Consider the following 461,373-nt stretch of genomic DNA (forward strand, 5'->3'; position numbering starts at 1 on the left):
CGCAAACTACAGTTGGAGCTTTTCCGCCGCGTCCCAAAAGAACTTCATAGAAAGCAAGAACATAACGAAATAGACAATGATCCCTAAACCTAGACCGCCGGCGGCGCCGAGTTTTGCCCAAACAGGCATTCCTCGCTTTTCAGGCGGCTTCGGCTGATCATTTGCAAGCCAATGCGGTGAAAGCTCGACCGACTGTATCTTTCCGACCTTTACCAGTGCATTAGCGGTACGCTGCATTGTTGCCAGAAGCTTATCCTGTTCATAGATAGCGTATCGCCCTTTGAACCCAAGCAGCATACAGAAATAATAGACCTCGACCGCATCCTGCGTCGTCTCGATCTGCTTTAGCATCGCGTCCAGTTTGTCGAAAAACTTATTGCCCGCCAATTGTTCGCCAAAATATTCGAGCTGAAGCGGATACTTTTCCCATTCGTTCTTTAACGGGAAGTTGTTTGTGAGGACGACCTCGTCGACAAATGAAGCAAGAGCGAATTTCGAAACCTGCACGATCTTGTGATTGAACCGATATCGTTCAGCACGCTTCTCAAAATCCTGCAGCATTCCCGCGATCTGCGGGCGAAGTTCATTCGAGGGAACTACGATTCCGGCCTTTAACCTCAAGATCAGGTCAAATACCGGCCCGGCAAAGGTTATCAGATCATTTTTGTTAGCGGGATCAGCCATATTTCTTATGGTTTGACAGCGTATAGCTCAAGTTTTTCGTCCGGGATCTCGTTCGGCACGTAAACCGCGATTACCTTTGAGCCGGTAATTCCGTTCCAGTAAGGCCCAATCGAATCGAGTTGGAAGTATTTGAAACCGACACGCGATGGGATCGGAGCCGGCGGAGGATTAGTGTAGGTCAGCACGACCCCGGGCAGCGCAGATCCGATGACCGAATCGATCACATCACGTGAAGCGATCTTTACGACCCGCGGTACTCCCTCGATCATCTTTGACTCGGGCATCTGTGCTCGAACCGCAAGGTAGAACCCGGCTTCCTTGAGCAGCCTTTCATCTTCAATTCGGCCGACATATAGTGTATCGCGGGTCTTTTCGAGCGGAATCGCGACACATCGGCTCGGGATCACGGTCTCGAGCAGGTCCTTTAATTGAGTCGATAGGTTGTAAAACGTGAAATAAAGATCGTCGTGATCATATTTCACAATGTCTTTCGGGTGCGACTCGAGAGCGAATGTCATCAGTTTGCCGACGAGTTCTCCCATTTCAAGATAAAGTCGCTCGGGGTGAAGAACGGGCGACCGAAAGAAATGAGACATCGTCGGTATCGACGAGTTGATAGTATGCAGCAGCCAGAAGACGGCAACTTCCGATGTTGTGAAATCGGCGAGGGAGGCATTGCTCTGCCGTCGTTGTTCACCAAGGCTGCCGCTTTTGGTGATCAATATCTCGACCATCTGCCGGAGCATATTGACGAGCCAGCCAGATGCCGACGACTTCAAAATCGGCGGGATGTACTCATCCGATATCTTTAGCTGGCCCGTCGGGGTTCGCTGAAGCTCGGCGATCTTCATTGATGTGAATCCGTCGCGCAGTTCGTCGTCAAAGATTATCCTAAGGTTGCTTTTTGCATAAGCGATCGGCTGCTCGTTCGACCCTGTCGTTTCGTCCTTGACCATCGAGCCTTCCTGGTGAAAGCGAAGATTTGACCCAGCAGACGCACCACTTGCCTGAAAATTGGCTTCACCGGCTTTCTTGGCCGGTATAGCCAGATGAACGCCAAGCCGTTCCTGTTCGACCTTGAAGTGATCGCCCACGGGTCGCAGGTCAGGGACTGCCTCAGCGTCAGGCACATTGATCATCAAGCCGTCCTGCATAACGGCACGGCAATTCGTTATTTGAAAGTTGCCGTTGGCTATAGCTTCATTGTTTACCTGAAGGTCCAATACGCCATAGTTAAACTGCATCATCGACTGGGCACGCGAATGCAGCAGCTCTTCATGATAATTGTCCCACTGCTGAAAATGGTGCGGAGTCAGGAGCATCCCCTCGTTCCAGACGATTTTGCGGTATTTGCTCATAACAAGATTTAGACGTAAATAGTAAAACGAGTTAGCGAATTAGTAAACAGTCGGGCGCAGGTTTCTTTTGCAGCTCGAATACCGCCGTTCTGTTAGTAACATTACAGTTATGACGACAAAGAGAAATGCACCGATAAATCAACTTTCCGGTATCGGTGAGCCGGTCAGGACCGTAAAAAACTCGGCCAGCCAGCGCTCACCGGACTTTTCAGGAAGGACTTCCGACCCGGCTTCTGCGACCGCAAGCGACTCGATCAATGGAATAAATCTGACCGCGGCCGGATCAACGCCGAGGAACCGGATCGGTTTCGACGGCTTAAGAAAGACATTCACCATGTCGATACTCGCATTGGTCGGATCAGCACAATTTTCGGCCGGCGAGGTCACGAGATACTCTCGACATGCCAAAGGTCGATCTTCATGGATCGTACAAGACTCGTTTTCGAGAAACGGACATTCGATCGACTGACCGAAATATTCCATGACCGCTTCATTGATCTTCTTTTCAAGTTCGTGTTGCGGATCCTGACGACGGTTTTCCGAGAGATCGCGGATTCGGTCGAACCAGCCGATCGCTTCGAAATGGGCCAAACTGTCGGCAAACCGCTTCTTGACCAATGTCTGCCTTTCGATAGGCATGGCTTCGACTACTTCAGCCAATCTGATGGCCTCGATCACCGAAACCGGTACGGCCTGTCGGCAGCAGGCACCGCAACCCTTTGCACACGAGACCTTTTCGCCGTTAGCGGCTGCCGCGGCAACGCTCATTTCCACAAAGCTATCGGTCATTTTTTGAAATACGGGCAGCATCCGATCGGGCCTCACGGGACCTGAGGGCACCGTTAATTCTAGATCGAGGGGTTGTCCGGCAACTTTCAATGTTATGTTACCGGTGATCCACTGTTCATTTTCCATATTGTTTCTCTTCCGGCGAAAACGTCGATGGTGCCGAGATGTAGATGAAAGGTGAACTCATAGAACCAGAGTCTCGGCTGTGACGCCAAAGTCCTTTGGATTTTGCGCTATTATTCCCACCGCGAGAAATGTAAGAGCGTTTTCGAACTCGGCATTCGTGAGTTTGCCGTTTTTCTGCAGAAACCAAATCGTTCGAATCGAACGCGAGCTTTCAGGGAACTTATTAGAGAGGTCCTGAAGCATGTTTCGCATTTTCATTAATTCGCCCGCCTTTCCCTGATCATAAGCAGCTATCATCAGCAATGCGTCATCAGCGAGTTCGTTGCCGATCTGCGTTCCGAGCTTGTCGAGAACGTCGACCAGGGATTGCGCGGTTTGAACTACGTCGCCCTTATTGCTGCCGAGCCTGGCAATAGCAGCGACAGCCAAGAACTGCGGCTTGAGGTTTTTGGATTGAGCGAGTGCCGCGAGTTGGGACGAACTCCTTTTCGCCGAGTTGATATTTGCCGCAAGCGCAGACGATGAGCTGATCTGCTTAATCTTACTGTTGACTCTCGCAGCCTGTTCGCCGGTAAGAAACGCTTTCGGGTCATTGATCGCGATCCGACGCAGAAAGGCTGCACCGTGTTCCTCCACCTTTGACGTCTCGCTTGTGCCTCGCGGCATCACCGATTCGCTATTCCCCGAACTCAAATTCGACGGGGCCTCGGTCGGACTCGATTCAGGCTTGGAGGTTGATGTGACATCGTTCGACCGAATTCGGCGATCTCGGGTTACCGGTTCGTCGTCGATCTCGATCGGATCATCACCATCGTCGGTAGTTACCTGATTGTTCGACGAACTTCCGCCGTTCAATACGAAAAACAGCCCGCCTGCAAAAACCAGAACGATCACGGCGACAAGCGGCCCGATCAGCAACAGGGAAGTCGGAAATCCGCCTGATGCTGACTTCGCGTGTGGATGCGGCGAAGTCGCGCCACTTTCAGAAACGATCCCCGATCGTTCGGCAGCGACCGGCTTCGCAAAAGAACCGGTCGTAACACGCTCTCGATCGGCGAATAATTCGGTGCGAATGATGACACCGCCCCCGAGGTCCAAGACGTCGCCGCTCCGGATCTCGACCGGCTCGAAGATCTCCGTTCCGTTCAATCGTGAACCATTACTGGAACCCTTATCTTCGACAAAATACGACCCGGAAAGACGTTCGATATAAAGATGTTCGCGGGAGAGACGGGGATCGGCGATACTAAGATCAGTTGCAGAATGGCGTCCGATCACGAATCGATCCTGATCCACGACGACCTCGCGTTCATTACCGAATTCGTCACTGAATATGAGACGCAACAACTGCATATACGGTGTTTGGGTTTGTCAAAAGGTCAACCGGCAGATCGCGGGCTAACCACCTTCGTGACCCGGCCGATCATCGAGTATACGTTGAGATCGGTTGAAGCTTCATCCCAAAATCCTGCGGATTCTCGCCGACGATCGCGGCCGCAAAAAACTTAGGGACATATTTGAAATTCTCTGATTGAAACTGCTTTGACAAAATATCGCCCTTTGAGATCAGGGACCAGAAGTCGCGCGGCAACCCTGAGTTCGATTCAAGGGCTTTGGTAAGATTCGAACTCAATCCACCCTCGCCGCTGTTGTAACTGCCGATCGCAAGCGGCACACTTGCCGGGCCCGTGCCATAACGTCCCGTGAGAGCCTTCATGTATGAGGCAGCCGCTTTCGCTGAGGGCTCCGGTTCGCAGCGCTCATCGGGATTTGTGGGAGAGGCACCTTTTACGGTCTTTAGACCATGGATCTCGCCCGTTGCCTTTGTGAACTGGAACATCCCAAGCGGACCCGTCGGGCTTTGAAGGCAAACACAATGCTCGGATTCGATCATAGCCAAATACAAACCTATCCGCGGGTCGATCCCTTTCTCGTTGAATGCCTTGACGATAAACGGAGCGTTTTTTGATGCACGGGCGTAAGTAACCTCGAGATTATCGCCAAATTTGCATCCCCCTAAGGGCTTTACATTTATACGTTTCGCATACGCGTCAGTAAACGACTTGATCTTATCAAGTGCGGCCGATGGAATCTCTTCGCTTCCGCGATTGCCTATAACCTGAGCTATCCGCATCGCTCTATCGCTGAGATACTGGCGTTTCTCAGTCTCCGACATAGCGAGATAGTTCTTTCCGCTTGGCTGAGTCGAAATTGCCGTTGTCTGACTGGCCTCAGGTGACGGGCCGGGTGTCGGAGACGTCAATTCGGCCGAGTTTCTCGCTGGCTTGTCTTCTTTCGAGTTTGTTTTCATCGATGGTTTCGGCGTCGGTCGTTCATCGACATCGTCAAGGTCAGTATCGTCGCGAACCACTTCCGGCTTACCGATCCCAAGAGCTTTGTAAACGATGAAGAAACCCGAAACGCTGAATATGAGAAACGCGAATGCTATGAGCGCGACCGGCAAAATACTGGCAGGCGACGCCGAAGCAACGGTTACTTTGGAACGTTCAGCCGGCGGCGTGACGGCGGCCGCCGGGGCGGCCCTTTCTTCGGCATGCACGCGTAAGATCGTTTCGTTTCCAAGACGAATGGAATCACCATTCTTAAGCGGCGTACCCGACGGATTTACGGCCTCGCCGTTAACGAACGTTCCGTTTGACGAATGTTCATCAACGATCCATACGCGGTCGCCCTCGCGGTAGATCGATGCGTGCACCCGCGAAAGACTATTATCTGCAAATCGCTGATCGACGTCCGTCCCGCGTCCAAGCGTGATCCTGTCGCGGTCGATCACTATCTCTTGCGAACCATCCGGCGTCGGGAATGTTAACGATATATCCAACACTTCCTATTATATTACAATGCCAGCCTGAACAACTCGGATAGTTGCCGCTCGCTTTTCAACCCGAATTTCTGCGGGTTCTCAGCGACGATTCCGGCAGCAAAAAAGCGAACGATCTGTTCCCGTTCCGGGGCTGTCTTTATCGAGTTCCAGATATCGGTTCGATTTGCCGGCAATGTTGATTTCCAAACACTGGCGTCTTGTGGTGATTTCCCAAATGCCCCAACGCTGTAAATAACATCTCCATCAAATACGCCGAAGACGAGAGCCTTCATATATAGTGACGCTGCCTTTGCTGCACAATTTTGCGAAGCCTCGGCAAGCGTTTCAGTTCCGCAAAGCCCTGTATAGCCATTTGAACTTGCAAATTCGCTGGTCATTCGCCAAAGGCCTTCGTCATTTCCCTGTTTATCAGGGACAAATCGGCTACGGCTCATCGCCAAAACAAAACCGAGCGGAGCGTCAAGATTTTGCTCACGAACGAACGCGACGTTGATCGCATCGCGATATCTGGCGGCGCGATCGTAATAACCCGGTTGGGCATATTCGGCGGTCTTTTTCTGGATTTCCAGCAAGAACTGTTTATTCGACACACTATACGAGGAGCTCGCCGGAAATTGCTTCAAGAATCGCTTTGACATCTCGTTGATCTCGATCAAAGTAACGCTTTCCGCCTTCGGCTCTGACGGGGTTTGGCGGGGATCGGCAATATTGGCCGGGACGGCATCCCTGGGTTTCGTTATCGACTTGGTCTCGAATGCTAGCATTACAGGTTCGTTCTGCTCGATTCGGTTTCCCTCTTCGTCCTCAAGGACGATCGCGAGCCCATGGTCGTAACCATCTGCGAACTCCGGAAAATCATTAGGGTCGATCGTTGCGGTGAATGGTATTTCATCCGTGCTGGCAAACTCGATACCGTCGATCGTAAATGCAGCCCGTGCGACACAGCCGCCATTCGAAACGTCGACCTCGATCTCGGTCGGGGTTGAAAGTGTGTCGCCCGGCTCCGGCGAGACGATCACCGCTTTTGCGTTACATGCAGACGAACTACTGTAATAAAGGATGCCGGCCCCACCGGCAAAGACAACTGCCAGGCCGAATACGCCGCCTGCAGCAAGCAACATCTTCTTTGACCCCACAGGCTGCTCCGCAGCAATGGCGCTGGCGGACTGAGCAGTTGCCATATCAGAGCTGGAGGCCGCATCAGAAAGACCCGGTGCTGAGCCGTCAGCGGGGAGTTCCGCGAAATCGCCACTCTCATCAGCGAACTGAACAATGACCTCGGCTGATCCACCTAAAAGTATCTTTGCACCGTCCCAAAGGTAGATCTCGCCCTCGACCCGCTGTCCATTTACGGTTGTTCCGTTACTGCTTCCGAGGTCAACAAGGCAGTAATAATCGCCGCGTTGCTCGATCTCGACGTGATTTCGCGAGACGTTCGAGTCATCCGGAAATGAGACGGAATTGTCGGGGGCTCGCCCGATCGTCGCGACTCCCGAGCCCAGATAGAACTCACGGCCATCAAAAATTAGTCTTGCCTTTGGCATCTGTCAAAATACTGAACGGCGAACACTCGAAATAAACCGCCAGAACACGACGGTTCCAAGACACGTCGGCCTGAATCTGGTCCGATGGTTGACGAGGAACTGCAGAGCGTTTTGCCTTCAAAATGCCGAGTCAACAACAGGAGCTTTGAGAAAGAGAAAATAAACGACCGCCAAAAATAACGCGATGAATGCAACGATCACGACCACGCCGAACACTAACATCACCGAGCGCATCGCACCGCGTTTTGGCTCGACCTGAGGGACGGCCGTCTCAATTGTGGGTTCGGGATCGAGAAGCTCCGAAAGCTCGGGCTGAGGCTCGACCTGCCCGCCTGCAGCGGCGTTCATCGACGAATCACCCGCCGGCTCTTCGTAAAATTGGTTGACGCCGTTCGATTCATTAACGGGATCGAATTCCGGTGCGTTCGGTATGGCCGTCACATCTTCAGAGCCCTCGATCGCGCGATCTTCACGATTCGCCGGCTGGCCGCTGCTCTGCCTGAATACAGGCTTTGGCATCGTCCAACCATCTTTGTTTTGAGACGGCGGCGACGGAATCGCAGACGATGCCGGGTTCGGCGGAGTAGTATTCAGTTCGTCTTCGACGTCGGGTTGTACCGTGCTATTTTCCAGATCGTTCATAGCTAGTTCCCTCCATTCAATAAATGGTCGTTAACGTTGCATGTCAAGAACATCGGAACGTGTGATTATTCCTGTGATACGTTTGAAATCTTCGATCAAAACGGCCGGCGACTTCTGAAGCTTTGCCTTGACGTCTTTCAGCGTGGTATCTACATCAAGGACGGGAAAACTAGCTTCCATCACATCACCGACCTTCGAATCGAGAAGATCTCGGTCAATCAAAAGCTTCGCCAGCAAGCGGCTTTCGCGAATGCTCCCAACAGACCGATTATCGTCCAAAACAGGAATTTGAGTAACGCCGGCCTCATTCATCTTTGCCAAAGCTATGCTCACGATCTCGTTCGGCGTTACAAAGATCAATTCCGCCGGAGCGCCGGAATTCTTTGTTTCGGCGATCAAGCCGGCGGTCATCCGCTGCGGTTCCAATAGTAGTTTTTCCTTCATCCATTCGTCTGAATGGAACTTTGTCAGATAATGCTCTCCGGTATCGCAAACGATGAAAACGATAAGTCCGGTTTCATCGAGGTCCGCGGCGACCTTCAAAGCGGCGGCAAAGTTCGTTCCCGTGGAGCCGCCGCAAAAGATCCCTTCGCGCCGAGATAACTGTCTTGCCAGGTCGAACGACTCTCGATCGGTAACGTTGATGATCTGATCGACGATCTTCATGTCGGCATTTCCGACCGGAAGGCTTTGCCCTATACCCTCGACCAAATATGGTGTTGCCTCGGGTACATGTCCCGAATCCTTGAACGTTTTGAAGATAGAGCCATACGGGTCAGCCCCGACGATCTGGATCTTAGGGTTCATCTCTTTGAGAAATCTCCCCGTTCCGCTGATAGTGCCGCCCGTTCCGATACCCGAAACAAAATGTGTGATCTTGCCGTCAGTGTCTTCCCAGATCTCGGGTCCGGTGGTCCGATAGTGGGCTGAGGGATTAGCTGGATGATTATACTGATCGGGGTAGAACGAATTTGGTGTCTCGCCTGCAATACGTCGAGCCGTTTCGACGTAATGATCGGGTGTTCCGTGTTTTGCCGCCGAGGGACAAACGACGATATCAGCACCTAACGCTTTCAGATATCGCATCTTTTCGACAGATACTTTGTCGGTAAGAACAAAAATACACTTGTAGCCACGAACCGCGGCCACAAGAGCGAGGCCAATGCCGGTGTTGCCGGAGGTTGCTTCGATGACAGTGCCGCCCTTCTTTAATACTCCTTCCTTTTCGGCCCAGTCGATCATCGAAACGCCGATGCGATCCTTTACAGAATAACCCGGGTTGAGGCTTTCCATTTTGGCAAATATCTGTGCCTTTATTTTATGCTGCCGGGTCAAATGGTTGATCTTGACCAATGGTGTATTTCCGATCAGATCTAATACGGTGTTGTAATATTTCATTCGTTATAGCCGTCAGGCATTTTTGTTGTTTATGATTCGTCAATATTAAACCCAGATTAAATCTCAGCAAAATTGAAACGGATGAAATCGAGATGACGTATAAAAGATCAGTCTAAGTCGAATACTCATGAAACGAATTATCTTTATTCTCGCATTCGTATTTGTATGCTATCTAATTCCGGGTGTAAGTGCTCAAACCACGGCGGTAACGTCGAACCGAGCCGAAATGTCACCTGCGGAAAAACGGCGTGCGGCGTTCGAAATGGTTTGGAATACGGTCAATGATAATCATTACGATCCGACTTTCGGCGGTATCGATTGGAAAAGTGTACGCACAAAATATGAACCGCAGGCTTACGCAGCAAGAACCGATGACGAATTGTATCGGATACTGAGACAGATGCTCGGTGAACTAAAGCTATCTCATTTTGGCATTTTTGCAGAGGATCCGAACTTCTCCTCGGCTGCTCGCGGTTCGGGCACGGTCGGGGTGGAGATCAAAATGATAGGCGGCGAACCGGTCGTGTTTCGCGTTTCGGATGGTTCGTCTGCAAGCGCATCGAAGGTCCGGCCGGGAATGAAAGTAAGAGCGGTCGACGGCAAGTCGGTCGCATCGATACTAAAACCTCTCGAGGATGCAATGAAAGGACGCCAATTGACCGAAGCAAGCAAGAATGTCTATCGTGAGCGTACGATCGAAGCGGCGATCGAAGGCGAACCGGACAGCACCGTCAGGCTCGAATTGGCGGTAAGATCTGCCTCCTCTGTACACGACTTAAGGCGGGTCAAGTTTTCCGGAGAAATGTCTCAGCCGATGGGTAATTTTCCGGCGCAGGAGGTCGTCTTCGAGTCAAAACGGCTCGACGGCAATATCGGCTACATTCGATTCAGCATGTGGGTTATCCCGCAAATGACGAAGATCCGAGCCGCGATGCGAGAATTCAGCGATGCTGCTGGTATCGTAGTAGATCTGCGGGGCAACCCGGGCGGCGTCGGCGGTATGGCAGCCGGATTTGCAGGACTGCTCGTAAAGGATCGCGTTTCCCTGGGATCGATGAGATCGCGGGCCACTTCGCTCGAGTTTATCGTTTATCCCCAAACCGAACCATACCTCGGGCCGGTCGTCGTTTTGGTTGACCACGGTTCAGGATCAACAAGCGAGATATTTGCTGCCGGCCTCCAGGAAATAGGTCGAGCGAAGATGATCGGCTCGAAAACCGCAGGCGCTGTCCTTCCATCGGTTTTCGCAAAACTGCCGACCGGTGCGACCTTTCAGTATGCGATCTCAGACTACAAGTCGCCTAAATCGGTCCTGATCGAGGGCCGTGGAGTCTTTCCGGATGAAACCGTGGAACTCGACCCCAACCTCTTGCTCGACGGAGTGGACACACAGCTCCGGCGTGCAATGGACATAATCAATAACCAGAAGGGAGATCAATAAATGGGAAAATACATTTCAGCATCATTTTTCATTATCTTTTCGTTCGTATCAGCTTTGTTCGGTCAACAAGCCGCAGTTCCTGAGACTAAGCCTGCTGAAAAACCGGCGTTGCCGAGCGTACGGAATGTGATCGATAAGTATGTTGCGGCCATCGGTGGCAAGGAAGCCCATCTGAAGTTACGATCACGACTTACCAAAGGTAATGTGGAGCTCTCACCGATGGGGTTAAAAGGGACCTTCGAATTGCTTCAGGCGCCCGAAGCTAGATCGGCGTCGCGGATGACGATTGCGGGTGTTGGAGAGTTTGCTGATGGTGCCGACGGCAAGACCTCGTGGACTGTCAATCCTATACAGGGTGGAAGGGAACGGACGGGTCTCGAACTTCAGCAGAATCTATTGACAAGCAATTTTTACAGGGAAGTGAATCTTGAAAAGCTGTACACAAAACTCGAGGTCACAGGAAAAGAGACCGTCGCCGGTCGTCCGGCATTAATTCTCGCGGCGACATCCGAAGGACTGCCGGCAGACATAATGTACTTTGATGCAGAGACCGGGCAGTTACTTCGAACCGACTCAACCCTGGTCTCGCCCGAAGGGAATCAGCCGGCGAAGATATTTTATGAGGACTATCGTGAGATCGACGGAATCAAGATGCCATTCAAGGTACGTACGGTGCTTCCGCAATTCGAGATCGTAATGACAACAAGCGAGGTCAAGCACGGGGTTGAGGTCGATGAGGCTCGCTTTTCGCGTCCTAAGTAAGCGGCGGATCACCGACATAACAATTCGTCTCGCTTCTTCAAAAGGCGAGCCGGATCGTTTGTAATAATGGCCGTCACCCCAAGTTTCAATGCGCGCTTTACCCATCGCGGATTGTCAGCGGTCCAGATCGCTACAGGCAGTCCGCGATGTTGAGCTTTGTCCATCAGTTTTCGCGTTGCAAGAGAGTAATGCACTGAGAGTTCGTCAGCGCCAAAATCGACGGCGATCTTGACCATGTGTTTTTCCTTTCGCAGCACTGTCATGATCTTCGGGGCAAATAACGCCGCAGTTGTTACTTTTGGGCACGATCGCTTGATGTGCGGTATCACCGATAGTTTGAAGCTCTTGACGATTATTTGTTCTTCTTTGCCATACAACCTTAGGGACCGAGCGACCGCCTCTGTAAGACTCTCGACCTCGGAGTCTTTACACTTTAGTTCGATATATATCCGGCCGGAGTATTCTCCTAAAAATGACAGAGTTTCATCGAGAGTCGGTATATGTTGACCGCGAAACTCGGATGTTGAACCGTTGCTACTGTCGAGATCGAACCACGTCCCGACGTCAACAAGCGACAATTGGCCAGATGTCATTTTGCCGACTTTGCCCGAGATACGAGCCGTGCGTATCAGATCGGCGTCATGAACGACAACGGCTACATTGTCATTCGCAAGCCGGACATCCATTTCGATGCCGTCGGCCCCGTCATCGATCGCACGACGAAATGCTGCAAGTGTATTCTCGGGTGCTAGAGCGCTCGCACCTCGGTGCCCTATGATCAATGGCGTTGGTCGATCGTTTGGTATGTTTGCACCCACAGGAAAAGGACAAATAACGGCCGGTTCATTTTTTCTCGAGCAGGAAGATCGTCTTTGACCAGGCGATCGGTTCTTTTAACGGAAATTCATGATTGCTGACTATATTAAAGTAACGCTCTGAAGTCGATCGTACATTTTCGATCGGATGTATCTTGAATTTATACAGATACTCCAGGACCGAGCCGACGATCGAAGGTTTGACCGGGATCAAGACCAATTTTTGGCCAGGTCTTAATACCCGGGCCATCTCTGCCAAACCTGCGTCAAGCGACACATATTCAAGCACACCGCAGGTCAGGATAAGATCGAAACTCTCGTCCGGAAACGGCAATTCGAGAATGTTTCCCTGCACAACTTCGACGTAACTGGCGCCGCGTTTCGCAAATTGTTCCGATGCCAGTTTGAGAGACTTGTGCGAGAGATCAAAAGCGATGATGTTTTTGGACAGCAAACCGGAATCAAGATAACCAAGTGTCACGATACCGGTCCCGCTTCCGGCGTCCAAGATCATCGAGTCAGTGCTCACATCAAGGTCTAACGAACGCAAATATTTCGCGACCGAAGCGCGATAGCCATTGAGCTTGAGAGCGATATTATGAAAATCCGCAATACGGTCGTAAAACCCCTGAGTCTTGCTCTTGCTGGCCTTTGCATTGTCCTTTGCCATCTGATTATCGTTCGGCTAGTAGTTTCACGACCATTTGGCGCATCTCGTCGAGACGGCTTGAACTGGAACCAGTTTCGATATAACGGATGATACCTTTGCGATCGATCAGTACCGCGGTAGGCAATGCCGTGGCCGCATACTGTAATTGAGCCTGTTGGTCCTTAGCGACAACGAGATCGTACGGCAGGCCGTGCTTAACTCGAAATCGCTTTAGAAACTCGATCTCGGTCTGATTGTCGACAGAGGGTCCATCTGCCCTGCCGTAATAGCGTGTGACACCGAGAACGACGAATCCCTGGTCGGCAAAATCACGATGCCACTCGGAAAGATGAGGAAATGCGTCGTAGCACGGGGCACACCAGGTAGCCCAGAAATCCAGCAAGACCACCTTTCCACGCATTGATGCCAGGGTTCTCGCTTCCCCGGGAAACCACTTATCAATGTTGAGCAATTCGAATGCGGGATCACCCAGCATCTTATAGTGTTTCTCGCGTTTTTTCAGACGCTGCAATACATCATTCTGCTGCCCCTTTATCTGGAAAGACCTTCCGGCGTCGATAAGCGTTGAAAGGTAAGTTTCAAGCGCGACTGGTTTGCGGCCACTCTCGATCTGATAGGTGATCAGCTTGTCGGCTGCATAAAAATAGAATGTCGGTGATCCAATGGTTGCCGCGATCATACGCATATCTAACAGAACTGCATCGGCCTGTTTTATGTTCGATTGTTCCCGATAAGCCTCAAAAACCAGCATGCCGGCATCGAGCAATTCATCGAGCCCGCGAGATCGAGCTGCCGGTTCGGTGATCAGTGCCTTTGCCGCGCGATACGCTTGTTCAGCGTAAGGGCCGGCGTCCTCATATTTTCGCTCAGCCAGATACGACTTCGCGATCTCGCTATGCATTCTCGCGACTTCCGTGAGCTTTATAGGTGTCGACCGTTGGTAGTCATTCAATACACTGACCGCACGATCGAGCCGTTTTGATTTGGCATTCGCTACGACGATCAATGAGCGGCCGCGCTGTGATTTTTCCGGCTCACGGCCCCCCGATCGCAGATATCGCTCGAATGTCTCAGCCGTAAACTCAAGATTTTCGGCGATCCAATGCAGTAAACCGAGATAATACAGATCCTCGGCGGTAACCTCGCTGCGTGCGTTAAGCATGGCTGCGTACTTTGCAGCCAACTGTTTCTTTTCGCGTTCCGTCTGCAACCGCAGAGACTCGCTTACAGGGATCTTTTTCTGTTCAAATTCCGCAAACTTAATCCGCGAATACGCATTTGCCTCATCAAACATGTCCTTAGCGGATAGATCTGATCGAATGTTGCTACCGTCACTTAAGGGCGGAACGGTCGCCGGAGCAACACGCCGAGACTGCGGGCTTGCGGACAACACAGCCAGTAGCAGAAAAGCGATCGGGGCACAACGAAACATATTTCAATTTACTAGTTTATAGTGACGTTCTGCTTTGACCAGAATCGCGAAGGGCTAAATGCTCCGTTGAAGACCTGATTCGAGCCATCTAGAATTATTTCGACCATTAGCTTTGCTGTTATCGGCGCGAGCAAGATGCCGTTGCGATAATGTCCAGAAGCAACAAACAGGCCATCCAGACCTTCGATTTTACCAATAACAGGGAGTCCGTCAGGAGCAAACGGCCTAAGGCCCGCCCATTCTCCCGACGGTGTGAGAGGCGAAAGGGCCGGAATGATCTCTGTTGCGGCCCGTTTCAGCATGACAGATTCCAATGGATCGACCAGCTTGTTGAACCCAACATCGCCGATCGTTGCCCCTGTAAGAATACGCCCGTCTCTTCGAGGCACTACGTAACCACGAGGACTGTAAACCACGTGATGGACATTGATCTCGCCGGACGGATAACACTGCATTTGTCCACGGATCGGTTTCAACGGAAGCCGGCAAAGATCTGGACCAAGTTTGATGAACGAGGTCCACGCGCCCGTTGCCAACACGACCACATCGGCTGCAAAAGGTTCCTCTGACGAACTTACGGCCACCACCCGCCCTTTTTCAATTTTTATCGAATCGACCGAAATATTCTCGACGATATCGATCCCGTTCGACTTGGCAAAGACGCAAAGAGCAGCAAGAAGCTTACGATTCTCGACATGTCCATCCGATGGATAGAAAATTCCACCTCTCACATTTGGTGATAGAAATGGCTCAAATTCGAAAACTTCCTGCCGCTCCAGCTCAATGGCGTCGATCCCAGCCTTTCTCTGATCTTGAATGCGAGCGGCGAGTTTGATCTCGTCCTCTTCAGTGAAGCCAAGAAAAAGTGTTCCGTTCTGATCGAGCTCGATATCGATGCCGGTCTCGCCCATCAAGCAATTGGCAAAACCTGGGTACATGCTATTCGATTCATTGCATAGGCGGTAAAAGTCGTCAACGACTTCTGTTTCAGAGTTCGGTGCCAGCATTCCCGCAGCGGCCCATGACGCCTCTAAGCCGCATCTGCCTTTTTCAACTATAGTGATTTTCCGAATCCCGCGACGGTGCAGTTCTCGGGCTATACTGAGTCCGATCACGCCTCCGCCAACGATCAAAACGTCGGTGATCATCGTCAATGCAATTTGCCCTTTTTGGAAAATCGTTTGCAGACCATAAAATGATTGTAAAGGAAACATACGATCTTCTGAATTTATGAAACACACAATCACACTTATTCCGGGAGATGGCATTGGCCCAGAGATCATTGCAGCAACGGTTCGCGTAATCGAATCAACAGGGATCGACGTCGAATGGGAGACCCATATTCTCGGGGCACAAGCCCTCGAGAAATACGGGACGACGTTGCCCGACTCCGCGATCGATTCGATAAAGAAGAATCGTGTCGCACTGAAAGGCCCGGTCATGACACCTGTCGGCAAAGGATTCACATCGGTCAATGTTGGCTTGCGAAAGGCTCTGGATCTATATGCAAACGTCCGGCCCGTTAAGGCTCTACCAAATGTCGAATGCCGTTATCCCGAATTGGATCTGGTGATAGTCCGTGAAAACACCGAAGGACTTTACTCTGGGATCGAGCATGTCGTCATTCCAGGTGTGGTCGAGAGCCTGAAGGTCATCACGGAAAAGGCATCAACCCGTATCGCACGTTATGCATTTGAATATGCGCGCGATAACGGACGAAAGAAGGTCACAGCCGTTCATAAAGCAAATATCATGAAGCTTTCTGACGGGCTTTTTCTCGAGTGTTTCCACAATGTTGCCAAGGATTTTCCCGAGATCGAAGCCGACGATAAGATCATTGACAATTGCTGTATGCAGCTTGTAATGCGTCCAGAACAGTTCGATGTATTGGTAATGGAGAATCTCTACGGCGACATATTGTCAGATCTTTGTGCGGGCCTCATCGGGGGACTCGGGCTTGCACCGGGTGCAAATATCGGCGAACAAGGAGCGGTTTTCGAGGCGGTCCATGGCTCAGCTCCGGACATCGCCGGCCAAGGGATCGCAAATCCAACGGCGATAATGCTTTCGGCGATCCAGATGCTCCTGCACATCGGAGAGCGAGAGGCAGCACGGGCCTTCGAATCAGCGTTGCTTGAGGTATTTGCTGAAGGAGCTACGATAACTAAAGATCTGGGGGGAACGGCAAAGACAGCTGAGTTTGCGAACGCAATTATCGCGAAACTCCGATCTGGCGGAGCCGCAGCAACGCAATAATGGTATGTTAGACGGTCGATGCAAAGTCGGCGTACGGGTTAAAGATTAACCTGCAAACCTCGAAATAGTCTGCAACCGTGAAGCGATCTTCGCCGTCTGACCTTTTGGAGCGATCCGCCCAAAGGCGTCCCAACACTATGAAGCTACTTGCACTCACGATCGTTGTGGTTCTTTCCCTCGCATCAATGTCTACGCTTGCTCAAGACGCGAATGAACTGAAGGTCACCTTTGGCAAGACCAAACGATTCGATGGTGGTAAATTGAAGATAAAATTTCTTGACGTGATCGAGGATTCTCGATGCCCGGAAGGAGTGAATTGTATTTGGGCCGGTACTGCCAGGATAAAGATCGCGATAATTGAAAATGACAACAGCTGCGAATATGAGATCGAAACCAATGGATCGCATCAGTCGATCGAATACGATGGCTTCGTGGTCGAACTAAGGTCGTTGGAACCGAATAGAAAGGAAAATGATGCGACCGTGAAAGAGCAGTATATCGCCACGATCTCGATCAAGCCGAGATCAAAAGGTTGATCAAGCGGGTGGAGGGTGGAAAACGGGCGACTTATTAAGGGCTTTCCTCTTTAATTCGGCTTGAACGGGTTAGACAGATACATCATCGTAAGCATCAACAAGAAATAAGGCACAAGAACCGCAGCACCGGGATAGTCTCTCGCTACACGTTGTCCGAAGAACAGTGCGGTCAACGTGGTCGCTCCAACGATCGACGCGACGAAAACCAGATAGGCAGATCCGGTCGCGATCTGATAGATCAGGCCTGCGGCGGCGAGGAAGCCTGTGGCGATCTCTAACAGTGTGAGCGTTGCCAACATCATCGAAACCGATCCAGCGAAAATTGACTTCGCGAAGTGTTCTGTCAGCCAATCGAGATTGCTCTTCCAATCAAACAGCTTGTCGAATCCGGACTGCAAAAAGAGGATCGCAACAAACAGCGAACAAAATAACATCGGCAAGTTTGAAGCGATAAGGCTAAGGTTCATTACGGATTGCGGCTGCCGAGCAAATAAGAAAACAAAACTCAAGACTCCGATCTAATTATTACCACGGATCACTGACAAAATCGATGTTCGATAGATTCTCGTTCGCAGTTACAAATCGCGTTGGCTCTTGAAAGGAATGACGTTTCGATTCAACAGAAACGATGTATGCACCGCCCGATTCTAAATCCCGGAACGCATAATATCCGAACGAGTTCGTGATCGCGTTTCGCTGGTATTCGCCGTCTTGACCTTGGAGTCGTACACGAGCATTCGGGATCCCCACACCGTTGGGTCCTAACACTCTACCAGAAAGCTCGACCGCAGCCGACGTCGGCCCGACATTCGAAACAACGACCTCGTTCGAATTGCCGCCAACAACAGAGTTGCCGGAAGCACTGACGACGAAATAATATTGCGAAACCGGGAGGTTCATTATTGTGGCAGTCGTCACACTTCCAACCTGAACGGTATCAGTATAGTTTCCAGAAGACGTCCCGTATTTGATCGTATAGCCGGTCGCACCAAGGACTGGGATCCACGAAAGCGTCACTTGGCTTTGTCCACCGTATGATTCGACGATCAAAGGGGCACCAAGATCAGATCCGTATTCCACTCTCACCATCTCGGCTACCGACGGTACACCACTCGAATCGATCAAAAAGAGCATGTAATAGCCTGGCGGCGCGATATTGGAATTTGGCGGAGCCTTTACTGTCAAACCTGTTCCGATAGCGCTTTCTCCAGCAAGGTTGAAGAAAAGCGGGACTCGGCGTTGTTCAAAGTCGATCGAGTGAGTTACGGACGATACACGCATCATGACTACCTGAGAAATCGTCTCCGCGTCGGGCGTCGCGATGCTAAAAGACTGATCGTAAGTAACGGTTGTTGGTGCAGCAGCGATCGATGGGCGAGCCGCGAGATTACCTGAACCGTCCTGGTCGAAAAGATACGGCGGTGTATAGATCTCCAAATTCTTCTCAAGATAATTGTTATCAAAGCAGTCGCCGCATATTCCTCCTCCGCCTGTAAAAACACGGGCATCGGGCAACAAGATCGCGGTTGAATGATATTGTCGGATCTTATCGGCACTCGAAAGTGCCCGCCAAGTCTGCGTCACTGGATTCCACAATTCCGCCTCGTAAACGTTGTTATTGATATCCAGGAGATCCGCACCCGAGGAATTTCCTCCTGTAGCGAGCACGGATCCGTCAGGCAAAATCGTCAGATTATGCTGGCGTCTCCGGTGAATCATATTCGAAGGATTTGTTACGACTGGTGGAATGTTCGGATTCCGGATGTCAATATGCACGGTCGTCCGACTTGAACTATCGCCGCCGCTTGCTACGATCTTGCCGATGTCATACATCGCATACGAACCATATTCACGCCATATTCCGTCCCGTGACCAATTCGATGACCATGCACCGGTTCCGTTTGGATCCAGATAGCGCATCACATCGTTCGGCCCGAAATAAAATGCCTTCCCATTCGGAGCCGCCTGAAGCCAGGGATAAAGCGGCATCCACCATGTTGCAGTACTCAAAGTTCGCAATGTTCCGCTCGTCGAATAAACCTCGTGCGTATCAGGGTAACCAGACGTGATCAACATTTCGCCATTAGCTAAGGGGGTTACTGTTGGATACCATCGGTAGTTGCTCATAAACGGACCCAATGACCATGAATTGGTCGACTGATCAAAAAAGTGTGTTGTGTTAGTTCCATCTAGAAAACGGCTGCGATTTCCGCCTGCTAGGAATGGCGTTCCGTCTGGTAAATGAGCAAATCCTGCGCAAAAAATATTATATCCAGATGTGTTGTTGACTGTCGTAACAAAGTTAGTATTCGGATCCCATATTGCGGCGCGCGTCTGGTTGTGTTCCGGATAATCTTCGGCCGGGAGGTCGCCAACGGAATCCCACATAAGAAGCTTGCCGTTGGTGAGAAGCATCACATGTATCGGAACAAGCGGAAGTGAAAACGTCGGCGACCAGGCACCGGTCAAATGGCCGTTAAGACTAAACGGTGACTGATGTGTGTTAGCCGCGATCGCGAGATTTTCACGGTTATCGAATGAAAGAAAATCTTCGTGCAGCTGCTTGTTAAGTTCGCGAAAGCCCTTGAATCCGAAATCGGTCTTTAGATGCTCCTCTACCTTTGATCCACGGCCGTTTCGGTCACGGTGACCCTCATGTGCTCCAACGGATATCGAGAAACCGAGAAGGAAAAAGCAAGCAAAACAGACACGCCTAAGGCGGGAACGTCGTGTGGGCATAACAGCAATCCTTAATAAACTCAATAACTAAAAAACAGTGACTCGCGATAAACAGGGGAAAGCCGCTTTCCGTCGAAATCACAAGAAGTTGCAGAGCATTTGGAAATGATACAAATAAAACCAACAATGTTCCAAAAAAATCGACCCCGATCACTGCAGGGTCGATGAAATGAATAATTGGGCTAAAACTATCTCCGCTTCGAGTTCATAAGTGCTTCGATCTCGTCAGGATCTTTTGTGACCTTTGAAGTTAGATTTCGGTTGCCGTCTTCCGTCACGAGTACGTCATCTTCAATCCGGATCCCGATCCCGCGATACTTCGCCGGAGCAGACTTATCATCCGGTGGTACGTAAATTCCGGGCTCCACGGTCAGAACCATCCCTGGTGCGAACGGCCGTGAGTGCTTTGCTTCCTGATCGGAAAAGTAGCGGCCCGCATCGTGGACATCGAGGCCGAGATAGTGGCCAACTCCATGCATGTAGTATTTCAAGTAGGCCTTTTTCTTGATAAGGTCTGCCGTTTTGCCCTTTAGCAATCCGAGCTTTACCATTCCTTCGGTCAAGAGCTCGATCGAAAATTCCTGTCGCTTTTTGACCGTGTTGCCGGTCTTGGTCGCTTCGATGCACTTCAGCTGAACATCCAACACAACGTCGTAAACCTCGCGTTGGGCCGGCGTGTACTTACCATTTACAGGGAAAGTCCGCGTGATGTCGGACGCGTATCCTTTATACTGCGCTCCAGCGTCGATAAGGATAAGATCGCCGTCTTTCAGCGGCATGTTGTTCTCGATGTAGTGCAGGATGGTCGCATTAGCTCCGCCGCCGACGATCGAGTTGTAAGCGACGCCCGACGCACCTTTGTCTTTCATAAACGCTTCCATCATGGCTTCGACCTGACCCTCGTTCATTCCAGGTTTGACCTTTTTCATCGCCAAAATATGTGCGTCGGCGGCGATGTTGGCCGAGACCTGCATCAGTTCTACCTCTTCGGGCGATTTATGGAGACGCATCTCTCCGGTAATGATCGTCGGGTCGATAATCGTATGCGGCGGATAAGCGGTCTTGAGCCGGCGCACACGCTGGCCCGAAAGGTGCTGCAAGATCTGCTGGTCAAGTGCTTTATCGACCGCAAAGCGGTAATAGAGTTTTTCGCGACCATCAAGGATCTTAGGCAGATCGGCGGCAAACCTATCTATCGAAATTGCTCGGCTGGCGCCATAATTCTTTACTGCTCCTTCGACTCCCTCGCGGCGGCCGTACCATGTCTCCATCAACGGATCGCGCGGACGGACGTAGAGCGTGTATGGCGACTTTGAATTCTGGGGGTCGACAACCGCGATCGCATCAGGCTCGGGGAAGCCAGTCAGATAATAGAAATCCGGATCTTGATGAAACTTGAACTCCGTATCATAACTCCGCGTTACCTCGTGTGCGGCTGGGAAAATGGCGATGGAGTTCTTCTCCATTTGCTCGATGAATCGTTTTAGCTGCTGTCGCATATAACGGAAGTGTATCTGAAACTGAGAAAGCGGCAAAGAGCGGCGACTACAATGAAGTGAATCGGTCGATAAAAGTATGGACGGCCCGCTGTTGATCTATTACCAACGATAGCAGCGTCGGTGTTTTGCTTGTTTCGTTTCACCGCGGAGTACGTGTGTTTCCATGAAACATACTTTGCGACTGAAACACGTGAAATCGAGGCGTATTTCATCCGCCAAATTTTCCGTTCAACTCTCACACCTCGATCTTGGACCATGTCGCAGCCAGATCAATTGCCGATCTGCGCGATCTGCAGCGATTTTCATGATCTGCAATGGGCCCATGTAATGTTAAATCGGCGGGCGTAGATAGGCCGCGAGCGGTGCTGCGGTGGCCAGGCCGTCTCATCGGCGACGTGGTTCACGCTCGGCTCGGCCTCGAGGACACAGATCATCCCGTTCGGCGCCGCCACCGGCCGCCCGATCCCGAATACGTTCGTGAGGTAAAGTTCGGTGTTGCAGACATAAGGAGCTATTGAAAGCAATTCTGCTTAGGCTCTTCTAATTTTGAAACCTCCATTTGTGCTAAGCTAGTCAGCAATTTTGACCGAGCTTCGAATAACCGAAATATTCCTTTCGATTCAGGGCGAGTCGTCGCATGCCGGCCGTCCGTGTTCATTCGTCCGGCTGACGGGCTGCCCGATGCGGTGTGTCTGGTGCGACAGCGAATATACTTTCACAGGCGGCGAAAGGATGTCGTTCGAGGCGATACTGACACGGCTCGACGAATTCGGATGCAACCTTGTAGAGATCACCGGCGGTGAGCCGCTAGCTCAAAACAATGTATTTTCGTTCATCACTTCGCTTTGCAATCGGAATTATGAGGTTCTGATCGAGACCGGCGGTTTCGTGTCAACGGAAATGGTCGATTCGCGTGCAAGTATCATTCTCGACGTAAAATGCCCCGCTTCGGGCGAGTCCGACAGAAACCACTGGCCGAACCTGGAATGGCTTCGGCAGGACAAGGATGAGGTGAAGTTTGTCGTCGCAGATCTTGCGGATTGGGAGTATGCGAAGGACATTATAGCTAAATACGCACTTGAGACCCGGGCAAAAAACGTTTTGATATCGCCGGTTTACGGCATTGAGAATCTTGCCGAGATCGCCGAGGCCGTTTCTCGCAGCCAGTTAAGGGTACGCCTGAATCTTCAATTGCATAAATACATCTGGGGAGCGGACGCGAGAGGCGTTTGAATTTCACGTCCCAACGTACGATCTATATGAATATGAATGTCTGGAGATCAACTTGCTTAGTCGCTATCTTAGGGATCCTGAGTTCGATCGGTTCTGCTCAGTCGAGGCCTGGATCTGCCGCACCGCAGTCGATCGACGCAAGAGTCCAAGCCGCGATCGGTGATTTCAAGGGCAAGGTTTGGATCTATGCGAAGAACCTCGACACGGGAAAGGATTACGGCCTGCGGTCGGATGAACAGGTCCGTACGGCAAGCACTATAAAGCTGCCGATAATGACCGAGGTATTTCGGCAGGTTGCCGAGGGCAAGATCGCCTGGACCGATGAGATCGTAATCAGCAAACAAAATAAGGTCGGCGGTTCAGGCATCCTGGGTGAATTCACTGATGGTTCGAAGATCGATCTGAGAACGGCGACCAACCTCATGATCGTCTTGTCGGACAATACGGCGACGAACATAGTGCTGGACAAAGTTACAAGCAACGCGGTGAACGACCATATGGCAAAACTCGGCCTGAAGGACACATTGTCCCTGCGCAAGGTCGGCGGCGGAGGCGATGCGAAGGCGTATGACGAACCCTTGAACAAGCTTTTTGGTATCGGCCGATCGTCCCCAAAAGATATGGTGAGGTTGTTGGAAATGCTCGAGCGCGGCGAGGTCGTTTCGAAAGAGGCTTCTGCAGAGATGATCGCCATCCTCAGACGACAGCAATACAAAGACGGCATCGGCCGGAATGCGCTTGATACCGTGCCGGTCGCATCAAAATCAGGTTCGCTTGACCGCCTGCGATCTGACGTTGGCATTGTCTATACCCGCCGGGGGCGGATTGCAATGGCGATCACCGTCGATGATATGCCGGTCGTACAATACATAATGGACGACATGGGCAACGAACTGATCTGGCGGTTGTCGCAGATATTACAGGAAGGGCTTGCCAGGTGACAGCGATCGTTCTTGTGTCAGGAGGGATGGATTCGTGCGTTACGGCGGCAATGGCTGCGGCCGAGAATGACGTGTTGGCGATGCTACACCTATCTTATGGCCAGAGGACGGAGGAACGCGAACGCCGGGCGTTCAATGAGATAGCGGACCACTACGACGTCGCGATCCGTCTGGACGTTTCGATCGAGTATCTGGCTGAGATCGGCGGCTCGTCGTTAACGGATCCCAGTATCGATGTTTCTGAGGCCGATCTTGATTCGACGAAGATCCCAACGAGCTATGTGCCGTTTCGCAACGCGAACATGCTTGCAATAGCGACGAGTTGGGCCGAGGCGATCGGCGCGACGAGTATCTACATCGGCGCGGTCGCGGAAGATTCGAGCGGTTATCCGGATTGCCGGCCGGAGTTTTACCAGGCGTTCCAAAAGGTGATCGACACCGGAACAAGGCCCGAATCCTGCATCGAGATACGGACGCCGATCATCCATTTCTCCAAGGCTGAGATCGTAAGAAAGGCGGTCAGCCTGAATGCCCCGCTGCATCTTACATGGTCGTGCTACCGAAGCTCGGAGCAAGCCTGCGGAACATGCGATTCGTGCGCACTTAGACTCCGCGGGTTCGAACAAGCGGGCATAGCCGACCCGATCGACTACGCTAACTGACCTCTGATCTTGAATCGTCCTCTGGCCGTTCGCGAACGAGTGAAGCATTTCGCTTTTCCTCGAGTTCGACGATCTTGACTTTCAATCTCTCGATCTCAGCGTCGATCTTCGCGAGATCATCGTCACCCGCACTAAGACGGTGAAAGACCGGCGTGACAACCGTGAGTGCGGCAACCACGATCGAAAGCACTCCCATGATGCGGGCAAGCATCGTCTCCGATGGGTCAATGTGAGCCCAGATGACCCACAACGTCAGGCCCGTGAGTGACCAGACAAATACGTGGACGGCGATAAGCGACCAGGCGAACCGGCGGTCGAGCGTTGCGAGCGATAGAAGCGAGACGTGCGAGCAGGCAAATGCCAGCAGCGTCGCGGACATCACGAAATGCGGAAAATAGTGGGCTTTGGTGTCGAAAGCGCTCCACAGCATGATCAACCAGAGAGCACCCGATATCACCGCGAAAACGATACCCGCGATCGGTATAATGCGGCCCTTTCCTGCTTCTATGCATGCGCCGCATGCGAGGCCGAGAACACTTGTCACCGTGACCGTCAGCGTTGTCATCATGATCTTGGTCTCAAACTCGCCAAAATCGCCGAACAGCATTACACCGATGCCGATGATCGCGCTAAGCAAAACTGAAGCAATGAACAAGTAGAGGAATAACCGCTTTGTGGTCATACGAACGCCTCCAGCGGAAACATACTACTTTTCTACTTAAATGCAAGGCCTGAAATGTCGGGGATTGAATCGCTATATCGTGAGTCGGTCACGGTCGATCTTAAAGTCACTAAAGTCGCCGATGGCAGCGAATGCAACGGCCTCGGTCTGAAAAGAATCGCGTGCGATCGCGACAATGTCGTCCATCGTGATCGCGGCAAGTTTCGCGAGCGATTCTTCAAGCGGTATCTGGCGGCCGTGCGTCATCTCCATATGAGCGAGCGTCGCTGCACGCGTGGCAGAATCCTCAAGGCCGAGGAGGACCGAGGCCCGAGCCTGATCTTTCATCAGCTGAAGTTCTTCGGCGCGGATGCCGTTCCTGACGATCGAGCGCATCTCATCGATGACAATATCCACTACCTCGCCGACCTGTTCGGGCGACGTTCCGGCCGAAACCGAAAACATTCCGCAGTCGCTGAAAAGCACTGCAGATGAGCCGACGCTGTAGGCGAGGCCGCGTTCCTCACGAACCTTTTGCCATAAACGGCTTGAGGTGCCGCCGCCGATGATATTTGTCAGCAGATCGGCAGCGTAACGGCGATCGTCCCGGGCGTTAACAAAAGGCGACGCGATTATAAGATGCGCCTGTTCGAGTTCCGATCTGTGCTCGACGATGATCGGGGCGGCAGCTGAGGGCAATGCGATGTCGAAAGGGTTCGGCGTTTCGTTCGCGGCAAACCTTTGAAGATCCATCGCAGAAGCGCGTTCGACCAATCGGTCATGCGAGATATTGCCCGCGGCCGTAATGACCAAATTCGACGGGCAAAAGGAGCGCCGGTGATATTCAGACGTCATTGCGCTGCCAAACTGTTTTACGGTTTCGGGCGTTCCGGCGATAGAAAGCCCGAGCGGATGGTCGGGAAAGAATGCGCAATGAAAAATATCACCGAGATATTCTTCGGGCGAGTCGTCGATCATCTTCATCTCTTCGATGATCACGCGCTGCTCGCTTTCGAGATCGATCTCGTCGAATCGCGGAGAGGTCAGCATATCGGCGATGAGGTCGAACGCCTGATCAAAGCGGTCATCTATGATCTTCATCGCAAAAGCCGTATCTTCGTGTGTGGTGAAGGCATCAAGATTGCCCCCGAGCCGATCGGTCTCAACGGCGATCTCTAGGGCTGAACGGCGTTCTGTGCCCTTGAAGACCGTGTGTTCGATGAAATGTGATATCCCGTTCAGTTCGAGCGGTTCGTGACGCGACCCGACCCTGTAAAAGAACCCGAGTGTCACCGATCGGACACCGGCCATCTTATCGGTCAGGATCGTCAGGCCATTTTCCAGACGTGTTTCTCTTATCTCTTCCCTCATTGTACGAAAGGATAGAGACTAGCACGGCGAAACGAGATAATCGACCCGAAACGCGCGACTGATGGTCGATGGGCTGGCAAAAACGAAGCGGAAGCTGAGCTTCCGCTTTCTTGACTTGGCTAATCGGCGACCGGTTTCGGCGGCGGAGGCGGTGCCGTCTTTGGCGATTCTTTTGTCGGGGAAACGCTTTTCTCACCGGTTTGCTCGATTCCAAGCTGCGCAAGAACATCGGGCCAATTAAGTCCGAGCGCCTGAAGCTGCTGAAGCAGCGAGAAGATCACGGTCGGGCCGGTCTGAGCAAAACGATTAATGCCGCTCTGGTGACCGTCGCCGTTGCCGCCCTGATCGATCATCACGACCTTGTCGATATTGCCAAGCGGCTGCGCGACGGCCTGAAATACCGGTGCCGACGATTCGATTATCGAGGGCAGCTTTTCGAGGATCGTCTGAAGGCGGGCAGCATCGTTGAACTCGCGCCACGCGGCAGCCTTCTCCTTGATCGCGGCGGCTTCGGCAAGGCCTTGTGCCTCGATCGCTTTTGCTTCGGCCAAGCCTTTTGCCTGGAGACGCTCGGCTTCGGCGAGGCCGACGGCGCGTATCTTTTCTGCTTCTGCCTTGCCCTCGGCGGCGACCGCGGCTGCTCGGCCCTGTCCCTCTCGTTCGAGTGTCTGAGCCTCGGCTTCGGCGGTGGCGATCTGCGCCTGTTTGCGGCCTTCGGCTTCGAGGATCGCTGCTTCCTGCAGGCCTTGGGCACGAAGAACCGCGGCTTTACGGTCGGCTTCGGCCTGCTTGACGACGGTCGCCTCGAGTTCTTTCTCTTTGCGCATGACCTCCTGTTCCTGAACAGAGATCATTTCCTGCGTCCGGACCTTTTCGACGCGAACTTCTTCGGCGGTCACCTGCTGCTGTGCCTTGGCGTCGGCGAGCGGACCGGCCTGGCTCGCTTTTGCACGTTCGGCCTCGATCTCGGCCTGCACTTGCGCCTTTTGTATTTCGGTCTCGCGTTGCGATTGGGCGATCTGGGCTTCGGTCTCAAGCCGGACCTTTTCGCCCTCTTGCAGTGCAAGCGAGGCCTTTATCTTCGAATCGCGATTCGCCTCGGCCTGGCCGATCTCAGCATCGCGTTTTACTTCGGCAGTTCGGCGTTTGCCGAGCGCGTCGAGGTAGCCTTCTTCATCGGATATTTCCTGGATCGTCAGAGCATCGAGCCCGATGCCCATTTTCTCGAGGTCTCCGGCGGCCTCGGTGGTGAGCTTCTGCGCGAAAGACTGGCGGTCGTTGTTGATCTCTTCGACGGTGAGCGTGCCGAGGATCGCACGAAGGTGGCCCTCAAGCGTCTGGAAAACGAGCCGATGAAACTGCTCTTGCGGCATGCCCAGAAAGCGTTCCGCCGCCGATCTCAGAGACGTGTCGTCGCCCTTTATCTTTACGTTTGCGACTGCTTTTACGCTGACCGGTACGCCCTGCACCGTGTAAGCACGCGAGGTTGCGAGCGGGACGGTGATTACGTTGAGATCCAGATACTCGACCTTTTCAAGAAAGGGAAAGACGAGCGTCGCACCGCCGCGAACCAGGCGATAACCGGCGATCGAGCCATCGGCAAGTTTTCGTTTGCGGCCCGAAATTACGGCCGCTTGATTTGGCGACACCTTGATATAATTGCGGCTGATCAGCATCAGCGCGATCAGGGCCGCAACGACGATCACAAGGATCACGATCGGTATCAGCAGCGTCGAGTAGTCAAACAAAAGGTCCATAGCAATATTCCTCAGGTAAAGGGCTTAAGATCGTAAATGTCGCGGCTGGCCCTATTCAGAAGATTCCTCAGTGACGATCACCGAGTCGCCGGCCACGGCCGTAATTTTAACGACGGATCCGGGCCGGATCTCTCCGCCGCTAGACGTCCGGGCAAGCTTTTCGACGCGTTCGTCGCCGACGCGGGTCGTAATTTGGCCGAGCTCGCCGGGTTTGATCGTGACCGTGACCTGTGCCGTTCGCCCGACCAGATCTGAGTCGGTAACGGTTGTCGAGGCCTGCTGGCCGACCAGGAAGCGGCCGAATGCCGACACGACACCACCGAACACGACACCGCCGAGCAGACCGGCGATCGAACTTGCGACCGCACCAAATCCGGACCAAACGGCGATCGATCCGAATCCGCCAAATGCCGTGATAAAGACGGCGATCACGCGGCTATCGAGAAACCCAAAATCAACACCGCTGTCGCCTCCGAGATCCGCTTCGCCGCCGAACATCTCGAAAATGTCGCCGAGGACGAGCGATGCGAGCAAAAACACAAATCCGACGCCGCCAATTATCGCAAAAAGCAACAATAGATTCGTGCTCGAAATAAAGTCCATTCAGGGCTTCTCCTCAATTCGGTTGGTGAACGATCGCAGACATAATACACCGAAAACTCTGCTATTGCGATATCGCGTTGAACAGCAGCGGGAAGGTCGCCAGGCTCTGCCCACGGTATTGCGGGCGGAATCCGAAGAGGACGATCTTGCCTTTTCCGACCTTGATCTCGACCAGAGCGGCTTTCCCCGCTATCTTTTCGGCTCCAAGCGCCCAGCCGGAAAGGAGGATCTGCTTCGGGTCCGAAGGGTATCGGGCGATGACCTTGAAGTTCTCTCGCGGGAACACGTCCCACGCGGTTGGCGGACGGGTGCTCGTGAATGAGTGCGGAACGAACTCAAACGCGGGCGAGTCCTCGAACCAGGCGATCGACTGCTGGGGCATACCTTTGGCGATCGGGTGCGAGAGGTCGAGTTCGGTACGGAGGATCGAGCCGGGTATGTAGAATTCCTTTCGGCTGAGGCCGCGTGTTACGTCTTTGACCGGCAGGTTGAACTGTTCGATCGCGAACTGCGACGAGCGGTTCAGGAAAACAAGCGTCCCGCCCGCTTCGACAAATTTCTTCAGATTCTCAACGCCTTCTTTCCCGACCCCGCCCGTATACTCATCCGGCATCGTGCCTTTCGCATAGCCGTTGAGGATCTGGTTGGGCGATTGGTCGGGGAAGATGATCGTATTCACTCCAGTATTAGCGAGACCGAAAACAATCTCACGGTTCCGAATAGGACCTTGCGACACTCTGCATCGGTCGCGTAGGTTCATTCGAATAACATGTTCATTCTCTTTGATGACCCAACGTGTCCAACCTTCGTCCATCGAAGAAACCTCTGATCGATAAATGCGATAGTCGAAATCTCCTGCACAAATGGCCGACCCAGCGCCTGTCCCAGATCCGAATCCAGGTTCCGTAACAACTTCAGGGAATTTGAAGGGTGCTTGAACAGGCCAGAGATTTGTTCCAAACAGTAGGGGCAAGCTATGAGCTGTTACGTCATAGGGAGCGATTGGCTGTCCTTTTGAATCGAGAAGGTCTGGATACTTTTGCCGTTCGAGCAGTGCTTTTGCAAACATTCCGTACGGTTGGTCTAGGCGAATTACTTTTGTTCTGTTTGGGAACTCGCGACCAGAAGCCTCGAACTTGCCAACTTGGCTAATTTCCACACCGCCCCTTTTGAGGATGCGTTCAAGATGCCATTGATTCATGCTAAAAAGCGGGTCTAAAACAAACGCCTCGAGTTCACCTTCTTTCCTCGGTCTCACCGCTTCTTTCCCGATCTCATAAAACCTCGAGAGCCAGCGTTCGCGGTTGTCGCTAGCGTGGGTGAGCAGCGAGAACGCGGCGGAGGTCATGTAATCGGTGATGTTGCGGAGTTTCCATTCGCCCCCTTTCCAGAGCGGGCCGAACTTGTCCGATTCCTTCTTTGCGTCGAGCCCGCCGGAGGCACCGCGGAGGTCTTCGAACTTGACGGTGATCGGCGTGGCGAGCCGTGCGGATGCGGTTTCTGAAAGAATCCTCACGCCGCCGTGATAGTGCGAATAGGCGCGTGCGGGTGTCCAGGCGTCGTAGGTCGTTCCGGTCGTTATCCCCTGCAGGCCTTTCTTGCGGAGGTCGTTGGCCATCCAAAGCCCAAGTTCCGTGTAGCCTTCGACGATCTGTTTTGGCACGTTCGGTTCGACCGGATCCATATATGGCGGCAGAAAGAGCCGGGCTCCGTTCGCTCCCTGCTGGTGGACGTCGTGGACGATCTGCGGGTGCCAGACGTTGTGGATCTTGTCGACGGTGAGCTGCGTCTCGACCTGCGTGAAGGCGTACCAGTCGCGATTGTTATCGTGGCCGACGTATTTGTGATAAAGCTCGGGCGGATTGGTGCCTTCGTACGGCGTGCCGAGCGTTTTGTCGTACCAGTTTTTGACGATGTCCACGCCGTCGGGGTTGAGAGAGGGCACGAGCAGTATGATCGTGTTGTCGAGGATCTTTTTTATCTCGGGCTCGTCGGAACTCAGCAGTCGGTGGGCGATGAGCATCGACGATAGGGTCGAGCCGACCTCGGTCGAGTGGATCCCGAACGTGATCAGGACGATGGTCTTGCCATCGGCGATATATCGCCGAACGCGATCTCGTGGTATCGAGCTTGATGTCAATTCCCAACGCGGGTCGGCAAGTTTGTCGTTGATGCCTTTGTATTTCTCGAGGTTTTTAATATTCTCGGGCGAGCTGACGGTCGCATAGACGAACGGTGCACCCATCGTGGTCTTGCCGATCTCTTCGAAGATCATCCGATCGGAGGCGGCGTCGAGCTTTTTGAAATAGTCGACAACCTGGGCCCAACTGGCGAGCTTTCGGTCATCACCAGGCGTGAAGCCGAGTACGTCCTTCGGCGTCGGTACCTGTGAGACGGCGGCGATCGTTACTGCTAGAAATATCCCGCAGAGCCGCAAAGCCGCGATCGTCAGGACCGCACTTCGCGAAGAACGGGTTTTAAGTCGATCGCCGGCTGACCTGCAGCCAAAGAGCAATCGCAGGGTGAAGTAAGATCGGTTCATGCAGAAAAGCGCAGATTGGTGTTTCATCTATTGGTAACTCCGCTGAAAGGTTTCTGTGAGTTTAGCCGATTTGCAGATAATTGAGAATGGGGCGTATAGTTGCGGGGAAAAAGTTCAAAACCGTGAACCCTTATGAAGAACCCATTTCTCGAGAATTTTAAGCCATATATTCCCGATTCGGTTACGAACCTCCGCGAGTTCTCGCCCGGGCCGCTGATCGTCGGCGTACTGCTTGGGATCGTCTTCGGCGCCTCCTCGTTGTATCTGGTGCTCAAGGTCGGGCTTACGGTCTCGGCTTCGATACCGGTCGCGGTGATCTCGATCACGCTTTTCCGGATACTATCGAAACTCGGTGCTCGTGATGCAACCATCCTTGAGCACAACATTGTTCAGACGACGGGATCTGCAGGCGAATCGATCGCTTTCGGTCTCGGCGTGACAATGCCGGCGATATTGATACTCGGGTTTGACCTCGAAGTATGGCGGGTGACGATGGTCGCAGTTCTCGGCGGGCTGCTCGGCATTTTGATGATGATACCTCTGCGGCGTGCGCTTATCCGCGACCAGCATGGCCTGCTGAAATACCCGGAAGGCACGGCTTGTGCGCAGGTGCTGATAGCAAGCGCTTCAGATGAATCGAAAGCGCATTCCGAGATCGCAAAAAAGGGCGAGGCGGCAGACACGAATGGTGGTCTGATAATTGCCGCCGGCTTCGGTATCGGCTTTCTCTACAACATCGTGATGAAGGTCTTTAGCGGCTGGCGCGAATACCCGACCAAGGAGTTCAACGAACCGTTCAAGGGCGGCAGCGTTTCGCTCGAGAACAATCCGGCCTTGCTCGGTGTCGGGTACATTATTGGCCCGCGGATCGCCGGCATCATGTTTGCCGGGGGTGCCCTTGCCTATCTTGTTCTGATCCCGATGATCAGATTCTTCGGCGATGCCCTCGCTGCTCCGCTCGCACCGGCACGAACGCTGATCAAGGACATGCCGATCGAAGGCGCCGGAAGCATACAGAGCGAGTACATTCTTTACATCGGTGCGGGAGCCGTGACAGCAGGCGGCATCATCAGCCTGGTGCGGTCGCTGCCTACGATCTGGCACGGCATTCGCGGCGGCATTGCCGATATGCAGGCGAAGCGGGAAAACGGCAAGAACGGAGAGAAGAATACCACTGCGATCCCGCGAACCGAGCAGGATATCTCATTGAAATGGGTGATCGGCGGCATTCTGGCCCTTATCGTGGTGATAACATTCCTGCCCGCTCTCAAGATGAACATTCTTGGGGCAATATTGATCATAATTCTCGGTTTCCTGTTCGTGACGGTATCGTCAAGGCTGACGGGTGAGATCGGCTCTTCGTCGAACCCGATATCGGGGATGACGGTCGCAACGCTTCTCTTTACTTCGCTGGCATTTTTGCTGCTCGGCTGGACGGCGGCCGACCCCTATTTCGTTACAGCGCTCAGCGTTGGCGGCATCGTTTGCATCGCCGCTTCGAATGGCGGCACGACCTCTCAGGACCTGAAAACGGGTTTTTGGGTCGGCGGAACTCCGTGGAAACAACAGTCGGCTATACTTATCGGCGCTCTCGCTTCGGCCCTCCTGCTTGGGCCGATCCTTATCCAGCTCAACGACTCGTCTTCGGTCTACCAGACTGTCGAACCAACAGCATTCGCGGCGGATTTTCGGGTATCGGAACAAGACCTTGTCCGTGAAGGCAGCAATTTCAGGTCAGAGACCGTCGGCGGGTATTTTGGCGAAAAGGACAAAGCAAATTACCGCGTTTGGCATAACACCGACGCGAACCTCGGGCCGGCCGGAAAGTATCTGATAAACATGCAGGGCAAACCCGCATACCTCGTAGATCCGGGCATAAACGGTGTTATCAAAGAAGCACAAACCGGCATTGATGCGGACGGAAATCCCGTCTATCAGCAGGTCGAAAAATACCGGGCGCCGAAGGCGACACTGATGAGCTATATCATCAAGGGTATATTGAGCCAACAGCTGCCGTGGGCGCTCGTCCTGCTCGGCGTAATGATCTCAGTCACTCTTGAACTCTGCGGCGTGTCGTCGCTGGCGTTCGCTGTCGGGCTTTATCTGCCGATCTCCGCATCGTCGCCGATCTTCTTCGGCGGGCTGGTCCGATGGGGCGTGGATAAATATCTCAAGCGAAAATTCCGCGATAAAGATCTGACGGAAGAGGAGTTTATCGCTGAAACCGACAAGAGCTCAGGCGTTTTGCTTGCGTCGGGCTATATTGCGGGCGGTGCATTGGCAGGCATTCTTATTGCTCTCTCTGCGGTATATTTTGGCGGATTCGTCGAAACGTTGAGCGAATGGGCCAAGGCAAACAATCCATTCTATGACGGCCCATGGGCCGACCTTCTCGGGCTGTTGCCATTTGCAGTGCTTGCCGGCTTCTTGTATCTTGCTGGTCGCGACCTGATCTTCGGCAAAAAAGACGAGGAAACGGCGTTACCGTCGGATTAAACAAAATTTACACCTTTTGAAATTTTGTTTTACCTTTTTATAAAAGACACGCTATAATCCCAACGGCGTGTCTTTTTCCCTTTTTTGCTTCCAGCACGCCGTTTCCGGAGGCAAACTTTGCCCTTGGCACCTAAAGGGCATTCTGCCAAATATCGTTCGGCGAATTGATCATTACCCTCGGAGTCAATACTTGATGTATCCAAAGTTGATGAAGCCCTTTTTCCTTGTTGTGTCGATCGGTGTCTCGAGCCTAATGGCTCTGAGCTGTTCGGTCGCGGCGTCAGAAGCTGAGATCGAAAAAGCCGCGCTCGCTGAAGCGCAGAAGAAGGTTGCAAGCCAGCCGGTAGCGATGTCGCCAAGAGGTGCGACGATCGAGATCCTCCCGAATTCTCCGGCCGATACGGTTCGGGTATTTTACGCCAAGCTTCGCGAGAAGCGGATCAGGGAAGCGATCCATCTGACCAATTTGAAACCTGCTATCGAAGGCCTCACGGACGAAGAGCTGAAAGAATTTGCCGTTGATTTCGAAGCGATCGCAAAGCTGATTCCGGCCGAGATCGAAATAAACGGTGAAATAGTCTCGGGCGACAACGCAACAGTAACAGCAAAGTTGCCGAGTGCGGACGACGAAAAGCTGGAACTTCAACAACTCGAGCTAAAGCGTTCGGGCGATCACTGGATAATCCTCAGCGTCGACGCGGAAACCGAGAAAAAGATAAAGCGGGAAGGGAAGAACTACTTCTATGCGCTCAAGATCGATACGCATCAGGAAGAAGCCCGAAAAATGCTCGAGCGTATCGCGAAGGCCCAGATGGCACATTCGCTGCAAAATCACGGCCGCTACGGCGATATCAAAACGCTCATAGGCGTCGGGTTCCTGCCTGCCGACATCGAGACGAGCGAGTCGACGGGCTATGTCTATGCCGTCGAACTTGGGAACGAAGGCCGGACCTATCAGGCGACAGCGACACCCGCGGTTTACGGCAAGACCGGCCGGATTTCGTATCTACTTAAACTCTCGGACGGAACACCGCGTGTCACGTCCGCGGACAAAAAAGGGCAGCCACTGAAGTGACCTGCATTACGGCGTTAATCATCATGTAACCGAGCAAGAAACGATGATCAGAGAGCTAATCGGAAAAATCACCGGGATTTTCGCAGAAAGGTCGCATTCCGCCCGAAGAAAGCACAATGCTCCGATCAAAATCGTCTTTGCACCGACACTCACAACCGGTAAGCTTCGTTCCTCGAGCGACTCGATCTACATAACTGGAGAGACGTTTGACCTTAGCCGATCAGGGATCGGCTTCGTTGTCTCGTCGATCCGCGTTCGCGAAAATTATCTTGTTGGCCAGGATCGCAGGCTCAACGCCGAGATCGATCTGCCGGGCGGAAAGGTCAAAATGACGATCATCGGGCGGCGTTATGAGCGTGTCGGGCTGCATCTTTCGAGCGAAAGATTTTTGATCGGTGCCGAAATCGTCGATATCAGCAATGCAGATCGCGAGGCTTACGACCATTTTCTACGCTACGGCAGTAAACGAAAGAAGGCTGCGGAACCCAGCCTCGAGCTTGGCGGTAATTGACCCATGCTCCACAATTCGAAACCCGGATCGTCGGCTTAAAACCGGCGATTTTTGTTTTTGACCAACGGATATGTCTTAATTCTCATAATGAAAGAGAAAGTAGGTATTGGGATTATCGGTGCCGGGTTTGCGAGGAGAGTACAGATCCCGGCGTTTCTGGCGTGCGAGAATGCCGATATCGTATCGGTCTCAAGCCGCACGATCGCAAATGCCCGCGCGACGGCCGCAGAGTTTGGCATCGCGCATTACACCGACGACTGGCGCGAAACGGTCGAACACGATGCGGTGGATCTGGTTTGCATCACCACTCCGCCGAACCTGCATAAGGAAATGGCCTTGTTTGCTCTCGGGTGTGACAAGCACATTCTCGCCGAAAAGCCGATGGCGATGAACCTCGCGGAGGCAGAGGAGATGGCAGCCGCTGCAACCAAAGCAGGTGTGCTGGCGCTGATCGACCACGAACTGCGATTCCTGCCTGGGAGGCTGAAGGCGAAGGGAATGCTTAAGAAAGGGGCGATCGGTAAGGTCAAGCATGCGAAATATCTGTTTCAGGCACCGCACCGCGGCGACCCGACGCAGCCGTGGGATTGGTGGTCAGACATTACCTTCGGCGGAGGAGCCTTGGGTGCGATCAATTCTCACGTGATCGATTCACTCATATGGTTTCTCGGCACAGAAATTTCCAGTGTGATCTGCCAGTTGCATACGCACGTCAAACAAAGGCCGTTCGGTGAGGGCTTCAAAGACGTCACCACCGATGACGAAGCGAATATGCTGCTGCGGTTCGCTGATGGCGATCTGACGGAAGATGCGACCGGGCTTGTCTCAGTTTCGATGATCGAAGGGCCGACATATCTGAATCAGATCGAGTTTGTCGGTAGCGACGGCTGGATGCGGGTCGGGCATCGTGGAGATATTTTTGTTGCGAAACGCGGAGAAAGCGAATGGTCCGCAGTCGAGGTCGAGTATCCGCCAAGCATTGACGGGATATTTGAATCCGGATTCCCGAGCGGGTTCATGGCGTTCGCACCGAAGATCGTCGAAGCGATCATGACCGGAAATCACAGTATCGAACACGCCGCGACATTTGCTGACGGCGTAACGATCCAAAAAGTTCTTGACGGCGCACGCGAATCCAACGCAACCCACAAGGAAATATCAATATCGCAGGTGAACGACTGAAAACGGTCGTTGAACTGCCTTTACTCGTTATATCGAGGCCATACAGCCTGATCATTTCATGTATTTGTCGAGAAAATCGGCAACGAGCGGATAAAGATCGAGCCGGTTTTTCAGTTTTGATATGCCGTGGCCTTCGTCGTCGTATAGCTTGTATTCGACGATCGCGTTGCGTTTCTTGAGAGCATCAACGACCTGCTCGGCCTCGGTGTAGGGAACTCGCGGATCGTTCTTACCGTGGATGACGAAAAGCGGTGCCTTGATCTTGTCGATCTTGCGGATAGGTGAAACGCGGCGTAAGAACTCGATATCGCGATCAAGCCTGCCGTATTCGACCTCGCGTTGGCGGCGGCGATAGCCGGAAGTGTTCTGCAAGAACGTTTCCCAATTTACAATGCCCACCGTATTCACGGCCGCAGCCCAAAGGTCTGGATATAGAGTGATCGCGGCCATCGTCATATAGCCACCGTAGCTTCCGCCCATAACGGCGATGCGTTTCGGATCAGCTCCACCCTTAGTGACCAGCCATTCATGTGCGGCGGCAAGATCTTTCACCGAATCTTCGCGCTTCTCGACGTCGTCGAGGTGTGTGTAGGTCTTACCGTAACCGGTCGAGCCGCGGACATTCGGGTCTAGTACGGCGTAACCGCGAGAAAGGTAATATTGGAACAACGGATTGAATCCCGGACGCGATTGACCTTCTGGCCCGCCGTGGACGGAGACTATGACGGGGACCTTTACCGCCTGCAGCCGTGTTCCAAGATTTTTGGAGAAAGCGAACGTGCGCTTCGGCTGGTTTCGCATCTTGAGATACTCCACGCCCTGCGGCGGGTAATACCATGCCGGGATCTCCTTCCCGTCAAACGTGGTGAATTTAACAAGCTCCGGCGTTACGAATGTTCTCGGATCGATCCCGGCACGGTCGCTTTGGGTTATCTGCGCGAGTTTCTTTGTGCCGATGTCATAAAGCCATATATCACCGTTGTTCTTCGACGAACTGAATGAAAATGCGAGTTTGGTCTGGTCTTTCGAGAATGTGACCCCGCCGACAAGACCCTGCGCCGGGAGAGCGACCTTTGTCGGCTTTTTCGGGAATGTCGTGATCAGCGGCTTTCCGCCCGTTTCGATGTCTTGAATAAAGACTTCAGAAAAACCTTCGCGGTTGATCACATATGCAAACCGAGCTGCCGCATCCGGCAATGCTACGTCGCTGACATCCCACTGTGTGTCGTCGAGAATTCTGACCTCGCGATTGTCCGGTCTCCAATCGTTAGCATTCGCCGCGTTCCTAAGCCGCAAATTCGCCAGGCTATAGAATTCGCGATTATCGTTATGCGCGAACAGAAGCGATTTGCCGTCGGGAAGGAAACCGGCATCGCCGAATTGGGCCGAATTTTCGTGCGGCGTCAGCAAGATCTCGATCTTCGACCGAACGTCGACCAAATAAAGATTGTTGTCGAGACTGAGCTCGCCGCCCGACCTCGAAATGATCAGTTTTGTGCCGTCAGCATTTGCCGCAACGGCACTATTATTGCCGTCCTGCTGGTACTGAAGTTCTTCTTTCGCGGTCGCGATCTCCATTGCATAGATATCGAAATAGCTGCGGTTGCGTTTGTTTGAGGCATAAACGATCCATTTTCCGTCTCTGGAAACAAAGCCGAAGTTGTGTCGTACCTTTGGGTCGTTCGTCAATGCGCGGACACCACTGCCGTCCGGCTTCATCCAGAAGAATTGTGTATTCTCGTCACCGCCGCGGGCCTTGCCGAAAATGAGCCCGGTCCCGTCCTCGAGCCAGCGGACAAAACTGATGTTGTCGTCGTAATTCGTAAGCTGCTTTGTCTCGCCATTCGGCAGTTTCTTGACCCAGACCTGCGACGTGCCGGTCACGTTGGTCAAATAGGCCATCGCCTTCCCGTCAGGCGCAAAGGCCGGTGAACCGGCAGATTTGACGCTCAAATATTGTTGGATCGAGTAAGGCTGAGAATAGCCGGCAACTGCAAATAGAGCGATCGAAAGTAAAACGGCGAGTTTTTTCATTTAAGACCTCGGAAATTGATGTGAGATCCTTGGAATATAGACCAATCCGAGGCTTCCTTCAAATCGTGCTCGACATCATTGCATCGCTGAATCGAGAAACGCCGCAACATCGCCGATGATAGCGGGTGTCATTGTGTGGCCAATATTGGCATATAGCCTGAATTCAGCCGAAAGCTCTGCGTCGGCATAAGACCTTTTTGCTGTTGCCCAACGCTCGAGCGGCGTCTTGCCGAAAAGCTCAAAGATCAGATCTGTGTCCTCGGGCTCATATCCATCTTTGAAAACCACTGAATCATTTTCGTCTTTGTCACCCATGAATATCAAGAACCGCACCTTTCTTAACTGATCGATGTTAAGCTTTCTGCCGGCCACCGTTTCGAGATCGGCAGTTCCGATCGGAAATCGCAGCATCCGGCTCTTATGTTCGCCTTTCGGAATGATCGGCCAGCCGCCCGGTGAACCGATCGCAGCTGCCTTTACACGTTCTGGATGAAGGAATGCGAATCGATTTGCGAACATACCCGCGGCAGAAAAACCATAGATCAGTACGCGCCGGTCGGTCGGCATCTTTTCTTCGGCAAGGCGTTTTCGAGCGTCGTCGATCATCGCGGCCAACTGCAGATCGAGCCGTTTTAGTTCTTTTTTGTCGGTGATCAGGGTATCGCGGTCGAGCGCATGTGTGTAGATCGTCCATTCGGAGCTCGAACGCGGAAACACGGGCATGAGTATCGGCACGCCAAGCTTGCCGAAAGCCAGCGCCATTTGTGCGATCCTTCGTTTTACATTTGCTTCATGAACCGAAAGATCGTCGTTCGTTGTTCCGGTATTATTGGTCGAGACCAGGATCGGCTTTTCAACTTTCTGCGATCCCGCAGGTGCCGCCGTTTTTGGCACGAAAAGATAGTACGGGTAGAAAAATCCGGCTGACGGGTCGGCAGATATGACCCTCGTTGACGAAGGCTCAATCTGGCCAAACGTCGGAACTGAAATGACAAGGAAGAAAGACGCAGCAAGAAATACTCTTTTCATCTCAAGGACGAAAACGATGGCAGAAATGAAAAGTTCCAAACAACCGTCGCGGCAATGAAAAATTCAGGATCACAACATGGGCCATTTGCGAAGCGGCGGCTCCGCGGGCGATTCATTCGGCTCAAATTCCAATCTCAGCTTGTGTGATCGTGGATGATCCGCCATCCCTCTTTCAGCCGGCGAAAGATCAGCGTAAACTTACCCTTTGGATTATCGGCGTCACGCGTGAGTGCCCAACTGCCGAGAACGACCGCAGAATCCTTTGATAGGGGCGCCACCTCGATATCAGTGAACGCCAGTTTGCCCATTTTCGCGGCGGTGTTGTAACTGCTCTTGTAATTGCTCAGCGTGGCCTGCCATCCGCGTGTGACCTTGTCCCCTGAGACGAACACCAGGGCATCGGATCGCCAGTAACCGGCCATGAAGCCCTCGATGTCGCCTCGGTTCCATGCCGCGGCCTGGTTCATCATTACCGCCAAAACCGAGACCTCGATCTGTTCAGCCTCTTTCTGCGACTGAGCGAGTGCGACCGATGCCATAGCAAGAATAACAGCCAACACCAATGTAATTGCTTTCATATTGAATTGCACCGATCGAAATCCTAAATCAAACATGAAGCGGCAGACGGGAACAACAGTCTGCCGCACCTGGATAAAAGAGCGATTTTTCAACGTTCAGTTCTGCGACGTTGCGTTCTCTTTCTGTTTTTCTGTCAGTTCGATCCCCATTTTTTCCAGGGTTGCCTGATTTAGCGTACCGGTCACCTTTAGCGAATTCATTTCTTGATATTTCTTCAAACCGGCACGAGTTGCCGGGTCGAGTTTTCCGGTCGCTTCGCCGCTAAGCATTCCACCCGAAATCAACTTCTCCTGTGCTTCGGTGATCTGGCCCTTTGTGGCACTGAAGATGACTTTCTTCGGCTTGCTGGTTGTTGCCGCGGTTTTCACGGTCTTTGCTTCAGAGGTCTCGTTTGACGCATATGAATTCGGCGAGATCGGTATCTGCTTTTGCGAGTCGGTCAGTTCGACGCCCATTTTCTCAAGCGTCGCCCGATTCAACGTACCGGTCGACTTGAGACCATTGTCTTTCTGATAGATGCGAATGGCGGCTCGTGTGGCGGTATCATATTTGCCGGTCGCCGAGCCGTTGTAAACACCTTTTGACTTAAGCATTTCCTGCACCTGGGTGATCTGTGCTTTTGTCGGACGAAAGACTGGTGTTTTTGGTTTGGCATCGTCGGCCGATGTGGCTCCGTTTGCAGCAGTCGATTGCGCGGCGGCTGAGATACAGAAGATCAGGGACAGCAATACGAAACAAGAAACCTTTCTCATTGATATTTCTCCAGGATCATTATTGAAGCTGACCGATAATGAACGCGTTCCGTTACAACGAAATACGGACGAAAGATCTGATCAGCCTTTATTTGTTGGTGACGCGACGATTATGAATGCGGACGTTTGAAATTGTCAACTTTTTTCGTATCGGGAATACGAAATCAGCTTGCTGAATGAATGTTCATTCAGTTATACTAACTGGACTTTCAACACAACAGATCGATCCGGAGAAGATATGAATATCGGAAAAGCCGCAGTCTTAGGAGCCGGCACCATGGGCGCAGGCATTGCAGCGCATTTGGCGAATGCCGGCATACAGACCTTGTTATTGGACATCGCACCGCGCGAACTGACTGCCGATGAAGAGAAAAAGGGTTTGACCCTCGAATCGCCAGTGGTGCGTAACCGTATCGTGAACTCGCTATTTGAGGCTTCAAAGAAACTCAAACCGGCGCCGTTCATGCTCGGCGACAACGCAAAGCTGATCAAAACAGGGAATTTTGCCGATGACATGGCGAAACTGAAAGATTGTGATCTTGTGATCGAGGCAGTCGTCGAAAACCTCGAAATAAAGCACAAGCTTTTTGCCGAGGTCGATAAATTCAGAAAGCCCGGTGCCGTGATCGCCTCGAATACGAGCGGTATTCCGATCGATTCGATCGCCGAACCATTTTCAGACGATTTCAAACAGCATTTTGTAGGCGTACATTTTTTCAACCCGCCCCGTTACATGAAACTGGTCGAGGTGATCCCGGGCACAAAGACGAGCGGCGAGATCGCCTGTGCGGTTTCAGGTTTTCTCGACCAGCGATTGGGCAAAGGTGTCGTGCCGGCAAAGGACAGGCCAAACTTTATCGCTAACCGGATCGGTGTTTTCGGGATGATGGCGACGATTCACGAGATGATCGCAATGGGTTTTACGCCGACCGAGGTCGACCAGATGACCGGCAAAGCGATCGGGCATGCATCATCGGCGACCTTCAGGACGTCAGACCTCGTTGGCCTCGATGTGACTGCCCACGTCACCAATAATCTGTATCCTGCAGTTCCGGATGATGAAGACCGTGACGTCTTTAGGCTGCCTGAGTTGATCCAGACGCTGCTCGACAAAAACCTGCTAGGCGACAAGACCAAGGGCGGATTTTTCAAGAAATCGACCGACGCCGAAGGAAAACGCCAGATACTTGAGCTCGATCTGACGACCTTTGAATACAAGCCTCAGGTCAAGACGAAATTTCCTTCGCTCGATGCGGCGAAGGCGATCGACGACAGGGCTCAGCGAGTGAAGAAGCTCGTTTGGGGAGAAGACCGTGTCGGAGAATTCCTTTGGAAAACGACTTCACGAATATCACGCTATGCGGCAAACCGAATTCCAGAGATCGCAGACACGATCGTCGAGATCGACAACGCGATAAAATGGGGATTTGGATGGGAGATCGGGGTCTTTGAGGCCTGGGACGCGATCGGCCTGAGGAAATCGGTCGAGCGGATGAGGGCCGAAGGCCAGGCTGTGCCCGCGAACGTCGAAAGAATGCTCGATACGGGAGCCGAGACGTTCTATAAGAATGAGAACGGGGTCGCGTGGTATTTCGATCTCGTTGCTGGTGGGTACAAAGAGATACCGGCTCGACCTGGGGTCATTGTTCTAAGGTCGGTGAAGGAGCGGACGGGCGTTATCAAATCGAACCCGGGTGCGTCGCTCGTAGATCTCGGCGACGGCGTCGCATGTCTTGAGTTTCATTCTAAGATGAATTCGATCGGCGGCGACACGGTCTCGATGCTCAACTTTGCCATCGATGAGGTCGAAAAGAATTTCAAAGGCCTTGTCGTCGGTAATCAAGGCGGTAATTTCTCGGCCGGTGCGAACATCATGATGCTCCTGCTAGCCGCTCAGGAAGAAGAGTGGGACGACATCAACATGATGGTCCATGCGCTTCAGCAGGCGATAATGCGGCTGCGATATTCGTCGAAACCGGTCGTGACCGCGCCGTACGGCCTCACATTGGGCGGCGGATGCGAGATAGCTATCCACGGAAACCGTGTGCGGGCGGCGGCAGAAACATATATCGGCCTTGTCGAGGTCGGTGTCGGGGTAATCCCGGCCGGCGGCGGCACCAAGGAAATGACGATGCGTTCGATGGACGCTGCGGCGAGAACACCCGACGCCGATCCGCTGACGTTTTTGAAGAAAACATTCGAAATGATCGGCATGGGCAAGGTCGCAACGTCGGCCCAGGAGGGCAAGGCCTGGGGATTTTTCAGGGATATCGATTCGATATCGATGAACGGCGACCGCTTGATCGCAGATGCCAAACAGGAAGTGCTTTGTCTCGATTCTGCCGGCTTCGTTGCTCCGATTCCGCGTACCGACATTATGGTGATGGGCGAATCGGCCGAGGCCGCGATGAAGCTTGCACTGCATATGATGAAGCGAGGCGGATTTATCTCGGAGCATGACGAATTGATCGGCAAAAGGCTTGCACACATCATGAGCGGCGGTAATATCAATCACACTGCCTTCGTAAGCGAACAATATCTGCTTGATCTTGAACGCGAAGCATTTGTGTCACTTTGCGGTGAACGAAAGACACAGGAACGAATTGCTGCGATGTTGAAGACAGGAAAGCCGTTAAGAAATTAAGCGTACAAGCAGGGTGAGTTTTTCGCGTTTGAATAGCAGGAGGCGAAAAATGGACGATCGAATAAACTTCATCACAAAGGAAATGCGGCGCGTCGCCGAAGACGCTAGAGAGTCGTTCGGTTCGCTTTCGGGCGAGCAACTTAACTGGAAACCAGCTGAAAACAGCTGGAGCGTCGCCCAATGCCTAGACCACATAATCAAGACCAACTTATCGTTTTACCCCGAGTTTGACCGTCTCGCTTCCGGAAACAGAAAAAACTCGTTTTGGGAAAATTGGTCACCGTTCACAGGATGGGGCGGTCGGTTTCTGGTGAATGCCGTCTTGGTCGATTCGAAAAAAGCAAAGGCCCCGTCTAAATCGATAGTTCCGCCAAGCGAAATAGAAGGCGACATCGTGAATCGCTTCATCGACCATATTGCCGAGGTAAACGGCAAGGTTGAGGCTTGTGCAGAGGCGGATCGGCAAAAGACAGTCGTCACGTCACCCTTCCTCGCGGTTTTCACATACAAACTCGACGATGCGTTCACTGTGTTGATCGAACATTCAAAGCGGCACATCCGTCAGGCAAAACGTGTGATGGAGGCTGACGGTTTTCCGAAGTAGCCGTTTCAGAAGATGCCGGAGAGTTTCGAAAGCAAACGGTTCAGGTGGGGATTCAACCTTTTCCCTGCATATCGCGGCACCGGTGGGCGGGTAACATACATTGCTGACGATTGGAAAGAGGTCCGGGTAAAATTGCCGCTGAACTGGCGAACTCGAAACTACGTCGGCACCATCTTTGGCGGAAGTATCTACGGAGCGGTCGATCCGATCTACATGCTGATGCTGATAAAGATCCTCGGCCGAGGTTACACTGTTTGGGATAAGGCCGCGACCATCAGATTTCGAAAGCCCGGAAAGGAAACGCTGTATGTCGATCTTACATTGAGCGAAGACGAAGTGGACGAGATCAAACGCCTCGCTGAGGACGCAAGATCGATCGACCGGATCTACGAGCTTGAATTGAAGGATAGGTCAGGCGATGTCTGTGCCCGGATCGAAAAGACGATCTACATCGCAAAAAAACGCGAGGGCAATCTATGAAAACGATTTCGTTTCTTATAGTGCGACACTGACGCTCGTTGCGTCGTCGTGCGACACAGTCGGCGAGCCGGTGGAATTTTCAAAGGCTTGCTGTCCGCAATATGAGAAGGAGACGGTCGAGATGAGCGGTTTCCAAAGCGACAAGTGCCGCGTCTTTTACTTGAATAACGGTTGTGGGCCGGTAAAATGCGGGCTCAAACTGACCGGAACCCCAGGTGGCGAAAAGAACATTTCGGCGGATAATGTTCAGGGAACGTCCGTGCACAACTTCGAGAAAATTGAACCCGGTTTCAAGAAAAAAAGACATAAGGGTTCGCGATAACGGCCGCAATTTCGTCAATCTGGCTGATAGGTAAAGATCACAGGCGAACCCAAGACGACCGACGATCCGAATAGGTGCTTTGTTAAAATGGCAAGGATAACCAAATGAAGCGGTGCGATTGGGCAAAGAACGAGCTTGCTATCCATTATCACGACACCGAATGGGGCGTGCCGGTGCACGATGATCGTTTGCTCTTTGAATTTCTGATCCTTGAGGGTGCACAGGCCGGATTAAGCTGGGATACGATACTTGCCAAGCGTGAGAACTATCGGAAAGCGTTCGATAACTTCGACCCGGCGAAGGTCGCAAGGTATTCCGAGGCAAAGCAGGCGAAGCTGCTCGAGAATCCGGGCATCATCCGCAACCGACTGAAGATCGCATCAGCAATTTCAAACGCGAAGGCCTTTCTTAAAGTGCAGAAGGAGTTCGGCTCGTTCGACGTCCACATCTGGTCGTTCGTTGGCGGAAAGCCCATCGACGGTAAGCGGAAGGTGCTGGGTGACATCCCCGCAAAAACCGAGATCTCAGACGCCCTCGCAAAGGACTTAAAGAAACGCGGATTCAATTTCGTCGGCTCGACGATAATGTACGCGTTCATGCAGGCGACTGGGATGGCGAACGATCACGTTGCGTCGTGTTTTCGCTATAGGCAATGTCGAACGATCACCCGATAACACCAGCGATTCGGTTTCTTCGCGAGAAGAAGGTCGAGTTTGTTCCCCACCTATACGATTACGTAGAGAAAGGCGGGGCGAGGGAATCGGCGAGGCAGCTGGGTGTGGATGTCCACGCGGTGGTGAAGACGCTGGTATTTGAAACGAACGAGAGGAAACCGCTGATCGTGCTGATGCACGGCGATCGCGAGGTCTCGACAAAGAATCTTGCACGGTTTCTCGGGGTCAAATCCGTCGAGTCCGTAACGCCGAAAAAGGCAACGAAATTGACCGGTTATCTGGTCGGCGGAACATCACCATTCGGGACGAAAACGAAGATGCCGGTTTACGCCGAGCGAACCATATTCGATATTAAGCGAATCTATATCAACGGCGGCAAACGTGGGTTTTTGGTTGAGATCGATCCAGTCGTTTTGCGTTCCGTGGAGGTCGTCGAAGTTGAGGTCGCGATATGACGGACTGGCGTTTACTGGTGGACGAAGGGCGATTTGAAGAGGCGGAACCGGTAATGCTTGAAGCGACGAGCAAGCCGGATCCATACGGCGATCTTCTGATCCAGAAAGCCGCATTCTACGAATCGTGGGGCGATGCTCTGGGGCATACTGAAGAAGCCGTTCGGAAATATTGGCTCTCACATGCCGAGTGGGCTTGGTTCGCCTCTGGGGCCACAAGCGGCGGCGAGGGAACGGCGAGGATGTTGGACGTGAACCGCGTGTTGAAAAAGATCGAGAATGTATCAAGTAGATAGAAAAGATAAAGTACTCAATCTCGAAAACGTACCGCAATCTTCGGTCGGTGCCCCTATGCCCGTTGTCTTGAGCGACGAAGGAAAAGTTGTTTTGGCCTACTACATTCAGGACACCCCTGAAGGCTGGGATGGAAGTTCCGTGCGGATAGTAGACGAGGCGTCGGACGAACCCGTGGCGATTCTTGAAATCGAAATTTGCTATCACTACATGTTTGGTTGGCCAAATGACGAAGCCTTTAGTGGACATCCTTTGGCAAAACGAGGTCTGACGCCTTACGGCGCGTTCGAGGTACTTGATTCTTCCTGGATACGACAGCTTGAAAGATTGAATTCTGCTCACCCGTATCATAAACCGGAAACGTATTGGCGTCGCCATCACTACGTTTTCTCCTTCCACGATTCAACATTTGAGTGTGTGGCGGACGGTTTTAACGTTACGGAGTCACGCGGATCACTGACCTCGATATTGCCGTTGATGGCGGAAAAGCTTTGGACTAGATAAGGAAAAATTATGAAAGAAGCAGTTATCGTATCGGCCGTGCGGACGGCTGTGGGAAAGGCGCCGAAGGGCACGTTGAAGAACACGCGTTCGGATGAAATGGGCGCGGCCGCTATCAAAGATGCGGTGGCTCGGGCAGGCGTGGATGCATCGCTGATCGAGGACGTGATAATGGGCTGCGCATTTCCGGAGGCTTCGCAGGGAATGAACGTCGCACGGACCTCGGCAATATTGGCCGGGCTTCCGGTCGAAACGTCTGCGATGACGGTCAACCGTTATTGCTCGTCGGGCTTGCAGACTATCGCGCTTGCGGCTGACCGCATCGCGACGGGCGGCGCCGATGTGATCGTTGCCGGCGGGCTCGAATCGATGACGGCGATCCCGATGGGCGGGAACACGTTTCGCCCGAACCCGCATCTCGCCGACAGCTATCCCGACTATTACCTGAATATGGGACTGACCGCCGAGAACCTCGCCAAGAAATACGAGATAACCCGCGAGCAGGCGGACGAATTCTCTTACAATTCGCACCAGAAAGCTCTTGCCGCGATCAAGGAAGGCAAGTTCCGCGACGAGATCGTGCCGATGACGATCAGCGTCGATGAATTCGACGAAAAAGGCCGCGTGCGCCGAAAGGAAGTCGTGTTTGAAACGGACGAAGGCCCGCGTGCCGATACATCGCTCGAAGGCCTTGCGAAGTTACGAGCCGTCTTTCATGCGAAAGGAACAGTCACCGCCGGCAACTCGTCGCAGATGTCAGACGGCGCGGCCGCGGCTGTCGTGATGTCCGCTGACAAAACAAAGGAACTCGGCCTGACTCCGATGGCTCGCTTCGTTTCATTCGCCACCGCCGGATGCCTGCCCGAAGAGATGGGGATCGGCCCGGTCTATGCGATTCCGAAAGCGCTGAAACTCGCGGGACTTACCCTCGATCAGATCGACGTTATCGAACTAAACGAAGCATTTGCCGCACAAGGATTGTCGGTAATGAAGGTGCTGGAAATGGATCCGTCAAAGGTCAACGTCAACGGCGGTGCCGTCGCTCTCGGCCACCCGCTCGGCTGTACAGGTGCGAAACTGACTGCGACGATCCTGCAGGAAATGAAACGCCGCAATGCCCGCTACGGCATGGTCACAATGTGCGTCGGCGGCGGCATGGGAGCGGCCGGGATCTTCGAGCGGATCGATTAGAGTCACTCATCGACAGACCAAGCACGTCGTCAATGGAGTTAATCAGGTTACGGTGAGCGTTGAAATCGACGAAAGGACGGCCCAGTTGCTGGCAGAAAGGCATTTCGCCAATGAGCCTGCTTACGATTGGGCCGTCAAGTGTCTCGAGGCTGGCTTTGATAGTTCGAGTCTTCGAATGCTTGCTTCAATGACGGCAGCCGATTCGCCATCGGAAATCGACAACATGGTCGGGCGGGTGTTTCGGGAGAATGGCTGGAATGAGATCGACCCCTATCTCTACCTTATGCGATATGCCAGGACTGTCGCAGAGGGTATTTTGAGTTCGAAAACAGATCCGATCCAAGGTTCGCACGAAATTTACCGGATCCTACGGGCCACCGACGGGCACAGTGAACTTTCGGCATGGTGGGACATCGATGAGATGATCTCTGCCCGGGATCATTTTGCTAAGACGGGTACAACAGACTACTACTACCGCGGGGATGCCCAGCTTTTCGCTGAGATCAAGAATGCGTGTGCAGACTTTCTTGTGCGTTCTAGATCAAGCGTTGGAGTCCTGCCCGAAACATCGTTTGACGAGGCGGAGGCACTGTTCAGAAGATTTCTGAGCGAGAACGGGCATCCGCCAAAATTGAAATGGGTATTTGCCGAAGATGTCTTGCTTGATGGTCGAAGCGTTATTATTCGCGTCCCATTGCCCGACGAAAATCACGCGAGGGCGAGGGAGTGCTACGAGTTGGGAATTGCGCGCAATCTAGGAATCAATATCCACGGTCTTTGCCTATCGGACGGAGAAATTTGCTGCTATGTCCAACTGCCCGAAGATGACGTCGACGCTCAGTACAAGCTACTTGATCCGAAGTTCGTAAGGTTTTCCGTCGTTATCGATCCCAACGAGGCTATTCCGTGCCGGAGCGGCATTATCTGGAAGTTTTGGAAGATTAAGTTTTCCAACAAGGACACAGGCTACGAAGGTCTGATTCCGTCACGGAAAACTCTCTTGCCCTTGACATATAAGACTCAAGTCTAGTGGACCAATATGAAAGATGGAAAGATGTTGTGGAAATTTAGGTTGACTGAATGAACGTTCATTCAGTATTATAAGGAGACCAAATCCACCTAGGAGCCTAAGTTAAAATGGACGCGAAAATGGAAAAAGAATATATGAAAGGCGGCGAGTTTTTGATCGCTGAACAGACCACTGCCGAGGTGTTTACGCCGGAAGATTTTACCGACGAACATCGAATGATCGGCGAAACCTGCCGCGAATATATCGATAATGAAGTGGTTCCGAATCTCCCGGAACTTGAAAAGCACAATTGGGAGATCGCTCGAGGACTTTTGAAAAAAGCGGGCGAACTTGGTCTTCTTGGTGCGAACATTCCCGAAGAACTTGGCGGAATGGAGCTCGATCAAACGACCGGTGCGATCATTGCCGAAATGGTCGGCCGCGGCAGCGGTTTTGGTTCGACCTACGGTGCTCAGACCTCGATCGGACTGTTGCCGATCCTCTATTGGGGCAGCGAAGAACTAAAGAAGGAATGGATTCCGGGTATTATTTCCGGCGAGATCGTTTCGGCGTATTGCCTGACGGAATCGAGTTCGGGCTCGGACGCTCTCGGTGCAAAATGCGTCGCAAAGCTTACGGAAGACGGCCAGCATTACATCCTGAACGGCGAGAAGATGTGGATCACGAACGGCGGATTCGCCGACGTGTATCTCGTCTTCGCAAAGGTCGACGGAGAGAAAGATAAGTTCTCGTGCTTCCTTGTTCCGCGTTCGGAAAATTGTCGTCCGGGAGCAGAAGAGCACAAGCTCGGGATCAAATCCTCATCGACCACGGCGGTTATCTTGTCGGATGCGAAGATCCCTGTTGGCAACCTCATTGGAAATGTCGGCGACGGTGCGAAGATCGCATTTAATGTTTTGAATGTTGGCCGGTTCAAGCTCGGTGCATCGGTCACCGGCGGAGCAAAACTCGCCATTCATGAGGCCGTCCGATACGCCAACGAGCGTCACCAGTTCAACAAGCCGATCTCGTCGTTCGGCGCGATCAAACACAAACTTGCCGAGATGGCGATCCGAACCTGGGTTGCCGAATCGATCACATACCGAACGGTCGGGATGATCGATGCCTTGATCGGCGATGGTGCCGATGGCGCAAAAAAACTTCAGTCGATAGAAGAATATGCGGTCGAATCTTCAATAAACAAAGTCGCCTGCTCTGAAGCCCTCGATTACGTGGTCGACGAAATGGTCCAGATCTACGGCGGATATGGATATTCGGCCGATTATCCGGCGGAGAAGGCATATCGCGATTCGCGCATTAACCGTATCTTCGAAGGGACGAATGAGATCAATCGAATGTTGATTCCGGGGCAGCTCATGAAGCGAGCGATGAAAGGAAAGCTCGGCTTGCTGCAGGCCGCAAAGGCACTACAGGATGAGATACTTAATCCGCAGATGTCATTCGATGAGGACACAGGGTTGCTGGCCGCCGAAAAGAAGCTTGCCCAGAATGCGAAGAAGATCGCACTGATGACGCTCGGTACCGCCGCGCAAAAGTACATGATGGCTCTAAGCGACGAGCAGGAAGTATTGATCAACTGTGCGGACATCATTATGGATGCGTATCAGATGGAAACGGCGATTCTAAGGGCCCAGAAGTATGCCGAGAAGAACGGTGAAGTTGCTGCCGGGCGACACGTCGATATGGCTGCCGTGTTCTGCAATGATGCCATTCAGCGAATCGAAGCCAAGGCGAAGAATACCATCGCCGCCATCGCTGAAGGGGACGAGGGCCGCACGCTGTTGGTCGCCTTGAAAAGGTTTACCAAGAACAATTCGCCGGTCAACACCATTTCCGCAAGGCAGCGGATCGCCGACGCGATGATCGATGCCAACACATACGTATATTGAATGCGGTGAAGCTTGGTAAGTTCTGCAACCGGCAAGCTCGGGCCCATGCGATCATGCGGCCCGGGCTTTCTTTTGTTTCGGTGTACTTTCGCGAGCAGAAATTCTCAGTTGCTCAGCCTGCCAGAGTTCGAATTTCTTTCGCGCGACCACTTGCTAAGGTAGAATCGTTGCTATGAATAAGTCGTATCGAGTCGATCGCTGGCTGCAACCTTACGCGCCGAATCGTGCGATGCTGCGGTTCGAAATGACGTCAGAGGGATATACGGTCTTTCAATGGTCAGATCGACCCGAAACGGTTTATGGCCCCCATTCCCATCCGGAAGATCAATCGCATTGGGTGATATCAGGTTCGCTCGAATTGACTATCGAACGGGTCGGGACATTTGTGCTCTCAGCCGGAGACCGCGATTTCATGCCGGCCAACACGATGCATTCCGCACGTGTTGTCGGGGACGAACTGGTACTCTATCTTATTGGCGCATTGAAGTAGAAGCCGCTTGGCAACAAACGATCGACAGGCTGCCGTAATATGAACAAATCACGAACATTGGGCGAACTACGAACAAGCGGATACGCGGCACGTTCCGTGAAGGACGAGATGCGGGCGAATCTGATCGCGAAACTGCAGAACGGTGAAAGGTTGTTTCCGGGAATTCTGGGATACGACGAGTCGGTCGTTCCGCAGATCGTGAATGCGGTTCTTGCCAAACATAATTTCATTTTGCTTGGCCTTCGCGGCCAGGCTAAATCGAGAATAATTCGTCAACTGACCGACCTACTCGACCCGGAGATCCCGATCATCGCCGGATCGGAGATCAATGACGACCCGTTTGAGCCGCTGAGCGCTTACGGCCGGCGGCAGATCGAACTGCATGGCGACGAGACCAAGATCGATTGGATTCACCGGGACAACCGATTTGTAGAAAAACTCGCGACACCCGACGTTACGATCGCCGACATCATCGGCGACGTCGATCCGATCAAAGCCGCGAAGGGGGGCCATTTACTGTCGGACGAACTGACCATTCATTTTGGCCTTTTGCCGAGAGCGAATCGAGGCATTTTTGCGATCAATGAACTGCCCGACCTTGCAGGAAAAATACAGGTCGGCCTTTTCAACGTGATGCAGGAAGGCGACGTACAGATAAAAGGGTATCCGATACGCTTACCGCTCGACGTGATGCTTGTTTTCTCGGCCAACCCGGAGGACTATACCGCCCGTGGCAAGATAATCACACCGCTTAAGGACCGCATCGGTGCCGAGATAATGACTCATTATCCCGAAAGCGTCCTTCTCAGCTCCGAGATCACAAAGCAAGAGGCCTGGATCCAGAGGGAAGGTACAAAGGTCGCGGTTCCGGATTTTATCGCCGAGATCATCGAGCAGATCGCATTCGATGCTCGCGACGATCAGCGGATCGATAAGCGCAGCGGCGTTTCACAGCGTTTTTCGATCACCGCTCTCGAACTTGCGATCTCGAACGCCGAGCGGCGAGCCCTGATCACCGGTGAGCCTGAAGCTGTGCCACGAATATCTGATATTTACGCAGCGATCCCGGCAATGACCGGAAAAATGGAGCTCGAATATGAAGGCGAGCAGATGGGCGCGGCCAAAGTGACCCGTGATCTGATCAAGCGCGCGACTGGCGTGGTCTTCGACGGCTATTTTCTAGGGATCGACTTTGGACCGGCGGTCAAGTGGTTCGATCAAGGGAACAAACTACTGTTGTCCGATACAGCGTCGGCATCGGAATGCGCGATCCTCCTCGACGCAGTCCCCGAATTGATCGAGACCACTCTCGTCCCTTTGGAATTCGATCGTAGCGAAACGGCAGTGCTCATTGCTGCCTGTGAGTTCGTTCTCGAAGGACTGTACGCTCAGAACAAGATCTCGCGAAATGAGGACGGCGGATTTGAGGCAGTCACGAAAGCAAAGCAGGACAGGCGCGGAATGATCTACGAAGACCTGACGGATCTTGAAGGACTGAACTAAAAAAGAAACCGTGACGGGCCTTTCGACCCCTCACGGCGTTCTCCTCCCCGGCTCGACTCGTTTTTAACGGTAGTACACTCGCTCGTAGCGTTTCGTTTTCGGATTCAGCTTGTAGGTGTAGAGTGCCGAACCACCGGCACCGACGGCCGCTCCGATAAGTGCACCTTTCTTTCCGCCCAAGAGGCCACCGATCAGTGCTCCGGCACCTGTTCCGATCCCGATATTTATCAAATTGCGGTGTCTCTGATAAACGTTGCGGTCGTCATAGCGTTCCGAGTACTGATCACGTGTACGATAACGTCGCGTTTGGGCATCTGCCGATCCGGCGAAGATCGGAATCATTACCGCCATCATTGCCATCATCAAAAATGCTGTTAGATATCTTTTCATTGTTCCTTTTCCCCCAATTACTTGTTCTTTGCCTTTTGGGCCTTCCAATCGGCTGCATTGAACATGGCAATGAGCGTGCCACAAACAGTAAATATCAGTAAACAGGAACTTTAGTGCTATGTTGTTGTGAAATGCCGAAACCATGGTTTCACGATTTCGGCGCCAACCAAACGCTTTGGTGTGTTTGAAGGCAATGCAATTCTTTGGGGGGCGGTTTCTCGTGTGTTAGATTGAGTTGAACGAATGAAATTCATCCGCTATTCCAGGTTCCGGGGTTTCGACGTCTTCTGCGTCGATCTCGGCGAACTTATGGAATCTTTATCTGATCGGATGCTCGATTCCGGGTTTCATGACGATTATTGGTGGACCCGGCGACGGTCCGAAACGGACGACTCGCTCGACGCATTGCGTAAAGCGATATTGCAGGCATTGCTCGACAAAGAGATTATTACCGAGCACGATGTTGAGAAAATGCTCGCCGAAAACGACGGAAAGTTTCGCGGGTCGCTGCTCGAAGAACTTCTCAATCAGCTTATCGAACGTCTTGTTGAACATGGCTATCTGACGCTTAAAGATGAACCTGAAGAACGACGCCCCGAACTTCGGCACGGCGGCCGAGGCGATGTGGGAGATGCGGAGCCCCGGAGTATCCGGTTCGAGGTAACGGAAAAGGGGCTCGATTTCCTTGGTTACAAGACACTCCAAAAACTGTTGGGCTCGGTCGGAAGATCGTCGATCGGGCGTCATGAGACACCGCATCTCGATACAGGTGTCGAAGCAGCATTGGGCTCCAAGCCTTACGAATTCGGCGACACGATCAACCTCGACGTCAATGCAACGCTGCTTTCGGCGATCACCCGCGAAGGTCTTTCGGTCCCGCTAAATCTCGAATATCGTGACCTGCATGTGCATCAGCAGGATTACCGGTCATCTTGTGCAACGGTCGTCATGCTCGACTGTTCGCATTCGATGATACTTTATGGTGAGGATCGCTTCACACCGGCAAAAAAGGTCACGCTGGCGCTTGCTCATTTGATACGCACACAGTACCCCGGCGATTCGCTAAAGATCGTTTTGTTTCATGACGGCGCGGAAGAGTTGCCGATCGCTCGACTAGCGACCACCCAGGTCGGCCCATATCACACCAACACAGCTGAGGGGCTCAAGCTTGCACGCCGCATCCTCAATGCCCAGCGAAAAGACATGAAGCAGATCGTCATGGTGACCGACGGGAAACCGACCGCCGCCTTTATCGAGCCTTCAAATAGTGCGTATTTTGAGTATCGGCGGTATTCGGATGCGGTCCCGGGCGATCAGCGGCTGCTCTACAAGAATTCGATGGGCAACGATCCATTCGTCCTGGCCCAGACGTACAAGGAAGTACAGGCCTGCCGCAAGTCCGGGATAATGATCAATACATTCATGCTGGCTAGCGACCACTACCTGGTCGATTTCGTCAAACAAATGACGTCAATGACCCGCGGCAAGGCATACTTTGCAAATCCGAATAACCTCACACAGTTCGTATTAATGGATTTTCTGAAGCGGCGAACCAGCCGCGTGAAGTAAGCTGATGAGTTCTGTATAATCGCGGTCAGATGCTAAAACAAGAGATACATGAACGCACATGGTTTTTTGATCTGGAATGGGTGCCGGACGCTGCCGGAAGTATAAAGCTCTACGGACTGCCCGAAGGGACGACCGAAAAAGAAGCGATCGAAAAGCTATGGAGTGAAACCAAGGATTTTGATCCGGCAAGTAATCCAAGGCCGTTTGTAAAGTATCTTTTCTCGCGAGTCGTCTCGATCGCATTTCTGTCTCGTAATTCGGTGTATCGAGATGGTGAACGCGCGATCGACTTCGCGATCCATTCTCTCCCAAGAATTCCGATTGACCCGTCAGAGGCTGACGAAGCCTACATTATAGATCGATTTCTTCATTGGGTGGGCGAACGCGAACCACAGCTTGTCGGTTTCAATTCGCTTGAATCCGATCTTCAAGTACTGGTGCAGCGTGGGATCGTTAACGAGATCACAGCCCCGGCGTTTTGCCGCAGGCCAGCCAAGCCGTGGGAAGGCCGTGATTATTTCGACTCGAAAAACAGTGAGTGGCACTTAGACCTCTTGCAGCGTTTTTCAAGGTTTGCAATGACGCCCAAACTCAACGAACTTGCGATCTTATGCGGGTTTCCGGGAAAGATCGACGTTGCTGGCGATCAGGTGGTCGATCTATGGCTGGCTGGCGATCTAAAACGGATCGTAGAATACAATCAAACCGACACATTGAACACATATTTGATCTGGCTGCGAACCGCATATTTCGCGGGAAAGTTGGCCGAGGACGAATATGTTGACGAGATCGAGCAATTTCGATCGTTTCTCGAGACCGAGTCGGAAAAAGCCGACCGCGAACACATCGCGAAGTTCCTTGAAATGTGGGCAATCTAGACTCCTCCGACAATGTTGTTTCGAACCCAATTGCAGATCGAGCTTAATTGCAAAGCTCACGATTTCAGGATCGTTGCTGAAGATCAGCGAGCCGAGATCGCACACTATCTGACTGCCCTGGATAAGCTCTGTCGGACGGATGGCGAAACTCTCGATCGAATGTTCACTTTGCATGAGAATCCGGGAGCGGTTCCTTCGGCAGAAATCACACGTGAAAGCGGCTTTGCAGTCGATTTTGACCGTTCGTGGACAAACCACGAGCAATCACGAGAATGGGCCAAGACGGTTCTCGAAGGAAGAACGACCTTTGCGGCTGATGGCAGCCAGATCTACGCGGGCAAAGAGACGTTCGCTCCGGTGGCGGCAGTTCAGATCGGCTGGTTCGAGAATCCGCACAATTCTAAAGTTCCGTATGAAAAGAACGCATCATTCGAGGTTCTGACCCCAACGGACCTCTTTTGCGAGAATGACGAGCCGATGAACCCCGACGTTCGCGTGGAGGAAAGACGCTTTCTTGGCGAGGTCGAAAAGATCGAGGAGTTCCTTAGGGCAAAAAAGGGATGGCTCGAACGCGGCGAGCGAATGCCGGCCGCTTTTTTTGACAATCCGTTGCTTGTGCCGTTTTCCCAGAAAGGACTGCAAAATAGTTTTGTTGAAGCAACCGTCAGACTCGTCGAGCTCTCGGCCGAGACGATGGTTCCCGTCATCGGGTACGTCGATCGGAGTTTTGCGCGTGACGTTCTCACAATGCTCGATGATTTTGCCGACAAGAGCCTTCATACTAGGTCAACGATCTGCGATGCCTCACTGGTAGCCAGCCTGATCGAAAAATGGGGTTCGCGTACATGCTTCTGTTTTTCAAAACGCCGCGGACTCTCACGATTCCTTGATCGCTCAACTGGGCAATCGAAGGTCGGATTTGTTTATCTACGGATGGCTTCAACAGGTACGCCGGTCAGACTTGATATCCCAGCGTGGGTTTACGAAAGCGGCCACATCGAGGAAGTTGTCGATGTGGTCAGGGCAGAGTGTGTAATAGGTGTGGGTTACCCGTACGCGCTCGAAACTGCCGATCAGACGGCCGTTATCTCGACCCGCGACCGCGAGATCTTTTTTGCTGCTTTACAGGATTTCGCGAACCGTGAAAAACTAGGTTTCGAGGTATCGCGGAAAGACGGTAGCAAGAGCCGACGACGATGAACTCAACGGCCGTAAGCCAAAACAGGCCTTGACGACCCGGTGATCGCCCGCACATGAAAGGGTTAAATCCGTTCTGATTGACGTACATTTTATGATCATCGCAAAAATAGCAGGATCTAATTCGCATATCGACTATTTCGCGCGTGTGATCGACAGTTTGGACGTTGAAATACCGCCTGATCCCGGAGACCACGGATTTGGGCAGTTTGTCTCGATGGAACTCGAAGGCGAGAGAGCCGTCGGGGTAATTTACAACTCGAGGCTTATCAATCCGGAATATTCAAACTTCGGGCCGCGATTGAACCCAAAGCCAGCTGCCGAAATATTCTCACCGGACTACCTAAACGAACAGGGCGTTCTGATCGGGATCGCGATGTTGGGCACTTTTTCTGCGGTTGGCGATCCTATTCATGGTATTCCGCGGTATTCGATCCCGGCAGGTCATGATGTACATCTGCTGGACAGCGATGCGGTTAATTCGTTTCACACTGACCAGAATGGCGGTGTACAGATACGATATTTTTCTCAGGTGCTTGCGCATTCTGGCAGTCTCGGTGTGCCGTTGCTCGAAACGATCATTGATCGGCTAAGATCAAGCTTTTCTGCATCAGAGCAGGCGAAGCTCGAAGTACTGCGCGATTCGCTGAAATGGCCTAGCACCTTCGCCAGCGTAAAGCTATGAAATGAAATGATCGAAACACGAAAGATCTATCAGGAAAACTGTATCGATACGCTTCGCCGGATGCCCGACGACGTAATAGATATGACGATCACGAGTCCGCCGTACGATGACCTACGCGATTACAACGGTTATCATTTTCCGGTCGACGAGATCGCGGGAAGGCTATTCGCGAAAACGAAGCCCGGAGGCGTGGTGGTTTGGGTGGTCGGTGACCGTACATTGAACGGCGACGAGACACTCTCGAGCTTCCGACATGCATTTGCATTCAAGGAAGCAGGGTTCCGTGTACACGATACGATGATCTACGCTAAGAACAATCCGATCCCAAGCGATTGCGGCAAAAGATATCGCCAGTGTTTCGAATATATGTTCTGTTTTTCAAAGGGTCAGCCTCAAACCTTCAATCCGATCATGCAGCCGATCAAACAAGAAAAAGCATTCAAGTCGTTCCGGATCACCAAGGTCGGACGCAACGACCTTGCTCACGATCACATCGCCCCAAAAGAACGAAAGGTCAACAACATATTTTTTTATAACGTAGGCACATCGAGCTCGAAAGACAAGATCGCATTCGAGCATCCGGCCATATTTCCGGAACAGTTGGCGGAGGATCAGATAAGCACCTGGACGAACAAAGGCGACCTGGTTTACGACTGTTTCATGGGAAGCGGTACGACCGCGAAGGCAGCGGTCATGCTCGATCGCGACTGGGTCGGATCTGAGATTTCGGAAGAATATGTGCGGATCGCGATGGAACGTTTGCGATCATATACAGGCAAACTGGAACAAACCGTCCCCGGATGACAACCAAATGCTGCGGAAGAGCGTCTATATCACCGAAAGCAATCAAGAAGCTGATGTTGGGGATGAAAAAAAAAGGAATGTATAAAGCACTGATGGTCATGGTGGCAGGCGTCGTTGTGGCAATTAATGGCTACTCGCAGGTTCGTCCGATCGAGAGCGACGCGGCATCGTCAAGAAAGCCGGCCGCACCGTCCTCATTCGCGGCAAAGTACGAGGGCGGCATGTTTGGGTTCAATGAGCGCGAGGTCGGGACACTGAAATTTGACGAAGAGAACAAGCGGCTCGTGTTTTTCGGCAAGGATCAAAAAGAAAAGTTCTCATTTGCATACGATGCGATGCAGGTGATCTATCCCCAATCGAAATCCGTGACATCAACGACAGGGAACGTTGTTCGCAATATTCCATTGCCAGGAGCGATACTTGGCGGGTTCATCAAAGAGAAACGTCAGTATTTGGTACTGCATTTCGACGATCCGGATTTTGAGATCAAAGGCGTCGTCAATTTCAAGCTCGATAACCGCGAACTCCTCGATTCGGTCATCCAAACACTTGGCGAAAAAGCAAAACTCAAGCAACGCGGCGATGCATATTACCGACCGCGTTCCTCACGGACCGAGATCTAAGATTCTGTTCTCAAAAGCGATCCGCTCGAGTTGAATTGCCCCGATGTATCATCGGAGGTCGCCAAAACGGTGCTGAAGTATCGCAGTGATCGCGATGGCCGCAGTTTCTGCCCGCAAGATCCGTCCGCCCAGCGTGATCGTTGTCGCTCCGGCCTCGCGTGCATACGAGAGCTCTGCGTCGTCCCATCCCCCCTTTGGACCGTAAATAGCTGTGATAGCTCTTAGGTTTTGATCGGCCTTCAGTTCCTGGCCGTCCCGCTCGCTAAAGAGGAAAAGGCTTGCGCTCGGGTCATCCCCGTCACCAGTTTCGAAGACCTCTTTGAACTCCCCAATATTCCCGACTTCCATCAGAAATGCGCGACCGCACTGTTTTGAGGCCTCGAACGCGATCTTTCGCCAGCGTTCGACGCGTCGCAAAGCATCCTTTGCTCGAACCTCGCATCTCACCGTCGTGATCGGGGTGAGACGGCGGACGCCCAATTCGACGGCTTTCTGAACGACCAGATCAAATTTCTCACCCGGCGTTATTGCTGCGGCGATACAAAGCTCAAGGGTAGATTCCGGTGCCGTCGGCGGAACCTCGGATTCAACGTGCAATTCGGCAAATCGTTTAGCGATCCTTTCAACGCGGCATGCGTATTCAACGCCGAGTCCATCGAAAGCATGAACTCGATCACCGGCGGACAGCCTCAATACGTCGCGGAGGTGTCGCGTCTCGCTTTCGTCCAGGAGGATAACTAATTGGCCGATATTCTCGGGCCTAGCGTAAAACCGTCGAATGGTCATTTAATTTGAGACGCCTGGGCCAAATCGTCGAAGATAGTCATCCGATCTCTGCCTTAGGCTTATCCAATGTTCAAAGACCTCCGGAGACTGAAGCCAGATCGTCAACCATTCGGCGATCTCCGCAGCCAAGGCCGGATCGATCTTGGTACTTTGCTGACTGAGACGTTTCTTGGCGGCGATGGCTTTCTCTCGAAGCAACCTAAGTCCTTCTTTGTCCCCGTCTTCGGTAAAGCGATGCCGAAGATTTTCCATTCTGCGAATCGAGCTTCGAGCAGACGCAAGGTCTTTGAGGTCAAGGATATTACGAAGCGGTGCCTCGTACGGAAGGAAGGCATTCCGTTCGATGAACATCTGCATTATCTCGGAATGTCTGAGTTCCGCGCCCTCATCGGCGAGCAAACGAGCGATCTTCATTGGCGAATCAACAGCAGCCGAGCCAAATCTCTCGGTCAATGCTGTTTCGATCGCCATCAGTTCGGCAGCTCCAACGCTCTCACAATCCAGCTTTTCCCAAACCTCGATGATCAGATCGGTCTTGGTAGTTGCATCGAACATACGACGAGTGACAGACCAATTCATCCGGTGACGATCTGTCGCAATATTTCCGACGACGAATGATCCTTTGGATCGCCGACGATCGCGACCTTCCCGCCAACGCTTGCGATCGTATGTCGCTCGGGAACTGAGTCCTCGGTGTAGTCGGTTCCTTTTGCGTGGAAATCAGGGCGGATGTCGAGTATCAATTGCTCGACGGTCGGCTCATTAAAGATCGTTACCGCGTCGGGATATCGAAACGCCGCAACGATCTCGGCTCGTTCGTTCTCAGGCATGAACGGACGGCCCTCACCCTTGAGTTGTCTCACATGATGATCGGAATTAATACCGACGACGAGAAATCCGCCAAGGGCCTTTGCCCCTTCGAGATAACGAACATGTCCGACATGTATAAGGTCAAAACAACCGTTCGCGAGTGTGATCTTGGAACCGGAGGACCGAGCCGCGGCGACCGCCGAGATCAAATGTTGCCGATCATAGATCGGTGCCGATGTCGAAGTTTCGTTCATGCTGTGGATTCTACTGGCCGGCCAAGTGCAAATTCATTCAGGGAAGCGACAACTTCTGATGAGGATGCCGTCGCAGTACCTTTTTTCATAACCACGATCGCACCGGCGTGATTGGCGATGCGGGCGGCATCGAGATGGTTCAGGTTCGAAGCAAGCCCAAGAGAATATGCAGCGATCACGGTGTCACCGGCACCGGTCACGTCAACGGGTTCACTCGATCCGACAGCATCGATCCGCACCACCGGTTTGTTCCGCTCGAAAAGCTGCATACCTCGATTTCCGCAAGTTACAAGCAGCGCTTCGTAGCCGATCTCTTCGCGAAGTCGGTCGCAATCTGCTTCCGAAAAATCACTGCCGAGGATCTGTTCGACCTCGTCTTGATTTGGGGTTGCTGTCGTCGCTCCTGGAAAACTCCGCAGCGAGAATCGAGAATCGACAACAAGCGGTATACGCCGGCGTAAAGCGATCTCGAGGGCCGTGTTGAATATCGGACCTGACGCAACTCCATAGCCGTAATCTGACAAAATAATAGCGTCGGCGGTTTCGCCGGCGACAAGCAGCGACCCATTCAGGCTGTCTTTGATCGACTGGTCAGCCGAAATCTGGTCCTCATAATCGATTCGGATAACCTGCTGACGGGCGGCATAATGCTGTCCCGCCAAAACACGGACCTTAGTCGTGGTCGTATGTCTATTTCCCACTACGATCTTGTCGCATCTTACTCCGCCGGTCTCAAGACTGTCGACCAAGAGTCGGCCCGCAGCATCATCGCCTATAAGGCCGATCAGGATCGGAGTGCCGCCCAGCGAGGCGACGTTTGCAGCGGTATTCGCTGCACCGCCGGGGCGTGTCTCGGTGGCGTCATGTCGGAGAATGAAAACCGGGGCCTCCCGAGAAACACGGCTTATCGTGCCGTTAAGGAACTGGTCGGCGACCATATCGCCAATAATGACAACATTTCGACCGGGAAAATGACTCTTGACCTTGTCAGCAAGCAAACTCATGTCGTTAATGAGAAATTACAATAGTTCTTCGCAATAAACAAAAAGGTTGGGAGCCTTGGCCCCCAACCTTCGATGCAAAGATGGATCTAAGCCCTAGTGAGAATCGTACGCTGCGACCGGGAAGTCGTTCGGCAATCCCCATTGAACGACTGCGAGCACGCCGTCGAGGCTGCGGAGAACGTAGAACTGGCCGTCGGTATTGCGCCAAATCGCAACGTCGGTCTTACCGTCACCGTCGTAATCGTTCTGGACATTCAAGTCCGAGCTCGTGATGCCGAAGGTCAAAGCAATAAGGCCGCCATCAGTGCTCCGGCGTATGAACCACGCGAGGTTGGACGAAGGTGTCGAACCCTCACGTACAACCGCGATGTCAGTCTTGCCGTCGCCGTCGTAATCGCCCGGGACCACAAGATCATTGCCCCAGCCCCACGGAATGATGTCGAAACCGCCTGTGCTGCGTTGAACGTAGAAAGTCGCCTGCGACGTCGAGGTCGCACCCGGACGCTGGATCGCAAAATCGAACTTATTGTCGCCGTCGTAATCGCCCGGTGCCGTAAAGTCGGTCGAAAGCCCAAACTGTTGGGCCACGAATCCACCGTCAGAGCTTCGGAGAACATACCAGATCATTGCTCCATTGGAACGACGAGCGACTGCAGGGTCGGTTTTGCCGTCACCATCGTAATCTCGAGCGACCGGTTCGTCCCCGGTAAGACCGAATAAAATGCCGTTGAAGGTGCTGTCAGAACTATTTAGCCAATACCAAGCTCCGGTCGTGTCACGCCAAACAGCGACATCGCCCTTGCCGTCACCGTCAAAATCGCCTGGCGTCATAAAGTCCTCATTCGCCAAACCAAAGGTCTGGATAGAGACACCGCCTGCTGACTTGAACGTGTACCAAGTGTTGTTTGTCGGCCGGAACACCGAAAAATCAGCCTTTCCGTCATTGTCGGTGTCGATCGCCTTACGCAATGACAGTTGTGCGAACGAGGGAATGCTGAGTAGAAGGGCTATTGCGGCGGCGACGCCAAACTTGCCGACGGTTACAAATTTTCTCATCTTGTGTTTCCTATTAAATATCTCGATTTTGATCCGCTGAAGCTTCAACGGAGGGCGGAACCTTAAATATACTACTTTCGCATTTAACAGTGCAAGAAATTACTGCAAAAAGCTACCTGGCGGCGAGAAATTGCCAAAAAGCTCGGTTTGCAAACAGTATGCGTTGTTAGACGCACCTATTAAAGGAATAGTTGGAAATCACCGAAAATTTCAAAAAATTCCGGTTCTGGACTGAGTAACCGTGATCGGCGACCCATTGACCCTGACCGTCCCTGATCGCGTTATACCAGGATTAACCGTCACCCAGAGGCTGATCACCGCGTTGCCGCTCATTACCGCCGGCGTTAACACGCTTATCCACTTCGAATCGCTTTTGACCGAGAAATCGCAATTCTGCGGTGCAGAGACGGTGATATGTACGGCGCCGCCTTTTGTCGGAAGCGTTACCGAACTTGATGAAAGCTGATAGCTGCAAACCGTTGGGTTCTGCAAAGCGTTTGCTATATTCAAACGTCCGCCGGACTTCACCATCGATTGCCACGCGGGCAGCTGATCGACCGTATTCATGAGCGTCGCTTTTATCGAAGCGCTTGAAAGCGACGGATTGTGCGCCGCCAGTAATGCGGCCGCTCCCGAAACATGAGGTGCCGCCATCGATGTTCCACTCATGTTGCCGTAGCCGGAGTTTGACCCGAATGTCGTACTGTAAACACCGGAACCGGGGGCGGCAAGATCGACACTCACCGTCCCGTAATTCGAGAAACCCGAACGAGTGTCGTCGGAAGTCGACGAGGCGACATTCAAGATACTGGGCGAATTGTAGCTGCCGGGAAAGAAAGGCGTCGTTTCGGTGTTCTGGCCGGAATTTCCTGCGGCAAAGACATTAAGCACGCCGGCGTCGCCTAAGGCATCAATGGCGTCTTTGGTCGCCTGGTCGTACCCGCAGGCCTCTTGGCATCCGCCGTAAGAATTGTTCGAGACACGGATATTGACACCGCGAAGCTTCATCATTCGCACGTAATTGTAAGCGTTGATCAGCATAGCGGACGTCGTATCATTTCCGGCTGCATTGTATATCTTGATGACCATCAAACGGACGTTCCAATTCACGCCGACGATACCGACGCCATTGTTGCCCGCCGCTCCGATCGTCCCACCGGTATGCGTTCCATGTCCGTGCTGATCGGACGGATCGTTGTCGTTAAACCGAAAGTCCCAACCGTTCATATCGTCAACAAATCCGTTGTTATCGTCGTCGACACCATTACCGGCGACCTCGTCGGGATTCGTCCATAAGTTCGAAACGAGGTCCTCGTGCGTCAGCCGCATTCCTGTATCGATGTTGGCAACGACCACAGATGAACTGCCTGTTGCAATATCCCATGCAGACGGCGCAGATATCCGCGAGAGCCCGTAAAGTCCCGGATTTGAATACTGTGGGTCGTTCGGTGTAGCAAGAAGCCGATAATAAAAGTTTGGTTGAGCCTGGACAGACGGGTCTGAACGCTGATATCGGGCGATCGCTTCCATCAGATCGAGACCGTCGCGAATTGTTACACGCTGCCAACCGCTTTCGCCGAGCTGTTCGACCACACGCGACCCGAGACGGGCATGCAACGCCTCGGCCGCAGCAAGCGAGCTTCCAGACTCAAATTTGACCAAGAGCTCGTTCTTAACGAACCGTTCCTGATCCTTTTGCCCAAACGCGTTCGGCAACAAAGTCAAAAATACGCCGATAAGAAAAAGGCCGGTTGGGATTTTCATAAACGTTTGCAACGTAAGAGCGCCCAAGGTATAAGAAACGAACAAGGGCCTCCCTTAGATTATAGGGAAGCCCTTTGACGTAAGCCAAGACCTTTTTGTGATCTGCCGGCAAGAAAATGAAATGGGGCGGCTAGTGGGAATCGAACCCACGACATCCAGAACCACAATCTGGCGTTCTAACCCCTGAACTATAGCCGCCATAACCGACGTGAAAGATGACACGAGAGGCTGCAAATGACGTCGGGACCCACACAATTTGAATGGCGATCGATCTTGCCCCCGGCACGACTCGAACGTGCGACCCACAGCTTAGAAGGCTGTTGCTCTATCCGACTGAGCTACGGGAGCATAACAAACAGCAAAACGAAATGTTACCGATTGACGAAAGCTTAGTCAAACAATTCGAGAACGGTATAGGTTATCGCAAATAGAATACCAACAGCGATCATCCCGAAATGAATCGCCGCCAAGAGGTTGGCCTCGCGTCTGAAAGTGTACCTAAGCCTTCGCACTCATGGTTTCACGGATCTTGCCCATCATTTGTTCAAAAACTTCGGTCAGATCCAATTCGCTTGTGTCGATCACAATGGCATCAGCAGCGATGGTCAGCGGCGAATCGTCGCGAGAAACGTCACGTTCGTCGCGTTGGTTGATCTCGTTAAGGGTTTGGTCGAATGTTGAAGATCCGCCTTTTGCCCGATCCTCTTCGAATCGCCGCATTGCGCGGGCGTCGGGCTTTGCGGTAAGAAAGAACTTAAGGTCGGCGTTAGGAAACACGACACTGCCAATATCGCGGCCCTCAAGCACACAGCCGTTTTGAGCAGACCGCCCGATCTCGCGCTGATGTTCGACCATTACCCGTCGCACTTCGGATACCGTCGAAACGACCGAGGCGGCTTGAGCGGCTTGAAGGGTTCGGATCTCGGATGTCACGTCTTGTCCGTCAAGGAAAACGCGCATTGCGTCGGGACTGCCGACAAGTTCGATCTTCGACGCTTCAGCGATATCCGCTAATCGAGCAACGTCGTTAAGATCGACATTCTGCCGGGTCGCGGCGAATGCAACAGCCCGATACATTGCACCGGTGTCGAGGTAAAGCAGGCCAAGTTCATTTGCGAGCATTTTACCCAACGTTGATTTTCCGGCGCCCGACGGCCCATCGATAGCAATTATCATCGAGATAATTCTACCGAAAAAAAGCCGAATGTCATTGTATGTGAGCTATTTCCGAAATACCTTGACGGCTCGGTCAGGGTAATCCGTAATGATGCCGTCCAGATCAAACGTCCTCATTCTTTCGAGATCCGCCACGTCATTTACCGTCCAGGGCACGATCTTCATTCCATTCTCTCGGCAATACTTTACGAGAGCCGCGTCCACGAGCGAGAAGTGTGGACTGTATGTGTCTGGAATAAATCCGAGCTTCGCAAGATTTGCGCCGACACCTTCAGGGTTGTTGACCAGCAGAGCGAGCGGAATATTGCCGTTCGTGCGTTTTATTTCCTGGAGCGGCCGAACGTCAAACGACTGGATAATGACCCGGTCTTGCAGTTTGAATTTTGAAACATCTTCTAGCAATAGTTTTGCAAATACCGATGGCACCGGATGGAACGAATCGTCGCCTTGGGAGTGAGACTTTATTTCAATGTTGTACCTCACCACCGGAAGCTTCTTTGAACTCGTGTATTTCTCGACAGACTTAAAAACATCCGTTAGAAGCGGCTTTGCGATCTTCACTGGTCTCTGCTCAGGAAAACCGGCATTGCCAATTCGGCCCACATCATATCTCGTTGTTTCGGAATAGGTCATCTTGAAGATGTTATGCTCTCGCTCTTTTTCCTTAGGGATCCTCTGGCCATTCGGGTCAAGCGAGATCACAGATGAGAACCAAGGCTCGTGTGAGACCAACAGCTTATTGTCTCTGGTAACGACGACATCCAACTCAAGCGTGTCCGCTCCTTGATCGATGGCCAGAATAAAGGACGGGATCGTATTTTCCGGCGAATAACCGCGTGCACCGCGATGGCCCTCAATGGTAAACGATGAGCGGTTCTGCGGGAAAGTCCATGCGGCAAAAATGGAAAGGCAGACCATCAGACAGATGAATCGCATATCGATAGTTCTTTTCAATTCTTGAAGTGAAGAACCTTTTATGATCGGCCCATTTGAATTTGATGTTAAGTCGCCGGACAAAAGGCCCGGTCATTTCCCAAGTGAGTTTCGGGTTTCCTGAGGAAGATTTTCCAGGACCAGCATGTATGATTTTGTGATCAAGTCCTCAATATCGTCGCTGTCGAGGACGTTGGGGTCCTGAACCGCGACCCAGTGATATCGGGCAACATAAGGAGCCGGAATGATCCCCTCGATCTCGACAAGTTCGGCAAATTTCTCAGGCGTGCACTTGAATGAAAACTGCCATCCATCGCCGGCGTCCAACCCGCAGACACAAAAGAGCTTCTGACCAATACAGAAACAAAGGTCCTTGCCCCACTTTACGTCCTCGGTGGCATGAGGAAAGGAGAGACAGATTTCGCGGAGTGTCTCGATATCCATAGTTGGTCAATCAAAAAAACTAACAGAACCGATTTTACCCGAAAATGGCGGAAAGCGCTCGAATAGTTTTTTCTATGTCCGAAGCGGAAATGTCCACATGAGTGACCATTCGGATATCAGACCCGAATCCGATGGCCAAAACTCCGTGCGATCTCAATTCCGAGCACACTTCGGCCGATGTCATTCCAGATTCTCTGATGCTGAAGATGACGATATTTGTGACAACTCGCCCCTCGTCGATCTCGACTCCGGGAAATCCGTCTAATGCTGAGGCAAGGCGCTTCGCGTTCGCGTGATCCTCATAAAGCCGCTCGGGAGATTCCTCGAGAGCTATCAACCCAGCCGCAGCCAGAATTCCAGCTTGGCGCATCCCACCACCGAATCTTTTGCGCCAAACACGAGCTTCGGTAATAAACTCCTTCGAACCGACGAGGATCGACCCAACTGGGGCCCCAAGGCCCTTGGACAAACAAAACTGAACCGAATCACAATGCCGTGTCAAATCTGCGACGCGAGTCTCGGCGGCTACAGCCGCATTGAAAATACGCGCGCCATCCATATGAACCGGCAGCCCGACCTCATGGGCACGTTCGCAGATATCGGCGCAATGCTCACCCGTCATCACACTTCCACCGGCGAAATTGTGGGTGTTTTCGAGACAGATAAGCCCGGTTGGGCAGGCATAATACGGCTGATCGATGTGCAGGACGGCGGCTATTTCGTCCCATGTGAGATGCCCTGTACCGTCAGAGCTTTTTACCGGGCGGATCGTCACACCGGATGCGAGCGCGGGAGTGCCCATCTCATAATTGAAGATGTGGCCGCGTTCCTCGATTATGACCTCCTGCCCTGGCTGCGTGTGAAGTTTTACGGCGATCTGGTTACCCATCGAACCTGTTGGCACGAACAGGGCGGATTCCTTCTCGAACATCTCGGCCGCGCGGTCCTGCAGTCTGTTAACCGTCGGATCCTCACCATAAACGTCGTCACCGACCTCGGCAGATGCCATTGCTGCACGCATCGCCGCTGTTGGCCGAGTGACCGTATCGCTTCGCAGGTCTATCATGTTTAGAGTGGAGCGAGCATGAAGTGTTCAGTGTCCCATCCGGCGCGTTTAGCACCGGCTTGATACGCAGACTCGAGGAACCCGAGAATGGCCGTGTTCGGATCAGCGACCGACCGAACGTCTTCGTACATCAACAACGCAAGATGGGCGCCGTTCGATTCATTCCATCGGGCCTCGGACGGGGACAACGGTTCATCGGCCAAACCCTCCGGCTCGGGCGCGGTGTACGAATAAAACGCAGGTGCCGGAACTTTATCATCGCCAAACCAGAAGCCGAAGCTAATGACCTCATGCGAATAAGCTTCGCGTTCGACCCGATTCGCACCCTGGCGCACCGCAACTCGTTTGCCGGAAAATCGCGTTAGAGCCAGGTCGAAGCTATGCCAAAACATGTGTACCGGAGTTGACTTACCGAGAAACCTTCCTCGGAACTCATTTAGGACCTGGTCGACCGCGACCATTGTTTTGTGAAACCGCCCAACATACTCCTTGTCATAGGATCTATTTTCAGTATCGTCCGGAAACGGGGTCGTCGACGGCGCTTCATATGGTAAGGGCTTTATCGACACGTCGATGCCGAGCTTCTTCAGATTCGCGAAAATACTGCTGTAGAAATCAGCGACCGTAAGCCCATCGAAAAGTGAAAAGTCCTCACGACCGCCGCCTGATGTACTTATCAAAATTCTGTGATCAATAAGATCGAACTCGATCTCAAAATTACCATCATTGTATGGAATCGTTCTTGTCGAGATCCCTCGGGGTGTGACATACAACGGAACGTGCCACCAATGATTCATTCTGGGATGCATTGCAAGCCGTATCTTGCCGACTATCTGAAAATACAAATGGATCGTGTTTTTGGTCGGACGCCATGCTTCAAGAGGTATTTCCGGGAAAGAACTCATATTATTAAATAGCAGCGTTCAAAATGCCGATGCCGCAATAATTACTCGATCCTTGAATACTACGCTTCCGACAGGGCCATTTCAAACTGCCTCGAAACCGATTGACAATCGAATTGATGGGGAATAGATTTGTGCAATTCCGATCTTGAGGAGGGAAAAACATGACAAGCACCATTAGTCCGATCCCACAGGGTTATGAAGGCGTCACTCCATATCTAATTTGCAGGAACGCCGAGGCAGCGATCGAATTCTACAAACGGGCGTTCGGAGCGGTTGAATTGTTTCGTATCGGTCAACCAGGAATGGTCGGCCACGCGGAGTTGAAGATCGGTAATGCGGTCGTCATGATGGCGGATGAGTTTCCTGACATGAATGCACTAAGTCCGCAAACAATCGGGGGGACGCCGGTACAACTTATGATCTACCTAGAGGACGTCGACAGATTTGCGGAAAGGGCTGTTGCTGAGGGGTTGGAGGTGCTTCGTCCGATCGAGAACCAGTTCTACGGCGATCGGTCGGGACAATTTCGCGACCCGTTCGGACACATATGGGCTTTCGCGACACGTGTCGAAGACGTATCGCCGGAGGAAATGAACGCCAGGGCGGCTGCAATCTACGGCTAATGCGAGCGTTATTTTTGTCCATCCCGTGATCCGAATACGCGAACGTCGTTCCCGATCGGCAGGACGAATATACGCTTCCCGTCCGGGCTAAAGTGAACGCCGTAGATCGATTCGTCAAACGGCATCGTCAGAACGGCTTCTCCGGTTACTGTATCCCATAATTTCACGGTCTGATCGGATGAAGCTGATGCGAGCCGGCGGCCATCCGGGCTGAATGAGACACCGTACACACCTTCATCATGGCCTACCTTAAAGATCGCCTTCTGTGTATTTACGTCATATAGTCCGACAGTTCGACCGCTGGCTGCGGCTAATAGCTTACCATCCAAGCTGAAAGCGATAGAAAGGACGCGGCTTGTGCCGGAATGGATCGTTCCAACATTTCTACCCGAATTCATTTCCCAAAGCTCTATCTTGCCATCGGTGCCTCCGGTTGCGATCGTTCTTCCGTCGGCTGACAGAGCAATGAAGGTCACTCCATTCTTGTGGTCAATGTTGCGAACAAGTTTACCGGTATCAGTATCCCAGATCTTTGCACTCTCCATCGATGACGTCGCGAGGACATTTTTGCCATCGCGGCTAAAGCCGACCGAGATCAACTGATTGCCTTTTGCTTCTTCAAATGTGCGTAATTCCTTTCTGGAAGCGATATCCCAAAGTTTGATCCTGTTGTCATTTCCAACGCTAGCAAGTCTTTTTCCGTCAGGACTGAACGCCACGGCATTTGCTGATTGGCCGTGAGCTTGCCAGACGGCGATCTCGTTACCGGATGCGATATCCCAAAGCCTAAGTTTTCCTTGCCATGCGGCCGTAGCAGCTGTTTTTCCGTCCGGACTGACCGCAAAGCCGTATACCGAACCGTCGTGCTTCCACAGCCGAGCGTTTACATCGGTTGGAGAGAACGTCCAAGCCTTTATCGTCGTGTCACCGGATGCGCTAAACAGGTTTCGTCCATCAGGGCTTACAGCGACTGCGTTGATACCCTTTATGTGGCCGCGAAATGACATAAGCTCTGTGCCGGAAGCGACGTCCCAAACCTTCAAAGTCTGATCTGTTGAGGCTGAAACAAGATCGCGTCCGTCGGGCGTGAATGCCACACCGTTGACCCACTTAGCGTGACCGCGTCCAGGCCCGCCAAGCTTTTTGATCATTTTGCCGTTTGCTGAGTCCCAGATGCGGATTGCATTGTCCTTTCCCCCAACGGCGAGCGTCCTGCTATCGGGGCTGAAAGCTATACTTTGTCCGGCCTTGTAAACTTCGTCTCCCTCTGTCTCCATTACGCGTGGGCCCGACCAGTTCGATGTATCCCAAACGGCCGCGATCTTATCTACTTCCCATGAAGCGACCGCTAACTGCTTACCATCCGGACTAAAGGCAATACCAACAAGCGGCTTGATGCCGTATTCGAGTTGCTTGGTCGGTTCGCCTGTCGCGGCGTTCCAGATCTCAACGATGCCCCAGACACCGCGTTGCTGCGACACATTCCATGAACACGAAGCGATCAGCTCGTCATTCGGACTGAACACAGCGGCCGTGATCCCTTTGCCCTGGCCCTGGAGTCGGCTCACTTCGCTCTTTTTTGCAAGGTCCCAGACAATGACCGTATGACGCGAAAATGCTGCGAGAAACCTTCGACCGTCAGAGCTAAAGGAGACCGACTGGGGAATCAGTTTAGGGTCGCTGAACTTGAATATCTCGTCACCGCTTTCTACGTTCGTTACTTTCACCGTTCGATCTGCGGATGCGGAAGCCAGGAACTTTCCGTCTTGACTGACCGCTATAGCAGTTACCGGCGCATCGTGAATGGTCCTCGACATTGTGTGCTGATTTGCCAGCGAACTTAAATACGACCATTCCCAACCGCGATATCTGACTGGTGCGCCATCGATCCAGCGTTTGGCCTCCCCAGTTTCGTTGACGCGAAGCGCGTTCGATGCTGCCGCGATATGCGCCAGATAAGACCGATATTCGATCTCCGAACCCGGCTGTGCCTGCGCATCGATGGTGTTCGCTGCCAGAGCAACGACCAGTACGAAAAAAACTGCGAAAAAGTCTCTAGAAATTGTCAAATTTGTCATGATCGCCTTAAATCCTGCTGTGCTAATATACGCAGATTATGTTGTCGAAAGAAACGATCAAATTTCTCAAAATGCTCGAGAAGAATAACGAGCGCCAATGGTTCAATGAACACAAAGATATGTTTGTCCGGGCAAACGACAACATTATCGCTATTACCGGCGATCTGATCGACCGGATATCGAAGTTCGACTCAAGTGTTGCCGGTATCGATCCGAAATCTTGCGTTTTTCGGATCTATCGTGATGTCAGGTTCTCAACCGACAAGAGCCCATATAAAACTAACCTCGGAGCATTCATCACACCCGGCGGCAAAAAGAACATGCTGCCCGGATATTACTTCCATATTCAGCCCGGGATGTTCTTTGCTGCAGCCGGCAAACACATGCCAGACGGAGCTGAACTGCAAAGGATCCGCTCTTACATTGCGGCGAATGGTGACGAGTTTAACCGGATCGTCAGCGGTAAGGCGTTTAGCAAACGTTTCGGTGAACTCGACGGGGAACGACTCTCGCGGCCACCTAAGGGCTTTGACGCAAATCACCCCGCGATCGAATTTCTCAAACTAAAGTCCTTCACAGTAAGTGAGAATTTTACTGAGAAAGATGCCGTCGCTCCCGATTATCCTAAAAAGCTCGCTTCAAGCTTCGAAACAGCGGCTCCATTGGTTGAATTTCTTCGCAAGGCCGTCGCTTAGTGGCATCTATCGTGCGATGTTTTCAACAATTCAACGATTTCCGAATCCAGCTGTTTTGCATCGGTTAGCACGAACATGTGCGAAATCCGTGGCATCGGCCCCGAGAGCTTTGCTTTCTCGATCTTTTGATCGAACGGGCGGTCACCAAGATCCAGCCCGACCCTGAGTTCTTTTGGCTTTATGTTTACCGCTGCGAACTCTCGATTTACCAGGATCGAAACGTATGTTTTTTTCGGCAGGATACTCGCGTCAGGAAAATTCCGCTTGATAAACACAACAAAGTCATCGTACAACTCCCGCATATCCGCCGCTTTCACAAACTGATTCTCGAGAAGGTCGTCGGTGCTGGCATACACGGGCTTTCCGCCGTTTGCGTGAACCCCGGCGAGAAGCGAGGCGTTCATATGGCCAAAGCCATGCTCTGTCTTTAGCCACGCGATGACCTCGTTTCGCTTTTTGCTGGCGAATGAATCTAACGTCTTTAACCAGGAATCAAGATCCCGCCCGGTCGTTTTGGCCAGGCCGTCGATGAATTCTTTCTCAAATTCGCCCGAAGTTTTTTGAGCCATATTTTATCTCCAAATACCTAAAATAAGACCGATGAACGCAAAGTAGACGATGATATAACCGACGTTTATCGCGATGTACTTGACCGAACGCATTTCAAACAACGCGATCACGATAAACATCGCCGCCACCCACCCGACTCCTGTAAGCAGGCCTGCGGCCAAACCCCACTGCCAGGTCGTATCAGGCGTACCCAGAAAAAACGCAAGGTTGTACGACATTATCCAGGCGAGCACGAACGAGAGGCCGAAGTTCTTGACCGGATTTGCCTTAGCAAGCTGTTCGTCAGAAAGTCCGTTCTCCTGTTGCCACGATTTTGCAAATAGAAGCGGCGACCACCAAACGGCGCCGATGATGAGGCTCATCACTGCACAAACGAATACGGCGATGTGATTGATCTGAATATTCTCCATAGGAAAATGAGAATAATGCCATACCCAAAGATCGTATTGGAAAAAATTTACCTAACCGACGGGAATGTAATTCTGGTAGTTTGAATGGATCGCAGAATACTGTTCTGGCGTAAAGCCCGAAAAATGTTTGAAGTCGTTTATGAAATGCGCCTGGTCATAAAACCCGCATTCCTGGGCGATCTGGCTCCAGTCCATCGAAACGGCCGCGTCGATCGTCCGGATCGCTTTTTGAAAGCGCATGATCTTGAGATATGCCTTTGGGGTTACTCCGATCGATCGGCGAAAAAGCTCGATAAAGTGTTTGTGTGAATAACCGATCTGATCGTTCATCTTCCGAATGTTTGTCGCATCCGGGCGGTTGACGATCTCGCGTACGGCGAATGCGACGCACGGATCTATCTCCAACCGCGAGCCATAGCTCAGAAGCAGGAATTCTTCGACCATTCGAAATCTCCGATCGATGTCGTCCGTTTCAAGCAAGCCCTCGCGAAGATGGACAAAATCGTTCCCCCAGACAAGATCGGCGTCAACGACGCTATCGGTGATCTCCTGCATTGGGAATGGAAAAAATGGAGCAGCCATACCTTTTTTGAACGCGATGACCATCATGGCGGCACCATTGCCCGACGGTATGGTTATTGGTTCGGTACGCAACCCTGAAGTCCAAACATGATTGCAGGCCTGTATCTCTTTCAACGTATCGTTGTCGTATATGAACTGCGGCGTGTCGTGAAAATCGATCAGGATCTCGGTATCACCGTTCGGAAGAAATCGGTCGACGGCATGTTCATGTTCCACGCGCTCGAAATAGACGAATGCGTCGACGAACTGATTTAACGGAAAGGCCGGAATGTAAATCCTATAGATCATGCTTTGGCATTTTGACCCGAAGAATGCTCGATATCCTTGATCTTCTCGACACGTCGTTTGTGACGGCCGCCCTCAAATTCGGCCTCGAACCATGCTGTTACGATCTCGGCCGCTTCTTCTTCCGTAGTGAATCTTGCAGGCAGGGCAAGCACGTTTGCGTTGTTGTGTTCGCGAGCAAGTCGTGCGATCTCCGGATTCCACGCGACAGCGGCTCGAACACCTTTGACCTTATTTGCAGAAATCGCCATTCCTGTGCCCGATCCGCAAAACAACAGCCCCTGTTCATATCTGCCGTCACCAACGGCCTCAGCGACGCGGCGCGCGTAATCGGGATAATCGACAGATTCAGGTGAATCAGTACCCATGTCGTCGAAAGCGATACCGAGCTTGTCGAGCGTGTGTTTGATTCGTTCCTTCTCTTCGAATCCGGCATGGTCTGCGGCGAGCGCGATCTTTCTTGTCATGATGAAATCGTTATAGCACTAACTAACGCCCGCTCGCAAAGCAACCATTCACCTCTGCGAGTTGTCAAACGAATAACGTTTTGAGATCGCAGATGCTGGAGTAAGCTTATGTTATTAAAACGATTTATCGGAGCCGCGGTCATGCTTGCTATTTATGCGGCTCACACGATGGCCAACGGAGTCACTAAAGAGGAACTGGCGCGGGCAGCCGTCTCTGACGATGCTGAAGCCTCGCGGACTGCGATCGCCGAACTGCGAGGGATGGGTCAGAAGGGCCTGGACGCGATTATTGCAGTGCATTCATTGGACATTGAGCGTTTTTCGGCGACTGGAGATAAGAGCGGCAACTGGCAGCGTTTAGCCTCGGCGATCGACAGCGTAGCAATGCAAAAGGACGCCTATGCATCAGGACTTTATTGGTACACAGACCTAGAAGAGGCGAAGAATGTCGCTGACGATCGAAACCGTCCGATCCTCTCGCTGCGGCTGCTTGGCAACCTCAACGAAGAGTATTCTTGCGCGAACAGCCGTCTTTTTCGCTCGATCCTTTATGCAAACAAGGAACTGGCAGCGTACCTTCGCGAAAACTACGTTCTCCATTGGCGGTCGGTCCGGCCCGCACCGCGGATCACGATCGATTTTGGTGATGGACGCAAGATCGAACGAACGATCACCGGTAATTCGATCCATTACGTTCTCGATGAACACGGAATGATCATCGATGCACTGCCAGGACTTTATGGTCCGAACGCGTTCCTGATCTACTTGAAACAGGCCGCTGCCGTAAACCGATCTATCGACGGACACCCAGCGGCTGACCGGCATCGGGCATTATTGCGATATCGAAAACTGAGCTTTGACAAGATAAAGGAGCGGCGCAACAACGCGTTGAAGCTCGCCGAGATCTCATTGAAGGAAACAGGCGGCGGAACCGATGCGTTAAGCGCTGCACCGATAGCAGCGACCAAAATGGCGGTCGTCGACGAGATCTCGCTGCTCCGTGTTTACGATAATTTTGCCCGCTTCGAGCCGCAGATAGATCTCTCGGATTGGCAAAAGGTATCGGCGATCTACATCAAAGAGAACGGGCTAGATGCAGCAAGCAAGGCATTCATACGTCGACAGAACCGAAACTCAGGCAGGACCGAAGGCGAGCTTGCGGGTTTATTTGAGAAGCTGGGCCGATTTATCTCGCTCGATACCACGCGGAATGATTTTCTGTATCGGACACAGATCTACTCATTGCTGAACAGAAGCGAGGTTCGCGACCTTGAGCAATTCAATGACAGGGTCTATGGCGAGATCTTCATGACGCCTAGCTCCGATAGATGGCTGGGCCTTTATTCGACCGATGTGTACACGGCCCTTGACGGCAACGGTGTTGTTCAATAGTCCGCGTGAGGACTAGGCCGCACGAATTAGTTTGTTACGGCACATTAAAGAGCATATAATTCGGTTGTTCAACGCGATCGACCGTATGCGCTTTTCTAAGCCAAGAGCACTGCTTTTCCTTTTCGCCATTTTCTCAACGGCGTCCGCGGCTTTAGCGCAAGACACCTTGCCTGACCTGGTTCGCCGGATCAAACCTTCATCGGTCGCGATCGAGAGTTTTGACGCTCGCGGCAATCTGATATCACGCGGGAGCGGCTTTTTCATTGGGTCGGAACGCATCGTAACAAATCGCCATGTCATCGAGAGATCGGCGCGTGTCGAGGTGCATCTGCAGGACGGAAAGAGGTTTGTGGTTCGCGGTGTGCTTGCGATCGACGGCGAAGGCGATCTCGCGCTCCTGCAAGTCGAAGTGCCGCGGGGAGTTGCGGTCCCGCTGCCGATCGAGCGGACGGTTCCGCGCGAAGGCGAATCGATCGTCGTCGTCGGCAACCCCTTCGGTCTCGAGGCATCGATCTCGAACGGCATCGTCTCTGCCGTTCGCGAGATCCCCGGTTATGGCAAGGTCATTCAGATAACCGCGCCGATATCGCCAGGGTCAAGCGGTTCGCCGGTGGTTAACATGTACGGCCAAGTCATTGGCGTTGCTACACTTCAGGCCGCCGAGGGCCAGAGCCTAAATTTCGCGGTTCCGGCGGAACGGATCATGCAGATGCGCATCGGTGCATTGCAGACGGTATCGAACCTATCGGCCGAATCGCTGAAGAACAAGCGTGCGGCGGCCGAACGTGCGTATTCACAAGGAGTTGCACAACTTTCGCGTGACGATTTCGAAAGGGCTTTACCCTATTTTGAGCGTGCCGCCGAACTCGATCCGAACTACACCGAAGCGTGGTATCAGGCAGGATTTTGCTACGGTGTGCTCGGCCGTCACGCCGAAGCGTTGAAAGCGTCGAAGCAGGCGGCGAAACTGCGGCCCGATTGGTCGGCGACGCATGTGAACATCGGCGCGTCGAGCTATGCCCTCGGGCAGTATAAGGAATCGGTCGATGCATATCGGCAGGCTATAAGGCTCGACGATGATAGTGCCGAGACCCAATATGCCCTCGGGCTTGGTCTGAACAAGCTAAACCGCACCGAAGAAGAGGCACTTGCATATCGGCGGGCGATCGCCTTGAAGCCCGATCACGCCAATGCGATGGAAAAGCTCGGTGAGGCTTATTTGAAGCTGAAGAAATGGGCCGATGCCGTCGCCGCATTCGAGCAGCTAAAGACCTATAAACCGGACGCCAAAACGTACAATGCGCTAGGCGAGGCTTACCTTGAGCTCGGCAAGCCCGACGAAGGTCTCGCTGCGTTTACGACCGCCGTGGGGTACGATCCCGACCATGACGGAGCGCGGTTCAATCTCGGACGAGCATACATCAAACAAGGCAACAAAGACCTCGCACTAGTTCAGTACGAGATACTCAAGAATGCACGTTCAGAATGGGCCGACAGGTTATACGTACTGATCCATCCATAGGCCGTTGACGGCCTGCATCGCGCACAAAATAAGGGAATTTTACGGTTTGTCTCCGATGGTCGGCACGTCGTCGGGCGTGGTCGGTGTGCCGCAGCCGATGGTCGGGCGTATTCGGGCCGTCGCAGCGGGCAGTCGCCGACGGCGGATGATAGCGCGGCGGATGGCAGCATCGCCCGACGCCGATGTTGCGGCCAAACCACCGAGATGGCGATCGACCGGGCCAGAACAGCGACCATGCAAATAAACGAGCCAATAAAACGAACATTTTACCTTGCACGGCGACGAGCCGAACGACGAACAGCATACAAACAGCCAGTAACCGGCCACCAGCGGAAATCTCAGGCTAGACAAAATTTCGCTCTTGACACATCATCCGTTTCATATGATACTACGAACGTATGATGACGACAACAAAAAAGCACATCCGTCGAAAATGGGAGATCTTTCCGAATGACGACCGGCTCGGCCGCTGGTGCAAGCTTTACGCGACGCTCAACCGCGACGGCGACATAATGCTCAGCCGGTTCACACACGAAGCGTTGGGCGCGCCCGAAAGCGTCCTCGTGATGTACGACAGCGAAACGCACGTCATCGGGCTCATGCCCGCACGCGTCACCCAAACCGACGGGTTTCCCGCACGCATCCGCGGCAGCTACGGCGGCCGACGCATCCGCGCCTACCGGTTCTGCCGCCGGCACGGGATCAAGATCGAAGGCACCGTCCGCTTTCCCCGCGTCGAGATCGATGCCGAAGGCGTCCTTATCCTCGACCTCAAAGACATCGAGTATTTCAAGATCCGCCGCCGTCCCCGCGCCCTGACGACCGCTTCCCAAAACCTCGACCGATAACGACCGGAGCAACTACGTCAGCAAGAAGATTGCCATCTCGGTCCACGGCCGTCGCATGTCAGTAGCCCGCACGTAAGTAAGGGCTTATCTCGCCAATATTCGATTTTGGACTATTCGAAATCGGACTATACCTTGCCTTTAGAACACAATCACCGATGGAAAAATCAATTTACTCCAAGGAGTACTCCCTGTTCCTCGAACAGCTCCGAAATGCCCGTGAGGAAAAGGGTTTAACGCAGACCGAGGTCGCCGAACGCCTCGGCCAATCACAGAGTTTCGTCAGCAAGGTCGAACGCGGCGAACGTCGCATTGACATCGTTGAGCTTCGAGCGTTTTGCCAAGCGATGGGAGTTGATTTTCTCAGTTTCATCTCAGCTTTTACTGATCAATAAGGGGCCACACCGGCGACTCTCGGTCTTCTTTGGGAAACGCGCCGTCTATAGGGGGTCCGGTTAAGCATTAGGCGGTATCCAACTTTCGTTCGCAGCATGATGTCCATTCCAAACGACGAGATCGGAATTGACGAAGTTCGAAGAATCTTTGAACTCGATGTAAACGAGTACTCACGTGCAATCGAAGAGCGGACTTCAAAAACAAAAAATAAAAGGTCAAAGGCAAAAAATTGTCGCTTGAAGTCCGGTCAGACCCAACGAAAAGAATCTAAAGAATCAGGGATTTTAGAAAGTACGGTTGACGCTTTCACCTTTGTCGATTTGTTTGCCGGAATCGGGGGGTTCCATATCGGTTTGCAGGAAGCGGGTGGGCGATGCATTTTTGCGTCGGAGATTAATTCACACGCCCAGGAAGCGTACAAACTAAACTTCGGAATTACTCCTCACGGTGACATTACGAAAGAAGAAGTTAGAATGTCGGTTCCATCGGGTATTGGGGTTCTTTCTGCTGGTTTCCCGTGTCAGCCATTTAGTATTTCTGGCAAGCGAAAGGGGTTCGAAGATACTCGGGGCACCCTCATATACCATGTCTTCAAAATAATCGAGGAGCGAAATCCGGAAGTCGTTTTTTTGGAGAATGTGAAGCATTTAGTGCATCACGATCGCGGAAGGACACTGAAAACCATACTCCACCACTTGGAGGCCCTCGGGTTCAAAACCGAATTCAAAGTCTTGAACGCGGCGGATTTTGGCGTTCCGCAAAACCGAGAACGAATAATCATTATCGGCAATCGCGATAAGCGCTTTGATTTTTCAAAGCTCGAGCGGAAGCCTTCCAAGGTTTTAAGGGATATTCTTGAGGAAAACGTTCACTATGAATACTTGGATGAAGAATATACCCTCCTTTCCGATCCCAAAGTGCAGCCGTCAGGCCTAATTTTTGCTGGTTACAGGAATAAGCGAATTAGGAAAGCGGGTGTGCGCCCGGGAACCGAACATTTGTCGCGAGTCCACAAGCAACCAAATCGAATTTATTCTGCCGACGGCGTTCATCCCGCGCTCTCATCCCAGGAGCCGACAGGTAGATATTGGATCCTGCACGAAGGGGAAGTCAGGAAATTAACTCTGCGCGAATGCTATCGACTGATGGGGTTCCCAAACTCGTTTAAGTTTATCGACAAAAAAACTGAATTGTACAAGCAGATTGGGAATTCGGTCGCTGTCCCAATGGTCGCGGCGATCGCAAAAGAAATTCGGAAGCAATTTTTTTAAAGGCTTTTTAATGAATCCGAGAGTATTCCTAGAGCGTCAATACACGCAAGCTGTGGGCAGAGTCGTCGGGGAGAAGCTCACGGATGAAGGTCAGCTTCGACGACAAGATCTCGACGATCTTGATACCGTGATACGCCGCGCGGAAAGCGCAAAGGGTGTTTTCACGGTTTTGGTTACGAGTGTGGTATACAAGGCTTTGTGGCCTTCGCAAGATATTCGACTTCATCAGGCGAACATGACAAATGGCTATTCTGGTCGGGGATTTGATTCTACATACATAACCCCGTTCCTAAAGGACCAACGCTTTCCTGCGATGGCCGAAAGCGGCTGGTTAACAAGATCGCTTGAGCAAAATAGCCCTTATGATCTGAATTATGGTGGTCAAATAAGGCCGCAATCGCTAAAGGACGCTTTTTTACGTCTACTAGATAGTCTGGAGAAAGGGACCGGCGATCCTGAGACTTTTCTCGGATACATTTTGGAACAATCGATCGTGGTTCGCGACAAGCAAAAATTAGATCTTGCAAAGCCGACCGCTCTTCCAATTGCAAAAATATTAAAACTTATCGAGCAGCACTTTGACGCGGCTTACGACTCGGAAGGAGCATCTCGATTGCCTGTACTTGCAGTTTACGCAACGTATGAGTGCATTATGGGGCAAATGGAAAGGTACCGTGACAAGCAACTTCTTCCTTTAGAGAGCCATACTTCCGCTGACAGGCGTAGTGGACGAATTGGCGATGTTCAAGTTGATGGTCGGGACGCTCCCTTCGAAGCTCTGGAAATAAAGTTTCGGATACCAATCGGTGTGAGAATGGTCAAGGATGCCTTTGCAAAATTCAGTACGACGCAAGTAAATCGGTACTATATCCTGTCGACGGCACCACCATCGAAAGACGAAATTGTTCTAATGGATGCAGAAATTGAGAACATCAAAAACGTCCACGGATGTCATGTCATAATTAATGGCGTCACGGAGACAGTCAAATACTATTTAAGACTACTAGACGATCCTGCAAAATTTATCGCAAAGTATGTTGATCTCATCGAATCTGATGGGGCCTTAAAGTATGAACACCGCGAGCGCTGGAACACTATCGTTGCTTCCAATTAGTCACCGCGATCCTACGCTTCGGACCATTCTCTCTACGACGTCGCCGCATTCTTCGAGACGACCTGCTATCTCGTGTTCCCAAAATCTAACTACACGGAAGCCCATTTCCTCAAGCTGTTTTGTGGTTTTTAGATCCCGACGAATGTTTGCTTCGATCTTTTCGATCCAATACGCGCGATTAGATTTGATTCGATTTTTCCGTGACTCCCACTCGTATCCGTGCCAAAAATCTCCATCACAGAATACAACTAACATTGCGGAGCGGAAGACGATATCCGGTTTTCCGGGAAGTGATGATACGTTTTTACGATAACGAAGACCGCGACGCCAAAGTTCGGACCTGAGTACCCGTTCTGGATTAGTATCATTGGATTTAATGCTTGATGCGACGAGGCTCGCCCTCTTTGATGAAGATCTGAATGAATCGAATCGCACAGTCTAAATTCCCTCAAGGTCAGCTACCTACGAAATAAGCAGTGTGACTCCCTACGCCCTTTATGCAACCTCAAGTCTAGCACGTCTAGCACGACGAGAAATTCGACTCGACACTTAAGTTTAGAAGTTCGATCATGCCGATGTAGGTGCGGTGAAAGCCGGTTAGTTCGGCGAGTTTTTCCTGGGTTAGGCCGCGGGCGGTGCGGAGAGAGCGGATGCGGTCGCCGAACTGTTTGAGCAGCTTTTTGTTGACGGGATGCGGCATTATCGGGAGTGCGGACCTGGGTGTCGGCTTTCCGTCAAAGGCTATACGCATTGTATGCAGCGATCAACAGACAATGAGTAGCAAATGGGAATGATGAATGATGAATGATGAATGGGGAATGATGAATGATGAATGATGAATTCGAGATTCCGGAATCATCATGCATCATTCATCCTTTAAGAGACACCCTCCCTACCGGTCGGGTTTCCGCCTGTGCGTCCGCTAGGCGGGCCTCTGCATTTGCACTACTGACTTCTGGTTTCTGAATTCTGACTTCTGTTGATCAGGCTGGCGGAGAAGGCGGCGCCAAAGCCGTTGTCGATGTTGACGACGGTGACGTTTGACGCGCAGGAATTTAGCATGCCGAGCAAGGCGGCGAGGCCGCCGAACGAAGCTCCGTAGCCGACCGAGGTCGGGACGGCGATGACCGGAACGCTGACGAGGCCGCCGACGACCGAGGGCAGTGCGCCTTCCATTCCGGCGCAGACGATGACGACGCGCGACGCCTGGAGCCGCTCGCGTTCGGCAAGTATGCGGTGAACTCCGGCGACGCCGGCATCCCAGATGCGCTGGACGCGGTTGCCCATCGTCTCGGCGGTCAGGGCGGCCTCTTCGGCAACCGGGATGTCGCTCGTGCCGGCGGTGCAGATGGTGATCTCGCCGGTGCCGAGCTCGGTGCGGTCGCGAAAGACGCGTATGACGCGCGCCTCTTCGTGCCATTCGGCGTCGGTGTGGATGTTGCGGATCAGCCCGTAGACCTCGGCGGTCGTCCGCGTGATCAGGACGTTCGGCGAACGCTCGACGATCCGCTCAAAGATGCCTGCTACCTGCTCGGGCCGTTTGCCGAGGCCGAAAATGACCTCGGGAAAACCCTGCCGCGAAGCCCGTCCATGATCGACGCGGGCATAGCCGATATCTTCGAATGAAAGATGCTTGATGCGTTCGGCGGCGTCCGTCTCGTTCAACTCGCCCGCTTTGAACGCGGCGAGGATGTTTTCCAGGTCTCGGATGTTCATCGAACCGATAGATTAACAGGTTTGAGCGGCGAGTGACGAGCGAAGCCGGAAGTGCCTCTTTGGCGAAAGGAAAAAAGGCGGGAAACCGTTCCCGCCGAGAAGAGGACTTAGGAGGAAAATGAAAGATCGTTAAACGAGCATGCCGGCGTATTTGTATACGGACGTCAGCCTTATGATGACCGCCGCGACCACGTCATTACTGACAAGATCGAGCAGGAATATACACGTTCTGCATGACAACTCGTTCATTTCTCACCTTCACACTGCTTTGATCGCGTGATCGGGGGCGTTTATTCCCGCCGGTGTTATCACGCTCCGACCATTAACGCGAAGCCGCCGCCCGATTCGTATCACAAAAGGCAGGCGGGCCTCGGCGCTGCGGTCTTTGCGTTCGGCGGCCCAGGGGCTAATATCTTGATATCGATATGGAGATCACAGTTGGCATCACCGGTGCATCCGGCACCATCTACGCTTACCGGACGCTGCAGCTGCTGGCGGCGAGCGGCGCGGTCGAGACAATAAACCTGATAATGTCGGGCACGGCCGCCACCGTCGCACAGGTAGAGATGGGCGTAAACCTCAAAGACCCGACGCCCGCCCGCATCAACGAATGGCTCGGGCTCGACGCGGCGTCGAAGCTGATAAGGTATTGGCGGCTGGACAACCTGGCGGCGAAGCCTTCGTCGGGTTCGAACAAGCAGGAAGGAATGATCATCGTACCGTGTTCGATGGGAACGCTGGGTGCGATCGCATCGGGTGCCGGGACGAACCTGATCCATCGTGCGGCCGACGTATGCCTGAAAGAAGGCCGCAAGCTCGTCATCGTCCCGCGTGAGACGCCGTATAACGCCATTCATCTTGAGAACATGCTCAGGCTCTCGCGTGCGGGTGCTAGGATATTGCCGGCCAGTCCGGGTTTTTATCACCGGCCGAAGTCGATCGAGGACCTCGTCGAGCATCTGTGTTTCAGGATATTGGACCAGTTCGACATCCCGCATTCGAAGCGTTCGGCGTGGACCGGCGAAGAGGTGAGTGATGAATAAGAAGATAAGCCTGATCGCGACGGTCGTTTTGATCGCCGCGTCATTTTTGACGGCGGCCGGACAGGAGCGGTTCGTGCGGCCGGTGGATGAAGCGGCGAAAGACAAATCGTTTCTGGCGTTTCGCATCAAGCTGATCGCCGCTGCCGAGCGGAAAGACCTTGACTACGTCGTCAGCATAATGGACAAGGACATCAAGTTCAGCTTTGGCGACACCGAGGGCGTCGAGGATTTTCGCGAATTTTGGAAGGACGCCGACGCTTTCTGGGCCGAGTTCATCCCGGTGATAAAGAACGGCGGTTCGTTCTCGCCGCCGGCGGGTGTGACCGGACGTATGTTCATGGCGCCGTATACGTTCAGCAAGTGGCCCGATCAGATCGACGCATTTGAACACGCGGCGATAATCGGCAGCAACGTCAACCTTCGCGACAAGGCCTCGACCGACGGCAAGGTGCTCGGGCGCCTTTCGTACAACGTGGTAAAGGTGACCGAATCCGTGTTAAAGGGCGAGAAGGCCGAATGGCACAAGGTCAGGACGCTCGGCGGAAAGACGGGCTGGGTAAAGGCGGAATACGTCCGCAGTTCGATCGATTACCGCGCCGGGTTTGAGAAAAAAGGCGGCGTCTGGAAGATGGTCTTTTTCGTTGCGGGCGATTGACGGATGAATACGGTCGAGCGGTTTTCGAACCGCGTTGCGAACTATGTAAAATATCGCCCCGGCTATCCGGCCGAGATGATGGCGTATTTTCGCGACCGGCTCGGGTTGACCGCGGCTTCGGTCGTGGCGGACATCGGCTCGGGGACCGGGCTTTCGGCACGGCCTTTCCTCGAGGCCGGATGCACGGTCTATGGCGTCGAGCCGAACGCGGCGATGCGGGCTGCGGCGGAAGAATTTCTGGCCGGGTTTACCAATTTCAAAAACATCGACGGCACGTCGGCCGCAACCACGCTGCCCGATGCTTCGTGTGATCTTGTCGTTGCCGCGCAGGCGTTCCATTGGTTCGAACCGGAATCGACACGCCGCGAATTCAAGCGGATCTTAAAGCCCGGCGGCCGGGTCGCCCTGATATGGAACGAACGGCAGACAACGACGACCGCCTTTCTCCGCGAATACGAACAGCTGCTTCTCAAATACGGCCGCGATTACGCCGAGGTGAGGCACGAACAGGTGAACGAAGAAGTGCTTGCGGCGTTTTTCCTTACCGATTTTCAGCGTCAGACGTTTGCAAACGAGCAGGTGTTCGACTTTGACGGCCTAAAGGGTCGGCTGCTCTCTTCATCGTACATGCCGGACGAGAATGACCCGGTTTTCGGGCCGATGATCGAAGAGCTCGAAGCCCTGTTTGCCAAACACGCCGAAAGCGGTAGAATAAAAGTTTTCTACGACACCAATGTCTTTGTCTGTCAGTTGTAATATATGACGTCGAAACCCGAAACATCCCCTGAAGTAAGAACCATCACCGTCGCACATTCGCCTGATTCTGACGACGCATTCATGTTTTACGGCCTCGCGACCAACAAGCTCGAGACCGAGGGCCTCAAGTTCGAACACACGCTGAAGGACATCCAGACGCTGAACGAAGATGCGATGAACGGCGTTTTTGACGTAACGGCGATCTCGTTCCACGCTTACGCCTATATTTCGGATAAATACGCTTTGCTGCCTCACGGTGCGAGCATCGGCGACAAATATGGCCCGATCGTCGTTTCAAAAGAACCGCGCGACGCAAGCGAGATCGGGCGAATGAAGATCGCCGTTCCGGGCGAACTGACGAGCGCTTATCTCGCACTGCGGCTGTACGACCGCGATTTCGAACATGTCGTCGTTCCTTTTGACGAGATAATCGACGCTGTGCAGAAAGGCGACGTTGATGCCGGGTTGCTGATCCACGAAGGCCAGCTTTTTTACAAGCAGATGGGACTCGACAAGGTGCTCGACCTCGGCGAATGGTGGTTCGAAAAAACGGGTCTGCCGCTGCCGATGGGCGGCAATGCGATCCGCCGCGACCTCGGCCCCGACCTGATGAAACAGGTCTCGAAACACCTCCACCGCAGCATCATGTACTCGATGGAAAACCGCGAGGACGCGCTCGCCTACGCGATGCAGTTCGCACGCGATATGTCGCCCGAGCTCGCCGACCGTTTCGTCGCGATGTGGGTCAATGACCTCACGCTCGATTACGGGACCCGCGGCAAGGAAGGCGTCCGCCGCCTGTTGCAGGAAGGCGTCGCCGCCGGCATCATCCCGCATGAAGTTGATATCGAGTTCGTCGACTAGTTAAGGCAACTCACATTTTATAGCAACGGCTCGGAACCAAACCGGGCCGTTTTTTTATCACCACGCACGCGGGGGGACATAGACGAGAACGCCGTTTGATTCATCTGTTCACTTACGTTACCGTTATGGCTAGTCCACTGAAATACAAATTTGGAGTTTAATGCAGAATGTTGGTCTCCCTCCGATTCACACTTTTCATTTCCCTAGCGACGATCTTCTCCCTAGCGACGGTCTTCCGCACTGTCTACTCTTTCGCGGCGACCGCGATCGACATTTTACCGCCCGCCGGCAGCGGGTCGTTCGGCAGCCATATCAGGACATTGCCGAACGGCAATTTCGTAGTTACTGATCCGACATTCGACATCCAGACCCCAAATTTTGTGGCGGATGCGGGCGCGGTTTACGTTTTTACGCGAAATGGCGAGCTGATAAGCAGAATCACCGGCAAGTGTCAAAATGACAATCTTGGGTCGAATGGCATTACGGTGCTTCATTCCGGGAATTTTACGATCAACAGTCCGAATGTGGATCTTCCGGTCCCGGAAAGTCAGAACCAAAACATATGTATCGGTGGCCTGACTTATGTGGTTCCGAATGTCGGCACTGTCACATTAGGGCTCGGTGCGACCGGAATTGAAGGCGTCGCATCTGTTTCGAACAGCTTCATCGGAGATCACGTAAATGACCGGGTCGGCGATTCGGTTGCGCTGCCCAACGGTGATTACGCTGCGGTCGCCATATTTTGGAACGGCGGTCGCGGGGCGGTCAGCAAACGCAGCGGAACAGTCGTCGGCGGGGAATTTGTGACCGATTCGAACAGCGTTGTTGGAGTTTCAACGGTCGACTTCGTCGGTAAGGTCACGGTCCTTCCAAATGGAAACTATGTTGTTTCCACAAATCGGCTCGCCAATGGCCAACCGGCCTCGAGATTATGCATCCTTTCAGAACCTTGTGTCGGTCCCATGTCCGATGTCAACAGCCTGATCGGATCGCCGGGTGTTGGTGTCGATTTCGACGGTATTTATCCTCTTGCCGATGGGAATTACGTTCTCGTAAACCGCGGTTGGAATGGTGAACGGGGAGCAGTTACCTGGGTAAATGGTACAACCGGCCTGACCGGGCAAGTCTCATCCGACAACAGTCTTGTCGGCGGAACGGTACGAGACTTTGTTGGAAGCCGCGGCGTAAAAGCCCTGACGAACGGCGGATATGTTGTTCTAAGCGAGATCTGGCAAGACGCTACAGCAACTCGGCGTGGGGCGGCGACATTTGGTCCGCCCGGCGGCATTTCCGGTGTGGTCTCATCTGTCAACAGCCTTATCGGGGCCGGTACCGGCAGTTTCTCGCAATCCACGATCGTCCCATTAACGAATGGAAACTACGTTGTGAGCCTGCCGAACGCGATCCTTCCCGGCACAGGGTTTCTCGGGGCGGCTATTTGGGGCAGCGGTGTCACCGGTATCTCGGGGCCGATCTCGATATCGAACAGCTTGTACCGCGGTGCCAATATTGTGGTGCCGCTTTCAAACGGAAACTACGTAGTCGCCTCGACATCGGGATTTGGCGCGATAACTTGGGGCAACGGGCAAACAGGGATCACGGGCGAGATCTCCTCGGCAAACAGCATGGTGGGAACGGACATTGATGACCGCCTCGGCTTTGGCGGCGTAACGCCGTTGGCGAACGGGAACTACGTGGTCAGCAGTCCTTACTGGGACAATAACGGAATTCAGAATGCTGGAGCCGTGACGTTGTGTAACGGCAGCGCTCCCGTGCTTGGCACGGTGACGACTTCCAACAGTATCGTAGGAACAAAAGCGATGGACCAGGTCGGCTGGGGCGGCGCCGTTGCTCTTCCGAACGGCAATTACGTCGTCCGAAGTGACCTTTGGGATAACGGAACAACTGCAAATGCCGGGGCGGTTACATTCGGGAACGGAGCAACCGGAGTTACGGGAGCCGTCTCGGAGCTTAACAGTCTGGTTGGCAGCAACATCGAGGACCGAATCGGCAATTCCGGCATAAAAGTCCTGCTGAACGGAAACTATGTTGTTACTTCCATTTCGTGGCAGAACAAAGGCGCAGTAACATTCGGAAACGGCATCACGGGAACGTCCGGAGCAGTTTCCGCCGCCAATAGCATTGTTGGCAGCACGAACGACGATAGGGTAGGCACGTATGGCAACAATAATTCCACACGCGTTTTCGCTGATAATACGTATGCGTTTCATAGTGCCAACTGGGATAACGGCGGAATTGTCGATGCGGGTGCGGTTACATTAGGCAAGGGCAATCGTCAGGTTAATGGAACGATCTCGAGCGAAAATAGCGTTCGAGGTACTTTTACAGGTCAGGGCACGAGTCTGGTTTTCGACTACAGCACTACAGCAAAGTATATGGTGGTGGGTCGTGGAGCAGCGGTTTCGATCTTCAAGTACGAACAAACTGCCGCGCCATTCGACTTTGACGGGGACGGGAAGACGGATGTTGGTATCTTTCGTCCGGGGCCGGCAGAGTGGTGGTATCGGAGAAGCTCTGACGGACAGGTTCCGGCACTGCAGTTCGGCACGTCCACCGACGCGATCGCACCGGTGGATTACACGGGCGACGGAAAGTCGGATGTGGCGTTCTTCCGTCCGACGACGGGCGAGTGGTTCATTTTAAGATCGGAGGACGGATCGTTCTATTCGTTCCCGTTCGGCGGAGCGGGCGACACACCCGTCCCGGCGGACTACGACGGTGACGGCAAGGGCGATGTGGCGGTCTTCCGTTCGACCAACAACACATGGTACATCCAGCGTTCGTCCGACCTCGGGGTCTCGATCATCACCTTTGGAGCCTCGGGCGACCTTCCGGTGACGGCCGACTACGACGGCGACGGCAAGTCGGACATCGGCATCTTTCGTCCGGGCCCGGGCGAATGGTGGTATCTGCGGTCGTCTGACGGCGGCAACCGTGCTTTCCAGTTCGGGACATCGACCGACAGGACGGTGGTTGGCGACTACACGGGCGACGGCAAGGCAGACGCGGCGTTCTTCAGGCCGACCACGGGTGAATGGTTCATCCTGAGATCGGAGGACGGCTCGTTCTACTCGTTCCCGTTCGGCGGAGCAGGCGACACGCCGGTTCCCGGCGACTACGACGGCGACGGGAAGACGGACGCCGCGGTCTTCCGTCCGTCATCGGCGACGTGGTTCATGCTCGGCTCGACCTCGGGCACGCAGATCATCCCGTTCGGTGCCGCCACCGACCGCCCGATCCCGAATGCGTTCGTCAGATAATGCTTGAAATGTGTCAACCGAAACCGCGGTTTGTGCATCTATCTTCCAGGACTTAGAATCGGGAGTTGGATGATGAAGAAACATATCGGGTTTTTGGGTGCGTTGGCTTTTGTCGTTTTGACGGCTGTTTCGGCGGCGTTCGGCCAGCAGACAGGTTTGGTAAAGACCGACCCGAGCCGGTTAACATTGTCGTAACCGAGCACCTTCGTGCCCGTTAGTTTCGCGATCATCGGGGTTGATTCTTTATGAGGACCGCGTTTCGAATGGGATAGCCTCGGGCGACAACGATATTGCGACCGTCAGCCGTGAACGCAAAATTGTGAATTTCGCCGCTGGTAAAGTCGGTCAAACGGGTCGGTTTCGATCCGTCGATCGGTTGGACGAAGATATTCCCCGCTGACTTCTGATGCGAAATATAGGCGATGGCTTTCCCATCGGGCATCCATCGTGCACCCACATTCAATGATGCATTCGGAACGGTGCGGAACCGTCCGATCACCTCCCCACTTTTGAGCGCCATTACTGCGATGGTATTGTCGCTCGCCGCATAGGAGATGAATTTCCCGTCCGGAGAAAAATGCGGCGACTGCGCATACGATTCCGAGATCTGCATTACTTTACTGCCATCCGTCGCCGCTATTCGTATCGAATTCTTCACGCCCGATCCACCGCCGACTGTCGAATTGTAAGCTATCAGCGTGCCGTCAGGAGAGTAGGAGGAATCCACATCGAAGGTCGGATCGTCAAGTATCTTACCCAGCTCGGTGCCATCGACACGGCAGCTAAAGAGGCTCGGCGTCCCGTCGACCTGCGTCGAAAAATAGAAGCGAGATCCATCGGCAGATGCACGAAGTTCTTCGATCTGATCCGGCTCACTCGTTACCTGTCTTGCATCCGAACCATCCGGGTTCACGGCCCAAACATGCGAAAAATCGCCGGTTCGTGCGATATAAGCGATGCGGCCGTCGGGCAGCGGGGCGATCCCTGCCCGGCCATCGGCAAGCCCTCGGGTGATCTGAACAGCAGTATCGGACGAACCGTTCGCATCCATTATCCAAAGCTGCGACGAGCGATTGAAGGGCACGATCAGAACCGAATCATCACTCGTCAAACCAAGACTCGAAACCTGGAGACGATTCCCGTCCGTCGTTATCCTGCGAGCCTCACCGGATTCCAGTGAGAGGTAATACAACTGGTCGCGGCGAGTCGAAAGAGCTTCACCACCCTTGGTACCAATAAAAAACAACCCGTCGCCGTGTGCGGTCCATGCCATACGTCCACACGTATCCCACTTTTCCGGCGATAGTTGGCGTATCGATCCGTCAAAGACGTTCAAGGCCTGGATCGAACAGATACGCGCCGAGGTCGGGGCCGCGATCTCGACGGATCCCATCGCTATCGAGCCGCCGTCGGGCGACCATGAAAGGCCGCCCCAGATCACACTACCCTCAGCACCAGTAAAGACGGTACGCGCGTTCTCGCCATTCGAATCAACGATGATCACGCTCGATGCTGCCGCCGATTTCTCATCACGGATAAAAGCGATCTGAGCGCCATCTTGCGAGATCGCCACAGTGGAACCGACATTTTCGATGAGCTTTGTTTCAATGCCGCCAAGTGTCGGTACGCGAAAAAGCGACGCTGTGCCGGTCGTTGGGTCTCCAGCAATGTAATAGATCGACTGCCCGTCGGGTGCGAAGGTCTTCGACGCTATCGTACGCGTGGTCGGCGGCACGACCACGATCCGGTTCGATTCGCCTACCTGCTGGACGAACATTGTAAAAATGCCAGAGTCGATCTCGTGGTAGGTCAAATATCTCCCGTCCGGGGACACCGTGGCGTCATTGACATCTCGCCCGTCTGTTAGTTGGACGAACGTGAGTTCGTTCGCGGCGTTCTGCGACGTTCCGCCACCGGGGATCTTGAATAAAGAAAAGGCGACGATCACTATCAGCGAAACACCAAGAACGATAGCTGCCGAGTAGAGAAGGTTTCGCCGAACGGGGAAGTTTATCGGTCCTGGTAAGTCGGCAACGGGCTGTATACGGGTTGTTTCCGCAGCGTTGTCGTTCCGATGGTTCTGCCAGTCCAACACCGAATAGATATTTTCTTTTCTTTCGACGATACGGACGGGCGAGACATTCATCGAACCTGCGGCCTGTTCCGCCACATACGAAACCTCTGCCGTAAAGCGATATCCCCGTCTTCTCAGCGTTTCAATAAATGGCGGCCCGTCGGACGATGCTCCCAGAGTTTTCCTGAGCAAGTAAAGGTTTTGGGTCAGGTTGCCTTCTTCGACCTGCGTATCCGGCCAGACGATCTTCATCAGATCGTCCTTGCTTACTATTTCGCCGCTTCGTTCAACAAGCGCGAGCAGGGTTGCGACGACCTTTGGAGTTAGCGGCAACGGCTCGCCGGAGCGAAATAAAAGCAGACTATCAGCGTCGAGGCGAAAATTCTCGAACTCATAAACCCTACGCTCGCTGAATTCCCGCATATTGAGACTAAATTGATGAAACTTTGAAGATAAATCCGAAGACATCATAGCCGCCCCCGCAATAATTTCGATGTGCGGGGACGATCGTTTTAACCAGAGCGGCTACGGTTTCGGTGCGACGAACCAGATTGTAGCGCGATTTCCCAGAACGGGAAATAGAGTTTTGGTGCGAAAGCGTTTCGTCCCTTCATAGGCAACTTATGAAAGTCAAAAGAATTACCGGAGTTCCCGTCTTGTTGCTTTTGGTGTGCGCACTCTCAATAGGGCAGACAACCGCATTCAACTTCCAGGGCCGGTTGAATGACGGCTCGAGCCCGGCGAACGGCAGGTACGATCTGCAGTTCAAGCTATTCGATTCGATCACCGGAGGAAGCCAGGTCGGTACGACCGTCGATCGGCCGAATCTTCTGCTCATCAACGGTGTGTTTTCGACAACTCTTGATTTCGGCTCATCTGCCTTTACGGCCGGCGACCGCTTCGTCGAGATCTCGGTCCGTCCAAATGGCAGCCCGAACGCCCATGTAGTTCTCGGCGCGCGTCAGCAGATACTGTCCGTACCGTTTGCCGTTCGCTCAGCGAACGCGACTAGTGCCGACACTGCGTCAAACGCTGCTAATGCGCAGAACGCTCAATTTTCAGAGGAAGCGACGAACGCAAATCGTCTTGGAGGAGAGCTTGCGGGTGAGTTTGTTCGTCGAAACGTACCCGTTCTCGGAACCGTTACGGCCACCATTCTTGCGGCGAACCAGGGCCTCTCGGTTCAGGGGAGTGCGTCGTTGCAGGGAAACGTCTCGGTCGGTGGACGGATCACGCAGCCTCTTATCTCCTCGTATGGTGTTCCGAAGGCCATGCTGGAAGTTAACGAAGATGCAGGTATCAATCGCTGCTACAACGGAGTGACGGGCGATTCTACCCCGCCATGCGGCTTCACCGTTACGCAGCCCGGCGGGCCGGTCGGCGTTTATCGAATTAGCTTTGGGTTCAGCGTAGCCGATCGGTTTGCTCAAATTACTCCCGGGAACCTTCAGTCACCATATCGGAACTGGGGAGCAAACTATCGGTTCATCGCACCTGACTTTCTCGAGGTCTTCTGTTTTCGCGTGGAGAGTCCTAACGACACTTTTACAAATCGGTTCATCGTCATCTTGTATTAGGTAACGGCTCTGAAAATATGAAAAGACACACACTCGCAATTTTTGTCGGCATGGTTTTGTTATTGTCGCTTCAGTCCGCGGCCCAAACGACGGCGTTCAACTTTCAAGGCCGTTTGAACGACGGTTCGAGCCCTGCGAACGGCAGGTACGATCTGCAGTTCAAGCTATTCGATTCGATCACCGGAGGAAGCCAGGTCGGTGCGAGCGTCGATCGGCCGAATCTTCTGCTCATCAACGGTGTGTTTTCGACAACTCTTGATTTCGGCTCATCTGCCTTTACGGCCGGCGACCGCTTCGTCGAGATCTCGGTCCGTCCAAATGGCAGGCCGAACGCCCATGTAGTTCTCGGCGCGCGTCAGCAGATCATGTCTGTGCCGTTTGCCGTTCGCTCAGCGAATGCGACTCAAGCCGATAACGCGACCAATGCACAGAATGCTCAGCTTGCATCCGATGCTTCTTCGCTCGGCGGTGTTTCGGCCTCGAACTATGCCCGACTGAATTTCCCAAACACCGGAAATCTACAAACCTCAGGCAACGCAGGATTCGGCAGCGTTGCGCCGAATACACGCCTGACGCTCAGCGGCGGGCCACTATGGACCTCGAGTCAATGGACAGCGTCGCTGAACATGCAAAACGCTTCCGCGCTCGGTTGGGAAGCGAACAGTTCGGGCCAACGATTCGGCATTGGGCAAGCCACCGGCGGTCTGCATTTCTTCAGGACGATCAGTGGGTTCGGTTCGACGCTGACGCCACCAAACGTGGATTTGCGGATCACCGATAATGGCGACATCGCACAGCCATTGGAAAGAAATGGGGCCGTCAAGGCAATGGTCGCCATTACTGCCGGAGGAGTGGTCGCCCGCTGCTATAACGGTGTATCCGGCAGCTCAAGCGGAAACTGCGACATCTCCGTCACTCAAAACTCGGCAGGCGTAGTTTATGTAAATTTTCCCTTTCAGATCACTAATCGATTCTGGCTGGTTACGACGGACGCATCGGGGCAGCAGGCGGGTGTTTTGACTGCATCGGTGGTACCACATGCGGCGGTTAACTCCAGGCTGATCGTGATTACCAAGCACGATGGAAGCCTTGAGTATCTACCGTTCCATTTGTTTGTATTTTGATTCCGCCTCTGAGGAGCCTTACCCATGGAACGCACGCGATCGATCGGAAGTATATCTATTGCCGTATTCGTCATTGCAATGGCAACTGCTGTCGCTTCTGCTCAACAGCTAAAACCGACGGAGATCGTCTACAGCCGGATGCCGACGAATATTTTTACATCGCCGACGGGCGCCAACTCTCCCACTATCTGGGTTGTCGGTCAAGACGGCTCGAACGACCGTTTTATCACCAGCGGGACGATGCCGCGAATCTCGGACGATGGCCGCTTCCTCTTGTTCAAACGCTTCTCGCTAACTTCCCACTTCGATCCCTTTTGGATCTATCCGGAGTTCTTTGTTCGAGACCTTTCGACCGGGCAAGAAACTTTGATCATCCCAGCTAGTTTCGATGACGTCTCGGGCGGTCACTTTTTTTCGCCGGCAAGCAATCAGGGCAATCACGAAATTGTGTACAACGCTATTACTTGCTTGAGCAGGATCAACCGCGACGGTACGAATCGCCTGCGGTTTCCATGCGCGGACGCGAACCATAATGATAAGTTTCCCGCCATCCGGCGCGGTGGCGACCAGCTCATCGCATTCAGCAACAACCTCATCACGCCGGGAGTGGGCGGGCTCTACACTGTCGAGATATCCAGTTCCAATCGTCAGAAGATTTCGAACACCACATGTCGCGACTTTCATCCGGCGTGGTCGAATGACAATGAGTTCATTGCGTTCGGCACGATCTCCGTGAACTGCGACAACAACTTTCCGGCCATCTCCACGTATCCTTACTGGGTCTCGAACCTCGTAAAGATCAAACCCGACGGCTCGGGCCGCCAGACGCTGACAAACTATCCGTTGAATCAGGATTGCACGCAGACGGCCGCGAATTGCTTCACGCTCGGCTACGTGTGGACCGAGAACAATTCGAAGGTCATCGCCGCCGGGCGTATCAACGGGGTGAAAGGCATCTTCGCCGTTAACGCTGACGGCAGCGGCGCGTTCTCGCAAATTCCCATCTCGCCAGGAAACGCACCTGATTTTGTCGGCGGCATCGTGCAGCCGCGTGTCGAGCAGCACGTGGTTTCGATCGCTGGCGGAGTAGCGGCAAGTGGAAACTATACGCTTGTTTCGACTATTGGGGAGCCGATCGCGGGAATCACTTCGACGGGCGGTCCGTTTAGCTTCGAAAGCGGTTTTTGGGCAGCACCGTTCGCGTCACGTCGATCGCCGTTCGACTTTGACGGAGACGGGAAGACGGATGTAGGGATCTTTCGTCCGGGGGCGGCTGAGTGGTGGTATCGGAGAAGCTCTGACGGACAGGTTCCGGCACTTCAGTTCGGCACGTCGACGGATGCGATCGCACCGGTCGATTACACCGGCGACGGAAAGTCGGATGTGGCGTTCTTCCGTCCGACCACGGGTGAGTGGTTCATCCTGAGATCTGAGGACGGCTCGTTCTATTCTTTCCCGTTCGGCGGAGCGGGCGACACACCCGTCCCGGCCGACTACGACGGCGACGGCAAGGGCGATGTCGCGGTCTTCCGTTCGACCAACAACACATGGTACATCCAGCGTTCGTCCGACCTCGGGGTCTCGATCATCACCTTTGGAGCCTCGGGCGACCTGCCGGTGACGGCCGACTATGACGGCGACGGCAAATCGGACATCGGCATCTTTCGTCCGGCCGGGCGAATGGTGGTATCTGCGGTCGTCTGACGGCGGCAACCGTGCTTTCCAGTTCGGGACATCGACCGACAAGACGGTGGTCGGCGACTACACCGGAGACGGCAAGGCAGACGCTGCGTTCTTCAGGCCGACCACGGGTGAATGGTTCATCCTGAGATCGGAGGACGGCTCGTTCTACTCGTTCCCGTTCGGCGGAGCAGGCGACACGCCGGTTCCCGGCGACTACGACGGCGACGGCAAGACGGACGCCGCGGTCTTCAGGCCGTCATCGGCGACGTGGTTCATGCTCGGCTCGACCTCGGGCACGCAGATCATCCCGTTCGGTGCCGCCACCGACCGCCCCATCCCGAATGCGTTCGTCAGATAATGCTTGAAATGTGTCAACCGAAACCGCGGTTTGTGCATCTATCTTCCAGGACTTAGAATCGGGAGCTGGATGATGAAGAAACATATCGGGTTTTTGGGTGCATTGGCTTTTGTCGTTTTGACGGCTGCTTCGGCGGCGTTCGGCCAGCAGACAGGTTTGGTAAAGACCGACCTGAGCCAGGCCGAGGTCGACCGGATCGTTAAGGCGTTCACGGCGAACGAGGGCGAGTTTCGCGAGGCATTGAAGATCTACGCCTTTGACCGAAGCGCGACCGTACACACGATAGGAATGGGCGGACAGGTGACCGGCGTATATCGCCGCGATTCGTTCATGACGTTCAACAGCGAGGGCGCGCGGTTCGAGCGGATCACCTATTTTCCCGTCCCGACGATCAGAGAACTGACCATCACGCCGGCCGATATCGAAGACCTTGGCGGCGTCAACCCGTTCGCTCTCGAACCGCAGTTCATCTCGCTCTACAACTTTACATATGTCGGGAAAGAGAAGATCGATGACCTCGATCTTTACGTTTTCGACGTTTCGCCAAAGGTGATGCCGGATGCGAAAAAGACCAAGCAGCGCTTCTTTACCGGACGCGTCTGGGTCGATGACCGCGATTTGATGATCGTCAAATCAAAGGGCAAGGGCTTGCCTGAGGATAAGAACAATAAATATCCGGTGGTCGAGACGTGGCGCGAGAACGTTGACGGAAAATATTGGTTCCCGTCGATCTCGCTCGCCGATGACGAGCTTGTTTTCGACAAGGGCTACTCGGTGAAGATGAGAATGAAGGTCAAGTACGAAAACTATCGTATCGGCCGCAGCGACGTGAGGATAGTCGAGGATGAGGACGTTCCGGCCGAGCCGACGCCTTCGCCGACGCCAAAGAAACCGTGATAAGTTGCAGCAAGTGACAGGTCAAGAGTCGGGCTTCGGCCCGGCTTTTTATTTTGCCTGACCGGCCATTTCGCGTGCGATCGCGGCCCGCGTTTCGTTGAGGATATCCATCAGCTCGCGGCCCTTTGTTTCGACCGGCGGGAGCAGCGACATCTCGATCGTGCCGGCATAAGCGACGCCGGTGCGCTTGCCCATCATCCAATCGGTCTGCGTGATCGCGACCGGGATGATGCGGGCCTCGGTCTGAAGCGCGAGATGGAACGCACCTTTTTTGAACGGCAGAAGCTCGCCGGGCATTGCCCGCGTGCCCTCGGCAAACACGCCAAAGGAAAAGCCCTCTTCCATCACCTTGCGTGCCTTTTCCATCGATCGCCTCGCGCTCTCGGGGTTTGAGCGGTCAATGGCAAATATCTTGACGTAATGCATCCCCTGGCCGAGCACCGGCGCCTTTAGCAGCTCCTTTTTTGCGACGAGGCCCATCTTGTGGCCGGTGAAAAAAAAGAGCGTTGCCGTATCGAGATAAGACCGATGATTGGAGACAAAGACGTACGATTCGTCGTCCGCGACGTTTTCGCTGCCCTTCACGGCGACCTTCGCGCCGCAAGCTTTCAGCCACATCCCGGCTCCCCAGCGGGCGATCGGGTAAAGCCACATCTTTTTGTTGATGATTCCGAGAACGATCAGCGACGGGACGCCAAGGATAAGAAGCAAAAAGCCGGCGACGAACCAGCTCCACCAATATCGCAGTTTGCCCGACAAACGGGATTTGTTAGACTCGTGAACAGGAAAAACAAGCTTTTGATTCTCTCGGATCGCCAAGGCGATATCTTGCTGCTCATGATCAGACATAAATATTTCGGTCGCCTGCGGGGCGGCGCGCGTTTCGGTTCGTTACTGCGTCTCAGCGGTCTAATTCTACTTCTTTCTCTCGCGATTGTCGCACAGTTGCCGACGCCGAAGTCGGTTCTCGGGTTTCACCCGACCGATGAGCGGACGATCGCCGATTGGGGGCAGATCCGGGGTTATTTTACGAAACTCGATGCGGCAAGCCCGAAAGTAAAGGTCGAAGAGTTTGGCAGAACGACCCTCGGCAAGCCGATGATCGTCGCATATATCTCGTCAGAGGCGAACATCCGCGACCTCGAACGCTACAAGTTGATAAGCCAGAAACTTGCCGATCCGCGAACGATCGCAAAGGACGGCATCATCGACGAAGAATCGCTCTATCTGACGACGGGCAAGACGATCGTTTCTATATCGTGTTCGATCCATTCGAACGAGATCGTCGCGTCACAGATGTCGATGAACCTGGCGTACGAGCTTGCCACGGGAACCGACGAAGGCACGGCCGAGATCCTCAACAACACCATCCTGCTGCTGATACCTTCGTCGAATCCGGACGGCATCGACATGGTCGCGGAATGGTACCGCAAAACGCTCGGGACAAAGAGCGAGGGAACATCGCCGCCGCAGCTTTATCATCACTACGCAGGCCACGACAACAACCGCGATTGGTTCATGCTCAATCTCGCCGAAACGCGTGCGATAACCCGGCTGTATTGGCAGGAGTGGTTTCCGCAGTTCGTTTATGACGTTCACCAGATGGGCCAGAACGGCCCGCGTTTTGTGATCCCGCCATTTCACGATCCGCCAAATCCGCGAATTCCGCCCTCGATCGTGCGTGAGGTCGGGCTGATCGGGTACAAGATGTCGGCCGACCTGCAAGCCGCCGGCGTCAAGGGCGTTGCCACCAATACGACGTTCGATATGTGGTGGCACGGCGGCTTCAGAACGGCTCCGTATTTTCGAAATTCGATCGGCATACTTTCTGAGGCGGCGAGCGCCGACCTGATGACGCCTGTCACGATCACCCGCGAGAAACTGAAAGAGACGCGCCCGGTTCGCGGGCTCAACTCGCCGCTCGAACCGGCGATAAACAACCCCGAGCCATGGCAGGGCGGCAAATGGGGCCCGGGCGATATCGCGAGGGTCGAGATGATCGCAAGCCGGTCGCTGCTGCAGATGGCGGCGAAATACCGCGAGCGATACCTGCGCAATTTTCTAGCGTTGAACCGGGCGACGCTCGTCCGCGACACGACCGAGCCGCAGGCTTTCGTGATGACGGCCGGACAGCCGAACTCGGAAGCGATCGCACGATTCATCGAGATCCTTTTGTGGCAGGGCATCGAGGTCCACGAGTTGACGCACGAGCTATGGCTGAATCATTTCTCAGACAAGGTGGAATACCACGAGATGCCGTTGGGCAGCTTTCTGATATTTGTGAATCAGCCGGCGAAGGCCAACGTGCTCAGCCTTTTTGAACGGCAGGTCTATCCGAACCGCATCGGAGCCGACGGCACGCCTGACCCGCCGTATGACGTTGCCGGTTGGACACTTCCGCTGCAGATGGGCATCCAATCGGATACGATCTGGGACATCCGTGATCTCGACCGATTTCGAGATACGCTCAAGCCCGTCAGGAACGTCGATCAGGCTCGTGCGGTAATGAACCTTCGGCCCGCGGCCGAGGCGTTTGCGAAATTCCCGAACCCGCTGCGTAAACCGGCCCGGATCGGGCTTTACCAGGGCTCGATGGGCTCGATGGACGAGGGCTGGACGCGGCTCGTTCTCGACAACCATCAGATCAAATATTCATCGGTCAGCGACAAGGAGATGCGAAGCGGCGGCCTCGGCCGATATGATGTGATCGTCTTGCCTTCGATCAATGAGAACGGCCTGCTTCGCGGGCTCTCGGCAGACAGATATCCGCAGGAACTGACCGGCGGCATCGGGACCGAAGGCATTGCTAACCTGAAAAAGTTCGTCGATGACGGCGGGCGGCTGGTGTGTTTCGATGCCTCGTGCGGAACGGTGATAAAGGAATTCGGGCTGCCGATCAAGAATGTGCTCGCAGGCGCCGGCCGAAAGGAATTTTACAATCCGGGCTCGATCGTAAAGCTCGCGGTCGATACGCGTCACAGGCTCGCGCGAAACACGCTCGACGAGATGCCGGCATATTTCACCAACAGCTCTGCATTCGAGGTCGTGGATGCTTCGAAGGTCGGGACCATCGCCCGATATGCCGAGAGTGACGCCTTGATGTCGGGCTGGATGTTGGGTGAAAAGCTGATCAACGGCAAGGCCGCCATCGCCGAGGCGGCGTACGGCGACGGGACGATCATACTCTTCGCCTTTCGGCCGCAGCATCGCGGACAGACGTGGGCGACGTTCCCGTTCATCTTCAATGCGCTTGAGAAATGATCACTTGAAGTCCGGAATTTCGTCCGGCCGTGCATAGGGGAACTGCGCAAATTTGGTTACGCGATAGTAACTGTTCAGGCCCGATATGCCGACTGCCTCGGTCGTTTCGAGATCAAGATGGCCATCGCCGGAATCGGCCTCGTCGGGTATGATCGCAAGCCGCACCGAACCGATGATCAGCGTCGTGCCGTTGCGCGCGATCGGGATCTCTTCCTCAAATCTCATTCCGAGTTTTACGGTGCTCTCCTGCACGAAAGGAGCGTCAAAATCGCTGACGTATTCCTCGGTCAGGCCGCACATCGAGAATTCGCTCGTTTCCCTTGGGAACTTTGCCGACGAGTAATGTGCGCGTTCGGCCATTTCGGGGTGAACATGGTTGATGGTATATTCGCCGGTCTCGAGGATGTTCTCATATGTGTTTCGGGGTAATTTGCCCGCCGGACGGACGATGAAGCCGAGTAACGCCGGGTCGCTTCCGAGATGAACGACCGAGCTGAAGATCGCGACGTTCGAAATGCCGTCCGTCGAGCGGGTGGCGATCAGGTTAGCAGGCTTTATACCTGATACCGAGTTGATGATGTTGAGCCGGTAGATCCGATCGAGCTGCCGAAGTTCGTTTTGGTCGATTCGCATATGATCTAAAGATCGAGGCTGAGCTGTGAGCCTTTCAGCTCGATCTCACATTTTTTCCAAAAGCCAAAGAAAGATGGGTAATAACCCGTCGCCGAGAACATCCAATCGCGGCTTTCCTCGGTGCCGGTATAGTGTCGGTTCAACGGATGCTCTTTGTAATAGATCTCCCCGCCTCCGAGAATTTCCTTCAGCTCGGAAAATTCGCCGACAAATATTTGCAGACCCGAAATGTACCTCCCGAGAGCGAGAATGAACTCGAGCACGTTGGCGGCGATCGGATACGCGGCAAAGTGCGAGGGTTCGAGCAGCAGGACCCGATTGTATCCGGTCTCGATCTTCCACGTCGGGTCAAGATTGTACGAATTGTAGATCAGGGTCGGCAGTAATGGGTCGAGCGTAACATCGACGCGTTCGGGTAGGACGGTCGTCAGCGTGGGGGTGATCGTCTGCTGGAGGACTGCCGGAACGGGCAACGATCCAAACTCGTCATAGGCAACATCGAGAAAGGTTTCGGACTGCGATGTATAACAGTGGCGATCGACGTTTGCCTGATCGGCGAAATACTTTTTGGTGCTGGCCGCCCCGGCGACCCATTGCCAGCTGATAGCGTTGCTGGCCCAATCGCCATCGAGCAGGTGGTAATACATCCAGCGGGCGGGCGTCAGCCAATGGCTGCGGCCGATATTGCATGTGATAGATGCCGTATACATTCGAATGTGATTGTGCATATAGCCGGTCGAGTACAGCGAGCGGATCGCCGCGTCAACGGCATCTATACCCGTCTCGGCGGAGATCACCGACCCGGGCATTCGGTGATTCGCGACATTCGCCTGTGGATGGCGGAGATCGGAGTTGATGGCATCACCCTTAGCTTGCCAGACCCTCTGATAATAATCGCGCCAGGCGAGTTCCTTAATGAACTTCTCGATCTGATATGGTTCGAAACCGCGTGCGAGGGTCCGGTCAAGGACGAATCTTGTCGAAATGACACCCCGGGAAATGTAAGGCGAGAGCCGCGTGACGGCTCCGTCGGTGAAATTGCGAGTGCGTCCATAGCCGATCGGATCGATCTCATCGACACGCTGAATTATCGACGCAAGATCGGTCGGGAATAATGACTCGCGCTGAAATGCCCGGTGATGTGACGAGTAAGATGTGTTCATAGCAGCAGAACCGTGTAAACTCGTGTTCGACGCTTATGCTTGTGTGGTTTCGCCAGGCGACATAAGTCACCGACCGACTTTCGCGAAGCCATCGCTCCAAAATCTGTTATTATCATCTTTGTGCGAGTTCGACCATTTTTCACCGCCTTTCTTTTTGCTCTCATTATTTCGCTCCCGACGGACGCCGGTTTACCTCTGATTCCGCTGCTCCCGGCCGAACCGGTAATACGTATCGGCTTGCTGACGAACACATCGTCCGTAACCATCACCACGCCCGATTCTCAGCTTGTCGCGCGATCACCCGAAGAACCCGATCGGCTTTTGGCAACAAACCGTGTGACGGTTTCGGCCCGTGCTTACAGGCCTGACGTCGTGGATCAGTACATTTTCGAGATCAAGGACATAGCTACGTCCGCCGAAGCGAATGAGATCGCCGCCGAGGTTCGCGAGGCAACCGGCCAAAGCGCGCTTGCAAGCATCGACGCAAAGACGAACACCTGGAAGGTCTGGATCGGCGAGCCGAAGGAATCGAAGGAAGAAGCAGATGCATTCAAAGCCGCACTTGCCGAACGTGGTTTTGAGGACGTTGTTGTAACGATAGAAAAGAAGACGGTACATTCGCCCGACGCGGTCGCACTTTCTCAGCAGGTCAGGACGGCGGGCCGATCGCAGGTCCGAAGCCTTATCCGCTCGACGGGTTCGGCGCAGCCGGCGGCCGGCACCGACATCGTCGTTCCCGGACTTCGCGAAGTGATAGTCAACGGCCCGAGCGAAGCCGCAAAATATACTTCGTTGAAATCGGTCTCTTTCGGGTCGTTCGACGAGCGGGCAAATCCGGTCAGGCTGAACGGCAAAGCGTATCGCGGGAAGATCGAGGTCTTCGTCAATGCAAAAGGAGCACTGACGGTGGTAAATGCGGTTCCGCTCGAAGATTATCTGTTGGGCGTGGTGCCGGCCGAACTCTCGCTGCCGAGCCTCGAGGCGCAAAAGGCGCAGGCCGTCGCCGCCCGGACGTATGCGGTAGCGAACATCAACGGGTTTGCGACCCAGGGATTTGATATGCGGCCCGACGTCTGGTCGCAGGTCTACAAAGGTGTCGCGATCGAGACGCAGATGGGGACACGGGCCGTTCGCGAGACCGCCGGAATGATCGCGACCCACAACGGCAAGCCGATAATGGCCTACTTTACTTCGACGTGCGGCGGTCGGACCGAAAACTCTGAGAATATCTTCGATCACGCCGAGCCGTATCTCCGCGGTGTCGAATGCTCGCTCGAAGGCCGCAGGCATTTCGATCCGTTCATCGTGAAGACGGTTCGGACGCCGGCAAAGCTTCGTGACGAAGCAAATCTCGAACTCGTGAGACTGGTCTCGATGCTTTCGGTGAATGGGTTTGCCCTGGCCACCGACCAGATCAGCGACGAGTGGCTCGAGGACGCTCCGACGGCTCCGGAGCTTTCGAATTGGTTGAACAATCTTGCCGGCAAATTCGGAAAAACGTTTCCGAATGTCACGCGCGAAACGGCAAAGCCGATCGAGCTGGCAGCCCTGCTGGCAAGTTTTATCTATGTGCCGGGTGCGCCCGACACGCTGCTGAGCGATTCTGACATAAATTACCATCTTGCTTTTGACGATGCATCGCAGATACCGATGAACCGGCGTGCCGAATTGGCAATGCTGCTCCGCGACGGTTACTTTACCCTCCGGCCTGATCTCACACTTCAGCCGAACCGTCCGTTCTCGCGCGCAGCCATGTTGCGATTGATAAGGCAGATCTACGAAAAGAAAAAATGGATGCCGCAGCTCCAGATCGCGGCTGCGAGGCCGTCGGTCGACGGCAAGCTGGTGGTTCGCGCAGGCAAGACCGATCGTCCGTTAACGGTCCGGCCCGATGTGTTCCTTTTCAGGCAATTCGGCGGCGGGATGTATCAGGTAAAAGAAGCAGCCCTTGTCGGCGGCGAAGAAGTGCGTTACCAAACGGACGCGACCGGCTCGGTCTCGTTCCTCGAGATAGTCCCGACAGCGATGCCGACAGTTGCCGAAAATATGTCGCCCTTCACCAACTGGTCGCAATCGCTCTCGGCCGGAGCTGTCCAGCAGCGTCTGTCGCGTTACGTTCGGGGTATCGGCACGCTTTACGACGTGAACATAAAGTCGAAGGGTTATTCGCGTCGGGCGACCGAAATAGAGATCGTCGGGTCGAACGGCGTAAAGACCCTGAAAGGAGGCAAGATCCGCTCGGCATTGCGGCTTCGCGAACAATTGTTCGTGATCAACAAGCGTTATTCGGGCGATCAGGTGACGAGCTACACCTTTACCGGGCGCGGTTGGGGCCACGGCGTCGGGATGTGTCAATACGGAGCATTCGGCTTGGCAAAAATGGGCGTTAAATTCGACGACATCATTCGCCACTATTACACCGGTGTCGAGGTGACGAAGGCATATTGATTCACGGCGGACCCAACAATTTGCTATTGACGCCAGCACCACAAACATTGTTTAATTGATTAGACCCGTTGGGGTTACCTACCTTCCCGAATCCTCACTGATGAATTTCCCCAAGCTCATCTTGATCAGTGTTTGTCTGCTTTTCGTTTTGGCAGATTCAGCCAGGGCGCGCGAACACTACCGGTTTGACACATGGTCGACCGATAACGGCCTGCCGCAGAATGGCGTACGTCGGATCACACAGACTCCGGACGGCTACCTCTGGTTTACGACCTTTGACGGGCTGGTACGATTTGACGGAGTGCAGTTCACCACGTTCAACAAAAGCAATACCAAAGGGATAATCAACAATCGATTTACCCACGTCTTCAGCGACACGGACGGAACGCTTTATGCGACGACGATGGAAGATGGGATATTGACCATCGTCCGAGAAGGCGTTTTCTCGTCCTACACGTCCGATCAGATCCCCGGTCATTACATTGACCGGATCGAAAAGGACGCCGACGGAAAGCTTCGGTTCCTCGTAGAGGACGACGACCGCACTTCAAAAAGCTGGTACGAGTTGGCTGAAGGCCAGTTTCGTTATATCGAAAAGCAGGTAAAGGCTGAGCCGACGCGAACGGCCACGGGGCCCGACGGAACGGTCTGGAAATTGAACGCCGAAGGCATTACGCGGACCAGCGACGGATCCGAATCGTCGATCGCGATGGATCTTGCTGACAAAATGGGCAGCGTCAGTACGTTCGTCGATTCGACAGGCGCATTGTGGGTCGGCGAGAACCGAATACACCGGATAACCAGAGAAGGCATCCGAACCTTTGGCGAGGCTGACGGCCTGCCGGCGAACGTCGTCTATCACAAATTTTGGGAAGAGGCCGACGGCAGCATCTGGGCGATGAGCGGCGGTTCATCTAATCCGGGCGTTGGCCTCGTCCAGATACGCGACGAAAGGACATATGTCTGGGGAACCGAACACGGGCTCGCGAGCACATCGGTTCACAGCATCTTTCGTGACCGCGAGGGCAACGTCTGGCTTGCGACCGACAAGGGCCTGAGCCGGCGGCGAAAGCAGATCATTCAAGGCTTCTCGACAAAAGATGGCATCGATCATTCAGAGATATATCCGATGATGCGCGATCGCGACGGAAATATCTGGATCGGATCGACCAAGGGTCTGAGCATCTGGCGAAACGGCAAATTCGAGCCTGTCGAGATGCAGCCGCCTGAACCCGGAACGCCGGTGAATCGGACGTGGCGCGCAGGCAAAATGTCGGTCCAATCACTTTGGCAGGATCCGAAGGGAAAGATCTGGGCCGGCCTCAACGGCGGAATATTCACCATCGAAAACGGGAAGGCAGAAATACTCCTTGACGGATCGCACGTGTTCGCGATAAGGGGCGACCGTTCAGGCAACGTTTGGGCGGCGACGAACAAAGGGCTGCTGCGATTTAACAACTATCAAATAACTGCTCGCTATGCGACCGGCGAAGGGTTGCCGAACGAATTCATGACGTTCATTTTCGAGGATTCGAAAGGAGGACTTTGGTTCGGCGGCTACGGAGGGCTGAGCAAGTTCGAGAACGGGACATTCGTCAATTACACGACCCGCAACGGACTGACCGGAAACTACGTCAGGACCATTTACGAGGATTCCGACGGTACGCTCTGGATCGGAACTTACGACGAGGGAATGAGCCGTTTCAAAGACGGACGGTTCGTGAACTTTCGCGAGGAGAACGGCCTGTTCAACAGCGGTGTCTTTGCGATCGAAGAGGACGATGCGGGTTATTTTTGGATAAGTTCGAATCGCGGGATCTACCGCGTGAACAAGGATGAGCTCAATGCATTCGCCGAAGGCCGGGCGGCCAAGATCAACAGCGTCGGCTACGGGAAAGAGGACGGAATGCTATCGACCGAATGCAACGGCGGACGCCAGCCCGCAAGCCTTCGTGATCACGAGGGCCGATTCTGGTTCCCGACGCAGGACGGCGTGGCGATCGTCGATCCGCGGGTCGAGCGGCCAAATCCGCTCCCGCCTTCGGTCGTTATCGAAGATCTTCTGATCGAACGCGAAAGTCGGCCGTTCCGTGCAGGTGCGACCGTCGAACCCGGCAGCAAGGACATCGAGATACGCTTTACGGGCATCAGCCTGATCAAGTCCGACCAGATCAAGTTCAAATACAAGCTCGAGGGCCACGATGCAGACTGGAAGGATGCGGGGACACGGCGAACCGCACATTACTCGTACCTTCCGCCGGGCACCTACAATTTTCGCGTCATGGCGGCGAACAGCGACGGCGTATGGAGCGAACAGGGAGCCGGAATGGCGATCGAGCTTCAGCCGCACTTCTATCAGACCCGGCTGTTCGTTTTCTCGTGCATTTTTGCCGCGGCGATCATTTTGCTGATCGTATGGAAGACAAGCGTGCATCAGCTTGAGGCACGAGAGCGCAAACTCGAGCGGCTCGTAGCCGAGCGGACCTCGGAACTCGCCGAAGCCAATGAGGCCTTAAAGACACTTGCGAATTCGGACGGGCTGACAAAGATCGGGAACCGCCGCCGTTTTGAGAGCTTCCTTTCCGACGAATGGCATCGCGCCGTGCGCTTCAGGACAGAGATCTCACTGGTCCTTATCGACATCGATCATTTCAAACAGTACAACGACACGTATGGCCATCAGGCAGGCGACGAATGTCTGCAAAAGGTCGCCGAAAGCCTTGCCGAGACGATCAAACGCCCGACCGACCTTGTGGCTCGATTTGGCGGCGAAGAGTTTGCGATCATTCTCGGCGGAACTGATGCGGCAGGAGCGTTAACGATAACCGAGCAGGGAATCGACAACATAAAGCAGCTGAATATCCCGCACGACGGTTCAGAGACCGGGTCGACGCTGACGGTGAGCGCCGGTATCGCGACGATGATGCCGAAACTCGATTCGTCAGAGACCGACCTGATCAAGGCGGCCGACCGGGCATTGTATTGCGCGAAAAAGAATGGCCGAAACCGGATCTATGTTAACGACCATTTCTCCGGCACCCCGATAAATGCCGTCGTTCTTGATCAAGAGATCTTTGAGACGTGAAATGCCGCCGGCATCGCTGAGCCGTCAGCGACGAGAGGGTCGTGATGGTCGCCGGATCAAAATTCGGCTACAATCGTCGGCATGACGACGCTCTCAGCCGCACTGCTTTTGTTTTTGGTGATGGATCCGCTCGGAAATATCCCGCTGTTCATGACCACGCTGAAAAAGGTCGAGGCCGGACGGCAGCGGTTCGTGGTCGTCCGCGAATTGATGATCGCGTTCGGCGTGCTCGTTGCGTTTCTGTTCCTGGGTCAATATCTCCTTCAACTGCTGCACCTTTCAGAGACGGCTTTGACGACTGCGGGCGGCATCATTCTAATGATCATCGCGCTAAAGATGATCTTTCCGAGACGCGACGCTTCGCTCCAGGAAGATGTCGAGGGCGAACCTTTCATCGTACCGCTCGCGATCCCGTATGTTGCAGGGCCGTCGGCGATGGCGACCGCCCTTTTGCTCATGAGCCGCGAGCCGGGCCGATGGCCTGAGTGGCTATTGGCGGTTTTCATTGCCTGGCTCGCTTCGGCGGTGATCATCTATTTTTCGAGTTATTTTGCAAGATTTCTCGGTGAGAAAGGTCTGGTTGCGATCGAGCGACTGATGGGTATGCTTTTGATAACGGTCGCAGTACAGATGCTCCTCAACGGCATCGGTGAATTTGTGGCGAAGACCAATGGTTAGCTTGCCAAGTTCGCTTGGGTCGATCTCAAAAATGCGCAAAGTCGTCCTCTTTTTTCTCCTTTTCGCCCATCTCTTTCCCGGCGATGCCGCGGCTCAGACGGGGGCAGCAGCCGAGGTTCGCGGATCGATGACGGCCAAGGGCGGATTCAGGAATGAGGACGAGATCCGCGACAAATTCAATAATTGGCGTACGGACGCCGACGCGCGAGCCTGGCTCGAGACAATGGGGTTCGCCGCCGGTTCGATCTTGGGCGTGTCTGCCGAGAAACCGCACGGCGACAAGGCCGATGTGATCGTCAACGTCCGGACGAACAAAGGCGAATCGAAGCAAGGCATCTCCATAAAGCTCGTGAGCAGCCCGACCGGATTTAACCAGGTAGATAAGCGATGGCTCAGGCAGTATGCGGCAATGTGGGGAATGCCCGCGATTGTCGTCAAAGCGCTACGGTTATTTTCTGGCGAGGAGAGGCCGGTCGGGAGGTCGCGCCGCCCGGACCGAATGTTCCTAAACGAATTCGACAAGGATACGCAGGCACAGGTGGTCGGGTTCTTTGAGGCCAACAGGTCGGCGATCATTGCGGACCTGATCGAGGGCGACGGTGAGAACAAAGCCGAGTGGTTCATGGTCGCGATGAAGTGGCAGAATAAGACGCAGTGGATCCTGCGACCGGTCAGCGAAGCGATCGGGTTCTTTGGTGGCGGGAATGTCGAGATAACCCGCAGCGGCAATCTGAGAATAGGCCGCATAACAATGCAGCGAAAAGGCGGCGATGGAGGTCGCGAAACTGCGAAGATGCTGCAATTCAAGCTGAACCCGGCACTTCTTTTCGAAGCCAAATGAGGTTTTCGAGGCAGCAATTGATCGGAGCGATCATTTTTTTGTGTTTGATCGCGGTTGCGGCATTGGTCAGGTTTCTGTACTGACCGGCGGGGAACGAAGTCTATTTCATCGCAAGACCATTGCCCGCAACCGTCTCGCGTCTAATGGTGGTCTGGTCAGATCGTGGAATCTCTACCTGATAAAAAGCCGATCTATGCTATTTCGGGCCCGACGGCATCGGGCAAGACCGCTCTTGGTGTCCGGCTGGCGAGGGCGGTCGGCGGCGAGGTAATAAACTTCGATTCGGTCCAGATATATAAAGGCATCGAGATCGCTACGGCAAAGCCCTCAGAAGAAGAAATGCAGGGCATTCCGCACCATTTGATCGGTTACGTCGATCCGAACATCAACTACACCGCGGCCGATTGGGCGCGAGACGCGGCGGCCGTGATCGGGGATATCGAAACGCGGAAGCGAATTCCGATCCTTGTAGGCGGCACGGGCTTTTATCTCCGGACGCTCCGCCAGCCGCTTTTCGAGAGCCCGCCAACCGACATCAAGATCCGAGAACGACTGAGATCGGCAAGAGAACGCCGAGGGGCCGAGTATTTGCACCGGATGCTCGCCCGCGTCGATCCGAAGGCTGCGGCCTCGCTTTTTCCGCGCGATTATGTACGCGTGATGCGCGCTCTCGAGGTCTATTTTCAGACCGGCCAGCGAATATCGGAAAAACAGCCGGAACGCGCCGAACCGCCCGAATTTGCTTCGCGGATACGGCTATTTGTACTCGATCCGCCGCGTGAACAACTTTACGGAAAGATCGATCGGAGGACCGAGGGGCACTATCAAGCCGGCCTCATCACCGAAGTGAAACAAATCAGAACGGCGGGCGTAAAAGATGATAGTAATGCACTTGGCTCGCACAGCTACCGGAGGGTTTGCGAGTATCTGCGTGGCGAACGGACACTCGAATCGGCGATCGAAAGATCGAAACAGGACGTTCGAAATTATGCAAAGAGGCAATTGACGTGGTTTCGACGCGAAACGGACGTCGTGTGGCTCAAGGGGTTTGGTGACGATCCGGAGGTCGCCGCGTCGCTTTTTGCGGCGATAAATGCACGAAATTGAATAAGTTACGGTTTTTTTTGAGTGAGACGTATCATTTCAGTCCACATCTGTTATAATCATCGCCGTTAGCCCTGATACCAAGAGGATCAAGAACAGGTTTTATGGATAAACCAGCTGCCCAGAATATACAGGATGCGTTTCTCAATTCGGCCAGGCGAGAGCGTTCCACGGTTGTCATAAATCTGCTTCACGGAGCGGCTCTCGCGGGCAGGATAAAGAGTTTCGACAAGTTTTCAGTGCTGATGGATGTCGGCGGACAGGATTATCTGGTCTTCAAGCACGGCATATCTTCGATCGCACAGGAGCGAAAGGCAGAAGCAGCACAGTAAGGTATTGCAAGGTAAATTCATCACTTTCGAGGGAATTGACGGAAGCGGCAAGTCCACTCAGCTTCGTATGCTCACGGGTGACCTGCGCGCCCGAGGACTCGACGTGATCACCACGATGGAACCGGGCGGGACCCCGCTTGGGCGACGTCTGCGCGAAGCGTTTCTTGAGACCGAAGAAAATGTCGCTCCGATCGCCGAGTTGCTGCTTTTTGCGGCTGACCGCGCCCAGCACGTCGAATTATTGGTAAAGCCGGCATTGGAACAGGGCCGGATAGTTATATCCGATCGATACGCTGATGCTACGTTCGCATATCAGGGAGCGGGCCGCGGCTTTGATGAGAAAACGGTCAGCAGCGTGATAAAGCTTGCGACGGGCGGATTAAAACCTGACCTTACTCTTTTCTTTGATATAGCGGTCGAAAGGGCGATCCAGCGGACAAATTCGCGGGACGGCAACGGCGGTCCACGCAATCGCATGGATCTCGAAACGGCCGAATTCTATACTGAGGTCCGCAAAGCTTACCTGCGGATCGCCGAGAAGGAACCAAAACGCTTTAAGGTGATCGATGCCAACGGCTCGCTTGAAGAGACGCATCGGAAAGTGAACGAGATCATCGGGACATTTCTGGACGCGAAGAACTGATATTCCCGACAGCCGCTGTCAGTACTTCCTGACAAGGATCACACCTGCCGTGATCAACAAAATTCCCCCAAATCGAGCAAAGGTCACCTCGCGGACCGGCACGCCCAACAGCCCAAAGTGATCCATTACAACGCTCATCAGCATCTGGCCCGCGATGATAAGGCTGACGGTCATTGCGACGCCGAGCTTTGGTAAGAGGATTATCGAAACGGCCACAAAGAACGCTCCGAGCAAACCGCCGACCCAGGCGACCGGCGGTGCGTTTCGCGCCTCCGCCGCGTTCGCCAGCGGGACACCAGCGATGATGATATAGGTGAGCAGAGCAAGCGTCCCGACGCAAAAAGACAAAAGCGCCGAAAGGAGCGGACTGCCGACCGAATCAGCCAGCTTTGAATTCACACCTACCTGAAGCGGCAAAACTGCACCGACAAGCAAGGCGATCGCGATAAGAATATATTGATTCGACAATTTTGATCAGTACTCCACTTTGTCGGGTTTAGCGATCCATTCGTCAAATACCGCAACGCCCGCTTCGCGAAGCCTTTGCTCTATCGGTACCCGGCGGACATCGGGGTTCGCGGCAAGTTCGTCATAGATATAAGCATCGTCAAAACCGGCACGGGCGGCATCGTGACGGTCGCATGCGATATAGATCCGGTCGGCACGCGACCAGTAGATCGCGGCAAGGCACATCGGGCAGGGCTCGCACGAGGCATAGACGATACAGCCTTCGAGCTGAAAGTCGTTCAGCGACCTGCAGGCCTCGCGGATAGCTACGATCTCGGCGTGGGCCGTCGGGTCGTTTGATGACGTGACGCGGTTGTTTCCTTCGCCGATTATCTCGCCGTTCCTGACGATCACCGAGCCGAACGGGCCGCCCTGATCGGCCTCCATTCCGCGGCGGGCAAGCTCGATCGCCCGCTTCATGAACCTCTCTTCGAACGCTGTCATTTATTGTTTCGGCTTGATCTTGATCTCGAAGAGCCTTCGCCACATCTTCCCGGTCACGAACAGGCGATCTCCGGCCTCGTCATAGGCGATCCCGTTAAGGACGTCGGCACGCCTATTCTCTTTGGTCTCGCTCTCGACGATGTCTCGGAGGTCAATCCTGCCAAGCAACTTACCGTTCGCCGGATCGATACGCATTATCTCGTCGCTCTGCCAGACGTTGGCCCATATCTCGCCTTTCACCCATTCGAGTTCGTTCAACTGCATCAGCGGCCGTCCGCGTTCGTCGTTGACGACGATCGTGCGTTTGGTCTTGAACGTCTCAGGGTCGATGACGCGGATCACATGGGTTCCGTCGGACATATAAAGGTCGGTGCCGTCTTCGGTCAGCCCCCAGCCTTCACCAGAATATCGAAATTCCTGAATGGGTTTGAAGCCTTTGATGTCGTAAACGAATGCCGTTCCTTCGCGCCAGGTCAGCTGATAGATCTTTCCGTTGAGCAATGCGATGCCCTCACCGAAATACTGCGGTGCGAGACTATGGCGTTCGAGGACCTTGCCGGTGGTGATCTCGACCTTGCGAAGCGAAGAAAAGAAATCGTCCTTTTTACTCTCGGTCTGTTGTCCGCCGGTGCCTTCATAAAGGAACCCCTCATGAAAGATCAGGCCTTGCGTGAATGCCGCTGGGTCATGCGGGTATGTGTTCACAATATCGTATGTAAAAGCCGGAACGACGGCGGCGGTCTTTACGGCGGCGTTGCTGACATTGCGGTTCGGTTCCGGCGTATTGCTTGTTGTACCGCAGCCGAATGCAAGCAATGCAGTGATCATAAGCATAAATGATCGCATAATTCTATTTCCCAAGGGCACGCTCGATGGCGCGGCGAAAACTCGGAGCGGATAGGCGGTGGACCTTCACTCCGTTCATAAAAATGGTCGGCGTACCGGCGACGCCGTACGAATCGCCGTCGGACCTGTCCTTGCGGATCTCGGCGGAAGCGGCCGGATCGGCGATATGCGCGTCAAACTTCTTGAGATCAAGCCCCGTTCGTTCGGCAAAGCCGCGAAGCGACCGAGCATCGAGCGAATCCTGATCGCGATACAACAATTCGATATAATCCCAGAATTTTCCCTGCGCGTTCGCGGCATTTGCTGCCAGCGCCGCACCGAATGCATTTTCATGGATAGATTCGAGCGGATAATCGCGGACGACGAGCCGTATTTTTCCGGGGTATTCGCCGATCACACGCTTGAGGGCCGGGTGCGCAGCGGCGCAAGCCGGACACTGAAAATCGCTGAACATCACTATCGTCACCGGTGCATCGGCCGGGCCAAACGACGGATCGTCATCGGCCGAGACGTTCACGACCAACGGAGGAGGCTCGGCAAGCAGGACCTTTGCGTTGTACTTTGCAAAGAGCTTTTTCTCGAGCCCATATTCGAGATCGATCCGTTCTTCGTCCGAAAATTCGCGCATCCGATCCGTCACCTCGGCGGCGATCACGCCGCTCGCATCGGTCTTCCGCTCCTTTGCCTCGATCTCAAGCAATGCCGAAAGCAGAGCGAGCTCGATCTCAGTTCGGGCATCTTCGTAAATATGCGCCTTTGCATCACTCAGTTCAAATCGCTTTTCCTTTTCGAACTCGCCCGCCGTGATCGCCCTGGCGCCAATTTTAGCGACAATGTCAGCCGGTTTGAGATCGGGCGAGTTTACGTCCTTGCCCATCGAAAGCAAATACTTTTGCTGAAGCGACCCGACCTTATCCTGCAAGGCCTTTTGCTCAGGTTCATTTCGAAGGAACGCGACGATCCGACCGCGTACCTCGGCGAGCGGACGGTCACCTAAAGCCGACCGATTAGCATCATAAACAGACCGAATGGCCTCGGCCGAAGGCTCGGGCACGGAAGCCTTGACCTCGGATTCGAGCGCTTCGACCGTCAGCTTGCGTGAGGCCGCCTCTGTTTCGAAAAGCAGATCGGCGAGATATGACGACAATGCCCGCGAACGCGAGGCTGCGATCGCCGACGCGATACCATCGTATGAGCGCTTCGCTTCGGCCGAAAGGCTTGCGGGCGTGATAGTAACGCCGGTGGCCGTTGCCAGGACGTCGTTGGTCTTTTGGGCGGCCGTCTGCGAAACGCAGAAAATTGCGGACGCCAGGGCTATAAGAATAAAACTTCGCTGCATCGATATTGGCAGATAGATATTAGCAAATTTCAAAGTAAGGTGTAGATCGTCAATGGCTTTGATGTTCGCCGGTCTGCTAAAATTGCCTGTCGAGGTGAATATAAATGGAAGACCTACGGTTTACCGGCAGCGTCGATCACATCGCCGTCAAATGCGACGATCTGGAACATGACGTCGAGGAGTATAAACGGCTCGGCTTCACGGTCGAAACTATCTATGAAGACTGGGCGATGGTACGCGACGCGCGTGGATTCGGCGTGGCTCTGCTGCCGCCGGGTTCCAAACACCCGCCGCACATCGGGATGCGCGTCGACACGATGGCCGAACTCGAAGCGGCTGCTGCGAAAGAAGGCAGGCCGATAAAGCTACATCGCGACGGCACTTCGTCGTTCTACACGAAAGGCGTCGGCGGCCAGATCGTCGAATTGATATATTATCCCGAAGATATTGGTGCGTCGGCCTGATCGCGCCGCTCGATCGTCATTCTCATGCCGTATCGCGGCCGCAGCGTGATCATCGGCCTGACGTCGATCTGTTGGTTCGGATCGAGAATGAATCTCCAATTGCGGGCGATCGAGGCAATAAGCAAAATACCTTCGGCCCATGCGAAACCCTCACCGATGCATCGTCGCGAACCGCCGCCGAACGGGAAGTAGATATTTCGCTGTCCGGCCTCTTTGACGCTCTGCGATTCCCATCGTTCGGGCTTGAACCGGTCAGCCTCTTCCCAAAACCTCTTGTCCCGGTGCATCACCCATTGGCTCGCCATGACCATCGAACCTACCGGGACCTTGTAACCGCCGATCTCATGTTCGGCGATCGCGAGCCTGCCTAAGGTCCACGCCGGCGGATAGAGCCGCATCGATTCTGCCAACACCGCCTCGGTGACTTTCAGATCCGGAAGGTCGCCGATCGAAGGCGGGCGGCCATCCAGCACCGAGTCCAATTCGGCGTGTAACCGAGATGCGGCATCCGGATGCTGCGACAAAAGATACCAGGTCCAGGTCAACGCATTCGCCGTCGTCTCGTGTCCGGCGAGGAATAGCGTCAGCACCTCGTCGCGAACCTGTTTGTCGGTCATCGCCGTCCCGTCGGCTTCGTCCTGCGCGGAAAGGAGCATCGAGAGCAGATCGCCTTTGTCGATGCCTGAACGGCGACGTTCGTCGATGATCGAGTACATTATCCGGTCAAGCGCATCGCGGGCGTTCCTAAAGCGCCGCGAGTGAGGCAGCGGGAGCCTCTCGAGCCACTCTGAGAAAGGCAGCATCAAAAAATTGAACAATTCGACCAGAGCGGTAAGCGCTTCGCCGATCTCGTCCGCGTCGTCATCCACGTTCGAGCTGAACAGCGTCCGGGCGACGATCTGAAGCGTCAGGTGCATCATCTCGCGATCGATGTCGCGAACCTCGCCGCTCGTCCAGCCGGCGGTCATCCGCTCGGCATATTCGACCATCGAACGCGAATAATCGGCGATGCGTGCGCGGTGAAATGCGGGCTGTATCATTCGCCGCTGGCGCAGGTGAAACTCGCTCTCGCTCGTCAGCAATCCGTCGCCGAGCAGCACCTTTGCCCTTTGAAGCGCACGCCCCTTTATGAATTTGTCGGCGTTGACCACGAGCAGGTCGCGGATCAACTCGGGATGGTTCACAAGATAGACCGGCTGACCGCCCATTCTGAAAAACGAGACATCGCCGAGCGCTGCCTGCCGGGTCAGGAAACCCGTACGGTCGCGCCAAAATTGCCGGATATGACCGCCGATCAGGCCCGAAGGCAGCGAAGGCGGATGCGAGGCGTCGGCGAACATGTTTTTCTTGACCTGCATTTAGAATTCTTACCGAAAAGCTGTTATTTTTAAGCTTATGTCAGAACCCGGAGTAAAAAAAGTCAAGCCGGATATCCGCGCGATAACCCGACTCGTTCCGCCAAGCGGCAATTTGGTGCAAGGCCAATCGGAATTACCCATCCATCCGCAATTAGCGGCCGAAGCGGCGGCGGTGATCGCAGCCAGCCAGAATCATTATGGCGGCAGCGAAGGCGACGCCAACCTGCGAAAAGCGGTCGCAGAAAAGATCGCACGTTATAACGCGATCGACGTCGATGCGGACGCGAGGCCTTTCGAATTGATGATAACGAACGGCGGGACCGGAGCGCTGATCGGGATCGCTCAGGCCTATCTTCGCGGAAGGTCGGCGCTGGTCTTCGAGCCATACTACCCCTATCACCGACGGATCCTGGAAGAATTCGGCGCGAAGAACGAGACCTTCGAACTTGATGCGAACCTCGGTTTTGAACGCGACGCCCTGCTTGCCCGCTGTAAGGAACTGGTTGGGCGGAACGAGTTTCCCCTCAAGGCGATAATAGTGTGTTCGCCTGCGAACCCGAGCGGCAAAGTAATGTCGCAAGCGGAGCTTGAGGCGATCGCCGATGTAGCAAAGGAGCTTGACCTTCTCGTCATCTCGGACGAGGTTTATGAGCATTATGTGGTGGGCGAGAATCCGCACACTCCGATCGCATCGCTGCCGGACATGCGCGAACGCACCATCACCGTAAACTCGTTTTCAAAGTCGTGGAACATCTCGGGCTGGCGTCTTGGTTACGCATTCGGGAAGGGCGAATTGATCGCACCGATCAATAACGCCGCGAACGTCATTTATGTCTGTCCGGCCACACCGCTTCAGGCGGCCCTCAGCAAAGTGCTCATGGCGGACGGCGAGTATTACACCGGTCTTCGTGACAAATTCGACGCGAAACGCCGTGCGTTCTCAGAGGGTTTGACCGAGCTTGGTTTCGATATCTACAACTCAGGCTCGGCATTCTATATTTGGGCGCGGATCCCGCAGCAATACAACGACGCTATCGCCTTTAACGAAATGCTCATGCGTGACGCGGGCGTCGGGATGACGCCGGGTTCGGCCTTTGCCGACACGGATACGTGGGACGCTCATGTGCGGATCTGCATCGCACGCGAAGATACGATACTCGAGGGAGCGATGGAGAAATTGAGAATCGCGCTCAAATAAGAAGGTGATAATTATGAAACGAATTCTCGGCCTATTCCTGATTTTGGGTCTGTTGATCAGTGTCCCGTTAAACCGCGCTGATGACGGGATGTGGACGTTCGACAATCCGCCGCTCAAACAATGGAAAGAGAAGTACGGTTTCGAACCCTCAAAAGACTGGCTCGACAAGGTGCGGCTCGCGTCGCCGAAATTCCCGGGTGCGTCAGGTGCTTTTGTCTCTCCGAACGGTTTGATCGCTACTAACCATCACGTCGCGTCATCGATCATCGCAAAGCTCTCGACCAAAGAGCGCGACCTGATGAAGACTGGTTTCTATGCCCGGACGCAGGCTGAGGAATTGAAGGCGCAGGACACCGAGATCGTTGTGCTGATGTCGTATGAGAACGTAACCGACCGCGTTCATGGCGCAGCAAAGTCGGCGGCCACCGATGCCGAAGCAGGAACGAAACGCTCGGCAGAGATAGCCAACATCGAAAAGGAATGCGGCACGTCGACCGGGCTCAACTGCATAGTCATCTCGCTTTACAGCGGCGGTGAATACTGGCTCTACCGCAACAAGCGATATACGGACATCCGGCTCGTGATGGCTCCCGAGGAGCAGGCGGCATACTTCGGCGGCGATTACGACAATTTCACCTATCCGCGCCACGACCTCGATTTCACGTTCCTGCGTGCTTACGAGAACGGACAGCCCGCAAAGACGCCGAATTTCCTGAAATGGTCGCCGACCGGCCCGAAGGACGGCGAGTTCATCGTCGTTTCCGGATATCCGGGATCGACCGCTCGCTTGCTGACCGTCGCGCAGCTCGCTTATCAGCGCGATGTGGGCAATCCGCTTCAAAAGAAGGTCTGGGAACTTCGCAGAAATGCATTGGTAAAATACTCAAAGCTCGGCGCCGAACAGATGCGTCAGGCATCGCCCGGAATGCGTTCGTTCGCGAATTCGCTAAAGCGTCTGGACGGCCAGCAGGAAGGCCTGCTGAATCCCCGCAATTTTGCCCGCAAAGAGGCGGAAGAAAAGGAACTTCGCGACAAGCTTGCAGAAAACCCCGAGCTCAACAAGCTTTATGCACCTGCCTGGGAGAATATCGCCAATGCCTATAAGGAGCTTCCGGCAATGGCAAACCGGCTGGCATTCTCGAATCTCGCGGCTTCGCGGCTGGCGACCATCGCTTCGCAGCTTGTCACCTATCACGCCGAGATCGTAAAGCCGAACGCTCAGCGTTACGCAGAATATCGCGATTCGCGTCTCGATGCGTTTCGTACCGGATTGCTTTCGCCGGCTCCGGTTTATGTCGAAATGGAAGAAGCGGCCCTTACGGCCTGGCTCGAGGACGCACTAAAGGTTTTGGGGCCGGACGATCCGTTCATCCGGGCAGCCATTGGCGACGCCGAACCGAGCGAGGTCGTCCGGCGGGCGGTCCGTGAGACCAAACTGACCGATCCGGCATCGCGAAAGGCACTGCTTGAAGGCCCGGCATCTGCGATCGAAGCATCGACCGATCCGATGGTGATGCTTGCCCGGAGAGTAGATCCGGTCGTCAGGGAATTACGGTCATGGAATGAAAAGAACATTAGCAGCGTCGAGACGGCGAACGGAACCAAGATCGCCCAAGCCCGGTTTGCGGCCTATGGCAAGACAAAACCGCCCGACGCCAATGGTCAGCTTCGTCTGCAGTTCGGCGTTGTAAAAGGATACGACGAAGATACGACGCTCGTGCCTTACAAGACCACATATTTCGGCCTTTACGACCGGGCATTGAGCTTCAACGAGATGCCACCCTACGATCTTCCGGCAAGTATCAGGAACGCACGTTCGAAAATAGACCTGGCTACGCCGCTGAATTTTGTCTACACAGCGGATACGATCGGCGGCAGTTCGGGATCACCGGTCATCAATCGCAACGGCGAACTCGTCGGGCTGAATTTCGACAGCAACCTGCAGAAGCTTTCGAACCGGTATTGGTATATCGATGAGGCTGAAGGTTCGCGTGCGGTCGGCGTGCATTCGGCGGGCATCATTGAAGCATTGCGAAAGATCTATTCGGCAGAGCCGCTCGTCGCCGAACTGCTGGCAAAATAGAACGGATCTGATACCGCGGCGGCGCGAAGGAACGAGATCATTTACAGACGCTCAAAATTCCTCGAAGTACTGCTTGCCATCCGTCAGGATATGGCACGCGAAGCCGATTACGACGTAGACCTTTACTCCGAAATGGTTCGGACAGGGCGAAAGCCTGCGTCAAAGAAAAGCTATGCCCTGATAGAAGCGCCCGAGAACGGAAAAGGAAAGGGACGAGAGCGTCGGCGAACCCAAGACTAGTGATGCCGATACCGTTTCACGGTCGCGCCGGTTGCGGGCAGTTGATGGAATTGTTCTAATATCGCCATCGGAATCGAAATCGACGATCTCGTCCGATCGCAGTCTCACCCTTTAGCAAAATGTTTCGATATCTCATTTCGTGCCTGATAGTAACGGCCGTGATCGCGGCATCGGGCGCGTTTTTTTTTCGGGATTATTGGGAACACCGTTTTGACGATCTGATCGCTCAGGAAGCAAGGATCTACCGCATCGACGAAAAGCTCGTTTGGAGCCTGATCTACGAAGAGACCTATTTCCGCTCAGCGGCCCGCGGCGATGCCGGCGAGATCGGCCTGATGCAGGTAACGCCGCTGGTAGCCCGCGAATGGGCGAAAGAGACCGGGTTGAGCGAATTCGAGCGGCAATCGAATGAGAATGTCGGCGAACTTCTGGGCGATGCCCGCCGCAACATACAGATCGGCTGCTGGTATTACGAAAGGCTCCGCGAAAAATATCGCGGACGACTGTCTGAGACCGCGATGACGCTCGCCGCATACAACGCCGGTCCGAGCCGCGTCGAGGAATGGACGCGTGACACCGACGCGGCCAACCTCGCCGAAGCTGATTTTATCGAACGGATCGGGATAGCCACGACCAGATCATACGTAAGTTCGATCCTCGTCAGGTACCGCGCCAATTCGACCAGCAAACCCAAATGAAGATCCTCACAGCCGACTACGTTTTGCCGATCGCATCGGAACCGATCCGCGACGGTGCGGTCGTCATCGAAGGCTCGACCATCATTGATGTCGGGCCAGGCGTCGCGATGCTCGAACGGTTTCCGGAGGCTGAAGTAAATGCGTTTGGCGAGGCTGCGATCTTGCCGGGCTTTGTGAACTGCCACTCGCATCTCGAGGTGACCGCATTGCGTGGGGCTTTGGACGGCGTCGAGCACGACTTTCGGTCATGGCTTTTGAAACTTAACGATCTGCGTGCGGCCATGTCTGACGATGCGATCGAGGAAGCGGCATTTCGCGGCGCGAGAGAAGGAGCACGAGCCGGCGTCACCTGCTTCGGCGACATCGGGCGAAACGGCCGGGCTGGCCTCAACGGACTGAAACGGGCCGGTCTCCGGGGGATCGTCTTTCAAGAGACCGAGTTCTCGCCGGATAACCGGACCGCTGAGCGCGATCTTTCTTATCTGGTGAAAAAGTTCGAACTGCTTCGGGCGGACGAGACCGAACTTGTACGGGTCGGGCTGTCGCCGCACTCACCATATACGGTAGGGTCGAGGCTATTCGAGATGATCGCTCAGATGTCGATCATCGACCGCATTCCGATAACCATCCACGCGGCCGAATCTGCGAACGAAACGGAACTGATGATGCACGGCACGGGCTTTTTCACAGAGGTCTACGAGAAATTTGACGTCGAGTGGCAAAGCCCTCACTGCACGACGATCGAATATCTCGAACGGTTGGGCGTACTCTCGGCTCGGCCGTTGCTGGCACATTGCGTCGAGGTTTCGGATCGCGACATAAGCCGCATCGCCGCCAACGGAGCAAAGATAGCGCATTGCCCGAAATCGAACGCAAAATTCGGCCACGGCTACGCACCGTTCGAGAAATTTGCGGATGCCGGCATCGCGGTCGGGCTCGGCAGCGATTCGGTGGCGAGCAACAACGTGTGCGACATGCTCGAAGAAGCCCGCTTTGCGGCCCTGTCAGCCCGCAATCGTCCCGACAGCAAACGGTTCGTAGGTGCGAGGGAAGTGTTGCGGGCTTCGACTCTTGGTGGTGCTCAGGCTCTGGGCATGGAAGACATTGTCGGCACTCTCCGATCCGGAAAGCAGGCTGACATTGCCGTTGTATCGCTCGAAAACATCGCCCAGCAACCTGTCAGCGACATCGAGGCCGCGTTGGTCTTTTCGTCGAACGCCCGCGACGTCATGATGACATTTGTCGCAGGTGAGGCGGTCTATCCTTTCAACAGTTGACCCGCGATCTACTTTGCCAGATCCGACACGTTCTTCAATTCCCGCAAAAGGTCATCTGTCGTCCAACGGTTTCCAGGCAGCATCTTTGCCACCTTGCCGTCCGGCGCGATCACGGCAGTAACGAGATTGTGGTTGATCTCGGCCTTGTTCTCAGCGTTGACCTCGTACTTCAGCCCAAAGAAATCGGCCAAAGTCCTAACATTTTTGTCGTCGCCGACGGCGAGCTGCCAAACGGTAAAGTCAGGTTTCGCGGGGTTGCCCAGATAGCCGATGCCGTACTCCTTCAATTTCGCCGGCGTATCGCGGGCTGGGTCGAACGAGATCGTCAGCAGCCGCATCTTGTCCTTGAACTCGGCATTGTCGTTGAGTTGGACCGCGGCATTGCTGAAATTCTGAGACATCCTGATGCAGTAATCCGGCAGCGGACACTCGCGATAGATGAATGTGACCGCGAGAGCCTTGCCGCGGTAGCCGGCCAATGTAAACTTGCGGCCGTCCTGATCTGTGAGCGATACATTCGGTACGTCTTTGCCAACCTGGTCAGCCTCTTTGGTTGGCGGCGGAGGTGCGTCGGGGTTCGGTGCGGCGACTATTCCGATCTTTTCAAGCCAATACGGATCTTTTGCGGAACTGTCGACCACCAGCTCGGCACGGATCTCGGCTCCCGGAGCAAGCTCTTCCCAAACCCAATCTTCTTTGATCGGGAAATCCATGGTCATTTTTTCCATGAAGCCGGGGATCTCTTCGTGCTCGATCTTGGCTCGTTTTCCGGCCTTATCGACCGAGATCACCTTGCCTTTGAGGTCATATCGTTTTGCGTTAGCCGTCGGTTCGTCGGCCGGTGCCGTCGAGCACGCCGCAATGGCCAAGGCCATCATCACAAGTATTGAAATATTTCGCATAAAGGATCGATCTGAGTTCAAAAAATCCGTGTTCACTCGATCGTTAAAGGAACCACGATACCTCTTATTTTGGCCTAGCTGATACAGACACGCAATCGACGGAAGTTAGTTTGCCAAGTGATGAAGCGGGTCATCTGAGCTTGAGCTTATCGTCATACAGAGTACGGTAAACCCGGTAATTTGCCATCACCTTATAGACGTAGTCCTTCGTCTGCGAATAGGCGATCTCCGGAACGTAGCGGTCGGGCAGGTCCGAGCTTGCCCGGCCTATCCATCGTTTCATATTCTCTTCGCCGCCGTTATAACTTGCGGCCGCCGCCTGATACTGGTTCGGAAATAATCGGAGAAGGCCGCCCGCATATTGCGAGCCAAAGAGGATCGCTGTGGCCGGATCGTAAAGGTCGTCCTGATCGAAATTCTTTCGGCCGAGCTCACCGGCGATCCTTTCGGCCGTGCTCGAAATGAACTGCATCAGACCGCGGGCGGCAGCGTTGGATCTTGCGTCGGGCCGGAAGCCCGATTCCTGACGCATGATAGCGGTGATAAAACGCGGATCGAGGCTCTGCGGCAGCGCGCTCGCAAGAATATGATCGGCGTACGGTACGGGAAACAATAATTCGGCGGCATCGGCAGGAATGAGTTCGATCTGAAAATCGGCCGGCACATTTCGCCATAGCGGTTCGATCAGATCGAACCCGCGATATGCCTTTCCGCCACGAGTGTAAACTACTGCCAGCGTGTACCGATCGTCGGGCGAGGCCGGCAGCCTGCCTGCTTCGAGTTCGGGTGCGGCCTCATCGTATAACCCAAGAAAAAGCAGCTCTTCGGCAATGCGTCTATGTCGTGCGGCGCCCGTCTGCCGTTTGGGCTTTTCGGCCGGCTCCTTGCGCGACCTATCCACAAAAGTGAATCGCGGGAGTTTTGAGTATGCGGGCAGTTCTGCATACACCTCTCGAAGTGAATTCAGCAGCCGCTCGCGGGCACCCTCATCGATCGTCATTCGGATAGCTGATTGGATCGCTTTGCGGCGAGTATCAGCATCCTTCGAGTTGAGGTCCGCCGAAAGAGCTGCCAATGCGGCGGTGACCGCCGGACGCGTCGATTCGTTCACCGCAAGTTCGCGAAGGCGTTCGGTCGCCCGCCAACCGTAATACTCCCTACGGCCATCGGCTATCGCAAGGTATTGCGATATGGCCTCTGAGACACGTCCGACCCTTTCGAGCGAAAAGGCGATCAGAAAGCGCACTTCGGCACGGTTCGTTCCTCCCGGGACACGCGCTTCGCCAAGATCGGCAAGCGGCATCGATCGCTGAAGCGTGTCGATGGCCTTTTCCCAGTCTTCGCGAGCGAGATAGATCCGAGCTTCGGCAAACAGAGCCTGAGCCTCGCCGACCTTTCCGCGAAACCTCGCCTGCGTCTCTGCTGCTCGGCGCAAAGCTTCGGTATCCTGACGCTGATCGCGCAAGATATCGACCGGGTTGAGATATGCCCGATCAACGCTCGCATCATCGGGGTATCTTTCGATATACCGCTGATAGCGTGCGATCGATTCACGATATTTTCCATTTCGGGCATACGCTGAAGCGGCGTGCAGCAGGGCATCTTTTGCCGACGGGTGATCGGGAAAACGTTCGAGCAGCCGCTCGAACCACACGATCGCATCGGCAAATTCGGACCGTTGAGCGTGGCCGCGGCCGATCATATACATCGCGTCGGGAATGCTCTGATCGCTTGAATGATCATTGACGACGGCGAGGTAATGGCCCCGGGCTTCGACGAATTGGCGGTTGAACTGATAAACCGCCGCTCGGCGCAAATGCTCTGACGCGGCAAGCCTCGGCGTCTTCAGACCTTCGCCGCCGACCGTACGATCGATGACGTCGAGTCCGCGAACGCCTTCGAGCGCCAGATCGTCCGGCTGGCTGGGGTCGTCCGTGCCTTCTGTCAGTTCCGCGAACGCCGACCGCGCACGCTCAGTGTCGCCAAGCTGAAGATGAGCCTTAGCCCTGATCGCAAGCTCTTTGCGAATAAGCGAATTCGCCGTTACGGACGGAAAGAAGTTTCCCGGATCGGCTGATATTGCCGGTAATCTGCCGCCATCAACGACGAACCGGTAGTTACCGCTCTCGGTATAGCTGCGGGCGAACCTCGCATCAGCGGCACGAGCGAGAAGGCTCTCGGGAAAGATGGCGACCAACTGCATCAGAAACAGTCGTTCAAGCATGTGGTTGCCCGAGGCGCCGGCGATCATCGCCATCCGATACAAAGCGTATTCCTTAAGTATCGAACCGCGGTCAGCGACCGATTGATAGCTCGCCATCGCCGCCGCAAAGTCGCCCGTTCGTTCGGCCGTTCGTGCCAAAAGATAGTCGTAATTATTTGCGACGAACGATCGAGGGTCCGCATCCCGAAGTTGGGTGAGTTGAAGCGTGACCGCGGCAAGATCATTGCTTGCATATGCTTCGCGGATAGATCGATGGGTATCTTCGGCGGGTGAGGCTGATATCTGGAGGTTAAAGGTGAGGATGGCCGCGATGCAAAGAAGCCGCATGCTCTGATTCTAACCAATTATCGGTCAATCGAAAAAAAGGGAGCAACCCCGAAGGGCCACTCCCAGGCGGAAACCGCGAGTTGGGGGATCATTAGGGCACTCCTACAATGCTCGGCTTCGTTTTTAGCGAAGCGAGCGGAATATCGGTCGCGAGTCCGAAGGTGTGACTCACGATGCTCGCCGTCGAGCTTTGAAATACATACCACGTTCCCTGGCGAAAAACTGCGTGATCGGCCGTACCGTCGGCATCATAATCGTCGGGTATCGCGATGCTGTCCGGAAAGCCGAAATGAAATGAATCGATCTCGCCGGTCGTACGGTCGAGCGTGTACCAGATGCCATTTCGAAAAACGGCCGGATCGGTTCGCCCGTCGCCGGTGTAATCCGCGGGCACCAGGCGGTCATAACCGGCAATGCCGAAGTTTCGGATGTCAACCTTTTGCGTCAGGCTTTCGAGGATGTACCAGTTGCTTTCCCATGAGCGGAACACAGCAACATCGGTCCGTCCGTCGCCGTCGTAATCGGCCGGGACGGGAATATCACCGAGCGTGCCCCAATAGTAGTATCGAGCTTTAGCAACATTATGATCTTCGGTCGAGAATAATACGTACCAAATGCCTGTGTCCGGACGCCATACGGCTATGTCAGCAAGTCCGTCGCCATCGAAATCCGCCGGCACAGGCACGTCCGGCAATGCACCGGTGGGGTAATAGGTCGTTTTACCCCAATAGTGGTAAATCGACGCCCCGGTGCTGCTCAGCTGTATATGCCACACCCCCGTTTCGGGCCGCCAGACCGCAACATCGGTGTCTCCGTCACCATCGTAATCGGCCGGAACCAGAACGTCTGACTCAAGGCCCCAATTTACGGCCGAGAACGAGCCGGTCTCATCCTGCGAACGCGAATACCAAACACCTGTCGACGGCCGGAACACTTCCAGATCGATCGGTTCGGTCGGCTCGCCCTCGATGCCGGCGGCCGAAACAGCCGCAGCGGCGATGCAGATCAAAAGGGCAGTTGCCGTAGATTTAATGATAAGTGACATTTACAAGTCTCTCGTAAATCGGCTCGGTTCGTAAGTTCTTCGTCTATCACGAGACGATGTACGTCCGGCTCTTTTGCGGTTCATCCAACGGTTCTGCCATACGAAACACGGAATCGGCAGATATTCCCGAAAAAAGCCCGACGATCGAACGGCATACGAATTCGACGAATGCATCGCGGCCGTCCGCCTGACTGACAAGTCGAGCAGTATCCTGTAAAATCAACGATATGGCAGCGCGAGCATTGAGCGGGAAACCGATAGCCGACGCTATCAAGGACGAAGTCTCGGCCGAGGTCAAGAAACTCGGTTTTAGGCCGGGACTTGCCGTTGTTCGCGTCGGAGAAGATCCGGCCTCAGCGGTCTATGTCGCGAGCAAGGTAAAGACGACAGAGGACCTCGGGATGCATTCGGAGCATATTCACCTCTCGGCTGAGACCTCGCACGACGAACTTCTCGCGATCATCAAAGGCCTGAACTGCCGCGACGAAATCGACGGCATTCTCGTACAGCTTCCGCTGCCGGGACATATCGATGACCGCGAGATACTCGAAGCGATCGATCCGGCAAAGGATGTCGACGGATTTCATCCGATGAACGTCGGACGTCTGTCGCAGGGACGCGAGGCTCTGGTTCCGTGCACGCCCGCGGGCGTGATCGAGATCCTGAAACGCTCAGATATACCGATCGCAGGTCAGCATGCCGTTATCGTCGGGCGAAGCAACATCGTCGGAAAGCCGATGGCGATGCTGCTTTTGCAGGAGAATGCGACGGTCACGATCTGTCATTCGCGAACGCGCGATCTTGCATCAATAACACGTCAGGCGGACATCATCGTTGCGGCGATCGGGCGTCCCGGATTCATTCGCAGCGAGCATATCGGCGAGGGTGCGACCGTCGTCGATGTTGGTATCAACAGCGTCAGCGACCCGGCAGCGGCCGCTGAGCTTTTCTCGGAGACCGACCTGCCGAAGCGTCTTGCCGCGATCGAGAACCGCGGAGCCACGCTGGTCGGCGACGTCAACCCGAAAGAGGCAAATGAAAGAGCGGGAGCGTTCACACCAGTTCCGGGCGGCGTCGGGCTGCTCACCGTGGCGATGCTGATGAAAAATACCGTCGACGCTGCCAAAATGCGAAGACGTTCTTGACCAATTCTCGAAAAGACGTGGATCGGACCGCTGATCCGCCTCAGAACCCCGTGTTTTTATTTGTAAACTTTGTGCGAATCAATATTTATGAACTTTGACGAATATCAGTCGGCGGCGAGCAATACCGCCTTGTATCCAAGGCGGCTCGAAAATCTGGAATATCCGACGCTCGGGCTTGCCGGCGAAGCGGGCGAGGTGGCAAACATCGTCAAGAAGATACAGCGTGACCATGGCGGGGTCGTCAATGACGACATTCGCTTAAAGCTCAAAGACGAGCTCGGCGATGTGCTTTGGTATATATCAGCCTGTGCGGACGAGCTTGGCCTGACGCTTGCGGAGATCGCAGCGTTCAACGTCAACAAACTGGCAAAGCGTCATGGCCGCTGACCGTTAATGCTAAAAGTAGGACTGACAGGTTCGATCGCGGTCGGCAAGACCTTTGTCTGCGGCATCTTTCGCGAGCTCGGCTGCCATATTCTCGATGCTGATCAGGTGGCTCGTGATGTCGTACGACCGGGAACCGCCGGCCTTCGGGCGATCGCCGAAGAATTCGGTCCTGACGTACTTAGTTCGAGCGGCGAGCTCGACAGAAAAAGGCTTGGGGCGATAGTTTTCGATAATGGCGAGTTGCGTCAAAGGCTCAATGCGATCGTTCATCCGTTAGTGAGGTCAGAGCAGGATAGATGGCTGGCCGAACTCGAATCGAGCGTGCCAAACGCGATAGCGATAGTTGACGCTGCTCTGATGATCGAATCAGGCGGCTACCGAAGGTTTGATAAGCTGATCGTAGTTTGGTGCCGGCCAGAGATTCAGCTCGGCCGATTGATGAAGCGGGACGGCTTGACCGAGGCCGAAGCCTTGAACCGGATAGAAGCCCAAATGCCGCAGAACGAAAAGAAAAGCTATGCCGACATTCTGATCGATACTTCGGGCACCGCAGACGAGACAAGAAAACAGGTAGAGTCGGCCCATGAACTTCTGCTGCGGCTGAGATGAAGAACCGGTGACGCGTTTTACGAACAATCATTCGTTTGCGATCCGACTAACGCGTCGGGCGATCGTATATTGTCTGGCTGGCGTTTCGGTGGTCTCCGTTGGGTGCAACGAGATCAAACAGGCGACACCCGAGCCCTATTTCGCAAGTACTGCTCGTCCGCTCAAGCAGGAGTTTCGATGGAGCAACGGCAAACTCCCCAGCACATCCGATCCTGCGTTTGCCGCGGCATCGCCCGAGACCGATCTTGTCCGCGCAGTATACGAGGGTCTGGTCGAACTCGACGGTAGAACACTTCGCGAAACACCGGCCGCCGCCGAATCGTGGACCGCCGCCGACGATCTGCTGACATGGACATTCATTATCCGGGAAAACGCACGATGGTCTGATGGTTCGCCGCTGACGGCCGAGGACTTTCGCCGGTCGTGGATACGTGCGGCAAAGCTTGGCAGCTCGGCTCCGCATTCTACGCTTTTCCGCAACATCGCCGGCCTCTCTGCCCCTGAAAAGGTCGAGGCGTTACCGATCGACGCCCGAACTTCGAGGATGCTCAATAGCGTCCGGTTTGGCCCGACTGGTGCGGCGACGCCGCAAACCGATCCGGCCGATCCGCCCCGAAATGACCCTGATGCACAAACGGAAACTAACACGGTCGGGACGCCTGAGCCGTCCGGCATAGCGCCGGCAAACGACATTGAGGGCAAGGTCGGAATCACGGCTACCGATGAACGGACGCTTGTCGTTAAACTCATCTCACCTGACCCCGATTTTCCGAAGCTTACCGCACATCCGATCTTTCGTCCCGTTCATCAGGACGACCTGGCACGGTCAACGAAGGGATTGTCGACAGTGACGAACGGGCCGTTTCGTATCGTCAGTTTCAATTCGGACGGCATCGGGATCGAAAGATCGGATACGTATTGGAACAGAAACGCGGTCAAGCTCGAACGCGTCAAATTCATTCCCGCCGAATCTGCCGAAAAGGCGCTGGAAGCATATCGGACGGGTGCGATCGATGCGGTGACGAATGCCGATTTCTCGCCGCTCGTGCTAAAGCTGCTGACGCCGTATGACGATTTTCGAAAGACGACCTTTGCAGCCATCAACTTTTATGAAGTGAATGTCGACCGGCCGCATTTGAATGACCGGCGTGTGCGCGAGGCCTTGGCTATCGCGATCGAGCGCGAACGTCTGACGGATGGCGAACTCGAGGGGACGACGCAGCCTGCTCTCACTTTCACACCATTCGGGTCGGCAACCAGCCGGAGGCTTGTGCAGGACAAAGAACGGGCTCGTGACCTGTTGGAAGATGCAGGCTTTCCGAACGGAAGGGACTTTCCCACGTTGAAACTGGTCGTTAACCGAAACGATACTCAGCAGCGGATCGCGCGTTCGGTGGCGACGATGTGGAAGCAGGTGCTCAATATCGATTCTGAGATCGTGATAAAGGAAGCGTCCGAAATGGACAAGATAAGAAACGACCGCGATTTCGATCTGCTGCGCCGCGGAGTTGTGCTTCCGACGATCGATGAAAAAGAAAGTCTGTCTGCGATATTCGGAGCCAGCCTGACTGCCTATCCCGCTAACCAGGCGACAGCCAGGGGCGACGAGAACACCACCGAGAACGGCGAAGCTGCGAATCGCAGCACACAGCGCAATTCGAACTCTAATACAGGTGCGATATTTCCCGACGGCGTCAATAACGGTCCTTTCCCGATCGATTCTCACGACACAGCTTTGTACGAACTTCGGGCGATACCGCTCTACTTCCCGATGTCCTACTCGCTCGTCAGGCCTTACGTCCTCGGTTTTGAAACCAACAGCCTCGATGCCCCGTATTTACTCAATGTTTCGATCGACGAAACGTGGAAGCCGTAAGTCAGCGGCAGACCGTCCGATGAGCGGCAATACCGCGCGAGATCATCAAAGCATTGCCCGTAACTGTTAACTCATGTTAACTTAAGGGCATTCGATCTTGATGGTCGACTCTCATAAGGCTCCGGATCAACCGTTTTACAATCTACGCTGGAGGATCGATGTTCCCAAAGACCGGCCCTGGCCGAATGATCGCAGGCATTTTGACGGCCGTATTGGTGTGCAATCTGACCGGATGTGTGACGCAGTCGTCAAACAGGTATTTTGGCAGGACCGAAGTTCCTTCCGACAACGTCTTTCGCTATATTTCGGGTTCTGAACCTGAATCGCTCGATCCGCACATCTCATCGGGACAACCCGAGGCACGAATATACTCCGCCCTGTATGAAGGGCTCGTCGATTACCACCCAAAGACGATGCTCCCGATCCCGTCGATCGCAAAGAATTGGCGGATAAGCCCGAACGTCGACGAATTTCTTTTCGAACTTCGCGACAATGCTAAGTGGAGCGACGGTACTCCGATAACGGCCCGCGATTTTGTATATAGCTTTCGCCGCGGCTTCGCCCCCGAAACGCTTTCGAGGACGTCGAGTCTCGGGTACGTAATAAAATATGCCGAGGCTTACAATTCGCACCAGGTTTTTGTTAAAAAGAACGGCGAGTTCGTATTGAAGCGAGACGTGGTGGAGATGAAGACCGTGAATTCGCCCGAGGGCTCGGTGATCGGGCCTAAGACCGCGTTTCACGAATTCATCTCGTCGCCCGAACGGCTGACCGTCGATGAAGATGAAAAGGCCAGGACCAAGGCCGCCGAAGCAAACCCGAAACTAAAGTCGGCTCTCGACGGTGCGGAGCTTGTGCCGGTCACGGCAAATGATATCGGCGTCGAGGCGGTCGATGACTACACATTTCGCATTACGCTCAAGCAATCTGCTCCATATTTTCTCGGTCTCCTCGCACACCAGTTCTTTCGTCTCGTTCCTCAACATACGATCGAAAAACATGGAGCCAATTGGACGCGTCCCGAGAATATCGTCACCTGCGGCCCGTTCAAGATCAAGACCTATCGGCCATATGACATCCTTATCGTTGAAAGGGACAAGAACAATTGGGACGCCGCAAACGTCCATCTCGACGCGATCGAGTTCTTGCCGATCGAAGAGAAATCGACGCAGATGAATCTTTACAAGGCCGGTGCGATCGACGCGTTTCTCAATCACACCGTTCCTTCGCCTTGGATCGACGAGATAAAACAGTATAAAGACGAATGGATGAACCTGCCCGAAAATGCGACGGCGTACTACAGCATGAACCTGCAAAAGCCGCCGTTTAACGATCCGAGGGTGAGGCAGGCTTTCAACAACGCAGTCGACCGCGTCGCGCTCAGCGAACTTCGAAAGGTAACAAAGCCGCTGTATGACCTGACGCCGTCGGGCATATTTCCGGACTACGATAAGGCGAGGGCAAAGGTCAGCGAGGAGATGCGGACCGCAAAGGGCGTGTCGCAGGAAGAATGGGCGACCCGAAACAAGCTCAACCCGGAGCGTGCCCGCAAGCTGTTGACCGAGGCCGGATTCCCGGTCGTCCGGATCGGCGACGACTACGCTTGCCCGACGTTCCCTACCGACAAGGTATCGCTGCTGTTCAACACCAACGAATCGAACCGGCAGATCGCCGAATTCGTCCAGGCGCAATGGAAGAAGCACCTCGGCATCACGATCCCGTTGAAGAACATGGAATTCAAGACATTTCTTCCGCTGCGAAACTCGCTCGAATACGATGGGTTTGCCCAGAGCCTGTGGTCGGGCGACTACATGGATCCGTACACCTTCCTGAGCCTTCACTACGGAAAACAGAACGACGGCGGAGCCGGATTTGCGGATCCTAAATATGACCAGATGCTGGACGATGCAAACAGCGAACTGGATGAACAAAAGCGATACGAGCTGCTTGCCCGCGCCGAGTTTTATGTTATGGAACAACTTCCGGTGATCCCGCTGACGATAAACGCGACCAACTGGATGAAAAAACCCTATATCAAAGGCCTTTATCCGAATCCGGGCACGCTGCATCCGTGGAAGTTCGTTTATATCGAGCGCGACCGGACGAAATGGGACACCGACGTCGAGAACATAATGGAAGTCGCCGACCCGCAGGTCGAGGCTGAGTTGAAAGCCCTTTCAAGCACGCTCGAAAAACCGGCCGCCGCGGCAAAGTGACCGATCATATGCTTAGCTTCATCCTGCGCAGATTGATAATCATCATCCCGATGGCTTTGCTCGTCGTGACGCTGACGTGGGCGCTCGTCCGTGTCGCGCCCGGAAATTTTTACGATAACGAAAGGAACATTCCGGCGGCTGTCCGCGAGAACATCAAGAAAAAGTACGGACTCGACCAGCCGTGGTACAAGCAGTACTGGACGATGATCTCGAACGTCGCTACCGGCGATTTTGGCGAATCAGTAAAGTATCAGGGCCAATCGGTGAACGAGATAATCGCACGCCATTTGCCATATTCGGCGATCATCGGCGTTTTTGCTTATTTTCTCGCGCTTTCGGTCGGTCTGGTCGCGGGCACGACTGCCGCATTGCGCCAGAATTCGTCGTTCGATTACATCTCGATGTCATTTGCGATGCTCGGGCTTTCGGTGCCTAACTTCGTTCTTGCACCGATCCTCGTCCTGGTCTTCTCGTTTTGGCTTTACTGGTTTCCGCCTGCGCGTTTAGGCAGCTATTGGGCTCTCGTTTTGCCGGTCATCACGCTTGCCGCAATTTATACCGCCTACATCGCCCGGCTGACGCGGGCCGGAATGCTCGAGGTTATGCGGTCCGATTATATCCGCACCGCTCGTGCTAAAGGCCTCGACGAACGGACGATACTTTTCAGGCACGCGATTCGCGGCGGGATCATTCCGGTGGTCTCGTTCACCGGGCCCGCATTGGCGGCCTTGCTCGCGGGAACGGTCGTCGTCGAAAAGGTATTTGCGATACCCGGGCTCGGGAACATCTTTATTCAATCGGTCTTTAACCGCGATGAACCCTTGACGCTCGGTATAGTTGCTTTTATCTCGATCCTGATCATGCTCTTTAATCTGATCGTCGACATCTCGTATGGGTTTCTCGATCCGCGTATTCGTTACGAATGATCTGATATGACGGAAAACGTTGAGCTAGCAGCCGGCACTTCGCTCTGGAAAGACGCGTGGAAAAGGCTGGTCAAAAACAAACTTGCCGTGGTAGGGATGGCGGTGCTGGGCTTAATGGTCGTTGCCGTCGTGATCGGCCCGGCGATCATCAAGGCCCTGACCGGTCTCGAATACGACACGATGCCTGCCGAGGGCGAACTGCTTCGGTCGTTTCCGCCATCGCTCCGGCATCCGATGGGAACCGACGATTCGGGCCGCGACCTCTTCGCGCGAGTGCTGCAGGGCGGACGCATCTCGCTGATGGTCGGCATCATCTCGACGATCGTCTCGCTCGTTGTCGGCGTGTCGTACGGTGCGATCGCGGGTTACCTCGGCGGCCGGATCGACAATGTGATGATGCGGATCGTCGATATCATCTATGCGATCCCTTACATCCTGATCGTCATCGTGCTCCTTTCGGTTTTCGGCGGGCCGAACACGCCGGGCTGGATACAAAAGATCTCGACCGTATTCGGCGGTGCCGGAAATCAGGGCCTGAATCAGATATTTCTACTCTTTTTCGCTCTCGGGCTTGTCTCCTGGCTGACGATGGCGCGCGTCGTCCGCGGACAAATATTAAGTCTCAAGAACGAGGAATTCGTTCTTGCGGCAAAGGCCTCGGGCGTCTCGACTTTTGGGATCATCTTCCGACATCTTGTTCCGAACGCCCTCGGCCCCGTCATCGTTTATGCGACGCTGACCGTTCCGAGTGTCATGTTGAGCGAAGCCTTTCTATCTTTTCTGGGTATCGGCGTTCAGCCGCCTTATGCTTCATGGGGCAGCCTTGCAGCTGAGGGGATCAAGAATCTCGCGATATTTCCGTGGCAACTGATATTTCCCGGCGTGACGATGGCGTTGACCCTATTCTCGCTCAATTTTGTGGGCGACGGGCTGCGCGATGCGCTCGACCCGCAGACGAGGAAGTTCTAATGAGCAATATGACGCGAACCGGCGCTATCCGAATGTGGTTAACGGTCATCCTGACTGCGATGCTGATGGGCGGCATTGCCGTGACGGCCGCGGATGATGTGATCATCGAGGGCGACGGCATTGCCGGAATTTCGGTCGGCATATCGACTGAAGAAGACGTCATAACTCGGTTCGGCAAACCGCCAAAGACCGAATCGCACAAAACGTATTCGACCGAGTTGATCTACCCAAAGCTCGGTATGAGTTTTTACTATTGCCAAGCCGACCCGCGAAAAGAGATCTTCGTGATCGAGCTGAAAAAGCCGTTCAACGGGGCGACGACAAAGGGTATTCGGATCGGTGAAAGTACGTGGTCCGATGTGCTGCGGGAATACCGAAACGTGGAGAACGACGATCCGAAAGCAGACGACATCGATAACGAGCCGACCAACGATCCCGAAGATGGTAATGACATCGAACTTGAAGGGATAGGATTCAGGTTCAAGAACACCGTTCGAAACATGCCGGATGGCTCTCGATCGGCGGCATACGTTGTCAGCGAGATCGACATTATCGAGCGAGACGGCCTGCGGCAATGCGATTCTAAGTTCGGCACGAGAACAAATGACCAATAACGGCGCAATTCTCTCCGTCAATGATCTGAAGACCTATTTCCACACCGACGACGGCGTGGTCAAAGCGGTTGACGGTATTTCTTTCGAGCTGAGCAAGGGCGAAACGCTCGGCATTGTCGGTGAATCGGGCTCCGGGAAATCGGTGACGAATCTATCGGTGATGCGGCTCATTCCCGAACCCCCGGGCGAGATCGCGGGCGGCAGCGTCATTTTCGACGGCATCGACGTGCTCGGGCAGCCGATAGACGAGGTACGAAAGATCAGAGGGCGGCGGATCGCTATGATCTTTCAGGATCCGATGACGTCGCTTAACCCGTTCCTCAAGATCTCCACGCAATTGATGGAGGTGACGCAGCTTCACCTTGGCCATTCAAAACAGCAGGCCAGGGAGCATGCCGTCAAAATGCTGAAGACCGTCGGGCTATCGGATGCCGAGGAACGGATGGAGAGCTATCCTCACGAATTTTCGGGCGGCATGCGCCAGCGTGTGATGATAGCGATGGCATTGAGCTGCGATCCGGAATTGCTGATCGCCGACGAGCCGACGACCGCTCTCGATGTAACGATCCAGGCCCAGATACTCGAGCTTATCAAGGACCTCAAGGCCCGAATGGGCACGAGCGTCATCCTCATCTCGCACGACCTCGGTGTCGTCGCGGGAATGACGGACAAGATAATCGTCATGTACGCAGGAAAGGTCTTTGAGCAGGCTCCGACCCGCGAGCTTCTTGCCGCTCCGGCCAATCCGTATACGAAGGGCTTGCTACGGAGCGTGCCCGACCCGGCACACGAGCAGGGCAAGGAACTCTACCAGATCCCCGGCCTGCCGCCGGACGTCGCGCATCTGCCGCCGGGCTGCCCGTTCGCCGAACGCTGCGATCGGGCCGAGGACATTTGCCGCAATGAGTTTCCGCCCTTCGTTGAGTTGAATGCGGGTCACCATTCATTATGCCATTTCGCGCAGGACGTTTACCGCGAGTCGCTTGGTGAAAAAGAAGCATCGCGAAATGGCCGGGAGCAAAAGGTATGAAGAACAGGGAACAGTTTATCATCGCGGCATTGATCCTGGGCGTCATGGTCATGGGATGCTCGATGCTCAAGCAGGACGGGCCTGCGGCCCCGAACTCAAACACCGCTTCGGCAAACACAACGACGGCCAACACCGCCGTGACCGATGGACCAACGTCACTATTCACGCCCGGTTCGAACGCAAAAGACGATCTCGAAAAGATCGCCGACCGTTTTATGGCATTGAGTTCGTTCCGTTCGACGATGAAAGGGACTGGCAAGAACCCATTCAATTCGGTCGTCGATTTCATCGCGCCGGACAAGTTTCAGATCCGGTCCGATCTGCCTAACGGCAAATCGATGGAGATGCGGATCATCGGGAAAGACACCTATATGAATGCGAACGGGAACTGGCAAAAGGTCCCGATCGATGTCGGGTCGCAGATACCGAACTTCCGCGAAACGTTCACTCGCGACGAGATCAATCGATTCAAGGAGATCGAATATGCGGGTGAGGATCAGGTTGACGGGACACCGGCCTATCTTTACAAATACAGCGGAGCGGCAATGAAGGGCGGCTCAGCATATACATCGAAAACCTGGGTCTCGAAGACCAGCGGACTTCCGCTGAAGATCATCGCGAACTACGAGACCGGCGATCTCAAGACGATGGAGATCGCTTACGACTACACGACGAAGATAACGATCGAAGCTCCGAAGTAAGGCTTTGTCAGACACCCTATGCTGATCGCACTAAACTGCCCAAAATGCAACGCAACGCTCGACATTGACGAGACGGCAAAGATCGTCGAATGCGGGCATTGCGGTGCCGTGTCGATGCTGACGGCCTCTGACGATACGCCCAGGCTTGAGATGCAAGCGACTCGGGAAGGGGCTAAACAGGAAGCGGGATTGATCGATCTGGTAGACCTGAAGGTCCATTACAAGATCGGAGGCGGGCTTTTTGGTACGCAAAAGATCGTAAAAGCCGTTGACGGTGTATCGTTCGGGATAAGAAAGGGCGAGACGCTTGGCCTCGTAGGGGAATCCGGCTGCGGCAAATCGACCTTGGGGAAGGCGATCCTGCGGTTGACCGAGCCGACCGGCGGCAAGGTCTTTTACAATGGAAAGGATCTGGCACATCTGCCGCATTCGGCGATGCGCGAACAGCGCAAGCATCTGCAGATGATCTTTCAGGACCCGTATGCCTCGCTTAACCCGCGGATGACCGTAGGTCAGATCATCGGCGAACCGCTGCGTACATTCGGCCTTTTTTCCGGATCCTCAGCCGATCTACGCGTTCAGGAACTTATGGAAACGGTCGGTCTCAGTCGCCGTTTCATCAAGCGGTACCCGCACGAGTTCTCGGGCGGCCAGCGCCAGCGTATCGGCATCGCCAGGGCGCTTGCGGTCGATCCGGAATTCATCGTCGCCGACGAGCCGATATCGGCTCTCGATGTCTCGATCCAGGCTCAGATAATGAACCTGATGGAGAAGCTGCAAGCCGAGAAAAACCTCACATATCTGTTCATCTCGCACGACCTGCGTGCCGTCCGTCATCTCTCTGATCGTGTAGCCGTGATGTACCTCGGCAAGATCGTTGAGCTCGCATCAGGCAAGGATATATACGCTGATCCGCTGATGCCATACACAAAGGCATTGATCTCTGCGGTTCCGCTGCCCGACCCTGAGATCGAGGCGACCCGCGAACGGATCATCCTTAAGGGCGACGTGCCGTCGCCGATCAATCCGCCGAACGGATGTCATTTTCACACACGCTGTTCTTATGCGATCGATGCCTGCCGGCAGCAAGTGCCGAAGCTGGTAGATATCAAGCCAGGTCATCAGGCAGCGTGCATCCGGATCAGCCCGGAAGCTCCGGATATCGATGCGAATGCAGATGCAGGCCTAGGGGCGATCGGCGCGTGACATTCTCGTTCGACGCCACAGATCGAAAGTCATAAGCAAAATGAAGGCCCGCTAAGTGCGGGCCTTTGTAAAGGACGAGCGTTCGTATGAATATAAAATTAGAAGCCCGTCCGAGCTGTTGAAGCATTCTTGCCGGGTGCATTGTCGCGTAGTGCTTTCACCCGGTCATGAGCGTCTTTGACCGATGTATATTGCGATTGAACGGTTTGCAGAATGTAAGCCGGGAGCGCCGTTTCGAGAGCCGTTTCGTATTGCTTCTTTGCCGAATCTTCCCCACGCTCGCATTCATTCAGGATAGCCGTTTCGTCGCGGCCGGTTACCACAGATTTGATGTCGATCCAACCTCGGTGGATCGAGCCGGCAAGGCTGCCCGTGTTCTCAGGATCGCCGCCAAGAGTGCGGACGATATCCTGCAGTTCGCCGACGAAGGTCGCCCGCTGCTGCGAGAATTCATAAAATAGCGATTTGAGATCTGAACGATCGACGCCGTCGGCCGCTTGTGCGAAGCCCTGCTGTCCATCGCGACACGTTTCGATCAGCCCATTGATGGTCGCGATCACTTCGTCGTTCGTCGGCTGTGCCGCCGGCTGTTCGCCCACCGGCATCTTTCCCTCGGACATGTTCAGTTTTTCATTGTTCATAATAATTACCTCTTCACGGCCCCGATATCGTCTGATCTGGTTGTGAGGCCGTAATTTCAACAATTCAACTTGCGTGCCACTCGAGAAACCCGCAAAAAAGCAGGTTCGAAGCTTTCGATCGACCGAAGATGATGCATTCCGGGCGAGCAATGCGCATCGATGCCCTACGGTTCAGATCGCCAAGCCACGCTGACCGAGCCTGCATGTCTGCGTGTCGAGGTGCGAACGTTATGCGATAATAAGAAAAACCTTTGACGCTGCCGGTATATTTTGCTGAAAACGCCAGTCCATTGGCTGTATTTAGCAAGCATGTAAAACGTCTCGCGTGCTCGCAGACCGGTCATAGCGGACTGCTGCGGACAGGTTTGTTTCGAACCAGATGGCCGAGAACCCTGAAAAAAAGGCTAAATTTCTTGACCGCATCGCAAACGAAAGCGGCGTAGCGATAGTTGTGCTCGATGAACGGTCGGCGATCGTTTCAGAATCGAATAACAACTCGATCTGCGTTTCGTTAAATGCCTCGCCAGAATTTTCGCCGGCATGTGCCGCGGAATGCGGTCGGGCCTTTGAAAATGCGTTCAAAGAAAGAAAGGCATTCGATTACGAATGTCATGCCGGGCTTCAATGCAGGGCACTTCCGGTGCAGGACGCCGGCAAACCATTTGTTGCGATCATTGGGCGGACCTTCGTCAAGGCCGCAAATTACCGAAAGACAACTGAAAAGGCGATCTCCGGCGAATGGAACTCTTTGCCGCCGAGCGCGTTCTTTGACAATGTCCTGATATCGGGTTCGACCTCAAACATCGAAAGTGTCAGTGAAAAGCTGGCAAAGTTCGCGGCTGCCGAACCCGAGAATGTGCTTGAGTTAGAGGCTCCGGTCAAAGGTCCGGCCGAAAAACCGGTTTATACGACAGAAGCAAGGGCGTTGCCGAAACGGGCCGAAAGCGAATCAATAAGCCGGCTGATCGAGAAGTTTAACCAGGAGCGCAACCGTGTTCCCGGACCGGCGGAGCCGAGTCGAGAGCATGACGATGAGCCGCGACCTGACAAGTTCGAACGAGCAGGCGGATCGATCGCCGGACGCTCGGCACGGCCGACCGCTGAGGTGCCGCCGGTGCAGGATGCGATCGCTGCGTGGCGGTCGCACATGGGTTCACTTATGACGCTGCCCTACCCGAGAGCGTGCGATGCGGTGCTCGCATTCCTCGCGGTCCGGTATAAGGTCGATTCTTTGATCTGGCTCGAACAGAGAAACGGATCGTTCGCATCGGTCGCTTCGCTCGGGGCGCTCAAAGGCAAATCGGTACATATCAACCTGCGGGCCGATAACCAACGCCTGCTCGATGCGGTCGCCGATCAATTTCCGTTGGAGCTTCGCGAGCGTTCCTCGGCAAAGCCCGCGGCGGATTGCCGAAAGCTGCTGATCTTTCCGGTGCGTGTCGGCCCTGACATCCGTGCTGCGATCGGGATCGAAGTGCCTGCGGACAGTGCTATTGAATTGAAAGATATTTCGCGGTTCGCGGGAACGATAGGACCGCAGATCGAGATCCTCAGGCTCAGACATGAAGCGACATCGCGAGACTGGCTGGCACGCGGTGTCCGCCGGTTCAGCGAGAGTTTGAGCCAGATAGACAACGACGATTTTTGGACACAAATGACGCGGGCGACGGCGGAATTGCTACGGGCCGAGCGCGTTTCTCTCCTGCTTCGTGACGAAGGGTCGGGCCAGTTGCTTCCGAAGGCATCGATCGGTTCGGCGGTAGACCTTGCGACGACCCCAGAGATCGGCGACAGAGTTGCGGCAAGAACGCTCGAGAGCGGATCGACGCTGCTGGTCACCGACCTGGACGCGGCAAAATTGACACCGGCACCGGCCGACTGGCGATATCGAACGTCGTCGTTCATCAGTTTTCCGATCATGATCGGTGACCGTAGGCTTGCGATCATGAATTTTACGGACCGCGCCGAAGGCGGCGTGTTCGGCGAGAGCGACGTTGAGCTGCTCGAGACCATTGCGCCGCAGATCGCGGTGGCGATCGACCGGGGAAAGCTGAAGCTCAGGGCGGGCGAACTCGAGAAGCGTTCGATTACCGATTCGTTGACCGGCTTGATGAATCGCGGTTACATCGAGGAACGCTTGATCGAAGAAATGAATCGGGCAAGCCGCCATCGTTTTCCGATGAGCTTGCTGATGATCGACGTAGATCATTTCAAAACGTATAACGACAGCTTCGGACATCCGGCGGGCGACATCGCACTGCGTCGCGTTGCCAACGCGCTGAAAGAAACCCTTCGTGCAGCTGACGTTGCCGCCCGATATGGCGGCGAAGAATTTGCGGTGCTTTTGCCGCAGACGCCGATCGAAGAAGCCTCGGCAATTGCCGAAAGGCTTCGCCAGCGTGTCGAACGGACCGAGTTTCCCAAACGCCAGGTGACGATCAGCATCGGCGTTGCCAGCTATTCGAGCGAATTCACCGAGCCAAAAGACTGGATCACGGCCGCCGACATGGCACTATATGAAGCAAAAGAACTCGGCCGCAATAACGTCCAGCTATATGAGAATCTTGGCCGTTCGTTCAGAGAGAAGATCCATTAGATGACAGCCTTGCAAGACAACAGAATATTAGGGCGTCGCGACCCGGCGGTCTTTATCGGTCGCTCCGGAACGATCGAAAGCCTTATCGCTCATGCGAACGGGACGGGGTCGTCAGGGGGTCGGCTGCTTCTTCATGCGCCGCGGACCGGAGCTACCGAACTGTTGCTTCAAACCTATGACCGCATTTTCAGCGGACAGACCGATGTCTTTCCGGTCTACTTTTGCTTTGATGGCCGCGATACCGGGATCGAAGCGGCCGGCAAACGGTTTCTCCGCGAGTTTTTGACCCAGTTCGCTGCGTTTCGCCGGCGCGATCCTCGGATCATCTTTATGTCGCCGTCGATCGCTGAACTCGCCAAGCTGGTTCCGCCGGCCGATTCGCAGGCCTTCGACGAGATCGTGTCGGACCTGTTGGGCGGCACAAGCGAATTCGACGCATCGGAATTGCGGAGCCGCCTTTTCAGCGCACCGGTCCGCGCGGCATTTCGCGGGCTGCGGCCGTTCGTGATCTTTGATTCTGTCGACGCGACGGCGTTTATGGAAGGCGGAACGACGTTTGTCGCCGACCTGGTCTCGAGTTATTCGCGCGCCGGTTTTCCGTATCTTCTTGCGGCTCGCCGGCGTTTCGGTTCGGGCACCGACGGCCTGGGCCGTATCGTTCTCGAAACACTTCAGGGTTCGGACCTCGAAAAGATGATCGAAGCGACTGCCAAAAGCATACCAGTCGATATTTCGGACGCGACGCGCGACCTGATGGCCCTGCATTGCGGCGGTGATCTGGCGGCGGTTCATTCGCTGCTTTCGCACGCGGCCGAAAGCGGCCGATCTCTTGACGACTACCGTGGTTTTGCCAGGATCTACACAGATGTATATTTTGGCGGAGCGATCGCCGAGGTCTTTGACCGCGAGCTTGAAGCCGCTGCAGGTTCGGCCGATGTTGAAAGACAACTGGTGAGCCTTCTAAATGATCTTGCAAACGATGTCGCTCGGCAGGTTTCGATCGAGACCTGGGAAAAACGGCTAGGCGTCAGCGGATCCGAACTTCTGCGCCTCATCGAGCATCTGGACATTGCCGAATTTGTCCGCACGACGTCGAACCGGATCGAATCGATGTCCGGAAATCGATTGCTCACCGATTACATTCACGCCAGGTTCCGCCTTGAGGTAAAGGCCGAAAATCGAACTTCGGTCTACGCCGACGCGTTGACCGAACTCCTCGATCGTGCCCCGCATGCAATGGCTGAAAGCTATCGTAGGCATTCGGCTGTCGGGCTGCGCGAGATGATGGAACATTTTGACGGCAAAACGGTCCCGATCACGCTGCTCGACTACGGGCGATTCAAATACGAGTACAAGGGCGTTTCGGAGGACGAAGTGATCGAACAGGTGAGATCCGCCAAGGAAACCTATGTATTGCCGCAGATAGTCTTCTCGGCGCCGACCGAAGCGTTCTACAAAGCGATCGGCCTTTTGACCGAAGCTGAGCGTTCGGCAGTGGCGATCGGGTTTGAGGATCAGGAGCCCGGCAGCGAACGGCGGATCGCCTGGATCGCCGCCGAGGTCGATTCGAAACTCGAGGCCGCTCGAGACACTGCCGAATTCTGGTGCGACCGACTCGAGATGGCGGCCATCATGTGCGGCTTCAATCGCTACCGCATATGGCTGGTCTCGCCTGAGGGATTTACGGACGAGGCACTCGAGGTGATCGCCGACCGCGGCGGGTTTGGATCGAGCCGCCATCAAGCCCGGTTGTTGTCGCGATACCTCACCTCCGAAAGACCGAAAGAAGATCTCACCGGATCTGAGACTTACGAGATCGTGATCCCGATGACCGACGAGGCCGAAATGGTCTCGGCCCGAACGCTCGAAGAGATCGCCCGCCGTCATAACATCGGCTCACGCGATATCAATCAGATCAAGACGGCGTTGGTCGAAGCGTGCATCAACGCCGCCGAACACAGCCTTAGCCCCGATCAGCGGATACATCAGAAATTTGCGGTTTCGCCCGAGCGTATAAGAATAACCGTCATAAACCGCGGCGTTCGCCTCGTTGACCGGCCGGCCGACGGTTCGCCTGCCGGCGAGGGCCGACGCGGTTGGGGACTCGATCTGATGCGTAAACTAATGGACGAAGTGACCATCGATCAGGTAGACGATGGAACCAGCATTACAATGACCAAATATTTGCAGCCCGCCGTCTCTTGAACCGAACGAATATTTCTGTTGTCTTATCTTTACGGTTGTGTTAAACATTTAAGTAATTGCTCTGCGCACGTACTTTAAGTAAAACAAGGACAACAAGTTAAACGATGACCGAATCGCAAATTGCGGGATCAGTCCGGGCTGACGGCGGAACAGCTACGGTTTTTGCGGGCGATTACCTTAATAAGCTCACCGGCGAGACGATCGAACGCGAATGCCGCAAACGGCTCGACGAGGGATGCCGCGAGATAATCGTCAATTTTTCGCAGACCGAGATCGTGAACTCGATCGGCGTTTCGATCCTACTCGGCGTGATCGATGCGGCCGCCAACAGCGGTGCGAGAGTCGTTTTCTCTGACGTAAAGCCGGATACTGCAGAACTTTTCGATCTTTTAGGCGTGACGCGTCATGTTGACATTCGCGAATCGTGATCTCTAAATAGTGAAGATACAGGACTTTAAGACATCAAACTTCAACCGGCTCGCCGAAGAGCGAACGAAACTTGTTCACACCTTCGGTGCGCTCGCCGAGCTTGGCCAGGAAGTCTCGAATAAGCAGAATTTCCACGAAACGGTTCGGACGTCCCTCCACCTGCTGCTCGGTTCGCTCGCGATAATGCGCGGCGGCGTGGCTCGATATTCAAGATTCGGACATGAATTCAACATGGTCGCTGCACGCGGGCTCGGGGACGAATTTCCGCTCGCCCTTTCGCTTTGTCATGAAGACGAGCGGCAATTTCTGGCAAGCGGCCTCTACCCGATCGAAAATGCTCAGGCGAAGGTTCTCCCGTTCTTTCAGATCTACGACCAGAGCTTTGAACGCGGGCGAATCGAGCTTGTGCTGCCGCTGGTCGTCCGTGACGAGTTGCTGGGTGCGGTCTTTCTCGGCGAAAAAGCAAGCGGACAGCGCTATTCCAGCTACGACAAAGACGTCATTTGTGCGATGGCCCGTCACATAGCCGTGGCCATTTCGCAGCGTAACATGCTTGCCGAACTCGAGCGTCGCGCGGAAGAGAACAGAAAGCTTTACGACGGGTTGCGGATGACCTACAAAGACACTGTGAAGGCATTTGCAGCGGCAATAGACCGAAAAGATAAATATACAGAGGGGCATTCAGTTCGGGTCGGCAAGTATTCCGAGATAATCAGCGCCGAGCTTGGCTGGTCAGACGAAGAGGTCGAAGGTGCGGCCGTTGCAGGATATCTTCACGACGTCGGCAAAATTACGGTCGAACGCAAGATCATAAATGCTCCGTACCGCATCAACGCCAAGGAGTCTTCCGAGCTTAACAAACATCCGGGCGTCGGGTTTGAGATCTTGCAGCCGATACATCATCCATACGCAGATGTTCCTTTGGCGGCGAAATATCATCACGAACGGTTGGACGGACGCGGCTATCCGGACGGTCTTTACGATCGCGAGATCCCTTATATAGCCAAGATCGTCAATCTTGCAGATGCCTTTGACGCGATGACGACCGATCGTCCATACAAAAGGCGAAGGCCGGTCAACGAAGTTTTCGAAGATCTTCAAAGGAATGCCGGGAAGCAGTTTGCGCCTGAGATCGTCACTGCGCTCTTTCGCGGGTTACTCAAAGAACTTGCCGGCGAATCGAAAGAAAAGAGCTTCAGAAAGCTTCTTGGCCGTGAATACATGGAGGCCGAAGGCCTATCCACGATGCTACGCACGGCACTTAGCGGAATGACTCCCAGTTCGCCGATCGTGCTAATGAGCCAGAATTGACCTTTTACCGAGGCAGGTAATAGTTCGGGACGGCAAGATCGCTTGCGAGGCCGAATTGCTGTATCGATATGCCGGCAGTCGACCTGTTGATGTACCAGATACCTTCTCTGTAAACAGCAGTATCAACCCTTCCATCGCCATCGAAATCACCGGGGACGGGCACATCGCCGGCGGCGCCGAACCTAATATATCCATTACCGCCGGAACTTTGACGGACATACCAGGTTCCGTCTGATGGCCGAAAGACGGCGAGATCGAGCCGACCATCCCCGTCATAATCCGCCGGAACCGGCAGATCTGCATTTATTCCCCAATTCTCGATCAAGCCGGACGAATGAGCGGAAGACGATAGAGAGAGGAACCATTGCCCGTTCGAAAAAACGCCGAATTCTGACCGGCCGTCGCCGTCAAAGTCACCGGTCACCGGAATTGTTCCCGGAAACGGCCGCGATGTGAACGGAGCCCCATCGATGCTCCGCAGGACCCAAAAAACGCCTGTCGAGGGGCGGAAAATAGCGGCATCGGAACGCCCGTCACCGTCATGATCGGCGACGACCGGAATGTCGCCTGTCGAACCCCACGGAATAAATCCGAAGGTCGAGTCTGAGCTCCTGAGGATATATAGATCGGGCGATCCGCCATCATCATTTGGCCTGAATATCGCAACATCGGTCTTATCGTCACCGTCAAAATCGCCGGGAACGGGTACGTCGCCGGCAAGCCCCCATCGGACCGCCCCGAAACCGGCGGTTGAACGGTCGAAATACCAGATGCCTTCCGAAGGCCGGTACACCGAAACGTCTGATCGGCCATCACCATCGAAATCTGCCCGGGCCGATGCCCTGCAAGCGACAGGCACATCAAACGCTTCGGTCACGACAGTATTGTTCGAACCCGAACCCGCATTTTGGATCGACGCCGAGACGCCAAATCCGCGGATCGCGAATCCGCGCCAGATCGGGCAAACGTCCTCCGGTGCGGCCGCTTGTGCAGCGACGATCATCGCGTCCCGGCCCTGCAGCATCGTCGGGTTAAGCGGCGACAACTTCATTCCATCGGTAACGTATTGCAGTGAGCGGCGATTTCCGTCCTCGTCACCACGTGTATCGATCAGCTGTCCGCGTACCTCCCACAAAGCACTTGCCCAGATCTCGCCCGCATTCAATACCTGATCGCAGTTGCCCGTACCCAACGGGCCGCGAGGGTATGCGCTGTTCGGGTTAGTTGTCTGTGTACCGATCAGCAAGCCGCATCCGGAATTTATGTATCGAAAGGTCAGCGGGTTGTGCGGCCGACCATTTGGACCCGTACACGCGCGGCGGGCGTATGGAAAACGCCGCAGTCCGTAATATTGGAGGACCTCGGATCCGGCGATGACATTCTGTATCGAATAGGTTCCGATCGGATAGTTGCCGCATTTATCGTCGGCGGGCTCGGCAAGCATTGCAAGAGCGAAAAAGTCGGACCATCCCTCGCCCAGACTTCGCGACATGTTTGATGAAAGTCCGGCCGCGTTTCCGATCAGGCGATTCGATAGACCGTGGGTCAATTCGTGTATGACGATCTGACTATCGAGTGCTCCATCGCGCGCCGGGTTGGTTCCCGTCCAGACGAACAATTGCAAACGCGGCCGCGAGCCATCGGCCGGGGTCGAAAAATTTGCACCGTTCGTTCCCGATCCGTCCTGAACCTCGACAGATATCGAATCGTTACCTGCTCCGCCGCGGCCAAAATTGTCAACCTGGAAGTTTCGCGATGCTTCGGTAAATCCAAGCCGGTATGTCTCGTCATGCCAGCGATTTACGGCGTAGAATGCATGCGTGACCGAACCTTGCTGAAACTGCGACGGCGGATAGGTCTGCGTGGTCGGCACCGGTGCTTCGCCGGGCGGCGGTAAACCCGGCGAGGGATTATAAGCGTAAACAAAACTGCGGTCGGGGCTGCCGTAAGCCCAGCCATTGGGATCGATGCCCTGTGTCCCGTCGCGGTCGATACCAGCCTCAGCATTATTCCCGATCGTCCGATTTTCGCCATCCGGGATCCAGCCGAGGTTATTGAATGTATAAGGCGGTTCGTTTCCGATAAGCGTGAAAGTCTGGCGTTCGATCATCGCGGGTTGTGGGCAACCTGGTGCCGAACATCCGGGCGTGCCCGGGGTTGGGCTGTCGGCCGTCCTGGTGAATCCCGAACTGTTGCCATAGACATTTAATGAGGCCGGCTGCGACTGATACTCGGTCAAACGCTTTCGCCACATTAGGTCGCCGGAGACGGCGTCGACCACTACGTAATATGCGACGCCCTTCGTCGAGATCAGAAATCGCCACGTCGGGCGGAGGGTCGAACCGGGAAGAGGAAAGTAGAACCTTTCCGCAATAGGATCGGCATCGAACCCGTTGTTTTCTGTTCTGAGGCGGATACTGCCCGATTCGTCAGAATCGGAACCGATCGAGGCATTACCGATCGAGATGCCGACGTGTAACGCGGCGTTTCGCAGGGCGGTCGAGGCGTCGCCAAAATCCTTAGAGAACACGGAGGCCGATCGCAGAGGTGCAAGATCGTTGATCACGCGAAAGATCTGGTTCTGCCTGTTCAATCCGGCCGTAAGTTCGCCCTGAAAGACCGCAATGCCGTCGATCTTTTGACCAAGCCGTACAAACGTAAGCCCACGGTCGTCGTCCACCTGTTCTGACAGCAAATCGAGGTTAGCGGCGTCGGCAGCGTCGATCCCGAACAACTCGTTTCGGGTTCTGATGAATGACCGAAGAGCTTCGGTCGGACTTCCACCTCGCGGCGATGTCAAAAGCGCACTTTCTTTGCCCGCAATCCCGATCGAAATGATCTCCGGAAAGCCTGATCGCGAACTCCATTCGATCGCCGAACCCGGAACTTCTTGCTTCATCCGCTCAGCCTCGGCGGCAGCGTCGGCCAGATCCGAGTGTGCCGATCCATCATCGGGAGCGCTGAGCTCATCAAGCAGGCCGCGGGCCTGCACGCTCGTGTCCAAACGGATGTCATAGTTTTCGAACGAAGATCCGCCGCCGTCCGACTTTGCAGATATCGCCGATCGCGACGGCGTTAACAGCGAAATTGACAAGCCGACCGCAAATATCGTTATCAATAAAAAGATCGTTCGTTTCATAACTTTGAAGGAAGCCGAAGTATCAAACAGCCGCGTGACGAACCGAAATAGAGTGTTGGGACACTATAACCAAAAATGGCAAAGTTGGGAACATAAAAAGACGCCGGAACAAATATCGTTTACTTGTTTCCGGCATCGTTGATCGACGCGACCGCTTTTGATCCCGAAGAGCTTTCTAATCGCTCTTCAGAAGTTGAATGAATTTTTTGGCGGCAAGCGAAAGGTCGCGGTCGCTCCGATAAATTACCCCGACCGGACGGCTCCATTCCTTTTCGGCGAGTTCGACAACGGCCAAACGTCCGGTCCGCTGTTCGTCGGCAACAGCCGGAAGCGGCACTATCGCAAGTCCAAAGCCGACCTCCACCGCGCGTTTGATGGTCTCTATGTTGTCGAATTCCGCGATCTTTTTGACCTCGACACCCTTTGTTTTCAGGATCTTGTCGGTTGCCTTTCGCGTCGGCGTATCGCGTTCGAACAGAACGAAATCCTGTCCGTTCAGATCACTTGTCCGGAGCTTCGATCGCGCGGCGAACTTGTGATCGGGCGGGCAAACAAGAACAAGTTTGTTCGGCGGCATTTGAACGATGCTGAGGCCGCGCCGCGGTTCCGGAAATGCTATGACGCCCAATTCGACCGAACCGTTCAGAACGTCACGGACGACCTTTGTTGTTCTGGAATATTCGAGATCGATCCTTGCGGCCGGAAATTTCGACATAAAGTCGCCTACGATCATCGGCAATTCGTGAAGGCCGACGCTGTAAACCGTAGCGACCTTTACGGTTCCGCCGATCTTCCCGACGACACCGCGAAGATTCTCCTGCAGCTGATCGTATGCGGCAAGCACATTTTTTGACTCGCGATAAAAGACCTCACCAGTAGCGGTAAGTTTGACCTCGCGTCGGCCGCGGACGCGTTCAAGCATCCGGCGCTTGAATTTATCTTCAAGGGTCTTGATCTGCTGGCTGACGGCCGATTGGGTTATGAAGTTCCGCTCGGCGGCGAGCGAAAAGCTTTGAAGTTCGACCAGATCACAAAAGACTTTCAGCGTTTCGATGTGCATATCTACAATATTAGCGGTGCTGAATAATCGACGCAACCGAATTCATTTTATCTTATAAGAAAATGTTTCTAATATTAAATCCACGCGATCGCGATTGCCGAAAACCACAATAGGAATTAGAATTTGTTGGTCAAACCCAATCTGTTGCGAACGATCGGATCAAACGAATGGCTATCAAATATAGCAGCACTTTCTTGTTGAGAAAGCTCCATCAACTGACGGGCATCGTTCCGTTAGGCCTTTTCTTTTTCGCTCATATGTTCACGAACTCAAAGGCCGTGAATGGTGAAGCTCAGTTCGAAAAGGCGGTACAGGACCTGCATGACATTCCGTACCTTCTCTTCGTCGAAATATTCGGAATATTTCTGCCGCTTTTGTTCCATTCGATCTACGGTGTGATCATTTCGGCAGAAGCCCGGCCAAATGTGCTCGGGTACAATTACGGCAGGAACTGGTTCTATTTTCTGCAGCGGGCGACCGGCATGTTCCTTTTCGTTTTCATACTTTTTCACGTTTTGAATCTGAGGTTCGGCCTCGTTCCGGGACTTAATCTGACGCCCGTCGCGGGTAATGCCGATCTTGCCTTTGACATCGTTGCCCGCGAGTTCTCGATCCCGTGGGTGCTCGTGGTCTACATACTTGGGATCGCCGCTACGGCATGGCATCTTGCATACGGTTTCTGGTTATTTGCGGTCGATTGGGGGATCGTCATCGGCGAAAAGGCGCAAAAATATGCACTTTACGGCTGTGCAGCTCTCGCGTTCGGACTGTTCGGCGTCGGGGTCAATGCTGCATTCGCGTTCGTTCGGCCGTGCGGCCTGCTGCCTTCGGCACTTTGCGAACAACCGGCGAGATCTGTGTTGCCGACACCCAAAAAGGTTTGAAACTGGGCAGCATCATGCACTAGGCCGACACGCGGAAATTCGTCAGCGGGACGTTTTTGAAAATTATCAATATGGCTTCAAGTGGGATAAAAATTGCGATCGTCGGCGGCGGCCTCGCGGGGCTTGCGGCAGCGATGAAGATCGCTGAGGCGGGCCACGATGTCGACCTCATCTCGGTCGTTCCGGTAAAGCGTTCACACTCGGTCTGTGCGCAAGGCGGTATCAATGGTGCGGTGAACACCAAAGGTGAGGGCGATTCGCCGGCAAAGCATTTGGACGATACGGTTTACGGCGGCGATTTCCTTGCCAACCAACCGCCGGTCAAAAGGATGACGGACATGGCACCCGAGATCATCTACTTATTTGATCGGATGGGTGTGCCATTCTCAAGAACCAAGGAAGGCTTGCTTGATTTTCGCCGATTCGGCGGCACGCTGCACCACAGGACGGCATTCGCGGGAGCATCGACCGGCCAGCAGCTCTTGTATGCTCTCGATGAGCAGGTCCGCAAGTTCGAGGTTGGCGGCTCGGTCAAAAAGTACGAAGGCTGGGAAATGCTCTCGCTGGTTCTGGACGACCATCAGGTTTGCCGCGGACTCATCGCAATGAACCTGCAGACGCTCGAACTAAAAGCATTTAAGGCCGACGCCGTTATTATGGCGACCGGCGGACCGGGCCTGATCTTTGGAAAATCGACAAATTCAATGACCTGCACAGGGTCGGCGGTTTCGGCGTGCTACCAGCAGGGTGCCCGGTACGCCAATGGCGAGTTCATTCAGGTCCACCCGACATCGATCCCGGGCGAGGACAAGCTTCGGCTGATGTCCGAATCCGCTCGCGGTGAGGGCGGCCGCGTTTGGGTGCCGAGAAATGACGGCGACGAGCGAAATCCGAAGGACATTCCCGATGCAGAACGCTGGTATTTCCTCGAAGAGAAATATCCGGCTTATGGAAATCTTGTTCCGCGCGATATCGCGACCCGCGAGATCTTTCAGGTCTGCATCGACGGTCACGGGGTGGGCGGTGAGAATCAGGTTTACCTCGACCTGACCCACATTCCGGCAGAGACGCTGACGCGAAAGCTCGGCGCGATCCTCGAGATCTATGAGATGTTCGTAGGCGACGATCCGCGTCACGTCCCGATGCGCATTTTCCCGGGCGTCCACTATTCGATGGGAGGCCTTTGGGTCGACTTCGACCAGAGGACCAACATTCCCGGCCTTCTCGCGGCAGGTGAATGCGATTATTCGATCCACGGTGCGAACAGGCTTGGTGCAAATTCGCTTGTTTCCTGCGTTTACGGCGGATTCGTCGCTGCCCCGGCGGCGATCGAATTTGCCAAGAATGTCGAAAGGGGCGAGACCGAGACCAACGGTTTGTATGACGCCGAATTGAAAAAACAACAAGAGATAAACGATTCGATAATCAAGAGCGAGGGCGGCGAGAACCAATACAAACTCCACGAAGAAATGGGCAAGTGGATGACCGACAACGTGTCGGTCGTCCGCTATAACGACAAGCTCAAAGCAACGGATGAGAAGCTGCTTGAACTTCAGGACCGTTTGAAGCGGATATCGATCAACGATTCGAACCTTTGGGCGACGCAGGCGATCCCGCACGCACGCCAGCTCGGGAATATGCTTGAACTCGCCCGTGTCATCACACTCGGTGCATTGAACCGCAACGAATCCCGCGGAGCACATTACAAGCCGGAATTCCCCGAACGCGACGACGAGAATTTCATGAAAACAACGATCGCTGAATATTCGGCCGAGGCCCCGGTACTGAGCTACGAGGCTATCGACGTCTCGTTAGTCGAACCGAGGAAGCGTGATTATTCGACAAAGAAGGCGAAAGGAAATTAGTTTGAAGTCCACGCTTTGGCGTGCGTTTAAGAGAAAAACCGCAGTTTTTGCTCTGACCATTTATGACACAGAACGGACACATCGAGAAAAAACGGCTTGATAATCCGCCGCCGAAATTCAAGCTGAAGATCCAGAGGCGTGAAAAAGAGGGTGCGCCGGCAACATGGGAAACATTCGAACTGCCTTACCGCCGCAACCTCAATGTCATCTCGGCGTTGATGGAAATTCGTAAGAATCCGGTCACAGCAGAAGGCAGGACAACAACACCGCCTGTTTGGGATATGTCGTGTCTCGAGCAGGTCTGCGGCATTTGCACGATGGTGATCGATGGCCGTGTGCGGCAATCTTGCTCAGCGCTGATCGACGATCTGATGCTCGCATCGGGTTCGGACACGGTGACGCTCGAGCCTATGTCGAAATTTCCGAATGTCCGCGATCTGAAAGTTGACCGATCGAAAATGTTCGAACATCTCAAGCAGGTGCATGCATGGGTCGAACTTGACGGCAGCCACAACCTCGGGCCGGGACCGCATGTGCCGAACGACGTGGCGCAAGAACGTTACGCGCTTTCGCGGTGCATGACCTGCGGCTGCTGCCTGGAAGCGTGCCCGCAGTACGGGGATGACAAATATATCGGTCCGCAGGCTATCGCTCAGGCTCGGCTATTCAACATGCATCCGATCGGGAAAATGGATATCGACGAACGGCTCAACGGACTAATGGGTGACGACGGCATTACGAATTGCGGAAACGCCCAGAACTGCGTTCAGGTTTGCCCGATGTCGCTGCCGCTGACCAAGGCCATCTACGAAACGAATCGTGACATTACGGTGAACGCTCTTTTCGGTTGGCTGAAGAAATAGAACGCCGCGACGCGTTTTGCGTAAAGCAGTTGTCTTACAAAGTGATGCCCGTCATACCGCATGGTTCGACGGGCATCTCGTTTCAGGGTCTTTGATATCGAAAACAGTATTTCGAAGCGGTGTTTCGCGGGCTATTGTATGGCTGAGATCTGGGGAATAGAATCGGGATGCGAGGAAGGTATGATCGGCCGCTCGGCACCAATCAAATACTTGTACAGCTCGTTCTGGTTCATTGGCTTTGCCAGCAAATAGCCTTGGCCGCCTTCGCAGCCGAGGCTTTTCAGTGCCTGAAGCTGTGCGTTGGTCTCGATACCCTCGGCGACGACAGCAAGGCCAAGATTCTTTGACAGAGCGATGATCGTTCGGACAATTTCGGTGTTTGCGCCATCGTCGTTTATCGGACTGACAAATGACCTGTCGATCTTGAGCGTCGAGATCGGTAGTCGGACCAGATAGCTCAGATTCGAATACCCGGTGCCGAAATCGTCGATGTCGATGTCAATGCCAAGTTCGCGTAGCTGGCCAAGCATCGCGACGGCACGCTCCTGATATTCGAAGAAGATCGACTCGGTGATCTCGAGCTTTAACCGCATTGCCGGGAACCCGGTTTCGGTCAGTATGTTCTTCAGATTTGAAACTATCTCGGCGGCGCCAAACTGACGGCACGACAAATTGACACTGAGCTTTATCGGAGTTGTGGCCGGAAGCTCATCGTGGATCTCGGCGATATCAGTGCATGCTGTACGGAATATTTGTTCGCCAAGCGTATCGATCCAGCCGATCTCCTCGGCGAGCGGGATGAATTTGGACGGCGGGATGTGGCCATACACCGGATGATCCCATCGCGCCAACGCCTCGACGCCCATGATCTCGTTCGAACCGAGCGCGAAGATCGGCTGATAGACGACCGAAAACTCTTTGTTGGCCACCGCGTGTCGCAGGTCGGTCTCGAGCTGCAGCGTCTCTTTTGCCGCCGCATGCATGTCGTCATTAAAGACCTCATGTCGGGCCTTGCCTGCCCGTTTCGCCTGATACATTGCCGTATCGGCATCTCGCATCATCTCTTCTGAGGTCGAATGGCGTTCCGAGGCGTGCAATATTCCGATACTCGCCGAGCTGTAGATAACATGGCCGCGAATATTGAAAGGAATGCTGAATTTCTGCTGTATCCGCTCGGCAATTCGCGTAACTTCGACATGATCGTAATCGCCTTCGACGAGGATGGTGAATTCATCACCGCCGAGCCTGGCGACGATATCGCTTGGCCGCATACATTCGCGAAGACGCTTCGAGATAGATTCGAGCAGTTCATCGCCGATAACGTGGCCGAGGCTGTCGTTGACATACTTGAAACGGTCGAGGTCGATAAAAAGTACGCTCACTTGATGGCCGCTGTTCGATCTTGTGTTCTGCAACGCCTCGGTCAGACGCGTCATGAACATCGCCCGGTTGGGAAGGCCGGTAAGTGAATCGTGGCTGGCCTCGTAAAGCAACTTCTCCTCGGCGATCTTACGATCAGTGATGTCCTGGATCTGAAAGATCATATCGGAGTTCTCTGACGAAGCCTCGCTTGCCGCCGAAACGCTCCAATAGGTCCAGACCGTCCGGCCTGATTTGTGAATGAATCGCTGCTCGTTCTGGTAGCTCTGTATCTGGCCTGAAAGGAGCTCACCGATCTTCAACAGGGTCTGTCCAAGATCCTCGGCAAAGATCACCGATTCGAATTTGAGTTCTTTGAACTCGGCGGCCGTGTATCCCAGAATGCCGCAAAGCGCACGATTCACTTTGAGCCATTTACCTGAAGGTGACACAAGCGCGATCCCGATAGGTGCGTAATTGAACGCACTTCTGAACCTTTCCTCCGACTCACGCAATGCCAGGGTTCGCTGCTCTAAGACGCTGGCATACTGCTCGGCCTGCTCGGCCTGCTTGATCGACATCTCGACGTTTTGCAGATACATCCGGTACGTGAGGAAAACGAACAGCATTACAGGAAACGCGGCAAAGACGACGCCGAAACCGGTATAATCGACAAGCTGGATCAGAAGGCCCGCCGCCGCCGCACCGACAAAATATGAAAAAAATGTCCAGATGTACTTTTCCTTCCACGTCGTCCAGAGCGGAATGCCCTGCTTGAGGGAATCGAAAATCGCGGCGATCGACGTGTTCATCAAAAACTGCGTCAAAGCGATCAGCGAAAGAGCGATCACGAAATCGCGCATCTGTTCGGCATGGCCGTGAAGTTGACCTTCGGAAGTGATGCCGATTATGCGAAGTACGAGGACCACCGTTGCGGTCGAGATCGCCAGCGTGGCGGAATTAAAGAAAATGGTCGAGTACTTTGTGCAGAATCGCTTTGACGAAACGAACGCTTCGATCGCCGCGAGAATGATCGCGGCCTCGCCGCCGTAGAGGAGCAAGGTCAAAAATATGAAAGTGTCGGAAACGGAAATGTGCGACTTGAAACGCGGGATCGGCAGCGTGATCCGCGAACCCAATCCGACGGTACATGCCGCGAGGATCAGGAAACTGACATCGAGGTTCCTGAAAGGCAGCTGAAAGAGAGCCGCGCCGAAGACCACGGCTCCCGCCGTGATGACCGCTATCACATATGTATGCATAGCTTTAGCGGAATCGATCTTGCCTTTCAGAAGCGACTGCATTGTAGGGTGTTTGTGAGTTGAGATCGCGAAGTTCGCAAAGGCGATCGAAGACGCGGGATGAAGGAAAACAAAAAGGGTTCAGCTCGCGGGAGTCGAGACCAAACCCTATTATCCAACCTATTGCGTTGCAAGTAAAGAACTTTTTCAAAGGAAGATGGTCGTACAGGAACCTGCATTTTCCATTCCGGCCTTCTGAAAAGTCCGATGAGCGTGGGTAAAATCGACATTGCTGAGCAGGCAGACATTCGACGCCCGACCGAGCAGATCAAGACAGAGCTTGGCGAGGCAGCTTGAACCTACACCCATGCCCCGGAACTCGCGGCCGACGTATACACCTTCCAGATAGATCACATCTGCAGCTTCAGCAATGATATCCGCCTTGAAAACCAGCTTGCCATCCTCAAATACGACGAACGTCCTGCCCTGTTCGATCCTTCGGAGGACGCGTTGGATAAAGCCCTCGCGGTCGCGAGCCATCGGGTCGATGCCGGATTCGAGGAAAGCGACCTCGGCATGCGCCCGAGCGATCTGTTCTACTTCTTCTGGCCGGGCGTTTCTGACGTCCCATTCGCAGTCCTGGACCGGAAAGGGAAATCCGATCTGGAACAGAAGTTCGGTGCAAGACAACCGGGGCAGCAGTGTTCCTTTGCCATAGTGGTGGAAGAATGCCGCCGCGTCGTCGTCGGCCGACATTATCAAGTGGATCGGCGTTGAAGACCTGCGTGCTTGATGTGCCAATGCCCGTAATGCTGCGTCGGAGCGTGCTTCGACAAGAGTTGAATGTCCGATCAAGGCAATGCCTTCGATCTCGCCGTTGACGCCGCAATAGCCGTAAAACTCGCCGCGATTGAGCCGGCTTTCGATGCCGTTGTCGATGATCATGCTCGTCATCACGACCGTATGCACCGGACGACGATTGAGAAATGCAAGAACATCGTCGGTATCGCTGTCCGTCAGCCTGACCAGCCGCGACATGTCGGTATGGTGCGGCATCGGCACGTATTGGGCGTAGCTCGAGCCTGGTACTGTTCGTGGATCAAGTGTAAGCATTTGTTCTCTCCTTCCTTTTGGATCGAGAAGTAAGACTGTGACTACTCCATTCCCGGAGTGTCGTCGCCCAATAAGATGCTGTCACCTATCAACACACCATCACCGATAAGCACGCCGTCGCCGATGAGCACGCCGTCGCCGATAAGCACACCGTCGCCGACAAGCACACCGTCGCCGACGAGAACGCCGTCGCCGACCAGCACGCCGTCACCAACGAGGACGCCGTCGCCGACAAGAACGCCGTATGAAAGAACCGGGGTACCCGAACCGACCGCACCGCCGTTGCTCAGCATGACGGTCTGGCTAAGCGAAAGACCCGACGTGTAGTACGTATTCGTATTAAAGACCAAAGAGGAACCGCTGACCGTCAGGCCAAGGCTCGCTATATTCTCACGTTTGTAAACCGTCTGGAACTGTGAGATCAGATTTTGTCCCGAGATGAATGCATGATTCGCAAACATTATCTGCGACCAACTGAACGTATTTCCCGCGATCGTGGTCGTCGGGGTCGGAGCGGTCCAACCGGACGGGACCATCGATGAGCCTTTCGCTAATGTCTGAAAATCGACATCAGCCCGGAGCGAACGTGCGAGCCTGACCGCTCCCTCGATATTGAGCTGGCCTGCACCCTGCTGATACATATCGGCACCGGCGAGCGGCCTGGCCGTGTACTGAAGGATCATCTTGACCATACCGGGCGTCAGTTTTGGATTCACATGCATCAAGAGTGCTGATGCACCGGATACGACCGGAGCAGACATCGAAGTGCCGCTCATGTACATCATTCTCTCTGACGAGGGCGTCAGAAGATCGTTTGCGAGATTCAGGGTCGGATTTAGGACCGACATCAGATTCCCGTTGGATTTGTGCGAAACGATCTTGTTGCCCGGAGCCACGAGATCGGGCTTAAGCAGGTTGTCAAAAACACGCGTTCCGTTCGAGTTGATATACGAACTGCGGGTCGGGCCGCGCGAACTGAACGAAGCGATCGAATCATCAGCAGGCGATGCCGTGCCGTAGCTGTTGCTCGCGCCGACAGTTATCACATACGGACTGTTGCCGGGCGACTTTATGCGGCCGTAAGCTTGTTGACCCGTGCTGGTCTTCCCGAGGTTGCCGGCTGCCGCAATCACAACGATCCCGGCGTTCACGAGTTCCTTGACCTTGACGCAAACCGGATCGTTCGTGTAGGTATCGAGAGCCTCGGTCCCAAGGCTAAGGTTGACCACCTTGATGTTATGGGCGGCACGATTCTGGAGAACCCAATTGAGTCCGTTCAACAGCCAGGAGGTCTGGCCTTCGCCGCTGTCGTTCAGGACCTTTACGCTGATGATCTTGGCTGAGGGAGCGATCCCGCGATATGCACCGCTGTTGTCCGACGAGCTGCCGGCTGCGATACCGGCGACGTGCGTTCCATGTCCGTAGTTGTCCGACGTTGCCGAAATGTTCGACGACGTGAAATTGACATTCGCCGCGATCCGCGACGTTGAGCCGTTCTTGAATCCTTTGTGATCGGTGTAGATACCCGAATCGAGTACCGCGATACCGATCCCATTGCCATCGAGCGTGTAGGCCGAACGCGAACCGTTTGCCGGCTGTGACCGTACCAGGGTCGCGCCGATCGTATCTTCGATATGGCCAGTGGTCTGCGTTTTGCGGTCGGGCGAGAGGTAATTGATCATCCCGCTCTGCGAAAGCGAAGCAACGGAGCGCAGCGGCAATTCAATAACGAGCGTATTGCTCGTCCCGATGCGATCGGTGATGCGGACATCGCTCGCCGCGAGCATTGCGCGGAACGCCGGGTTATCAGCATTCTTAGCTTGCAGGACTGCACCGATCCGCTGGTTCCCATCTGAACCGGCATCGATCATGGCGCGGATGTCGCTCGAGATGTTATCGCCGCGGTAGCTTTCTGCAGCATTGCCACCCGTCGGCTCGGCATCGTTTGCCGCCGACTGCCCGCCGAGGATCTCGATGGCTTCGAAGATGCTATTCAGCTCTTTGTCAGCTTCGATCTTCTGTGTATAGTCTGATCTCGAGCTGCCGCCGATAATGCGGATATCCTGTTTTGCGATGGATCCGATGAGCGCTGCGGATGCCTTTTCAAGTGAAAGTACATAAGGAAGCTCGTCAACAAAGAGGATCGAACGCTCGCTGCTCGCGGCAGCTGCCTCAAGAGCTTCTGCTATCCGATCTGCGATCTCGGACTGGCTTTTGGCTGTCGCATAGATCGTATCTATCTCGAGCTTCTTGATCGAAAAACCGGCAAGCTCGCTGCTCGAAACGCCTTTGGCGATGCGAAGCGCAAGCTGCTCGACGATCCGTTCCTGATACTCGCCTTTTTCGTCAACGATCACGGGTTGACGCGAACCATTACCGGCTAAAGCCTTCATAAGGCGATTGGTATCGCCCTCGAAGCTTAGGTCTTCCCGCAGTCTTCCTTCACGGCCAAGCTGGGTAAGATCGATGGTGTGGTTAACGTCGGCCGCGGTGGGGGCGGCTACGGGGTCGTTATGACGGACGATCGCATTAGCGAAGATCACGTTCGACATAAAGAACGCGACGATCAAGGTGAGGGAAATCGTCTCTCTGATCTTGGAAAGATGATTTGCTGACAATCTCATGGTTAAGCTCCTGTTTCGAATCACCAACGTGGCGACATACGCCATCGCGTTTTCTATATCAAGGAGCGTGCCATCATCGTAAATGCGACAAACACTAGGGTTAGCATTTTGCGGACGGTCAGGGGCAAGGCCGGGTTGATGCAGGTTGAACGGAAGTTCCGGTCAAATTGACCGAATGGAAATGAAAAAGGAAAGCTGACGGCAGCTTTCCTTTTTCGATAATGAGATCGGGGCGTTGATCAGATCTCGAGGATGTCGACCAACTCCTGAACCGCAGCCGCGCTCTTGTGCAGAGCGGCTCGTTCTTCATTCGTCAGGCTGATCTCGATGATCTGCTCGACACCGTTCTTGCCGAGCTTGACCGGTACGCCGACGAAGAGATTGCTGACGCCGTATTCGCCCTCGAGGAAGACCGCACATGGAAGGATCTTTTTCTTATCTTTAAGGATCGCTTCGCACATTTCGACAGCACCGAGCGACGGTGCGTAGTAGGCCGAACCGGTCTTGAGCAAACCGACGATCTCAGCGCCGCCATTCGCGGTACGCGTAACGATCGCGTCGATCGTTTCTTTCGGAAGCAATTCGGTTATCGGGATGCCCGCACAGGTCGAATAGCGCGGCAGCGGTACCATTGTGTCGCCATGGCCGCCGAGTACGAAGGCCGTTACATTCTCGACGGAAACGTTCAAGGCTTCGGCGAGGAAACACCGCATTCGTGCGGCATCCAGGACGCCCGCCATTCCCATAACGCGATTCTTCGGGAAGCCCGAGCGGCGGAATGCCACCTGGGTCATCGCGTCGAGGGGGTTTGAAACGACGATGATAAATGCGTTTGGCGAATACTTTGCGACCTGATCGGTTACCTGCCCGACGATATCCGAGTTCGTCTTCAACAGGTCGTCGCGGCTCATTCCCGGTTTACGGGGAAGTCCGGCCGTGATGATGACGACATCAGAATCGGCAGTCGCCTCATACGTGTTCGACCCAACGAGCTTGACGTCAAAACCGTCGATCGGTGCGGCCTGAGCCAGGTCAAGCGACTTGCCCTGAGGCGTTCCTTCGACGATGTCGACCAATACGACATCCGCGAGTTCCTTACTTGCGATCCAATGTGCGGCGGTCGCACCGACGTTTCCGGCGCCGACGACCGTAACTTTATGTCTTCCAGCCATTTTTAAACCTTCCTGTTAAGTAATATTCGGTTGTGATAAAGACCTAATTTTGGCATAGTTAGGGCGAAACATCAAAAACGTTGACGATCGGCGGTCAGCGACCCGGGTTTTTGGCGGGATGCCGCATGATCTAAGCAAAACAACCGGAAAAATATGAGACGAACGTTCATGCAATGGGCCGGAGCAATTGCCCTTGCCTCACTCCTGACCTGCAATTCGGCATTCGGACAATCAGGACCTTTGTCGCAAAGCGGCAAACGGCTCAAGCGGATCGTTGTTCGCAATGCAATGGTCGTCGACGGAAGCGGAAAGCCCGCGGCTGGCCCATTTGACATCGTCGTTGAGAACGATCTGATCACGCAGATCGTCGGCCTTGATCCGGTCGCGGTCAAAGACGGCACCGCACGGCGCCCGGCTGCGGGCGAACTAGATATTGATGCAACCGGAAAATATGTCTTGCCGGGACTGATCAACCTTCACGGCCACACCCATGATGAGCGGGGCGGCAAGCCAATGCCGGTCGAATATGTAACGAAACTCTGGCTCGCCTGCGGCATCACGACGGTCCGCGATGCCTGGGCAACGCAGAAGATACTTGGTTATCGTGATCGGATCGCTGCCGGAACACTGGTCGGGCCGCGGATATATGCATACGGCGGCTTTCCGGCGCCCAACCTTCATACTGCTGAACAAGTACGACAGCGCGTTCGCGACCTCAAAGCCGCGGGATATGACGGCATAAAGCTCTACACCATCGACCGCGATCTGATGACGGCAATGATGGACGAGGCAAAAAAGCAGGGCATGCGTGTGATGCATCACGTCGGGGTCGAGGAGACGAACGCGTGGGACGACATCAAATTGGGCACGGCCAGCATCGAGCATTGGTACGGCGTACCGGATGCTGCGATCGAAAGCGGCCGACAGAATTTTCCGTCGAGCTACAACTACAACAACGAAGTTGACCGGTTTCGGTATGCTGGCCGGCTCTGGCGCGAGGCAAACTGGGATAAATTAATGCAAGTGTTGGATGGCATGGCAGAGGCCGGTGTCGCCTGGAACCCGACACTTGTGATCTACGAGGCATCGCGAGACCTGCAGAGGGCTCAAACGAATCCGGCCTTTAAGGACTACCTTCACCCTGTCCTTGAAGAATATTTCCGGCCAAATCCTGCAAATCACGGCTCTTACTTTATCGGCTGGAGTTCGACCGACGAGGCGTTTTGGAAGGAGAATTACCGGATCTGGATGAAGGCACTTTACGAATTTGAGCGGCGAGGCGGCGTCATCGGAGCCGGTGAAGACGCCGGGTTCATTTACCAGCTGTACGGCTTTGGTTTGATCCGCGAACTTGAACTCCATCAGGAAGCCGGTTTTCATCCTCTCAAGGTGATACAGCATGCAACGAGCAACAACGCAAAGATATTGGGTCGGGAGGCGACGATCGGGCGAATCCGCGTCGGTTTCAAGGCTGACCTCATTGTGGTGAACGGAAATCCGCTCGAGAATTTCAAGGTATTGTATCCGACAGGGATCGAGGAAATTCGGGACGGGAAGATCTTCAAGACGGGCGGCATCGAATGGACATTAAAGGACGGCATTCCGTATCACGCTCCGACTCTCGCCGCCGAGGTGCGCGATATCGTTGCAACTGCGAAAAGCGAAACAAAATGATCGCCTGGCAAGAATAAAAACACGTGTACGTTCGATCGAACAGAAAAAGTCCGGTGTGCTCTCCCCTTCACACCGGACTTTCTCGATCTGGCCGTAAGTTTCCTGGCGGCCAAGTCTTTTGTCAATATCTAATAAAGCAACGTGTGTGCCAAAGCCTTTGCGGGTCGGGGCGATCCAAGATTGCCGATAATTACGCTATCTCACCACTCCAGCGATCAGTTGGTCCTGCACAAGCTAAACAATATCGTCTGCCGACTGCACCATTTCGGGCGATGCGGACCGCGGGACTATTGCAGGATCGGATGCCCTCCGCCCTGACTGTGGTCGGCGGTCTGAGCGTATCGCCGGCGATCGTTGTGATAGAGCACCAGATGTTCGCCTTCGAACCGAACAAGGTCCGAGACGCGGCCAAATTCCTTTGTATGCTCTGCGATCACAAATGCCATCGGGTTGTTGGCGATGACCATCCCCGACGCGTATATATATCCGCCTTTGTCATACTCGGTTCCTGCATACTGTGCCGCACCTACCGCGATGTCCGGTGAATAGTTTCCCGCACTATCTTTTATCCGGTCGGCCTTGCCTATGAAGATCGAATAGTCAGAGTAGTTCAATCGCCTGTTATAACGGTTCTTTCGTGAAACCGCGAATAGATCGGTCAGGCCCCTGTCGATCGCCGCCAACATCGCCGCGCTCGGCCTCGAGGTCGAATAAACGTATGCGCCACGCGGAGTCCGGACAGCGACCCTGAATTGGTCACCTGTCACCCGTTCGGCCTCGGCGAGCACCGCCCGATTCTGTCCGGTTGCCCCGTCCGCAAAAGCGCCAACGGAAAAGAACACTAAGCTAAATGAGAGTAAGTTTCTAATCTTCATATCTGCGCTCCTCGTTGATGTATACGATAATAGCAATCTGCGAGCCAGAAAAAGAAAGTGCTGATACGGGAGCAGCACTTTCCAATTGAAAACGATCTCCGAAGCAAACACTGTGTCATTTGACCGTGTAACCCTTCGGGTGCAATAGGTTTACGTCGAAATCTGTCGTGACCTCGATATTTCTAAACCCTTTCCCGCTCGATGAGCTGCGATATGTGATCAGCCACTGATGGCGAAGCAGATCGTTAAGCTCGCGGAAATAAGGCGAAAAGGTGACAAAGTCCATCCCTGAAAAGAATGCGGCCCCGCCCGTCTCATCTGCAAGCCTTAGAAGAGATCCCTGGCCGTAATTCACGGCCAGCCGGCTAAAACTTGTGTATGCGACGGATGGAGCGTAGAACGTAAAGACGGCAACCTTTTCTCGCTGAGCAGTAGCGATCGCCCGATCAAGGCTCAGCGACGAATACGGCGATCCGAATCTTATTCCGCCCGAAGCATCGAGACCATCAGAGATAAAGAGAACCACGTTCGGGCCTTCCTTTAGCGATCCGAATTGCTTGAGTACCTCGTTCAGACCATAGTATGGAGTTGAACCTGCAACCGAAATGCTGCTAGCCAGTATCCTGAACGATGCGGCAGCCATTTCCATATCCGTCGTAAATTGTTGACGAACCTGCATATTACCGCCGGAGATATGCGCGGTCATTATTTTTGACCCGGCCGGCAGCGACTTGATGAATTCGCGAATCTCCGGAATTTCGTTGTTAACATGCATGACCAAATCATCTTGAATGACAACTGCAATATTGATTGGGGTAGCGGACACCTTCCGGACGTCAACGATCGTCTGGTCTTTCTTATTCTCAAGGACCGCAAAATCCGTTGGTTGGAGATTGTCGATGATCGCCCTTGAACGGTCGCTTGTCGGAGCCGCCGTCACAAGAATCGATACGTTGTTGGGGTCTTTTCTGCCCTTTTCCTGAGTAAATGCGGGAACGACCAGAATCAACAACAACAACGCGAGAACCGGCAGAAACCCCTTTGAGGGCGCTGAGATCATCTTGTTTTTCATTTCACACCTCCTAACTTAGAAGGGCCGCCAATGCAACCCTTCTCCTTTTGCTTACTCAATGCCGTAACTACTACCTATCTCGGCTGACATTTGTCGGCACATGAGCCGAATCACGACGGGTTGCCGTCGTTTTCCGACCCGCGCATGACTAATTTCCTGCCCCTTCATGTTCCATTTTGTGATACTGTTCCCGCCATTCCTTGATCGCCTTTTCGATCTCGTGAGCCCAGGTTCGCTGGCGGATTCGGTCGAACTGGCCCTTGTTCATTTCTTCCTCCATGAGCTGCAATCTGTTTTCGATTCGCTCCCGCCTCTGTTCCATGTTCATTATCCGCTTTTCCCAACGCTGCTTCTGCTTAGGGTCAAGGCTATTCATGAAACGCTGGTGCTCTTGTTCCATGTTCCGCACTTGCTCACGGATCCTCATATGATTCTCCTTTCCTTGTGCGGCCGTGAATGCGGCACCGTCATAGTCCCGAACCATTAACTTCACGCGGTCACGGCTTTGATCGGTAAGTTTTATCCGATCGCGAAGCTGATCCAACTGTTTGTCGTCAAGACGTATACGATCACGGTCCTGATCGCGATCCATATCCCGATCAGGATCTTGTGTTCGATCTCGGTCCTGCGCCTTGTCGCGATCCTGCTGTTGAGTCACCTTGCCCTTGTCGGGCGTTGATTTACCTTTTCCTTGTGAGTAGGCTGTCCCGAACACACCGAACGAGAGTATTGCGACGACCATTAGTATTTGCGTAATTCTATCTTTCATTTTTGACACCTCCTTGATGCCTCGCATTCAGTTCAGAGCCCGCCTCGTTCAGATTCCCTATGACGCTGATAATGGCGGAGCCTGATACTGAATATCGGAGCAAATGTCGTACCGAACACATGCGTTCGAACAAGTGCTTTCGACATGGTGTTTAGCACCACAGGAGTTCAAATTTAGGCAGCGTCGGTCACCTGACTGTGAAAAACTTCACAAGTGGGGCGCGTGAATTTGCGGTTGGTCGCGTTCTTATTATTCGAAATCGAAACAGCCCAAGGCTCTGGGGCAAATGTGACCAAATGGTTTCGGAAACTGATTGACAGTTGGGAATCAACTCGATCGGAACATGAAGAATGGTGCTGAGGGCGGGAATCGAACCCGCACGCCCCTAAGGACACAGGATTTTAAGTCCTGGGCGTCTACCAATTCCGCCACCCCAGCGCGCCTTCGAGATTAGCACAATGCAAAACTTCTTCAAAGACGCTCGCTCTTGGTGCGAGAGCTGACGATCTCGGCTAATGCCCGTACGAATACCTATGGTAAGATTGGCTCACCTGACAGGTGGTATATACGAATGGAACAGCTTTCCTGGATCTTTTGGTTATTGCTAGGTGTCGGCCTGATAGTTGCTGAGATCTTCACACTTGGATTTGTGTTGTTTTGGTTCGGCATCGGTGCGATCGCCGCCGCGCTCGTCGGCCTGATGGGTTTTGGGTTTGTGTGGCAATTTGCTGCGTTCGCGATAGTTTCAACGATCCTGACAGTGCTTTCCCGATCGATCTTTTCGTCTCACCTTTGGGGCAAAGGCGGCGACGAGGTAAAGATGGGAATTGATTCGCTGCCCGGACAGGTCGGAACGGTAACGATCGGCAGCAATGGTGCATTGAACGAGGGCGCGGTGCGTGTATACGGTTCAGTTTGGACGGCGTTTCCGATCGACGGAGAAACTTCGCTGGCAGAGGGCGAAAAGGTCGAGGTAGTGAGTGTGAAAGGTTCGTCGATCTACGTTCGCAAGGTTCGCAGCGAACTTCCCGGATGGAAACAGGAATAGAAGCCGTTCGCCGAGCTAATCGATTATCTCGGCCGTATCCTGGTCAGCCGTGTCGTGTATGTTACCAAGATCGACGAGCTCGAGCTGGACGTCCTCGCCGGTCGGTTCTTCGAGCCCGTCGCCGGTCAGCTTCGCGATCACCACGGTGATATTGTCCTCTCCACCATTCGCGTTTGCCTCAGTGACGAGTTCAGCACACGCAAGCTCGAGCGAATCATAATTATCGACAATTATTCGCTGTATGCTTGCCGGGCTGACCTTATTCGAAAGCCCGTCGCTGCAGAGCATGACGACATCGCCCTGTCGGGGAGCCAGCCTTGCTGAAACAGGATAGATCTCGTTCTGAGCTCCGAGTGCCTGCAATATCACATTCTTAAGCGTATGTGTTTCGGCTTCTTCGGGCGAGATCTGCTGAGCATCGATCAGTTGCTGAACGAGCGATTGATCCTTGGTCACCTGATAGATCTTGCCGTTTCTTACAAGATACGCACGGCTGTCGCCGACCTGGATCAGATCAACTCCGCGAGGGGTCACGCCCACGCCCGTAAATGTGGCACCCATTCCCTGAAACTGCGGGTCCGAGCGGCCCTGCTGATGTACAAGGTGATTTGCGTAGAGCGTCGCGTTGTAGAGCTTTGCGATGAGATGATAATCGTACGCCTCAGGGGTCAAGGTGGCTTCCAGGTCTTCTTCGAGCAGTTTTTTGCAGACGCACTCGACGGCCATTTTGCTGGCTACTTCGCCGGCCATTGCGCCGCCCATGCCGTCCGAAACGGCAACCACCACGCCGTTGTCGTCAATATCGAACTTCTGGCTTTCGATGATGAACTCGCCATCATTCTGATCGCTCGTCCAAGAGCGCGAATTTGTGATGTGCAACAAAAGGTAATTGTCCTCGTTCCCTTTACGAACGCGGCCAACGTGAGAAGTTGCATGAATCTCGACAGTTAACATAAGTAATCTCGGTCCCCAACGCAACGCTGCGACAAAAGGCGGCTCTTCGAAGCGATGAGACCGAACAACGCCGGCTCAGATCTATCCTAAGGCTTGATCCAGATCCTCCAAAATGTCTTCTACATCCTCGATTCCCACGGATATTCTAACCAATCCGTCAGTTATGCCAAGACGTTCGCGGGTCTCGGCCGGCACCGATGCGTGGGTCATGGTCGCTGGATGAGAGATCAGCGTTTCGACCCCGCCGAGACTCTCGCCGAGAGTACAAAGCTTGACGCTTTCCAATACCTTTTTTGCATTTTCGAGCGATCCCGTTTCAAATGCTACCATACCGCCAAATCCGGTCTGCTGCCTTTTTGCAAGCTCATGCTGCGGATGCGAAACAAGGCCCGGATAATAGACCGTCGTCACCTTGGGATGCTCTGCCAGAAAGTTCGCAACGACGCGGCCGTTCTTATCGTGTGCTTCCATTCGCACGGCAAGTGTCTTGGTTCCTCGCAGAACGAGGAACGAATCAAAAGGCGAGAGGATCGCTCCGATACCATTCTGAACGAACTTTATCCACTCGGCATCCGCCTCGTCATTAAGAGCAACGAAGCCGCCGACGCTGTCAGAGTGGCCGTTGAGATATTTGGTCGTGGAATGAACAACGATATCGACACCAAGCTTGATCGGCTGCTGAAAATATGGCGACATGAACGTGTTGTCACAGACCACCTTTGCACCGTTCGCGTGTGCAAGGTCGGCAACGGCCGCAAGGTCCGTAACCGTCATTACCGGATTCGTCGGGGTCTCGACAAACACCATTTTGGTGTTCGGCTTGAACGCTGTCTCAAGTTCGGCGACATTTGACGTATCGGCAAGATCGAACTCGATCCCGTAATCGACAAGTATTCGGCTAAAGAGCCGATAGGTGCCGCCGTAGGTATTGTCTCCGAGAATCACGTGATCGCCGCCTTTGACGAGCTTCAAAACGGCATCGATCGCAGACATTCCGGAAGCAAAAGCATAACCGTATTTCGCATCTTCGAGCGCGGCGATATTTTTCTCTAGAGCGAGGCGTGTCGGATTTTGCGTACGTGCATACTCAAAGCCTTTATGCTTGCCCAATCCTTCCTGGGCGTAGGTCGACGTCTGATATATCGGTACGCTGACCGCGCCGGTTGCGATATCGGGCTCGTTGCCAGCGTGGATTGCGATTGTCGAAAAGCCCATAGAAACGAAGCGATGTGGTGAAAATGTTTGAATGCAACGATCGCCGGTACCGCGAGGATTTTGTAACCAAAACCACAGATTTAGCGACCTTTAATGGTAACTTGAGGAATTGAAAAATGCAAACAGTAGGGAATTGAGGATTTAGCGTGCAGAGTTGTGCATCGAGCGAGTCAAAAAACCGCGTTCCCGCCGCTCTCGAAGTTCATATTCCGCGATGCTTTTTTCGTGCTGCAGCGTGAGCCCGATATCGTCCAGCCCATTGATCAGACAATGGCGGCGAAACTGGTCGACGTCAAATCCGGCGGCAATTCCAGTGTCGTCCGTAACGGTCATATCGATAAGGTTCACTGTGACCTCGTAAGCTGCTGAAGCGATCGAGCGGCCGATCATTATCCGAACGATATCGGGCGGCAGGGCTACCGGTAGAATGCCATTCTTCAGGCTATTATTATAAAAAATATCGGCAAAACCCGGAGCTATCACAACCCGGAAGCCGTGATCAAGCAAGCTCCAAGGGGCGTGTTCGCGAGACGATCCGCAGCCAAAATTGTCGCCGGTGATCAAGATGGTTGCACCGCTTCGCTCCGGGTCATTCAGGATGAAGGTCTCGATCTTTGAGCCGTCGGGGCGATAGCGCCAATCGTGGAAGAGGAATTCGCCATAGCCCGTTCGCTCAATGCGAGTAAGGAATTGCTTGGGAATTATCTGGTCTGTGTCGATATTCGCCATATCGATCGCTGCGGTCGTCCCGGAATGTACGGTGAAAGCTCTCATAGACTGATCAATTTCGCACTTCCCAGTTGCGGACATCGACAAAATGGCCGGCGATCGCCGCCGCCGCCGCCATTGGCGGACTTACCAGGTGTGTCCGGCCGCCGCGTCCCTGCCTGCCTTCAAAGTTCCGATTGCTCGTCGAAGCACATCGCTCGCCGCTGCTTAGGACGTCCTCGTTCATCGCAAGGCACATCGAGCATCCCGCGTCGCGCCACTCGAAACCGGATTCGATGAAGATAGATGCGAGCCCCTCGTCTTCAGCCTGTTTCTGCACCTGCATCGATCCGGGAACGACCATCGCATTAACACCGTTTGCGACCTTGTAACCTTTCGCGATGATTGCAGCTTGTCGCAGATCTTCGATCCGCGAGTTCGTACACGACCCGATAAATGCACGGTCGATCGATATCTCTTCGATCGGCTGCGACGGCTCGAGACCCATATATTCCAAGGCACGCGTTTGCGAGCGTCGCCTTTCAACGTCTGTCGATGCTGCCGGATCGGGAACCGAATCGGTGATCATCGCAGACATTTCCGGCGACGTTCCCCAAGTAACGAATGGAGCGATCTCTTCGGCGTCGATCGAGACCGCTCGGTCGAAGGCAGAACCCGCATCGGTCGGGAGTGAACGCCAATGATCGACGGCGCGATCCCAATCTTCACCCTTGGGTGCGAACGGTCGGCCTTCAAGATAATCGAATGTCTTTTCGTCCGGGGCTATCAGGCCGGCCTTTGCTCCAGCTTCGATCGACATATTACAGACGGTCATTCGACCCTCGATAGAAAGCTCGCGAATCGTTGTACCGGCATACTCGATGACATGGCCCGTCGCACCGCCGGTACCGATACGGTTGATCACGGCAAGAATAACGTCCTTTGCGGTCACCCAGGGCATCAGATCGCCGTTGATCTCGATCAGAAAATTCGATGCCTTGGTCTGCTGAAGGGTCTGGGTTGCGAGTACGTGTTCTACTTCGCTCGTTCCGATGCCGAAAGCAAGGGCACCGAAGGCGCCGTGCGTTGATGTATGCGAGTCACCGCAGACTATGGTCATACCGGGCATCGTCAATCCTCGTTCCGGCCCGAATACGTGAACAATGCCTTGTTCCGGACGGTCGAGGTCGAAAAGAGCGATCTGGTTGTCACGACAATTTGCTCGAAGCGTTTCGACCTGCTTCCATGCAATGCGATCTTTGAACGGCAAATTCCGGTTCCTTGTCGGGATCGCGTGATCAACGGTCGCGAACGTGAGGTCGGGCCTGCGCACGCGTCGGCCCGCCAGGCGGAGCCCTTCAAATGCCTGCGGTGACGTGACCTCGTGGATGAGATGCAGGTCGACATAAAGGACCGCGGGCTGGCCTCGCCCCTGGCAGACAACGTGATGATCCCAGATCTTGTCGTAAAGCGTTCTCATTTGACGTTAGACCGCGTGATAAGCGTGTGCGATCTCAACGCTTTCGATCGCAAAATGCAAAACTGCGTCGCCCATTTCGGATGTCGAAATGACCCGCGACCCACCGGCTCCGGCAATATCGGCGGTTCGATAGCCGGCATCGAGCGCAGCTCGGATCGCATTTTCGATCGCCCTTGCCGCCGTTTCGTTATTGCCCGAATATCGCAGCATCATCGCTGCCGAGGCGATCGCACCGAGCGGATTTGCAATGCCGCGCCCTGCAATATCCGGGGCCGAACCGTGCACCGGTTCGTAAAGGCCGACTTCGCCGCCGATCGTCGCCGACGCCAGCATGCCGAGCGAACCTGTGAGTACGGCGGCTTCGTCCGAGAGAATGTCGCCGAAGAGGTTTTCTGTCAAGATCACATCGAAACGCGTCGGTTCGGTAACGAGGTGCATTGCGCAGGCGTCGACAAAAAGATGTTCCAACTCGATGTCAGGATATGACGCGCCCACACGATCGACGGTCTCGCGCCAGAGACGCGATGTTTCGAGGACGTTCGCCTTGTCAACGGATGTGACCTTTGTTTTGCGTTGACGTGCGGCCTCGAAAGCAACACGAGCGACCCGTTCGACCTCCGACATATCGTAACGCATCGTATTGAAGGCCTCACTTCGATCGTCGTTAAATCCGCGGGGTTCGCCAAAGTAGAGTCCTCCTAAAAGCTCGCGAACGATCAAAAGGTCGGTCCCGGCAAAGATCTCCGGCCGCAGCGGCGAGGCAGAAACCAGTGCCGGAATCGCCGCCGCAGGCCGCAGGTTCGCAAATCCGCCAAGGAGTCGCCTTAGTCGCAGCAGCCCGATCTCGGGCCGAGCCTCGGGCAGCAAATGATCAAACTCGGGCGAACCGACTGCACCAAGCAATACGGCATCTGAACGCAGACAAGCCTCGGCAGTCTCGTCGGGAAGCGGCGAACCGGCGGCTTTGATCGCAGCAGCGCCGATAAGGGCATATACAAATTCCGTCGAGGTCCCGAAGACCGGCCCAACCTGCTCGATTACCTTCACGGCCTCGGCAGTAACCTCGTTCCCAACGCCGTCTCCGGGCAATATTGTGATCTTCATAACGATGTGTTGTGCTATGCGGCGATCGCCGTCGGCATACGGTCAGGAACGATCGAGAGCAGATCCTGATCGTAGATATTCTTCTTGCGGTCGGCGAGAGAAACAAATCGCGAATAGATCTCATTTATCTCATCGGCATCGAATGCAAATCCGAGTTCGCCATAGCGAGCGATCAATGCATGGCGGCCGGAGTGTTTACCCAAAACTATACTGTTCTTGGGTACGCCGACGGATTCGGGGGTCATTATCTCGTAACAAAGAGGATTGCTGAGCACGCCGTGCTGGTGTATACCGGCTTCGTGTGCAAATGCATTGCGCCCGACGATCGCTTTATTTGGCTGGACGCCAAAGCTGATTATCGATGAGAGCAGCTGGCTCGTCGGATAAAGCTGGGTCGTGTCAATACCGGTCGTGACCGGAAGTTTGTCCGACCGGACGGCACATGCCATGATCACTTCTTCGAGCGAGGCATTGCCGGCACGTTCGCCGATCCCGTTGATCGTGCATTCGATCTGCGACGCGCCCGCCCCGATCGCGGCAATGCTGTTTGCGACCGCGAGGCCAAGATCGTTATGGCAATGAACGCTGATCGTTATACTGCGATCGCCAACGACGCTTTCGCGCACCGTTTTGACAAGCTCCCCAAATTCGGTCGGAAGCGTGTAGCCGACCGTGTCGGGGACGTTAAGGATCGTCGCGCCTTCATCGACAGCCGCACTAAAAACCTCGCAGAGAAATCCGACATCGCTTCGCGTTGCGTCCTCGGCCGAAAATTCGACCTCTGCCGCGAGTCCGCGGGCGAGCTTCACGGCGTTGCGCGTCATAGCGATCACCTCTGAACGGGTCTTCTTCAACTTGAATTCCAAATGAATATCCGATGTAGCGACAAAGGTGTGTATCCGTGGATGCCGTGCGGAACGCAGCGCTTCGGCGGCGCGGAGGACATCGTCCTCAACCGTCCGGCAGAGTGCCGCGACCGTCGCCCGGCCGCATTCGTCGGAAACAGCCTTGACGGAGCGAAAATCGCCATACGACGCGATCGGGAAACCTGCTTCTATGACATCAACTCCGAGGTTCTCGAGCTGTAATGCGAGATCGATCTTCTCGTTCAGGTACATCGAACAACCGGGCGATTGCTCGCCGTCGCGAAGCGTCGTATCGAAAATAGAAATTCTCTTTGTTTGCATCAATACTCCTTTGTGAATAAACGAGCCGTTCGAAAAGGGCACAAAGACCGAATGCCGAGATTTTATCGTGACGAAAAGAACAAAGTCAAGCTTATGTATTTGCAAAATACATAAGAAAGAATGATGACGCGATAAGTACGATCTGAACGTTTCAGCGGCTTTTCTGGAGCGCCGGCCTTGTCAGCAATTCGCTCTTGCTGAAAGATTTAGTAGAATGATGACCACACGGATCTTAATTCCAGACCGGAATATGGATATCAATCAGCTCGAGGTTCTAGTTGTAGTTGCGCGGGAGCGGAGTTTTTCGCGTGCTGCTGAGGTATTGGATCGCACTCAGCCGGCAGTCAGCCAGGCTATCAGCCGTCTCGAAGCAGATGTCGGCGAAAAGTTGTTTGACCGATCATCGAAAGACGGTACCTTGACGTTCGCGGGCGAGATACTGGTCGATTACGCCAAGCAGATGTTGAACCTTCGGCGAAGCGCTCAGACAGCGGTAAAGGAACTCGTAGACCTGCAGCGGGGAAAGGTCACAATAAGCGCCAACGAACATACTGTATTTTACCTGTTGCCGGTCATTCGCGAATTTCACGCTCGATTTCCGTCAATAAAGGTCGAGGTAAAACGCGGCGTGGCGAGCCGCATTCCGAAGGAGATCACTTCCAGAGAAGTAGAATTGGGCGTCCTTTCATTCAAACCACCAGACAATGCACTGCGTTCCGTCTCGGTAATGACCGACGAACTCGTTTTGATCGTCGCTCCGGGGCATCGACTTGCAAAACGCAAGACCGTCTCGGTCAAGGACCTTGGCGACGAATCGTTCATCGCTCACAATGCGAAATCGCCGTACCGTGAGAAGGTGATCGAGACTTTCGAGTCGAACGGCACGCCGCTAAGGATATCGGTCGAACTGCCGTCGCTCGAGGCGATCAAGAAACTTGTTGAGAGCGGCATCGGCATCGCACTGGTGCCAAGGCTGACAGCTCAGGCCGAGATCGCCGACGGACGACTGGCCGGACTCTCGGTAACCGAAATGAAGCTCGAGCGAAAGCTGAATATCGTATATCGAAAGAACTCGGTGCTTTCGCACGCGGCCGCAGCTTTTCTAGAGGTTGCCCGAGAAATGGCCGGAGGAACTATCACGCGTCGAGCAAAGACCTAGATCGTTTATTTCTAGCTGTTTTTTATCGCGATGTGGTTAGGTTAGAATAGCGGGGTCAAACCCGAACCCGAACAATAAACTTTCTACGCGGCATGGATCCGCAACCTGCAAGGAGCCATATGTTCAAACAATTCACGCTCGGTATTGAGGAAGAATTTCAGATCGTCGATCCGACAACGCGCGAGCTAAAATCTCATGTTTCCGAAATACTCGAGGAAGGTAAGCTGCTGCTCGGCGAGAAGATCAAACCCGAAATGATCCAATCGATGATCGAGGTCGGCACCGGGGTTTGCGCGAACATTCAGGAAGCCCGCGAAGATATCACCAAACTGCGTTGCATCATTTCGGGCCTCGCACGAAAGAAAGGTATGGTCATCGCGGCCGCTTCGACCCATCCGTTCTCAAAATGGTCGGAACAGACCATTTACGAGCACGACCGGTACAAGCTTCTTGTCGATGAACTTCAGATGGTCGCTCGATCGCTGCTGATTTTCGGCGTTCATGTTCATGTTGGGATCGAGGATCTCGACCGCCGCATACATATAATGAATGCCGCCCGGTACTTTTTGCCCCACGTACTGGCAATGACGACCTCTTCGCCTTTCTGGCTCGGATTCAATACCGGCCTGAAATCTTACCGGTCGGAGGTTTTCAAGAAGTTTCCGCGTACGGACATTCCGGATCATTTTGAATCGTTTCAGCAATACCAAAGCTATCTTGATCTGTTGGTAAAGATGAACTGCATCCAGGACGGTACGAAGATCTGGTGGGACGTAAGGCCGCACTGCAAGTTTCCGACGCTCGAATTCCGGATTTGCGACATCCCGACGAGGGTCGACGATACTATCGCGGTTGCCGCTCTATTCCAGGCGATCGTTGCTAAATTGAACGTATTGATTGACAAGAACCTGGGCTTCCGTCTGTATCATCGACGGTTGATACAAGAGAATAAGTGGCGGGCCGTAAGGTACGGGCTTGATGGGATGCTGCTCGACCTTGGCAAGCAGAAAGAAGTTCCGGTAAAGGATCTCATTCGCGAACTTCTTGAATTTGTCGACGACGTTGTTGACGAACTCGATTCAAGAAAGGAGATCGAACATATTCATACGATCCTCGACCGCGGGACGTCAGCCGATGAACAATTGCGAGTCTACGAAGAATCCGGCAACGACTTCAACGCCGTTGTGGACATGTTGGTTGCCAACACCATGGAAAATGTGCCCGAAAACTGTTTTGACTGATCTGACCTAATTCCGAGACCCATAACCCGCCTTGATCAAATACTGGAATCGTTCCGGCAATGTAAGTTTATACCCAATGTGTTTAACGTTGTTCGACAGTGTCGTATTTTGACTTGCGAGGCAAAACAAACATTGACGCCTTTGTGCACGATATGTTACAACTGGAACGGGTCGAAAGGCACCGCGGGGCCGTTTTCTACGAATCGATCCATCCCTACTGATCATGAGCCTTGCGGCTCACACCCTCTGCAATAAGACCACAATGCGGGACAAATCTCTATGATAGTTTCGGCTCGAAATCAAAAAACAGGCTGCTTGCGACCCGGTAAACTCAGCGACTCGCGCGGATTCTCACTTGTTGAGCTTCTGACGGTCGTGGTCGTGCTTTTGGTGCTTAGCGCCATCTCGCTTCCTTATATCTACAACTACCAAAAGCTCTACAAATCAGAAGACCAGGCTTTAAGGGTGATGGATCTAATGCGTGAAGCAGGGCAACTGGCACTGACAAAGCGGCGCACCGTCAGGCTCGAACTCGATCTGACCGAAAATGCCGTTCTTTTGATCGACGAAAACGGGGCCGGCCCTGACACACGCATCAAGACCGTTCCGCTCGAATCAACGGGTGACGTTCGACTCGATATCGCTCCGAGCGGCGTCACGCGGCCGACACCGCCCAATTACAACGACGTCGCTTACGCGAGCGACAATATCGGACACGACAACGGCGGCACCTCGGTCACCGGTCACAATGTGTGGCAGGCTCGGTTTCGAAGCGACGGTTCGGTCGTTAATGCCGCGAATACGCCGATAAGCGTAACCATCTACTCATGGCCGCCCGCGGCATACGGAGCAACGACCGCCAGAAACAATAAAGAGATCAGGGCAATAACGATGTTTGGCGGCAGCGGAGCCGTTCGGTATTGGAAATATGACGGCACGACCTTTAAGCCGTATCAATAGAACATTAGAAGGAAAGGCGTTATGAACCACAGATCAGATGCAGGCTTTTCGTACGTCGAAGTCTTGATAGCTGTTGTCATTCTGCTCGTCGGCATCCTTGCGATGCTGTCGGGTATTTCGGGCGCGGTGCTTCAGTCGCGCGGACAGGAGCAACAGCTGACAGCCCGTCACATCGCCGCTTCCGCGATGGAATCTATCATGTCGGTCAAGGAGACCGATCCGAACCGGCTGGGCTGGTACGCTGTCGGGAATGTCGGAAGCAATCCGGACGTCAACGGGAACCCGCTGGGGATATTTGTTGTTGGCCGTCAGCCGGTTCTCAGCAACTCAGGGCCTGACGAGGTCGTCGGGACCGCTGACGATACCGGGCCGGCAATAGATGGATTTGAACGCGAGATCATTATTACCGATCAGTGCGATCCGGAACGGCCGTCACCGAACTGCGCTCCCCCAGGCACTGCGCCGGTGAGAGTAAGGGTCGTCGAAGTGCGGGTATTTTTCCAGGTGGGGCTGACCGAGCGAAGCGAGGTTCTAACAACCGTGTTGACCGACTATTCGGTAACCGAGTAGAGGACGATCTATGACAGACATGACGTTACACACAGCAGTTGAGAATGCCGGATCGAAAAAGAACGAGCATGGATTTTCGATCATCGAACTCATCGTCTCGATGGTGATATTCATGATCGTCACCGGATCGATCTGGGGCGTTTTGCAGATCGCTCAACGGAGCCGAAATGCGGTCAGTGAGAATGTGCAGCTGACCAAGAGCGTTCGGTTCGGACTAAATCTGCTTGGGCGCGACACCTACAACGCGGGATACGGATATCCGCTGCGGACAACGGTGGTCTTGCCTGACAACCGGATATCGGGACTGTTGGGCATTCCGAACGATTTTGACACAACTCGCGATACGATCCCGCCGATCATTGTCGGCAACAATGTGACCGTAAACACGTTCAATACCACGGCAGGCGTACGAACTGACCAGGTTACGTTTCTTTTCAAGGATACGACATTCAATCTCGTCGGAGCTCCGGGGAGCGAAGTATCTCAGTCTCTCAATATAAACGCGGCCACCACGACGAGCGGCATCGACGAGATCGTTCCGATCTCGGGGAGCAACTCAGCTTGCCGCATCAACGACATTTATTTGGTCTCGGGCAATACGGGTTCGACGTTGGGACTCGCGACCGGTCTTAGTGGAACTGACAAAGTGCAGTTCGCAAACGGTGACGTACTGGGCTTCAATCAAACCGGAGCGTCGGGCCCGCTTCGGGGTATAACAACCCCGGCAAGCATGATGCGCGTGCTAATGGTCACGTATCACGTAACGGCGGACGGAACCCTGATGCGGCGCGAATATGCGAACGTCCCGCCGGCGGCACCGGCAACGCCATGGGTTGACGAACCTCTTGTTTACGGAGTCGAGGATTTTCAGATCCAATATCTGATGGACGATGGGACAGTTTCTGATAACCCGAGCGCAGGGCCGGATGGAATTCCGGGAACACCCGACGACGTTCAGGCGAACCTGGCCGCGATCCGTCAGGTGCGGTTTACGATCAGCGTTCGCAGCAACGAGCTAAATGCTGCCGGTCAACCGTATCGTGCATCGATGACGTCGACCTTCAGCACCAGGAATTTAGGATACGAGGCAAACTGAAGTATTGGTGAGGCAGACAGTTATGAAAAAGACAGTTTTCAGACCGGACAATTCGAATACGGAAATGATCGAGAACGGACAGAAAGGCTCGGCTCTCGTCATAGCGCTTTTCGTATTGGCATTAATAGGAGTTTTTGTAGCTCTTGCTCTGTCACGGACCGCCACTGAAGCTGCGGCCGTCGGTAACGAAGCTGCTGAAGGCCGAACTTTTTATGCAGCGCAGGGAAGCCTGGAAACGATGACCAGAAACTTTAACAAGGTCTTTGATATAAAGCTTAACCCCTCGAACGCCGATATCGATGCCGTGAGAAACGGGACGGTTCCCGGACTCACCGGAACGTACACTTTCGGTCAGGAGGTCGATCAGATCTCGAACAGTACGACCAAGGTTCTGAACGGCGGGCCATTCTCTGGGTTATATGCGATCCAGGACAATTGGCGGCTGCGAACCACTGCGACCGACGATACGGGAACTCAGATCCGGCTGACGCGCAACATACTCAACAATCGTATACCGATCTTTCAGTTTGGCATTTTCTATGACGACGACCTGGAACTGTATCGTCCACCGCGTTTTAGCTTTGGCGGCCGGGTTCATTCTAATCGTCACTTTTTTGTGTCGCCGGGAGCCGAAGGTGTCTATTTCGACTCGCGTGTAACTGCCGCCGGCCACGTCGTCACGCAGTCGTGGCGAAACTGGTACACCGGTGACAGCGCCAATAATCAGACCTGGATCAAGAATGCGTCAGGGGTTTTCAGGCAATTGCTTCCCGGCGAAGGCAGTGTATTGAACGGAACACCGAATATCTTTACCGACCCCGACCTGCCGCAGAGCCGACGCAATCCGAACTGGACGACACAGAGCGCAAAGTTTGACGGCAATCTGCAGAGCGAGGTGAGGCCATTGCGGCTTCCGCTCAACGTTGGATCGAAGGCCGATCTGGTAGAGATGGTCAAACGCGGCAAACAGGTCGGCGATATGCTTGACAGCACGACGCCGGTCGACGCGACTACGGCAGACTCGATGATCGTTACAGCCGAGCGGTTTGCAAACAAGACCGGTATCCGTGTTTCGATCGCAGACAGCAAGGCGAAATTGCCCGGGTGTGCATCGGGAACCGGAAACGTCCCGGTGGCAGGAAGATGCGGCGTCAGGCTAGATGGCCGCAGGGACGGACTCGGCCTCGATCGAGATACGGCAGCTGCCGTACTTGCGGACCGGTCACGCGGCTATCAGCCGAAAGCGATGAAGCTGACATCAGCTGGATCGTTCACCTACGTTCCTACACGTTTGAACGGCGAACGCTTTCACACGCCTGGACGCGAGATATGGATCAAGGTCGAGACAGTCGCGACCAACTCAGCAACCAATGCCATCGAAACGATGGACATCACAGAAGAATTCCTCAGCCTCGGCGTGACCGAACAGCCGCCCACCGGAGCCAGCGGTATCGATATCGTGAGCTACGATGAGACGCCGGCAGACAACCGAACCGACACGGCCGGACGTAACCTTTTGCAGACATCGCCACAAACGCCATCGGCCGGAACGGACAGCCGTTCGATAATCAAACTACAGCGGTTTGCGATACCGGGCCCGGCACCGCTTTCGAGCGGCGGCAACTATCTGAGCACGTTCTCGAATTACTCGACCGTCATTCGCTATAACAGCGTCGACGACCTTGAGATCGCCGGAGCCTGTTTGTTCGGCTGCACCGCACAAAATAACGATCCGAATTCCAGTATGGAGAATTACGGTCACCTCAAGCGGGCATTCGTCGGCACGGGCGGCACAGACAAGGCGATCGTCCCGTTCCCGATCAAGATGTTCGACACCCGGGAAGGGCTCTATTACGACGAGCGAAACACGACCTATTATCCCGCGGCCAACTATGGTGCGTTAACCGGCACCAACTTTGCGCGGATCTCGCGCAACGGCATCATGAGCATGGTGGACATCGATATCGCCAATCTCAGAAGGCTCCTCCGCGGCGATTTCAACGGGTGCTTCCCGACCGATACACCGTTTGCACTCGCGAATGGCGGATCGAGTTTGACCAACGCCGACATTCCGAACCGAGGCGGATGGGTCCTTTACGTTTCCGACCGCCGCGGCGACGAGGATTTCGACGGCGAATTTGACATGGAGGATATCTACGGCAGTTCGGCAACGGGCGGCAATGACGGCATCCTGCAGAAGGGTGAAGACCTGCAGCAGGTCGGTGCTCCCGGCAATGGCGTACTGAATACGCTGTTCGGAACCGAGGCCGAACGTTATCGCGACAACACGGTTCCGCCCGATCTGGCTGCTGTGACCGACCACAAATACTTCCGACGCGGCGTAAGGCTGATCAACGGCGTCGTAGTTCCGGGTATATATGACTCGGTGGTTGCGGCAAATACAATGGGCTTTACGGTGGCCACAGAAAACGGCGTCTACGTCAAAGGAAACTACAACGCGACGCATGTTGTTAACATCCCGACGACCGGCAATACGACGTTCGACAATTACCGGCCGTTCAACACTCCGACGCATATACCCGCTTCGATCGTTGCCGATGCGGTCACGATACTTTCGAATGCGTGGGTAGACGGCCGGAGCTTCAGTTCGCCGTATGACGAGGGCAATCGGCTCGCGTCAGATACGCAGATGCGTTTTGCGATGATCGCCGGCGACACGATCGCGACTCGCGAGGTCACACCAAATCAGGGTGGTATCGGCCCGCGTATGAACGGTGGTGTTCACAACTTCAAACGGTTCCTGGAGCGATGGACGGGTAATCGTCTGAACTATTCTGGTTCACTCATCAACCTGTTCTACTCGCGAAACAACAACGGTTCGTTCAAATGCTGCAACACGGTTTACGATCCGCCGATCCGTGACTGGGTGTTCGACAGCACGTTCCTCGATCCCGCACGCCTTCCGCCCGGAACGCCGTACTTCCAGTACGTGCAAACGACCGGATTCCAGCGTTCGACCGATTAGCGAACTGCGAAAGAAAGCGGCCGCTCTGACCGCATCGTATAGGCAAGAATTTGCCCGCACCTGCAAGCTATGCAGAGGCGGGCAAATCTTTTGCCTATCATCGAACGCAAGAAAACTAACTATGGGCCAGCGACAGCTTTAGAAAATTCTCAAAAAGTATCCGGCCGTCGCGCGATTCATTCGGATGCTCCCACCGCGTCGGGTTCTTTGACCAGTCTTCGAATGATTTTTCGAGGTGGAACTGAACGCAGTAGATCATTTGCCCGTCAGACCGTTTGACCATCATCTGATTGCGACATAGATACGACGTCGCGAGCAGTCGGAACCCTTCAGGTACACCATCTACCTGCACGCCATGATTCTGCCAGACCCTGAGGATGTCATCCTCTTTGGTGTAATCCTGCCAAATTCCCGAAGTTTGGTCGTCGACGCCGTCGAAGATCGGGTCCGAAGTGTCGACGATCTTTACGAACCGATACTGATATTCGACGATCCGATCCGATCGCTTTTCACTCAACTCACGCCCGTCCAGCGTTTTTAACCCCGCCCCAAAAGAAACGCCGACCAACTGATGCGATCCGCAGATCGCGAGCACGGGTATCTTGGTCGCGCGGATGAACTCGGCGAACGATGCAAGTTGATCGGAATTGTAGTAGTCGAAGTCGCTATATGTCCCGCTGATCACAATAGCATCGGGTGCGAAATCAGCGGCGGCGGCGGCGATCTCGGAGAGATGCACGGTAAGTGTCTTAGGATTTTTGACCAGACGAATGACGTTCTGAGCGATGTTATTGCAGGCCAGCGACGATACCTTGCGTTCGAACTTCAGCTTCGATTCGAGTGTTTCACCCCATTCAGCCAACGCGAGCGGCGACACGTCCGATCCGTAACGCAGAAGACTGTTAACGATCAGGACCCGAGCGTGCGACACGGTCTTTTCGATAGGCTCGTAAAGGCAATAGGCCCGCTTATTGTACGGAAACGGCAATTCCTCGAAAATTGGATTTTTGACGGCCGCGTCGAACATAAAACTAAATAATATGCGAAAAGTTTCGGAAATCGAAACATCGATTTCCACTTACTTTGATGATTATATCAGTTTTGCCTTTGTCTGGTCGATCTGTTGAATAATGGCATCATCTCGCCCGCACCGATCCGGGCGATCTCGATCCGGATGGTTCGAAGGATCGCAGCTCGTCTTTTGCCGATGGTCTGGGGCGAAGCATCGCGATCGGACTCAGCAAATTTCCGGTCCATTTCACGCCATGCGTCCTCGAGTACGGCAGCAAGCGGCCCGATCTGTGTAATGTCATACGGAACCGCAACCTTTGCGCACCCGAGGATCGCAAAGATCGCGAGATAACGTGCGGTTTCGATATCGGGGCATGCAATGCGTTTTCGTCCGACGCGAAGCTCGACCCCCAGCAAGGTCATCTCGATGGTCGGGTCGTTCTCGCGTTCCGGAATGTCGAGCTCGAACGAACGGGTACGCAGTTTGCGTATCCGGTCTTCGTAGATCGTCGGGATCCAACTATCACCCAGCGAGTTTCTAAATTCCGCGGCGGAAGTCATAAGCCTAATGAAGTTCCTGCAGTTGAATGGTCACTTGCCGAGGTTCGACATTTCGTGCTGAAGAGCCTGGAAATATCGCCCGACGTGAATACCATCCATCACCGCATGATGCCCTTCGACCGAAACCGGCATCTTTACCATATTGCCATCAGTGAACGTCTTGCCAAACACGATCCGCGGTACCGTCTGACGATTGTCCATTCTGGATGCATGTTTGAACGCGGTGAACGAGACCCAGGGAATAACAGAATAGTAAATAAGGTCGATCCGGTCCGATTCGACATCGAATGTCCGCAGTTGTTTATACCGTTCGCGCGACGCGCTTCCGGCTTTGTCATATTCAAAGACATCCGCCGCATTCTCAAAATAGCAGAATGAAAATGTCTGATCGTCGTTGAGGATCGTTTGGGTGGCGTGTATCTCGTCAAATTCGACGACGTCGCCGCCGAGCATTCTATGCCTGAACTCGGCAACCGAGTTTGCCGCACGTTGAGAACAAAACAAACATGCCAATGAAAATGAGAGTTTGTTTTGACGACAGAGACTGCGAACACGGGTCACATCGACATTGGCGCAGATATTGAAGAAAGGGTCAGCGAAGTCTTTGAAAAAAAAATAAGTATCTCTTCGCGGCCAGGTTTCGAGGTCAATACGGCTAAACATCGCGGCTAACGGATATTCACTACTGCCGGCCCGATCTTTTCCGAGAATTTCTCGATCACCCTGTCGCCGAAGATGCCGAAATAAAAGACGCCCAGGACAGTGATCAGGATGACCGCGGCGAGCGCTGTAGGGATCTGAGGGGCGAGCCAATCGGTCGTACGCTCTTTGAAGAACATCACGACAATTAACCGAAGGTAATAGTATGCCGAAATGGCAGTGTTTATGACGGCTACGACGACCAACACGGTCAGCAGAGCACTTCCAGCTTCCAATGCGGGCCGGAACACAAGCACTTTGCCGACAAAACCTGCCGTGAGCGGCAAGCCGAAAAGGCTGAGCATGAAAAGCGAAAGGGTGAATGAGAGTACCGGAGCTTTGAAACCGATGCCGTTATAGTCTTCGAATTCGGTCCGTCGATCGTTCTTTTGGCCGATCAGTGTGATCACGGCAAACGCACCGAGATTGGCGACCGCATACGTCAGCATGTAGAAGGCCACCGCCGCAATGGCCGAATCGCGGCCGGTGATCGTGGTCGCCATTCCGGCTCCGACGAATCCGACCAAGGCATAGCCTGCATGCGATATCGACGAGTAAGCGAGCATCCGCTTAATGTTGTTCTGCATTATCGCCGCAACGTTGCCGACCGTCATTGTGATCATCGCCATGATCGCAAGCGCCGATATCCACGAATCATGCAAATATCCTGCTGCTTGCGCACCGGCAACGAGAGGCAATCCGATAACAAAAACGCGAAGGAATGACGCAAAGGCGGCCGCCTTTGGCCCGGCGGCCATAAAGCCCGTTATCGGCGAAGGGGCACCCTCGTAGACGTCCGGGGTCCAAACATGGAACGGAGCAGCGGCGATCTTAAAGCCGAAGCCGACCAACATCATTGCCCCGCCGACGAGCAAGAGGGCGGGGAAATTCGCGTCAGCGAGATTGGCCGCGATGACGCTGATATTTGTCGAACCGACCGCGCCATAGATGAGAGCCATGCCGTAAAGCAAGAACGCGGAGGCAAGCGAACCCAGAATGAAGTATTTCATTGCAGATTCGTTGGATTTGAGGTCGCCCTTTCGCAATCCCGCCATCACATAGGTAGCGATCGAAAGCGTTTCGAGACCAAGGAAAATGACCACGAAGTCATTACCCGAGGCCATCAGCATCATCCCAAACGTCGCAAACATCAACAACGCATGATATTCGCCTGCTGCAATGTCTTCGCGATCGACCCAAACGGTCGAGATAAGTATCGTAAGGGCCGAGACGAGAAGGAAGACGAATGAAAAGCTAAGACGAAGATTATCGTGAATGATCATCCCGCTCCACGCCATCGCGGGAACGCCGCTGTCCGCGGACCAGATCATCGAGAGAAAGACCGCCGATGCAGCGAGACCGAGAAGCGAGATCGTGCCGGTCACCCCGCGATGCCGGGGAAAAAAACTGTCGTAGAGCATCACGATGATGCCCGTAACGGCGACGATCATCTCGGGAAGGATGATTGAGATATTTACGTTAGGGTCGACCAATTGCATAGCAAAACCAACGAACAGCCGAACGTTGCCGCTGTCAGATCAAGATTTCGGTCAAGACAAACCTGCGGCGGATCATAAACCGTCTTTACTTGCCTTTTCGACCGAGCCGCCGGCTTGATTCATCACGCGCTCCTGGATCGCGACCACAGCTTCGCGCGACCGGTCGAGGAACGGTTTGGGATATACACCCATGAAAACCATCAAAAACAGAAGCGGGGCGATGAGCCCGATCTCGCGCCAATCGAGATCTTTCAGACCTCGATTCTTATCGTTCGTGACCTTTCCGAAAAAGACGCGTTGGATCATCCAGAGCAGATATACTGCGGCGAAGATGACCCCGGTTCCGGCCAGCATCGTTGCAACATAATTCCAGTTCACCGTGGCGGTAACGCCAAGGATCGACGATTTCCACATGCCGACCATTATCAGAAACTCGCCGACGAACCCGTTTAGAAACGGAAGTCCGACAGAGGACATCGAAGTGATGACGAAAATCGTCGAGTAGACCGGCATCACATTGGCGAGCCCGCCAAATTCGCTGATCGCCCGTGTATGTCTGCGTTCGTAAATGAACCCGACCAGAAGGAACAGTGCACCGGTCGAAACGCCGTGGTTGAGCATTTGATAAAGCGCTCCCTGCATTCCCCATTCGGTGAACGAGAACATCCCGAGAATGACGAAGCCCATGTGAGCGACCGAAGAATAGGCGACGAGGCGTTTTACGTCGGGTTGGACCATTGCGACAAGCGCACCGTAGATTATCCCGATGATCGCCAGGACGATAAAGACCCATGCGAGTTCGCGGCTGGCCTCGGGGAACAACGGAAAGTTGAAACGCATCAATCCGTAAGTTCCCATTTTGAGAAGCACCGCCGCGAGGATCACCGAACCGGCCGTAGGTGCTTCGGTATGAGCATCCGGAAGCCATGTATGGAACGGGAATAACGGTACCTTGATAGCGAACGCTAGTGCGAACGCGAGGAACAGGAGCATTCCGACCTGCGGCGTGAAGACCAGCTCACCGGACCGGAGTGACTCGAGAAGCGTTACGAAGTCGAACGTCCCGCTTCCTGTCGCGGTCAAATGCAGATAATAGAGACTGATGATCGCCACCAGCATCAACAGACTGCCAAAGGCGGTGAAGATGAAAAATTTGATCGCCGCATATATGCGGTTGTCGCCGCCCCATATACCGATAAGGAAGAACATCGGAACAAGCGAGGCCTCGAAAAACAAATAAAACACAAGCAGATCGAGCGATACAAAAACGCCGATCATCGCACTTTCGAGAAGAAGGAGGAATATGTAAAAGGCCGTCGGGCGCTTTTCGACCGCGTTCCAGGTGGAAAGCACAGCGATCGGCATGATAAAGGTCGTCAGAATGACAAGCCAGAGGCTCAGTCCGTCGACCCCGACATGATAGTTGGTGTTGATCGCCTTGATCCAAGGTACGTTCCTTTCAAAATAAAAACCGCTTGCCGACGCTGCGCCCTGATCGGCTAGCAACATCAGAGAGATCAGGAATACGACAAGAGTTATCGCAAAGGTCACCCATTTCAGATGCGATTCCTGTTTCCAGAACATCTGATGCCCGAGCAGCCCGACCGCACCCAACACTGGCAGCAGTATCAGGATGGTCAGTATATTCTTGATAATAAAATCCATGTCTATTCTTAAAGACCGCTTCTGGTCATTTGGGTTCGGCAGCATACAGCGATGCGGCCAGGATCCAACCGGACGTCGAGCGGCCGGTTTTCGATGTATAGGCCACTTCTGCCCAGTCGCCCTTAACGTTCAATAACTTGACAACATCGTTCTTGACGACGAACGCCTTTTGCTTCGTCTTTGCGTCCGCCGAAGTATGAAAGAACGCTTTGGCCGACGCGATCATTCTGACGCTTTCCCATTCACCGGGTTCAGTGAGTTCAAGGTCGAGCCCTTCCTCGTCCTTCAGAACAGGAGCGACATTCCAACAGCCGCCGTGCTCGCCAAAGAGCCTGATGTTGATGCCACGCTTTCCCGAGATCTCGGTGGCTGTCAACTCACCGTCGATAAGGTCGTCTGCGAACGCCGGATGCCACGTTCTTATCTCGTATCGGCCTTCGCCCGAGGGCGTGCCGAAAATGACGAACCTGCACGTAAAGCGGGGATTTCCTTTACCATCATCCCCGGTTCCCTGGTCGAAATAACCGGTCAGCCGGCCTTTTGAGTCGACCCCGATCATGAGTCCGTCGTAATCGCCGGAGACGACCGCAGACTGAGCCTCAACCGAGCAAACCGCGCCGCCAAGCCAAAAAACTATCAAACAGAAAAAAGATAATGCCGAGTGCATTCGATCAACTGACCAGCCTGATCCCGTAGTAAATGAAATAACCCAAAACCACGAGAGCTCCAAAAATGATCATCGCCGCATACGACCGGATGAATCCCACCTGTATCTGTCGGATCGCCGAGCCGACTTCTGCAACAAAGCTGCCGATTCCGTTAACGATACCGTCAATAAATCCGAGATCGAATCCTTTCCAAAGAACATTCCGAGAAAGATCGGTTAGCGGATCAACGATATAGCCGTTGTAAAATTCGTCGAGCCGCCACTTCTGTTCAAGGATCTTGGGCATTTGCCGGAGCGGATTGTTGCGAAACAGGGCAAATCCGATGCCGATGCCGACGATCGCGAGGACGGTCGAGAGCAAGGCGAGCCAGCGTTCGGTGCTTACGGCCTCGGGCGAATGTGCTTTTGCGTTTTCGCGTGCCTTTTCCGCAGCCGGCGTCGCAACATCAGCAACGACCGGTTCGAGAACGTGCTCAAATGCATTTGCGTCCTTGATGCCGACCAAAGAACTCATTGCATAAGGGATGCCGACCAGGCCGCCAAAGGTCGAAAGTACTGCCAGTACGATCAGCGGAACGGTCATCGACCACGGCGATTCATGCGGTTTGAAATCATGCGGTAGTGCGTGATGATGTTCGTCGTCATCGTCAGCATGAGCTGCGTGTGAACCGGCGTCGTGATCCGGCAGATCGTGATGTTCTTCGCCGGGGAGAGCATCATGAAACCGCTCTTCGCCCCAGAATGTCATTATCATCATCCGCGTCATATAGACGGCGGTAAGTATCGCAGTGATCACAGCGACGACCCAAAGATATTCGTTGCCCGGAAAATAGCCGTTCTGAAAATATTTGTCCGCTGCAAAGGTCTTGTAAAGGATCTCGTCCTTTGAGAAAAAGCCCGAAAAGATGGGTATGCCGGCGATCGCAAGCCAACCGGTCGCCATCGTTATGAAGGTGATCGGCATGTATTTCCGAAGATTTCCCATCTTCCGCATGTCCTGCTCGTGATGCATTCCATGAATTACCGAGCCCGAACCAAGGAAGAGCAATGCTTTGAAGAAAGCGTGGGTCATCACATGGAATATCGCGACGACGAAAGCACCGACACCCGCGGCAAGGAACATAAAGCCGAGCTGCGAGACGGTGGAATATGCAAGCACCTTTTTAATATCGTTCTGGGCGATCGCGATCGTCGCAGCAAAGATCGCCGTTGCGGCGCCGATCACAGCGATGATCCACATCGCCGTCGGGGCAAATTGATAGATCGCGTTTGAGCGGACAACGAGGTAAACGCCCGCGGTGACCATAGTTGCGGCATGGATCAGGGCAGACACCGGGGTCGGGCCGGCCATCGCGTCGGGCAGCCACGTCAATAGCGGGATCTGCGCGGATTTACCAGTAGCACCGATGAACAACAAAACCCCAACCGAGGTCAGGCCGCCGGCTATGACCGCTCCCCACGTGAACGGATCGGCTGACATGAAGGCAAGCACATAACTGAAAACGCTCTGAACCTCGACGCCCTCGACGTTCTTGTCAAAAAATGAGATCGATCCGGTCAGCGTGAAGATGAGGAAAATTCCCATCAGTACGCCCCAGTCGCCGATCCGGTTCATAACGAACGCTTTCTTCGCGGCTTCGCGTGCTTCGTCTTTCTTGATGTAGTAACCGATCAGAAGATATGAACAAAGCCCTACGCCTTCCCAGCCTACGAACATCAGAAGGTAGTTGTCCGCGAGCACCAGCGTAAGCATCGCGAACATGAACAGGTTCAGATACGCGAAAAAGCGGTAGAAGCCCTTATCGCCATGCATATAGCCGGTGGCGAAAATGTGGATCAGAAGGCCAACGAACGTAACAAAACAAGCATAGACCGCAGAGAGCCGGTCCATCCCAAGAGCAAAGTCGCCTCGAAAGCCGCCAACATTTATCCATGTCCAGATATGGTCGAGGATCGGCTTGTCGATGAACATCGCGCCGCCGTTGGCAACAAATGCCATGTAGAATGCGACAACGCACGAAACCGCGATCGCCCCGCATGCGACGACGCCACTGAACATCTCGTTCTTGAGACGTCCGCCGACGAGCCAGTTGATGACGGCTCCGACTAGCGGAGCGAAGATGATTATGCTTAGAAGGTTATTCTCAACCATTGCGCTCTAGTACCCGATGAACTTACCTTTGCGGTAAACATGAATACCACCAACATCTGACTCGCACCTAAAATCTGCAGGTGCATCGGTCTTCAACTTCCAGGGGTAGCTAGCGTCGTATTTTTCACCTTTCTCGAAAAGCAGAAGGTCGGAAAACTTCGCATCCTCAACATCGTATATGTGCAGAAAGAATGGTTTCCAACCGACTCCTTCTGACAAAAACGCCATCATGAACCCCTTCGAACCGCGAACAAATTTAACCGCGTAGTCCCGTTTCCCATTGCCGTCGAAGTCACCGACAAGGATTCTCTTGTTCTCGTCTGGCTTCTCATAACATTCGCCGGCCAACTCCCAGCCTCGATAGTTTCGGTCAAGATATGCCTTCAACGATCGAGGCAATGTCTGTGTCAGACACACTTGCGACATTAAACCCAAGAGAAAAAACAACAAAAGCCAATATTTGCCCATGGGGACAACTCAATTCTTCAAAATACTCGCATCGTCCACATCGATCGATATCCGATTGCGGAAGAAGGCGATCATAATGCCCAGACCGACCGCTGCCTCGCATGCGGCGACCGCCATCACCATAAAAACAAAAAGCTGAGCGGTCGTATCCGCGTAATAACGCGAGAACGCAACAAACGTAAGGTTGACGGCATTGAGCATCAACTCGATGCACATGAACATGCCGATCGCGTTGCGTTTATAAACGACACCCACGGCACCGATCGCAAACAGGATCCCGGAAAGTGCGAGATAATTTTCTAAACTTGGTTCCATTTGAAAAAGGCCTTCGGCGATCGTCCAGGCTCCTATACCGGTTTCTTATCGTCGTTATCCGCCACAAGTTCGAGCCGCGGCTGATTTGCTTTGCGTACCAAATTTACAGCTCCGACCACCGCCATCAATAACATCACGCCCACGATCTCGACCGGCAAAAGATATTCGGTGTACATCGCCGTACCGATATTCATCGTATTGCCGACCGTTGTATTTGCATCGATCTCGACTTTCGGAGCTCTCAATACGGCATAGAAAATAAAGAAAGTCTGGGCGAGCAGCGCGACACCAAGGCCGCCGCCGATGACGTAAAGATACCTGAGCCGGTCGAGCGGTTTCTCTTCGTCCAAATTGAGGAGCATTATCACGAAAACGACAAGGACCATGATCGCCCCGGCATAAACGAGGATCTGCGTTATCGCAATGAACGGTGCCGCCAGGGTCAGATACAGACACGACAATGCAATGAACACGCCGATCAGCGAAATCGCACTGTAAAGCGGATTGCGGTGGTAAACCATCGAGATCGCACACGCGATCGCGAATCCCGCAAACAGAAAAAACAAAACGCTCCCTACCATAAAGATCTTCCGCTAAAATCCGGAAACCCCAAGATACTGAACTCGATCAAGAACGGACAACGTCACATGTGACATCAACCTCGCCAATGATCACCGATTGAGAAAATAAACAACAATGATCGTGCCTATGACATTCGCGATCGCTACGGGCAGCAAAAACTTCCACCCGAAATTCATGAGTTGGTCAAAACGGAATCGCGGTAATGTTCCGCGAATCCAGATATACAAGAACAAAAAGAAAAATATCTTTAGCAAAAACCCGACGTGGCTGACGATCGCATATGGTATCGAGCCATAATCGAAAACGTGCGTCAAACCAGGGATATACCATCCGCCAAGGAAAAGCACGACGATCATCACCGAAACCGTGAACATGTTCACGTATTCAGCCATAAAGAACAGGGCGAATTTCAGAGCGCTGTATTCGGTATGAAACCCTGCAACTAGCTCGGTCTCGGCTTCCGGCAGGTCAAAGGGAACCCTGTTCGTCTCGGCGAAAGCCGCGATCAGAAATACTACAAACCCGATGAACTGCGGAATGATGAACCACTTGAATGTCGATTGTCCCTGTGCCCAAATGATCTCATGTAGGTCTAGCGACCCCGCGAGAATCACAACGCCGATGATCGAGGCTCCCATCGCAAGTTCATACGAGATCATCTGAGCCGATGAACGCAAACCACCCATGAGCGAATACTTGCTGTTGGACGACCAACCGGCAAGCGCGATACCATAGACGCCGACCGATGTGATCGCCAGTACGTAGAGTACGCCGACGTCGAGCCGGGCAATCGTCAGCGGCACCTGCTTTATCGTGTCGCCGAGGCCGTAAGGCAAAAAGCTGAGGTCGACATTTATTGGCGGCCCGAACGGATAAACGATCATCGGCAGAAGAGCACACGTGATCGCGACAAGCGGCGCAAGGAAATAGACGAACTTCGTCGACTTATCCGGGACGAGGTCTTCTTTGAGAATGAACTTCAACAGATCTGCGAACGGCTGAAGTACACCCCAGGGCCCGACACGATTCGGCCCAACGCGTCCCTGCATCCACCCTAAAACTTTGCGTTCAGCAAGGACGGTATAAGCGACGATCATCAGCACGCCCTGGAATGCGAGCAAAATAGCTACGCTGTAAACAATGAACGGAAAAGCTGTTTTGATGGCCTGTTCCATAAAAACTAGTTCTTCGAGCTGACGTTTGAACGATCGCCAACCCCGACAGCCGCAGCATCACTAAGCCCAGCCTCTTTTTTCGTACCGTCAAGCTCAAATTGGACGAGCGGCGAAACGAGCAGGTTCTCCGGCTTCGGATTGCCGTGGGCCAGAAGATGAAACTGCGGCGTCTTGCCGGTCAAGGTGGTTATCCGGTGAAGCTTGTGTCCGACGGCGGGGGTCTCCATGATCTTCTCAACTGTCGGGGCCATCGACCCTACCATTTCCCGCAAGGCAGCGATATTAGCGCTGACGTCACGGTCGTTGGACACCGGATGGCTTACCTGAACCGGAGCCGATTCGTCCTTCAAGGCTGGATACCTCAGGCCCTGATAATGCGATATATCGTCAGCCAGGGCTTTGAAGACCGCTGTTGCCGATGTGCCGAAACCGAAATCGATCCCCATCTCGGCCGCGATCAGGCTTGTGATCATCCAATCAGGCTTTGACTGGTGCACCGGATCGATCGCCTTTCTTACACGCTGGACGTTACCGGCATTGTTCGTGAATGTTCCGTCGACCTCGGCGAATGACCCGGCCGGCAGAACTACGTCGGCGTAGGCCGTTGTTTCTGTTTCGAACAATTCCTGGACGACGACAAATTCTTTGTTTTGAAGCAGGTCGGGCTGCTGCAGGCTTCCGGCGATCAGCAAGTAGCCGCAGTCAAGGGCAACTTCTTTGGTCGAACTGGCGGCGGGCAGCATGTCTATCGCGCCGACCGAATTGTTATAAAGCGGCAGCGGATGAAGCAGGACCCGGCGTCCTTCGCCCGCAAGACTGCCGGCCGTACCGGCAATGACCGCTTGGGCATAAGGCGAAAGATCGGAGCCACACATGATAACGATATCACCCTGGGTATCGTTGAGGGTTTTGCGCAGCGCTTCGAGTTCGCCCGCGTCAATTCCCATTTTGTCTGCGGCCAGTGAGTCATTCGAGGCGCCGGTCGCAGCCAGTGCGAAGGCGTCGATGGTACCAGTGTTGACATGCACGAACTGTGATGCCGTGCGAACGAGATTGATCGGCCGCTCGTTCACGATCAGCAGCTTAGCACCGCCGTTCTTTACTGCCTGACGCGCCTGTTTTGCCGTAAATGTTTGTTCTTCTTCGGGTTCGCCACCGACGATCACGATCGTCTTGGCATATCGAATATCACGATGAGTGGCAAGCGGAGCACTCAAATTCGCAAAAAATGCCGACATATCGGCGCGGTCGTCGATTGCGATCGGCCCCTTTACGGCATCGTTCGCAAAGCGTCCGAGGGTGTAGATCGACTCGTTGGTCAGCCGCGGACTTGCGATCACACCGACCTTTGCTCCTTTTGCAGCGAATTTCTCGGCGATCAACTTTATTGCGGCATCCCACGTCGCCGGTATAAGTTTGCCGCCCTTTGTATACCGTATCAAGGGTGTTTTGATACGATCGGGATGATTGATGAACTCGTGTGCGAACCGGGCCTTTACGTCCAAAAACTCACCATTGAGGCCGTTCACATACCGGTCGCGGGCGACGATCCGGTGCACCTCGCCTCCGCGCGAACCGATCGAAAACTGCATTCCGTCTGAACCGTACACGTCGGTCGTTATCGTCTGATCCAGCTCCCAGGGACGCGTCGCATGGCGGTAAACGCCGTCAAGGAGCGTTCCCGTCGGACAAACCTCGATACAATTGCCACATTGCGAGCAATTGAGCCAGCCGCCATAGGTGCCGATCACGGTATTCACGCCGCGATTGCCCGCCTCGATGGCATCTTCGCCCATCCATTCGTCGCAGACACGGGTGCAGCGTTTGCAAAGAATGCACCTCTGCGGGTCATTGGCCACGATCGGCGAAAGATACTTTTCGGGTTGGACGTTCTTTCTTTCGGTAAATCGTTCTTCGACATCGCCCCAATCGAAGATCACTTCCTGCAGTTCGCATTCGCCGCCGCGGTCGCATACCGGGCAATCGAGCGGATGGTTGGCAAGAAGAAATTCGCCCATTGCACGCTGGGCCTTTTCGATCTCGGGGCTTGCGGTCGTTACGACCATGCCGTCGGTGCATTTGATCGTGCATGAGGTCTGGAGCTTCGGCATCTTGTCGATGCGAACCAGACACATCCGGCAAGACGCCTGCGGCTCAAGATCTTTGTAATAGCAGAACGACGGAATGTTATTCTCGTTCTCGCGGCATACATCGATGAGCACAGAGCCCTTTTCGACTTCGAGCTCTTTGCCGTTGATCGTGACTTTTATCAGTTCTGTCGACATCTAATATCTCGGGCCGCAAAGGCCGCTGGTGAGCCTATTTACCCTTTTTCTTGGCCGGTTTCGACTCGACAGCCGGTTTGACCGCGACTGACTTTTTCTTGCTCTTCGGCCGTGTCTTGCCAAAACTTCCGGCAAATATCTTGCCTCTTCTGCTTCGTTTATCGCCTTTTCCCATAATTACTCGTTACCTCAAAAACCTAGTGTCCGGCCTGATCGCCGCTGCCATTGGTCTTGTTCAAGAGCCATTTTTTGAAATCGTCCGGAAATTGCTTTACGGCACTCTGGATCGGCCACGCGGCCGCGTCGCCGAGCGGGCAAAAGCTTTTGCCCTCGATATTGTCGCAAATATCAAGCAGCAGTTGCGCATCCGAAGGCTTGCCGCCGCCAGCCGCGATACGATCGAATATCTTGACAAGCCAGTCAGTCCCCTCGCGGCAAGGCGTGCACCAACCGCAGGATTCGTGCTTATAGAACTCGGTTAAGTTCTTCGTCGATTCCATTATGTCGACGGTCTCGTCCATCACCATCATCCCGCCGGTCCCGAGCATCGAACCGGCTGCGACCAAACCTTCGTAATCGAGCGTGACATTCTTGCCGAGGATCTGGCCGGCGTTCATTATGTAAACGCTGGAGCCGCCTGGGATGACCGCTTTAAGCTTTTTATCGCTCCGGAGCATTCCGCCGCAATCTTCCATAATGAACTTTTCCATATCAGCGTAGCCCATCGGAAGTTCATATACGCCAGGCTTCTTTACGTGGCCGCTGACGGACCAGAGCTTGGTGCCGCCGCTTTTTTCGGTACCGAGGTCCCGCCAGGTTATGCCGCCCATTTCGATGATCTGCGGAACGGAGGTGAACGTCTCGACGTTGTTAACGACGGTCGGACACGCATATAGGCCTTCGACCGCGGGAAATGGCGGCTTCATCCGCGGATGGCCGCGATAGCCTTCAAGCGAACTGAGCAGTGCCGTCTCTTCGCCGCAAATGTAAGCTCCCGCACCGGTGTGCGTGTGAATGTTCATAGCGAAACCAGAGCCGAGAATGTTCTCTCCGAGCAGGCCGGCTTCGCGGGCCTCTTTCAGGGCCTCGTCCATTACACGGATAAGGTAATTGTATTCGCCGCGGTAATAGATATACCCCGTTGAGGCACCGAGGGTGTAACCCGCGATGATCATGCCTTCGATCAGGGCGTGCGGGTCGCGCTCGAGCAGATAGCGATCCTTGAACGAGCCCGGCTCGGATTCGTCGGCATTGCAAACCACATATTTCGGCTTTGGCGAATCGCGCGGAACGAACGACCACTTCATCCCGGTCGGGAAGCCGGCTCCGCCGCGGCCTCGCAGCGACGAGTCTTTAACCTCCTGAATGATCGCGTCCTGCGTCATCCCGAACGCCTTTTCGAGCGACTTATACCCGCCGGTTTCGCGATAGACCTTGAGCGTGTGGCCATTTTCAGTATGGACACGTTTTAGCTGTAAAGGTTCGCAGCCGATTGCTTTGATCTCCATGCGGCTATTTATTTATCCTTTTATCTACTTTTCTCACCAGCCAGAGGAACAATGCGATTCCTCCGATCACGGCCATGCCTATCAGAACCTTGACCACCAACTGCAAGATACCGTCGCCGATGGCTTTTCCGACAATTTCTGCCTGGATGAGAGACAGCATCTTGTACGACGTTATCACGACAAGTTAGAGACCGAGATCCCTTTCGATAACGGCGGTGTCGGTATGTTGGCGAAATTTTACTACCTTTCCGTCACCCAGTTCCCATTCATGTGCGAACGGAACGCTTATGCTCTTGCCCGTAGCCAGGTATTTGCCCGAATAGGTGCCGAACGCGGCGACATTGCCATCGCCGCCGTCAACGATCTTGCTTGGAACGGCAGAAAATCCTTCCCATTCGGTGCCGAGCTTCATAAAGACGTTCTCGAGAACGGCATTCGGGCCGTTGTATGTTCCGCCATACATAAAGCCTTCGGCCTCGGTCCACGAAATGTTCTCGTCGAACGCTCCCAAAACTGCAGGGACGTCGCCTTTGGCGAATGCGACGTAAAGCCCACGAATGATGTCGGCGTTGGTCATAGCTATACGTTGAGCCCTTACTTACGTGCGGGCTACTGACACTCCTCCAAAATCTTGTCCACCTTATCGATTGTGAGATCCTCGTGATAATCGAAGCCGATCTGCATCATCGGAGCCGTGCCGCAGCTGCCGAGGCATTCGACGAGCGAGACGGTGAACTTGCCGTCCTCGGTCGTTTCGCCGGGGTGAATCCCGAGCTTCGAGCAGATATGGCCGGTGATGTCGGGCTCGCCCATTATCTTGCACGAAAGCGTCTTGCAGATCTGTATGTGGTTGCGGCCGACCTTCCGAAGGTTGAACATCGAATAAAAGGTCGCCGTTTCCCAAACGTCGGTCACCTCGAGGTTCAGGAACTTAGCAAGAAAATTCACACCTGCGTTATCTACATAGCCGCGCTCTCGCTGAATGACGAAGAGCAGCGGAATAAGTGCCGAGCGGCTGCGGTCCGCCGGGTATTTCTCGAGGTGTGAACGCATTTCTTCGACGACCTCGGGCGAAAACTCGGCCACCTCGCTCGAAACAGTGATCTTATCGGTGTAACTTGTCGGTGTTGCTGCTGCCATAGCCTTCAATGAGCATCTTGCTCTAAAATATCGACCCGATTTTCAAGTAACGTTAATCGTTGAGTATCCTTGATCACTACACCCGCTACGTCTTGAAACTGTCCGCTGACCACCCTAACTTCACCAGATATTTTTCGAATCTCCGCAGAATTTTCATCTACCTTTGCTTCAAGTCCATCGAACCTTGACTCAAGTCCATCGACTTTCGATTCAAGGCCGTCAACCTTCTGGATAACGGTTGAAAGTAACCGCATCACCTCAGACTTGAATCGATTGTCCGAAATCTCTTCCGCCATTTTTCCCGTTTAACGGTCGATCTCCCCCAACACAATATCCAAACTCCCAATGATCGCCACAACGTCCGCGACCATTTCGCCTTCGCTCATAACGGGAAGAGCCGACAGGTTCACGAAGCTCGGCCCGCGAAAGTGGACGCGATCGGGCTTTGGCCCGCCATTCGATTTCATATAAACACCAAGTTCTCCTTTTGAGGCCTCAATTGCGTGGTAAACCTCGCCGGGCGGAACGTTGAATCCTTCGGCAACGATCAGGAAATGGTGAATTAGCGAGTCCATATGCTTACGCATATCGTCCCGATCGGGCAGAACCACTTTTGGGGCATCGGCCTTGATCGGCCCGGGTTTTAGCCTTTCAAGCGCCTGCCGGACGATCTTATAAGATTCGACCAATTCACGCATCCTGACCTTAAATCGCGACCAGACATCACCGTCGGGCTCGGTCGGGATCTCGAAATCGTACGTTTCGTAGCCCGTGTACGGATTGTGCCGCCGAAGGTCAAGTTCGACGCCCGAACCGCGAAGGCACGGCCCGGTGAGTCCCCAATCGATGGCATCCTCTTTTGAGATGATGCCGATACCTTTTGTCCGATTCTGCCAGATGGTGTTTCCGGTTATGAGCGTATCGAACGTGTTCAGGGCATCAGGGAAATTCTCGAGGAACTGCGTTACACGATTCTCAAAACCGGCGGGCAGATCCATCATCAAACCGCCTATGCGGAAATAGCTCGGCGTCATGCGTCCACCCGAAGCCGATTCGATGATATTAAGGATCTTCTCGCGTTCCTTGAACGTGAACCAGAACGGCGTCATCGCTCCCATGTCGAGACACGACGTCCCGAACCAAACCATGTGCGACGCGATCCTCTGAAGCTCGCACATCAGGACGCGAATGACCTGAGCCCGCTCAGGTATCTCAAGCCCGAGAAGCTTTTCGGCCGCCATCACATATGCAAGGTTGTTGCCGAGCGGATTGAGGTAATCCATCCGGTCGGTGATGACAATGCCTTGCTGATATTTCTTATATTCGAAGAGCTTCTCCATTCCGGTATGGAGATAACCAATATCAGGGATGGACTTTATGACAAGTTCGCCATCGAGTCTGAGATCAAGCCGAAGCACACCATGGGTCGAAGGGTGCTGCGGGCCCATCGACAGAGTCATCTGCGACTCAAGCGCAGTATCCATCACATCGACGTCGGATTGAAGATTTTCAACTGCAGTTGCCATTGATCGTTATGTATCCATCGTCACGACGATCTCAAAGAAGCACGGCCCTTTCTCAGGATCGAGTTTTTCATTCGTAAAGGCTGCAATAATGTCGAGAGAATCGAAGCAGCCGCCGTTATTAGTGAATTGTCCGTTATCGAACGCTCCTCTCAAGTCGTCATGCCATTCGGAACCGTCGACGATAGTACCTGTTAGCAGCCTCTTACCGTTGAAGTCGATGTGCCGGTATTCAAAGGTTAACAGAACCTTTCCCGCGGTATCGATTCCTAGCTGACGCTTGGATTCAAGTTCAAACTTGCTGCTTCTTCGTGGATCGGCATCTACACTCTTCCATTCGATTTCCTGTGATCCTTTCGGAGCAAACAGTTTGATTATCGATTTAAGCGAGTCGCGAACGCTGCTGACGCCCGGTTCGGAAACCACAAAGACTCCAAATCCAAACTCGGAGTTCTTCGCGAAAAAGAGCCGATCTTCAGTTTTGCCGGCAGCCAGAACTTTATATCCTTCTGGACACTTGAACGTAAATGTTCCGCTGGCACAACCAGAATTCCTAGTCGACGTTTTTGCCTGCGCGAACGCGCCTGAAGCAACCGCGAACACGAGTATAATCAAGAGTCCTGTGTTTCTGATCCTCATTTAGTTCATGCTGTACGGCTCGTAGCCGCGGAGCGGATAATCTTTCCTCAATGCGTGTCCGTCAAAATCCGACGGAAGCAGGATCCGACGCAGATCGGGATGTCCCTCAAACTTTATACCGACGAGGTCGAACGTCTCACGCTCGTGCCAATCTGCAGTCCGCCAGACACCGGTCACACTCGCGACCGTTGGGTCGTCCTCGGAAAGCAATACCTTTAGCCGCAGGCGGCCATAATGCCTTGTTGAGAACAAATGATAGTTCACCTCGAACCGCGGATCTTCCTCGGGTCCTCGATCACAGCCGCAAAGGTCGGCGAGCATATCGAAATCGTGTTCGTCACGAAGGAAATAACACGCCTCTCTAACGCTCTCGCGCGGAACGAAAACTGTGACCTCGCCAAATGCTTCGACAACGCTTTCGACGTACGATGGGTCCCTTTCCTTGAGCTTTTCTACGATTGCGATGAGCTTTTCAGTCATAACACAAAAACCTGTATCCGCACACGAAAATGTCCTTTCCTAACAGCTCAAACGCTTGCTATATGTAGCGTGAGCCTGCAAGAGAATCTAGGACGACCGCCGACGTTCATGACGCGACGGGATCGAATACGGCCGAGAAACCTGATTTTGGGCGACTTCGATCTCCATTTCACGTTCGAGAGCCGTTCCCTCTGTGACGGGAAGTGTTCCCGGAACGATCGATTCACGGGATTCGGCCTCATAGGTGTCAGGGCGATCCAGCACCGACTCCTTCATTATTTTTTCCTGGAGCATCGTGATCGCATGGACAAGCATTTCAGGTCGGGGCGGACACCCCGGAACATAAATATCTACCGGAACGATCTTGTCGACACCTTGTACGATCGCGTAATTATCAAAGACACCGCCCGAGGTGGCACACGCTCCCATCGAAATAACCCATTTAGGCTCAGGCATTTGATCGTAGATACGACGCAGGACGGGAGCCATCTTTCGCGACACTCGGCCCGATACGATCATCACGTCGGCCTGCCGCGGCGAAGCCCTAAAGGTCTCAGCCCCAAACCGCGAGAGGTCATTGCGAGCCGAAACCGTATTCATCATCTCGATCGCACAGCATGCAAGGCCAAATGTCGCCGGCCAAAGGCTGCTCTTTCGTGCCCAGTTGACGACGGCATCGAGCTTGACGGTCACAACGTCAGGCAATGATTCGAAGATCTTGTTTTCTAAACCCATGGCATTCTAGGCGGCCCTTTTCTCTGTTTCTACTGACGAACGTCTTTGCCGCGACATCTCTTTAGCCTCAGCACGAGCTTCGGCTCGCGCCTGTTCGCCCCAATCGAAAACGCCCTTTTTCCAGACAAAAATGTATGCAACTACGAGCGTCCCGAGGAAGAACATGATCTCGAGGAAGGCGATCGTGCCAAATGCGATACCAGAGATCTGCTCCTGGCCGAGCAGGTATTTGAACGCTACCGCAAATGGAATGATGAAAAGGACTTCGATATCGAACAAAAGAAAGATAACGGCAACGCTGTAAAACTTTATAGAGAACCTGCTTCGTGCGCCGCCGACCGGATCCTTGCCGCATTCATAGGGCATCAGCTTGGTGGCAGTTCGCTTCCGCGGCCCGATCAACTGAGTGACGATCAATTGGCTGGCGGCGAAGCCGATCGCAACAACGAACATTAGCCCTATTGGGGCATAATCCATCAGGCTGAAGCTAGACATTGATCTCCTCTGAAAGGTGCTCGAGCGAACGCTGCACGAATGAAGATGTGCAGCGGTTTTCCTCTAAAAGCTTGAGAATTTCGGCGCAAATTCAATCCTAAGTTAAGCAGCCATTAGTGTCAAGGCAGTCGGCAACCGTTCAAAACCCGACCTATTACCCGGCCTTATGTACGGAGTATTGGCGGCTAATGATAAAGCCCGCGGTCATAATTTCATTGACCGTCGATGAAGCACTGTGTTAACTTTAATGGTGGCAAAACCGCCGCAGTCTCACCTCGCAAACTCGCACCAATACTCGCTCACAGCACGTGATCACAGGCTTCAATACAGACATCGAATTCGGCGGCGTGACCTATCACGTGCAGACCGAAGACAAAGGACTCGCAAAGCCGATAATATTATCGCTGGTCTATGACCGCGGGACGATATTGGCCAGTAAACGGCTGCCCTACGACGACCTTTTGAAGGGTGACTTTGATGAGCGCAAATTAGAGGAAAGGCTCCATCGGCAGCACAAGCTCATATGTGCCGCTATCCGAGCAGGCCGGATCGATGAACTAAAGAAGCTAAACAAACGCGCACCAGTATCAGCCGTCGCTCTGGCCTCCGATGTCGGAGAGGCCGAACAGTTGGCCGGTCTGATCGAGGTCGAATCGTCGATATACGAGACGGCTCCGATACGGATGCCGGATACTGACGATCAGGCGATGCCCATCCCAAGGCCGGACATCGACGGCGAGATCGACCTTGATGATGCGATGGCAATCCCGATTCCCGTCGTCGAGGCCGTTAGCATAATCGAAGAGGTCGTTGTGGTCCCCGACAACGCCGTAGAGATCGTTAGTGACATGGCGGGCCGTGACCGTCCGAAAAATGATAAGTTGAGCATCGAGCTGCTTGGCGAGGTGAGTTTCAAAGGCGGCGACAGAAAGACCGTGGGCGTAATGGTATGCCGCGGAAGCGAACGCAAGGTGATCGAGAACGCTCAGATAATGATCAAGATCATTGGTTCGAGTTTCAGGCCGCTCATCTTTCACGCCTCTACCGATGCGAATGGCATTGCCCGTGTAAACCTGCAATTACCGAAGTTCAAATCAGGGCGAGCCGCGTTTCTTGTAAGGGCAATGAGCAGCGGCGAAGAGATCGAGCTCCGTCGGCCGATCGCTCATGGGTGACGGCAGTTTGAATTACGGCAGGAATAAGCGAAAATTATCGTAGCGATGGTTACGATAGTTTTGAACGGCGAGCAAAAGAAGATCGAGGCCGAGGTCACGCTTGACCGGCTGCTCGATCTTTTTTCATTGCCGCGACAGCGCGTGGCGATAGAATTGAACAAACAGGTCGTTCGCAGGGAGCAGTGGGAAACAACGAAGCTGAAGGACTCGGACCTGATAGAGGTCATCCACTTCGTCGGCGGCGGCTAAGATTTTCGCCACAGAGCGCAGAGAGATAACGGAGAATTTTGCGAATGCATTTCATAACTCTGTGTTCTCTGTGCCCACTGTGGTAATTTCCTTATTAATGTCAGACAAATTTGTTTTATCAGGTAAAGAATTCACCTCGCGACTGATCATCGGAACGGGGAAGTATCGGTCGTTTGACGAGATGAAGGCGGCGCATCGGGCTTCCGGGGCGGAGATGGTGACGGTCGCGGTCAACCGCGTCCCGCTTGACCGAAAAACGGAGTCGTTTCTCGACCACCTTGACCCCACGATGCAGATCTTGCCGAACACTGCCGGATGCTACGACGCCGATCACGCGATCCGCACAGCACGGCTCGCACGCGAGGCGCTCGATACCGAATGGATCAAGCTCGAAGTCATTGGCGATCCAGTAACGCTTTTGCCGGACAACGAGCAGACGCTCGAGGCCGCACGCGTTTTGGTAAAGGAAGGCTTCATCGTGCTGCCGTATTTCTCGGACGACCTGATAATGGCGAAGAAATTGCTCGATGCGGGCTGCCCGGCGGTGATGCCGTTGGCGGCGCCGATCGGTTCCGGGATGGGCGTGCAGAACCCATCGAACCTTCGCATAATGCGTGAGCAGCTGCCGGACGCGACGATCATCGTCGATGCCGGGGTCGGCGTGCCCTCGGACGCGGCGATCGCGATGGAACTCGGTGCCGACGCTATCCTGATGAACACCGCCATCGCCGAAGCCGGCGACGCGGCCCAAATGGCGACCGCAATGAAGCTCGCCGTCGAGGCCGGCCGCTTGGGCTACCTCGCCGGCCGAATGCCAAAACGCCTCTACGCCTCAGCCTCAAGCCCGATAGCAGGAGCGATCAAGTAGTTGCCTTATGTTAAGATTCAGCCCAACGTTAGTAATCCTACTGTTGTGCTGTGTCATTATTGCGTGCTCAAAGAACTCGACCGAAGTTCAGGAGCCTCCAGTTACTATTGCAGATGTCGCACCGTCCCCCGAAAGCCCTACTCGAGTGTTTTCTGAAGATGAAATCGCCCGCCGCAAGGATGTTGAGACAAAGATGCTTCGTGGTGAGTATCTGCATGATGGTGCAATTGCTTTGGGTCACGTCGGTGACGTTAACTCCGTTCCTGCGTTGCTTGTGGTTCTTGAGAAACATCCCCCATTCAACAACGGAGCAATGGTTTGTACGACTGCTCACGCGTTGGCCGCATTAAAGAAAATCACTGGAGCGGACGTTGGTAATACGCACGAGGCTTGGAGTTCGTGGTGGGAAGAATACAAATTGGATAACTCGCTTCCAGAAAGATAGCCGATCACGTGTTGTTTGGTTCAAATCAGCCATATGACAGTAAGAGTCCTATTCTTCGGAGCCGCTGCCGATTCTGCCGGCATCCGTGAAGCTGAGGTCGAGGTCGCGAAGGGCTTGACCGCGGGTGAATTGGTCGAAAGCCTCAAAGCTAAACACCCCGGACTCGCCGGGCAGAAACTCTTAATTGCCGTAGATCAAGAATACGTTGCCGCCTCAACGCCCCTCGAACCCGGCTCTGAAGTAGCAATCTTCACACCTGTCTCAGGCGGATAGTTTCAAATTTTCCGTGCCGCACTGCGGTCGGGCTATTGCCAGACCGTCACGCTTCAAGAAGTAAGTATCGGCAAAATATAAGTGCAGTCGTCAGACTGTTTTGAGGTAAGATATCGGCAGTAGATATGACCGAGAAGCAGTTCTATCAATGGCAGACTGAAGGCGGGACGGACGATGTAATGAGGTTCGTTAACGCTCTCGAGGCGGCCGATATTTTGTGGTGTACCATCGGCGGAATCGCGGTAAACCACTGGGCGTCCGAACAGATGGTGACTTTGGATGTTGATTTTGTCGTCGCGGCCGAATCGATCGAGAGGGCAGAAGCGGTACTCATCGAAGCGGGCTTTACATCGGAGCATCATGAGTGGTCGATAAACTTCAAGGGCCGCTCGAAGGTGAGTATTCAATTGACGACCGAAGAAGGTTATCGTGACTTTGCGGAGCGAGGTGTTGCTGCCGATGTACACGGTATCTTGATGCGGGTAGCTTCACTCGAAGACACTCTCACCGGGAAGATCCGTGCTTGGAGCGATCCGAAACGAAGACAGAGTAAACGGCTGAAAGACCTTGCGGACATCGCCCGGCTCGTCGAGGCTCATCCAAGTATTTGGGAGCTCTTGACGGCGGAACTCAAGACCGAGATAGAAAGGCCCGGGCTGTAGAAATTAACGCAAACAGGATTTACCAGACGGACTAGATAGATCGAATCGTTTGATATCTTGTACATTCTGTAAATCCGATTTGGAAAAATGTCGGACAGATACTTTTACGAACTCACAACCGACCCGATCGACATTGCTTCCGTGGCTCGGCGGGTGGTGCCGCTGGAGTGCGGAGCTACGGTCACGCTTGATGGGTACGCGCGGAGGTTTACGAAAGACAAGGCGACCGGCGATACGCGGGAGACGGAGTATCTGGTTTACGAAGCCTACGAACCGATGGCTTTGAAAGAAATGGCGAAACTCGCAAGCCAAGCGAAGTCGGAATTTGAGGTTTCGGCCATCGGCATTGTGCACCGGCTCGGTCGGCTTGAGATCGGCGAGACGAGCGTTGTCATTTCGGTCGCCGCACCGCACAGAAAGGCTGCATTCGCCGCCTGCGAATGGCTGATCAAGGAACTCAAGCGCACCGTTCCGATCTTCAAGAAAGAGGTGTACGCCGACGGCGAAGCCTGGGCCGAAGGCGATTCGGAAGCTTTCGCTTGATACTTTGCATCCGCCTTTTTCGCGTTATGACCAACGGAGGGCCTTCGATGCGATCTATTATTCTCGTTGCATTACTTTCGTTTGCAGTATCCGCGGTTGCCCAGTCGCCGGAGCCGGTCTCGCCGCCGCCTGCCAAGTTGGACGCGACCGGCTTCGCTCTCGTGCACCCGCTCTTCGATGCTGACTATATGTGCAGCGAGCATTTCGAGGGGCAACTGAAGTATCCCGGCGACGATTTCGGCGCAGATTGCATCGTCACCGGCGGCCTTTCGGGAGACGAGAGTTCCGGGTTTTCAAAGTTCTATAGAACCGATGGAAAGACGAACGAAGATTGGTACGGATGGAACGTGCCGGTGCTCGCCCCGATCACGGGAACCGTAGCCCGCATCCACATCAACCCTTCTATCAATAAGCCGGGCGAGATGGGCAAGCCGCCCGCGAGTTTCGTCGTCTTCAAGCATGACGACGGCCTAATGGTATTGGTCGCCCACGTTGCTGAGGTCGCGGTCAAGGAAGGGGACAAGGTCACTGCCGGACAGCCCTTCGCCAAGGTCGGCAACAACGGCTTTAGCCGCTCGCCGCACATTCACATCGGTGCATGGCGCGACAAAACTCCACTTCAAATACGCTTTGATCTTCGGGCCAAAGGGCTGCTCAGGAAAAAGGACTAGGCGAACTTCGCACGAGCCCGTGCGGCCGCTTCATCGAAGTACTTTTCGAGTTCGGGGTTCACGCCGCGGAGTCCCGCAACGACCCGCTCGGCCCTATCGATGTATTCCAACCGCTGCTCCTGCGGCCAATCGGACGGCGGGTGATCGGTCACATCCTTCACGTTGCTGATCTTGTCGGCGAGTTTGATCAGCTTTGCGTTAAATGAAAGCTGCGGAGAATGCTCGATCTGCCGTTGTCTACGGACGTTTTCCGGTAGACCATCATCATCGGTCACCTCCAACACCAGCGAAGCGATCCGTTCACCGAATAGTTCGCGCAGTTCGGCCGCCGTGGTCTCGGTATCTTCAAGTGTGTCGTGGAGGACGGCCGCGGCTAGGATCTCCGGGTCGCCGATGCCGCCAGGATCCGCAAGAAGGGATGCTACTTCAAGCAGGTGCTCGATATATGGGTGCGAAAGATCACCCTTTCGGTGCTGACCATGGTGGCGGTTCGCAGCGAATCTTGCGGCAAGAAGCAATGTCGCGGCGTTTGTCACGAAAATTCCCTTGAAACGTTGAAAAAGTAACGGCCAAAAGCTTTGTGCTTTCAGCCGGATCTTGAGTCCCAAAAAAGATCAGCGAACGACAATTATGTTCAGGGTCTGCTCTCCCGTTACAACAAAATCTGCAGGCGGAATGGCTATCTCATTCAAAACAGATTGAACTGCTGGTTTTACGCCTCCGGACATTCTGTCGTTGTTTATCGTTGCAAGCATCGATGGCGGGAGGTTAGGCATTTCGTTCGAACCGATGATGACGCCGGCCGATCTGCTGAAAATTCGGGCGTAGAGCCGATCGGGCATTTTTAGGCGATTCATTGTTCCGACAAGATCCGTCAGATCACTCGGGACGAATTGCTGGATCGCGTCATTTTTCTGAATCGATGTGCCGTCGCCGATGATCACCGTGATAGGGCCGCTCGGTGTGTCTACAGGGATCGTTAGCCTGACCTTCTGAACAAAGATCCGGCCGGCACTCGTCCTGGCGAAAAGTTGAAGATCTAGCGAGTCGCCAGCCCGCACTTCAGTACGGTCGACCGAGATACGTTCCAGCGTAGCCGAGTTACTGCCGTCAACTGTCCGCAGATCAAGTTCAATACCGCTGATATCAAGATCTGCAAATCTGCTCTTAAGCAACGTGTTTACGGGAAGTGCGACCGAACCAGCTGCCATCATTGTTGCTTGTCCGCCGGTGAAGCGCCTTTGAAGCTTGACGGCCCTGTTACCCCCGATCGAGATCTCGCCGTCGATCAAAACCGTTGTGTCGCCGATCGTCCGCTCCTGCGCGATCAAAGTGTTGTAGATCGCGATATTGAGCAGCAAAGGTGTCAGGAAGTCGTCCTTCGCGACTTCGAAATTCAGAGTTTCGGTTTGTCCGCGGCTCGAGACCGACCTGATCTTCACGGGGATCATTTTCGGGGCAACCCCAAGTTTGCCAAAGACGCCAGTCGCACGATCTTGAGTCATTGCCCCGACCATTGCATGCGGAACGGCTAGCTTGAACGAATTATTTATGTTCGGGATCACGGTAACGACGCTCGATTCGGCCATCGGGAGGTCCGACGTTCCGAGACTCAGGAACGGATGTCCGAAAGCATAGATCTTGTCGCCATCGCGCAAAGTTACGGTTCCGGCAGCCGCCAGGCTGTAGTCGCCTCGAGTGAGCTGCATCGAAACCGATGCGCCGCCCTGAAGCGTGTTTTCGTCGGCGGGCTTTAGCGGCCCGATGGAAGCGGCACCGCCGACTGCCGAAACCGGGATCATCCCGACTTTCAACAGTTCCGGAGCAAACAGATCAAGAGCCTCCTGGCGGATCCCTGTGAACGTCAACGGCGTACCTATTGGCCGGAATGTCTGACCTGCGACCGCCATAAGCAGCGAATTGGGTGAAACGCCTGATACAAGCGAGCCTCCCGAGAAAGCCGCACGCGGCAATTCCGGCTGCCATTGGGTTGACGCCAGTTCGGTGAATGAAATTGGACGCGGCTCCCGCGCCGTACTATTCGTATCCGCGCGTTGTTCAAAGATCGATATCATTTGCTCGATCGGGGTGATGCCGCATATCGGTTCTTTTGAGAACGGGAAGCTGTACGAGATCGCCCCGACGAGGCGACCATCGATGTAAACCGGCGATCCTGACATTCCCGCAAACACGGAAGTCCGGTCAGCCGACCCGCCGCTGATGCGCCCAACGATCAGATCTTGTTTTGGGCCGATCCCGCCGGGAAGAACGCCGAGGATCTCGACACTGAAGTCTTCCGGAGTGCTCCCCTTGAACACTGTCCTCGCAGTGCCCTTCATACCTTCGCGAACCTCGGAAAGCGGCAAAAACCTTTGCTTGCCTACTTTAACGGTTGACGATGCAGCCGTCGTTGAGGCCGTGCTTTGGGCGCTGGTTGGCAAAATGTTTAAAACAACTGTTGAAAGTAGAAAAGCGAGGCGAATGTTGATCATTGTTAAAAAATACTTCCTTTCGATGCCACAGCTATGGTAGCATTAAAAGTGGCATATCTGCAGCCTTTTTCCGGGCTCTTCGTAGGACTCCTTCCAGCTCTTCCGCGTTGCATCAATGTTCTCAATCCCAACCTGAATTATGGCAGGAACAAAGCGTTTAATTAAGAGTTTTTATCGGTTACTGTCTCCGCCGGTGATCCTTTCGTTCATCTCCATCGCGGTCGCTTCCGTTTGGCTCGTTTATGAGGCGTCAAGGCCAATGACGACCGTCTATCTGGTCACGCCCGAGAAATATGGCCAGTTGAGCTCACGCGGCGCACAGGTGACGAATGAAACCTGGGCCAATCGCGATGGTACACCCGCGAGGGGATGGCTGCTGCGCGGCATCCCGAATGCGCCTGCCGTCGTGCTTCTTCACCGCTACGGAGCTGACCGGTCACACCTTTTGAACCTCGGCGTAAAGCTCAACGAGGCGACGAACTTCACCATTTTGATGCCCGATCAGCGCGGCCACGGCGAGAATCCGCCGGTCGAGCATTCGTCATTCGGCGGATGTGAAAGTGACGACGTTCTGGCCTCGATCGATTATCTCCGTGGTCTGAAATCGCCTGAGCAGGTTCCGCTTGTTGGCAAAGATATCGGCGTATACGGGATCGAAATGGGTGCGCTGGCCGCTTTGAATGCAGCCTCCGCCGACAAGTCGATCAAAGCACTTGTACTCGACTCGGTACCGACGGACGCGGACGGACTGATGTCGTCAGTGATCGGGAAGCGTTACCCGTTCGCAAGCTTCGTGACGGCGAGATTTGCATCCTTAGGAACATATCCGTTCTATTATCAGGGCTGCTATAAACGCCAGTCGTCATGCGAGATCGCCAGATCGCTTTCTGACCGAAGATTCTTGCTGCTCGGCGGCATCGACGCTCCGGAATTCCAGGATTCGACCTCAAAGCTTTCAAAGTGTTTTCCGGTCAATACGGCCGTCGATACTAAAACGGATCTAAGCCCTTCCGGAATGGGAATGATCAGCGCTTCGATAACGCAATCCGAGGCTTATGACCAACGAGTTATCGATTATATGAAGCAGGCGTTGACGATGCCTTGAAGAGAGTACTGAGGCTCTTTGAATCAAATGTCCAGTTTCTTTTTGCTGTGACCGTTGGTTTGCGAGATCTTTTGAATTTCGGCGCTCGATTCCATTTGACCTACGGCCTGGTTCAAAAATCCGCGTAGTTTCTTCAGCCTTTCAGAGGTCGAGGTCATTTTAAGCAATCCGTATTTCGCCTCATTGTCCAGATTAAAGGCCGCTGTCACCAAAAATGAGAGCGGTTCGGGTTCGGCTCGCTGGATCTCGGGAAAGCGGCCCCGGTTACCGCTTAGCTTGAAGGCGGCCTGAGCGATCCGCTCAAATAGCGAAAACACCTCGTCCGCAACTTCAGTCAATCCCTTTTCACTTTCGATCTCGTCCTCAAAAAACTCGACCTCAGCGGTCAAATAAGGTGTTCCCAGATCGATATAATCCACCAGCCGATAGCGGATCAGCCCGACCGTAAGGATGTTCGACCGTTGATCAGGCATTGTCTGAACCTCGCGGACCTCAGCGACGCAGCCGATCGAGCCGATCTCGGGCCTGGTTTCGAAACCCTCTTCAGCATCAAAGAACGAGATGCCGAAAAAGCTCTTTTTCTCCTGGACGTCGTCGAGCATCTGGCGGTATCGCGGTTCAAAGATGTGCAAGGGCAATAATTCATTTGGTAAAAGGACAAGCGGGAGCGGGAAGATCGGAAGATATTCGATACCGCTTACCTTTTCTGACGCTTCAGTCATAATTTCCAGAATTTGATCGGCCTTTGTTAAAGAGCAGTTGACCTGTTTTTTTTCTGATCACTTGCCGGAACCGGCCATTTCGGCAGCCTTGAACGAAATGAACTCGGCGATCTTCTCCGGTTCTTCATCGCTCAAAGCCAGCCTTTTGGCACCTATCACCGCTTCTGAGATCGAACCACGTTTTGTGGAAAATCTCTTATCGCGCGCGATCAGGTCTTCGACGACCCTTCGTTCGAGCACCTCGCGGCCAACATCTTCGGCCGTATCCACGGCGGCCGCATACTCGATCGGCACAGAATGATTCCTGACACGCACGTGCATGGCATTCGTTTCGGTTTTTGCCGAATCGCGGATCTTCTGCATCTCCAGTAGCGAATTTGGAAACCCAAGTTGACCGCGAAGCGTGATCTCGAGTATCGGTGCCCGACCTCCGGCGTCAACGGTTTTGAAATCGTTTCGCACCTTGTCGATGACTGCCGGCGTCACATCTTTCGGTTCGGCAATGCCCGTAACTTCGAACGTTATGCGTTGAAACGGACGGTGCACGTAATCTGTGACGTGTTTCGCGTCAACGTTGTTCTCGTTGTCGACCTCGACAAGAAACGCTCCTCGCGTTTCGCGGTACTCAGCGATATTAGTGACCTCGATCGAGCCGGGATTGAATGCCCAGTTGTCGATCTCATAGTGCATGTGCGTATGCCCGAGCCCGACATAATCGGTAACCGATCTGAGCTCTTTCAGGGCCGACAGTGACAGGGCAGGTATCGGATGCGTCTGATGTCCCTCGACGTCGGTGTGAAGCATCAGGATATGAAACGCGTCCTCGCGGTGATTGTCCCTGATAGCTTCGGTCAGCATCGGGATCGCCCAATTCGCTGAAGCTCCGTACCAGTGCGAACCAAAGATGCGGGCACGTCCGATGTCAATGAATCCGCCCTTGCCATCGTCCTCGTTCCACGGTTGGTAGATGATCCGCCCGTCGCTATTCGAGGGTTCAAGCAGATGGACAAGATTCCAATTGGCGAGCGAACGAAGCCAGCTGTAATCACTGTCCGTATGTTTTTGATCGTGATTTCCCTCGATCGTTATTACCGGTATATTGCTGTCCTTCATCAATTGAAGCCCGGCAACGGCATAATTCATGGTCTCCGGCGGAACGCTCCGTTTATGGAAAAAATCGCCGCACATCAAGACAAAATCGACATTCTCACCGATCGCATATCGCTGCAGGACGTCGATCCACGCGTCGAAAAAATCGCGCGGGCTCTCCGGCAACTGGTACCGGGTACATCCAAGATGCACGTCCGCGATATGCAAGAACCTCATACTTCGATTATAGGCGATTACCAGAGAACTTGCTTATCCGAGCCGGTTATTTTCTTTTGTTCCATCCTGATTTTTGGTTAAATTAGACCCAATGGAAAAAGTAATTCTGATCACTGGGGCGTCAAGCGGGATAGGTGAGGAAACAGCAAAATTGTTTCAGGCAAAGAATTGGAAGGTCGCGGCGACAATGCGGTCGCCCGACAATGCTCTCGATCTGAAGAAGATCGTCGATATAGAATGTTTCAAACTCGATGTGACCGATCCGGATTCGATCCGCTCCGCGATCGCAGCAACGCTTGAGAAATTTGGCCGGATCGATGTGGTTGTGAACAACGCCGGCTATGGCTTGCTTGGTGCTTTCGAAACCGCATCTGACGAACAGATCAGGCGGCAGTACGAGACAAATGTATTCGGCGTAATGAATGTCTGCCGCGAGATACTGCCGTACTTTCGCGAACAGAAGCGGGGTATGATAGTCAACATCTCGTCTGTCGGAGGACGGATGACCTTTCCGGTGTCAAGCCTTTACAACTCGACGAAATGGGCGGTCGAGGGATTCTCGGAGTCGCTTCATTACGAACTCGAGCAATTTAACATTCGCGTCAAGATCATTGAGCCGGGGCCGATCAAAACCGATTTCTACGGCCGATCTATGGATGTTTCCAGAAGGGAAGGCCTCTCCGATTACGATCAATTTGTTGATCGGGTTCTGAAAAACATGGGCGAGGCGGGCCAAACGGCACCAGACGGAAGAGTAGTAGCCGAAACCATTTATGATGCGGTCACCGACGGTACAAAGCGGCTGCGGTATGGTGTAAATACGAAAGGCATTCTACCTATGCGCAGACTACTCCCGGATCCGCTTTTCTTTGCACTGATCAGAAAAGTGATCGTGAAGTAGCAAATTTCCGGCGATGGTGCGATAATCACTGTTAATTGACCGAGTTCGTTCTCTCCGCACAAGCCTGCGTCGTTTCGGAACATTGTCCACGTCTCCGTTGACGCCTGAAGTACCGAATGAAAATTTTACTTTACAACCCTGATAACGGGATCACGCGGAACTTCATGCCGCACCTTTGGATGTTCCTTCTTCAGTCGCTAACGCCCGATGAGCACGAAGTGATCCTGATCGATGGTAACGCCAAAGCGATGACCCGACCCGAGCTCGTCCAATTCTGCAAGGACGAGAACATCGGGCTCGTCGGGATCGGCGCGATGACGCGAATGGTGGCTCGTGCTTATTTGGTCGCCGACGCGTTACGCGAGGCCGGGTTCAAAGTAGTAATGGGCGGGCCGCACGTTACAGAATGTCCGGACGAAGCGCTTGGCCGTGACGGCGGGCCGCGGCACGCCGATGCGGTCGCTTTGGGCGAGGCTGACGAGACCTGGCCCTTGATCGTGGCCGATGCCGCACGCGGTGAATTGAAAGAGGTCTATACACCTCAGCTGGACGCCAAAGGGAACGACATCAAACCGAGCCTTCAGCCATACCCGCATATTCCGTGGGAAACATTGGACCTTGAACAGTTTTCGCTCGTACCGAAATTTCTCCGTCCGATCATGTCGAAAATGGGCGCCGGTTGGGGTAAGTTCTTCGTTGTTCCCATCGAGACCGGACGCGGATGTCCCTACGGTTGTGAATTCTGCACTGTCACTGGATTTTTTGGCGATTCGATAAGGTTTCGCAGCAATGAAAGTGTTATCGAAGAACTTCTTCGGCTCAAGGCCAGGGCGAAAAGAGAAAAGGGCCAGATCGCCGTTTTCTTTATCGATGACAATCTTGCAATAAATAAGAAAAGACTCAAGGGACTTTTGCGCGACATGATCGCCGCCGGGGCTACTTTGCCTTGGGTCGCTCAGATAAGTGCGAATCTGCTGGGTGACGAAGAACTTGTCGATCTGATCGCTGATGCTGGCGGGAAATGGATATTCATCGGGATGGAGTCGATCGACCCGGCGAACATGGCGGATGTCAATAAACAATTTTCGAAGCCTTCAGACTACAAGGCGGTGCTCGACGGCCTCGCACGCCGAAATATCTTCGCGATCACTTCGTTCATTTTCGGGATGGATAACGATACTCCGGGAGTCGCGAACCGAACCGTGGACCAGATCGAAAGCTGGGCGCCCGGTCTGCCGGTATTCGGTCAACTGACCCCATTCCCGGCGACACCGCTCTACGAGCGTCTCGAAAAAGCTGGCCGTTTGAGAAGAAAGAAACACTGGCTCGACTTCGCACCGTTCGTAATGGCTCACGATCCATTAAAGATGACGATCGAGGAAGCAAAACAAGAGACCTTTGATGCCTGGTCGAGGTCTTATAGTCCGGAGCGAAATTGGGAAGCGATCGAATCGATCCGTCATTCGCCGATCGACGTCAGGATCGGACACATCGTTGCCCGACTATTTTTCCGGGGGATCTATTTTCCTCAGATGAGCAAACGAGCATGGATCAAACTGCTTTTCGATAATCGTAAGTCGATATTGAGCCTTACGCGGGAAGGATTTTCGACTTACAGGGCATTCAAGAAGCGGAAACGCCTCGAATCAAGTAATGTTCCTGTAGTTCAATAACGAAATAAAAGTACTAAGAGATCTTCGGCCGGCCATTCAACGTTTTGAGCCGGCCGAAGTCGTTCAATAGCGGAGCCAGCCTTTCGATCGTTTCGCGATGGAACAGCCCGTTCGTTGCGACGATGCCGCCCCAGTTCTGAACATCCGCAACATCATAGCGGTAGCTTCGTCCCCAAAGATCCGTTAACCTTCCGCCGGCTTCCTCCAGTATTATCTGCGGTGCGCAAGTATCCCAGAGCTTGGTTCGCGGACTCAGATGAATATAAATGTCACATATTCTATCGGCGATCAGGCCGATCTTTAACCCGACGGAACCGCGTTGAACCTCTCGGCGAAATCCGAACTCATCGACGATCTTTGATATCTTCGGGCTGCGATGATTTCTTGAGACAGCGAGGTCCATTTCAGACGCATCGGACTTGATCGAGACCGCGATACGTTCCCGCACGGCCGACCCGCGTTCTGCAAATGCACCTCCGCCCTTCACGGCGAGATAAAGTACATCGTGGAAAGGCAAAAATACAACGCCAAGCACCGGCGTTCCGCTTTCGGCAAGACCGATCTGGACAGCGAAGTCGCCGTCTTGCTTGATAAATCCCGAGGTCCCGTCGATGGGATCGATAATCCAGACCCTTTCGGCGGCAAGCCTCCGGTCAACGTCATCAGTCTCTTCTTCGGACAAAATTCCATCGTTCGGAAAATCGGCAGTCAGCGTGTCGATCACGATCGCGCTTGCTTCACGATCGGCAACTGTCACCGGCTCGGCGAAGCTGTCAGGTCCGATCTTGCTTTCAACGATCACGTCGCCTTCGTAGTGCTCGAGGATCGCATCGCCGGCAATCCGGGCCGCCCTGATCGCTGAATCAAGTTCTTTTTCGTACATCAATTCGAATTTATCACATCAGGCAGGAGTTCAGGCCACATCGACCGGCTCGGTGATGCCGCACCTCGGACAAACAAGCGTGCGTCGGGCAGGATCGGCCCAACGGGCCAAAGCCTGATTGGCCAATTGGGGGATCTTTGATTCCGCTTCGCCTTCACGAAATACACGCGACGAACCGTGTTCGGCAGCACCAACTTTGGCGAGCTCGATGTCGCAATGACGGCAGTACCAACCAAAACCATCGTTACGAAAGTCGTTCAACTGAGGCATATCGTTTTGGCAGCCAAGCAACAAAGCCGGCTGCCAAACAAGGTCACTACTGCAGCCGTCTTGTAGTTCGCGATTGAGACGGCGGAGCGGTCAAACGGACGGGCACCGTCGTGGTCGAACCAGCACGGTAGATCTCGACCTGGATCGTTTGCCCAAACTGCTTTTTGTCGAGGAGTCGGTAAAGATCATCGGTCGAGTTCATCTTTTCACCGTCGACCGATACGATAATATCGCCGAGCAGCATCGAGCCGTCAGAATCACGAGAAAGGCCGCGAATATTGGCATTTGCGGCCGCCCCGCCGGGCATGACAGCGGCAACCAGCAGTCCTTCGCGCACCGGAAGCCGGTAACCCTGAGCCGCAATGTCCTCGACCGGCCTTAGGTCGGCACCGAGCTTCGGACGGCGAACCTCGCCGAACTGCAGCAGCTGCGGGATGACGCGCTTCGCGGTATTAACGGGAACGGCGAAACCGACGCCGACCGAACCGCCCGCCGGTGAAAGAATCTGCGAATTGATACCGATCATCCGGCCATATTTGTCGAGGAGCGGTCCGCCGGAATTTCCCGGGTTGATCGAGGCATCGGTCTGGATGGCGGCATCGATCGGCCGGTTGTTTCGCGCCCTTATCGGTCGCTGCAAGCCTGAGATCACGCCGGTCGTAAGCGTCCGATCAAGGCCGAACGGGTTTCCGATAGCGAGCACCTTTTGACCCACGGTGAGTTTGTCAGAATCGCCAAAGGGCACAACGGTCAGCGCACCCGCCGGGGCATCGACCTTGATCACCGCGAGGTCGGTGTCGGGATCGCCGCCAACGACCTTAGCCGGATAAACGCGTTCGCCCCCGAAATTCACGGTAACCTGTTGAGCGCCTTCGATAACGTGATAGTTAGTGAGAATATGGCCCTCATTATCGATCACCGAACCGCTTCCGTTGCCGCGGCCCTCCTGAACGTCACCCCACCAATTTTGCGAATAGGACGTCGTGTTGATAAATGCGACGCCGGGCGATATCGATCGGTAAACCTCGATATTGTTCTGTTCATCAGAGACCTGCGACGGATCGGTAATTGCGGCCGGAGCCGTTTCGGCAAGTGTCCGGCCGGGACCTTCGCTGCTCATCCAGAGATCGTTGAGTTTGTATAAAAGTGCGGTCACTCCGACTGCGATGAGAGCTGTGGCAAATGCAAGCAGTAATATCTGGCGTGCTGATAACTGATACACGGGTTTACTGTTCATGATTTTTCTTTCCTTCGATATTCGATCTTGCACTTTTGATGCAAAACAACGGCAAAATGTTGTGCTGTTCATTACGTGGCCATGCGTCCGAAAGTTCTTACAGACAAGGGTCTATAACAATAGCTTACCGCATTCGGTCCGCTTGATCATTTGTGTATTCGCGTCAGGCGAGGATAGAACGGGCGTGAACTGCGATCGATTCGAGACCAAAAGCCATTGATTCGAAATAGAATCCAGCGGCATATACCCCAGTGAAGAGGTGGATGATCATCACTCCGGTATAAACGAGTATTGCCAGCGTGATACCGTATCGGGCGATCTGGCGATCACCCCACATAAGAAAAACGACGGCGGCGATGATCCCAACGCCGATCTTTGCTCCGATGAACGCGTGGTCGCCAACCTCGAGCAATTTCGCCATCAATAAATTCGCTTCACCGGCAACGCCGCTTCGGACCCAAACCAGAGTCAACAATGCGTCAAGCAAATTAAGGGCGAATAGAAGTAGGGTTTCGCGAAAGAGATGCATAGTCCCAAGACCGGCGGTGAGCCGTGTTCAACGGGCCCGACGAAAAACATTACCCCCGAGATCTAACCCCGGGGGCGGAGCCAACTGGTCGTGAATCGAAATGTGATTGTCTGGTGAATTATATTTCCAATAGCAGAAAATTTCAAAAGTATTTTCCGCAGATCAAGAAAAGCTCAGTCGGTTTCGGAAATGTTATAATTAGGGTTCTGAAGCATTGATTTGAATTATCCGGACACCCAATGGGAGCGAACCGCCATCGAAGGCACGGACCGAAACGGCCGGTTTGATAGCGCCTATGGGTCGGATCAGGTTAGGAGGAACGTTATGAAGGCTTATTTTAGAGCGACTTTTGTTACGGCGATCGCAGCGGTTTTATTGACAGGTATCTCGATGGAAGTTGTCGGGCAAACAAAACGGCCCGCACTTCGAACTGCGACAAAGCGTCCGGCGACTCAGTCGCTTTTCACGGTGCCGAGCGGTACCCGGATGCGCGTTCGCATGAACGAAACACTTAGTTCGAAAACGGCGAAGGCAGGCGACAGATTCACGGTGACGGTGCGGGAACCGGTTTACGCCTCGAATGGTGCGATCGTAGTTCCGATAGGGAGCGAGGTGATCGGCAGGGTCGATTCGGTCAAACCCGCCGTCAAGGGCGGAAAGGTCGGAGAGATCGACGTAAGTTTTATCCAACTCGTCCTGCCGAATGGCACAAAGCGGACGATCAACGGTTCGTTGACCGAGCTGGTGAGCGACGATGCGAAAAGCGATGCCGAAGGTACAGCCAAGGGCGACAAGACCAAATACCGTAAGGTCATCTTCATCGGTGGCGGCGGAGCAGGCGGTGCGATCTTAGGGGGCGCCATCGGCGGTGGAAAGGGCGCCTTGATCGGAGGCATCATCGGTGCCGGTGCAGGATTGCTCGGCGAAAGGCTTACAAAAGGCGAAGAGGCCGAAGTGAGGTCGGGAACTGAATTCGGCGTCTATTTGAATCAGGGGATCTCACTGCCTAGGTTTGCAGAAGCAGAATCGCCGGCCGAGGTTCCCACCGGTGAGGGGCGGACGTACGTCGTACAGCCCGGAGACACTCTCGGCAGCATCAGTCGGAAGTTCTACGGGACGTCGGCGCGTTACATGGATATTTACAACGCTAATCGGGACTCCCTCGCAAGCCCTAACGCCGTAACGGTTGGCCAAACACTGATCATTCCGTGATCGATGATCGCGGCAAATCGACGAAGGCCGGGACTGAATGCCCGGCCTTTCTATTTCTGAATGCTTAGTTTCTACGCGAGGGCCATGTCTTTGGTCCCGTTAGGATTGATAGATTCGAGGTGCTTGACGACCTTTTTGATCAGCCATTCCGGAGTTGACGCACCAGCCGTGACGCCGACGGTCTGTGCTCCGAACAGATCCGCAGGATCAATGTCGTCTTCGGTCTCTATCAAGAAACTCTTTTGACACTGCTCTTTGCATACCGCGTGAAGTTTGACGCTGTTGGAAGAATGGGTCGCCCCGATTATATAAAACGCATCAACCATGCCGGCAAGCGCTCTTGCAGCCTCCTGCCGATCCCGGGTTGCCGAGCAGATCGTGTTCACTATCTCGACCTCATCGTCCGTTTTTGTCTTGATAGCCTCCGCAGTGTCGAAGAATGTCTTTGCCTTGATGGTCGTTTGCGATACGACCAGCGGATTTTTCAATCGCGGAAGCGCGGCAACTTCGGTCTCGTCCTTGATTATGAACGAATGATCGGGAGCATAACCCCTAACGCCTATCATTTCCGGGTGATCAGCACTGCCGACGATGATGACGTGACGATCCTGAGCGGCGGCACGCGACGCGAGACGCTGCACACGAGTGACAAAAGGGCATGTCGCATCAACCACCTTTCCGGCTTTTTCTTTTAATTCCTGTTCGACCTGCGGAGTTACGCCATGGGCACGTATCACCGCGGTTTCAGAACGGCCGATCTGGACTGGTTCGCTGACAGTAACGACACCGTGGGAACCTAGCCGTTTCATTTCCTGCTCGTTGTGGATCAAAGGCCCGAGTGTGCGAACGGTCTCACCGGCACTGACCGATTCTTCGACCATCTCGACCGCCCGCTCGACTCCGAAGCAAAATCCGTATTCATCTGCTAGTAAGACCTTCATACTTATTTGTTCGTTACAAGGCACGAATTGGTTTTAGTTTAGCAAATGAAGGCGGCCTTGTGAATGGCATCTTGCCCAACGCAAGAACGAATGCCGTCGGGCCCGCCCGGATAGACAACAACGGTTCCCGAGTTTTACCTTTGTTCGTTGACCGTCTTGCCGAAACGGACGGTCTCGTACCCCCGGCGTTTCGCAACAATTCGATAATCGAAACTGATGTTCGAACGCCCGCCCGAACTTTCGCGGACCTCAAATGAGGTCTTGGTCTTTTTCGAAACGTACAATCCACGTGTATTTCCGTTCGCCGTTAAGAACACCTTGTAGGGGACATCCGTATTGGTGGCCTCGGCAAACGTCGGATCGATATTAATGACCGCCCTGCCATTCTTGAGCGAAACGGTACCGAAATCTTCGAACCAATAATCAGGTGACTCGTTCGCATAGAGCAGAGCCTTCGTTCCGTCTGCGAGTGAAATAACGTTGTTCTTCGAACCTGTGACATTCAGATTACCGTTCACGGAGATCGACTGGGTTGTCGTCTGGCCGGTAACCGCGAGACCGCCCAACTGAATAAGCAGTCCATTAGTAGTAACGGTCAAGCCGTTCACGATCGCGCCATTCTGAACCGTCAACCCATCGCGAGCAGTGATCCGGTCGAAAGCATCGATCTTACCTTGTGTCTCGACGTCGCCGTTGCTCTTTACAACGAAAGGCGCTGAACTGCCATTGCTTCCATGAAAAAGATATCCATTGCCGCCGGCTGTGACCTGTGCATCGACCGCAATACCATCCGGACTAACGGCCTGCCCAGAAATGCCAAGGGTCCGTCCCGTCGGGCTTGTTGCGATACCGATGACGCCGATCGCTTCGGCCTCTTTCGCTAACCCGGTACCACTCGCAATTCCGACCACACCAACGCCGTTCTGAGAACTGGATATTCCCAAAAGTCCAGCGGTCGTGCCGGTGGGCGAGGTCGAGCTTCCCTTTACGGCCGCGGGTGGAAGATTTGCCGGACTTGGGTTTGAAATTCCGGCCTGTGTATTGGTGACGATCAGCCTCGCCGCCGGGTCGGCTCCGGTCAATGGGCCCGTTACTGACACTGCCGTTCCCGCTGAATCGGCGGTTCCGGCAGACGAAGACCGGATCGCATAAGCTGCGGCCGCGATCAGCGTTCGCGGTGACAACGAAATGCCCCCGACGGATACCTGCAGATATCGATTCGGACCCGAAAATACGCCACCTCCGAAATCAAGCTGTACGGTAAAGACCCCGTTTGTCACCTGCACCGCGTTGATCGTTATCGTGGAACCGACCTGTCCGCCGCCCGACTGTGCGTCGAATACGGCAAATTCCATCGCGAAACTGCCGGTTGCGGGTTGTCCGGCCTGGGTGAGATAGCCTTGATAGGTGAAGATCGTCGGTTGTGCCAACGCCAATGCGGGCAACACGGCGATTACGGTAATTGCAGCGAAAACGGCATTTCGGATCAGTCTTGACATGCGCAGTTCCTCCTTTTGCGCGCGCAGTTATAGCACAACTGGAATGAATGTCAACGGTTCCGTTCACCAGCTCTGATCGATCAATGGCAACTAACGAATAGGTTCGCGTAGGATCGTCTCGGCGGTAAGTCTGGCGGCTGCGGCCACACGAGGGTTCGAATCCTTTAAATTTGCGATCTGCATCAACGCTTCGCCGGTCCGCGAAAGCAGCCGAACGAGGTCGCCTTCTTCGGCTTTGGTTCGCTGCACGAGTACGTCCCATTCCATTCCGCCGGCCCATCGCTCGGCCGCAGCGGCGGCTGAGAGGTTGATCTCTTCGACGGGTTCCGTGCCGAAACGCCATTCTACGCGTGAGACCTCGTAAATGATGTCCTCAAATCCGGCAATAATATCAAGAAGTTCATTCGACAGATAAAGGTCGCCGTAGTTGCGGTCAGGATCGGCGGCCAGCGAAGCCATCAAACCGGCAACGGCCTTTGGTTGGATATCGTCAAAGATACCGTTCTTTATCGCCTCACCGACAAGCAGCGGCCTGTCGACACGAACATCGGCCAGCCATTCGCCGCTTGGCTCTACGGTCTCAGAGGCGAAATCGATATAGCCGAAATGGTCGAGCACCCTTGCGCGGTTCTCGAACGGTTTCCAAATGTTATCGCGAAGGTGCTGAATATCTCGGTCGATCTTTTCGAGCGTCGACGCGTCACGAGCACTTTCCCACAAAAATTCCGAGGCCGGCCCGAAATCCGCGATCAAACCGTCGAGTAGCACGGTCGCTGCATCCGAAGCCCTCTCGGACGAGAGTTTTGGTTCCATTATCGGCGGATTTTTCTCTTCGAGTGTTTCCATGAACGCATTCTCGATGGCCGCCTCGTTCAATGTGTATGTCCGTTCAAATACACGATTTACGCGGTCGAGCGGAAACGTTCGTCCAGCGCCGTCGTCACGCATTGCGCTGACCGCATCAGAGCGAACACTGACGACCATGAAGAAACGCTTGGAACTGCGGCCCTGTGTCACGATCCGGCCAGGGATCACATTCTCGGTCAGCCAACGCCTTCGAAGGTCGGCTCGCGTTGACGGCGATCGCTCGTCCAACCGCCGCCGGGCACTCGTAAGCCTCTCAAAACCGCGAATTTGTTCGAGATCCATATCCGCCGATCTTGCTGAAGCCGCGTCTATCAGTTTGTTCTCAAGTTCGGCTCGCTGACGACGAAGACCGTCGATCCTGTTTGCGGTGTCTTGAAACGCAAAGCTCTTTTCGGCTATTTCGCGAAGCTGCTCAAAGTTGCCGAACGCATCCAAAAGGTTCAAGAGCGACGTATACGTTGCACGGAATTTCGATTCAAGCGGATCCGGCTTGGCTTTCAGCAGTTCAGCTATCTTTTTCGGATCCTGGAACTGTCCGGGTGCAAGTATCGCAAAGCCGACATTGTCTTTACCGCGCCGGCCGGCACGTCCGGTCATCTGCTGAAGCTCGCTTGCCGATAATGGACGCCATCCGTCGTTGCCGCGCGTGTCGGCATTACTGATAACGACGGTTCTAGCCGGGAAATCGACACCTGCAGCAACGGTCGAGGTAGCAAATATCGCATTTAACAGCCCTGCTGACATCATCTTCTCGATCACAAGCTTCCATGAAGGGATGTGGCCGGCATGATGTGAAGCGACGCCCGAGTTGACGAGTATTTTTGAATGCTTGTGCGAAATTATCTCGGGGGTCTCGGATGCCAGTTTTTCGAATAATTCTTTGCGCAGTCGAAATTTCTCGGGGTCACCGGTCTGGCGCTTGTCTGCGGCGACCTCCGCGGTAGCTTCGTCGCATTTGCGCCGCGTCGGAAGAAAGACGATCGCTGGCAAGAGATCGTATCCGCGGAGAGCGGAAATGAGCTTGTGCGGCGGGATCTCGGGCGGGCGTCCGTTCATTCGCACATTATCGCACAATTACTGGAATGCCCGGCCGCTGCGTAGCGGTTGTCTGATAGGTTCAGTATTCTTATAGTTGGAAAGATGTTGAAAGTGTTGTTGAAGATAGGCGGTGTACTCTTGATACTGTTCGTTGTTCTGATCGGCGCGGCATTCTGGAGCGATTCCGATGAGGCCATTTTGACGACCTATGTACGCAATGAACAAAAGCCCACGCTAAAGCCCGGATGGAAAGGAAACCCGGTCGATCAACGCGGACGATTCATGAATGATGAATTTCCGTATTTGCCGAGAACGGCTTCGCTGCTGAAATGGCAGACGAGCACAAATCGATTCAAGGCTGAAAAGGAGGCCGACACGTATCGGCCCGACGTTCTTGATCCTTCGGCTTTCCTTGCGGGCGATCAGGACGGAATACTCTGGCTCGGTCACGCATCTTTCTTCGTTCGGCTGGCGGGTAAAGGCATATTGATCGACCCTATCTTTGGGACGCCGCCTTTCGTTACAAGATATACCGAGGTGCCGTCGCCGCTCGATAAAATACAACGAGTCGATTATGTCCTCAATACTCACGATCATCGAGATCACACGGATGAAACGACGCTCAGGCAGATCGCGGCCAAGTTCCCAAATGCCAAGTTCATCGCCGGTCTGAACTCGGAAGATATTTTGCGGGAATGGTCGAAAGCGTCGAACACGATCGCGACGACCGGATGGTTTCAGGAGTTCGAATTGAACGACCCTGACATAAGAGTTTATTTCGTGCCGGTCCGCCATTGGTCGCGCCGGGGCCTATTCGACACGAATCAAAGATTATGGGGCGGGTTCGTAATTGAAAGTGGAACGACCAAGATCTATCACGGCGGTGACAGCGGGTATGGCCGTCATTATCGCGAAACCGGCGAGGTATTTCCGAACATCGATTATTTTCTTGTTGCAGTCGGCGCCTATGAACCCCGCTGGTTCATGGAACCGGTGCACACCGATCCGAGCGATGCGTTGCAAGCGTTCCGCGATATCGGAGCGAAGATGCTCGTGCCGATGCATTATGGAACGTTCGATCTCTCAGATGAACCTCCGGGAGCACCGCTTCGTGAACTTTTGCAGCAGGCCGAAAGAGACTTGCTGCGTGATAAGATACGCGTGCTCAAGATCTTCGAACCGATCGAGATCGACCGCTCAGCCGTGAAATGAACCAATGCAAGGGTGATTCGGAGACCGTGATACCGGTAATTTGAGGAGAACAAATATGGTAGATCGTCGTGAGTTTATCGGAGCTGTTTCGGCGGCCGGCATCGGACTCGTTTCTACGAGCAAGGGTAACTCGGCGTGCATGATGGAAGTTCCCGTCACCAGCTTTGAGGAAGCAACGATCGCCGATCTAAAACGAATGATGGAAACCGGCGAGGTGACCTCGGTCGATATAGTTCAAGGATATTTGCGCAACATCGAGACGTTGGATAAAACGATCAACGCCATCATCGAGGTGAATCCAGAGGCCGAAGAGATCGCTGACGCCCTCGACCGAGAGCGGAAAGCGGGCAAGATCCGCGGCCCGCTGCATGGGATACCGATCGTTCTCAAGGACAATATCGACACGGCGGACAAGATGAAAACTACTGCCGGAAGCCTCGCATTGTTGAATTCTCCTGCACCTGAGCGAGACGCCTCGATCGTAGAACAGTTGAGAAATGCAGGTGCCGTAATCCTCGCAAAAACGAATCTGAGTGAATGGGCGAATTTTCGATCGACGAGTTCGATCAGCGGCTGGTCCGGCCGCGGCGGGCAGACAAGGAACCCCTATATCCTTGATAGAAATCCGTGTGGTTCGTCATCGGGGACCGGGGCGGCGATCGCATCGAACCTGGCCGCGGCAGGCATCGGAACCGAGACCGACGGCTCGATAGTTTGCCCCGCATCGATATGCGGGATCGTTGGTATTAAACCGACTGTCGGATTGTTGTCGCGGAGCGGCATCATACCGATCGCACATTCGCAAGATACAGCAGGACCGATGACGCGCACGGTTGCCGACGCCGCAATGCTGCTATCAGCGATGACCGGTGTCGATACGCGTGATTCAGCAACTGCGCAGAATGTGCGAAACGCAAGACGTGACTACGAGAGCTTTCTGACCGCCGATGGTCTGAAAGGAAAACGCATCGGCGTCGCAAGGGACTTCTGGGGCAAAAGGCCCGAGGTCGACGCAGTGACAAATACAGCTCTTGAAACGATCAAAGCCGGCGGTGCCGCATTGTTCGACGTAAAGTTTCCGACGCTCAGCGAATTTGGCGAAGCCGAATTTGAGGTGCTGCTTTTCGAATTTAAGACCGACCTCGAAAAATACCTGAACGAACGCAAAGCAGAATACCGAACATTTGCCGAACTCATTCAATTCAATATAGACAATGCCGCCCGCGAGATGCCGTTTTTCAAACAGGAAATATTCGAAATGTCGGCCAAGAAGGGGCCGCTTACGGACCGCGCATACCTTCAAGCATTGAAGAAATGCCAGCTGCTGTCCCGCAAAAAGGGAATCGATGCTGTGATGGATAAATTCAAGCTCGATGCGATCGTTGCACCTTCAAATGCGCCGACCTGGATGATCGATACTGTTAACGGCGATTGCGGCAGCAACTATGTCTCTAGCTCCTCACTCGCAGCGGTCTCAGGGTACCCGAGCATAACGGTCCCGGCCGGATTTGTGCGCGAGCTGCCGATCGGCATATCGTTTTTCGGACGAGCGTGGAGCGAGGCGTTGCTTATTTCCATCGCTTACTCGTTCGAGCGATCGGCGAAGGCGAGAAGGAAACCGCGATTCATCGAGACAGCAAAATAACTGGGCACGATTTACACGATCCGTTCGTGGATCATGCGAAGGCCGTTCAACAAAAGATTTTCATCGACAATTTCGATCACAGCCAATTCCGAAGCCATCATTTTTGCATAACCGCCGGTTGCGACGATCTTCGGCTCATCTTTCATCTCGGCCGCAATCGACTTGATCAGGTATTTCGCTGCTCCGATGTGACCGTGGAAGATGCCCGACCGGATCGAAGATTCGGTCGAGGTCCCGACAACACGATCGGGTTTCGAGATCTGCACGAGCGGGAGTTTCGAGGTCTTCAACTGCAGTGAATGTGACATCGTCCCGACACCGGGAAAGATCACACCACCAAGAAATTCTCCATTTGAGCTGATCGCGTCGATGGTCGTCGCTGTCCCAAAACTGCAGACGACGACCGGTTTGCCGTGAGTTTCAGCTGCTGAGAATCCGCTTACCAATCGGTCGGTACCGAGCGATTCAGGCGGATCATATTTGATCGTAAGACCAAGGTCGACGACATTGGTAACAAAGACCGGAGTAACATTTAGGAATTCCTTGCAAGCCCCGGTCAGGACCGGTTCGATCGAGGGAACAACAGATGAAGCGACTACGGTATCGATCCTAATGAACCGCTCTTTGACGTAGCGAAACCGTTCGAACATAAGTTCGTCCGGATCATAGTCAAGCACCGTCGGAATCGAAAATTTGTGGATTAGTTCGGAACCACTGAAAATTCCAAACTTGATCGTTGAATTGCCTATGTCGATGGCCAGAAGCATCGTTGATCGGATCGCCGTGCCGAATGACAGTGAGCCACGAATTGTGCGCTTGATTATGACGGATCCGGCTAGCCCTGCAGCGGCAGACCATCGTAGACGATGTTCCAACCGTTAGCTTTGCTGGTGCGAAGGCTCCGTGAAAACCAATGCAGGGCTGCGGTCGGATCATCATATAGCTGGACTGCAGGCAGATTCTCACGCGGGTCGACGCGGCAGATCGCCGCCCCAACAGGAGCGCTTTTGATACAGAGCAGCGCAACCATGTTTTCCTTTTGCAGAACCGCAGTTCGCAAAACTACATCGTCGTTCTCGATATCGAAATCCTCGAAATCCGCAAGCTCGTCATAGAACTCACGTTCGAGGTCAAAATCCGGATTAGGATCAAACTCACTGCTCATAAGACTGATTGATAATACATCCTTGAAGTTACACCGATACGGATCAAAATTCAATCTTATGCGGCGGGAACGTTAGGCGGATCGTAAAGCACTTCGGAAAAATTCGCGACAATGAGTTCCTCGCGCTCGGTTTCGCCGGAACGGCGGTCGACCACATTCCGCCAGATCTCGTTTTCGCGGAAGTTCTTTCCGTTCTTGACGAGAAAACGATGGCCTTTCTCGAATATATGATAGCTATATATGGGTTCGATGTCTGAGAGGATCGATCCTTTCAGGTGATCGTCGGTTATCCAGAGCTTGATCTGAAAGGTCGATCGCGTCGGATTGAAAAATCTGAGGTCAATGTAATTGTAAAAGACCCCGGCTCCGCTCCCGAACGGAAGCACGCGATTGTCGTCCGGAAAAGGATCGAAACTGTGATGGTGCCGTTCGATCACCGCGAGTGATGTGTGTAGCGCCATCCAATAAAGCAGATTTGCAAGCTGACATAGCCCGCCGCCTACGCCGCGGACGACCCTGCCTTGAGAGAGCTGCATTCCCTCTAGATAACCTTTATCGGCCGTCGTTTGTCCGACCTGCCTCCAGAACGAAAACGTTTCGCCAGGCCGGATCATCAGGCCATCGATGGTCGGGCACGCGATGCTTAGATTAACCACCTTGTTTTCCTGCAGTTGCGGATCACTGTCGCCTAATTTTCGACGCAGCAGCGACTGGTGCCGGTGGCACGCAAACGGCAGCTCGGCCGCGCTCTTCTCCGCGGCGAAGGTGGTTCGCCTGGTGATGTCGTCCAGCCGCCGGAAAAGGCGTTTCTGCCGGATCCGGGTTTTGTAAACGATCGGGTGAATTTCAGAAAGTCGTCTTCTCATTTCATTGAACGCGGATACGTTCGACGTCGCCGGACTGGATCAGCTCGACTTCACCGTCCGAAAGCCTGAGCCGAAGAGCTCCGTTTTCCTCCAGGCCCTCGGTCATGCCCTCAAGCATACCATTCTCGAGGGAGACGCGTACCTTCTTGCCTGAGAAATAGGTTGACCGCTTTCGCCACTCATCGACGATCTTATGCGTGCCATCGGGGCCGGCGAGCGACTCGTAAAAATGCACAAGGAAATTTGTCAGTACATGTGCAAGCTGCTCAGGGGACGGAACCGTCCGTGATCCGTTACTGATATGGATCGATGCATCTTCGATCGATGTCGCAGTATCGGCGATCTCCGGGGGAAAATTTGATGAGCGGATATTGATCCCGATGCCCAGAACGACTGCTAAGCCCTTCTCCGTTTCGGTCGTTTCGGCGAGAATGCCGCTGATCTTCTTCTCGTTCACGAGAACGTCGTTCACCCATTTTATGTCGGGCAGCAGGCCAAATTCCCTGAGAGTGTCATGAACTGCGACCCCGGCCATCAAAGTGATCAGCGATAGAAACTGAGGCTCGATGTTCGGACGAAGGAGCATGCTGAAATATAAGCCTGCGTCGTTCTCCGAGAACCAAACCCGTCCCTGCCGCCCGCGACCGGCGGTCTGCTGCCGGGCGACGACGCACAGGCCTTCCTCCGCACCAAGCCGGGCCTGTTTCAGGGCCTCGGTGTTGGTCGAGTCGATCGTGTCGAAGCTGAGGGTCGTTATCTTCATTGGTGCATGGACAGCCGAACTACATCGGCCTCCATAGGGAATCGATGTAGAAGTCGTCGGGGTTGTGAAACTCCTGTTCGATCTCAAACCCACTATCTGAAGAAAGTTCTTCGATCATTGCGCGCGTGTATTTCTGCGAGATCTCCATAAAGATCGGTTCCCATTGATCGAAGTCGAACGAGCGGTTTAGAGCCTTGATCGTCACTGTCTGCCTTTCGCGGCTGATGAGGAACGAGCGCGCGGCACATTCGACCGGCCGGTACTGAGCATAATGTGAGAACTTTGAGAGGTCGAAATCAGCCCCGAGTTCGCGATTTATCCGCGAAAGTAGATTGAGATTGAAAGCCGCCGTGACGCCTTCAGGATCGTCGTATGCCGCGACAATGACGCGCGGGTCTTTCTGCATGTCGAAACCGATGAATAGTCGGTCGTTCGCGTTCATCACGGCGCGGAGTTCGCGAAAGAAACCGAGTGCTTTGTCCTGTTGAAAATTGCCGATATTCGAACCCAGGAAGAGAAGAACCTTGCGTCGACCGCTGCCGTTCTTTAGCGATCCGAGAACCTTGAAATAATCACCGGTAAGAGGGCTGATCTTGAGGTCTGGGAACATCGTTTTGAAACGTGTCGAAAGCGCGTCGTTCGCTTCTTGTGAGATATCGATCGGGGAATAGGTAAAATCGATGCCCTCTTTCAGGAAATGATGGATCAGCACCGCGGTTTTGGCACCGTCACCGGCGCCTAGCTCGATAAGGTCGATCCCGATCGCACCGTCCGTGAATGCCCGGCAGATCTCATCAGTTTGCTCTTCGAAGATCTTGAATTCAGCACGAGTCGGATAATATTCGGGCAATTTCATGATCTCCATGAACAGGCGCGAACCTTCGTCGTCGTAAAAGTAACGCGATGAAAGCTGTTTTGGTGTAGATGTCAGCCCCGCAAGTACGTCTTCAGCAAATTTCGTTAGTTCCGGAGAAGTGCAGGATTCCATATGATCTTCTAACGAGCCAACCTGATACCCGTGAACTGCCAACGCAGGTGAGGGTGGAAAAAGTTGCGGTACGTGGGGCGGCTGTGGCCTTCCGGTGTTGCTACCGAAGCTCCGCGAAGCACCATTTGGTTCATCATGAACTTGCCGTTGTATTCGCCTACGGCCCCATCCGGTTTCGAGAAGCCCGGATACGGCAAGTATGCGGAGTTGGTCCATTCCCAACGCAATCCCCAAACGAATTTCTCATTCGCGGCTTCCCATTCGAACTCGGTCGGCAGCCGCATCCCTTTCCATTCTGCGAAGGCCGCGGCTTCGTAAAGCGAGACGTGGCAGACAGGCGCGTCTATCCGAATAGGTCGAAGCCCGCCGAGCGTAAAGTGCTGCCATTCGCCGTCTCGGTCGTGCCAGTAAAGCGGCGAGGCGACAGATTCGCGATTTACCCAATCCCACCCTTCGGAATGCCACAGCCGATGATCCGTGTATCCGCCGTCGTTGATGAATTCGAGAAACTCGCCATTCGTGACGAGGCGGTTCGAGATCGAGAAATCGTCGATCCAGACCTTGTGGCGGGAGCGTTCGTTGTCGAAGCAGAATTCGACACCGTTGTAACCGATCTCGCAGATGCCGCCGGAAATGTCGGTGTAGCCTTCGGAGCCTGAATCTCGGGTCTCTTCGGGAAAGTGGTTTTCGCGGTAAACCGGAAAAAGAGGGTTTACGCTGAACGTGTATTTAAGATCTGAAATTAAGAGTTCCTGATGCTGCTGCTCGTGGTTAAGACCCAAGTCCACGAGCTCGGCCAAGTCACCAGGCACCTCCGGCCCGTCAGGCACCGACGATAAGCCCTCAGCAACTACCGAGCGACCCAGGCTTCCAAGCAATCCGGTCATCGCTTCGTCGACGTAAGCTCGATATGAAAATATCTGATTCACCGTCGGTCTTGAGAGATCGCCGCGGTGGTCGCGCGCTGTACGGTTGCCGAGGGTGTTGTAGTAGCTGTTGAAAAGAAAGCCGAAGCTCGGGTCGAAGACGCGGTAATTCGAAGCGAATTTCTTGAGGATCATTTCTTCAAAGAACCAGGTCGTGTGCGCAATATTCCATTTAGGCGGCGAAACGTCGACGATCGGTTGGGGAATATAATCCTCGATCTCCAGCGGTTCACACAGATTCTCGGTATATTTGCGAATACGCAGGTAGCGGTCGATAAGCGACTCAGTGTGCGAACCAAAAGAATGAACTGCCTGCATTCGACTATTAGAACAAAAAAGGGCGGGGAATCAAAGAAATTCCATAAGGATGAGGTCTGAGGTCGGCATAGTCACTCCGGAATGTTCATTCGGATCAGTGCTTCGCGGCAGATCTCGGCAAGATACGGATCTGGGCCGCCTTTCTGCGCTCGGAGGACGGCCACTGATGATGGGTTCCCGATCGCACCAAGGGCAAAAGCCGCCTCTCGTCTCGTGTCGTCCGTTTCTGACCGATCAAGAAGGACCCTCTTAAGAACTTCTTCGGATGACCGGAAGACCGGGAAACTCTCGGCAACATCCGTTATATCCAGCATCGCCGCGGTTTTATAACGCTCGGGAAGAAAGCTCTCGGGCGTCTGGCTGCTTTCGTTAAGGCCACGGACGTTTTCGGCAAGCTGCCCGATCGACCTCGCAGCAGATCGGCGGATGAATTCGTCGTTTTCTGTTGGTTTTTTCTCAAGCGCCGCTGTTAATGGCCCGACAGCGTCAATGCTTCCCGTCGTGCCGAGGGCAAATGCCGCCGCTGCCCGAACTTCTCGATCTTTGTCGCGCTGCATTGATCGGATCAATTCGACCGCCGCAAGTGGGTCGCCGACCTTCCCGAGGGCGTAGGCCGCTTCCTTTCGAACGAATGGCATTTTGTCCGACAAAAGAGGCCGCAGCGCGGTCACGGCTTCTCGCGGACGCATAAACACAACCGATGACGCAGCAGTTGCACGGACAGTTTCGTCGCGGTCTCGTAAAGCTGGAATGGCGATCGCGGATGTCCGCTCTGAACGGAAATTACGTATCTCGAACAGAGCATTTCGCTTTTGTTCGGTGGTCCCGCTCGCGATCTCGCGTCTGAGACGATCTTCAATGAAAAGCCTCTCGGGATTTACTTGGTCAGGTATGACCTGTCCGTTTATCGCGATCAGAAGCGATAGATGAATAAGGGCTCCAAGGAACGGTATTCGTCGGAACATGAGGAATCAGTACTCTCCTGAGACCAAAAGGGGCCGAATGGCAGACGTCTTTACGATGCACGTCGAACGCTTTGGTTGCGAACCCATTCGACGACCTGCCGCGCACGTTGATTCTCATACGAATCTGAGAGCGAGACGATGACGTCATCCACTGAATTCTTTGTCAACTTGGAAGTGCGGTTCGAGGGCGCGAATTCGGAAGCACGAGGGCGTGGGTTCTGCAATTTGCCAACAGGATTGTTTACGGATTGTTTGACCATCTTCTTGCCTCCAATTCGGGGCAGACGGTCATACCGCAACTTTCGAGGTCAAGCCGGAGCCGTCTGCGCTGGTATATTGTTAATCATCAATACGATCGTTTGAAACTACACCTACCTTTTAAGGTTCAAAAATGATATCACAAAAGGCCAATTCCGGACAAGAAAAATGGACATCTACGGACCGATGGTCTAGAATCCCCCTTATGGACCCGTGCCGAAAAATGCTCGCCCTTACCTAGCCACTCGCGACATACCTCGCGACGTGGCGTCACCTCAAACGCAATAATTTCAACAAGATAATTACGTGGTGCATTGGATAGCCGGGTGGTTATCCGATAAAATTCCGTTTTCTGAGGCGTTTTTATGGACGAAAAATATTTTGCAAAGAAGATCGAGGCCAAATGGCAAGCAAAATGGGCCGAAAACCGAACCTTCGAGACCCAGATCCGCAATGACAAGCCGAAATTCTACCAGTTGGAAATGCTCCCCTACCCATCGGGCAATCTCCACATGGGCCACGTCCGGAATTACTCGGTCGGCGATGCGGTCGCCTGGTACAAACGTCTTAAGGGATTCAACGTTTTGCACCCGATCGGCTGGGATTCCTTCGGGCAGCCAGCAGAAGATGCTGCGGTAAAGCGCGGTGTCAACCCGCGTAACTGGACCGAGGAGAACATAACCGTCATGCAGGGCCAGCTGCAGCGTCTCGGGTTAAGTTACGATTGGTCGCGCCAGATGTTTGCCCATCGGCCGGATTACTACAAGTTTGACCAGTGGTTCTTCCTAAAAATGTATGAGATGGGCCTTGCGTATAAACGAATGACGCAGGTCAATTGGTGCGAGACCGATAAAGCCACGCTCTCGAACGAACAGGCCAGCGGCGGGCTTTGCTGGCGGTGCGGGAATCCGGTCACGAAAAAAGACCTTGAACAGTGGTTTCTGAAAACTACAGCGTACGCTGACGAACTGTTGGACGGCCTTGATCAGATAGAGGCTGGTTGGCCTCAAAACGTTCTGAAGCGTCAGCGTGACTGGATCGGCCGATCGGAAGGCGCATATGTCGATTTCAAGATACGGATCGCTACCGGAGCACTACATCGTTCGACGATCGACGCACCAGTTTCGATCCGCGTTTTCACGACCAGGATCGACACGATCTACGGGGCGAACGCCGTTGTGGTTGCCGCGGGCCATCCGGTCATTTCTGCTTATAGGGAATCGTTTGCGCCGGATGTTCGAGCCAAGATCGACGAGATCGTCCTTGACTCGGCCAAACCGAAAGATCGCGAAGGAGAGGGCGAGAAAGACGGCATCGATACCGGCCTCAAAGTGATCAACCCATTCAGTAGCGAACCGCTGCCCGTCTGGGTCGGCAATTACGTGATGATGGAGTACGGGACCGGCGCGGTGATGAGCGTTCCGGCTCACGACGAGCGCGATTTCGAGTTCGCCCGGAAGTTCGGCCTCCCGATCCGTCAGGTGATCTCGGAACCGCACCTGGTTCATGAACATCACACGATGCAGGCATTGGCGTTGGAGGTGCCGTTCACTGAGAGCGGCGTTCTTGTTCATTCCGACTATTGGAACAACAAAACCAGTGATGAGGCGATAAAAGAGATGACCGCATACGCCCATGTCCACGGTTTTGGCGAGGCAGCAACGACGTTTCGTCTGCGCGATTGGGGCATTTCACGACAGCGATTTTGGGGAGCGCCGATACCGATCGTTTACTGCGGGAAGTGTGGGGTCGTGCCCGAGAGATTCGAGAATCTACCGGTCGAATTACCTGAAAATGCACCGATCACCGGAATCGGCGAATCGCCTTTAGCAAAGGCTCCCGAGTTCTACGAAACAACTTGTCCGCAGTGCGGCTCCGCCGCAAAGCGCGAGACGGATACGATGGATACTTTCATCGACTCATCGTGGTATTTCTTTCGATACACCGACCCGACCAATGAAGTGATGCCATTTTCACCCGACGTTGCAGAGTATTGGACCCCGGTCGACCAGTATATCGGCGGCGACGATCACGCTGTGATGCATCTGATATACACGCGTTTTTGGACCAAAGTGATGCGCGATATCGGCTTGGTCAAATTCGACGAGCCGGTGACCCGTCTACTGACCCAGGGAATGGTCGTGGGTGAGACATTCTTCGATGATTCGACAGGCAAACGGATATACGAAGTCCCAGCGAACGTCAGTATCGATCGCGACGAAAAGGGCCGAATCACCGAGGCCCGTGATGCTGCGGGTAAAAAGCTGAAGTTTGCCATCGAACGGATGTCGAAATCGAAAGGCAACGGAGTCGATCCTGACGAAATGGTCGACATATATGGAGCTGATGCCTCGAGACTATTTGTGCTTTTCGCTGCGCCGGTCGAGAACGAGCTTGTCTGGAACGAAGCCGGCATCGAGGGCGCTCTGCGATTTCTGCAGCGGGTTTGGCGGTTCGTATATAAATGGCATTCGGCCTTAGCGGACGAAACCGGCGAAGAGCGTCAATCCGACGATTCTGCAGAGGCCCGCAAGCTCCGCCAAAAGACCCATCAAACGATCAAGCGCATCGATCAGAGCCTCGATACTTTGCAGTTCAACACGCCGGTCGCAGCTTTGATGGAGCTTTCGAACGCACTTTACGAGTTCAAAGGAGAACCGGAAACGGCCGCCAGTCAGGATGTCGAGGCCGTAAGGGAAGCAGTTACGAGTCTTGTCCTGATGATGGTTCCGTTTGCACCACACACGGCTGAGGAACTTTATTCGATCATTATCGGCAACGAGAACGGGATCATCGGCAACGAAGCAAGGTTCCCCGCGTATGACGAAGAAATCGCGCGGGCGGATGAGATCGAGATAGCTGTTCAGGTGAACGGCAAATTGCGGGCGAGGATATTTGCCCCGCCGGATGCCGAGGATGAAGTGCTGAGATCGATGGCCATGGAAGACGAAAAGGTCCGCGAATATACCGGAGGGAAGCAGATGTTGAAGGTCATCGTGGTTCCTAATCGACTGGTAAATATCGTCGTTCGATAATCGATCACAAAACTGCTCGATCTTTGCAAATTACTGCAATCTAAGGACCATTGTGTTTATACCTTGCTTGAAGTCTGTAAAAAAACTAGAATCAAGAGGCGCGAACGGAGCAAAAGCTTACACCAGATGAAGTCATTGTAGTATTCGGAACCTCACCCGAAGCAAGTTCTTGTGAGCGTGTCAGCGTGAAATGAAAGAATGCCAGCTTTGTAAAAACTGCTATTCCGACGATGTCGGAACTTGCCCCAAAGACGGAATGCCGACGATGCACACGATCGCCGGTGAACCGATCTTAGAGGGCAAGTACCATATCGAATGCCGACTCGGGCAAGGCGGAATGGGGGTCGTTTACAAAGCACGGCACGCTTACCTCAAGACACAGCTTGCGATTAAGATAATTCTCCCGGATCTGGTCGGTAACGACCCTCAGTTGGTAACGCGATTCAGGCAAGAAGCCCTGGCGGCAGCGGCGATCCGCCATCAGAATGTTGTTGCCGTTACCGATTACGGCGTGATCGGCGGTTCTATCCCTTTCCTGGTGATGGAGTACGTCGAAGGCGAATCGCTTCACGACCTATTGACCCGAGAAAAACGATTGTCGCCTGAAAGGGCGTTGGAATTGATGTCGGCGATCTGCTCAGGCGTCGGTGCCGCCCATCATCAAGGTATCGTTCACCGCGACCTCAAGCCGTTGAATATCATGATATGCAGCGATAAGCCGCATATCTCACAGGCAGTAAAGATCCTCGATTTCGGCTTGGCGAAGATAAAGTCCGGTGAATTGCTCGGATCGTTCATACAGGCGCAAACGACCGGATTAATGGGCTCGCCATATTACATGGCCCCGGAGCAATGGGCTGATGACGAGCCCGATTCGCGGTCGGATATTTACAGTCTTGGCGTGATGCTTTATCAAATGCTCGCGGGTGATGTGCCTTTCAAGGGTTCGTCCATTCCGGCGATCATGAAGAAGCACATCAGCGATCCGGCTCCGCGGTTCGCCGAAATGGGCGTAAGTGTTTCGCCAGAGGTCGAGGCCGCGGTACTGCATACTCTTCAAAAAGACAAAGAGAAGCGGACCCCGTCGGTCGAGGTGCTGATCAGCGAATTGAAGGAAGCTATCTTCCCGGCATCGATCGGTATTCACACGACCTCAGGCGGCATTCCAAAAGTGCCGGCCGTCAATATCAAGACCGATCCGCCGCACTCGATGGTCTTTGTGGATAACGTCCCGGTCGGGCAAAGCCGCGATGATGGCTGGATAACCCTGAATGGCCTGCAGACCGGCAGCCACAATTTGCGAATAAGCAAAGAGGGGTATGAGGACTGGATCGGCGACGTGAACTGTGACGGCAACCCCAAACAGGTCGTTGCTGAGTTGAGATCGGCGGCCGATGCGATACCAAGGCCGCCTGCAGCGACGATCGCATACAGCGGAGCGATATCGCCGAATACGCCTCAGAATTTTTCGACAACGCAGGACAACTCGCCGGACATGCTCAAGACCTCGGTTCAGGCGTGGGATACTGGCCGGCATACCGTCGATGTCGGATCGCGGCCGCAAAAGAGATCGCTGCTTTCGCCGCTGGTACTGACTGCTGCTGGTGCCCTGGCGTTTCTTGTAATTGCCGTTGGCGGAATTGGCGGAGCGTATATGCTCGGATTCTTTGAATCAAAGCCCAAACCGCCTGCGAATGTCGCCAACAGTACGACACCAACGCCAACGGAAACACCTGTTCTCGTCAAGAAGGCCGAATTAGTGCAGATCCCGGCAGGCTCATTCATGATGGGGCGCAATGACGGGCGCGAGAACGAAAAACCAGCTCATAAACGCGACGTGCAGGCGTTTTTGATGGATAAGACAGAGGTAACCAACTCGGAGTATCTGGCTTTTGTGCAGGAAACAGGTTATCGACCGGTTCCTGGGCATTGGGTGAACGATAAACCTTTGCCCGAGCACTATGAGATGCCCGTCCGCCTGGTCAGTCTCGACGATGCAAAGGCCTTCGCCGCGTGGCGCTCGAAACGTGACAACGCCACGTACAGGCTTCCGACCGAGATCGAATGGGAATACGCCGCCCGCAATGGTTCAAAGAACAATCTGTATCCTTGGGGTGATACTTACGACCCGAAGTGCGCGGTCCTGGATCAGCCAAATAACGAACCAAAGGCGGTCGGTAATGCCGGCTGTCCGAACGACTGGGGCGTCCGAGATCTGATCGGGAACGTCTTTGAATGGACCAGTACGGAAATTTCGTTATATCCGGGAAGCTCCGGAGAGATCGCGAAACTCGCTGAACCGCATTTCATGGTCCGTGGCGGCGGTGCGATATACAAGTCGTCCGGGCCCGACGGGATAACCGCGACATTCCGCCAGGAGGTCCCCGCTTCGACCAAGAGTCCCGGCCTTGGTTTCCGGCTTGTCCGATCTCAATGATCAGATCGGATCGGGTCTTGTTCGTAAGCGTAGAGAGGCATCTCATACGCTTTTTGTTTTTTCATACTACGTAAATTGCCGTCTTTTCGGCATCGGATAAAAAGAGCACGCAATGAACATCATCCTTGCCGAAGAGAGCGCCGGACAACAAAACGCCGAACGGTCTTTTGGTCAGGACGTCATACTCGTCGGGCGAGACGCCTTTGAGTGCGATATTGCCTTCGACAACGCGCAATATCCGATGGTCTCGCGAAAACACGCCGAACTTCGATGGGCCGGCGGTCAATGGGCGATCATCGATCTTAACTCGAGTTACGGGACATTTGTGAATGGCGTTCGGATCTCGGGTAGCGCAATTCTTGAGGTCGGCTCGTCGATTCAGTTTGGCCAGGACGGCCCGATCCTGCGTGTCGTTTGGTTCGAACTTTCTCAAAGCAATGCCGATGTGGAGATCGCGGCGGCTTCACCCAAAGTGATACACGATCCGTCTCCGCCTGCGGAAGCCCGTCCTGCTGTTTATAGACTGGAATTTGTCGACGAGTCACAACGGCCGCCGCTATCGGTATCGGACGGAAGCCTGTGGCTCGGCCGCGATCCGTCGTGCAATGTTGTATTTGATGCTTCTTCGGCAACGGTCTCGCGGAAGCATGCAGAAATAATCGCAGGTCATGATCAGCTTTCGGTCGTCGATAATAACAGCTTTAACGGGACTCTAGTAAATGGACATCGGATATCGGCTCGGACGACGCTTTCCGATGGAGACACGATCCAGCTCGGGATGGGCGGCCCGCGACTCTGCGTGGTTTCAGCGGCACGGCCAACGCCTGAGGTCGCGGCACGCGTTCAGCATGCCATCGCCCCGCCGACACAGCTGAATGCCCCGACCGATCCGATCTCGTCGAAAACCATGGTCGTCAGCCTGCAGAGTGTCGCTGGCAGTGCAAGAGGGAAGGAGTTCAATGAACCGCAATTGTTGATGACGGCCTCATTTCCGCAAACTGGAACGCTCATCATTGGACGCGACGAATCGAACGATATCAGGCTCGACGGCCTCCAGATCTCAAAAAGACACGCGAAACTGATTCGGACATCGGCGGGCATTGGGGTTGAGGACCTCGGTTCCACAAACGGCGTATTCATCAACGGGTCGCGGGTAACCCGAGGCGAGGTTTCATTCAGCGATTCGATCCAGATCGGATCGTTCGTGATCCGGGTCGATCAGGGTCATCAGGTATTGGTCTACGACACCCGCTCAAAGACCCGTATCGACGTTATCGGCGTCATGACCGAAGTGAAAGACAGATCGCGCGGCGGAAAAGTGAGGTTGCTCGACGAGGTGTCGCTATCGATCAAGCCGAATGAATTCATAGGCCTTATCGGGCCTTCGGGAGCCGGTAAATCGACCTTGATCGAAGCTCTGAACGGTGTCAGACCGGCGACATCCGGTTCGGTGCTGATAAACAAATTGGACCTGTATCGGCACTTCGATTCGCTTAAGCAGGCGATCGGATACGTGCCGCAAGACGACATCATCCACCGTGAGCTGACCGTATACCGAACGCTTTATTACGTAGCAAAGCTTCGGCTTTCGCGCGATGTGACCTCGAATGAGATCGCAAAGATGATCGATGAGGTCCTCGACGTGACAGGCCTTGCCGAACGGCGCGATACGCCGGTACGACAGCTTTCCGGCGGGCAGCGTAAACGCGTTTCGATCGCCGTTGAACTCGTGACGAAACCATCGGTCATATTCCTCGATGAGCCGACGTCCGGCCTTGACCCGGCGACCGAGGGAAAGATAATGCGGCTTTTCAAACAGATCGCCGACTCGGGCCGAACAGTGGTGATGACCACCCATGCGATGGGCAACGTGAAGCTCTTCGACAAGATCGTCGTACTGGTTCGCGGCCGGCTGGTCTTTTACGGAGAGCCCGACGATGCGTTGAAGCATCTCGGCGTAAAGAACTTTGACGAATTGTATCGCAGATTGGATGACCCGAGCGAGACCGGCGCCGATTCGCGTGATTCGATAGATCGGGTCAGTGCGATCGAACGAACGGCCGATGAGTTGAAAAGAAAGTATCAGGCCACCCCGCAGTTCAAAGAGTTGATCGAGGAACCGCTGAAAGAGCTGTCTGCCGGGCATGCCTCGGGCACCGCAAAACGTCGTCGGCTCGGCGTCTTTGGCTCTATCAGGCAATGGCTCACGTTATCGCGGCGGTATATCGAGGTTCTATTGAAGGATCGATCGAATCTCTTTATTCTGCTGGCGCAGGCCCCGATAATTGCTGCAATGACCTATTTGATAATGGGGGCCGAGCAGCCGCGTGATTTCGTTTATTTTGTTGTTTCCTTGGTCGCGCTATGGTTTGGCACGTCGGTCGCGGCACGAGAGATCATTAGGGAACGCCCGATCTATAAACGTGAGCGGATGTTCAACCTCGGCATCCTGCCGTATCTGGGATCAAAGATCTTCGTGCTCGGTTTGATCGTCTCGGTTCAGTGTTTTCTTCTGTTCGTGCCGCTGAAGTTACTTGATCTTTCCGGTCTGATGCCAATGCCCGGCGAATTCGGGGGCATTCCACAATTCTGGGCGATGCTCCTGACCTCGAGCGTCGGCGTCGCGCTCGGGTTGCTAGTTTCGGCGTTCGTAAAAACGTCTGAGATGGCCACGAGCCTCGTCCCGCTTTTACTGATACCGCAGATCTTGTTCTCAGGATTGGTCGGGGTCCCGACCGGATTGAACAAGGTCGTCGGACTGACAATGCCGTCAGCCTGGTCGTTCGACACCATGAAACGATTTTCGACGCTCGATACACTTGAACCGGAAGGTGCGAATCCCAGGGGAAAGACCAAGGGCATGGGACTGTACAAGTTCGTCGAGACCGAGAACGAAAAGATAATTTCGAACGCAAAGCGGGACCTGGAGGATTTCAAGCGCATCGCCGGGCCAAACTATCAGGCTGACACCTCTCAGGAACCGAATCCGTTGTCCGACCGCCTTGAAGTGCCCGAAATGAAAAAGGTCCCCGACGACCTCAGTTCTTACATCTCTTATCTGCATCCGTGGATGAATGAAGTTTTGAATCAGGTTGTCTTAATGCTAATGTTTGGAATAATGACGATCCTTTCGGTGATCGTATTCAGGTTAAAGGATCGGTCTTCTTACTAGATGTTCAAGAAAGTAGTTCTTCAAGTCTCATTATTTGCCGTCCTGTCGGTTGTCTTATCAAGTTTTTCGGGTTGTGCCTCGCTGCCGTCTTCCGACACCACGAGATCCGACTCTAACGGAACTGACAAAACACCGACGGGATCAGCACCCGGCTCATCCGGTTTTCCGCCGCTTGCCGAAAAAGCCGCCCAGGCCGAGATGAGACATCTTGATGGTTCGACGTCACGCGTCGCAGACCGCAAGGGACGCGTCGTGCTACTGAATTTATGGGCTACCTGGTGTAAACCATGTTTGGCCGAAGTGCCGGCGTTGGTGAAGCTGCAGGAAAAATATCGCGATCGGGGTTTCGAGATAATCGGCCTTAACACCGATGATGGTGACACGAAGGAAATGATCGACGATTTTGCAGCGAGGTTGAACGTCAATTATCCATTGGTTTGGGCAAGCACGGAGATGCAGTCGACGCTGATCCGTGTTAGCAAATTTGAAGGGATCCCGCAGAGCTTTCTTGTCGATCGCGACGGCAGGCTTCGCGGCGTTTTTCGCGGAGCAAATCCGGCTGAGATAAAGAAGATGGAAAATACCGTTGCAAGGATCGTCAGCGAGTAGGTACTTCCAACTTAAGCGAGATCTTCGGCTCGACCAAGATGGTCTTGAAACTCGCCAAGCTGACAAGCCCGGGCGCTGCTCCTTTCGGTTTATTTACAAATTTCTTTTGTGTGTAATGAACAGCCGCCTTTGGTTGTTTATTTCCCTGACTGTAAAAGGCTGCGATCTGAGCGGCCTCGAGAAGCGTCTTTGGTGGGATAATGCTGCGTCCTGGGTTGCGGATCACGACGTGCGAACCTGGATAATCAGCAGCGTGCATCCAGGTGTCGAGCGACTTGGCGATCCGAAACGTTAGCTGATCGTTATCCTTGGCCTTTTTGCCGACCAGTATCTCAAACCCATCCGACGAAATGAATTTGCGTACCCCGCTGTTCGTTCCGGCCGCCTTGCCTTTGCTCGCTATTGCCGGCTCCCGTTGTGCCGGATTCACATATCTCTCAAGCGTTTCTTCGTCCGATTCCTCGATCGCCTTTCCGATAGTCGCTTTGGTCGATTCGAGCCGTGCAACGTCCGACAAAACGGCCGCGCGTCTTTTCGAGATCTCTATCGCTGCGTTTCGCGACTTCGCGTATTTGCGAAAGTATTTTTCGGCCGTTTCGGTTATCGAGTCGTCATTGACTGCTTCTATTCGGATCAACGGTTGACCCGGATCAAACAGATCGGTGACGACAAATGCATTCGATTCGCGAACAGCGTTTCTGACGTTGGCCAGGAGCAGGTCACCGAAGCGTTTCCAGGTCTCAGCATCGCCGTGGTCACGCAGATCCTGATCGAGGTTTTCTAAGAGCTTACGCTTCTTTTTGATCTCCTTTTCGATCTTGCTCGAGGCGAGAGCACCCAGTTTGTTAAACTTGGCGACCGCGGCTCTTTTCTGATAGTAACCATCGAGCCTCTCTGATAGCGATGCGGCTGTGTCGCCTGTAAGAAGATCGCCGGTGTCACTAGGCGGTGAAGACGGTTCGTCAGGCTCTTTTCGCTTTGGCGGTGCGAATCTATCCCCAACGCATTGGCCTTCATTACCCGACTCGCGGGCGACCATCACAACGTTCGATTCGTTGTCGAGCAGCAGGATATTGGCCGAACGGCCTGTCATCGTCACCGCCAATGAATTGCCGCCGATAGTGTCTGCTGTATCAGCCGGCTCGAAATCGATCAGGATAACATCGCTGTCTGCGAGAATCGTGACCGTGAGTACTGCGGTATCGAACAACCGTGCGTTGATATTCTGGACGAAAGGGCTGGGTTTCAGACTCGCTTTCTCGATCTCGCGAAGCTTTCTGCGGGCGAGATAGGTGCGAGGTTCGGCGGGGTCGATGTTTATCAACAAATATCTTGAACCGGATAGTCGGAGATCGAAAATAAATTCAAAACGTGAGAGTTGAAACGCACGACCGTAACGCCGTCCGGCCAATGCCGGAGCGATCTCTCGTCCGATCTCATCAAATGCCAATCGGTCCATCATTGAGAGTCTAGTCGGTCAAATGAAAACGTCCAAAGTTGTTCGTTGACAACTTTGGACGCTGAGCAAACCGACGATACGGATCAAACTTCGCGAATGAGGAGTGTTCCCGATACGATATCGTGAATTGCGCGTCGCTCCTCATTAAACAGAACGGTAAGAAACCCTAAACCGCCGAACGCGATAGAAAGCAGAAAAACTGCCGAGCTGACTGCCGCCTGATGGACAGACGGATAAGCGTTCTGTTCGGCGTCTATCAGTTCGAGCGAGAATAGCCGCATTCCAAATGTCCTGCCCCAAAAACTGATCGAGGCCGTCAGATAAAAGAACAGGAATATCGACAAAGTCGCAACGAACGTTAGAACTCCCGAAAACGAGAACCACGTTCCGCCGCTTACCATAAAGGGCGACAGAATCACCATTGTCGCGATCCCGGAAAGAATGAAATCGAATACCCCTGAACCAAAACGCATCGAGAAGGGAGCCAGATCGTCGATCTCGTCAGTCTCAAGCGGGCCGTTAGCGACAGCAAGCCGTTCGTCAGCGATGCCGGCTGAATTTTCGACCGGTCCCGACCTCGGAATTGCAAATTCCTCGATCGGAAGCGGTTCGTCCTGTGAATCAAAACTCGACGATAGCGATGCAGGCTTCGGAAGCGGCGGCAACTTGTTTGTGTCAAACCCTTTCTTTTCGATCCGCAGCGACGAAACGAGCTTTGGCTTGCGAGGAACTTCGACGGCCGGCCGCGCTGCGGCTGGAGCTGCGATCGACGGCTGTGTCCGCGAAACGATATTGAACGGGTGATTTCGATTTGCGGCAGGCCTTTTGTCGACCGGAGCCGATGGTGCTTCGGGCAAAAACGTCCGTCGCGAGGCCTCGATACGCTTCAATGCATTGGCGACGCGAGCATTCGAATGCGCCGTGGACTCAGGTGAAGGTGAGGTTTCGGTCTTTAGTGCTGTCGCGCCATGCGTAGCAAACTGCGGTTTCTGAACAGGTGCGACTTCGGCCGTCTGAGCTTCTTGTCTGGCTCCTCCGGTACGTTGACGAACCGTGTTTTGCAGCTGAAGGCGCCAGTCGGGAAGCGTTGCATTGCGAGACTGAAATTCGACCAGTGTCGGGCTGGTTTTCTTTGACGGAAACTCACCGGTAAACGCTCTTACCGGAGGTGGCGGGGCGATCGGTCGCGGTTCGGATTTCGTAACAGCTTCACGCGGCAATTGCGGCTTTGGCTCAGCCGCACCTGCCAATGGTCCCGAGATCCTGCCGATCTTCGACTCCAGCTCTTCGCGAACGGTATCGTTCATCATCGCGCCGCACGTCAGACAAATGGATAGAGTTGGTGCAAGGTCGCGTTTACAAACGGGGCACATCATAGGCGTGGCAAACTACAATTTTTCGTGATTTCGAGCGCGAACGGGGCAAAACACGGAAATAGTATCAGAAGTTACTTTAACTCGTCAACAGTAAAGCGCACAAATAGATACACTTTCGGCTTTCCTGCCAGCGAAGCGCGCTAACTCGTTTAAACAATGGATTTACAAATATGTTACAAAACCGTTCACAATGGCTGACGGCCCGCAAAACCCGCATCGATCTCGTGCCACCAACCGATCTCATCGGGTTCGCCTAGTTGCCAGCAAAGGAGGACGACTCGATCGTCCCTCATCGATGGAAAATCGATCAGTCCGCGCGTGTAGTCCTTGATCTGGACGCCTGTCTCGCCGATCTCCGTGGTCAGTTTTCCGATGTCGTAAAGCGATCGGACGTACTTCGAACCGCCGATCATTCCGCCGCCAAATTCTGACGCACCGGCCGCCGCTCGCGCCGGCTCACGATACCGTGACACGTTTTCATAAAGCCGCTTGATCATTTCGAGCTTTAATCTGACACGCGGTATCAACAGATTTGCTTCTTGGACCGTAAAGAGCTTCATCGATCACCATTCGGATGGCGAAAGCCCGTGATATCGTCACGGTCGTCGTCTGAGAATACTGAATCGATCGGCGGAGTTCTCACACCGCGAACCAACGGCTCTCGCGATTGTCCGCGAATGATGTCGGGAACCGGCATATCCTGGCTGGAGATGAACGAACCTACTTCGTAATCTTCCTGCAGACTGCCGTCCTTTCGGATCAGCTCCGCGATCTCGCCTAGATCGATAAAAAAGTCGGCAACGTCGATCAATCGAGGAGCAGTGTTCGACCGGAACCCGGCAACTTCGACACGGCAGCCTTTATACGCGACCGCATTTACGGCGTAAACGAAGTCCTCATCGCCCGAGACAAGTACGGCCGTATCGTAGCGGCCCGCCAGGCTGAGCATATCGACGGCGATCTCGACATCGAGGTTTGCCTTTCGCGTTCCATCGTAGAACGTCTTTAATTCCTTCTGTACGACCCGAAATCCATTCCGCCGCATCCACAGCAGGAAACCCTGCTGGCGTTCGGCGCCGGCGTCTACGCCGGTGTAGAAGAAGGCACGCAGAAGCCTGCCATCGCCCAAAAGTATTCGAAGAAGCTTGTTGTAATCGATGTCGATCGTGTGAAAACGAGCAGCGTGAAAAAGGTTGTTGCCGTCGATGAAAACGGCTACACGTCCGCGGTGACCGAATTTCCACGAAGATCCCGTAGAGGTATCGAACTGCATGATCTTGACCTCAAATATTCAATTTACTTGACTATTTTGAGCGGACAAGCGGCAGGAAAGGCTGGGGCTAAACAAAATAACGAACTGCAAAAGTATCGACTTCGTCAAAAAGCGTATCGAAAATTATTTTCAAACTATCAGCTTACCTTAACAAACATCTGACCATCCCAACGAGCTGCAAATGCACCCTCAAAATAGACTGTCTCTTAGTTTGCATCGACAATCTCCATCGGTCAAGCATTTCTCGTGACTTGATGATAAAATCGCCCCAGCGAAGATGAGCGATGACATAGTTGAAAACGAGAATAGGCCTGTTTCGCCGAACGACGATGTGCTTCCGCGGGCGATAGGCTTTACGGCCGACGAAATGGCGTCGTGCGGCCGCTGCGGCAAAGCGAACCCGCCGAACAGGCTGAAGTGCTTTTATTGTGCATCTGAACTGGAGTTGCCCGTCGGTTCGACGGTCGCAGTCAGGTTGAATCTCCGCACGCTCGAGAAATGGGAACGAGGCCTCAACGTCATCATAAACCGAAATGATCGGAGGACGATCGAACCGGCTACCGAGAGATTATGCAATTCGGTCGGTCTTGATGCCGCATTACTGTCCCGGATACTCGCGTCAGGTTCGGCCTTGCCGTTCGTGCGTGTAGAATCAGTTCGAGAATCCGATATCGTCGTCGGCATTCTTGCCGAGGCCGGGATCGATGCGATCGTGGTCGGCGACAGTGAACTTTCATCTGATATTTTGCCAGTTCGACTTCGATCGATAAGATTTCTCGACGGTCAGATCGAATTTACGGCCTTTAATGGCGACAATACATTTGTCCACGATACCGGTGAGATCGAGTATGCGGTTCTGGGGATGATCGTAGAATCCCAAATCGAGGCTACGACAAGAAAGAAGAAAGGCGAGGTAAAGACGCTCGAAGAATCGGCAACGTCGTCTGACCAATTGGTGGTCGACATCTACTCATCCGGCCATGATCCCGGCTTTCGTATTCCGACAACCGGTTTTGATTTTTCCTGTCTTGGAAATGAGAAAGGGCTGCTTGCCGCAGACAATCTCGAAAAGCTCTTGCGTTTGATCGAGGTGAGATGTCCCGATGCTTCGATCGATCGATCGTATCGGGAAAACCGATCGCTGCTCGACCTTGTTTGGGAACCCGAGCGAACACGTCACTCTGCAGGATTCCAGCGTTCGGGGTTCGGCCGAAAGGACCTTGCTCACGTCGATACGACGAATAATTTGGAGCAATTCACAAGATATTCGCGGATGCTCCGACATTTAAAATGAAAAGATCAGGGCCACGTCAAAATGAAAAGCTGCGGGATGATACTGGTCGGGCCAAGCGAGATCTGCCTCGGCCGAAGTTCGAGCGGGCGGCCGCATCCGCTCATTTGATCTACGGAGTTTTACCGGTTCTGGAAGCGCTGCGGGGAAACGCTCGCCGGATCGACAAGGTCTATATCACCGACGGGGCAAGGGAGCACCGTCTTCGCGAAATAAGCGAACTTGCAAGAAAGAACGGCATCGCGGTGAACCTGATCTCGCGCGATAACATGTCGTCAATGGTTCCGGCTGAAGCGAACCATCAGGGTGTCGTCGCCGCCGCTTCGGCGGCCGAATATACGTCGGAGACCGAACTGTTGGAAAGCGCCGGCGACGGAGCATTGTTTGTGATTCTGGACGGGATCGAAGACCCGAGGAACTTTGGAGCGATACTTCGTACGGTCGAGTGCGCCGGAGCTGACGGCATTTTCATCCCGGAACGGCGAGCGGTCGGTTTGACCGAAACGGCGGCAAAATCGTCTGCGGGCGCGACTGAATACGTTAAGGTTGCGAAGGTCCCAAATGTGAACCGACTGATCGAAGAACTGAAAACCCGAAACGTATGGGTCGTCGGGACCAGCGGCGATGCTTCGCTCGATTACACAGATTGGGACTGGAGCCAGAATTCTGCACTCGTTCTCGGGAATGAGGGAAGCGGGCTCCATCGCCTGGTTGCCGAAAACTGCGACGTCTTGGTCAGGATCCCGATGTATGGAAGAATAGATTCCTTGAACGTATCTGTGGCAGCCGGCGTAATATTGTTCGAGGCACGACGACAGAGAGCCGCGAAGGCCGAGCACGCGCTCGAGTGAATTCGTATACGATCTCGTTCATGAGTAGTTCGATGGTATTCTTCAATTGAATTCGAGACAATTATGTTTTGTCCAAAATGTGGAACTAAGAACCCTGACGACGGCAAGTATTGCCGAAGCTGCGGAGTCGATCTAGGGAATGTTTCGGCGGCATTGGCGGGCAAAAAGCCATCGATGCTTGGCGACCTCGATCAAGATCTTGGATTAGGTTTGGCAAGCGACGATTTTGCCGAAAAGCGGCGTCGAAACGATCCGGATGAGGTCTATGGAGATGGTGTAAAGGCTATAATCAGCGGCGTCGGCTTTCTGATCGTATCGATCGCGTTGTTTACAACGGGCGTTGCGGGTGGTCATGCATGGTGGTGGGCAATGCTGTTTCCGGCTTTCTCGTTTCTGGCGAAGGGAATCTCGGATCTCGTAAAGGCGAAACGAATGGCATCGTCGAGGGCGCTTTCATCAACAGTTCATCAAAACACCATCGGAGGCCCACAGGCATCGGAATCGCTGCCGCCGGCGATGACCAACTTTGTCGCGCCGGAATCCCGATATAAGACGGGCGACCTGGTGCCGCCAAGCGTCACAGACAGTACGACAAAACTTCTCGAACTCGACACTGAGGGCCAAACGATGACATTGCCCAAAAAATAGGCCTTCACTTTTTCCGAAGGCTCATCTTGTGGCCGTTGAGTCTCTCAATTATCCGTAGATACCGTTTCGGGAACATCCTGGAAATATGGCTTATTGATCGAGCGTCTTTCCCTATCAATATTCTCGTATCGCGTTTCGCTATTCCTTCGAAAATTACATTCGCCGCTTCTTCACTACTCGTCTTCGCGACCTTTTCGAATAGTTTCGTGCCCTGCTGCTTCCATTCATCGGGAGCGTCTTTGCCGACCCGCGAGTTTCTGACGATGTTGGTCCTTATGCCGCCGGGATGGACGCATGTGACGAAGACACTTGTGCCCTCTAGCTCGTGCCTGAGGCTCTCAGTGAAACCGCGAACGGCAAATTTTGACGCTGAATAAGCGCTCTGCTCCTCGGGGGCGATCAGGCCGAAAACGCTTGAGATGTTCACGATCGCAGATTCAGGCTGATCCAACAGCGTTGGCAAAAAGGCCTTGCAGCCATTCACGACACCCCAAAAATTAATGCCCATCAACCATTCAAAATCGTCGATCGAGAGCTGATCGAATCGGCCGATCAATCCGACACCGGCATTATTCACCAAATGCGAGACACGGCCGAATCGTTCGAGAGTGCGATCACGAAGCGCGTCAACCTGAACTCGATCGCTGACGTCGGCTTTCTGCGCAAGGACGGCAACCCCAAGCCTCTCGATCTCATCGGCCGTTTCACTTAGTCCGAATTCGTTTACGTCGGTGATCGCAACGCCACCGTAACCGGCGCGTCCAAATCTGATCGCGAGCGCCCGACCGATACCCGACGCCGCACCCGTTACGACTGCTATCTTCCGCTCATTCGTCGTCATCGTGAAACGGGCCGTTGCAGTCATCGCAATGCGGCACGACCTCCTGGACGACCTCACTCGCGTCGCGAACCAATCTTCCGCACGACGGGCACTCGGCGTTCCGATGCCAGCACTTCAGGTCAAATGCCTGAATGCCGTTTCTTTCGGTGACGATAGTGACGGTCGTCTCTTTGCCGCATATGCCGCAGGTTGCCGAGTCGCCTTCTTTCAATGTGAGCATATTTTTTTCTCCAAGAATCACGGCTTTCTAACCGTCGCCCGAGCACTGCCGGCGTTTCCGTTCGAGTCATAGACGCGCAGCGTGACGGAACTCTCATTGCCGGGCCGAATTGGGACTTCCACCGTGAAGCGTTCGTCGGGACCGTCAGCGATCCCGTCATCCGGGAAAACGGTCAACCACGTGCCGCCGTCGATGCTGTACTCGGCGCGTGAAACGTAACTGGCCCGATCAGAAGCAAGAAATACGATCCGCGCAAGATCACCGGCGACCTGCGGTTGTCCGGAAACCAAAACACTCGGCTGCGTGTTATCGATAGTAAATGCATCGCTTACCCGTTCACCGGATAGAGCCAAACTCGCCGGATTTGTTACCGAATCTCGAGCAACGATCTTGATGGTGTATCGTCCGTCCGCAAGGCTCTGGCCATCGAGCGAATAAAAATTATCGGCGATATTCGCTTTTAGCAGTTTGTAATCGCGGTCAGCGGCCTCTTTGAAATATATATCGTAAACGAGTTTATCGCCGTTCCGATCTTCAGCAAGCCATTGAAAGGCGGCTGCACCGCGTTGATAGGCGCGACGTGGCGGCACCTGTTGTACAGGGATCCCGAACACGGCAGGATCGATACCCGACAGTTCGATATTCGGGTCGATCTGCATCGGCGGATTGGCTATCAAGCCGACATTTGGCGGAAGCATCGTTATCGAGAGGACCTCGGGGGCGATATTGCGGCCAAGAAACGCTACGTTGACTTCGTTCAGCGTTGGACGCGGCGTGGCTCCTTTGAGTGTTGCCCGCCACTGAAGGAAACGGGATATGGGGCTTGGTACGCGGCTGCTCGAGCCTTCGGTTCGTACGGTTTCCCAGCTGCTCCACGTCTCATTCGGAAGTTCGGTGTTGCCGCTACGGGTTTCGAGCACAACACTGCCTGCCGATCGCCACCAAATGCGGCCCCAGGAAGCGCTGGATCTTGCGTCCAGAATCGGCGACTCGTAGCGGCCCTCGGCAACTGGTTCAGGTCCAATTTTGAATAGAATGCCTTGATTGCTCGAGGCTGCGTAAAGGTTGCTTCCTGTACTGAATATCGTTGAAACCTGACCCGCATCTGACTGCGAGACCAAAGTCTCACTGCCGTCATTTCTAACACTGTATATCCGACCCTTTTCGGATGTACCGATAAGCACACCATTTCCGGTCTGGTGCGCGTATATCGAAAAGCCGGTGACCGTTGGTGACGACCAGATGACGTCGTTCGCGCCGTCGGCGTAGATCCGATAAACAGCGGATTTGGCAGCCGAAAGGTCATAACGGCTTTTCGGAGGTGCTTCGGCCTGAGCAGGATTTGGTTTGTCGACAGAAACCGAGTTTCCGGCAGGTGTTGCTGATGGCGTCGGTGCATTGGCGACCGATTCGGCAATGGCGAGTGCATAAATCGAGCCGTCCGGACCGACCGAGACCTCGTGTATCTCCCGCAGCGGGGAGTCGATAAGGGCGAATGGCCTTCCATCCGGGCCGAATCGTATCACCAGGCCATTCGGATCGGTCCCTGCGAAAAGATTCCCCTTCTGATCGGCTGCCAGCGAGATAATGTGTGTCTCACTCGTGTCGAACATCAATGCTGCTGCCGGCAGAGCACCGGCGGCCCGCACCCGATATATCTTTCCGCTCTCACCAGTTCCTACTGCAAGGCTTCCATCGGCCATGACCGCGAGCGACCAGATGTATTTTTCTTTCGGCTCGAAATAGACGTCGGCCTTCCCTCCGGCATCGATCCGGTAAACCTTGCCATCGGGCGAGGTCGCGGCGTAAAGTTCGCCATTTCGCCCAATTGCCAGGGCCGAGACGTTCAATTCCGCCAGATCGGTGAAAAGCGAGCCGGTGCCTGCCGGAGTTATCTTAAAGACCCTGCCGTCTCCACCCGTTCCGAGGTACACATTTCCGCCGGCGTCGATAACGCCTGACCATACGAAAGGCTGTCCGGTCTCGAACATCCTTGAGAGTCTGGGCGCTATCGAGATCGTCCCGTTCGATTCGATCGAGACGCCCTGCGAATCGCCTTTCAAAACCTCGGCCCGCGAATCTATCGACCAGATCGACGTTTGGCCTTGGACTGTCGATATTGTTGTAAGGACAAGAACTGCAAAGAGGGTAAAAAGATTTTTCATGAGCAATTTAGGGAAACTTAATTGCTCTAGATATTAGAATATTATCTTGTAAAAAGACACAGCAGAGGATGTTTGATACGGTTCGGCGACGATGCGACGTCCTCGTCGCTAGAAGTCTGGCTTAATGCCTAACACCTGTCAAGCTTTCGAAGGAACCGGTCGACAACGTGCAAGTCCGAGGCTGTCTGAAAAAGTTGAAACACTTTTCCAGCCAGCCTCTTTCTCGCGACCGTTTACGGAATATAAGCACTCGGAACAGGCTTATCGCCGGCCGTACCGAAATTCAATATCGCTACTCCATCGGTTGATCGATTGATGAACCATGTCGCTGTCGAGGGCCGAAATACGGCAGGATCCACAACTGCGTCGCCATCGTAATCGGAAGGAGCTGGAATGTCGCCATTCGATCCCCAGGGGAACGCGAAAAACGAGCCGTCCTCGGAGCGAAGCACAAACCAAAAACCGGTGGAAGGACGCCAGAAAGCAATGTCGGCTTTACCATCGCCTGTATAATCGCCCTGCACCGGAGAATCGGTCGATGATCCGAATTGCGCCGCCAGAACTTGACCGTCAGAACTTCGGCGATGCCACCATTCAGCGACGTTCGGGCGGAAAATCGCGACGTCATCGAGTCCGTCGCCGTCATAATCGGCGACCACGGGCTTGTCCTGGGTTATTCCGAATGGAACTATCGCCGTTTGCAGGTCGCCCGAACGAAGAATGAACCATGTCCCGATCGAAGGACGAAATACCGCCGAATCGAACTTGCCGTCGCCGTCAAAATCACCGGGTGCAGGAATGTCGCCGTTCGCTCCGAAGGGGAATGAATAGAATGTTGAGTCTTCTGAGCGAAGTATGAACCATATCCCATTCCCGGGTCGCCAGAATGCAAGGTCGCTCACACCGTCGCCGGTGTAGTCGCCCGGTGTGATCCGGTCGGTGGACGTGCCAAAACTTGCGGCATTGACAACTCCGTCGACACTCCGCATGAACCACCATTCTCCGCTCGACGGGCGAAAGATCGAAACGTCAGCCTGGCCGTCGTTGTCGAAACTGTTGGCCACGCTTCTGATACGGACGCATCTTGAGAACTCCGAAGTGTTGCCGTCCGTATCCGTCGCGGTTGCCGAAACGCACCGCGCCGATGAAGGAATGATAGGCACGGTTGCGGTGAAGTTCATCTGACAGCCGACGGGAACGGCTACATTGATCTCTCCGAGGCTTCTTTCGCCTTCGCCGAAACCGGAAGGGTCAGCCGTTTCGTTTCCGTAGAATCGTAAACGATAATCCGGACCGACCGCGCTGTTGAACGTGCCTGTAACTCGAATGTTATTTCCCCGCCTGATGGCAGAGGCTATGACCGGGTAGTTCTGCAGGTGATTCGTGCCGTTTTCCGGATCGCAGGCGTCATTCGGCGTCACGCCGTCATCGCCCAGATCGATCCCTAAACCGTTATTGTCCCAGATCCGATTGTGGGCGACGAAGTTCTCCACCGAGAAGATATCGCTGGTCGCCAGATTCACCCCGTTTCCAGCGTTGCGCGTAATTCGATTGAAGGTAACATCGTTCTGACTAAAGGCAGTGACAAAACGAATTCCGTCGCCGCCGTTTCCTAAGTTCAGGCTTCCATTGACGTTGGTACCAATGAAATTGTCCTGAAGATCCAAATTATACCCGCCGTCGATCAATATGCCGTGACTGCCATTGGCGGCGATGGTGTTGCCAATGATTCTGCCGTTTCCCACCGCTCCGCCGCAGCTGGTCGACAGACCAACGCCGCCGTTCCCGAGCGGGTTGTTGCCGCCAGCGTCCGTTCCGATAAGGTTCTGTGCTATGGTATCGCTGCTACCAACAGTGTTACTGCAATACAGAATGCCGCCGCCCGTGTTGCCGGAAACTACGTTTGAAGTAAGCAATGCAGCGATCGAACCGCCAAAAAAGATTCCGAAGCCCCCGTTTGGAATTGCCCCGCTTCCCGCCGCGTTCGTGCCGACGAAGTTCCCGGCAATTAACGGAGTTAATGAGCTAGCCCCCGTCGTGCCGGTTTCGATACCGTGAATGCCGTTGCCGGAAATGATGTTTCGCGCCGCCGGATTTACGCCGCCGATGGTGTCAAAAGGCACTCCGGTGCTTCCGTCGATGCCGAAACGTGCATTTGGAAGAGCGGCTGTTCCGGCCGCATTCGTCCCGATCCGGTTGCCCTGGATCAGTTTTGCCAAGACGCCGCCGTCGCCGCCAGTTCCTCGAATTCCACTTGCGCCGAAAATTGCGTCGCCAGTGGTCCCGGAAATAACATTGCCCGCTCCCGCCGTCGTTCCGCCGATCGTCAGATTCTCGCCTTGAATACTGACTCCGCTGCCGAAATTTCCCAAGGCAACCGTACCGGTAATGTCCGTGCCGATAAAATTTCCCTGCACGAGGAGGGGGTTTCCGTTAAACGGCCCATAGGCCGCCACGCCTAATCCGGTGCCGGTCGAAATTATGTTGCGGGCTGCGGGCGCCGTGCCGCCAACCAAATTTGCGCCCTGGGCGGCGATGCCGCCTGTGTTGTTGACCGGACTTCCCGCAGCGGCGGTTCCATCGGCATTCGTGCCGACGCGATTGCCTTCAAAGATGTTGTTTCTCCCTTGCGGATTCATGTAATAATTTCCGCCGACGCCATTGATCACCAATCCGCGAAAAACACAATTGTCGGTCTGCGAGCCGGTAAAAATGTTAGCAGGCTGATCATTCGTACCGGTGATCTGGACCAAACCTCCGGGCTGCGATGCTGCGTTAATTACGGTCGGAGGAGATAAGCTGTATGTGCCGCCCGGTATCGTCGGTACGCCGGCGATCTGAATATTGAAATTGATCTGCTGCGCGCCCCCCGAAAAATTAGCTTGTTCGACTGCCGCCCGCAGACTGCAGGCTCCAACCGGACAGGCTCCCATGTTCAGCGGAACCGTGCAGCAGACATTGTTTGAAAGATCTTCGTCGGGGGCAAGGGAAGTACTATCCACTATGAGACTCGCCATCGGCGCGGTCTGCACGACAGTCGGTGCAACCGAGTTATCCTTCATCACGACCAGATCGCTGAGGGCGTCGATGTTGAGACGCATCGGCAGGATCGCCGTGATCTTTCCCGTCGAATCGAGCGAGGTTTGCAGATCGAAGTCTTGCCCGGCATAATTTACGGCCTCCGTTTCACTTTTCGGCGGCGTAATGTCGCTCGTCAGAAGATGGATCGATTTTTCTACACCAATCACCAGGGTGTCGACCGAGCGGGCCGAAACGCGTGCAGACAGTAACCTTGGCGTTTCTGTGCCCGAAAAGTACTCTGGCAGGGAAACCGACGATTGTACGTCCCATTCGGACAACGCTGTCCCGCGCTTCTCTAAGAGATGAACTTTTCCGTCGTTCGAAAGAAGAGCGATCTCGTGTCGAAATGATTCGCTCTTGATGAATTCGCCGACTGCGACTGCTTCGATCCGAAAATCGAAGGTCCGGCGGGACAGAGTTACGGCCTCTGCCGAATTTCCGGTGCCGTCGAACAACAATTTTCTGTCGCGTCCTTGCAGAACGGCGAGTTCGCTGCCCGCCGCCACGACCAGATCATAATGCGCATCACCTTCGATCGAACCGATCGTCAGCGAAGTTATCGGCGCGTCGAATTCGTAAACCTCCGGCTTAGCCTTCATCACCCCGTAGGGATCTTCAAAGATCAACAACTGCGATCCTTGCCCGGTTCGAATGCCGACGATCAGATCGTTCGTTCCGTCGCGACGATTAAGGTCGTCCGCCAGGAACGCCGTCACATTTCCATTCAGCTCAAGAGTTTTGACGAGGACAAGATCGCCTTTGCCATTGCCTCTAAGAAAACGAACGGAACTACTGTCCCGTGCGGCAACCGCAATGTCGAAATGACCGTCAGCGTCAAAGTCGCCCGCAGCGATAAAGTCCGGCACGAGGCTATTCGTCGAAAAGACCCGTGCCGGTCCGAGGAAGGACGCACTGGTGAATACGCCCTTCGCAAGACGATCTTGTGCTTCGGCGGTGTTCGGAAAGACCGAATCGACATTTCCCCGAAGTAGCGAAATGGCACCGGTCGAGCCGATCTTGCTGCCCGTCACCAGGTCCGGCATTCCATCTTCATCAAAATCAGCGGTGGCTGCCGACAGCGACCGAGCATTGCCGCTATCGATCCCTGCGATCAGTTCCCGCGGTCCGTCAATGGCGACCTTGATCTCTTTGCCATCGCCAAGGTTTATCCATGGGTTTCCGCGTTGCGATGCGAAAATGTGAATATTGTCGCTCCAACTAGCAGTCGGAACAGAACGGACTTCAGTAGCGTGCGACGTGGTACCCCGAAAGAAATAGGACCCGCTCAGCGCAATCACCAGAAGTAAGGGAAGCGTCAAAAACCTGCTGTTTTTCTCCATTACCTTGCACCTCAAATTTTAGGATTCAAGCCGATCAACTTGTTGGTCGAGATTAGGCTTAACACATCTCAAAAATCCTCAAAATTCATATCAAAAATTATCAAAATTGATGTAACATCAACGGATGCCTGCAAATAGCGCTACCGGGATCTACGAGTTTGAGGAGTTTAGGCTCGACACGGTCAACCACCGGCTTTACAGCCGCGCCGACGGCGGCCCCGTCGAACTTTATCCGAAGGCCATCGAATTGCTCGTCTATTTGGTGCGCAATAATTCTCGCGTGATCTCAAAGGAGGAACTGCTCGAATCGCTTTGGCGCGGAGCAGCCGTCGAGGATGCAAATTTGCCGCAGACCGTGTTTGTGCTGAGAAAAGCTCTTGGCGAGAGCCGATCAGATCCGCGATTTGTACTTACCTATCCGAAGCGGGGTTATCGGTTCATTGCTCCGGTGCGGGAACTTGACCGATCGGAGATCGTCGACGTCCAGCATCGCCACCGTGTCGAACGACGCGGGACCATAAACGATGAGGCTTACAGGGCATACGTCCAAGGACGCTTTTTCTGGAACAAGCGCACAAGCGTTGGGTTGAAGAAAGCGGTCGAGCATTTTGAACAGGCGATCGAGAATGATCCGGGATTTGCAGATGCGTACGAGGGCCTGGCCGAATCTTACCAACTGTTATCCGAATATTATTCGTCGATCGTGCCAAAAAAAGTCCGAGGCCGAGACCGACGCAGCGAGATAGATTCCCAACTCGCCGATGCCCATGCATCGCTCGGATATGCACAGGCGTTTTACGACTGGGACTGGGGAGCAGCTGACGTGTCTTTCAAAAAAGCCCTCGAGGTTGACCCGAATAACATTTCGGCCCTCCAATGGTACGGCGAGTATCTATGCGTGATGGGCCGGTTCGAGGAGGCTCTGGCGGTGCTCGACCGTGCGGCCGAGATCAGGCCAGACTCACCGGAGCTAATGACCATCAAAGCGGTCTTGTTTTACCTCCGCGGTGACGCGGACATGCTCGTAAAACAGGCGCGTTCGATAGTCGCAGCAGACCCGGATCACGCTTACGGTTATTTCTACTTGGGTTTTGGCTACGAGTTAAAAGGTCAATACAAAAAAGCGGTCGATAATTTCGTTAAAGCTGCTGTAAAGTTCGGCGAACCCCAGGAATGCGCTGACGAACTGCTTGATGCGTTCACGCGAAACGGCATGGACGGCTTGTGGGCCATGAGGCTCGAGCAATATGAGACCAGGCCACATTTGAGGGACTATCCTGCCTACCTAAAATCACTTGTGCCGGCGCGACTCGGCGACGCCGACTCATCATTCGCCCATCTTGAACGAGCTTACCAACAACGCGACCGGGGCATCATTTACGCGCGTTTTGAGCCTTTTCTGGAGCCGATCCGCCATGATCCGAGGTTTGGCGATCTGATCCGCCGGATCGGGTTCGATGGCTGAAACGATCGATCACCTTGACAGCTTCGGGGCCCTCCAGAAAGAGAAGTGCGTCTCGGAGTTCGTGAGCGTCACCGGTTATCAGCCGGGCGCTTCGTTCACGTGTGAGATACGCCCAGAACCACGATGCCAGTACCACCAACCGATTACGAAAACCGATCAAAAAGAAGACGTGAAGGAAAAGCCAGAAGAGCCACGCGACAAGGCCGGTCGTTTTGATGCCCGCAACATCGGCGATCGCTTTGCTGCGGCCGATCGTCGCCATTGTTCCTTTATCGACGTATTCGAAATCGGTACGGGGCCTTTCATCGATATCAGCAAGGATGTTCTTAGCGGCGTGCGTCCCCATCTGCATCGCCGCCGGGCTGACCCCGGGAACGGGCTCTCCGCTCCGCTGCATAAGCGAAGCCATGTCGCCGATCACGAAGATGTACTTTGCGGATCCGAGGCTAAGGTCATTTTCGATCTTCACCCGACCTGCCTTGTCTGTTTCGACGCCGAGCTGTTTGCCGAGCGGCGAAGCGGCAACACCGGTCGCCCACAGAACTACCTCGCAGTCGATGCATTTCTCGCCGACCTTAACGCGACCAGGCTCGATATGGGTGACAAAACTGTTCAAGTTTACCTCGACGCCAAGGTCCTCAAGCTGAGTCTTGGCGCTTTCGGAAAGTTCGCTCGCAAAGCTGCCGAGCACGCGGTCGGACCCTTCGAAAAGCATCACTCGCGCTTTCGTCGTATCAATTGCTTTAAAGTCATTCTTAAGAGCCTGGCGGGCGATATCCGCAATCGCACCGGCGAGTTCTACGCCCGTTGGGCCGCCGCCTACGACGACGAAATTGAGCGGGTCGTGTTCGCCGGTTAGCGCGGCCTTTCGCTCGGCGAGTTCGAAGGCAAGGAAGATCCGCCGCCTTATCTCGACAGCATCTTCGATCGTCTTCAATCCCGGTGCAAGTGTTTCCCAATCGTCGTGCCCGAAATAAGCGTGCCGGGCTCCGGCAGCGACAATGAGGTAATCGAAGCCGACCGTCGTGCCGTCATCGAGAGTCACTGATCTTTCAGCAATACTGAATCCCGTGACCTCACCAAGAATGACCTCGATATTGTCGGCTTTGTTTAAGATCCGTCGGATAGGATATGCGATCTCGCCAGGCGACAGAACTGCGGTTGCTACCTGATATAGAAGCGGCTGAAATACGTGATGGTTCTTTCGGTCGATCAAAATTACGTCGACGGGCCGATTCGCCAGAGCCTTGGCTGCCCAAAGGCCCCCAAATCCACCGCCGATGATGATCACTTTTGGCTTTGTCCCCATATTATCCAACGCGAAAACCGACAAGAGTTTAGGTCAAATCCACCGGCATCAGGTTCCGATAAATCGTGAATAAAGCGACCTTGCCTCTGACACATCATCAGTGCCCTTGATGATCGCACGTCCATCGCCAAAGATCGTGATCTCCGTTCCGCCCGTGGTGAATCGGACCAAATATTCGTTCTGTTTTACTTCGCCCAGAGGGCCGAGACGCGAAGCTAACCCATCAAGGTCGAATTTTGTCGGCTGCGGCGGTGCGATCTGGACTGCGTTGCGGCCGCACAGAACGGCAGAAAACTCATGCGATTCGGCGTCGAGAAATTCAAACCGTCTCTGCCGGCAGCTGGGGCAATCGGGCGTCGGGCCCGCAAGTCTTATCTTGCGCCAGTCGTTCGCCCAAACGTCGATCTGCAAAAGCGATCGATGGAGCGAAGCGTTGTCGCCGACGAGCAGCTTGATCGCCTCAGCTACCTGAACGGCTGAGATGCTTGCAATGATCGGCATTATCACGCCGGCCGTGTCGCATGTTGGTGAACTTCCGGCGTCGGGCATTTCCTCAAATATGCATCGCAGGCATGGCGTTATGCCCGGAATGATGGTCATCGTCGTACCGTAACTAGATACGGCGGCGCCGTAGATCCATGTCGTCCCGTGCTTTACGCATGCGTCGTTGAGCAAATATCGGACCTGGAAATTGTCGGTGCCGTCCAAAACCAGATCGCAGTCACCGATCAACGATTCGATGTTCGAATTATTTACGTCGGCTACGACCGCCTCGATCTCGATCTCCGAATTTATCTCAGCGATGCGATGCTTGGCGGCGACCGCTTTGGGAAGCCGCTCGAACGCGTCAGCTTCTTTGAAAAGTGTCTGCCGCTGCAGATTGGTAAACTCGACAAAATCCCGATCGACCAACCGGATATTCCCGACGCCCGCGCGCGAGAGCATTTCAGCATGCGAGGCTCCGAGCGCCCCACAGCCGACGATCAAAACGCGGGCGTTGAGCAGCCTTGCCTGCCCATCACGGCCGATCGGGGGAAACAATGTCTGGCGGCTGTATCGCTCGTTCATTTATTAATCGAAAAGCAGTTCAATAAACTTGCCAAGCCTCGAACTTTCGGCAACATCGTCATATTTGGCTATACCGGCGCGCCGCTCGATCAAATCGAGGCGTCTTTTATCATCTTTTAGTTTCATTCGTTCATCCTCGATCGCGATCTTTTCTTTCTCGCGGGCACGTGCCATTCCGCCTTGGCGGATGAACGCAATAATTTTCGGCAATTCGTCGGCGTCGAACCAAACGCCGTGCTGCTTGCAGATGTCGATGATCACACCTGAGGATCGAGCGAAATTGCTTCGGTTCATCAGTTGATCACAATCCGGGCAGGGCACATAGCTAATCGTTGCCGGATGCGAATCAGGGTGAGCATCACTTTTAACGAACCCGAGAACGGACGCCTGACTCTCGCGGTCCGCACAAATACTTTCAAATGTATCGATGCCGGACCAAAATCCGCCGCACTTCCCGCAATCACGGATATAGACATTGTCGATCTTCAGTGATTGCAACCCTATCCTGCATCTTGGACATACTCCTGTTTCCTTATCATCGACAACCGTCACCTCGCTCGCCTTGGTGCCGCAGTGTGTACAGTACTTGCTCCCAAGAAACATCGATCCTAGACAGGATGGACATCCGACCGTTTTCAATCGCGAACGGCAAAATTCACACTGTGTGCGGTCACTCATAACGGCACCGCCGCAATTTGGGCAATTAAGTGCCTCGGGCTTTTGTGGTTCGTTCATTTGGATAAGCGCTTTCGGGCCGCAGAAAGCATCACATCAAGCGACGGTGTGTGGCCGGTCCACATCTCGAACTGGTGCACCGCCTGACCGATCAGCATATCAAGGCCGCCGAGCGTTTCGCATCCCGACGCTCGAGCTTCTCTAATGAGCAGCGTCTCTTCAGGATTATAGATCAGGTCGTAAACGAGTTTGACACCCTTCATTTGATCACCTTTTACGATCGCCTCGCTTTCGAAGCGGCCTTTTGTCCCGACGGGCGTCGCGTTGACCAGGATGTCGGCCTGCAAACTCTGCCGCGTTGCCGGAAGACTGCTTGATCTGCAGCCGAATGCTTCAGCGAGCTTTTTAGCCTTTGTTTCATCTCGTGCAAAAACCGTAACCTCCGCACCGGCTTCTTTCATGGCGTAAATGCAGGCGCGTGCAGCTCCGCCCGCACCAAATAGTGCGACCCGTGCGCCTTTGATATCTCCGAACTTCTGAGTCAGAGGCAGAATGAACCCGGGCGCGTCGGTGTTGAATCCGACCAGTTTTTGGCCATCTATCCTAACGGTATTGACCGCGCCGATCGCGGTTGCCATGTCGTCGATCTCATCGAGATACGCGATGATCGCCTGCTTGTGGGGATTCGTGACTGAAAACCCACGAAAATTCAGATCAAACTCGCGTGTTTCAAGCCGCACCATCCGACGTATGAACTCGGCGACATCTTTGACCTGAAGAGGGACGAAAACACGGTTCATTCCTGCCGCTCTGAATGCCGGATTGTGAATAAACGGCGACATCGAATAACTCGTATCACCGGCAATAATGCCGTACACCTCAGTATTGCGGTTTAGGTCCTTGACGCCGAAAACCTCGATCATGTCCTTGGCAGTTATCTGGCCAGGAGCCGTCTCGGAGCCTTCATCGAGAGCCGCATAGGTCATATATGCTCCGTGAGCAAGCCCGAGTATCCGTGTCCATTTGCCGGCTTCACCCATCGCGATCGGGATGAGGTTCCGGCTCTCGGCTACGGCACGTTCCAGCAGCTTCCACAACGGGATCGCGTCGATCGCATCGTCTGCCGTTTGCGCAAGTTTCAACGCGAGGCAATCTATCTTTGACAGCTCGGCATAAAATATTTCGAGATCGGAGCGAGGCGTGCCGAAATCATGAAGTGAAACGACCGTCACTTTATCAGGACGGTTCTCAGGCCACCGCCAGCTGAATTCCTGATCGAAGATGATGTTCTGTTCCTTGAACCGTTCGACCGCTGTTTTCCAGAATGCGGTTCGCTCGACCGGATCGATCTCTCGCCGACCTCCCTGGTTCGCCGGACGAAATGTCAAGAGGAATTGCTTTGCGGTCTGGGGCAACCCGTCGAGGACAATTCCGATCTGTATCGGTTCGAGACAATCAAAGCGTATTTCAATCACATCTGCCAGTTGTTCGGCGGGTCTGATCTTCTCGAAAAGCTCGGTCGCGGTCTCAGCGCAGATTGAAATGCAGATCTTGCCTTGGTTCACGGTGATGTGCGGCCGATCAGACGGCTATTCGGCGTTTCGCGGCCGGTCGGACGACGGAAGGTTGACGACGAAGCTGAGCGTTGCAATAAGACAAGCTATGACGGCGATCGCAGCTGCAACGACTATCGCCGTCTTTCCGCTTTGCTTCACGGCGATCGCAGTCAAAGCCCACGCAATAGCTAATGGATAGATGTAGTTCGCCATTCGGAATCTAACGATAATGCCAAGCGCCCCGGCGATCATGATCAGAACGACAGCTATGACGGTATTTGCCGTCGCCGACAATTCGACCTTCAGGTAGGCCAACATTATCGAAAAATTCACAAGCGTTGCCGCGGTGACCCACCCGAAGTATATTCCAAAAGGCGCCTTTGCCAGCCAATACTCCCCGACAGCTGCTTCGGTGCTGCGAAGCTGCCAGTTGATCAGGAAAAGTGAAGCAAGCAGCGCTGCGATAAGGCCGAAACAAACAACGATCTGGTCGGAATGCCACATATAGATCCATGAGCAGTTGAGAACGCACGAAATGATATAGAGTGAGCGTATACTGCGAAATCGGACCAGATTAGCCGGCAGCAGTTGGTAAATGCTGAAAACGATTATTCCAAGGTAGATCAGGCTCCAGATGGCAAAGGCGTAGCCGGCCGGTGTGACAAGGGTTTGGTACTTTTCGGATATTTCAGCAGGTGTTACACCGCCGATATAGCCCATGGCGGCGAGCCAGTTAAAGATTATCGTGCCGATCGTCGCCACCAGCACGAGGATCGCACGAAGGCGTTCGGTACCTGTCGCAGTTTCGGTCATAATGATGAAATTGTAACAATAAAGCAGCTCGGATCACTTGAAATATTCACGTTTTCGTATGAGAATCGCCGAAAACGTAAAGTTTTGTAAATGCCCGGTCAGTGGCTAAATGAACGTTTCCAACTAAAATGGTGCGGTTTGCGTCATACGATGGTCAATGGCACTGCGATTGCCTTAGAGACAAGCGGGACGCACTTTCCCTCTTCCCCTGTTGCGTTAGTAAATGGAAGAGAGAGTTGTAGAGCGATGAATACACTAAAAAAGACAATCTTCACACTAGTTGCGGTGGTCGGGCTTTCGCTCGCCGTTTCCGCACAGAGGGACGATCAAAAAAAACCGCCGCCAAAGGATCCGGATCGCCCGGTCGTGACCCCGAAGGATAAACCTCCGAAGGATCAGCCAAAAGGCGGCGACAAGCCGAAGAAGCCGAGCTTTGCCCTTTATTTGGCGGCGAAAAGAATCGAAACTGAAATCGCATAAGCGAAAATCAAAAATGAAATGGTCAGCCCTTAAAAAAGGGCTGACCATTTTTTTCGGTTGCGGTCTCGTCGAGCGGCCGGCAAGGTCATGGCGATCTCAGTTTGTCCTGTGAAGCGATCAGGTCAAATCCTGTAACATTGTCGTTCGGAACGATGAACTGATCGGTAAACTGATAGCCTTTTTGGGCTGCCGAAACTGTATATGCGCGGCTCGCCTCGAGGCCGTTGACCATGTAGTAGCCGAATGAATTCGAGCGGGCAGTTAACATGTTTCCGAATGCATCGGTGACCACGACCCGGGCGTTATTGATACCCCTTCCATCAACTGTCAAGACGCGCCCGCTTAGCGAAACCGCGGCCGCCGTCGGGCCAAACTGCGTGAAGTCCAGCCCGCTCATATTGCCTGTCAGAGCATCTATCGACTGGCTGGGCGGGAGAAAAACATATCCCGGCTGGAACGGCGAAACCGAATATGATCCGTCAGCAGGGAGGCTTGTAAAGACAAAAAGACCACTTACATCGGTAACCGTCGTGGATGGCACCGAGCCTTCAAGGCCAACCTCAACTCCAGCGATCCCGTTGCCATTGTTATCGGTGACTCGACCCGAAATATCGAAATTCGATTGGGTTCCGGTGAAGACCACAGAGTTCTCGGCGGTGACCGCAATAAAGTCGGAACTGTATTCATTAAATAGATAGCCGAGCGATTTTGGCTGAACCGTGTAGCTTTCGCCCTCGATAAGGTTGACGAAGGTGAAGAAGCCGTTGATATCAGTTTGCGTCGAACGGTTCTCGGCACCGGTCAACTGGATCGAAACTTCAGCCATTGGTTCGCCATTCGAGTCCTCAACGTATCCCGTGATCGATGGCAGCACCGGATCGATCTGTTCGGCGATCACGAATGGCGAAAGCGTCGTTACGCTGCCGCAGATCGTCCGCGTCGGAAAGTCGCGGCTGGTGGTACGATTGATCAGCAATCCACCTTCATTATGCATCAGGTTTAGTGCATTGAAGGCTGTTTGCGTGGACGCGATCGACATCGGTACGTTAAAACAGATGGTCACCGGCGCTGTGTATGCGGCGGTTGTCGTTATCTCATACGCCAGACCGCCAAGAACAAAGCCGTTCGGGGCGGTGCCGGCGGAAGAAGGCGGGATCTGTGTCACCGTTGTAGTGCCCGCAGTCGACACGCCTGAAAATGTGATATCAACTCCGCCGGCCTCGACCGGAACGTTTGCTCCGGTTTGGGTCGCGATGTCGAGATCTGGGGCCCAGTCAGGAGTGCTAAGAAATTCATTATGAATTACGGCCACCTGGCTGCCGGTTGCGGCGTCTATCGCAACTCCGCGGTAGCCCGTGCCGGCTATGAACCTCGTAGCTGCAAGCATCGTCCCGTCCGGAGACCAGGCTGCATTCTGGTACGCAACATCGTTGCGCAATACGATCTTGTTAGAACCGTCGGCATTCATTGTTGAGAGCTGATATTGGCCGCCACTTACCTGCGACGATATATAGGCGATTCGCGATCCATCATAGGATGCGGTCGGATAACGATCATCGGTGGTGTTGTCGGTGAGATTCAACAGACCTGATCCGTCAGTATTCACGGCGTAGATCTCGCTATCGCTTTCGTCGTTCGCCGAGAAGACGATCCGCTCGGAACTGAGCCAGCCAACGGAGCTTGTTTGGCTGAGACCTGTTGAAATGTCGACGATGGCTCCGTTCACTATGCTTCGCACACGGATCTTACGGGGCTCACCGCTGGCGGGGAAATACAAATAGGCGATCCGGGTTCCATCAGGCGACCATTTGGGATAGAGAATATAATTCCCGCTATCGACCAGTGTCTCACCGGTTCCGTCTGAATTAGCATAAAAGAGTTGTCTTGGATCCTGCGGGCCTATCGTATAGGCTATTTTACTGCCGTCAGGCGAGGCATCGGCCGGATTATAGGTGAACCACCTGGTGAGTTGCGGAATGAACGCCGTTCCATTTGCGTTCATCACCCCTAGATTTCCGCCACTCGCGCCGGTCGGATTCGCGGTCGCATTCGAATGGAGGATTCGACCCTCTAAAGCTGAGGTCTGCGCAGCGACATGGGTAAGCGAAGCGTCGGCTAGCGTCAAGTTCACATCGATCGATAGTGGGCTGAATGTCCAGCCATCCTTGATCGCGGTCACGGTGTATGGGCCTGGCGGCAGATCGTGGAACGCATATGAGCCATTGGCGGTTGTCGAGCGGCTTGCAGTACCGCTTAATGTCACGGTAACACCGTTTAGCGAAAGCGGTATTAGTCCCGCTAATCCGATCAAGTTTCCTGTGATCGAGGAACGTGTCTTTGTTCCAACAAAATTCTGATCTGTCTGGTTCGAGGGGATGTTCGAATAACTTCGAGAGGGTGGTGAAAAGTCATAGTTGGTCAGCGAGGGCCTCACCGTGTAGTTGCCCGTGCTCGCGATCCTGTCTAGAACATAACTTCCATTTTTCCTCGTTAAGGTTTCGGTCTTTGCTCCACCAGAAAGTTTAATCGTCACTTTTTCGAGCGCAGTGCCAACACCATTTGTCGCCGTACCGGATATCGAGACCTTTGATGGTGTTACGACGCGGCACTGCGAGAATTCCGATGTATTTCCCTGAGAGTCGGTTGATGTTGCCGTTACGAAGTGGCCGATCGGTGTATTCGTCGGGAACGAAACATCGAATGCCGCCAAATTGCTTGCATTAGTTGTGACATTTGTCGAGCCAATGTACGTTCGACCCTCGCCAAATCCCGACGGGTCACACTCCGGACTACTGTAAAAATCGATCGTGTGTACAAAAGCAGGCGAATTGTTCAGCGTTCCTTCGATCGATGTGCCGCCGCCGCCCGTCACGAAATCAAGCACCGGATAATTCTTCAAGAAATTCGGTCCGGAATCTGGATCTCCGGGATCATTGAGTGTCGGTCCGATGGGAAAAAGATCGATTCCAAGCCCACCGTTCGAATGAACGACATTTCCACGTATTCGATTGCTTGATCCGTCACTGACTCTCACACCTTGTTGCGAATTAAACGCGATCAGATTTGCCTGACCCGCCGATAGCCCTCCGATTGTCGTTTGGCTGGAGACGATGATGATTCCCGAATTATTCGGAAGCGGTGCAGTGCCTGCTGCATCGGTGCCGATCAGATTGCCAACAACCACGTTTCCGGTGGCTGCCCCTGCATTTGGCACCAAGCCGATCTGTATTCCGCTGCCCTGATTCCCTGAAATGAGGTTTCGTTCAGAGGCGGTTGACCCGCCGATCAAGTTGTTCGGGGTTCCGATCACGATTCCGATTCCATTCGGCAGAGCCGTGTCGCCGGCGGTATTTGTACCGATATAGTTTGCCTGAATCGTGTTTCCGCCCGTCATCGCCGACGATATTACGATGGCTGCACCGTAGAATCGATTGATCGAAAGGCCTTTGATCGTGTTGTTTCCTGAACGTAAATCAAGTCCGACGGGAACTCCCACCCGATTGTTCCCAGTTAGCTCGATTATCGGCGTTCCGGAAAAGCCAGGCTGGGTCGTGGCATCAATGGTCAGCGGATCGGAAACGGCCGGAAACGCGGTTATGGGCTCAATTCTATGTGGTCCTGCGCCCGGGAGGTTAAAACTGATCGTCTGCGCGCCAGTCGTTTGGTTCGACTTTGTTATCGCATTTCTGAAAGAGCCTGGACCGGCGTCGTTAGTATTTCGAACAACGAAAGGCGAAAGTAGATTGAACGACGCGCTTGTCGCTCCAGTGAACCCTGCCGCGGAGGCTTGCAGAGTATATCCATCTCCAGCGTTGTTGATCTGCAGATTGTTAAAGGTTGCAACGCCGCCGACGGCGTTTCTTACTGTTGTACCGATGAGTAGGCCGCCCGATGGATTATTGCCGATCGTTATTGTGACCTGATTCGTCGCGCTCGTCACTGTATTGCCCGCCGCGTCCATGATCACCACACTGATCGGTGGAGCGATCACTGTTAGCGCTTCGGTATCACTCGGTTGGACCAAGAACCCAAGTGCCGTTGGCGGGCCTGGGACGACGTTGAAGTCCGCACTGTTCGTACCGACAAGGCTGCCAGACGAGAATGCAAACGAATAACCGACGCCCGGCCGGTTGAGACTGATGTCATTAAAAGTCGCGATGCCGTTTTCAGCATTTCGAGTCAGCGTACCTGAGAGTGTTGAGTTGCCGGGATTGCTTGCAAGCGCGATAGTCACGGCGTTTGTCGCGTTAGGGATCGTGTTACCGTCGTTATCCTGAAGCGCAACCCGGATCTGCGACATTTGAATGCCGGCTTGTACAACCGACGGCGGCTGAACGGACATGGCCAGTTTCGTCGGCGGGCCTGGAATCACAGAGACCTGAGCATCAGCAAACTGGCCGAATGCGTCGGTCACGCGAACTGTGTCGGCCACGTTGATCGTGTTTCCCGGTGTGTAAAGGCCCGTGGTGGGGTTTATGGTCCCGCCCGAATTGTTAACCGGAATGCTGAACGTCTTGTTTCCGAAGCCTCCACCCGTCGTAAACGTCTGGTTTTGATTTCGATAAATGCTTAAAACCTGTGGGCTGATAAAAACGGCCGGCGGGCATCCGGAGTCGAACGTCCAGTTCGTACCATTGTTTCCACTGTCTGTGCTGCTGTAGGCGATGATGGGTGCGGTGCCGGCCATGTCGCGTATGTCGGCATCGGCGATGGCAAAGTTGCCTACGCCGCTCCAGTTTCGCTGAGTCCCTGCAACGCTTGAACGGATCAAAACCGCATCGGCCTGAGGACACGCGGCACCGGGGCCAAGCAGAAAGATATTTCCCGCGTTTGCGACATTGCCGCCCAGAGTAATGGTCGTCGATGAATCATTTATGAGGCGGCCCGCCGGTCCTACCGTGATCGGGCCAACCGTCAGGTCGCTGCTGTCCGTTAGATAAAGTGTACCGGACGTTATGTTTAGAGCCTGCGTCGTCTCGAGGAGTAAATCTGAAGCTGCAGTGAGCGTTCCGGATGGCTTGTTCACAGTCCAAATGCCACGCGGATTTACGCCGCCGGCATTTGTATACGTCTGGTTGGCGGAACCCGAGAATGTCAGTCCCGCAATTCCCCCGTCAAATGTCGAAGCTATCGAAACCGGTCCCTGGGCATTGAAAGTTGAGAGGCTAGTGTTGTCCTGAAGCCCTCCGTCCGTCAGCGTCAGCGTTCCCGCGATGATCAGGTTCGTCGCACCGCCGGCAAAAAAGAGCACCGTTCCGGTCGGTTTGTTCACAGTCAGATTGTTGAATGTGAGAGTGCCTGAAGTGACCAATCCCTGGTTGCCGGTGCCGTTGAAGAGCAGCGTGCCGGTACCGGCGTTGAATGTCGCAGATGCTCCGACCGTCAGGTTCCCGACTAGGCTCATCGCTCCGCTTGGTGTATTGAACGTGCCACCGTTGACCGTAACATTGTCGCTGAAACTAAGGGCTCCCGTGCCGGGACTGAAAGTACCGCCCGTTTGAGTGTAGGTCGAGCCGAAGCTCACATCGCCGCTGCCCAACGTAAAGTTAGTGCCGGCGGTATAGGTGAATGCCTGCGTAAAGACGAAGTTCACCGGACCATTGGTAAAACTAGCGCAGTTAGTCACGGCGAACGCCTGAGCAAAAGTGATGGTACCGGCACCGCTCGTGTCCAGAGTGACGTTGGCCGCATCGACGGTCATTCGCGGGATACCTGCTCCTACAGGAAGCGTGACAGTTCGTATTGAGTCTCCGGAAATGAGCAACGGACCGTTACCCCCATCAAACGTCGGGGCGAACAAGACCGGCCCCTGAGCGTTGAACGTAGAGACGCCGGTATTATCCTGAAGCCCCCCGTCCGTAAGAGTCAGCGTTCCCGCGATGATCAGATTAGTCGCTTGGCTGGCGAAGAAGAAGCACCGTCCCGGTCGGTTTGTTCACAGTCAGGTTGTTGAATGTAAGGGTTCCTGAAGTTACCAGTCCCTGGTTGCCGGGGCCGTCAAAGACAAGCGTGCCGCTGCCCGCATTGAACGTCGCAGATGCCCCGACCGTAAGATTACCCCGCAATTGCAGCATGCCGTTCGGTGCATTGAACGTGCCGGCGCTGATCGCCACATGGGTGTTGAAAGCAAGTGAGCCTGTTCCGGGACTGAATGTGCCTCCGGTCTGAGTGTAAGTGTTGCCGAAGGTCACGTCACCGCTGCCCAACGTAAAGTTAGTGCCGGCGGTATAGGTGAATGCCTGCGTAAAGACGAAGTTCACCGGACCATTGGTAAAACTAGCGCAGTTAGTCACGGCGAACGCCTGAGCAAAAGTGATGGTACCGGCACCGCTCGTGTCCAGAGTGACGTTGGCCGCATCGACGGTCATTCGCGGGATACCTGCTCCTACAGGAAGCGTGACAGTTCGTATTGAGTCTCCGGAAATGAGCAACGGACCGTTACCCCCATCAAACGTCGGGGCGAACAAGACCGGCCCCTGAGCGTTGAACGTAGAGACGCCGGTATTATCCTGAAGCCCCCCGTCCGTAAGAGTCAGCGTTCCCGCGATGATCAGATTAGTCGCTTGGCTGGCGAAGAAGAGCACCGTCCCGGTCGGTTTGTTCACAGTCAGGTTGTTGAATGTAAGGGTTCCTGAAGTTACCAGTCCCTGGTTGCCGGGGCCGTCAAAGACAAGCGTGCCGCTGCCCGCATTGAACGTCGCAGATGCCCCGACCGTAAGATTGCCCCGCAACTGCAGCATGCCGCCACCAATGAAAGCACCTGAATTGTGTGTAAATCCTGATGTGCCCACCGTTAGGCCTCCGCTTTGCGTGATCGTTCCGGAGTAACCGGCATTTGTGGTCAGTGAAGCGATGGCTGTCAACGAGTCGATGGTGGCGTCTTTGGTGCTTGTGCCATTAAAGATCACAGCATCATCAGATATCGGTATGGTGTCGTTGCACCAATTTGCGGCTTCCGACCAATTGTTCGTCGTTCCGCCGCCATCCCATACTTTCTGGCTACCGGGGCACGAGATGTTGTTGGTCACATTCACGACAGCGTCTGCCGAATTCATAAATCCGTCAGTTACACGGACGGTGTCGGTCCCGCCGGCTGTTCCGGCTGTGTAAAGCCCTGTAATGCTGTCGATGGCTCCGCCACTGTTGTTCTGAATGATGCTGAATGTCTTTGATCCGATACCGCCGCTCGTTAAGAACTGCTGCGTTTGGGTGACCGCAACTGTCAAGTTTTGCGGTGTGATCGTCAAGGGTTCGCTTCCTCCGCATTTTCCGACGCTTCCAGCATTAAAAATGGCTTGTATCTCTGAGGCCGATAACGCGCGAGTGTAAACCGTCGTCTCGTCGATATCTCCGTTGAACGCATTTACGAGAATTGAAGGAAGTCCCCCGACACCGATAGACATAAACGTGCTGTCGGAATTGGTAAATGTTCCAACGGGTCCGGCAAGCGACCCTGTCTGGCTGCCGTTTATGTAAAGGCGTAAGCCGTCAACGGCGTCCCATGTAGCCGCGACGTGCGACCATGTATCCAACGGGATCGTCTGCGTCGAGAAGAGTTCCGTAGGATCGCCTGCTTCGCTCGCCCTTCCTCGCGCAAGTACGGTTCCATCGTTGAGAACATTTAAACCGAATCGTGTGAAGCTGAGAGTCGATGTGTTCTCCAAAAACACCTGTCCGCCGTAGCCATTTTCATTCGAGTGCGGTCCGACCGTGCGGACCCATGCTTCGATGGTCCCGCCGGACTGTCCTTTGAAAATGCCTGGGGATGGTAACTGTACACCATCGGTGCCATTCGACGGATCGAATCTGACGGCCTGGCCGACTTGCCCTTTAATAAACAAAGGTGAACCGATCGGAGTTCCATTGTTTATTCCCAATATGTCGTTTGCATTACCGTCACTCTTCCACCAGCCGTCGATATCTGGGGGAAGTGATGCACATGTCTGCCCCAGATCGGTCAACGTATATTGGCCGGTCATGAACTGAGCGTCCATGTTCGCGTTGCTCGCTGCCCGAATGCGAATGTCTTTCGGGCCGCTTGGAACCAAAAAATTCACGCTTGGGCTGAGGGGATCGTTGAATGTAGCGATCGGTGTCCCATCAGTTTCAAAGACCGACGCTTCGATGTCGATGTTTCCACTCGTAGCGGCCAGCGTAGTTCCAGTGGTCAGATCGACGCGTATGAAATCCACGTCACCGGATTCGCCGAGAACTCCGGTCACGGGTAATGTCGTGGTTCCTTCTGGCGATGCAAGGCTGGCTGAATTCGGAAAATCGTCGGGCAGTAGCACGACCTGATTACTTAACAGCTCGAAATCATGGAGCGGCCCACCGTATTGTGGATGCGGGCATTCTTGCGACCACCAATTTGATATGCCTTGATACAGATTATCCTGAAGGCCGAATCCCATGATCTGTCCGAAACCCAAGGGGCCGGTACCGATTGTGGGGTGATACTCAAAAATAAACCCGCAATTCGCCGTGAAATGCACCTGATGGGCAAGACCTAACGTGTGCCCAACCTCATGCGAGATCGTATCGGCGACCGCTATTGGGTTGTTGCCCCAACCCTGTGCAAATGTAAAAGAAGGGTTCGAAAACAGCCGTGTTCCAATGCCGGCCCACGGAGCAACGCCACCGGTATCCGACGACATGCCAAGAACGCTCGGCAGCGTCGTTATAATATTTAGATGCTTATTCGCAATGGGATAGCTTAGGAACTCGTTATAATTGGTTGTTATTCGAATATTGAAGGGTGCAAAGTCATCTTTTACGAGGTCGATGGCTTGCGAGATCTGCTGCGCGGTCATGGTTGGGGCTGGGACATTTCGATTAGCGTTTACCAATGGCGATCTGAATCCAGTGGAATCTGCGTTTCCAGGCCTTATCGTGGCCGGGCCAAAATGAAGGTAAAGCAGTAGTTCGTTCGCCGGAACAAGCGATGTTACGGAGTTTCTTAGTATCTCCTCACGTTGTTCGGGCGAAAGATTTGCCATTGCTGCCGTGGTGCCGCAAAAATCCTGTGCGTTTGCCGGCAAAAAAGACCCGACCGCGATTACCAGACCAATAAAAAACGCCCTTGTGTGCATACTTACATTTCTCCTGCCTAATCCTCACCCTGAAACAACAATAGAGATCACCTATCGAAGGTTTGTATGAAACTACGCGAATATAAATTCAAACTCAGCCAGAATTAGTTTCGGCGTTCATCATTGACTACCTGAAGAGGCTTCTGACTCGCTACATCGGATCGGACAGCATGGCGATCTCGTAATATCCCACCAACCGCTTGTTACCCTATTTTTCTTTTCGTTGAACCAGCGAGTCGATCTCAGGTATATGTGGTTCCGACCTAAGTTCTTCCTCAGATACCATTCGAAGCCTTGCCAGACAGACCGGGCAGATCTTTTCGAGATCATGGTCGTCTCCGGCAATGATCCTTATCGTTTCGCAGGTCTCAGTGGTGATCAAAAACTTCTTTGTTTTTATCGGCATATGCACTAAAATCGGCTCACAGACGGAAAACATCAACCTAAGAGATCGCTTCCGCCCGTGTTGCCGGTCAACGTTCTGGTGTTGATCTGGAGAGTTTAGATTCGGGCCGCATGAAAGGTCTTAAATCTTTTGTCAATTTTTTCTGGATTATTTCTTGAGGCAGGTATGGCAGCAGAATTCGGCAACCTGAGGACTTTCGGCCAGTTTCGACTGGATCCCGAAAGGAAGGTTCTGTGGGCTAACGATCAGCCGGTCGAGATTCCCTTGAAAGAGATCGAGATCTTGTGCGTCTTGATCGAAAGCGTAGGAAACGTCGTCACAAAGGGTGAACTTCTTGATCGTGTCTGGGCCGATTCGTTTGTTGAGGAAGGCAATCTTGCGCAACATATTTACCGGCTTCGACGGACATTTCAAAAGTACGGCGAGAAGGATGCTGTGATCCAGACGATTCCGCGGCGCGGATACCGTTTTGTGCGCGACGTTATTACACAACCGCCTCCCGAGTTGATAATTGAACGCCGCGTGTTGACTCAGACACTTGTCGAAGAGATCCACTCAAGTGATCCCCAGACCGAGCCAATCGTCGATGCGAAAACGCTGAGCAGCAAGACTTCGTTGTACAAACGCGTTCAGACCCCAGCGTTCGCCGCGCTTTTGGCAGTTGCCATCACTGTATTGGCCGGATTTGCTGCTTATCGCTATGGTGCATTTGGTGCAGGTTCGGGATCTGAGATACGATCTGTCGCCGTGATCCCGTTCCGGGTCGTTGAACCGAATGATCAGAATCGGCATTTGGGCGTTGCCTTCGCCGATACGATCATTTCGAGTCTGAGCAGCACCGCGGGTCTCCACGTACGGCCGACAAGTTCTGTATTACAGTTTGAAAACTCGTCCGTGGAACTTTCTGAAATAAGGGAAAAACTATCGGTCGACAGTGTGATCGAAGGTACGATCATTGAATCGCCAGAAGGAATGCAGGTCGCCGCAAGGCTTGTACGGCTTTACGATAATGCGACGATCTGGTCGCGGCAGTTCAGCGGATCGCTGAACGAGCGATCGCGTTTACAGTCGGAGCTAGCGCAGGCGATTGCCAGCGCGCTCGGTCGCGGGCTCGAAAGCGTTGACCGTGGATCGGTTTCTCGGCGGATGTCCCCAAACGCAGATGCCGTAAGGCTTTATCAGGAAGGACGTTATCATTGGAACAAGCGGAACAACGAGGGGCTGACCGACGGCCTTCGGTTGTTCCGAAACGCCGTCAAAGCCGACCCTGACTTCGCACTCGCTTATGTTGGAATAGCAGATTCTTCGATATTCGCACCACAGGCAGGCGAGGCGTTAACGGCCGTGAATCGGGCGATCGAACTTGATCCAGATCTGGGCGAAGCGTACGCGACCCGTGGATTTATCGAGATGTTCCATAACTGGGATTGGGAAGCGGCGGAAGCAGATCTTCTCAGGTCGATCGAACTCAATCCAGGGTATCCGACGGCGCATCAGTGGTACGCAACGCTGCTGATGATCCGCGGCCGCCCGCTTGAGGCTGAGGCAAGACTCAAGGAAGCTCTGCTGATCGATCCGGGATCTTATAACTTGTACGGTGATCTAGCACAAGCTCAATTTTTTGCCCGGAAATATGACGAGGCAGAACGATCGGCCCGTAAGGCCCTTGAGATCTATCCGAATTTCATTTATGCACACGCGCACCTGGCTTCGATATATCTACAGACAGAGAGAATCCAAGAGGCGATATCTCAACAAATGCTTGTCGGGAATGAACTCAACCGTTATTCCCCAACAAACGGTGCGGTTTCAGTCTCGGCCAACGACGAACCAAAGAAATCGCCCGATGCAAGCCTTGATCCTGAAGTAGTTGGGTATTGGCGCTGGTTGGCAAAGAACGCTTCGCAAAATGTACGGAGAGATCCCAACGGACATATTTCGATCGCGACGGCAGCGATCAAACTCGGCGATAAAAGAGCTGTATATCACAACTTGGGCATTGCGATCGACCAACATGCTTTTATGGCCCCTTTTGTGAATGTCGATCCAATGTGGGATCCGGTCAGGAACGAGCCCGAATTTCGCGCGCTGATGAGAAAAATGGGATTGTGACCGAGACGATGGATGTCGAAGGCGATGTCCTGCCGAGAACAAAAGGGCCGCGAGGTTATCGCAGGCCCTTGATCTGAATTTGAGATGATGTTGGTGCCGACTAGAAGATTTGAACTTCTGACCTATCGCGTGTGAAACGGCCGGAACGTGATGAAAGGCGATGGGAGGATTTGTTGCAATCTCGCATATTCTACCGCCACATACGGTACCGGCGACCGCGGCCGATTGCACGTTGATGTATGATGTTGCGAACCAAAACGGACGCGATTAGGCTATCTATGAGGCTACGCTTTCACGAGCTTCGGCAAGTCGGTCGCTAAATCTCGTTAGCACATATTCGCTCCAATCATCCACCAAAAAGGTCGTATTATGCGGGATAGTAACCGTCAAAGGATTGAAGTCCGGCCGTACCGTCGCTGTAATGCGAAGAACGCCGAACTCGTTTCCATTCCTCAGTGCATCGACAGCAGAACTCAAATCCGGCAGCGGGACACGAACGTCTCCAAAGTTGATATTAGCAATCCAGACAAAGTCTGCGTTCTCAAGAATCTCTAAATCGGTCACTTCCATGATTTCAATATACTACGCAGAACGGGAAACAACTAGAGCGAATTCGGCGGTTTCGCAAATGGCCCTTCGCTTCTGTTCGGATTTACTACCATCGCCAAGATCGCCTGCTGCATCGCCGCCACCCCGTCCGAACGACATTGAACCATGGCGGCCCGACAATGAGGCCAAACAAGAGGCCACAGCGAAAATGCTGCGGCCTGTTATTTTGCGTTTCGCCCTTTATTAATGGTATGCCGACTAGAAGATTCGAACTTCTGACCTATCGCGTGTGAAGCGAGTGCTCTACCACTGAGCTAAGTCGGCTTTTTGAGATGTTAGATCGACGGGTCATCGGCTTTTGCCGGCCGGTTCTCGTCAGTCCCTTTTATCGTCCCGATCGACGAATCGGTATAAAAATGCCTTGTACCGGTTGCCGTCACGCCCTCGCCGACCTGCGGGTCAGCGGTGATCGAATAGAATCCCGGTCGAGCGTCCGACGGCTCTTCAAGCGTTAGTGTAAAGATATATCCATTCACCACAGGACGTTCACCTGCGAATTTCTCATCCAGGCCCGAAACGCGGATAAGATCATCGAATGTTCCGAATTTGCCCCGGTTTCGAGCAGCGTATTGTGCTTGATAGGTCCTGATACGGTCGATCATTTGAGCTGCCGCGGTTTCATTCCCGGACCGGATCATCGCACCCCACGCGACGGCCCCGACGCCAATGAGCAGTCCGATGATCGCAATAACGATCATTAACTCGATAAGGTTAAAACCACGTTGATCCCTGATTCTGTTTCTCATATACGTTCGATTTCCCGCGTAAAACTCTCCGCTTCGTTCCACGAAATCGATAGCAAATTGTTTCAAAAGTTTAGAACGACGGGTTGCCATTATGCAAACAGTCGGCCACCGGTCGTTAGCCCCGCTTTCCAATAGCCTCTTTAGATTCGGCCGATCTGCGAGGATATTGCACGCAAACTTTAGGCTACTGCAGTCATCGATAATCTAGTAGAATAAGAGTTGTAAGCCCGCTGCCCTCGGGTTCGGGCGATGTGTACCATCGAAATGAAGTCTGAAACAAGGATGAGAGACTGGATCGCCGACAATACCGCTACCTCCGCCGAGGCCATTGTTACAAAGTTCGACGCGGGCGCGAAGATCGCTGAATTGCAGGCGGCGATAGAGAGCGTGATACGCGGAAAGTCGGAAACGGTCAAGTTTGCCCTTGTCACACTGCTTGCGAAAGGCCATCTTTTGATCGAGGATGTGCCGGGAATTGGAAAAACAACACTTTCAAACGCCCTCGCCAGGGCGCTCGACCTTTCGATCCAGCGTATTCAGTTCACTTCTGACCTGCTTCCGTCTGACGTTATCGGACTTTCGATCTTTGATCAGAAGAGCGGCGAATTCGAGTGGAAGCCCGGCCCGATCTTTTCGAATGTCGTGGTTGCGGACGAGATCAATCGAGCTACGCCGAAAACGCAGTCAGCGCTCCTTGAGGCAATGGCCGAAGAACAGGTTACCGTCGAAGGGATATCGCGGCGGCTTCCGCTGCCTTTCATGGTCATTGCAACACAGAATCCGTCGGAGCATCATGGGACCTATCCATTGCCGGAATCGCAGCTCGACCGTTTCATGCTGCGACTGCACATGGGTTATCCAAGCCTTGAGGATGAAAGATCGATCCTCCATGACCGGGAGCGTATCAACCCCTTGGACCTTATACGTCCGGTGCTCGACCAGGGCGAGATCATTGAACTTCAGGACATGGTGACGTCCGTTCGGTTTGACGAGGCACTTGTCGACTATCTCTTGCAGATCGTTGATGAAACACGGCATTCGGAGGTACTCGAACTCGGGATCAGCCCGCGTGGCAGCCTTGCACTTTTCCGATCCGCGCAAGCCATGGCGCTTATCGAGGGGCGCAATTACTGTATTGCAGACGATATCAAACGGCTCGTTCTTCCTTGTTTCGCCCATCGGGTGATCGTAAACTCGAGATCTTCGGGACTCAAGAATCGAACGCGCGAAGCCGAGGCGGCGCTTCAAGACATCCTTCAAAAAGTTGCAGTTCCGGTGTAAAAGATCGATCTCGGCATCGGCGACATTTTCGTGAAATTCAGCAAACTCCGGCAATTATTCAGCCTTCGCGACCTGCGAAACGGCTTACTGGCGTTCCTCGTCATTGTCGGCGGTGTCGGGCTCGCCTTATTGACACTTTACGCCCATCGTACGGAGCAGCCGAAACTCGCCGGCATCGCCGCTGCGGTGTCGCTCGTTTTCGTTATCCTGATACTGATATTCGTAGTTCCTCCGCTTGCCCGCAATGCCAGCAAAGAAGCCAATCAGCTGAACCTGCCCTTCGAGATCACCATCGGCGGGGCGATCATGATCGCTCTTATCGTCATAGTCGCATTTTCTGCGTGGAACACCGGAAACAATCTCTTGTTTTTGGTTTTGTCGTTCTTGACGGGTGCGATGATGGTCGGGTTTATGGCGGGGGCGATAATGCTGAAAAAACTCGACGTAAAAATGCGTTTCCCCGAGACCATTTTTGCAGGCGAAGAAACGCCGATCCTGGTCACGCTTAACAACAGAAAAAAGGTGCTTCCAAGCATTTCGGTCGTTGCCGAAGTACGAGGCAATGAACGCGAACGGTCGATCGCAGCGGAAGATCTGCATGATATTTTGCCCAAACGCATCGCTGAGCGGCTCTCCCGTGCCCCGATCGTTCGTCGAACGCTCGACTACTTTGTCCACGTTCCTCGCAGCCAGATGACCGAAAGCCGCACGTTTCACGTTTTCCCGAACCGCGGAAGGTTCTTGATAAAAGACTTCGAGATCTCGACAAAGTTCCCATTCGCCTTTTTCAGACATCGTCGACGACTGCCGGCAAAAGAAACAGAACTAATAGTATTTCCGCCGATCGATACGCTTGATAACGAGATCGACAGCGTACCTCTGGATGCGGGAAAAGTGATGACGAACCTCAAGGGGTCTGGCCAGGATCTACTTGCCCTGCGCGATTATCATCCGAACGACGACCTCAGACGCGTAGATTGGAAGGCGACTGCCAGGTCAAGGCATTTGATCGTGCGTGAATTCGCCGCCGAGGATGACAAGAAGATCACCGTATTCCTTGACCGTCGGACGACCGACGATCCGCTGGCCAAGCTGACAATAAGGCAGAAGATCGACGCGGAGCAAGACGGAGCAGAACTCAAACGATCGGAGGATTTCGAACGTGCCGTCAGAAAGGCAGCCTCGCTTATCGCCCACTTCACCGAGGAACAGGCAGAGATTTGCCTGATAATTGACGATGAAGAGCGTGAGCCGGGAATCGGTACGAGACATCTCCACGACTGTCTTAAGCGGCTTGCGGTAGCCGATGCCAGGCATGTGGATCTGATCGGACCGGAAACCGCTCGATTCGAAGCTCTGGTTCGACGTGCAAGTCACGACTCCAACAGCCACATTTTTGCCGTTACGGCCGCACCGGCATCTGATTTTCCGCCGGAGATCGCAGATGCTTTGACCGTCGTCCATTTTTGAACGTAATTTATGTCACAAAAGCCACTTCTGTGGTGTATCTTTATTGAAAAAGCATTGATCAATGCTGAAAATGAGCAAAGCGACGGAAACATTTGTGGACTCGATGTCCGAACAAGCAACTGCCGCGGCGGCGAAAGAAACGATCGAATTCGAAGAGGCTTTTTCGCTTCACCATCGAACCGTATTTCGCGCCGCACGGTCGGTGGTGCGGGACGCTGCTCTGGCCGAGGATGTGACACAAGAGGTTTTCGTTAAGCTTTACAAGAATTTGAATTCGATCAATGATCCGGAGATGCTTCGGCCGTGGCTGATAAGGGTTGCATTGAACTTGGCCAAGAACACGGTTCGCGGGAATATTAGGGCGAACACAAGAGACGAGAATTACGTCAAAGAAACAGTAGAAAACAGTGTGATCTCGGTCGAATCGGAGTATGAACAAAAGAGCGAACTTAACGAAGTGAATCGCGCACTGAGCAAAGTCAAGGAACCGCTCAGAAGTTGTCTGGTTTTGAAACAGCAAGGCCTGTCCTACCGCGAGATCGCGGAAAGCCTTTCGCTCAACGAGACGAGTATCGGCACCTATGTGGCACGTGCGAGGCAAGAGTTCCTCAGATTTTACGGAAAGGTCGGGAGAGAGACGTTATGAGCAAAGAGTGTATTGACATTGGTAAGATCCAGGAATTTTTGGACGGTGAAACGCCACCTGAGGTCGCGGTGAAAATGGCAGGCCATTTTTCGGATTGCGACAGCTGCGCACTCTTGCTGTCACAGGCCGAAGACGAGAACGCCTTGGTCTTTTCGGCTCTCGAAAATGAATTGAATTCGCTGGTCCCGACCCAGCGTTTATGGAGTCGTATCAACGAATCGATCGACCATGAAAAGGAAAACGCTTCGATATGGAAGAGAGCTTACGGAGTTCTTGCCTTTTATCTCGCGAATCCGTCGCTCTCCGCGGCTGCGGGCGTTCTTGTTATTTTCGCATTGGCTGCCGGCGTCTGGACGCTCAGGCCGTTGGGCCTTGATAGCGGCTCAGAGATCGCCGCGGTTCCGATCGTGGAGAACGCAGCAGTTCCGGCTAGCTCGGACGTTGGCTCCGCAAACGGACCTGACATCTCTGTTGCGACTTTAAGCGAGCCCGATCTGGTCAGAAACGAACTTCCGCCAGTGGTCGATCGCGAGGTTCGGCGTCCAGCAGTTATCACAGCCAACTACTCGAGCGGCTCCGTACGTCAGGCACAGCCGCAGCCCGAAGCGAGGCCAATGACGCTGCAGTATATTGCCGGCGAGGAAAGCTACGTCCGGACCATTGCTCAGCTCAGCTCATCGGTAGATGGACAAAAAGATAGGGTTTTGCCGCCTGCGTCACGCGTGGCCTTTGAACGCGACCTTGCGGTCGTCGACGATTCGATCAAACGTATGAGGGAATATGTGCGCAAGAACCCGCGAAATCAGACTGCGAGGCAGGTTCTTTACGCTTCGTATCAGGACAAGATCGATCTCCTGAATTCCGTTGGTCAACGCGAGGAGTTGATGGCAAGCCTTAGATAGATCGGTTTAGGGGATCGGATGAATTCAGCAAATTGTAAAATTACGTTCGCAATAGCGGCCCTGGCAATTTTGGGGGTGACTTCGGTGCCTCGCGTTGCCGCACAGACGCCGACAGTTCCCGAACCGCCGCGAACACGAGTCGAACCGACTCGGCGCGAGCCGCCTGCAGCCCCAGTGGTCACTACCGCCGGACGCGGCGATGGTGAACTGCGAGTTGCCGCCGATCCGAACGTGAACATCAAATTCTGCGTTTCCGAAGGTAATCTAAAGATCAATGGCTGGGACAGGAGCGAGGTAAGAGTATTTGTGCGCTCCGGCCGCAAGTTTACGATCCGCGTACTGGAACGCGATTCGGTTTCAGGAAAAGCGAATTGGGTATGGATCGCACCTGCACTCGCCGATGGAGCTACTCCGGCACCGGCGGCAACGTGCCTGTCTGGGGACAGCATCGAGATCGACGTGCCGAGAGGTGCTACTGTCGATCTCGAAGGGCGTTCGACCGATGTCTCGATCGATTCTATAAAAAAAGTTCGGGCAAAAATCGTTGAGGGCAATATTTCGCTCAACAATATATCCGGCGGTATAAACGCGGTTGCGCTGCAGGGCGACCTTTTGGTCGAGAGCTCGGCCGGAGCTATTTCGCTTGAAAGCACTACGGGCAACATCGTTGCTTACGATGTCACCCCCGGTCAGATCGGCGAATTGTTCCGTGCAAAAACGAACAGCGGAGCTATCTCCATCCAGCGTGTCGAACATCGTCAGATCGAGGCGAATACGATCACCGGTTCCGTGGCATTCGACGGGAAGTTTCTCGTCGGCGGGATCTACAACTTCAAAACCTCGAACGGTTCCATTCGTCTGCAGCTTCCGGCAGAGACTTCCTGTTCGATAACCGCATCATACGGTTTTGGCAGTTTTAAGTCTGCGTTGCCTATGACGATCACATACGAAACGGTCTCGCCCGGCGGCAAGAACCTTAATGCAACGATCGGAAAAGGCGAGATGTGCAATCTGAAACTTACCACCACCAGCGGCAGCATCAATATCGCTAAACCGGCTCAATAGACCCTCGCTACGGGCCGATCAAAACTCACCTAGGCTCTTTCCTATTCGTTTCTCAAACTGTTCGGCCATCGAAGGATGGCCTTGCGATGACGCGTCGAGCGTAATGCGTTCAATACGCCACATCGGAAGAAAGGTCGCATCCATCGGCAGATATGGTTCGCCTTCGGTGATGGATCGGCACCAGTCGTCGAAGTAACCGAGATCGATGGTTCGGGCAAACACGCCGGCCGGGCTGATCTCATCGACTATCGCGAGATATTTTTCGCGCGGTGTATGGAGCACGATTATTACACTTTCGCCCGGGCCGATCTTCATATTTTTTGACCATGATCGCTGATTGAACTGCGTGATCGATGTCAAAGCCCCAAGCTTCGATCATATTCAGCGGCCATTCTTTAGCTTTCGTCTCTATTGTCCTAAAATCTAGTGTATCCGACATAGAGTGTTTTCACGAACAGCTTCGAAAGAATGCATATAACAAAGATCGAACTTGAGAATATTAAGTCTCACGTTGATTCTAAATTCGAGTTTTCCCGCGGCTCGACCGCGATAACCGGCCCGAACGGTGCCGGAAAGACCACGCTTATCGAAGCGGTCGCGTGGACCTTGTTCGACCTGCTCGACTACAAGAAGGATGACTTTGTTCGTCGAGGAGCGAAGAAAGGCGTCGCCCGGGTTAGATTTGAAAGCGGCCTCGATGAGCGTGAGTACACGGTCTATCGCGATACGGGAACCGGATACTATGTTTACGATCCGGGATTGAAGATCCGTATCGCCGACAAGAAGGAGGAGGTGCTGCGTTTTCTCTGGAATCACCTCGGCGTCGAACCCGGAACCGATCTCCAGTCGCTATTCAAACAAGCTATTGGCGTACCGCAGGGTACGTTGACAGCGATATTTCTTGCTACTACAGCAGATCGCAAACGCACGTTTGACGCCCTTCTCAAGGTCGAGGAATACAGACGCGGAGCCGACGAACTCCTTAAGACACAGCGCGTCGTTGAAAGCCAGATCTCTCTTGTTCGGGAAAAGATCGCTCGTTCAGAGGGCGAGTTGAACCGGCTCGATGCGGTAAAGGAAGAGAGCCGGATGGCCTCTGCTGAAGCTGCAAGATTTGTCTCGGAACAGGAGGCGATAGCGGCCGCGGTTGCCGAGAAAGCGAGTTCTGTCGCTTCGATGGATGAACGTGAGGCTGCCCTCGCCGAACTTGCATCGGAACTCCAAGCCGTTTCGAATGAGAAATTACGGATCGAGGCCGCCGTCGAGCAAAAGCGATCGGAGTTTGAAGAGTCGAAACTCGCCGCGGCAAAGATCGAAATGGTCCGAGATGATGCCGGCAGGCATATCGCGGCGTTGGGCCGCTTGCAGGAGTTAGAACGCGAACGTGCTGAAAGAGACCGCCTCAAGACAGAATTGCTAAAGGTAGAGAATGCAGAAGCTGCGGTTCGGGCGGAGGAGCGCCACATTCGGCTTCAAATGGCGGCGATCGAGAATTCGCACAAAGAGATCGTTTTACTTCGGCCACTTGTCGATGAACAGACCCAGGCTGAAAAAGAGATAGCGGAGTTGCGAAGCAAGCAAGCGAATCTCCGGTTTCGGTTGGATCAGGCCGCTGAACTTGAAGAAAAGCTCAAGGCCCTTCGCTCAGCCTTTGCTCAAAACAAGGCGGCCCTGGAACAAGCAGTGGCCGCGAAGGCGACCGCCGCGATGCTTCCGGAACAGCAGAGAAGGCAGGCCCTGATCGTTACCGAACTTGCAAATCTGCGAGCCGGACTTGAACGCGATGAGCGATTCCAGAGCGAAATAAAGAACGGGTTGTGCCCGATCCTTTCGGAAAAATGTCTGAATTTGAAAGAAGGGCAGACGCTTGAAGGGTTTGTTAAGACGAAATTCGAAGATGTTCGTGAAAGGATCAAGGTGCTCGAAACCGAACATTTGCAGCTAGATCGTGAACTTACGGTTTCGCGCGATGCCGAACGCGTCGCAGTTCGGGTCTCGTCACTCGAAGAAAGAGCTGTCGAGATCGAAGCCGAGGGAAAACGCCTTAGAAGCGAGCTCGATGCGATCGCGATCGCAGGTGATGAAAACGCGGCTCTCGACGCGACGCTGCGTGATGCCGAAGAGCGGCTTCAGAGCCTCGACGATCCGCGCGGCCGGATATCGATTCTTGAGCGTGACGCTGGTAAAGAGACGGAAGTTCGCGAAACTGTGACCAAGATCGAAAGCAACATCGAACGTCTCGAAAACGATCGGCGATTATTGGTCGAGCAGCTTGACGATTTCAAAGAACTGGACAAAAACCTGGCCGGCACGATCATCACCAGAGACTCGACCTCAGAAGCGCATCGAACCTTTTTGGTTTTCGAGTCGCTGGCCAAGGACCTAGAAGCGAGAAAGGCCAACCTCGACAAAGCGAATGCTGATCACCATGCGATAATGGAAAGGATCCGAGCGATCGAAGCCGACGTAGAATCGGCGAAAGGATCATACGACAGGGAGGTCCATCGCGCCGAGAAAGAGCGGCTTGCGGCCATGCGTCTTGCACAGGCCGAGATCGGTGTGCGTCTTGAGAATGCGGTTCGACGTCAAAACGAGATCAGGGCCGAAATGGACCGGCTTGAGCAGATAAAGGTCGAACTTGGCGACGTTATGAAGGAACGCGATCGTCTTGAAGGCGTTTTGGGCCTGACCGTTTTCATCCGTGATACCTTAAAGGAAGTCGCTCCGCTGGTCGCTCGAAACTATGTATTCCACGTTTCGCATGAAGCTAACCAGTTGTTTCGCGAGATCACCGGGAGCGCTGAAAGGACGCTAAAATGGGCTGACGATTACGGTATAGTCTTGGAAGAAGGCGGCTACGAGCGGCCGTTTCAGAGTCTTTCCGGCGGCGAGCAGATGGCGGCGGCATTGTCGGTCCGGTTGGCACTGCTGAAACAGCTTTCGGACATTCGCATCGCTTTCTTCGACGAACCAACGACGAACATGGACGCCGAACGCCGCGAAAATCTGGCACAGCAGATCGGGCAGATCACATTTTTTGACCAGCTTTTTGTAATTTCGCATGACGACACATTCGAAGGGTATATGGATCACGAAATAAGGGTGGGCGAGTGAAGCAAGTCACTATTGTTTGCGACGGTTCGAGCCTCGGCAACGGAAAGGGGAATCCGCGTGCGGCGGCTGTTGCTGTACTTGGCTTCAAAGGCTATTGGAAAGCGGTCGGCGAATATCTCGGGAGTGCAACGAACCAACAGTCTGAGATCGCCGCCGCAGCGATCGGTCTTGAGAATCTGAAAGAACCTTGTAAGGTGAAATTGCTCTCAGATTCGAAATATGTAGTTGAAACAATGGGCGGAACCTGGAAGCGCAAGACCAATCACGAATGGTGGTCTCGGCTCGACAAGGCAGCCGCAAAACATACGATCGAATGGGAATGGGTCAAAGGCCATTCCGGCCATGAGATCCAGGAAGTTGCCGACACGGCGGCCAGAAAGATCGCGAAGGACGGAAAGGTCGACCGCGAACTCCTCGACGAACTCGTCCTCAGTATCGGTGTACTTGAAGTTTGACGGCGACATCTTCGCTTTGCCGCCTTCGATCAGCTGGATGAACTTTGTTCCACGTATTACAAATTTCTGCATGCGTTCATCGCTTTTGCCAATAATGTCGAGACGCCTGTACGTGATCTGTCAGGTCATTGTCTTTTTTGCATTCACATCGCCGTTCGTATTGGCACAACGCGGTGCCAACGGTTGGGTTTGGCAAAACCCCTTACCCCAGGGAAATCCATTATCTGCCATCCACTTTTCAAAAGACCGGACGTTCGGTCTGGCCGTCGGTGCCGACAATTCGATCCTAACGACAGAAAACGGCGGATTTGAATGGCGGATGAATTCGGTTTTGGGCGGAGTGAATTACAACGGCGTATTCGTACGTAATGGCAAGAACGCGATCGTCGTTGGCGTTCGCGGTGCAGTACTCATCACCGATAATTCGGGAAAGGACTGGAAACCAGTCGATTCCGGAACTCGGGATCATCTTCTCGACGTAGCCTTTGCCGGCCCAAACAACACCGTCGGGTGGGCGGTCGGCACCTATGGACGGGTCATCAAGACCACAGACGGCGGCGAGACATGGAGCTTGCAAAAAACCGGGTCTCGAAACGACCTTGCATCGGTCACAGCGTTTGATGCCGCGAACGCGGCGGCCGGAGGTTCAGCCGGGACGTTCCTTCTCACAAGCAATGGCGGGGCAACATGGAAAAGCTCGGCCCCGTGCGGGGTAGCCGCAGTGAATGCGATCCAGTTTCTTACAGCAAGTGAGATCGTAATTGCGGGCCAAGCCGGATGTGTTGCCCGCACGGTGGATGGCGGAGCGACCTGGAGCCGGATCGAGATATTCTCGCGCGGCGACCTTCTTTCGATGTGTTTTTCTGATGGGCGAAACGGGTCGATGACGGATTCGAACGGTCTTGTCTGGATAACCGGTGACGGCGGCCGCACCTGGCTTCCATTTAACGTGCGTACGAATCCTAAACTTGTTTCCGTACATTTTGCCGATCAGTTCACCGGTTGGGCGGTCGGCGAAAATGGCCTTATCGTCCGCACCGACGACGGCGGATATAGCTGGCAGCGGTTAACACAGGGCGGCCGTGAAGATGTGAACGACCTTGCGTTCTTAAACAACGAACTCGGTGTCGCCGTCGGGTCGAACGGCCGGATCTGGATCACGAACGATGCCGGCAAAATGTGGCTCCCTGTGTTTTCGAATACGGCCTCAAACCTTAACGCGGTTCACTTCTTTGACGGTCAAAGGGGTTGGATCGTTGGTGACAGAGGTGTCGTTCTGCGTACGATCAACGGTGGGGCAAGTTGGGGGCAGGGAATATCCGGAGTGACGGAAGACCTTCTCGGAGTTCACTTTGTCACCGACCGACTCGGTTTTGCTGTCGGTGCAGCCGGTTTGATCCTGAAGACGACGTCTGCGGGAGCGTACTGGGAACGTGTTGAATCGGGAACGCGATCCTGGCTCGAAGACATCGAGTTTCTTGATGATAAGCATGCTGTTGCTGTCGGCGACAAGGGGACGATAATTCGCACCCTGAACGGCGGCCAAACATGGGCAAGCGTGAGGACGAACGTCGCTGAAGATCTCTTTTCGGCCAGCTTTAACGATGATCGGATCGGATTTGCCGTCGGAGCCAACGGTATTGTCTTAAGTACCGCGGACGGCGGTGCAACGTGGACAGACAATGAAACACCGATCCGAGCAAATCTCTTTGCAGTGACCGCTTTAGGCAAGGATTCGGCGATCGCGGTCGGTGAGCAGGGAACGATCATTCTGACGGAAGATGGCGGCCGTTCATGGAAGAGCCAGCGGAATATTACCGGCAAGGTGATGCAGGCGGTCGTTTACCGCGGCGGACAGAACGTTTGGATCGCAGGCCGCGGAGGCTCGATATTAAAGCGAACCGAGCAGCTGTCTCCTGCTGACATCGCGTCACCTCGAATCCCGCCCGTGCTACGATCGCTACCGCGAAGCCGACCGACAATCCGTGAACCGATGATCACCATCACCGATGACGGCGACATTCCCGTCGCGGTTCCTCAAACGAAGAACAACTAGTTTCTGATCAGTTCAGGGTTTTTATGATGCGGCAGTTGGGCGTGCGACCCGGATCAGTACCGATATCCACTCTCCTGCTCGTCCGACCTCCGCGGCTGAAAATCCCCGCTCGGACAGAGCACCGATGATCTCGGATTCTTGAGTCACGAGTATACCGGATAATAACAACGTCTTTTTTGCTCGAGCAATAAGCAGGTCAAGCAGCGGCACGATCACGTCCAGCGTCAGATTTGCGCACACAAAGTCGGCGGGAAGGGTCGAATCTGAGATCGAGCCGACAAAGAGGTCTATATTCTCGCCGACGCCATTAAGCGCCGAATTCTCGCGGGCGATCGCGATAGAATCGACATCGGTATCGCACGCGACAATTGTTCCGATGCGACCGCCGCCATTCGAACGTCGCTGCAGCAGAGCGACTCCGATCGCAAGAATTCCGGTGCCTGTACCGACATCCAGGAATGTGTCCCGCTTATCGATATTGGCCTCGATCGCGCGCAAACAAAGCTGTGTGGTTTCGTGGGTGCCGGTTCCGAAGGCCATGTTCGGTTCGATGCGGATCAAGATCTTTGACGTGTCATCGACCGTTTCCCACGAAGGTGCGATGATAAATCCGCCGACTTTCGTCGGTCGCCAGTGCTTTTTCCATTCAAGCAGCCAATCGGTCTGTTCGACGTCGCTCTTGGCAATACCGGACACGACGTCTTCACCAAAGCCGTAGGCCTCCAGAGCAAACCTAACCTCAGCGTCGATGACGTCGCTTTCGGGCAACTCGGAAAAATAACCAGCAACAATTACCGTGTCGGCGTGCGCATTACCCAGTCGGTTGATCGCCGTACCCGAAGCGTCAAGCGAATTGAACGCAAATTCGATCGCCTCGGCCGCTTCAGCACTTACTGAAACCTCGATGGAATGCCATTTTTCAGCGCTCTTGGTCATTTAATAAATGCGAAGAAAACAGCTCCGATCAGAAATGCGTATGAGACAAAATGGTTCCATTTGAGGGTCTCGCCGAAGAGCAGGAATGCGATGATCGTAAAGACCACAAGCGTGATCGCTTCCTGCAGTATCTTTAATTGCGTAACGCTCATCACTTCAGACCCGATCCGATTCGCAGGCACCTGAAACGCGTATTCGAACAACGCGAGTCCCCAACTCAATATCACTGCCATCCATAACGGGCTTTGTTTGAATTTGAGATGGCCATACCATGCCAACGTCATGAAGACGTTCGAGATAACCAACAATAAAATGGTTGTTGCAGTCATTCCATGATCCCCATTTCGTCAAGTTCTCTTTCCTTATTTCGCCAGTCGTCGACGACCTTTACGAACAACTGCAGGTGGACGTGGCGCCCTAAGAGGGTTTCGATATCACGGCGGGCATCTATGCCGATCTGTTTCAGTTTCGAAGCTCCTTTGCCGATCACGATCGCCTTCTGTGAAACGCGTTCAACGTAGATCGCGCAAAATATCTTGAGCTGTTCCGGGTCGCTTTCGTCCCATCGTTCTGTGATGACCGCTGTAACGTAAGGCAGTTCCTCGCCCGTTGTCCTAAGTATCTTTTCGCGCACCATTTCAGCGACGATGTTTCGCAATGGCTGGTCGGTAAGCTCGTCTTCATTAAATAGAGGTTCGCCTTCCGGCAAATGCTTGATGATGTTATCAAGCAGTTCGCTGACCGCCTGGCCTTTCAACGCAGAAACCGGAATGATCTCAGCGAAATCAAATTCTAGTGAATAAAATTCTATGAGCGGAAGAAGTTTGCCTTTTTCTTTGACCTTATCGATCTTATTCAGAACGAGGACGGCGGGCTTTGCTGCGGCCTTAATGAGATCGAGGACAAACCTATCGCCGTTGCCGGTGGAGACACTTGCGTCACGCATCAAAACAACAAGATCGACAGAGAGTATAGCGTCATGAACCGCCGACATCATTCGCCTATTCAGCAAAAATCCGGGCTTGTGAACGCCGGGCGTATCTACGAAGACGATCTGCCCCTCGTCTGTCGTAACAATTCCTTTGATCTTGTGTCGGGTCGTCTGGGGCTTGTTCGAAACGGCGGCGATCTTTTCACCGACGAGGCGGTTGAGCAGTGTGGACTTGCCGGCGTTCGGGCGGCCGATAAGCGCGACGAGCCCGCTTCGAAAGTTCTTTGGAGACATCGGTTAGACGTTATCAGAACGCATCCGAAAACGTAAGAGCCTAAAGCGGTTCTTTTGTCAGGGTCACCGAGAAGCGCGGGTCATTGGTTCTTTATGAGCCGGCCTTTTGCAGCGACCGCTTCATTGAACGCTCCGCCCGGCACGTCACCGATCTTTATTGCCGCTTCGTAAATGCCAAGTGCATACGAGTTCTCGTTGTAATACTCGTAGATCTTGCCCAGGGCCACATAGGAAAGAGATACCAGGGCCGAATCGATCCGCTGTACCGTCGCGATCCTAAGTACGTTCTCATAGGCTACCTTTGCTTCAAGCAGTTTCGCCTTTTGCTTATCATCTTCGGCGATGTTTTCAGCTGAAAGGCTGGCGACACGGCCGATGTTGTAATAGATACGAGCCTCACCGGGGTTCTTCTCGAGAAGCGCTTTAAGATCCGTCTCTGCCTGTTTGTAATTCTTCGCGTTTATCGTTTCCTGTATCTCGATCAGCCGGCTTGTTATCGGGTTCTCGATCACGGCCGTCGTTCCGGTGATTTTGCGGCCTTCGCGAGCTGCAAGAGCGCGGTTTCGTGCCGCTGCATATTGTTCCAGCCGGCCGGTCTCTTTCGCCGGATCAAAGGAAAGCAGCATCTCACGCATGGACGCAGCAATATCGAAGCCCGAGTCCTCGATACCTTTCAGTTGTTCGGAAAAATAGAAAACGAGGATCGCACCCTTTTCGTAATCTTCCGACAGCCGAAGGGCAGTTTCGTCCACAAAACCACGCTTTTGTTCATCCAGTTCTCGTGAAACAGCGCGACGTTCGTCGTCTGTCTTCATCTGGGCGATCTTTTGGCGAGCCTGTGCGGTCGCGATCTCGATCCGTTCGCGTTCGAGCTGTTTCGAATCGATAGCGGCAACCAGAGACCTTGAGATCGTTAGGTATATATCGGGTGAGATCGATGGATTTGTCTTTCGCCGTTCATCAAGCAATTTTTTCACGGCTTCGCGGATCGTACCGATCTCTTTTGAGTTGCTGAGTATTATCGGATCGATGATGAACTGCAGGTAGCCGCGCCTGACCTCAGAGAATCCGATATCGGTGTCCGGCGGTAAGATGACGTAATAGTCGTCCTTGATATTTACAAAATTGACCGTAGCAGCAGGAGCAAGCATTTCCGGCACAATGAAAAACCGCCGCTCGCGCTCGCGGGTTACGATGTTCGATATGCGCCCATCTTTGCTTCCAGACTTCTGGGTCTCGGTCCTGATCTTCTCGGAAAAATATAACTGCGGCTTTGTTTGAAGATATGTGAGAAGTTCACTGACCATTTCCCGCGCCGAACTTCGAAGCCGGCCGTCTGCCACCGCGAGATAAGATCTTGCATAATCGTTAGAATTGCCCGAGAAACTTGACCGGCGATAAAAATCCCTTACAAGCGGCGCGAAATCGAGGACGTCAAGCAGCGACCCGGGAAGATCGGAGGTAACGACCGGATCGGCGAGGTCGGGGTAGGCTGACAATGTGTAAGCCATTGAGATAAAGGGTGCGACGAGTTCGGAATCGGTCGCCATTGGCCGGCTCCGCTTATAGCGAAGGACGAACGACGAAATGCGGTCTCGAAGTTCGGGGTTCAAAGCTGCAAGATCGCTTCTAAGCTGGTCCCGGAACCTGCTTCCCTCTGCCGACAAAGGCGAGTTGATGACCGGGACTGATTCGCCCGCTGCGTTTGTCGTTCTTGCTGCATCAAGTGTAGCTAAAACGATCATGACCCGTTTGTCCGGCTCTATTCGTACACCATGGTTCGTGAGATCGAAACCAGTGGGGACGTTTTGACCGACGATAATACCGGAAAACGCGAAAAGTGCCGCAATAATAACTGACTTTTTCATCTGCTTACGATACGGAACCGGCTCGGTACAAAGGAAATAAGATGATTATCGTCCAAACCGAGATGTATGCAACCCAAACAATTAAAGGATAAAGGAACGATAATGTCCCTTTATCCTTAATCGAAATACGAAAAGCCCGAGTTCCAGCTATTCAAAACTCGCCAATGCGTCGGCCTCGGCCTCATAAACATCGAATACCGTGAGGAGTTTGGTGATCGCCAGCAGATCCTGGATCTTTTGGGTCAGATTCAGCAGCTTAAGCGTCCCACCTTCCTTGTTGACAGCGGTGAAGCTCGAGACAAGTTCGCCGATACCGCTCGAATCGATGTAACCGACGGATCCGAGATTCAGAAGGATCTTGCTTTTGCCTTCTCCAAGAAGACGGCGGATCGCCGTTCGCAATGCGACACTTCCTTCACCGATCGTAACCTTACCGTCAAGATCAAGGATCGTGACGTCGCCGGCCTGGCGTTCCGAAATATTGATATCAGACATTTTTATCTCCTCAGTTTATGTGAAATTGCGTTGAAAGCAGATTTTAGACCAACACATTGGCATTTGTCCAAGAAACGATGACTTTTCAATGTTTCTTGATCATTCTTACGACCATCCCTCCACCTTCGTGGTTCGTCCATTCGACAACGTCCATGAAGGACTTCATAAAAAGTATGCCTCTGCCGTTGGCTTTTAGCAGATTTGCGGGATCAGTAGGGTCGGGTATCTCATCGATATCGAACCCGGGGCCAAAATCACGTACCGTAACCTCAAATCCGTCGTCCGTGTTTTCGAACTTGACCTCGACAGTCTTGGTCTCGTCAAATTTATTGCCGTGCTTAACGGCATTTGCGACCGATTCGCGAACTGCGAGATCGATAGCAGAGAGATATTCGTCGCCAAGGCCGATCTCGATCGCAAACGTCTCGGCCTTCAATGCGGCTTCATCGACGGACTCAATCCGGCTCGGCAATGTAAGTTCTTTGGTCTCAGTCACAATACTGTAGAAGTAAGGTATAGGTTTGTTGCGATCTATGTCAAGACAACGGTGAGTGAATAGTTCTACAATCAATGCGATGAGATTAGGTCGAGCTAAATCGATACGCGGCGAGGCGGTTCTGCCCGGTGATAAATCGATCTCGCATCGGGCAGCCATGATGGCGTCGATCGCTGAGGGAGAATCGCAGATCAAAGGTTTTGCCGAGAGTGCTGACTGTGCTTCGACGCTGAAATGCCTAATGCAGTTAGGCGTCGGTATCGAACGAGATGGAAATGACGTGAGGATCAGGGGCAAGGGCAAGGGCGGATATCTACGTTCTGAAGCATCCCTCGATTGCGGCAATAGCGGGACGACCATGCGTTTGCTCGCCGGTCTGCTGGCGGGGCACGATCTTGAGAGTGTCTTGATCGGCGACGAATCGTTGAGCCGCCGCCCGATGCGTCGGATAATCGATCCGCTCAAGCAAATGGGTGCAGCGATCGAAAGCAGCGGTGAGATGCCACCGCTCACGATCATAGGCAGGAGGGAGCTTTTGCCGATCGACTACGAAATGCCTGTAGCGTCGGCGCAATTGAAGTCATGTATTCTGTTTGCAGGCTTGTATACAAGCGGCACCACTACGGTCTTTGAACCCACGCCTACAAGAGATCACACCGAAAGGATGCTTGATTTCTTTGGAGCAAGCATTTCCAGCAGTTCGACTGACCGCGGACGGCGGATATCAATAGACGGTGCATCTCTGCTTACGTCCCGCGAGATCAACGTGCCTTCGGATATTTCATCTGCCGCGTTTTTTGTCGCGGCGGCATCTTGTCTGCCCGGTTCCGAGCTTCGCCTTTCCGGAGTCGGCCTAAACCCAACACGCACGGCGTTTGTCGACGTCCTTAGTTCAATGGGCGCCGAGATCAGGATCAGCAACCAACGAATCGCTTCCAATGAACCGATCGGTGATATTACGGTGGTTCCCTTCGATCCCAAGGAAATGCGGGAATGCATTTTGGCTGGGCCGGTCATTGGGAATCTAATTGATGAGATACCGATCCTCGCGATCGTTGGAACTCAGATCGAAGGCGGTCTCGAAGTTCGGGATGCGGCCGAACTAAGGATAAAAGAATCTGACCGGATCGCTTCTATCGTCGCGAATCTTAGGAAAATGGGGGCAAAGATCGATGAGTTCGATGATGGCTTCCGCGTTTTCCGCTCGGAGCTTAAAGGTGCAGTGGTCGATTCGTTTGGCGATCACCGAATAGCGATGGCTTTTGCCGTTGCCGCGCTTATTGCGGAAGGTGAGACGGAGATATTGAATTCTGAATGTGTCGACGTTTCATTTCCCGGATTCTTCGACACACTGCGTTCAATAACCTTAACGTAGGGATGTGAAAGCGACGGCTATGATTCGTTAGCTTCAACTTATACCAATTTGACATCGACCGGCCCGAGGGTAATAATCGCTCACTTGTTCTTTTACATTCTTAAGCGTTTCAGGTGTCGTTTTTTCACGAAACGGCAAAATAGGGAAGTCGGGTGCAAATCCCGCGCGATCGCGTCACTGTAAATCGATCATTTCGATAGAGCCAGAATACCTGCCTGCTGCGTTTTTGCCGATAGGATGTTTCGCGTCAAAACATCGGAGGCAAACACGGTATCAATGGTGCCCTGTTTTCACGTCCCGATCGTTTGGGATGATGAAAACAGGGCATTTGCTTTTTGTCCGACAAACAGATGAAACAAGATGACCGAGAGCAAAGATCACGAATAACGAAGCGGGATCATGCGAGACAACGGTTCGCTGTCACAGCATCATTTGCTGTGGTCTTAGCGGCCGTTCTGTTCGGCTGCTCGAAGACCGCCGAGGTGACGAAACACGCCGTCTTTCGGGTGGTTGAAGACGATCTTGGGCGTGCCGTAAACCTGCCGCCAGCCGTTGAACGTGCGGTCTCGCTGGCGCCCAGCATAACGGAATCGGTTTTTGCTGCCGGTGCCGGCGACAGGCTTGTCGGCGTGACGACCTACTGCAATTTCCCGGCGGAGGCGGCATCGATCCGTAGGGTCGGCGATACCCAAACGCCCAATATCGAGAATATTCTCGCTCTGAAGCCGCAAGTGGTTCTGGTTTCCACGGATTCTCAGCTTGAGGCATTTACCGCGATCTTACAGCAGCAAAACATTTCGGTCTTTGTGCTTGATGTGCGCGGTCTCGATGGGGTTCCGCGAAGCCTTCGTCAATTGGGTTCGATATTTGGCAGCGAGACCGCAGCCGACAAAGCAGCGACCGAACTTGAACGGCGAATTGAGACGGTTGCGGGTTTGCGCAAGGCCAATGTCGCGCCGCGTGTTTTTCTTCAGATCTCAAAGGAACCACTATTCACCATCGGACGCGGCTCATTTCTGACCGAGGTAATTGAACGTGCAGGCGGCGTCTCGGTCACAAAGGATGTCGAGAGTTCATATCCGAAGTTGAGTAAAGAGTCTGCGGCAGCATTGGACCCGGAAGTGATCATCCTCTCCGAAAGCGAGGATAATATGGAGCCAAATGAGGTTCTCAGAAACTCGCCGGCGTTCAAGAACGGCCGCATTTATCGGATCAACGCTGATGTTATCTCGCGCCCGGGGCCGAGACTAGTCGATGCTCTGGAAACGATCGCAGAGGCTCTGGGCCGTGAATAGACCGATCGTCAACGGAATGTCTAAAAACGTTACGGAGAGAAAAGATTGAATCGCAGGATAGGAACCTGGTTACTGCTAATTGCTTCGCTTGGGTCTGTGCTAGCGCTGGCTGTCTCCATCGGCGCCGAGCGATTCTCGGTTTTCAGTCTATCCGAAGAACACAGAGCGATACTTTTCCAGATCCGTCTACCGCGAGTTCTTCTCGGAGCGTGTGTCGGAGCGAGCCTGGCCGTGGCAGGCGCATCGCTTCAGGCTTTGCTGAGAAATCCGCTGGCCGAGCCGTACCTCCTCGGAGTCTCCAATGGGGCCGCATTAGGAACGCTCCTCGCATTCGTTTTCCTTGATGGACTCGGGTTCGCCCGGCCGCTCCTGGCTTTCGGCGGCGCGGCGGTTGCGACCATTGCGGTTTACCAAATGGCCCGAAGTCGGGCGGGAATGAACGTCGAACGCCTTGTTTTGTCGGGCGTTATTATTACCACATTCTTATCATCGATCATCGTATTGTTGACAAGTCTGCTCGATGCGGCCCGCCTTCGCGGTTATACGTTTTGGCTATTAGGCGATCTTTCACAGGCGACATTCGACGGATTTTATCTGACCCTTGTGGCATCGACGGTCGGAACGATAGTTCTCGCATCGCAAGCTCGTGCGCTCAACCTGATGATGATCGGCGAACGCGACGCATTTGACCATGGCGTCGAGGTCGGCCGCGTTCGGATCATTGTTTTCGGGGCGGCGAGTGTGCTGGTCGGCACCTCGGTCGCGGCGAGCGGTTCGGTCGGCTACGTTGGGCTTATCGTGCCGCATATCGTTCGGCTCGTTGTCGGGACCGACAACCGTCTCGTGGTGCCGATGTCCGCCTTTGCCGGTGCGATCTTCGTGGTGCTTGCCGATACGATCGCCCGGACGGCGATCGCCCCGCGGGAACTTCCGGTCGGAGCGATTACGGCATTGATCGGCGCTCCACTATTTATCTTTTTGTTGAAGCGATCGTAAGACACCTTTTTTCGTTTGATCGGTAATTAGTAATTGGACAATTACTAACGAGTTGGTTCTGAAAATGCTCGAAGCTCGCACTATCTCAGTTCGTTACGGCCCGTGCGATGTGCTTCGCGAGGTTTCGCTGAGCCTTGGCGAGGGTCGGCTGCTGGCGTTGCTCGGGCCGAATGGCGCAGGCAAGACGACTTTGCTCAAGGCACTCAATGGCACGCTGCGGGCGGACAAGGGAAGCGTCTTGCTCGATGGCCGTCCGCTCTCGGAGCTTTCGCGGCAAGAGGCGGCAAGGCGGGTCGCGGTCGTCGCGCAGGAGAACGAGACGAAGTTTCCCGTAACGGTGCTTGATTTTGTGCTTTCGGGGCGATTCGCCCACGGTGGAGCGTTTGGCTGGGAGCGCGCAGAGGACGTCGCGGTCGCCGAGCGGGCGCTTGCCGAGTGCGACCTGCAGAATTACGCCATGCGATTGATGAATCAGCTTTCGGGCGGCGAGCGGCAGCGGGTCGTGCTCGCCCGGGCGCTTGCGACCGAGGCGAAAATTCTCTTGCTCGATGAGCCGACGGCCAATCTTGACCTCGCCCATCAGGCGATGATCTTCCGGCTCGTCCGCGGGCGGTGCGACGCCGAGGGCTTTGCGGCGGTCGTGATAACCCACGACCTGAATCTCGCCGCCGAGTTTGCCGACGAGCTTGTTTTGCTGCATCGCGGCGGGCTTTTCGCGGCCGGAGCGGCGGAAGAGGTGCTCAGCGAGGCGAATATCGCCGAGGTTTTCGGCGTCAGCTCGCTCCGCGACCGAAATCCGGCAACCGGAAAGGTGCGAATTACGCCGATTTTTTGAAATACGGGCCTTGAAGACGGTTGTCTGGTGGTCTCGGACGGTTGTCTGAGGGTCGGCGGCAATTGTCTGAGGTTCGCGGACGACAGGGTTTTTATAGGCGCCGAACGGCGGTGCCTTGATTTTCGGCATCTGCTGCAATGGAAGTCCGGTGAAAATCCGGCACTGCCCACGCAACAGTGAGTCGATTTGGGATACGGGAATTCGGAGTTCGGATCTGTGCAGATGCCAGAGACCCGCCATCCGATATCACATATCCGAGATCGACGGAGTCTGGAACTTTGCCCGGATGCCTCGGCTTATGAACCATTCTGCGTGTGGGCAGAAGAGGAAAAAATGCGATTTATTTTAACGTGTTTATTAACGGGTATTGCTTCCGTGGGTGCCTACGCACAGAATACGGGAGGGATGTCTGGGGTCGTTCGTCAGGAAGGAAAGCCTGTTGTCGGTGCTGAAGTTCGTGCGACGATTCACGATCCGGCGGGCAACATTACGTATAGGGCGGTGACCGATGAGAATGGCTTTTATAAGTTTGAAACGCTTCGGGCCGGAAGCTACATGGTCACTGCCGAAGGAGAGCGGGGAAAGGGTATCGCTTATGTCCCGAGTTCCGTTGTAACCGCGGGCTCAACGACGACGCTCGATCTAACCTTGTCGATGGAAACCTATGCTGTTTTCAGTTCGCAGCTCTCAATACGCGAGTCCGTACAGATCGCAGCGGATTCACCTCAGCCGATCGATGAAGTTTCCAAGACCGTGAACGTCATCAGCGGGCAGGAGATGCGGGAGCGGGCGGATTTTTCGCTGGTCGAGTCGCTGCGTTCGATCCCCGGTTTTCGCATTCAGCAGCTCGGCGGATTTGGCCGGACGGCGAACATCAAGACACGCGGTCTCCGCAATCAGGACACGGCCGTGCTGATTGATGGCGTGCGGCTCCGCGATGCCTCGGCGATCACCGGCGACGCGACGCCTTTCTTGAGCGACCTGACGCTGACGAGCGTTTCAAGCGTCGAGGTGCTTCGCGGCTCGGGGAGCTCGCTTTACGGGACGAACGCCATCGGCGGAACGGTCAATTTCATTACGCCTAACCCGAAGGCCAGCCCGAACGGACAGCTTTCCTACGCTGCCGGAGGACTCGGGCTGCAACGCTTTCGCGGTAATTTTTCTGACGGCACGCGGGACGGCAAGTTCGGCTTCAACATCGCCCTTGCCCGTACGGCCTACACCAAAGGCATTGACGGCAACGACGACGCCTTCAACACGAATTTTCAAAGCCGGCTGCTCTTTCAGCCGACCGCAAATACGAATATCTCCGGCCGCTTTTTTGTTTCGGATGCTTACGTGCGGCTGAACTCGAACCCGGACACGTTCGGCACGCCGCCGGCCACGAACCGCGGAATCATCGACGCCGCGGCGGGCGTCAACTTGGTACCCGATGCCGACGACCCGGACGCCGTGCAGAAGTCGCAGTTCTTCCTCGGCCATGTTTCGCTGACGCAGATCCTGCGGCCGGATATGAGCTTTACGGCGAATTACTCGGGGCTTCGCACGTCGCGTAAGAACGAGAACGGCCTGCTTGGCGTCGGATTCCAATCGGCCTCGACCTCGGTTTTCGACGGCATTATCCAAACGGCGAACGCCGCGATCAATTGGACGCCGAGCAATCAAGACATCAAGTTCGGCTATGAGTTTGAGCACGAGAAGTTCGGCAACGAAGGGTTTACGCCGAGCGGCTCGGGCAACTTTGATACGCGTGTTACGCAGCAGAGCAGCACGCTCTTTGCCCGCGACCTGGTGAGTCTTTTCGACGACCGGCTTCAGATCGCAGGCGGCTTCCGGGCGCAAGTTTTCGGGCTCGGCACGCCGCGGTTCAGCCTTGCGAATGCGCCGTATTCGGGCGTTGCAGTTTCGGACATTCCGGCCGCCGTTACTTTCGACGGAGCGGCCTCGTACTTTTTCCGGTCGAGCGGGACGAAGCTCCGTGCACACGTCGGCACCGGCTATCGCGTTCCATCGCTTTACGAGCGTTTTGGGACCTTTTTTAGCTCGTTCGGCACGCCTCGATTCGTCGCTCTCGGCGATCCGGGACTCAAACCCGAGCGGTCCATCGCCTACGACGGCGGCATCGAGCAAAGCATCGCAGGCGACCGCGTTCGGCTCTCGGCGGTCTATTTTTATACCCAGCTTACCAATACGATCGGCTACGGCAACATAGTGCCCGACATCGGCACGACAACGCGGCCCTTCGGCGGCTACATCAACCAGAAAGGCGGTATTGCCCGCGGCGGCGAGTTTAGCGGCCGGTTCGCTCCGACCGCCTCGACCGAGCTTTTCGGTTCGTACACGCTGACAAAAAGTCTGCAACGCCAGCCTCAAGTGACGGGAAGCGGCGTCATTGAAACACTTGGCATTCCGGAGCATCAGTTCACGCTTGTTGCGACGCAAAGGTTCGAACGTTTCTGGGTCAATTTCGATCTGCTCGTTTCGTCGTCGTATCTCGCCCCGATATTCAGCAATTCGACGTTCTCAACATACGTTTATCGGTTTGACGGCAATCGGCGCGGCGACCTGACAGCGGGATATACGTTCAAATTGAAAAATGATAAGTTTGACCTTCGGCTTTTCGGAACTCTCGAAAACGTTTTCGACAACGGTTATTACGAAAACGGCTTTCGTACGGCCGGACGAAACGGGCGTGTCGGGCTGAGCTTTGGTTTTTAAAGTGACCATAAAGAACCGAACATATTTTTCAACGAAGATCCTGGGCATGTTTCCATTTGATTTTTCATCTGCAATGGTCGACTGCGTGATAACATCGAAGGGATAATGAGGTTTCGATACATGAAGAAAGCTGTGTTGTATGCATTCGGAGTTTTGATGCTAGCCGCGATCGGCGGTGTTGGGCAGCCAAAGACCGTTACCAATGCCGATCTTGAGAAATATCGTTCCATCAGGCTAAAGGCCGAACAGGACTATCGTGAAAACTACCAGAAACTCGGATTGCCATCGCCTGAGGAACTTGAACGTCAAAGAGATCAGGACGCTCGGGAATCACAAGAACTGTCGGCGAGGCTTAGAAATGACCGTTTGTTGCGGGAACAGGCAGAGTTTGAGAGAAAGCAGGCTGCAGGATTTTCAATAGCCAGCCAGCAGCAGTATCTGGTCGTTGATGGGAATTATGGTTCGAGGCCGATCTATGGCTATACGTATTACGGCAATCGATGGAACAACCAACGATGGCCAAATTATAGGAATCAAGTGATTTATCGGGCAACTCCGGGCGGGGTTATCTATGAACCGGGCGGCCGTTCAAGTTATGTTTGGAGCCTGAGAAACACGAGGCCGCGGCCGGCATTCAGGTTCCGAAGGTAGTGGACAACTGAAATTTTGATTTAAGCCCGGTGCGGATTATGATTGAGGTCGATCCGCACTTTTTTTGTTCGGACAGTCGAGTAAATGTCTATGAAGAACGGTTGGGAAGCAGTAATAGGAATGGAGATCCACACGCAGCTGGCAACGGAGACAAAGATCTTTTGCGGCTGCAGGGTGGAGGTCGGCGGAGAGCCCAATACGAACACGTGCCCCGTTTGCCTCGGACTGCCAGGTGCATTGCCGGTGCTGAATCGCCGTGTGATCGAACTCGGTGCCCGAGCGGCATTGGCTTTGGGCCTCGAGATCCAAGAGACCTCGATATTTGCCCGCAAGAACTACTTCTATCCGGACCTGCCCAAGGGGTACCAGATATCGCAGTACGATCGTCCGTTCTCGGCAAATGGCCAATTGAAAATTATGACCGCAGAGCGTGACGATCATGGCCATGCGAAAGACTGGAAACCGATGACGATCCACATCGAGCGGATGCACCTAGAGGAAGACGCAGGTAAGAACGTTCACGAAGGATTGCCCGATACCGACAAGTATTCTTACGTCGACCTCAATCGGGCCGGAACGCCGTTGGGCGAGATCGTTACCTCTCCCGATTTTCGAACGTCCTGGCAGGCGTACGATTATGTCAATCATGTACGCCGCGTGCTGCAATGGGTCGGTGCGAGCGACGCCGATATGGAAAAAGGCAATCTGCGGTGCGAGGCAAACGTTTCTGTTCGAAAGGTGGGTGAAACCGGTTACAACAACAAGGTCGAACTAAAGAATCTGAATTCCGTCCGCTTTATGCAGAAGGCGATCGAGTTTGAGATCGAACGGCAGATCGCGGCGCACGAATCGGGCGAGGGAGTCCGGCAGGAAACACGGCTTTGGAACGAACAGGCAAACGAGACAAGGATAATGCGGTCGAAAGAGGACGCCCACGATTACCGCTACTTTCCAGAACCCGACCTTCAGCCGTTAAAGGTCTCGCAGGAGTTTGTCGATGCCGTCCGTCGATCCATGCCGGAATTGCCTGACAATATGCGTGACCGGTTCATCGAGGTCTACGGATTGAGCTACGCTGACGCCTCGCAGTTGGTCGCCGAGCGGGAACTTGCGGAATTCTTCGAGACGACTGCTAGGCTCAGTTCAAGTCCAAAAATTGCGGCGAACTGGGTGTTGGGCGAGTTTACCCGCGAATTGAACAACTCGGGCAAAAGCGTTGCCGAATGCCTCGTTTCCGCAGAAGATCTGGCTGAGCTGATAAAAACGGTTGAAGCCGGTTCGATCAATAATAATCAGGCAAAAGAGGTATTGGTCGAGATGTTTGTGAGCGGAAAACCTCCTGTCGGCATTATTGACGAGAAGGGATTCGAGCAGGTCTCGGATGAGGGTGCGATCGCGAAGATCGTCGAAGAAGTGATCGCCGCAAATGAGGCACAGGTCGCGGCATACCGCGGAGGAAACGAAAAGCTCTTCGGGTTCTTTGTCGGCCAAGTGATGAAGGCGTCGCAGGGAAAGGCAAACCCAAAGGTCGTCAATGAGCTGCTGAAGAAGGCTCTCTGATCCGTCTTGACAACGGCAGGTATAATAGGGCAACGCCGGTAAAGCGCTATGGGAATTTCAAACGTGGAGGAGTAAATGTCGGTTTCTCTCGATAGGCTTCGCTCGGGATCCTTTCGGACCGCCTGTTTAGCAATTGGTGCAGCTTTTGGGGCGACGTTCTTTTCAGCAACGCTCGCCACTGCCCAAGGGACTCCGCAGCGCAGGCCGGGACAGGAAATTGCTGATAGGGCCGAGATCGCACGGCAGATGAGCGATTATCTGCGCCGAATCAAAGGGCCGTTTCGTACGGGGGAAGGGCTTGGTTACTCGTATAGTCGGCCACTGGTTCCGATTCCAAAGGAGTTAAAGGCGAGACTGGAAATATCTCCTGAGGTAGAGAGCGATTACGCAGCGTTCCTCAAAACCCGCAAAACCGGCGTCTTTAAACTTCTTGGCGATGGACCAGAAAAAGACCCGCTTGCCGACGAATTGGTCGTTGTAGAAGAAGAAAGGCAAGCGATATTTTGGCAAACGTCAACTTTTTCTTTCCGCGAGAAAACACTGGGAACCTGGCTTGCGGATATTTCCTACACTGAGGGGAAGATCATTGGCACTGCGGCAACCTCGCACCTGATCTTTACTCAACTCCAAACTGAAGACATTGCTTCTGTTACGGCAGAAACACCCGGAATGCCTTTCCTCGCGAGTTTCGTTCGGGCGAAATCGGCTGATGAGGTGGTCGAGATCGGCAAAAGGTTGGCCCCCGGAATCAGCGACGGCGGGTTTCGTTACACGACCTCGACGTGGCCGCGGGTCGGGAAGGTTTACGGGCTCCGTATCGTCGCTTACGGTTACCGACGCGGGATCTCAGTCACTCTCGGCGAGATGGATCTTTTGCTTACATTCAAGATCGCCGAACGCGATGAGAATGGGGATCTCACTTTTGTCTGGAAGGAACTTCATCGAAAGAGGGGCCCGGTTTTCTATCTTAAAGACAAGTAATGAAACTTGAGAACAAGGTCTGCTTAGTCACCGGCGGGACGAAAGGGATCGGTTACGCTGTTGCCGAGGGTTTGCTCGATGCCGGCGCACGCGTTTTCATCTGCGGCCGCGACAAGGGCGACCTTAAGCATGCGCTCGAACGGCTTTCGCAGAAGGGCGAAGCGGCCGGCGAGGTGTGCGACGTTCGGAGCGAGGAACAGGTAAGGATGATGCTTGCCGAGTGCGAACGCGTTTTCGGCGGGCTCGATATTCTGGTCAATAACGCCGGCATCGGCTATTTCGGGAAGACGGTCGAAGAGCTTTCGGGCGAGGAGTTTCGGCAGACCATCGAAACGAATCTTTATGGCGTGTTTTACGCCTGTCATTACGCTATACCAATGCTCAAGAGCCGCGGAGGCGGTTATATCTTCAACATCTCTTCGCTTGCCGGCCAGAACGCCCATCCGCGGATGGCGGCTTACAATGCGTCGAAATTTGGCCTCAACGGCTTCAGCGAAGCGCTGATGCAGGAGGTCCGCCAGGATAAGATCAAGGTTAGCTATATCTGCCCCGGCAGTGTCAATACAGCATTCGGCGGAGATATGCCGAGCGAGGAAAAGAGGTGGCAGCTCCAGCCGGCCGATATCGCACAGGTCGTGATGGACCTGCTTGCAATGCCCGAGCGGGCGTTGCCTAGCAAGGTCGAACTCCGTCCGAGCCGTCCGCCTGTAAAATGACCTTTGTCGAAGTCTGAAGAACTATCAGACCAGCATAGTCAACGTCTGGATCTTCTCGATCAGTTCGGCGTCGCTGTAGGGTTTTACCAGGTAGTCCGTCACACCATTCTCGAATGCCTTTTCACGATGCTTATCGCCGCCGCGTGACGTAATGACGATCACCGGGATCGGTCTCAACCGTTCGTCTTTTTTCAATTCGGCCACGAATTCATAGCCGCCCATGCGCGGCATTTCGATATCAGTAAGGATAACGTCGGGCAGCTTGGCTGAATTGTTCAGCGACTCAAGTGCGTCGATGCCGTCTTTCGCGACCATTGCATTCCATCCGGCGTTCATTATCACTTTTGACGTCAAATGACGGACGCTCGGACTATCGTCGACCGCCATGATCGTAAGTGTTTCCGATCTTGAGTCCTGCAGAGCCGTCACCGGTTTTTCGCGGCGCCCGCGAGCGAAGAAATATGGCACATCGAGAATCGGTGCCAATTCGCCGCTTCCCACAACGGCTGCGCCAAGCACGCCACGAAGTTCGGACAATGGTTTTGCGAGAGGCTTGATGACGATCTCTTCCGACTTAAGGACCTTTTGCACCGAAAGTGCCTTTATTCCGTCGGCCGTTTCGATCAGCACGACCGTGATCGGGCCTGTGCCGAGATCGGGTTCGTCGGCAAAACCGAGAAATTCATCGATGAAACGCAGTTCGTAGATCGCGTCGCCGATCGCGACCTTGTGATCTGAGCCATGTGCTTGAATGTACGTCTGGTCGACCTCGACTATCTGTTTGACCATCTTGATCGGGATCGCATATGTGTCGGTCGCCGTGCCGATCAAGAGCGCTTTTGTAAGCCCAAGCTGAAGAGGCATTCTGACGGTAAAAGTTGTGCCGCGATGAGGTGACGAATCGATGGCGATCGTCCCATTTCGCGATTCGATCGTCTTTTTGACGATGTTCATTCCCACGCCGCGTCCAGCATTAAGATTGAGGCGTTCGGCCGTGGTCAGGCCAGGTACGAAGATGAGGTCGAGGATCTCCTGTTCTGACATTCGATCGCCTTGCTCAACGGTGATCAGCCCATTTCCGATGGCTTTTTCCTTCAAGGCAGCCGTGACGATTCCGCCGCCGTCGTCCGATACCCTAAGTACGATATGGGTTTCCTCGTTATCGAGCCGTACGTCGATCCGGCCGACCTCAGGCTTTCCGATCAGTCGGCGAGTTTCGGGGTACTCGATCCCATGAACGACCGCATTCTTCAATAGGTGCATGAGCGGTTCGATAAGGAAATCAAGGATCTGAGTATCGACCTCGAGTTCACCGTTCTCAAGATAAACATCGGCCTTTTTGCTTTCGTCATCGCAAGTAACGCGGACGGCTCGTTCGAGCCGCGTTTTGAGCGTGCCAAAGGCTACCAGCCTGATACGCATGATCTTTTCCTGAATACCGTCGATAAGACGTTTTTGCTTATCGAACAACGATTGAAGGTCGTCCTTTACGGTCTCAAGCGCAGAATTGATCGCGAATGTATCGCCCGAAGCCTCTGACAATTCAAGGACAGCTTCGTGAAATTCGGTATACCGATCGAACTCAAGCGGGTCGAAATGATCTGCATCCGCGACAGACCGTCCGTCTGTTGGGTAAGCAGGGCGTCCGAAACCCTTTCCGGGTGCTCGGTCGGCCTCAAGCATAGATGCACCCAGGTCGACCTCAAAGCGACTGTTCGTCGACTGAAGGCGGCGGGCGGCATTGTGCAGTTCGTTCACCTGACGGTCAAATTCCTTGAGTCGCTGTTCGAACATCGACCTGCTGACGACGAGATCACGAATGACGCTGACCATATCGTCCAACCGATCAAGCGAAACACGAACGATCGCGCGTGAATCCGGTTTTTTCGTGATTTCAGCATCCGGCTGTGACGAGACTTCGGCTGCCGCCTCGGTGACAGGCCGTGTGAGCTGCTCGGGTTGTGCAGGGGCTTCGATGATGGTCTCAAGAAGATGATCGAAATCGGCATTCAGTTTGGAAACTGCCGCGACAACGATGCTCGAATTATCTCCGCCGATCATCATCTTGAGGCATTCGGTCGCCTCGCGAAGTACGGGGAAGATCCGATCGTTCGAAACCCGATCAGTGTCATGGATCTGGTCGAGAAGATCTTCGATCCTGTGAGCAAGCTGGCTCGGTTGTTTGAGCCCGACAATGCCGGCGGATCCTTTGAATGTGTGAGCGTTGCGGCGGATCTCCCACAAAGCATCCTTGTCACCTGGTGTCTTTGAAAGAATCTCAAGATTGGCCTCGATGTTTCCGATGAGTTCATCGGCTTCGGCTGCAAATATTTCGAGCAATTCAGCATCGATCTCAAACTCTGCTTCAGCCACCATGTCGTTTCTGCGGCTATCGGTTTCGAGAGACGCCGAACGATCAAGTTCGCCGAAAGAACGATCGACAAGCTCGTTGAGGCCTGCTGAGAACGACTCTTCACTCATGCGAATTGTCGCGATCTGCGATTCTATCGTCGAAACGCCATCCAGGAGCGAGCGGAGCCGATCCGGTGAGGCCGGCTGTTGATAACTAAGTATCGACGCGAGGTCACCTTGAAGTGCGGCCGAGGTCGATTCGATCTCGCGGAGCCCGACCTCGGCAGCGGCCAATCGGAGGGCCTTGATCCGTTGAACCGGAACGTCGAGGACCGCGATCGAGGCATCGCCCTGTGTATAGACCAGTATTCCGCGACGGATGCCGCTTATCATGATCTCTGCCTCATCAAGGAAGTTTTGCAGTTGCTCGCGTTCCATTTGTTAGAGTAGGTATTTCGGCTGTTCGGCTTCGGGCGGTTTCGGCATCGGCGTTTCAGACGGAAGTCGAAATCCGGTGAGCACATCTCTCAGCTCATTCGACTGTTGGTCAAGAGTGCGTCCCGTTTCCCCGGCTTTTCGCGCGGTTCTAAGGAGATCGTTTGCTAGCTCGCAAACACCGGACATTAAAGCTGAGAGTTCCTCGGACGACTTTGCCTGATATCGGGTCGATTCGGTAATTGACCTGAGAACAACGGCGAGTTCTGCAACGCTGCGCTCAGTCTCGGCGGCTGCGCGTCCGGTCTTGTCAGTGAGTTTCGATCCGGAGATCACCTCGCGGATAGTCTCATCCATGGTTGCTGAAAGCTCTTTTGTCTCGAGCATGATCGATTGGGTCAAACCGGACAATTGACGACTGAGCTTTGATGCTCGTTCTGCCAGCTGTTCGATCTCGCCGGAGAATGGTGAGAGACTCCCGGTTTGGCGATCGGCCGAACCTGATTGCAGAGCAGTGTTAAGTCCGAGAACACTGGTCCGATCGGAAATATCTTCGATATGGGCAACGATCTGACTGATCTCCTGCGAACGTTCTCCAAGCCGCTTTGCCCTTTTCGCCGTCTCCTGGATCTGAAGCCGTATCGAGTTAACGACGTCGAGGACTTCTTTCGAACCGCTGAAAACAGATTGCGCAGCGAGCGTGGCTTCGCCCGAAAGCCGCTCAGCCAGGAACGAGTTTTGAGCGACCTCAGAAACCTGAACAGCAAGGCTCGCGATACCCGTTGCTACACGCTCGGCGGCTGCTGCGTTCTCGATACTTCCTTTCTCAAGGTGTGTATTGGTCTCACCAACGGTTCGTGCGGCGGTCTCGATCCGCGCCGCCGATTCCTTCAGCTGCCTAAGGCGTAAGCGGAGCGCACGGCTCATCGCGTTCATCGCTTCCGCGAGTCCGCCGGTGTCATCCTGGGGCGTGTCTGATTGTGTTGTCAGGTCACCTTTTGCTATCGAGGTCACTTCTGCCGTGAGCCGTGCTATCGACCTCTGAAGCGCCGCGCGGTCTTCATTCGTTCGGGATGTCGAACGAATACTCTCGATGAGGCGTGCGACCGATCGGCCGAGCATGTCATTCTCGGAGCGCGATGCGTTGGTTATGCGAATGTCTCCGGCGGCGATGCGGTCGATCAGCTCTGCTTTATCCTTCAAGTATGCGGATGTCCGTCGCAATGATTCGACGGCTTCGCTGTCCGCCTGGCCGTCGAAGGGCTGCCCGACCGCCAATCCATGGGCTGCCTCCCGTACTTCAGCGAGCTCACGAGACGCTTTCGCCAGCGCGAGGTTCATGGTCACGATCGAGAACGATAGCAGAATCACGGCTGCTGCGATCGCCATCAATCCGCCTGACCGGTCAGACATCAATCCCAGTTCAGTACCAAACAACAAAAACGCACCAAGGATCAAGAGCAGACCGCCCGTCACCGAGCAGATCTTCAAGATCAAATTCCAAAGCGCGTTTTCCATTTTTCTTAATTAGTTTTCACCCGGCAACTCGAGCATCTCCGGATCGCCGACCGTATCGAGGCTAGGGTAGTAATCTTGTGTGTCAGAAATGTCCGTCGGGCCGAAAGGAAGGGAGGCTGCCTTTAACGAACCGAGATCATCCGCCGCGACAAGCGACGACCGAATCGAGTGTTCGAGTAAACGGATAGACTCTTCAGACTCTCGTAGAAGAACCACGCTGCTCTCCATTTCGAAATATGAATTTGTCAGAGAACGAAGCAGGTGCTCTTTGTCCTTTTCATTGTCGGCCGCTATTTGTGCCAGCCTGCCCGGCAGATCGGAAAGCTGACTGATCATTGGCTGTATCTTCGAGAGCGATTCAAGGGCGGACGATGTGTTGTCGGCGACGCCGACCGTCGATGTGACAATGTCGCGGATCGAGGCATCGGTCTCCTCGATGTCCTGATCGAGACATTTATTGACGCCGACGATCTCCTTCTGCAGCCTGAGTGAACGGTCGGATAGAGCCGAGAATTCGTCAGCTATCGTGGCCAGATCGCCGCCGGATCGCCCGTTCGCACCGATCGACGAATTCAGCGAGATCAGATTGGATCGCCGGGCGATGTCTTCGGCGAGGCGAACAACTCCGTGCAAAGCCTGAGTCGTTTCGCGAAGTTTTTTCCACTTGCGCTGGAGGTCGACGGTGTGCCGGCGAAGCAGACTGACGCTTTCCGAGACCTCGATCGTGCCGTTTCGGCCCGATCCGAAAAGGGCGTCGAACCGATCGACCGAAGAGACAAACGGAGTCAATTCGGACGCATATTGCTTTGTTCGATCCTGCGATTCCTTTACTAAACCGATCGTTTTGTTGATCGATGCGGCACTGGCGTCGGCAGCATCGCTTCCAAGACGCATTTTCTCGATCGCAGCGGGAATTGCGTGACCCGCTTCGTTAAGATCGATCCTGATCGACCGCGCTATCGCTTTACTCTGGGCGAAAAGTATATTGAAAGCCGCGGCGATCTCTTCGGTCAAAGGTGAATCGCTCTGTATCTCGAGTTCGAGACTGCCGGAACGGATCGCTTTGATATCTTCATTGATCGTTTTCAAAGATCTTGTCAGATTCTCAAGTTCTTCCTTTGAATCGATCGAGTTTGTGACCTTAAGGACGAGTTTCTGAAAAGCTGCACTAAGCCTATCTGATTCTCCAAGCGGCTCGACCGCGACATTCGTATTGCCGGCAGCAACATTCTCCATCAACGAAAGAAGGTTGTTCATCTGACGGCTGCTTCTTTGCAGGCTATCGAGTATCTCGTCAGTCTCGGTCGAACCGGTTGTGGCCGGCAGGGATGCCGAGGAACTTCGTTCAAGGCTCTTTGCCGCAAGATTGACCTTCTCTACCGGCCTGACCACTTCGTCGGCAAGCCACCGTCCGTAAGCGATGGTCACGATCATCGAGATCGCAAATCCGGCCGCGACCGGGATCATCGGGTTAGAGAAGATGTAAGTAGAGGCCAGGTAGGCGGTCAGTCCGGCGACGCAGTTGATCACGGCGAGCACGCAAACGGCAAGCCATACGCGGGAGCGCAATGAGCTCAATACAGAATCGGCGTGTCTATACTCCATTAATTGAAAATCGATCCGGTCGGATCTAATCGGAATGTTCTTGTGCAAGAACATGCCGCAGTTTATCGGGGTCGATCAGGTTAAACTCCGTATCGCCCACTGCACCTGACCCGAAAAGAAGGGTGTCGGTCGCATTGGCGGGAACGATGTTATGATCCAGGTCGATCTCGATCATCTCGAAAACCCGATCGACCGGAAATGCAACCCGCATGTCCGTACCTTCGGTTCGCGAAATGATGAATTTAGAACGGTTGGTCGTCGTGAGGTTCCGTTCATTCAGAAGGCTTCTCAGGTCGATCACGGCAACAATGTCGCCTCGAAGCGGGGCAATACCGGCAACCCCCGGCGGCGTTCCGGGAAGACGCGTCGTCGGCAGGGGATTAGACACCTCTTCGACAAGTTCCGCGGGAAGACAATACGTTTTGGATCCAAGGCCAAATGAAACGAATTTGTGAAGTGACGTTGATTCGGGAGCGGTTCCTGGGGCATCGTACGTCGCCTGCCCACGCGTTTGTCCCGGAGGAACAAGTTCTAATTCAAAATTCGAAAGTTCCATTGGGAGTGGCTCAGTGTCCGTTATTAAGGTAGCCTTCGACGACCTTCATCAGCGTTTCGGGTCCGAAGGGTTTGGTGATGTATCCTGACGTGCCGGCCATCCGTCCGCGTACTTTGTCAAAGAAACCGTCCTTGCCAGAGATCATCACGACCGGGACGTCTTTGGTCGCATCGTTTCCGCGGATCAGCTTGCAGACCTGATAGCCATCCATTCTTGGCATCGTGATGTCGAGGAGGATCAGATCGGGCTGCAGAGCCTGAAGCTGTTCCATCGCATCAACGCCGTCCGACGCGCAATAGACCTCGTGGCCGCTTTTTTCGAGTTTGCCCGTGATCAGCTTACGGATCGTCGGACTATCATCAACGACCAGTATCTTCTTTCCTTTCGCCATCCCGTCGTGCAGGGTCACTTGTTTTCGGATCTCTTCGAGACGGATGTGAAGAGCATTGACCTGACCCGCAAGGATAACGTTGTTCGGATTTGCACGGGAAGCTTCCTGAAGGTAAGAAAACCCGGTGTCGAGGTTTCGCAAATTCAAGTGTCCGATCCCAAGGGTCGTTAGCTCCTGTTCGCCGAACTCACGGGTATTTCTTTCGAATTCCATCTGCTCGACCGCATGGCGAACAAGTCCCTTGTCGGCATTCTGATTTGCGATCAGCATCTCAATGTCTGAGAGAGTCAGAACCGACATACAGCGTTGGCAAGAGATAGCATGCACGTCGTTGGTGCCATTACAGAATGGACAGTCTTTGACCTGTGGTTCGATCGGAGCCGGCGGAGCTATCGTCGTCTCAAACCCTGTGCGGGCTTCGATCACGGGCGTTGAATCAAACTCGACTGCCGGCATCGGAATACCAGGCTCAATGGCTTCAGCGTCGTCGCCATCAGCCACGGGCATTGGCATCGGGATGTTCTCGTCGGACGCCCGGGCGTCAGCTACATCAGGGATGTTGTCGAGTTCGTCAGCCTGAAGCGTGAACATCAAAGTATTGCCAAATGGCAGCGGATCGTCTTCATCCTGCACAAACGCCGAGGCCTCAGCCTGGGATTCTTCCATTACCGGTTCGAACACTATCGGCGTCGGCGAATAGAATGTCATGCTCGGGTCGAACGGAACTTCGGCCGGGAACACCGACTGCTCGTCGTCATGAGCGGCGGCTTTCGGCTCTTCGTTCGGCCTCGTTTCTTCGATCGATGCGTCGTCAAAAGCTGCGTATTCAGTTTCGGCTGAATACTCGGAAACAGGCGTGTGATCGACCGCCGGCTGATCGAATGGTGATGCACCCGACTCGTAGCTCGGCGTCTCGGGAGCGGCTTCCACGGGTTCGTGCACCTCTTCCTGAGCCTGGTCATAGGTGTACTCGGGCTCGTAGTGATGCTGACCGAGATCTTCTGCAGCCGCGACCTGCATTTCGGGTTCGCTTTGTTCGATGAAGGCCTCGGCAGCACCCTCTGGCATTTCCAGGTCCTGCGTCGGGCTTTTTTCGATCTCGATCTTGTGGCTTTCAAATCGGCTCGCTTCGGCGGACGCGAAGCTGTCATTCTCTTCGAATACTGTTGGCTCCTCGACCGATGCAGATGCTTCCGATTCGATGGACGGAGCTTCAACGGTCGGCCCAACGAGCGATCGTAGTGATTCGAGGCTCGAAGAGGCAAGAAAGTTCTGGGGATTTATCTCGAGTACGCGTTCGAACGATCGGATCTTCTCGGCAAAATTGTCTGCGAAGTGTGATCGGAGCATCCAAGCATCTTCTGAGTCAGGCATTTCTTCGAGTACGGCCTCGACCAGATTCTTTGCATCCTCAGTTCGTCCGGCGACGGCCGCGGCTTTCGCATCAGCAAGATGACGCGACGTGATCTCCCGGCGGACCGCCCTGTAAGCATTCTGTGCGGCTTCGTTCTCAGGTTCGATCGAGAGGGCTTTTTCAAGATAAAGGAGTTGCCCGTCGTGAGACTCTGAAAGCGATGCCATCCACATCCACGCCAAAGCGTTGTTCTGGTCGTATTCGAGTGCCTTCGAGAAATAGTCAGAGGCGTGTTCTTTCTGATTTTCGTCCACTGCATCGATCCCGCGTTGGACGAACGTTTTTGCCAAAAGCGAATTGGTCGCCGCCCGCCATTCCAGTGCCCGGCTATTTTCAGGATTGATGTCAAGGACATTATTCAAGAACACCAGCAATTCTTCCGGATACTCGCTGATCGACGCCAGCCAGAGCCAAGCGTTCTCATTTGAAGGATCAAGTTCCGTGCTGCGAAGGAGAGCGACTCGGGCCTGAGCGCGGTCGCCCCGCTGAGCCGCCTTGATGCCCATCGATAGATGCTCTTGGGCTTCCGAACTGTTACGATGTTGGATACTGTCGATCTCCGCAATTTCGTTGAAAGGCGGTGCGGCCGGGGTCGATTCGGTTTCTAATCTCATAAAATTTGTTGAGTTGTCGAAGTGCTTGGTTCCGAACGGAACTAGAAGGGAGCGCGGGCACAAAAGCGCAGTACCCACTTTCAAGTTGAATCCGGAAGCAAAATTGATGCCATAAGAATTTCAGTGTCCTGTTTGTTGTCGAATTACGGATTCGGCCCTAAAATACTGCCTCGATCGCGTTTTGGGCCATCTATCACAACCAGTTCAACGCGAATTCCCGACTTGGAATTGTGACAAAAATCGGCATTCGCGATTGACAAAAAGTCGCAGTATTCAGTGTCAAGACTCGATCGAATGGATCTAAAGATGATTGAAAAACCTGTCGTGATAGTTGGCGGCGGACCTGCGGGAATAGCATCGGCGATCTGGTGTTGCGACCTGGGTTTGAGGACGATCCTGCTTGATTCCGAAGACAAGTTCGGCGGCCAGCTGTTTCGGATCCACAATCGGATCGCAAACTATCCGGGAATCGATGCCGCGAATGGCGAGCAACTTCGACTAGCGATGCTCAGAACAGCTGATTCATTTCAGTTCGAGCAGCGACGTAAGACTGAAGTTCGAAAGATCGAAACGGATCCACTGAACGTGGTGCTTGCAGACGGTGAGCGGATCGAGGCAAGTGCGATCATCATTTCGACCGGAGTTAGACGACGCTCTCTTGATGCTAAAGGCGTCGAACGATTTAGGGGTAAGGGCGTCATCGAGTCAGGAGTGAAGGCAAAGGACGAAGTGCAGGGAAAAAATGTATTGATCGTTGGCGGCGGTGATGCAGCGGTCGAAAATGCACTGATCCTTCGCGAGAATGCAAAGAGCGTAACCGTGGTGCATCGGCGAAACAGCCTGAGCGCCCGCACAGAATACGCGGAGCCGGCGTTGATCGATCGGAAGATAAGATTCTTGTTCAACTCGAAAGTCGAAGAATTGATAGGTAGTGAGGATCTTGAAAAAATACTTTGTCGGGATCTGGTGACCAACGACTTTATTTCAGTCGATGCCGATGCCATCCTCATCCGGATCGGCGTCGAGCCAAACTCGGAAATCTTCGCGGGAACGATCGATCGTGATGACGGCGGTTACATCATCACCGACCGATACGGTAACACGAATGTCGAAGGGGTTTATGCTGTGGGCGACGTTGCAAATCCGGTCGCCCCGACCATCGCTACGGCCGTCGGAACGGCCGCAATGGCGGCAAAGCAGATCGTCGCAAATTCAAAGAAAAATATGGATATTTTACGAAAATTTGAATAATCGACGGTTTTCTGATTTAATCGGCACTGAAGTAGTCCGCAATTCCAAGAACAATTTGAAGACAACAGGCCGATTTTTAGGCGTTCCGACAGGGTTTTCCCCAGTTTTGCCGCTTGACGGGCAATATCGGGCATATCGTTATTTGTTGGCACAATATCTGCCTTACACATTGTCGGCATTCACTTCTTTTCGAACGACAGAGCGAAATCACCGATGCCTTTATCGGTAAATGCTAACTTCTCAATTCACTTGCTAGGAGGAATCTATGTATCACAAAGTGACTCTTCGAAACGGGATCAGCTCAGCATTGTTGAGCCTCGTTTTGGTGGCTTTGTTGGGACTGAACGTTCTTGCTCAGGCCGGTACCGCAAATATCAGCGGAACGATCTTTAACGAGCAGAACGAGGTGGTCCCCGGAGCTACGGTTACGCTGATCAGTACGAGCCAAAACACTCGTCGAACGGCCGTGACCAATTCACAGGGAAACTATTCATTCAACTTGGTGGCGCCGGGCATGTACCGGATCGAAGTTGAATCGACCGGTTTCAAAAAGGCTGCAACATCTGAGTTCCAGGCGTTGGTCGATAAGACCACCCAGTTGCCGATCACTCTCGAAGTCGGGCAGGTGTCCGAAACTGTCACGGTGACTACCGCGGGCATCGAGAACATTATCAACACTCAGGACGCAAGTCTTGGTAACAACTTTGTATCCGAACAGATCGTTCAATTGCCGCTTCAGGGCCGCAACGTCGGTAACCTTCTCAGTCTTCAGGCTGCGGTTACGCCCGACGGTTCGGTTGCAGGCGGACGCAGCGATCAGGCTAACATCACCCTCGACGGTATCGACGTGAACGAACAGCAGAATGGTACTGCTTTTACGCCGGTCATCCGTGTTACCCCCGACTCGATCGAAGAGTTTCGCGTAACCACGTCGAATCCGGATGCGAGCCGCGGCCGCTCATCGGGCGCTCAGATCGCTTTCTTGACCAAGAGCGGAACCAATGAGTTTCGCGGAAACTTGTTCGAATATCACCGCAACACGATCACCACGGCGAACAACTTTTTCAACAATGCATCTGGCATCGACAGGCCGAAACTGATCAGGAACCTCTTCGGCGGTTCGATCGGCGGCCCGATCGTGAAGGATCGCTTGTTCTTCTTCTACAACTACGAAGGCATGCGTGAAGCGAAAGAAACAACGGTCAACCGTTTGGTTCCGCTAGCCAGCATGGGCCAGGGCCAGCTCCGATACCTTAATGGTGCAGGAAGCCTGGTCACGCTTTCACTTGCCCAATTGAACGGACTTGTCGTTCCGGGCGGTTCGGCTCCGGGTCCGGTCGTTGACATGAATCCGGCCGCGATCGCGGTATTTGCCTCGGCGGCCTCCAGATACCCTTCGAACAACACGACGTTGGGAGACGGACTTAACACCGGCGGCTATCGGTTCAATGCACCGCTTCCGGTCGATCTTAACGCTCACACAGCCAATTTCACCTGGAAGATCACAAATGACGAGAAGCATACGCTTCAGGTCGCTGGAAACTATCAGCAGGATCTGATCGCTAACGCTCCTCAATTTCCTGATACGCCGAGTCCGAATACGTGGAGCCATCCGCTTCGTGTATCCGGAACTTACACATGGCTTATCAAGAGCAACCTGATCAACAGGTTCAGCTATGGTTTGACGCGTAATGCTTTCTCGAACCAGGGCGACTCGAACGAGAACCAGATCACTTTCCGTGACGCATTCTCGCCGAGCCTTTTCGCCCGAACCTTTAACCGCGTCACCCCGGTACAGAACATCACCAACGATGTGAACTGGACCAAGGGCGACCATACGTTCCAGTTTGGCGTTAATTTCCGCATAATCCGGAACGAACGCACCGATTTCGGGCTGGCATTCGATAACGGCGTTGCGAATTCCTCGTTCTATCTCGGAGCCGGAACTCAGCTTACTCAGGCAGTAAACAACCTCGGTGCGGGTTTTGACGTCGGACCTTCATTCACACTGGCTGTGCAGCGTGCCCTTGCGAACTTGATCGGGCGGCTTTCTCAGTACGGAGCTAACTTCAACTTCGGCATCGACGGTCAGCCATTGACCGGTGGTGTACCGGTAGTTCGTAAGTGGGCTGCTGAAGAATACGACTTCTATGCTCAGGATTCGTGGAAAATTAACCCGAACCTGACATTGAATCTCGGATTGCGCTACGGCCTCAGTACTCCGGTCTATGAACAGGAGGGCTTCCAGGCAAAGCCGAACATAACCCTTCAGACATACCTTGATCGTCGTGTCGCAGCGGCAGCTCAGGGTCAGAATTACACCGAACCGCTACAGATCGTCCTGGCTGGCCCGGCAAATGACCGACCGGGATTCTATTCAATGGATTGGGACAACTGGCAGCCGCGTATCTCGGCAGCATGGTCGCCTAATTTCAACGGTGGAATACTGGGCAAGATCTTTGGCAACAACAACGATTCGGTCATCCGCGGCGGCTTCGCCATCACGAACGACTATTTCGGACAGGCTTTGGCCGTCAACTTCGATGCCAACAACCGTCTCGGTTTCGCGTCGAACCAAACGATCTCAGCCAATACCTACAACATCACGACCAACCCGGCTCCGCTTTACACGGGGTCGTCGATGGCGATCCGTACGCTGCCCGGAATCACGATACCTGGGAGCATTTCTTTCCCGCTTCAGCAGCCGCTCGACGATCAGCGCAGGATCGAAGGTTCGCTTGACGACAACCTCGTCTCGCCGATCAACTATTCCTGGAACGTCAGCTTTGGACGCAAGTTCGGCTGGGGTATTTATGCAGAAGCATCGTATGTCGGCCGTATCGCCAATAACCTGTTGGCGGCACGTGACGTGATGCAGCCCAATGATATCCGTGATCCGATATCGGGTCAGACATATAACGAAGCAGCTGGTGTTTTGGAATGGCATCGCCGTAACCGAACGCCGGTCAACAATGTTCCTAACCAGCCGTTCTTTGAAAATATGTATGCCGCAGGCAGTATCGATGCTGTTCTGTTCGGTGCCGGACTCTCGAACACCCGTGCTGCGTACGGCTTTATGGCTGTTACGTCAGTAACACCTGGCTGTGCCGGGCCGCCGCTCTTCGGCTGCTACGACAGCGGCAACGACTGGACGTTTCTGCAGGATATTTTCGATCGATTCGTCGGTCCGAGACTATACTACAACCGCCAGTACGGCGCACTATCGGCTTACGGAACGATCGCGAGTTCGAACTATCACGGTGGCACCTTGTCGATCCGTCAGCGTTTCAAAGGCCTTACGTGGGACATGAACTACACGTTCTCAAGGTCAATGGACGATGTTTCGGGTCTGCAGACCAGCGGCGTTTACGGAAGTGCGTTCATCCTGAATGCTCTCAGGCCGCAAGACAACTATTCAGTGTCGGATTTCGATATTCGTCACATCGTTAACGTCAACGCGATCTGGGACATCCCGATCGGCCGTGGCCGCACGTTCTTTAGCGGAATGAACAAGGTCGCCGACGCCTTTTTGGGCGGCTGGCAGCTGAGCACCATCTACCGCTGGAACACGGGTTATCCGAACGGGTTCTTTGTCGATGTCGCCGGCTGGCCGACGAACTGGAACGTCCGCAGTGCGGTCGTTCAGCTTCGCCAACTGGTCCCGACCCCGACGAGACTCGGCGGCCCGAATAACAACAGGCCGAACGCTTTCACGGACAGGCTCGCTGTTTATCGCGGTTTCCGCAGTCCGGGACCGGGAGAATCAGGCGACCGAAACATAACTCGCTATCCGAACTATGCGGTTCTGGATGCTGGTTTGCAGAAGTCGTTTGACATGCCGTGGAACGAAAAGCATAAGATCAAGATCCGCTGGGATGTCTTTAACGTCACGAACTCGGTACAGTTTACCGGCAATGCTGACACGACATTCGGTCTCGATCCGGATCTTATCGGCTCGCCAAGCCCCTCGTTCGGTAACTATACCGCAACACAGGGATCGGCCAGGATCATGCAGTTCGCTTTCAGATACGAATTCTAATTCGCATCCGAAACATAATAAAGCGGGACGTTCATAACGAACGTCCCGCTTTTTCGTTTAGATCGAGTTGTTTTATTTCGGCGAGTTCTCTTTTATATAAGCCTCGATCTTTTTAGCTTCGGGATAGTCCTTTACCTTTCCGAGGAACGCTTTGTATTCGGCAACTGCCCGATCCTTCATTCCAGCCGCATTGTAAAGCGTTGCCAGACGGAGATGAACCTCAGCCTTTGCCACCGGTGCAAGCTCGATCGCTTTATTCAGATGACCAACGGCGAGCGATCCTTTTCTTGCCTGCAAATAAGCCTCGCCCAAATAATGATGAGCTTCGGGCGAGTTCGGCTCGGCGGCAACGGCCTTGGTGAGCGTCTCGACGGCCGGATCGATCTTTTTCTCGCTCAAATACAATTTCCCGAGGTTGACCAACGCGATCGCGAAGTCAGGTTTCAATTCCAGGGCTTTTTTATAGGCCTTTTCAGCGTCGCTTGCCTTGGATGACCCAAAATAAAGTGTTCCTAGTTCTGTCCAAGCTACAAAGTCATTCGGGTCGGCGGTAACGATCTCATTGAAGATCTTGATCGCTTCGCCGGTATTTTTGTCTTTTGCCGCAGCCGATGCTTTGTCAAACCGTTTACTATTTTCGGCGCTCCGGCCCGCGTACGCCTCCTTGACCGATACGACGCCAGGTTCGCCTTCGGCGCCGAGCCCTTCGCTCCAGTTGATGACCATGTCAAAACGGTCGCCTCGCGAAGAATAGATCGGCTGGCGGCCGACCTCGGTTCCCCCGACGGTAACTACGAGAAACGCACCGTCTCGGGCCTTCTCAAGAAAATAGTAATACCCCTGATCGTTAAGTTGCGAACGCCCGATCTCGACCCCTTCGGCCAAAAGGAGAACGGTCACTATCGGCCGTTTCTCTTTTGGCTTAAGACCTTTGATCTCGACCTGGCCCCAGATGACCGAAGCACCGACCGGGATCGGCAGCCCGATCGCCGACCTGACGTCGCCCTGCGCGGATAAGTTACCCGCGCCGATAAATATCACGATCAAGATTCCCAGTACTGCAAACATCTTATTCATAGCGATTCCTCAAAGTTTTGGATTTAACAATTGATAGACCATATACCGAGCCAAGTCAATAGCCGGTTTCGGTCTCTAGCGGGCAGCAAAACTGTCGTAGCCGGTAAGTTCGTTAAGATGACGCGTGTCGTTCAACGCGAGGACCCGGACGTTGCGTCTGCCGCGGATCTCGAACCGGTTGACGCCGCAATTTGCCGTCACGAGCCATGGCGTTTGTTTTGTATCGCGGCGGATCGCTCCCATTAAATGCAGCGTCATAAAGCAAATTGCGCCAGTATGAGAAAAAACCGCGATCCGGCCGCCTTCGTGCCGACGGAGGATGTTCCATAATTCGCCGGTCGAGCGGCTCAGCAACTGCCGATAGCTTTCGCCATCTTTGATCACATGGTGGACACTACGGTTTACGAGCGCGTAGTAATCGTCCGGGTGATGTTCCTTCGATTCGTCAAAGGTAAGTCCCTCAAGCACACCAACGTGACGTTCGCGAAAGGCAGGGGTCGCAATAATTGGCAATCCGGCGATCTCGGCAAGTTTTTCTGCGGTCTGCACAGCTCGCTGAAGGTCGCTCGAATAGATCGCCGAAACGCCCTCCTTCGCGATCGCTTTTGCTGTGTACTCTGCTTGGCGTATGCCGAGATCGGAAAGTGGTGTCGGGCCGTGTCCGCCAAACCGCCCCTCGGCGTTGCCGGCCGATTGTCCGTGTCTGATTAGATAGAGTCTGGTTACGGCCACAAACAGTTAAAGTTCTAATAGATCAGGAGCAGATATGAGCGTGCTCTCACAAGCGAATAAGATCTGTCTTGCTTTCAGCCGGATGTTCCTTCGGCCTTTAGCTTCTCAGTTTGAAAGTGCGTACGAAGAGCATCGATGAACTCATCGAGTTGGCCTTCCATTACAAGATCAAGCTGATGGACGGTCAGACCGATACGGTGATCGGTGACACGATTTTCCTTGAAGTTGTATGTTCGTATCTTTTCGGACCGGTCACCGCTGCCGACCATCGATTTTCGTTCAGCTGATTGAGCGTCGTGCTGTTTCTGTTCCTCGATCTCCTGTAAACGGGCACGCAGGACGCGCATGGCTTTTTCACGGTTCTTGATCTGCGATTTCTCGTCCTGCATCGATACGACCAAACCAGTAGGCAAATGGGTCAAGCGAACCGCCGAATATGTCGTATTCACCGATTGGCCGCCCGGGCCCGAAGAACAAAAAGTATCGACCCGAAGATCGTTTTGATTTATCTGAATATCGACCTCTTCGGCCTCGGGCAATACAGCTACAGTGATGGCGGACGTATGTATTCTGCCGCTCGTTTCGGTCTGCGGCACACGCTGGACACGATGAACTCCCGATTCGAATCGTAGTTTCGAATAGACGTTTTCGCCTTCGATCATCGCAAATGCTTCTTTAATGCCGCCAACGCCAGTGTCGGCAGCGTCCATGATCTCCATTTTCCAGCCCTGTCGTTCAGCATACCGGGCGTACATCCGGAGTATTTCAGCAGCGAACAATGTCGCTTCATCACCGCCTGTGCCGGCCCGGATCTCAAGGATGACGTTCTTTTCGTCATTCGGGTCCTTTGGAAGTAGGAGTACTTTCAAAGCCTCCTCGGCATCAGGGAGTTTCGCCTCGATCTCGGCAACCTCACCCCACGCCATTTCTTTCATCTCCTCATCTTCGGCCGATTCGGCCAGATCCCGTGCACCTTGAAGGTCTTCTCGAAGCTTCTTGACCTCACGATATTTATCGACGATCTCACCCAAACTGCGATGCTGTTTCATCAACTTCGCATAGGCTGACATATCGTTCATGAACTCCGGAGATGAGATCTGAGCGGTCAGTTCTTCGTAGTTCTTTTCGATTTGAGCAAGTTTTTCAAACATTGATAACTGTCACTTTATATAAGCGAGTCAAACGGTATGGGGCTCGAGTTTGAGCGATTCGTTCAAAGCCTCGATCGCGACTTCCAATTGTTCGCCGTCGGGTTCCTGCGTCGTGATGTTCTGGAGCCAAATGCCCGGCAGCGTCATGAACTTAAAGATCGCACCCGATTCTTTCTTGGCCGCGTATCTGATCACTTCATAGGAAAGTCCCGCAACCAGGGGCATTAACGCGATCCTGACCGCGAGATTCATCCAAAGGGCATCAAATTTGATCACCGAAAACAGGACGATCGCGACGAGCATCACGACCATAAGGAACGAAGTGCCACACCGGGGATGCTGCCGCCTCTGCGGTTTCGCGTTGGCGACGGTCAGCGCAAGGCCTTTTTCCCACGTAAACACGGTTTTGTGCTCGGCACCGTGATATTCGAAAACCCGTCGAATGTCTTTCAGGAACGACATCGAATAGATCATGATCACAAAAAAGATCATTCGAATAACGCCGTCGATGAGATTGAATGCAACCCAGGAATGCGGCTTGGTCTCCCAAATATAGGCCGCAGCATTCCGCCACCAACTTGCATCGGCCGCTAACAGCGGTGCTTCGGCCCAGCCTAGCCAGATGAACGCAATGTTGGTTAGAAGCAACGGCGCGACAACGAAGAGCAAGATATTGAACGCCAGAGCAAAAATTATCGATCCGATCGCGCTGGCCGATTGTCCGCTGGTCGCGGGTTTGGTGCCCGTCGGCATTATCACCTTTACAGGGGCTTTCGAAAAAGACTCGTCGAGCGTTCCATCGATCAGTACCGATTCAAGCTCGCCGGTGCGGTCTCTTGAGATTTCTTCCTTTGCTTTCTGATCGTCTTCATAGACCTTCGCAGAAAAGTTCAGGGCCTTTATGCCCAATGCCATTGTTTGGATCAAAGTCGCTCCGCCTCGAATGACAGGTATGTTCAGCCACTTGTACTTATCGCTCCATTTCGGCAGCTTTTCGGCCGTTGTGACGATCGAACCATCTGACTTTCGACACGCGATCGCATAAGCCGAGGGCGTCCGCATCATCACCCCTTCCATGACCGCTTGCCCGCCGACTATCAGGTCGCGCTCCATTGCAAAAACCGTGTGAAGAAATCGAAGTTTCCGAGACGATCTCATTTTGAATTACCTGCCTCTAAGAGCGCCGAAACTCGCCTTTCGGCACAAATGGAACGACCGCAAAATCAATTGACGCCGGCTTTCTCATGCCTTTCGAGAGTTGATCCGGACACAACTCCTGCGATCGGCGCTAAAAGCGACGGCGTCAGATTTTACAAGGCTAATGACGATTAAGCGACACTATTTTGTTGCTTGAGCACCCCGAGCGTATCGCTTGTTGAAACGGTCAACGCGTCCGGCCGTATCAACCAGCTTTTGTTTGCCGGTAAAGAACGGATGGCACTCCGAGCAAATTTCTATGTGCAGCTCTTCGCCCATTGTCGACCGCGTTTTGAACGAATGGCCGCATGCACATGCAACGGTGATCTCTTGATAGTTCGGATGAATTTCAGCTTTCATAACTATAACCTCGCCGATTTAAGGCAATCCCCAATTGTACGAATATATTTGGATTTGGTCAACATTGGCCACGCCACCCGGCCTGCGTGCCGCGTTCGGGCACTTCAGGATCGAGGTCGGTCCGAGGCATTCATGAGAAATTCGTGAATCCGGAACCTGCCGTCAAGCGAAAAACCATCCAGTCGAAAAAAAAACAAATTCAAGGAGACCTTCATGAGAAATCTAGTTTTGGTTCTTGCAATCCTCACACTTTCAGTGGCCTCCGTTGCTGCTCAGAAGAACAACGAGCCGATCGTAAAAGAAGCACCGACGACTGAGGTCGTTGATTCGCAGATACACTTTTTCGGCGGTGCGACCAATGTCCGCCTGAGCAATGCGTTCGTCCTTGCGGTCGGAAGCCTCAACATCAATGTCTCGCCGCTTTCGCGAATTCCGATACGTCGAGGTCGCGTAACATTTCCGATCACCTCGGGAACACTTGACGCCGCTAATCTCCGAGGTGAGATCCTTCATTCGAATGGACTCATATTTCAACGCGGATCGGCATCTGTTCGGATCGAAGGATTTGCTATCACAACACTCGGAGCTGAGCCGTCGATCAACGGCTTGGCATCCGCGAACGGCAGTGTGGTCGACCGGATCCCGCTTTTTGACCTGGACCTGAGCAATGCGGAGGTCGGACGGTTCGGGAACTTTGTGACGATAAACAATGTCGGCGTTACCCTAAGTGCGGCGGCGGCGGGAGCATTAAATGCGGTCTTTGAGACCACAGCCTTCACTGAGGGGTTCAACATCGGAAAGGCAAACGTAACTGGCTTCACTCTGAATTCCCACTAATTTCCAGACCATAACTCAGCAGATCACCGGGTTAGCTTCGACGGCTGCCCGGTTTTTTTATTGAGCTTGAGCCGAAAATCGAAGCCGGTCGAAGAGCCTCTGATGTGTGATACCGAATTCTTCTAAGATCGTCGCAACCTGGCGTTCAATGCTTTCGTAGACGTTGGTTCTCCCCGAATTAACGGCAACGAGCAGGTTATTCTTCGGCGTGTGTTCGCTTGAGACGAACTCGAACAGCTTAGTTTTGTAGCCGCGAGATTCCAAAAGCATCGAACGAACACCGTCTGTAACGGTCTCAGCGGTTCTTTCATGTAAGACGCCATGTTTAAGCATCTCGTTGAAAAGGGCCGGCGCCTTCATCTGCTGTTTTACTTCGTGGTGGCAGCACGGTGCGACAACGATGATCTCGGAGCCGATAGTTATCGCTTTGAACAAGGCATCGTCAGTAGCGGTATCGCAGGCATGCAGGGCGATAAGGATATCGGCATTGTTGACCGAAACATCGTTGATCGTTCCTTGAACAAAACTCAATCCGTCGTAGCCGCCTGCCTCTGCCACCTCATTGCAAAGGTCGGTCAGATCTTGACGCGTCTCAATACCGGTGATGGTGGGCCTTACCCCTTTCCTGTTGCGAAAATGATCATAGAGGGCAAACGTGAGATATCCCTTCCCTGAGCCCATATCGACGACCGTAAAGTCGGATCGGCCGCGCAGGCTAGAACGTTCGTACAGCCCATCGACGATCTCGACGAACTTATTTATCTGCTTCCACTTGTCTTTATTCTGCGCCCGGACCTCACCGCTGTCGGTGGTGATGCCCAAAGCCTTGAGATAGTAAGCATCGGGGTTGACGATCGTGGTCTTGGGACGGTCATGAACCAGGTAGGAAGACGGAAGCAATGTCGGCCTCCCAACCCTTGCTCGAGAATTTCGTTTCCCGATGGTCAATTGAATATCGTTCTTTGCGGTGAAAAGGTGGGCGCTCCGGCACCCGGATCGCAGGTGATCGATAAGGACAGGTACCGCTTCTGCCGTTTCAAAGTTCTTCGTGACTTCCTTATTTGTGAACTTGATCCGCACCAACACGCGCTTCCCGCGTTTCGTCTCCACCATTCGCGCGAGGATCTTTTGCAGTTGGTCACTCGTGCCCTTATAATTACTGAGTGTAAGCTTAATAAAATCGCCCGAGGCAAGGCTGCCCGTCAGTTCGTCGATGAATTTCTGAATGTCTTCGGCCACGGAGCCAAGGTTAGCATATATGGAAAGCGATCAGAATACCGTCTCGAAGCTGTATTTTCGTGAGTCGGTCGCATATTTGCTGCGCGAAACGTTCGAAGGACCGCCTGAGGGGATGCCTTCGGCATTTCTCGACCGTGGAGCAGGACTTTTCATTACGATCGACGAGCTATCGGCCGACGAGGCATCGAAGGATCGATCGGGTACGACGATCGCCGCGCAGACCGAACATACAAAGTTCTACCTCGACCGAATGTGCGAATTCATCAACGGACGAACCGAACAAGTAAACTGGGAAGATAGCTGGCTGATCGAGACTGTGAACGAAACTGAATGGGCCGCACTTCGCGACAGCACCAGGCGTTCGTATGAGAATCTGCTTCGATGCATCGCCGGCGTTGAGGAATGGACACAGGACCGGGTTGGCGAAGCGATCGCAATGATAGCCCATACCGCGTATCACCTCGGTGCGATAAGACAGCTCGTCAAGAACCGCTCATAAACACTCTGTATGAAAAATTTGTTTCACCTCGCCTTTCCGGTTCATGATCTTAATGCCGCCCGTCGGTTTTATGGAGGCATACTCGAGTGTAAAGAAGGACGAAGCTCGGATAGCTGGATCGATTTTGATCTATACGGCCATCAGATCGTGACGCATTTGGCTCCGGAATCGGTCGGGATCAGGGCCGTCAATGACGTCGATGCCGACCACGTTCCGGTGCCCCATTTTGGCATCGTCCTTCCGATGGATGATTGGAAGGCGCTATCCGAAAAGCTGCGAGCGAAGGGTGTCGAGTTCGTCATTGAGCCAAAGATCAGATTCGCAGGTGAGGTCGGTGAACAGGCAACGATGTTCTTTCTTGACCCAAGCGGAAATGCCTTGGAATTCAAGGGATTTAACGATCTTTCTACGGTTTTTGCGAAATAGCCACTGCCGTTCCAGCTCGCTGCAAGCGACCGACTTTGCTGCAAAAAAGGGCTTGGCGCTCGCACGAAAGTTCTGAATTGGTCATAGATTTATGTTCCTACAAACAAAAGCCTCTCCGGTCGGCTGGCTCGCTTTCGAGATCAATGTGCTTCGTCGTATGAAGTTCACATCGGTTGCGATGCCATTTACTCCGACGCCGCATCTTGGCTGTAGTTTGAAGCGATTTGGGATCCGGGTTCTCTCGAACGACCTCCTACAGTCTGCCTGGACACGGGCATTGGCCACCATCCAAAACAACGCCGAGCGTCTTACTGCAGATGATATCAACCTTATCCTCGATGACGCCTATGTCCCGGGACACAAGCTGCAAAATCCTTCGCTGAGAGCATATTTCGGTGAGACCGATTCGTGGTGGTTCGATAATGTTCGCCGAAATCTCGATCGTCTGCAGTCGCCTTTCGCGTTTGCGATCGCTGCGGAACTCGTGATGGCGGTGGGCGATTATGTGCTTTCTTTCAGCGAAGATACTCGCGAGTTGCGACAGCCGCTTTCCACAGTTTATCGCCGGCTATGGACGATGCTTCCGGATCCGGTCAACAACGGGCAGAACAACAATTGCCAAAACAAAGCGATCAATGAATTTCTTGCTGAAAGCCGATGTGAACTTCTGTTTCTGAGGCTTCCCGCAGCTCGTTCGGGAACTCGTTCGGGTTACTCCGAGCGGGTCGTCTGGAAAGAAGAGTGGCTTCGAGGCGGAAGTGAGTTCTGGCCCGAGCTGCAGCGGATCCGAGATGGCAAACTCGGCATGCCGGTCGAGACCAAATCGCAGTATTTGCAGTTGCTCGAAGATTCTCTCAAGACTGCGGGCCACATCCGAAAATGGGCGATCGCTCATGTCGAGAGCGGGTTCGTTTCGACCCAGGACATCTCTGACGTGATCGGCAGAAAGGTCGAGGCAATTTACACCAAGGATTTTTCAGAGCTGACCGGAACGAAGGCCGTGATAATCACCGCCTAGATCTCGACCTGTTCCCCGAGCTCGACCACGCGATCGGCTGGAATCCTGAAATACGAAGTAGCACTTCGAGCATTACGTGAAAGGAATGCGAACAGCTTCTCGCGCCATCTTGCCATTCCAGCGATCTTGCCCGAAGCTATGATCGTCTCGCGACCGAGGAAATAGGTCGTTTCCTCTGGACGAAAGACAAAACCCGGCTGATCGACAGCGGCAAGGGCGTACGGGATATCCGGTTTTTCCATATAGCCGAAGTAGATGCGGATACGACTGAAGCCATTTCCCAAAGCTTCGAAACGGGATCGTTCGGCGGCATCAACATAGGGTATCGGCCTTGTCTTCACCGTAACAAAGATAACGCGTTCGTGAAGTACCTTGTTGTGTTCGAGATTGTGCAGCAATGCCGGAGGGGTGCGGGTTGCGTTTCCGTTCATAAAGACAGCTGTACCGGAAACCCGCATAACATGTCTTCGTTCGATCTCGTTCAGAAACTCTTCAAGTTCCTGCGTCTCGGCCTGGATCCGGGCCTGCAAAAGGCTCCGGCCTTTCTTCCAGGTGAACATCACTAAGAACACTGTACCTGCGAGCAACAGCGGGAACCAACCACCGTCAAGGACCTTGATGATATTTGCACCGAAAAACGCAAGATCGATCACAAGGAACAAACTGCATAATGCCGCGGTCGGGGCAAAACCCCATTCCCAGCGTTCCCGGGCAACGAAGTAAAAGAGCACAGTCGTTATCACCATCGTAGACGTTACGGCGATGCCATATGCCGAAGCCAGCCTGCTCGATGTCTGAAAGCCTAGCACGACCGCGATGCAGCCGATCATGAGCGCCCAATTGACCGCCGGCAAATAGATCTGGCCGATCTCTTTGCTCGATGTGTGCAAGATCCGCAGGCGTGGAATCAGCCCCAATTGGATCGCCTGCATCGTGAGGGAATATGCCCCTGAGATGATCGCTTGCGACGCGATGATCGCCGCGCACGTGGCCAAGAACACCATCGGGTAGAGCGCCCATGACGGGGCGAGGAGATAGAACGGATTTTCTGCGAGTGCAGGATCTTCAAGAAGCAGAGCACCTTGTCCGAAATAGTTAAGAAGCAATCCAGGAAGTGCGACCGTGAACCACGCAAGCCGGATCGGGCGGCGTCCGAAATGGCCCATGTCCGCGTATAGTGCTTCACCGCCGGTGACGACCAGAAATACTGAACCGAGAATGACGAATCCGTGCCAGCCGTTTCGGGCAAAGAAGTCGATCGCCTCCAGCGGATTCACGGCCGTGAGTACTTTTGGGTAGGATATGACCTGAGCGCCGCCGAGTACTCCCAGCGTCAGAAACCAGACAAGAGTGGCTGGGCCAAAGATCCGCCCGATGCCGGCTGTTCCGCGGCTTTGGATCGCAAAAAGCGCGATGATAATTGCGATCGTGATCGGCACGACCAATGGTGTTAGCCTTGGGGTTGCGACGGTCAACCCTTCCATAGCGCCAAGTATTGATATGGCCGGGGTCAGGATCCCATCACCGTAAAGCAAAGCGGCTCCGAAAACGCCGAGGGCTATCAACAGCCGCTTTTCCGATTTTCGTGACGGCGTGATCGGCGTCGTGAGTGCGGCAAGAGAGAGTATTCCGCCCTCGCCTTGATTGTCGGCTTTCAGCACAAAGACCAGGTATTTGACCGAGATGACGATGATCAGCGACCAGAAGATCAAAGAAAGGACTCCCAAGACGTTTTCGCCGGTTGGTGTTATCGCATGCGGGCCGTGGAAACACTCGCGAATCGCATAAAGCGGCGAGGTTCCGATGTCGCCGTAAACAACACCGAGAGCCGCGAGCGAAAGGCCGGCCAAATAGCTGCCCTTCGGCGACTCTTTCGGTATTTGTATATCTGCGTATGTTGAATGAATGTCGGCCGATGCGGATGGGTCGTGCATATTTCCGTCCTGCTTTGCTCAAGCAAAGCAGTCAGAATTACACACAGTTCATAAAGATTTCGTAAAGATTTCCTTGCCTAATTGCCGTTATCATCCAGCGGCACTACATGAACAGCTGCGTCTCGTACCTCTTTGAGGAACCGATTTATGACCGAACCTTTCCAAATTATTTCCCACCGTGACCTGGCCGATTGCCCAAAGATCACGTGAGTCACCTCATGTTCGCGCGCAAATTGTAAAAGCTCATCTGCGACATTTGTACCTTTGAGCCGAACAACTTCGGCACCGAGCGAGCTGGCAAGCTTTATGTTCTCCTGAAGCACCGCGTAGGTCGCAGGTGCGATACGGCCGGGTTCTTCGTCCGGTGTTTCGACATAAACGGCGTACCAGTCCTTGTAGGCATGTCTTCCGACGATCCGGGCACCGGTTCTCAGAAGTTTTGCTGCGCTGCCGCGGCTTGCCATGCAGACCATTACCTTTTCGGGAACTACAAATTGCTCCAATCCCTCGCGTTCGCGGTAGGCGTGGTCCTGAACGGATTGATGCAAAGCGACCTGTCGAAGCGCAAGTTCACGGAGTGCGGCAAGGTTGCCCTTCCGGAAGAAGTTATTCAGTGCCTGTTCGATCTTTTCGATCGAATACACCTTACCCTGGCGAAGCCGAGTTCGGAGTGTGTCGATCGATACGTCGACATCGATGATCTCGTCGGCTCGTTTGAAGAACGAATCAGGGATCGTTTCGCGCACCATTACGCCGGTGGTTCGCGAAATTACATCATTTAGCGATTCGATGTGCTGAATGTTAACGGCCGTTATGACCGATATGCCGTTTTCTACTAATTCAAGCACATCCTCATAACGCTTGGCGTGCTTCGAACCCGGGATGTTCGAGTGTGCGAGTTCGTCCACGATCGCGACCGCCGGACGCCTTTCAATTACGGCCTCCAGATCCATCTCGTCGAATTTAGAGCCCTTGTATTCGACCCGCCGCAGTGGGATCTGTTCGAGGTCCTTTATCTGCTCTTCCGTCTCAAAGCGGCCGTGGGTCTCTACCACGGCGATCACAACGTCAATGCCTTGGTCGCGAAGCTGATGAGCATCCTGAAGCATGCGGTACGTCTTTCCGACACCCGCCGCCGCACCTATATATACTCGAAGTTTCGCGCGTTCGCTTTCATCGACCATTCTAAGAAGTTGATCGGGCGTCGGCCGCGAACTGTTACGGTTTGGAGAATCAGTTGTTTCGGTATCGACGAACATTTGCGATCATTGGGGTATTTTATCGAGTTCCAAGTTCAGCATTACGACGTTCACTCGCGGTTCACCGAGCAAGCCGAGTGTTCTCCGATGTGTGGATCTCTCGACCAATTTGCCTATTTCTTTCTCGCTGATATTACGGGCCTTCGCAACCCGCGCAATTTGAAATTCGGCCGCAGCAGGAGAAATATGCGGATCGAGGCCTGATGCACTTGTGGTCAGAAGGTCTGCCGGAATAAGCGACCCGGGCCCATGGACCGAGATGCCTTGAACATCCGCGGTGACGCGATCGATCAACTTCTTGCTCGTTGGGCCAAGATTCGAACCGCCAGAAGCCGCTGCGTCGTATCCACTGCCTGCAGCCGACGGCCGGGAGTGAAAGTACCGCTCGGATGAGAATCTTTGTCCGATCAGCTCCGAACCAACGACGATTCCGTCTCGTACGATCAATGAGCCATTCGCTTGCCGAGGAAATACGATCTGAGCGATACCGGTTACAGCAAGCGGATAGATAAGACCGACAGCAAACGTCAAAACGAGCATTGTCAAAATCGATGTCATTAGATCTTTCATTGAATTGTCCTTCGCCTTAAGCAAGCCCGACGGCTGTGATCAAAAGATCGATCGCTTTGATACCGAGAAATGGCGCCAGGAGTCCTCCCAATCCATAAAGAAGCAAATTTCGTCTCAAAAGGCTTGAAGCAGACATTGCCCGATACCCAACGCCCTTTAGAGCCAGCGGGATCAACGCAATTATAACGAGGGCGTTGAAGATCACCGCCGAAAGGATCGCCGACTGCGGCGTCGCGAGGTTCATTATGTTGAGGGCGTCAAGTACGGGAAACGTCGCAACGAACATCGCCGGCAAAATGGCGAAATACTTCGCGACATCGTTCGCTATCGAGAATGTCGTCAACGCTCCACGCGTCATCAGCAACTGTTTGCCGATCTCAACGATCTCGATCAGTTTGGTCGGGTCGCTATCCAGATCGACCATATTTCCTGCTTCTTTGGCAGCCTGCGTCCCCGTGTTCATCGCGACACCGACATCCGCCTGAGCAAGTGCGGGGGCATCGTTCGTGCCATCACCGGTCATGGCAACAAGCTTACCGGCAGACTGCTCTCGTTTGATAAGCGACATTTTATCTTCGGGCGTCGCTTCGGCAAGGAAGTCGTCCACGCCCGCTTCATTGGCAATTGAAGCAGCTGTTAGCGGATTATCGCCCGTGATCATCACCGTCTTGATGCCCATCTGCCGCAGCTGGTTAAATCGCTCTCGCATCCCGCCTTTCACGATGTCCTTCAAATAGATCACACCCAACGGCGACCGATCGTCAGCAACGACCAGCGGTGTTCCGCCGGCCTTCGCGACCCGCTCGACGATCTCCTGAAGCTCATCGGTAGCCCTATGTCCTTTTTCGCCGAGGTACTTAGCGACCGCATCGACGGCACCTTTTCTTATCTCACGGCCGTTTATATCGACGCCTGACATTCGGGTCTGCGCGGAAAAACCGATGAAGTTCGCGTCTGCGCCGAGTTCGGCTATCTCTCGGCCGCGAAGGCCGTATTTCTCTTTTGCGAGGATAACGATCGAGCGTCCTTCGGGAGTTTCGTCCGCAAGCGAAGAGAGTTGTGCGGCGTCAGCCAACTGTTCCGCAGAAACGCCAGCGAGGGGAATGAATTCGGCAGCATGGCGATTTCCAAGCGTGATCGTCCCGGTCTTGTCCAAAAGCAGCGTGTTCACGTCGCCGGCAGCCTCGACGGCCCTTCCCGACATAGCGAGGACATTGTGCTGGATCAGCCGGTCCATTCCAGCGATCCCGATCGCGGATAGCAGGCCGCCGATAGTCGTCGGGATCAGACAAACGAGGAGTGAGATCAGGACGAACACGGTCTGACCTGCTCCCGAGTAGATCGCGAACGGCTGAAGTGTTACGACCGCGAGCAAAAATATGATCGTTAATCCGGCAAGCAGAATATTCAACGCGATCTCGTTCGGCGTTTTCTGCCTCGCCGCTCCTTCGACCAACGCGATCATGCGATCAAGAAAGGTCTCTCCGGGATTTGATGTGATCCTCACTTTGATCCAGTCAGAAAGGACCTTGGTTCCGCCAGTAACTGCCGAACGATCTCCGCCCGATTCTCTTATCACAGGGGCCGATTCACCTGTGATCGCGGATTCATCGACGGATGCGACGCCTTCAACGACCTCACCGTCGCCTGGGATGAACGTGCCCGCCTCTACCAGGACAATATCATTCTTTCGCAGCTCAGATGCGTTAATCGACCTGGTTCCGCCGTCAGGAGTGACCAGCTTGGCAACCGTTTCGGTCTTTGATCTTCGCAGAGTATCAGCCTGGGCCTTTCCTCTCCCTTCGGCCATTGCCTCTGCAAAGTTTGCAAACAGCACCGTGAACCACAACCAAAGCGTAATCTGCAGTTCAAATCCGGCATTTTCAGTCAAACCCGCAGCCACAAGTTTGATCGTCAAAAATAGAGCGCCCAATTCAACGACGAACATCACCGGATTCCTGATCATTCGTCTTGGATCGAGCTTTTTTAGCGAATCCACGAGTGCCTGCCGCATGATAGTAACGTCCCAAATGGAAATTGCTTTTTTCATATTGTCAGAAAACCTGCCCGGCGTTCATCTGAAAATGTTCCAGAACCGGCGAGAGGCTCAAAGCAGGAAAGAACGTAAGTGCGCCGACGATCAAGATCACGCTAACCAAAAGCGCGGCGAACAATGGTGTGTTTACCGGGAATGTGCCGAGGGTTGCCGGAATCTGTTTCTTTCGCGCGAGATTACCAGCGATCGCCAGCATCGGAATTATCATCAAGAATCTCCCTAGAAGCATTGCCGAGCCGAGCGCCGAATTGTACCAGAGCGTATTGGCGTTGAGCCCGGCGAAAGCCGAGCCGTTGTTCCCGGTGGCAGATGCGAACGCATAAAGCATCTCGGTCAGGCCGTGTGCACCTTGGTTGTTCAACGAAGAAAGGCCAAGATCTTCTGACATCGCCGAAACCGCGGTCAGAAGAAGGATGACGACCGGGAAGATCAGCGTGTAAAGCATGGCCATCTGAACGTCATAGGGTTCGATCTTGTTGCCGAGGTATTCCGGCGATCGTCCGACCATCAAGCCCGCAATAAAGACGGTGAGGATCACAAAGATCAGCATTCCATACATTCCGGCACCAACGCCGCCGAAGATCACCTCACCCAGTAAAATGTTTACGAGCGGGATCATCCCGCCGATGGGTGTGAATGAGTCGTGCATGGCGATAACCGCACCGCACGACGCAGCGGTCGTTATCGTTGCAAAAAGTGATGATCCTGCTACCCCAAAACGCACTTCCTTGCCTTCCATATTTCCGCCGACGATCGCCTGATCGACCGTGGCTGGAAAAAGCGGATTTCCGGCGGCCTCTGCGATATATGTGACGAACGCACCGGCTAAAAAGAGCACGGCCATCGCACCAAAAAGCGCCCACCCATGGCCCTGTGAGCGTACCATGAGCCCTAATGTGTAAGTGAAGCCCGCGGGGATCAAAAAGATAAGCAGCATCTGGATCAGGTTCGACAGCGGCGTGGGATTCTCGAACGGATGGGCTGAATTCGCATTGAAGAAGCCGCCTCCGTTCGTTCCGAGCATCTTTATCGCCAACTGCGAGGCGACGGGACCCTGAGCTATCGATTGCGTATCCACCAACGTGGCTTCAGTCACAGCTTCACCATTCAGATCAGCGATCGTGTTTCCATCCGAGTCCTTCTTATCGATTTGAATTGTGAATGGATCTATCAGCCTCGCTGAATCATATTGATTGAAATTCTGAATAACGCCCTGTGATACGAAAAAGATGGCTGCAATGAATGACAAAGGCAGTAACACGTACAGCGTCCCTCGAACCAGGTCGACCCAGAAGTTGCCGAGATCTTCCGTCTCGAAGCGCGAGATACCCCGGATGAATGCAATCGCTAAAGCCATGCCTACTGCAGCAGAGGCAAAGTTTTGAACCGTCAGGCCTGCCATCTGTGTCAGATAAGACATCGTGGTCTCGCCGCCGTAGCCCTGCCAATTTGTATTGGTCACGAACGAAACAGCCGTGTTGAACGACGACGCCTCGGAAGGAGCAGAGAGACTCTGTGGGTTTAGCGGCAGAAAGAACTGAAGCCGTTGAATGATATACAGCGAAACCGATGAAACAAGGCTGAAGAGCAGCATTGCCACGCCGTACTGCTTCCAGTTCATGGGTGACTCCGAATCAACACGGATCGCTTTGTACACAAACCGCTCAATGGGACCAACAAAACGGTCGAGAAGGGTACGCTCACCGTTGTAAACCATCTTCAGATAGATGCCCATTGGTTTGGTGATCAAGAGGATCAGGATGAAAAATAGCAAGATCTGAAGGAGTCCGTATAGTGTCATAAAAGCACCGCCCGAAGGTCTAGAACTTTTCAGGTTTCAGCAAAGCAAAGACCAAATAGCCCAAGAGAAAAACAAAACACGTCAATGCTGCGATCGTTTCAACGGTCATTTTTCACGCTCCGCGTTGCGAAGCAACGAACAAATGCTCAAGTAGCCGAGAGCAAACATAAAGAACAAAGCAATCGCCGTTATAAAGACAAGATCGGTCATTTCATTCGCCTCACTAATTAAAGTTGTAGCCAACCTCGAACAGGAAGAAATGGTTGCCGTTCGAGGCTCCGGTATTCCCGATCGAGTAGCTCCAATACGTCGTAACCTTCGGATGTGGTTTGTATATCAAACCTGGCGTTAAATACCCACTTGAGTGTTTGCCGGTGATCCAATCTGCAGCGATCGTGACTTTATTGTCCAGCGTTTGTTCGATTCCAAACTGGGCACCGGCACGAGTTGCATTTGCTGCAAATACGTTCTTGCTGGCAACGAACCCGCCAGCTGTAAGCCGTGTTTTGTTGAGCGTTTTACTTACCGCGGCATAGCTGTATGTTCCGAAATTGTACGCCCTGTTACGGACAGGAATGTAAAAATGGGTTCCTGCAAACAACGCGAGGTCTTCCTTTTCGTTTTGATAGAACTTCCACTTGATCGTGGGAACGATCGCTGTTGAATCAGAACCGGGCTGGATGTTGCCGGTAACGTTCAAGCCGACCTCGACATTGCCGCCCGTTCCGATCACGACTCGCGGCACAAAACTCGAGAATCGTCCGAATTCCTGTGTCTTGTCGAGTTTGAACGCGGCATCAAGTTCGACATACACCTTCCCGTTTTCTAGAACGTCGGATGTCGGTACGTTGAATATTGTTTGCTGTGCACGCGTCTGAACGGCCAAGAGCACCGAAAATATGAAACTGAAAATGAAGAAGCAAATGAGAAATCTTTTCATTGTCTTGCAATAACGACCCGGGTTCGTTTTTCCCTCATGCATGCAACTCTGTCTATAAAATAAGGAACGGGCGGATACAGGGATCTCACGATCAAGACACTACTTTCGTCGCGAAAATCTGATCCTCGCAGCGGTTAGATCGACGACCGGACTGTCCCGGACGTAGAACGTCTTGCGGTCTTTCGCCCGGCGAAGCTCGTCACTTCGATCCATCGCATGAGCACCAAGAAATGCGAGCAAAAATCCCATGAGGAGAAAGGCTACATCAACGGATGCCACGGCGCGTGACGACGCGAACAAACCAACAGACGTCGCTGCCGACAATAAAATTCCAACGATGAAAAAGATCCCGCTGCCGAGGAGGCTTGCGGTAGCAGCTGTCGGCCATATCGATCTCCCGTTCGTCGGCTTTGTCGTGCCGCGAGTCAAGGTTCCAGCAAATTTTGTTTTGATCACATTTGCACTCATAAAAACTCCCGGCGGGATGGCCCGCACAATTTGAGATTACGAGTGCTCGCGTAAAAGATGGATAAAGACCGAATAAAAAGTTCGTAAAGATTAAGGAGCGGGGACACACCGATAACCTACCCAAGGCTCGGTAACGATGTAACGGGGCTTTGACGGGGCCGGTTCTATCTTTTTGCGGAGATTGCCGATGAAGACCCGAAGATATTCCGTCTGCTCGGTGTAGTCTCCACCCCAGATCTTCGTCAGCAGCTTTCTATGAGTTATTACACGGTCATGATTTTCGATGAGATAGGCCATCAATTCAAATTCCTTCGGTGTCAAATGAACATCCTTCCCCATAACGCTGACGATCCTTCGAGAATGGTCCAACTTCAGATCGCCGACCTCGACGATCGCGGTTGGTTCGCTTTCTTCAGGCACACGTCGAAGCGATGCGCGAACGCGGGCAAGCAGTTCATCCATTCCGAAAGGCTTGGTTACGTAATCGTCTGCGCCGGCGTCGAGCGCAGCGACCTTGGTCTGTTCTTCGCCCTTGACCGAAAGAACGATTATTGGCGTCCTTGAGTGTTTCCGTATCGCGCGGCAAACATCGATCCCGCTCATTTCGGGCATCGAGAGGTCGGTGATAACAAGATCAGGATCAAAATCGCGAAACAGCTCGAGGCCCGATTCGCCATCAGCTGCCGTTCGGACGTCATAACGGTGAGCACCGAGACTTCGTTTCAATACGCGTGTGATCTGATATTCATCATCGATCACTAAGATTCTTTTCGGCATGATCGTGTGTCGATATTACGTTTGTCTCAGCCCTCGTGTCTATCGCTTCTTCCAAAACGGGCAGCGTGATGACAAACTTGGTCTTAAATCCCTCATCCGCGTCCTCGACCCTAATGCTGCCGCCTTGCGATTCTAAAATGCCGCGGGCGATCGCCAGCCCGAGGCCAAGACCGCTTCCGGTCACATGCACATCCTGCGCTTCAACCCGGAAAAATTTATCGAAGACCCTCTCACGTAATTCCGGAGCGATCCCTCGACCCTGATCCTGTACGCCGATGACGACCGTACTTTCCGCGCCCGGTCGGGCGTCGAGTGCGATCCGGCTTCCGGGCGATGAATACTTTGCGGCGTTTTCCAGCAAGGTAAATACGACTTCAGAGATCGATGCTGCATCTGCGTAAATATTCGGAAGGTTCGGATCAACGTCGATCTCGAGTTTACGCCCCTTGATCCTGCGATTGGCTCGTTCAACCGCGTTTGAGACGATCTCATCGACCGATGCGGAACGTCGATCCGGTTTTGACGCTTCAGCTTCGATCTTGGCGATCGCAACCATTTCTTCAATGAAATTGTTCAGCCTGTCAGTTTCTTCTTCGATCACTTCGAGGAATTCGCTTCGTGTCTCGTCGTCGAGGAGGTCCTTTCCGCTATCCGCTCGAAGTGTCGAAACCGAGGCCTTGATCGAGGTCAGCGGGGTTCTTAGATCGTGTGTTACGGCGTCGAGCAACGATGATTTGAGTCTTTCGCTTTGCCTGAGAGCCTCGGCCTGACTCGCCTGTTCAAACGCGCTTTGAAGCTCGGTATAAAGCCGTTCTATTTCGGCCTGTCTCGCTTCCGATTCTTCGGCGCGACGCTTTGCAGATCCTGATAACTGACCCGTTATGAAAGCCGTTACAACGAAGACACCGAACGCGATCCAGTTCTCATGGCCAGATATATTGAACGTATGATATGGCGGAAGGAAGAAGAAATTAAAGCTGAGAATGCCAACGACCGAGGCAACGAGTCCCGATGTGCTCCCAAAAAGGGTCGACGAAAAAAGCACGGCAAGAAGAAGCGTTAGAGCCACCTCGGTCTGATTTACCGAATCGCGAAATGGTAAAAATACTGCAGTGACCAACAAGACCGCCGCCGCCGCAAAAACCTGACGCAGCCCGAACGCGGTCTTACCGAGATCGACAATAGCCATACGTCGAGAGTGTCCATCAAAAATGCCTGCCAATCAACTTCCGGCGTCGCTGATCTTTTCATTCGTCACCCCTTGCCGCCAAAACCATAGGATACCGGCCGCCCCTGAAAGCACTCCTGAGATCACAGTCAGGGTCATCGGTGAGATAAAGTACATCAACTCGGCTGAAAGATAACTAGACACTCCGAACACCGTAAGTTCCGCACCACGGTCGAGCGTCGAGATGCGTCCACGAATATGGTCAGGCAAGCTGCGCTGAAAAAGCGTTTCCTGAACTGCGTACTCTACACCGATCAGCGCACGTGAAATGAATGTAAAAAAGGCGAAAAGCAGGAGTGTAGGCATCAGGCCTGCAAATGCAAAGAGTATCCCGTGTACTATAAGCGACCAGCCTATGAACCAGCTATGACGCAGCCCGCGATCTAGGTAGGCAGATGTCCGGTGTGCGATGAGCATTCCGAAGGTCAGGCCCAGACCTGCTGCCCACCAGAGAATGCCGACCGCCATGTCAGGGTTCCAACCTTCGATCCCCGCAAAATACACGCCGCCGACCCGCTCGAACACCACGTTTATGGCACCACCGCCGATTGCCCACATAACGTTCATTAAGAGGATAGTTAGGGCAAAGTGGTTCACGACCGTATAATGCAGACCCTCACGTAGTTCGGTGATAAACGATGGCCGCACCGCGCGACGTTCCATGCGTTCGGCCGTCAACTCGTCGCGAGTTGCTTCTTCAGGTATCAGCCAGACCGTGTACGCCGAAGCAATGAACGACACAGCATTTATTACAAAGGCCGCTTCATAACCAAAAATGGCCGCCGCCCAACCGCCTAGTCCTGAACCAATAGCCATCAGGAGGAATCGCGTTGAAAACATCAATGCCGTTCCCGCGAGCAGACCGTCGCGTCCCGTGAGGTTCGGTGTGGTGGCGTTCTTTGCTCCATCGAAAAAGGAGCCAAATGTTGATAACAATACCGTTGCGATGTAGGCGATCCACAGATCTTCGGCGCTTGTGACAAGCAGGAATGTCAAGGCGACAAACGCACGGGCAAGATCGGTCCAGATCATAACCTGGCGTCTCGAGAATCGGTCCACGAACGTACCTGCGATCGGCGAGACAACAGCGAAAGGCAGCACCCTGCACAGAAAAAAGATCCCTGCTGCTGACGGCGAGGCGTCAGAGATCAGCCGGACGAGGCCGAGGCCCGCAATAAAATTGAACCAGTTTCCGAGCTCTGAGATGAATTGGCCGGCAAGCAGATTGCGGAAATTTCGGTTACCGCGGATCAATTGGCCATAGGTGAGCGTAGGCATTTGTGTCGGTTCACTCCTGGACGGAAGACGTTTTTACGCATCGTAACCGGACAAAGTTCACGGGCATTGTAACGACCTTAATCCTGTCGCAAGATCTTTGCCCGGAGCCATTCGCCAAAAAGATCGAGTGTCGTCACAAGTATCAGGATGAATAGCAGCACGGTCGAAAAGCGAGACCATTGGCCAAACTCCTGATACGTATGAAGCAGCAGACCGATGCCTCCGGCACCAACATATCCGATGATCGCCGCCGACCGAATATTATATTCCAACATCCATAGCACATGACTCAGGACAAGCGGCTTCAACTGCGGGAGCATTCCGTATTGAAACGCTTGGATGGGATGAGCGCCGATCTCGCGAAGTCCATCCGAGACCGACGTGTCTACAGATTCGAATGCATCGGAGAAAAACTTTCCGAGATAACCGATACTATAAAAGGTCAGTCCGATCACACCGGCGAGCGGGTTGGGGCCGACGACCGCGACTGCGACGAGAGCCCATATCAAACTGGGCAGCGTGCGAATAAAGTTCAGAACAATGCGTATCGCGAAATTGAGCCATTTCGGTGCTATCGTGTTCGAACCGGCAGCCGCGAGCGGCAACGCGAGGGAAGCGGCGACAAACGTGGCCATTACCGCGATCTGGATCGTTTCCCACAACGCCGTGAGTACCTGCGGCGCGATCGAAAGGTCGGGCGGAAAGAACTTTGCGGCGAATTGATGAAGATTCGCAAAGTAATCGAGATCGCGTCCTGATCCGGTCAAAGCCGGTAGCGAGACGACGATCGCGATCACAAAAAGTACGAGCGTCGCACGGAAGGCCGTGAATCGTTCGCGAAATGTCAGCCTTGGAATTGCGCTCATTGTCATTTCGGACGTTCCGTCTCGCGAATCTCCCATCCGATTTCGTTCTGAATACCGAGCCGGAGTTCTGCATCAGCAAACCTGTCGACGAACTCGGTATCGTGAAGCACACATATCACCGCGCTCCCGGCCGTATCGCACTCGTTACGAATCGACCTCATCACCCGCTCGGAGAGCGAAAGATCAAGGTTGGCCGTCGGTTCGTCGGCAAGGATAAGGCCGGGCTGTTGAAAAAGCACCCGGGCGATCGCGGTTCGCTGCTGCTCGCCGCCCGAGACCTTCCGGACCGGTTTGTGACACAAATGATCTATTTCGAGGTTTGAGAGTACATCGAAAGCCCGTTCACGCTCGGGCGCTGAAAAGCCTGCTAGGGTTGACCACCAATTCATCCGTCCTAGACCGCCGCAAAGTACATTTGTAAGGACCGTCAGCTCCTTCGTTAGCCTCAGATCTTGGAAGATTATCCCTGACGTCTGATCGGCCGGCCGGAATATCCTGCCCGCTGCCGCCGGCAGCCTTCCGGTGACAGCAGAAAGCAGGCTCGATTTACCGACGCCAGAAGGCCCGGTTATTGCAAGTAACTGGCCGCGATCCAACGCCCACGACATGTCGCTGAAAAGCCTTCGACCGTCGCGCTCGACGGTCAGGCCTTCGACTCGGACGGCCGGTGTTGTCGCGATCTGGCCGTTCTCAAACATTTATCTTGGAACAACGATCAGAGCTTCCCGCAAGGGCCTGAGGTGTGATTCCTGATCTGTCTCGACCAGCCTCGACGTGAACAATTTATCGCGAAGTTCGGTGTTCGGCGCGTCGTTCATCGATAGCAATGCGGTCTTAAGCCGGTCTCTATCAGCCCCGGTCAGGTTCTTTCGAACCGCGATTATGTGGGTAGGCACGTCGCCTTGTTCAGCAACCTTCTTCAATTTGCCTCGCTGCTCTTCGGTGAGGTGTTTGTTCTCATCCAGAACATAATAGCTTACCGCAGCAGCCTCGGCCTCACCCGAAAGAACACGTTCGACGGCGGAAACATATCCGGTGCCGAAGAAGACGTTTCCTTTGCCAAAGAACTCTTCCGGATCTGCTTTTTCTGAAACAAGGCCACGCTTGCGCAGATCCCACAACGGAATGATGAATCCGGATGTGCTCGTCCTGCTGGCAAACGCGATCGGCTTTCCCCTCAGATCTTCGACACTATTGTATGGTTTGTCCTTAAGCGCCAACCAGTAGCTCTTATAGGTCGTCTTTCCGTTTATCTCGCCAACAAGCAAGGCGTCGGCATCCTTTGCATTTATGAGGTCATTCGCACTGAGATAGCCGATATCGATCGTGCCGTTCGAAAAGCCCTCGTTGATCACAGCAGCCGAAAGCGGGATGATGACCTCAACCGGGCGGCCAAGCTTTTCTGTCAGGAACCGTGAGGCTGAATCACGTTCGGCAAGCATCTGATCTGGGTTCTTGTCCGGCTTTAATGCAACAACCACCTTTTGCGTGCCGGGTGACGCGGAATTTGAAGGTGTTTGCCCGCCTCCGCAGCCGATCGTGATCACGGCCACAACAACGACGAAGAGTGAAAGTGTTTTCAACATAATGATATTAAAATTAGCATTTCCGGGTTTCCGAACTCTAATCCTGTCAGTGCGCCTCGTCATAGGCAAGCCCGCCCGGAAATTTGTCCATGCCTAGCGTTTTTGACCGATCGACCTGCAGTCCGTTCGCGAGCCGATCACCACAATAGATGCTGGCCACTGCTTGGGTAATCGACTCAAATTCCGCTGTTTCAAGATCGAGCCGGACGCCGCCGGCCTTTAGGTGCACGACGCCGCATCCCAGAGAATTCCATATCTCAAACCCGGTTCGGTCCGGACGATTCGCTTTAGTCACTTTACGTTCCTCCGGGCGCCTAGAAATTCAAACTGAAGCCCGCATGGATCAATCGTGGACTCGACGGCAACAGTCCGCGGACCCGATCGACTATGAACGTCCGATCCGCGATGTTCTTGCTTGTGACAAACAAGGTGGTTCGCCAGGCTTCGATCCGGTAATTGACCGTTGCATTCCAATAGACCTGAGATCGTATCGGCCCGATCTGACCATTGGCCGTCGGGAATCCGGCATTCAGGTCATCCCCGAACTGCTTCGACGTAAATACATTCTCAACGAATGCTGAGAGTCCTTTCGCGTGAGAGTACCCGAAACTCGTAACTGCAGTTGTTTTGGGTACGTATGGAAGACGATTCCCGCTGATCGAACATTGTATCGCGGTAAGCCGCCGCTGCGCCGGGCAATAGAGATTCAACAAGGCAGACGATGTCGTTGTGCTGAGCCTCGTTCCGCGGAATTCGGCGATGGGCAAAAGCGTAATGGCGGTTCGCACAAATACATTATGGCGAGAACTAAAGTACTTGTCGGAATCGAAATGTCCGGAAAATTCGACCCCCTGGTGAAGCGTTCTGCCGCCGTTAGTAAGAACTGCCGCTGCTCCGCCCGCAATACTCGCGGGGACTATTTGATTCTGGTAATCAAGCCGGAAAAATGTTGCTTCAAATCGAAGGCCGCGAAGAGGAATACTTCGAATACCTGCTTCATAGTTCCAGCTTCTCTCCGGATCCAGTTCGACGATACCACCGTCGTTGGTGATAATGTCCTCGGCGCGTGGGGGCGAAAAGCCGCGATGTACGCCACCGAAGATCGTCGTTCGCGGCAACCCGGCCCATGCGACCCCGATTCCGGGGATCGTCTCGTAGACGATCGTCTCGCCTTCCGATATCGGCGACGTCAACAAGTTCGTTCGAGCAATTTTGATACGTTCGATACGAAGACCGGGCGTGACGGAGAATCGGCCAAAGACGAACTTGTTTTGAACGAATCCGGAGGCCGCGAAATTGCGGCGGACGTTGATCTCCGAAGCGATCCCGCTTCTGCTCGTCGGAACATCGCCGTTCTCCTGCCGACGATCCTGAAATTCCCAGTGGATGCGAAAACCGCCGCGCAATTCACCGCGTATGGATGAAGACGCGTTATAGGTATAGGTTATCTGCGGGTCGATACCGTATGTCTCGTATTTTCTTAAACGCCCCTCGTTGCCGCAGGTGGTATTCAGGTCGGCCATACTCAGACAGTCGGGGTCAACGTTCAGCCGATTTGGGCGCTGGCCCGAATTTGACGACTGCCGCCACCAATCTCTGTCGAAAAGATTCGCATAAACGTTCGTCATTATGGTGATCGACGGTGAGATCACAGCTGAATGGCCAACCGAAAAGCCAAAGCGGTCACCATAAAAATAGTCGTTTCTGAACGGATTTTGCCGCGGGTTGGCTTCGAACTCCGATTCGGTCAAACCCGAATAGGTGACATTCGAAACCTCGCCAAAATAGCTGAATTTGAGTGTGATCGCGTTTCTAGTATTCAATTGCTGAACGACCTTGGTCATTAGGTCATTCAACTTGGAATCGATGTTCACCCGTGAACCCTGCCCGAGCTTTAGATTGTAACCGGCAAAAATTCCGGTCCTGCCGATCGTCCCGCTGCCGGTAAGGGAACCGTTGAAAAAACGCCGGTTTCCGCCGGTCAGCCGGACTCCGAACGACGGTTTATCGGTCGGGTTCGGGGTGATGTAATTGATGACACCGCCGATAGTCTGCGGGCCGAATGCTATCTGGCTCGAGCCTTTTAGAACCTCAACCTCGGTGTATCGTTCGATCGGCGGATGATAATACGAGGCATTGTCGCCGTATGGAGCATACGCCAGCGGGACCCCATCCTCGAGAAGCAGCACTTTCGTCGAACGCGTCGGATTCGTTCCACGGATACCGATGTTCGGGCGCAGTCCGAATCCCTCTTCGTCTCGAATCGTCAGCCCGCTGATCTTACGAAGAGCCTCAGAAAAATTGAACACCCGCGAATTTTCAAGTGTTAAGCGATCTAGCCGATCTACCGCTCCAGGAACCTCGTCCAGGCTGCTTACCGTACCCGCAAGATAGCTCGACGCGATCATCACCTCAGCCGCTATGGGTGTCGGAGAAAGCTCGGTAGTCAATTCTAATGCTGTACCAGCGAGGTATATTTTGCGTTCAACGGGCGCGAAGCCTTCGGCACGGATCGATAGTATATAACCACCTGGCGGGGCCGAGAATTCGAACCGGCCGTCTGGGTCGCTTGCGGTTTCGAGCCGTGTTGAACGTCCGGCAGAGTAAAGTCTTACACGGGCGCCGGGGATAGATGATCCAAACGTGTCAATTACGCTGCCCTTTAGTCGGGACATCTCTTGCTGACCGAAAAGCGATCCGGCAAACGAAATGACAAGAAAGGCAATCGTCAACAGGCGAGCCAGTCTATTTCGGCGGGCCAGTCGGAAAGGTCGGTGCGGCAGGTTCATAGATTTCTTATTGAAAATGATTTTCAAATGCAATAAGAGTATCGTTACACCGATCGCGTGTCAAAGCCGGCAATAAAGATTTTCAGCGTAAACAAAAAAGGCCGCCCGCGAACGAACGGCACTGGACTCAAATTTGATCGGTCTGATGCTATTTACCCGTGAAGACCGGCGGACGCTTTTCAAAAAAAGCTGCGACACCTTCGCCAAAATCGGATGACCGTCCGGATTCCAGCTGTCGATCGGCTTCTAGATCCATTTGCTGCCGTAGATTATTTGAGAAGGTCGAGTTCATCAATTGTTTGATCCGGCCGATCGAGCCGGTCGGTCCTGATGCAAGTCTAGCGGCGAGGGCGAAGGTTTCTGATGTGAGTTCCGACGGAGCCACGACGCGGTTGATCATGCCGATGGCCGCGGCGCGTTTTGCATCGATCGACCCACCGGTCATGAAGAGTTCTGCGGCCAGCTTTTCACCGATCGCACGCGGTAGAAAAAAAGTCCCGCCACAGTCGGGGGAGAGTCCGATTCGGACAAAAGCTTCGTTGAAGGTCGCGTCTTCTGCAGCTATCACGAGGTCGCAGGCAAGGGCAAAGTTGGTGCCGGCACCTGCACAAACTCCGTTTACGGCAGCAATGAACGGAATGGGCGTTTCGCGGATCAGGGCAATGACGTCATGCAGGGCCTTAAGCGGCGTATCGAGAAATGTCTCGATCTTACCTTCTTTTTCGCCGAGGGCCTTCATTTCACGAAGGTCTCCGCCTGAACAAAATGCGCGTCCCGCTCCGGTTAGTATGATCGCACGCGAATTTTCGCGAATCGCAAGTTCGATCGCGGAGCGAAGATCCTGAGACAATTGAAGCGAAAGGGCATTCAGGGCGTCCGGGCGGTTCATTGTGATCGTCGCGACCGCGTCCGATCGTTGATAATCAACAGTTTCAAAATTCATATCAGAAAGGAATTGAGTTTCTTTTGTCACGGTTCACGCAAAGCGCGCTCGCGAACGGCTGGCTTCGTGACATTCGCGACAAAGTATTGTCCTGCCGACCTTGGGCTGAAATGGCACCTGATCGTGTTTCCCGCAATGGTCACATACGATCTCGAACTTGGCCGGAGCATCCTCGCCAACAGCGGCCTTTTTAGAACGGCATTTTCCGCATCTCTGCGGCGGCATCATATTGCGCTGATAGAATACCTCCTGCTCTTTTTCGGTAAATAAAAACGATTCTTTGCACTGAACGCAAACGGTCTCGATATCCGGCATTGCAGTATCTCCTGTTCGAAAACTATCCTTTTGACGTTTTCCGAATGTTACCACATAACGCCGGGCGGACAAGAACTAGTTTGCGGCATTCAGTTCGATCACGTGTTCGTGAACGGTTTGGCCGAGCGTCTCAAGATTGTAGCCGCCCTCGAGGCACGAGACCAATCGGCCTTGACATGCCTCGTCCGCCCAGTCCAGAACTATTCGGGTCATCGATCTGAAATCGGGATCTTCGAGCTGAAGTTGTCCGAGCGGATCTGACCGATGAGCGTCGAACCCCGCTGAAACAAAGATCATGTCTGGAGTGAATCTTGAGGATATCTCGCCGATCGCGGCCTCGAATGCGGAGAGTTGATCTTCCGGTTGAGTAAATGCTTTGACGGGCAGGTTAAGAGTCGAACCGAGGCCTCTTGCGTGTCCTGTTTCACCCCGTGACCCTGTGCCCGGATACCACGGATACTGGTGCATCGAGAAAAAGAAGACGCTTGGGTCGGTGTAAAAAATACCCTGTGTTCCGTTACCGTGATGTACATCCCAATCGATCACGGCGATACGTTCGATCTCCTTATATCTGTTCTGCGCATAACGCGCGGCGATAGCGACATTGTTGAATATACAGAAGCCCATTGAATGTTCTGCAGTTGCGTGATGTCCGGGCGGCCGAGCTGCAACAAACGCATTTGAAACAGTTCCGCTCATGACCGCATCGACCGCAGCGATCGCACCACCCGCCGCATAAAGTGCTGCATCGAACGATCTCATTGAGATCGTCGTGTCAGCATCGAGACGCTCAAGTCCGTGCTCGAACGCGCCTTCGCTACGCTTAAAATTGTCTTTGCTGTGTGCCGCTAGAACCGAGCCCTGTGATGCTCTATCGGGTATTATCTCCAGCATGTTGTTCCATAGTTCGACGTCTGCCTTCAATGATTCGATCACCGCTTTATAACGTGCTGGTGTCTCTGGATGCCCGTAGCCTGTATCGTGCTTTTCGTAAATTGGATGGTGAACAATCGCCGTAGTCATATTATGAATTTAGCACATCGATGCAGGCGGCGGCCGATATGGGATAACTGCCGCTAACGATGATCTGCGGTCGCGGATAATAACCGGATTTAACGGATCGCACCCATCATCGACAGATCAAATAAATGCAGTTTCGTGAAGCAATTCGCCTTTTTCGAACCGGTCGAGTGAAAGCATCGAGACATCGAGAAACTCGGCACGTCCGTTAAGGATGATCTCGGCAAGGGCACGGCCGGTCGCGGGCGAATGCATTACGCCATGGCCTGAAAACCCGTTGGCAAAATATAGGCCCTCGATGTCGCAGCCACCAAGTATCGCGTGGTGATCCGGCGTTGTTTCATACAGGCCGACACGGCATTTTTCCCGAATGACATTGGTTTCGTACAGCCATGGTGCTCGTTCTCTCGCCTTTTCCCTGATCGTCTCGACGAATCGGTCATCAAGATCACGATTGAAGGATGGCGGTTCATCGGGATCCGGATATGCGAACATAAGTTCATGCGTCGAATCTCTCGCCGGGCGAAAATGAAATCCGGTTCCGAGGTCGATGACCATTGGGAGTTTCTTTGCAAAAGGCCGATCCGACCTTGCCCAGACTATTTGCCGGCGCATCGGTTCGACGGGAAGATCAACGCCGGCCGTCGCAGCAAGCAGTTTTGCCCAGGCTCCGGTACAAAGGACCGCTCTTTCGCAAGTGATGCGGCCCTGGTCAGTCTCGACGCCGATGATCTTGTTGTCTTTGACAATTATCTTCGTGACCTGTGTGCCAAAGCGAATTTGAGAGCCGCTCCGCAGGGCTCCTTTGGTGAATCCCTCCATTACGGCAAGCGGATCGATGAAGCCATCGTTAGCTCCGAAGCTGCCGCCGAGAATATCGTCACAGTTCATCCCAGGTACGAGCTCGCGGATCCTTTCGCGATTGACCAGACCGATATCACGTACTCCGAGCGATCGTTGTGTTTCGACATTGCGTCGAAGGTATTCGAGCTGATCGTCAGTCGTCGCAAAAAAGAGGTATCCTCTCGGCTGATAGCCGCATTCGTGATGCCACCGGCGAAAGAAGCTGAGCGAATAGACCGACATCAGTATGTTGATCTCAGTCTCAAACTGAGCGCGCACTCCGCCGGTGGCAGCACCGGTCGATCCGAGGCCCTGTACCGTCTCGCGTTCCAGGATCAAAACGTCCGTTGCCCCGCGTTCCGTTAGATGATAGGCGACGCTCGCGCCAACAACACCAGCTCCGATGATGACGGTTCCTGCATTCACCATTTCCAAATAAAACTATATGATGCTTCGTTTCTAATCAAACGTCGTTCGAATCTCGGCGTTTTTGCAATTTCCAACGCGCTAATCGACAATAAGTTTTCTCTTCACTATGCATTATCATCTCATTGGAATTTGCGGGACGGCGATGGCTTCGCTTGCCGGGATGCTGCAGGCTAGCGGGCATCGCGTTACGGGTTCGGATCAAAACGTCTACCCGCCGATGTCTACGCAACTCGAATCGCTCGGAATTGAGATCCTAAATGGATATAGAGCCGAAAATGCGGATATCGGAGCAGATTGCGTCGTTGTCGGCAATGCGATTTCGCGAGGCAACCCCGAACTCGAAGAGGTTCTGAAGCGCAAGATCGTATACCGCTCACAGGCGGAGATCGTTAAGGAGCTATTCATTCGCGGTAAGCGTTCGCTGGTGGTTGCCGGAACTCACGGAAAAACAACGACTACGAGTATCGCTACATGGGTATGTGACGTCGGCGGCCTGGATCCCGGCTTTCTTGTCGGCGGCGTTGTTCAGAATTTCGGCGCAAGCTTTCGCGTTACAGAAAGTGAGTTCTTTGTCATTGAGGGAGACGAATATGACACTGCATACTTCGACAAAAAACCGAAGTTCATGCATTACCTCCCCGAGATCGCGATCGTCAACAACATCGAATTCGATCACGCTGATATTTATCGCGATCTTTATGAGATCAAATTCCAATTCTCGCGCTTGATGAACCTTGTACCAGGAAATGGACGCCTTATCTGCGGCGTCGATTCGCCCGTTGTGAGGGAAGTGCTCAACGAGATGCAGGGCAAACTCTTCACGCAGGTCGAGACCTTCGGCCTTTCGGATGACGCGAAGTGGCAGGCCCGATACATCGATTTCACCGGCGACTTGACGCGATTCACCGTTTTCAAAGACGCCAGCAGTTGGGGCGAATTCGAAACGCATTTGATCGGCGAGTTCAACGTCCGCAATTCTCTTGCCGTTATCATAGCGGCGGATGCTTGGGGTATCTCGAAAGAGAAGATCCAAAAGGCGTTTGACACATTCAGATCAGTAAAGCGGCGGATGGAGGTGCGCGGTACGATCGCGGGGGTAACGGTGATCGACGATTTCGCCCATCATCCAACGGCAGTCGAGGAGACGTTGAAAGCCCTTCGTATTAAGTATGACGGCCGACGGCTGATCGCGGTTTTTGAACCGCGTTCATGGTCGTCGCGGCTTGCAGTGTTTCAGGAACCGTATTCAAAAGCGTTCTCTTATGCCGATCATGTGATCATTTCTGGCGTCTATAACACTTCGAAGGCAAGCGAACTTGGCAAAGTGCTCGATGTCAGTGAACTCGTCAAGGACATCGAACTTCAGGGCAAGAGGGCGTTTTCCTATCCTGATGCCGACTCGATCGTCGAACATCTGAAACCCGAACTCCGCGAGGGTGATGTCGTGGCGATCATGTCGAACGGCGGTTTCGGCGGGATCCACGAAAAGATACTCGATGTCCTTCGCGCTTAAGGGTATGCATTCGGTCCAGGTAGGCCTATGGGCGGTTTTCACAAGATCCCGAGCGGGCTGAAGATACTGATGATCGAGATGGTAGCGGTCTTCTTTTTTCCCATAACCATTGCAGGGATAGCGAATCAGGTAAGCCATGGACTCTTTCCGGATCGGTATGAACTTCAGGGCACCGAAGACTGGATAATGGCCTTTGTCGGGCCGCTGTTCGTGACATGGGTCCTTTACGATATTTTCCGGCCGAGGGTCAAAGACCAAATCTGGGGTATATTTTTTCGGGTGAAGTTCAGATTCTGCAGTACGCATCCGTCCTACGTGTTGATCGATCTGATTACGATCATCTTTACCGTTTTATTTTTGGTCGTTGGCCGGGCAGGAGAATTTGATACAGGCGGCTGGTGGTTAATTCCGGCAACCGCGGTGTGCATTCCTGTCGTCCGCCTATTGGCTTGGTACGTTTTCGGCTTTAGGATCCAGGACACTGAAACGTACGATGCCTATCAGCCTGCTTTATGGGTGTTTTGCATTTTTGCATTAATATTTGGAGGAGGATCGGCCGTAGTCTTTTTAACTTAGACTCGGAAGCAGGAAACTGAAAAATGAGTCGGTCAAAAACCCGTATACAACGAGTTCTCTGCGGTCTGTAAAAGAAGCAACCCTGATCACATGCCTTCATGTAAAGTCGAAGAGATCATTCCGGCATCGGCACAACGCGTTTTTGATCTTGTTCACGATTATGAACGCAGATTGGAGTGGGATACGCTCCTTCGCGCAGCATACATCGAACCTCCATTCAAAGCGGCGGACAAAGATGTTGTGACGGTATGCAAGGGCCGGTGGATGGTAGGCGGCATTGCAATGCGGACGGTATACGTCAGCTTTCGCCCGGGTCGAACCGCGGCCGTCAGGCTGCTGGATCCAGTTTTATTTTTTGAGACCTTCGCCGCAAGCATCCGACATTTTGATATCGAGCACGGCGGCTCGACCGTGATCTATCATTTCAACTTCACTTCGCGACCGCAATTCCTCAGACCGGTCCTCGATCCTTTGATGATGCTCGTCCTCAGGGCTGAGACACGAAAGCGACTTCGATCGCTGCGACGATATTTCACAGCATAAGAGCCTTCGTTCGTTGCTGAGATTTTCATTGAATATTTCTCGGTGAGAATGTCTTTCGAGTTTCACCGTCCAGCAGCGAACGCGTAGAGCAGACGCGGTCGTTGGGCATCTCGAACCTCGGTGAGAAGCGGTCAAAGTGCGGGGTCGATCGTGCACTAATCCATGGGGTCGCGAATTTGATCGCGAATTTCGATGATCAAATTTTCAGATTCTCGTTAGTGCTTCCGACAATAGAATTAACACCGTTGGAACGCCAAAATGACCAAAACAAAACATCTTGCCTAATTTCGGCAAAACGTGCATACTTTTTCTTGATTTTTTGGCTCTCGACAGTATCTCGACAGATGCGCCCGTCCGGTATTTTTGAGCGACGCTTTTTCGGTTCGGTATGGAGAGTTTGGTTTTGGGACACGAAGCACTTTGATTTTTTAGAGTAGGGCGCGTCGCTGCGTTATCGGAAAGTTCGGTAGAGCGTTTTCCACTTGACCTGCCTTCTTTGCTTCTTTTGGACAAAAAGTAAATAGAGGAAAATGAGTAATAAACTATACGTCGGAAATCTGTCTTTTCGCGTGACCAGCGAGGACCTGCATGATCATTTTGCGACAGCCGGAACGGTCGAATCCGCAAATGTCGTCTTTGACCGGGAGACCGGACGCTCACGAGGATTCGGTTTCGTCGAAATGGCAAGCGAGGACGATGCGAACAGCGCGATAGCACAGTTTAACGGTACTGAATATGACGGCCGGAATATGGTTGTGAACGAAGCCCGTCCGCGTGAGGACCGCGGAAGCGGCGGTGGGGGCGGCCGCAGAGGCGGCGGCGGTGGTTACGGCGGCGGAGGCGGTTACGGCGGCGGAGGCGGAGGCCGTTGGTAATATCGTAGCGAGCCTAGCGATAGAGCAAAACGAGCGAAAGGCAGATCAGCCATCACGGCTTTTCTGCCTTTTTCGTTTCTCCGGTTTGGACGCTCAGTCGATCTTACCCGTAAAGTTCGCAAGGTCAAGAACGATCTCATCGATCAAAGCGACGCGAGTCCGAGTCTCGGCGACACCGTTTACAAGGACGGAAAATACGAGACGCTCGCCTCCGGCGGTCGTTACGTATCCAGAAAGGGCGGAGACCTGATTGATCGTGCCTGTCTTACCGCGGACATTCGACGCGCCCTTGGTTCCGATGAATCGATTCCTAAGTGTGCCGTCGACCCCACCGATCGTAAGGCTATCGTGCCAGGTTTGGGAATAACGGCTTTTCGTGGCCATGTATGTGTATAGGCGAACCACGGCGTCAGGTGTGATGAGATTGTGGCGCGATAGCCCGCTTCCGTCGTATTGAATTACCGACTCCTCACCGGCACCGACCTCAGCCATGAACCCCTTAACCGCATCGATCCCTAACTGAGAACTGTCTCGGCTCGGACCAGCTGCAGGTTCGAGCTTCCGACGGGTCTCTTCGCCCAAAGTCCAAAGCAGCGTTTCGGTATACACATTCTGGCTCGGCTTCATCGTTTTTGCAGCGATCAAGGCAAGCGGCGGCGATTCGATCTTTGCGATCTCGACGTTAGTGTCGGCCGGCAACAAGCTCTTTGAGTTCACGGCGACAGCTCGTCCGGTCACTACGACACCTTTTTCGACAAGCCTTTGCTTCAAAAGCGCAACGAACATTTCCGCGGGTCTTGTAACCGCTACGAACCCGTCAAATCCCTGGTTCCCAAGCGGCAATTCGCCGCTTATCTCAATAACGTTCTGCCCAAGCGGCTTGTGAATTCGCAGCGTGCGGCGTGTTCCTGAAGCGGTTGTCACGCAGGAGTTTACAACACGCATCAGAACAAATGCGGGTGTCAGCTTGGCACCGCAAGGGAAGCCGACCGGACCGGGCGTCACCCGAAGAGCGACGACATTATCGTTTACCGGAAGTGCTGACACCTCTGCTCCGTAATAGAACTGGAGGTCGTCCCATTCCCAACCGGATGGGAGCGGATCACCAGTGAAGTACGTCTCATCGCCAATGATGTCGCCATCGATCTTTCTTACTCCTGATGCGACCAATGCACTGGCCAGTCTGTCGATTCCTCTCAAATGATCGCCCTCGTTGAACGTATATGAGACCGAGACATCTCCGCGACCGAGGATGCGGACGGGGCCTCGAACGGTACCGTCCGCGTCAGGCATAGACGTGGCAAAAACGGAAGTGACGAACCGAAAATCCGGCGACAGCTTTTCGATCGCTGTTGCCACTGTAAAGCTCTTCATGTTCGACGCAGGCATGAAATACTTGTCGGCGTTTTCCTCGAGTATGACCTTACCCGAGGCGAGCGACACGACCTTGATCCCGATCTGGCCGCGCCTTACTTCGGGCTTCTGAATTCGCTGCCGGATCGATTCAGCCAAATCCGCTGGCGTTGCAAGAACGGGTTTCGCAGGTGACGAGCTTTCAACACGCGTCGACCCTTGGCCAGAGACGGCGAGCGTCGCGAAAAGGACCGCACACAAGATCGTCAGATGCATGGCAGCTTTATTCGAGATTGAGTCGGGTTTCATTATCAAAATCTTACTTTAATTACGCCGGCTTACAAAGCTTCGCACGGTCGAGGCGGCCTCCGATCGAGTTCCTTGAGCACCGGTCAGCACGATGATACAATCTCAGTTTGTTCACGTAGTCATTCCCTGCAAACACAATTTATCCTAATCCTTTACGGACCGAGGGGGGAGTTTATCTAAATGCGTCGTGCCAAGATCTTGATCATTTTCGTTTTTCTGGCTTCAGGAGCGGCTTTTGTCGGCCAGCGATTTATGGCAGTTGTGAGTGCCGGGCAGAGCTCATTCGGATCGATATCTGCTCCGACAGGCGTCACAGCGTCGGACGGGAATTATACGAACAAGGTAGGTATCAGATGGGAGACCGTTCGCGGGGCAACGACGTATCGCGTCTTCCGCAGCACGACGAGCGACCCCGGAATTGCGACCGATGTCGGCACAACGTCAGCGAATTATCTTTATGACCCGACCGCGACCGCACTGCAGCAATACTTCTATTGGGTGCGAGCCGAAAATGGAGCCGTGGTCAGTTCTTTTAGCACACCAGATCAGGGAATCCGGGCCGTCGGGACGCCGCCGGTCGGACCGTTCTCACCGCTTGAGCCGCCGCCGGCACCGGCCGGCAATCCAATAACTGCGGCAAAGGCGTCGCTGGGAAAAGCACTTTTCTGGGACGAACAGCTTTCGTCCACAAAGACGGTTTCCTGCGGGACGTGTCATCGCCCGGCCGAGGGCGGTTCTGATCCGCGGACGGTTATCGGCGACATCCGCTCGACCAATCCGGGGCCGAACGGTTCCACAGGCGACCTCGATGACATTTTCGGTTCACCGGGCGTTCCAAGGAACAACTTGGACGGTACCTATAACGTCGATCCGTTTTTTGGCTTCAGGCCGCAAGTGACGGGACGCAAATCTCCGTCCTACCTCAATGCGGGTTATTCTACGAGCGGCCTGTTCTGGGATGGCAGAGCGAGCGATGTTTTTCGTGATCCGATAACTAACGCGATAATTCTAGGTGAAGGCGGAGCACTCGAAAGTCAGGTCATCGGCCCGCCAGTCTCGAGCGTCGAAATGGGCCATGGCGGGCGCGATTGGACGCAGGTTGCCCAGAGAATAGCCTTATCCAAACCGCTTGCTGTTGCGACGAATATTCCACCTTCACTTCAGGATTGGATCGGCGGACGTTCGTATCCCGAACTCTTCGAGGAAGCGTTCGGAACGCCCGAGGTGACACCGGTGCGGATAGCATTGGCAATAGCAACGCACGAACGCCAATTATTCTCCGACCAAACCCCATTCGATAAATGGGCGGCAGGTATCGAACCGCTTACGCCGCAGGAAGAGGCCGGGGCCATATTGTTCGGCGGGACAACGTGCATACAGTGTCACGACGGGCCGTTATTTACGGACCATCTTTTTCATAATATCGGTGTAAGGCCGCAAAGCGATGATAGGGGCCGCGGCATTGTCACGAACGACCCGAAGAATGATGGCCAGTTCAAAACGCCAACGTTGAGAAACGTCGAACTGCACGGGCCATTTATGCACAATGGCCGTCTCTCGACCTTGGAAGAAGTGGTCGAGTTTTACAATCGCGGAGGGGATTTCAATGCACCGAATATCGACCGCGGCGTGATCCGTCCAATGGGGCTTACACCAGCTGAAAAGGCGAGCTTGGTCGCTTTTATGAAGCGGCCGTTGACCGACCCTCGCGTTCGGGATGAACTTCCTCCGTTCGACAAACCTCAGTTATTTACCGAATCGAATAGAGTTCCGCAGATCAGCGGAGTGGGCCGTTCAGGGACAGGCGGGATCGTTCCGAACGCGATCGCGATCGAACCGCCGCTTGTCGGAAATCCGAGTTTCACGGTAGCTATCTCATCGGGGAATGCAGGCGCTAATGCGGTCGTGGTCATCGATGCTGCCGATCCGGGCGTTGGCGCGACGATACCGGCAACCGGTTCCTTTGCACGTCAAACGGCCGTTTTGACGGGAGGCGGATTTGGCTCGGTCAGTCTCTCGATCCCTGACGAGGCATCGCTTGTTGGCCAGACGTTTTACGGCAGATGGTATGTGACCGACCCCGCGGCTTCGAATGGGTTTTCCGTGTCACGATTGTTCACCTTTACGGTGTTCGGCGAAGCATCAGTTCCGCAAAATGCGGCACACATGGATTTCGATGGTGACGGAAAGACCGACATCGGTATTTTCAGGCGGCCTGTTGGTCAATGGTGGTATTTGCAGAGTTCGTCGGGCGAAAACCGCGCATTCCAATTCGGCGATTCGCTCGATCGCATCGTGCCGGCCGACTATACAGGCGATGCTAAAACAGATGTTGCCATTTGGCGACCTTCGCTAGGTGAGTGGTTCATCTTGCGGAGTGAGGATTACAGTTTCTATTCTTATCCGTTCGGTAACGATGGTGATGTTCCGATCGCTGCGGATTTTGACAACGACGGGCAAGCCGACTCGGCCATTTACCGGCCAACGTCGTCAACCTGGTACATAAAGCGATCATCCGGCGGCGTCGATATCATCACCTTCGGAACCGCAGGCGACCAGCCGCAAGTCGGTGACTATGACGGTGACGGGAAGGCCGATATCGCGGTCTATCGCCCGACGGGTCCGGGAGGCGGCGAATGGTGGATCAATCGTTCGAGCGGCGGTGTCGTCGCGGCGCAGTTTGGAGTGGCGACCGATAAGCCAATCGCATCTGATTTTACCGGCGACGGTAAGACCGATATCGCGTTTTGGCGTCCGACAGACGGATATTGGTACATCTTGCGTAGTGAGGACGGCAGTTACTTTTCGCTTCCTTTCGGCGTGACGGGCGACATTCCCGCTCCGGGTGATTACGATGGCGACGGAAAGACAGATTTTGCGGTTTTCAGACCATCGAACGGAACATGGTATGCAAGCCGTTCGACACAGGGATCAATGATCGTCGCGTACGGTGTTGATGGTGATTATCCGTTGCCGGCGGCGTTCCTGCCCTAGATTCAATATCGCAAAAAAATTAAAAAGGCCGAACCTTCAAGTTCGGCCTTTTTTGATCTCAACGATTCAAAACACGCTTTGTTTGATCATTTGCACTTTGAGTAACCACAGTCGCGGCAGAAATCGCAGCCCGATGCATGCTCAAGCTGGCCTCTGCATTCCGGGCACTCACCGACAAGCAGCGACATCTCGCCGAATGATTCGATCGGTGCAGTCTGCGCAGACTTTCCGATCTGTCGATGAGATTGCGGCAGATTCTTAAGGCGGCGGTCGATAAGAAGAAGACACTCGGCGACGGCTTGTTCGGGTGACGTCAATAAACGCTCATTGAACCAGACCGCGTTTGAACCAGTGACCTTGTTGAGGCTTCGTGCGACCTCGTGAACGCCAAAACCACCTCGGAGCATCTTCGATGCAAGCAATCCGACGCCTTCGCTGATCGGGCCAGCGGCAAATACTTCTAATATACGTTGACCGTCGTGGTTGACGGTAACGTATAGGTTTTGCGTGTCGAAAGGTATGCGCCACGTCGAGCCTTGCAATTCGCGGGGCCGCTCGACACGCTGAGTCGAAGCGTTGGCGGTCTGACCGATATCGTTGAGTTCAAATGCGGCTGTAACGTCTTCCGTCCGTCCTTTTTCCTCAACCTTCATCGCGTTGAGCACTTGTCCCTCGCGGCTGCCGTCGCGGTAATAGCTGACCGCCTTGCAGCCCAGCCGACGTGCAAGATGATAGAGTTCGTCAACCGATTCGATCGTGTCGTCTTTAGCTCCATTGCATGTTTTCGAGATCGAATTGTCGACGTGCTTTTGTGCCGCGGCAAGGACCTTGACGTGCTCAAGCGACTTGATCTGCATAGCCGAAATGAAGTGCGGCGGCAGTTCGGATTCGTGCTCGACCACATATTCCGCGGCAGACTTTATCGATTCTTCGTTAGTCTGATCAACCTCGATACCAAGAGCTTCAGCGGCCAGCGACTGAACATAGGTTCTTGTTCCTAACGTATCCTGACGGACATATGCCCACGAAAAGTTAGGCTCGATACCGGAGGACGTCTCGGCGACAAGCGATATTGTCCCGGTTGGCGCGATCGTCGTTACTTCGTAATTTCGCGGCGTCAGCGGCATATCGCGTGGGAGGCCGATCTCATCGTAAATGAACGCGGCATAGGCATCGCGATTCGGTTCGAGCTCCGGGAATGTTCCCTTTTCAGCACCGAGCTTCATCGAGGCGATCCACGCTTCGCGGCGAACAAAGCCCATCACCTTTTCCATAAGGTCGAGAGACGAATCCTCGCCATAGGTGATCCCGAGCCTGAGACAAAGATCCGCGAAACCCATTATCCCCAGCCCAACCGGCCGAGTCCTCTTTACAACATCATCTATCTCGGGCAGCGGGAAATGCCCGGCATCGACCACATTGTCAAGAAAGCGCGTGCTGAGGTGGACGACCTTTGCCAGTCGATCCCATTGAATACTCGTCTCGGGGTCGGAGCCGCCGGACAGGCGATCATAGAATTTTGCAACGTCGATCGAACCCAGATTGCACGAATTGTTAAAGTGCAGCATCTGCTCTCCGCACGGATTACAAGCGAGGATCGGGCCCATCGACGCCATCATGTGATTGTGGCGGTTGACTTCGTCGATAAAGATTATTCCCGGTTCTGCATATTTATGGGCCGATGCGATGATCCGCTTCCAAATGTCCGGAGCGTAGACCATTCCCGCCATCGGCGGTTGCTCGATCGCGCAATCAGACAGATCTGCCGTTTCGAACGCAAGCCGGTCAGCAAACACCGCGGTCGATCCATCAGGACGGCGATAAACGACATAATCGGAACCCGTGGCCGGATCGAAGATCGGCTGCTGCCACGGTTCGCCATCGAATTCGGTTTGAAACCACACGCCGCTGTCGACCGCATCCATGAATAGATCGGTGACCGTGACCGAGATATTGAAATTCGTCAGACTTGTCTGATCGTTCTTGGCATGGATGAAGCGAAGAATGTCTGGATGGGAAACAGCCAGGATCCCCATATTGGCACCGCGACGGACGCCACCCTGCTTTACGACCTCGGTCGTCTGGTTGACGATGTTCATGAAACTGACCGGGCCTGATGCGACACCACGGGTTGAATTGACCATCGAACCAGCCGGGCGAAGAAACTCGTAGGTCATACCTGTCCCGCCGCCGGTCTGATGGATGATCGCGACGTTCTGTGCGTGCTCCATAATGCCCTCGATCGAATCAGGCACACCCAAAACGAAACACGCCGCGAGTTGTCCCTTCGGCTTTCCGGCATTTACCAGGCATGGCGTGTTCGGGATGAACTCGCGATTGAGCATGACGGCTGTCATTTCCGAATAGAACCATGCTCGCTTTTGTTTATCGGTCTCAGCGGTCGAAACGTGGCTGACAACGCGGCGGACAATGTCGGCCCAAGCCTCGAGAGGTTCACCATTCTCGTCTTTCAGCGAATATCGCTTGGCGACGACCTTTTGGGCATTGAGGCCAAGCGGGGCAATATCAAAGCCGACGGCTGCTGCGGTGCCGTTTCCAGTGGTTTTTGGGGCTAGTTCGCCTTGCGAGACAGGTTCAAAAACGGTGCTCATCTTCGTTCTTTTCTCCTTTTCGGTTAGAAAGACAGAGGTCTGCTGTTAGCTATATGTTAACACCCGGACAAGCGATATGAAATCTTGGATCGATCGGATTCGGTCACATCTTCGGATGGTGGAAAACGGGAAAATGATGACCTACTGGCTCCAATCGTAACCGCGAAATCTGGGTTTGTCAAGGAAATTATACGCTATATATTGTGGGTTAAGATCATTATCTGCAATATCTGCGATGTTTAGTTAAAGTAACGCATTAGCGTCGGTGATCGTGTTATCGACTGGTGCGATCAGCGTGTTCGAGACCATTTAGACCCCGACATCAATAGGCTCGGCGTCCTGCGATTTGACTTTCATAAACCGCATTTCACACACTCTGAATTATGGACAAACTTATCCATGGTACGGCCGCCGACGACACGATCCGGGTTGTCGCCGCGATCACGACAAACATCACGTCCGAGGCGGTGCGGCGTCATCAGACTTCTCCTACCGTCTCAGCTGCCCTCGGGCGGATGCTTACAGGAGCTCTCCTACTCGGATCGACCCTCAAAGACTTTGATCGGCTGACGGCAAAGATCGAAGGCAATGGGCCGGTTGGCGGAATCGTTGCCGAAGCGACAAGCGACGGCAAAGTACGAGGCTACGTAAAAAATTCGATCGCGGAACTTCCGCCGAAGCCGAACGGAAAGTTCGACGTCAGTGGGATTGTAGGCGAAGGGACGTTTTACGTTATTCGCGAATCCGGTTTCGATATTGGACTACATCGTGAACCGTACGTTGGTTCGGTGCCTATCGTTTCGGGTGAGATCGCCGAAGACTTTGCATTTTACCTGGCGAGGTCCGAGCAGATACCGTCAGCAGTTATGCTCGGCGTTCTGCTTGAGAATGTCGAGCCTTTTGTAGCAGCTTCGGGCGGCGTTCTGATCCAAATGATGCCCGGTGCAAACGAACACATAATTACTATGATCGAGGACACGATACGAAATGCTCCGCATATTACGTCGTCGATCAAAGCGGGAGCAACTCCCGCAGACCTATTGAAGATCACGCTTGGCGTCATCGACTTCGAGATACTCGATGAACGCACCGTCGAATTCGCATGCAATTGTTCGATGGAAAAGGCGATCAGTATGATCGCGGCCCTTGGAAGACGCGAAGTTGGGTCGATGCTTGCGGACGACAAAGGTGCTGTCATGACCTGCGGCTTTTGCAACGAAACTTACCGCCTTGATGAAAGCGACCTTCGGCAGATCATTGCCGCATACTAACGGTTAACAAAGATCGGCTGGGTCCAGGCGAGTTTTCCGTTTGATTCGTAAACCTTTGCCCGGACGTAAAGCTCATTTCCCTTGAATCGGTAGGTCGCCGGACTTTGTGCCGACTCTGCAAAGACGCGGCCGCCTCTTCCAATAAATTCTATTCGATACTTGCTTCCGCGTTGTTCCTTTATCTTCAATGCGATCCCAGATCCATCCGCAGAGTATTCTTCGAGCTCGACCCCCGTAGATGCATAAAAATCCCCCCGGTCAAGAGCCGAGAGTACGGCGGTAGGCGTCAGTTCCGATGCACGAACGTAAACCCATGCCTGTCCGGGAAGGGGTGCGGTCTTATCACCAGGACGCTTGAAGTAGTGTGAATCGTCGTCTGCGATACCGTACATAACACGGCCTGAGCTAAGAACGTCATCCCAAATCTGCTCTGCCGACGGCGATCCGCCGCCGCCGAGATTATTGACCAACGGGTGACCGTTAAAGATCTCGACCAGAGTGATATTCTTCAGCTGTTTTATTTCAGCAGCCGTCAATGCCCATCCGAAATTTGGATGGTTCAGTTGTGGTACGCCTCCTTTTGCTCGAACATCGTCGATGTTCTTTTGAAGCGTTGCAACCGAACCGGCGAGCGCGTTGGGCATGACGACCGAGTCGATCCCGAGGGCGTTGATGTGAAGCGGCTTACTATCGAATCTGTCGGTGACTTCCTGGCCGCTGATCACGACGAACGAACCGGCCTTGCCGAACAGCTCGTTCAAGACCCCAACGTTCGTAATGTACTCGTGATCGGTAATGAAGACGAAATTGTACCCGTGCTCGCGATACCACTTAACGACATCATAAGGCGTCGAATCGCCATCGCTATTCAGCGTATGGGTATGAGTATTTCCTTTGAACCATCTTTGCTTTTCGGGGGCCGCCGTCTGTGAAAGAGCTGCTACGCACACTACAAACGACAGGGTGATCAAGACCATAAAGCGCCGCATTGTTAAGTGGCCTCCTGTTTCGGCGATAGTTCAAAGCAGTTGAGGATCCTTGATGTATCGCGGTCAAAATTCTCTGCAGCTCGAATATTGTTGTCAAACCATTGCTGTTCGTAATACGCCGGGTCGAAGTCGAGCACATTTACAAATGCCGAGATCTTCAGCAAAACGATTGCCTTTTGCGAAAGCTCTCCACGTTCTTTGACGAAACCGCTTCTCACCTCGAGATCCGCCCTGGTGTATTTGTAGTCGAAGGAACGATCTAGTGACGCACCGATCGGCGGTTGAAAAAACAGCCAGTTCTCGATCAGATATTCGAGCCGGTCGTCCTTCAGCCTGAGATTGAAATGTGGCAGGCGCCGTCTTTCATTCGCACCGCTTTCCCTGTGGCCTTCGCAGATGCTTATCAGATCGAACGAACTCAGGTCGTTCAACCTCTCGAGCCATTCGTCCTCGAGACTGCGGTCGACGCAATAGGTCCGCCACGGGCGTTCCCACGACTTGCATTGTATGGTCGGATAAGAATTTGGCGATGCCATTCTATGTCTGTCCGATCGACGTGTAGGTTCCCCGAAAGTAAACGAGCGGCAAATCTTCCGATACGTTGCTCGATTCGATCTCACCGACAAAGATCGTATGGTCGCCGCCCTTGATCTGTTCTTTGACCCGGCAAGAAATATTCGCCAACGAATCGGTAAGTACCGGGAGACCATGTTGGTTCAGCGAAAAATCCACGCCCTCGAACTTTTCGTCAATCGGGGATGCGAATCGCTCTGAGATCTCCGACTGGTTTGCGTTCAGAACGTTCACGGCAAACAAACCGGTCTCGGCAAACGCATTATGGCTGGCTGTGTTGCGGTCGATACATATCAACACCATCGGAGGGTCCAACGAAACCGAACTGAAGGCTGATACAGTTATCCCATGAAGCCTACCGTCCGCATCTCTTGTAGTAACAACGGTTACGCCGCTTGCGAATCGTGATAGGGCGGCACGGAAATCGTCGGGGCTGATCGGCATATATGAGAGTGAATCTACAATAATCGAACGGAATACGCAATTTTTTGGGCTTTGGCCAATAGATTTGCGGTCAGGTTTGATAAAGGCGAATCGATGACCGATAATTTCACGCTGAATGACCCTTCTGGACGATTTTTTTCGTGAGGCTGCAAATGAAGTGGACCGTGTGCTGGAACGGCTCGTCCCGTCGAGCAGCGGTGCGTCGAGCAACCTGGTCGAAGCAATGCGATGGAGTCTTTTCGCCGGTGGAAAACGTCTTCGGCCGGCGCTTGTATATGCTTCGGGAAGGGCTTTCGGTGCCGATGACCGGTCTTTGGCGAAGACGGCAGCAGCGGTCGAAATGCTTCACACATATTCGCTGATCCACGATGACCTGCCTGCGATGGACGACGACGACCTTCGCCGAGGACGCGAAACCTCGCATAAGAAATTTGGCGAAGCAACAGCGATACTCGCGGGCGACGCTCTGCAGGCTCTTGCCTTTCAAACGATCGCTGAAGACGACCATTTGACGCCTGCGGTCCGGCTCGACCTTATTTCGGGCCTCGGGAAGGCGGCAGCGTGTATGGTTGCGGGCCAACATTCTGATCTCGAGGCGGAAGGCAAGGCGATCGGGCTTTCGGAGCTTGAGGTGATACATTCGAACAAAACCGGGGCGTTGATCTCATTCTCGCTTCGTGCCGGTGCGCTGATAGCACACGCCTCAGACGATGACATCCGGGCAGTGACTTACTACGGCGAAACGATCGGGCTATTGTTCCAGGTGGTGGATGATGTCCTAGACGTTACCCAGCCAACTGAGACGCTCGGAAAAACGGCAGGGAAAGATGCTGCATCGGCGAAATCAACCTATCCGTCGTTAATGGGCTTGGAAGCTTCGCGGAAGCTGGCCGCAGGATTGTGTCGTGAGGCTGTATCGCTTTTGCCAGAAAGTGTTGATAGCGGTCATGCTTTGCGTGCAATACCAGAATACCTGCTCGATCGTAGTTGCTAATGATCAAGTCAGCCGGTCGAGCGTTTGCATGCGCCTCCAGAAAATCGCATGGATCTCGGCGAAACGCGTTATTATTATTGTTTGGAGCATTAATATGAACAGACGAACGTGCAATTCTACTCGGCCTTTGAACACGATCGGAGGAGAACCGAAAATGCGCGATACCGCCTGGCGGTCCGTTTTTCTCGCGATCGTTACATGCGTGTTCATTTTTGCTGCCGGCGGCGGGAATTGCATCAAGGCCCAAGCCGCGGCGGCCGGCGGCCTCGGAAGAGCTTATGAATCAGCGGGAAAGTCGGCGGCGACGCAGAAGTTGCGAGCTGGTATGGGATCGACACTTCAGAAAGCTGTCGAACGCAGCCGATCGGCAGCGGCAGGGGCAAGATCCCGAACGGGAAGTTCCAATACCTTGAAGACCAGCCCGGCACCACGGAAGACGACGACAAGGAATGTCGACCCGGCTCCGGAAAAGGCCTATGACGATACATTTTTCAAGCCTGATGTTCGGATAAATGTCTTCAACGATCTGGCAAATTCGCTCGGTGGAAACGTGGAAGAGAAGGCCGCACTTCGGGCCTTGTTTTCTGCTACGAAAAGTGCCTTTGAAGCGGAAGTAGCAAATAAAGGCCGAACTAACAACCTGGCGGCGGCGTTCACTTTTTTTGTCGCAGCGACCACGACTGTTTACCACAACGATCCAGAACCTTCGGATGAGGCGATCGACCAGCTTTGGGACGGCCTAAATGCGGTACTCGATGAATCGGGCGAACTCGAGAATATGTCCGACGGCGAAAAACAGGAGATCTACGAGACGCTGATCGCTCTCAGCGGTCTTGTACTGGCGGGCCATATGGAAGGAAAAAACAGCGGCGATCAGCAAACGACAAACGCGTATCGTGTCATAGCCGGGGCATTGATCGAAACGGTGTTGAAAACCTCTCCGGACAAAGTAAGATTTGACCGCTCAGGCTTGGTCATCAAGCCCTGAACGAACGATAGAGAGCGATCTTATGAGGCGCCAAACTTGACAGATAGCAGCTAATTTTCGTAGGATTTCAGTTCGCTCCTGATCTCTCAGGAGCGACGCTTTTTTGAAAATCGGATAGGGCAAACGTGCCGCCAAAGTTGTTTCATCAAGGTTCTCGGGCATGTACGTCAATTGGTAGACAGCCTCTCTTACAAGGAGGAAGTTAGGGGTTCGAGTCCCTTCGTGCCCACCATTTACCTGAATTTCTTTCGAGAGATTCCAAACGCGGGGTCGTAGTTCAGTTGGTTAGAACGCCAGCCTGTCACGTTGGAGGTCGCGGGTTCGAGCCCCGTCGGCCCCGCCACTTATCGGAAAAAGCCATGACGCTTTCAAAGCGTCATGGCTTTCTTGTTTTCCCCGCATCTTCAGGGTCTAGTTTTGAGCTGGTCCGACCGTCGAAAGCATGACGGCATCGGTGATCGTTTTCATACGCACAATAGCAAAACGGCTTCCGTCGCGTGAGAATGAAAGATCCAAAACGTCGTCCGGTTCGGCAGATACAAACAACTTCGGTTCCGGGTTTTCCGGGTTCAGCAGAAAGACCTTCGCAGGTAAATTCTCACCTCGCTGCCGTTCCTGATACACGATCGAATTTCCATCCGGCGTCCACTTAAAAATACGAGATGGCCATATATCGATCAACTTGGTTCCGGCGTCAGAATTCAACGGCCTGACAGCTACCATTACACTTTCAGCGGATTCACCGCTCAATGTGTAAGCGACGTATTTACCATCCGGAGACATGGCCCAGTAATAAGCAAGGGTCTTCGGCAGATAGTCGATCCCGGCCACTGGTCCGCCGTCGATCGGGATCTGACCCATTGGGGGCGACCCCTCGTTGAACCACCGGAAGACTACTGTCTTGCCATCTGCGGCGAATCGAGGAGCCTGGGCGATGCCCTCCACATCCGCTAGAAGAACCGCACTGCTGCCGTCGATGTTCATCCGCCAAATCTGATTATATCCGGCACGGCGCGACGTGAATACGATCTGCCGCCCGTCTCCGGAAACTCGCGGTTCCGAGTTGTCCGAATCCGACGGCGTCAACTGCATTGCGTTCTTTCCATCGGAATCGGCGATCCAGATACTCCTTCGATTGTTCTCGTACACGTCAAAAACTACGCGGCCGTCAGGTGTCCAGTCCACGGCCTGGTGTGCCAGCGGTTCACGAGTGATCGGCGACATCGAGGCCGGATCGTCCACATTGCCTATCCAGACACGGCTTTCATCGGAGCGCTGGGCGGTAACAATATTGCGGCCTTCGCGATCGATACTCACACCGATATAGTTGTTCAGGTCATTCGTCAGGCGTGTGGTTTTTCCGTCCGGAACCGTTACCTGGAATAGCTGCCGACGGTTTGAACCAGGATCGATCGCCGTCATCAAGAGGCTCTTCGTCCTTCGGACCTCCGACATCTCCCAGATACGTTCCTTCTGGCGAATGATCAACGATTCCTTGCCGGTTGCTGTATCGAGCATCGAAATCGACCAAAATTCAATGCCCCCATCCAACTCTCTCTTAACAAAGAAAACGGATCTACCGTCCGAAGCGAACCTCGGCTCACGGATCACCGATTCGCCGGCGACGGCAGCGTGTTCGAGTTCGTCGCTTCCGTCAACTGAACCGGCTGACATCAACCGCGCGTCGGTCGTGTTGACAGATCTGTTCGGATCGGGACCGCCATAGCGAACAAATAACACGCGGCGGCCATCAGGCGAGAGATTGCCGAGGTGATTCACTCTTTCAACGATCTTTTTCGGCTGACCGCCTAGCGTCGGGACGCGGTACATTGTTCCATGCAAAGCTGACCGCTCTGCCGTTATGAAATATATGTGTTCCCCGTCGTTGCTGAAGATCGGGCAATCCCAATACAGCAATTGCTGCGGCGGAACGATCTGAATAGCATTCGGATCGGTAACGCGCCTGAGCCAGAGTGCACGGTCGCCGTTATCTTCGTAGGTCACATATGCGACGGATCGTCCGTCCGGCGAGATCGCAGCAAATGCAACATTGTTCGACTGTGAAAGCCGTCGAAACTTCAGATCCTCCAAGGCGATTGTCGACGATCGTTGTCCGGAAAAATTATACCAACCTGCAAACGCGACGATCGCCACAAGAACTATGGCGAACGGCATCCATCGCGCTGAAGGTGATCGGGCTTCGCGAAAAAGGCGGCGCTGTAAACTTTCGAATGAACGCCCGCTTCTTGCGAGAGACCGAAGTGCAAGGAGGGAATCGGCGACCTCTCGCATTGATTGATACCGCTCGCTCTTAGGCTTTCGGATGCAGCGTTCAACGACTCGACGAAATGGATCCGGGACATCGGGGCGGAGGCTTTCTAGCGGCGCCGGATCGGATTTCAGCAGATTGCTCACTATCTCGGCATGGCTGTCGCCCGCGAAGGGCCGACGCCCTGTGAGAGCCTCGTACATCACGACGCCAAAACTGAAAATGTCGCTTCGGTGATCGACCGCCTTCCCTTCTGCCTGTTCGGGCGACATATACGATGGCGTCCCCATCACTTGCCCTGGCGTCGTGATGTGTATATCGGCATCGCTCTGCTCGAAACGCCGCCGATCGATCTGCGCAAGCCCAAAATCAAGGATCTTCGGGATCCGACCGCTTACGATCATTATATTTCCCGGCTTTACATCACGGTGGATGACGCCCTTATGATGTGCAAATGCAAGGGCGTCGGCGAGCTGAGCGAACCAATCGGAAAACGTTTCTAGCGGAAGCCCATCGAAGGGTATAGCGCGGTCAAGCGTTTGCCCGTCGATGTACTCCATTGTGATGAACGGCTTGGAACCGGCTTCTTCGACGGAATAGATCGTGGCAACGTTGGGATGATTGATGTTCGCTGCCGCGAGGGCCTCGTTTCGGAAACGTCTTAAGAAGCTCGGATCATCCGATATCTCAGCCGGAAGTCTCTTTATCGCGACCTTTCGGCCCAACCGGGTATCGGTTGCCAGATACACTTCGCCCATTCCGCCAGACCCTATCGACCGCTCGAAACGATAATGGCCTATTAATTCACCCGGTTTCGGTTCGCTGTCCTCGGAATCTGATGTAGTTGCGCTGTTGCCAACGATCGGTTCGGCAATGAAGTTGCCGGCTTCCTCGTCGGCACGGAGAAGAGACTCGACCTCATTTCTCAGAGTTGCGTCCGAACCACAGGCCTCATCCAAAAAGGCCTCTCTCGGTTCAGCTTCAAGCTCAACGGCCTTATGATAGATTTCGCCGACCTTTTCCCATTGTTCCGGGGTCATTGCTGATCTTTTCGGTTGAGTTCGCGAAACAGCCAGGCTCTGGCCAGATTCCAGTCGCGCCTGACCGTTCTGGACGATATCTCCAATGTGTCGGCGATCTGTTCTTCGGTCAGGCCGCCGAAATAACGAAGTTCGACGATCTGGCTTTGACGCGGGTTCAGCTCTGCCAATAACGACATTGCCTCGTCGAGGGCGATTATATCGGTCTCTTTCTCGTCCGACACGTTCAACTTGTCGTCAAGCGTTACCTGAACTCGCTCACCTCCACGTTTAAGACTGTTCTTTCGTCGGGCGACATCAACCAAAACCCGCCTCATTAACTGGGCTGAAATTGCAAAAAAATGATTCCTGTCCTGCCAGTTTACTCGGTTCGAATCAACAAGCCGTATGAATGCTTCGTTCACAAGAGCCGTGGTTTGCAGCGTATGGCCCGGATTCTGCCGCCGCATGAAGTTACGTGCGATACGGCGCAGTTCATCGTGAACAAGTGGGACGAGTTCATCAAGAGCTTCTGCTTTGCCTTCGCGCCATTGAAGCAAAAGCTTTGTTATTTGCGGCGATCCTTCTTTGCTCATTTCACCCAAATCGATGATCTCAACGGTTTAGCACTTCCTTTAATGCCCGGCATTTTAGCATAGAAAACGATCCGACCTTAACTTTCCGCGGCTGCCTGTGTCCGCGTTTTTTAAAATGTTGCGTCTCTTTCATCGGGGTCGCATTGAGCCCTCGATTTAATGGTCGAATTCAGAACAGGAGCAATTATATGGCGAAACTAGAGAAGATCTCGGGCATTGTCCGGGTAAACGTGGATGGCTCGGTGGGATTGAACGGTGTTAATTCGAAAGATGACGTCGTTGCAGTACAAGCCCTTCTCAAATATGCGATGGCCGAGCGTCCGCACTGGAACAAACTAACATTTCCGGAGCCGAACGGAGTTGTTGACCGCATCACTTTGTCGTTTATTCGGAGATTTCAGAAGCACGCCCGAAGCATCGCCGGTGGAGGCGTGGCGATTGACGGAAGGATCGATCCGGCGATCGGCGAGCGAGCGTTCGGACGGCGAGGCATGTGGACGATGGTTATGCTCAATATTTATGCACTCGAGACATGGTTCTACAAGGGTTCGAAAAACTCAAACTACATCAGGGACATCAGACTTCGATTTCCGGCATTTAATGCCGCAATTGGAAGCGACGGTGTCGGTTCGTTAGATCTCGAACTGGAACCATCAGTTGCCGGTATCGGAACACTCGGCCTGTCGCTCGAGTAATCGACAGGACGATGCAGGGCAATCGATAGAAGCCAACTTGAATAACAACAGTACAGATATCAAGTGAAAAGGAGAAAAAGATGTTGAGTGAAGCAATCACGGTCGAGCAGATCGACATGAGCTATGCCGGGATCGAGACAGTTCAATCGAATTCCGGCCCACACGCAGAACTTGCGACCGCGGTAATCACGGTCGCGTTCAGCACGGACCCGATCGCCCGCTGGGTCTATCCGCAGGCCGACGATTACCTTCGGGATTTTCCAGCATTTATTCGCGTGTTTGCCGGACGCTCATTCGAGAACGGAACGGCATACCTTGCGCCAAGCGCGTCCGGGGCCGCTCTATGGCTTCCTCCGGGCGTAGGTCCCGACGACGATCGAATGATCGATCTCATTTGGTCGACCACGACCGAGGAGATCCAAAAGGATCTTTTTCCGTTCCTCGAACAAATGGGAATGTTCCATCCCGAAGAGCCACATTGGTATCTGCCGATGATCGGTGTTGAGACACATATGCAGGGACGAGGGATCGGTGCCTCATTGATGCAGCACGCGCTCGCAGTATGTGACGAAGAAGGTCTGCCAGCGTATCTCGAGTCGTCAAATCCGCGCAACGTGCCCATGTACGAGCGATTCGGATTCGAGGTCATTGGAACGATCCAAGCGGGAAGTTCGCCGCCGATGTATCCGATGTATCGAAATGCTCAGAGATGATCGGTGTCTGGTTCGAGCGAGATCAAGGCCAAGACAGGGATCGAGCGAAAAGGGTGGTCATTTTATTCGCATTCAAAAGGAGAAATATATGTTAGACGCAATAGTTTCAAATAGAAATACAGGTGTGATGTCGCGATACGATTATCGGGAAACGATAGTTGCTTCCAGGCGAGTCAATTGGGCGATCGAAGACATAATCGGCGGCGACAAGAAGCTCGACTTCAGTCGAAGATTCATGCCCGAATCGCTCGCCAGAGTCGAGGGGCTCGCGTTTCTGAACGATGATGAAAAGCGCATTCTCAATCAGATACGTGCTCACGCCTATCTATGCATATTCGGGCTCGTCGAGGAATTCATCCTCCCATTTGTGCTGGATCATGTTCGTCCTTCATTGGATCAGGACGATTATCGGGTCCGGGCCTTTCTACAGTTTGCAAGTGAAGAGGCGAAGCATATCCAGCTTTTTAAGAAGTTCAGCGAAGAATTTCAGGCGAGTTTCGGTTCGGAGTGTAAGGTTATCGGACCGCCGTCTGAGATCGCTAAAGCGGTTTTGGCCCATGAGCCGCTTTCGGTCGCACTTGCCATACTACATATAGAATGGATGACCCAGCGTCATTACATCGAGAGCATTCGCGACGACAACGACCTCGATCCGCAATTCAAGAGCCTACTCAAACACCACTGGCTTGAGGAAGCTCAGCACGCGAAACTCGACACGATGATGGTCGAATCGCTTTCGGCGGATATGGGGCCTGACAAGCTGCGGAGCGCCGTCGATGGCTATCTGGACATCGGCGGATTTCTGGACACCGGGGTGCGCAATCAAACGCTATTCGATCTCGAGGCATTCGAATCGGCAACCAAGCGCGTGCTCAATACTTCCGAACGCGAGGAATTTATCGAAAAACAGCATCAGGCCAACCGATGGACCTATTTGGGAACCGGAATGACCCATCCGAAGTTCATCGAGACGCTCGACGGTTTGGGTCGCGCGGAGCGTAAGAGAATTGAAGAGATCAGTTCGGTGTTTTGTTAACTTTCGTGCGGAGTGAAGGGCTTTCCCGGCGCTCCGCTTGTTCCCACAATTCGTGATCATAATAAGGAGAAACCAATATGCAGCAAACAGCAATTCAACAGAAGGCCTTAAATGGCGTAAACGTGACCGAGCTTTTCAACACGATCGGTGCGATTCAGGGTAACGCAGATATCGCCCGGTTCAACTTTCGGGCAACAAACAAATGGATCAACGGTGGATCGAACCAGACGACGATCGATTCTTATGACGGAGCATGTCAGACATTCAGCCGTGAAACACCGTTCGTAATTCAAAAGGACGAGCCGCCCGTCCTGCTAGGAACCGACACTGGAGCGAACCCGGTCGAATACGTACTTGCGGCTCTCGCCGGTTGTCTGACCACTAGCCTGGTTTATCATGCTGCGGCAAAAGGGATCAAGATCGACGAAGTTGAATCGACATACGAAGGCGACCTTGATCTACACGGATTTCTAGGCCTCGACGGGAATATCCGAAACGGATACAAAGATATAAGGGTATCGTTCAGGGTCAAAGGCGAAGCGTCGGACGATCAACTGCGCGAACTAGTAGAGATCGCCCAACAACGGTCGCCTGTTTTCGACATCGTAACAAATGGCGTGCCGGTGGTTGTCGGCCTTGCAGAGTAATGAACGAATCAGCAGCAACCTGCTGCTTTCCTTCGCTGAGGCCGTCAAGGCGAAATGCCTCGACGGCCTCAGCTGTCTGTATTCACTCCTGCTTTTTTCGTAAAAATCATGACTTCCGGTTCGTACACACCTCTCGATTGACAAAAAAACAGAAAAAAAATTGCAATCGCTGAATCCGATCTATCGCCAAGCACGAAAAATCAATCGTACGGTCAAAACGGCCGCGTCTGATCTGCCACGTCGGACGTCATCATTTGGCCCTTTCGACTGTTATTAACGCTCCAAGCTTACGAACAAGGGAAGGTAAAAAGCCGCTCGGATCCAAATGATCAAAGCGGCTTTTTTCTTTTCTGTGTCCGGATCAGCTCTTTCGCAGTTCGGTCAAAACCTGCTTTGCAACAGCTTTCAGCGTGTCAAAAACTCCGGTTCCGTTCATTGCGACTGCTTCGAACACCGGCTCTCCTTTCTTTCGCAATTCATACGAGAGATCCTCGGTTGGTATGACATTGGGCAAATCACGCTTGTTAAGCTGCAAAACGTATGGAAGCTGGTTTAGGTCGTATCCCTGTGTCTGCAAGTTCTCTTCAAGGTTGTACAATGATTCGATGTTCGCGTCCATACGCTCTTCCTGGCTGTCGGCGACAAAAACGACACCATCAACACCTTTGAGAATGAGCTTACGCGAAGCATCGTAGTAAACCTGTCCCGGGACGGTGTAAAGGTGAAATCGCGTCTTGAAGCCACGGACGGTACCGAGTTCCAACGGCATAAAGTCGAAGAACAGTGTCCGGTCCGTCTCGGTCGCGAGGCTTATCAGCTTACCTTTCGCCTGAGGAGCCGTCGAATCGTAGATATACTGCAGGTTCGTCGTCTTACCGCACAGTCCGGGACCGTAATAGACTATTTTGCAGTTTATCTCTCGTGATGCGTAATTGATGAAGGTCATGGCTTTACTTGGGGAATTCTATAACAATGTGTATCAGCTGAAAAGGCTATCGATGTCTTCGTCAGTGATCTCGGCAAACACGGAATTTGCACCGACATTGTATGCGGTCGACTCACGAACAGCCTCCTCCAGGATCGCTGCGACATCATGACTTGCCCGTTTTGTACGGAGCTTTACGAGGCCCAAGGTCGACCGTTCATCAAAGACGACCACAAGGAGGCTCCGGCCGATTACGCTGATAAAAATGCTCTCCTTTTCACCTTCATGAAAAACGGCAGGGAAAACGTCCTCGCCGATCAATTTTGCCATGCTGCTTGTAGCGGCGACATTGCCCGCAGCCAATGAAGAAAAGCTCGTGGTGTCCATGTCTCCGATATCGCCATGAAATGCGATCGTTTGCCCATCGCGGTCGACGAGAAAGACCACACGCCCGGCGCATTCAACGCAAAGGCGCGCAAGCACAGATTTGAGCTTTTGAAACTGTTGTTCGTGTAAGATGAAAGGCGACTGTGCCATCTGATGAACTAGTGGGGTCGAGAATTAGTCGTAAGATGAAGATGCGTCGGAATGTTGTGAATATTCGTTGGCGGGGCCCGTGGAATGAGCCGCAGATACAAAGTTAGCACATCAGGCATCGCGGTAACAAGACTTTTTTGCGGAAAATGGCGTGTTATTCGCGTTAGTCCATCGTTTCGATCAGATCACCTTGAACCGAACGGGCTAATCATTTAGATTCGGCTTAGATATGCTGACAGAGTACAGGCAGTTCGGGCCAAAGAGGGTGAATGTCGTAACGATCGGCGGCGGCACCGGTCTGAGCACTTTGCTTACCGGCCTCAAGACGTTCGTCGGGCCAGAAAGCCTCGCCGGCATTTCGATCCGCAACTTATCTGCGATCGTCGCGGTTTCTGATGACGGAGGAAGTTCCGGCCGGCTTCGTGACGAATTTCAAATGCCCCCGCCCGGCGACATCAGGAACTGCATGGTCGCACTTTCTGAAGATTCAATGCTGCTCTCGAAGCTGTTTCAGTACAGGTTCAGAGGCGAGGGTGATCTCGGAGGACACAGCTTTGGCAACTTGTTTCTGGCAGCACTTTCCGAGGTCACCGGTGATTTTGCCGAGGCGGTCCGGCTTTCATCGGAAATTCTTGCAAGTAAAGGACATATTTACCCTGCAACGGTATCAGACGTAAGGATCGCGGCTACGCTGACCGACGGGACTACCGTTCTCGGAGAAACGAACATCAGCCGTGTCGGCGGATCGATCAAACGGCTCTATCTCGACCCTGAAGAATGCATGCCAATGCCTGACGCACTTAGGGCGATCGGAGACGCGGACATCATTACCCTTGGTCCAGGTTCGCTCTATACAAGCTTACTTCCGCCGCTGCTTGTCCACGGGGTCGCTGAAGCGATAACCAGATCGCCTGCCGTAAAGGTTTTCATATGCAATCTGATGACACAGCCCGGCGAAACCGATGGGCTCTCAGCTTCGCGTCACATCGAGATAGTCAGTGAATACGTGCCGGCTCTAAAATTTGACATCGTAATAGCCAACAGGCAGCGCATTACCGAAGAGCAGGCATTCAAATATCGGCAGGACGGAGCGGAGCAGATCGGCATTGATACACACGGATTACTATCAGCGATCGGGACTGCTGAAACCCGCTACGACGATCTGCTCGACGACGGCGAGAAAGTTAGGCACAATCCCTACAAACTTGCGCGGGCGCTGCTTGAATGCCTGCACAAAAAATGAAACGAAATAGTGTCAAAACGACGGTATTCGAACTTTAACATTGTAACCAGGGAGTTGGGTTCGTGCCTCCCGCCGTTTCTGTGGCAAAATTTGGGTAATGGATGTGTCGACAGAGATCAATAAGAAACTGAACGTTCTTGTGCTTGCGGCCGGCCTAGGTACGCGCATGCGCTCGGATCGCGCTAAAGTGCTTCACGATCTCGATGGCCGGCCGCTCATAAGCCATGTCTGCCGAACCGCTGCTGCCTTGGCCCCCGACAAGATATTTGTGATCGTCGGACATCAGAGCGACGATGTCAGGGAAGCTGTCTTGAAGGAACTCGACGAAGACCAGGCGGAGTTTGTCTGGCAGCAAAAACAACTTGGCACGGGCGATGCAGTTAACGCGGCCCGAGAGTTCCTTTCTGATACAGACTCAACGCTTGTTGTTCTTTCAGGCGATGTGCCGATGATCCGGCACGAAACGCTTGCCGCCCTGATCCAACAGCATCGTGGACATCGGGGCCGCGGCGCTGCATGTACAGTGTTAACGGTCGTGCTGAAAGATCCGAGTGGTTATGGGCGTGTAATTCGCGATGCCGACGGTTTGTTCGAACGGATCGTCGAACAGAAAGACGCCACCGAACAGCAAAGAGAGATCCGCGAGATCAATGCCGGTATTTATTGCTTTGAATCGCGGAAACTCTTCGCTGCCCTTTCGCGGGTCAAGAACGACAACGCACAGGGAGAGTATTATCTGACCGACGTGCCGGCGCTTCTTCGTGAGGACAATGAGGATGTCGCCATATTTCAGCACACCGAACCGCGTGAGATCGAGGGCATCAACAATCGCGTTCAGCTTGCCGAACTTGAGAGGATCTTGAACAAACAGACGATTTCGCGATTGATGCTCGATTACGGCGTTTCGTTCATCGACCCAAGAAATACTCATGTCAGCTCTCAGGCTAGATTTGGCCGCGATACGGTCATTTATCCGAATGTAACGATCGAGGGCGAGTCCGAGATCGGCGACGGATGCGTGATCAGGCAAGGGACACGCGTCTCGAATTCTAAGATCGGTGACGGTGTTGAGATACTCGACAATTGCCTCATTACCGACTCTGAGATCGGCAATGGTTGCAAGGTCGGGCCGATGGCTCATCTTCGCGGAAAAGCCGTGATGAAGGACGGAGCAAAGGTCGGGAATTTTGTTGAGCTGAAGAAGACCGTTCTCGGACAGGGTTCGAAAGCAAATCATCTTGCGTACCTCGGCGATGCATCGATCGGCGAGAATTCGAATATCGGAGCCGGCACCATCACCTGTAATTATGACGGAAAAAAGAAGCACGAGACCCAGATCGGTGATAACGTCAAGATCGGCTCTGATACGATGCTCGTGGCACCGGTGAAAGTCGGGGACGGTGCAGTCACCGGCGCGGGGAGTGTGGTGACCAAGGATGTCGACGAAAACACTTTGGTTGTAGGTGCACCAGCCAGATCGATTCGAAAGCTTGGCTGACGCCGGACACCTACATCAACTGATCGGAATTAATCACTTATGTGCGGAATTGTTGGATATGTCGGGAATAAACAGGTCGTGCCGTTGATCATTGAGGGCCTTCGCAAGCTTGAGTATCGCGGATACGATTCGGCAGGTATTGCGGTCGTGGATGAGGATCATAATCTCTCACTTCGGCGTGCCGAGGGCAAACTCCGAAACCTTGAGGAGGCGATACGGCTAAATCCTCTTGACGGGAATTACGGCATCGGCCATACCCGTTGGGCGACGCACGGCCGCCCCACCGAAGAGAACGCACATCCCCACCGCGATCAATCGGGAAGGGTCGTTGTAGTGCATAACGGCATCATTGAAAACTACCTTTCGCTTAAGGAACGCCTTGCCGGCCTCGGAAGCGAATTTAAGACCGAGACCGACACTGAAGTAGTCGCTCATCTGATCGGTTTTTACATCAGCAACAATGGCCTATCGCTTGAAAAGGCGGTTCAAATGGCTGTCAAAGAGCTTCGGGGTATCTTCGCCTTGTCTATCATCTCGGTAGATGAACCAGACACCGTGATCGCCGTTCGCGAGGGTCCGCCAGTGGTCATCGGGCTTGGAGACGGCGAATTCTTTGTGGCGTCGGACATACCACCGATCCTTCAACATACGCGTGACGTGTTTTTCTTGGGTGATCGCGAGATCGCGGTACTGACAAAAGACTCTGTTCGGGTCACTGATTTCGACGGTAATGTTGTCGAACCGCAACTCCAACGGATAACCTGGGATCCGATAATGGCTGAAAAGGGCGGCTTCAAGCACTTTATGCTGAAGGAGATCTACGAACAGCCGCGTGCGGTTCGCGATACGGTTCAGGGCAGGGTTTCTTTGGATACCGGCAAGGTCTATCTTGACGAAATGGACATTTCGGCAGAAGAATTCAGAGCGATAACGTCGATCAAGATCGCCGCATGCGGAACTTCGTGGCATGCGGGCCTTGCCGGGAAGTACATGCTCGAAAAACTTGCTCGCGTCCCGGTCGAGGTCGATTACGCGTCCGAGTTTCGTTACCGCGACCCGGTGCTGAAAGAGACCGACCTTTTGATCGTGATCTCACAGTCGGGCGAGACCGCCGACACCATCGCCGCAATGCGCGAAGCTAGGCAGCAAGGCTGTAAGGTGCTTGCCGTCTGCAACGTCCAGGGCTCGATGATCCATCGCGAGGCTGACGGGACGATCCTGACGCACGCCGGTCCCGAGATCGGCGTTGCCTCGACGAAAGCGTTTACGGCTCAAATGATCGCGCTCTACCTGTTCGCGCTCTATCTTGGCGAACTTCGCGGTGCAGTTACTGAGAGTGAAGGAAAGGATCTTGCTCAAGATCTTGCCGAACTGCCGTTAAAGATCGAGCAGCTTCTGAACGACGCGGATTCGATCGAAGAACTTTCCAAAGAATTTTTCCGGGTTCAGGACTTCCTTTACCTCGGCCGTGGCATCAATTTTCCGGTCGCTCTTGAAGGTGCGCTCAAACTGAAGGAGATCAGCTACATTCACGCCGAGGGCTATCCGGCGGGCGAAATGAAACATGGCCCAAATGCCCTGATCGACGAGAAACTGCCGGTCGTGGTCGTGAATACGCGCGAGAGCGGCAATGCGGCAAGCGAGCTGCGCTACGAAAAGACGCATTCGAACATCGTCGAAGTGAAGGCTCGAGACGGCATCGTTATCAGCGTTCTTACTGCTGGCGACGGTATGAGTTCAAAGGTTTCCGACCACATCATCGAGGTGCCAGAGACTTCCGATCTTCTGGCTCCGGTACTTTCGGTTGTTCCGCTACAGCTGCTCTCGTATCACATTGCGGTTCGCCGCGGATGCGATGTCGATCAACCAAGAAATCTGGCGAAATCGGTCACCGTTGAATAGATCGACGGACGATGCGGCTTTTTTGAGAAGGATCCCAAAGAAATGAAGGCGATCGTTGTAAGAGAATTCGGGCCGCCCGAAGTGATGCAGATCGAGGATGTCGACTTGCCTGACCCGACTGGTACTCAGGTGTCTGTCAAGATCGCGGCGGCAGGGGTCAACCCTGTTGATACATATCTTCGTACCGGCATTCATGCACATGCGCCGAAGTTGCCGTATACACCAGGCAAAGACGGTGCCGGAACGGTCGAACGGGTCGGCGGGGCCGTTAAGAAATTCAAGCCGGGCGACCGCGTATATACCGCGGGTTCGATCTCTGGCACCTATGCCGAATACTCGCTATGCGACGAGTCGCATCTCGGCGAGCTGCCCGAAAACACCAGCTTTGAAGCCGGAGCGGGCGTCTGGACACCCTATGCGACATCGTTTCGAGCGTTGTTCCAGAAAGCTGCGGCCAAACCCGGAGAAACGGTACTTGTTCACGGGGCATCGGGCGGCGTCGGTATCGCGGCCGTTCAGTGGGCAAAAGGTGCGGGACTACGAGTAATAGGGACGGCAAGCTCTGAGGAGGGCAAAGCACTTGCGCTGGAAAACGGCGCCGAAATGGTCTTTGACCACACGGACGAAGACCATTTGTCTGAGATCCGTGAAGCGGCGAACGGCGTCGATATCATCATTGAAATGCTCGCAAACGAGAATCTTGAACGTGATTTTGAAGCTCTTGCTATGTTTGGACGGATCGTCGTGGTCGGCAACCGCGGAAGTATCCAGTTTACGCCACGCCTTGCGATGACGAAGGACGCCACAATTTTCGGGATGTCGCTTTTCAATGCCAAACGCGGTGACTTGGAGCAGGCACGTACCGCGATCTTTGACGGTTTGAAAAAGGGAACCCTTCGTCCGCCTGTTTCAAAGTCATTCTCACTATCTGAGGCTCCTCTTGCCCACCACGCGGTCATCGAACAAAAGGCCGCCGGCAAGATAATCTTGTCACTTTAAAAGGGTCCCGTCCGGATCTGGACGGTTTCTTCTAAACTCTGCCCACGAAGCCTTTCCTGTCGGTTTTGGGACCGCCAACGGAAACGTGTGATTTCCAAATGGTGAAACGAAAGAAAACGGTCCAATGGTCTTTTGATCAAACTTACAGCTTAGAGTCTTTTCCTGAGGAGCGGAACTCTTCGAGCACATCGAAAACCTGCAAAGCATATTTAACGTTGCCGAATGGCGCCGACACCTGCACACCTGCAATTATGTCCCGCACTTCAAGAAGCGATTCGCGGGCAATAGCAATGCCTTCTTCGCGCGCATCTTCCTTGCCTTTCTCGGATGCCGCCCGCATACGTTCCAGGATCTCGGGCGTGACATTTACGCCGGGGACCTCATTATGAAGGAACTCGGCATTTCTGTAGCTGACCAATGGCCATATCCCGGCAATTATCGGTACCCTAAGATGGTTGATCTTTTCGATGAAAGAACGAAGCTGGGCGGTATCGAAAACCGGTTGAGTGATCGCATACTCGGCCCCTGCTTCGACCTTCCATTCAAATCGCTTGATCTCCTCATCTAAATTGACCGCCCCAGGATTGACGCCGACGCCGATCGAGAACGCAGTCGGTTTTCCGATCGGGTTATTTCCGATATCGAGCCCGTGGTTGAGCTTGTTCGCCATATTGGTGAGGCCGATCGAATCAATATCAAAAACAGCAGTTGCGTCCGGATACGGTCCCATCTTTGGCGGATCACCGGTAATGATAAGCAGATTGTGCAGGCCCAACGCCGCGGCTCCGAGCAGGTCGGACATCATCCCCAAAAGATTTCGGTCGCGGCAGCAATAATGTAATACAGATTCAATTCCTATGTCGCGTTCGACTAGGACCGCGGTTGCCTGCGCCGACATTCTTGTCTGGGCCCTCGGCCCGTCGGGGATATTGACAGCGTCAACACCGGCACTCTCCAGCAGGCGGATCGAATTCATCGTGGCTTCGGCATCGCAACCCTTCGGAGGAAGCACTTCGACCGATGTGACGAATTCGCCTCTTGCGATCTTCCGTGACCATCGAGAGCGATCTTCGGGATCGACAACCAGCACGTCGTCCGGCTTTAGCTCGATGACCGGAGCAGGGCGTGCCCCTGTAGATGCGTTCGTCTGCCGCGGACTGATCGAGCGGATCGAATCTGCGATCAATTTGACATGTGTTGGCGTCGTCCCGCAGCAGCCGCCAACGAAACGGGCTCCCGCCTGAACAAATCTCTTTGCAAATGTCGCCATGTATTCCGGCGAGCCCATGTAGAATTGACGGCCCTGAACGTCTCTCGGCAAGCCCGCGTTCGGCTGTGCAGACAACGGTTTGTCGGTGACCGACCGCATCCTTTCGAGCGCAGACAGCAGATGTGTTGGGCCCATTCCGCAGTTCAGACCGATGACATCCACACCGAGTTCATCCAGTCGTTGTGTGAACGTCTCAGGCGTCGTGCCGAAGGTCGTATTCAAGTCCGCCTGGATCGTCATTTGAGCGATGATCGGCAGATCGCAGATCTCCTTTATGGCGCGGATCGCCTGTTCGATCACCGGCAGTTCCGAGAAGGTCTCGAGGATGAAAAGATCTACGCCGCCTTCGAGCAGTCCTTTGGCTTGCTCTTTGAACAGGTCTCTCGCTTCGTCAAAGGATGTCGGCCCGAAGGGTTCGATCCTTATCCCCAGCGGCCCGATCGCGCCGGCAACGAAAACCCTGTCGCCAGCGGCTTCGCGTGCGATCCTGGCAGCCGCGGTATTGATCTCGGAGAGTTTGCCCTCGAGTCCGTATGGCTGCAGTTTGTTTCGTGTAGCGCCGAACGAATTGGTCTCGATCACATCAGCGCCGGCCTTGATGTACTCCTCGTGGACGTCCCTTACAAGTTCAGGATTGGTCAGGTTAAGTTCGTCATAACTTCGGTTGATGTAAATACCCTTGTCATAAAGTCGGGTACCCATAGCGCCGTCAAATACGATCACCTGATCGGAAGCCAACAATTCGCGGAAATTCTTCATAAAAAAGCCTCGCCAAACAGCGAGACCGTTAATGGGGATTCATTTGATCGGCTGTTTAGCAGTTTATTTAACGTGGTCGCAAGTCGCAATAACTCACCACGAACATTTAGACGAATGATGCGACTTTATTGAATTGCTGTCAAGCAGAAGCCCCCTCTGTCCTACGCTCTCTAGCGTTGGCACTTACGGCAATAATACGTCGATCGGCCGTTTTGCCTGATCCGGACGATCGCACAGCTGCATCGTGGGCAAGGGAGACCCTCACGATCATAAACGAGCCATTCGGCATCCGTATCGGTTCCATAAAAATTGCCGCCGATGTTCGTCGGGTCGACAACGACGGTTCCGCCGATCGCCAGCGATTCAGAAAGTACATCGCGTATAGACCGATGAAGGCGCCCAATTCGCTTTGGACCCAGTCTGGCGCCTGCCTTGAGCGGGCTGATGCCGGCAAGGAACAGGGCCTCGGCAGAATAGATGTTCCCGAGTCCGCACACCTTTGTTTGGTCGAGAAGAAAAAGTTTTATCGCAACGTTAGAGGATCTCAGCCTGGTTGTTAAGTAGTCTATCGAGAAAGCGTCAGAAAATGGTTCCGGTGCAAGTTTGGCTATCTCGCGTGTATTCGTGAGCTTATCGGTATCGACTACCTTCATTAACCCGAAGTGTCGCTGATCCTGAAATACAAGTTTGGATTCGCCGTCAAGGTGGAAGCGGGCATGGGTGAACTTTGGGTCGTCAAGTTCGGTCGGAAACAGCGAAAAGCGACCGCTCATCCGCAAGTGCGTGATGAGCGTCTTTCCGCCCTCAAGTTCGAAAAGAATGTGTTTTCCGCGACGACTGATCCGGTTTATGATTCGACCGCGAAGCTCGTCAGCAAAGACCTCGCGTGAAATATCGGGCGCGAGCTTTTCTCGCAAAAGATCAGCCCGTTCGATTCGCCTGCCGCGAACGAGGATATCGAGATGATTAGCGACGACTTCGACTTCAGGGAGTTCGGGCATAGAGAAGTTTCTGGGTCGAGAATGACCTTACGGTCAAACCGCCTGAGTTTTGACCCGGACGATCAAACCCGGGAATAGTCGGGCAACGAGGTCTTATCGCCCAATACCGTCTCTTCGCCAATGCTGACGTTGCGTCCGATATGACAGCTTTTACCGATTATTGCACCTCGTATTTCAGCCAGTGTCGAAATGCGTGTGTAAGCCCAGATCACCGAATCTTCGATCAGCACCTTTTCCTCCACGTGCACGCCAGGGCCAATGACCGAATTCTTGATCTGACAATTCGGCTTTATAACAGAGCCTTCTCCGATCATCGAAACTTCGTCGACGATAGCTGCCGTAGCGATGTCGGCTCCAGTTTTACCAGGGAGTTCGAAACCCTTGATCATGCCGCTAAGAAAATCGCGATGGGCCTGAAGGTAACTCGCAGGGTTGCCTATATCACGCCAATAATTGCCATCGAGAACGTACGAATCAAAATGCATATTCGATTCGAGGATCTTCGGAAATACATCGTATTCGAACGATCGATTCTCATTACGCGGAATAAGATCAAGGACAGATGGTTCAAGTATATAGATTCCCGCGTTGATGGTATCGATACCTGATTCGGCGATCTGTTCCGGTGATGGCTTCTCAAGAAATCTCAAAACCCGCCCGTCGTCGTCGGATTCGACAAGACCGAAACGCGACGGATCGTCAACGCGGGTCAAAACGATCGTCGCATCTGCCTTGCGTTCCTGATGGCGAGCGACGAGACGACCAAGATCGACGTCGGTCAAAATGTCGCCGTTGAACACGATGGTAGCTCCGCCTTCACGGTCGGCCGCGTACTTATAGGCGCCGCCAGTCCCCATCGGATTGGGTTCGGTGATGAACCGCAGATTTACCCCGTATTCCGAGCCGTCGCCGAGGACATCTTCGATCTTTCCGGGCTGATAGCTTAATGAGAGTGTGATATTTGTTATCCCGGCCCGTGCCAGGAGGTCCAGCTGATAAAGAAGAAACGGCCTGTTCATCACAGGTACGACGGGTTTTGGAGTGTATACAGTAAGAGGCCGCAGTCTCGTTCCTTTGCCGCCAGCCAAGATCAGTGCCTGCATAAAATAAAGCGTTCCTCGTTCTGTGAAAAAAGATAGTACGCAATCAGGTCGCCAAAATCAAAGAGTCCGAAAAACGCCAACAATTACAAAAATTGTCAAAAAATGTTTGACACTTTTTTGCACGCTGTGTTAGTTTAGCGGTTGCAGGTATTGTATTCATTCGCCTGCCCTCGCCGTCGGGTTTAGGTAAAATTTACCGCTTGTATTGAGGTTTGCCCGCTCCTTAACTTCTTCGTGATCTGCTGATTAACAATGGCCTTTGATAAAACAATTGCAATGCGCAATGCCGAGAGATATCTGTCACAGGGCAAGATACGATTGGCGATCGGCGAGTACAAACAAGTGGTCAAGCATGATCCGACGGATTTCGGGACCACGAACATGTTAGGCGATCTCTATGCCAAGAGTATGGAGACGAAGGAAGCAATCGCCTGCTATACCGCCGTGGCTGAACACTACAGCAACCAAGGCTTTGCTGCAAAAGCGATAGCGATCTATAACAAGATCGCGAAGATCATCCCTGATTCACCAGAGATCTCAAAAAAACTCGCCGAACTATATGTGCAAAAAGGCTCTGTAAAGGACGCCCGGTCACATTATATCGCTCTCGCCAAAAGCTATGAGGCAAAAGGCCGCAAGATCGAGGCTCTTGCCATTTGGAAGCAGATAGCCCATCTTGACGCCAACAATACCGAGATCTACCAGACACTTGGCGAATCGTTCCTCGCTGAAGGCCAGAACGAAGACGCGGTCGAATCATTTTCTTTGTTAGGTGAACGGTTGGTCAAACTAGGCCGCAACGATGAGGCCATCGTTGCTTACGAAAAAGCGCTGGCCATCGAGGGAAGGTCCGAAAGAGCTCTGAACGGATACCTTGAAAGTATGTTTGCCGCTGACCGCGCCGCCGAGGCCGCAGCCAGGATCGAAGAACTCCGAACGTCTGAACCGCAGGATCGCGACCTTTCCCGACTGGCGATCGAATGCTATCTAAGGTGCGGAAACACGGAAGAGGCCGAAAAGGCGATCATAAAGCTTGTTGAATACGAGCCATCAAACTATCTGATGTTCACGAGGTTGGCTCAGCTTCAGTTAGAAAAAAATGATACGGTTGCAGCCGCTCGAGTACTTTCGATGTCTTCCGAGCATCTTCTTGCCGGCGGCCAATCCGAAGAGCTTCAGCGATCGGTGACTGTTTTGCTCGAGAAAGATCCGGATAATATTGAAGGACTTCGGCTTCTTTGCGACTACTGTGTCTGGCAACGGGACGAAACCGCCTTGCTCGACTCACTAAAGCGGCTTTCCACGAGCGCTCGAAATGCAAATGCGGTTCAGGATGAGCGGTTCGCTTTGATCCAATTGCGAATGATCCTTCCTCACGAAACCGAGTATACGGAACGACTCAGCGCGATAAATGCGGAGCACGGATTCGACGATGAAGAATCGTCTGTTTCACCGGCAAACAGCGGGCTCGCCAAGAAACTTTTCGGTAATTCGGTCCCGAGCGTTGTTGGAGCCCCGCTCGTAGCCGAACCGATCGCCGAGGCGTTCGAGATCCGTTCGGTACTTAACGGTCCCCCGATCAATGGCGTCAAAGGAATTCCGCAGACCTCAGAAGCCAACTTCGAAGTCTCGACACTTAGTGGTTTCGAGGTGGAATCGGCAAGAGTGCTGGACGACCATTTTACGGTCGAACCTGAGGACGACGAAGATCGGATGAAGAAAGAGATCGATAGTATCAAGTTCTATGTTGAGAGCGGATACATCGACCTTGCCGAAAAAGCTATCGCCGAGTTGGTCGGTGACTTCGGGCTGCGGCCGGATGTTCAGGAATTGAGGGCGTTTTTAGATGCAAGTCGGCGAGATTCCTCAAAGACGATCTCTGCTAACGGAGAACATAAGAACGGAAACGGAAATGGCAGTTCCGTATCACAAACTCAGCGTCCCGAGATCTTCGACATTAACGACCTTCGCAGCGAACTGGGACTTGAGGATGCAAATCAGGATTCCGGCTCAGATTACGATACTCACTACCATACGGGCATCGCATATCAAGAGATGGGATTGCTGCAAGAGGCCATTCAGGAATATCAAAATGCGGTCTCCACCGTTTCGAACAACGATGGAACCCGGCGATTTTTCCAATGCGCGAATCTTCTTGGACATTGCTTTATGTCGATCGGGAAACCGCATTTGGCATTGACGTGGTATCAAAGGACGCTCGACACAAATGGACTCAGCGACGAAGAAAAACAGGGACTTTGGTACGAACTTGCCAACGCGTTCGAGGCTGACGGCGACCAAGAAAATGCGGCGAAATATTTTGAGATGGTCTTCGCGGAAAATATCAATTTCCGCGACGTTGGAGAACGCCTGAAGCGAATGACCATTGCGGCCTGACAGCTGACGACGAAAACGGTTGTTAGCTCGCTAAATGTAAGGTTATACTTTGACGGTATGGTTGAAAAACTGACCGTCATTTTCTTTATTATATTGTGCCTGCTGCTTGGTTTCTATCTTATCCTTTCGCCGTGGGATACGATCTTCGGCAATTGGAGCGAAAACTACCTTTTGGTATTTGCCGCCGATAAATCCGGCATTCCGGGTGTGCAGCGGACGGTCGCATCAAATTGGTTCCGCGGGGCGGTGACGGGACTTGGCGTTTTGAATCTCGTCATCGCGTTCTGGGAGGCCGCTCATTTCAAACAGAGTGTCGCGATGCTGCAGGGTAAACAGTCAGAGAGCCAAAAGTGATCCACTTTTCTCCAAGTCCCTGGCTATATCTGATCACCGGTGGCCGGTCAGCAAAAGAGAATTTCGACAAAACGAAAAGGGACACACTGAGGATCATTGCGACCGCGGTCGAAGCAGGTGTCGATTTTGTTCAGATAAGGGAAAAGCAGCTTCCTGCAACACTCCTGTTTGAACTGGTGAAAAGTTCGGCTGAGATCACGCAAACGACGTCCACCATGCTCTTGGTTAACGGGCGCCCGGATATCGCGATCGCAGCTCAGGCGGACGGGGTGCATTTGCCCGATAGCGGTTTGCCGGTCGAAGTTGTTCGCCGTACATTTTCAGAATCACTGATGATCGGACGTTCGGTGCATTCCGCAGACGAGGCCGCTAGAGCATTTCGGGATGGCGCAGACTACGTGATTTACGGCAATGTATTTGCCAGTCCCGGCAAATCCGAGCCAAGAGGGATCGCGGAGCTTGAACGTGTGTGCAGAAGCGTCGGTGATCACCCAGTGATCGCAGTAGGCGGCATTGACAGAATGAATTTTCAACAGGTTATGGGAGCCGGCGCGGCGGGAGTAGCCGCGATAGGAGCATTAAGCGATCCGGCAAGTATTCGATCGTTTGCCGCGGCCTTCGAGGAAGAGAAGAAAAAAGGACAATAGCGACATTGGAAAACTCTCGTAAACAGAAAATATGCCTCACGATCGCCGGGCTCGATCCTTCAGGCGGAGCCGGCATTTTAGCTGACGTACGGACTTTCGCAGCATTCGGCTGTTATCCAGCGGCAGTTGTCACATCATTGACCTTTCAAAATACCACCGGTGTCTTTGGAGCAGACAATGTCGATAAAGAAACGCTTGTTGGGCAATTACGCCCGGTCTTGGAGGATTTCCCGATCGACGCTGCAAAGACAGGCATGTTGCCGACGCTCGAACTGATCGAGGCAGCTGCCGATATACTAACGGAGTACGGAATCGAACGCATCATTGTCGATCCCGTAGTGCGTTCAACGTCTGGTTTTGATTTGATCGACAACGCCGCTCTGAGATCATTGGTCAAGCGGCTGTTCCCGATCTCCGCTCTTGTAACGCCGAATCTTCCCGAAGCCGAACGGATCACCGGTATCTCGATCGAAGAAATCGATGACATTATCGCCGCGGCCAGGTTGATCGGCGAGATGGGTGCTAGAAACGTTCTGATCAAGGGCGGGCATTTTCTAGCCGAAGATCCGGAGATGGCCGGGGCAAGGGATTTTCTCTTTCTTGATGGTGAGTTGATCGTGCTTGCCGGTGAGTATTACGAAACTACCGCGACCCATGGAACGGGCTGCGCACTTGCAGCTGCGATCACAGCTGGACTTGCATTGGGCTATGGTTTGGAAGATTCGGTCAGGACAGCAAAAGCCTTCGTTAATAAAGCGATCCGCACCGCTCCGAACCTCGGTCACGGGCATTCGCCCATCAACATCTCACCTATTTAGCGATCGGAAGAAATGCGGGCGTTTCGTATGTGACGCCGAACGTAACCCCACTTCGAGGGCTGAAACGGGTCAATCCGAATACGGCAGCGGTATCAAATCGCAAACCCGAAGCGCGTATCTGGGCTCCCACGCGAAATTGCCCAATGCTTTCGGTGCCCAATGGGGCCGCCGCGTTTCGAGTATTCACCCGGCCGTTCACTTCACTTACCAGGTTTACATGATCCGTGAGGCGGAAAATGCCCGCCAGCCCATAAAGAAGCACATCGTTTTGGGTGAACGTGTTCAGCGGAGCGTTCATTATTCCTAGACCGATGTTTCCGTATATGTTCGCATTTGCGGCTCGTCCAGCACGTTTACCAAATTTCTTCTGAACGATAATCTTGCTGAAGATGTTGATCTGATTGGTGCCGATACCTCTTGCCTGGTCGGTATTCGGCATCTGGTAGCCAAATTTCATACCGATCGCCGGCAGATTCTTAGTTTCGCTGAACAGTTTTACTTTCGCTGATATCGTGAAGTCATCAAAATCGTTGGTCGAATTTCCTGAAATGTTCAAAGGGATCGGCGGAGGGGTCGTTTGCGAGTTTATCGCTAGAAAATTTTGGACCGTTCCCTCGATCTGGAGTTCAACGTTGGATGCAAATCCCTGACGGATCCGTATATCACCAACGCGTGTAAGGTCGCCCTTCAAGCCCGAAAGAGGAAACTTCATGTTCTGCAGAAAATCGACACCGACGCCGATCTCGATCGCACCTTGAGGAACGATGTCGATATCGTCTGTGAGCAAAGGCCGTTGCTGGGCATTAGTGCTAATGCCAAGAACGAGCAGGATCAATATCAAAACCGCCGATGTCTTCATCGCGAACATTCTTACACATCATCCAAAGATTATCCAGAAAAACAGCGGCGGTTCCCAGGCATTATTGCCTAATCACTCGCCGCTGCTAACCAAACCCGTGGTCAATTATCCCCAAAACTAACGGGCGTCGAACTGATTTACCGCGAAATCTCCGGTTATCCCCCAAGGAATTGGCGAGATCGAATTGCTAAGACTGTTGAAGACCCAAAATGTGCTCGATGAAGACCTACGGACTGCGATATCAGTCCGGCCGTCACCGTCATAATCACCCTGTGTAGGGACATCGGAGGAAATGCCGAATGGTTGAACGCGGGTTTGTCCGTTCGAACTTTGCCGTATCCACCAGACCATTTGTGTGTTGCCCGTAGCTCCGGTTCGGGCGACGGCCAGATCATATCTGCCGTCACCGTCATAATCACCTGGTGCAACGTAATCGGTATTGAAATTACCCCATTGCTGAAAAGTCACTGATCCGTTCGAGCTATTGAGGATGATGAAGGTGTTTGCAGGCGTAAGCCCAAAGCGATAAACCGCAATGTCAAATTTGCCGTCGCCATCATAATCGCCGGGAACCGGAACGTCATAGCTCGTGGTTCCGTTACCCGTCGTACCGAATGGAACAACGATGTCGCCGGTGCCAGCGCTCGGTTTGATCCACCAAGTAGCCTGATCCGTCGCGGTTGCTCCGCGTCTGTAAACAGCCAGATCGGTTTTACCGTCGCCATCAAAATCGCGGCATACATTGGTGTCGGTGTTGATACCATAACCGATCACCTGAGCGGTGTTGTCCGAGCTTCTGAGGATAAAAAACCTACTTGGATCCGAGACGGTCGCTCCGCGGCGGAAAAGTGTGTAGTCGCCTTTTCCGTCACCGTCAAAGTCTCCGGGCGCCGGAAAGTCGGCGTTGGCATCGCCGAATTGAAATGTCGAAACCCCTTCAGTACTGTTGAGGTTCCAATAGGTTATCTGAGCTACTCCCGGCGGTGCGACATTCGGAAATCTCAAAATACTAAAATCAGAACGGCCGTCTCCGTCGTTATCGACCGGTCGCAAAACCGCGATCTGCCCTCGGATCTCGCCGCCGGGAAACCCGGTCGAATGTACGTTCAGATACGTCTGCTGCGAGCGCATCAGTGCGATCTGCGCCGTAGTGATCGGGGAAGTGCCGCTTAGTGTCCCGCCAGTTGAACCGGTGTTTCCCGTGTCGATGATCACAGGTCCATTGACGCCACGGGCAGCCGGCCCGTGTATGTGTGAGGCTGTCTGATTGCTTCCGAGGCCGCTGAAGGTGATGGTGTAGCTTATCGTACCCGCGCTTTCATTTAGAAAGATGCGAGCGAAGCCACGGGCATTCGAAGCATTGACAGGGACCTCTTGAGCCGAGGTCAGGTTCGCCGTAAACGTTTCCGCTGCAGCCGCTAAGGGGAAGGCGAACGCGAGCAACGCGATAGCGATCGAGGTTCTGATCGTGTATTTTGGATTCATATTCTATTTGCCGCCACAATTGATGATTTGATTGTCGGTCCTGGCTGACAGACACTCGTTAACTATCCGGAACCGAGCGTTTTTTCTTCTGCGAGCCGTATCGATGCAATATTCCATGATTCGCCCGCATGACTGAGGTCGAAACGTCAAAAAAACTTTTTGAGATCCCAATGATGTTATGCTTGTCCTCTAACCAAGTCAATCAATTTCTTCGTTCCGCATCTCAGATACTAACCTTCGATTTGGACATACGATTTGATTCTTGTAACAATAAAGCGGCGGGATCCGATAAGCTTTTTAAGCAAGTGCATTGTAATTCTGCCTATCCAAGAGAATTTTGATGGAAATCGTGAATCAACCGAAGGAGCCGATCGACGCTGGAGGCCTGCGACTCGTTGAAGACAGCAAGCGATGGAGCGTTGCTCCGGCCGCCGAGCGACAGTTCGTCAATTTCATGTTTTTTCGGGTGAATCCTGATTGGCGAAAGCTCGATCCGGCGACAAAACGCGACCTGAAAGAAGAGTTTCGCTCGGCATACGATTCGTTCGATGAGCATTTCCTTCTCTTTAGTTATTCTCTCGTCGGTTTCGATTCGAAAGCCGATCTAATGTTATGGCGGATCGGATCTTCGATGGATAAGATCCAGGAGATGACCGCGAGGCTTTATCGGACTCAGCTGGGCAGCTTCCTCGAGACTGCCGACAATTATTTAGCGGTGACAAAGTCGATGATGTTCGTATCGGACGGTATAGAAGACCGAGCTCATGTGAAGGCCGGCTTGCATGGTTACCATTTTCTTTATCCGTGTTCGAAGAATAAGGACTGGTACGAAAAATCGGCCGAAGAGCGAGATGCGTTGATCCAGGAGAATTTCATGGTCGGTAAGAAGTTCCCGAACATTAGGATCCATCTGACACATGCGTTTGGTTTTAGTGAGCAAGATTACATTATCTCGTTCGAGACCGACGAGCCTAAGGACTTTCTTGCATTGGCCGAAGAGCTTAGGCAAACCCCGGCAAGCAAATTCACTCTTCGCGGAATGCCGATCTATACCTGTCGAAAGCGGCCGCTGCTTGAATGTTTGGATGCTCTGGGCTGACAATTTTACCGGTCTTTCGAACATGTTTTCGACTTCGATATAAAGACAAATGACGATCGCCCGAAAGTTTTTTGTTAGCGGACTCGTTCAAGGGGTAGGATTTCGCTATTTTGCTCAACGGGCGGCGGCAAAGCATCAGGTAACCGGTTATGTCAGAAATATGCCCGACGGCAGGGTCGAGGCCTTTGCGCAGGGAAACGAGAAAACCGTCGAAGCTTTCAAACACGACCTGACAGCGGGACCGTCTTATTCAAGGGTCGATGTGATCGAAGAGATCGTACTCGAGCCGAATGGAATGTACTCAACTTTCAGGATCGAGCGTTGAGATCAAAGCAACACATAAAATCAACTTAATGGAAGAACTTAAAAAACTGATTCGCGAAGTGCCCGATTTCCCGAAACCGGGCATCAATTTTTACGACATAACCACACTTCTTAAGGACCCCTCCGGTCTCGAACAGACGATTGATGCGCTGACCGAGCAATGCCGCGGCCTCGACATCGACACAGTGATCGGCGTCGAGTCTCGAGGGTTCATTTTTGCGGCGCCGCTTGCATACCAGCTTGGTGCAGGATTCGTTCCGGTCAGGAAGCCAAAAAAGCTGCCGTCAGATACCGTGTCGGTATCTTATGAGCTTGAATATGGTCAGGACACGCTCGAGATCCACCGCGATGCGATAGGCGAAGGGCACAGAGTGCTGATCGTCGACGACCTTCTGGCAACCGGCGGGACGGCAAAGGCGGTCGTCGATCTGGTCGAGGGAATGAACGGTAAGATCGTCGGGCTGCACTTCGTAGTGGAACTCGATTTCCTTCATGGTCGCGACAAGTTCGATGGTTACGAAGTAAGGTCTTTGGTAAGATACGATTCGTAGATCGGGTTCCCGTAGCTCAGCAGGATAGAGCGTTCGCCTCCTAAGTGAAAGGCCGCTGGTTCGAATCCAGCCGGGAACACCATATCTAATTTTGGAATCCATTGCGTAATAGGCTTTTGTAATAATTGAACGGAAGTAAACGGTCAATCAAGCACAGTGGCAAGCAATAATACCGCCCTGACTGCCGTCGAGGTCTATTCATAATCTCTATGTTTTGCAGGAACCGCACCTTCAATTGGGTGCGGTTTTCGCATTTTCGATCGTCCGCGTATGAATTCAGACCAAAAGTAGCTTTGTCTGAGTACAAAAATGTGGCAACTTAAAGCTGTATGCAAAAGGTCCTGACAGCCGCCCAAATGCGCGAGGTCGATCGCCTCACCACCGAGCGCTACGGCATCCCTTCCATCATCCTCATGGAAAACGCCGCCCACGCCGTCGCGCGCGTCATCACCGAAAAACTCGGCGGCTCGGTCAAAGGCAAGTCGATCCTGATCCTGTGCGGCAAGGGGAATAACGGTGGCGACGGAGCCGCGTTGGCGCGAATTCTTTGGCAGCAGGATGCGGATGTCTATTTGATCTTATTTGGCAAGATTGCAGATACGAAGGGTGATGCGCGAACCAACTTTGAATTCATCGCAAACCTGTCCGAACGCGCCGCACAATTCATAGACTTCTGGGAAATCGACGACTTTTCGGGATTCCATGCGCTTAAAGAGGGATTTCTCGCGCAGCAAAGGCTTGATTTGATCGTTGATGCGCTTTTTGGAACTGGCGTAACCCGACCCGTTGATGAGCCGTTTCCCGGCATTGTGAACAGCGCAAATAATTGGATTACGCAATCAAGGAAACTTCCGGTTGTATCCGTCGACTTGCCTTCGGGGCTGGATGCGGACCAATCGAATGCGATTGGTCCGCGGATTGACGCAGACTGCACCGTATCAATTACATCGCCGAAGGTCGCCAACGTTATTCCTCCAACCTCGGAAGCCAACGGCCATCTTGTGATCGTGAATATAGGCTCCCCTCGGGAACTGATTGACGAGCAGCCCTCGAAGTTGTTCGTTTCCGAGGCATGGGATGCCGAGTATTGGTTGAGGCGGACGAGGTTTTTCGACGACTCCTTCAAAAACAAACGCGGCCATGCCCTCGTCATCGCCGGATCCGAAAACTATTCAGGTGCCGCCGTGCTCGCGGGAAACTCGGCGATCCGCTCTGGCGTCGGGCTGGTGACGCTCGCGTGCCCGGGCGAAGCAAAGACTGAGATCGCAAGCCGCATTTTGCCCGAAGTCATTCTCGCGACACTCGGCTCAAAAGAGTTCGACGAGCTTGCACCGAAGGCCAACGCGATCGCCGTCGGCCCCGGCCTGTCCGCGACCGATCCCGACATCGAATCGCTCGTGCGGAAGATCGTCGAAGAACGCACAACGCCGGTCATCGTCGATGCAGGGGCCTTATGGTTCTTCTCACCAATGCGGAGGCCCGCGCGTGAGCAAGGGCTTAACTCCCAAGTTGAGAGTCAGGCCCTTACTGACGTGCGGGCTTCTACATCCAAGGCTCCACTGATCCTCACGCCGCACGAGGGCGAGTTCATGCGTCTGCTCGGTACCGACGACAAGGAAGCGATCAAAGACCGAGTTGCCGCCGTCCGCGAGTTCTCGCAGACCAACAACGTCATCCTCGTTCTCAAAGGCGAGCGGGTCCTGATCGGCCATCCCGACGGGCGTGTGGTAGTCAACCCGACGGGCAATTCGGGACTCGGCAAAGCAGGCAATGGCGACACGCTCACCGGGATCCTCGCTGGATTCTGTGCCCAGGCCGCCGCGATGGAGATCGACATCTTCGAGACCGTCGTCGCTGCTGTTTATATCGCCGGACTCGCCGGTGACATCGCCGAAGATAAATACGGCAAACGCGTGATGACGGCCTCCGACGTCCGCGAATGCCTGTCGGAGGCATTCGAGACCATCGGAAAAGATGTGGAGTGATTTTTGCGATACCGTGCGTTGCCTTTCATTCGCGGACACAACCTCCGAAATGGTAATCCACGAAATTCACGAAAAAAGAAAAAAAGAATATATGGATTCGAAACAACTTCTCCAAAACTGGATCAACGCATTTCAGGCGTGCGACCCGGAAGCGGTGGCTGAATGCTATGCCGACGATGCCGTCAATCTTCAGGTGGCGATCGGCGAGCCGGACGTCGGTAAAGAAGCGATCCGAGCGGGCAATAACGCCTTCTTCGCTGCGTTCCCCGATGCCTGGTCGCGGGTTGAAAACCTGATCGGCGACGGCGATCGGGCGGCGTGGGAATGGATAGGCGGCGGAACCTGGACGGGCGAATTTGCAGGCCATTCGCCTTCAGGGAAGTCCTTCGAGATACGCGGATGCGGATTCTTCCGTTTTCGCGACGGAAAGATAATTGAGCAGCACGGTTACTGGGACAAGCTATCATGGTTCTCGCAGATCGGATTGCCGACGGAATGAAAGAACTTCGAAAATGCAACACTCCGTTCGAGACGTTCGAGCTTGGTCGGGCGATCGGCGAGCGATTGCGGGCCGGCGACGCCGTGCTGCTCCATGGCGGACTTGGAGCCGGCAAGACATTGCTAACAAAGGGAATGATGGACGCGCTCGGCTATGACGTCGACGAGGTGACCAGTCCGAGCTTTGCCCTTGTGAATTTATACAAAGCCAACGATCTGCATGTTTACCACATTGATCTTTGGAGGATCGACACAGGTAGTGACGCGGCCTTCGGAGTTGGCCTGGGCGAGATCGTGGAAGATCCGAACGCAATAGTGATCATCGAATGGGCAGAGAAGCTCGGGCCATTCCGATTCCCGTCGCGGGTCTTTAATATCAACATCGAAGGCGACGGCTACGAACCGAGATCGATCATGATCGCCGCGTCGGAACAAAGTTCGAAGTCCAGTATCTAATTCAGCAAGATGCGATTCCTCTATATAATGGCGATAGCGTTGTTTGCCGCGGGATGCGGATCTAACAGCGAAATCGCATCTAACTCGGCCGCTCCTGGAAAGGATGCCCGGGTCGAGAAACTGGAACGTGTTCGCGATTCATTAAAGCCTTTCTTCGAACCCATGGAGGTACGAGACGGCGACTGGCTCGATACGCAAAAGGAATTTGGCGAGACCTTCGAAGAGTACGTCCGATCAAACCCGACATTGCCAACCCCGAAGCGACGCAAGATCTACATACAACCGATAGGGACTTTCTCGCACGAGCAAAGAAATGCGATAAAGCTCGCGGCCGAATACATGAAGGCGTTTTATGATCTTCCGGTTGAGCTTAATGCTGACAGGCCGCTTGGAAGTGTGCCGCGAGACAAAATGCGAAAGATCGAATACAAAAACAACCTGCAGATCCGCACCGCTTATTTTCTCGAGGACGTGCTGCCGAAACTTCTTGAAGATGACGCGGCGGCACTGATCGCCCTTACTAATTATGATCTTTACCCGGGCGACACATGGGCCTTCGTGTTTGGCCAAGCAACTTTCAAGGATCGTGTCGGCGTTTGGTCGCTGTACCGGCTCGCTGACCCGATCACGAGAAAATACGATCCAAAACTACTTTTGACGCGAACGATCAAGGTGGCGACACACGAAGTTGGCCACATGTTCTCGATGAAGCATTGCACGAAATATGAATGCCTTATGGCGGGCACAAATCACGTCCTGGAAACCGATCGGCGACCGATCGACAATTGTCCGGAATGCACGGCGAAACTATCGTGGGCGATGAATTACGAACCGCTCAAGCGATACGAAAGGCTTACAGAATTTTGTAAGAAACAAGGTTGGTTGGACGAGGAAAAGCTTATGCGCGACAAGGCGAATGCTATACGGGGAATCAAATGAAACTTCCGCCCTTCGTCAGGGGCATTTCTTGATGACCGTGGCTGTAACTTATGATTTTCCGACCTTCGGATCCTATTCTCATCTTTTACCGAAATGATTGAACATTCTAAGCTGCCAAATTTGGTTCAGCCGAAGATCGTAGTAAAGAAAAGCTTGAGAAAGCTCGAGCTTCTGGACGGCACCGCGATGGTCCGCGTTTACGATGTTGGTCTTGGGCGATCGCCTATCGGTGATAAAGAGATCGAGGGAGACGGCAAGACACCCGAAGGCGATTTCTACATTTTTGGAAAGAACCCGAAGAGCAAGTACTCTCTCGGGCTCGGGATCAGTTATCCGAACACCGAAGATGCGAGACGCGGCCTCGGCACGTCTTTGATCGAAAAGACCGAATTTGATGCCATCATGGCAGCAATTGAAAATTTTTCAATGCCGCCGCAAAAAACCCGACTTGGCGGCGAGATCTATATTCATGGCGGCGGCAGTCACGATGATTGGACCCAGGGCTGCATTGCGATGAGTGATGGCAATATGCGGGAATTGTACGATGCGGTCGATGTCTCAACGCCGGTCGTTATCCTTCCGTAACTTTAATCTTGCTCGCTGCGTAACAACTTCGTAACATTAAGTTAACATCGGTCACGATGGGTCTGGACTATAATTCTGTTCAGCCCCTATGATTCACGCCGAAAGCACCACATTGAAGAAATCCACTCCATCGGTAGTCGAAACCAGTTCAGATCCCGTATTTGACGGCGTGACTTTATTTAATCGCGAGTTGAGTTGGCTCGAGTTTGACCGACGTGTGCTCGAAGAGGCGATGGACGAGAGCAAGCCGGTGCTCGAAAGACTGAAATTCCTTTCGATCTTTGCGACCAACCTCGATGAGTTTTTCATGATCCGTGTTTCCGGCCTCAAGGAGCAGATCGAAGAGGGCGTACTCGAACTTTCGCCAGATGGGTTGACGGCCGGCGAGCAGCTCCGCGAGATCGGAAAGCGATTGCGGCCGATGCTTAAGAAGCAGGTCGCCTACCTGCGTGACAATGTTTTCCCGGAGCTAGAACGCGCCGGCCTGACGATCGAACCATATCGGTCACTTGGTATCAAAGACCGTAAGAAGCTCGATAAATACTTTCGCGACAATTTGTTCCCGATTCTGACACCGCAATCGGTCGATTCGAGCCATCCGTTTCCGTACATTTCAAATCTTAGCCTCAATCTCGGACTCTTTATTGAACCCAACCGGCAATTGACTCAAAAGAGCCTTAAACATCTTTTCAGGCAGAAGCGCTTTACTCGTATCAAGCTGCCGCCAACCGTACCGCGTTTGATACCTATAAACGAAAAGCGCGGCCGTTTCGCACTGCTCGAAGAAGTGATCTCGGCAAACGCCGCCGACTTGTTCCCGAACATGAAGGCTGGCGAAGGATTTCTTTTTCGTGTTACCCGAGACGCCGACATCGAACTGCGCGAAGACGAGGCCGGCGATCTTATGCGCACTCTCGAACGCGAGCTTCAGCGTCGACGGTTCCGGTTTCCTGTCAGGCTCGAGGTTTCGGCAAACATGCCCGAAAAAATGCTGAAACAGCTGACCGACGGCATTGGGCTTACCGAACAGGACGTTTACCGGATCGAAGGCTTTGTCGATATCCCCGATCTGATGCAGCTCTATTCGCTTGAGCAAACGGCGTTGAAGGAACGGCCGATCCATCCGATCCATCCGGCAGCGATCCGCGACAAGAAGAGTATTTTTGACGTCTTAAAAAAGCGAGACGTTTTGCTTCATCATCCGTTCCATTCGTTTTCTGTCGTTACGGACTTTATCGCCGAGGCTGCTGAAGACCCGGATGTACAGGCGATCAAGATCTGTCTTTATCGGACGGGTAAAGATTCACCGGTTGTCAGATCGCTGATCAGAGCTAGCCGCCTAGGCAAGCAGGTGACTGCGGTCGTCGAACTCAAGGCCAGGTTTGACGAAGAGAACAATATCGAATGGGCTCGCCGATTAGAGAATGAAGGCGTTCATGTCGTATATGGAATTCACAGTCTCAAAACGCATTCAAAAGTGCTTCTAGTGGTTCGACGCGAAAAAGACAAACTTTGCCGATACGTCCATGTCGCAACGGGTAATTACAACCCGACCACTTCGCGACTTTACACGGATCTAGGCCTGCTAACAGCTGACGACGAGATCGGGGCTGATGCGACCAATCTTTTCAATTTTCTGACCGGTTATTCGCAACAGGATGAATACATGCGGATGTTGGTCGCACCTCTGAATCTTCGCGAACGGTTTATCGAACTCATTCGGCGTGAGGCCGCAAATAGAGCAAACGGCAAACCGGCGAGAATAATCATCAAGATCAATAGTCTGACCGATGTCGAGGTCATCGAGGAGCTGTACAAGGCATCGTCGGCCGGCGTCGATATCGATCTGATCGTTCGCGGCATTTGTTCTCTCAGACCGGGCGTGAAAGGCCTTTCCGAGACCATCCGTGTTCGATCTATCGTAGGGCGGTTCTTAGAGCACAGCCGGATATTTTACTTTTCGAATGAAAGCGGGGCTAGCGACGAGGTTTATATTGGGAGTGCCGACTTAATGCAACGAAATCTTGATCGTCGCGTAGAGGTCGTGGTGCCAATACTTGATCCCGAGATCAAAATATACGTAAAAGAGACCCTGATCGAAAATTACCTGAGGGACAACGTCAATGCACGGACATTGAAGCCCGATGGAACATATAGGAAGATCGCCGCAGGCAATACAAAACCCTTCGATGCCCAGATGTCGTTCGTCGGAGAGGACCTTCCCGGTTAGGCTGTAGCTTTTCGTTCAAATCGTGCTTCGGCAACTGTGCCGTTCAATGTCCCGTATTTGATCGTCAATCGCGGATACCCTCTCGGCTCTCGTTCGATCGTTGCGAGACCGAGTTTCTTTTCAGCCTTTTCGATCGAATCGATCGTTCCTTCGATCTCCATGTACAGTCCGAAAGGTAGTTCATCCAGGACGATCTCAACATCATCCAGATGCCAGTATTTACGACGCTTTTCGTAGACCGCCGTAAGGCGATAACCCAGGCGCTCGATGATCTTCTCCGTCGATTCGACATCGCCGACCGAAGTTTCGTATTCGATCTTCCTTTTCGCACCCGAATCGGTCTTTATCTTCTCCTTGTAAGTAAGGACGGTGTGGTCACCGATCTTTCGCAGTCGGAGGGTCGCTCCACGTTCATCCATTTCGCCGCCACGATGTTGATAGTTGACCTCGAACACTTCTTTGTGAAATACGGCGCCGAGATCGACGATCTTCTTGGTTATTTCGTCGAGTCGTTTCGGGCTAAGCCGGTACTTGATCTCAGTTTCGATGTTCATTGATTTTCTTATATATGAAGTGCAACAGAGAGAGTTTATGCGTTTGGCCGACACGTAGCAAACCAGCCGCTCGAACAACATACAGACTTGACGAAACTTCCGCCGTGATGAATACTTGAAAAAAAGGTCAGGATTCACTGACGGATTTGTGTAAACGATAAATGAGGTAATTTTATGCCATATCCAGAGATAATGATCCACGGAATGCGGGCGGAACTGGCGCGGCTCGGGATCGAAGAAACGAAGTCGAGCGAGGCGGTGGTAGACGCGGTGAAAAACACCGACGGCACACTAATGGTCGTCGTTAATTCAGTTTGCGGTTGTGCTGCAGGAGGCGTAAGGCCCGGGATAGCAATGGCGCTGCAAAATTCCGAATCGAAACCCGATCGGGCGATCACCGTATTTGCCGGTGCCGATATCGACGCAACTGACACCGCTCGCGAGTTCTTTACTGGTTATCCGCCTTCTTCTCCGGCGATCGGATTGATCAAGAACGGAGAACTGGTTCAAATGTTCGAACGAAAGGATCTCGAAGGCCGCCATCCGATGATGATCGCTGACGCGCTTACCGAGGCTTTTGAAAAGCACTGCAGAAGATCGGACGCAGCTGTAAGCTGAACAAATATAGTCATTTAGATTGAAATGAGGCGGCAGATTGCCGCCTCTTTCGTTGTTTTGAGCGATCGTAAATATTTTGTTGCCTAAAGCGATCCGAAATCTGTAAAATATAGGAGGCAAGTCAACATCCCTTCGGTTCATTCCTCGCAACTCAGATGTCGATCAATCAACGAAAACACACCCGCTTCTCTTTGGATATACCTGCGACGATCGTCACAAAATTTGGCGATCGCCAGGAAACGCTTTTGCAGCAGATAAGCATCGGCGGCTGTTTCACAGATTGGGAAGAGAATATCTATGCCGGCGATGAGTTTCGGTTAGAGATCGAACTTCCGAACAAAAACAGGCTTCCGCTTAAATGCAAGGCGATCTACCGCTTTGAAGACACGGGGATCGGAGTTCGGTTTTACGAGATATCGCAGTTCGAACAGGAACTTATATCGAAGATCATTTCAGAGCGAATGATCCGCGAGGGCCTGCCAATATTTCCTGACCCGTTCAATCAGCCTTCGAAATACATCGAAGAGGACGAAAGCCCAAAGATAACCAATCGCAGGCATGAACGGGAGGAAATGCTCGAAAAGGCGATGTCAGGTGAAGAAATTGCCTGATCAAATCGCTTGCCGGCGCCCCTCGATGATCTGTTGAAACGTTTGCCCCCTGAACTCTCCTTCGGTAAGACCAGTGGCAGATGCGACATCCGAATCATTGAATGCCCCGCAATCGGAACCCCGACGTAAGAAATTCAATACACCCTGAGCCGATGCCGCATCGTCAAAAGTGTTGCCCGAAAGCATGGCCCTTGATGCACCATCAATAAAATCGCGTAGACGAGCTGTCTGTGAATCGAAGGTCCGGAGGAAGAACGAATACACCGCGGCGTAGCGAGCCGGCAGTTGATTTGGATGAAGATCCCAGCTTTGGTAAAAACCATTGCTCATCGAATATGTGACGTTCTCGAAATGAGTTCGCCAACCTTCGAAGATCCGACGGCGGTTATCAGCGGTTTGCGACTTACTCAACCGTCCGCCATTGTGAACCGTCGTCGGAATTTGAGTTGTCACCGAATCTGCAAGCCGAATTCCCATCGGCGACAGCGTTAGCAGCATCAATTGTCGGGCCAAAACGCAGGCTTCGTGTCTGAGGCCCTGAAAATCGGCAGCTATGCCGAGGGACGACGTATAGTCGTATGCCCCAAAATGAGCTGCAATGACGCGCCCCTTGCCCGCATTCACCAGGTCGCGAAGTGCGAAATTACCTTTTGGCCCAATGATCGCAGCCGGTGTTTCGATCATCAATTCCAGCTTGATCGACCCATGGGGTAGGTTCGCCTTCTTTTCGACCTTTGTCAGATGGCTGTGAAGTTCGCGCACGTCCTTATGGGAGCTAACTTTAGGGAGTGTGACGACAAAATTGGGCGGGATCAGTCCGGCCGTCGATTCCAACAGTGTCGAAAGGAAAATATTCAATGTGCGTACTGATCGCGAATATGTCTCCGGTGCAAATGACTTGACTCGAAGGCCTGAGAAATAGGTGTTCGTGCCCTTTATGTACGTTTGTGCAAGTTCCTTAGCAGTGCGAAATGCATCTGCGTCTTCCTCGTCATCCGCTCTGAATCCGTAACCATCCTCGAAATCGATCCGAAAATCCTCAACAGGTTCGGTTTTCAGTTTTTCGACGGTCTTCTGATAAACGGTCCAGGCGAACCACGATGCATGGTCGCTCGATCTTGCGGTTGACGGATCCTTAGCGATCTGAAGATCGAGCCTCACGACCGCCTCGGGGAAATTCGGCAATGACTCGGTGCCCGGCAGACAAAACGCGTTCGCGAATTCGACAAAATTTGAAGCGTAGGTTTCGAGCGTCTTCAATGCGATCGATCCAAGCTTCGAAGCTATCGATGCAGAAAATCGATCTGCGCCGCCGTAAACGACATGTACCGGCATGCGCGTCGCTAAACGAACATTGGGAGTGTCCTTTTTTCTCCGCTTAACAATAAGCTTGACGCCCTCATCGCCTTCAGTTATGACCGTCTTCGACATAGCCGCTTCTAGTTAAATAGTTCGCCAAGAGCCTCGTCAACGCTTCGAACGCCGACCACACGAACACCAAGCAGTTTCTCTAATCCTTTGCGATTTGATTCGGGTAGAATGAGCTTTTTAAAGCCCATCGACTGTGCTTCGCGAGCCCGGGACTGAGCCTGCAAAACGCCGCGGATCTCACCAGTGAGTCCGATCTCACCGAAAACGGCAACATCCGGACCAACGGGCAGATTACGAAAGCTGGATGCGATAGCGGCGATAACGCCTAGATCCGCGGCCGGTTCGGTCACTTCCACGCCTCCGGCGATGTTGATAAACACGTCGTCGCCTGCAAGCTGCATTCCCAGCCGCTTTTCCAAAACCGCGATCAGCATAGACGTACGGTTGTAATCAAATCCCTGGGCCATTCGCCTGCCCGATGCCGAACGTGTCCCGCTTACAAGAGCCTGAACCTCGACCAGCATCGGACGAGTTCCTTCCATGCAGACCGTGACGACCGAGCCGCTTGCGCCTTCGGGGCGTTCCTGCAAAAAAAGTTCTGAAGGATTTCCAACGGCGACCAGCCCCGCGTTCGTCATCTCGAAAACACCGATCTCATTCGCCGCACCGAACCGATTCTTCGTGGCTCGGATTATCCGGTGATTGTGATGGCGGTCGCCCTCGAAATAAAGCACAGTGTCAACAATGTGCTCAAGAGTTTTTGGACCTGCGATCGAGCCTTCTTTCGTAACGTGGCCGGTGATGAAAACAGGTGTTGCCGTCTGTTTTGCAAAGAGCATCAGTTGCGCGGCGACATCGCGAACCTGTGAGACGCTTCCCGCGGCAGATTCAATCTTGTCGCTATGGATCGTCTGGATCGAGTCGACGATCAAAAAGTCCGGCCGAAGACTATCGGTTTCCGCAAGGATCGATCCGAGATTCGTCTCGGGAAGCAGGAAAAGCCGCTCGGCGTTGATGCCAATGCGCTCGCCGCGCATTTTGATCTGTCTCTCGGATTCTTCTCCCGATACGTACAAAACGATCGAGTCGTTGACGGCAAGCCTGTGAGCTATCTGCAACACGATAGTCGATTTCCCAATTCCAGGCGCGCCGCCAATAAGAACAAGCGAGCCAGCGACGATACCGCCGCCGAGAACGCGGTCAAATTCCTGGATGCCCGACGAAATACGGGCATCGTCCTGTGATTCGACTTGGCTAAACGCGATCGGCTTCGCGGCAGATGTCCACTGGGTTTTCCCGAACCCGGCGGCGACTGCCTGCGCTGCCGGACGAAACCTTTCCTCGACAAGCGTATTCCATTCTTCGCAGTCCGGACATTGACCGAGCCATTTACGCGATTGCCCGCCGCAATTCTGGCAAACGAAAATCGTTGAGGGTTGTTTTGCCATAGGCACTAGCGATCAGAACCGGGCTCAGAAAACACGTATGTTCCATCCAGAAAAAAGTAGTTCAGACCGATTTTCTCGAAACGAATTCGAACCGTTCCTGAACCTTTTGTTCGAAGATTCAAGTTATAACGGCCGTACGTCGACGTGGTACCGGTCATCGAAAACGGCGACTCGACAGTTGCTATGACCGGTGAATCGACCGTTGCAATAGGCGTTATCACACTCGCATTGAGATTCCACCGACTCTCAACATACCAAACCGGATAAATATTCTGGCCATTGATAAAAAGCGATTGCGGCCCATACGGCATGATCAACGAATAATCATAACGGCCGTCTGGTTTGATGGGATGATCGAGATAAACGCTATAGTACTGGGTCGCTCCAAATCGATAGGTTCTTACCGGATTCTGCGCACTGCCGGTGACGTCGAAGATCAATATGGTTTGATAATCAGGACGCGAAAACGAGTCTCCGCCGATGAAAATACTCCCCGAAGTAAGGGTCAAACGCTGAGCATTCAACCCGGCCGGAAGGAATATTAGTAGTGCTGTCGCAACGAATTTAGTTATTTGCCTTTTCACGATGTCGCCCCCTTGTCTGCGTGTACTTCGATCCTGTGAAATGGTATCAGAAAGACCGGTTGAAAAACACCTAGACGATCTTTGTGGTGAAGCTCGGTCGTTTTCGCTATCCTAAGGCCGTGAACGTAACTTCAATTCATGCATTTTCGGAAAAGGTCGCCCTAGTGACTGATGGCACCACCCCGATCGGAAAGGCCGTTGCGTTGCAGCTCGCATTACAGGGTGCATTCGTCATCGTGGGGGTCCCACCGTCAGGCAAAGGCGATCCGGCCATCGAAGCGTTGCGTGCGCTCGGCACCCTCGCATTTGCGGTCGACGCCGACGCCCAAACGCCCGACGGTGCAAGAACGCTGCTAGATAAGGTCGAGACCGAGTTTGCAAGGCTTGACCTTCTTGTCAATTGTCTGAAATCGGCGGGCGAATCGACGTTTCTGGTCAATTGCAAGGATGACGCCCTCGATTATTTTCCCGAGGGGGTTCGGCCAAGCTATTTGGTTACAAAGCTAGCGTCGAGACTGATGTCAAGCCGCCCGAAACCAAAGATCGTTAACGTCATTGCCGAACCTACCTCGGAAAGTGGCGATAGTGCAGTGACTGAAGCTTCATATTCGGCGGATCTTGATACGACGGAGTGGTTCTCGAGGAACCTACCCGACAGCTTTCGTGTAAATGCGGTCGTCGTAAAGGATGCAAATGAATCGGATTATTTGGACCATCCGGAATTCTTGCGGCCGAAGGGCACGGTCTCGCCTGATGACGTCGCACGCGTAGTATTGTTCTTGCTTTCGCCGGAAGCGGTTGCGGTCAACGGGAATGTTTTGAGGCTTGGTTAGGTTTCAGTCAGGCCAAAAAATGTAAACCATTAACAACACACGCTAATTCGTGCTAAGATTTCTCAGATGAAGCTCGACATACTCACAATCAGGATCGCCTTTGTCGGGTTACTGGCAGGAATTGGCTTTTTGCTGAATCCGCTTGCTCACACCGCGCGTCTTGATCCTATCGATGAACCGACGCGTAGATTTGTCTCGGCGGCCATTGGAGTCTTGATCGCAATTGCGATCATTGGTTTTGAGCTACGTGTAAGACGGGCAACGCTGAAGACATTGATCGGTGCGGCTGTTGGCTCGATACTTGGGATCGCCGGCGCATTTTTGATCGGAGTATTGATCTCGATCCAGGAAGTTCAGGCAGTTCCGGCTGAAATGAAGACCTTCCTGACGATCTCATTGGCGTTCTTTATGGGGTACGTTGGCCTAATGGTCGGTGCTGCGAAAGGCGATTATCTCGATCTCACTGCTCTTGGCGGCATTTTCAGCGATAAAAACACACCGCGTGACTATAAGATCCTTGATACGTCTGTGATCATTGACGGCCGAATCGCTGATGTTGCCGAAACGGGCTTTTTGAGCGGGACACTGATAATTCCGAATTTCATTCTCGCGGAACTGCAGCAGGTAGCCGATTCGGCAGATTCGTCAAAGCGGCAACGAGGCCGCCGCGGTCTGGACATGCTACAAAGACTTCGGAACAATAGTAAGCTCGATATCCAGATCGTCGAAACTGATTTTCCGGCAGTAAAAGAGGTCGATCTGAAATTGATCGAGCTCGGCAAACAGCTCGAGGCCGTGATCGTTACGAATGACTTTAACCTTAACAAGGTTTCGCAGCTCCGTGGCGTTTCCGTGCTCAATATCAACGAACTCGCAAATGCCCTGAAACCGGTGGTGCTGCCCGGCGAGGCGATGCGTGTTTTCGTGCTGAAAGAGGGCAAGGAATACAACCAAGGCGTTGCTTATCTAGACGATGGGACAATGGTCGTGATCGACAACGCCCGCAGGTTAATAGGTAAGACCGCCGATATCGCAGTAACCAGCGTCCTGCAGACGACCGCAGGGAAGATGATCTTTGGCAGGCTCTGGGAAGAGAAAGAAGACAACGGCGAGCATTCGAATGTTGCGATCCACGATTCCCGTTCTCTTGGCTTTCGAAAGGCAACTCGCGAACTGCGACAAACGACGATCATCGAGGAAGTCGATTAACCCGTCGCGAAACGATGAAAACTACAGCGATCATCGTTGCTGCCGGCTCCGGTTCACGTTTCAATTCCGATAAACCCAAACAATTTCTCGAGATCGGTGGAAAGCCGGTCATCGTTCACACACTGGAGCGATTTCAAGCCTCGCCGTCGGTTGACCATATCGTTCTTGTTCTTGCCGGTGATCAGATCGAACGTTTTGACCAACACTGTGTACCAAAGATCAACTCAATTGTCAGCGGTGGGGCGACGCGTGCACAATCGGTTCTCAACGGGCTAAACGCAGTCGACACCGAGACATCGATCATTGCCGTTCACGATGGGGCTCGGCCGTTGGTAACAGTCGAAGAGATCGAGCGCACGATCGAGAGAGCAAAGCACACCGGTGCTGCTTGTCTTGTCGCAGCTGTCACGGACACGATAAAAACGGTCGTGGGTGGCCAAATATCGGGAACTCTTGATAGAGCAAAACTGCGACGGGCATTTACTCCACAAGTATTTTCGGCCGATCTATTGAGACGGGCGTTCGACGACACCGATCTCGGTGAATCAGTGACCGATGAGTGTTTTCTTGTTGAAAGGCTGGGCCATCCCATTGCGGTAGTTGAGGGAAGCTCTCGCAATATTAAGATCACCTATCCGGAGGATCTCGCATTCGCGGAAGCTCTTTTGATGAAGTGAACCACCGGTCAAGATATTCCGGCGTTCCACATACTTTTGATGAAAAGCAGATGTACAGGATCGGACAAGGAAACGACATTCACAGGCTCGTCGCCGGGCGTCCGCTGATCATCGGGGGCGTGCGGTTAGATTCTGAGCTCGGTGCTGAAGGGCACTCGGATGCCGATGTGTTACTACACGCAGTAACCGATGCAATTCTCGGAGCACTGGCACTCGGGGATATTGGTTCGCATTTTCCGAACAGCGACGAACGTTGGCTCAATGCCGAAAGTTCGGTGTTTCTCAGATACGCCGTCGGACTCGCCAGGGAACGCGGCTACAAGGTTGCGAATCTGGATGCGACCGTTCATCTCGAGTATCCAAAATTGCGCCCGTACATCGAGGATATTCGCAGGGGACTCGCCCTTTCGCTCGAGATCGAAACCACCCAGATCAGTGTGAAGGCCAAAACAAGTGAGGGCGTCGATGCTGTCGGTGGTCGGCAAGCCGTTAGGGCTGACGCGGTCGTGCTGTTAGAAATAAGCAGCAGTTGATGGTCCGACATTGAATGTAACGTCCTCCAACAGATGGACTTGCTGACTGCCCTTGTGCGAAACTTGGGCAGTTTTTGTTTTCCATATTCAATGCGGCCACAAGAGATCATCGCAATTAAACGAGACGGCGGAGAGCTTTCGCATTCAGAGATCGGTGCTTTTATCGATGGTGTTTGCGATGGTTCTTGGGCCGATTACCAGATCACTGCAATGGTCATGGCGATGTTCATTCGCGGGATGAACCTTGCCGAACAGGACGCCATCACTGATGCAATGCTTCGGTCCGGCGAGGTACTCAGTTTTGAAGAGATCGGCAAACCCAAGGTCGACAAGCATTCGACCGGCGGGGTCGGGGATAAGACGTCCCTGATAATCGCACCACTTGCCGCAGCGTGCGGTCTGGCCGTCCCGATGATATCAGGCCGCGGCCTCGGACATACCGGTGGAACTTTGGATAAGCTCGAGGCGATACCGGGATTTAACGTTCGCCTTTCGAAGCAGGAGTTTCATTCTGTCATCGACGATTGCGGTTACGCGATGGCTGGTCAGACAGCTGAGATCGCTCCGGCGGATCGAAAGCTTTACGCTCTCCGCGATGCGACTGCAACGGTCCCATGCATCCCACTGATCGTTGCATCCATAATGTCAAAGAAGCTCGCCGAAGGGCTCGATGTACTAGTTCTGGACGTGAAGACCGGGTCGGGAGCATTCATGCAGAGGTTCGAGGACTCGCGAAAGCTCGCTGAGGCAATGGTAATGACCGGCACCAACTTTGGCGTCAGGACCGAAGCGGTGATCTCGGATATGGGCCAGCCTCTCGGCAGATTTGTCGGCAATGCGCTTGAGACGTATGAATGCATCAAGATACTTAAAGGCGAGCCATTACCGGGAAGCGAATCAACATTTGAACTTTCTCTCGACCTGACTTCGCGCTTGCTGGTGCTAGCCGGTGTATCGGCGGACCTCGGTACTGCACGACGGTTGGCGACAGCAAAGATAGATAGCGGGAACGCATTCGAGCGTTTTTGCCGCAATCTCGAACTCCAGGGCGGCGACCTTTCCGTTTGTGACGATCCGGAAAAGCTTGTCGATCCAACCCTGACCAAGGTCGAGATCAAGGCCGAGAATTCAGGCTGCATTTCAGAGATCGACACGCTCGCAATAGGAAATGCGATCGTCGAGATCGGCGGCGGCCGCACCCGCGCCGAAGATAAGATAGATCATGCAATAGGTTATGCGAGCATTTCACGGATCGGTGATCGTGTGATTACGGGGCAACCGATCGGCGAGCTATATTGCAGATCTGAGGAACAGGCCGATTCGATTGCGGCAAAGTTGAGACGTTCCTACCAAATACTTGACACGCAGATCACTCCTCCGCCGCTGATCCACAGGACAATTTCCAACTGAATTTCTTCGCAAGTATTCCACTTCCCGAACGTTCGAACTGCAGACGATCTCAAAGGGCGGCGATCTGAGCATATTTAAGGAGCGAACGAAATGGAACATAAATTCTTCAAAGTCGCGATATTGTTACTCGCATTTGTTGTGGGTGTTGCATTTGCGGGTATTTCATACATCAACCGCGAGATCCCGCGGGTCGAGGTTGAAGAGATACACGAGGCCGGACCTGAAACAAACGAGCCGACTCAAGGCAAGACCCTCGAAATGGTATTTGTCCTAGATACGACCGGGTCAATGGGCGGCTTGCTCGACGGAGCTAAACAAAAGATCTGGAGCATCGTTAATGAAGTGATGCAAAAACAGTCAAAGCCAGACGTTCGCGTCGGCTTCGTTGCGTATCGAGATCGGAATGATGAGTATGTCACCCAGATCGTGCCAATATCATCAGATCTCGACGCGGTCTATTCTAAACTAATGGACCTGGAAGCCGGCGGCGGTGGTGACACGCCTGAAAGCGTTCGGAAGGCGTTAGCTGAAGGTGTGGAAAAGGCAGGATGGTCGAAGTCCGGGGCAGCGAAGATCATCTTTCTTGTCGGCGATGCTCCTCCGCAGAATTACAGCGGCGAGCCTGATGTTCTCGCAACGACGACGGTCGCTGTTCGAAGGAATATTGTCGTGAACACGATACAATGCGGCGATGACCACGAAACACGGTCGATCTGGCAACAGGTTGCAAGAGCAGGACAAGGCAAATACTTTGCGATCGCACAGAACGGCGGGGTTGAAGAGATAAACACGCCGTTCGATTCGCGAATCGCAGAGCTCGGTCAAAAACTCGGGGGTACATTCATTGCCTACGGCGCACCGACACGACGTGCCGATCTCTCTATGGCGGCTGCAGAGACGGAATCGAAGATGGCGAATGCGGCGTCCAATACTGCGAGAGCCGACCGGGCGCTGAATAAAGCGGTGAACAAAGACGCTTACAATGGCGATCTGATCCAGGACATGGAGCGAGGAAGAATCAAGCTCGACGAGGTAAAGGCTGAAGATCTGCCGGACGATCTGCAAAGGGTCTCGCCGGCAGAGAGACAGCGGCAAGTGGATGCCCGGATCGCAGAAAGAAAGAAGATACGGCAAGAGATCCTCGAACTATCGAAACAGCGAGAAGCATTTCTTCGGGCTGAGGGGACGCGTTCAGGCCGCTCGGGCGGGTTCGACTCCGCAGTTCGAGCGGCACTTGCCGACCAACTGGCTCGACGCGGCATCGAATAGATGGTTCGCCTTCGATACTTCCTTGCCCAAAACCTTAGATGTTTGTAAGCTAATGAGGCTGACCACCCTTTGGTAAGCAAATAGTCTATGAACATCAACACGATAAAAATGGCGATGCTCGGCATGATCGCCATTTTCACTGTTTCGTCGTGCGCAGTGCGTTCGGAGACAAAGCGAGTTGGCTGCAGCACGCGTGTCGGGATAGTTTTTGACATTGGCGGTAAAAATGATCGTTCGTTCAATGCGGCCGCCTGGGAAGGCGTAAAGCGTGCAGAAAAGGAATTGAATATCTGCCTCTACGACGTTGAACCGGGAAATCCGACTTCGATCGAGCCTGCGATGCGCGCCTTTGCAGAGAAGAACTTTGACCTTGTCGTCGGGGTGGGCTTCGCTCAAGGGCCGATCATGCAAAAAGTCGCGATCGACTATCCCGAAGTGAAGTTTGCGATCGTGGACGGTGTCATCTTCGAAAAGGACGGGAAGACACCGAAACGAAATGTAGCTTCTCTAGTTTTCCGTGAGCACGAAGGCTCATATCTTGTGGGCATGATAGCCGCGGCGAAATCGCGGACTGGTGTCCTGGGCTTTCTGGGCGGAATGGACATTCCGCTTATTCATCGATTCAACAAAGGCTACGAAGAAGGAGCAAAGGCGGTAAACCCGAAGATCCAAATAGTGACAAACTATGTTGGCGTGACCGACCATGCATGGAACAATCCGGGAAAGGGCAAAGAACTCGCCCTTTCGCAGATCGAGAAAGGTGCGGACGTAATCTTCACCGCAGCCGGGAATTCCGGGCTTGGTGCCTTCGATGCTGTTGAGCAATACGGTCAGAACATGGATGGCCAGGCGAACCGATTCGTGATCGGGGTCGATTCCAATCAGAACGGCGTAAAACCAGGATTTGTTCTCACCTCGATGGTAAAACGGGTCGACAACGCTGTCTATGACGCCGTCAAAGAGGTGATCGAAGGTAAGTTTCAGGGCGGGTTCCATGTATTCGGACTCGACAAGGATGGCGTTGCATATGCGATGGATGAATTCAACGAACCGCTGGTCCCGGCGAACGTTATCGAACGTGTAGAAGCAGCAAAAGCAAAAATAGTTGCCGGAGAGATCAAGGTGACCGACGCGATGGCGAATTAGGAAAGCGATGCTCGAAGTACGAAACGTCAGGAAGGTATTCGGAGATTGTGTCGCAAACGACGATGTGTCTCTAAAGGTCGAAAATGGCACGATTCATGCCATCGTAGGCGAGAACGGGGCAGGCAAATCTACCGTGATGCGCGTGGTTTATGGGTTTTATAACCCGGACGCCGGCGAGATATTGGTGGACGGAAAGCCGGTTGCGATTCGAAATCCACACGACGCTATCGCCCTCGGCATAGGTATGGTGCATCAGCATTTCTTGCTGGTCGATACGATGACGGTCGCGGAGAATATTGTCCTCGGCGCAGAAACCGGCTCGACGGTGAACCTCGATCTCGATAAGGCCGAACACGATATCAAAAAGCTATCTGATGATCTGAAACTCGATGTTGACCCAGCCGCGTTGATCGAGGACCTCTCGGTCGGGGCTCAGCAGCGGGTCGAATTGCTAAAAGCCCTATACCGCGATGCCAGGCTGCTGATCCTGGATGAGCCGACTGCGGTGCTGACACCGCAGGAGGTCGAAGAGTTTTTCAAAATACTGCGGCGTATGAAGGCGCAGGGCAAGACCATCATCATTATTACCCACAAACTTGAGGAAGTCCTCGCGATTTCCGATGAGGTTACCGTCATGCGCGATGGCAGATCGGTGGGTAACGTGAGAACCTCTGAAACGAACGCGAAAGAGTTGGCGAGGATGATAGTTGGCCGTGAGGTGCTTCTCCGGGTCGATAAACCGGAGTCGAAGCCAACCGATGTCGTTTTGGAAGTAAGGAATCTGTCGGTTCGGGGAAAGCACGATGTGGCGGTCGACGACATTTCTTTCGAGGTCCGAGCCGGCGAGATCGTCGGGATAGCCGGGATCGAGGGTAACGGCCAGACCGAGCTTGTTGAGGCCCTAGCTGGTTTGGTGCGTTGTTCGGGTGGTTCGATCTGGTTTGACGGACGGGATGTGACATCTCTTGATGCCAGGCGGAAGAAGGAACTCGGTATCGCGCACATCCCGGAAGACCGACAAAAACGAGGACTCCTGCTTAATTCTGATCTTGCCGAAAACGCGATCTTGGGCGTCCATTATCGACCACCGGTCACGTTTGGCCTTGGCATTATTGACAACAGCGTTGTCAGATCGCGCGTTGCACAGATCATCGAAGATTTTGATGTACGTCCGCCCAATCCGTCCTTGACTGCAAAAGCACTGTCTGGCGGCAACCAGCAGAAACTGATAATCGGGCGCGAATTTGGCCATCAGCCGAAATTGCTGCTTGTTTCACAACCGACCCGCGGGGTCGATATCGGGGCGATCGAGTTTATCCATCGAAAATTGATCGAAATGCGTGATGCAGGCACGGCTGTCCTGTTGATCTCGGCAGAGCTCGAAGAAGTGACGGCACTTGCCGATCGGTTGATGGTCATTCGCGAAGGGAAGATCGTCGGCGAGGTCGATCCGACGAGTACGACCAGTGAGTCCATAGGTTTACTGATGACCGGAGGTTAGCCGGAATGGTCCTAACCTGTGAAAATGGTTGAGTTCAAAAGCGTCGCGCCGAATTTTGTTGTCGCTGACGTTGTCGCAACAGCGGAGTATTATCGCGACGTGTTCGGTTTTGAGATACTTGGTTTCTTTGGCGAGCCGCCGGTGTTCGCAATGGTAGGCCGAGGCGGCGCGGAATTTCATTTCGGAAAGGCGGACGCCGAACCGCAGCGGACAAACCTCGAATTTCGTCAGATCAGCAGTGACGCATATATATGGGTATCGGACATCGAGGAATTGTTTAAGGAGCTAACAGCCGCAGGTGCGGACATTATCCTTGGCCCCGTTCGTCGGGTCTACGATTGCGTCGAACTTGAAGTACGGGACTGTAACGGATTCAAACTAGTTTTCTCACAAGGGTGATCACGCTGCCTTGACGTCCTTCACTCCAAACATCGAAACAAGCCTCTCGACGGCCTGATGCAGATTTTCAATTGACGTCGCATACGAAAATCGAAGAAATCCGTCGGCACCAAAACCAGCACCGTCAGTCACGACCGTAAAAGCTTCGTTCAACATTGCCTCAGCTACGTCCGCCGAATTAGCGAATTGCTCCCCGAGCATTTCGCCGACATCAACAAAAGCATAAAATGCTCCCTCGGGCATCGGACATCTGAAACCTTTGATCGTGTTCAATGCTGGGATCAACCAATCGCGCCGACGATGATATTCAACGAGCATATCATTTACAGCGTTCATCGAGGCATCATGATCTGCCATCGCCATCGCACAAGCGTATTGTACGAACGACGTTGGGTGCGTCGCCGAATGGCTTTGGAGCTTTACCATTGCCTTCGTCCATTCCGGGCTGGCGATCGTGTACCCCGCCCGCCAACCGGTCATAGCATAAGTTTTTGAAAAGCTGCCCGCAACGCAAACGAACTCGCGGAGTTCCGGCGGAAGGCTCGCCGACGAAAAGACCTCACCTGGCGGATATGCGAAGAAAAGATAGCATTCGTCCGTTAGGACATAGACGCCGTTTTCCGCACACGTCTCGACTATCCTGACCATTTCGCGCGGAGGTATTACCCTTCCGGTCGGGTTGTTGGGCGAATTGACGATCAGGAGTTTGGTCTTATCGGTGATCGCCGCCTTGACCTGTTCGGCAGTCAGCACGAACTCGGTTTCTGCTGTCTCGATAAAGACGTTCTTTGCCCCGCAAAAAGCACCGATCTCGGGGAATGTGACCCAATATGGTTTAGGTATAAGCAATTCGTCGCCGGGATTGAGTATCGTGCACGCTGCGTTAAAAAGGGCTTGTTTACCTCCGCACGACGCCGCGATCGATGACACTGAAAGTTCGGCCCCGAACCGCTCGGCATAAAAGGACGCGATCGATTCCTGAAATATTTTGAGACCGGAACTTGGTGTATATTTCGTAAGGCCCTTAGCCAGGCCTTCGACAGCGTATTCCTTGATAAAGGCCGGCGTTTCAAAGTCGGGTTCGCCGACCGTCAGGTCGATAACGCTATGCCCTTTTTCACGCAGATCCGCTGCTGCCTGAGCCGCTAGAAGCGTTGAAGAGCCCTTCATCGCCGCGACTCTTTCAGAAACAGGAAATGATTTCGACATTTAGGTATCTTATCCTATAGCGAACTAGTCAATGAACAGCCGGTATGCGGGCCGCGCTTACCTGCCTGATTTTTCACGCATTTTGGCCTCGACCAGCTCGGGAATCAAGCCATCGACGTGACCTCCGAGTTCGAAGACCTGCTTCATCAGCGTCGACGAAACGTATGAATATTCCTCGCCCGCCATTAGAAAGACCGTTTCGATCGAGGGTTCAAGTTTGCGGTTCATCAACGCCATTCGAAGTTCATATTCGTAATCGCTTACGGCGCGTATGCCGCGAACGATCGCAGTTGCATTCTTTTCCTTTGCAAAATGAGCCGTGAGGCCTGAAAAACTGTCTACGACCAATCGGCAGGAGTGCCCATTTAACGAGGGCAATATTTCGGCGATCATCGCACATCGTTCTTCGACCGTAAACATCGGATTCTTCTCCGGATTGTTCAAGATTGCAATAATTATTTCGTCGAATAGCGGAAGGCTGCGCTTGATGATATCAAGGTGTCCGTTCGTAAGTGGATCGAAAGAGCCCGGGAAGATTGCACGACGCATAATTGTAGGGATCGGATAATTAGAACGCGTTCTGGTTCGTGCGTTCGGGATGCTTAAAAGTTCATGGCTAACAGCTTCTTTCCCTTTGCAACTGCTTCGGTATGTTCCGGGATGAATGCGGGGTCTGGTTTGAGGTCAAACAACGCATCAAGCTGCTTGCGGGCATCCGCGTCACGCTTTACCGCGAGATATGCTTCGGCCAGGTGCAGCCTTATATTCGCGTTGTCTTTGTTAATGCCGAGCCCTTTTTCCAAATATTCGACCGCCTTCTCTGCTTTTCCGCCCTTCAGGTTGCGTGTCTCCATTTCAAGCTGGCCCAGGGCATCAAATGCACTTGCACCCTGATAGCCCGGATCGATCGCAACCACTTTTAACATCGCCTCTCGTATATCGTCGACGGACTTGATCCCGACCGTGATCGGACTGAGCCTCGAAAGCTCACCGAGATTGGCCGCGTACCAAAAATGTCCTTCCGGGCTGGATGGTTGAACACGCGAAGCAATGCGGCCCGCGTCGCGCCCGGTTTCGAAGATCTTATTCGCTTCGTTTTCAGATTCGGTACGTTTGCCAAGGAAATAGCTGAATTTTGCAAACTTCCATTCAACTTCATAGTTTCTTTCGGCCGGATTGCGCGCCTCTGATAGTACTTTTACCGCCTTTCTCAAACTCTCGATATCCTCCCGGGCAGCAAACAGCTTCTCAGCCGTCTCAATTGCCGGTCCGATCGTGATAGCACCCGGCGAGCCCGGCGAGGTTTCGCCGTCCGCACGCATTGAACATGACGACTGTAGGCACAATGTAATTACAAATGTAATTAAAACGTAAAGTTTGCACGAATTCATGTCGCAATTCCTCGCCAACGTGCTAATATTCTCCGCATATAGAGCGGACATCAAAGTTGCGACTAAAATAGCACAAAGCCCGTATGAATAAAAACGGAAATGCAGCGGCGTTCTACGATCTCGAAGGCACGCTCGTCAGCACAAACCTCGTCCACACGCTCGCTTTCTATGCGAAGCGGCAGCAAGGCATTTGGCAGACGGCCAAGAAAAGTGTCGGAACGCTGGCTAAGTTGCCGTTTTTTGGCGTAACGGATCTCTATTCGCGCAATGTTTTTAACGAAGTGTTCTTTCGCAGCTACTCGGGTTTTTCGCAGGATAGACTTCGTTACTTTTCCGAGGAGCTGTTCGAAGATGTTCTGAAGCCGGCGATCTTTCCGGGTACCGCAGAACTGATAGCTCAGGGCAAGAAGATCGGCCAGCATCAGGTCGTACTGACGGGGGCTCTTGATTTTACGATCGAGAGGATGATGGATTATCTCGGCATTGATGATTACGTTGCGAACCGGCTCGAATTTGTGAACGGATACGCGACCGGCCGCGTACTGCCGCCGGTAATGGCATCGGCGACGAAGGCGAAGTGGATACGCGAATACGCGGAAAAGAACAATATCAACCTCAGCGAATCTTACGCTTATTCAGACAGCATCTCAGATCTGCCAATGCTGTCGATCGTCGGTCATCCGGTCGCGGTCTGCCCTGATTTTCGCCTCAAGCAAACTGCCCGCCAGCATGACTGGGCAGTACTGGATTTGAAATAACAATCGAAAGAAATGACAACGGAGAAGCAGTGAAGGACTTAAAACGAACCGGGGGATGGCTGATAGTACTTGCTCTGATCGCGGTCACAACGGCCGTCGGACAGCTCGCGGTCGGCAAACGGAACGAGGACGCTAAAAAGCCAAGTTCGAAATATTTCGACGCCGTCAAATTGCTGAATGACGTTGAGTATCTTGCATCGGACGAGCGTGAGGGACGCTCGCCGCTTCGGCCGTCGATCGAACAAACCAGGGCGTATGTCGAAACACAGTTTCGCAGGTCCGGCCTGGTGCCAATTCGCGATTCGTTTCGACAAGATTTTCAGATCACAGAACGCGGCACCGAAAGAAAGGTCGCGGGCGTCAATTTTGTCGGGCAGATCAAGGGCAAGAAGCGATCGGACAAGTATATTGTGATCACTGCTCACTACGACCACCTTGGGATTCGCAACGGCTCGGTCTATAACGGAGCTGACGACAATGCCTCGGGGACAGCGGCTCTTTTTGCGATCGCAGAGTACTTTGCGAAGGAAACACCACAGCACTCATTGGTCTTCGTAGCTTTTGATGCTGAAGAAATGGGACTGCTCGGAGCAACGGAATTCGTCGCGAATCCGCCGGTTGCGAAGGAAAATATCTTGTTGAACATAAATATGGATATGATCTCGCGGAGCGATAAGGGCGAATTATACGCGGCAGGGACCTTTCATTATCCCCAGTTCAAGCCGGCACTCGAAGCCGCACAGAAAAAAGCGAAAGTGAAACTTTTGCTTGGACACGACCGGCCCGAGCTTGGGATGGGCGACTGGACGAACCAATCTGACCATGCCGCCTTTCACGCAGCGAAGATCCCTTTCATCTATTTCGGCGTTGAGGACCACAAGGACTATCACCGCCCAACCGACGATTTCGTGAACATCCAGCCGGAGTTTTATGTGAGGGCGGTGGAGACGATTATTGAGGCTCTTCGAAGCTTTGACAAATAAGTGTAGAGCCGGCGATTTGGAGATGAAGGCAACTTTTTTCATATTTTTGACGCTCTTCGGATTTTTAAGCGGGGCGTGTATTGATTATCGTTCTCGGAACGATGCCGCAGTTGAGCGACTAAGACAGGCATTCCTGCAAGATGACTTCAACCAGATTTACAACGAGGCGGACAGCATCACTCGTGATGGACTTTCGCGGGATGAATTTTCAGCTCGTTTGCGTCCTGCCGTGCGATTGCTTAAAAGTATCGATCCGGAGCTGAACTGGCGTCGCGATGAACGTGGTTCTCCGGAAAAGGCGATTTACCGCGACGATAACTGGTCGGCCCTGATTCTGGAGAGAAATGATCGGAAGGTGGCCATAACACTTGATTGGGGCGACCAATTTCGATTGTGCGGGATGGCGATATCCGGTGATGTTCCGGACGGAGGTAATCGGATTTTTCGAAATTGCGATTAACGATCTTTAGGATTATGGCACTTTCACTAAGACGCAAAACGCACGAATCGATCGTGTATATCGACAAGGACTCGGCACCGCGGATCATGCCGAATGGCGAAGATTTTATCCTTGAGGACATTCCGATCGGGACACGGGTCATTTATCCGAATCCGCCGATCAAGGGTTTGCCGAATCGCGAGGCGGCGATCCGGTATGCCGTAAACCACCCTATCGAGATGGAGCCGCTATATGCACTGCTCGAACCGGGGATGCGGGTGACGATCGCGATGGACGACATTTCGCTGCCGCTGCCGCCGATGGCGACGCCGGATATGCGGCAGACGATGCTTGAGGTCGTGCTGGATATGTGCGGCGCGAACGGCGTCGACGATATTCATCTCATCATCGCAAACTCGCTGCACCGCAAGATGACGGCGTGGGAAATGAAGCGGATGGTGGGCGATGCGATCTATAACGAATATTACCCCGACCGCTATTACAACCACGACGCCGAAGACGACGACAATCTGGTCACGCTCGGCCACACGCGCCACAACGAACCGCTTCGTGTGAACAAGCGAGCGATCGAGAGCGACCTGCTGATCTATCTGAACATCAACCTTGTCCCGATGGACGGCGGGCATAAGTCCGTGGCGGTGGGGTTATGCGATTACGAATCCTTGCGTGCTCACCACGAGCCGCAGACGATCCGCGATTCGCATTCCTATATGGACCCGCCTGCATCCGAGCTGAACCACAAGGTCATCCGGTTGGGCAAGCTTGTCGATGAGCAGTGCAAGGTGTTTCATATCGAAACTGCCTTGAACAACAGGATGTTCCCTGAGGGCTACGACATCCTGACGCGGAACGAGGACGAGTTTTCGTTCATGGACCGGATGAAGTGGGAAGCGATGGCGAGAACATTCTCAAAAATGCCGCGTGCCGCACGCAGGAAGATGCTTCATGCCATCCCGGCCCAGTATGAACTGATAGGCTGCTACGCGGGCAAGACCGAGCCGGTCCACGACAAGATCCTCGAGCTCAACTATAGGCAGTACGAAATTCCGGTAAAGGGCCAGTGCGACATCCTGATCTCGGGCATCCCGGACATCTCGCCGTATAACGTCTATTCGGCGTTGAATCCGCTGCTCGTGCAGGTGATGGCGCTCGGGTACCACTTCAATATGTACCGGAACAAGCCGCTGCTCAGAAAGGGCGGCGTGATGATCATTACGCATCCGTGTTTCGACGAGTTCGATCACAATTTTCACCCGTCGTACATCGAGTTTTTCCACCGGCTGCTGCCGGAATCGCGCGATGCGTTCTACCTTCGCGAAAAATACGAACGCGAGTTCGCGTCGAACCCGGCATACGTCGAGATGTACCGCCGCGGCAACGCATATCACGGTGCGCACCCATTCTTTATGTGGTACTGGGGCGAAAACGGCCGCCAGCACGTCGGCAAGGTCATCGTCGCCGGAGCCGAAAACGCCCACGTCCCCGAAATGCTAGGCTGGGAACGTGCCGACAACCTGACCGAGGCAATCGCTATGGGCCGCTCGTATATGGGCCGCAACGCCGAGATAACGATGCTGCATCAGCCGATTATTGGGTTGTGTAATGTGAGTGATTAGACTCAGGCGGTCACGGTTTGTGACCGCTTCGATTCCAACGATGCTTGAGATTGAATTCGAAGAACCATCAACAATCACCTGCGAATGCTGCCAGGGAAGCACGACTCGGTTGACTAGGTTTGTATATCAGGATGACGATGCGTTCGCGGTTTATTATGCGTTGTTTTCGGATAAGCACCGGCACGACGGAGTTGTCGGCATCGTGAGCTTGGGTGAGTGGGACGACGATGAGATTCCGCCATCGCGCGTCGCCTTTTCATTCCGACTCTGGGAAGGCGAAGACAACTTTAACGTCACGATCATCGATGCGAACGAGTCTGAATGGTCGGACGTCGAAATACTTGGTCGCAAGCTTACACGTGAGGAGGCCCTAGACCATCCATGGGTTAAGGATGTCTACCACATCATCGACCATGTGATCGATGAGGATCCTGTGATTCGAGAGTTCTTTTCTTCGGAACCAGTTCATTGACGAAAGTAATGAAACTATCACCATCAGAAATATTTAAGGGCAAGAACATCTTCTTTATCGGCGGGACGGGATTCGTCGGGAAGGTGACTTTGTCGATGCTGCTGCACAATTTTCCGGATATCGGAAAGGTTTATGCGACGGTGCGGGCGCGGGATGAGAATGAATCAAGGACGCGGTTTTGGACGAGTATTGTCACGTCGCCGACGTTTGATCCATTAAGGGAGAAGTACGGCGACGGGTTCGACGACTTCATTAAGTCAAAGGTAGTTCCGGTCAACGGCGACGTAGGCAATGAGTATCTCGGGCTTGACGAAAAGGAAGCTAAGAAGATAATGCGCGTTACCGACATCATCATAAATGGTGCCGGAAATGTAACGTTTAATCCGCCGCTTGAGTCGGCATTACGTACAAACGTCGTAGGTTCGAACAACATTATCAAGATGGCCCGAATGATGAAGAAGCCGCGGCTTGTGCACGTTTCGACGTGTTTTGTTGCAGGGAAGCGTTCGGGAGCGATCTGGGAGAACGAGCCGGTCGTCGGTTATTTTCCGCGAAAGAACGAGCTTGTCGGCACGACCTTCGACGTGAATCGCGAGATCGAGGATTGTGCCCGCTTGAGCGAACAAGCACGTCAGGAAGCCGACGACGCGGTCCAGGCCGCAAAGTTTCGTGAACAGGCCCGCAATCGATTTATCGAAGAAGGCCGCGATCCGGACGATGAGGCTGAGCTGAAATCGGCGATCTTTCGCGAACGCAAAATGTGGATCCGCGAAAGGACGACGGAACTTGGTGCCGAGCGAGCCGAGTATTGGGGATGGACGAATATTTATACATATTCGAAGTCGCTCGCCGAGCAGATCATTGCTTCGCAGGACGACATCGTGAAGACGTTGGTGCGTCCGTCGATCGTCGAATCATCGAATCAGTATCCGTTCCCGGGCTGGAACGAGGGATTTACGACCACCGCACCGCTGATCCTGATCGCACTTCGCGGACAGCCGATAATTCCGGTCAACGAAAAATTGATCCTCGATATCATCCCGGTCGACATGGTAGCCGGCGTGATAATCGCGGCGGCAATGAATGCACTGGTCGATGACGATCCGCCACTTGTTTTCCAGGCATCATCGGGCGATTCGAATCCGAACGATATGAAACGCATCGTCGGGCTTGTCGGGCTTTACAAGCGACAGCATTTTGACGAAAAGGAAACAGGTAACAAGATCATCAACAAGCTTGCCGGAATGGTCGAGGCCGTCCCGGTGAAACAGCGTACTTACGAACTGACCAGTGCTCCGATGCTGAACAAGTTAGCGAAAAGGGCAGACGATCTGATGGATCGTGCAACACCGCGTTGGGGCGGCGGGCGGATCGGCAATATCATCTCTGACCTCAAAAGATCGACCGAAGATTTCAAACAGGCGACCCAGGACACGATGGACGCGTTTGCGATGTTCAAACCGTTCATGATCGATAACGAATATCTTTATCGATCTGATAATGTTCGGGCATTGATGTCTGTCATTAAGGAGAAGGAAAAGCATCTGTTGCCTTGGTATCCCGAAAAGCTCGATTGGTATGACTATTGGTTGAACGTCCATTTTCCGGGAATGCGAAAGTGGGTTTTGCCGACACTTGAAGAAGAGCTGAAAGCGGTCGAAAAGCGTTCGTACACCTACAAGGACCTGCTTGACCTCTTTGACACCTCCGTTAAGCGTTTTCCGACCCGTGTCGCAATGCGGATCGAGCGAAACGGACGACGTGAGCAATATACATATGATGATGTCCGCGAACTGACGATGCGCGCGGCCGGCTTTCTCGCAGACAAGGGCATCAAACCGGGCGATCGGGTGATCTTGTTCTCGAACAATATGCCCGAATGGGGGATGACCTATTTCGGGATCCTCAAGGCCGGTGCGACGGCGGTCCCGATCGACCCGGCGAGTTCAGTTGATGAGATCGTCAATTTTGCAAAGGCGGGTGAGGTCTCCGCGATAGTCGTTTCGCCGAAGCTGTCAGCTGAGCATCCGGAATTGAAAGCAAAGCTCGATGAGGCGATAGACAGCCGGAAAAAAGGTGGCGTTTCGGTTTGGACGTTCGATGAGGTCTTCGAATTGCCTGACGAGCTTGAGGAATCCAAGCGGCTCGCTCTGCTGCCTGCAAAAGTGCTCGGCAACGCGGTCGCGTCGCTGATCTTCACCTCGGGCACGACGGGCAAGCCAAAGGCCGTGATGCTCTCGCACAAGAACTTTACGAACATGATCTCGATGCTGTCGTCCGTACTTGATATGGATCTGACTGACGGCGTGCTCTCCGTCCTGCCGATGCACCACACGTTTGAATTTTCGGCAGGTTTTCTCACGCCGTTCTCAAATGGTACGCAGATCACATATCTAAACGAACTTACCGCAGAAGATCTTTCACGTACGATCGAAAACGGCCATGTTACCGGCATGGTGGGCGTTCCAGCTCTTTGGGAAATGCTACACAGGCGGATAAAGACCCGACTTCGTGAACGCGGCGATTGGATCGCCGATCTGGCTGACAATATCATCGAGTTCAACGCGTGGATACGCGATAATACGCCATTCAATCTGGGGCCGATCGTCTTTTTCCCGATCCATCAGGGAATGGGCGGGAAGATGCGCTATTTGATATCAGGCGGTTCGGCGTTATCCGAAAAAGTTCAAAAAGACCTGCATGGTCTGGGATTCACGGTGCTCGAGGGCTACGGCCTGACGGAGTCCTCACCGGTTTTGACCGTCGCCCGGCCCGGCAACAAATTGTTGAGAGGCAGTGTCGGTAAACCGCTTCCCGGGGTCGAGGTGCGGATCAATGATCCTGACGAAAGCGGTATCGGCGAGGTGTTGGCGCGCGGTCAGAACGTCATGCTTGGCTATTACAACAATGACGAAGCGACCGAGGAAGTCCTCCAGGATCGATGGCTGCGGACGGGCGACCTCGGCAGGCTCGACGAAGACGGAAATCTCTTCATCGTCGGCCGTTCAAAGGACGTTATCATCGATTCTAACGGAAAGAATATTTATCCGGATGAGATCGAAGAGATATATTCCAAGTCCGGGTTCATAAAAGAACTGAGCGTGGTCGGTCTGCCCGAGGACGACGGCGGGGAAAAGATAGCGGCGTTGGTCGTCCCTGATTACGAACACGATATCGCTCTGTCCCGGGCGGACGTCAACAAAAGGATCGAAGAGTACTTTCGTGAGATCGCGGCCTCGCTGCCCTTCTTCAAACGGATCAAGGTATTTCACATAACTCCGTTCGAGTTGCCGCGAACTGCGACCCGGAAAGTTAAACGTCCAGAGGTCGTCGAGATGCTTCAGTCACTCGAAGAACGTTCAAAGAACAAAACGATAGCCGCGACGGAGTCAAAGAGTGACGACAATCTATTGTGGATCCGGAAGATCGTCGCAACCGTTTCAAGCAGGCCATTATCGGAAATCGCCGTAGAAGATAAACTCGCGAATCTCGGTTTTGATTCGCTGATGTTCGTCGAACTCCAGGCGGCGGTCGAAGATGCCGGAGGCCGTGTGCTTTCTCCAGACGCGTTGAACGAGGTTCAGACGGTCCGCGAATTGTTGACCGCGGTCAAGCGAATAGATAGGTCTAAACGTCTTGCAGATGAGCCAAAGATCGAAGAGAAAAAAGATGACGAGGACATTTTTATCCCTTCGCTGGTCCGGAGAATAGGGAACGCCGCAGTCGATTTTGCTCAGGAACGTCTTTACAAGAACGTCCTTGATACGACGATCGAAGGGCAGGGCAACGTGCCTCAGCATGTAAATTTCATCGTTGCGCCGAACCACGCATCCCATATCGATACCGGACTGGTCAAGACCGCCCTCGGCAAGGCCGTTGCAGAACAGACCGTAGCGGTCGCCGCTGCTGACTACTGGTTCGATACCAAATATAAGCGGGCGTACATGAACAACTTTACGACGCTTGTACCTATCGAGCGAACGGGAAGTTTGAGGCAGTCGCTGCGACATGTTACGCGGATCCTGAACGAGGGCTATAACGCGCTGATATTTCCGGAAGGAACCCGCTCGCTGACGGGCGAGATCGCCGAATTCAAACCGGTGATCGGCTATCTTGCCCTCAATCAGAAGATAGGAATACTTCCGATACAGCTCTGGGGAACATTCGAAGCATATCCAAAGGGTATGACGATCCCTGCCAAGCAGAGCATCGGAGCTAAGATCGGGGCTCGGATCGGTAAATTCCTTTCGTACGAAGAGCTTCGCGATATGACCAAAGGTGTGCCTAACACAGAGGCTTACAGGCTCATAGCGGCCCGCGTCCAACACGAGGTCGAGAATATGCGTGATGGCAGGCGAGACAAGTTCGATGTCGTTTCGGTAAGAAAGGCTTGGAAGGCCGAGCGTCGTAAAGTTCGGAAACCGGAACCAATGATTGATGAATAAAATGGGAGGTCCTAAGACCTCCCGACGGACCTCTCTAGCGAGCGTTTTGGATCGCCGGAAGAAGCAGGCCGATCAAAACCGGTATTGATGCCGAAACAACAAGAAGTTCGATGAGTGTGAAACCCATGATGCCTTTGAGTCGATTAGTAGTGTTCTTCATAATTAGTTCTCCTTTGTTAAGTATCTCGGATGTCATTATCGTCATCCGATAGAGAATGCGTAGCGATCAGGAAAAAACTATCATCGAATAGACAATTTTTAAGCTTAACGTGAAAAACCGCACCGGCGTCCGGTGCGTACAATCAATGATCTTTGTTCGGTTCGGAGCCTAATACATATGTTGAGAAAGATATTTTCACTCGCAATGATCGTTACACTCGTTTCTTCGATCGGTCTTGGCCAGCGAAAACCTGCGTTCAAGATCGATTTCGAAAAGTTCACTTTGCCGAACGGGCTTGAGGTGATCTTTCACATCGACCGTTCCGATCCGGTCGTGGCGGTTTCGTTGACCGCCCATGTCGGTTCGGCCCGAGAAAAGGCGGGTCGTACCGGATTTGCACATATGTTCGAGCATTTGCTGTTTCTCGAATCGGAGAATCTGGGTAAGGGCGGGCTTGACAAATTGACCGCGCGAATCGGCGGTTCCGGTGCTAACGGTTCCACTAGCAGGGACCGTACGAACTACTTGCAGACGGTTCCTAAAGATGCTCTCGAAAAGATGCTCTGGGCCGAGGCTGACAAGCTCGGGTGGTTCATCAACACTGTCACCGAAGCCGTCTTGGCGAAAGAAAAACAGGTCGTTAAGAACGAAAAGCGTCAAGGTGTCGACAATAACCCGTACGGGCATACTTCCTACGTCATTGATAAAGCTCTTTATCCGGAAGATCATCCCTACAACTGGCAGGTGATCGGGTCACTTGAAGATCTTCAGAATGCCGAACTTGAGGATGTGAAGGAGTTCTTCCGCAAATGGTACGTACCGAACAACGTGACGCTAACCGTTGCAGGAGATTTCGACAAGGCGCAGGCGAAACGGTGGGTCGAAAAGTATTTCGGTGAGATCAAGCGCGGAGAGGATATAAAACCGCTCGAAAAGCGGCCGGGTGTCGTCAAGGAAACCGTCAAGTTCTATCATGAAGATAATTTTGCCCGGCTTCCCGAACTAACGATGGCTTGGCCGACTGTCGAGGAGTTTCATCCGGATTCGTATGCACTTAGCGTGCTTGCACAATATCTTTCACGAGGAAAAAAGGCTCCGTTTTACCAGGTCCTGGTCGAGAACAGGAAACTTGCTGCAAACCTGAGGACTTCGAACGACACGTCGGAGCTTGCCGGTCAATTCGAGTTGTCTGTCAGAGCATTCGCCGGGAAAGATCTTGACGAGGTGGCAGCTGGAGTGGACGAAGCATTCGCGAAGTTCGAAAGAGAGGGTATTTCGGAAAATGATCTGAATCGGATCAAAGCGGGTCAGGAGACACAGTTCTACAACTCGTTATCGAGTGTTCTTGGAAAGGGCGTGCAGCTTACGCAATACAATATTTTTGCGGGGGATCCGGGTTTCGTAGAAAAAGACATCGCCAACATTCTCGCCGTGACATCGGCGGACGTACGCCGAGTCTACGAAAAATATATCAAAAACAAGAATTATGTCGCGACCTCGTTCGTCCCGAAAGGGAAGATCGAGCTTGCCCTCGAGGGGTCGAAGATCGCGGCTGTGGTCGAAGAGCAGATCGTGCAAGGGGCAGAACAAGAGGTCGATCCAACGATCGCGGCAAAATACGAACGAACGCCGTCAAGTTTTGACCGCACGGTCGAACCACCCTTCGGCCCCACTCCAGAGGTGAAGCTTCCGATCATTTGGGAAAGCAAGCTCTCGAACGGAATGCGTGTCTACGGTATAGAAAACGTTGAGGTTCCGCTTGTCCAGTTTGAGATCGTCATGGACGGCGGGTTGCTCTTGGAGGATATCAACAAGGTCGGCGTTTCGCAGCTGCTTGGCCAACTCATGACGCAGGGCACGGCGAAACGCACCCCGGTCGAGCTCGAGGAGGCGATACAGCAACTCGGTGCGACCATCAATGTTGGAGCCGGAACTGAGGATTTCAGGTTTCGCGTCAATACACTCGCTAGAAATTTTGCTCCAACGCTCGCATTGTTAGAAGAGATGTTGCTCGAACCCAGATGGGACGCGAAAGAATTCGATCTGATCAAACAACGAACGATCGCATCGATCCGGCAGCAGGAGGCACTGCCGAATTCGATCGCGCAGATCGAGTTCAACAAGCTGGTATACGGCGAGAGCGATATTCGTTCGAAAAACCCGCTTGGTTCCATCGCGTCGGTGAACTCGATCACAATGGACGACCTGAAGGCGTATTATGCCCGAAATCTCTCGCCTTCGGTTGCCCGTATGCACCTCGTTGGTGCGATCGACAAAAAGCAGGTGGCCGGGGGGCTTAAGAGCCTGACCTCCAGGTGGAAGGCAAAGCCAGTGACGCTGCCGGTGCTCAAAGCTCCGTCCAGGCCGGAACGTTCGCAGGTTTATTTTTACGATGTTCCCGGCGCAGTTCAGTCGGTCTTACGGATCGGTTATCCGTCGATGGGTATGAACGATCCCGACCAATATCCCGCCGTTGTGATGAACTACATCCTTGGCGGCGGCGGATTTGCCTCGCGGCTGACTCAGCAGCTCCGCGAAACCAAGGGGTATACTTATGGGATCAATTCATCGTTCTCGGGCACTCGTGATACCGGACTCTTCTCGATCTTCAGCGGTGTCCGAAGCAATGTGACGCTCGAATCGGTTCAGCTGATAAGGCTCATCGTCGACAACTATGCTAAGGATTTTTCGACTGACGATCTGGCAACTACAAAGAGCTTTCTTACCAAGAGTAATGCTCGGGCATTCGAGACCTCCGGAGCAAAGCTAAACATGCTCGAGAACATCAGTAAGTATGGTTGGCGACCGGATTATGTAAAACAGCGTGAGCAGATAGTTCGGGAAATGACGGTCGAACGAATTCGAGAACTTTCCGGAAAGTATCTCGATAGCGGCCGAATGTATTGGCTTGTGGTTGGCGATGCGAAATCACAGTTACCGAGATTGAAGGAACTTGGATTCGGCGAGCCCATCGTGATCTCGTCAAAGAACTAAGGGACGGATCTCCGACGGCCGCCGATTGCGGAAAGACGGTTTGTAAACTGCATCGCAAGCGTAAAATGGCGAAGAAAAAGGCGATAGCCAAAACGGAAAAGAAGATATTGATCACGGGTGGAACCGGATTCCTTGGTGCTGAGATCGTCCGTCGATTGACCGATGCCGGAGCACGAAATCTGCGTGTGATGGCATCGAGAGTTCCCGACTGGATGAAGGAATCAGGGGTCGAGCCGATGCTTGGATCGGTAACAAGCCGCGAAAACGTTGCCGCAGCGGTCGCGAACGTCTCGGTTGTGCTCCATCTCGCGGGGAAGGTTTCGCGTAACAATGACGACGCGGCCGCAATGAACAAAATCCATGTCGAGGGTACCAGGCTGCTTTGCGAAGCAGCGAAGGTAGCCGGAGTTCAGACCGTTGTTCTGGCGTCTTCGAGCGGCACGATTGCCGTCAGCGAAGATCCCGAAGAGATCGACGAGACCTATCCTCAGCCCGTTGATGTGATCTCTCGCTGGGCCTACTATTCATCGAAGTATTATCAAGAGCGAACTGCGCTTGAGAATTTTGACGGTGATGGACGCAAGCTAGTGATACTCAATCCGACACTTTTGCTCGGTCCTGGAGACGAAAGGTTAAGTTCGACCAAAGTCGTTCTCGATTTCCTCGGGCGCAAGATACCATATTGTCCAAGCGGCGGGTTAAGTGTGGTCGACAACCGCGATGTTGCGAAAGCGTTCATAAATTCGATCGAAAAAGGACGCCACAAAGAGAAGTATCTTCTTGGGGCAGGCAACATGACATTTGCAGATTTTTTTGGCAGGCTTTCCCGCTTGTCGGGCATTTCTCCACCGATGCTGCGCGTCCCGAAGAAGATCGCGGTTGCTGGAGCCGGAATCATTGATTCGGTATTTCGGAATTGGAACAAAACGTCGCCGATCGAACCGGGCGAGGTCGAGCAGGCGGAATACTTCTGGTATCTGAATAGTGCGAAAGCCGAAGAAGAACTGGGATTTGTGCCTCGCGATACGCAGGAAACGCTTCAAGATACGATCACCTATCTAAGAAAGAACTTTCTTGGAGCAGATGTCTTTAGTTAAGAGATCTGTCAAATTGCGCGTTTGACCAAAAAAGATCGCGTCCGGCCATATTGACTTTGTACTCATCACAAAGCCGATCCTTACGCTACAATACAGATCTTAAGAACCACGAGCTTTGACTATGAGAGATCAGTCATTTTTCGCGACTTCGCGTCTACCTTTCAGCCAACCCGAAAAGAAATAAATGATCAGTCCGATAACTATCGCGATCAGTATCGGAATTCCTTCCTTCGCAAAATCCACACGCGTCAATAGCCATACGATCAAGCCGATAGATAGAATGGCCGCCAAAACGCCGAACGGTGCGGAAAACCTTGCTTCAGGCGCATCACCGCGCCGTCTAAAAACGGGCAGAGCAAGACACGTGGTTGCGTATACGAGCAATCGGGTAATAGTTGCGATCGCAAGTGCAGTAAGAAAGGTAGAGAAGATCGTCAGAATAAGTATGACCACCGAAGTCAAAAGTATCGAGACCCACGGAGTCTTGAAGCTTTCATGGGTACGACTCAGCGTCGACGGAAGGTCGCCGTTCTCAGACATTGCAAACAGCAGCCTCGTACTTCCAAGCAATCCGACATTTAAGTTCCCGAGGATAGACACAAGTGCCCCAACCGTGATGAATGCTGCTCCGTACGTCCCCAGAAAAATGGCTCCGGCGTCAGCAAGCGGCCGCTCCGATTGAGCGAGTCCCGAAAGTGTCCCGATGCTCACAACCTGGATCAAGATATATAGAACGGCAACAACACCAAGGGCGACGAAGAGGGCAATTGGGGTGTTTCGCTGCGGATCCTTTGTCTCACCGCCCATCACGACCCCGACCTCGAAACCGACAAATGCATAGATCAGTAAAAGCACGGCACTTGAAAATGCTCCGTACTCGGGAACAGTGTCGAACGTGAAGTTTTCCGGCTGAATAAAAAAGATGCCTACAGCGACGAAAACGAACAACGGTATCAATTTACCGGCAGTGAATATGTTCGTCATCATGGCCGATTGCTTTACGCCGATCAGGTTCACAACGAAAATCGTCAGAACCACAACGCTGATAGATGCGACACGAAATGTTCCTTGGCTGGCTTGCGGGACAAAAAAACCGAAATAGGTGATCAGGAGATTGCAGTTTGCCGCAAATGTCGTCACACGAACGATCCAATACAGCCAGCCGACCTCGAAACCCACTACTGGTCCAAATGCTTCTCGAGCATACAGATACGGTCCGCCAGTGGCAGAAAACCGACTCGCGACCTCTGCGTAACAAACGACAATAAAACTGATGATCATCGCACACGCGAAGAAGGCGACAAGGCTCCACGTGCCGATCAACGCATGAACCTTAGCCGGCAGTCCAAATATGCCGGCTCCGATTATTGTGTTTATGAATATTGCGGTAAGGTCCCAACGGCCGATGCCGCGGATCAGCTTCTGTTCGTTCATTATGCGTCACTTTTTGGCCAGCTTTTGCGGGAGATGATTTTCGTTTATACTCTGAAAATCAACTCACGTAAAGAAAGCAGCAAATAAAAATGATGCCCGTCATTAACCGATCGAAAGCGGCAGTGATCACACTGACCTTGTTTCTGACAGTCGCTGCGGCGGCGAAGATCGCGCCGAAAGAAAACGAGATCGTTAAACCCAAGGACTATCGTCCGCTTGAGATGGTCTCTTCAAACCGGCTGAAATCGGCATTGGATTCGGTAGTCGGCGAGGTGATCAACTCGTATCGTCAGCAGGGAATCAAGAATGAGGAACTCGCCGTTACGCTGATCGATCTGAGCGATCCTGCCAGACCTCAAATCGCCGACCATCGAGGTGAAGCAAAGATCTACCCGGCGAGCGTCGTCAAGATGTTCTATATGGCGGCCCTGTATCAGCAGCTCGAGGACCGAAAGGTCGCGATGACCAAAGAGCTTGAGCGTGGATTGAGGGATATGATCGTTGATTCATCGAACGAAGCGACTCAGTACATAGTCGATGTCTTAACGAACACCTCCAGCGGAAGCGAACTTTCGCAGAAGGAATTCGATCTATGGGCCTTTCGCCGCAACCGAATGAACCGGTATTTCGCGTCAATGGGTTTTACAAATATCAACGTCAACCAGAAAACCCATTGCGAGGACGCATACGGAATCGAACAGCAGTTTCGCAATTACAAAGGTGAGAATCGGAATATGCTTACGACCAACGCGGCTGCTCGCTTGATCGCCGAGATCGCTGTAGGCCGGTCAGTGAGTGCCGAACGCAGCGAAATGATGCGTCAGCTATTGAAGCGCGATCCGTTCGCAACCGGAAAAGACGCCAACAGCCAGGCAACAGATTTCTCAGGAATGGCACTATTGGAGAAAAAACTGACCGGTGCAAGGCTTTGGTCGAAGGCGGGCTGGACCAGCCGCACTCGACACGATGCGGCATACATTGAAACACCGGATGGATCGCGGTTTGCGATCGCCGTGTTTACCGAGAATCATGCCAATGAAAAAAACGTGATCCCGATGATCGTCAGTCGGATAATAGACAAACTGAGAGAGGTATAGGACAAAATGAAGCATCTAAGAAATACGCTTGTAACACTTTTGCTGTTCAGCATCGGAGCCTTCGCACAAGGTTCATATCAAAAGCCGCCGAAAGAGATCTTGGACGTACTGAACGCGCCTGCAATTCCTTCGACATCGATATCACCAACCCGCGACCGAATAGCGCTCCTTGAGATACAGCGGTATCCGCCGGTCGCGGAGCTTGCCGAACCGATGCTTCGTCTTGCCGGTTTACGGATCAATCCAACGAACAACGCACAGCATAGACAAAACTACTCAGTTGGCGTAACGCTCCAGAATATTTCCGACGGTAAGAGGACGGCTGTGAAGCTGCCTGCCGGTGCAAAGATCGTTTCTCCACAATGGTCGCCGGACGGGAAGTACATCGCCGCTGGCAATATCACTCGCTCGGGCGTGGAGTTGTGGCTGATAGAAACGGGAACCGGACGAGCGACACGGGTACCAAATATATACGTCAATACCGCATTTGGCGGATTTGGCTGGGAAGGAGCGTCGATCCTTATGGCAACGCTCGTTCCCTCAAACCGCGGTCCGGCTCCGGCCTATCAGGATATTGCTCCAATGGAACCGAACATTCAGGAGACGAGCGGGCGAAGCGGCGCTGTCGCGACATTTCAAGACCTCCTTAAGAGTCCGAATGACGAACGACTTTTCGAGTACTATACAACCTCTCAGCTCGCAACGGTCGACACAAGCGGTCGTGTTCGGACGATCGGTAAGCCCGGTATTTACGATTCGTTTTCGCCCTCACCAGACGGAAAATACTACCTCGTCTCGCGAATAAGCCGGCCGTTCTCTTACCTTTTCCCGTTCTCGCGCTTTCCGAAGGTCGTCGAGGTGTGGGATACAAATGCGAAGGTTGTTCATACGCTGGCGAACATTCCACTTCAAGATGCGCTCCCGGTTCAGGGTGTGCAGACTGGGCCGCGCGGTTACGGATGGATCCCGACCGAAGCCGCGACGCTGATGTGGGTCGAGGCTTTGGACGGTGGTGATCCGCGGACAAGAGTGACCCCGCGAGACAAGATCGTCAAGTTAGCGGCACCGTTCAGCGGGGCGCCGGTCGAAGTCGTTAAAACGGAACAGCGCTATCAGGGCCGCGCTTTCGGCGAACGTGACGGGCTGTTATTGTTTTTTGATTTCAACCGCGACACACGTAAAAGGCGGATCTTCATGACGGATCATCGGAACCCCGCAGAAGTGAAGTTGATATCCGACCTGAATGTCAGCGATAGATACAACGACATCGGAACACCTGTCACGAAAACGCTTCCAAATGGTAACAGCGTTATACGTCAATTCGGCGATCAGATCTTCTTGACCGGAGCCGGAGCATCGCCCGAAGGCGACCGTCCTTTCTTCAGGACGATGAACCTCAAAACGTTGGAAATTAGAGAGATCTTTCGTTCCGGGATCGAGGAGTACGAGTCGTTCGTCGGGATGATGGACGATGAGGGAATGAACTTTATCACCCGAAAAGAATCGATCTCTGAGCCGCCAAATCTCTTCATCAGACAAGTGTGTCCTCCCAATAAAGTTTGTACTGCGCTCGCCTACCGGCAGATCACGGATTTTAAGGATCCGTCACCACAACTACGTGGCATAACGAAGCAACTTGTAACGTACAAACGCGCCGACGGGGTCGATCTTTCGTTCACGCTTTATCTTCCGCCCGGCTATACAAAGGGAACTCGCTTGCCTACGGTTGTCTGGGCATATCCGCTTGAATTCACCGATCCCAGTGTTGCAGGCCAGGTTTCTGGTTCGCGCAATCGTTTCACCCAGATCGGCGGTTATTCTCATCTCTTCTTTCTGCTCCAGGGCTATGCTGTCCTCGATGACGCGACAATGCCTATCGTGGGAGATCCTGAAACAGTCAACGATACTTTTGTTAAGCAGATCGTTGATTCGGCAAAGGCCGCGATTGACAAGGGAGTTGAGTTGGGTGTGGTCGATCCGGAGCGCGTTGGCGTCGGAGGCCATAGCTATGGAGCATTCATGACCGCTAATCTGCTTGCTCATTCCGATCTATTCAGGGCAGGTATCGCCCGAAGCGGCGCTTACAATCGGACGCTAACGCCGTTCGGTTTTCAGTCAGAACGTCGGACCTTTTGGGAAGCTCCGGATCTGTATGCGAAGGTCTCTCCATTCTTCTACGCTAACAAGATCAATGAGCCGGTGTTGTTGATCCATGGGGAAGCTGATAACAATCAGGGAACGTTTCCGATACAGTCTGAGCGATTGTTTGCTGCGATCCGCGGAAATGGCGGCACTGCTCGCCTCGTAATGCTTCCGCTTGAATCACACGGCTACGCAGGACGCGAGTCAATAGAACACACGCTTTTCGAACAGATAAATTGGTTCGATAAGTATGTTAAAAATGCGTCTCCCCGCAGGTCTTCTCAGACCGCTTCAAGGTAGACGTCCTATTTCGATCTGAACGATCCGGGCCCGAACAAATGCGAGTTCGGGACGGGTCGTTTTTTATTGGATATTTGTTACTTCCAGAACGGGAGTCGAGATGTCGAGATGCGAATGAAGTTGCTTAATATGCAATGGTCGTTTCTTGAGCAGCTTCCGGGCCTTAGAAGCGTCGACCGGACGGGAGAAGAGATATCCCTGACCGAGTTTGCAGCCGAGTGTTCGCAGCGATTCGAGTTGCCTCTCGGTCTCGATACCTTCGGCGACTACGTCGATACCAAGGTTCTCACCGAGCATCAGGATCGTTTTGACGATCGCTCCGCTTTTTTCGTCGTCGTTCATTTTATCGATAAATGACCGGTCGATCTTGAGCCGATCAAACGGGAATCGCTGCAGATAACTAAGACTCGAATATCCAGTTCCGAAATCGTCTGTCGAAAGTGAAACGCCTAGTTCGTCCAGCTCGCTGAGTACGCTTAGAGATTTGTCACTGTGTTCCATAACGGTGCTTTCCGTTACCTCGAGCTTAAGCTGACTTGGTTCAAGACAGGTCTTACGAAGTATCTGCCGGATCTGGCCCGAAAGCGACGGGTGCATAAGCTGTTTGGCAGATAGATTTACGCTTATCGATAGACGTTTGGATGTGCGTTTCTGCCACTTCGAGATCTGTTCACATGCTTCTTCGAGTATCCAACGGCCGATCGGGATAATTAGCCCAGTTTCCTCGGCTACTCCGACAAATTCATCAGGTGAGATGAGACCAAGCGTCGGATGTCGCCACCGGATAAGAGCCTCAAACTCACTGACTTCGCAGGATTCGAGACAAACGATCGGTTGATACAGGACCTCAAATTCGTCTCGGTCGACCGCATGGCGCAGATCGGTCTCGACCTGCAGTTGGTTCATATTTCGGACGTGCATCTCGCGGTCGAATATCTCGTATCGTGCCTTTCCCGCCTCTTTTGCGCGGTACATTGCTGAATCGGCGTCGCGAAGAAAGTCCTCTGGCTGCCTGAGTATCTCGTCTGAAACTATTATCCCGATGCTCGCCGACGTGAAGACCTCGTAACCGTCGATCTGAAATGGACGAGCAAGGTTGCGCTGTACTCGCTCGGCGATATGTGCAACATCCTCAGGCCCGCCGGTCCGATTCAGCAATATAGTGAATTCATCGCCGCCGAGCCGCGCGACGACGTCTCCGGGACGAACCTGCGAATTTAGTCGGTCGGCGATGGCGCGCAAAAGACGGTCGCCTACCACATGCCCGAGGCTGTCGTTGATCACTTTGAATCTATCGAGATCCAGGAACAGAACGGCGAAACGCGTCAAATGGTTGTGCTCGGCCCGATCGATCGCGGCTTTGAGATGAGCCATGAATTCTGCGCGGTTCGGAAGGTCGGTCAATGGGTCATGGCGTGCGAAGTAATTCAGTTTTGCTTCGCTTTGTTTCTGATCGTCGACGTCGGTGTTCGTACCGAACCATTTGATGATCCGGCCGTCAACATCTCGGCCAGCATTTGCACGGGCTTTATGCCATCTATAGACACCGTCGTGACGACGCAGTCGAAATTCGGTCTCATAAAAATCCCCGGTTCTGATCGAATGTGTCCATCGTTTCAGGCATTCACCAAGGTCATCCGGGTGGACGACATCCTGCCAGCCGAAACCGATCATTTCTTCGCTTGTTTTATTGAAATACTCAAGCGTACGCGCATTTACGTAATCGAGTTTGCCATCAGGTTCTGCAGTCCACACTTGATGAAATATCCCCTCACCCAGTTGACGATATCTATGCTCGCTTGCTTTCAGTTCTTCCTGGGCACGTCGTCTTTCCGTGATATCACGTCCAATACCTTGGACACCGACCGGAATTCCCTTTCGAACGATGAGCCGTGTGCTTAATTCGAGCGAGACGCGTTTGCCGTCCTTTGCAATGATGTTGATCTCGTAGGTAGTTGGCCTATCTTCAGCTAGTTTTCTTGCCGTCATTTCTCGCGCAGCCTGAAGCGATTCAGGGGCAACTACCTGAGCGATATTCATCGTGACAGCCTCGTCACGTGTATAGCCCGTGATCCTCTCGCCCGCCCGATTCAACGACGTAAAGTTGCCACGGAGATCATGGGTATAGATCAGGTCGTTCGCATTCTCGAACAAGTCACGGTAACGAACCTCGCTTTCACGCAATGCCTCTTCAGAATGTTTGCGTTCGGTAACATCGCGAGCAATTCCCTGAACAGCGACCGGCACACCGTTCTTGGTAATGATCGTACTGTTGACCTCGAGGGTGAGTGTTGTGCCATCCTTCTTTACACAATCGAGCTCATATGCAGTTTGTTTCCTGCTGCCTTTTATCTTCTCGCGGAGTTTTTCCCGGACAAGTTCGAGCTGCTCGGGGACAGCTATGTCGGACATGTTGAGCTTAAGAGCTTCCTCGCGGGTATAACCGAAGATCCTCTCCGCTGCGAGGTTCATAGATATGTAGTTACCCTGCAGGTCATGAACATAAATGATGTCGTTGGCATTCTCGAACAGGTTGCGGAATCGCTCTTCACTCTGCTTCAGAGCTTCTTCAGTTTGCTTCCGGACAGTAATGTCGAGCATGATGCCTTCCCGGCAGATCACATTTCCGCTATCGTCCTTGATCAGGCAGCCGCGGTCACGAACCCAAAGCATATTGCCGTCGGCGTCGAAAATTCGATATTCGTAGTCGACTTCCTTGCCGCTTAGGGTCGAGGCTGTGGTTTGCTTGAATACCCATTCCCGGTCGTCCGGATGGATCACCCGTACCCAGATATCAGGGTCGTTAAGCCACGCCTCCATCGGGTATCCGAATCGTTTGAATGCCGGGCTTACGTAAAGTGGTGTATAGGGCGGAGCAGAATCGACGACATAGAACAACACCGGCAGGTTTTCAATGAAACTGCGGTAATTGGTCTCATCGAGTTTTGAGCGGCCCTCATCCGTCGCAGACTTGAGGCTTTTCGGGCTTTGCGAACTCTCGGAAGCGGCTTCTTTTTTGCGTTTCGAGGTCGATGGCTTTCGCGTCATATTATGGTGATCGGGACAAAAAGTGCCGCAATCTGTCACACGTGGAATGACGAAATCTGTTACCGGCTGCAACGTTGTGTAGGCGAAACGCAGGTAGGATAAGTGGGTAACCACCAATAAATCTTTGAGTTAGCTCATGCGCCGGTTAACGTGAGCACCGTCACGTCCGCAAACGCTATGCCATTCGATCGCGTCGGGTTTAGTGATTTCGCTCTCGATGCCTTTTGGACTATTCTTAGAAAGATAATGCACGACGATCTTTCGGGAATTCATCAACCGATCGAATTTAGTCTACCCGATCAGCGGCAGAAAGATCTGTTTGCGATCTCGGATGAGCAGGTAGCGTTTTTCGACGATAACGGATATTTAGCGGACATTAGCATCCTCGATGAAAGTTTTGTTGCTGCGCTCTGCGACGACCTTGAAAGATTAATGCAGCCGGAATTTGCCGAGGATCCTCGGTTTTACGAATATCATCAGAACGAGGCAACATCAGGCAATGGCATTCTTTTCCATGCCCTTGGCGCTTGGCGGCTTTCAATCGCATTTCACGACCTCGTCTTCCACCCGGCAATGTCGATGCCTGCTTCGCAGTTATTAAGAGGTCCTGTACGTTTATGGCATGACCAGGTCTTCGTAAAGCCCAAATTTGACGGCGGTGTCGTAGCCTGGCATCAGGATTATTCGTATTGGACACGCACAAAACCAATGGCGCATCTGACCTGTTGGATCGGGCTAGATGATTCGAATGAAGAGAACGGCTGCGTTCACTACATTCCCGGAAGCCATAAATGGGATCTGCTTCCCAGAACGGACCTTGCGAATGATATGGACGCGGTGCTTTCTGTGCTTTCTGACGAACAACGCGAGAGCTTTAAACCGGTTCCGATGATTTCAAAGGCAGGGCATGCCAGTTTCCATCACCCGCTGATGCTGCATGGCTCTTTCGCAAACCGCTCACCACGGCCGCGACGAGCCGCAGTGATCAATTTTATCCGTGACGGTGTGGTTTCCGACTCTGATCTTCCGCTTTTGGACGGCGTTCCGCCCGTTCCCGTGGGCGACAAGATCGAAGGCCGGTTTTTCCCATTGCTGTCGGAGCTTCCCGCGGGTTCAAACGTGAGATAATATAAATAAGATCTCTCCCTGCAACTAATATTATGAAGTTTCTAACATCGACGCTCGCGATCGCGGCACTTTGCTTTGTAACCGGAGCGCAGACGATGCCGTCTGACGCGGATCCGTTGATCTGGGCGAAAGCGCTGAAAATACACAAAAAGGCGATCATTATCGACGGTCATAACGATATCACCGGACCAATGGTCGATCAGGATTTCAACCTCGCCGACGATTCGACCGGACGTCTGCAGCTCGGCGGCGATCCAATGCACACAGATCTAGCGCGGCTAAAGAAAGGCGGTATGACGGGCGAGTTCATGTCCATTTACGTTTCCGGGGCAACTCTACGGACAGGCGGCTCGATGCGGCGTGCGATGGATCTGATCGACGCCACGTATCGTGAAGCCGAACGACACGATGATCTATTGACATGCACTACCGCGGCCGAAATTCGTCGGGCCAAGAAACAAGACAAAATTTGCCTTTTGATGGGTATCGAGGGCGGATACGCGATCGAAAATTCGCTTTACGCATTGCGAAACTTTTACCGTCTTGGCGTTCGCTACATGACGCTTACGCATAACGTTGCCCACGATTGGGCAGATGCTCATCGAGATATCAAACACAACGGCTTGACCGAGTTTGGTAAAGAGGTTGTCCGCGAGATGAACCGACTCGGCATTCTCGTCGACATATCACATGTTTCCGAAAAAGTGATGAGCGATGTCCTCGACATCACAAAGGCACCGCTGATCGCGTCGCATTCGGGAGCCCGTGGCGTGAACGACCATACCCGCAATGTGCCGGATTCGATCCTTCGGCGTTTGCCTCAGAACGGAGGCGTAATAATGGTCGTGTTTTATCCTTCCTTCTTAGATGAACGGACCAATCGTGAAGAGAACGAACGCTCGACACGACTGCGTGACCAGATCGCTGCATTGCGAGAAAAATTTAAGGACGATCAAGCCGGATTCGTGAAAGCTGAGAACGAGTTGATGGCAGCAAATCCGATATACATCGCAGATTACAGACGCATAGTCGATCATATCGACCATATAAAGAGGGTAGCGGGCATCGACCATGTCGGCCTTGGTTCAGATTTCGACGGGGTGCCGTTTCTGCCGCCACCGATGAAAGGCGTTGAGGACCTAGTCTTGGTCACGTACGAGATGCTGCGTCGGGGCTATACCGAGAAGGAAGTTCTCAAGGTGCTTGGTGAAAACATGCTGAGGGCGATGGAACAAACCGAAAGAATCGCCGGCAATCGACAGATCAGCGGCCAGGGAAGTCTGAAAAGGATAAAGTAACACCGCATCATCGAGTTTGGTCGCGGCCCATTGCGTATTATGCATGGGCCCATTATTTTGCTTATCGCGAGCTATTGCGGAGCAATATATTCAAACGAATACGGCCTTACATAGTTCTTATCCTGATAGCTGAACGAAAACTTCGTGTCCGGAATGACGATCTCCTCTTTTGGCATTCCTCGCAGCATCTCGGCGATGTCGCTTTCGATCTTGTCCAAATATTGCGATCGCAAATACATGACCTCATGTTGGCCGCGTTTGAAATCGTAGGAGTTTATCAAGTAGTCAAAAAAGATCTTTGCCATCTGATTTGGGGCAAGCGATTGTGAGTTCCAATTGTATCCGTAGGGAAGATCGCCAAGCCGGTATATCCGCGAGAAAATACGTCGGGGTTCAATTGGGTACCTCTTTCCAGTCGCATCATCCCAGCCCTTTTTGCCAAACCCGTAAAAAACAACGAACAATGCCTGCTTATCGAAATTGGGCACCGTTTTAGGGTCGAAGCCATATTGAATGCCCTTCATTCGGTCGGGGAGAACTGGATCAGCAGGTGCCACATTCGCACGGGTCCCGCTGTACGACGCTCCGATGCACAGCATTAGAGCGAAGAGTATTTTCAAACGTGTATGTGTAGTTTCTGTTCTCATGGTCTATCTAAGAGCGATATGATCAGGGCAAGCAAGATCCGCCGGCGACCCATTCGCAGTTCGGCCAAGGACATTGTACATCATCAAAAAATCCCGATTCACGACAGCCGTGTGAAAGCCGGCTCAAATGTCGAATCGCCTTCATTTCGACACGCTTGACAGTCGCCCGTCATGAGCGTATAACTCGCTTGTCTTTCAACAACTCCATCCTCACAGAGCTCACGAGCGTGATCCCCGTAAAATGATGCGGCGGCGATCCGAGTTGCTCTAGTCACGCATCTTCATCGATTGCGAGGAGACACTATGCTAAAGATCTACTTTGTATCAACGATACTGATCGGAGCTTTGCTGCTTTTTGTATCATGTGGCGACCAAGGCGGCAACACTTCGAACAAACCAGCGAATACAGCTAACAATGCGTCAAATGCCGTCCCGGCAAACACCGCGGCTGTCGAAGCCGACATTAAGAAACTGGTCAACGACACCGCTGCGGCGCTTGCAAAGAATGACGTAGCTACCCTCGAAAAGACCTACAGCGACAATTACATGCTTGTGAACCTTGACGGTTCGGTGCAGAACAAAGCTGATCGGCTTGCTTCGTTCAAGTCGGGCGATACGAAGTTTGAATCGTTTGTCTACGATGAAGTGAATGTTCGAACGAACCCCGAAGGAACCGGTGCAGTAGTTATTGCTCGGGCGACAGCTAAAGGTACGAACAGGGGTAGGGCGGTATCCGGTTCCATCCGTGTGACCCAAGTTTGGAGTAAAATGAAAGACGGTTGGCGACAGGTAAGCGGACACGCCACTACTATCTCCGACGCTGCTCCGGCAAAGCCTGACGATAAACCGGCAGCGGATGCACCGGCAAACACATCGTCGAATTCGACGGCGAATAAGTAATTCGAGTTTTGAATATTATCGAGGGGCAATGTGCCCCTCGCTTTTTTACGCCTTAGCTCGCCCGAGAAATAGTAGTGGCGACATTCGGGAGGACCAAATGAAAAGTGTTTTGACAACGGTGGCGATCTTCATTGCCACCGCAATTTCGATCAACGCACAGTGTAGCGAAGCCGACAAAAATGCCCTTAAAGCATTCGATGCCGCATGGAGTATCGCCGGCCTGAATGGCGATCGTGCTGCTCTGATGAATATATATGCCGATGATTACGTCGGGTTTCCGGGCATGATCGGCAAAGCAGCGACGATCGACAATACAATGCGGACATATGAACGGAACAGGGCTAATCCCGCCGGTGCGGACAAAGTGACATACGATCACTACATGATCGCATGCACGGCCGCTAGCGCTACCGTCACACACCGGAATACCGTTTGGACGCCGACAGGCGAAGGTGGAAAGCCTGAGACCTTTTACTCCCGCAGCGTCCATTTTTTTGAAAAGCGAAACGGCAAATGGCAGGTCGTAAGCAACGCAGGCAATGACCTTGATGAATATGCGATCGTCTGGTATCTCGAACAAGACTGGAACAATGCGATCTTGAAGCGAGACAGGGCATGGTTCGAAAAGAACTTTGCGGACGATTTCAGCAGCGTTAGCAGCACTACTGCAAAGCTTGCCGATAAGGCGGCTGAGATCGAGGATACGGTCAACGATAAAGGAACTCTGGAACTCGTTGAAACGACGGATATGAATATCCGGATCGACCGTGATATGGCGGTCGTTACCGGCATTTTCCGGACGAAGGGCAAGGACGAAAAAGGCGTGGCATTTGATCGCCGTTCGCGATATACCGACACATGGATAAGACGCGACGGACGCTGGCAAGCCTGGGCGACAGCGGGAACCATCATCCCATAGTCATAGCCCCAAAAAGGAGAAATGGGCAAGGACGGAAAGTTCCCGCCCTTGCCCATTGTTTGATTCGGCCTGGACTACGCGCCGGCTCCGTGACATTTCTTGAATTTCTTGCCGGAGCCACAGTAGCATGGATCGTTCGGTTTCATTTTGGGGGTATCGCGGACATACGGTGTATGCCGTGCGGCTTCGGCTCCGGCGGCTTCGGCCGTGCCCATGGCGCCCGTGAACGCCATTCCGGCTGCCTGCCGCCGAGCCCGTTGCTGAGCAAGACGCTCGAGGCGTTCGCGTTCATCCTGCTCGTCGCGAGTTACAACCTCAAGGTGGAAAAGCGCTTTTGTCGTATTTGTGTCGATCCTGTCGAGCATATCCTGAAACATATCGAATGACTGTTTCTTGTATTCGACGAGGGGATCTTTTTGTCCGTAGCCCACCAAACCAATGCCCTGTTTGACCTGATCGATCGATGCCAGATGGTCCTTCCATTGCGAATCGATAATGTTGAGCATGATGTAGCGTTCATACGCACGCAACGATTCTTCGCCGGCGATCTTTTCCTTCGCGGCATAGTTGGCTGAGGCCTTTTTCCAGATCGCTTCTTCGATCTCTGATGGATTCATCCGGCGAAAGTCGACATTCGCGTCGCGGGCAGGATCGATCGCATAGATGCTCTCGATCTCAGCGGCATACGTATCGATCTCCCATTTATCCGGCCCCGCTTCGAGGCTAAGGAAACTTGCGGTAAGATCGCTCAAAAGATCGCGTGCGACACCATTTTCACCGAGCAAATATTCGCGGTGCTCAGGTTCGAACATCAACTGACGACGCAATCCGTAGATCGTCTCACGCTGTTTGTTCATTACATCGTCGTATTTGAGGACGTGTTTACGTGTTTCGAAGTTGCGGGCTTCAACCGCTTTCTGCGCCCGCTCGATCTGTTTCGAGACCGTTTTGGATTCGATCGCTACGCCTTTTTCCATGCCAAGCCATTCCATCATCGAACGAACCTTGTCACCGGCAAAGATACGCATCAGATCGTCCTCAAGAGACAGGACGAAACGTGACGAGCCTGGGTCGCCCTGTCGCCCGGCGCGTCCGCGAAGCTGATTATCGATGCGGCGCGATTCGTGTCGCTCGGTGCCCAGAATGTGAAGGCCGCCGACCGCCACGACCTCTTCGTGCTCTTTCGCAACCACCGCTTTCGCCTTTTTGAGCTGCTCTTCAAATTGCTCCGGCGTCGCCTCATCCGGATTTATCTCCATCCGCTTCAGGTATTCGTTCGCGAGAAACTCGGGATTGCCGCCGAGCAAGATGTCGGTTCCGCGGCCCGCCATATTGGTGGCGATCGTGACCGCACCCTTGCGTCCGGCTTGGGCCACGATCTCAGCTTCGCGTTCATGATACTTAGCATTCAGCACGTTATGCGGAATACCGATCTTTTTAAGCCGATCAGCGAGAAGTTCTGAATTTTCGACCGAAACCGTACCCACGAGCACCGGTCGTCCTTCGGCATGCAGTTCCTTGATCTCATCAACTACGGCTTCCCATTTCTCGGGCAGCGTTCGATAGATCATATCGGGATTGTCTTTTCGGATCATCGAACGATGGGTCGGGATCATGACCACATCGATGTTATAGGTTGTGCCGAATTCTTCCGCTTCGGTTTCTGCCGTGCCGGTCATGCCCGAGAGTTTCTCGTACATTCGGAAATAATTTTGCAGCGTAATCGTTGCGAGGGTTTGATTTTCGCGTTCGATCTTAACGCCTTCCTTCGCCTCGACCGCCTGGTGGAGCCCGTCTGACCAGCGACGGCCCTGCATCAATCGGCCCGTAAAGTCGTCAACAATGATGACCTCACCATCTTGAACGACATAGTGGTGATCACGCTTGTAGAGCGTATGCGCCTTCAATGCCTGCTCAACGCAGTGCAGCAGGTCCATATTCGCCGGATCGTAGAGGTTATCAACACCCAGGAGCTTCTCAGATCTAGATACGCCCTGCTCGGTAAGCACAGCCGAATGGTTCTTTTCATCGACGAGGTAATCGCCTGTTGTCACTTTGGTCTCTTCGTCCTTGTGGCCCTTTTCGAGACGCGGGATAACCTCATTCGCTGTGTAGTACTTGTCGGTCGCTTCGTCGGTCGCACCTGAAATGATAAGCGGTGTCCGGGCCTCGTCAATAAGGATCGAATCAACTTCATCGACGATAGCGTAATAATGATCACGCTGAACCAGCGACTCGACGTCGAACTTCATGTTGTCGCGAAGATAGTCGAAGCCGAATTCATTGTTCGTTCCGTAAGTTATGTCACATGCGTAGGCGTCTTTGCGTTCGACGTCATCCATGTCGTTCTGTATGCACCCGACCGTAAGCCCAAGGAACTGATGGATCTTGCCCATCCATTCCGCGTCGCGCGAGGCTAGGTAGTCGTTGACGGTGACAACGTTGACGCCGCGTCCGGTAAGGCCGTTGAGATACGAAGGCAGGGTAGCAACGAGCGTTTTGCCTTCTCCGGTTCTCATCTCGGCGATGCGGCCCTGATGCAGCGCAATCCCGCCGATCAATTGGACGTCGAAATGCCGCATTCCTGTAACCCGGCGCGATGCCTCGCGGACGGTCGCGAATGCTTCGGGTAGCAACTCGTGTAGGATCTCCTGCTCGGCCTTGCGGCGCGCATCCCTCTCGTCGATGCCGTCGAGATGACGGGCTATCATCTCCTTGAATTTGCCCGTCTGCGCTTTCAACTCGCTATCCGTGAGCTTTTCGATAGACGGCTCGAGATCGTTGATCTGGGCAACGATCGGCTTGACCTTTTTTAGGAAGACATCGCTCGACGAGCCGAATATCTTCTTTACCATCTTGTCTGCAAAACTGTTGACTGCCATTTTTTTCCTCTATTGGAGAGCTTACGCCCAAAACGTTCGAATCGCTTGTTCAGGTAAATCTAAAAGATTGCCTGAACGAACTTTCAAGCGCAACTCTCGAACTATATATGATTATTGATTATGGCGAGAAGTGAAGGAATGAAGTTCCGGCTCGCCTCTACTTTGCGTCTCTGGCAAGCAGGGCGTCGAGGCCGGCCCGAGGCAGGCGGGAAACGGTGAATATTTGTGCCCTGGCAAACGAAGGAACCGGACGGGCATGATCCGCCGACGGTAACGTCGGGCCGATTTCATTTGACGCTGCTCCGGATAGGAATACTGAACCGTCTGACGTTGCCGATGGCAGCGAGCAGATAAACCGAGCAACGGATTCCTCGACGAGATGATCAAGGCTCGCTGCATCAATGCATTGCGCAGCAAGATCACCGGCTGGTTTCTTCTCAAGATCATCAGTTACATCGATCTCTTCGCTCAGCTCAAAATTCCGCGTCATTGCGGCTTGCTGGGCGATCACACCCGGCGTCGCACCGGCCATCAGCAGGCCGATGTACACGCCCAGCGTGGCGATGAAAAGGATCGAGTTTTTATCAGTCCTATTGGTCAAGTCTTATTTCGCAGCCGTATTGTCGTTCGGCTTGATCATTGCGTTGCCGCTCGGTTTTTTTGCTTCGGCGGCCTGTTCCGCGAGTTTTCGCTGGATCATCGGATGCGCCACCGCTTTAGGGACGGCGAAGCGAATGATCACCTTCTTGCCGTCTACCTCGACCTTTGCGTTTTCGAGAAGCAAAAGATCGTCTTTGTCGTTCTGATCGGCGTCGGCTGCGGTCTTCCGTGTTTTAACAATGCTGATAGCGAGATCTATCGCACTCTTGACCGAACGGGCACGGGTGTCGGTCTCCATCTCGGATTGTACGACCGCCGATATATTCTCGGCATCCTGCTGAAGCTGCAGCCTGAAATCCTTTCCGCTCAGGTCCTTTAAGTACTGCAGATAGCCCGCGACGTTGATCGCCTCGATCGATTCTTTCACGACAGCGATCATATTTTCGTCAACGCTTTTTGCTTCGACAAAGCGAAAGGTCTTGGGGTCCAGCCTCCCATTCTTATCTAGTTTTCCCTGAGCATTGACGATAAATTCGCTCTGCAGGTTGACCTCTTTGTTTGCTTGGAGTTCGTTGACAAAGTTGCCAAGATCGACCATCGGCCGTTTGTTGATCTCGACGCCCGAAACCGGGTCGGTCGGATTCACGGTCGGAGTGTTCGAATTCGAGTTTGAATCGGCCACTTGCTGGTCGACGTTGGCATTTGCGTTTGTCGGATCACCAGGCAGTTTACCGGGACGTCCGCGATTTCCAGCTTTACCAACCGTCTCGCCTTCGTCATCCTCGATAGAAAACGGTGATTTTGGAACGTCACCCTTGACCGCATTAGGGTTAGCACGCGGCAATTTTGGAACCGTGCTCAGCATGTTCGGGCCGCTCGAAGGCCCGGCCGGAATCCCGGGCGCCAGGTATCCCGAACCCGGATTTTCTGACTGAGCCTTAAGCATCGCGAATTCTTGCGGATTGGCGATCTGAAAATATCCCTCTGGATAGGATAACGGAGGAGCCTCTCCGCTGACATCGATCATCGTAATGTCAGCGTCACCGAGATCGATCCGCTCGTAAGCGGCATCAACATAATCGCGTTCGGTTCCAAACATCACGGCTCCGATGTACGCCATGTCCAAAACCTGACAAACACGGCCAACGAACGGACTGTCGCACCCTTTCATGGTCAAGAGATTGGTTTGGCCAATGATCACGAATGCAAGAACGTTAATTATCACAGACGACGCAAGGATCTTATATATCCGGGGCGAAAATTCCCAGCTCTTGATCTCGTAATTTTGAAAGAGATCGCCGGTTTGAGGTTCCGGTGCAAGAAGCTCCTGTTCGTATAAATGCTGCTCAAACATAATGCCAGATTAATGAAACAAAATTCTGCCTAAATGGCTTTACGTCAACATTAGACGCGAAACACCGCAATTTCGTTGCGGAGTAATCCACTACTTTACCATTTTCGATACCTGTTTGGAAACATTAGACTTTGGCTCTCCTAAAGACTAATATTCTGCCAATATGCCCCGACGACGTGACAATAAACCAAAAAAAAAGCGACCCCAAACAACACGAACCAGGGACAATAGGGAACGAACGTTTAAACGAGAACTTGCAATAGAAAGTTCCGCCGCTCGTCCCGAAACACGCCAGACCATGCGGCAGCTTGAAGCGGTCGAGCATCTTCTCAAAGGCATCGGCGTCCCTGACCCGTTACCGTTCAAGCCGGATGACTTTCAGCTCGAAGCACTCAACGCAATAGAGAGTGACGATGTTTTGGTTACGGCCCCAACCGGCAGCGGCAAAACGTGGATAGCTCGGGAAGAGATCCGGCGACTACTGGCGTCGGGTAAGCGGGCATGGTACACGACGCCGCTAAAAGCTCTGACGAACTCGAAGTACGCCGAGTTCGCTGCCGAATTCGGGGTAGCGAATGTCGGTATCCTCACAGGTGACCGGAAAGAGAATTATGATGCTCCGCTTATTGTCGGCACGACCGAGATCTATCGAAACCAACTTTTTGACGCGATGAGACAGGGAGACCAGGTTCGAACGGATCTTTGCATTCTCGATGAGGCCCATTACCTATCGGATGATGAACGCGGTCACGTTTGGGAAGAGGCAATAATCCTGACCCCACCGCGTATCAGACTGCTCTTGCTATCGGCGACAGTTGGCCGGGCTGAAGAGTTCGCGGGCTGGATCGAACAAGTGCGCGGAACCAGAGTCAGGGTGATCAATAGGGCAGGAACGCGTCCGGTCGAGCTTCGGGCGGCATATCTTTCGAGTAACCTTCAGCTTTATCCACTTTTCGAACGAGCCGGGAACATCAACCCTGATATCGAGCAGTTTTCTCGCGAACGCAGCCGGGGATTTCGTCGTCGGCGATAAGAGCAACAAGAAAGGCCGGACATTATCGCGTCCGGCCTTAGGATCCTGTTTTTTTGCTGTTTATTTTATCAAGATGCCCATGAGCATATCCATATCGGCCTTTGGGATTTCGAGGTCGAGGCTGACCTCAGACCCCGAACGCCCAAACTTCACTTTCTCGATCAGCCTCGCGTAAAGCTGCTGATCAGGCCGTTTTGAACTGCCGAGTGCCATTTTACCCAGGCTTTGCAGAACTTGCAGCGTATCGTGCAGCTCCTGTGCCTGACTGCTTTGGGCGGTCTTCGCTGTCATGCTGAAAAGAGCTTGCTCTGCGACTATGTCCATGTTACCAAAAGCGTATTGAATAGAATCGACACTCTTTCCGAGCTCATCATTTTCGAGGGGCAAAAAGACGCTCATCCCGCTGGGGATCTTCGCGGCAAAGTTCACGACTGAGAACTCCTTGCGGTTCAGTAAAGTAGTGATCTCGGCTGAAGGCTTTGAACGACCCTCAAGGGTCTGGCGAACGCGCGTGGCACCTCCGAAGACTATGGTGTTAGCATCGATCGCAGCAATCGCGAGATCGGACGACAATTTTCCGTAAAATTTGTCTGTTGCCTTTTCGTTCTTTGCGTTGCCGGCATTATCGGCGATCTTTGCTGCGATCTCCTTTGCTGCGAAAGTGTACATCGTCTTACCGCTGACAGATTCCTCTTTGAATTTGTTGTCAGCTGCAGTCTTAGCTGCGGCAATGATCGTGGCCGAATTGACCCCCCCGCGGGCGATCATTACAGGATCGACATCATGCTTATCACCGACCTTATTCGCTGCGATGCCGGCTACAATGAACTCGAACTGTCTGACGTCTATCCCCGTCCGTTCCTGCATGGCGGCGACCTTCGCGAGTATCTCATTAAGCATCGTTGGCTTTGCGGCGAGTACTATCGGTAAAGCCTCGCCAAAAAAGCGCTTCACATCGAGCGTGACGATGCCGTCTGACGCCGGAAGCATCGAAACCAATTGGTTGGTCTTTGCCCGCTTCACACTTCGGACGGTGGGGTTAGCGGTTGAGACTAGTACGAGATTGGAGAGTAAGAGAATGGCGGCGAAAAAGGAAAATACTCTGGTTTGCATGGTAAATACCTCAAAAAGATCTAAAAAGCAGACAACCAAAGATAACAGATGTTTCCGATATACGAAATAGTTGGCTAAAAACGTGAAGTAAATTTTTTTTAATTCCCGACATCGCAGTAATTAGCGGCCGCCGGTCATTCGGTTCTAATTTTGTCGGACATATGTGAGAATGAAACCTGCAACTCAGCCAAAGCCGAGGTTCGGGTGCCGACAACCCAAAGAATTCCAAGATGTTCAAGATCGACATCCACACGCATATAATTCCTGCGGACATCCCAGATTGGAGGGGTGCCTTTGGATACGGCGGGTTCATCACGCTCGACCACTACAAGCCGTGCTGTGCGACGATGGTGAGAGACGACGGCAAGAGATTTCGCGATATCGAGGCGAATTGCTGGGATCCTGCCGTGCGGATCGGCGAAATGGATCAGACCGACGTTGACGTTCAGGTACTTTCAACAGTTCCGGTCATGTTCAGCTATTGGGCAAAGGCCGAGGACGGCCTGATGGTTTCGCGGTTTCTTAACGACCACTTGGCCGAGATCGTTAGCGAATTTCCGTTGCGGTTCGTTGGACTCGGAACGCTGCCAATGCAAGACACGGCATTGTCGATCAAGGAACTCGAGCGCTGTAAGCAGATCGGCCTGCTTGGTGTGCAGATCGGCACGAATGTGAACCAGCGCAATTTAGGTGATCCGTCGTTTTTTGAACTCTTTGCCGCTTGTAACGAAATGGAGATGGCCGTTTTCGTTCATCCATGGGAAATGATGGGTGAGGCAGACATGCAAAAATACTGGCTGCCTTGGCTCGTCGGCATGCCTGCCGAGACGTCGAGGGCGATATGTTCGCTTATTTTCTCAGGCACACTCGAAAAATTACCTGGTTTGAAGATCTGCTTTGCTCACGGCGGCGGCTCGTTTCCTGCGACCTTGGGGCGGATCAGGCATGGATTCGATGTTAGACCGGATCTCGTGGCGGTAGATAATCCGAATGACCCGGCGAAATATGTCGACCGGGTCTTCTTTGATTCTCTGGTTCACGACGAGGCGATGCTTCGCCACCTTTTGAACATTGCAGGGCCGGGCCGTGTCGCACTCGGGTCCGATTATCCGTTCCCGCTTGGCGAGTCAAAACCAGGTTCGATGATCGAATCAATGGGATTCGATAAAGAAACAGAGGAGCAACTATTAAACGGTACTGCTCTTAAATGGCTCGGGATCGATGGCTCGCGTTTTGGCCTTTGACTACTCAAACACGAAAAAAGGGCATGCGCTTAAACGCAGCCCCTGGTTTGAATCGATGTCCTGCAAACGTAATTACTCGCTTGCGTTCACCTCGACGTACCATTTACCCTTGCCGTTTGTCGGAAGCGTGACTCCTGAATCGCTCATCGCAATTCCGCTAAGAACGCGTTTTTCACCGCTTCGGTCAAATACGAGCTCGGCCTTACCTTTAGCTGTTGATCCGTTGATCATTGCCATTACCGAATGGACTATCCGTCCATTTTCGTTAACTATGCTAACGGCGGCACCGCCGGCGGAATTTTTCGTGACCCGGATCTCGTATCTTCCGGCTTCAATGGTCCTGTCGCCGACGCTGAAGTCAAAAGCGATATCGGCGTCTAGTTTTGTCACCGACTGCGCGCTCGCTGAGATAGAAGTGAATATCAAAGCGAATGCGAAAAGAGATGTTATCTGTATGAATCGTTTCATTATAGCCTCCGTATTGTCTTGTAATTTGAAGAAAGCGAAATCGCTTTCATCGGTAAACGCGAATTCGCGGAGCATTTCGTATCAAGTAATAAATGGATCGACTGCCGCGTCGCAGTTCGGATTACGACCCGGGTTCGACTTTTGTTCCTCATAAGGTAAAGTGTTCACGAAAACCTATGGTGGCCAACGGTGAATTGTTCGAAAATGATATCGAGTTTGCAGCAGATGCAGATCGTCATGATGATCTAGGCCTTTTCAGAGACCGTTTCCACATCCCAAAGGCGTCAGACGGCACGGACTCAATTTACTTCACGGGGAATTCGCTCGGTCTCCAACCAAAAACCGCACGCGTATACATTGATCAAGAACTCGATGATTGGGCACGCCTTGGCGTAGATGGGCACCTGCACGCTCGTCATCCCTGGCTTCCCTATCACGAATTTGTTACGGATCAGATGTCTCGGGTCGTCGGGGCGATGCCGATCGAGACCGTCGTAATGAACTCGCTTACGGTTAATCTTCACCTCCTGATGGTCTCTTTCTACCGGCCGACCAGCGAGCGCTTTAAGATCGTGATCGAAAAGGGAGCGTTCCCGTCAGACCGATACGCCGTAATATCGCAGCTGAATTTTCATGGGTTAGGTAGTGCGGCACTGATCGAACTTGCTCCCCGCAGTGGCGAAACGACGCTGCTGACCGAAGACATAGTTGAGACCATCGAACGCGACGGCGACAAGATCGCATTAATACTGCTTGGCGGAGTCAATTATTATACGGGTCAGGCGTTCGACATCCCGACCATCACCGACGCAGGTCACCGAAAGGGATGTGTTGTCGGTTTCGACCTCGCTCATGCTGCAGGAAATCTCGAACTGCGTCTTCACGATTGGGAGGTCGACTTCGCCGCCTGGTGTTCTTACAAGTATTTGAACGCCGGACCGGGCGGAATCGCAGGTGTATTTGTTCACGAAAAGCATGCCAGTTCTTTTGATCTTCCTCGTTTTGCCGGCTGGTGGGGACACGACAAGGATACACGGTTTTTGATGGGACCGGAGTTCAAGCCGCTTGCGGGTGCCGAGGGATGGCAGCTTTCTAACCCACCGATATTGCAACTTGCAGCACTCCGGGCCTCGCTTGAGATCTTTGACGAAGCCGGTATGCCGCGACTCCGGCAAAAGTCAACTCGGTTGACGGGTTACCTTGCTTTTTTGCTTCGAACGATCGAAGACGAGCGTATTTCGATGATAACACCGCCGGATGTCAGTGGACGCGGATGTCAGATCTCGATTCGCGTAACTGATACTGGGAGGAAATTGTTTGAAGCGTTGACCGAAAACGGGGTCATTGCCGATTGGCGTGAGCCTGATGTGATAAGGGTTGCCCCAGTGCCGCTTTATAACTCTTTTTCCGAGGTTTACCGGTTTTACGAGATTTTGCGGTCAGCATTGCGCTAGACTGTCGTCATATCGTTTTGGCTTAACCTGCAAATAGGCCCGGTCCCGAAAGTTTTTGAATATCGTTCTATCCGGGAGGTCACATGGTCAGGGCGTCGATCAACGGAAGTTTGTTTGAATTCGAAAGCGGTATTTCGGTCCTTGATGCAGCGCGGAAAGCAGGGTTTGTTGTTCCAACGCTTTGCAATGACGCGCGTCTGAAGCCGGCTGGTGCGTGTCGGCTCTGTCTGGTGAAGGTCAATGGCTCGGAACACCAAACGATATCGTGTAAAACAATGCTCACGGACGGCATGGCCGTCGAAACCCATGATCCAAAGGTCGAAGAAGCTCGACGCTGGAACCTGAAAATGCTCGCCAAGGACTATCCGGCCGAGGCATTCGAGCGATTTCCCGAAAAACCCTTTCACAAACTTGCTCGTCAATACGGTCTGACCTCCGAAGATTTTTCGGCTCAGACGAATGGATATCGTAAAGACAACTCGCACACTTATATTCAAGTCGATATGTCGCGATGCATCGATTGCTATTCGTGTGTTCGGATCTGCGATGAGGTGCAAGGACAGTACGTTTGGCAGGTCGTCGGACGCGGCGAGGATTCTCAGATAGTGCCCGATTCATTCGGTGCGTTTGGCGATAGCAGCTGCGTTTCGTGCGGTGCGTGTGTTGACGTTTGCCCCACCGGAGCTTTGGAAGATCGGTCTCTCATCGAACGCGGACAGCCGACAGTCTGGACGAAGACAACCTGCCCTTATTGCGGTACCGGATGCGAGATGTACGCCGGAACAAGAGACGACCGCATGGTCCAGATCAGGCCGGCAGGCGAAGCACCTGTAAATCGCGGGCATCTGTGTGTGAAAGGCCGATATGCATTCGACTTCGTCGACGCAGCCGACCGAGTCACGCAACCGATGATCCGAGAAAACGGTGATTGGCACAATGCAACCTGGGAAGAGGCCTTAGAGTACTCTGCAAAGCGCCTTATTCGGATCATCGAAGAGAACGGACCTGATAGCGTCGCTGTACTTGGTTCTGCGCGAGCGACCAACGAAGAAAACTACCTTGCACAGAAATTTGCTCGCGTCGTATTTGGAACAAACAACGTCGATTGTTGTGCCCGAGTTTGCCATACGCCGTCTGCAGCAGCCATGAAAATGATGCTTGGTACAGGTGCTGCCACGAATTCGTTCGACGACATCGAACGAGCCTCGACAATACTTCTTTGTGGTGCGAACCCGACTGAGAATCATCCGATACCCGGAGCTAGGATAAAGCAAGCGGTGCTAAAGGGAGCGAACCTTATTGTGATCGATCCGCGCAAGACGGAGCTGACCAAATTTGCCGATGTTCACCTGCAGGTTCGACCTGGTACCAATATCCTCCTTTTCAATGCGTTGGCACATACGATCATTGACGAAGAAATGTATGACCAAGCATTTGTGAAAGAGCGAGTAACCGAATTCGAGGAGTATCGTGATTTCGTCGCTGACTACTCGGCAGATGCGGTGGCCGAACGCTGCGGCATCGAACCCGAACTCATTCGTCAGGCTGCGCGGCTGTATGCAACCGCCAAACCGGCGATGTCTATGCATGGCCTTGGTATGACCGAACATCTTCAGGGAACTGAGGGTGTCATGGCGGTCGTGAACCTGGCATTGCTCACCGGCAACATCGGCAAGCCGGGCTCCGGCGTCAATCCTCTCCGAGGACAAAACAACGTACAGGGTTCGGCACACATGGGCTGTGACCCAGGAATACTAACCGGCTCGATCGCGGTCGAAGCGGGTCGCGCCGCCTTTGAGTCTGTTTGGAACGTAAAGCTTCCGATGACCGCTGGTCTCGACCAATTGCAGATGATGGACGCCGCACGCGATGGGAAACTCAAAGCACTCTGGACGATCGGATACGACGTTTTTCTCTCAAATGCTAACTCGCACGAGACGGAACGAAGCCTCGGGAATCTCGACTTCATGATCGTGCAGGACCTTTTCCTGAACGAAACGGCAAAGAGTTTCGCTAACGTCTTTTTACCGGCCGCATCTTCCTTCGAAAAGGACGGCACATTCATGAACGCCGAAAGGAGGATACAGCGGATCAGGAAAGCTATCGAACCGCGGGGCGACTCACGTTCAGATCTGGAGATAATTTGCGGACTTGCCGGTGCCATGGGTTACAGCGAGCACTTTTCCTTTGGCACTTCGAAGGATGTTTGGGATGAGATACGTAACGTCTGGCCGGGCGGCAGCGGCATTTCCTACGACCGGATCGATCGATCCGGAATTCAATGGCCATGTCCTGACATTGGACATCCGGGGACCGAAATCCTTCATGCCGACGAGTTCTCGATCGGAAAGACCGCGTCCTTGCGTCGGATCAAGTACCGTCCGACAAAGGAGGCCGTTAACGATCAGTTCCCGTTCCTTTTGACGACCGGGCGGACGCTGCATCAATTCAATGCGGGAACAATGACGATGCGAACGCCAAATGTCGAGTTGCGGCCAACCGACCTGCTGATGATATCCCCAGACGATGCCGAATTATATGGGATCGAAGACGGAGACCCGGTGCGGCTAGTGAGCGCATACGGTCAGGCAGAGCTTCCGGCCGAAATCACGACGGCGGTCAAGAACGGACAGCTTTTTGCGACGTTTCACGACGCGAGGATATTTCTGAACCGGATCACATCACCTGTACGCGACCGCTTCACTCACGCACCTGAATTCAAGGTCACTAGTGTACGCATCGAAAAGACCCAATCCTAGATCCGTCGGGATTCGAACCTCTTTTATTTGGTATAATTCCCAAACGGCTTTCATCCGAATTGCCGTACAGCGATTTTCAAAAAAATGAGCAATCAGAGGGTGATCATCATCGGTGCGGGGTTGGCAGGATCACTGCTGGCGATCTTTCTTGCGAAACGCGGCATCCAGGTCGATGTATTCGAAGCACGCGGAGACATGCGGAAGGAGCAGGTGGCGGCAGGACGCTCGATCAACCTTGCGTTGTCTGATCGAGGTATCGCCGCCCTTCGTCAGGTCGGAATGGATGAATTCATGCTTGCCGAGGCGATGCCGATGCGTGGCCGGATGATCCACTCTGTCGACGGCTCGACGAAACTCCTTCCCTACAGTGGTCGCAAAGGTGAGTACATAAATTCGGTTTCCAGGGCCGGACTCAACATCGCTTTGATGAATGAAGCAGAGAAGTATCCGGGAGTGCAGTTTATCTTTGGCGAGCGATGTACAGATTTCGACTGCAAATACGGTGAGGTGACGTTCGAAGGCGGGCGCACTCTTAGATCCGATACGGTGATCGCGACCGACGGAGCCGGCTCTCAGGTTCGACAGGCGATGCAGAGACAGATCGCGGAATTCGAGTTTTCATCTGAATTTCTGGAACACGGATATAAAGAACTAGTGATACCGCCTGCTTCCGAACTGCCGGAAGTGTTGGAAGGTGCGAGCCCGCGGAGCGGGAATTTCCTGCTCGAGCCGAATGCACTGCATATCTGGCCGCGGCATAAGTTCATGATGATCGCACTGCCGAATTTTGACGGCAGCTTTACTTGCACTCTTTTTCTGTCACATAACGGAAACGGCGAAGCTGGGTTTGACCAACTCGTTGACGATGCCGCGCTTCTTAACTTCTTTCAGCGTGAGTTTCCCGATGCGGTTCGGCTGATGCCGTCGCTTGTCGAAGATTTCTTTGCAAACCCGACCGGTAGCCTTGGCACGATCAAATGCTGGCCTTGGAACGTCGGCGGGAGATCGCTTTTGCTCGGCGATGCCGCTCATGCCATCGTTCCTTTCTATGGGCAGGGAATGAATTGCGCTTTCGAAGATGTCCGTGTGCTTGATTCGCTTATCGAGAAACACGGTGCCGCTTGGGAATCCATATATAAGGAATATGGAGCATTAAGAAAGATAAACACCGATGCGATAGCTGATCTCGCCGTAGGGAATTTCTACGAGATGCGTGATGCGACGGCCGATCCCGTCTTTCAACGCAAGCGCGAATTGGAAACCCTGCTCGAGCAAAACTACACAGATTATTTTTCCAAATATTCGATGGTCACCTTTCGCGAAGACATACCGTATTCGGTCGCGCTATCGAAAGGTAACGCGCAAGATCGATTGCTTATGGAGATTTGTTCGAAAACTCAAGATGCCCTCGAACTAGATCTCGGAAGCATTGCAGCACAGTTGAAAGAGGCCGGATGAACCTTGAGGGCGTGAAATTTGTCGCTGATCTCTCAATTCCTATGAGGTTTGGCGGCCCGCAGCCGAACGCATATGGTGTGCACGAGGCGCGTTCGGAGCCCGTTCGGGCGGGAGATCTGATCGGCGATACGCGGCTCGGCGGGAGCGTGAATTTTGAGCAATATACTTTTATTCCACATTGCAACGGGACCCATACCGAGTGTGTTGGCCATGTAACCCATGAACGAATTTCGATCCGGGATTGCCTGAAGGATTCATTTACCGGTGCGGTCCTTATATCGGTAGAACCCAAGTTTGTAGACAACGAACCGCTGATCACTGAAGACGACCTGCGGATCGCGTTAGCAGAGCAAACCGCAGTTTCAGGCGATGGCAGAGGTTTTCAGGAAAAGTATGCGTTGATCGTCCGCACTTTGCCCAATGATGACGACAAACTGACCCGCAAATATGGCATCGCGGATCAAAACGCTGTCAGGATACCTCCGTACTTCACGGCTGAAGCGGTCCGGTTCATCGTTGAAAGCCGGTTCCGACACCTACTTACAGATCTGCCGTCGATCGACCGGCTATACGATGACGGTAAATTGGTTAACCACCGAATCTTTTGGAACTTAGAAGAAGGGAGCTTTGAGCGCAACGCATTGACGAGGGTAGATTCGTCAATAACAGAATTGATCTACGTTCCGGATGAGATCGCAGATGGAGAATACCTTCTGAATCTTCAAATTGCCCCATTCGATTCCGATTGTGCGCCAAGCCGACCAATACTGCTGCAGGTCAAATAACAATTTCTTTCGCAAAGCACACGCTGTTTTCCATCTCGGCATACTGCCCGTAGTTCGGAATCAAAGAGTAACCGCATTTTGTGTAGAGCCTGATCGCCTCCGGCTGTTTTTTGCCTGTTTCAAGCACACATCTGGTGCAGGATAATTCGAGCGCCCACTTTTCGAGCTCGTCCAATACCATTGCGGCAATGCCTTTTCCGCGATGGTCCGGAATAGTGAACATCCGCTTTATTTCCATTGTTTTCAACCCAAAGTGCTTTATCGCTCCGCAAGATACGGATCTGCCCCCAACGCAAGCGATCACAACATGGCGGATATTCTCGATCTTATTGAATTGGGCATAGTAGGCATGTTCGGTTCCGTCGCGTTCAGCCAATTCGGTATCAAGAAGCTCGACCAACTTGAAGAAATCTTCGTCGCTCGCATCGGTTCTGCGGATCTCGATCATGGACTATTTGAGTGCTTGTTCGAGTGCAATTTTCAGTGCGGTGTGTTTGAACTTGTATCCCGCGTCGATCAGCCGCTTAGGGATCACTCTCGTCGAATCGAGCAGCAATGCATCGCCCATTTCTCCAAATACCATATTCACTGCGAATTCTGGCAATGGCAGAAATGTCGGGCGGTAAAGGACGCTGCCGAGCGTTTTGGTGAACTCTTCATTGGTTACAGGATGCGGTGAAACGACGTTCACCGCACCGCGAAGCTTTTCGTTCTCGAGCGTATACTCGATGATGCCGATAACGTCGTCCAGCGACACCCAACTCATCCATTGTTTTCCGCTGCCGACGACACCGCCAACGCCAAGTTTGAACGGCGTCAACATTGTCGCCAGGGCTCCGCCATCCTTCGAGAGAACTATACCGGTCCGCAATAGAACTGTCCTGATCCCCATGTCCTCTGCCCGTCTCGATTCGGCTTCCCATTCTTTACAGACTTCGGCCAGAAATGTATCGCCCGCCGAGCTCGTCTCGGTCATTTCGTCATCGTCGCGGTCGCCATAAAATCCGATCGCGGAGCCCGATATGAAAACCGTTGGCTTCTTTTCGATCTTTGCAAAGGCTTCGATGATGGTCCGCGTACCGAACACGCGGCTGTCACGGATCGCCTTTTTCTTTTCGTCGCTCCATCTCAGGCCCGCGACGTTTTCACCGGCCAGATGAATGACCGCGTCGAGTCCCTCGAGCCGAGAGAGATCGATATCCGCAAACCCCTCGTCGATATTCCAACGAATGTGATCGGTGTCTTTCGGTTCACTGCGCGAAGCAAGCAAAAGCTCCCATCCCGATCCTTTCAATACGGGCTGCAAGGCCTTCCCTATTAAACCGCTAGCGCCCGTTATCAATGCCTTCATATCTTTCTACTGCCTCCGCAGGTCTCGTTTGACAAGGTCGACCATCAGCCGAAGTTCGCGCTCGGTCAACTGTTGCCGAAAAGGAAGCATTCCGTTACCGCCGTCGGCTATCTGCCTATAAATCTCATTCTCCGTCTTCGCCTTAAACTCGCCGTTTCTGAGGCTTGGAACGACCGTCCCGTCGTCGAGGGTCTTGCCGTTGCCTTCGGTTCCATGGCAGATGGCACAATTTTGACGAAACAGCGTTGCCTCGTAAGCCTTGCTTTCCGCAAGGACATATTCGCCCGAAGCGGAACCAAAACAGCCCGATAGGCCGATCACTGCAAAGATCGAAACAAGCAAGACCTTGAACCGGAGCATCTATTTTGCCGCAACCTCCTCGCGGAGTGCTCGTTTGAAGATCTTGCCGGTTGCTCCGATCGGCAAGCTGTCACGAAACTCGACGTAACGCGGGTACTTGTTTGCAGCAAACTGTTCCTTGCACCAATCGATGAACGCCGCATCGGAAAGCTGAGCACCGTCCTTTAGTACAAGATAAGCCTTAACCTCTTCGCCAAGCCGGTCATCGGGAACGCCGATGACCGCACATAGCGAAACCGCCGGATGGGTCATGATGACCTCTTCAAGTTCCCGCGGGTAAATATTGTATCCACCGCGAAGGATCATATCCTTTTTGCGGTCGACGATCGCGATGTATCCGTCATCGTCCATGATCCCGATATCACCGCTGTGAAACCAGCCGTTCTTGAACGCCTCAGCCGTCGCTTCAGGGCGTTTGTAATAACCTTTCATCACGTTTGTTCCGCGTATCACTATCTCGCCGCGGGTTCCACGAGGAACTTCGTTATCGCTTTCGTCCACACATCTCACTTGAACACCGAAGATGGATTGGCCCACGGTGCCAGGTCGCGACGGCTTTTCAAAATGATTAAAACAGGCAAGCGGTGAGGTCTCGGACAGGCCGTAGCCTTCGAGGACCCTGACACCAAACCTTTCTTCGAAAGCCTTCATCACTTCGACCGGCATGGGTGCTCCGCCCGAAGTACACACTTTCATCGTGTCCTTGATATGGCTAATGTCAAAGCCGGTTTCCTCGGCGAACTTAAGAAGTGCCCAGTACATTGTCGGAACGCCGACCCAGAAATTCACGCGCTCTTTCACCATGGTTTCGAGCGTGGTTTGGGCATCGAATCGCGGCAGAAGGACGACCCGATTACCAGCGTAGAGGTTCGTGTTCATCTGCACAGTCTGACCCGTCGTATGAAAAAGCGGCAACGTAATTAAACACGTCATCTGCTCGCCCGACGTAAAATCCAGCATCGGCAGATGGATGCTGTAGGTAGTCACCACATTTGACCACAGGTTTAGATGAGTCAATTCGGCGCCTTTTGGTTGTCCGGTCGTGCCTGAGGTGTAAAGGATCGCGCATGTATCGCCCGGGGCGGTCGGGTAGGTCACGAACGTGTCCTTTTGCGGAAAGATAAGGTGACCAAGTGTCCGATGTTCAGCATACGGACTAGGTCCTGCAGGATCCTTGGTCATCACGATCATTTGTTTGCACGATTCGACTTCGTCAAACCCGGCTTTGACCGCCGCCGCCAGTGGAAGTTCGTCGGTGCCCTCAAAGACAAAAACCGCTTTCGCGTCGGAATCGGAAAGATGATAGGCGATCTCACGCGGCTTAAAAAGCACGCTCAACGGAACTACGGCTGCCCCAACCTTCATGATGCCGTAGTAGACGATGGGAAAATACGGGATATTCGGACAGCTGAGTGCAACCTTATCGCCATGGCCAACACCCATCTCTACAAGCGCATTGGCGACTTTGTTCGACATTGCGTTCAACTGCCCGTATGACATACGGACGTCATTCCAAACGATCGCTTCTTTCTCAGGGGCAAGTTTTGAGTGATGTTCGATGAGGCTCGCAAGGTTGAGGGTCGTCGCGCTATATTCCATAGATTTTCCGATTTAATTTTTTGGGATTTGTATCGATGATAAAGGTTATACGCCAATTTTCATAGCCGCAGGGTCAAAGGCGATCGTTGTTTCGGGCCTTATTGCCGAATCGATCTGTTGAACAGAATGTACACGAAATCGATCGACCTGATCAGGAAAGTCGGTCCGAAAGTGGCCGCCGCGGGATTCTTCACGCCAGAGTGCTGCAGTTGCGACAAGTCTCGCAAGTGTGACGAAATTTCTAGAGGCCGTGGTCAGATCGGCACGAGAGATCTGCTCGAATTCGAGGATCGCTCGCTTTAGCGACGCGCTGTCACGAAGGATTCCGACGCGTTCCCACATTACGCGTTTGACACGTTTTCGGACCGCGGTCGTAAGAGCAGGTCTTGAACGGCCATCAAAGATTTTCGAGTCGTTGTCGGGCTGGCCCTTATGAGTCTGCAATGGCGAAGTATCTCTCGCGGCTGCCTCGCCGGCACGCGCGCCCCAAAAACCAAACCCTCCAATAGCGAGTTGGATGCCAAACGATTTGCGCCGTGTACTCCTGTGCATGTTACTTCGCCTGCAGCGTAAAGTCCCGGAACCGTCGTTCGGCCCCAGAGGTCGGTTCGCACGCCGCCCATACAGTAATGCGATGCGGGTGAGACCGGCAACTGATCTTTTGCGATGTCAAGGCCGTAATATTTGCATGTGTCGTAGATCTTTGGAAATCGATGACGAAGAAATCCCGCGTCGAGCGCGGTCATGTCAAGATACACGTGTCGAGAGCCCGTGCGACGCATTTCCGCGACTATTGACCGCGATACAATGTCACGAGGTGCCAATTCGAGCCTCTCGTCGTAACGCCCCATGAACCTCTCGCCATCGATGTTTCTGAGTGTTCCACCCTCGCCACGCATTGCTTCGGAAAGAAGGAAGCGCGGTGCCCCTTCGATGTTCAGCGCCGTCGGGTGAAATTGGATGAACTCCATGTCTGCGATTTCTGCGCCGGCAAAGTACGCCATTGCCATACCGTCGCCGGTCGCAACCGAGGGATTTGTCGTGTGAAGGTAGAGCTGGCCTGCACCGCCTGTGCATAGGATCACAGCCCTTGCAAAGATCTCACGAGAAGCGCGAAGTATCGGATCAAGAAACCCGACTCCGATACAGCGGTCGTTCGAAAGAAGCAACTGCTCGGTATTTGCGAACGGAAGCAAATTGATCGATCTTTCGGCCGCGGCCCTGGCGATCAGCGAACGGACGATCTCCTTACCGGTCGAATCGCCGTGAGCATGTAAGATCCGTCTGCGGGAGTGAGCTGCCTCTTGGGTAAAAACGAGTCGCCCAGCCTCTTTATCGAACTCGGTGCCCCAATCGATCAACTCTTTGATATATCGGGAGCCTTCGGTGACAAGTATCTCAACGGCCGGTTCGTCACAGAGGCCAGCGCCTGCAATAAGGGTGTCATCCTCATGCAATTCGGCGTTGTCGTCATCGGAGAGGACAACCGCAACACCGCCTTGAGCGTATTCGGTATTAGACTCGCTCGCTTTGTCCTTGGTCAGCACAGTGACCCTTGCACCCGCCGCAGAAAGCGCGATAGCTGCCCTGAGACCTGCTACGCCGCTCCCAATGACGACAAAATCTGTTTCCAGTGCCATTAGAAGCAATGTAGCAAATTCCGTTTAATGTGTCGCGTTCATCCGTTTCCGGTTCCGTGATGGTCAGCGGCTTTATATAGGCCTTCGTATGCTCCTTTCCTCAGATCGATTCCATATTCCGTGTACGCCTTCAGGCAACAGAGCATTTGCCCCCATCCGAAGCAATTCAAGTATGAACTGTTAAGATCATCTTGATTTTCTCGCCAGCCTGTCTCGCGAATGCGAACGATGGTGTCGTTACCGATCGGCTCAAACTCGATTTCGACGACGGTTTGAAGGTCCTTCGCGCCCTCCCAACCCAGAACGATAAGCTCGCCGGGGATGACCCTTGTGACCCTCACCGGAAACACCAGCTTTTGGTCACCGGGATTGTCCGCGAATGCCCATTCTACTGTAGTCCCCTCATCGAGCGGGGCGCTTGCACCGCCATTTGTAAAGTAACCGCTTAGCTTTACTGGGTCATATACGGCGTTGAAAACCTCGGCGACCGGCTTTTGGATCCTGGTCTGAACTTGAAATTTGAGCTCCATATTCTAACCTCTGAATTTTGATTCGAGCAGGAAGCATATGTTATAGATTTATAACATGTCAAGGAAGAGATCTCACGATCTGGTTTTCAAAGCTCTCGCTGACGCTCGACGCCGCCAACTCCTGGACCTTCTCAAGGACAGACCACGAACAACTTCGGATCTATGCGATCATTTCAACGCGTTAGATCGATGCACCGTTATGCAGCACCTCAAAGTGCTCGAAACGGCCGGACTGATCTTTGTACAAAAAAAGGGGAGGTTTCGATGGAATTTTCTCGATGTTACGCCGATCCGCGACATTTACGACCGCTGGATCAGTCAATACGCTTCGCCTTCGGTCGAATTGCTTACAAAACTCAAACACGATATCGAAAAAAGATAAGGCCCGCCGGATATCTCCGAACGGGCCCGTTTATCGAACAACAAGACGTTTATTGCGGTATCTTCAGTTCCTGTCCGGGATAGATCTTATCCGGATGGTTGAGTATATCGCGATTATGGTCCCAGATCGCCTTCCATTGAATACCGTATTTGTTCGCGATCTTGGTCAAATTATCTCCCGAAACAACCGTATATGTCGGCATTCCACCGCCGGCGGCAGCTGCTGCGGTTGTGATGTTAAGAACAAGATCGCCTGACCGGAATTCCGGATCGAGACGCTCGTATTCGTCCCACAAAGCGTTCTTTGCCGCATCGTCAGGGGCCGTGCCGGTAACGTAAAGCACATCGTCGCTTTCGTTAAGCTCGTAAGCCGTACCATTTTGATTGGCAAGATCAAGAAGTGTTTGATATTTCTCTTGAAGTGACATTTTTCCTCCCTTATCCGCCTACTTGACGGTCAACTTGTTCTCAACTTTCTTGGGTTTGGCTTCGTTCGCCGCCTGCATTACCTTCGCAAGGTTTTCGCGCCCGGTGACCTCTCCGCTAAGCGTTACGACACCGTCTGCTACTGTCACCGTAACGCCGGTAATCCCGAGTTTCTTGATCGCTTCGTTCACAGTTCCCTCGATCATCTTATCCGGCGACGGCGGCGGGGGCGGCGGAGCCTTGACCGTTACATTGTTCGTTACGGATTTGATGCCCTCGACGGCTTTTGCTGACGCCTCAGCCTTGTTCTTCACGGTGATATCCGTTACTTCACCAGTAAGTGTGGCGACGCCGCTATTTACGGCAGCCGTAATTCCGGTGACCTTATCGGCCGCAAGTTTGTCATTGACCGCTTTCGCAAGGTCAGCATCGCTTTTGCCGCATGCGGCCATAAAGGCAACCGCTGCAACAGCTAGTAATGTTAAGAATTTGATCTTCATTTTTCCTCCTGAAAGTTCGTTCTCAGATCCGATAATTAGTTATGCCCGCAGTGTCCAAACAATACACGCGATCGTTTCATAAACTGATTTCCGCAAACTACGCGTAAATGCCGGTGTAAAGTCTTACCACCATATTGGTGCATCCTGAGCTATTTTTCAATACGAACATCATCGTTCAGGAAAAAACCTGCTCACGGATCTGCTTTGCAATATCAAATGACGTGAATTCGGGCCGGACAATAAAATGCCAATCTGCAAGACAGTAAAGTTTTTGTCGCTGTTCGAACAGCTTTTGGGCCGTCTCGCGGTTACGGGCAAGCGGCCTTTCTTTTCGGGACTTGCGAATATTCTGCCAGCAATGATCGAAGGTAGATTCGAGCCACACGCTCGTCAGGCCGCTCTCTTTGATCAACAGGCGATTGGTCTCGATCGTCCACGTTCCGCCTCCAAGCGAAAGGATCCGGCAATCCGGATCGGCCAAGGCGGTTCGCAGGCATGCCGTCTCGATCGTACGGTAGTTCGCTTCGCCATCGTTGTCGATTATGTCTGCGATCCGCCTTCCATCGGTATTTTCGATCAAACTGTCCAGATCCAGCCGACGGTAGCGAAGAAGCTGTGCCAGATGGCGGGCGACGCTCGATTTGCCGACACCCATAAAGCCGGTCAGTGCGATTCGGATATTTCGTTCATTCGAGGCAGGCGGCATGAAGTGTCAACCTGACATACTTGCGGTCGAAATGTCAAAAAAGGCCGATTTTGCGGCGCGTATCGTGTTGCAGTGTATCTCGACCGTATCCGTAATGCTGGTCGCATATCCGCCGCTCATGGTCGTCACAATTGGAACTCTCTGGGATCGTGAGAA

405 protein-coding genes, 7 tRNA genes, 2 pseudogenes and 3 riboswitches (1 of these 417 running past the window's edge) are annotated in these 461,373 nt (G+C 53.5%); of the genes and pseudogenes, 199 read left to right on the top strand and 215 right to left on the bottom strand.

Annotated features, from left to right (window positions below; all coding sequences use genetic code 11):
• Positions 1 to 6 precede the first annotated feature (6 nt).
• From IPM28_14820 to IPM28_14855, 8 genes are all read right to left on the bottom strand, one after another.
• Positions 7 to 684, bottom strand: coding sequence for a DotU family type IV/VI secretion system protein (locus IPM28_14820; GenBank protein ID MBK9174254.1), 678 nt, complete (start codon positions 682 to 684; stop codon positions 7 to 9).
• Positions 685 to 689: 5 nt separating this feature from the next.
• Positions 690 to 2,042, bottom strand: a complete 1,353-nt coding sequence (gene tssK, locus IPM28_14825; GenBank protein MBK9174255.1) for a type VI secretion system baseplate subunit TssK — start codon at positions 2,040 to 2,042, stop codon at positions 690 to 692.
• Positions 2,043 to 2,180: 138 nt separating this feature from the next.
• Entirely contained in the window at positions 2,181 to 2,957 is a 777-nt protein-coding gene (locus IPM28_14830) for a YkgJ family cysteine cluster protein (GenBank protein MBK9174256.1), read from the bottom strand.
• Between the two features lie 57 nt (positions 2,958 to 3,014).
• Positions 3,015 to 4,310 carry an FHA domain-containing protein gene (locus IPM28_14835; protein ID MBK9174257.1) on the bottom strand — a complete coding sequence of 432 codons (1,296 nt, stop codon included), beginning with the start codon at positions 4,308 to 4,310 and terminating at the stop codon, positions 3,015 to 3,017.
• A gap of 70 nt (positions 4,311 to 4,380) precedes the next feature.
• Entirely contained in the window at positions 4,381 to 5,799 is a 1,419-nt protein-coding gene (locus tag IPM28_14840; GenBank protein MBK9174258.1) for an FHA domain-containing protein, read from the bottom strand.
• Positions 5,800 to 5,813: 14 nt separating this feature from the next.
• Positions 5,814 to 7,346, bottom strand: coding sequence for an FHA domain-containing protein (locus IPM28_14845; protein ID MBK9174259.1), 1,533 nt, complete (start codon positions 7,344 to 7,346; stop codon positions 5,814 to 5,816).
• Between the two features lie 117 nt (positions 7,347 to 7,463).
• Entirely contained in the window at positions 7,464 to 7,988 is a 525-nt protein-coding gene (locus tag IPM28_14850) for a hypothetical protein (GenBank protein MBK9174260.1), read from the bottom strand.
• 30 nt (positions 7,989 to 8,018) lie between these two features.
• On the bottom strand, positions 8,019 to 9,386 hold the full coding sequence (locus IPM28_14855) for a pyridoxal-phosphate dependent enzyme (protein ID MBK9174261.1): 1,368 nt from the start codon (positions 9,384 to 9,386) through the stop codon (positions 8,019 to 8,021).
• Positions 9,387 to 9,513: 127 nt separating this feature from the next.
• Between IPM28_14855 and IPM28_14860 the strand changes: the two genes are divergently transcribed.
• Together IPM28_14860 and IPM28_14865 are read left to right on the top strand one after the other, a co-directional pair.
• Positions 9,514 to 10,827, top strand: a complete 1,314-nt coding sequence (locus IPM28_14860; GenBank protein ID MBK9174262.1) for a hypothetical protein — start codon at positions 9,514 to 9,516, stop codon at positions 10,825 to 10,827.
• Positions 10,828 to 11,589 (top strand): hypothetical protein, encoded by a 762-nt coding sequence (locus IPM28_14865; protein MBK9174263.1) that lies wholly within the window; start codon positions 10,828 to 10,830, stop codon positions 11,587 to 11,589.
• A gap of 8 nt (positions 11,590 to 11,597) precedes the next feature.
• Here IPM28_14865 and IPM28_14870 read toward each other — a convergent pair whose 3' ends face one another.
• The 4 genes from IPM28_14870 to thiO all read right to left on the bottom strand — a co-directional run bounded on the left by IPM28_14870 (position 11,598) and on the right by thiO (position 15,654).
• Positions 11,598 to 12,371 carry a hypothetical protein gene (locus IPM28_14870; protein MBK9174264.1) on the bottom strand — a complete coding sequence of 258 codons (774 nt, stop codon included), beginning with the start codon at positions 12,369 to 12,371 and terminating at the stop codon, positions 11,598 to 11,600.
• A gap of 61 nt (positions 12,372 to 12,432) precedes the next feature.
• A complete protein-coding gene (locus IPM28_14875) occupies positions 12,433 to 13,074 on the bottom strand; it encodes a class I SAM-dependent methyltransferase (GenBank protein ID MBK9174265.1) in 642 nt (213 codons plus the stop codon).
• A 4-nt stretch (positions 13,075 to 13,078) separates the two neighbouring features.
• Entirely contained in the window at positions 13,079 to 14,368 is a 1,290-nt protein-coding gene (locus tag IPM28_14880; protein ID MBK9174266.1) for a TlpA family protein disulfide reductase, read from the bottom strand.
• A gap of 149 nt (positions 14,369 to 14,517) precedes the next feature.
• Positions 14,518 to 15,654: a glycine oxidase ThiO gene (gene thiO / locus IPM28_14885; GenBank protein ID MBK9174267.1), complete on the bottom strand. Its 1,137-nt coding sequence runs from the start codon at positions 15,652 to 15,654 to the stop codon at positions 14,518 to 14,520.
• Positions 15,655 to 15,736: 82 nt separating this feature from the next.
• On the opposite strand from thiO, the gene IPM28_14890 reads away from it, so the two are divergent.
• A complete protein-coding gene (locus tag IPM28_14890; protein ID MBK9174268.1) occupies positions 15,737 to 16,762 on the top strand; it encodes an isocitrate dehydrogenase (NAD(+)) in 1,026 nt (341 codons plus the stop codon).
• A 137-nt stretch (positions 16,763 to 16,899) separates the two neighbouring features.
• Positions 16,900 to 17,298, top strand: a complete 399-nt coding sequence (locus tag IPM28_14895; protein MBK9174269.1) for a hypothetical protein — start codon at positions 16,900 to 16,902, stop codon at positions 17,296 to 17,298.
• A 50-nt stretch (positions 17,299 to 17,348) separates the two neighbouring features.
• On the opposite strand, the gene IPM28_14900 is transcribed toward IPM28_14895, so the two are convergent.
• The 4 genes from IPM28_14900 to IPM28_14915 form a co-directional block, all read right to left on the bottom strand.
• Entirely contained in the window at positions 17,349 to 17,765 is a 417-nt protein-coding gene (locus IPM28_14900) for a DoxX family protein (protein MBK9174270.1), read from the bottom strand.
• A gap of 58 nt (positions 17,766 to 17,823) precedes the next feature.
• Positions 17,824 to 20,037 (bottom strand): DUF1929 domain-containing protein, encoded by a 2,214-nt coding sequence (locus IPM28_14905; protein ID MBK9174271.1) that lies wholly within the window; start codon positions 20,035 to 20,037, stop codon positions 17,824 to 17,826.
• A gap of 188 nt (positions 20,038 to 20,225) precedes the next feature.
• Positions 20,226 to 21,536: an aminopeptidase P N-terminal domain-containing protein gene (locus IPM28_14910; protein MBK9174272.1), complete on the bottom strand. Its 1,311-nt coding sequence runs from the start codon at positions 21,534 to 21,536 to the stop codon at positions 20,226 to 20,228.
• A 302-nt stretch (positions 21,537 to 21,838) separates the two neighbouring features.
• Complete coding sequence (locus IPM28_14915; protein MBK9174273.1) at positions 21,839 to 22,060, bottom strand: hypothetical protein; 222 nt, start codon at positions 22,058 to 22,060, stop codon at positions 21,839 to 21,841.
• 58 nt (positions 22,061 to 22,118) lie between these two features.
• Here IPM28_14915 and IPM28_14920 point away from each other — a divergent pair, with 58 nt between their 5' ends.
• Genes IPM28_14920 through queC form a run of 3 tightly spaced genes read left to right on the top strand, consistent with a single transcriptional unit; the run spans position 22,119 to position 24,372 of the window.
• Positions 22,119 to 22,769, top strand: coding sequence for a radical SAM protein (locus IPM28_14920; GenBank protein ID MBK9174274.1), 651 nt, complete (start codon positions 22,119 to 22,121; stop codon positions 22,767 to 22,769).
• A gap of 32 nt (positions 22,770 to 22,801) precedes the next feature.
• Entirely contained in the window at positions 22,802 to 23,710 is a 909-nt protein-coding gene (locus IPM28_14925) for a serine hydrolase (GenBank protein ID MBK9174275.1), read from the top strand.
• Entirely contained in the window at positions 23,707 to 24,372 is a 666-nt protein-coding gene (gene queC / locus IPM28_14930; GenBank protein MBK9174276.1) for a 7-cyano-7-deazaguanine synthase QueC, read from the top strand. Before IPM28_14925 ends, queC begins: the two co-directional genes overlap by 4 nt.
• Here the strand turns inward: queC and IPM28_14935 are convergent.
• The 5 genes from IPM28_14935 to IPM28_14955 all read right to left on the bottom strand — a co-directional run bounded on the left by IPM28_14935 (position 24,365) and on the right by IPM28_14955 (position 31,333).
• A complete protein-coding gene (locus tag IPM28_14935) occupies positions 24,365 to 25,054 on the bottom strand; it encodes a hypothetical protein (protein ID MBK9174277.1) in 690 nt (229 codons plus the stop codon). The genes queC and IPM28_14935 overlap by 8 nt on opposite strands.
• Before the next feature lie 72 nt (positions 25,055 to 25,126).
• Positions 25,127 to 26,404, bottom strand: coding sequence for an insulinase family protein (locus IPM28_14940; protein ID MBK9174278.1), 1,278 nt, complete (start codon positions 26,402 to 26,404; stop codon positions 25,127 to 25,129).
• 119 nt (positions 26,405 to 26,523) lie between these two features.
• The gene (locus tag IPM28_14945; protein ID MBK9174279.1) at positions 26,524 to 28,161 is read right to left on the bottom strand and encodes a flotillin family protein; all 1,638 of its coding nucleotides are present in this window, start codon (positions 28,159 to 28,161) and stop codon (positions 26,524 to 26,526) included.
• Positions 28,162 to 28,212: 51 nt separating this feature from the next.
• Positions 28,213 to 28,764: a hypothetical protein gene (locus IPM28_14950; GenBank protein MBK9174280.1), complete on the bottom strand. Its 552-nt coding sequence runs from the start codon at positions 28,762 to 28,764 to the stop codon at positions 28,213 to 28,215.
• 61 nt (positions 28,765 to 28,825) lie between these two features.
• Positions 28,826 to 31,333 (bottom strand): hypothetical protein, encoded by a 2,508-nt coding sequence (locus IPM28_14955; protein ID MBK9174281.1) that lies wholly within the window; start codon positions 31,331 to 31,333, stop codon positions 28,826 to 28,828.
• A gap of 105 nt (positions 31,334 to 31,438) precedes the next feature.
• On the opposite strand from IPM28_14955, the gene IPM28_14960 reads away from it, so the two are divergent.
• The 4 genes from IPM28_14960 to IPM28_14975 all read left to right on the top strand — a co-directional run bounded on the left by IPM28_14960 (position 31,439) and on the right by IPM28_14975 (position 36,570).
• Positions 31,439 to 33,802 carry an oligopeptide transporter, OPT family gene (locus tag IPM28_14960; GenBank protein MBK9174282.1) on the top strand — a complete coding sequence of 788 codons (2,364 nt, stop codon included), beginning with the start codon at positions 31,439 to 31,441 and terminating at the stop codon, positions 33,800 to 33,802.
• A gap of 193 nt (positions 33,803 to 33,995) precedes the next feature.
• Positions 33,996 to 34,877, top strand: coding sequence for a hypothetical protein (locus tag IPM28_14965; protein MBK9174283.1), 882 nt, complete (start codon positions 33,996 to 33,998; stop codon positions 34,875 to 34,877).
• Between the two features lie 43 nt (positions 34,878 to 34,920).
• Positions 34,921 to 35,388, top strand: coding sequence for a hypothetical protein (locus tag IPM28_14970; protein ID MBK9174284.1), 468 nt, complete (start codon positions 34,921 to 34,923; stop codon positions 35,386 to 35,388).
• An 87-nt stretch (positions 35,389 to 35,475) separates the two neighbouring features.
• Entirely contained in the window at positions 35,476 to 36,570 is a 1,095-nt protein-coding gene (locus tag IPM28_14975; protein MBK9174285.1) for a Gfo/Idh/MocA family oxidoreductase, read from the top strand.
• 51 nt (positions 36,571 to 36,621) lie between these two features.
• Here the strand turns inward: IPM28_14975 and IPM28_14980 are convergent, their stop codons facing one another.
• The 4 genes from IPM28_14980 to IPM28_14995 all read right to left on the bottom strand — a co-directional run bounded on the left by IPM28_14980 (position 36,622) and on the right by IPM28_14995 (position 40,964).
• On the bottom strand, positions 36,622 to 38,604 hold the full coding sequence (locus tag IPM28_14980; GenBank protein MBK9174286.1) for a S9 family peptidase: 1,983 nt from the start codon (positions 38,602 to 38,604) through the stop codon (positions 36,622 to 36,624).
• A gap of 75 nt (positions 38,605 to 38,679) precedes the next feature.
• Entirely contained in the window at positions 38,680 to 39,633 is a 954-nt protein-coding gene (locus tag IPM28_14985) for a hypothetical protein (protein ID MBK9174287.1), read from the bottom strand.
• Positions 39,634 to 39,767: 134 nt separating this feature from the next.
• Complete coding sequence (locus tag IPM28_14990) at positions 39,768 to 40,202, bottom strand: DUF4440 domain-containing protein (GenBank protein MBK9174288.1); 435 nt, start codon at positions 40,200 to 40,202, stop codon at positions 39,768 to 39,770.
• Positions 40,203 to 40,307: 105 nt separating this feature from the next.
• Positions 40,308 to 40,964, bottom strand: a complete 657-nt coding sequence (locus IPM28_14995; GenBank protein MBK9174289.1) for a peptidoglycan-binding protein — start codon at positions 40,962 to 40,964, stop codon at positions 40,308 to 40,310.
• Positions 40,965 to 41,202: 238 nt separating this feature from the next.
• Between IPM28_14995 and IPM28_15000 the strand changes: the two genes are divergently transcribed.
• The 12 genes from IPM28_15000 to IPM28_15055 all read left to right on the top strand — a co-directional run bounded on the left by IPM28_15000 (position 41,203) and on the right by IPM28_15055 (position 53,038).
• A complete protein-coding gene (locus tag IPM28_15000; GenBank protein MBK9174290.1) occupies positions 41,203 to 43,608 on the top strand; it encodes an enoyl-CoA hydratase/isomerase family protein in 2,406 nt (801 codons plus the stop codon).
• Between the two features lie 49 nt (positions 43,609 to 43,657).
• On the top strand, positions 43,658 to 44,212 hold the full coding sequence (locus IPM28_15005; protein ID MBK9174291.1) for a DinB family protein: 555 nt from the start codon (positions 43,658 to 43,660) through the stop codon (positions 44,210 to 44,212).
• Positions 44,213 to 44,224: 12 nt separating this feature from the next.
• Complete coding sequence (locus tag IPM28_15010) at positions 44,225 to 44,692, top strand: DUF4442 domain-containing protein (GenBank protein MBK9174292.1); 468 nt, start codon at positions 44,225 to 44,227, stop codon at positions 44,690 to 44,692.
• 426 nt (positions 44,693 to 45,118) lie between these two features.
• Positions 45,119 to 45,688 carry a DNA-3-methyladenine glycosylase I gene (locus IPM28_15015; GenBank protein MBK9174293.1) on the top strand — a complete coding sequence of 190 codons (570 nt, stop codon included), beginning with the start codon at positions 45,119 to 45,121 and terminating at the stop codon, positions 45,686 to 45,688.
• A complete protein-coding gene (gene ybaK / locus IPM28_15020) occupies positions 45,667 to 46,143 on the top strand; it encodes a Cys-tRNA(Pro) deacylase (GenBank protein MBK9174294.1) in 477 nt (158 codons plus the stop codon). Before IPM28_15015 ends, ybaK begins: the two co-directional genes overlap by 22 nt.
• On the top strand, positions 46,140 to 46,436 hold the full coding sequence (locus tag IPM28_15025; GenBank protein MBK9174295.1) for a hypothetical protein: 297 nt from the start codon (positions 46,140 to 46,142) through the stop codon (positions 46,434 to 46,436). Before ybaK ends, IPM28_15025 begins: the two co-directional genes overlap by 4 nt.
• Positions 46,420 to 46,938: a hypothetical protein gene (locus IPM28_15030; GenBank protein MBK9174296.1), complete on the top strand. Its 519-nt coding sequence runs from the start codon at positions 46,420 to 46,422 to the stop codon at positions 46,936 to 46,938. Before IPM28_15025 ends, IPM28_15030 begins: the two co-directional genes overlap by 17 nt.
• 9 nt (positions 46,939 to 46,947) lie before the next feature.
• Entirely contained in the window at positions 46,948 to 48,126 is a 1,179-nt protein-coding gene (locus IPM28_15035) for a thiolase family protein (GenBank protein ID MBK9174297.1), read from the top strand.
• A gap of 52 nt (positions 48,127 to 48,178) precedes the next feature.
• Positions 48,179 to 49,156 (top strand): hypothetical protein, encoded by a 978-nt coding sequence (locus tag IPM28_15040; protein ID MBK9174298.1) that lies wholly within the window; start codon positions 48,179 to 48,181, stop codon positions 49,154 to 49,156.
• A 119-nt stretch (positions 49,157 to 49,275) separates the two neighbouring features.
• Entirely contained in the window at positions 49,276 to 51,045 is a 1,770-nt protein-coding gene (locus IPM28_15045) for an acyl-CoA dehydrogenase family protein (protein MBK9174299.1), read from the top strand.
• Positions 51,046 to 51,217: 172 nt separating this feature from the next.
• A complete protein-coding gene (locus IPM28_15050) occupies positions 51,218 to 51,535 on the top strand; it encodes a cupin domain-containing protein (GenBank protein MBK9174300.1) in 318 nt (105 codons plus the stop codon).
• Between the two features lie 39 nt (positions 51,536 to 51,574).
• Positions 51,575 to 53,038, top strand: coding sequence for a magnesium chelatase (locus IPM28_15055; protein MBK9174301.1), 1,464 nt, complete (start codon positions 51,575 to 51,577; stop codon positions 53,036 to 53,038).
• Positions 53,039 to 53,101: 63 nt separating this feature from the next.
• Here IPM28_15055 and IPM28_15060 read toward each other — a convergent pair whose 3' ends face one another.
• Positions 53,102 to 53,428 (bottom strand): hypothetical protein, encoded by a 327-nt coding sequence (locus tag IPM28_15060; protein MBK9174302.1) that lies wholly within the window; start codon positions 53,426 to 53,428, stop codon positions 53,102 to 53,104.
• A gap of 243 nt (positions 53,429 to 53,671) precedes the next feature.
• On the opposite strand from IPM28_15060, the gene IPM28_15065 reads away from it, so the two are divergent.
• The 6 genes from IPM28_15065 to IPM28_15090 all read left to right on the top strand — a co-directional run bounded on the left by IPM28_15065 (position 53,672) and on the right by IPM28_15090 (position 59,184).
• Positions 53,672 to 54,997 (top strand): VWA domain-containing protein, encoded by a 1,326-nt coding sequence (locus IPM28_15065; protein MBK9174303.1) that lies wholly within the window; start codon positions 53,672 to 53,674, stop codon positions 54,995 to 54,997.
• Positions 54,998 to 55,026: 29 nt separating this feature from the next.
• Positions 55,027 to 55,875: a hypothetical protein gene (locus IPM28_15070; protein ID MBK9174304.1), complete on the top strand. Its 849-nt coding sequence runs from the start codon at positions 55,027 to 55,029 to the stop codon at positions 55,873 to 55,875.
• Between the two features lie 12 nt (positions 55,876 to 55,887).
• Entirely contained in the window at positions 55,888 to 57,075 is a 1,188-nt protein-coding gene (locus IPM28_15075; GenBank protein ID MBK9174305.1) for a DNA double-strand break repair nuclease NurA, read from the top strand.
• A gap of 91 nt (positions 57,076 to 57,166) precedes the next feature.
• A complete protein-coding gene (locus tag IPM28_15080; GenBank protein ID MBK9174306.1) occupies positions 57,167 to 57,757 on the top strand; it encodes a hypothetical protein in 591 nt (196 codons plus the stop codon).
• A gap of 9 nt (positions 57,758 to 57,766) precedes the next feature.
• Positions 57,767 to 58,561, top strand: coding sequence for a site-specific DNA-methyltransferase (locus IPM28_15085; GenBank protein ID MBK9174307.1), 795 nt, complete (start codon positions 57,767 to 57,769; stop codon positions 58,559 to 58,561).
• A 62-nt stretch (positions 58,562 to 58,623) separates the two neighbouring features.
• Positions 58,624 to 59,184 carry a hypothetical protein gene (locus tag IPM28_15090; protein ID MBK9174308.1) on the top strand — a complete coding sequence of 187 codons (561 nt, stop codon included), beginning with the start codon at positions 58,624 to 58,626 and terminating at the stop codon, positions 59,182 to 59,184.
• Positions 59,185 to 59,232: 48 nt separating this feature from the next.
• Here the strand turns inward: IPM28_15090 and IPM28_15095 are convergent, their stop codons facing one another.
• From IPM28_15095 to IPM28_15155, 13 genes are all read right to left on the bottom strand, one after another.
• Entirely contained in the window at positions 59,233 to 59,970 is a 738-nt protein-coding gene (locus tag IPM28_15095) for a 16S rRNA (uracil(1498)-N(3))-methyltransferase (protein ID MBK9174309.1), read from the bottom strand.
• Positions 59,971 to 60,549 carry a hypothetical protein gene (locus IPM28_15100; protein MBK9174310.1) on the bottom strand — a complete coding sequence of 193 codons (579 nt, stop codon included), beginning with the start codon at positions 60,547 to 60,549 and terminating at the stop codon, positions 59,971 to 59,973.
• Positions 60,546 to 61,034, bottom strand: coding sequence for an adenylyltransferase/cytidyltransferase family protein (locus tag IPM28_15105; protein MBK9174311.1), 489 nt, complete (start codon positions 61,032 to 61,034; stop codon positions 60,546 to 60,548). The genes IPM28_15100 and IPM28_15105 overlap by 4 nt, the downstream gene beginning before the upstream one ends.
• The gene (locus IPM28_15110) at positions 61,031 to 62,038 is read right to left on the bottom strand and encodes a hypothetical protein (GenBank protein MBK9174312.1); all 1,008 of its coding nucleotides are present in this window, start codon (positions 62,036 to 62,038) and stop codon (positions 61,031 to 61,033) included. Before IPM28_15110 ends, IPM28_15105 begins: the two co-directional genes overlap by 4 nt.
• A gap of 93 nt (positions 62,039 to 62,131) precedes the next feature.
• Positions 62,132 to 63,094 (bottom strand): VCBS repeat-containing protein, encoded by a 963-nt coding sequence (locus tag IPM28_15115; protein ID MBK9174313.1) that lies wholly within the window; start codon positions 63,092 to 63,094, stop codon positions 62,132 to 62,134.
• Positions 63,095 to 63,304: 210 nt separating this feature from the next.
• On the bottom strand, positions 63,305 to 64,858 hold the full coding sequence (locus IPM28_15120) for a S8 family serine peptidase (protein ID MBK9174314.1): 1,554 nt from the start codon (positions 64,856 to 64,858) through the stop codon (positions 63,305 to 63,307).
• 122 nt (positions 64,859 to 64,980) lie between these two features.
• A tRNA-His gene (locus IPM28_15125) sits at positions 64,981 to 65,056 on the bottom strand.
• 76 nt (positions 65,057 to 65,132) lie between these two features.
• Positions 65,133 to 65,206, bottom strand: a tRNA-Arg gene (locus tag IPM28_15130).
• A 150-nt stretch (positions 65,207 to 65,356) separates the two neighbouring features.
• The gene (locus tag IPM28_15135) at positions 65,357 to 66,034 is read right to left on the bottom strand and encodes a (d)CMP kinase (GenBank protein MBK9174315.1); all 678 of its coding nucleotides are present in this window, start codon (positions 66,032 to 66,034) and stop codon (positions 65,357 to 65,359) included.
• A gap of 45 nt (positions 66,035 to 66,079) precedes the next feature.
• Complete coding sequence (locus IPM28_15140) at positions 66,080 to 66,970, bottom strand: glycerophosphodiester phosphodiesterase (GenBank protein MBK9174316.1); 891 nt, start codon at positions 66,968 to 66,970, stop codon at positions 66,080 to 66,082.
• Positions 66,971 to 67,060: 90 nt separating this feature from the next.
• A complete protein-coding gene (locus IPM28_15145) occupies positions 67,061 to 67,411 on the bottom strand; it encodes an MmcQ/YjbR family DNA-binding protein (protein ID MBK9174317.1) in 351 nt (116 codons plus the stop codon).
• 34 nt (positions 67,412 to 67,445) lie between these two features.
• Positions 67,446 to 68,477 carry a low-specificity L-threonine aldolase gene (gene ltaE, locus IPM28_15150; protein MBK9174318.1) on the bottom strand — a complete coding sequence of 344 codons (1,032 nt, stop codon included), beginning with the start codon at positions 68,475 to 68,477 and terminating at the stop codon, positions 67,446 to 67,448.
• Between the two features lie 2 nt (positions 68,478 to 68,479).
• Positions 68,480 to 69,382, bottom strand: a complete 903-nt coding sequence (locus IPM28_15155; protein ID MBK9174319.1) for a hypothetical protein — start codon at positions 69,380 to 69,382, stop codon at positions 68,480 to 68,482.
• A gap of 161 nt (positions 69,383 to 69,543) precedes the next feature.
• Here IPM28_15155 and IPM28_15160 point away from each other — a divergent pair, with 161 nt between their 5' ends.
• Positions 69,544 to 70,005 carry a VOC family protein gene (locus tag IPM28_15160; protein MBK9174320.1) on the top strand — a complete coding sequence of 154 codons (462 nt, stop codon included), beginning with the start codon at positions 69,544 to 69,546 and terminating at the stop codon, positions 70,003 to 70,005.
• An 8-nt stretch (positions 70,006 to 70,013) separates the two neighbouring features.
• Here IPM28_15160 and IPM28_15165 read toward each other — a convergent pair whose 3' ends face one another.
• On the bottom strand, positions 70,014 to 72,074 hold the full coding sequence (locus IPM28_15165; protein MBK9174321.1) for a hypothetical protein: 2,061 nt from the start codon (positions 72,072 to 72,074) through the stop codon (positions 70,014 to 70,016).
• A 47-nt stretch (positions 72,075 to 72,121) separates the two neighbouring features.
• On the opposite strand from IPM28_15165, the gene IPM28_15170 reads away from it, so the two are divergent.
• Positions 72,122 to 72,778, top strand: a complete 657-nt coding sequence (locus IPM28_15170; GenBank protein ID MBK9174322.1) for a DUF2461 domain-containing protein — start codon at positions 72,122 to 72,124, stop codon at positions 72,776 to 72,778.
• On the opposite strand, the gene IPM28_15175 is transcribed toward IPM28_15170, so the two are convergent.
• From IPM28_15175 to rpiB, 4 genes are read right to left on the bottom strand one after another with little or no spacing between them, the layout of a single operon-like run.
• Positions 72,775 to 73,347 carry a DUF4287 domain-containing protein gene (locus IPM28_15175; protein ID MBK9174323.1) on the bottom strand — a complete coding sequence of 191 codons (573 nt, stop codon included), beginning with the start codon at positions 73,345 to 73,347 and terminating at the stop codon, positions 72,775 to 72,777. The two genes, IPM28_15170 and IPM28_15175, sit on opposite strands and share 4 nt — an antisense overlap.
• Before the next feature lie 3 nt (positions 73,348 to 73,350).
• On the bottom strand, positions 73,351 to 73,758 hold the full coding sequence (locus IPM28_15180; GenBank protein ID MBK9174324.1) for a DUF1761 domain-containing protein: 408 nt from the start codon (positions 73,756 to 73,758) through the stop codon (positions 73,351 to 73,353).
• A 51-nt stretch (positions 73,759 to 73,809) separates the two neighbouring features.
• Complete coding sequence (locus tag IPM28_15185) at positions 73,810 to 74,628, bottom strand: helix-turn-helix transcriptional regulator (GenBank protein ID MBK9174325.1); 819 nt, start codon at positions 74,626 to 74,628, stop codon at positions 73,810 to 73,812.
• Entirely contained in the window at positions 74,625 to 75,092 is a 468-nt protein-coding gene (rpiB, locus tag IPM28_15190) for a ribose 5-phosphate isomerase B (GenBank protein MBK9174326.1), read from the bottom strand. Before rpiB ends, IPM28_15185 begins: the two co-directional genes overlap by 4 nt.
• Positions 75,093 to 75,200: 108 nt before the next feature.
• On the opposite strand from rpiB, the gene IPM28_15195 reads away from it, so the two are divergent.
• Together IPM28_15195 and IPM28_15200 are read left to right on the top strand one after the other, a co-directional pair.
• Positions 75,201 to 76,484: a hypothetical protein gene (locus IPM28_15195; GenBank protein MBK9174327.1), complete on the top strand. Its 1,284-nt coding sequence runs from the start codon at positions 75,201 to 75,203 to the stop codon at positions 76,482 to 76,484.
• A gap of 85 nt (positions 76,485 to 76,569) precedes the next feature.
• The gene (locus IPM28_15200; protein ID MBK9174328.1) at positions 76,570 to 78,006 is read left to right on the top strand and encodes a tetratricopeptide repeat protein; all 1,437 of its coding nucleotides are present in this window, start codon (positions 76,570 to 76,572) and stop codon (positions 78,004 to 78,006) included.
• Between the two features lie 39 nt (positions 78,007 to 78,045).
• Here IPM28_15200 and IPM28_15205 read toward each other — a convergent pair whose 3' ends face one another.
• Positions 78,046 to 78,357, bottom strand: a complete 312-nt coding sequence (locus tag IPM28_15205; protein MBK9174329.1) for a hypothetical protein — start codon at positions 78,355 to 78,357, stop codon at positions 78,046 to 78,048.
• Between the two features lie 47 nt (positions 78,358 to 78,404).
• On the opposite strand from IPM28_15205, the gene IPM28_15210 reads away from it, so the two are divergent.
• From IPM28_15210 to IPM28_15225, 4 genes are all read left to right on the top strand, one after another.
• Positions 78,405 to 78,854: a hypothetical protein gene (locus tag IPM28_15210; GenBank protein MBK9174330.1), complete on the top strand. Its 450-nt coding sequence runs from the start codon at positions 78,405 to 78,407 to the stop codon at positions 78,852 to 78,854.
• A gap of 155 nt (positions 78,855 to 79,009) precedes the next feature.
• On the top strand, positions 79,010 to 79,246 hold the full coding sequence (locus tag IPM28_15215) for a helix-turn-helix transcriptional regulator (protein ID MBK9174331.1): 237 nt from the start codon (positions 79,010 to 79,012) through the stop codon (positions 79,244 to 79,246).
• A gap of 99 nt (positions 79,247 to 79,345) precedes the next feature.
• A complete protein-coding gene (gene dcm, locus IPM28_15220; protein MBK9174332.1) occupies positions 79,346 to 80,518 on the top strand; it encodes a DNA (cytosine-5-)-methyltransferase in 1,173 nt (390 codons plus the stop codon).
• Between the two features lie 10 nt (positions 80,519 to 80,528).
• Entirely contained in the window at positions 80,529 to 81,632 is a 1,104-nt protein-coding gene (locus IPM28_15225; GenBank protein ID MBK9174333.1) for a DNA methyltransferase, read from the top strand.
• Here IPM28_15225 and IPM28_15230 read toward each other — a convergent pair whose 3' ends face one another.
• From IPM28_15230 to larB, 3 genes are all read right to left on the bottom strand, one after another.
• Positions 81,633 to 82,067 (bottom strand): very short patch repair endonuclease, encoded by a 435-nt coding sequence (locus tag IPM28_15230; protein ID MBK9174334.1) that lies wholly within the window; start codon positions 82,065 to 82,067, stop codon positions 81,633 to 81,635.
• Between the two features lie 85 nt (positions 82,068 to 82,152).
• Complete coding sequence (locus IPM28_15235; protein MBK9174335.1) at positions 82,153 to 82,332, bottom strand: helix-turn-helix domain-containing protein; 180 nt, start codon at positions 82,330 to 82,332, stop codon at positions 82,153 to 82,155.
• A gap of 245 nt (positions 82,333 to 82,577) precedes the next feature.
• Positions 82,578 to 83,348, bottom strand: coding sequence for a nickel pincer cofactor biosynthesis protein LarB (larB, locus tag IPM28_15240; GenBank protein MBK9174336.1), 771 nt, complete (start codon positions 83,346 to 83,348; stop codon positions 82,578 to 82,580).
• A gap of 425 nt (positions 83,349 to 83,773) precedes the next feature.
• Here larB and IPM28_15245 point away from each other — a divergent pair, with 425 nt between their 5' ends.
• The 5 genes from IPM28_15245 (at position 83,774) to IPM28_15265 (ending at position 89,947) form a co-directional block, all read left to right on the top strand.
• Positions 83,774 to 84,391: a UbiX family flavin prenyltransferase gene (locus IPM28_15245; GenBank protein MBK9174337.1), complete on the top strand. Its 618-nt coding sequence runs from the start codon at positions 83,774 to 83,776 to the stop codon at positions 84,389 to 84,391.
• The gene (locus IPM28_15250; GenBank protein ID MBK9174338.1) at positions 84,384 to 85,046 is read left to right on the top strand and encodes an SH3 domain-containing protein; all 663 of its coding nucleotides are present in this window, start codon (positions 84,384 to 84,386) and stop codon (positions 85,044 to 85,046) included. The genes IPM28_15245 and IPM28_15250 overlap by 8 nt, the downstream gene beginning before the upstream one ends.
• Before the next feature lie 3 nt (positions 85,047 to 85,049).
• A complete protein-coding gene (locus IPM28_15255) occupies positions 85,050 to 85,802 on the top strand; it encodes a class I SAM-dependent methyltransferase (GenBank protein MBK9174339.1) in 753 nt (250 codons plus the stop codon).
• 3 nt (positions 85,803 to 85,805) lie between these two features.
• Positions 85,806 to 86,666 carry an ABC transporter substrate-binding protein gene (locus IPM28_15260; protein ID MBK9174340.1) on the top strand — a complete coding sequence of 287 codons (861 nt, stop codon included), beginning with the start codon at positions 85,806 to 85,808 and terminating at the stop codon, positions 86,664 to 86,666.
• Between the two features lie 167 nt (positions 86,667 to 86,833).
• On the top strand, positions 86,834 to 89,947 hold the full coding sequence (locus IPM28_15265) for a VCBS repeat-containing protein (GenBank protein MBK9174341.1): 3,114 nt from the start codon (positions 86,834 to 86,836) through the stop codon (positions 89,945 to 89,947).
• 226 nt (positions 89,948 to 90,173) lie between these two features.
• On the opposite strand, the gene IPM28_15270 is transcribed toward IPM28_15265, so the two are convergent.
• Positions 90,174 to 92,444: a PD40 domain-containing protein gene (locus IPM28_15270; GenBank protein MBK9174342.1), complete on the bottom strand. Its 2,271-nt coding sequence runs from the start codon at positions 92,442 to 92,444 to the stop codon at positions 90,174 to 90,176.
• Between the two features lie 200 nt (positions 92,445 to 92,644).
• On the opposite strand from IPM28_15270, the gene IPM28_15275 reads away from it, so the two are divergent.
• The 5 genes from IPM28_15275 to IPM28_15295 all read left to right on the top strand — a co-directional run bounded on the left by IPM28_15275 (position 92,645) and on the right by IPM28_15295 (position 97,660).
• The gene (locus IPM28_15275) at positions 92,645 to 93,598 is read left to right on the top strand and encodes a hypothetical protein (GenBank protein ID MBK9174343.1); all 954 of its coding nucleotides are present in this window, start codon (positions 92,645 to 92,647) and stop codon (positions 93,596 to 93,598) included.
• Between the two features lie 17 nt (positions 93,599 to 93,615).
• Positions 93,616 to 94,722 carry a hypothetical protein gene (locus tag IPM28_15280; GenBank protein ID MBK9174344.1) on the top strand — a complete coding sequence of 369 codons (1,107 nt, stop codon included), beginning with the start codon at positions 93,616 to 93,618 and terminating at the stop codon, positions 94,720 to 94,722.
• 24 nt (positions 94,723 to 94,746) lie between these two features.
• Positions 94,747 to 96,426, top strand: a complete 1,680-nt coding sequence (locus IPM28_15285; protein MBK9174345.1) for a VCBS repeat-containing protein — start codon at positions 94,747 to 94,749, stop codon at positions 96,424 to 96,426.
• Positions 96,353 to 96,763: a VCBS repeat-containing protein gene (locus tag IPM28_15290; protein MBK9174346.1), complete on the top strand. Its 411-nt coding sequence runs from the start codon at positions 96,353 to 96,355 to the stop codon at positions 96,761 to 96,763. Before IPM28_15285 ends, IPM28_15290 begins: the two co-directional genes overlap by 74 nt.
• A 72-nt stretch (positions 96,764 to 96,835) precedes the next feature.
• A complete protein-coding gene (locus IPM28_15295) occupies positions 96,836 to 97,660 on the top strand; it encodes a hypothetical protein (GenBank protein ID MBK9174347.1) in 825 nt (274 codons plus the stop codon).
• Between the two features lie 48 nt (positions 97,661 to 97,708).
• Here the strand turns inward: IPM28_15295 and IPM28_15300 are convergent, their stop codons facing one another.
• Positions 97,709 to 98,509, bottom strand: coding sequence for a 1-acyl-sn-glycerol-3-phosphate acyltransferase (locus IPM28_15300; GenBank protein MBK9174348.1), 801 nt, complete (start codon positions 98,507 to 98,509; stop codon positions 97,709 to 97,711).
• On the opposite strand from IPM28_15300, the gene IPM28_15305 reads away from it, so the two are divergent.
• Positions 98,498 to 100,921: a hypothetical protein gene (locus IPM28_15305; GenBank protein ID MBK9174349.1), complete on the top strand. Its 2,424-nt coding sequence runs from the start codon at positions 98,498 to 98,500 to the stop codon at positions 100,919 to 100,921. The two genes, IPM28_15300 and IPM28_15305, sit on opposite strands and share 12 nt — an antisense overlap.
• On the opposite strand, the gene IPM28_15310 is transcribed toward IPM28_15305, so the two are convergent.
• Positions 100,922 to 101,554, bottom strand: a complete 633-nt coding sequence (locus IPM28_15310) for a flavin reductase (GenBank protein MBK9174350.1) — start codon at positions 101,552 to 101,554, stop codon at positions 100,922 to 100,924. It lies immediately after the preceding gene.
• A gap of 5 nt (positions 101,555 to 101,559) precedes the next feature.
• Entirely contained in the window at positions 101,560 to 102,717 is a 1,158-nt protein-coding gene (locus tag IPM28_15315; protein ID MBK9174351.1) for a deoxyribodipyrimidine photolyase, read from the bottom strand.
• 120 nt (positions 102,718 to 102,837) lie between these two features.
• On the opposite strand from IPM28_15315, the gene IPM28_15320 reads away from it, so the two are divergent.
• From IPM28_15320 to tmk, 7 genes are all read left to right on the top strand, one after another.
• A complete protein-coding gene (locus IPM28_15320; GenBank protein ID MBK9174352.1) occupies positions 102,838 to 105,165 on the top strand; it encodes a SpoIID/LytB domain-containing protein in 2,328 nt (775 codons plus the stop codon).
• Positions 105,166 to 105,265: 100 nt separating this feature from the next.
• Entirely contained in the window at positions 105,266 to 108,250 is a 2,985-nt protein-coding gene (locus IPM28_15325; protein ID MBK9174353.1) for a diguanylate cyclase, read from the top strand.
• Between the two features lie 81 nt (positions 108,251 to 108,331).
• A complete protein-coding gene (locus tag IPM28_15330) occupies positions 108,332 to 108,928 on the top strand; it encodes an NAAT family transporter (GenBank protein MBK9174354.1) in 597 nt (198 codons plus the stop codon).
• Positions 108,921 to 109,769, top strand: coding sequence for a type II restriction endonuclease (locus IPM28_15335; GenBank protein MBK9174355.1), 849 nt, complete (start codon positions 108,921 to 108,923; stop codon positions 109,767 to 109,769). Before IPM28_15330 ends, IPM28_15335 begins: the two co-directional genes overlap by 8 nt.
• Before the next feature lie 162 nt (positions 109,770 to 109,931).
• Positions 109,932 to 110,876: a tRNA (adenosine(37)-N6)-dimethylallyltransferase MiaA gene (gene miaA / locus IPM28_15340; protein ID MBK9174356.1), complete on the top strand. Its 945-nt coding sequence runs from the start codon at positions 109,932 to 109,934 to the stop codon at positions 110,874 to 110,876.
• 101 nt (positions 110,877 to 110,977) lie between these two features.
• Positions 110,978 to 111,205, top strand: a complete 228-nt coding sequence (gene hfq / locus IPM28_15345) for an RNA chaperone Hfq (protein MBK9174357.1) — start codon at positions 110,978 to 110,980, stop codon at positions 111,203 to 111,205.
• The gene (tmk, locus tag IPM28_15350) at positions 111,123 to 111,848 is read left to right on the top strand and encodes a dTMP kinase (protein MBK9174358.1); all 726 of its coding nucleotides are present in this window, start codon (positions 111,123 to 111,125) and stop codon (positions 111,846 to 111,848) included. Before hfq ends, tmk begins: the two co-directional genes overlap by 83 nt.
• An 18-nt stretch (positions 111,849 to 111,866) precedes the next feature.
• On the opposite strand, the gene IPM28_15355 is transcribed toward tmk, so the two are convergent.
• Genes IPM28_15355 through IPM28_15370 form a run of 4 tightly spaced genes read right to left on the bottom strand, consistent with a single transcriptional unit; the run spans position 111,867 to position 114,984 of the window.
• Positions 111,867 to 112,316 carry a DMT family transporter gene (locus tag IPM28_15355; GenBank protein ID MBK9174359.1) on the bottom strand — a complete coding sequence of 150 codons (450 nt, stop codon included), beginning with the start codon at positions 112,314 to 112,316 and terminating at the stop codon, positions 111,867 to 111,869.
• Positions 112,317 to 112,322: 6 nt separating this feature from the next.
• Positions 112,323 to 112,799: a nucleoside deaminase gene (locus IPM28_15360; protein MBK9174360.1), complete on the bottom strand. Its 477-nt coding sequence runs from the start codon at positions 112,797 to 112,799 to the stop codon at positions 112,323 to 112,325.
• Positions 112,800 to 113,627, bottom strand: coding sequence for a glutaminyl-peptide cyclotransferase (locus IPM28_15365; protein MBK9174361.1), 828 nt, complete (start codon positions 113,625 to 113,627; stop codon positions 112,800 to 112,802).
• A gap of 22 nt (positions 113,628 to 113,649) precedes the next feature.
• Positions 113,650 to 114,984, bottom strand: a complete 1,335-nt coding sequence (locus IPM28_15370; GenBank protein MBK9174362.1) for a thioredoxin domain-containing protein — start codon at positions 114,982 to 114,984, stop codon at positions 113,650 to 113,652.
• Between the two features lie 104 nt (positions 114,985 to 115,088).
• Here IPM28_15370 and IPM28_15375 point away from each other — a divergent pair, with 104 nt between their 5' ends.
• Entirely contained in the window at positions 115,089 to 115,448 is a 360-nt protein-coding gene (locus tag IPM28_15375) for a VOC family protein (GenBank protein ID MBK9174363.1), read from the top strand.
• On the opposite strand, the gene IPM28_15380 is transcribed toward IPM28_15375, so the two are convergent.
• Complete coding sequence (locus IPM28_15380) at positions 115,418 to 116,788, bottom strand: cytochrome P450 (protein MBK9174364.1); 1,371 nt, start codon at positions 116,786 to 116,788, stop codon at positions 115,418 to 115,420. The genes IPM28_15375 and IPM28_15380 overlap by 31 nt on opposite strands.
• A 55-nt stretch (positions 116,789 to 116,843) precedes the next feature.
• Here IPM28_15380 and IPM28_15385 point away from each other — a divergent pair, with 55 nt between their 5' ends.
• From IPM28_15385 to IPM28_15405, 5 genes are all read left to right on the top strand, one after another.
• On the top strand, positions 116,844 to 118,004 hold the full coding sequence (locus IPM28_15385) for a pyridoxal phosphate-dependent aminotransferase (GenBank protein ID MBK9174365.1): 1,161 nt from the start codon (positions 116,844 to 116,846) through the stop codon (positions 118,002 to 118,004).
• A 13-nt stretch (positions 118,005 to 118,017) separates the two neighbouring features.
• Positions 118,018 to 120,087 (top strand): S46 family peptidase, encoded by a 2,070-nt coding sequence (locus IPM28_15390; protein ID MBK9174366.1) that lies wholly within the window; start codon positions 118,018 to 118,020, stop codon positions 120,085 to 120,087.
• 90 nt (positions 120,088 to 120,177) lie between these two features.
• Positions 120,178 to 120,327, top strand: coding sequence for a hypothetical protein (locus tag IPM28_15395; protein MBK9174367.1), 150 nt, complete (start codon positions 120,178 to 120,180; stop codon positions 120,325 to 120,327).
• A gap of 119 nt (positions 120,328 to 120,446) precedes the next feature.
• The gene (locus IPM28_15400; protein ID MBK9174368.1) at positions 120,447 to 121,025 is read left to right on the top strand and encodes a transglycosylase SLT domain-containing protein; all 579 of its coding nucleotides are present in this window, start codon (positions 120,447 to 120,449) and stop codon (positions 121,023 to 121,025) included.
• Positions 121,022 to 122,302: an amidohydrolase family protein gene (locus IPM28_15405; protein ID MBK9174369.1), complete on the top strand. Its 1,281-nt coding sequence runs from the start codon at positions 121,022 to 121,024 to the stop codon at positions 122,300 to 122,302. Before IPM28_15400 ends, IPM28_15405 begins: the two co-directional genes overlap by 4 nt.
• An 8-nt stretch (positions 122,303 to 122,310) precedes the next feature.
• Here the strand turns inward: IPM28_15405 and IPM28_15410 are convergent, their stop codons facing one another.
• From IPM28_15410 to IPM28_15420, 3 genes are all read right to left on the bottom strand, one after another.
• Positions 122,311 to 123,204, bottom strand: a complete 894-nt coding sequence (locus IPM28_15410) for an SCO family protein (protein ID MBK9174370.1) — start codon at positions 123,202 to 123,204, stop codon at positions 122,311 to 122,313.
• A gap of 130 nt (positions 123,205 to 123,334) precedes the next feature.
• Positions 123,335 to 125,755: a transglycosylase SLT domain-containing protein gene (locus IPM28_15415; GenBank protein MBK9174371.1), complete on the bottom strand. Its 2,421-nt coding sequence runs from the start codon at positions 125,753 to 125,755 to the stop codon at positions 123,335 to 123,337.
• Between the two features lie 91 nt (positions 125,756 to 125,846).
• Positions 125,847 to 126,800, bottom strand: coding sequence for a VCBS repeat-containing protein (locus IPM28_15420; protein MBK9174372.1), 954 nt, complete (start codon positions 126,798 to 126,800; stop codon positions 125,847 to 125,849).
• 227 nt (positions 126,801 to 127,027) lie between these two features.
• Between IPM28_15420 and folD the strand changes: the two genes are divergently transcribed.
• From folD to IPM28_15475, 11 genes are all read left to right on the top strand, one after another.
• On the top strand, positions 127,028 to 127,945 hold the full coding sequence (gene folD, locus IPM28_15425) for a bifunctional methylenetetrahydrofolate dehydrogenase/methenyltetrahydrofolate cyclohydrolase FolD (GenBank protein MBK9174373.1): 918 nt from the start codon (positions 127,028 to 127,030) through the stop codon (positions 127,943 to 127,945).
• Between the two features lie 87 nt (positions 127,946 to 128,032).
• Entirely contained in the window at positions 128,033 to 128,332 is a 300-nt protein-coding gene (locus IPM28_15430) for a nucleoside triphosphate pyrophosphohydrolase family protein (protein ID MBK9174374.1), read from the top strand.
• Between the two features lie 6 nt (positions 128,333 to 128,338).
• Positions 128,339 to 128,941, top strand: a complete 603-nt coding sequence (locus tag IPM28_15435; protein ID MBK9174375.1) for a dephospho-CoA kinase — start codon at positions 128,339 to 128,341, stop codon at positions 128,939 to 128,941.
• Between the two features lie 7 nt (positions 128,942 to 128,948).
• A complete protein-coding gene (locus IPM28_15440) occupies positions 128,949 to 130,817 on the top strand; it encodes a peptide ABC transporter substrate-binding protein (protein ID MBK9174376.1) in 1,869 nt (622 codons plus the stop codon).
• A 158-nt stretch (positions 130,818 to 130,975) separates the two neighbouring features.
• Complete coding sequence (locus IPM28_15445; protein MBK9174377.1) at positions 130,976 to 133,033, top strand: peptide ABC transporter substrate-binding protein; 2,058 nt, start codon at positions 130,976 to 130,978, stop codon at positions 133,031 to 133,033.
• A gap of 8 nt (positions 133,034 to 133,041) precedes the next feature.
• Positions 133,042 to 133,959, top strand: a complete 918-nt coding sequence (locus tag IPM28_15450; protein ID MBK9174378.1) for an ABC transporter permease — start codon at positions 133,042 to 133,044, stop codon at positions 133,957 to 133,959.
• 6 nt (positions 133,960 to 133,965) lie between these two features.
• Complete coding sequence (locus IPM28_15455; GenBank protein MBK9174379.1) at positions 133,966 to 134,928, top strand: ABC transporter permease; 963 nt, start codon at positions 133,966 to 133,968, stop codon at positions 134,926 to 134,928.
• The gene (locus IPM28_15460) at positions 134,928 to 135,542 is read left to right on the top strand and encodes a hypothetical protein (GenBank protein MBK9174380.1); all 615 of its coding nucleotides are present in this window, start codon (positions 134,928 to 134,930) and stop codon (positions 135,540 to 135,542) included. The genes IPM28_15455 and IPM28_15460 overlap by 1 nt, the downstream gene beginning before the upstream one ends.
• Entirely contained in the window at positions 135,532 to 136,572 is a 1,041-nt protein-coding gene (locus IPM28_15465; GenBank protein ID MBK9174381.1) for an ABC transporter ATP-binding protein, read from the top strand. The genes IPM28_15460 and IPM28_15465 overlap by 11 nt, the downstream gene beginning before the upstream one ends.
• Positions 136,569 to 137,273 (top strand): hypothetical protein, encoded by a 705-nt coding sequence (locus IPM28_15470; protein MBK9174382.1) that lies wholly within the window; start codon positions 136,569 to 136,571, stop codon positions 137,271 to 137,273. The genes IPM28_15465 and IPM28_15470 overlap by 4 nt, the downstream gene beginning before the upstream one ends.
• A 150-nt stretch (positions 137,274 to 137,423) precedes the next feature.
• The gene (locus IPM28_15475; GenBank protein ID MBK9174383.1) at positions 137,424 to 138,479 is read left to right on the top strand and encodes a dipeptide ABC transporter ATP-binding protein; all 1,056 of its coding nucleotides are present in this window, start codon (positions 137,424 to 137,426) and stop codon (positions 138,477 to 138,479) included.
• 98 nt (positions 138,480 to 138,577) lie between these two features.
• Here IPM28_15475 and IPM28_15480 read toward each other — a convergent pair whose 3' ends face one another.
• Positions 138,578 to 139,084 (bottom strand): PA2169 family four-helix-bundle protein, encoded by a 507-nt coding sequence (locus IPM28_15480; protein MBK9174384.1) that lies wholly within the window; start codon positions 139,082 to 139,084, stop codon positions 138,578 to 138,580.
• Positions 139,085 to 139,499: 415 nt separating this feature from the next.
• Between IPM28_15480 and IPM28_15485 the strand changes: the two genes are divergently transcribed.
• The 4 genes from IPM28_15485 (at position 139,500) to IPM28_15500 (ending at position 145,661) form a co-directional block, all read left to right on the top strand.
• The gene (locus IPM28_15485; GenBank protein MBK9174385.1) at positions 139,500 to 141,716 is read left to right on the top strand and encodes a diguanylate cyclase; all 2,217 of its coding nucleotides are present in this window, start codon (positions 139,500 to 139,502) and stop codon (positions 141,714 to 141,716) included.
• On the top strand, positions 141,717 to 143,921 hold the full coding sequence (locus IPM28_15490) for an ATP-binding protein (GenBank protein MBK9174386.1): 2,205 nt from the start codon (positions 141,717 to 141,719) through the stop codon (positions 143,919 to 143,921).
• Between the two features lie 104 nt (positions 143,922 to 144,025).
• Positions 144,026 to 144,349 carry an STAS domain-containing protein gene (locus IPM28_15495; protein ID MBK9174387.1) on the top strand — a complete coding sequence of 108 codons (324 nt, stop codon included), beginning with the start codon at positions 144,026 to 144,028 and terminating at the stop codon, positions 144,347 to 144,349.
• Positions 144,350 to 144,359: 10 nt separating this feature from the next.
• Positions 144,360 to 145,661, top strand: a complete 1,302-nt coding sequence (locus IPM28_15500; GenBank protein ID MBK9174388.1) for an HD domain-containing protein — start codon at positions 144,360 to 144,362, stop codon at positions 145,659 to 145,661.
• Positions 145,662 to 145,665: 4 nt separating this feature from the next.
• On the opposite strand, the gene IPM28_15505 is transcribed toward IPM28_15500, so the two are convergent.
• Both IPM28_15505 and IPM28_15510 read right to left on the bottom strand, forming a co-directional pair.
• Positions 145,666 to 148,800 (bottom strand): M36 family metallopeptidase, encoded by a 3,135-nt coding sequence (locus IPM28_15505; GenBank protein ID MBK9174389.1) that lies wholly within the window; start codon positions 148,798 to 148,800, stop codon positions 145,666 to 145,668.
• A 175-nt stretch (positions 148,801 to 148,975) separates the two neighbouring features.
• Complete coding sequence (locus IPM28_15510; protein ID MBK9174390.1) at positions 148,976 to 149,860, bottom strand: LysR family transcriptional regulator; 885 nt, start codon at positions 149,858 to 149,860, stop codon at positions 148,976 to 148,978.
• Between the two features lie 167 nt (positions 149,861 to 150,027).
• Here IPM28_15510 and IPM28_15515 point away from each other — a divergent pair, with 167 nt between their 5' ends.
• From IPM28_15515 to sdhB, 3 genes are all read left to right on the top strand, one after another.
• Positions 150,028 to 150,744: a succinate dehydrogenase gene (locus tag IPM28_15515; protein ID MBK9174391.1), complete on the top strand. Its 717-nt coding sequence runs from the start codon at positions 150,028 to 150,030 to the stop codon at positions 150,742 to 150,744.
• A 71-nt stretch (positions 150,745 to 150,815) separates the two neighbouring features.
• Positions 150,816 to 152,609: a succinate dehydrogenase flavoprotein subunit gene (sdhA, locus tag IPM28_15520; GenBank protein ID MBK9174392.1), complete on the top strand. Its 1,794-nt coding sequence runs from the start codon at positions 150,816 to 150,818 to the stop codon at positions 152,607 to 152,609.
• Positions 152,610 to 152,671: 62 nt separating this feature from the next.
• Positions 152,672 to 153,472 (top strand): succinate dehydrogenase iron-sulfur subunit, encoded by an 801-nt coding sequence (gene sdhB, locus IPM28_15525; GenBank protein ID MBK9174393.1) that lies wholly within the window; start codon positions 152,672 to 152,674, stop codon positions 153,470 to 153,472.
• Positions 153,473 to 153,603: 131 nt separating this feature from the next.
• Here the strand turns inward: sdhB and IPM28_15530 are convergent, their stop codons facing one another.
• The 4 genes from IPM28_15530 to mdh all read right to left on the bottom strand — a co-directional run bounded on the left by IPM28_15530 (position 153,604) and on the right by mdh (position 160,981).
• On the bottom strand, positions 153,604 to 156,135 hold the full coding sequence (locus IPM28_15530) for an EAL domain-containing protein (protein ID MBK9174394.1): 2,532 nt from the start codon (positions 156,133 to 156,135) through the stop codon (positions 153,604 to 153,606).
• Between the two features lie 144 nt (positions 156,136 to 156,279).
• Positions 156,280 to 157,185, bottom strand: a complete 906-nt coding sequence (locus tag IPM28_15535; protein MBK9174395.1) for a GNAT family N-acetyltransferase — start codon at positions 157,183 to 157,185, stop codon at positions 156,280 to 156,282.
• 41 nt (positions 157,186 to 157,226) lie between these two features.
• Positions 157,227 to 159,809 carry a S8 family serine peptidase gene (locus IPM28_15540; GenBank protein ID MBK9174396.1) on the bottom strand — a complete coding sequence of 861 codons (2,583 nt, stop codon included), beginning with the start codon at positions 159,807 to 159,809 and terminating at the stop codon, positions 157,227 to 157,229.
• Positions 159,810 to 160,048: 239 nt separating this feature from the next.
• On the bottom strand, positions 160,049 to 160,981 hold the full coding sequence (gene mdh / locus IPM28_15545) for a malate dehydrogenase (protein MBK9174397.1): 933 nt from the start codon (positions 160,979 to 160,981) through the stop codon (positions 160,049 to 160,051).
• A 168-nt stretch (positions 160,982 to 161,149) separates the two neighbouring features.
• Here mdh and IPM28_15550 point away from each other — a divergent pair, with 168 nt between their 5' ends.
• Positions 161,150 to 162,655, top strand: coding sequence for an amidohydrolase family protein (locus tag IPM28_15550; protein MBK9174398.1), 1,506 nt, complete (start codon positions 161,150 to 161,152; stop codon positions 162,653 to 162,655).
• Between the two features lie 287 nt (positions 162,656 to 162,942).
• On the opposite strand, the gene IPM28_15555 is transcribed toward IPM28_15550, so the two are convergent.
• The 4 genes from IPM28_15555 to IPM28_15570 form a co-directional block, all read right to left on the bottom strand.
• On the bottom strand, positions 162,943 to 163,530 hold the full coding sequence (locus IPM28_15555) for a hypothetical protein (protein ID MBK9174399.1): 588 nt from the start codon (positions 163,528 to 163,530) through the stop codon (positions 162,943 to 162,945).
• A gap of 115 nt (positions 163,531 to 163,645) precedes the next feature.
• The gene (locus tag IPM28_15560; protein MBK9174400.1) at positions 163,646 to 164,602 is read right to left on the bottom strand and encodes a hypothetical protein; all 957 of its coding nucleotides are present in this window, start codon (positions 164,600 to 164,602) and stop codon (positions 163,646 to 163,648) included.
• Positions 164,603 to 164,750: 148 nt separating this feature from the next.
• On the bottom strand, positions 164,751 to 165,371 hold the full coding sequence (locus IPM28_15565) for a hypothetical protein (GenBank protein MBK9174401.1): 621 nt from the start codon (positions 165,369 to 165,371) through the stop codon (positions 164,751 to 164,753).
• A 351-nt stretch (positions 165,372 to 165,722) separates the two neighbouring features.
• Positions 165,723 to 165,809: transfer RNA gene (locus IPM28_15570), tRNA-Leu, on the bottom strand.
• Between the two features lie 133 nt (positions 165,810 to 165,942).
• On the opposite strand from IPM28_15570, the gene IPM28_15575 reads away from it, so the two are divergent.
• The gene (locus IPM28_15575) at positions 165,943 to 166,419 is read left to right on the top strand and encodes an NfeD family protein (GenBank protein ID MBK9174402.1); all 477 of its coding nucleotides are present in this window, start codon (positions 165,943 to 165,945) and stop codon (positions 166,417 to 166,419) included.
• Positions 166,420 to 166,434: 15 nt separating this feature from the next.
• Here the strand turns inward: IPM28_15575 and IPM28_15580 are convergent, their stop codons facing one another.
• The 6 genes from IPM28_15580 to IPM28_15605 all read right to left on the bottom strand — a co-directional run bounded on the left by IPM28_15580 (position 166,435) and on the right by IPM28_15605 (position 173,067).
• Positions 166,435 to 167,373 (bottom strand): serine/threonine-protein phosphatase, encoded by a 939-nt coding sequence (locus tag IPM28_15580; GenBank protein MBK9174403.1) that lies wholly within the window; start codon positions 167,371 to 167,373, stop codon positions 166,435 to 166,437.
• Positions 167,374 to 167,454: 81 nt separating this feature from the next.
• Positions 167,455 to 168,588, bottom strand: a complete 1,134-nt coding sequence (locus IPM28_15585) for a cystathionine gamma-synthase (protein ID MBK9174404.1) — start codon at positions 168,586 to 168,588, stop codon at positions 167,455 to 167,457.
• 141 nt (positions 168,589 to 168,729) lie between these two features.
• Positions 168,730 to 169,362 (bottom strand): 3-isopropylmalate dehydratase small subunit, encoded by a 633-nt coding sequence (gene leuD, locus IPM28_15590; GenBank protein MBK9174405.1) that lies wholly within the window; start codon positions 169,360 to 169,362, stop codon positions 168,730 to 168,732.
• A gap of 7 nt (positions 169,363 to 169,369) precedes the next feature.
• Complete coding sequence (gene leuC / locus IPM28_15595; GenBank protein MBK9174406.1) at positions 169,370 to 170,776, bottom strand: 3-isopropylmalate dehydratase large subunit; 1,407 nt, start codon at positions 170,774 to 170,776, stop codon at positions 169,370 to 169,372.
• A 6-nt stretch (positions 170,777 to 170,782) separates the two neighbouring features.
• Positions 170,783 to 171,886, bottom strand: a complete 1,104-nt coding sequence (gene leuB, locus IPM28_15600) for a 3-isopropylmalate dehydrogenase (protein ID MBK9174407.1) — start codon at positions 171,884 to 171,886, stop codon at positions 170,783 to 170,785.
• An 8-nt stretch (positions 171,887 to 171,894) separates the two neighbouring features.
• Positions 171,895 to 173,067 carry a 2-isopropylmalate synthase gene (locus IPM28_15605; protein ID MBK9174408.1) on the bottom strand — a complete coding sequence of 391 codons (1,173 nt, stop codon included), beginning with the start codon at positions 173,065 to 173,067 and terminating at the stop codon, positions 171,895 to 171,897.
• Between the two features lie 250 nt (positions 173,068 to 173,317).
• On the opposite strand from IPM28_15605, the gene IPM28_15610 reads away from it, so the two are divergent.
• The 6 genes from IPM28_15610 (at position 173,318) to IPM28_15635 (ending at position 181,079) form a co-directional block, all read left to right on the top strand.
• Entirely contained in the window at positions 173,318 to 174,226 is a 909-nt protein-coding gene (locus IPM28_15610; protein MBK9174409.1) for a LysR family transcriptional regulator, read from the top strand.
• A 119-nt stretch (positions 174,227 to 174,345) separates the two neighbouring features.
• Positions 174,346 to 175,467, top strand: a complete 1,122-nt coding sequence (locus IPM28_15615) for a carboxylate-amine ligase (protein MBK9174410.1) — start codon at positions 174,346 to 174,348, stop codon at positions 175,465 to 175,467.
• 279 nt (positions 175,468 to 175,746) lie between these two features.
• Positions 175,747 to 176,427, top strand: a complete 681-nt coding sequence (locus tag IPM28_15620) for a prepilin-type N-terminal cleavage/methylation domain-containing protein (protein MBK9174411.1) — start codon at positions 175,747 to 175,749, stop codon at positions 176,425 to 176,427.
• 21 nt (positions 176,428 to 176,448) lie between these two features.
• Entirely contained in the window at positions 176,449 to 176,997 is a 549-nt protein-coding gene (locus IPM28_15625; protein MBK9174412.1) for a hypothetical protein, read from the top strand.
• Positions 176,998 to 177,007: 10 nt separating this feature from the next.
• Positions 177,008 to 178,093 carry a prepilin-type N-terminal cleavage/methylation domain-containing protein gene (locus IPM28_15630; GenBank protein ID MBK9174413.1) on the top strand — a complete coding sequence of 362 codons (1,086 nt, stop codon included), beginning with the start codon at positions 177,008 to 177,010 and terminating at the stop codon, positions 178,091 to 178,093.
• A gap of 22 nt (positions 178,094 to 178,115) precedes the next feature.
• A complete protein-coding gene (locus IPM28_15635; GenBank protein MBK9174414.1) occupies positions 178,116 to 181,079 on the top strand; it encodes a pilus assembly PilX N-terminal domain-containing protein in 2,964 nt (987 codons plus the stop codon).
• Positions 181,080 to 181,194: 115 nt separating this feature from the next.
• On the opposite strand, the gene IPM28_15640 is transcribed toward IPM28_15635, so the two are convergent.
• The 23 genes from IPM28_15640 to IPM28_15750 all read right to left on the bottom strand — a co-directional run bounded on the left by IPM28_15640 (position 181,195) and on the right by IPM28_15750 (position 200,660).
• Entirely contained in the window at positions 181,195 to 182,106 is a 912-nt protein-coding gene (locus IPM28_15640; GenBank protein MBK9174415.1) for a hypothetical protein, read from the bottom strand.
• Between the two features lie 68 nt (positions 182,107 to 182,174).
• Positions 182,175 to 182,651, bottom strand: a complete 477-nt coding sequence (locus tag IPM28_15645) for a hypothetical protein (protein ID MBK9174416.1) — start codon at positions 182,649 to 182,651, stop codon at positions 182,175 to 182,177.
• Positions 182,652 to 182,681: 30 nt separating this feature from the next.
• Entirely contained in the window at positions 182,682 to 183,314 is a 633-nt protein-coding gene (locus IPM28_15650) for a chloramphenicol acetyltransferase (protein MBK9174417.1), read from the bottom strand.
• Positions 183,315 to 183,319: 5 nt separating this feature from the next.
• Entirely contained in the window at positions 183,320 to 184,849 is a 1,530-nt protein-coding gene (locus tag IPM28_15655; GenBank protein MBK9174418.1) for an NADH-quinone oxidoreductase subunit N, read from the bottom strand.
• A 72-nt stretch (positions 184,850 to 184,921) separates the two neighbouring features.
• Positions 184,922 to 186,514 carry an NADH-quinone oxidoreductase subunit M gene (locus IPM28_15660; GenBank protein ID MBK9174419.1) on the bottom strand — a complete coding sequence of 531 codons (1,593 nt, stop codon included), beginning with the start codon at positions 186,512 to 186,514 and terminating at the stop codon, positions 184,922 to 184,924.
• Between the two features lie 25 nt (positions 186,515 to 186,539).
• The gene (locus IPM28_15665) at positions 186,540 to 187,154 is read right to left on the bottom strand and encodes a hypothetical protein (GenBank protein ID MBK9174420.1); all 615 of its coding nucleotides are present in this window, start codon (positions 187,152 to 187,154) and stop codon (positions 186,540 to 186,542) included.
• A 31-nt stretch (positions 187,155 to 187,185) separates the two neighbouring features.
• Complete coding sequence (nuoL, locus tag IPM28_15670) at positions 187,186 to 189,333, bottom strand: NADH-quinone oxidoreductase subunit L (protein MBK9174421.1); 2,148 nt, start codon at positions 189,331 to 189,333, stop codon at positions 187,186 to 187,188.
• 6 nt (positions 189,334 to 189,339) lie between these two features.
• Positions 189,340 to 189,759: a hypothetical protein gene (locus IPM28_15675; GenBank protein ID MBK9174422.1), complete on the bottom strand. Its 420-nt coding sequence runs from the start codon at positions 189,757 to 189,759 to the stop codon at positions 189,340 to 189,342.
• 51 nt (positions 189,760 to 189,810) lie between these two features.
• A complete protein-coding gene (gene nuoK, locus IPM28_15680; protein ID MBK9174423.1) occupies positions 189,811 to 190,116 on the bottom strand; it encodes an NADH-quinone oxidoreductase subunit NuoK in 306 nt (101 codons plus the stop codon).
• Positions 190,117 to 190,148: 32 nt separating this feature from the next.
• Positions 190,149 to 190,697: an NADH-quinone oxidoreductase subunit J gene (locus IPM28_15685; GenBank protein MBK9174424.1), complete on the bottom strand. Its 549-nt coding sequence runs from the start codon at positions 190,695 to 190,697 to the stop codon at positions 190,149 to 190,151.
• Between the two features lie 90 nt (positions 190,698 to 190,787).
• Entirely contained in the window at positions 190,788 to 191,873 is a 1,086-nt protein-coding gene (nuoH, locus tag IPM28_15690) for an NADH-quinone oxidoreductase subunit NuoH (GenBank protein MBK9174425.1), read from the bottom strand.
• A 5-nt stretch (positions 191,874 to 191,878) separates the two neighbouring features.
• Positions 191,879 to 194,158 (bottom strand): molybdopterin-dependent oxidoreductase, encoded by a 2,280-nt coding sequence (locus IPM28_15695; GenBank protein MBK9174426.1) that lies wholly within the window; start codon positions 194,156 to 194,158, stop codon positions 191,879 to 191,881.
• Positions 194,159 to 194,192: 34 nt separating this feature from the next.
• Positions 194,193 to 194,333 (bottom strand): 30S ribosomal protein THX, encoded by a 141-nt coding sequence (locus tag IPM28_15700; protein MBK9174427.1) that lies wholly within the window; start codon positions 194,331 to 194,333, stop codon positions 194,193 to 194,195.
• 22 nt (positions 194,334 to 194,355) lie between these two features.
• The gene (nuoF, locus tag IPM28_15705; protein ID MBK9174428.1) at positions 194,356 to 195,666 is read right to left on the bottom strand and encodes an NADH-quinone oxidoreductase subunit NuoF; all 1,311 of its coding nucleotides are present in this window, start codon (positions 195,664 to 195,666) and stop codon (positions 194,356 to 194,358) included.
• Between the two features lie 4 nt (positions 195,667 to 195,670).
• Positions 195,671 to 195,826: a hypothetical protein gene (locus tag IPM28_15710; protein MBK9174429.1), complete on the bottom strand. Its 156-nt coding sequence runs from the start codon at positions 195,824 to 195,826 to the stop codon at positions 195,671 to 195,673.
• Positions 195,827 to 195,850: 24 nt separating this feature from the next.
• Positions 195,851 to 196,243 carry a nuclear transport factor 2 family protein gene (locus IPM28_15715; protein MBK9174430.1) on the bottom strand — a complete coding sequence of 131 codons (393 nt, stop codon included), beginning with the start codon at positions 196,241 to 196,243 and terminating at the stop codon, positions 195,851 to 195,853.
• A gap of 32 nt (positions 196,244 to 196,275) precedes the next feature.
• Positions 196,276 to 196,719 (bottom strand): NAD(P)H-dependent oxidoreductase subunit E, encoded by a 444-nt coding sequence (locus IPM28_15720; protein MBK9174431.1) that lies wholly within the window; start codon positions 196,717 to 196,719, stop codon positions 196,276 to 196,278.
• A 92-nt stretch (positions 196,720 to 196,811) separates the two neighbouring features.
• Complete coding sequence (locus tag IPM28_15725) at positions 196,812 to 197,102, bottom strand: hypothetical protein (protein MBK9174432.1); 291 nt, start codon at positions 197,100 to 197,102, stop codon at positions 196,812 to 196,814.
• Between the two features lie 9 nt (positions 197,103 to 197,111).
• Positions 197,112 to 198,332: an NADH dehydrogenase (quinone) subunit D gene (gene nuoD, locus IPM28_15730; GenBank protein ID MBK9174433.1), complete on the bottom strand. Its 1,221-nt coding sequence runs from the start codon at positions 198,330 to 198,332 to the stop codon at positions 197,112 to 197,114.
• Positions 198,333 to 198,338: 6 nt separating this feature from the next.
• Positions 198,339 to 198,968, bottom strand: coding sequence for a hypothetical protein (locus tag IPM28_15735; protein ID MBK9174434.1), 630 nt, complete (start codon positions 198,966 to 198,968; stop codon positions 198,339 to 198,341).
• Positions 198,969 to 199,448: an NADH-quinone oxidoreductase subunit C gene (locus tag IPM28_15740; GenBank protein MBK9174435.1), complete on the bottom strand. Its 480-nt coding sequence runs from the start codon at positions 199,446 to 199,448 to the stop codon at positions 198,969 to 198,971.
• A gap of 87 nt (positions 199,449 to 199,535) precedes the next feature.
• On the bottom strand, positions 199,536 to 200,183 hold the full coding sequence (locus tag IPM28_15745) for an NADH-quinone oxidoreductase subunit B (GenBank protein ID MBK9174436.1): 648 nt from the start codon (positions 200,181 to 200,183) through the stop codon (positions 199,536 to 199,538).
• Between the two features lie 6 nt (positions 200,184 to 200,189).
• Positions 200,190 to 200,660 (bottom strand): NADH-quinone oxidoreductase subunit A, encoded by a 471-nt coding sequence (locus IPM28_15750; GenBank protein ID MBK9174437.1) that lies wholly within the window; start codon positions 200,658 to 200,660, stop codon positions 200,190 to 200,192.
• 326 nt (positions 200,661 to 200,986) lie between these two features.
• On the opposite strand from IPM28_15750, the gene IPM28_15755 reads away from it, so the two are divergent.
• The 8 genes from IPM28_15755 (at position 200,987) to IPM28_15790 (ending at position 205,564) form a co-directional block, all read left to right on the top strand.
• A complete protein-coding gene (locus tag IPM28_15755; GenBank protein ID MBK9174438.1) occupies positions 200,987 to 201,853 on the top strand; it encodes a hypothetical protein in 867 nt (288 codons plus the stop codon).
• Between the two features lie 45 nt (positions 201,854 to 201,898).
• Positions 201,899 to 202,102, top strand: a complete 204-nt coding sequence (thiS, locus tag IPM28_15760; GenBank protein ID MBK9174439.1) for a sulfur carrier protein ThiS — start codon at positions 201,899 to 201,901, stop codon at positions 202,100 to 202,102.
• Positions 202,103 to 202,199: 97 nt separating this feature from the next.
• Entirely contained in the window at positions 202,200 to 202,970 is a 771-nt protein-coding gene (locus IPM28_15765) for a thiazole synthase (GenBank protein ID MBK9174440.1), read from the top strand.
• 145 nt (positions 202,971 to 203,115) lie between these two features.
• Positions 203,116 to 203,415, top strand: a complete 300-nt coding sequence (locus IPM28_15770) for a hypothetical protein (GenBank protein MBK9174441.1) — start codon at positions 203,116 to 203,118, stop codon at positions 203,413 to 203,415.
• 33 nt (positions 203,416 to 203,448) lie between these two features.
• Positions 203,449 to 203,688 carry a molybdopterin converting factor subunit 1 gene (gene moaD / locus IPM28_15775; protein MBK9174442.1) on the top strand — a complete coding sequence of 80 codons (240 nt, stop codon included), beginning with the start codon at positions 203,449 to 203,451 and terminating at the stop codon, positions 203,686 to 203,688.
• Between the two features lie 125 nt (positions 203,689 to 203,813).
• Complete coding sequence (locus IPM28_15780; protein ID MBK9174443.1) at positions 203,814 to 204,350, top strand: nucleotidyl transferase AbiEii/AbiGii toxin family protein; 537 nt, start codon at positions 203,814 to 203,816, stop codon at positions 204,348 to 204,350.
• Positions 204,351 to 204,437: 87 nt separating this feature from the next.
• Positions 204,438 to 204,893, top strand: coding sequence for a molybdenum cofactor biosynthesis protein MoaE (locus tag IPM28_15785; protein ID MBK9174444.1), 456 nt, complete (start codon positions 204,438 to 204,440; stop codon positions 204,891 to 204,893).
• A gap of 47 nt (positions 204,894 to 204,940) precedes the next feature.
• Positions 204,941 to 205,564 (top strand): M23 family metallopeptidase, encoded by a 624-nt coding sequence (locus tag IPM28_15790; GenBank protein MBK9174445.1) that lies wholly within the window; start codon positions 204,941 to 204,943, stop codon positions 205,562 to 205,564.
• Here the strand turns inward: IPM28_15790 and IPM28_15795 are convergent.
• Entirely contained in the window at positions 205,561 to 206,100 is a 540-nt protein-coding gene (locus IPM28_15795; protein ID MBK9174446.1) for a bifunctional (p)ppGpp synthetase/guanosine-3',5'-bis(diphosphate) 3'-pyrophosphohydrolase, read from the bottom strand. The genes IPM28_15790 and IPM28_15795 overlap by 4 nt on opposite strands.
• A gap of 78 nt (positions 206,101 to 206,178) precedes the next feature.
• Positions 206,179 to 208,005, bottom strand: a complete 1,827-nt coding sequence (locus tag IPM28_15800; GenBank protein ID MBK9174447.1) for a hypothetical protein — start codon at positions 208,003 to 208,005, stop codon at positions 206,179 to 206,181.
• A 190-nt stretch (positions 208,006 to 208,195) separates the two neighbouring features.
• On the opposite strand from IPM28_15800, the gene IPM28_15805 reads away from it, so the two are divergent.
• A complete protein-coding gene (locus IPM28_15805; GenBank protein ID MBK9174448.1) occupies positions 208,196 to 209,161 on the top strand; it encodes an alpha/beta hydrolase in 966 nt (321 codons plus the stop codon).
• A 23-nt stretch (positions 209,162 to 209,184) separates the two neighbouring features.
• Here the strand turns inward: IPM28_15805 and IPM28_15810 are convergent, their stop codons facing one another.
• Entirely contained in the window at positions 209,185 to 209,883 is a 699-nt protein-coding gene (locus tag IPM28_15810; GenBank protein ID MBK9174449.1) for an LON peptidase substrate-binding domain-containing protein, read from the bottom strand.
• 57 nt (positions 209,884 to 209,940) lie between these two features.
• Positions 209,941 to 211,209, bottom strand: coding sequence for an exonuclease SbcCD subunit D (locus IPM28_15815; protein ID MBK9174450.1), 1,269 nt, complete (start codon positions 211,207 to 211,209; stop codon positions 209,941 to 209,943).
• A gap of 91 nt (positions 211,210 to 211,300) precedes the next feature.
• On the opposite strand from IPM28_15815, the gene IPM28_15820 reads away from it, so the two are divergent.
• Together IPM28_15820 and IPM28_15825 are read left to right on the top strand one after the other, a co-directional pair.
• Positions 211,301 to 212,110 carry an SDR family oxidoreductase gene (locus IPM28_15820; protein MBK9174451.1) on the top strand — a complete coding sequence of 270 codons (810 nt, stop codon included), beginning with the start codon at positions 211,301 to 211,303 and terminating at the stop codon, positions 212,108 to 212,110.
• A gap of 116 nt (positions 212,111 to 212,226) precedes the next feature.
• On the top strand, positions 212,227 to 213,783 hold the full coding sequence (locus IPM28_15825) for a radical SAM protein (GenBank protein MBK9174452.1): 1,557 nt from the start codon (positions 212,227 to 212,229) through the stop codon (positions 213,781 to 213,783).
• Between the two features lie 13 nt (positions 213,784 to 213,796).
• Here the strand turns inward: IPM28_15825 and IPM28_15830 are convergent, their stop codons facing one another.
• The 4 genes from IPM28_15830 to IPM28_15845 form a co-directional block, all read right to left on the bottom strand.
• Entirely contained in the window at positions 213,797 to 214,666 is an 870-nt protein-coding gene (locus IPM28_15830; protein ID MBK9174453.1) for a 3'(2'),5'-bisphosphate nucleotidase CysQ, read from the bottom strand.
• Positions 214,667 to 214,696: 30 nt separating this feature from the next.
• Complete coding sequence (locus IPM28_15835) at positions 214,697 to 214,936, bottom strand: hypothetical protein (GenBank protein MBK9174454.1); 240 nt, start codon at positions 214,934 to 214,936, stop codon at positions 214,697 to 214,699.
• Between the two features lie 46 nt (positions 214,937 to 214,982).
• Positions 214,983 to 216,173, bottom strand: coding sequence for a trypsin-like peptidase domain-containing protein (locus IPM28_15840; protein MBK9174455.1), 1,191 nt, complete (start codon positions 216,171 to 216,173; stop codon positions 214,983 to 214,985).
• Between the two features lie 163 nt (positions 216,174 to 216,336).
• Positions 216,337 to 216,702 carry a hypothetical protein gene (locus IPM28_15845; GenBank protein MBK9174456.1) on the bottom strand — a complete coding sequence of 122 codons (366 nt, stop codon included), beginning with the start codon at positions 216,700 to 216,702 and terminating at the stop codon, positions 216,337 to 216,339.
• 324 nt (positions 216,703 to 217,026) lie between these two features.
• Here IPM28_15845 and IPM28_15850 point away from each other — a divergent pair, with 324 nt between their 5' ends.
• Positions 217,027 to 217,914, top strand: coding sequence for a LysM peptidoglycan-binding domain-containing protein (locus IPM28_15850; protein MBK9174457.1), 888 nt, complete (start codon positions 217,027 to 217,029; stop codon positions 217,912 to 217,914).
• 71 nt (positions 217,915 to 217,985) lie between these two features.
• Here the strand turns inward: IPM28_15850 and ispH are convergent, their stop codons facing one another.
• From ispH to IPM28_15865, 3 genes are all read right to left on the bottom strand, one after another.
• Complete coding sequence (ispH, locus tag IPM28_15855) at positions 217,986 to 218,855, bottom strand: 4-hydroxy-3-methylbut-2-enyl diphosphate reductase (protein ID MBK9174458.1); 870 nt, start codon at positions 218,853 to 218,855, stop codon at positions 217,986 to 217,988.
• Between the two features lie 134 nt (positions 218,856 to 218,989).
• Positions 218,990 to 220,354, bottom strand: coding sequence for a hypothetical protein (locus IPM28_15860; protein MBK9174459.1), 1,365 nt, complete (start codon positions 220,352 to 220,354; stop codon positions 218,990 to 218,992).
• A 90-nt stretch (positions 220,355 to 220,444) separates the two neighbouring features.
• Positions 220,445 to 222,277 carry a hypothetical protein gene (locus IPM28_15865; GenBank protein ID MBK9174460.1) on the bottom strand — a complete coding sequence of 611 codons (1,833 nt, stop codon included), beginning with the start codon at positions 222,275 to 222,277 and terminating at the stop codon, positions 220,445 to 220,447.
• 84 nt (positions 222,278 to 222,361) lie between these two features.
• Between IPM28_15865 and IPM28_15870 the strand changes: the two genes are divergently transcribed.
• Entirely contained in the window at positions 222,362 to 223,471 is a 1,110-nt protein-coding gene (locus IPM28_15870; protein MBK9174461.1) for an MBL fold metallo-hydrolase, read from the top strand.
• Positions 223,472 to 223,526: 55 nt separating this feature from the next.
• Positions 223,527 to 225,116: an amidase gene (locus tag IPM28_15875; protein ID MBK9174462.1), complete on the top strand. Its 1,590-nt coding sequence runs from the start codon at positions 223,527 to 223,529 to the stop codon at positions 225,114 to 225,116.
• A gap of 11 nt (positions 225,117 to 225,127) precedes the next feature.
• On the opposite strand, the gene IPM28_15880 is transcribed toward IPM28_15875, so the two are convergent.
• The 7 genes from IPM28_15880 to IPM28_15910 all read right to left on the bottom strand — a co-directional run bounded on the left by IPM28_15880 (position 225,128) and on the right by IPM28_15910 (position 231,107).
• Positions 225,128 to 225,883, bottom strand: a complete 756-nt coding sequence (locus IPM28_15880) for a type III pantothenate kinase (protein ID MBK9174463.1) — start codon at positions 225,881 to 225,883, stop codon at positions 225,128 to 225,130.
• Positions 225,884 to 225,951: 68 nt separating this feature from the next.
• On the bottom strand, positions 225,952 to 226,281 hold the full coding sequence (locus IPM28_15885; GenBank protein ID MBK9174464.1) for a hypothetical protein: 330 nt from the start codon (positions 226,279 to 226,281) through the stop codon (positions 225,952 to 225,954).
• Positions 226,282 to 226,337: 56 nt separating this feature from the next.
• Positions 226,338 to 227,147, bottom strand: coding sequence for a VanW family protein (locus IPM28_15890; protein MBK9174465.1), 810 nt, complete (start codon positions 227,145 to 227,147; stop codon positions 226,338 to 226,340).
• 1 nt (position 227,148) lies between these two features.
• Positions 227,149 to 227,910: a biotin--[acetyl-CoA-carboxylase] ligase gene (locus IPM28_15895; GenBank protein ID MBK9174466.1), complete on the bottom strand. Its 762-nt coding sequence runs from the start codon at positions 227,908 to 227,910 to the stop codon at positions 227,149 to 227,151.
• 19 nt (positions 227,911 to 227,929) lie between these two features.
• Positions 227,930 to 228,898 carry an L-histidine N(alpha)-methyltransferase gene (gene egtD / locus IPM28_15900; GenBank protein MBK9174467.1) on the bottom strand — a complete coding sequence of 323 codons (969 nt, stop codon included), beginning with the start codon at positions 228,896 to 228,898 and terminating at the stop codon, positions 227,930 to 227,932.
• Positions 228,899 to 228,906: 8 nt separating this feature from the next.
• Positions 228,907 to 230,142 (bottom strand): ergothioneine biosynthesis protein EgtB, encoded by a 1,236-nt coding sequence (locus tag IPM28_15905; protein MBK9174468.1) that lies wholly within the window; start codon positions 230,140 to 230,142, stop codon positions 228,907 to 228,909.
• Between the two features lie 71 nt (positions 230,143 to 230,213).
• Positions 230,214 to 231,107 (bottom strand): HEAT repeat domain-containing protein, encoded by an 894-nt coding sequence (locus IPM28_15910; GenBank protein ID MBK9174469.1) that lies wholly within the window; start codon positions 231,105 to 231,107, stop codon positions 230,214 to 230,216.
• 623 nt (positions 231,108 to 231,730) lie between these two features.
• Here IPM28_15910 and IPM28_15915 point away from each other — a divergent pair.
• The 4 genes from IPM28_15915 to IPM28_15930 all read left to right on the top strand — a co-directional run bounded on the left by IPM28_15915 (position 231,731) and on the right by IPM28_15930 (position 240,618).
• On the top strand, positions 231,731 to 234,400 hold the full coding sequence (locus tag IPM28_15915; protein ID MBK9174470.1) for a leucine--tRNA ligase: 2,670 nt from the start codon (positions 231,731 to 231,733) through the stop codon (positions 234,398 to 234,400).
• A 190-nt stretch (positions 234,401 to 234,590) separates the two neighbouring features.
• Complete coding sequence (locus IPM28_15920) at positions 234,591 to 236,837, top strand: SUMF1/EgtB/PvdO family nonheme iron enzyme (GenBank protein MBK9174471.1); 2,247 nt, start codon at positions 234,591 to 234,593, stop codon at positions 236,835 to 236,837.
• A gap of 112 nt (positions 236,838 to 236,949) precedes the next feature.
• A complete protein-coding gene (locus IPM28_15925) occupies positions 236,950 to 240,009 on the top strand; it encodes an FHA domain-containing protein (protein ID MBK9174472.1) in 3,060 nt (1,019 codons plus the stop codon).
• A complete protein-coding gene (locus tag IPM28_15930) occupies positions 240,010 to 240,618 on the top strand; it encodes a TlpA family protein disulfide reductase (GenBank protein ID MBK9174473.1) in 609 nt (202 codons plus the stop codon). It begins immediately after the preceding gene.
• On the opposite strand, the gene IPM28_15935 is transcribed toward IPM28_15930, so the two are convergent.
• The 4 genes from IPM28_15935 to IPM28_15950 form a co-directional block, all read right to left on the bottom strand.
• A complete protein-coding gene (locus IPM28_15935; protein MBK9174474.1) occupies positions 240,608 to 242,080 on the bottom strand; it encodes a DUF814 domain-containing protein in 1,473 nt (490 codons plus the stop codon). The two genes, IPM28_15930 and IPM28_15935, sit on opposite strands and share 11 nt — an antisense overlap.
• Positions 242,081 to 242,160: 80 nt before the next feature.
• On the bottom strand, positions 242,161 to 243,384 hold the full coding sequence (locus IPM28_15940; protein ID MBK9174475.1) for an RDD family protein: 1,224 nt from the start codon (positions 243,382 to 243,384) through the stop codon (positions 242,161 to 242,163).
• A 254-nt stretch (positions 243,385 to 243,638) separates the two neighbouring features.
• Positions 243,639 to 244,013, bottom strand: a complete 375-nt coding sequence (locus IPM28_15945) for a DUF2203 domain-containing protein (GenBank protein MBK9174476.1) — start codon at positions 244,011 to 244,013, stop codon at positions 243,639 to 243,641.
• A complete protein-coding gene (locus IPM28_15950) occupies positions 244,010 to 244,726 on the bottom strand; it encodes an NYN domain-containing protein (GenBank protein MBK9174477.1) in 717 nt (238 codons plus the stop codon). Before IPM28_15950 ends, IPM28_15945 begins: the two co-directional genes overlap by 4 nt.
• 277 nt (positions 244,727 to 245,003) lie before the next feature.
• On the opposite strand from IPM28_15950, the gene IPM28_15955 reads away from it, so the two are divergent.
• The 3 genes from IPM28_15955 (at position 245,004) to IPM28_15965 (ending at position 247,516) form a co-directional block, all read left to right on the top strand.
• Positions 245,004 to 246,020: a hypothetical protein gene (locus IPM28_15955; protein ID MBK9174478.1), complete on the top strand. Its 1,017-nt coding sequence runs from the start codon at positions 245,004 to 245,006 to the stop codon at positions 246,018 to 246,020.
• Complete coding sequence (rlmB, locus tag IPM28_15960) at positions 246,017 to 246,868, top strand: 23S rRNA (guanosine(2251)-2'-O)-methyltransferase RlmB (GenBank protein MBK9174479.1); 852 nt, start codon at positions 246,017 to 246,019, stop codon at positions 246,866 to 246,868. The genes IPM28_15955 and rlmB overlap by 4 nt, the downstream gene beginning before the upstream one ends.
• 63 nt (positions 246,869 to 246,931) lie before the next feature.
• Complete coding sequence (locus IPM28_15965) at positions 246,932 to 247,516, top strand: zinc ribbon domain-containing protein (protein ID MBK9174480.1); 585 nt, start codon at positions 246,932 to 246,934, stop codon at positions 247,514 to 247,516.
• Between the two features lie 4 nt (positions 247,517 to 247,520).
• Here IPM28_15965 and IPM28_15970 read toward each other — a convergent pair whose 3' ends face one another.
• The 4 genes from IPM28_15970 to IPM28_15985 all read right to left on the bottom strand — a co-directional run bounded on the left by IPM28_15970 (position 247,521) and on the right by IPM28_15985 (position 255,163).
• Positions 247,521 to 248,357: an SDR family oxidoreductase gene (locus IPM28_15970; GenBank protein ID MBK9174481.1), complete on the bottom strand. Its 837-nt coding sequence runs from the start codon at positions 248,355 to 248,357 to the stop codon at positions 247,521 to 247,523.
• Positions 248,344 to 248,577, bottom strand: a complete 234-nt coding sequence (locus tag IPM28_15975; GenBank protein MBK9174482.1) for a hypothetical protein — start codon at positions 248,575 to 248,577, stop codon at positions 248,344 to 248,346. The genes IPM28_15970 and IPM28_15975 overlap by 14 nt, the downstream gene beginning before the upstream one ends.
• Positions 248,578 to 248,594: 17 nt before the next feature.
• Positions 248,595 to 250,742: a hypothetical protein gene (locus tag IPM28_15980; GenBank protein MBK9174483.1), complete on the bottom strand. Its 2,148-nt coding sequence runs from the start codon at positions 250,740 to 250,742 to the stop codon at positions 248,595 to 248,597.
• A 233-nt stretch (positions 250,743 to 250,975) separates the two neighbouring features.
• Positions 250,976 to 255,163 (bottom strand): VCBS repeat-containing protein, encoded by a 4,188-nt coding sequence (locus tag IPM28_15985; protein MBK9174484.1) that lies wholly within the window; start codon positions 255,161 to 255,163, stop codon positions 250,976 to 250,978.
• Positions 255,164 to 255,287: 124 nt separating this feature from the next.
• Between IPM28_15985 and IPM28_15990 the strand changes: the two genes are divergently transcribed.
• Positions 255,288 to 256,628, top strand: coding sequence for a winged helix-turn-helix domain-containing protein (locus IPM28_15990; GenBank protein MBK9174485.1), 1,341 nt, complete (start codon positions 255,288 to 255,290; stop codon positions 256,626 to 256,628).
• Here IPM28_15990 and IPM28_15995 read toward each other — a convergent pair.
• From IPM28_15995 to IPM28_16015, 5 genes are read right to left on the bottom strand one after another with little or no spacing between them, the layout of a single operon-like run.
• Complete coding sequence (locus IPM28_15995; GenBank protein ID MBK9174486.1) at positions 256,537 to 257,937, bottom strand: NAD(P)/FAD-dependent oxidoreductase; 1,401 nt, start codon at positions 257,935 to 257,937, stop codon at positions 256,537 to 256,539. The genes IPM28_15990 and IPM28_15995 overlap by 92 nt on opposite strands.
• 48 nt (positions 257,938 to 257,985) lie before the next feature.
• Positions 257,986 to 259,005, bottom strand: coding sequence for a ThiF family adenylyltransferase (locus IPM28_16000; GenBank protein MBK9174487.1), 1,020 nt, complete (start codon positions 259,003 to 259,005; stop codon positions 257,986 to 257,988).
• 3 nt (positions 259,006 to 259,008) lie between these two features.
• Positions 259,009 to 259,740: a zf-TFIIB domain-containing protein gene (locus tag IPM28_16005; protein ID MBK9174488.1), complete on the bottom strand. Its 732-nt coding sequence runs from the start codon at positions 259,738 to 259,740 to the stop codon at positions 259,009 to 259,011.
• Positions 259,737 to 261,245, bottom strand: a complete 1,509-nt coding sequence (aroE, locus tag IPM28_16010) for a shikimate dehydrogenase (protein MBK9174489.1) — start codon at positions 261,243 to 261,245, stop codon at positions 259,737 to 259,739. The genes IPM28_16005 and aroE overlap by 4 nt, the downstream gene beginning before the upstream one ends.
• A 24-nt stretch (positions 261,246 to 261,269) precedes the next feature.
• Entirely contained in the window at positions 261,270 to 262,049 is a 780-nt protein-coding gene (locus IPM28_16015; protein MBK9174490.1) for a tryptophan-rich sensory protein, read from the bottom strand.
• A gap of 246 nt (positions 262,050 to 262,295) precedes the next feature.
• Here IPM28_16015 and IPM28_16020 point away from each other — a divergent pair, with 246 nt between their 5' ends.
• Entirely contained in the window at positions 262,296 to 262,529 is a 234-nt protein-coding gene (locus IPM28_16020; protein ID MBK9174491.1) for a hypothetical protein, read from the top strand.
• Positions 262,530 to 262,614: 85 nt separating this feature from the next.
• Here IPM28_16020 and IPM28_16025 read toward each other — a convergent pair whose 3' ends face one another.
• From IPM28_16025 to IPM28_16035, 3 genes are all read right to left on the bottom strand, one after another.
• A complete protein-coding gene (locus IPM28_16025; GenBank protein ID MBK9174492.1) occupies positions 262,615 to 268,230 on the bottom strand; it encodes a DUF2012 domain-containing protein in 5,616 nt (1,871 codons plus the stop codon).
• A gap of 187 nt (positions 268,231 to 268,417) precedes the next feature.
• On the bottom strand, positions 268,418 to 271,618 hold the full coding sequence (locus IPM28_16030; GenBank protein ID MBK9174493.1) for a hypothetical protein: 3,201 nt from the start codon (positions 271,616 to 271,618) through the stop codon (positions 268,418 to 268,420).
• 208 nt (positions 271,619 to 271,826) lie between these two features.
• Complete coding sequence (locus IPM28_16035) at positions 271,827 to 272,024, bottom strand: hypothetical protein (GenBank protein MBK9174494.1); 198 nt, start codon at positions 272,022 to 272,024, stop codon at positions 271,827 to 271,829.
• A gap of 165 nt (positions 272,025 to 272,189) precedes the next feature.
• On the opposite strand from IPM28_16035, the gene IPM28_16040 reads away from it, so the two are divergent.
• Positions 272,190 to 274,136 (top strand): winged helix-turn-helix domain-containing protein, encoded by a 1,947-nt coding sequence (locus IPM28_16040; GenBank protein ID MBK9174495.1) that lies wholly within the window; start codon positions 272,190 to 272,192, stop codon positions 274,134 to 274,136.
• Positions 274,137 to 274,412: 276 nt separating this feature from the next.
• On the opposite strand, the gene IPM28_16045 is transcribed toward IPM28_16040, so the two are convergent.
• The 3 genes from IPM28_16045 to IPM28_16055 form a co-directional block, all read right to left on the bottom strand.
• Complete coding sequence (locus IPM28_16045) at positions 274,413 to 274,706, bottom strand: hypothetical protein (GenBank protein ID MBK9174496.1); 294 nt, start codon at positions 274,704 to 274,706, stop codon at positions 274,413 to 274,415.
• Between the two features lie 231 nt (positions 274,707 to 274,937).
• Positions 274,938 to 275,009, bottom strand: a tRNA-Val gene (locus tag IPM28_16050).
• Between the two features lie 11 nt (positions 275,010 to 275,020).
• Positions 275,021 to 275,491, bottom strand: coding sequence for a prepilin-type N-terminal cleavage/methylation domain-containing protein (locus IPM28_16055; GenBank protein ID MBK9174497.1), 471 nt, complete (start codon positions 275,489 to 275,491; stop codon positions 275,021 to 275,023).
• A gap of 282 nt (positions 275,492 to 275,773) precedes the next feature.
• On the opposite strand from IPM28_16055, the gene IPM28_16060 reads away from it, so the two are divergent.
• From IPM28_16060 to IPM28_16080, 5 genes are all read left to right on the top strand, one after another.
• Complete coding sequence (locus IPM28_16060) at positions 275,774 to 276,772, top strand: MoxR family ATPase (GenBank protein ID MBK9174498.1); 999 nt, start codon at positions 275,774 to 275,776, stop codon at positions 276,770 to 276,772.
• Between the two features lie 30 nt (positions 276,773 to 276,802).
• Positions 276,803 to 278,242: a DUF58 domain-containing protein gene (locus IPM28_16065; protein MBK9174499.1), complete on the top strand. Its 1,440-nt coding sequence runs from the start codon at positions 276,803 to 276,805 to the stop codon at positions 278,240 to 278,242.
• A gap of 103 nt (positions 278,243 to 278,345) precedes the next feature.
• Entirely contained in the window at positions 278,346 to 278,888 is a 543-nt protein-coding gene (locus tag IPM28_16070; GenBank protein ID MBK9174500.1) for a sigma-70 family RNA polymerase sigma factor, read from the top strand.
• Positions 278,885 to 279,790, top strand: a complete 906-nt coding sequence (locus IPM28_16075) for a hypothetical protein (GenBank protein MBK9174501.1) — start codon at positions 278,885 to 278,887, stop codon at positions 279,788 to 279,790. The genes IPM28_16070 and IPM28_16075 overlap by 4 nt, the downstream gene beginning before the upstream one ends.
• 18 nt (positions 279,791 to 279,808) lie before the next feature.
• Positions 279,809 to 280,855 carry a DUF4097 family beta strand repeat protein gene (locus IPM28_16080; GenBank protein MBK9174502.1) on the top strand — a complete coding sequence of 349 codons (1,047 nt, stop codon included), beginning with the start codon at positions 279,809 to 279,811 and terminating at the stop codon, positions 280,853 to 280,855.
• Between the two features lie 18 nt (positions 280,856 to 280,873).
• On the opposite strand, the gene IPM28_16085 is transcribed toward IPM28_16080, so the two are convergent.
• Positions 280,874 to 281,170: a hypothetical protein gene (locus IPM28_16085; GenBank protein ID MBK9174503.1), complete on the bottom strand. Its 297-nt coding sequence runs from the start codon at positions 281,168 to 281,170 to the stop codon at positions 280,874 to 280,876.
• A gap of 153 nt (positions 281,171 to 281,323) precedes the next feature.
• Between IPM28_16085 and IPM28_16090 the strand changes: the two genes are divergently transcribed.
• The 3 genes from IPM28_16090 to IPM28_16100 all read left to right on the top strand — a co-directional run bounded on the left by IPM28_16090 (position 281,324) and on the right by IPM28_16100 (position 286,480).
• Positions 281,324 to 283,969: an SMC family ATPase gene (locus IPM28_16090; GenBank protein ID MBK9174504.1), complete on the top strand. Its 2,646-nt coding sequence runs from the start codon at positions 281,324 to 281,326 to the stop codon at positions 283,967 to 283,969.
• Positions 283,966 to 284,424: a ribonuclease HI gene (locus IPM28_16095; protein MBK9174505.1), complete on the top strand. Its 459-nt coding sequence runs from the start codon at positions 283,966 to 283,968 to the stop codon at positions 284,422 to 284,424. Before IPM28_16090 ends, IPM28_16095 begins: the two co-directional genes overlap by 4 nt.
• Positions 284,425 to 284,518: 94 nt before the next feature.
• Positions 284,519 to 286,480, top strand: a complete 1,962-nt coding sequence (locus IPM28_16100; protein MBK9174506.1) for a hypothetical protein — start codon at positions 284,519 to 284,521, stop codon at positions 286,478 to 286,480.
• Between the two features lie 21 nt (positions 286,481 to 286,501).
• Here IPM28_16100 and IPM28_16105 read toward each other — a convergent pair whose 3' ends face one another.
• From IPM28_16105 to IPM28_16130, 6 genes are all read right to left on the bottom strand, one after another.
• Positions 286,502 to 287,416 carry a 50S ribosomal protein L11 methyltransferase gene (locus IPM28_16105; GenBank protein ID MBK9174507.1) on the bottom strand — a complete coding sequence of 305 codons (915 nt, stop codon included), beginning with the start codon at positions 287,414 to 287,416 and terminating at the stop codon, positions 286,502 to 286,504.
• Positions 287,413 to 287,745, bottom strand: a complete 333-nt coding sequence (locus IPM28_16110) for a DMT family protein (GenBank protein MBK9174508.1) — start codon at positions 287,743 to 287,745, stop codon at positions 287,413 to 287,415. The genes IPM28_16105 and IPM28_16110 overlap by 4 nt, the downstream gene beginning before the upstream one ends.
• Positions 287,742 to 288,641, bottom strand: a complete 900-nt coding sequence (gene era, locus IPM28_16115) for a GTPase Era (protein MBK9174509.1) — start codon at positions 288,639 to 288,641, stop codon at positions 287,742 to 287,744. The genes IPM28_16110 and era overlap by 4 nt, the downstream gene beginning before the upstream one ends.
• Before the next feature lie 80 nt (positions 288,642 to 288,721).
• Positions 288,722 to 290,509, bottom strand: a complete 1,788-nt coding sequence (locus IPM28_16120) for a hypothetical protein (protein ID MBK9174510.1) — start codon at positions 290,507 to 290,509, stop codon at positions 288,722 to 288,724.
• Between the two features lie 147 nt (positions 290,510 to 290,656).
• Positions 290,657 to 291,004 (bottom strand): STAS domain-containing protein, encoded by a 348-nt coding sequence (locus tag IPM28_16125; GenBank protein MBK9174511.1) that lies wholly within the window; start codon positions 291,002 to 291,004, stop codon positions 290,657 to 290,659.
• A gap of 85 nt (positions 291,005 to 291,089) precedes the next feature.
• On the bottom strand, positions 291,090 to 291,476 hold the full coding sequence (locus tag IPM28_16130) for an ATP-binding protein (GenBank protein MBK9174512.1): 387 nt from the start codon (positions 291,474 to 291,476) through the stop codon (positions 291,090 to 291,092).
• A 103-nt stretch (positions 291,477 to 291,579) separates the two neighbouring features.
• Between IPM28_16130 and aroA the strand changes: the two genes are divergently transcribed.
• The 9 genes from aroA (at position 291,580) to IPM28_16175 (ending at position 302,627) form a co-directional block, all read left to right on the top strand.
• Positions 291,580 to 292,875 carry a 3-phosphoshikimate 1-carboxyvinyltransferase gene (gene aroA, locus IPM28_16135; GenBank protein MBK9174513.1) on the top strand — a complete coding sequence of 432 codons (1,296 nt, stop codon included), beginning with the start codon at positions 291,580 to 291,582 and terminating at the stop codon, positions 292,873 to 292,875.
• Between the two features lie 94 nt (positions 292,876 to 292,969).
• Positions 292,970 to 293,109: riboswitch (cobalamin riboswitch) on the top strand.
• Positions 293,110 to 293,225: 116 nt separating this feature from the next.
• Positions 293,226 to 294,170: a cobalamin-binding protein gene (locus tag IPM28_16140; GenBank protein MBK9174514.1), complete on the top strand. Its 945-nt coding sequence runs from the start codon at positions 293,226 to 293,228 to the stop codon at positions 294,168 to 294,170.
• 45 nt (positions 294,171 to 294,215) lie between these two features.
• Positions 294,216 to 295,166, top strand: a complete 951-nt coding sequence (locus IPM28_16145; GenBank protein MBK9174515.1) for an iron ABC transporter permease — start codon at positions 294,216 to 294,218, stop codon at positions 295,164 to 295,166.
• A gap of 64 nt (positions 295,167 to 295,230) precedes the next feature.
• Positions 295,231 to 296,001, top strand: a complete 771-nt coding sequence (locus IPM28_16150; protein ID MBK9174516.1) for an ABC transporter ATP-binding protein — start codon at positions 295,231 to 295,233, stop codon at positions 295,999 to 296,001.
• A gap of 91 nt (positions 296,002 to 296,092) precedes the next feature.
• A riboswitch (cobalamin riboswitch) is annotated at positions 296,093 to 296,257 on the top strand.
• 77 nt (positions 296,258 to 296,334) lie between these two features.
• The gene (locus tag IPM28_16155) at positions 296,335 to 298,719 is read left to right on the top strand and encodes a TonB-dependent receptor (GenBank protein MBK9174517.1); all 2,385 of its coding nucleotides are present in this window, start codon (positions 296,335 to 296,337) and stop codon (positions 298,717 to 298,719) included.
• 105 nt (positions 298,720 to 298,824) lie between these two features.
• Positions 298,825 to 299,370, top strand: a complete 546-nt coding sequence (locus IPM28_16160) for a hypothetical protein (GenBank protein MBK9174518.1) — start codon at positions 298,825 to 298,827, stop codon at positions 299,368 to 299,370.
• Positions 299,371 to 299,454: 84 nt separating this feature from the next.
• Positions 299,455 to 300,930 carry an Asp-tRNA(Asn)/Glu-tRNA(Gln) amidotransferase subunit GatB gene (gene gatB / locus IPM28_16165; GenBank protein MBK9174519.1) on the top strand — a complete coding sequence of 492 codons (1,476 nt, stop codon included), beginning with the start codon at positions 299,455 to 299,457 and terminating at the stop codon, positions 300,928 to 300,930.
• Positions 300,931 to 301,005: 75 nt separating this feature from the next.
• Entirely contained in the window at positions 301,006 to 301,911 is a 906-nt protein-coding gene (locus IPM28_16170; protein ID MBK9174520.1) for a hypothetical protein, read from the top strand.
• Positions 301,911 to 302,627: an SDR family oxidoreductase gene (locus IPM28_16175; GenBank protein MBK9174521.1), complete on the top strand. Its 717-nt coding sequence runs from the start codon at positions 301,911 to 301,913 to the stop codon at positions 302,625 to 302,627. Before IPM28_16170 ends, IPM28_16175 begins: the two co-directional genes overlap by 1 nt.
• A gap of 24 nt (positions 302,628 to 302,651) precedes the next feature.
• On the opposite strand, the gene IPM28_16180 is transcribed toward IPM28_16175, so the two are convergent.
• From IPM28_16180 to IPM28_16200, 5 genes are read right to left on the bottom strand one after another with little or no spacing between them, the layout of a single operon-like run.
• Positions 302,652 to 305,417 carry a response regulator gene (locus IPM28_16180; GenBank protein ID MBK9174522.1) on the bottom strand — a complete coding sequence of 922 codons (2,766 nt, stop codon included), beginning with the start codon at positions 305,415 to 305,417 and terminating at the stop codon, positions 302,652 to 302,654.
• 3 nt (positions 305,418 to 305,420) lie between these two features.
• A complete protein-coding gene (locus IPM28_16185; GenBank protein MBK9174523.1) occupies positions 305,421 to 306,932 on the bottom strand; it encodes a methyl-accepting chemotaxis protein in 1,512 nt (503 codons plus the stop codon).
• Between the two features lie 9 nt (positions 306,933 to 306,941).
• Positions 306,942 to 308,537 (bottom strand): methyl-accepting chemotaxis protein, encoded by a 1,596-nt coding sequence (locus tag IPM28_16190; protein MBK9174524.1) that lies wholly within the window; start codon positions 308,535 to 308,537, stop codon positions 306,942 to 306,944.
• A gap of 25 nt (positions 308,538 to 308,562) precedes the next feature.
• A complete protein-coding gene (locus IPM28_16195) occupies positions 308,563 to 309,093 on the bottom strand; it encodes a purine-binding chemotaxis protein CheW (protein MBK9174525.1) in 531 nt (176 codons plus the stop codon).
• A 10-nt stretch (positions 309,094 to 309,103) separates the two neighbouring features.
• The gene (locus tag IPM28_16200; GenBank protein MBK9174526.1) at positions 309,104 to 309,484 is read right to left on the bottom strand and encodes a response regulator; all 381 of its coding nucleotides are present in this window, start codon (positions 309,482 to 309,484) and stop codon (positions 309,104 to 309,106) included.
• 2,334 nt (positions 309,485 to 311,818) lie between these two features.
• Between IPM28_16200 and IPM28_16205 the strand changes: the two genes are divergently transcribed.
• Together IPM28_16205 and IPM28_16210 are read left to right on the top strand one after the other, a co-directional pair.
• Complete coding sequence (locus IPM28_16205; GenBank protein MBK9174527.1) at positions 311,819 to 312,763, top strand: NAD(P)/FAD-dependent oxidoreductase; 945 nt, start codon at positions 311,819 to 311,821, stop codon at positions 312,761 to 312,763.
• A gap of 265 nt (positions 312,764 to 313,028) precedes the next feature.
• Entirely contained in the window at positions 313,029 to 316,802 is a 3,774-nt protein-coding gene (locus tag IPM28_16210) for a TonB-dependent receptor (GenBank protein ID MBK9174528.1), read from the top strand.
• Positions 316,803 to 316,874: 72 nt separating this feature from the next.
• Here IPM28_16210 and IPM28_16215 read toward each other — a convergent pair whose 3' ends face one another.
• The 5 genes from IPM28_16215 to rpmE all read right to left on the bottom strand — a co-directional run bounded on the left by IPM28_16215 (position 316,875) and on the right by rpmE (position 321,319).
• Positions 316,875 to 317,879 (bottom strand): tetratricopeptide repeat protein, encoded by a 1,005-nt coding sequence (locus IPM28_16215; GenBank protein MBK9174529.1) that lies wholly within the window; start codon positions 317,877 to 317,879, stop codon positions 316,875 to 316,877.
• A 75-nt stretch (positions 317,880 to 317,954) separates the two neighbouring features.
• A complete protein-coding gene (locus tag IPM28_16220) occupies positions 317,955 to 318,611 on the bottom strand; it encodes a histidine phosphatase family protein (GenBank protein MBK9174530.1) in 657 nt (218 codons plus the stop codon).
• 74 nt (positions 318,612 to 318,685) lie between these two features.
• Complete coding sequence (prfA, locus tag IPM28_16225) at positions 318,686 to 319,762, bottom strand: peptide chain release factor 1 (protein MBK9174531.1); 1,077 nt, start codon at positions 319,760 to 319,762, stop codon at positions 318,686 to 318,688.
• 27 nt (positions 319,763 to 319,789) lie between these two features.
• On the bottom strand, positions 319,790 to 320,920 hold the full coding sequence (locus IPM28_16230) for a DUF1385 domain-containing protein (protein MBK9174532.1): 1,131 nt from the start codon (positions 320,918 to 320,920) through the stop codon (positions 319,790 to 319,792).
• A gap of 180 nt (positions 320,921 to 321,100) precedes the next feature.
• Positions 321,101 to 321,319 (bottom strand): 50S ribosomal protein L31, encoded by a 219-nt coding sequence (gene rpmE / locus IPM28_16235; protein MBK9174533.1) that lies wholly within the window; start codon positions 321,317 to 321,319, stop codon positions 321,101 to 321,103.
• Between the two features lie 213 nt (positions 321,320 to 321,532).
• Between rpmE and IPM28_16240 the strand changes: the two genes are divergently transcribed.
• On the top strand, positions 321,533 to 322,156 hold the full coding sequence (locus IPM28_16240; GenBank protein ID MBK9174534.1) for a hypothetical protein: 624 nt from the start codon (positions 321,533 to 321,535) through the stop codon (positions 322,154 to 322,156).
• Positions 322,157 to 322,213: 57 nt separating this feature from the next.
• Here IPM28_16240 and IPM28_16245 read toward each other — a convergent pair whose 3' ends face one another.
• Positions 322,214 to 323,395, bottom strand: a complete 1,182-nt coding sequence (locus tag IPM28_16245; GenBank protein MBK9174535.1) for an SAM-dependent methyltransferase — start codon at positions 323,393 to 323,395, stop codon at positions 322,214 to 322,216.
• A gap of 19 nt (positions 323,396 to 323,414) precedes the next feature.
• On the opposite strand from IPM28_16245, the gene IPM28_16250 reads away from it, so the two are divergent.
• The 3 genes from IPM28_16250 (at position 323,415) to IPM28_16260 (ending at position 325,338) form a co-directional block, all read left to right on the top strand.
• Positions 323,415 to 323,894, top strand: coding sequence for a hypothetical protein (locus IPM28_16250; protein ID MBK9174536.1), 480 nt, complete (start codon positions 323,415 to 323,417; stop codon positions 323,892 to 323,894).
• Between the two features lie 9 nt (positions 323,895 to 323,903).
• Positions 323,904 to 324,320 carry a VOC family protein gene (locus IPM28_16255; protein MBK9174537.1) on the top strand — a complete coding sequence of 139 codons (417 nt, stop codon included), beginning with the start codon at positions 323,904 to 323,906 and terminating at the stop codon, positions 324,318 to 324,320.
• Between the two features lie 91 nt (positions 324,321 to 324,411).
• Positions 324,412 to 325,338 (top strand): hypothetical protein, encoded by a 927-nt coding sequence (locus IPM28_16260; protein MBK9174538.1) that lies wholly within the window; start codon positions 324,412 to 324,414, stop codon positions 325,336 to 325,338.
• Here the strand turns inward: IPM28_16260 and IPM28_16265 are convergent.
• From IPM28_16265 to IPM28_16300, 8 genes are all read right to left on the bottom strand, one after another.
• Positions 325,335 to 327,272 (bottom strand): potassium transporter Kup, encoded by a 1,938-nt coding sequence (locus IPM28_16265; GenBank protein ID MBK9174539.1) that lies wholly within the window; start codon positions 327,270 to 327,272, stop codon positions 325,335 to 325,337. The genes IPM28_16260 and IPM28_16265 overlap by 4 nt on opposite strands.
• Positions 327,273 to 327,349: 77 nt before the next feature.
• Positions 327,350 to 328,531 (bottom strand): histidine kinase, encoded by a 1,182-nt coding sequence (locus IPM28_16270; protein ID MBK9174540.1) that lies wholly within the window; start codon positions 328,529 to 328,531, stop codon positions 327,350 to 327,352.
• A 6-nt stretch (positions 328,532 to 328,537) separates the two neighbouring features.
• A complete protein-coding gene (gene kdpC / locus IPM28_16275; protein MBK9174541.1) occupies positions 328,538 to 329,101 on the bottom strand; it encodes a potassium-transporting ATPase subunit KdpC in 564 nt (187 codons plus the stop codon).
• A 16-nt stretch (positions 329,102 to 329,117) separates the two neighbouring features.
• Positions 329,118 to 331,151: a potassium-transporting ATPase subunit KdpB gene (gene kdpB / locus IPM28_16280; protein ID MBK9174542.1), complete on the bottom strand. Its 2,034-nt coding sequence runs from the start codon at positions 331,149 to 331,151 to the stop codon at positions 329,118 to 329,120.
• A gap of 4 nt (positions 331,152 to 331,155) precedes the next feature.
• Positions 331,156 to 332,958 (bottom strand): potassium-transporting ATPase subunit KdpA, encoded by a 1,803-nt coding sequence (kdpA, locus tag IPM28_16285; GenBank protein ID MBK9174543.1) that lies wholly within the window; start codon positions 332,956 to 332,958, stop codon positions 331,156 to 331,158.
• 19 nt (positions 332,959 to 332,977) lie between these two features.
• Positions 332,978 to 333,067, bottom strand: a complete 90-nt coding sequence (gene kdpF / locus IPM28_16290; protein ID MBK9174544.1) for a K(+)-transporting ATPase subunit F — start codon at positions 333,065 to 333,067, stop codon at positions 332,978 to 332,980.
• Between the two features lie 114 nt (positions 333,068 to 333,181).
• Entirely contained in the window at positions 333,182 to 333,898 is a 717-nt protein-coding gene (locus tag IPM28_16295) for a hypothetical protein (GenBank protein MBK9174545.1), read from the bottom strand.
• 99 nt (positions 333,899 to 333,997) lie between these two features.
• Positions 333,998 to 334,147: a hypothetical protein gene (locus IPM28_16300; GenBank protein MBK9174546.1), complete on the bottom strand. Its 150-nt coding sequence runs from the start codon at positions 334,145 to 334,147 to the stop codon at positions 333,998 to 334,000.
• 88 nt (positions 334,148 to 334,235) lie between these two features.
• Between IPM28_16300 and IPM28_16305 the strand changes: the two genes are divergently transcribed.
• Positions 334,236 to 334,400 carry a hypothetical protein gene (locus IPM28_16305; protein ID MBK9174547.1) on the top strand — a complete coding sequence of 55 codons (165 nt, stop codon included), beginning with the start codon at positions 334,236 to 334,238 and terminating at the stop codon, positions 334,398 to 334,400.
• A 56-nt stretch (positions 334,401 to 334,456) separates the two neighbouring features.
• Here the strand turns inward: IPM28_16305 and IPM28_16310 are convergent, their stop codons facing one another.
• From IPM28_16310 to IPM28_16365, 12 genes are all read right to left on the bottom strand, one after another.
• Positions 334,457 to 335,143, bottom strand: coding sequence for a response regulator transcription factor (locus IPM28_16310; GenBank protein ID MBK9174548.1), 687 nt, complete (start codon positions 335,141 to 335,143; stop codon positions 334,457 to 334,459).
• Positions 335,115 to 336,332, bottom strand: coding sequence for a DUF4118 domain-containing protein (locus tag IPM28_16315; protein ID MBK9174549.1), 1,218 nt, complete (start codon positions 336,330 to 336,332; stop codon positions 335,115 to 335,117). The genes IPM28_16310 and IPM28_16315 overlap by 29 nt, the downstream gene beginning before the upstream one ends.
• Before the next feature lie 33 nt (positions 336,333 to 336,365).
• On the bottom strand, positions 336,366 to 337,649 hold the full coding sequence (locus IPM28_16320; protein MBK9174550.1) for an MFS transporter: 1,284 nt from the start codon (positions 337,647 to 337,649) through the stop codon (positions 336,366 to 336,368).
• 77 nt (positions 337,650 to 337,726) lie between these two features.
• Entirely contained in the window at positions 337,727 to 338,515 is a 789-nt protein-coding gene (gene phnE, locus IPM28_16325; protein ID MBK9174551.1) for a phosphonate ABC transporter, permease protein PhnE, read from the bottom strand.
• A gap of 2 nt (positions 338,516 to 338,517) precedes the next feature.
• Positions 338,518 to 339,213: an ATP-binding cassette domain-containing protein gene (locus IPM28_16330; GenBank protein ID MBK9174552.1), complete on the bottom strand. Its 696-nt coding sequence runs from the start codon at positions 339,211 to 339,213 to the stop codon at positions 338,518 to 338,520.
• The gene (locus IPM28_16335) at positions 339,214 to 340,101 is read right to left on the bottom strand and encodes a phosphate/phosphite/phosphonate ABC transporter substrate-binding protein (protein ID MBK9174553.1); all 888 of its coding nucleotides are present in this window, start codon (positions 340,099 to 340,101) and stop codon (positions 339,214 to 339,216) included. It lies immediately after the preceding gene.
• A 46-nt stretch (positions 340,102 to 340,147) separates the two neighbouring features.
• Positions 340,148 to 340,396, bottom strand: a complete 249-nt coding sequence (locus IPM28_16340; GenBank protein MBK9174554.1) for a hypothetical protein — start codon at positions 340,394 to 340,396, stop codon at positions 340,148 to 340,150.
• A gap of 19 nt (positions 340,397 to 340,415) precedes the next feature.
• Complete coding sequence (locus IPM28_16345) at positions 340,416 to 342,776, bottom strand: TonB-dependent receptor plug domain-containing protein (GenBank protein MBK9174555.1); 2,361 nt, start codon at positions 342,774 to 342,776, stop codon at positions 340,416 to 340,418.
• Positions 342,777 to 343,038: 262 nt separating this feature from the next.
• Positions 343,039 to 343,833: an enoyl-CoA hydratase/isomerase family protein gene (locus IPM28_16350; GenBank protein MBK9174556.1), complete on the bottom strand. Its 795-nt coding sequence runs from the start codon at positions 343,831 to 343,833 to the stop codon at positions 343,039 to 343,041.
• Positions 343,834 to 343,866: 33 nt separating this feature from the next.
• Positions 343,867 to 344,148, bottom strand: coding sequence for a zinc-ribbon domain containing protein (locus tag IPM28_16355; GenBank protein MBK9174557.1), 282 nt, complete (start codon positions 344,146 to 344,148; stop codon positions 343,867 to 343,869).
• Positions 344,149 to 344,223: 75 nt separating this feature from the next.
• Complete coding sequence (locus IPM28_16360) at positions 344,224 to 345,171, bottom strand: histone deacetylase (GenBank protein MBK9174558.1); 948 nt, start codon at positions 345,169 to 345,171, stop codon at positions 344,224 to 344,226.
• 117 nt (positions 345,172 to 345,288) lie between these two features.
• Complete coding sequence (locus tag IPM28_16365; protein MBK9174559.1) at positions 345,289 to 346,440, bottom strand: FAD-binding oxidoreductase; 1,152 nt, start codon at positions 346,438 to 346,440, stop codon at positions 345,289 to 345,291.
• A 106-nt stretch (positions 346,441 to 346,546) separates the two neighbouring features.
• On the opposite strand from IPM28_16365, the gene mpl reads away from it, so the two are divergent.
• From mpl to IPM28_16385, 4 genes are all read left to right on the top strand, one after another.
• Positions 346,547 to 347,953: a UDP-N-acetylmuramate:L-alanyl-gamma-D-glutamyl-meso-diaminopimelate ligase gene (mpl, locus tag IPM28_16370; protein MBK9174560.1), complete on the top strand. Its 1,407-nt coding sequence runs from the start codon at positions 346,547 to 346,549 to the stop codon at positions 347,951 to 347,953.
• Positions 347,954 to 347,980: 27 nt separating this feature from the next.
• Positions 347,981 to 348,529 carry a hypothetical protein gene (locus IPM28_16375; protein ID MBK9174561.1) on the top strand — a complete coding sequence of 183 codons (549 nt, stop codon included), beginning with the start codon at positions 347,981 to 347,983 and terminating at the stop codon, positions 348,527 to 348,529.
• 90 nt (positions 348,530 to 348,619) lie between these two features.
• Positions 348,620 to 349,072, top strand: a complete 453-nt coding sequence (locus IPM28_16380; GenBank protein MBK9174562.1) for an SRPBCC family protein — start codon at positions 348,620 to 348,622, stop codon at positions 349,070 to 349,072.
• Between the two features lie 530 nt (positions 349,073 to 349,602).
• Complete coding sequence (locus IPM28_16385) at positions 349,603 to 349,947, top strand: RNA-binding protein (protein ID MBK9174563.1); 345 nt, start codon at positions 349,603 to 349,605, stop codon at positions 349,945 to 349,947.
• A 93-nt stretch (positions 349,948 to 350,040) separates the two neighbouring features.
• Here the strand turns inward: IPM28_16385 and dacB are convergent, their stop codons facing one another.
• Entirely contained in the window at positions 350,041 to 351,609 is a 1,569-nt protein-coding gene (gene dacB, locus IPM28_16390; protein MBK9174564.1) for a D-alanyl-D-alanine carboxypeptidase/D-alanyl-D-alanine-endopeptidase, read from the bottom strand.
• Between the two features lie 180 nt (positions 351,610 to 351,789).
• Between dacB and IPM28_16395 the strand changes: the two genes are divergently transcribed.
• Positions 351,790 to 354,603, top strand: coding sequence for a VCBS repeat-containing protein (locus IPM28_16395; protein ID MBK9174565.1), 2,814 nt, complete (start codon positions 351,790 to 351,792; stop codon positions 354,601 to 354,603).
• Positions 354,604 to 354,689: 86 nt separating this feature from the next.
• On the opposite strand, the gene IPM28_16400 is transcribed toward IPM28_16395, so the two are convergent.
• A complete protein-coding gene (locus tag IPM28_16400) occupies positions 354,690 to 357,215 on the bottom strand; it encodes an adenosylcobalamin-dependent ribonucleoside-diphosphate reductase (protein MBK9174566.1) in 2,526 nt (841 codons plus the stop codon).
• Positions 357,216 to 357,598: 383 nt separating this feature from the next.
• On the opposite strand from IPM28_16400, the gene hslO reads away from it, so the two are divergent.
• Entirely contained in the window at positions 357,599 to 358,486 is an 888-nt protein-coding gene (gene hslO, locus IPM28_16405; GenBank protein MBK9174567.1) for an Hsp33 family molecular chaperone HslO, read from the top strand.
• Here the strand turns inward: hslO and IPM28_16410 are convergent.
• The 3 genes from IPM28_16410 to IPM28_16420 are packed head-to-tail and all read right to left on the bottom strand — an operon-like array spanning position 358,483 to position 360,492.
• Positions 358,483 to 359,475, bottom strand: coding sequence for a PHP domain-containing protein (locus IPM28_16410; protein MBK9174568.1), 993 nt, complete (start codon positions 359,473 to 359,475; stop codon positions 358,483 to 358,485). The two genes, hslO and IPM28_16410, sit on opposite strands and share 4 nt — an antisense overlap.
• A gap of 2 nt (positions 359,476 to 359,477) precedes the next feature.
• Complete coding sequence (locus IPM28_16415) at positions 359,478 to 360,011, bottom strand: hypothetical protein (protein MBK9174569.1); 534 nt, start codon at positions 360,009 to 360,011, stop codon at positions 359,478 to 359,480.
• Position 360,012: 1 nt separating this feature from the next.
• Positions 360,013 to 360,492, bottom strand: a complete 480-nt coding sequence (locus IPM28_16420) for a flavin reductase family protein (GenBank protein ID MBK9174570.1) — start codon at positions 360,490 to 360,492, stop codon at positions 360,013 to 360,015.
• Between the two features lie 115 nt (positions 360,493 to 360,607).
• On the opposite strand from IPM28_16420, the gene IPM28_16425 reads away from it, so the two are divergent.
• The 4 genes from IPM28_16425 (at position 360,608) to IPM28_16440 (ending at position 362,817) form a co-directional block, all read left to right on the top strand.
• A complete protein-coding gene (locus IPM28_16425) occupies positions 360,608 to 361,486 on the top strand; it encodes a polyprenyl synthetase family protein (protein ID MBK9174571.1) in 879 nt (292 codons plus the stop codon).
• Positions 361,487 to 361,580: 94 nt separating this feature from the next.
• The gene (locus tag IPM28_16430; protein MBK9174572.1) at positions 361,581 to 362,474 is read left to right on the top strand and encodes a hypothetical protein; all 894 of its coding nucleotides are present in this window, start codon (positions 361,581 to 361,583) and stop codon (positions 362,472 to 362,474) included.
• 156 nt (positions 362,475 to 362,630) lie between these two features.
• Positions 362,631 to 362,706: transfer RNA gene (locus IPM28_16435), tRNA-Val, on the top strand.
• A gap of 34 nt (positions 362,707 to 362,740) precedes the next feature.
• Positions 362,741 to 362,817: transfer RNA gene (locus tag IPM28_16440), tRNA-Asp, on the top strand.
• 68 nt (positions 362,818 to 362,885) lie between these two features.
• On the opposite strand, the gene IPM28_16445 is transcribed toward IPM28_16440, so the two are convergent.
• Both IPM28_16445 and IPM28_16450 read right to left on the bottom strand, forming a co-directional pair.
• A complete protein-coding gene (locus tag IPM28_16445; GenBank protein ID MBK9174573.1) occupies positions 362,886 to 365,783 on the bottom strand; it encodes a protein kinase in 2,898 nt (965 codons plus the stop codon).
• Positions 365,780 to 366,358, bottom strand: coding sequence for a sigma-70 family RNA polymerase sigma factor (locus IPM28_16450; protein ID MBK9174574.1), 579 nt, complete (start codon positions 366,356 to 366,358; stop codon positions 365,780 to 365,782). The genes IPM28_16445 and IPM28_16450 overlap by 4 nt, the downstream gene beginning before the upstream one ends.
• A gap of 188 nt (positions 366,359 to 366,546) precedes the next feature.
• On the opposite strand from IPM28_16450, the gene IPM28_16455 reads away from it, so the two are divergent.
• From IPM28_16455 to IPM28_16470, 4 genes are all read left to right on the top strand, one after another.
• On the top strand, positions 366,547 to 367,053 hold the full coding sequence (locus IPM28_16455) for a hypothetical protein (protein MBK9174575.1): 507 nt from the start codon (positions 366,547 to 366,549) through the stop codon (positions 367,051 to 367,053).
• Positions 367,054 to 367,169: 116 nt separating this feature from the next.
• Positions 367,170 to 367,766 carry a GNAT family N-acetyltransferase gene (locus IPM28_16460; GenBank protein ID MBK9174576.1) on the top strand — a complete coding sequence of 199 codons (597 nt, stop codon included), beginning with the start codon at positions 367,170 to 367,172 and terminating at the stop codon, positions 367,764 to 367,766.
• 127 nt (positions 367,767 to 367,893) lie between these two features.
• Entirely contained in the window at positions 367,894 to 368,802 is a 909-nt protein-coding gene (locus IPM28_16465) for a diiron oxygenase (protein MBK9174577.1), read from the top strand.
• Between the two features lie 77 nt (positions 368,803 to 368,879).
• Positions 368,880 to 369,449 (top strand): OsmC family protein, encoded by a 570-nt coding sequence (locus IPM28_16470; protein MBK9174578.1) that lies wholly within the window; start codon positions 368,880 to 368,882, stop codon positions 369,447 to 369,449.
• A gap of 361 nt (positions 369,450 to 369,810) precedes the next feature.
• Here IPM28_16470 and IPM28_16475 read toward each other — a convergent pair whose 3' ends face one another.
• Together IPM28_16475 and IPM28_16480 are read right to left on the bottom strand one after the other, a co-directional pair.
• Positions 369,811 to 370,395 (bottom strand): GTPase domain-containing protein, encoded by a 585-nt coding sequence (locus tag IPM28_16475; protein MBK9174579.1) that lies wholly within the window; start codon positions 370,393 to 370,395, stop codon positions 369,811 to 369,813.
• A 33-nt stretch (positions 370,396 to 370,428) separates the two neighbouring features.
• On the bottom strand, positions 370,429 to 370,911 hold the full coding sequence (locus IPM28_16480; GenBank protein ID MBK9174580.1) for a roadblock/LC7 domain-containing protein: 483 nt from the start codon (positions 370,909 to 370,911) through the stop codon (positions 370,429 to 370,431).
• A 229-nt stretch (positions 370,912 to 371,140) separates the two neighbouring features.
• Here IPM28_16480 and yvcK point away from each other — a divergent pair, with 229 nt between their 5' ends.
• From yvcK to IPM28_16500, 4 genes are all read left to right on the top strand, one after another.
• Complete coding sequence (yvcK, locus tag IPM28_16485) at positions 371,141 to 372,154, top strand: uridine diphosphate-N-acetylglucosamine-binding protein YvcK (GenBank protein MBK9174581.1); 1,014 nt, start codon at positions 371,141 to 371,143, stop codon at positions 372,152 to 372,154.
• Positions 372,155 to 372,251: 97 nt separating this feature from the next.
• Positions 372,252 to 373,652 (top strand): bifunctional UDP-N-acetylglucosamine diphosphorylase/glucosamine-1-phosphate N-acetyltransferase GlmU, encoded by a 1,401-nt coding sequence (glmU, locus tag IPM28_16490; protein MBK9174582.1) that lies wholly within the window; start codon positions 372,252 to 372,254, stop codon positions 373,650 to 373,652.
• A gap of 39 nt (positions 373,653 to 373,691) precedes the next feature.
• Entirely contained in the window at positions 373,692 to 375,554 is a 1,863-nt protein-coding gene (gene glmS, locus IPM28_16495; protein ID MBK9174583.1) for a glutamine--fructose-6-phosphate transaminase (isomerizing), read from the top strand.
• A 42-nt stretch (positions 375,555 to 375,596) separates the two neighbouring features.
• A complete protein-coding gene (locus tag IPM28_16500) occupies positions 375,597 to 376,553 on the top strand; it encodes an NADPH:quinone reductase (GenBank protein MBK9174584.1) in 957 nt (318 codons plus the stop codon).
• A 142-nt stretch (positions 376,554 to 376,695) separates the two neighbouring features.
• On the opposite strand, the gene IPM28_16505 is transcribed toward IPM28_16500, so the two are convergent.
• From IPM28_16505 to IPM28_16515, 3 genes are all read right to left on the bottom strand, one after another.
• A complete protein-coding gene (locus IPM28_16505; protein MBK9174585.1) occupies positions 376,696 to 378,582 on the bottom strand; it encodes a bifunctional homocysteine S-methyltransferase/methylenetetrahydrofolate reductase in 1,887 nt (628 codons plus the stop codon).
• A 35-nt stretch (positions 378,583 to 378,617) separates the two neighbouring features.
• Positions 378,618 to 378,692, bottom strand: a riboswitch (SAM riboswitch).
• Between the two features lie 60 nt (positions 378,693 to 378,752).
• Positions 378,753 to 379,583 carry a bifunctional DNA-formamidopyrimidine glycosylase/DNA-(apurinic or apyrimidinic site) lyase gene (gene mutM / locus IPM28_16510; protein MBK9174586.1) on the bottom strand — a complete coding sequence of 277 codons (831 nt, stop codon included), beginning with the start codon at positions 379,581 to 379,583 and terminating at the stop codon, positions 378,753 to 378,755.
• Positions 379,584 to 379,645: 62 nt separating this feature from the next.
• Positions 379,646 to 380,686 (bottom strand): NDP-sugar synthase, encoded by a 1,041-nt coding sequence (locus IPM28_16515; GenBank protein MBK9174587.1) that lies wholly within the window; start codon positions 380,684 to 380,686, stop codon positions 379,646 to 379,648.
• Between the two features lie 252 nt (positions 380,687 to 380,938).
• Between IPM28_16515 and IPM28_16520 the strand changes: the two genes are divergently transcribed.
• Genes IPM28_16520 through thiD form a run of 4 tightly spaced genes read left to right on the top strand, consistent with a single transcriptional unit; the run spans position 380,939 to position 384,902 of the window.
• Positions 380,939 to 383,083 (top strand): tetratricopeptide repeat protein, encoded by a 2,145-nt coding sequence (locus tag IPM28_16520; GenBank protein MBK9174588.1) that lies wholly within the window; start codon positions 380,939 to 380,941, stop codon positions 383,081 to 383,083.
• 57 nt (positions 383,084 to 383,140) lie between these two features.
• The gene (locus tag IPM28_16525; GenBank protein ID MBK9174589.1) at positions 383,141 to 383,437 is read left to right on the top strand and encodes a hypothetical protein; all 297 of its coding nucleotides are present in this window, start codon (positions 383,141 to 383,143) and stop codon (positions 383,435 to 383,437) included.
• Complete coding sequence (locus IPM28_16530) at positions 383,434 to 384,084, top strand: thiamine phosphate synthase (protein ID MBK9174590.1); 651 nt, start codon at positions 383,434 to 383,436, stop codon at positions 384,082 to 384,084. The genes IPM28_16525 and IPM28_16530 overlap by 4 nt, the downstream gene beginning before the upstream one ends.
• A gap of 5 nt (positions 384,085 to 384,089) precedes the next feature.
• Complete coding sequence (gene thiD, locus IPM28_16535) at positions 384,090 to 384,902, top strand: bifunctional hydroxymethylpyrimidine kinase/phosphomethylpyrimidine kinase (GenBank protein ID MBK9174591.1); 813 nt, start codon at positions 384,090 to 384,092, stop codon at positions 384,900 to 384,902.
• Here thiD and IPM28_16540 read toward each other — a convergent pair.
• Together IPM28_16540 and IPM28_16545 are read right to left on the bottom strand one after the other, a co-directional pair.
• A complete protein-coding gene (locus IPM28_16540; GenBank protein MBK9174592.1) occupies positions 384,895 to 385,770 on the bottom strand; it encodes a hypothetical protein in 876 nt (291 codons plus the stop codon). The genes thiD and IPM28_16540 overlap by 8 nt on opposite strands.
• Positions 385,771 to 385,878: 108 nt before the next feature.
• Positions 385,879 to 387,246 (bottom strand): CHRD domain-containing protein, encoded by a 1,368-nt coding sequence (locus tag IPM28_16545; protein MBK9174593.1) that lies wholly within the window; start codon positions 387,244 to 387,246, stop codon positions 385,879 to 385,881.
• 340 nt (positions 387,247 to 387,586) lie between these two features.
• Between IPM28_16545 and IPM28_16550 the strand changes: the two genes are divergently transcribed.
• The 10 genes from IPM28_16550 to ppk1 all read left to right on the top strand — a co-directional run bounded on the left by IPM28_16550 (position 387,587) and on the right by ppk1 (position 395,913).
• Complete coding sequence (locus IPM28_16550; GenBank protein MBK9174594.1) at positions 387,587 to 388,345, top strand: chlorite dismutase family protein; 759 nt, start codon at positions 387,587 to 387,589, stop codon at positions 388,343 to 388,345.
• Positions 388,346 to 388,394: 49 nt separating this feature from the next.
• Positions 388,395 to 388,670 carry an acylphosphatase gene (locus tag IPM28_16555; protein MBK9174595.1) on the top strand — a complete coding sequence of 92 codons (276 nt, stop codon included), beginning with the start codon at positions 388,395 to 388,397 and terminating at the stop codon, positions 388,668 to 388,670.
• A gap of 28 nt (positions 388,671 to 388,698) precedes the next feature.
• Positions 388,699 to 389,220, top strand: a complete 522-nt coding sequence (locus tag IPM28_16560; GenBank protein MBK9174596.1) for an adenine phosphoribosyltransferase — start codon at positions 388,699 to 388,701, stop codon at positions 389,218 to 389,220.
• A 5-nt stretch (positions 389,221 to 389,225) separates the two neighbouring features.
• A tRNA-Arg gene (locus IPM28_16565) sits at positions 389,226 to 389,302 on the top strand.
• 247 nt (positions 389,303 to 389,549) lie between these two features.
• Entirely contained in the window at positions 389,550 to 391,205 is a 1,656-nt protein-coding gene (locus IPM28_16570) for an NAD(P)H-hydrate dehydratase (protein ID MBK9174597.1), read from the top strand.
• Between the two features lie 91 nt (positions 391,206 to 391,296).
• Positions 391,297 to 391,704: an ester cyclase gene (locus tag IPM28_16575; GenBank protein MBK9174598.1), complete on the top strand. Its 408-nt coding sequence runs from the start codon at positions 391,297 to 391,299 to the stop codon at positions 391,702 to 391,704.
• Positions 391,701 to 392,159 (top strand): tRNA (adenosine(37)-N6)-threonylcarbamoyltransferase complex ATPase subunit type 1 TsaE, encoded by a 459-nt coding sequence (gene tsaE, locus IPM28_16580; protein ID MBK9174599.1) that lies wholly within the window; start codon positions 391,701 to 391,703, stop codon positions 392,157 to 392,159. Before IPM28_16575 ends, tsaE begins: the two co-directional genes overlap by 4 nt.
• Before the next feature lie 9 nt (positions 392,160 to 392,168).
• A complete protein-coding gene (locus IPM28_16585) occupies positions 392,169 to 393,098 on the top strand; it encodes a hypothetical protein (protein MBK9174600.1) in 930 nt (309 codons plus the stop codon).
• A gap of 93 nt (positions 393,099 to 393,191) precedes the next feature.
• Complete coding sequence (locus tag IPM28_16590) at positions 393,192 to 393,683, top strand: L,D-transpeptidase family protein (GenBank protein ID MBK9174601.1); 492 nt, start codon at positions 393,192 to 393,194, stop codon at positions 393,681 to 393,683.
• A 190-nt stretch (positions 393,684 to 393,873) separates the two neighbouring features.
• Positions 393,874 to 395,913, top strand: a complete 2,040-nt coding sequence (gene ppk1 / locus IPM28_16595) for a polyphosphate kinase 1 (GenBank protein MBK9174602.1) — start codon at positions 393,874 to 393,876, stop codon at positions 395,911 to 395,913.
• Here ppk1 and cyaB read toward each other — a convergent pair.
• Positions 395,910 to 396,467, bottom strand: a complete 558-nt coding sequence (cyaB, locus tag IPM28_16600; GenBank protein MBK9174603.1) for a class IV adenylate cyclase — start codon at positions 396,465 to 396,467, stop codon at positions 395,910 to 395,912. The genes ppk1 and cyaB overlap by 4 nt on opposite strands.
• 174 nt (positions 396,468 to 396,641) lie before the next feature.
• Here cyaB and IPM28_16605 point away from each other — a divergent pair, with 174 nt between their 5' ends.
• Together IPM28_16605 and IPM28_16610 are read left to right on the top strand one after the other, a co-directional pair.
• Positions 396,642 to 397,085 (top strand): BrxA/BrxB family bacilliredoxin, encoded by a 444-nt coding sequence (locus IPM28_16605; protein MBK9174604.1) that lies wholly within the window; start codon positions 396,642 to 396,644, stop codon positions 397,083 to 397,085.
• 155 nt (positions 397,086 to 397,240) lie between these two features.
• Positions 397,241 to 397,696, top strand: a complete 456-nt coding sequence (locus IPM28_16610; protein MBK9174605.1) for a PilZ domain-containing protein — start codon at positions 397,241 to 397,243, stop codon at positions 397,694 to 397,696.
• On the opposite strand, the gene IPM28_16615 is transcribed toward IPM28_16610, so the two are convergent.
• The 3 genes from IPM28_16615 to IPM28_16625 are packed head-to-tail and all read right to left on the bottom strand — an operon-like array spanning position 397,697 to position 401,099.
• Positions 397,697 to 399,127 (bottom strand): phosphoenolpyruvate kinase, encoded by a 1,431-nt coding sequence (locus IPM28_16615; protein MBK9174606.1) that lies wholly within the window; start codon positions 399,125 to 399,127, stop codon positions 397,697 to 397,699.
• 8 nt (positions 399,128 to 399,135) lie between these two features.
• Positions 399,136 to 400,515 (bottom strand): DNA repair protein RadA, encoded by a 1,380-nt coding sequence (gene radA / locus IPM28_16620; GenBank protein MBK9174607.1) that lies wholly within the window; start codon positions 400,513 to 400,515, stop codon positions 399,136 to 399,138.
• A gap of 5 nt (positions 400,516 to 400,520) precedes the next feature.
• The gene (locus tag IPM28_16625) at positions 400,521 to 401,099 is read right to left on the bottom strand and encodes a hypothetical protein (GenBank protein ID MBK9174608.1); all 579 of its coding nucleotides are present in this window, start codon (positions 401,097 to 401,099) and stop codon (positions 400,521 to 400,523) included.
• 119 nt (positions 401,100 to 401,218) lie between these two features.
• Here IPM28_16625 and IPM28_16630 point away from each other — a divergent pair, with 119 nt between their 5' ends.
• The 9 genes from IPM28_16630 (at position 401,219) to IPM28_16670 (ending at position 410,076) form a co-directional block, all read left to right on the top strand.
• Positions 401,219 to 401,932 (top strand): SDR family NAD(P)-dependent oxidoreductase, encoded by a 714-nt coding sequence (locus IPM28_16630; protein ID MBK9174609.1) that lies wholly within the window; start codon positions 401,219 to 401,221, stop codon positions 401,930 to 401,932.
• Positions 401,933 to 401,998: 66 nt separating this feature from the next.
• Positions 401,999 to 403,141, top strand: coding sequence for a TRAM domain-containing protein (locus IPM28_16635; protein ID MBK9174610.1), 1,143 nt, complete (start codon positions 401,999 to 402,001; stop codon positions 403,139 to 403,141).
• A 14-nt stretch (positions 403,142 to 403,155) separates the two neighbouring features.
• On the top strand, positions 403,156 to 403,818 hold the full coding sequence (gene ispD / locus IPM28_16640; protein MBK9174611.1) for a 2-C-methyl-D-erythritol 4-phosphate cytidylyltransferase: 663 nt from the start codon (positions 403,156 to 403,158) through the stop codon (positions 403,816 to 403,818).
• A gap of 50 nt (positions 403,819 to 403,868) precedes the next feature.
• Entirely contained in the window at positions 403,869 to 404,351 is a 483-nt protein-coding gene (locus tag IPM28_16645) for a 2-C-methyl-D-erythritol 2,4-cyclodiphosphate synthase (protein ID MBK9174612.1), read from the top strand.
• Positions 404,352 to 404,441: 90 nt separating this feature from the next.
• A complete protein-coding gene (locus IPM28_16650; protein ID MBK9174613.1) occupies positions 404,442 to 405,761 on the top strand; it encodes a thymidine phosphorylase in 1,320 nt (439 codons plus the stop codon).
• A 90-nt stretch (positions 405,762 to 405,851) separates the two neighbouring features.
• A complete protein-coding gene (locus IPM28_16655) occupies positions 405,852 to 407,030 on the top strand; it encodes a VWA domain-containing protein (GenBank protein ID MBK9174614.1) in 1,179 nt (392 codons plus the stop codon).
• Between the two features lie 108 nt (positions 407,031 to 407,138).
• Positions 407,139 to 408,176 (top strand): BMP family ABC transporter substrate-binding protein, encoded by a 1,038-nt coding sequence (locus IPM28_16660; protein ID MBK9174615.1) that lies wholly within the window; start codon positions 407,139 to 407,141, stop codon positions 408,174 to 408,176.
• A gap of 7 nt (positions 408,177 to 408,183) precedes the next feature.
• On the top strand, positions 408,184 to 409,677 hold the full coding sequence (locus IPM28_16665; protein MBK9174616.1) for an ABC transporter ATP-binding protein: 1,494 nt from the start codon (positions 408,184 to 408,186) through the stop codon (positions 409,675 to 409,677).
• 24 nt (positions 409,678 to 409,701) lie between these two features.
• Positions 409,702 to 410,076: a hypothetical protein gene (locus IPM28_16670; GenBank protein MBK9174617.1), complete on the top strand. Its 375-nt coding sequence runs from the start codon at positions 409,702 to 409,704 to the stop codon at positions 410,074 to 410,076.
• Here the strand turns inward: IPM28_16670 and IPM28_16675 are convergent, their stop codons facing one another.
• Genes IPM28_16675 through IPM28_16685 form a run of 3 tightly spaced genes read right to left on the bottom strand, consistent with a single transcriptional unit; the run spans position 410,077 to position 412,607 of the window.
• Positions 410,077 to 411,285, bottom strand: coding sequence for a pyridoxal phosphate-dependent aminotransferase (locus IPM28_16675; GenBank protein MBK9174618.1), 1,209 nt, complete (start codon positions 411,283 to 411,285; stop codon positions 410,077 to 410,079).
• A gap of 57 nt (positions 411,286 to 411,342) precedes the next feature.
• On the bottom strand, positions 411,343 to 411,837 hold the full coding sequence (coaD, locus tag IPM28_16680) for a pantetheine-phosphate adenylyltransferase (protein MBK9174619.1): 495 nt from the start codon (positions 411,835 to 411,837) through the stop codon (positions 411,343 to 411,345).
• Between the two features lie 50 nt (positions 411,838 to 411,887).
• Complete coding sequence (locus tag IPM28_16685; GenBank protein MBK9174620.1) at positions 411,888 to 412,607, bottom strand: tetratricopeptide repeat protein; 720 nt, start codon at positions 412,605 to 412,607, stop codon at positions 411,888 to 411,890.
• A 152-nt stretch (positions 412,608 to 412,759) separates the two neighbouring features.
• Here IPM28_16685 and IPM28_16690 point away from each other — a divergent pair, with 152 nt between their 5' ends.
• The 6 genes from IPM28_16690 to IPM28_16715 all read left to right on the top strand — a co-directional run bounded on the left by IPM28_16690 (position 412,760) and on the right by IPM28_16715 (position 421,410).
• Positions 412,760 to 413,434 carry an HAD-IB family hydrolase gene (locus tag IPM28_16690; GenBank protein ID MBK9174621.1) on the top strand — a complete coding sequence of 225 codons (675 nt, stop codon included), beginning with the start codon at positions 412,760 to 412,762 and terminating at the stop codon, positions 413,432 to 413,434.
• A 77-nt stretch (positions 413,435 to 413,511) separates the two neighbouring features.
• Positions 413,512 to 414,417, top strand: coding sequence for a M28 family peptidase (locus IPM28_16695; protein ID MBK9174622.1), 906 nt, complete (start codon positions 413,512 to 413,514; stop codon positions 414,415 to 414,417).
• Between the two features lie 22 nt (positions 414,418 to 414,439).
• A complete protein-coding gene (locus IPM28_16700) occupies positions 414,440 to 414,877 on the top strand; it encodes a hypothetical protein (protein MBK9174623.1) in 438 nt (145 codons plus the stop codon).
• A 14-nt stretch (positions 414,878 to 414,891) separates the two neighbouring features.
• Positions 414,892 to 416,493 (top strand): DUF2088 domain-containing protein, encoded by a 1,602-nt coding sequence (locus tag IPM28_16705; protein ID MBK9174624.1) that lies wholly within the window; start codon positions 414,892 to 414,894, stop codon positions 416,491 to 416,493.
• A gap of 40 nt (positions 416,494 to 416,533) precedes the next feature.
• Positions 416,534 to 416,965, top strand: coding sequence for a hypothetical protein (locus IPM28_16710; GenBank protein ID MBK9174625.1), 432 nt, complete (start codon positions 416,534 to 416,536; stop codon positions 416,963 to 416,965).
• A gap of 8 nt (positions 416,966 to 416,973) precedes the next feature.
• Positions 416,974 to 421,410 (top strand): AMP-binding protein, encoded by a 4,437-nt coding sequence (locus tag IPM28_16715; protein MBK9174626.1) that lies wholly within the window; start codon positions 416,974 to 416,976, stop codon positions 421,408 to 421,410.
• Between the two features lie 40 nt (positions 421,411 to 421,450).
• On the opposite strand, the pseudogene IPM28_16720 reads toward IPM28_16715, so the two are convergent.
• Positions 421,451 to 421,570: pseudogene (locus IPM28_16720) on the bottom strand (prepilin-type N-terminal cleavage/methylation domain-containing protein).
• Positions 421,571 to 421,747: 177 nt separating this feature from the next.
• Between IPM28_16720 and IPM28_16725 the strand changes: the two are divergent.
• Together IPM28_16725 and IPM28_16730 are read left to right on the top strand one after the other, a co-directional pair.
• Positions 421,748 to 424,564 (top strand): insulinase family protein, encoded by a 2,817-nt coding sequence (locus tag IPM28_16725; GenBank protein MBK9174627.1) that lies wholly within the window; start codon positions 421,748 to 421,750, stop codon positions 424,562 to 424,564.
• Positions 424,565 to 424,629: 65 nt separating this feature from the next.
• Positions 424,630 to 425,661 (top strand): NAD-dependent epimerase/dehydratase family protein, encoded by a 1,032-nt coding sequence (locus tag IPM28_16730; GenBank protein ID MBK9174628.1) that lies wholly within the window; start codon positions 424,630 to 424,632, stop codon positions 425,659 to 425,661.
• Positions 425,662 to 425,790: 129 nt separating this feature from the next.
• Here the strand turns inward: IPM28_16730 and IPM28_16735 are convergent, their stop codons facing one another.
• Positions 425,791 to 427,095, bottom strand: coding sequence for an amino acid permease (locus IPM28_16735; GenBank protein MBK9174629.1), 1,305 nt, complete (start codon positions 427,093 to 427,095; stop codon positions 425,791 to 425,793).
• Between the two features lie 89 nt (positions 427,096 to 427,184).
• On the opposite strand from IPM28_16735, the gene IPM28_16740 reads away from it, so the two are divergent.
• Both IPM28_16740 and IPM28_16745 read left to right on the top strand, forming a co-directional pair.
• Positions 427,185 to 428,192 carry a serine hydrolase gene (locus tag IPM28_16740; protein ID MBK9174630.1) on the top strand — a complete coding sequence of 336 codons (1,008 nt, stop codon included), beginning with the start codon at positions 427,185 to 427,187 and terminating at the stop codon, positions 428,190 to 428,192.
• A gap of 6 nt (positions 428,193 to 428,198) precedes the next feature.
• Positions 428,199 to 430,634, top strand: coding sequence for a S9 family peptidase (locus tag IPM28_16745; GenBank protein ID MBK9174631.1), 2,436 nt, complete (start codon positions 428,199 to 428,201; stop codon positions 430,632 to 430,634).
• Positions 430,635 to 430,697: 63 nt separating this feature from the next.
• On the opposite strand, the gene IPM28_16750 is transcribed toward IPM28_16745, so the two are convergent.
• On the bottom strand, positions 430,698 to 433,682 hold the full coding sequence (locus IPM28_16750) for a PAS domain S-box protein (GenBank protein MBK9174632.1): 2,985 nt from the start codon (positions 433,680 to 433,682) through the stop codon (positions 430,698 to 430,700).
• A gap of 246 nt (positions 433,683 to 433,928) precedes the next feature.
• On the opposite strand from IPM28_16750, the gene IPM28_16755 reads away from it, so the two are divergent.
• Both IPM28_16755 and IPM28_16760 read left to right on the top strand, forming a co-directional pair.
• A complete protein-coding gene (locus tag IPM28_16755; protein MBK9174633.1) occupies positions 433,929 to 434,810 on the top strand; it encodes a phytanoyl-CoA dioxygenase family protein in 882 nt (293 codons plus the stop codon).
• Positions 434,811 to 434,842: 32 nt separating this feature from the next.
• On the top strand, positions 434,843 to 436,108 hold the full coding sequence (locus tag IPM28_16760; protein MBK9174634.1) for a dipeptidase: 1,266 nt from the start codon (positions 434,843 to 434,845) through the stop codon (positions 436,106 to 436,108).
• Positions 436,109 to 436,179: 71 nt separating this feature from the next.
• Here the strand turns inward: IPM28_16760 and IPM28_16765 are convergent, their stop codons facing one another.
• On the bottom strand, positions 436,180 to 436,755 hold the full coding sequence (locus IPM28_16765; protein ID MBK9174635.1) for a hypothetical protein: 576 nt from the start codon (positions 436,753 to 436,755) through the stop codon (positions 436,180 to 436,182).
• A gap of 303 nt (positions 436,756 to 437,058) precedes the next feature.
• On the opposite strand from IPM28_16765, the gene IPM28_16770 reads away from it, so the two are divergent.
• Both IPM28_16770 and IPM28_16775 read left to right on the top strand, forming a co-directional pair.
• Entirely contained in the window at positions 437,059 to 437,655 is a 597-nt protein-coding gene (locus tag IPM28_16770; protein ID MBK9174636.1) for a nuclear transport factor 2 family protein, read from the top strand.
• Between the two features lie 97 nt (positions 437,656 to 437,752).
• On the top strand, positions 437,753 to 438,574 hold the full coding sequence (locus IPM28_16775) for a nuclear transport factor 2 family protein (protein ID MBK9174637.1): 822 nt from the start codon (positions 437,753 to 437,755) through the stop codon (positions 438,572 to 438,574).
• A 74-nt stretch (positions 438,575 to 438,648) separates the two neighbouring features.
• Here the strand turns inward: IPM28_16775 and secA are convergent, their stop codons facing one another.
• The 3 genes from secA to IPM28_16790 form a co-directional block, all read right to left on the bottom strand.
• The gene (secA, locus tag IPM28_16780) at positions 438,649 to 441,429 is read right to left on the bottom strand and encodes a preprotein translocase subunit SecA (GenBank protein MBK9174638.1); all 2,781 of its coding nucleotides are present in this window, start codon (positions 441,427 to 441,429) and stop codon (positions 438,649 to 438,651) included.
• A gap of 184 nt (positions 441,430 to 441,613) precedes the next feature.
• Positions 441,614 to 442,057, bottom strand: coding sequence for a hypothetical protein (locus IPM28_16785; GenBank protein MBK9174639.1), 444 nt, complete (start codon positions 442,055 to 442,057; stop codon positions 441,614 to 441,616).
• A 3-nt stretch (positions 442,058 to 442,060) separates the two neighbouring features.
• Positions 442,061 to 443,410: a hypothetical protein gene (locus tag IPM28_16790; GenBank protein MBK9174640.1), complete on the bottom strand. Its 1,350-nt coding sequence runs from the start codon at positions 443,408 to 443,410 to the stop codon at positions 442,061 to 442,063.
• Positions 443,411 to 443,708: 298 nt separating this feature from the next.
• Between IPM28_16790 and IPM28_16795 the strand changes: the two genes are divergently transcribed.
• A complete protein-coding gene (locus IPM28_16795; protein MBK9174641.1) occupies positions 443,709 to 444,443 on the top strand; it encodes a DEAD/DEAH box helicase in 735 nt (244 codons plus the stop codon).
• A 60-nt stretch (positions 444,444 to 444,503) separates the two neighbouring features.
• On the opposite strand, the gene IPM28_16800 is transcribed toward IPM28_16795, so the two are convergent.
• The gene (locus IPM28_16800; GenBank protein ID MBK9174642.1) at positions 444,504 to 445,556 is read right to left on the bottom strand and encodes a hypothetical protein; all 1,053 of its coding nucleotides are present in this window, start codon (positions 445,554 to 445,556) and stop codon (positions 444,504 to 444,506) included.
• 230 nt (positions 445,557 to 445,786) lie between these two features.
• On the opposite strand from IPM28_16800, the gene IPM28_16805 reads away from it, so the two are divergent.
• Positions 445,787 to 446,800, top strand: a complete 1,014-nt coding sequence (locus tag IPM28_16805; protein MBK9174643.1) for an amidohydrolase — start codon at positions 445,787 to 445,789, stop codon at positions 446,798 to 446,800.
• 72 nt (positions 446,801 to 446,872) lie between these two features.
• Here IPM28_16805 and IPM28_16810 read toward each other — a convergent pair whose 3' ends face one another.
• Positions 446,873 to 447,268 carry a hypothetical protein gene (locus IPM28_16810; GenBank protein MBK9174644.1) on the bottom strand — a complete coding sequence of 132 codons (396 nt, stop codon included), beginning with the start codon at positions 447,266 to 447,268 and terminating at the stop codon, positions 446,873 to 446,875.
• 176 nt (positions 447,269 to 447,444) lie between these two features.
• On the opposite strand from IPM28_16810, the gene kynU reads away from it, so the two are divergent.
• The 4 genes from kynU to IPM28_16830 all read left to right on the top strand — a co-directional run bounded on the left by kynU (position 447,445) and on the right by IPM28_16830 (position 453,724).
• The gene (kynU, locus tag IPM28_16815; GenBank protein MBK9174645.1) at positions 447,445 to 448,722 is read left to right on the top strand and encodes a kynureninase; all 1,278 of its coding nucleotides are present in this window, start codon (positions 447,445 to 447,447) and stop codon (positions 448,720 to 448,722) included.
• Between the two features lie 83 nt (positions 448,723 to 448,805).
• Positions 448,806 to 451,481, top strand: coding sequence for a formate dehydrogenase subunit alpha (fdhF, locus tag IPM28_16820; GenBank protein MBK9174646.1), 2,676 nt, complete (start codon positions 448,806 to 448,808; stop codon positions 451,479 to 451,481).
• A gap of 84 nt (positions 451,482 to 451,565) precedes the next feature.
• Entirely contained in the window at positions 451,566 to 452,939 is a 1,374-nt protein-coding gene (locus IPM28_16825) for an FAD-dependent monooxygenase (GenBank protein MBK9174647.1), read from the top strand.
• A gap of 41 nt (positions 452,940 to 452,980) precedes the next feature.
• On the top strand, positions 452,981 to 453,724 hold the full coding sequence (locus IPM28_16830) for a cyclase family protein (protein ID MBK9174648.1): 744 nt from the start codon (positions 452,981 to 452,983) through the stop codon (positions 453,722 to 453,724).
• Here IPM28_16830 and IPM28_16835 read toward each other — a convergent pair.
• From IPM28_16835 to IPM28_16860, 6 genes and pseudogenes are all read right to left on the bottom strand, one after another.
• Positions 453,717 to 454,172 carry a GNAT family N-acetyltransferase gene (locus tag IPM28_16835; protein ID MBK9174649.1) on the bottom strand — a complete coding sequence of 152 codons (456 nt, stop codon included), beginning with the start codon at positions 454,170 to 454,172 and terminating at the stop codon, positions 453,717 to 453,719. The genes IPM28_16830 and IPM28_16835 overlap by 8 nt on opposite strands.
• Positions 454,173 to 454,175: 3 nt before the next feature.
• Positions 454,176 to 455,075 carry a TIGR01777 family protein gene (locus IPM28_16840; GenBank protein ID MBK9174650.1) on the bottom strand — a complete coding sequence of 300 codons (900 nt, stop codon included), beginning with the start codon at positions 455,073 to 455,075 and terminating at the stop codon, positions 454,176 to 454,178.
• Between the two features lie 6 nt (positions 455,076 to 455,081).
• Entirely contained in the window at positions 455,082 to 455,435 is a 354-nt protein-coding gene (locus IPM28_16845; GenBank protein ID MBK9174651.1) for a cytochrome c, read from the bottom strand.
• Positions 455,436 to 457,034 carry a long-chain fatty acid--CoA ligase gene (locus tag IPM28_16850; GenBank protein ID MBK9174652.1) on the bottom strand — a complete coding sequence of 533 codons (1,599 nt, stop codon included), beginning with the start codon at positions 457,032 to 457,034 and terminating at the stop codon, positions 455,436 to 455,438.
• A gap of 45 nt (positions 457,035 to 457,079) precedes the next feature.
• Positions 457,080 to 458,674 (bottom strand): annotated as a pseudogene (nadB, locus tag IPM28_16855) (L-aspartate oxidase).
• Positions 458,675 to 458,712: 38 nt separating this feature from the next.
• Entirely contained in the window at positions 458,713 to 459,204 is a 492-nt protein-coding gene (locus tag IPM28_16860; protein MBK9174653.1) for an SRPBCC domain-containing protein, read from the bottom strand.
• 55 nt (positions 459,205 to 459,259) lie between these two features.
• Here IPM28_16860 and IPM28_16865 point away from each other — a divergent pair, with 55 nt between their 5' ends.
• A complete protein-coding gene (locus tag IPM28_16865; GenBank protein MBK9174654.1) occupies positions 459,260 to 459,586 on the top strand; it encodes a helix-turn-helix transcriptional regulator in 327 nt (108 codons plus the stop codon).
• A gap of 49 nt (positions 459,587 to 459,635) precedes the next feature.
• Here the strand turns inward: IPM28_16865 and IPM28_16870 are convergent, their stop codons facing one another.
• From IPM28_16870 to IPM28_16885, 4 genes are all read right to left on the bottom strand, one after another.
• A complete protein-coding gene (locus tag IPM28_16870) occupies positions 459,636 to 460,013 on the bottom strand; it encodes a LysM peptidoglycan-binding domain-containing protein (protein ID MBK9174655.1) in 378 nt (125 codons plus the stop codon).
• An 18-nt stretch (positions 460,014 to 460,031) separates the two neighbouring features.
• Positions 460,032 to 460,511, bottom strand: a complete 480-nt coding sequence (locus IPM28_16875; protein MBK9174656.1) for a BON domain-containing protein — start codon at positions 460,509 to 460,511, stop codon at positions 460,032 to 460,034.
• A 175-nt stretch (positions 460,512 to 460,686) separates the two neighbouring features.
• Positions 460,687 to 461,217, bottom strand: a complete 531-nt coding sequence (locus tag IPM28_16880) for a shikimate kinase (GenBank protein ID MBK9174657.1) — start codon at positions 461,215 to 461,217, stop codon at positions 460,687 to 460,689.
• Positions 461,218 to 461,223: 6 nt separating this feature from the next.
• Positions 461,224 to 461,373, bottom strand: partial view of a histone deacetylase gene (locus tag IPM28_16885; protein MBK9174658.1) — the 3' end only. It continues 783 nt past the right edge of the window; only the last 150 of its 933 coding nucleotides appear in the window; its start codon lies off the right edge, out of view; it ends in the stop codon at positions 461,224 to 461,226.

Source organism: Chloracidobacterium sp. (assembly GCA_016716305.1).
Lineage (GTDB): Bacteria > Acidobacteriota > Blastocatellia > Pyrinomonadales > Pyrinomonadaceae > OLB17.

Bases quoted from the DNA above. Each gene is read 5' to 3' on its own strand.
- IPM28_14820 (MBK9174254.1), bottom strand. From the start codon at position 684: ATGGCTGATCCCGCTAACAAAAATGATCTGATAACCTTTGCCGGGCCG.
- tssK (MBK9174255.1), bottom strand. From the start codon at position 2,042: ATGAGCAAATACCGCAAAATCGTCTGGAACGAGGGGATGCTCCTGACT.
- IPM28_14830 (MBK9174256.1), bottom strand. From the start codon at position 2,957: ATGGAAAATGAACAGTGGATCACCGGTAACATAACATTGAAAGTTGCC.
- IPM28_14835 (MBK9174257.1), bottom strand. From the start codon at position 4,310: ATGCAGTTGTTGCGTCTCATATTCAGTGACGAATTCGGTAATGAACGC.
- IPM28_14845 (MBK9174259.1), bottom strand. From the start codon at position 7,346: ATGCCAAAGGCAAGACTAATTTTTGATGGCCGTGAGTTCTATCTGGGC.
- IPM28_14850 (MBK9174260.1), bottom strand. From the start codon at position 7,988: ATGAACGATCTGGAAAATAGCACGGTACAACCCGACGTCGAAGACGAA.
- IPM28_14855 (MBK9174261.1), bottom strand. From the start codon at position 9,386: ATGAAATATTACAACACCGTATTAGATCTGATCGGAAATACACCATTG.
- IPM28_14860 (MBK9174262.1), top strand. From the start codon at position 9,514: ATGAAACGAATTATCTTTATTCTCGCATTCGTATTTGTATGCTATCTA.
- IPM28_14865 (MBK9174263.1), top strand. From the start codon at position 10,828: ATGGGAAAATACATTTCAGCATCATTTTTCATTATCTTTTCGTTCGTA.
- IPM28_14875 (MBK9174265.1), bottom strand. From the start codon at position 13,074: ATGGCAAAGGACAATGCAAAGGCCAGCAAGAGCAAGACTCAGGGGTTT.
- IPM28_14880 (MBK9174266.1), bottom strand. From the start codon at position 14,368: ATGTTTGATGAGGCAAATGCGTATTCGCGGATTAAGTTTGCGGAATTT.
- thiO (MBK9174267.1), bottom strand. From the start codon at position 15,654: ATGATCACCGACGTTTTGATCGTTGGCGGAGGCGTGATCGGACTCAGT.
- IPM28_14890 (MBK9174268.1), top strand. From the start codon at position 15,737: ATGAAACACACAATCACACTTATTCCGGGAGATGGCATTGGCCCAGAG.
- IPM28_14895 (MBK9174269.1), top strand. From the start codon at position 16,900: ATGAAGCTACTTGCACTCACGATCGTTGTGGTTCTTTCCCTCGCATCA.
- IPM28_14900 (MBK9174270.1), bottom strand. From the start codon at position 17,765: ATGAACCTTAGCCTTATCGCTTCAAACTTGCCGATGTTATTTTGTTCG.
- IPM28_14905 (MBK9174271.1), bottom strand. From the start codon at position 20,037: ATGCCCACACGACGTTCCCGCCTTAGGCGTGTCTGTTTTGCTTGCTTT.
- IPM28_14910 (MBK9174272.1), bottom strand. From the start codon at position 21,536: ATGCGACAGCAGCTAAAACGATTCATCGAGCAAATGGAGAAGAACTCC.
- IPM28_14925 (MBK9174275.1), top strand. From the start codon at position 22,802: ATGAATGTCTGGAGATCAACTTGCTTAGTCGCTATCTTAGGGATCCTG.
- IPM28_14935 (MBK9174277.1), bottom strand. From the start codon at position 25,054: ATGACCACAAAGCGGTTATTCCTCTACTTGTTCATTGCTTCAGTTTTG.
- IPM28_14940 (MBK9174278.1), bottom strand. From the start codon at position 26,404: ATGAGGGAAGAGATAAGAGAAACACGTCTGGAAAATGGCCTGACGATC.
- IPM28_14945 (MBK9174279.1), bottom strand. From the start codon at position 28,161: ATGGACCTTTTGTTTGACTACTCGACGCTGCTGATACCGATCGTGATC.
- IPM28_14950 (MBK9174280.1), bottom strand. From the start codon at position 28,764: ATGGACTTTATTTCGAGCACGAATCTATTGTTGCTTTTTGCGATAATT.
- IPM28_14955 (MBK9174281.1), bottom strand. From the start codon at position 31,333: ATGAAACACCAATCTGCGCTTTTCTGCATGAACCGATCTTACTTCACC.
- IPM28_14960 (MBK9174282.1), top strand. From the start codon at position 31,439: ATGAAGAACCCATTTCTCGAGAATTTTAAGCCATATATTCCCGATTCG.
- IPM28_14965 (MBK9174283.1), top strand. From the start codon at position 33,996: ATGTATCCAAAGTTGATGAAGCCCTTTTTCCTTGTTGTGTCGATCGGT.
- IPM28_14970 (MBK9174284.1), top strand. From the start codon at position 34,921: ATGATCAGAGAGCTAATCGGAAAAATCACCGGGATTTTCGCAGAAAGG.
- IPM28_14975 (MBK9174285.1), top strand. From the start codon at position 35,476: ATGAAAGAGAAAGTAGGTATTGGGATTATCGGTGCCGGGTTTGCGAGG.
- IPM28_14980 (MBK9174286.1), bottom strand. From the start codon at position 38,604: ATGAAAAAACTCGCCGTTTTACTTTCGATCGCTCTATTTGCAGTTGCC.
- IPM28_14985 (MBK9174287.1), bottom strand. From the start codon at position 39,633: ATGAAAAGAGTATTTCTTGCTGCGTCTTTCTTCCTTGTCATTTCAGTT.
- IPM28_14995 (MBK9174289.1), bottom strand. From the start codon at position 40,964: ATGAGAAAGGTTTCTTGTTTCGTATTGCTGTCCCTGATCTTCTGTATC.
- IPM28_15000 (MBK9174290.1), top strand. From the start codon at position 41,203: ATGAATATCGGAAAAGCCGCAGTCTTAGGAGCCGGCACCATGGGCGCA.
- IPM28_15005 (MBK9174291.1), top strand. From the start codon at position 43,658: ATGGACGATCGAATAAACTTCATCACAAAGGAAATGCGGCGCGTCGCC.
- IPM28_15010 (MBK9174292.1), top strand. From the start codon at position 44,225: ATGCCGGAGAGTTTCGAAAGCAAACGGTTCAGGTGGGGATTCAACCTT.
- IPM28_15015 (MBK9174293.1), top strand. From the start codon at position 45,119: ATGAAGCGGTGCGATTGGGCAAAGAACGAGCTTGCTATCCATTATCAC.
- ybaK (MBK9174294.1), top strand. From the start codon at position 45,667: ATGTCGAACGATCACCCGATAACACCAGCGATTCGGTTTCTTCGCGAG.
- IPM28_15025 (MBK9174295.1), top strand. From the start codon at position 46,140: ATGACGGACTGGCGTTTACTGGTGGACGAAGGGCGATTTGAAGAGGCG.
- IPM28_15030 (MBK9174296.1), top strand. From the start codon at position 46,420: ATGTATCAAGTAGATAGAAAAGATAAAGTACTCAATCTCGAAAACGTA.
- IPM28_15035 (MBK9174297.1), top strand. From the start codon at position 46,948: ATGAAAGAAGCAGTTATCGTATCGGCCGTGCGGACGGCTGTGGGAAAG.
- IPM28_15045 (MBK9174299.1), top strand. From the start codon at position 49,276: ATGGAAAAAGAATATATGAAAGGCGGCGAGTTTTTGATCGCTGAACAG.
- IPM28_15050 (MBK9174300.1), top strand. From the start codon at position 51,218: ATGAATAAGTCGTATCGAGTCGATCGCTGGCTGCAACCTTACGCGCCG.
- IPM28_15055 (MBK9174301.1), top strand. From the start codon at position 51,575: ATGAACAAATCACGAACATTGGGCGAACTACGAACAAGCGGATACGCG.
- IPM28_15060 (MBK9174302.1), bottom strand. From the start codon at position 53,428: ATGAAAAGATATCTAACAGCATTTTTGATGATGGCAATGATGGCGGTA.
- IPM28_15065 (MBK9174303.1), top strand. From the start codon at position 53,672: ATGAAATTCATCCGCTATTCCAGGTTCCGGGGTTTCGACGTCTTCTGC.
- IPM28_15070 (MBK9174304.1), top strand. From the start codon at position 55,027: ATGCTAAAACAAGAGATACATGAACGCACATGGTTTTTTGATCTGGAA.
- IPM28_15075 (MBK9174305.1), top strand. From the start codon at position 55,888: ATGTTGTTTCGAACCCAATTGCAGATCGAGCTTAATTGCAAAGCTCAC.
- IPM28_15080 (MBK9174306.1), top strand. From the start codon at position 57,167: ATGATCATCGCAAAAATAGCAGGATCTAATTCGCATATCGACTATTTC.
- IPM28_15090 (MBK9174308.1), top strand. From the start codon at position 58,624: ATGAAAAAAAAAGGAATGTATAAAGCACTGATGGTCATGGTGGCAGGC.
- IPM28_15095 (MBK9174309.1), bottom strand. From the start codon at position 59,970: ATGACCATTCGACGGTTTTACGCTAGGCCCGAGAATATCGGCCAATTA.
- IPM28_15100 (MBK9174310.1), bottom strand. From the start codon at position 60,549: ATGAATTGGTCTGTCACTCGTCGTATGTTCGATGCAACTACCAAGACC.
- IPM28_15105 (MBK9174311.1), bottom strand. From the start codon at position 61,034: ATGAACGAAACTTCGACATCGGCACCGATCTATGATCGGCAACATTTG.
- IPM28_15110 (MBK9174312.1), bottom strand. From the start codon at position 62,038: ATGAGTTTGCTTGCTGACAAGGTCAAGAGTCATTTTCCCGGTCGAAAT.
- IPM28_15115 (MBK9174313.1), bottom strand. From the start codon at position 63,094: ATGAGAAAATTTGTAACCGTCGGCAAGTTTGGCGTCGCCGCCGCAATA.
- IPM28_15120 (MBK9174314.1), bottom strand. From the start codon at position 64,858: ATGAAAATCCCAACCGGCCTTTTTCTTATCGGCGTATTTTTGACTTTG.
- IPM28_15135 (MBK9174315.1), bottom strand. From the start codon at position 66,034: ATGATAATTGCTATCGATGGGCCGTCGGGCGCCGGAAAATCAACGTTG.
- IPM28_15140 (MBK9174316.1), bottom strand. From the start codon at position 66,970: ATGCGATTCATCTGTCTGATGGTCTGCCTTTCCATTTTTGCCGCATGG.
- IPM28_15145 (MBK9174317.1), bottom strand. From the start codon at position 67,411: ATGGATATCGAGACACTCCGCGAAATCTGTCTCTCCTTTCCTCATGCC.
- ltaE (MBK9174318.1), bottom strand. From the start codon at position 68,477: ATGATAGACCTGCGAAGCGATACGGTCACTCGGCCAACAGCGGCGATG.
- IPM28_15155 (MBK9174319.1), bottom strand. From the start codon at position 69,382: ATGAGTTCTTTCCCGGAAATACCTCTTGAAGCATGGCGTCCGACCAAA.
- IPM28_15160 (MBK9174320.1), top strand. From the start codon at position 69,544: ATGACAAGCACCATTAGTCCGATCCCACAGGGTTATGAAGGCGTCACT.
- IPM28_15170 (MBK9174322.1), top strand. From the start codon at position 72,122: ATGTTGTCGAAAGAAACGATCAAATTTCTCAAAATGCTCGAGAAGAAT.
- IPM28_15175 (MBK9174323.1), bottom strand. From the start codon at position 73,347: ATGGCTCAAAAAACTTCGGGCGAATTTGAGAAAGAATTCATCGACGGC.
- IPM28_15180 (MBK9174324.1), bottom strand. From the start codon at position 73,758: ATGGAGAATATTCAGATCAATCACATCGCCGTATTCGTTTGTGCAGTG.
- IPM28_15185 (MBK9174325.1), bottom strand. From the start codon at position 74,628: ATGATCTATAGGATTTACATTCCGGCCTTTCCGTTAAATCAGTTCGTC.
- rpiB (MBK9174326.1), bottom strand. From the start codon at position 75,092: ATGACAAGAAAGATCGCGCTCGCCGCAGACCATGCCGGATTCGAAGAG.
- IPM28_15195 (MBK9174327.1), top strand. From the start codon at position 75,201: ATGTTATTAAAACGATTTATCGGAGCCGCGGTCATGCTTGCTATTTAT.
- IPM28_15200 (MBK9174328.1), top strand. From the start codon at position 76,570: ATGCGCTTTTCTAAGCCAAGAGCACTGCTTTTCCTTTTCGCCATTTTC.
- IPM28_15210 (MBK9174330.1), top strand. From the start codon at position 78,405: ATGATGACGACAACAAAAAAGCACATCCGTCGAAAATGGGAGATCTTT.
- IPM28_15215 (MBK9174331.1), top strand. From the start codon at position 79,010: ATGGAAAAATCAATTTACTCCAAGGAGTACTCCCTGTTCCTCGAACAG.
- dcm (MBK9174332.1), top strand. From the start codon at position 79,346: ATGTCCATTCCAAACGACGAGATCGGAATTGACGAAGTTCGAAGAATC.
- IPM28_15225 (MBK9174333.1), top strand. From the start codon at position 80,529: ATGAATCCGAGAGTATTCCTAGAGCGTCAATACACGCAAGCTGTGGGC.
- IPM28_15235 (MBK9174335.1), bottom strand. From the start codon at position 82,332: ATGCCGCATCCCGTCAACAAAAAGCTGCTCAAACAGTTCGGCGACCGC.
- larB (MBK9174336.1), bottom strand. From the start codon at position 83,348: ATGAACATCCGAGACCTGGAAAACATCCTCGCCGCGTTCAAAGCGGGC.
- IPM28_15245 (MBK9174337.1), top strand. From the start codon at position 83,774: ATGGAGATCACAGTTGGCATCACCGGTGCATCCGGCACCATCTACGCT.
- IPM28_15250 (MBK9174338.1), top strand. From the start codon at position 84,384: ATGAATAAGAAGATAAGCCTGATCGCGACGGTCGTTTTGATCGCCGCG.
- IPM28_15255 (MBK9174339.1), top strand. From the start codon at position 85,050: ATGAATACGGTCGAGCGGTTTTCGAACCGCGTTGCGAACTATGTAAAA.
- IPM28_15260 (MBK9174340.1), top strand. From the start codon at position 85,806: ATGACGTCGAAACCCGAAACATCCCCTGAAGTAAGAACCATCACCGTC.
- IPM28_15265 (MBK9174341.1), top strand. From the start codon at position 86,834: ATGTTGGTCTCCCTCCGATTCACACTTTTCATTTCCCTAGCGACGATC.
- IPM28_15270 (MBK9174342.1), bottom strand. From the start codon at position 92,444: ATGCGGGAATTCAGCGAGCGTAGGGTTTATGAGTTCGAGAATTTTCGC.
- IPM28_15275 (MBK9174343.1), top strand. From the start codon at position 92,645: ATGAAAGTCAAAAGAATTACCGGAGTTCCCGTCTTGTTGCTTTTGGTG.
- IPM28_15280 (MBK9174344.1), top strand. From the start codon at position 93,616: ATGAAAAGACACACACTCGCAATTTTTGTCGGCATGGTTTTGTTATTG.
- IPM28_15285 (MBK9174345.1), top strand. From the start codon at position 94,747: ATGGAACGCACGCGATCGATCGGAAGTATATCTATTGCCGTATTCGTC.
- IPM28_15290 (MBK9174346.1), top strand. From the start codon at position 96,353: ATGACGGCGACGGCAAATCGGACATCGGCATCTTTCGTCCGGCCGGGC.
- IPM28_15295 (MBK9174347.1), top strand. From the start codon at position 96,836: ATGAAGAAACATATCGGGTTTTTGGGTGCATTGGCTTTTGTCGTTTTG.
- IPM28_15305 (MBK9174349.1), top strand. From the start codon at position 98,498: ATGATCAGACATAAATATTTCGGTCGCCTGCGGGGCGGCGCGCGTTTC.
- IPM28_15300 (MBK9174348.1), bottom strand. From the start codon at position 98,509: ATGTCTGATCATGAGCAGCAAGATATCGCCTTGGCGATCCGAGAGAAT.
- IPM28_15310 (MBK9174350.1), bottom strand. From the start codon at position 101,554: ATGCGAATCGACCAAAACGAACTTCGGCAGCTCGATCGGATCTACCGG.
- IPM28_15315 (MBK9174351.1), bottom strand. From the start codon at position 102,717: ATGAACACATCTTACTCGTCACATCACCGGGCATTTCAGCGCGAGTCA.
- IPM28_15325 (MBK9174353.1), top strand. From the start codon at position 105,266: ATGAATTTCCCCAAGCTCATCTTGATCAGTGTTTGTCTGCTTTTCGTT.
- IPM28_15330 (MBK9174354.1), top strand. From the start codon at position 108,332: ATGACGACGCTCTCAGCCGCACTGCTTTTGTTTTTGGTGATGGATCCG.
- IPM28_15335 (MBK9174355.1), top strand. From the start codon at position 108,921: ATGGTTAGCTTGCCAAGTTCGCTTGGGTCGATCTCAAAAATGCGCAAA.
- hfq (MBK9174357.1), top strand. From the start codon at position 110,978: ATGGATAAACCAGCTGCCCAGAATATACAGGATGCGTTTCTCAATTCG.
- tmk (MBK9174358.1), top strand. From the start codon at position 111,123: ATGTCGGCGGACAGGATTATCTGGTCTTCAAGCACGGCATATCTTCGA.
- IPM28_15360 (MBK9174360.1), bottom strand. From the start codon at position 112,799: ATGACAGCGTTCGAAGAGAGGTTCATGAAGCGGGCGATCGAGCTTGCC.
- IPM28_15365 (MBK9174361.1), bottom strand. From the start codon at position 113,627: ATGATCACTGCATTGCTTGCATTCGGCTGCGGTACAACAAGCAATACG.
- IPM28_15370 (MBK9174362.1), bottom strand. From the start codon at position 114,984: ATGCAGCGAAGTTTTATTCTTATAGCCCTGGCGTCCGCAATTTTCTGC.
- IPM28_15375 (MBK9174363.1), top strand. From the start codon at position 115,089: ATGGAAGACCTACGGTTTACCGGCAGCGTCGATCACATCGCCGTCAAA.
- IPM28_15380 (MBK9174364.1), bottom strand. From the start codon at position 116,788: ATGTTCGCCGACGCCTCGCATCCGCCTTCGCTGCCTTCGGGCCTGATC.
- IPM28_15385 (MBK9174365.1), top strand. From the start codon at position 116,844: ATGTCAGAACCCGGAGTAAAAAAAGTCAAGCCGGATATCCGCGCGATA.
- IPM28_15390 (MBK9174366.1), top strand. From the start codon at position 118,018: ATGAAACGAATTCTCGGCCTATTCCTGATTTTGGGTCTGTTGATCAGT.
- IPM28_15395 (MBK9174367.1), top strand. From the start codon at position 120,178: ATGGCACGCGAAGCCGATTACGACGTAGACCTTTACTCCGAAATGGTT.
- IPM28_15400 (MBK9174368.1), top strand. From the start codon at position 120,447: ATGTTTCGATATCTCATTTCGTGCCTGATAGTAACGGCCGTGATCGCG.
- IPM28_15405 (MBK9174369.1), top strand. From the start codon at position 121,022: ATGAAGATCCTCACAGCCGACTACGTTTTGCCGATCGCATCGGAACCG.
- IPM28_15410 (MBK9174370.1), bottom strand. From the start codon at position 123,204: ATGCGAAATATTTCAATACTTGTGATGATGGCCTTGGCCATTGCGGCG.
- IPM28_15415 (MBK9174371.1), bottom strand. From the start codon at position 125,755: ATGCGGCTTCTTTGCATCGCGGCCATCCTCACCTTTAACCTCCAGATA.
- IPM28_15420 (MBK9174372.1), bottom strand. From the start codon at position 126,800: ATGTCACTTATCATTAAATCTACGGCAACTGCCCTTTTGATCTGCATC.
- folD (MBK9174373.1), top strand. From the start codon at position 127,028: ATGGCAGCGCGAGCATTGAGCGGGAAACCGATAGCCGACGCTATCAAG.
- IPM28_15430 (MBK9174374.1), top strand. From the start codon at position 128,033: ATGAACTTTGACGAATATCAGTCGGCGGCGAGCAATACCGCCTTGTAT.
- IPM28_15435 (MBK9174375.1), top strand. From the start codon at position 128,339: ATGCTAAAAGTAGGACTGACAGGTTCGATCGCGGTCGGCAAGACCTTT.
- IPM28_15445 (MBK9174377.1), top strand. From the start codon at position 130,976: ATGTTCCCAAAGACCGGCCCTGGCCGAATGATCGCAGGCATTTTGACG.
- IPM28_15450 (MBK9174378.1), top strand. From the start codon at position 133,042: ATGCTTAGCTTCATCCTGCGCAGATTGATAATCATCATCCCGATGGCT.
- IPM28_15455 (MBK9174379.1), top strand. From the start codon at position 133,966: ATGACGGAAAACGTTGAGCTAGCAGCCGGCACTTCGCTCTGGAAAGAC.
- IPM28_15460 (MBK9174380.1), top strand. From the start codon at position 134,928: ATGAGCAATATGACGCGAACCGGCGCTATCCGAATGTGGTTAACGGTC.
- IPM28_15465 (MBK9174381.1), top strand. From the start codon at position 135,532: ATGACCAATAACGGCGCAATTCTCTCCGTCAATGATCTGAAGACCTAT.
- IPM28_15470 (MBK9174382.1), top strand. From the start codon at position 136,569: ATGAAGAACAGGGAACAGTTTATCATCGCGGCATTGATCCTGGGCGTC.
- IPM28_15475 (MBK9174383.1), top strand. From the start codon at position 137,424: ATGCAAGCGACTCGGGAAGGGGCTAAACAGGAAGCGGGATTGATCGAT.
- IPM28_15480 (MBK9174384.1), bottom strand. From the start codon at position 139,084: ATGCCGGTGGGCGAACAGCCGGCGGCACAGCCGACGAACGACGAAGTG.
- IPM28_15485 (MBK9174385.1), top strand. From the start codon at position 139,500: ATGGCCGAGAACCCTGAAAAAAAGGCTAAATTTCTTGACCGCATCGCA.
- IPM28_15490 (MBK9174386.1), top strand. From the start codon at position 141,717: ATGACAGCCTTGCAAGACAACAGAATATTAGGGCGTCGCGACCCGGCG.
- IPM28_15495 (MBK9174387.1), top strand. From the start codon at position 144,026: ATGACCGAATCGCAAATTGCGGGATCAGTCCGGGCTGACGGCGGAACA.
- IPM28_15505 (MBK9174389.1), bottom strand. From the start codon at position 148,800: ATGAAACGAACGATCTTTTTATTGATAACGATATTTGCGGTCGGCTTG.
- IPM28_15510 (MBK9174390.1), bottom strand. From the start codon at position 149,860: ATGCACATCGAAACGCTGAAAGTCTTTTGTGATCTGGTCGAACTTCAA.
- IPM28_15515 (MBK9174391.1), top strand. From the start codon at position 150,028: ATGGCTATCAAATATAGCAGCACTTTCTTGTTGAGAAAGCTCCATCAA.
- sdhA (MBK9174392.1), top strand. From the start codon at position 150,816: ATGGCTTCAAGTGGGATAAAAATTGCGATCGTCGGCGGCGGCCTCGCG.
- sdhB (MBK9174393.1), top strand. From the start codon at position 152,672: ATGACACAGAACGGACACATCGAGAAAAAACGGCTTGATAATCCGCCG.
- IPM28_15530 (MBK9174394.1), bottom strand. From the start codon at position 156,135: ATGCAGTCGCTTCTGAAAGGCAAGATCGATTCCGCTAAAGCTATGCAT.
- IPM28_15535 (MBK9174395.1), bottom strand. From the start codon at position 157,185: ATGCTTACACTTGATCCACGAACAGTACCAGGCTCGAGCTACGCCCAA.
- IPM28_15540 (MBK9174396.1), bottom strand. From the start codon at position 159,809: ATGAGATTGTCAGCAAATCATCTTTCCAAGATCAGAGAGACGATTTCC.
- mdh (MBK9174397.1), bottom strand. From the start codon at position 160,981: ATGGCTGGAAGACATAAAGTTACGGTCGTCGGCGCCGGAAACGTCGGT.
- IPM28_15550 (MBK9174398.1), top strand. From the start codon at position 161,150: ATGCAATGGGCCGGAGCAATTGCCCTTGCCTCACTCCTGACCTGCAAT.
- IPM28_15555 (MBK9174399.1), bottom strand. From the start codon at position 163,530: ATGAAGATTAGAAACTTACTCTCATTTAGCTTAGTGTTCTTTTCCGTT.
- IPM28_15560 (MBK9174400.1), bottom strand. From the start codon at position 164,602: ATGAAAAACAAGATGATCTCAGCGCCCTCAAAGGGGTTTCTGCCGGTT.
- IPM28_15565 (MBK9174401.1), bottom strand. From the start codon at position 165,371: ATGAAAGATAGAATTACGCAAATACTAATGGTCGTCGCAATACTCTCG.
- IPM28_15575 (MBK9174402.1), top strand. From the start codon at position 165,943: ATGGAACAGCTTTCCTGGATCTTTTGGTTATTGCTAGGTGTCGGCCTG.
- IPM28_15580 (MBK9174403.1), bottom strand. From the start codon at position 167,373: ATGTTAACTGTCGAGATTCATGCAACTTCTCACGTTGGCCGCGTTCGT.
- IPM28_15585 (MBK9174404.1), bottom strand. From the start codon at position 168,588: ATGGGCTTTTCGACAATCGCAATCCACGCTGGCAACGAGCCCGATATC.
- leuD (MBK9174405.1), bottom strand. From the start codon at position 169,362: ATGAGAGCTTTCACCGTACATTCCGGGACGACCGCAGCGATCGATATG.
- leuC (MBK9174406.1), bottom strand. From the start codon at position 170,776: ATGAGAACGCTTTACGACAAGATCTGGGATCATCACGTTGTCTGCCAG.
- IPM28_15605 (MBK9174408.1), bottom strand. From the start codon at position 173,067: ATGCAAACAAAGAGAATTTCTATTTTCGATACGACGCTTCGCGACGGC.
- IPM28_15610 (MBK9174409.1), top strand. From the start codon at position 173,318: ATGGATATCAATCAGCTCGAGGTTCTAGTTGTAGTTGCGCGGGAGCGG.
- IPM28_15615 (MBK9174410.1), top strand. From the start codon at position 174,346: ATGTTCAAACAATTCACGCTCGGTATTGAGGAAGAATTTCAGATCGTC.
- IPM28_15620 (MBK9174411.1), top strand. From the start codon at position 175,747: ATGATAGTTTCGGCTCGAAATCAAAAAACAGGCTGCTTGCGACCCGGT.
- IPM28_15625 (MBK9174412.1), top strand. From the start codon at position 176,449: ATGAACCACAGATCAGATGCAGGCTTTTCGTACGTCGAAGTCTTGATA.
- IPM28_15630 (MBK9174413.1), top strand. From the start codon at position 177,008: ATGACAGACATGACGTTACACACAGCAGTTGAGAATGCCGGATCGAAA.
- IPM28_15635 (MBK9174414.1), top strand. From the start codon at position 178,116: ATGAAAAAGACAGTTTTCAGACCGGACAATTCGAATACGGAAATGATC.
- IPM28_15640 (MBK9174415.1), bottom strand. From the start codon at position 182,106: ATGTTCGACGCGGCCGTCAAAAATCCAATTTTCGAGGAATTGCCGTTT.
- IPM28_15645 (MBK9174416.1), bottom strand. From the start codon at position 182,651: ATGACTTCCGCCGCGGAATTTAGAAACTCGCTGGGTGATAGTTGGATC.
- IPM28_15650 (MBK9174417.1), bottom strand. From the start codon at position 183,314: ATGTTTAGCCGTATTGACCTCGAAACCTGGCCGCGAAGAGATACTTAT.
- IPM28_15655 (MBK9174418.1), bottom strand. From the start codon at position 184,849: ATGCAATTGGTCGACCCTAACGTAAATATCTCAATCATCCTTCCCGAG.
- IPM28_15660 (MBK9174419.1), bottom strand. From the start codon at position 186,514: ATGGATTTTATTATCAAGAATATACTGACCATCCTGATACTGCTGCCA.
- nuoL (MBK9174421.1), bottom strand. From the start codon at position 189,333: ATGGTTGAGAATAACCTTCTAAGCATAATCATCTTCGCTCCGCTAGTC.
- IPM28_15675 (MBK9174422.1), bottom strand. From the start codon at position 189,759: ATGTCGCAAGTGTGTCTGACACAGACATTGCCTCGATCGTTGAAGGCA.
- nuoK (MBK9174423.1), bottom strand. From the start codon at position 190,116: ATGGAACCAAGTTTAGAAAATTATCTCGCACTTTCCGGGATCCTGTTT.
- IPM28_15685 (MBK9174424.1), bottom strand. From the start codon at position 190,697: ATGGTAGGGAGCGTTTTGTTTTTTCTGTTTGCGGGATTCGCGATCGCG.
- nuoH (MBK9174425.1), bottom strand. From the start codon at position 191,873: ATGGAACAGGCCATCAAAACAGCTTTTCCGTTCATTGTTTACAGCGTA.
- IPM28_15695 (MBK9174426.1), bottom strand. From the start codon at position 194,158: ATGTCGACAGAACTGATAAAAGTCACGATCAACGGCAAAGAGCTCGAA.
- IPM28_15700 (MBK9174427.1), bottom strand. From the start codon at position 194,333: ATGGGAAAAGGCGATAAACGAAGCAGAAGAGGCAAGATATTTGCCGGA.
- nuoF (MBK9174428.1), bottom strand. From the start codon at position 195,666: ATGGAGATCAAAGCAATCGGCTGCGAACCTTTACAGCTAAAACGTGTC.
- IPM28_15710 (MBK9174429.1), bottom strand. From the start codon at position 195,826: ATGCTGTCTCTCATCCAGGCAGAAATTGTCGGAAAAGCCATCGGCGAC.
- IPM28_15715 (MBK9174430.1), bottom strand. From the start codon at position 196,243: ATGACCAACGCCGACATCATTCGTGGGCTTTACGTCGCATTCGCCAAA.
- IPM28_15720 (MBK9174431.1), bottom strand. From the start codon at position 196,719: ATGCGTTCACACCTCGAGAAATACCCGGCGGACCGCAGCCGCTCGGCA.
- IPM28_15725 (MBK9174432.1), bottom strand. From the start codon at position 197,102: ATGGCGGAAGAGATTTCGGACAATCGATTCAAGTCTGAGGTGATGCGG.
- nuoD (MBK9174433.1), bottom strand. From the start codon at position 198,332: ATGGCAACTGCAGTTGAAAATCTTCAATCCGACGTCGATGTGATGGAT.
- IPM28_15735 (MBK9174434.1), bottom strand. From the start codon at position 198,968: ATGAGGATCAGAAACACAGGACTCTTGATTATACTCGTGTTCGCGGTT.
- IPM28_15740 (MBK9174435.1), bottom strand. From the start codon at position 199,448: ATGACTGAAAAGCTCATCGCAATCGTAGAAAAGCTCAAGGAAAGGGAC.
- IPM28_15745 (MBK9174436.1), bottom strand. From the start codon at position 200,183: ATGGGTTTAGAAAACAAGATCTTCGAATCATTGCCTGACGTTGTGACC.
- IPM28_15750 (MBK9174437.1), bottom strand. From the start codon at position 200,660: ATGGATTATGCCCCAATAGGGCTAATGTTCGTTGTTGCGATCGGCTTC.
- thiS (MBK9174439.1), top strand. From the start codon at position 201,899: ATGGTTACGATAGTTTTGAACGGCGAGCAAAAGAAGATCGAGGCCGAG.
- IPM28_15765 (MBK9174440.1), top strand. From the start codon at position 202,200: ATGTCAGACAAATTTGTTTTATCAGGTAAAGAATTCACCTCGCGACTG.
- moaD (MBK9174442.1), top strand. From the start codon at position 203,449: ATGACAGTAAGAGTCCTATTCTTCGGAGCCGCTGCCGATTCTGCCGGC.
- IPM28_15780 (MBK9174443.1), top strand. From the start codon at position 203,814: ATGACCGAGAAGCAGTTCTATCAATGGCAGACTGAAGGCGGGACGGAC.
- IPM28_15785 (MBK9174444.1), top strand. From the start codon at position 204,438: ATGTCGGACAGATACTTTTACGAACTCACAACCGACCCGATCGACATT.
- IPM28_15790 (MBK9174445.1), top strand. From the start codon at position 204,941: ATGCGATCTATTATTCTCGTTGCATTACTTTCGTTTGCAGTATCCGCG.
- IPM28_15805 (MBK9174448.1), top strand. From the start codon at position 208,196: ATGGCAGGAACAAAGCGTTTAATTAAGAGTTTTTATCGGTTACTGTCT.
- IPM28_15810 (MBK9174449.1), bottom strand. From the start codon at position 209,883: ATGACTGAAGCGTCAGAAAAGGTAAGCGGTATCGAATATCTTCCGATC.
- IPM28_15815 (MBK9174450.1), bottom strand. From the start codon at position 211,209: ATGAGGTTCTTGCATATCGCGGACGTGCATCTTGGATGTACCCGGTAC.
- IPM28_15820 (MBK9174451.1), top strand. From the start codon at position 211,301: ATGGAAAAAGTAATTCTGATCACTGGGGCGTCAAGCGGGATAGGTGAG.
- IPM28_15825 (MBK9174452.1), top strand. From the start codon at position 212,227: ATGAAAATTTTACTTTACAACCCTGATAACGGGATCACGCGGAACTTC.
- IPM28_15830 (MBK9174453.1), bottom strand. From the start codon at position 214,666: ATGTACGAAAAAGAACTTGATTCAGCGATCAGGGCGGCCCGGATTGCC.
- IPM28_15835 (MBK9174454.1), bottom strand. From the start codon at position 214,936: ATGCCTCAGTTGAACGACTTTCGTAACGATGGTTTTGGTTGGTACTGC.
- IPM28_15840 (MBK9174455.1), bottom strand. From the start codon at position 216,173: ATGAACAGTAAACCCGTGTATCAGTTATCAGCACGCCAGATATTACTG.
- IPM28_15845 (MBK9174456.1), bottom strand. From the start codon at position 216,702: ATGCATCTCTTTCGCGAAACCCTACTTCTATTCGCCCTTAATTTGCTT.
- IPM28_15850 (MBK9174457.1), top strand. From the start codon at position 217,027: ATGAAGGCTTATTTTAGAGCGACTTTTGTTACGGCGATCGCAGCGGTT.
- ispH (MBK9174458.1), bottom strand. From the start codon at position 218,855: ATGAAGGTCTTACTAGCAGATGAATACGGATTTTGCTTCGGAGTCGAG.
- IPM28_15860 (MBK9174459.1), bottom strand. From the start codon at position 220,354: ATGTCAAGACTGATCCGAAATGCCGTTTTCGCTGCAATTACCGTAATC.
- IPM28_15865 (MBK9174460.1), bottom strand. From the start codon at position 222,277: ATGAACGGACGCCCGCCCGAGATCCCGCCGCACAAGCTCATTTCCGCT.
- IPM28_15870 (MBK9174461.1), top strand. From the start codon at position 222,362: ATGTTGAAAGTGTTGTTGAAGATAGGCGGTGTACTCTTGATACTGTTC.
- IPM28_15875 (MBK9174462.1), top strand. From the start codon at position 223,527: ATGGTAGATCGTCGTGAGTTTATCGGAGCTGTTTCGGCGGCCGGCATC.
- IPM28_15880 (MBK9174463.1), bottom strand. From the start codon at position 225,883: ATGCTTCTGGCCATCGACATAGGCAATTCAACGATCAAGTTTGGAATT.
- IPM28_15885 (MBK9174464.1), bottom strand. From the start codon at position 226,281: ATGAGCAGTGAGTTTGATCCTAATCCGGATTTTGACCTCGAACGTGAG.
- IPM28_15890 (MBK9174465.1), bottom strand. From the start codon at position 227,147: ATGAGAAGACGACTTTCTGAAATTCACCCGATCGTTTACAAAACCCGG.
- IPM28_15895 (MBK9174466.1), bottom strand. From the start codon at position 227,910: ATGAAGATAACGACCCTCAGCTTCGACACGATCGACTCGACCAACACC.
- egtD (MBK9174467.1), bottom strand. From the start codon at position 228,898: ATGGAATCCTGCACTTCTCCGGAACTAACGAAATTTGCTGAAGACGTA.
- IPM28_15905 (MBK9174468.1), bottom strand. From the start codon at position 230,142: ATGCAGGCAGTTCATTCTTTTGGTTCGCACACTGAGTCGCTTATCGAC.
- IPM28_15910 (MBK9174469.1), bottom strand. From the start codon at position 231,107: ATGTTCCGACGAATACCGTTCCTTGGAGCCCTTATTCATCTATCGCTT.
- IPM28_15915 (MBK9174470.1), top strand. From the start codon at position 231,731: ATGGACGAAAAATATTTTGCAAAGAAGATCGAGGCCAAATGGCAAGCA.
- IPM28_15920 (MBK9174471.1), top strand. From the start codon at position 234,591: ATGAAAGAATGCCAGCTTTGTAAAAACTGCTATTCCGACGATGTCGGA.
- IPM28_15925 (MBK9174472.1), top strand. From the start codon at position 236,950: ATGAACATCATCCTTGCCGAAGAGAGCGCCGGACAACAAAACGCCGAA.
- IPM28_15930 (MBK9174473.1), top strand. From the start codon at position 240,010: ATGTTCAAGAAAGTAGTTCTTCAAGTCTCATTATTTGCCGTCCTGTCG.
- IPM28_15935 (MBK9174474.1), bottom strand. From the start codon at position 242,080: ATGATGGACCGATTGGCATTTGATGAGATCGGACGAGAGATCGCTCCG.
- IPM28_15940 (MBK9174475.1), bottom strand. From the start codon at position 243,384: ATGAACGATACCGTTCGCGAAGAGCTGGAGTCGAAGATCGGCAGGATC.
- IPM28_15945 (MBK9174476.1), bottom strand. From the start codon at position 244,013: ATGAAGCTCTTTACGGTCCAAGAAGCAAATCTGTTGATACCGCGTGTC.
- IPM28_15950 (MBK9174477.1), bottom strand. From the start codon at position 244,726: ATGCAGTTCGATACCTCTACGGGATCTTCGTGGAAATTCGGTCACCGC.
- IPM28_15955 (MBK9174478.1), top strand. From the start codon at position 245,004: ATGAGCGATGACATAGTTGAAAACGAGAATAGGCCTGTTTCGCCGAAC.
- rlmB (MBK9174479.1), top strand. From the start codon at position 246,017: ATGAAAAGATCAGGGCCACGTCAAAATGAAAAGCTGCGGGATGATACT.
- IPM28_15965 (MBK9174480.1), top strand. From the start codon at position 246,932: ATGTTTTGTCCAAAATGTGGAACTAAGAACCCTGACGACGGCAAGTAT.
- IPM28_15970 (MBK9174481.1), bottom strand. From the start codon at position 248,357: ATGACGACGAATGAGCGGAAGATAGCAGTCGTAACGGGTGCGGCGTCG.
- IPM28_15975 (MBK9174482.1), bottom strand. From the start codon at position 248,577: ATGCTCACATTGAAAGAAGGCGACTCGGCAACCTGCGGCATATGCGGC.
- IPM28_15980 (MBK9174483.1), bottom strand. From the start codon at position 250,742: ATGAAAAATCTTTTTACCCTCTTTGCAGTTCTTGTCCTTACAACAATA.
- IPM28_15985 (MBK9174484.1), bottom strand. From the start codon at position 255,163: ATGGAGAAAAACAGCAGGTTTTTGACGCTTCCCTTACTTCTGGTGATT.
- IPM28_15990 (MBK9174485.1), top strand. From the start codon at position 255,288: ATGCCTGCAAATAGCGCTACCGGGATCTACGAGTTTGAGGAGTTTAGG.
- IPM28_15995 (MBK9174486.1), bottom strand. From the start codon at position 257,937: ATGGGGACAAAGCCAAAAGTGATCATCATCGGCGGTGGATTTGGGGGC.
- IPM28_16000 (MBK9174487.1), bottom strand. From the start codon at position 259,005: ATGAACGAGCGATACAGCCGCCAGACATTGTTTCCCCCGATCGGCCGT.
- IPM28_16005 (MBK9174488.1), bottom strand. From the start codon at position 259,740: ATGAACGAACCACAAAAGCCCGAGGCACTTAATTGCCCAAATTGCGGC.
- IPM28_16015 (MBK9174490.1), bottom strand. From the start codon at position 262,049: ATGACCGAAACTGCGACAGGTACCGAACGCCTTCGTGCGATCCTCGTG.
- IPM28_16020 (MBK9174491.1), top strand. From the start codon at position 262,296: ATGAATACACTAAAAAAGACAATCTTCACACTAGTTGCGGTGGTCGGG.
- IPM28_16025 (MBK9174492.1), bottom strand. From the start codon at position 268,230: ATGACCGTCGATGCGGCCAACGTCACTCTGGACACGAGCGGTGCCGGT.
- IPM28_16030 (MBK9174493.1), bottom strand. From the start codon at position 271,618: ATGCACACAAGGGCGTTTTTTATTGGTCTGGTAATCGCGGTCGGGTCT.
- IPM28_16035 (MBK9174494.1), bottom strand. From the start codon at position 272,024: ATGCCGATAAAAACAAAGAAGTTTTTGATCACCACTGAGACCTGCGAA.
- IPM28_16040 (MBK9174495.1), top strand. From the start codon at position 272,190: ATGGCAGCAGAATTCGGCAACCTGAGGACTTTCGGCCAGTTTCGACTG.
- IPM28_16045 (MBK9174496.1), bottom strand. From the start codon at position 274,706: ATGGAAGTGACCGATTTAGAGATTCTTGAGAACGCAGACTTTGTCTGG.
- IPM28_16055 (MBK9174497.1), bottom strand. From the start codon at position 275,491: ATGAGAAACAGAATCAGGGATCAACGTGGTTTTAACCTTATCGAGTTA.
- IPM28_16060 (MBK9174498.1), top strand. From the start codon at position 275,774: ATGAGAGACTGGATCGCCGACAATACCGCTACCTCCGCCGAGGCCATT.
- IPM28_16070 (MBK9174500.1), top strand. From the start codon at position 278,346: ATGTCCGAACAAGCAACTGCCGCGGCGGCGAAAGAAACGATCGAATTC.
- IPM28_16075 (MBK9174501.1), top strand. From the start codon at position 278,885: ATGAGCAAAGAGTGTATTGACATTGGTAAGATCCAGGAATTTTTGGAC.
- IPM28_16080 (MBK9174502.1), top strand. From the start codon at position 279,809: ATGAATTCAGCAAATTGTAAAATTACGTTCGCAATAGCGGCCCTGGCA.
- IPM28_16085 (MBK9174503.1), bottom strand. From the start codon at position 281,170: ATGAAGATCGGCCCGGGCGAAAGTGTAATAATCGTGCTCCATACACCG.
- IPM28_16090 (MBK9174504.1), top strand. From the start codon at position 281,324: ATGCATATAACAAAGATCGAACTTGAGAATATTAAGTCTCACGTTGAT.
- IPM28_16100 (MBK9174506.1), top strand. From the start codon at position 284,519: ATGTCGAGACGCCTGTACGTGATCTGTCAGGTCATTGTCTTTTTTGCA.
- IPM28_16105 (MBK9174507.1), bottom strand. From the start codon at position 287,416: ATGACCAAGAGCGCTGAAAAATGGCATTCCATCGAGGTTTCAGTAAGT.
- IPM28_16110 (MBK9174508.1), bottom strand. From the start codon at position 287,745: ATGACTGCAACAACCATTTTATTGTTGGTTATCTCGAACGTCTTCATG.
- era (MBK9174509.1), bottom strand. From the start codon at position 288,641: ATGTCTCCAAAGAACTTTCGAAGCGGGCTCGTCGCGCTTATCGGCCGC.
- IPM28_16120 (MBK9174510.1), bottom strand. From the start codon at position 290,509: ATGAAAAAGTCAGTTATTATTGCGGCACTTTTCGCGTTTTCCGGTATT.
- IPM28_16125 (MBK9174511.1), bottom strand. From the start codon at position 291,004: ATGTCTGATATCAATATTTCGGAACGCCAGGCCGGCGACGTCACGATC.
- aroA (MBK9174513.1), top strand. From the start codon at position 291,580: ATGAGATTAGGTCGAGCTAAATCGATACGCGGCGAGGCGGTTCTGCCC.
- IPM28_16140 (MBK9174514.1), top strand. From the start codon at position 293,226: ATGAAACAAGATGACCGAGAGCAAAGATCACGAATAACGAAGCGGGAT.
- IPM28_16150 (MBK9174516.1), top strand. From the start codon at position 295,231: ATGCTCGAAGCTCGCACTATCTCAGTTCGTTACGGCCCGTGCGATGTG.
- IPM28_16155 (MBK9174517.1), top strand. From the start codon at position 296,335: ATGCGATTTATTTTAACGTGTTTATTAACGGGTATTGCTTCCGTGGGT.
- IPM28_16160 (MBK9174518.1), top strand. From the start codon at position 298,825: ATGAGGTTTCGATACATGAAGAAAGCTGTGTTGTATGCATTCGGAGTT.
- gatB (MBK9174519.1), top strand. From the start codon at position 299,455: ATGTCTATGAAGAACGGTTGGGAAGCAGTAATAGGAATGGAGATCCAC.
- IPM28_16170 (MBK9174520.1), top strand. From the start codon at position 301,006: ATGTCGGTTTCTCTCGATAGGCTTCGCTCGGGATCCTTTCGGACCGCC.
- IPM28_16175 (MBK9174521.1), top strand. From the start codon at position 301,911: ATGAAACTTGAGAACAAGGTCTGCTTAGTCACCGGCGGGACGAAAGGG.
- IPM28_16180 (MBK9174522.1), bottom strand. From the start codon at position 305,417: ATGGAACGCGAGCAACTGCAAAACTTCCTTGATGAGGCAGAGATCATG.
- IPM28_16185 (MBK9174523.1), bottom strand. From the start codon at position 306,932: ATGGAAAACGCGCTTTGGAATTTGATCTTGAAGATCTGCTCGGTGACG.
- IPM28_16190 (MBK9174524.1), bottom strand. From the start codon at position 308,537: ATGGAGTATAGACACGCCGATTCTGTATTGAGCTCATTGCGCTCCCGC.
- IPM28_16195 (MBK9174525.1), bottom strand. From the start codon at position 309,093: ATGGAACTTTCGAATTTTGAATTAGAACTTGTTCCTCCGGGACAAACG.
- IPM28_16200 (MBK9174526.1), bottom strand. From the start codon at position 309,484: ATGGCGAAAGGAAAGAAGATACTGGTCGTTGATGATAGTCCGACGATC.
- IPM28_16205 (MBK9174527.1), top strand. From the start codon at position 311,819: ATGATTGAAAAACCTGTCGTGATAGTTGGCGGCGGACCTGCGGGAATA.
- IPM28_16210 (MBK9174528.1), top strand. From the start codon at position 313,029: ATGTATCACAAAGTGACTCTTCGAAACGGGATCAGCTCAGCATTGTTG.
- IPM28_16215 (MBK9174529.1), bottom strand. From the start codon at position 317,879: ATGAATAAGATGTTTGCAGTACTGGGAATCTTGATCGTGATATTTATC.
- prfA (MBK9174531.1), bottom strand. From the start codon at position 319,762: ATGTTTGAAAAACTTGCTCAAATCGAAAAGAACTACGAAGAACTGACC.
- IPM28_16230 (MBK9174532.1), bottom strand. From the start codon at position 320,920: ATGAGATCGTCTCGGAAACTTCGATTTCTTCACACGGTTTTTGCAATG.
- rpmE (MBK9174533.1), bottom strand. From the start codon at position 321,319: ATGAAAGCTGAAATTCATCCGAACTATCAAGAGATCACCGTTGCATGT.
- IPM28_16240 (MBK9174534.1), top strand. From the start codon at position 321,533: ATGAGAAATCTAGTTTTGGTTCTTGCAATCCTCACACTTTCAGTGGCC.
- IPM28_16250 (MBK9174536.1), top strand. From the start codon at position 323,415: ATGGAAAGCGATCAGAATACCGTCTCGAAGCTGTATTTTCGTGAGTCG.
- IPM28_16255 (MBK9174537.1), top strand. From the start codon at position 323,904: ATGAAAAATTTGTTTCACCTCGCCTTTCCGGTTCATGATCTTAATGCC.
- IPM28_16260 (MBK9174538.1), top strand. From the start codon at position 324,412: ATGTTCCTACAAACAAAAGCCTCTCCGGTCGGCTGGCTCGCTTTCGAG.
- IPM28_16265 (MBK9174539.1), bottom strand. From the start codon at position 327,272: ATGCACGACCCATCCGCATCGGCCGACATTCATTCAACATACGCAGAT.
- IPM28_16270 (MBK9174540.1), bottom strand. From the start codon at position 328,531: ATGTTCGTCGATACCGAAACAACTGATTCTCCAAACCGTAACAGTTCG.
- kdpC (MBK9174541.1), bottom strand. From the start codon at position 329,101: ATGAAAGATCTAATGACATCGATTTTGACAATGCTCGTTTTGACGTTT.
- kdpB (MBK9174542.1), bottom strand. From the start codon at position 331,151: ATGAAAAAAGCAATTTCCATTTGGGACGTTACTATCATGCGGCAGGCA.
- kdpA (MBK9174543.1), bottom strand. From the start codon at position 332,958: ATGACACTATACGGACTCCTTCAGATCTTGCTATTTTTCATCCTGATC.
- kdpF (MBK9174544.1), bottom strand. From the start codon at position 333,067: ATGACCGTTGAAACGATCGCAGCATTGACGTGTTTTGTTTTTCTCTTG.
- IPM28_16295 (MBK9174545.1), bottom strand. From the start codon at position 333,898: ATGAAAAGATTTCTCATTTGCTTCTTCATTTTCAGTTTCATATTTTCG.
- IPM28_16300 (MBK9174546.1), bottom strand. From the start codon at position 334,147: ATGGGATTTTTGCTCGCATTTCTTGGTGCTCATGCGATGGATCGAAGT.
- IPM28_16305 (MBK9174547.1), top strand. From the start codon at position 334,236: ATGAAAAAGATCCCGCTGCCGAGGAGGCTTGCGGTAGCAGCTGTCGGC.
- IPM28_16310 (MBK9174548.1), bottom strand. From the start codon at position 335,143: ATGCCGAAAAGAATCTTAGTGATCGATGATGAATATCAGATCACACGC.
- IPM28_16315 (MBK9174549.1), bottom strand. From the start codon at position 336,332: ATGGCTATTGTCGATCTCGGTAAGACCGCGTTCGGGCTGCGTCAGGTT.
- IPM28_16320 (MBK9174550.1), bottom strand. From the start codon at position 337,649: ATGCCTACGCTCACCTATGGCCAATTGATCCGCGGTAACCGAAATTTC.
- phnE (MBK9174551.1), bottom strand. From the start codon at position 338,515: ATGAGCGCAATTCCAAGGCTGACATTTCGCGAACGATTCACGGCCTTC.
- IPM28_16330 (MBK9174552.1), bottom strand. From the start codon at position 339,213: ATGTTTGAGAACGGCCAGATCGCGACAACACCGGCCGTCCGAGTCGAA.
- IPM28_16335 (MBK9174553.1), bottom strand. From the start codon at position 340,101: ATGTTGAAAACACTTTCACTCTTCGTCGTTGTTGTGGCCGTGATCACG.
- IPM28_16345 (MBK9174555.1), bottom strand. From the start codon at position 342,776: ATGTCCCGACTAAAGGGCAGCGTAATTGACACGTTTGGATCATCTATC.
- IPM28_16350 (MBK9174556.1), bottom strand. From the start codon at position 343,833: ATGAATTTTGAAACTGTTGATTATCAACGATCGGACGCGGTCGCGACG.
- IPM28_16355 (MBK9174557.1), bottom strand. From the start codon at position 344,148: ATGCCGGATATCGAGACCGTTTGCGTTCAGTGCAAAGAATCGTTTTTA.
- IPM28_16360 (MBK9174558.1), bottom strand. From the start codon at position 345,171: ATGACTACGGCGATTGTTCACCATCCAATTTACGAAAAGCACGATACA.
- IPM28_16365 (MBK9174559.1), bottom strand. From the start codon at position 346,440: ATGGTGAATGCAGGAACCGTCATCATCGGAGCTGGTGTTGTTGGCGCG.
- mpl (MBK9174560.1), top strand. From the start codon at position 346,547: ATGCATTATCATCTCATTGGAATTTGCGGGACGGCGATGGCTTCGCTT.
- IPM28_16375 (MBK9174561.1), top strand. From the start codon at position 347,981: ATGGGCGGTTTTCACAAGATCCCGAGCGGGCTGAAGATACTGATGATC.
- IPM28_16380 (MBK9174562.1), top strand. From the start codon at position 348,620: ATGCCTTCATGTAAAGTCGAAGAGATCATTCCGGCATCGGCACAACGC.
- IPM28_16385 (MBK9174563.1), top strand. From the start codon at position 349,603: ATGAGTAATAAACTATACGTCGGAAATCTGTCTTTTCGCGTGACCAGC.
- dacB (MBK9174564.1), bottom strand. From the start codon at position 351,609: ATGAAACCCGACTCAATCTCGAATAAAGCTGCCATGCATCTGACGATC.
- IPM28_16395 (MBK9174565.1), top strand. From the start codon at position 351,790: ATGCGTCGTGCCAAGATCTTGATCATTTTCGTTTTTCTGGCTTCAGGA.
- IPM28_16400 (MBK9174566.1), bottom strand. From the start codon at position 357,215: ATGAGCACCGTTTTTGAACCTGTCTCGCAAGGCGAACTAGCCCCAAAA.
- hslO (MBK9174567.1), top strand. From the start codon at position 357,599: ATGGACAAACTTATCCATGGTACGGCCGCCGACGACACGATCCGGGTT.
- IPM28_16410 (MBK9174568.1), bottom strand. From the start codon at position 359,475: ATGCGGCGCTTTATGGTCTTGATCACCCTGTCGTTTGTAGTGTGCGTA.
- IPM28_16415 (MBK9174569.1), bottom strand. From the start codon at position 360,011: ATGGCATCGCCAAATTCTTATCCGACCATACAATGCAAGTCGTGGGAA.
- IPM28_16420 (MBK9174570.1), bottom strand. From the start codon at position 360,492: ATGCCGATCAGCCCCGACGATTTCCGTGCCGCCCTATCACGATTCGCA.
- IPM28_16425 (MBK9174571.1), top strand. From the start codon at position 360,608: ATGACCCTTCTGGACGATTTTTTTCGTGAGGCTGCAAATGAAGTGGAC.
- IPM28_16430 (MBK9174572.1), top strand. From the start codon at position 361,581: ATGAACAGACGAACGTGCAATTCTACTCGGCCTTTGAACACGATCGGA.
- IPM28_16445 (MBK9174573.1), bottom strand. From the start codon at position 365,783: ATGACCCCGGAACAATGGGAAAAGGTCGGCGAAATCTATCATAAGGCC.
- IPM28_16450 (MBK9174574.1), bottom strand. From the start codon at position 366,358: ATGAGCAAAGAAGGATCGCCGCAAATAACAAAGCTTTTGCTTCAATGG.
- IPM28_16455 (MBK9174575.1), top strand. From the start codon at position 366,547: ATGGCGAAACTAGAGAAGATCTCGGGCATTGTCCGGGTAAACGTGGAT.
- IPM28_16460 (MBK9174576.1), top strand. From the start codon at position 367,170: ATGAGCTATGCCGGGATCGAGACAGTTCAATCGAATTCCGGCCCACAC.
- IPM28_16465 (MBK9174577.1), top strand. From the start codon at position 367,894: ATGTCGCGATACGATTATCGGGAAACGATAGTTGCTTCCAGGCGAGTC.
- IPM28_16470 (MBK9174578.1), top strand. From the start codon at position 368,880: ATGCAGCAAACAGCAATTCAACAGAAGGCCTTAAATGGCGTAAACGTG.
- IPM28_16475 (MBK9174579.1), bottom strand. From the start codon at position 370,395: ATGACCTTCATCAATTACGCATCACGAGAGATAAACTGCAAAATAGTC.
- IPM28_16480 (MBK9174580.1), bottom strand. From the start codon at position 370,911: ATGGCACAGTCGCCTTTCATCTTACACGAACAACAGTTTCAAAAGCTC.
- yvcK (MBK9174581.1), top strand. From the start codon at position 371,141: ATGCTGACAGAGTACAGGCAGTTCGGGCCAAAGAGGGTGAATGTCGTA.
- glmU (MBK9174582.1), top strand. From the start codon at position 372,252: ATGGATGTGTCGACAGAGATCAATAAGAAACTGAACGTTCTTGTGCTT.
- glmS (MBK9174583.1), top strand. From the start codon at position 373,692: ATGTGCGGAATTGTTGGATATGTCGGGAATAAACAGGTCGTGCCGTTG.
- IPM28_16500 (MBK9174584.1), top strand. From the start codon at position 375,597: ATGAAGGCGATCGTTGTAAGAGAATTCGGGCCGCCCGAAGTGATGCAG.
- IPM28_16505 (MBK9174585.1), bottom strand. From the start codon at position 378,582: ATGAAGAATTTCCGCGAATTGTTGGCTTCCGATCAGGTGATCGTATTT.
- mutM (MBK9174586.1), bottom strand. From the start codon at position 379,583: ATGCCCGAACTCCCTGAAGTCGAAGTCGTCGCTAATCATCTCGATATC.
- IPM28_16515 (MBK9174587.1), bottom strand. From the start codon at position 380,686: ATGCAGGCACTGATCTTGGCTGGCGGCAAAGGAACGAGACTGCGGCCT.
- IPM28_16520 (MBK9174588.1), top strand. From the start codon at position 380,939: ATGGCCTTTGATAAAACAATTGCAATGCGCAATGCCGAGAGATATCTG.
- IPM28_16525 (MBK9174589.1), top strand. From the start codon at position 383,141: ATGGTTGAAAAACTGACCGTCATTTTCTTTATTATATTGTGCCTGCTG.
- IPM28_16540 (MBK9174592.1), bottom strand. From the start codon at position 385,770: ATGTTCGCGATGAAGACATCGGCGGTTTTGATATTGATCCTGCTCGTT.
- IPM28_16545 (MBK9174593.1), bottom strand. From the start codon at position 387,246: ATGAATCCAAAATACACGATCAGAACCTCGATCGCTATCGCGTTGCTC.
- IPM28_16550 (MBK9174594.1), top strand. From the start codon at position 387,587: ATGGAAATCGTGAATCAACCGAAGGAGCCGATCGACGCTGGAGGCCTG.
- IPM28_16555 (MBK9174595.1), top strand. From the start codon at position 388,395: ATGACGATCGCCCGAAAGTTTTTTGTTAGCGGACTCGTTCAAGGGGTA.
- IPM28_16560 (MBK9174596.1), top strand. From the start codon at position 388,699: ATGGAAGAACTTAAAAAACTGATTCGCGAAGTGCCCGATTTCCCGAAA.
- IPM28_16570 (MBK9174597.1), top strand. From the start codon at position 389,550: ATGCAAAAGGTCCTGACAGCCGCCCAAATGCGCGAGGTCGATCGCCTC.
- IPM28_16575 (MBK9174598.1), top strand. From the start codon at position 391,297: ATGGATTCGAAACAACTTCTCCAAAACTGGATCAACGCATTTCAGGCG.
- tsaE (MBK9174599.1), top strand. From the start codon at position 391,701: ATGAAAGAACTTCGAAAATGCAACACTCCGTTCGAGACGTTCGAGCTT.
- IPM28_16585 (MBK9174600.1), top strand. From the start codon at position 392,169: ATGCGATTCCTCTATATAATGGCGATAGCGTTGTTTGCCGCGGGATGC.
- IPM28_16590 (MBK9174601.1), top strand. From the start codon at position 393,192: ATGATTGAACATTCTAAGCTGCCAAATTTGGTTCAGCCGAAGATCGTA.
- cyaB (MBK9174603.1), bottom strand. From the start codon at position 396,467: ATGAACATCGAAACTGAGATCAAGTACCGGCTTAGCCCGAAACGACTC.
- IPM28_16605 (MBK9174604.1), top strand. From the start codon at position 396,642: ATGCCATATCCAGAGATAATGATCCACGGAATGCGGGCGGAACTGGCG.
- IPM28_16610 (MBK9174605.1), top strand. From the start codon at position 397,241: ATGTCGATCAATCAACGAAAACACACCCGCTTCTCTTTGGATATACCT.
- IPM28_16615 (MBK9174606.1), bottom strand. From the start codon at position 399,127: ATGTCGAAGACGGTCATAACTGAAGGCGATGAGGGCGTCAAGCTTATT.
- radA (MBK9174607.1), bottom strand. From the start codon at position 400,515: ATGGCAAAACAACCCTCAACGATTTTCGTTTGCCAGAATTGCGGCGGG.
- IPM28_16635 (MBK9174610.1), top strand. From the start codon at position 401,999: ATGAAGCTCGACATACTCACAATCAGGATCGCCTTTGTCGGGTTACTG.
- ispD (MBK9174611.1), top strand. From the start codon at position 403,156: ATGAAAACTACAGCGATCATCGTTGCTGCCGGCTCCGGTTCACGTTTC.
- IPM28_16645 (MBK9174612.1), top strand. From the start codon at position 403,869: ATGTACAGGATCGGACAAGGAAACGACATTCACAGGCTCGTCGCCGGG.
- IPM28_16650 (MBK9174613.1), top strand. From the start codon at position 404,442: ATGCGGCCACAAGAGATCATCGCAATTAAACGAGACGGCGGAGAGCTT.
- IPM28_16655 (MBK9174614.1), top strand. From the start codon at position 405,852: ATGGAACATAAATTCTTCAAAGTCGCGATATTGTTACTCGCATTTGTT.
- IPM28_16660 (MBK9174615.1), top strand. From the start codon at position 407,139: ATGGCGATGCTCGGCATGATCGCCATTTTCACTGTTTCGTCGTGCGCA.
- IPM28_16665 (MBK9174616.1), top strand. From the start codon at position 408,184: ATGCTCGAAGTACGAAACGTCAGGAAGGTATTCGGAGATTGTGTCGCA.
- IPM28_16670 (MBK9174617.1), top strand. From the start codon at position 409,702: ATGGTTGAGTTCAAAAGCGTCGCGCCGAATTTTGTTGTCGCTGACGTT.
- IPM28_16675 (MBK9174618.1), bottom strand. From the start codon at position 411,285: ATGTCGAAATCATTTCCTGTTTCTGAAAGAGTCGCGGCGATGAAGGGC.
- IPM28_16685 (MBK9174620.1), bottom strand. From the start codon at position 412,607: ATGCGTGCGGACGGCGAAACCTCGCCGGGCTCGCCGGGTGCTATCACG.
- IPM28_16690 (MBK9174621.1), top strand. From the start codon at position 412,760: ATGAATAAAAACGGAAATGCAGCGGCGTTCTACGATCTCGAAGGCACG.
- IPM28_16700 (MBK9174623.1), top strand. From the start codon at position 414,440: ATGAAGGCAACTTTTTTCATATTTTTGACGCTCTTCGGATTTTTAAGC.
- IPM28_16705 (MBK9174624.1), top strand. From the start codon at position 414,892: ATGGCACTTTCACTAAGACGCAAAACGCACGAATCGATCGTGTATATC.
- IPM28_16710 (MBK9174625.1), top strand. From the start codon at position 416,534: ATGCTTGAGATTGAATTCGAAGAACCATCAACAATCACCTGCGAATGC.
- IPM28_16715 (MBK9174626.1), top strand. From the start codon at position 416,974: ATGAAACTATCACCATCAGAAATATTTAAGGGCAAGAACATCTTCTTT.
- IPM28_16725 (MBK9174627.1), top strand. From the start codon at position 421,748: ATGTTGAGAAAGATATTTTCACTCGCAATGATCGTTACACTCGTTTCT.
- IPM28_16730 (MBK9174628.1), top strand. From the start codon at position 424,630: ATGGCGAAGAAAAAGGCGATAGCCAAAACGGAAAAGAAGATATTGATC.
- IPM28_16735 (MBK9174629.1), bottom strand. From the start codon at position 427,095: ATGAACGAACAGAAGCTGATCCGCGGCATCGGCCGTTGGGACCTTACC.
- IPM28_16740 (MBK9174630.1), top strand. From the start codon at position 427,185: ATGATGCCCGTCATTAACCGATCGAAAGCGGCAGTGATCACACTGACC.
- IPM28_16745 (MBK9174631.1), top strand. From the start codon at position 428,199: ATGAAGCATCTAAGAAATACGCTTGTAACACTTTTGCTGTTCAGCATC.
- IPM28_16750 (MBK9174632.1), bottom strand. From the start codon at position 433,682: ATGACGCGAAAGCCATCGACCTCGAAACGCAAAAAAGAAGCCGCTTCC.
- IPM28_16755 (MBK9174633.1), top strand. From the start codon at position 433,929: ATGCACGACGATCTTTCGGGAATTCATCAACCGATCGAATTTAGTCTA.
- IPM28_16760 (MBK9174634.1), top strand. From the start codon at position 434,843: ATGAAGTTTCTAACATCGACGCTCGCGATCGCGGCACTTTGCTTTGTA.
- IPM28_16765 (MBK9174635.1), bottom strand. From the start codon at position 436,755: ATGAGAACAGAAACTACACATACACGTTTGAAAATACTCTTCGCTCTA.
- IPM28_16770 (MBK9174636.1), top strand. From the start codon at position 437,059: ATGCTAAAGATCTACTTTGTATCAACGATACTGATCGGAGCTTTGCTG.
- IPM28_16775 (MBK9174637.1), top strand. From the start codon at position 437,753: ATGAAAAGTGTTTTGACAACGGTGGCGATCTTCATTGCCACCGCAATT.
- secA (MBK9174638.1), bottom strand. From the start codon at position 441,429: ATGGTAAAGAAGATATTCGGCTCGTCGAGCGATGTCTTCCTAAAAAAG.
- IPM28_16790 (MBK9174640.1), bottom strand. From the start codon at position 443,410: ATGTTTGAGCAGCATTTATACGAACAGGAGCTTCTTGCACCGGAACCT.
- IPM28_16795 (MBK9174641.1), top strand. From the start codon at position 443,709: ATGCGGCAGCTTGAAGCGGTCGAGCATCTTCTCAAAGGCATCGGCGTC.
- IPM28_16800 (MBK9174642.1), bottom strand. From the start codon at position 445,556: ATGCAAACCAGAGTATTTTCCTTTTTCGCCGCCATTCTCTTACTCTCC.
- IPM28_16805 (MBK9174643.1), top strand. From the start codon at position 445,787: ATGTTCAAGATCGACATCCACACGCATATAATTCCTGCGGACATCCCA.
- IPM28_16810 (MBK9174644.1), bottom strand. From the start codon at position 447,268: ATGAAACGATTCATACAGATAACATCTCTTTTCGCATTCGCTTTGATA.
- kynU (MBK9174645.1), top strand. From the start codon at position 447,445: ATGGTGGCCAACGGTGAATTGTTCGAAAATGATATCGAGTTTGCAGCA.
- fdhF (MBK9174646.1), top strand. From the start codon at position 448,806: ATGGTCAGGGCGTCGATCAACGGAAGTTTGTTTGAATTCGAAAGCGGT.
- IPM28_16825 (MBK9174647.1), top strand. From the start codon at position 451,566: ATGAGCAATCAGAGGGTGATCATCATCGGTGCGGGGTTGGCAGGATCA.
- IPM28_16830 (MBK9174648.1), top strand. From the start codon at position 452,981: ATGAGGTTTGGCGGCCCGCAGCCGAACGCATATGGTGTGCACGAGGCG.
- IPM28_16835 (MBK9174649.1), bottom strand. From the start codon at position 454,172: ATGATCGAGATCCGCAGAACCGATGCGAGCGACGAAGATTTCTTCAAG.
- IPM28_16840 (MBK9174650.1), bottom strand. From the start codon at position 455,075: ATGAAGGCATTGATAACGGGCGCTAGCGGTTTAATAGGGAAGGCCTTG.
- IPM28_16845 (MBK9174651.1), bottom strand. From the start codon at position 455,435: ATGCTCCGGTTCAAGGTCTTGCTTGTTTCGATCTTTGCAGTGATCGGC.
- IPM28_16850 (MBK9174652.1), bottom strand. From the start codon at position 457,034: ATGGAATATAGCGCGACGACCCTCAACCTTGCGAGCCTCATCGAACAT.
- IPM28_16860 (MBK9174653.1), bottom strand. From the start codon at position 459,204: ATGGAGCTCAAATTTCAAGTTCAGACCAGGATCCAAAAGCCGGTCGCC.
- IPM28_16865 (MBK9174654.1), top strand. From the start codon at position 459,260: ATGTCAAGGAAGAGATCTCACGATCTGGTTTTCAAAGCTCTCGCTGAC.
- IPM28_16870 (MBK9174655.1), bottom strand. From the start codon at position 460,013: ATGTCACTTCAAGAGAAATATCAAACACTTCTTGATCTTGCCAATCAA.
- IPM28_16875 (MBK9174656.1), bottom strand. From the start codon at position 460,511: ATGAAGATCAAATTCTTAACATTACTAGCTGTTGCAGCGGTTGCCTTT.
- IPM28_16880 (MBK9174657.1), bottom strand. From the start codon at position 461,217: ATGCCGCCTGCCTCGAATGAACGAAATATCCGAATCGCACTGACCGGC.